This is a genomic window from Nonomuraea sp. NPDC003560, from assembly GCF_042878785.1.
Classification (GTDB): Bacteria; Actinomycetota; Actinomycetes; order Streptosporangiales; family Streptosporangiaceae; genus Nonomuraea.
Map to the genome: position 1 here is coordinate 737633 of NZ_JBIAOF010000001.1, position 447562 is coordinate 1185194.

At 72.4% G+C, this 447562-nt stretch carries 432 protein-coding genes, 12 tRNA genes and 4 pseudogenes (1 of these 448 only partly in view); 213 read left to right on the plus strand and 235 right to left on the minus strand.

Annotated elements, in window-relative coordinates:
• Positions 1–37 precede the first annotated feature (37 nt).
• From ACFYUV_RS03480 to ACFYUV_RS03490, 3 genes are all read right to left on the minus strand, one after another.
• Positions 38–967 (minus strand): carbohydrate kinase family protein, encoded by a 930-nt coding sequence (locus ACFYUV_RS03480; RefSeq protein WP_387664382.1) that lies wholly within the window; start codon positions 965–967, stop codon positions 38–40.
• Positions 964–1890: a pseudouridine-5'-phosphate glycosidase gene (locus tag ACFYUV_RS03485; protein ID WP_358285202.1), complete on the minus strand. Its 927-nt coding sequence runs from the start codon at positions 1888–1890 to the stop codon at positions 964–966. The genes ACFYUV_RS03480 and ACFYUV_RS03485 overlap by 4 nt, the downstream gene beginning before the upstream one ends.
• Positions 1891–2011: 121 nt before the next feature.
• A complete protein-coding gene (locus tag ACFYUV_RS03490; RefSeq protein ID WP_387664384.1) occupies positions 2012–3121 on the minus strand; it encodes a YeiH family protein in 1110 nt (369 codons plus the stop codon).
• Positions 3122–3191: 70 nt separating this feature from the next.
• Here ACFYUV_RS03490 and ACFYUV_RS03495 point away from each other — a divergent pair, with 70 nt between their 5' ends.
• From ACFYUV_RS03495 to ACFYUV_RS03530, 8 genes are all read left to right on the plus strand, one after another.
• Positions 3192–4082, plus strand: a complete 891-nt coding sequence (locus ACFYUV_RS03495; protein WP_387664386.1) for a LysR substrate-binding domain-containing protein — start codon at positions 3192–3194, stop codon at positions 4080–4082.
• Positions 4083–4195: 113 nt separating this feature from the next.
• Positions 4196–4498 carry a hypothetical protein gene (locus tag ACFYUV_RS03500; RefSeq protein ID WP_387664388.1) on the plus strand — a complete coding sequence of 101 codons (303 nt, stop codon included), beginning with the start codon at positions 4196–4198 and terminating at the stop codon, positions 4496–4498.
• A 112-nt stretch (positions 4499–4610) separates the two neighbouring features.
• Positions 4611–6116, plus strand: coding sequence for a phytoene desaturase family protein (locus ACFYUV_RS03505; protein ID WP_387664390.1), 1506 nt, complete (start codon positions 4611–4613; stop codon positions 6114–6116).
• A 99-nt stretch (positions 6117–6215) separates the two neighbouring features.
• Positions 6216–6914 carry a response regulator transcription factor gene (locus ACFYUV_RS03510; RefSeq protein ID WP_358285211.1) on the plus strand — a complete coding sequence of 233 codons (699 nt, stop codon included), beginning with the start codon at positions 6216–6218 and terminating at the stop codon, positions 6912–6914.
• Positions 6911–8305: a sensor histidine kinase gene (locus tag ACFYUV_RS03515; RefSeq protein ID WP_387664392.1), complete on the plus strand. Its 1395-nt coding sequence runs from the start codon at positions 6911–6913 to the stop codon at positions 8303–8305. Before ACFYUV_RS03510 ends, ACFYUV_RS03515 begins: the two co-directional genes overlap by 4 nt.
• Before the next feature lie 9 nt (positions 8306–8314).
• Entirely contained in the window at positions 8315–9490 is a 1176-nt protein-coding gene (locus ACFYUV_RS03520; RefSeq protein ID WP_387664394.1) for a glycosyltransferase, read from the plus strand.
• A complete protein-coding gene (locus tag ACFYUV_RS03525; RefSeq protein WP_387664396.1) occupies positions 9487–11466 on the plus strand; it encodes an ArnT family glycosyltransferase in 1980 nt (659 codons plus the stop codon). Before ACFYUV_RS03520 ends, ACFYUV_RS03525 begins: the two co-directional genes overlap by 4 nt.
• Before the next feature lie 54 nt (positions 11467–11520).
• Complete coding sequence (locus ACFYUV_RS03530) at positions 11521–12138, plus strand: TetR/AcrR family transcriptional regulator (protein WP_387664398.1); 618 nt, start codon at positions 11521–11523, stop codon at positions 12136–12138.
• Positions 12139–12150: 12 nt separating this feature from the next.
• Here the strand turns inward: ACFYUV_RS03530 and ACFYUV_RS03535 are convergent, their stop codons facing one another.
• The 4 genes from ACFYUV_RS03535 to ACFYUV_RS03550 form a co-directional block, all read right to left on the minus strand.
• Complete coding sequence (locus ACFYUV_RS03535; protein ID WP_352320256.1) at positions 12151–12417, minus strand: hypothetical protein; 267 nt, start codon at positions 12415–12417, stop codon at positions 12151–12153.
• Between the two features lie 69 nt (positions 12418–12486).
• The gene (locus ACFYUV_RS03540; RefSeq protein WP_357964569.1) at positions 12487–13338 is read right to left on the minus strand and encodes a helix-turn-helix transcriptional regulator; all 852 of its coding nucleotides are present in this window, start codon (positions 13336–13338) and stop codon (positions 12487–12489) included.
• A gap of 59 nt (positions 13339–13397) precedes the next feature.
• Positions 13398–13658, minus strand: coding sequence for a hypothetical protein (locus tag ACFYUV_RS03545; RefSeq protein WP_387664401.1), 261 nt, complete (start codon positions 13656–13658; stop codon positions 13398–13400).
• Positions 13659–13744: 86 nt separating this feature from the next.
• Positions 13745–14758: a phosphotransferase family protein gene (locus ACFYUV_RS03550; protein ID WP_387664403.1), complete on the minus strand. Its 1014-nt coding sequence runs from the start codon at positions 14756–14758 to the stop codon at positions 13745–13747.
• Between the two features lie 198 nt (positions 14759–14956).
• Between ACFYUV_RS03550 and ACFYUV_RS03555 the strand changes: the two genes are divergently transcribed.
• Positions 14957–15862: an ROK family protein gene (locus ACFYUV_RS03555; RefSeq protein ID WP_387664405.1), complete on the plus strand. Its 906-nt coding sequence runs from the start codon at positions 14957–14959 to the stop codon at positions 15860–15862.
• Here the strand turns inward: ACFYUV_RS03555 and ACFYUV_RS03560 are convergent.
• The 7 genes from ACFYUV_RS03560 to ACFYUV_RS03590 all read right to left on the minus strand — a co-directional run bounded on the left by ACFYUV_RS03560 (position 15788) and on the right by ACFYUV_RS03590 (position 26470).
• Positions 15788–17509: an acyclic terpene utilization AtuA family protein gene (locus ACFYUV_RS03560; RefSeq protein ID WP_387664407.1), complete on the minus strand. Its 1722-nt coding sequence runs from the start codon at positions 17507–17509 to the stop codon at positions 15788–15790. The two genes, ACFYUV_RS03555 and ACFYUV_RS03560, sit on opposite strands and share 75 nt — an antisense overlap.
• Positions 17509–18270, minus strand: a complete 762-nt coding sequence (locus ACFYUV_RS03565; protein WP_387664409.1) for an enoyl-CoA hydratase-related protein — start codon at positions 18268–18270, stop codon at positions 17509–17511. Before ACFYUV_RS03565 ends, ACFYUV_RS03560 begins: the two co-directional genes overlap by 1 nt.
• Entirely contained in the window at positions 18267–20156 is a 1890-nt protein-coding gene (locus ACFYUV_RS03570) for a biotin carboxylase N-terminal domain-containing protein (RefSeq protein WP_387664411.1), read from the minus strand. Before ACFYUV_RS03570 ends, ACFYUV_RS03565 begins: the two co-directional genes overlap by 4 nt.
• The gene (locus ACFYUV_RS03575) at positions 20153–21685 is read right to left on the minus strand and encodes an acyl-CoA carboxylase subunit beta (RefSeq protein WP_358285984.1); all 1533 of its coding nucleotides are present in this window, start codon (positions 21683–21685) and stop codon (positions 20153–20155) included. The genes ACFYUV_RS03570 and ACFYUV_RS03575 overlap by 4 nt, the downstream gene beginning before the upstream one ends.
• 53 nt (positions 21686–21738) lie before the next feature.
• The gene (locus ACFYUV_RS03580; RefSeq protein ID WP_387664413.1) at positions 21739–22368 is read right to left on the minus strand and encodes a TetR/AcrR family transcriptional regulator; all 630 of its coding nucleotides are present in this window, start codon (positions 22366–22368) and stop codon (positions 21739–21741) included.
• A 60-nt stretch (positions 22369–22428) separates the two neighbouring features.
• Positions 22429–24945, minus strand: a complete 2517-nt coding sequence (locus ACFYUV_RS03585) for a serine/threonine protein kinase (RefSeq protein WP_387664415.1) — start codon at positions 24943–24945, stop codon at positions 22429–22431.
• A gap of 163 nt (positions 24946–25108) precedes the next feature.
• The gene (locus ACFYUV_RS03590) at positions 25109–26470 is read right to left on the minus strand and encodes an FAD-binding oxidoreductase (RefSeq protein ID WP_387664417.1); all 1362 of its coding nucleotides are present in this window, start codon (positions 26468–26470) and stop codon (positions 25109–25111) included.
• Positions 26471–26687: 217 nt separating this feature from the next.
• Between ACFYUV_RS03590 and ACFYUV_RS03595 the strand changes: the two genes are divergently transcribed.
• A complete protein-coding gene (locus ACFYUV_RS03595; RefSeq protein ID WP_387664419.1) occupies positions 26688–27095 on the plus strand; it encodes a hypothetical protein in 408 nt (135 codons plus the stop codon).
• Here ACFYUV_RS03595 and ACFYUV_RS03600 read toward each other — a convergent pair.
• Entirely contained in the window at positions 27092–28297 is a 1206-nt protein-coding gene (locus ACFYUV_RS03600) for an aminotransferase class I/II-fold pyridoxal phosphate-dependent enzyme (protein ID WP_387664421.1), read from the minus strand. The genes ACFYUV_RS03595 and ACFYUV_RS03600 overlap by 4 nt on opposite strands.
• 184 nt (positions 28298–28481) lie before the next feature.
• Between ACFYUV_RS03600 and ctaD the strand changes: the two genes are divergently transcribed.
• From ctaD to ACFYUV_RS03615, 3 genes are all read left to right on the plus strand, one after another.
• Complete coding sequence (gene ctaD / locus ACFYUV_RS03605; RefSeq protein WP_387664423.1) at positions 28482–30179, plus strand: cytochrome c oxidase subunit I; 1698 nt, start codon at positions 28482–28484, stop codon at positions 30177–30179.
• Between the two features lie 213 nt (positions 30180–30392).
• Positions 30393–33143 (plus strand): immune inhibitor A domain-containing protein, encoded by a 2751-nt coding sequence (locus tag ACFYUV_RS03610; protein ID WP_387664425.1) that lies wholly within the window; start codon positions 30393–30395, stop codon positions 33141–33143.
• A gap of 79 nt (positions 33144–33222) precedes the next feature.
• Positions 33223–34161, plus strand: a complete 939-nt coding sequence (locus ACFYUV_RS03615; RefSeq protein WP_358285242.1) for a diacylglycerol kinase family protein — start codon at positions 33223–33225, stop codon at positions 34159–34161.
• A gap of 2 nt (positions 34162–34163) precedes the next feature.
• On the opposite strand, the gene ACFYUV_RS03620 is transcribed toward ACFYUV_RS03615, so the two are convergent.
• Complete coding sequence (locus ACFYUV_RS03620) at positions 34164–34937, minus strand: SWIM zinc finger family protein (RefSeq protein ID WP_364337940.1); 774 nt, start codon at positions 34935–34937, stop codon at positions 34164–34166.
• Between the two features lie 2 nt (positions 34938–34939).
• Positions 34940–37867, minus strand: a complete 2928-nt coding sequence (locus ACFYUV_RS03625) for a DEAD/DEAH box helicase (RefSeq protein WP_387664428.1) — start codon at positions 37865–37867, stop codon at positions 34940–34942.
• A gap of 79 nt (positions 37868–37946) precedes the next feature.
• Between ACFYUV_RS03625 and ACFYUV_RS03630 the strand changes: the two genes are divergently transcribed.
• From ACFYUV_RS03630 to ACFYUV_RS03650, 5 genes are read left to right on the plus strand one after another with little or no spacing between them, the layout of a single operon-like run.
• Positions 37947–38111 carry a hypothetical protein gene (locus ACFYUV_RS03630; protein WP_387664430.1) on the plus strand — a complete coding sequence of 55 codons (165 nt, stop codon included), beginning with the start codon at positions 37947–37949 and terminating at the stop codon, positions 38109–38111.
• A gap of 51 nt (positions 38112–38162) precedes the next feature.
• On the plus strand, positions 38163–38543 hold the full coding sequence (locus ACFYUV_RS03635; protein WP_387664432.1) for a phage holin family protein: 381 nt from the start codon (positions 38163–38165) through the stop codon (positions 38541–38543).
• On the plus strand, positions 38540–39172 hold the full coding sequence (locus ACFYUV_RS03640; protein WP_387664434.1) for a DUF3618 domain-containing protein: 633 nt from the start codon (positions 38540–38542) through the stop codon (positions 39170–39172). The genes ACFYUV_RS03635 and ACFYUV_RS03640 overlap by 4 nt, the downstream gene beginning before the upstream one ends.
• Before the next feature lie 2 nt (positions 39173–39174).
• Complete coding sequence (locus ACFYUV_RS03645) at positions 39175–40113, plus strand: YihY/virulence factor BrkB family protein (RefSeq protein ID WP_364337943.1); 939 nt, start codon at positions 39175–39177, stop codon at positions 40111–40113.
• On the plus strand, positions 40110–40547 hold the full coding sequence (locus tag ACFYUV_RS03650) for a protease inhibitor I42 family protein (RefSeq protein ID WP_387664436.1): 438 nt from the start codon (positions 40110–40112) through the stop codon (positions 40545–40547). The genes ACFYUV_RS03645 and ACFYUV_RS03650 overlap by 4 nt, the downstream gene beginning before the upstream one ends.
• On the opposite strand, the gene ACFYUV_RS03655 is transcribed toward ACFYUV_RS03650, so the two are convergent.
• Both ACFYUV_RS03655 and ACFYUV_RS03660 read right to left on the minus strand, forming a co-directional pair.
• Positions 40534–41130 carry a TetR/AcrR family transcriptional regulator gene (locus tag ACFYUV_RS03655; RefSeq protein WP_387664439.1) on the minus strand — a complete coding sequence of 199 codons (597 nt, stop codon included), beginning with the start codon at positions 41128–41130 and terminating at the stop codon, positions 40534–40536. The two genes, ACFYUV_RS03650 and ACFYUV_RS03655, sit on opposite strands and share 14 nt — an antisense overlap.
• A gap of 5 nt (positions 41131–41135) precedes the next feature.
• Positions 41136–42692, minus strand: coding sequence for an MFS transporter (locus tag ACFYUV_RS03660; protein WP_387664441.1), 1557 nt, complete (start codon positions 42690–42692; stop codon positions 41136–41138).
• A gap of 52 nt (positions 42693–42744) precedes the next feature.
• Between ACFYUV_RS03660 and ACFYUV_RS03665 the strand changes: the two genes are divergently transcribed.
• From ACFYUV_RS03665 to ACFYUV_RS03690, 6 genes are all read left to right on the plus strand, one after another.
• Complete coding sequence (locus ACFYUV_RS03665) at positions 42745–43452, plus strand: DUF1838 family protein (protein ID WP_387664444.1); 708 nt, start codon at positions 42745–42747, stop codon at positions 43450–43452.
• A complete protein-coding gene (locus tag ACFYUV_RS03670) occupies positions 43449–43862 on the plus strand; it encodes an HIT family protein (RefSeq protein ID WP_387664446.1) in 414 nt (137 codons plus the stop codon). The genes ACFYUV_RS03665 and ACFYUV_RS03670 overlap by 4 nt, the downstream gene beginning before the upstream one ends.
• Before the next feature lie 46 nt (positions 43863–43908).
• Entirely contained in the window at positions 43909–45087 is a 1179-nt protein-coding gene (locus tag ACFYUV_RS03675; protein WP_387664448.1) for a sensor histidine kinase, read from the plus strand.
• Between the two features lie 120 nt (positions 45088–45207).
• Complete coding sequence (locus ACFYUV_RS03680; protein ID WP_352324464.1) at positions 45208–45957, plus strand: LytTR family DNA-binding domain-containing protein; 750 nt, start codon at positions 45208–45210, stop codon at positions 45955–45957.
• The gene (locus ACFYUV_RS03685; protein WP_387664450.1) at positions 45954–46421 is read left to right on the plus strand and encodes a hypothetical protein; all 468 of its coding nucleotides are present in this window, start codon (positions 45954–45956) and stop codon (positions 46419–46421) included. Before ACFYUV_RS03680 ends, ACFYUV_RS03685 begins: the two co-directional genes overlap by 4 nt.
• Before the next feature lie 46 nt (positions 46422–46467).
• Complete coding sequence (locus ACFYUV_RS03690; RefSeq protein ID WP_387665299.1) at positions 46468–47928, plus strand: cation acetate symporter; 1461 nt, start codon at positions 46468–46470, stop codon at positions 47926–47928.
• A 1676-nt stretch (positions 47929–49604) separates the two neighbouring features.
• Here ACFYUV_RS03690 and ACFYUV_RS03695 read toward each other — a convergent pair.
• A complete protein-coding gene (locus ACFYUV_RS03695) occupies positions 49605–50597 on the minus strand; it encodes a LacI family DNA-binding transcriptional regulator (RefSeq protein WP_387664453.1) in 993 nt (330 codons plus the stop codon).
• Between the two features lie 11 nt (positions 50598–50608).
• Between ACFYUV_RS03695 and ACFYUV_RS03700 the strand changes: the two genes are divergently transcribed.
• The 3 genes from ACFYUV_RS03700 to ACFYUV_RS03710 all read left to right on the plus strand — a co-directional run bounded on the left by ACFYUV_RS03700 (position 50609) and on the right by ACFYUV_RS03710 (position 53919).
• Complete coding sequence (locus ACFYUV_RS03700) at positions 50609–51787, plus strand: aminotransferase class I/II-fold pyridoxal phosphate-dependent enzyme (protein WP_358285277.1); 1179 nt, start codon at positions 50609–50611, stop codon at positions 51785–51787.
• A gap of 165 nt (positions 51788–51952) precedes the next feature.
• Entirely contained in the window at positions 51953–52282 is a 330-nt protein-coding gene (locus tag ACFYUV_RS03705; RefSeq protein WP_387664455.1) for a DUF485 domain-containing protein, read from the plus strand.
• Between the two features lie 17 nt (positions 52283–52299).
• On the plus strand, positions 52300–53919 hold the full coding sequence (locus tag ACFYUV_RS03710; RefSeq protein ID WP_387665301.1) for a cation acetate symporter: 1620 nt from the start codon (positions 52300–52302) through the stop codon (positions 53917–53919).
• Positions 53920–54064: 145 nt separating this feature from the next.
• Here ACFYUV_RS03710 and ACFYUV_RS03715 read toward each other — a convergent pair whose 3' ends face one another.
• From ACFYUV_RS03715 to ACFYUV_RS03745, 7 genes are all read right to left on the minus strand, one after another.
• On the minus strand, positions 54065–54652 hold the full coding sequence (locus ACFYUV_RS03715) for an ATP/GTP-binding protein (protein ID WP_352324453.1): 588 nt from the start codon (positions 54650–54652) through the stop codon (positions 54065–54067).
• The gene (locus tag ACFYUV_RS03720; protein ID WP_352356948.1) at positions 54633–55010 is read right to left on the minus strand and encodes a DUF742 domain-containing protein; all 378 of its coding nucleotides are present in this window, start codon (positions 55008–55010) and stop codon (positions 54633–54635) included. The genes ACFYUV_RS03715 and ACFYUV_RS03720 overlap by 20 nt, the downstream gene beginning before the upstream one ends.
• Entirely contained in the window at positions 55007–55426 is a 420-nt protein-coding gene (locus ACFYUV_RS03725) for a roadblock/LC7 domain-containing protein (protein ID WP_358285281.1), read from the minus strand. The genes ACFYUV_RS03720 and ACFYUV_RS03725 overlap by 4 nt, the downstream gene beginning before the upstream one ends.
• A 34-nt stretch (positions 55427–55460) precedes the next feature.
• A complete protein-coding gene (locus ACFYUV_RS03730) occupies positions 55461–57764 on the minus strand; it encodes a nitrate- and nitrite sensing domain-containing protein (RefSeq protein WP_387664459.1) in 2304 nt (767 codons plus the stop codon).
• A gap of 187 nt (positions 57765–57951) precedes the next feature.
• On the minus strand, positions 57952–59463 hold the full coding sequence (locus ACFYUV_RS03735) for a prenyltransferase/squalene oxidase repeat-containing protein (RefSeq protein WP_387664462.1): 1512 nt from the start codon (positions 59461–59463) through the stop codon (positions 57952–57954).
• Positions 59460–60287, minus strand: a complete 828-nt coding sequence (locus ACFYUV_RS03740) for a hypothetical protein (protein WP_387664465.1) — start codon at positions 60285–60287, stop codon at positions 59460–59462. Before ACFYUV_RS03740 ends, ACFYUV_RS03735 begins: the two co-directional genes overlap by 4 nt.
• On the minus strand, positions 60284–61618 hold the full coding sequence (locus ACFYUV_RS03745; protein WP_387664468.1) for a cytochrome P450: 1335 nt from the start codon (positions 61616–61618) through the stop codon (positions 60284–60286). Before ACFYUV_RS03745 ends, ACFYUV_RS03740 begins: the two co-directional genes overlap by 4 nt.
• Positions 61619–61741: 123 nt before the next feature.
• Between ACFYUV_RS03745 and ACFYUV_RS03750 the strand changes: the two genes are divergently transcribed.
• A complete protein-coding gene (locus tag ACFYUV_RS03750) occupies positions 61742–62764 on the plus strand; it encodes a polyprenyl synthetase family protein (RefSeq protein WP_387664470.1) in 1023 nt (340 codons plus the stop codon).
• A gap of 43 nt (positions 62765–62807) precedes the next feature.
• Here ACFYUV_RS03750 and ACFYUV_RS03755 read toward each other — a convergent pair whose 3' ends face one another.
• From ACFYUV_RS03755 to ACFYUV_RS03765, 3 genes are all read right to left on the minus strand, one after another.
• Positions 62808–63737 (minus strand): aldo/keto reductase, encoded by a 930-nt coding sequence (locus ACFYUV_RS03755; RefSeq protein ID WP_387664472.1) that lies wholly within the window; start codon positions 63735–63737, stop codon positions 62808–62810.
• Between the two features lie 77 nt (positions 63738–63814).
• Positions 63815–65320, minus strand: a complete 1506-nt coding sequence (locus ACFYUV_RS03760) for an MFS transporter (protein WP_387664475.1) — start codon at positions 65318–65320, stop codon at positions 63815–63817.
• Positions 65320–65892 (minus strand): TetR/AcrR family transcriptional regulator, encoded by a 573-nt coding sequence (locus ACFYUV_RS03765; protein WP_387664478.1) that lies wholly within the window; start codon positions 65890–65892, stop codon positions 65320–65322. The genes ACFYUV_RS03760 and ACFYUV_RS03765 overlap by 1 nt, the downstream gene beginning before the upstream one ends.
• A gap of 120 nt (positions 65893–66012) precedes the next feature.
• On the opposite strand from ACFYUV_RS03765, the gene ACFYUV_RS03770 reads away from it, so the two are divergent.
• Positions 66013–66558, plus strand: a complete 546-nt coding sequence (locus tag ACFYUV_RS03770) for a helix-turn-helix domain-containing protein (RefSeq protein WP_357701039.1) — start codon at positions 66013–66015, stop codon at positions 66556–66558.
• Here the strand turns inward: ACFYUV_RS03770 and ACFYUV_RS03775 are convergent.
• From ACFYUV_RS03775 to ACFYUV_RS03785, 3 genes are all read right to left on the minus strand, one after another.
• Positions 66496–67977, minus strand: a complete 1482-nt coding sequence (locus ACFYUV_RS03775) for a wax ester/triacylglycerol synthase family O-acyltransferase (RefSeq protein ID WP_387664481.1) — start codon at positions 67975–67977, stop codon at positions 66496–66498. The two genes, ACFYUV_RS03770 and ACFYUV_RS03775, sit on opposite strands and share 63 nt — an antisense overlap.
• A gap of 178 nt (positions 67978–68155) precedes the next feature.
• A complete protein-coding gene (locus ACFYUV_RS03780) occupies positions 68156–69229 on the minus strand; it encodes a sulfite oxidase (RefSeq protein ID WP_387664484.1) in 1074 nt (357 codons plus the stop codon).
• 172 nt (positions 69230–69401) lie between these two features.
• Positions 69402–70109, minus strand: a complete 708-nt coding sequence (locus ACFYUV_RS03785) for a hypothetical protein (RefSeq protein ID WP_387664486.1) — start codon at positions 70107–70109, stop codon at positions 69402–69404.
• Positions 70110–70656: 547 nt separating this feature from the next.
• Between ACFYUV_RS03785 and ACFYUV_RS03790 the strand changes: the two genes are divergently transcribed.
• A complete protein-coding gene (locus ACFYUV_RS03790) occupies positions 70657–71301 on the plus strand; it encodes a hypothetical protein (protein WP_387664489.1) in 645 nt (214 codons plus the stop codon).
• Between the two features lie 746 nt (positions 71302–72047).
• Here ACFYUV_RS03790 and polX read toward each other — a convergent pair.
• Entirely contained in the window at positions 72048–73727 is a 1680-nt protein-coding gene (gene polX / locus ACFYUV_RS03795) for a DNA polymerase/3'-5' exonuclease PolX (protein WP_387664492.1), read from the minus strand.
• 38 nt (positions 73728–73765) lie between these two features.
• On the minus strand, positions 73766–74746 hold the full coding sequence (locus ACFYUV_RS03800) for an aldo/keto reductase (RefSeq protein WP_387664495.1): 981 nt from the start codon (positions 74744–74746) through the stop codon (positions 73766–73768).
• Positions 74747–74929: 183 nt separating this feature from the next.
• On the opposite strand from ACFYUV_RS03800, the gene ACFYUV_RS03805 reads away from it, so the two are divergent.
• From ACFYUV_RS03805 to ACFYUV_RS03830, 6 genes are all read left to right on the plus strand, one after another.
• A complete protein-coding gene (locus ACFYUV_RS03805) occupies positions 74930–76060 on the plus strand; it encodes a sensor histidine kinase (protein ID WP_387664498.1) in 1131 nt (376 codons plus the stop codon).
• A gap of 127 nt (positions 76061–76187) precedes the next feature.
• Entirely contained in the window at positions 76188–78743 is a 2556-nt protein-coding gene (gene lanKC / locus ACFYUV_RS03810; protein ID WP_387664501.1) for a class III lanthionine synthetase LanKC, read from the plus strand.
• Between the two features lie 3 nt (positions 78744–78746).
• On the plus strand, positions 78747–78878 hold the full coding sequence (locus ACFYUV_RS03815; protein WP_352327332.1) for a SapB/AmfS family lanthipeptide: 132 nt from the start codon (positions 78747–78749) through the stop codon (positions 78876–78878).
• A 69-nt stretch (positions 78879–78947) separates the two neighbouring features.
• Positions 78948–80612 (plus strand): ABC transporter ATP-binding protein, encoded by a 1665-nt coding sequence (locus ACFYUV_RS03820; protein ID WP_387664504.1) that lies wholly within the window; start codon positions 78948–78950, stop codon positions 80610–80612.
• Positions 80609–82348 carry an ATP-binding cassette domain-containing protein gene (locus ACFYUV_RS03825; protein WP_387664506.1) on the plus strand — a complete coding sequence of 580 codons (1740 nt, stop codon included), beginning with the start codon at positions 80609–80611 and terminating at the stop codon, positions 82346–82348. The genes ACFYUV_RS03820 and ACFYUV_RS03825 overlap by 4 nt, the downstream gene beginning before the upstream one ends.
• Complete coding sequence (locus ACFYUV_RS03830) at positions 82345–84336, plus strand: prolyl oligopeptidase family protein (RefSeq protein ID WP_387664508.1); 1992 nt, start codon at positions 82345–82347, stop codon at positions 84334–84336. The genes ACFYUV_RS03825 and ACFYUV_RS03830 overlap by 4 nt, the downstream gene beginning before the upstream one ends.
• A gap of 44 nt (positions 84337–84380) precedes the next feature.
• Here ACFYUV_RS03830 and ACFYUV_RS03835 read toward each other — a convergent pair whose 3' ends face one another.
• On the minus strand, positions 84381–84989 hold the full coding sequence (locus tag ACFYUV_RS03835; protein WP_387664510.1) for a response regulator: 609 nt from the start codon (positions 84987–84989) through the stop codon (positions 84381–84383).
• A 143-nt stretch (positions 84990–85132) separates the two neighbouring features.
• Here ACFYUV_RS03835 and ACFYUV_RS03840 point away from each other — a divergent pair, with 143 nt between their 5' ends.
• Entirely contained in the window at positions 85133–85621 is a 489-nt protein-coding gene (locus tag ACFYUV_RS03840) for a carboxymuconolactone decarboxylase family protein (RefSeq protein ID WP_387664513.1), read from the plus strand.
• A gap of 29 nt (positions 85622–85650) precedes the next feature.
• Here ACFYUV_RS03840 and ACFYUV_RS03845 read toward each other — a convergent pair whose 3' ends face one another.
• Complete coding sequence (locus ACFYUV_RS03845; protein WP_387664515.1) at positions 85651–86550, minus strand: zinc-binding dehydrogenase; 900 nt, start codon at positions 86548–86550, stop codon at positions 85651–85653.
• The gene (locus tag ACFYUV_RS03850; RefSeq protein ID WP_387665332.1) at positions 86474–86701 is read right to left on the minus strand and encodes a helix-turn-helix domain-containing protein; all 228 of its coding nucleotides are present in this window, start codon (positions 86699–86701) and stop codon (positions 86474–86476) included. The genes ACFYUV_RS03845 and ACFYUV_RS03850 overlap by 77 nt, the downstream gene beginning before the upstream one ends.
• 121 nt (positions 86702–86822) lie before the next feature.
• Between ACFYUV_RS03850 and ACFYUV_RS03855 the strand changes: the two genes are divergently transcribed.
• From ACFYUV_RS03855 to ACFYUV_RS03890, 8 genes are all read left to right on the plus strand, one after another.
• The gene (locus ACFYUV_RS03855; protein WP_387664518.1) at positions 86823–87068 is read left to right on the plus strand and encodes a hypothetical protein; all 246 of its coding nucleotides are present in this window, start codon (positions 86823–86825) and stop codon (positions 87066–87068) included.
• 129 nt (positions 87069–87197) lie between these two features.
• The gene (locus ACFYUV_RS03860) at positions 87198–88085 is read left to right on the plus strand and encodes a hypothetical protein (protein ID WP_387664521.1); all 888 of its coding nucleotides are present in this window, start codon (positions 87198–87200) and stop codon (positions 88083–88085) included.
• A complete protein-coding gene (locus tag ACFYUV_RS03865) occupies positions 88085–88279 on the plus strand; it encodes a hypothetical protein (protein ID WP_387664523.1) in 195 nt (64 codons plus the stop codon). The genes ACFYUV_RS03860 and ACFYUV_RS03865 overlap by 1 nt, the downstream gene beginning before the upstream one ends.
• Positions 88280–88357: 78 nt before the next feature.
• The gene (locus ACFYUV_RS03870; protein ID WP_387664525.1) at positions 88358–88726 is read left to right on the plus strand and encodes a hypothetical protein; all 369 of its coding nucleotides are present in this window, start codon (positions 88358–88360) and stop codon (positions 88724–88726) included.
• Positions 88723–89031 carry a hypothetical protein gene (locus tag ACFYUV_RS03875; protein ID WP_387664527.1) on the plus strand — a complete coding sequence of 103 codons (309 nt, stop codon included), beginning with the start codon at positions 88723–88725 and terminating at the stop codon, positions 89029–89031. Before ACFYUV_RS03870 ends, ACFYUV_RS03875 begins: the two co-directional genes overlap by 4 nt.
• 78 nt (positions 89032–89109) lie before the next feature.
• The gene (locus tag ACFYUV_RS03880; RefSeq protein WP_387664530.1) at positions 89110–90072 is read left to right on the plus strand and encodes a hypothetical protein; all 963 of its coding nucleotides are present in this window, start codon (positions 89110–89112) and stop codon (positions 90070–90072) included.
• Positions 90069–92156 carry a hypothetical protein gene (locus ACFYUV_RS03885; protein WP_387664533.1) on the plus strand — a complete coding sequence of 696 codons (2088 nt, stop codon included), beginning with the start codon at positions 90069–90071 and terminating at the stop codon, positions 92154–92156. The genes ACFYUV_RS03880 and ACFYUV_RS03885 overlap by 4 nt, the downstream gene beginning before the upstream one ends.
• Positions 92157–92298: 142 nt before the next feature.
• Positions 92299–92496, plus strand: coding sequence for a hypothetical protein (locus ACFYUV_RS03890; RefSeq protein ID WP_387664536.1), 198 nt, complete (start codon positions 92299–92301; stop codon positions 92494–92496).
• Between the two features lie 155 nt (positions 92497–92651).
• Here ACFYUV_RS03890 and ACFYUV_RS03895 read toward each other — a convergent pair whose 3' ends face one another.
• The 29 genes from ACFYUV_RS03895 to ACFYUV_RS04035 all read right to left on the minus strand — a co-directional run bounded on the left by ACFYUV_RS03895 (position 92652) and on the right by ACFYUV_RS04035 (position 112343).
• Positions 92652–92972 carry a hypothetical protein gene (locus tag ACFYUV_RS03895; RefSeq protein WP_387664538.1) on the minus strand — a complete coding sequence of 107 codons (321 nt, stop codon included), beginning with the start codon at positions 92970–92972 and terminating at the stop codon, positions 92652–92654.
• A gap of 501 nt (positions 92973–93473) precedes the next feature.
• Positions 93474–94322 carry a helix-turn-helix domain-containing protein gene (locus ACFYUV_RS03900; RefSeq protein WP_387664541.1) on the minus strand — a complete coding sequence of 283 codons (849 nt, stop codon included), beginning with the start codon at positions 94320–94322 and terminating at the stop codon, positions 93474–93476.
• Positions 94319–94843 carry a DUF6879 family protein gene (locus ACFYUV_RS03905; protein ID WP_387664543.1) on the minus strand — a complete coding sequence of 175 codons (525 nt, stop codon included), beginning with the start codon at positions 94841–94843 and terminating at the stop codon, positions 94319–94321. Before ACFYUV_RS03905 ends, ACFYUV_RS03900 begins: the two co-directional genes overlap by 4 nt.
• A 3-nt stretch (positions 94844–94846) precedes the next feature.
• A complete protein-coding gene (locus ACFYUV_RS03910) occupies positions 94847–95044 on the minus strand; it encodes a hypothetical protein (RefSeq protein WP_387664545.1) in 198 nt (65 codons plus the stop codon).
• Positions 95045–95212: 168 nt separating this feature from the next.
• On the minus strand, positions 95213–95401 hold the full coding sequence (locus ACFYUV_RS03915) for a hypothetical protein (RefSeq protein WP_387664547.1): 189 nt from the start codon (positions 95399–95401) through the stop codon (positions 95213–95215).
• A gap of 10 nt (positions 95402–95411) precedes the next feature.
• Positions 95412–95789: a hypothetical protein gene (locus tag ACFYUV_RS03920; protein WP_387664549.1), complete on the minus strand. Its 378-nt coding sequence runs from the start codon at positions 95787–95789 to the stop codon at positions 95412–95414.
• Positions 95790–95873: 84 nt separating this feature from the next.
• On the minus strand, positions 95874–95996 hold the full coding sequence (locus tag ACFYUV_RS03925) for a hypothetical protein (protein WP_387664552.1): 123 nt from the start codon (positions 95994–95996) through the stop codon (positions 95874–95876).
• Complete coding sequence (locus ACFYUV_RS03930) at positions 95993–96712, minus strand: CHAP domain-containing protein (RefSeq protein ID WP_387664554.1); 720 nt, start codon at positions 96710–96712, stop codon at positions 95993–95995. Before ACFYUV_RS03930 ends, ACFYUV_RS03925 begins: the two co-directional genes overlap by 4 nt.
• On the minus strand, positions 96696–96836 hold the full coding sequence (locus ACFYUV_RS03935) for a hypothetical protein (protein ID WP_387664556.1): 141 nt from the start codon (positions 96834–96836) through the stop codon (positions 96696–96698). Before ACFYUV_RS03935 ends, ACFYUV_RS03930 begins: the two co-directional genes overlap by 17 nt.
• Positions 96833–97327, minus strand: coding sequence for a hypothetical protein (locus tag ACFYUV_RS03940; RefSeq protein WP_387664558.1), 495 nt, complete (start codon positions 97325–97327; stop codon positions 96833–96835). The genes ACFYUV_RS03935 and ACFYUV_RS03940 overlap by 4 nt, the downstream gene beginning before the upstream one ends.
• A complete protein-coding gene (locus ACFYUV_RS03945; protein WP_387664560.1) occupies positions 97324–97743 on the minus strand; it encodes a hypothetical protein in 420 nt (139 codons plus the stop codon). The genes ACFYUV_RS03940 and ACFYUV_RS03945 overlap by 4 nt, the downstream gene beginning before the upstream one ends.
• A gap of 86 nt (positions 97744–97829) precedes the next feature.
• Positions 97830–98231 (minus strand): hypothetical protein, encoded by a 402-nt coding sequence (locus tag ACFYUV_RS03950; protein WP_387664563.1) that lies wholly within the window; start codon positions 98229–98231, stop codon positions 97830–97832.
• On the minus strand, positions 98228–100081 hold the full coding sequence (locus ACFYUV_RS03955; protein ID WP_387664565.1) for a hypothetical protein: 1854 nt from the start codon (positions 100079–100081) through the stop codon (positions 98228–98230). Before ACFYUV_RS03955 ends, ACFYUV_RS03950 begins: the two co-directional genes overlap by 4 nt.
• Positions 100082–100091: 10 nt before the next feature.
• Positions 100092–101885 carry a hypothetical protein gene (locus ACFYUV_RS03960; RefSeq protein ID WP_387664567.1) on the minus strand — a complete coding sequence of 598 codons (1794 nt, stop codon included), beginning with the start codon at positions 101883–101885 and terminating at the stop codon, positions 100092–100094.
• A gap of 13 nt (positions 101886–101898) precedes the next feature.
• Positions 101899–102423, minus strand: a complete 525-nt coding sequence (locus tag ACFYUV_RS03965) for a hypothetical protein (RefSeq protein ID WP_387664569.1) — start codon at positions 102421–102423, stop codon at positions 101899–101901.
• Between the two features lie 9 nt (positions 102424–102432).
• On the minus strand, positions 102433–102876 hold the full coding sequence (locus tag ACFYUV_RS03970) for a hypothetical protein (RefSeq protein WP_387664572.1): 444 nt from the start codon (positions 102874–102876) through the stop codon (positions 102433–102435).
• The gene (locus ACFYUV_RS03975) at positions 102876–103295 is read right to left on the minus strand and encodes a hypothetical protein (protein ID WP_387664575.1); all 420 of its coding nucleotides are present in this window, start codon (positions 103293–103295) and stop codon (positions 102876–102878) included. The genes ACFYUV_RS03970 and ACFYUV_RS03975 overlap by 1 nt, the downstream gene beginning before the upstream one ends.
• On the minus strand, positions 103292–103540 hold the full coding sequence (locus ACFYUV_RS03980; protein WP_387664577.1) for a hypothetical protein: 249 nt from the start codon (positions 103538–103540) through the stop codon (positions 103292–103294). Before ACFYUV_RS03980 ends, ACFYUV_RS03975 begins: the two co-directional genes overlap by 4 nt.
• 28 nt (positions 103541–103568) lie before the next feature.
• The gene (locus ACFYUV_RS03985; RefSeq protein WP_387664579.1) at positions 103569–106865 is read right to left on the minus strand and encodes a phage tail tape measure protein; all 3297 of its coding nucleotides are present in this window, start codon (positions 106863–106865) and stop codon (positions 103569–103571) included.
• A gap of 143 nt (positions 106866–107008) precedes the next feature.
• Positions 107009–107602 carry a hypothetical protein gene (locus ACFYUV_RS03990; protein WP_387664581.1) on the minus strand — a complete coding sequence of 198 codons (594 nt, stop codon included), beginning with the start codon at positions 107600–107602 and terminating at the stop codon, positions 107009–107011.
• 17 nt (positions 107603–107619) lie between these two features.
• Positions 107620–108090, minus strand: a complete 471-nt coding sequence (locus ACFYUV_RS03995) for a phage tail tube protein (protein WP_387664584.1) — start codon at positions 108088–108090, stop codon at positions 107620–107622.
• Positions 108091–108103: 13 nt separating this feature from the next.
• Positions 108104–108541, minus strand: a complete 438-nt coding sequence (locus ACFYUV_RS04000; protein WP_387664587.1) for a minor capsid protein — start codon at positions 108539–108541, stop codon at positions 108104–108106.
• A complete protein-coding gene (locus tag ACFYUV_RS04005; protein ID WP_387664590.1) occupies positions 108538–108888 on the minus strand; it encodes a hypothetical protein in 351 nt (116 codons plus the stop codon). Before ACFYUV_RS04005 ends, ACFYUV_RS04000 begins: the two co-directional genes overlap by 4 nt.
• A 10-nt stretch (positions 108889–108898) precedes the next feature.
• On the minus strand, positions 108899–109135 hold the full coding sequence (locus tag ACFYUV_RS04010) for a hypothetical protein (protein WP_387664592.1): 237 nt from the start codon (positions 109133–109135) through the stop codon (positions 108899–108901).
• A gap of 70 nt (positions 109136–109205) precedes the next feature.
• Positions 109206–109628 (minus strand): hypothetical protein, encoded by a 423-nt coding sequence (locus ACFYUV_RS04015; protein ID WP_387664595.1) that lies wholly within the window; start codon positions 109626–109628, stop codon positions 109206–109208.
• A gap of 15 nt (positions 109629–109643) precedes the next feature.
• Complete coding sequence (locus ACFYUV_RS04020; protein WP_387664598.1) at positions 109644–109988, minus strand: hypothetical protein; 345 nt, start codon at positions 109986–109988, stop codon at positions 109644–109646.
• 3 nt (positions 109989–109991) lie between these two features.
• Positions 109992–110570 (minus strand): hypothetical protein, encoded by a 579-nt coding sequence (locus ACFYUV_RS04025; RefSeq protein ID WP_387664601.1) that lies wholly within the window; start codon positions 110568–110570, stop codon positions 109992–109994.
• A gap of 10 nt (positions 110571–110580) precedes the next feature.
• Positions 110581–111585, minus strand: a complete 1005-nt coding sequence (locus tag ACFYUV_RS04030) for a major capsid protein (RefSeq protein WP_387664603.1) — start codon at positions 111583–111585, stop codon at positions 110581–110583.
• A 17-nt stretch (positions 111586–111602) separates the two neighbouring features.
• Complete coding sequence (locus ACFYUV_RS04035; protein ID WP_387664605.1) at positions 111603–112343, minus strand: hypothetical protein; 741 nt, start codon at positions 112341–112343, stop codon at positions 111603–111605.
• A gap of 108 nt (positions 112344–112451) precedes the next feature.
• On the opposite strand from ACFYUV_RS04035, the gene ACFYUV_RS04040 reads away from it, so the two are divergent.
• Entirely contained in the window at positions 112452–112841 is a 390-nt protein-coding gene (locus tag ACFYUV_RS04040) for a DUF732 domain-containing protein (RefSeq protein ID WP_387664608.1), read from the plus strand.
• Here the strand turns inward: ACFYUV_RS04040 and ACFYUV_RS04045 are convergent.
• From ACFYUV_RS04045 to ACFYUV_RS04060, 4 genes are read right to left on the minus strand one after another with little or no spacing between them, the layout of a single operon-like run.
• The gene (locus ACFYUV_RS04045; protein ID WP_387664610.1) at positions 112819–113037 is read right to left on the minus strand and encodes a hypothetical protein; all 219 of its coding nucleotides are present in this window, start codon (positions 113035–113037) and stop codon (positions 112819–112821) included. The genes ACFYUV_RS04040 and ACFYUV_RS04045 overlap by 23 nt on opposite strands.
• Positions 113034–115157, minus strand: a complete 2124-nt coding sequence (locus ACFYUV_RS04050) for a phage minor capsid protein (RefSeq protein ID WP_387664612.1) — start codon at positions 115155–115157, stop codon at positions 113034–113036. The genes ACFYUV_RS04045 and ACFYUV_RS04050 overlap by 4 nt, the downstream gene beginning before the upstream one ends.
• 15 nt (positions 115158–115172) lie before the next feature.
• On the minus strand, positions 115173–115331 hold the full coding sequence (locus ACFYUV_RS04055; protein WP_387664615.1) for a hypothetical protein: 159 nt from the start codon (positions 115329–115331) through the stop codon (positions 115173–115175).
• A 12-nt stretch (positions 115332–115343) separates the two neighbouring features.
• Entirely contained in the window at positions 115344–116864 is a 1521-nt protein-coding gene (locus ACFYUV_RS04060) for a hypothetical protein (protein ID WP_387664617.1), read from the minus strand.
• Between the two features lie 110 nt (positions 116865–116974).
• Between ACFYUV_RS04060 and ACFYUV_RS04065 the strand changes: the two genes are divergently transcribed.
• Positions 116975–117163 (plus strand): hypothetical protein, encoded by a 189-nt coding sequence (locus ACFYUV_RS04065; RefSeq protein WP_387664619.1) that lies wholly within the window; start codon positions 116975–116977, stop codon positions 117161–117163.
• A 197-nt stretch (positions 117164–117360) separates the two neighbouring features.
• Here the strand turns inward: ACFYUV_RS04065 and ACFYUV_RS04070 are convergent, their stop codons facing one another.
• The 14 genes from ACFYUV_RS04070 to ACFYUV_RS04135 all read right to left on the minus strand — a co-directional run bounded on the left by ACFYUV_RS04070 (position 117361) and on the right by ACFYUV_RS04135 (position 127260).
• Complete coding sequence (locus ACFYUV_RS04070) at positions 117361–118665, minus strand: PBSX family phage terminase large subunit (RefSeq protein ID WP_387664622.1); 1305 nt, start codon at positions 118663–118665, stop codon at positions 117361–117363.
• A 9-nt stretch (positions 118666–118674) separates the two neighbouring features.
• A complete protein-coding gene (locus ACFYUV_RS04075) occupies positions 118675–119091 on the minus strand; it encodes a hypothetical protein (RefSeq protein WP_387664624.1) in 417 nt (138 codons plus the stop codon).
• Positions 119092–119107: 16 nt separating this feature from the next.
• Positions 119108–119245: a hypothetical protein gene (locus tag ACFYUV_RS04080; protein ID WP_387664627.1), complete on the minus strand. Its 138-nt coding sequence runs from the start codon at positions 119243–119245 to the stop codon at positions 119108–119110.
• A 175-nt stretch (positions 119246–119420) separates the two neighbouring features.
• Complete coding sequence (locus tag ACFYUV_RS04085) at positions 119421–120176, minus strand: hypothetical protein (protein ID WP_387664629.1); 756 nt, start codon at positions 120174–120176, stop codon at positions 119421–119423.
• Between the two features lie 101 nt (positions 120177–120277).
• Positions 120278–120613: a hypothetical protein gene (locus ACFYUV_RS04090; RefSeq protein WP_387664632.1), complete on the minus strand. Its 336-nt coding sequence runs from the start codon at positions 120611–120613 to the stop codon at positions 120278–120280.
• Positions 120610–121020: a hypothetical protein gene (locus ACFYUV_RS04095; RefSeq protein ID WP_387664635.1), complete on the minus strand. Its 411-nt coding sequence runs from the start codon at positions 121018–121020 to the stop codon at positions 120610–120612. Before ACFYUV_RS04095 ends, ACFYUV_RS04090 begins: the two co-directional genes overlap by 4 nt.
• 71 nt (positions 121021–121091) lie before the next feature.
• Complete coding sequence (locus ACFYUV_RS04100; protein ID WP_387664638.1) at positions 121092–121394, minus strand: hypothetical protein; 303 nt, start codon at positions 121392–121394, stop codon at positions 121092–121094.
• 496 nt (positions 121395–121890) lie between these two features.
• Complete coding sequence (locus ACFYUV_RS04105) at positions 121891–123858, minus strand: YfjI family protein (protein WP_387664641.1); 1968 nt, start codon at positions 123856–123858, stop codon at positions 121891–121893.
• 1 nt (position 123859) lies between these two features.
• Positions 123860–124540, minus strand: coding sequence for a bifunctional DNA primase/polymerase (locus tag ACFYUV_RS04110; RefSeq protein WP_387664644.1), 681 nt, complete (start codon positions 124538–124540; stop codon positions 123860–123862).
• 105 nt (positions 124541–124645) lie between these two features.
• Entirely contained in the window at positions 124646–125029 is a 384-nt protein-coding gene (locus ACFYUV_RS04115; protein WP_387664646.1) for a hypothetical protein, read from the minus strand.
• Between the two features lie 312 nt (positions 125030–125341).
• Positions 125342–126295 (minus strand): hypothetical protein, encoded by a 954-nt coding sequence (locus tag ACFYUV_RS04120; RefSeq protein WP_387664648.1) that lies wholly within the window; start codon positions 126293–126295, stop codon positions 125342–125344.
• Complete coding sequence (locus tag ACFYUV_RS04125) at positions 126292–126750, minus strand: RusA family crossover junction endodeoxyribonuclease (RefSeq protein WP_387664651.1); 459 nt, start codon at positions 126748–126750, stop codon at positions 126292–126294. The genes ACFYUV_RS04120 and ACFYUV_RS04125 overlap by 4 nt, the downstream gene beginning before the upstream one ends.
• Before the next feature lie 34 nt (positions 126751–126784).
• Positions 126785–127030 (minus strand): hypothetical protein, encoded by a 246-nt coding sequence (locus ACFYUV_RS04130; protein WP_387664654.1) that lies wholly within the window; start codon positions 127028–127030, stop codon positions 126785–126787.
• Positions 127030–127260 (minus strand): helix-turn-helix domain-containing protein, encoded by a 231-nt coding sequence (locus ACFYUV_RS04135; RefSeq protein ID WP_387664655.1) that lies wholly within the window; start codon positions 127258–127260, stop codon positions 127030–127032. Before ACFYUV_RS04135 ends, ACFYUV_RS04130 begins: the two co-directional genes overlap by 1 nt.
• 198 nt (positions 127261–127458) lie before the next feature.
• Between ACFYUV_RS04135 and ACFYUV_RS04140 the strand changes: the two genes are divergently transcribed.
• Together ACFYUV_RS04140 and ACFYUV_RS04145 are read left to right on the plus strand one after the other, a co-directional pair.
• Positions 127459–128445 carry a multiprotein-bridging factor 1 family protein gene (locus ACFYUV_RS04140; protein ID WP_387664658.1) on the plus strand — a complete coding sequence of 329 codons (987 nt, stop codon included), beginning with the start codon at positions 127459–127461 and terminating at the stop codon, positions 128443–128445.
• 35 nt (positions 128446–128480) lie between these two features.
• Entirely contained in the window at positions 128481–130049 is a 1569-nt protein-coding gene (locus ACFYUV_RS04145) for a recombinase family protein (protein ID WP_387665303.1), read from the plus strand.
• Here the strand turns inward: ACFYUV_RS04145 and ACFYUV_RS04150 are convergent.
• Both ACFYUV_RS04150 and ACFYUV_RS04155 read right to left on the minus strand, forming a co-directional pair.
• Positions 130000–130326 carry an alcohol dehydrogenase catalytic domain-containing protein gene (locus ACFYUV_RS04150; protein WP_387664660.1) on the minus strand — a complete coding sequence of 109 codons (327 nt, stop codon included), beginning with the start codon at positions 130324–130326 and terminating at the stop codon, positions 130000–130002. The two genes, ACFYUV_RS04145 and ACFYUV_RS04150, sit on opposite strands and share 50 nt — an antisense overlap.
• Position 130327: 1 nt before the next feature.
• Entirely contained in the window at positions 130328–131158 is an 831-nt protein-coding gene (locus tag ACFYUV_RS04155; RefSeq protein WP_387664663.1) for a helix-turn-helix transcriptional regulator, read from the minus strand.
• A 113-nt stretch (positions 131159–131271) separates the two neighbouring features.
• Between ACFYUV_RS04155 and ACFYUV_RS04160 the strand changes: the two genes are divergently transcribed.
• The 3 genes from ACFYUV_RS04160 (at position 131272) to ACFYUV_RS04170 (ending at position 134530) form a co-directional block, all read left to right on the plus strand.
• Positions 131272–131982 (plus strand): SDR family oxidoreductase, encoded by a 711-nt coding sequence (locus tag ACFYUV_RS04160; protein WP_387664666.1) that lies wholly within the window; start codon positions 131272–131274, stop codon positions 131980–131982.
• A gap of 35 nt (positions 131983–132017) precedes the next feature.
• A complete protein-coding gene (locus ACFYUV_RS04165) occupies positions 132018–133415 on the plus strand; it encodes a glutamate--cysteine ligase (protein ID WP_387664669.1) in 1398 nt (465 codons plus the stop codon).
• An 86-nt stretch (positions 133416–133501) separates the two neighbouring features.
• Positions 133502–134530, plus strand: a complete 1029-nt coding sequence (locus ACFYUV_RS04170; RefSeq protein WP_387664671.1) for a hypothetical protein — start codon at positions 133502–133504, stop codon at positions 134528–134530.
• Between the two features lie 9 nt (positions 134531–134539).
• Here ACFYUV_RS04170 and ACFYUV_RS04175 read toward each other — a convergent pair whose 3' ends face one another.
• Positions 134540–135259, minus strand: coding sequence for a PaaX family transcriptional regulator C-terminal domain-containing protein (locus ACFYUV_RS04175; protein ID WP_352356883.1), 720 nt, complete (start codon positions 135257–135259; stop codon positions 134540–134542).
• A 31-nt stretch (positions 135260–135290) separates the two neighbouring features.
• Here ACFYUV_RS04175 and ACFYUV_RS04180 point away from each other — a divergent pair, with 31 nt between their 5' ends.
• Both ACFYUV_RS04180 and ACFYUV_RS04185 read left to right on the plus strand, forming a co-directional pair.
• On the plus strand, positions 135291–136943 hold the full coding sequence (locus ACFYUV_RS04180) for an acyl-CoA dehydrogenase family protein (RefSeq protein ID WP_387664674.1): 1653 nt from the start codon (positions 135291–135293) through the stop codon (positions 136941–136943).
• 35 nt (positions 136944–136978) lie between these two features.
• Positions 136979–137722 carry a crotonase/enoyl-CoA hydratase family protein gene (locus ACFYUV_RS04185; protein WP_387664677.1) on the plus strand — a complete coding sequence of 248 codons (744 nt, stop codon included), beginning with the start codon at positions 136979–136981 and terminating at the stop codon, positions 137720–137722.
• 100 nt (positions 137723–137822) lie between these two features.
• Here ACFYUV_RS04185 and ACFYUV_RS04190 read toward each other — a convergent pair whose 3' ends face one another.
• Positions 137823–138803, minus strand: a complete 981-nt coding sequence (locus ACFYUV_RS04190; protein WP_387664679.1) for a helix-turn-helix transcriptional regulator — start codon at positions 138801–138803, stop codon at positions 137823–137825.
• Positions 138804–138865: 62 nt separating this feature from the next.
• Here ACFYUV_RS04190 and ACFYUV_RS04195 point away from each other — a divergent pair, with 62 nt between their 5' ends.
• A complete protein-coding gene (locus ACFYUV_RS04195) occupies positions 138866–140038 on the plus strand; it encodes an epoxide hydrolase family protein (protein ID WP_387664682.1) in 1173 nt (390 codons plus the stop codon).
• 5 nt (positions 140039–140043) lie between these two features.
• Positions 140044–141111 carry a winged helix DNA-binding domain-containing protein gene (locus ACFYUV_RS04200; protein ID WP_387664685.1) on the plus strand — a complete coding sequence of 356 codons (1068 nt, stop codon included), beginning with the start codon at positions 140044–140046 and terminating at the stop codon, positions 141109–141111.
• 5 nt (positions 141112–141116) lie between these two features.
• Here ACFYUV_RS04200 and ACFYUV_RS04205 read toward each other — a convergent pair whose 3' ends face one another.
• Complete coding sequence (locus tag ACFYUV_RS04205; RefSeq protein WP_387664688.1) at positions 141117–142397, minus strand: FAD-binding oxidoreductase; 1281 nt, start codon at positions 142395–142397, stop codon at positions 141117–141119.
• Between the two features lie 55 nt (positions 142398–142452).
• Here ACFYUV_RS04205 and ACFYUV_RS04210 point away from each other — a divergent pair, with 55 nt between their 5' ends.
• Together ACFYUV_RS04210 and ligD are read left to right on the plus strand one after the other, a co-directional pair.
• On the plus strand, positions 142453–145644 hold the full coding sequence (locus ACFYUV_RS04210; protein WP_387664691.1) for a BTAD domain-containing putative transcriptional regulator: 3192 nt from the start codon (positions 142453–142455) through the stop codon (positions 145642–145644).
• A gap of 29 nt (positions 145645–145673) precedes the next feature.
• The gene (ligD, locus tag ACFYUV_RS04215) at positions 145674–146885 is read left to right on the plus strand and encodes a non-homologous end-joining DNA ligase (RefSeq protein ID WP_387664693.1); all 1212 of its coding nucleotides are present in this window, start codon (positions 145674–145676) and stop codon (positions 146883–146885) included.
• Between the two features lie 18 nt (positions 146886–146903).
• Here the strand turns inward: ligD and ACFYUV_RS04220 are convergent, their stop codons facing one another.
• The 3 genes from ACFYUV_RS04220 to ACFYUV_RS04230 form a co-directional block, all read right to left on the minus strand.
• Complete coding sequence (locus tag ACFYUV_RS04220) at positions 146904–148322, minus strand: NAD(P)/FAD-dependent oxidoreductase (RefSeq protein ID WP_387664695.1); 1419 nt, start codon at positions 148320–148322, stop codon at positions 146904–146906.
• Positions 148319–148945 (minus strand): helix-turn-helix domain-containing protein, encoded by a 627-nt coding sequence (locus ACFYUV_RS04225; RefSeq protein WP_387664698.1) that lies wholly within the window; start codon positions 148943–148945, stop codon positions 148319–148321. Before ACFYUV_RS04225 ends, ACFYUV_RS04220 begins: the two co-directional genes overlap by 4 nt.
• Positions 148946–149068: 123 nt before the next feature.
• Positions 149069–149956, minus strand: a complete 888-nt coding sequence (locus tag ACFYUV_RS04230; RefSeq protein WP_387664700.1) for an SDR family oxidoreductase — start codon at positions 149954–149956, stop codon at positions 149069–149071.
• 87 nt (positions 149957–150043) lie between these two features.
• On the opposite strand from ACFYUV_RS04230, the gene ACFYUV_RS04235 reads away from it, so the two are divergent.
• The gene (locus ACFYUV_RS04235; RefSeq protein ID WP_387664702.1) at positions 150044–151810 is read left to right on the plus strand and encodes a thiamine pyrophosphate-dependent enzyme; all 1767 of its coding nucleotides are present in this window, start codon (positions 150044–150046) and stop codon (positions 151808–151810) included.
• Positions 151811–151827: 17 nt separating this feature from the next.
• Here the strand turns inward: ACFYUV_RS04235 and ACFYUV_RS04240 are convergent, their stop codons facing one another.
• A complete protein-coding gene (locus ACFYUV_RS04240) occupies positions 151828–152580 on the minus strand; it encodes an IclR family transcriptional regulator (protein ID WP_352356857.1) in 753 nt (250 codons plus the stop codon).
• 80 nt (positions 152581–152660) lie between these two features.
• Between ACFYUV_RS04240 and ACFYUV_RS04245 the strand changes: the two genes are divergently transcribed.
• Both ACFYUV_RS04245 and ACFYUV_RS04250 read left to right on the plus strand, forming a co-directional pair.
• Positions 152661–153833: a 4-hydroxybenzoate 3-monooxygenase gene (locus tag ACFYUV_RS04245; RefSeq protein ID WP_387664705.1), complete on the plus strand. Its 1173-nt coding sequence runs from the start codon at positions 152661–152663 to the stop codon at positions 153831–153833.
• A 104-nt stretch (positions 153834–153937) separates the two neighbouring features.
• Positions 153938–154243: a DUF6401 family natural product biosynthesis protein gene (locus tag ACFYUV_RS04250; protein WP_387664708.1), complete on the plus strand. Its 306-nt coding sequence runs from the start codon at positions 153938–153940 to the stop codon at positions 154241–154243.
• A gap of 84 nt (positions 154244–154327) precedes the next feature.
• Here the strand turns inward: ACFYUV_RS04250 and ACFYUV_RS04255 are convergent, their stop codons facing one another.
• The 3 genes from ACFYUV_RS04255 to ACFYUV_RS04265 all read right to left on the minus strand — a co-directional run bounded on the left by ACFYUV_RS04255 (position 154328) and on the right by ACFYUV_RS04265 (position 157229).
• Positions 154328–155167, minus strand: a complete 840-nt coding sequence (locus ACFYUV_RS04255; protein WP_387665305.1) for a hypothetical protein — start codon at positions 155165–155167, stop codon at positions 154328–154330.
• A 122-nt stretch (positions 155168–155289) separates the two neighbouring features.
• The gene (locus ACFYUV_RS04260; protein ID WP_387664710.1) at positions 155290–155856 is read right to left on the minus strand and encodes a hypothetical protein; all 567 of its coding nucleotides are present in this window, start codon (positions 155854–155856) and stop codon (positions 155290–155292) included.
• Positions 155856–157229, minus strand: a complete 1374-nt coding sequence (locus ACFYUV_RS04265; RefSeq protein ID WP_387664712.1) for an NAD(P)/FAD-dependent oxidoreductase — start codon at positions 157227–157229, stop codon at positions 155856–155858. The genes ACFYUV_RS04260 and ACFYUV_RS04265 overlap by 1 nt, the downstream gene beginning before the upstream one ends.
• Before the next feature lie 164 nt (positions 157230–157393).
• Between ACFYUV_RS04265 and ACFYUV_RS04270 the strand changes: the two genes are divergently transcribed.
• Positions 157394–157555 (plus strand): hypothetical protein, encoded by a 162-nt coding sequence (locus ACFYUV_RS04270; protein WP_352329725.1) that lies wholly within the window; start codon positions 157394–157396, stop codon positions 157553–157555.
• Here ACFYUV_RS04270 and ACFYUV_RS04275 read toward each other — a convergent pair.
• Genes ACFYUV_RS04275 through ACFYUV_RS04290 form a run of 4 tightly spaced genes read right to left on the minus strand, consistent with a single transcriptional unit; the run spans position 157538 to position 161181 of the window.
• Positions 157538–158173 carry a VOC family protein gene (locus ACFYUV_RS04275; protein ID WP_387664714.1) on the minus strand — a complete coding sequence of 212 codons (636 nt, stop codon included), beginning with the start codon at positions 158171–158173 and terminating at the stop codon, positions 157538–157540. The genes ACFYUV_RS04270 and ACFYUV_RS04275 overlap by 18 nt on opposite strands.
• Entirely contained in the window at positions 158151–159008 is an 858-nt protein-coding gene (locus ACFYUV_RS04280; RefSeq protein ID WP_387664717.1) for an alpha/beta fold hydrolase, read from the minus strand. Before ACFYUV_RS04280 ends, ACFYUV_RS04275 begins: the two co-directional genes overlap by 23 nt.
• A complete protein-coding gene (locus tag ACFYUV_RS04285) occupies positions 159005–159940 on the minus strand; it encodes a Rieske 2Fe-2S domain-containing protein (protein WP_387664719.1) in 936 nt (311 codons plus the stop codon). The genes ACFYUV_RS04280 and ACFYUV_RS04285 overlap by 4 nt, the downstream gene beginning before the upstream one ends.
• A complete protein-coding gene (locus ACFYUV_RS04290) occupies positions 159937–161181 on the minus strand; it encodes a flavin monoamine oxidase family protein (protein WP_387664722.1) in 1245 nt (414 codons plus the stop codon). Before ACFYUV_RS04290 ends, ACFYUV_RS04285 begins: the two co-directional genes overlap by 4 nt.
• A 51-nt stretch (positions 161182–161232) precedes the next feature.
• Here ACFYUV_RS04290 and ACFYUV_RS04295 point away from each other — a divergent pair, with 51 nt between their 5' ends.
• On the plus strand, positions 161233–162423 hold the full coding sequence (locus ACFYUV_RS04295; RefSeq protein WP_387664725.1) for a cytochrome P450: 1191 nt from the start codon (positions 161233–161235) through the stop codon (positions 162421–162423).
• Between the two features lie 13 nt (positions 162424–162436).
• Here the strand turns inward: ACFYUV_RS04295 and ACFYUV_RS04300 are convergent, their stop codons facing one another.
• The 3 genes from ACFYUV_RS04300 to ACFYUV_RS04310 are packed head-to-tail and all read right to left on the minus strand — an operon-like array spanning position 162437 to position 164659.
• Positions 162437–163294 carry an ABC transporter permease gene (locus ACFYUV_RS04300; RefSeq protein ID WP_387664727.1) on the minus strand — a complete coding sequence of 286 codons (858 nt, stop codon included), beginning with the start codon at positions 163292–163294 and terminating at the stop codon, positions 162437–162439.
• Positions 163291–164247 carry an ABC transporter ATP-binding protein gene (locus ACFYUV_RS04305; RefSeq protein WP_358285392.1) on the minus strand — a complete coding sequence of 319 codons (957 nt, stop codon included), beginning with the start codon at positions 164245–164247 and terminating at the stop codon, positions 163291–163293. The genes ACFYUV_RS04300 and ACFYUV_RS04305 overlap by 4 nt, the downstream gene beginning before the upstream one ends.
• A gap of 40 nt (positions 164248–164287) precedes the next feature.
• Positions 164288–164659 (minus strand): hypothetical protein, encoded by a 372-nt coding sequence (locus ACFYUV_RS04310; protein ID WP_358285393.1) that lies wholly within the window; start codon positions 164657–164659, stop codon positions 164288–164290.
• Between the two features lie 306 nt (positions 164660–164965).
• Between ACFYUV_RS04310 and ACFYUV_RS04315 the strand changes: the two genes are divergently transcribed.
• Genes ACFYUV_RS04315 through ACFYUV_RS04325 form a run of 3 tightly spaced genes read left to right on the plus strand, consistent with a single transcriptional unit; the run spans position 164966 to position 167273 of the window.
• Entirely contained in the window at positions 164966–166222 is a 1257-nt protein-coding gene (locus ACFYUV_RS04315; RefSeq protein ID WP_387664730.1) for a cytochrome P450, read from the plus strand.
• A gap of 20 nt (positions 166223–166242) precedes the next feature.
• On the plus strand, positions 166243–167091 hold the full coding sequence (locus ACFYUV_RS04320) for a class I SAM-dependent methyltransferase (RefSeq protein ID WP_387664733.1): 849 nt from the start codon (positions 166243–166245) through the stop codon (positions 167089–167091).
• Complete coding sequence (locus ACFYUV_RS04325; protein WP_189646391.1) at positions 167088–167273, plus strand: hypothetical protein; 186 nt, start codon at positions 167088–167090, stop codon at positions 167271–167273. Before ACFYUV_RS04320 ends, ACFYUV_RS04325 begins: the two co-directional genes overlap by 4 nt.
• Positions 167274–167295: 22 nt before the next feature.
• Here the strand turns inward: ACFYUV_RS04325 and ACFYUV_RS04330 are convergent, their stop codons facing one another.
• From ACFYUV_RS04330 to ACFYUV_RS04360, 7 genes are all read right to left on the minus strand, one after another.
• Positions 167296–167640: a YciI family protein gene (locus ACFYUV_RS04330; protein WP_352356825.1), complete on the minus strand. Its 345-nt coding sequence runs from the start codon at positions 167638–167640 to the stop codon at positions 167296–167298.
• A 69-nt stretch (positions 167641–167709) separates the two neighbouring features.
• Positions 167710–168036: a YciI family protein gene (locus ACFYUV_RS04335; protein WP_387664736.1), complete on the minus strand. Its 327-nt coding sequence runs from the start codon at positions 168034–168036 to the stop codon at positions 167710–167712.
• A 19-nt stretch (positions 168037–168055) separates the two neighbouring features.
• Positions 168056–170983, minus strand: a complete 2928-nt coding sequence (locus ACFYUV_RS04340) for an NHLP bacteriocin export ABC transporter permease/ATPase subunit (protein WP_387664739.1) — start codon at positions 170981–170983, stop codon at positions 168056–168058.
• Between the two features lie 100 nt (positions 170984–171083).
• Positions 171084–173405: an NHLP family bacteriocin export ABC transporter peptidase/permease/ATPase subunit gene (locus ACFYUV_RS04345; RefSeq protein ID WP_387664741.1), complete on the minus strand. Its 2322-nt coding sequence runs from the start codon at positions 173403–173405 to the stop codon at positions 171084–171086.
• A gap of 42 nt (positions 173406–173447) precedes the next feature.
• On the minus strand, positions 173448–174260 hold the full coding sequence (locus ACFYUV_RS04350) for an HlyD family efflux transporter periplasmic adaptor subunit (RefSeq protein WP_387664743.1): 813 nt from the start codon (positions 174258–174260) through the stop codon (positions 173448–173450).
• Between the two features lie 52 nt (positions 174261–174312).
• Positions 174313–175671, minus strand: a complete 1359-nt coding sequence (locus ACFYUV_RS04355; RefSeq protein ID WP_387664746.1) for a SagB family peptide dehydrogenase — start codon at positions 175669–175671, stop codon at positions 174313–174315.
• Positions 175672–175711: 40 nt separating this feature from the next.
• A complete protein-coding gene (locus ACFYUV_RS04360) occupies positions 175712–177994 on the minus strand; it encodes a TOMM precursor leader peptide-binding protein (RefSeq protein WP_387664748.1) in 2283 nt (760 codons plus the stop codon).
• A 285-nt stretch (positions 177995–178279) separates the two neighbouring features.
• On the opposite strand from ACFYUV_RS04360, the gene ACFYUV_RS04365 reads away from it, so the two are divergent.
• Positions 178280–181150, plus strand: a complete 2871-nt coding sequence (locus ACFYUV_RS04365; protein WP_387664751.1) for an ATP-binding protein — start codon at positions 178280–178282, stop codon at positions 181148–181150.
• Positions 181151–181419: 269 nt separating this feature from the next.
• On the opposite strand, the gene ACFYUV_RS04370 is transcribed toward ACFYUV_RS04365, so the two are convergent.
• Complete coding sequence (locus tag ACFYUV_RS04370) at positions 181420–181887, minus strand: NUDIX hydrolase (RefSeq protein WP_387664754.1); 468 nt, start codon at positions 181885–181887, stop codon at positions 181420–181422.
• Positions 181888–182125: 238 nt separating this feature from the next.
• Here ACFYUV_RS04370 and ACFYUV_RS04375 point away from each other — a divergent pair, with 238 nt between their 5' ends.
• On the plus strand, positions 182126–182614 hold the full coding sequence (locus ACFYUV_RS04375; RefSeq protein WP_387664756.1) for a hypothetical protein: 489 nt from the start codon (positions 182126–182128) through the stop codon (positions 182612–182614).
• Between the two features lie 35 nt (positions 182615–182649).
• Here the strand turns inward: ACFYUV_RS04375 and ACFYUV_RS04380 are convergent, their stop codons facing one another.
• The 6 genes from ACFYUV_RS04380 to ACFYUV_RS04405 form a co-directional block, all read right to left on the minus strand.
• Positions 182650–183894, minus strand: a complete 1245-nt coding sequence (locus ACFYUV_RS04380) for a serine hydrolase domain-containing protein (RefSeq protein WP_387664758.1) — start codon at positions 183892–183894, stop codon at positions 182650–182652.
• A gap of 603 nt (positions 183895–184497) precedes the next feature.
• Positions 184498–184569: transfer RNA gene (locus tag ACFYUV_RS04385), tRNA-Val, on the minus strand.
• A 19-nt stretch (positions 184570–184588) separates the two neighbouring features.
• Positions 184589–184660 (minus strand) — tRNA-Gly (locus ACFYUV_RS04390).
• Positions 184661–184708: 48 nt separating this feature from the next.
• Positions 184709–184779 (minus strand) — tRNA-Cys (locus ACFYUV_RS04395).
• A gap of 15 nt (positions 184780–184794) precedes the next feature.
• Positions 184795–184866, minus strand: a tRNA-Gly gene (locus ACFYUV_RS04400).
• A gap of 90 nt (positions 184867–184956) precedes the next feature.
• The gene (locus ACFYUV_RS04405; RefSeq protein ID WP_387665308.1) at positions 184957–186669 is read right to left on the minus strand and encodes an N-acetylmuramoyl-L-alanine amidase; all 1713 of its coding nucleotides are present in this window, start codon (positions 186667–186669) and stop codon (positions 184957–184959) included.
• A gap of 11 nt (positions 186670–186680) precedes the next feature.
• Here ACFYUV_RS04405 and ACFYUV_RS04410 point away from each other — a divergent pair, with 11 nt between their 5' ends.
• From ACFYUV_RS04410 to ACFYUV_RS04440, 7 genes are all read left to right on the plus strand, one after another.
• Positions 186681–187091: a PT domain-containing protein gene (locus ACFYUV_RS04410; protein WP_387665311.1), complete on the plus strand. Its 411-nt coding sequence runs from the start codon at positions 186681–186683 to the stop codon at positions 187089–187091.
• A 305-nt stretch (positions 187092–187396) separates the two neighbouring features.
• The gene (locus ACFYUV_RS04415) at positions 187397–187684 is read left to right on the plus strand and encodes a hypothetical protein (RefSeq protein ID WP_352361119.1); all 288 of its coding nucleotides are present in this window, start codon (positions 187397–187399) and stop codon (positions 187682–187684) included.
• A 12-nt stretch (positions 187685–187696) separates the two neighbouring features.
• Entirely contained in the window at positions 187697–189517 is a 1821-nt protein-coding gene (glmS, locus tag ACFYUV_RS04420; protein WP_387664761.1) for a glutamine--fructose-6-phosphate transaminase (isomerizing), read from the plus strand.
• A 61-nt stretch (positions 189518–189578) separates the two neighbouring features.
• Positions 189579–190352 carry an SAM-dependent methyltransferase gene (locus ACFYUV_RS04425; protein ID WP_387664764.1) on the plus strand — a complete coding sequence of 258 codons (774 nt, stop codon included), beginning with the start codon at positions 189579–189581 and terminating at the stop codon, positions 190350–190352.
• A gap of 109 nt (positions 190353–190461) precedes the next feature.
• Entirely contained in the window at positions 190462–191412 is a 951-nt protein-coding gene (locus ACFYUV_RS04430; protein ID WP_387664767.1) for a Bug family tripartite tricarboxylate transporter substrate binding protein, read from the plus strand.
• Positions 191413–191499: 87 nt separating this feature from the next.
• A complete protein-coding gene (locus tag ACFYUV_RS04435; RefSeq protein WP_352361127.1) occupies positions 191500–192588 on the plus strand; it encodes a mechanosensitive ion channel domain-containing protein in 1089 nt (362 codons plus the stop codon).
• Between the two features lie 224 nt (positions 192589–192812).
• A tRNA-Pro gene (locus ACFYUV_RS04440) sits at positions 192813–192888 on the plus strand.
• 126 nt (positions 192889–193014) lie between these two features.
• Here the strand turns inward: ACFYUV_RS04440 and ACFYUV_RS04445 are convergent.
• Entirely contained in the window at positions 193015–194355 is a 1341-nt protein-coding gene (locus tag ACFYUV_RS04445; protein WP_387664771.1) for an amidase, read from the minus strand.
• Positions 194356–194637: 282 nt separating this feature from the next.
• Between ACFYUV_RS04445 and ACFYUV_RS04450 the strand changes: the two genes are divergently transcribed.
• Complete coding sequence (locus ACFYUV_RS04450) at positions 194638–194919, plus strand: hypothetical protein (RefSeq protein WP_387664774.1); 282 nt, start codon at positions 194638–194640, stop codon at positions 194917–194919.
• Between the two features lie 221 nt (positions 194920–195140).
• Here the strand turns inward: ACFYUV_RS04450 and glgC are convergent, their stop codons facing one another.
• Positions 195141–196376: a glucose-1-phosphate adenylyltransferase gene (gene glgC, locus ACFYUV_RS04455; RefSeq protein WP_352329862.1), complete on the minus strand. Its 1236-nt coding sequence runs from the start codon at positions 196374–196376 to the stop codon at positions 195141–195143.
• 235 nt (positions 196377–196611) lie between these two features.
• Here glgC and glgA point away from each other — a divergent pair, with 235 nt between their 5' ends.
• Positions 196612–197787, plus strand: a complete 1176-nt coding sequence (gene glgA, locus ACFYUV_RS04460; RefSeq protein ID WP_387664778.1) for a glycogen synthase — start codon at positions 196612–196614, stop codon at positions 197785–197787.
• A 4-nt stretch (positions 197788–197791) separates the two neighbouring features.
• On the plus strand, positions 197792–198160 hold the full coding sequence (locus tag ACFYUV_RS04465) for a hypothetical protein (RefSeq protein ID WP_387664780.1): 369 nt from the start codon (positions 197792–197794) through the stop codon (positions 198158–198160).
• A 13-nt stretch (positions 198161–198173) separates the two neighbouring features.
• On the opposite strand, the gene ACFYUV_RS04470 is transcribed toward ACFYUV_RS04465, so the two are convergent.
• The 3 genes from ACFYUV_RS04470 to ACFYUV_RS04480 all read right to left on the minus strand — a co-directional run bounded on the left by ACFYUV_RS04470 (position 198174) and on the right by ACFYUV_RS04480 (position 199981).
• The gene (locus ACFYUV_RS04470) at positions 198174–199325 is read right to left on the minus strand and encodes a hypothetical protein (RefSeq protein ID WP_387664783.1); all 1152 of its coding nucleotides are present in this window, start codon (positions 199323–199325) and stop codon (positions 198174–198176) included.
• Positions 199326–199391: 66 nt separating this feature from the next.
• Positions 199392–199760, minus strand: coding sequence for a PH domain-containing protein (locus ACFYUV_RS04475; RefSeq protein ID WP_352361137.1), 369 nt, complete (start codon positions 199758–199760; stop codon positions 199392–199394).
• Positions 199761–199804: 44 nt separating this feature from the next.
• Positions 199805–199981 (minus strand): hypothetical protein, encoded by a 177-nt coding sequence (locus ACFYUV_RS04480; protein WP_387664786.1) that lies wholly within the window; start codon positions 199979–199981, stop codon positions 199805–199807.
• A gap of 84 nt (positions 199982–200065) precedes the next feature.
• Between ACFYUV_RS04480 and ACFYUV_RS04485 the strand changes: the two genes are divergently transcribed.
• Positions 200066–201019 (plus strand): LysR family transcriptional regulator, encoded by a 954-nt coding sequence (locus ACFYUV_RS04485; protein ID WP_387664789.1) that lies wholly within the window; start codon positions 200066–200068, stop codon positions 201017–201019.
• A gap of 41 nt (positions 201020–201060) precedes the next feature.
• Here ACFYUV_RS04485 and ACFYUV_RS04490 read toward each other — a convergent pair whose 3' ends face one another.
• The 4 genes from ACFYUV_RS04490 to ACFYUV_RS04505 form a co-directional block, all read right to left on the minus strand.
• A complete protein-coding gene (locus tag ACFYUV_RS04490) occupies positions 201061–201465 on the minus strand; it encodes a nitroreductase family deazaflavin-dependent oxidoreductase (RefSeq protein WP_387664792.1) in 405 nt (134 codons plus the stop codon).
• 30 nt (positions 201466–201495) lie between these two features.
• Positions 201496–201936, minus strand: a complete 441-nt coding sequence (locus tag ACFYUV_RS04495; RefSeq protein ID WP_387664795.1) for a hypothetical protein — start codon at positions 201934–201936, stop codon at positions 201496–201498.
• A gap of 97 nt (positions 201937–202033) precedes the next feature.
• Positions 202034–202582 (minus strand): GNAT family N-acetyltransferase, encoded by a 549-nt coding sequence (locus ACFYUV_RS04500; protein WP_387664798.1) that lies wholly within the window; start codon positions 202580–202582, stop codon positions 202034–202036.
• A 41-nt stretch (positions 202583–202623) separates the two neighbouring features.
• A complete protein-coding gene (locus ACFYUV_RS04505) occupies positions 202624–203391 on the minus strand; it encodes a sirohydrochlorin chelatase (RefSeq protein ID WP_387664801.1) in 768 nt (255 codons plus the stop codon).
• Between the two features lie 195 nt (positions 203392–203586).
• Between ACFYUV_RS04505 and ACFYUV_RS04510 the strand changes: the two genes are divergently transcribed.
• Complete coding sequence (locus ACFYUV_RS04510; protein WP_387664804.1) at positions 203587–204885, plus strand: MFS transporter; 1299 nt, start codon at positions 203587–203589, stop codon at positions 204883–204885.
• Positions 204886–204974: 89 nt separating this feature from the next.
• On the opposite strand, the gene ACFYUV_RS04515 is transcribed toward ACFYUV_RS04510, so the two are convergent.
• A complete protein-coding gene (locus ACFYUV_RS04515) occupies positions 204975–206306 on the minus strand; it encodes an MFS transporter (RefSeq protein ID WP_387664806.1) in 1332 nt (443 codons plus the stop codon).
• Positions 206307–206388: 82 nt separating this feature from the next.
• Here ACFYUV_RS04515 and ACFYUV_RS04520 point away from each other — a divergent pair, with 82 nt between their 5' ends.
• The 5 genes from ACFYUV_RS04520 to ACFYUV_RS04540 all read left to right on the plus strand — a co-directional run bounded on the left by ACFYUV_RS04520 (position 206389) and on the right by ACFYUV_RS04540 (position 210073).
• Entirely contained in the window at positions 206389–207078 is a 690-nt protein-coding gene (locus ACFYUV_RS04520) for a GntR family transcriptional regulator (protein ID WP_387665313.1), read from the plus strand.
• A 10-nt stretch (positions 207079–207088) separates the two neighbouring features.
• Entirely contained in the window at positions 207089–207451 is a 363-nt protein-coding gene (locus ACFYUV_RS04525) for a DUF2203 domain-containing protein (protein WP_387664809.1), read from the plus strand.
• 73 nt (positions 207452–207524) lie between these two features.
• Positions 207525–208475, plus strand: coding sequence for a hypothetical protein (locus ACFYUV_RS04530; RefSeq protein ID WP_387664812.1), 951 nt, complete (start codon positions 207525–207527; stop codon positions 208473–208475).
• 5 nt (positions 208476–208480) lie between these two features.
• Positions 208481–209449 (plus strand): hypothetical protein, encoded by a 969-nt coding sequence (locus ACFYUV_RS04535; RefSeq protein ID WP_387664814.1) that lies wholly within the window; start codon positions 208481–208483, stop codon positions 209447–209449.
• 84 nt (positions 209450–209533) lie between these two features.
• Positions 209534–210073 (plus strand): CGNR zinc finger domain-containing protein, encoded by a 540-nt coding sequence (locus ACFYUV_RS04540; RefSeq protein ID WP_387664816.1) that lies wholly within the window; start codon positions 209534–209536, stop codon positions 210071–210073.
• A gap of 156 nt (positions 210074–210229) precedes the next feature.
• On the opposite strand, the gene ACFYUV_RS04545 is transcribed toward ACFYUV_RS04540, so the two are convergent.
• Entirely contained in the window at positions 210230–211546 is a 1317-nt protein-coding gene (locus ACFYUV_RS04545) for an MFS transporter (RefSeq protein WP_387664819.1), read from the minus strand.
• Positions 211547–211749: 203 nt separating this feature from the next.
• Between ACFYUV_RS04545 and ACFYUV_RS04550 the strand changes: the two genes are divergently transcribed.
• Entirely contained in the window at positions 211750–212379 is a 630-nt protein-coding gene (locus tag ACFYUV_RS04550) for an alpha-ketoglutarate-dependent dioxygenase AlkB (protein WP_358285470.1), read from the plus strand.
• 90 nt (positions 212380–212469) lie between these two features.
• Here the strand turns inward: ACFYUV_RS04550 and ACFYUV_RS04555 are convergent, their stop codons facing one another.
• The 4 genes from ACFYUV_RS04555 to ACFYUV_RS04570 all read right to left on the minus strand — a co-directional run bounded on the left by ACFYUV_RS04555 (position 212470) and on the right by ACFYUV_RS04570 (position 216691).
• Complete coding sequence (locus tag ACFYUV_RS04555; RefSeq protein WP_387664822.1) at positions 212470–213537, minus strand: oxidoreductase; 1068 nt, start codon at positions 213535–213537, stop codon at positions 212470–212472.
• A gap of 78 nt (positions 213538–213615) precedes the next feature.
• Positions 213616–214545: a D-alanyl-D-alanine carboxypeptidase family protein gene (locus tag ACFYUV_RS04560; RefSeq protein ID WP_387664825.1), complete on the minus strand. Its 930-nt coding sequence runs from the start codon at positions 214543–214545 to the stop codon at positions 213616–213618.
• Positions 214546–214670: 125 nt separating this feature from the next.
• Positions 214671–215849, minus strand: a complete 1179-nt coding sequence (locus ACFYUV_RS04565; RefSeq protein ID WP_387664827.1) for a glycosyltransferase family 4 protein — start codon at positions 215847–215849, stop codon at positions 214671–214673.
• On the minus strand, positions 215846–216691 hold the full coding sequence (locus ACFYUV_RS04570; protein ID WP_387664829.1) for a sulfotransferase family protein: 846 nt from the start codon (positions 216689–216691) through the stop codon (positions 215846–215848). Before ACFYUV_RS04570 ends, ACFYUV_RS04565 begins: the two co-directional genes overlap by 4 nt.
• A 192-nt stretch (positions 216692–216883) precedes the next feature.
• On the opposite strand from ACFYUV_RS04570, the gene ACFYUV_RS04575 reads away from it, so the two are divergent.
• Together ACFYUV_RS04575 and ACFYUV_RS04580 are read left to right on the plus strand one after the other, a co-directional pair.
• A complete protein-coding gene (locus ACFYUV_RS04575; protein ID WP_357965838.1) occupies positions 216884–217870 on the plus strand; it encodes a LacI family DNA-binding transcriptional regulator in 987 nt (328 codons plus the stop codon).
• Between the two features lie 39 nt (positions 217871–217909).
• Positions 217910–218554: a phosphatase PAP2 family protein gene (locus tag ACFYUV_RS04580; RefSeq protein ID WP_387664831.1), complete on the plus strand. Its 645-nt coding sequence runs from the start codon at positions 217910–217912 to the stop codon at positions 218552–218554.
• Here the strand turns inward: ACFYUV_RS04580 and ACFYUV_RS04585 are convergent.
• Entirely contained in the window at positions 218493–219479 is a 987-nt protein-coding gene (locus ACFYUV_RS04585) for a LacI family DNA-binding transcriptional regulator (protein WP_387665316.1), read from the minus strand. The genes ACFYUV_RS04580 and ACFYUV_RS04585 overlap by 62 nt on opposite strands.
• A gap of 248 nt (positions 219480–219727) precedes the next feature.
• On the opposite strand from ACFYUV_RS04585, the gene ACFYUV_RS04590 reads away from it, so the two are divergent.
• From ACFYUV_RS04590 to ACFYUV_RS04610, 5 genes are all read left to right on the plus strand, one after another.
• Positions 219728–221929 (plus strand): RICIN domain-containing protein, encoded by a 2202-nt coding sequence (locus ACFYUV_RS04590; RefSeq protein ID WP_387664834.1) that lies wholly within the window; start codon positions 219728–219730, stop codon positions 221927–221929.
• Between the two features lie 75 nt (positions 221930–222004).
• Positions 222005–223324, plus strand: coding sequence for an ABC transporter substrate-binding protein (locus tag ACFYUV_RS04595; protein WP_387664837.1), 1320 nt, complete (start codon positions 222005–222007; stop codon positions 223322–223324).
• Positions 223324–224244: a carbohydrate ABC transporter permease gene (locus ACFYUV_RS04600; protein ID WP_387664840.1), complete on the plus strand. Its 921-nt coding sequence runs from the start codon at positions 223324–223326 to the stop codon at positions 224242–224244. Before ACFYUV_RS04595 ends, ACFYUV_RS04600 begins: the two co-directional genes overlap by 1 nt.
• A gap of 14 nt (positions 224245–224258) precedes the next feature.
• Positions 224259–225086, plus strand: coding sequence for a carbohydrate ABC transporter permease (locus ACFYUV_RS04605; protein ID WP_387664842.1), 828 nt, complete (start codon positions 224259–224261; stop codon positions 225084–225086).
• Positions 225083–226990 (plus strand): DUF5107 domain-containing protein, encoded by a 1908-nt coding sequence (locus tag ACFYUV_RS04610; RefSeq protein ID WP_387664844.1) that lies wholly within the window; start codon positions 225083–225085, stop codon positions 226988–226990. Before ACFYUV_RS04605 ends, ACFYUV_RS04610 begins: the two co-directional genes overlap by 4 nt.
• A 27-nt stretch (positions 226991–227017) precedes the next feature.
• Here the strand turns inward: ACFYUV_RS04610 and ACFYUV_RS04615 are convergent, their stop codons facing one another.
• The 6 genes from ACFYUV_RS04615 to ACFYUV_RS04640 all read right to left on the minus strand — a co-directional run bounded on the left by ACFYUV_RS04615 (position 227018) and on the right by ACFYUV_RS04640 (position 232654).
• Positions 227018–227668, minus strand: coding sequence for a maleylpyruvate isomerase N-terminal domain-containing protein (locus tag ACFYUV_RS04615; protein WP_387664846.1), 651 nt, complete (start codon positions 227666–227668; stop codon positions 227018–227020).
• Complete coding sequence (locus ACFYUV_RS04620; RefSeq protein WP_387664849.1) at positions 227605–231486, minus strand: helix-turn-helix domain-containing protein; 3882 nt, start codon at positions 231484–231486, stop codon at positions 227605–227607. The genes ACFYUV_RS04615 and ACFYUV_RS04620 overlap by 64 nt, the downstream gene beginning before the upstream one ends.
• 246 nt (positions 231487–231732) lie before the next feature.
• Positions 231733–231807 (minus strand) — tRNA-Val (locus tag ACFYUV_RS04625).
• Between the two features lies 1 nt (position 231808).
• Positions 231809–231882: transfer RNA gene (locus tag ACFYUV_RS04630), tRNA-Cys, on the minus strand.
• Positions 231883–231898: 16 nt separating this feature from the next.
• Positions 231899–231970: transfer RNA gene (locus ACFYUV_RS04635), tRNA-Gly, on the minus strand.
• 48 nt (positions 231971–232018) lie between these two features.
• Positions 232019–232654, minus strand: coding sequence for an ACT domain-containing protein (locus tag ACFYUV_RS04640; protein WP_358285500.1), 636 nt, complete (start codon positions 232652–232654; stop codon positions 232019–232021).
• Positions 232655–232732: 78 nt separating this feature from the next.
• Between ACFYUV_RS04640 and dusB the strand changes: the two genes are divergently transcribed.
• A complete protein-coding gene (dusB, locus tag ACFYUV_RS04645) occupies positions 232733–233842 on the plus strand; it encodes a tRNA dihydrouridine synthase DusB (protein ID WP_352325166.1) in 1110 nt (369 codons plus the stop codon).
• Between the two features lie 76 nt (positions 233843–233918).
• On the opposite strand, the gene ACFYUV_RS04650 is transcribed toward dusB, so the two are convergent.
• On the minus strand, positions 233919–234698 hold the full coding sequence (locus tag ACFYUV_RS04650) for a phytanoyl-CoA dioxygenase family protein (protein ID WP_387664852.1): 780 nt from the start codon (positions 234696–234698) through the stop codon (positions 233919–233921).
• Between the two features lie 41 nt (positions 234699–234739).
• Between ACFYUV_RS04650 and ACFYUV_RS04655 the strand changes: the two genes are divergently transcribed.
• Positions 234740–235723 carry a helix-turn-helix domain-containing protein gene (locus ACFYUV_RS04655; RefSeq protein WP_387664855.1) on the plus strand — a complete coding sequence of 328 codons (984 nt, stop codon included), beginning with the start codon at positions 234740–234742 and terminating at the stop codon, positions 235721–235723.
• A gap of 86 nt (positions 235724–235809) precedes the next feature.
• Here ACFYUV_RS04655 and ACFYUV_RS04660 read toward each other — a convergent pair whose 3' ends face one another.
• Positions 235810–236313 (minus strand): DUF2087 domain-containing protein, encoded by a 504-nt coding sequence (locus tag ACFYUV_RS04660; RefSeq protein ID WP_352361199.1) that lies wholly within the window; start codon positions 236311–236313, stop codon positions 235810–235812.
• A gap of 8 nt (positions 236314–236321) precedes the next feature.
• On the opposite strand from ACFYUV_RS04660, the gene ACFYUV_RS04665 reads away from it, so the two are divergent.
• The gene (locus ACFYUV_RS04665; protein WP_387664857.1) at positions 236322–236885 is read left to right on the plus strand and encodes a hypothetical protein; all 564 of its coding nucleotides are present in this window, start codon (positions 236322–236324) and stop codon (positions 236883–236885) included.
• Positions 236886–237016: 131 nt separating this feature from the next.
• On the opposite strand, the gene ACFYUV_RS04670 is transcribed toward ACFYUV_RS04665, so the two are convergent.
• From ACFYUV_RS04670 to ACFYUV_RS04680, 3 genes are read right to left on the minus strand one after another with little or no spacing between them, the layout of a single operon-like run.
• Positions 237017–239515 (minus strand): DEAD/DEAH box helicase, encoded by a 2499-nt coding sequence (locus ACFYUV_RS04670; RefSeq protein WP_387664859.1) that lies wholly within the window; start codon positions 239513–239515, stop codon positions 237017–237019.
• Positions 239516–239560: 45 nt separating this feature from the next.
• On the minus strand, positions 239561–240070 hold the full coding sequence (locus tag ACFYUV_RS04675) for a GNAT family N-acetyltransferase (RefSeq protein ID WP_387664862.1): 510 nt from the start codon (positions 240068–240070) through the stop codon (positions 239561–239563).
• A 36-nt stretch (positions 240071–240106) separates the two neighbouring features.
• On the minus strand, positions 240107–241360 hold the full coding sequence (locus tag ACFYUV_RS04680) for an acyltransferase (protein WP_387664864.1): 1254 nt from the start codon (positions 241358–241360) through the stop codon (positions 240107–240109).
• Between the two features lie 186 nt (positions 241361–241546).
• On the opposite strand from ACFYUV_RS04680, the gene ACFYUV_RS04685 reads away from it, so the two are divergent.
• Together ACFYUV_RS04685 and ACFYUV_RS04690 are read left to right on the plus strand one after the other, a co-directional pair.
• Positions 241547–242794: a sensor histidine kinase gene (locus tag ACFYUV_RS04685; protein WP_387664867.1), complete on the plus strand. Its 1248-nt coding sequence runs from the start codon at positions 241547–241549 to the stop codon at positions 242792–242794.
• On the plus strand, positions 242785–243432 hold the full coding sequence (locus ACFYUV_RS04690) for a response regulator transcription factor (RefSeq protein WP_358285518.1): 648 nt from the start codon (positions 242785–242787) through the stop codon (positions 243430–243432). The genes ACFYUV_RS04685 and ACFYUV_RS04690 overlap by 10 nt, the downstream gene beginning before the upstream one ends.
• Before the next feature lie 143 nt (positions 243433–243575).
• Here the strand turns inward: ACFYUV_RS04690 and mihF are convergent, their stop codons facing one another.
• From mihF to ACFYUV_RS04705, 3 genes are all read right to left on the minus strand, one after another.
• Complete coding sequence (mihF, locus tag ACFYUV_RS04695) at positions 243576–243881, minus strand: integration host factor, actinobacterial type (RefSeq protein ID WP_043641121.1); 306 nt, start codon at positions 243879–243881, stop codon at positions 243576–243578.
• Between the two features lie 101 nt (positions 243882–243982).
• A complete protein-coding gene (locus ACFYUV_RS04700) occupies positions 243983–244387 on the minus strand; it encodes a heme-binding protein (protein WP_387664870.1) in 405 nt (134 codons plus the stop codon).
• 108 nt (positions 244388–244495) lie between these two features.
• Positions 244496–245731, minus strand: a complete 1236-nt coding sequence (locus tag ACFYUV_RS04705; RefSeq protein WP_387664872.1) for an ROK family protein — start codon at positions 245729–245731, stop codon at positions 244496–244498.
• A 23-nt stretch (positions 245732–245754) separates the two neighbouring features.
• Between ACFYUV_RS04705 and ACFYUV_RS04710 the strand changes: the two genes are divergently transcribed.
• From ACFYUV_RS04710 to ACFYUV_RS04760, 11 genes are all read left to right on the plus strand, one after another.
• Positions 245755–246981: an MFS transporter gene (locus tag ACFYUV_RS04710; protein WP_387664875.1), complete on the plus strand. Its 1227-nt coding sequence runs from the start codon at positions 245755–245757 to the stop codon at positions 246979–246981.
• Between the two features lie 237 nt (positions 246982–247218).
• Entirely contained in the window at positions 247219–248250 is a 1032-nt protein-coding gene (locus ACFYUV_RS04715; RefSeq protein ID WP_352361218.1) for a LacI family DNA-binding transcriptional regulator, read from the plus strand.
• The gene (locus tag ACFYUV_RS04720) at positions 248247–249161 is read left to right on the plus strand and encodes a sugar ABC transporter permease (RefSeq protein ID WP_357964307.1); all 915 of its coding nucleotides are present in this window, start codon (positions 248247–248249) and stop codon (positions 249159–249161) included. Before ACFYUV_RS04715 ends, ACFYUV_RS04720 begins: the two co-directional genes overlap by 4 nt.
• The gene (locus tag ACFYUV_RS04725; protein WP_357706637.1) at positions 249158–249976 is read left to right on the plus strand and encodes a carbohydrate ABC transporter permease; all 819 of its coding nucleotides are present in this window, start codon (positions 249158–249160) and stop codon (positions 249974–249976) included. Before ACFYUV_RS04720 ends, ACFYUV_RS04725 begins: the two co-directional genes overlap by 4 nt.
• Positions 249977–249988: 12 nt before the next feature.
• Positions 249989–251299, plus strand: coding sequence for a sugar ABC transporter substrate-binding protein (locus tag ACFYUV_RS04730; RefSeq protein WP_352361224.1), 1311 nt, complete (start codon positions 249989–249991; stop codon positions 251297–251299).
• Entirely contained in the window at positions 251296–252261 is a 966-nt protein-coding gene (locus ACFYUV_RS04735) for an ADP-ribosylglycohydrolase family protein (RefSeq protein WP_358285530.1), read from the plus strand. The genes ACFYUV_RS04730 and ACFYUV_RS04735 overlap by 4 nt, the downstream gene beginning before the upstream one ends.
• Positions 252262–252267: 6 nt before the next feature.
• Positions 252268–253227: an ADP-ribosylglycohydrolase family protein gene (locus ACFYUV_RS04740; RefSeq protein ID WP_387664881.1), complete on the plus strand. Its 960-nt coding sequence runs from the start codon at positions 252268–252270 to the stop codon at positions 253225–253227.
• A complete protein-coding gene (locus ACFYUV_RS04745; RefSeq protein ID WP_358285534.1) occupies positions 253224–254363 on the plus strand; it encodes an ADP-ribosylglycohydrolase family protein in 1140 nt (379 codons plus the stop codon). The genes ACFYUV_RS04740 and ACFYUV_RS04745 overlap by 4 nt, the downstream gene beginning before the upstream one ends.
• A complete protein-coding gene (locus ACFYUV_RS04750; RefSeq protein ID WP_387664885.1) occupies positions 254360–255700 on the plus strand; it encodes an ADP-ribosylglycohydrolase family protein in 1341 nt (446 codons plus the stop codon). The genes ACFYUV_RS04745 and ACFYUV_RS04750 overlap by 4 nt, the downstream gene beginning before the upstream one ends.
• Positions 255697–256590, plus strand: a complete 894-nt coding sequence (gene rbsK, locus ACFYUV_RS04755; RefSeq protein WP_387664887.1) for a ribokinase — start codon at positions 255697–255699, stop codon at positions 256588–256590. The genes ACFYUV_RS04750 and rbsK overlap by 4 nt, the downstream gene beginning before the upstream one ends.
• A 57-nt stretch (positions 256591–256647) precedes the next feature.
• Positions 256648–256866 carry a hypothetical protein gene (locus tag ACFYUV_RS04760; RefSeq protein WP_387664890.1) on the plus strand — a complete coding sequence of 73 codons (219 nt, stop codon included), beginning with the start codon at positions 256648–256650 and terminating at the stop codon, positions 256864–256866.
• A gap of 45 nt (positions 256867–256911) precedes the next feature.
• Here ACFYUV_RS04760 and ACFYUV_RS04765 read toward each other — a convergent pair whose 3' ends face one another.
• Complete coding sequence (locus ACFYUV_RS04765; RefSeq protein ID WP_387664893.1) at positions 256912–257610, minus strand: FadR/GntR family transcriptional regulator; 699 nt, start codon at positions 257608–257610, stop codon at positions 256912–256914.
• 202 nt (positions 257611–257812) lie between these two features.
• Between ACFYUV_RS04765 and ACFYUV_RS04770 the strand changes: the two genes are divergently transcribed.
• A complete protein-coding gene (locus ACFYUV_RS04770; protein WP_387665318.1) occupies positions 257813–259489 on the plus strand; it encodes a 2-isopropylmalate synthase in 1677 nt (558 codons plus the stop codon).
• Here ACFYUV_RS04770 and pyrF read toward each other — a convergent pair.
• Complete coding sequence (gene pyrF, locus ACFYUV_RS04775; protein ID WP_387664896.1) at positions 259470–260276, minus strand: orotidine-5'-phosphate decarboxylase; 807 nt, start codon at positions 260274–260276, stop codon at positions 259470–259472. The genes ACFYUV_RS04770 and pyrF overlap by 20 nt on opposite strands.
• Positions 260277–260403: 127 nt before the next feature.
• Between pyrF and ACFYUV_RS04780 the strand changes: the two genes are divergently transcribed.
• Entirely contained in the window at positions 260404–260880 is a 477-nt protein-coding gene (locus ACFYUV_RS04780) for a DUF2283 domain-containing protein (protein ID WP_387664898.1), read from the plus strand.
• A gap of 21 nt (positions 260881–260901) precedes the next feature.
• Here ACFYUV_RS04780 and ACFYUV_RS04785 read toward each other — a convergent pair whose 3' ends face one another.
• Positions 260902–261285: a hypothetical protein gene (locus tag ACFYUV_RS04785; RefSeq protein WP_387664900.1), complete on the minus strand. Its 384-nt coding sequence runs from the start codon at positions 261283–261285 to the stop codon at positions 260902–260904.
• A 50-nt stretch (positions 261286–261335) separates the two neighbouring features.
• Between ACFYUV_RS04785 and ACFYUV_RS04790 the strand changes: the two genes are divergently transcribed.
• Positions 261336–262139, plus strand: a complete 804-nt coding sequence (locus tag ACFYUV_RS04790; RefSeq protein WP_387664902.1) for an HAD hydrolase family protein — start codon at positions 261336–261338, stop codon at positions 262137–262139.
• Between the two features lie 119 nt (positions 262140–262258).
• Here ACFYUV_RS04790 and ACFYUV_RS04795 read toward each other — a convergent pair whose 3' ends face one another.
• The 4 genes from ACFYUV_RS04795 to ACFYUV_RS04810 all read right to left on the minus strand — a co-directional run bounded on the left by ACFYUV_RS04795 (position 262259) and on the right by ACFYUV_RS04810 (position 264110).
• On the minus strand, positions 262259–262393 hold the full coding sequence (locus ACFYUV_RS04795) for a hypothetical protein (protein ID WP_352361246.1): 135 nt from the start codon (positions 262391–262393) through the stop codon (positions 262259–262261).
• A gap of 119 nt (positions 262394–262512) precedes the next feature.
• Positions 262513–263121 carry a TIGR00645 family protein gene (locus tag ACFYUV_RS04800; RefSeq protein WP_387665320.1) on the minus strand — a complete coding sequence of 203 codons (609 nt, stop codon included), beginning with the start codon at positions 263119–263121 and terminating at the stop codon, positions 262513–262515.
• 332 nt (positions 263122–263453) lie between these two features.
• The gene (locus ACFYUV_RS04805; RefSeq protein ID WP_387664904.1) at positions 263454–263672 is read right to left on the minus strand and encodes a hypothetical protein; all 219 of its coding nucleotides are present in this window, start codon (positions 263670–263672) and stop codon (positions 263454–263456) included.
• Between the two features lie 81 nt (positions 263673–263753).
• Positions 263754–264110 carry a winged helix-turn-helix transcriptional regulator gene (locus ACFYUV_RS04810; RefSeq protein WP_387664906.1) on the minus strand — a complete coding sequence of 119 codons (357 nt, stop codon included), beginning with the start codon at positions 264108–264110 and terminating at the stop codon, positions 263754–263756.
• A gap of 89 nt (positions 264111–264199) precedes the next feature.
• Here ACFYUV_RS04810 and ACFYUV_RS04815 point away from each other — a divergent pair, with 89 nt between their 5' ends.
• A complete protein-coding gene (locus ACFYUV_RS04815) occupies positions 264200–264853 on the plus strand; it encodes an NADPH-dependent F420 reductase (RefSeq protein WP_387664909.1) in 654 nt (217 codons plus the stop codon).
• A 123-nt stretch (positions 264854–264976) separates the two neighbouring features.
• Positions 264977–265348, plus strand: coding sequence for a hypothetical protein (locus ACFYUV_RS04820; protein ID WP_387664911.1), 372 nt, complete (start codon positions 264977–264979; stop codon positions 265346–265348).
• 148 nt (positions 265349–265496) lie between these two features.
• Here the strand turns inward: ACFYUV_RS04820 and ACFYUV_RS04825 are convergent, their stop codons facing one another.
• The 9 genes from ACFYUV_RS04825 to ACFYUV_RS04865 form a co-directional block, all read right to left on the minus strand.
• Positions 265497–266162 (minus strand): endonuclease V, encoded by a 666-nt coding sequence (locus ACFYUV_RS04825; protein ID WP_387664913.1) that lies wholly within the window; start codon positions 266160–266162, stop codon positions 265497–265499.
• Positions 266163–266273: 111 nt separating this feature from the next.
• On the minus strand, positions 266274–266960 hold the full coding sequence (locus ACFYUV_RS04830) for a type 1 glutamine amidotransferase (RefSeq protein WP_387664916.1): 687 nt from the start codon (positions 266958–266960) through the stop codon (positions 266274–266276).
• A 29-nt stretch (positions 266961–266989) separates the two neighbouring features.
• On the minus strand, positions 266990–267817 hold the full coding sequence (locus ACFYUV_RS04835) for a bifunctional 5,10-methylenetetrahydrofolate dehydrogenase/5,10-methenyltetrahydrofolate cyclohydrolase (RefSeq protein WP_358285564.1): 828 nt from the start codon (positions 267815–267817) through the stop codon (positions 266990–266992).
• Positions 267814–268419, minus strand: a complete 606-nt coding sequence (locus ACFYUV_RS04840; protein ID WP_387664919.1) for a cyclodeaminase/cyclohydrolase family protein — start codon at positions 268417–268419, stop codon at positions 267814–267816. The genes ACFYUV_RS04835 and ACFYUV_RS04840 overlap by 4 nt, the downstream gene beginning before the upstream one ends.
• A gap of 28 nt (positions 268420–268447) precedes the next feature.
• Positions 268448–268960, minus strand: coding sequence for a hypothetical protein (locus ACFYUV_RS04845; protein ID WP_387664922.1), 513 nt, complete (start codon positions 268958–268960; stop codon positions 268448–268450).
• Positions 268961–269010: 50 nt separating this feature from the next.
• Complete coding sequence (locus ACFYUV_RS04850) at positions 269011–269685, minus strand: chitosanase (protein WP_387664924.1); 675 nt, start codon at positions 269683–269685, stop codon at positions 269011–269013.
• A gap of 99 nt (positions 269686–269784) precedes the next feature.
• Positions 269785–270420, minus strand: a complete 636-nt coding sequence (locus tag ACFYUV_RS04855; RefSeq protein ID WP_387664927.1) for an FMN reductase — start codon at positions 270418–270420, stop codon at positions 269785–269787.
• Between the two features lie 25 nt (positions 270421–270445).
• Positions 270446–271537: an LLM class flavin-dependent oxidoreductase gene (locus tag ACFYUV_RS04860; protein WP_358285574.1), complete on the minus strand. Its 1092-nt coding sequence runs from the start codon at positions 271535–271537 to the stop codon at positions 270446–270448.
• A gap of 79 nt (positions 271538–271616) precedes the next feature.
• Positions 271617–272153, minus strand: coding sequence for a CGNR zinc finger domain-containing protein (locus ACFYUV_RS04865; RefSeq protein ID WP_387664930.1), 537 nt, complete (start codon positions 272151–272153; stop codon positions 271617–271619).
• A gap of 84 nt (positions 272154–272237) precedes the next feature.
• On the opposite strand from ACFYUV_RS04865, the gene ACFYUV_RS04870 reads away from it, so the two are divergent.
• The gene (locus tag ACFYUV_RS04870) at positions 272238–273482 is read left to right on the plus strand and encodes an MFS transporter (RefSeq protein WP_387664932.1); all 1245 of its coding nucleotides are present in this window, start codon (positions 272238–272240) and stop codon (positions 273480–273482) included.
• Here ACFYUV_RS04870 and ACFYUV_RS04875 read toward each other — a convergent pair.
• On the minus strand, positions 273469–274119 hold the full coding sequence (locus ACFYUV_RS04875) for an NAD-dependent epimerase/dehydratase family protein (protein WP_387664934.1): 651 nt from the start codon (positions 274117–274119) through the stop codon (positions 273469–273471). The genes ACFYUV_RS04870 and ACFYUV_RS04875 overlap by 14 nt on opposite strands.
• Complete coding sequence (locus ACFYUV_RS04880; RefSeq protein WP_387664936.1) at positions 274116–275489, minus strand: APC family permease; 1374 nt, start codon at positions 275487–275489, stop codon at positions 274116–274118. The genes ACFYUV_RS04875 and ACFYUV_RS04880 overlap by 4 nt, the downstream gene beginning before the upstream one ends.
• Positions 275490–275592: 103 nt before the next feature.
• Here ACFYUV_RS04880 and ACFYUV_RS04885 point away from each other — a divergent pair, with 103 nt between their 5' ends.
• The 3 genes from ACFYUV_RS04885 to ACFYUV_RS04895 all read left to right on the plus strand — a co-directional run bounded on the left by ACFYUV_RS04885 (position 275593) and on the right by ACFYUV_RS04895 (position 277375).
• Positions 275593–276201: a TetR/AcrR family transcriptional regulator gene (locus tag ACFYUV_RS04885; RefSeq protein ID WP_358285587.1), complete on the plus strand. Its 609-nt coding sequence runs from the start codon at positions 275593–275595 to the stop codon at positions 276199–276201.
• Positions 276202–276292: 91 nt separating this feature from the next.
• Entirely contained in the window at positions 276293–276475 is a 183-nt protein-coding gene (locus tag ACFYUV_RS04890) for a hypothetical protein (RefSeq protein WP_387664939.1), read from the plus strand.
• Positions 276476–276541: 66 nt separating this feature from the next.
• Positions 276542–277375 (plus strand): alpha/beta fold hydrolase, encoded by an 834-nt coding sequence (locus ACFYUV_RS04895; RefSeq protein WP_387664941.1) that lies wholly within the window; start codon positions 276542–276544, stop codon positions 277373–277375.
• Between the two features lie 174 nt (positions 277376–277549).
• Here ACFYUV_RS04895 and ACFYUV_RS04900 read toward each other — a convergent pair whose 3' ends face one another.
• From ACFYUV_RS04900 to ACFYUV_RS04920, 5 genes are all read right to left on the minus strand, one after another.
• Complete coding sequence (locus tag ACFYUV_RS04900; protein WP_387664943.1) at positions 277550–277981, minus strand: nuclear transport factor 2 family protein; 432 nt, start codon at positions 277979–277981, stop codon at positions 277550–277552.
• Between the two features lie 110 nt (positions 277982–278091).
• Positions 278092–278166, minus strand: a tRNA-Val gene (locus ACFYUV_RS04905).
• A gap of 7 nt (positions 278167–278173) precedes the next feature.
• A tRNA-Cys gene (locus ACFYUV_RS04910) sits at positions 278174–278244 on the minus strand.
• A 15-nt stretch (positions 278245–278259) separates the two neighbouring features.
• Positions 278260–278331: transfer RNA gene (locus ACFYUV_RS04915), tRNA-Gly, on the minus strand.
• A gap of 153 nt (positions 278332–278484) precedes the next feature.
• Positions 278485–279684 carry a hypothetical protein gene (locus ACFYUV_RS04920; protein ID WP_387664946.1) on the minus strand — a complete coding sequence of 400 codons (1200 nt, stop codon included), beginning with the start codon at positions 279682–279684 and terminating at the stop codon, positions 278485–278487.
• 112 nt (positions 279685–279796) lie between these two features.
• On the opposite strand from ACFYUV_RS04920, the gene ACFYUV_RS04925 reads away from it, so the two are divergent.
• From ACFYUV_RS04925 to hutH, 3 genes are read left to right on the plus strand one after another with little or no spacing between them, the layout of a single operon-like run.
• Positions 279797–280348 (plus strand): hemerythrin domain-containing protein, encoded by a 552-nt coding sequence (locus tag ACFYUV_RS04925; RefSeq protein ID WP_387664948.1) that lies wholly within the window; start codon positions 279797–279799, stop codon positions 280346–280348.
• A 44-nt stretch (positions 280349–280392) separates the two neighbouring features.
• Entirely contained in the window at positions 280393–281100 is a 708-nt protein-coding gene (locus ACFYUV_RS04930; protein ID WP_387664951.1) for an ArsR/SmtB family transcription factor, read from the plus strand.
• A gap of 15 nt (positions 281101–281115) precedes the next feature.
• Positions 281116–282666: a histidine ammonia-lyase gene (hutH, locus tag ACFYUV_RS04935; protein WP_387664953.1), complete on the plus strand. Its 1551-nt coding sequence runs from the start codon at positions 281116–281118 to the stop codon at positions 282664–282666.
• A gap of 7 nt (positions 282667–282673) precedes the next feature.
• Here hutH and ACFYUV_RS04940 read toward each other — a convergent pair whose 3' ends face one another.
• Positions 282674–283867 (minus strand): Rid family hydrolase, encoded by a 1194-nt coding sequence (locus ACFYUV_RS04940; RefSeq protein ID WP_387664955.1) that lies wholly within the window; start codon positions 283865–283867, stop codon positions 282674–282676.
• A gap of 21 nt (positions 283868–283888) precedes the next feature.
• Between ACFYUV_RS04940 and ACFYUV_RS04945 the strand changes: the two genes are divergently transcribed.
• The 3 genes from ACFYUV_RS04945 to ACFYUV_RS04955 are packed head-to-tail and all read left to right on the plus strand — an operon-like array spanning position 283889 to position 286613.
• On the plus strand, positions 283889–284806 hold the full coding sequence (locus ACFYUV_RS04945; RefSeq protein WP_387664958.1) for a LysR family transcriptional regulator: 918 nt from the start codon (positions 283889–283891) through the stop codon (positions 284804–284806).
• A 29-nt stretch (positions 284807–284835) separates the two neighbouring features.
• Positions 284836–285786, plus strand: coding sequence for a chorismate-binding protein (locus ACFYUV_RS04950; protein ID WP_358285607.1), 951 nt, complete (start codon positions 284836–284838; stop codon positions 285784–285786).
• Positions 285783–286613 carry an aminotransferase class IV gene (locus tag ACFYUV_RS04955; RefSeq protein WP_364338114.1) on the plus strand — a complete coding sequence of 277 codons (831 nt, stop codon included), beginning with the start codon at positions 285783–285785 and terminating at the stop codon, positions 286611–286613. The genes ACFYUV_RS04950 and ACFYUV_RS04955 overlap by 4 nt, the downstream gene beginning before the upstream one ends.
• Positions 286614–286660: 47 nt before the next feature.
• On the opposite strand, the gene ACFYUV_RS04960 is transcribed toward ACFYUV_RS04955, so the two are convergent.
• A complete protein-coding gene (locus tag ACFYUV_RS04960) occupies positions 286661–288043 on the minus strand; it encodes an LVIVD repeat-containing protein (protein WP_387664963.1) in 1383 nt (460 codons plus the stop codon).
• Between the two features lie 82 nt (positions 288044–288125).
• Between ACFYUV_RS04960 and ACFYUV_RS04965 the strand changes: the two genes are divergently transcribed.
• Positions 288126–288746, plus strand: coding sequence for a DUF305 domain-containing protein (locus ACFYUV_RS04965; protein WP_387664965.1), 621 nt, complete (start codon positions 288126–288128; stop codon positions 288744–288746).
• Between the two features lie 60 nt (positions 288747–288806).
• Here the strand turns inward: ACFYUV_RS04965 and ACFYUV_RS04970 are convergent, their stop codons facing one another.
• Positions 288807–289223 carry an SsgA family sporulation/cell division regulator gene (locus tag ACFYUV_RS04970; protein WP_020547189.1) on the minus strand — a complete coding sequence of 139 codons (417 nt, stop codon included), beginning with the start codon at positions 289221–289223 and terminating at the stop codon, positions 288807–288809.
• A gap of 451 nt (positions 289224–289674) precedes the next feature.
• Between ACFYUV_RS04970 and ACFYUV_RS04975 the strand changes: the two genes are divergently transcribed.
• Positions 289675–289749: transfer RNA gene (locus tag ACFYUV_RS04975), tRNA-Val, on the plus strand.
• Positions 289750–289922: 173 nt separating this feature from the next.
• Here ACFYUV_RS04975 and ACFYUV_RS04980 read toward each other — a convergent pair.
• A pseudogene (locus ACFYUV_RS04980) lies at positions 289923–290369 on the minus strand (tyrosine-type recombinase/integrase); the annotation flags it as partial.
• 212 nt (positions 290370–290581) lie between these two features.
• On the opposite strand from ACFYUV_RS04980, the gene ACFYUV_RS04985 reads away from it, so the two are divergent.
• Both ACFYUV_RS04985 and ACFYUV_RS04990 read left to right on the plus strand, forming a co-directional pair.
• Positions 290582–291130: a hypothetical protein gene (locus ACFYUV_RS04985; RefSeq protein WP_387664968.1), complete on the plus strand. Its 549-nt coding sequence runs from the start codon at positions 290582–290584 to the stop codon at positions 291128–291130.
• A 270-nt stretch (positions 291131–291400) separates the two neighbouring features.
• Positions 291401–291475: pseudogene (locus ACFYUV_RS04990) on the plus strand (hypothetical protein); the annotation flags it as partial.
• Positions 291476–291643: 168 nt separating this feature from the next.
• Here the strand turns inward: ACFYUV_RS04990 and ACFYUV_RS04995 are convergent.
• Positions 291644–291845: pseudogene (locus tag ACFYUV_RS04995) on the minus strand (transposase); the annotation flags it as partial.
• Between the two features lie 414 nt (positions 291846–292259).
• Here ACFYUV_RS04995 and lanL point away from each other — a divergent pair.
• The 3 genes from lanL (at position 292260) to ACFYUV_RS05010 (ending at position 298456) form a co-directional block, all read left to right on the plus strand.
• Positions 292260–294926 (plus strand): class IV lanthionine synthetase LanL, encoded by a 2667-nt coding sequence (gene lanL / locus ACFYUV_RS05000; RefSeq protein ID WP_387664971.1) that lies wholly within the window; start codon positions 292260–292262, stop codon positions 294924–294926.
• 261 nt (positions 294927–295187) lie between these two features.
• Positions 295188–296969: an ABC transporter ATP-binding protein gene (locus ACFYUV_RS05005; protein WP_387664974.1), complete on the plus strand. Its 1782-nt coding sequence runs from the start codon at positions 295188–295190 to the stop codon at positions 296967–296969.
• Between the two features lie 362 nt (positions 296970–297331).
• Complete coding sequence (locus ACFYUV_RS05010; protein ID WP_387664976.1) at positions 297332–298456, plus strand: alpha/beta hydrolase family protein; 1125 nt, start codon at positions 297332–297334, stop codon at positions 298454–298456.
• On the opposite strand, the gene ACFYUV_RS05015 is transcribed toward ACFYUV_RS05010, so the two are convergent.
• Together ACFYUV_RS05015 and ACFYUV_RS05020 are read right to left on the minus strand one after the other, a co-directional pair.
• Positions 298421–299137: a response regulator gene (locus ACFYUV_RS05015; RefSeq protein ID WP_387664978.1), complete on the minus strand. Its 717-nt coding sequence runs from the start codon at positions 299135–299137 to the stop codon at positions 298421–298423. The two genes, ACFYUV_RS05010 and ACFYUV_RS05015, sit on opposite strands and share 36 nt — an antisense overlap.
• A complete protein-coding gene (locus ACFYUV_RS05020) occupies positions 299134–300300 on the minus strand; it encodes a sensor histidine kinase (RefSeq protein ID WP_387664981.1) in 1167 nt (388 codons plus the stop codon). The genes ACFYUV_RS05015 and ACFYUV_RS05020 overlap by 4 nt, the downstream gene beginning before the upstream one ends.
• A gap of 97 nt (positions 300301–300397) precedes the next feature.
• On the opposite strand from ACFYUV_RS05020, the gene ACFYUV_RS05025 reads away from it, so the two are divergent.
• Together ACFYUV_RS05025 and ACFYUV_RS05030 are read left to right on the plus strand one after the other, a co-directional pair.
• Positions 300398–301162, plus strand: a complete 765-nt coding sequence (locus ACFYUV_RS05025) for a hypothetical protein (protein WP_387664983.1) — start codon at positions 300398–300400, stop codon at positions 301160–301162.
• Between the two features lie 148 nt (positions 301163–301310).
• The gene (locus ACFYUV_RS05030) at positions 301311–302240 is read left to right on the plus strand and encodes a carbohydrate binding domain-containing protein (RefSeq protein ID WP_387664986.1); all 930 of its coding nucleotides are present in this window, start codon (positions 301311–301313) and stop codon (positions 302238–302240) included.
• A gap of 70 nt (positions 302241–302310) precedes the next feature.
• Here the strand turns inward: ACFYUV_RS05030 and ACFYUV_RS05035 are convergent, their stop codons facing one another.
• Entirely contained in the window at positions 302311–303273 is a 963-nt protein-coding gene (locus ACFYUV_RS05035) for an RNA polymerase sigma-70 factor (protein ID WP_387665323.1), read from the minus strand.
• Between the two features lie 124 nt (positions 303274–303397).
• Between ACFYUV_RS05035 and ACFYUV_RS05040 the strand changes: the two genes are divergently transcribed.
• Together ACFYUV_RS05040 and ACFYUV_RS05045 are read left to right on the plus strand one after the other, a co-directional pair.
• The gene (locus tag ACFYUV_RS05040; protein WP_387664988.1) at positions 303398–304243 is read left to right on the plus strand and encodes an SDR family NAD(P)-dependent oxidoreductase; all 846 of its coding nucleotides are present in this window, start codon (positions 303398–303400) and stop codon (positions 304241–304243) included.
• A gap of 146 nt (positions 304244–304389) precedes the next feature.
• Positions 304390–305592: an alpha/beta hydrolase family protein gene (locus ACFYUV_RS05045; RefSeq protein ID WP_387664990.1), complete on the plus strand. Its 1203-nt coding sequence runs from the start codon at positions 304390–304392 to the stop codon at positions 305590–305592.
• Positions 305593–305676: 84 nt separating this feature from the next.
• Here the strand turns inward: ACFYUV_RS05045 and ACFYUV_RS05050 are convergent.
• Positions 305677–306069, minus strand: a pseudogene (locus tag ACFYUV_RS05050) (SRPBCC domain-containing protein); the annotation flags it as partial.
• A 12-nt stretch (positions 306070–306081) separates the two neighbouring features.
• On the minus strand, positions 306082–306909 hold the full coding sequence (locus ACFYUV_RS05055; protein ID WP_387664993.1) for a MarR family winged helix-turn-helix transcriptional regulator: 828 nt from the start codon (positions 306907–306909) through the stop codon (positions 306082–306084).
• Positions 306910–307123: 214 nt separating this feature from the next.
• Here ACFYUV_RS05055 and ACFYUV_RS05060 point away from each other — a divergent pair, with 214 nt between their 5' ends.
• From ACFYUV_RS05060 to ACFYUV_RS05075, 4 genes are read left to right on the plus strand one after another with little or no spacing between them, the layout of a single operon-like run.
• Positions 307124–308017 (plus strand): siderophore-interacting protein, encoded by an 894-nt coding sequence (locus tag ACFYUV_RS05060; protein WP_387664996.1) that lies wholly within the window; start codon positions 307124–307126, stop codon positions 308015–308017.
• Between the two features lie 7 nt (positions 308018–308024).
• Entirely contained in the window at positions 308025–308858 is an 834-nt protein-coding gene (locus tag ACFYUV_RS05065) for an ABC transporter ATP-binding protein (RefSeq protein ID WP_387664999.1), read from the plus strand.
• A gap of 9 nt (positions 308859–308867) precedes the next feature.
• Positions 308868–309839, plus strand: coding sequence for an ABC transporter substrate-binding protein (locus ACFYUV_RS05070; RefSeq protein ID WP_387665002.1), 972 nt, complete (start codon positions 308868–308870; stop codon positions 309837–309839).
• A complete protein-coding gene (locus tag ACFYUV_RS05075) occupies positions 309836–311896 on the plus strand; it encodes an iron ABC transporter permease (RefSeq protein WP_387665005.1) in 2061 nt (686 codons plus the stop codon). The genes ACFYUV_RS05070 and ACFYUV_RS05075 overlap by 4 nt, the downstream gene beginning before the upstream one ends.
• A 19-nt stretch (positions 311897–311915) precedes the next feature.
• On the opposite strand, the gene ACFYUV_RS05080 is transcribed toward ACFYUV_RS05075, so the two are convergent.
• Positions 311916–312296, minus strand: a complete 381-nt coding sequence (locus ACFYUV_RS05080; RefSeq protein ID WP_387665008.1) for a YbaB/EbfC family nucleoid-associated protein — start codon at positions 312294–312296, stop codon at positions 311916–311918.
• Positions 312297–312306: 10 nt separating this feature from the next.
• Positions 312307–312720, minus strand: coding sequence for a YbaB/EbfC family nucleoid-associated protein (locus tag ACFYUV_RS05085; RefSeq protein ID WP_387665011.1), 414 nt, complete (start codon positions 312718–312720; stop codon positions 312307–312309).
• A gap of 61 nt (positions 312721–312781) precedes the next feature.
• Here ACFYUV_RS05085 and ACFYUV_RS05090 point away from each other — a divergent pair, with 61 nt between their 5' ends.
• Genes ACFYUV_RS05090 through ACFYUV_RS05100 form a run of 3 tightly spaced genes read left to right on the plus strand, consistent with a single transcriptional unit; the run spans position 312782 to position 314652 of the window.
• Positions 312782–313096 carry a hypothetical protein gene (locus ACFYUV_RS05090; protein WP_387665014.1) on the plus strand — a complete coding sequence of 105 codons (315 nt, stop codon included), beginning with the start codon at positions 312782–312784 and terminating at the stop codon, positions 313094–313096.
• The gene (locus tag ACFYUV_RS05095; protein ID WP_387665017.1) at positions 313087–313974 is read left to right on the plus strand and encodes a hypothetical protein; all 888 of its coding nucleotides are present in this window, start codon (positions 313087–313089) and stop codon (positions 313972–313974) included. Before ACFYUV_RS05090 ends, ACFYUV_RS05095 begins: the two co-directional genes overlap by 10 nt.
• A gap of 6 nt (positions 313975–313980) precedes the next feature.
• Positions 313981–314652, plus strand: a complete 672-nt coding sequence (locus ACFYUV_RS05100; protein ID WP_387665019.1) for a hypothetical protein — start codon at positions 313981–313983, stop codon at positions 314650–314652.
• A 10-nt stretch (positions 314653–314662) separates the two neighbouring features.
• Here the strand turns inward: ACFYUV_RS05100 and ACFYUV_RS05105 are convergent, their stop codons facing one another.
• Complete coding sequence (locus ACFYUV_RS05105) at positions 314663–314797, minus strand: hypothetical protein (RefSeq protein ID WP_387665021.1); 135 nt, start codon at positions 314795–314797, stop codon at positions 314663–314665.
• Positions 314794–315543, minus strand: coding sequence for a Clp protease N-terminal domain-containing protein (locus ACFYUV_RS05110; RefSeq protein WP_387665023.1), 750 nt, complete (start codon positions 315541–315543; stop codon positions 314794–314796). Before ACFYUV_RS05110 ends, ACFYUV_RS05105 begins: the two co-directional genes overlap by 4 nt.
• Before the next feature lie 157 nt (positions 315544–315700).
• On the opposite strand from ACFYUV_RS05110, the gene ACFYUV_RS05115 reads away from it, so the two are divergent.
• From ACFYUV_RS05115 to ACFYUV_RS05125, 3 genes are read left to right on the plus strand one after another with little or no spacing between them, the layout of a single operon-like run.
• On the plus strand, positions 315701–316093 hold the full coding sequence (locus tag ACFYUV_RS05115) for a GntR family transcriptional regulator (protein WP_387665025.1): 393 nt from the start codon (positions 315701–315703) through the stop codon (positions 316091–316093).
• A complete protein-coding gene (locus ACFYUV_RS05120) occupies positions 316090–316935 on the plus strand; it encodes an ABC transporter ATP-binding protein (RefSeq protein ID WP_387665027.1) in 846 nt (281 codons plus the stop codon). Before ACFYUV_RS05115 ends, ACFYUV_RS05120 begins: the two co-directional genes overlap by 4 nt.
• Complete coding sequence (locus tag ACFYUV_RS05125) at positions 316932–317894, plus strand: hypothetical protein (RefSeq protein WP_387665029.1); 963 nt, start codon at positions 316932–316934, stop codon at positions 317892–317894. The genes ACFYUV_RS05120 and ACFYUV_RS05125 overlap by 4 nt, the downstream gene beginning before the upstream one ends.
• Before the next feature lie 30 nt (positions 317895–317924).
• On the opposite strand, the gene ACFYUV_RS05130 is transcribed toward ACFYUV_RS05125, so the two are convergent.
• Complete coding sequence (locus ACFYUV_RS05130; RefSeq protein WP_387665031.1) at positions 317925–318314, minus strand: nuclear transport factor 2 family protein; 390 nt, start codon at positions 318312–318314, stop codon at positions 317925–317927.
• Positions 318315–318392: 78 nt separating this feature from the next.
• On the opposite strand from ACFYUV_RS05130, the gene ACFYUV_RS05135 reads away from it, so the two are divergent.
• The 3 genes from ACFYUV_RS05135 (at position 318393) to ACFYUV_RS05145 (ending at position 320892) form a co-directional block, all read left to right on the plus strand.
• Positions 318393–319178, plus strand: coding sequence for a helix-turn-helix domain-containing protein (locus ACFYUV_RS05135; protein ID WP_387665034.1), 786 nt, complete (start codon positions 318393–318395; stop codon positions 319176–319178).
• 203 nt (positions 319179–319381) lie between these two features.
• Positions 319382–319975, plus strand: coding sequence for a dihydrofolate reductase family protein (locus tag ACFYUV_RS05140; protein WP_387665037.1), 594 nt, complete (start codon positions 319382–319384; stop codon positions 319973–319975).
• The gene (locus ACFYUV_RS05145; RefSeq protein WP_387665039.1) at positions 319972–320892 is read left to right on the plus strand and encodes an NAD-dependent epimerase/dehydratase family protein; all 921 of its coding nucleotides are present in this window, start codon (positions 319972–319974) and stop codon (positions 320890–320892) included. The genes ACFYUV_RS05140 and ACFYUV_RS05145 overlap by 4 nt, the downstream gene beginning before the upstream one ends.
• Before the next feature lie 24 nt (positions 320893–320916).
• Here ACFYUV_RS05145 and ACFYUV_RS05150 read toward each other — a convergent pair whose 3' ends face one another.
• The 9 genes from ACFYUV_RS05150 to ACFYUV_RS05190 all read right to left on the minus strand — a co-directional run bounded on the left by ACFYUV_RS05150 (position 320917) and on the right by ACFYUV_RS05190 (position 331792).
• The gene (locus tag ACFYUV_RS05150) at positions 320917–322398 is read right to left on the minus strand and encodes a multicopper oxidase family protein (RefSeq protein WP_387665042.1); all 1482 of its coding nucleotides are present in this window, start codon (positions 322396–322398) and stop codon (positions 320917–320919) included.
• The gene (locus tag ACFYUV_RS05155) at positions 322395–322742 is read right to left on the minus strand and encodes a hypothetical protein (RefSeq protein ID WP_387665044.1); all 348 of its coding nucleotides are present in this window, start codon (positions 322740–322742) and stop codon (positions 322395–322397) included. Before ACFYUV_RS05155 ends, ACFYUV_RS05150 begins: the two co-directional genes overlap by 4 nt.
• A gap of 10 nt (positions 322743–322752) precedes the next feature.
• The gene (locus ACFYUV_RS05160; RefSeq protein WP_387665046.1) at positions 322753–323232 is read right to left on the minus strand and encodes an anthrone oxygenase family protein; all 480 of its coding nucleotides are present in this window, start codon (positions 323230–323232) and stop codon (positions 322753–322755) included.
• A 198-nt stretch (positions 323233–323430) separates the two neighbouring features.
• Positions 323431–323742, minus strand: coding sequence for a hypothetical protein (locus ACFYUV_RS05165; protein ID WP_387665049.1), 312 nt, complete (start codon positions 323740–323742; stop codon positions 323431–323433).
• A gap of 93 nt (positions 323743–323835) precedes the next feature.
• Positions 323836–324579: an SDR family NAD(P)-dependent oxidoreductase gene (locus ACFYUV_RS05170; protein ID WP_387665051.1), complete on the minus strand. Its 744-nt coding sequence runs from the start codon at positions 324577–324579 to the stop codon at positions 323836–323838.
• A 57-nt stretch (positions 324580–324636) separates the two neighbouring features.
• The gene (locus ACFYUV_RS05175) at positions 324637–326457 is read right to left on the minus strand and encodes a glycoside hydrolase family 15 protein (RefSeq protein ID WP_387665054.1); all 1821 of its coding nucleotides are present in this window, start codon (positions 326455–326457) and stop codon (positions 324637–324639) included.
• Positions 326458–326518: 61 nt separating this feature from the next.
• Positions 326519–329737 carry an ATP-binding protein gene (locus ACFYUV_RS05180; protein ID WP_387665056.1) on the minus strand — a complete coding sequence of 1073 codons (3219 nt, stop codon included), beginning with the start codon at positions 329735–329737 and terminating at the stop codon, positions 326519–326521.
• Positions 329734–331053 carry an oxygenase MpaB family protein gene (locus tag ACFYUV_RS05185; protein ID WP_387665059.1) on the minus strand — a complete coding sequence of 440 codons (1320 nt, stop codon included), beginning with the start codon at positions 331051–331053 and terminating at the stop codon, positions 329734–329736. Before ACFYUV_RS05185 ends, ACFYUV_RS05180 begins: the two co-directional genes overlap by 4 nt.
• A gap of 22 nt (positions 331054–331075) precedes the next feature.
• Complete coding sequence (locus ACFYUV_RS05190) at positions 331076–331792, minus strand: Crp/Fnr family transcriptional regulator (protein WP_352361358.1); 717 nt, start codon at positions 331790–331792, stop codon at positions 331076–331078.
• 188 nt (positions 331793–331980) lie between these two features.
• On the opposite strand from ACFYUV_RS05190, the gene ACFYUV_RS05195 reads away from it, so the two are divergent.
• Positions 331981–332547 (plus strand): sigma-70 family RNA polymerase sigma factor, encoded by a 567-nt coding sequence (locus ACFYUV_RS05195; protein ID WP_352327786.1) that lies wholly within the window; start codon positions 331981–331983, stop codon positions 332545–332547.
• A 3-nt stretch (positions 332548–332550) separates the two neighbouring features.
• Here the strand turns inward: ACFYUV_RS05195 and ACFYUV_RS05200 are convergent, their stop codons facing one another.
• Together ACFYUV_RS05200 and ACFYUV_RS05205 are read right to left on the minus strand one after the other, a co-directional pair.
• Complete coding sequence (locus tag ACFYUV_RS05200) at positions 332551–333804, minus strand: hypothetical protein (protein ID WP_387665061.1); 1254 nt, start codon at positions 333802–333804, stop codon at positions 332551–332553.
• Between the two features lie 248 nt (positions 333805–334052).
• Positions 334053–334472, minus strand: coding sequence for a hypothetical protein (locus ACFYUV_RS05205; RefSeq protein ID WP_358285694.1), 420 nt, complete (start codon positions 334470–334472; stop codon positions 334053–334055).
• A gap of 132 nt (positions 334473–334604) precedes the next feature.
• Between ACFYUV_RS05205 and ACFYUV_RS05210 the strand changes: the two genes are divergently transcribed.
• Positions 334605–335252, plus strand: coding sequence for a metal-dependent phosphohydrolase (locus ACFYUV_RS05210; RefSeq protein WP_387665064.1), 648 nt, complete (start codon positions 334605–334607; stop codon positions 335250–335252).
• On the opposite strand, the gene ACFYUV_RS05215 is transcribed toward ACFYUV_RS05210, so the two are convergent.
• The 3 genes from ACFYUV_RS05215 to ACFYUV_RS05225 are packed head-to-tail and all read right to left on the minus strand — an operon-like array spanning position 335249 to position 337470.
• Positions 335249–335527, minus strand: a complete 279-nt coding sequence (locus ACFYUV_RS05215) for a DUF4031 domain-containing protein (protein ID WP_352361368.1) — start codon at positions 335525–335527, stop codon at positions 335249–335251. The genes ACFYUV_RS05210 and ACFYUV_RS05215 overlap by 4 nt on opposite strands.
• On the minus strand, positions 335524–336282 hold the full coding sequence (locus tag ACFYUV_RS05220; RefSeq protein ID WP_387665067.1) for an HAD family hydrolase: 759 nt from the start codon (positions 336280–336282) through the stop codon (positions 335524–335526). The genes ACFYUV_RS05215 and ACFYUV_RS05220 overlap by 4 nt, the downstream gene beginning before the upstream one ends.
• Before the next feature lie 18 nt (positions 336283–336300).
• Positions 336301–337470 (minus strand): cytochrome P450, encoded by a 1170-nt coding sequence (locus ACFYUV_RS05225; protein WP_387665070.1) that lies wholly within the window; start codon positions 337468–337470, stop codon positions 336301–336303.
• A 408-nt stretch (positions 337471–337878) separates the two neighbouring features.
• Here ACFYUV_RS05225 and ACFYUV_RS05230 point away from each other — a divergent pair, with 408 nt between their 5' ends.
• Positions 337879–339114 (plus strand): hypothetical protein, encoded by a 1236-nt coding sequence (locus tag ACFYUV_RS05230; protein WP_358285701.1) that lies wholly within the window; start codon positions 337879–337881, stop codon positions 339112–339114.
• An 11-nt stretch (positions 339115–339125) separates the two neighbouring features.
• The gene (locus ACFYUV_RS05235) at positions 339126–339824 is read left to right on the plus strand and encodes a DUF2786 domain-containing protein (protein ID WP_387665072.1); all 699 of its coding nucleotides are present in this window, start codon (positions 339126–339128) and stop codon (positions 339822–339824) included.
• A 45-nt stretch (positions 339825–339869) separates the two neighbouring features.
• Here ACFYUV_RS05235 and pgm read toward each other — a convergent pair whose 3' ends face one another.
• Positions 339870–341498: a phosphoglucomutase (alpha-D-glucose-1,6-bisphosphate-dependent) gene (gene pgm / locus ACFYUV_RS05240; protein WP_387665074.1), complete on the minus strand. Its 1629-nt coding sequence runs from the start codon at positions 341496–341498 to the stop codon at positions 339870–339872.
• Between the two features lie 99 nt (positions 341499–341597).
• Between pgm and ACFYUV_RS05245 the strand changes: the two genes are divergently transcribed.
• The 3 genes from ACFYUV_RS05245 to thrS all read left to right on the plus strand — a co-directional run bounded on the left by ACFYUV_RS05245 (position 341598) and on the right by thrS (position 345159).
• The gene (locus tag ACFYUV_RS05245; RefSeq protein ID WP_387665077.1) at positions 341598–342500 is read left to right on the plus strand and encodes an LLM class F420-dependent oxidoreductase; all 903 of its coding nucleotides are present in this window, start codon (positions 341598–341600) and stop codon (positions 342498–342500) included.
• A gap of 36 nt (positions 342501–342536) precedes the next feature.
• Positions 342537–343133 (plus strand): glycoside hydrolase family 25 protein, encoded by a 597-nt coding sequence (locus ACFYUV_RS05250; RefSeq protein WP_387665079.1) that lies wholly within the window; start codon positions 342537–342539, stop codon positions 343131–343133.
• Positions 343134–343197: 64 nt separating this feature from the next.
• Complete coding sequence (gene thrS / locus ACFYUV_RS05255; RefSeq protein ID WP_358285709.1) at positions 343198–345159, plus strand: threonine--tRNA ligase; 1962 nt, start codon at positions 343198–343200, stop codon at positions 345157–345159.
• A gap of 115 nt (positions 345160–345274) precedes the next feature.
• On the opposite strand, the gene ACFYUV_RS05260 is transcribed toward thrS, so the two are convergent.
• Complete coding sequence (locus ACFYUV_RS05260) at positions 345275–345997, minus strand: PIG-L deacetylase family protein (protein WP_387665082.1); 723 nt, start codon at positions 345995–345997, stop codon at positions 345275–345277.
• A gap of 83 nt (positions 345998–346080) precedes the next feature.
• On the opposite strand from ACFYUV_RS05260, the gene ACFYUV_RS05265 reads away from it, so the two are divergent.
• Positions 346081–346614: an HIT family protein gene (locus ACFYUV_RS05265; RefSeq protein WP_387665085.1), complete on the plus strand. Its 534-nt coding sequence runs from the start codon at positions 346081–346083 to the stop codon at positions 346612–346614.
• Between the two features lie 88 nt (positions 346615–346702).
• On the opposite strand, the gene ACFYUV_RS05270 is transcribed toward ACFYUV_RS05265, so the two are convergent.
• Positions 346703–348778 (minus strand): hypothetical protein, encoded by a 2076-nt coding sequence (locus tag ACFYUV_RS05270; RefSeq protein WP_387665088.1) that lies wholly within the window; start codon positions 348776–348778, stop codon positions 346703–346705.
• Positions 348779–348885: 107 nt separating this feature from the next.
• On the minus strand, positions 348886–349785 hold the full coding sequence (locus tag ACFYUV_RS05275; protein ID WP_352361390.1) for a branched-chain amino acid transaminase: 900 nt from the start codon (positions 349783–349785) through the stop codon (positions 348886–348888).
• A gap of 90 nt (positions 349786–349875) precedes the next feature.
• Here ACFYUV_RS05275 and ACFYUV_RS05280 point away from each other — a divergent pair, with 90 nt between their 5' ends.
• Complete coding sequence (locus ACFYUV_RS05280) at positions 349876–351201, plus strand: PLP-dependent aminotransferase family protein (RefSeq protein WP_387665091.1); 1326 nt, start codon at positions 349876–349878, stop codon at positions 351199–351201.
• A gap of 83 nt (positions 351202–351284) precedes the next feature.
• Here the strand turns inward: ACFYUV_RS05280 and ACFYUV_RS05285 are convergent, their stop codons facing one another.
• Together ACFYUV_RS05285 and ACFYUV_RS05290 are read right to left on the minus strand one after the other, a co-directional pair.
• Complete coding sequence (locus tag ACFYUV_RS05285) at positions 351285–352802, minus strand: glycoside hydrolase family 10 protein (protein WP_387665093.1); 1518 nt, start codon at positions 352800–352802, stop codon at positions 351285–351287.
• 203 nt (positions 352803–353005) lie between these two features.
• Complete coding sequence (locus ACFYUV_RS05290; protein WP_387665095.1) at positions 353006–355156, minus strand: elongation factor G-like protein EF-G2; 2151 nt, start codon at positions 355154–355156, stop codon at positions 353006–353008.
• A 163-nt stretch (positions 355157–355319) separates the two neighbouring features.
• On the opposite strand from ACFYUV_RS05290, the gene pgsA reads away from it, so the two are divergent.
• From pgsA to ACFYUV_RS05395, 21 genes are all read left to right on the plus strand, one after another.
• Positions 355320–355922, plus strand: coding sequence for a phosphatidylinositol phosphate synthase (pgsA, locus tag ACFYUV_RS05295; protein WP_358285727.1), 603 nt, complete (start codon positions 355320–355322; stop codon positions 355920–355922).
• On the plus strand, positions 355919–356827 hold the full coding sequence (locus ACFYUV_RS05300) for a phosphatidylinositol mannoside acyltransferase (protein ID WP_364340912.1): 909 nt from the start codon (positions 355919–355921) through the stop codon (positions 356825–356827). The genes pgsA and ACFYUV_RS05300 overlap by 4 nt, the downstream gene beginning before the upstream one ends.
• The gene (locus tag ACFYUV_RS05305; RefSeq protein WP_387665098.1) at positions 356824–357954 is read left to right on the plus strand and encodes a glycosyltransferase family 4 protein; all 1131 of its coding nucleotides are present in this window, start codon (positions 356824–356826) and stop codon (positions 357952–357954) included. The genes ACFYUV_RS05300 and ACFYUV_RS05305 overlap by 4 nt, the downstream gene beginning before the upstream one ends.
• A gap of 32 nt (positions 357955–357986) precedes the next feature.
• Positions 357987–358529 (plus strand): hypothetical protein, encoded by a 543-nt coding sequence (locus ACFYUV_RS05310; RefSeq protein WP_357703256.1) that lies wholly within the window; start codon positions 357987–357989, stop codon positions 358527–358529.
• Between the two features lie 79 nt (positions 358530–358608).
• Entirely contained in the window at positions 358609–359613 is a 1005-nt protein-coding gene (locus tag ACFYUV_RS05315; RefSeq protein WP_387665102.1) for a DUF3048 domain-containing protein, read from the plus strand.
• A gap of 112 nt (positions 359614–359725) precedes the next feature.
• On the plus strand, positions 359726–360643 hold the full coding sequence (gene pdxS, locus ACFYUV_RS05320) for a pyridoxal 5'-phosphate synthase lyase subunit PdxS (protein WP_352322555.1): 918 nt from the start codon (positions 359726–359728) through the stop codon (positions 360641–360643).
• Between the two features lie 191 nt (positions 360644–360834).
• On the plus strand, positions 360835–362517 hold the full coding sequence (locus tag ACFYUV_RS05325) for an alkaline phosphatase D family protein (RefSeq protein ID WP_387665104.1): 1683 nt from the start codon (positions 360835–360837) through the stop codon (positions 362515–362517).
• A gap of 87 nt (positions 362518–362604) precedes the next feature.
• Complete coding sequence (locus ACFYUV_RS05330; protein WP_352361412.1) at positions 362605–363039, plus strand: MarR family transcriptional regulator; 435 nt, start codon at positions 362605–362607, stop codon at positions 363037–363039.
• Between the two features lie 9 nt (positions 363040–363048).
• Positions 363049–364245: an MFS transporter gene (locus tag ACFYUV_RS05335; protein ID WP_387665106.1), complete on the plus strand. Its 1197-nt coding sequence runs from the start codon at positions 363049–363051 to the stop codon at positions 364243–364245.
• 45 nt (positions 364246–364290) lie between these two features.
• Positions 364291–364914 (plus strand): pyridoxal 5'-phosphate synthase glutaminase subunit PdxT, encoded by a 624-nt coding sequence (pdxT, locus tag ACFYUV_RS05340; RefSeq protein WP_387665108.1) that lies wholly within the window; start codon positions 364291–364293, stop codon positions 364912–364914.
• Between the two features lie 3 nt (positions 364915–364917).
• A complete protein-coding gene (locus ACFYUV_RS05345; RefSeq protein ID WP_352322550.1) occupies positions 364918–365667 on the plus strand; it encodes a YebC/PmpR family DNA-binding transcriptional regulator in 750 nt (249 codons plus the stop codon).
• A gap of 168 nt (positions 365668–365835) precedes the next feature.
• Complete coding sequence (locus ACFYUV_RS05350) at positions 365836–367491, plus strand: carbohydrate ABC transporter permease (protein WP_387665111.1); 1656 nt, start codon at positions 365836–365838, stop codon at positions 367489–367491.
• An 11-nt stretch (positions 367492–367502) separates the two neighbouring features.
• Complete coding sequence (eis, locus tag ACFYUV_RS05355; protein ID WP_387665114.1) at positions 367503–368654, plus strand: enhanced intracellular survival protein Eis; 1152 nt, start codon at positions 367503–367505, stop codon at positions 368652–368654.
• Between the two features lie 105 nt (positions 368655–368759).
• Positions 368760–369281: a crossover junction endodeoxyribonuclease RuvC gene (gene ruvC / locus ACFYUV_RS05360; protein WP_387665326.1), complete on the plus strand. Its 522-nt coding sequence runs from the start codon at positions 368760–368762 to the stop codon at positions 369279–369281.
• 59 nt (positions 369282–369340) lie between these two features.
• The gene (gene ruvA, locus ACFYUV_RS05365; protein ID WP_387665117.1) at positions 369341–369961 is read left to right on the plus strand and encodes a Holliday junction branch migration protein RuvA; all 621 of its coding nucleotides are present in this window, start codon (positions 369341–369343) and stop codon (positions 369959–369961) included.
• Between the two features lie 48 nt (positions 369962–370009).
• On the plus strand, positions 370010–371041 hold the full coding sequence (gene ruvB / locus ACFYUV_RS05370) for a Holliday junction branch migration DNA helicase RuvB (protein WP_358285751.1): 1032 nt from the start codon (positions 370010–370012) through the stop codon (positions 371039–371041).
• 218 nt (positions 371042–371259) lie between these two features.
• Positions 371260–371640 carry a preprotein translocase subunit YajC gene (gene yajC / locus ACFYUV_RS05375; RefSeq protein ID WP_387665121.1) on the plus strand — a complete coding sequence of 127 codons (381 nt, stop codon included), beginning with the start codon at positions 371260–371262 and terminating at the stop codon, positions 371638–371640.
• 43 nt (positions 371641–371683) lie between these two features.
• Complete coding sequence (secD, locus tag ACFYUV_RS05380) at positions 371684–373480, plus strand: protein translocase subunit SecD (RefSeq protein ID WP_387665123.1); 1797 nt, start codon at positions 371684–371686, stop codon at positions 373478–373480.
• A gap of 1 nt (position 373481) precedes the next feature.
• Positions 373482–374471, plus strand: coding sequence for a protein translocase subunit SecF (gene secF / locus ACFYUV_RS05385; RefSeq protein WP_352361431.1), 990 nt, complete (start codon positions 373482–373484; stop codon positions 374469–374471).
• A 230-nt stretch (positions 374472–374701) separates the two neighbouring features.
• The gene (locus tag ACFYUV_RS05390; protein ID WP_358285759.1) at positions 374702–375220 is read left to right on the plus strand and encodes an adenine phosphoribosyltransferase; all 519 of its coding nucleotides are present in this window, start codon (positions 374702–374704) and stop codon (positions 375218–375220) included.
• 172 nt (positions 375221–375392) lie between these two features.
• On the plus strand, positions 375393–377582 hold the full coding sequence (locus ACFYUV_RS05395) for a bifunctional (p)ppGpp synthetase/guanosine-3',5'-bis(diphosphate) 3'-pyrophosphohydrolase (protein ID WP_352330550.1): 2190 nt from the start codon (positions 375393–375395) through the stop codon (positions 377580–377582).
• 15 nt (positions 377583–377597) lie between these two features.
• Here ACFYUV_RS05395 and ACFYUV_RS05400 read toward each other — a convergent pair whose 3' ends face one another.
• From ACFYUV_RS05400 to ACFYUV_RS05410, 3 genes are all read right to left on the minus strand, one after another.
• The gene (locus tag ACFYUV_RS05400; RefSeq protein ID WP_387665126.1) at positions 377598–378686 is read right to left on the minus strand and encodes a cupin domain-containing protein; all 1089 of its coding nucleotides are present in this window, start codon (positions 378684–378686) and stop codon (positions 377598–377600) included.
• A 40-nt stretch (positions 378687–378726) separates the two neighbouring features.
• Positions 378727–379956: a DUF349 domain-containing protein gene (locus ACFYUV_RS05405; RefSeq protein WP_352361439.1), complete on the minus strand. Its 1230-nt coding sequence runs from the start codon at positions 379954–379956 to the stop codon at positions 378727–378729.
• Between the two features lie 62 nt (positions 379957–380018).
• Positions 380019–380891, minus strand: coding sequence for a peptidylprolyl isomerase (locus ACFYUV_RS05410; RefSeq protein WP_387665129.1), 873 nt, complete (start codon positions 380889–380891; stop codon positions 380019–380021).
• Between the two features lie 138 nt (positions 380892–381029).
• Here ACFYUV_RS05410 and ACFYUV_RS05415 point away from each other — a divergent pair, with 138 nt between their 5' ends.
• Genes ACFYUV_RS05415 through aspS form a run of 3 tightly spaced genes read left to right on the plus strand, consistent with a single transcriptional unit; the run spans position 381030 to position 384699 of the window.
• Complete coding sequence (locus ACFYUV_RS05415) at positions 381030–381707, plus strand: MBL fold metallo-hydrolase (RefSeq protein WP_364340882.1); 678 nt, start codon at positions 381030–381032, stop codon at positions 381705–381707.
• Positions 381707–382966, plus strand: coding sequence for a histidine--tRNA ligase (hisS, locus tag ACFYUV_RS05420; RefSeq protein ID WP_358285769.1), 1260 nt, complete (start codon positions 381707–381709; stop codon positions 382964–382966). Before ACFYUV_RS05415 ends, hisS begins: the two co-directional genes overlap by 1 nt.
• The gene (gene aspS / locus ACFYUV_RS05425; protein ID WP_364340878.1) at positions 382963–384699 is read left to right on the plus strand and encodes an aspartate--tRNA ligase; all 1737 of its coding nucleotides are present in this window, start codon (positions 382963–382965) and stop codon (positions 384697–384699) included. The genes hisS and aspS overlap by 4 nt, the downstream gene beginning before the upstream one ends.
• Before the next feature lie 59 nt (positions 384700–384758).
• Here the strand turns inward: aspS and ACFYUV_RS05430 are convergent, their stop codons facing one another.
• The gene (locus ACFYUV_RS05430) at positions 384759–385646 is read right to left on the minus strand and encodes a peptidylprolyl isomerase (RefSeq protein WP_387665133.1); all 888 of its coding nucleotides are present in this window, start codon (positions 385644–385646) and stop codon (positions 384759–384761) included.
• A gap of 169 nt (positions 385647–385815) precedes the next feature.
• On the opposite strand from ACFYUV_RS05430, the gene ACFYUV_RS05435 reads away from it, so the two are divergent.
• The 17 genes from ACFYUV_RS05435 (at position 385816) to ACFYUV_RS05515 (ending at position 403662) form a co-directional block, all read left to right on the plus strand.
• Positions 385816–386316 (plus strand): hypothetical protein, encoded by a 501-nt coding sequence (locus tag ACFYUV_RS05435; RefSeq protein WP_387665135.1) that lies wholly within the window; start codon positions 385816–385818, stop codon positions 386314–386316.
• Positions 386317–386325: 9 nt separating this feature from the next.
• Positions 386326–387627 carry a replication-associated recombination protein A gene (locus ACFYUV_RS05440; protein WP_387665138.1) on the plus strand — a complete coding sequence of 434 codons (1302 nt, stop codon included), beginning with the start codon at positions 386326–386328 and terminating at the stop codon, positions 387625–387627.
• 32 nt (positions 387628–387659) lie between these two features.
• On the plus strand, positions 387660–388418 hold the full coding sequence (locus ACFYUV_RS05445) for a hypothetical protein (RefSeq protein ID WP_387665141.1): 759 nt from the start codon (positions 387660–387662) through the stop codon (positions 388416–388418).
• Between the two features lie 184 nt (positions 388419–388602).
• Entirely contained in the window at positions 388603–388977 is a 375-nt protein-coding gene (locus tag ACFYUV_RS05450) for a DUF948 domain-containing protein (RefSeq protein WP_352327837.1), read from the plus strand.
• Positions 388974–389204 (plus strand): hypothetical protein, encoded by a 231-nt coding sequence (locus ACFYUV_RS05455; protein ID WP_352327836.1) that lies wholly within the window; start codon positions 388974–388976, stop codon positions 389202–389204. Before ACFYUV_RS05450 ends, ACFYUV_RS05455 begins: the two co-directional genes overlap by 4 nt.
• 22 nt (positions 389205–389226) lie before the next feature.
• Positions 389227–391899, plus strand: coding sequence for an alanine--tRNA ligase (gene alaS / locus ACFYUV_RS05460; protein ID WP_387665143.1), 2673 nt, complete (start codon positions 389227–389229; stop codon positions 391897–391899).
• Between the two features lies 1 nt (position 391900).
• On the plus strand, positions 391901–392383 hold the full coding sequence (ruvX, locus tag ACFYUV_RS05465) for a Holliday junction resolvase RuvX (protein ID WP_387665146.1): 483 nt from the start codon (positions 391901–391903) through the stop codon (positions 392381–392383).
• Positions 392384–392828: 445 nt separating this feature from the next.
• Positions 392829–393902: an endolytic transglycosylase MltG gene (mltG, locus tag ACFYUV_RS05470; RefSeq protein ID WP_387665148.1), complete on the plus strand. Its 1074-nt coding sequence runs from the start codon at positions 392829–392831 to the stop codon at positions 393900–393902.
• Between the two features lie 211 nt (positions 393903–394113).
• On the plus strand, positions 394114–395271 hold the full coding sequence (gene mltG, locus ACFYUV_RS05475; protein ID WP_358285788.1) for an endolytic transglycosylase MltG: 1158 nt from the start codon (positions 394114–394116) through the stop codon (positions 395269–395271).
• Between the two features lie 81 nt (positions 395272–395352).
• Positions 395353–396234, plus strand: a complete 882-nt coding sequence (locus ACFYUV_RS05480) for a shikimate dehydrogenase (RefSeq protein ID WP_387665151.1) — start codon at positions 395353–395355, stop codon at positions 396232–396234.
• Positions 396235–396534: 300 nt separating this feature from the next.
• Entirely contained in the window at positions 396535–397164 is a 630-nt protein-coding gene (gene infC / locus ACFYUV_RS05485) for a translation initiation factor IF-3 (protein WP_364394191.1), read from the plus strand.
• A gap of 124 nt (positions 397165–397288) precedes the next feature.
• Positions 397289–397483, plus strand: a complete 195-nt coding sequence (rpmI, locus tag ACFYUV_RS05490; RefSeq protein WP_125635662.1) for a 50S ribosomal protein L35 — start codon at positions 397289–397291, stop codon at positions 397481–397483.
• Positions 397484–397507: 24 nt separating this feature from the next.
• Positions 397508–397894, plus strand: coding sequence for a 50S ribosomal protein L20 (rplT, locus tag ACFYUV_RS05495; RefSeq protein WP_358285792.1), 387 nt, complete (start codon positions 397508–397510; stop codon positions 397892–397894).
• 76 nt (positions 397895–397970) lie between these two features.
• Positions 397971–398774 carry an RNA methyltransferase gene (locus ACFYUV_RS05500; protein ID WP_357986153.1) on the plus strand — a complete coding sequence of 268 codons (804 nt, stop codon included), beginning with the start codon at positions 397971–397973 and terminating at the stop codon, positions 398772–398774.
• Between the two features lie 50 nt (positions 398775–398824).
• Positions 398825–399916 (plus strand): ATP-binding protein, encoded by a 1092-nt coding sequence (locus ACFYUV_RS05505; RefSeq protein ID WP_352364892.1) that lies wholly within the window; start codon positions 398825–398827, stop codon positions 399914–399916.
• A 150-nt stretch (positions 399917–400066) separates the two neighbouring features.
• Entirely contained in the window at positions 400067–401107 is a 1041-nt protein-coding gene (gene pheS / locus ACFYUV_RS05510; protein ID WP_352364980.1) for a phenylalanine--tRNA ligase subunit alpha, read from the plus strand.
• Positions 401107–403662, plus strand: coding sequence for a phenylalanine--tRNA ligase subunit beta (locus tag ACFYUV_RS05515; protein ID WP_387665154.1), 2556 nt, complete (start codon positions 401107–401109; stop codon positions 403660–403662). Before pheS ends, ACFYUV_RS05515 begins: the two co-directional genes overlap by 1 nt.
• Before the next feature lie 46 nt (positions 403663–403708).
• Here the strand turns inward: ACFYUV_RS05515 and ACFYUV_RS05520 are convergent, their stop codons facing one another.
• Complete coding sequence (locus ACFYUV_RS05520; RefSeq protein WP_387665156.1) at positions 403709–404317, minus strand: Uma2 family endonuclease; 609 nt, start codon at positions 404315–404317, stop codon at positions 403709–403711.
• Positions 404318–404397: 80 nt separating this feature from the next.
• Here ACFYUV_RS05520 and ACFYUV_RS05525 point away from each other — a divergent pair, with 80 nt between their 5' ends.
• Positions 404398–404631 (plus strand): hypothetical protein, encoded by a 234-nt coding sequence (locus tag ACFYUV_RS05525; RefSeq protein ID WP_358285799.1) that lies wholly within the window; start codon positions 404398–404400, stop codon positions 404629–404631.
• A 38-nt stretch (positions 404632–404669) separates the two neighbouring features.
• On the opposite strand, the gene ACFYUV_RS05530 is transcribed toward ACFYUV_RS05525, so the two are convergent.
• The 4 genes from ACFYUV_RS05530 to ACFYUV_RS05545 form a co-directional block, all read right to left on the minus strand.
• Complete coding sequence (locus ACFYUV_RS05530) at positions 404670–405977, minus strand: MFS transporter (RefSeq protein ID WP_387665159.1); 1308 nt, start codon at positions 405975–405977, stop codon at positions 404670–404672.
• Between the two features lie 95 nt (positions 405978–406072).
• A complete protein-coding gene (locus tag ACFYUV_RS05535) occupies positions 406073–406432 on the minus strand; it encodes a nuclear transport factor 2 family protein (protein ID WP_387665162.1) in 360 nt (119 codons plus the stop codon).
• A gap of 79 nt (positions 406433–406511) precedes the next feature.
• Positions 406512–406916, minus strand: a complete 405-nt coding sequence (locus ACFYUV_RS05540) for a hypothetical protein (RefSeq protein WP_387665165.1) — start codon at positions 406914–406916, stop codon at positions 406512–406514.
• Between the two features lie 313 nt (positions 406917–407229).
• Positions 407230–408891: a class I adenylate-forming enzyme family protein gene (locus ACFYUV_RS05545; RefSeq protein WP_387665167.1), complete on the minus strand. Its 1662-nt coding sequence runs from the start codon at positions 408889–408891 to the stop codon at positions 407230–407232.
• 262 nt (positions 408892–409153) lie between these two features.
• Between ACFYUV_RS05545 and ACFYUV_RS05550 the strand changes: the two genes are divergently transcribed.
• From ACFYUV_RS05550 to ACFYUV_RS05565, 4 genes are all read left to right on the plus strand, one after another.
• Positions 409154–410815, plus strand: coding sequence for an endo-1,4-beta-xylanase (locus ACFYUV_RS05550; protein ID WP_387665170.1), 1662 nt, complete (start codon positions 409154–409156; stop codon positions 410813–410815).
• Positions 410816–410940: 125 nt separating this feature from the next.
• Complete coding sequence (locus tag ACFYUV_RS05555; protein WP_387665173.1) at positions 410941–411510, plus strand: dienelactone hydrolase family protein; 570 nt, start codon at positions 410941–410943, stop codon at positions 411508–411510.
• Positions 411511–411738: 228 nt separating this feature from the next.
• Entirely contained in the window at positions 411739–412788 is a 1050-nt protein-coding gene (locus ACFYUV_RS05560; protein ID WP_387665176.1) for a TOMM precursor leader peptide-binding protein, read from the plus strand.
• Positions 412785–413873 (plus strand): hypothetical protein, encoded by a 1089-nt coding sequence (locus ACFYUV_RS05565; protein WP_387665179.1) that lies wholly within the window; start codon positions 412785–412787, stop codon positions 413871–413873. The genes ACFYUV_RS05560 and ACFYUV_RS05565 overlap by 4 nt, the downstream gene beginning before the upstream one ends.
• Before the next feature lie 57 nt (positions 413874–413930).
• Here ACFYUV_RS05565 and ACFYUV_RS05570 read toward each other — a convergent pair whose 3' ends face one another.
• From ACFYUV_RS05570 to ACFYUV_RS05625, 12 genes are all read right to left on the minus strand, one after another.
• Positions 413931–417107, minus strand: a complete 3177-nt coding sequence (locus tag ACFYUV_RS05570) for a helicase HerA domain-containing protein (RefSeq protein WP_387665182.1) — start codon at positions 417105–417107, stop codon at positions 413931–413933.
• Positions 417089–417724: a hypothetical protein gene (locus tag ACFYUV_RS05575; protein ID WP_387665185.1), complete on the minus strand. Its 636-nt coding sequence runs from the start codon at positions 417722–417724 to the stop codon at positions 417089–417091. Before ACFYUV_RS05575 ends, ACFYUV_RS05570 begins: the two co-directional genes overlap by 19 nt.
• 3 nt (positions 417725–417727) lie before the next feature.
• The gene (locus ACFYUV_RS05580) at positions 417728–418744 is read right to left on the minus strand and encodes an endonuclease domain-containing protein (RefSeq protein ID WP_387665187.1); all 1017 of its coding nucleotides are present in this window, start codon (positions 418742–418744) and stop codon (positions 417728–417730) included.
• A 56-nt stretch (positions 418745–418800) separates the two neighbouring features.
• Entirely contained in the window at positions 418801–419460 is a 660-nt protein-coding gene (locus tag ACFYUV_RS05585; protein WP_387665190.1) for a sensor domain-containing protein, read from the minus strand.
• A gap of 113 nt (positions 419461–419573) precedes the next feature.
• Positions 419574–420008 (minus strand): winged helix-turn-helix transcriptional regulator, encoded by a 435-nt coding sequence (locus tag ACFYUV_RS05590; protein WP_387665192.1) that lies wholly within the window; start codon positions 420006–420008, stop codon positions 419574–419576.
• A 40-nt stretch (positions 420009–420048) separates the two neighbouring features.
• A complete protein-coding gene (locus ACFYUV_RS05595) occupies positions 420049–421647 on the minus strand; it encodes an ABC transporter ATP-binding protein (RefSeq protein WP_387665195.1) in 1599 nt (532 codons plus the stop codon).
• Positions 421644–422735, minus strand: coding sequence for a serine hydrolase domain-containing protein (locus ACFYUV_RS05600; RefSeq protein ID WP_387665198.1), 1092 nt, complete (start codon positions 422733–422735; stop codon positions 421644–421646). The genes ACFYUV_RS05595 and ACFYUV_RS05600 overlap by 4 nt, the downstream gene beginning before the upstream one ends.
• Positions 422732–423937: an anhydro-N-acetylmuramic acid kinase gene (locus tag ACFYUV_RS05605; RefSeq protein ID WP_387665201.1), complete on the minus strand. Its 1206-nt coding sequence runs from the start codon at positions 423935–423937 to the stop codon at positions 422732–422734. The genes ACFYUV_RS05600 and ACFYUV_RS05605 overlap by 4 nt, the downstream gene beginning before the upstream one ends.
• Entirely contained in the window at positions 423934–424833 is a 900-nt protein-coding gene (gene murQ / locus ACFYUV_RS05610) for an N-acetylmuramic acid 6-phosphate etherase (RefSeq protein ID WP_358285846.1), read from the minus strand. Before murQ ends, ACFYUV_RS05605 begins: the two co-directional genes overlap by 4 nt.
• Positions 424830–425657 (minus strand): ABC transporter permease, encoded by an 828-nt coding sequence (locus tag ACFYUV_RS05615; RefSeq protein ID WP_352364933.1) that lies wholly within the window; start codon positions 425655–425657, stop codon positions 424830–424832. Before ACFYUV_RS05615 ends, murQ begins: the two co-directional genes overlap by 4 nt.
• On the minus strand, positions 425654–426622 hold the full coding sequence (locus tag ACFYUV_RS05620; RefSeq protein WP_358285852.1) for an ABC transporter permease: 969 nt from the start codon (positions 426620–426622) through the stop codon (positions 425654–425656). Before ACFYUV_RS05620 ends, ACFYUV_RS05615 begins: the two co-directional genes overlap by 4 nt.
• Positions 426622–428169 carry an ABC transporter substrate-binding protein gene (locus ACFYUV_RS05625; protein ID WP_387665206.1) on the minus strand — a complete coding sequence of 516 codons (1548 nt, stop codon included), beginning with the start codon at positions 428167–428169 and terminating at the stop codon, positions 426622–426624. Before ACFYUV_RS05625 ends, ACFYUV_RS05620 begins: the two co-directional genes overlap by 1 nt.
• An 86-nt stretch (positions 428170–428255) precedes the next feature.
• Here ACFYUV_RS05625 and ACFYUV_RS05630 point away from each other — a divergent pair, with 86 nt between their 5' ends.
• On the plus strand, positions 428256–429140 hold the full coding sequence (locus tag ACFYUV_RS05630) for a MurR/RpiR family transcriptional regulator (RefSeq protein ID WP_387665209.1): 885 nt from the start codon (positions 428256–428258) through the stop codon (positions 429138–429140).
• Between the two features lie 125 nt (positions 429141–429265).
• Complete coding sequence (locus ACFYUV_RS05635) at positions 429266–429784, plus strand: peptidoglycan recognition family protein (protein ID WP_358285861.1); 519 nt, start codon at positions 429266–429268, stop codon at positions 429782–429784.
• 96 nt (positions 429785–429880) lie between these two features.
• Here ACFYUV_RS05635 and ACFYUV_RS05640 read toward each other — a convergent pair whose 3' ends face one another.
• The 7 genes from ACFYUV_RS05640 to ACFYUV_RS05670 form a co-directional block, all read right to left on the minus strand.
• On the minus strand, positions 429881–430417 hold the full coding sequence (locus tag ACFYUV_RS05640; RefSeq protein WP_352324412.1) for an NUDIX hydrolase family protein: 537 nt from the start codon (positions 430415–430417) through the stop codon (positions 429881–429883).
• 164 nt (positions 430418–430581) lie between these two features.
• Positions 430582–431586, minus strand: a complete 1005-nt coding sequence (gene nrfD / locus ACFYUV_RS05645; RefSeq protein ID WP_387665212.1) for an NrfD/PsrC family molybdoenzyme membrane anchor subunit — start codon at positions 431584–431586, stop codon at positions 430582–430584.
• Positions 431583–432365, minus strand: a complete 783-nt coding sequence (locus ACFYUV_RS05650) for a 4Fe-4S dicluster domain-containing protein (RefSeq protein ID WP_352364982.1) — start codon at positions 432363–432365, stop codon at positions 431583–431585. Before ACFYUV_RS05650 ends, nrfD begins: the two co-directional genes overlap by 4 nt.
• A gap of 63 nt (positions 432366–432428) precedes the next feature.
• A complete protein-coding gene (gene fdh, locus ACFYUV_RS05655; protein ID WP_387665330.1) occupies positions 432429–435656 on the minus strand; it encodes a formate dehydrogenase in 3228 nt (1075 codons plus the stop codon).
• A gap of 5 nt (positions 435657–435661) precedes the next feature.
• Positions 435662–435952, minus strand: coding sequence for a hypothetical protein (locus tag ACFYUV_RS05660; protein WP_352364948.1), 291 nt, complete (start codon positions 435950–435952; stop codon positions 435662–435664).
• A 103-nt stretch (positions 435953–436055) separates the two neighbouring features.
• A complete protein-coding gene (locus tag ACFYUV_RS05665) occupies positions 436056–437465 on the minus strand; it encodes a rhamnulokinase family protein (RefSeq protein ID WP_387665214.1) in 1410 nt (469 codons plus the stop codon).
• Positions 437462–438463, minus strand: coding sequence for a LacI family DNA-binding transcriptional regulator (locus ACFYUV_RS05670; RefSeq protein ID WP_387665217.1), 1002 nt, complete (start codon positions 438461–438463; stop codon positions 437462–437464). Before ACFYUV_RS05670 ends, ACFYUV_RS05665 begins: the two co-directional genes overlap by 4 nt.
• Before the next feature lie 133 nt (positions 438464–438596).
• On the opposite strand from ACFYUV_RS05670, the gene ACFYUV_RS05675 reads away from it, so the two are divergent.
• From ACFYUV_RS05675 to ACFYUV_RS05685, 3 genes are read left to right on the plus strand one after another with little or no spacing between them, the layout of a single operon-like run.
• Complete coding sequence (locus tag ACFYUV_RS05675; protein WP_352364954.1) at positions 438597–438914, plus strand: L-rhamnose mutarotase; 318 nt, start codon at positions 438597–438599, stop codon at positions 438912–438914.
• Between the two features lie 10 nt (positions 438915–438924).
• Complete coding sequence (gene rhaI, locus ACFYUV_RS05680; protein ID WP_387665220.1) at positions 438925–440079, plus strand: L-rhamnose isomerase; 1155 nt, start codon at positions 438925–438927, stop codon at positions 440077–440079.
• Between the two features lie 5 nt (positions 440080–440084).
• Complete coding sequence (locus tag ACFYUV_RS05685) at positions 440085–442124, plus strand: bifunctional aldolase/short-chain dehydrogenase (protein ID WP_387665223.1); 2040 nt, start codon at positions 440085–440087, stop codon at positions 442122–442124.
• Positions 442125–442139: 15 nt separating this feature from the next.
• On the opposite strand, the gene ACFYUV_RS05690 is transcribed toward ACFYUV_RS05685, so the two are convergent.
• Positions 442140–442679, minus strand: coding sequence for a hypothetical protein (locus ACFYUV_RS05690; protein WP_387665226.1), 540 nt, complete (start codon positions 442677–442679; stop codon positions 442140–442142).
• A gap of 164 nt (positions 442680–442843) precedes the next feature.
• Between ACFYUV_RS05690 and argC the strand changes: the two genes are divergently transcribed.
• The 5 genes in view from argC to argF are tightly spaced (each overlapping or abutting the next) and all read left to right on the plus strand, a layout consistent with a single transcriptional unit that may run on beyond the window.
• Positions 442844–443866, plus strand: a complete 1023-nt coding sequence (gene argC / locus ACFYUV_RS05695; RefSeq protein WP_387665229.1) for an N-acetyl-gamma-glutamyl-phosphate reductase — start codon at positions 442844–442846, stop codon at positions 443864–443866.
• Entirely contained in the window at positions 443863–445014 is a 1152-nt protein-coding gene (gene argJ, locus ACFYUV_RS05700) for a bifunctional glutamate N-acetyltransferase/amino-acid acetyltransferase ArgJ (protein ID WP_352364964.1), read from the plus strand. The genes argC and argJ overlap by 4 nt, the downstream gene beginning before the upstream one ends.
• Entirely contained in the window at positions 445011–445886 is an 876-nt protein-coding gene (argB, locus tag ACFYUV_RS05705; RefSeq protein ID WP_364340797.1) for an acetylglutamate kinase, read from the plus strand. Before argJ ends, argB begins: the two co-directional genes overlap by 4 nt.
• Entirely contained in the window at positions 445883–447049 is a 1167-nt protein-coding gene (locus tag ACFYUV_RS05710) for an acetylornithine transaminase (protein WP_387665232.1), read from the plus strand. The genes argB and ACFYUV_RS05710 overlap by 4 nt, the downstream gene beginning before the upstream one ends.
• Positions 447046–447562 carry the 5' portion of an ornithine carbamoyltransferase gene (gene argF / locus ACFYUV_RS05715; RefSeq protein ID WP_387665235.1) on the plus strand. Its footprint extends 431 nt past the window's final position, so only the first 517 of its 948 coding nucleotides appear in the window; its start codon is at positions 447046–447048; its stop codon lies beyond the right edge, outside the window. The genes ACFYUV_RS05710 and argF overlap by 4 nt, the downstream gene beginning before the upstream one ends.

The window sequence follows — 447562 nt, forward strand, 5'->3', positions numbered from 1 at the left end:
CGCATGTGGCTAATGGTGCAGCCTACGCGGCAAGCTATCAATCAGTGTGAATAGGGTAAAGACGGTTCAGATCCAAACCGTACCGTGGACGGCCGCCCACCTGGGCCACACATTGCGCACCGGCACGGCAACCCGCCTCCAGCGCGAGCGCGGCGTCCGCCCCCTGGAGGGTGGCGGTGAGATACCCGGCCGCGAAGGCGTCACCGGCGCCCGTGGAGTCCACGACCTCGGCGGACACGCCCGCGCACGTCGCCGTGACCTTGCCGTCCACCGCCACCAGCGCGCCCTCGGCGCCCAGTTTCACGACCGCTGTGCCGTACGTCTCACTCAGCAGCACGGCGGCCCGCTCCGGCGCCGGGACGCCGGTCAGGACGAGCGCCTCGTCCAGGTTCGGGATGATCAGGTCGGCCGCGGACGTCTCCCGCATGAAACGTTCGACGCCGAAGTCCCGCAGCGGGCCCGTCGAGGCCGGGTCGATGCTGACCGGCACCCCGGCGGCGACGGCGTCCCGGACGGCGGCCCTGGCCAGGCGGAGACCGGGGGCCGCGAACAGCGTGTAACCCGACAGGTGCAGCCGGCCGACCCCATCCAGCAGGGACGGGTCCCAGTCGGCGTCGGAGATCAGGCCGCCCGCGCCGCGGTTGGTGAGCATGGAACGTTCGCCGGTCTTGTCCACCATGGCGATGACGACCGCCGTGGGGTGCTCCTGGTCCACCGGCACGTGGGGCCGGACGCCCGTCCTGACCAGCTCGGTCGTGTGCCACTCGCTGCTGTCGTAGCCGAGCTTGGCCAGCAGCCGCGAGTCGGCCCCCAGGTGGGCGGCCCAGGCGGCGGTGTTCGCGCCCGAGCCGCCGGGCCGCAGCACGATCTCCGCGGCGGTGTCGGTGCCCGCCATGACCGGGGAGCCGTGCAGCGCCACCACGTCGGTGACGACGTCACCGATCACCAGGAGGCCGGTGTCGCTCACGCCCGCGACCAGGCCACGGCGATCTCGGCGGCCAGGGCGGTGTTCCCGCGCACGGCGGCCAGGTTGGCCTCCAGCGACGCGCCGCCGGTGCCGTTGACGAGGTAGCTGAGCAGGAACGGCGTGATCGCCTGCCCCTTGACGCCTTCGCGCTCGGCGGCGGCCAGCGCCTCGGCCAGCACGCGGTCGTGCAGCGCCGGGTCGAGCTGCTGGTCCCGCGGCACCGGGTTGGCCACGATGAACGCTGTCTCCGGGCCGGCCAGCGCGTCCTGGCCGCGCATGACGGCGGCGGCGTCCTCGGGCGACTCGATCCGCCAGTCGATCGGCTGGCCGGAGGAGTTGAGGTAGAAGCCGGGGAAGGTGTCGGTGCGGTAGCCGGCCACGGTCACGCCGCGCGTCTCCAGCCGCTGCAACGTGGCCGGCACGTCGAGGATCGACTTCACGCCCGCGCAGACGACCGTGATGCGGGTGCGGGCCAGGGTGTCGAGGTCGGCGGACTCGTCCTGGTCCTCGGTCCAGCCGCGGTGCACGCCGCCCAGGCCGCCGGTCGCGAAGATCCGCACACCGGCGCGGGCGGCCAGGAACGACGTGGCCGACACGGTGGTCGCCCCGCTCGCCTTCAGCGCGGCGGCCAGCGGCAGGTCGCGCTGACCCAGCTTGCGCAGCCCGGACTCGGTGGCGATGCGCTCCAGCTCCAGCTCGTTCAGGCCGATCCTGGCCACGCCGTCGAGGACGGCGATCGTCGCCGGGACCGCGCCCGCCGCGCGGACCACTCCCTCCAGCTCGCGGGCCACCTCCAGGTTGCGCGGCTGCGGCAGGCCGTGGGAGATGATCGTGGACTCCAGGGCCACGACGGGCGCGCCGCCCGCCAGGGCCTCGGCGACCTCGTCGGACGGCTGGAGAAGGGGATCGGTGGCGCTGCGCATGACGGGTTTCAAGCTCCTTGAGTGGTCCTGGCCGGTTCAGGGAGAACGGCGTGCCTGACGGAATTTGTTCCGAACAGAGCAGCGTACGGTGGCCTGGCCAGGACGTCCACTCGGGCGGCCCTCACAGCAGCACGGCGACCCCGGTGAGCGAGACGGCGGCGATGAGCCCGGTGGCGATGGCGCCGAGCAGCACGGCCCGCCCGCCCTTGACGAGTTTGCGCACGTCGATCCCGGTTCCCAGGCCGAACAGGGCGGCGGCCATGAGCACGTTGGTGACCTGCGGGACCGCCCGCGTGACGACGTCCGGGACCCAGCCGGTGCTGCGTACCGCCACCATGACGAGGAACGCCGCCACGAACAGCGGCATGACGGGCGTCCGGCGCCCCTCCCGCCGGTCGGCCGCGGGCGCACCGGTCACGGAGCGGCGGGCACGGAAGGACGTCAGGGCGACGATGGGGGCCAGCAGGACGACGCGGGCCAGCTTCACCGTCACCGCGGCGGCCAGGACGCCCGACGCCGCGCCGATCGCGGCCACCTGCGCCACCTCGTGCACGGCCGCGCCGGTCCAGACGCCGAGCTGGGCCGGCGACAGCCCGAGCAGCGCCGCCAGCGCCGGGACGGCCACGATGGCCGCGCTGCCGTAGAGCACGACCACGCTCAGCGCGGCGGCCGCGTCGTCGTCGTCGGTGTCCTCCGCGCTCTCGCGCATGGCCGCGACCGCCGCCGCCCCGCAGATCGACACCCCGGTCGCCACCAGCAGCGACGTGCCGGACGACAGGCCCAGGCGGCGGCCGATCAGCGGCGTCACCGTGAACGTCACGCCGGTCGCGGTCACCACGATCACCAGCGTCTGCCAGCCGAGCGCGAGCACCTGCGGCAGCGCGATCTGGAGCCCGAGCAGCGCGATCGCCACCCGCAGCACCCGCCGGGCCACGAACGCCAGCCCCGGCCTGAACCGCTCCCAGACGGCCCCCGCCCCGCCCCACCGCGCGGACGTCGCCGCCCAGGCCGCGAGGTTGGCCAGGACCGCCCCGGACAGCACCGCGATCACCGCCGGGCTGAACGCCGGGGCGAACCGGTTCGCCACCATGGCCACCACCACGGCGACGGCCGCCAGCCCGATGCCCGGCCACACCGACGCCGTGGGGACGGCCGGCGCCGCGCCGCCTCGGGGGTCGGGGGTCGGCCGGGTCGCGGTGAGCGGGGGGATCCGCTGGTCGGGGAGAGGCATGATCCCAGTCTTCGGGCCCTGCGCACCGGCCGGTAGACACGCGTTGACTGGGAGGCCATAGCCTGTGGCTATGAGTGCGCTGCCGGATCTCGACTCGCTGAAGCTGCTGGTCGACGTGGGCGAGCTGGGCAGCCTGGGCCAGGCGGCCAAGGCGGCGGGCATGGCCCAGCCGTCGGCCAGCAAGCGGGTGGCCATGCTGGAGCGCCGCCTCGGCGTCCCGTTGCTGGAGCGCACGCCGCGCGGGTCCACGCTCACCGTCGAGGGCCGGATGGTGGCCGGATGGGCGGCCCAGGTGCTGGCCGCGGCCGAGGAGCTGATGCGGGCCGTGGAGGCGGTGCGGCACAGCGAGGCGGCCCACCTGCGGGTGGCCGCCAGCATGACGGTGGCCGAGTACCTGGTGCCGCGCTGGCTCGGCGAGCTGCAGAACCGCGAGCCCGAGGTCCAGGTGGGGCTGGACGTGGTCAACTCCGCCGACGTCGCGGCCAGGGTGCTGGGCGAGGAGGTGGAGCTCGGCTTCGTCGAGGGGCCGACCGTGCCGGAGGGGCTGGACAGCCGGGTGGTGGGCACCGACCGGCTGGTCGTCGTGGTGGCCCCCGGCCATCCCTGGGCGCGCCGCCGTACGGCCCTGCGCGGGGCCGAGCTGGCCGCCACGCCGCTGGTGGTACGTGAGCCGGGCTCGGGTACCCGGGAGACGCTGGACGTGGCGTTCAAGAGCCTCCACCGGGCCAGCCCTCGCCTGGAGCTCGGGTCGAACTCGGCGGTCAAGGGGGCGGCGCAGGCCGGGGCCGCGCCCGCGGTGCTCAGCGGTTACGCGGTCGAGGCGGACATCGCGACCGGCCGCCTGGTCGAGGTGCCCCTCGCCGGGCTCAACCTGGTCCGGAACCTGCGCGCGGTGTGGCGGCGCGGGCGCTCGCTCACCGCCCCGGCCGCCACGCTCCTGGCCATCGCCAGCCGTCCGTGAGCACGTCCCCGAAGGTGGCCGTTGACGCCGCCTGGAACGCGATCTAGCTTTCCCTTAGGAAAGTTTCCTAAAAGTAAGAGCGCGTTCACCCCCCGAACCTCAGGAGACTCCGCATGAGCCTTCGTCGTCCCCTCGTCGCCCTGGCCGGATCGGCGGTGATGTGCCTCGCCGCGGCGGGCCTGGCGCCGTCGCCCGCCCTGGCCGCGCCCACCGACTGCACCGCCTGGGTCAGCGGCGGCTACGCCTACAGCAGCTGCGCCTCCGGCACCGGCCAGCACGCCGTCGGGGTGGAGCAGTCGCACCCGTACGCCGGGCCGATCATCCTCACCGGCGGCTGGACGGCCGTCGGCGGGGTCTCCTCGGTACGGCTCACGCCGTGGCCGGTCAAGCGCGTCTGGGTGAACAGGACGGGCTGACGGATCCGGGCCCGGCCGGGAGGGGACCCCGGCCGGGCCCACCCGCGAGTGGCCGCGCCATCTCCGCGTGAACCGTTGACTAAGGGCACAGGTCGGGTCATAAGGTGCGGGGATGGGTGCGTATGACGTCGTCGTGGCAGGTGGCGGGCACAACGGGCTGGTCGCGGCCGCCTACCTCGCCGGAGCCGGCCGCCGGGTCCTGGTGCTGGAGCGCCTGGGGCACGTCGGCGGCCTGGCGATCTCCACGCGGGCCTTCCCGGGCGTGGACGTCCGCCTGTCCCGCTACTCCTACCTGGTGAGCCTGCTGCCCACCCGGATCGTCCGCGACCTCGGCCTCGACCTCGACCTGCGCCGCCGCCGGTACGCCTCCTACACCCCCAAGGGCGACACCGGCCTGCTCGTCGACAACGAGGACGAGGCCCGCACCGCCGCCTCCTTCCGCGCCGTCACCGGCGGCGAGCACGACCACCGCGCCTGGCGCGACTTCTACGCCATGACGGCGGACGTGGCCCGCGTCCTGGCCCCCACGCTGCTCGAACCCCTGCGCACCCCGGCCGAGATCGAGCGCCTGGTCGGCCCGGCGGCCTGGCGCGACCTGTTCGCCCGGCCCGTCGGCCAGACCGTGGACGAGCGGTTCGCCGACGACACCGTGCGCGGCGTCGTGCTCACCGACGCGCTGATCGGCACGTTCGCCGACCCGTCCGCCGACCTGCTGGCCAACAGGTGCTTCCTCTACCACGTGATCGGCGACGGCACCGGCGAGTGGAACGTCCCGGTGGGCGGCATGGGCGCGGTCTCCGGCGCGCTGGAGCGGGCGGCCAGGCGGGCCGGGGCGGAGATCAGGACCGGCGCGGAGATCGTCGGCATCTCGCCGTCGGGCGAGGTCACGTACGTCGCCGAGGACGGCGAGCACACCGTGGACGGCCGCCACGTGCTGGTCAACCTGCCCCCGGCGGTGCTCGACCGGGTGCTCGGCGGGCGCGCGACCGTGCCGGAGGGCGCGCAGCTCAAGGTCAACATGGTGCTCGCCCGGCTGCCCCGGCTGAAGGACCCCTCGGCCGACCCCCGGGCCGCCTTCAGCGGCACGTTCCACATCAACGAGGGGCGCGACCAGCTCGCGAAGGCGTACGAGCAGGCGGCGCGAGGGGAGATCCCGGAAACGCCGCCCGCGGAGGTCTACTGCCATTCCTTGACGGACCCGTCCATCCTGGGGCCGGAACTGCGGGGGAAGGCCGAGACGATGACCCTGTTCGGCCTCCACATGCCCGCCCGACTTTTCCGGGAAAATCCAGAAAAAGCGCGCGAGGATGCGTTGCGGGCCACGTTCGCCTCCATGAACGCGGTGCTCGCCGAGCCCATCGAGGACTGCCTGCTCCGCACCCCCGACGGCACGCCGTGCGTCGAGGTCAGAACCCCCGTCGACCTGGAGAGGGACGCGGGACTGCCGGGCGGCCACATCTTCCACGCCGACCTGAGCTGGCCGTACGCGGAGGAGAGGGGATGGGGCGTCGAGACCGGGCACGAACGCATCCTGCTGTGCGGCGCCGCGGCCCGCAGGGGCGGCGGCGTGAGCGGGATCGGCGGCCACAACGCGGCCATGGCGCTGCTGCGGCCCTGAACCGCGCCGGGAGGACCGCCGTTCCCCGTGGCGCTTTCTCAGGACACATCGATGATCCCGTTCATCGTGCTCTCATAGTGGGCTCATATCTTGTGACACATGAGTGAGCCCGCACGGTTGCTGGTGGTGGACGACGAGCCCGCGTTGCGCGAGGCGCTGCAGTCGAGCCTGGAGTTCGAGGGCTACCGGGTCGGCACCGCCAACGACGGGCAGGCGGCGCTGGAGGCGCTGGCCGGTGAGCCGTACGACGCGGTGCTGCTCGACGTGATGATGCCGCGGCTCGACGGGCTCACCGCCTGCCGGCGGCTGCGGGCCCAGGGCAACCACATCCCCGTGCTCATGCTCACCGCCCGCGACGCCGTCGGCGACCGGGTGTCCGGGCTCGACGCGGGGGCCGACGACTACCTGGTCAAGCCGTTCGAGCTGGACGAGCTGCTGGCCCGGGTGCGCGCGCTGCTGCGCCGCGGCGCGCTCAACGCGGGCTCGGCCGACGGCGGCACGCTGTCCTACGGCGACCTGCGCATGGACCCGGCGACCAGGGAGGTCACCCGCGGCGCCCGCGCGCTCGACCTCACCAGGACCGAGTACCTGCTGATGGAGCTGTTCCTGGCCCACCCCCGCCAGGTCCTGACCCGCGACCAGATCCTCAACGAGGTGTGGGGCTTCGACTTCGAGCCGACCTCCAACTCCCTCGACGTGTACGTCATGTACCTGCGCCGCAAGACCGAGGCCGGGGGAGAGCCCCGGGTGATCCACACGGTCCGCGGGGTGGGGTACGTCCTACGGGCCACACCGTGATCCGCAACAGCCTGCGCGCCCGGCTGACGCTGCTCATCACCTTCGCCGTGGCGCTGGCGGTCGCGATCAGCGCCGGCGCCTGCTTCCTGATCGTCCGCCACCAGACCTACGAGCAGGCCGACCGCCAGCTCGGCTCCCAGCCGGGCAAGGACCCCAGCAACGACCTGGTCTGGATCCGCAAGAACTGCCGCGCCACCCCCGCGCCGAAGGACCACTACGGCCCGCCGCACTCCACCCAGCTCATCTTCGCCAACGGCACCCCGCCCTGCTACGTGGGCCCCGCGCTGGTGGTGACGCCCGAGGACATGGCGGTGGCCAAGGGCGAGTGGCCCGAGTCCAGGCACTTCCACAACGGCGTCACCGCGGACGGCACCGAGATGCGCGTCCTCACCCAGCAGATCGCGCCGGGCGTCGCGGTGATGGACGCAGCCCCCCTGCGCGAGCTGCGCAACACGCTGAAGGCGGTGGCGCTGCTGCTGGGCGGCGTGGCGCTGTTCGGCGTCCTGCTGGCGGCCTGGGTCGGGCTGCTCATCGCGCGCGCCGCGCTGCGTCCCGTCGTCCGGCTGACCAAGGCGGCCGAGCACATCGCCGAGACCGAGGACCTCAACACCCGCATCCCCGTCCAGGGCAACGACGAGATCGCCCGGCTCAGCTCCTCCTTCAACGCCATGACCGCCGCCCTGGCCGGTTCCCGCGAACGCCAGCAGCAGCTCGTCGCCGACGCCGGTCACGAGCTGCGCACCCCGCTCACCACCCTGCGCACCAACATCGACCTGCTGCTGCGCAGCGAGCAGACCGGCAGGCAGCTCGACCCGGGCGCCAAGGAACGCCTGCTGGTCAACGTCAAGGCGCAGTTCGCGGAGCTGTCCACGCTGGTCGGCGACCTGCTCCAGCTCGCCAGGGGCGACACCGACCACGAGCCGCACGTCGAGCTGGCCCTGCACGACGTCGTCACGGCCGCCGCCGAACGCGCCCGGCTGCGCGGCGCCGACGTGCGCACCGACCTGCACCCCTGGTACGTCGTCGGCAGCCCCGCCTCGCTCGAACGCGCCGTGCTCAACCTCATCGACAACGCCCGCAAGTTCAGCCCCGAGGGCCAGGTCGAGGTCTCGCTCAAGGACGGCCGGCTGACGGTCCGCGACCACGGCCCCGGCATCCCCGAGGAGGAGCTGCCGCACGTCTTCGAGCGCTTCTGGCGCTCGCCCTCGGCCCGCGGCCTGCCCGGCTCCGGGCTGGGCCTGGCGATCGTGGCGCAGGCCGTGTCCGAGACCGGCGGCAAGGTCCGGCTGTCCAACGCGCCCGGCGGCGGCGCGATCGCGACGATCGATCTTCCCGGAACTCTCACTCGTCACTCACAATCGGATAAGTCCTCTCAAAGACCCGAATCGTGAGCTGGCTGCATGGAGACAACAGCGGTAAGGACGCGCCTGGTAGAGGTGGTCGTCCCGGTCCACAACGAGCAGCGGGCGCTGCGGGAGAGCGTCGCCCGGCTGCACGCCTACCTCGCCACCACGTTCCCGTACGGCTTCCGCATCACCATCGCCGACAACGCCAGCACCGACGACACCTGGCGGCTGGCCACCGAGCTGGCCCGTGAGCTGCCGCGGGTACGGGCCGTGCACCTCGACGAGAAGGGCCGCGGCCGGGCCCTGCGCCAGGTCTGGTCCACCAGCGAGGCCGACGTCGTCAGCTACATGGACGTCGACCTGTCCACCGACCTGGACGCCTTCCTCCCGCTGGTCGCCCCCCTGCTGTCGGGCCACAGCGACCTGGCCATCGGCACCCGCCTGGCCAGAGCCTCGCGGGTGGAGCGCGGGCCCAAGCGGGAGTTCATCTCCCGCTCGTACAACCTGCTGCTGCGCTCGGTGATGGGCGCCGGGTTCTCCGACGCGCAGTGCGGGTTCAAGGCCGTGCGCACGGAGATCGCGCAGGCGCTGCTGCCCGCCGTCGAGGACGAGCAGTGGTTCTTCGACACCGAGCTGCTGCTGCTGGCCGAGCGGCACGGCCTGCGCATCCACGAGGTCCCCGTCGACTGGGTGGACGACCCCGACAGCCGCGTGGACCTCCTGCGGACCGCCCTGGACGACCTGCGCGGGCTGGCCAGGGTGGCCCGCAGGACCCTGTCGGGCGCGGCGCGCCTGCCGATGCCCGCCCGGGTGCGGCGGGCCGAGCTGCCGAAGGGGATGGCCAGGCAGCTGCCCAGGTTCGCGATCGTGGGCGTGGTCAGCACGCTGGCCTACCTGGCGCTGTTCTCGATGTCCCGGCAGGTCGTCCCCGCGCAGCTCGCCAACGCGGTCGCGCTGCTCGTCACGGCCGTGGCCAACACGGCGGCCAACCGCCGCTTCACGTTCGGGGTCAAGGGCTCGGGCGGGGCGCTGCGCGACCAGTTCGAAGGCCTGATCGCGTTCCTGGTGGGGCTGGCGCTGACGTCGGGGAGCCTCGCGCTGCTGCCGGGCGGGGTCTCGCACGGGGTGGAGCTGGTGGCGGTCATCGCGGCCAACGCGGCGGCCACCCTCGTGCGGTTCCTGCTGCTGCGCGTGTGGGTGTTCAACCCCCGGCGCAGGAGCGGGCGGTGACCGCCGTCGCCGCGCCCGCCCGGGTGCGCGCGCTGACCGGCGCCGCGGGCGACCCGCGCTGGTCGCGGCCCGCGATGTGGACGGTGCTGGCCGCCGCCTTCGTCCTGTACGCCTGGGCGCTCAGCGGGAACGCCAACGAGTACTACGCCGCCGCCGTCCTGTCGGGCACGCGGAGCTGGAAGGCGTTCTTCTTCGGCGCGATCGACGCCGGGTCCTTCATCACGGTGGACAAGCCGCCGCTCGCGCTGTGGGTCATGGGGCTGTCGGCGCGGATCTTCGGCTACAGCACGTACAGCATGCTGATGCCGCAGGTCCTCGCGGGTGTGGCGGCCGTCGGGACGGTGTACTCGGCGGTCCGCCGGTCCTTCGGGCGCACCCGTCAGGGGCACGTCGCGGCGCTGGTCGCGGCCGTGGTCATGACGCTCACCCCGATCACGGTGGCCATCAACCGGGACAACAATCCCGACACCGTGCTCGTACTGCTGCTGGTGCTGGCGGCCTGGTTCTGCCTGGAGTCGCTGCGCACGGCCCGGCTGCGGCCGCTGCTCCTCGCCGCGCTGTTCGTGGGGCTCGGGTTCAACGCCAAGATGTTGCAGGCGTACCTGGTGGTGCCCGCGTTCGGGGTGGCGTACCTGGTGTGCGCCCGTCACGGCCTGGCCCGGCGGGTGGGGCACCTGCTGGCCGCCGGGGTCGTGCTGGTCGCGTCCAGCGCCTGGTGGATGGTGGTCGTCGACCTCTGGCCCGCCGCCTCGCGGCCCTACGTCGGCGGCTCGACCGACAACACGGTCCGGGACCTGGTGATCGGCTACAACGGGCTCGGCCGGATCTTCGGCCAGGACCGGGCCGGCGGCGGGTCCGGCGGCGCGAACTTCGGCGGGCAGGCCGGGGCCGGGCGGCTGTTCAACGAGGTCATGGCCGGGCAGATCTCCTGGCTGCTGCCGTTCTGCGCGGTGGCACTGGCCTTCGCCGTGCTGCTGCGGGTGCGCGGGACCCTCTTCGGCGGGGCCGCCTGGTTGCTGTGGGGCGGCTGGCTGGTCGTGCACCACGCCGTGTTCAGCTTCTCCCATGGAACGTTCCATCCCTACTACACGACCGCGATGGCGCCCGCCGTGGCCGCGCTGACCGGCATGGGGGCGACCGTGATGTGGCAGGCGTACCGCGGGTCGCGGGGCTGGGCGTGGGCGCTGCCCGCGGCGGTCGCGGTGACCGGCGGGTGGGCGTTCGTGGTGCTGCGCCGCACGCCGGAGTGGCTGCCGTGGCTGGCCTGGGTCGTGCTCGGGGCGACCACAGTGGCCGTGGTGGCGCTCGTGACAGTGATCGTGACAGGGCTCGTGCCGGCGTCCGCGACAGGGGCCGCGACGGGGCTCGTGGCGGGCAGGGGGCGGATGGCGGGCCGGGTGACCGTCGTGGCGGTGGCGGCCGCTGTGGTCGCGGGGCTCGCCGGTCCGGCGGCCTACGCCGTCTCATCGCTGGGAACGCCGATGAACGGGACCAACCCCACGGCGGGCCCGTCCACGGGCCGCACGGGCGGCCCCGGCGGCTTCGGCGGCCCGCCACCGGGCGGCGAGCTCCCCGGCGTCCGGACGGACGCCCTCCAGGGCGACGAGCCGCCGCAGGGGGAGCCGGGCGTCCGCGAGCGCGATTCCATGGGCGGCGGCGTGGCCGACTCGACGGTGCAGTACCTGGTCGCCAACCAGGGCCGGGCGACGTGGCTGGTAGCCGTGGGCAGCGCCCAGCAGGCGTCCTCGATCATCCTGTCCACCGGCCGCCCGGTGATCGCCATGGGCGGCTTCACCGGCTCCGACCCCGCCATGACCGTCCCCCGCCTGCGGGAGCTCGTCTCGTCGGGACGGCTCAGGTACGTGCTGCCCGGCGGCCGGGGCGGTCCCGGCGGCGACACCGCGGTGACCACCTGGGTCACCGCCGGCTGCGCGGCCGTGGACGGCCACACCGGCCTGTACGATTGCGCGCCCTGAGGAAGCGACGGCGGCCGCGGGGCCCGTCCCCGCGGCGCGCTATAGGCTGATCGAGTGGCGAGTACGACCCGGGCCGATCAGGCCGACCAGCGCAGAGCAGAGCTTCTTGAGGCCACCCGCAAAGTGGTGCTGGAACGCGGCCTGGCCAACACGCGCATCGCCGACATCGCCAAGTCCATCAACGTCAGCGGCGGCCTGATCCACTACCACTTCGCGACCAAGGACGAGCTGATCACCGCCATGCTGCGGGCCACGCTCGACATCGAGAGCGCCCGGCTCAAGGAGCTGGCCGACGGCCCCGGCACGGCGGTGGAGCGCCTCGACCGGGTGCTGCGCTACTACATCCCCGAGTCGCGCTCCGACCAGAGCTGGCTGCTCTGGATCGACGCCTGGAACACCGCGCTGCGCGAGCCGGCGGTCAACGCGATCATGCTGGAGCTGGAGACGGCCTGGCTCGACGCGCTGGCCCAGGTGTTGTCGGCCGGCACCGAGGCGGGGGAGTTCGCCTGCGCCGATCCGGCGGGCGCGGCCGAGCGCATCGACGCCATGCTCGACGGGCTGATCATCCGCTACACCCTGCATCCCAACGTGCTCGACCGGGCGCGGCTGCTGGCCCACGCGCGCACGGCCGCCGCCGGGGAGGCCGGCATCGCGGTCGAGCGGTTCGGCTGAGTCCGGCCCGGGTCAGGCGGGCAGGGCGGCCAGCAGGAAGGCCAGGCGGGCGGCCGCCGACTCGACGTCCTCGGCGGTGCCGAGGCGGTAGCCCCACGACGTGATGTACGCGCCGTCGTCGGAGCAGGTCACCGTCTCGGCCAGGGTGGCGGAGAACCGGTTGCGCACCGACACGTACGCCGGGTCGCTGGCCAGCGCGACATTCTGCACCGAAAGATCGGCGTGACGGCCCGCGTGCCACGCGAACCGCTCAAGGCAGAGCGCGGTATCAAGCATCATGCGTCACCTCCGCAACGTCTCGCGACAGAATTGCACGATCTTGCTACGGGTGGCAAGCAATTGCTGAGGTTAATGTGGGGTTTGTTGCAGGTATTCGCGAAGAATACGGATGATGACTTCTCGCCCGGGCTCGCCGAACTCCGCCACCTTGGCGTAGTCGTCGAAGGCCCGCACGTAGAAGGCGATGTCGTCGGGGTCGCGCAGCACGAGGTCCTTGGTCATCGTGGCGACGCCCACCATGGCCTCGTTGTAGATCCAGAACCCGTTGATCGGCGCGGACGGCAGCTCGGTGCCGAAGGGGATCACCCCGAACTCCACGTTGGGCAGCGTGCTGACGGCCAGCAGCCGGTCGAGCTGGCCGCGCATGACGTCGGCCGGGGCCAGCGCGCTGCGCAGCGCCGACTCCGGCACCACGAACCGGAACGTGCGCGTGCGGTCGTAGAGGATCTCCTGGCGCTGCATGCGCACGCGGACGGCCGCGTCGATCTGGTCGGCCGCGCTGTAGAGGCGCTTGACCTTGCGGAACACGTGCCGGGCGTACTCGGAGGTCTGCAGCAGGCCGACGACGATGCCGGGCTCGAAGACGCGGAACAACTTCGTGCGCGCCTCCAGGTCGCGGATGTCCTCCTGGATGGCGGCCAGGCCGCTGCGGTGCCGCTGCTTCCAGTCGTCGTGCCGCTCCAGCAGCGCGATGGCCTGCCTGATGAGCTCGTCGGTCGTGTCGGGCGCGGCCCCCACGGCCTGCGCCCACACGACCACGTCGTCCTCGGTCGCCGTCTGCCTGGCGTTCTCCAGGCGGGAGACCTTGGACGGCTGCCAGCGCAGCCGCTCGGCCAGGTCTTTGCCCGACAGGTGGGCGGCCTCGCGCAACTGGCGAAGCTGGCCGCCGAGGTCGATGCGCGCCTGCTGATAGGACGTCACGCGGCAAGAGGCTAGCTCCGCGGGCACCGATCATGCCAGGCCCAGCCGCGCAATCGTGATCAAGCGGTTGCCGTCGGTGTCCCGTCGCTGGTGGGCCGGGCGCCGGCTGACCCGTCGAGCAGGACCCGGCGGGCGATCTCGGTGATGAGCTCGCGGGGCACCTCGACGGCGGCCTCGCCGTCGAGCACGTCGCGGAGGTCCGCGAGCGCCTCGGGGTCGGTGACGTGAAGTCCCTGGACGACGATGGTGCCGCGATCGGTCTCGTACAGGGTGGGGCAGGCGCCCGCCTCCGAGGTGGAGCCGAGGAACCGCATGCGCATGACGATCCTTTCCCCGAATGCCAGATGCAATTGCGCGCAATTGTACGCATCTGGGCGTCCGGCGTGATCCTTTTCCCGCATCGGGTTCAGCGCAACAAGCCTTCCATGATGTCGTGGGCGCGGCCGAACAGACCGAGGGTGGTCGCGTGCAGCACGTCGCCGATGTCCCGGGGCGCCTTGCCGGCGAACGCCCGCGCGTGCGTGCCCTCCAGCACGATGCCGAGCTTGAAGCAGGCCAGCACCGCGTACCAGTCGATCGCCGACAGGTCGCGCTCCGACAGCGCCGCGTAGTACGCGACCAGCTCCCGCTCCGACGGCAGCCCCGGCACGTGCCCGTTGTTCACCGGCCAGGTGGCCAGCAGCCAGCCCAGGTCGAGCAGCGGGTCGCCGATCGTGCACATCTCCCAGTCGACGATCGCCGCCACCCGGGGCCCGTCGAGGGCGAACATGAGGTTGGCGAAGTGGTAGTCGCCGTGCATGATCCCCGGGACGAACGCGGCGGGCCGGTGGCGGGTCAGCCAGTCGGCGGTGGCGTCGAGGCCGGGGATGTCGGGGCCGGGGTAGCCGTCGAGCTCGCCGTAGGAGTCGAGCTCCTTCAGCCAGCGCGGCACCTGCCGGTCGAGGAAGCCCTCGGGACGGCCGAACCCGGGCAGCACCGCCGGATCGACCCGTCCCAGCTCGGCCAGTGCGGCGGCGGCCTCCAGGCCCATCCGGTGCCGGATCGCGGCGTCGGAGGCGTGCGGCTCGGGCAGCCCGGTCGAGGGGTTGAACCCGGCCACCGGCTCCATCAGGTAGAACACCGGCTCCCGGGCGGTCTGCGCGGCCACCAGCCGGGGCGCCGGCACCGCCGTGCCGCTCAGCGCCGCCAGCAGCCGCGCCTCGCGCCGCAGCACCTCGTTGCTCCTGGCCCTGGCGTGCAGGGGCGGCCTGCGCAGCACGTACGGCCGGCCGCCGCGTTCGAGGCGGACCATGACGTTCTGGGTGCCGCCGGGGATCGGCGCGACGTCCGTGATCGCCCTGCCCGGCAGCCCCTCGGCGTCCATCCACGCGCCGAGGTCGTCGAGGTCGATGGCGCTGACGTCGATGTGGGTGGAGGTCATGGCCGCCCTTTGACAGAACGATATTCTGGAGGCTTCAACCTACGAGAGCCCCGACGCCCGGTCAACCCAGGGCCCGGCATGAACGGCGGGAACTGCCGCGACCGGTCGCCCGGCAGGTCGCGGGCGGTCGGCTCGTCCTGGGCCACGACCGGGCCGATGGCGGCGCTGCTGGGAGAACATGGGTGGATGAAGTGCGTTGTGGCAGTTGATGTGGGGGGAACGACCCTCAAGGGCGGATTGATCGCCCAGGACGGCGGCATCCTCCATCGGGAACGCCGCCCCACCCCCCGCACCGAGGGGCCGGAACGCGTGATCGCGGCGATCTCCGCCTTCGTCGCCGACCTCAGCGCGCCGCGGACCGTCGCCGGCGCCCTGCTGCGCCCGGCGGCCGTGGGCCTGGCCGTGCCCGGCCTGGTCGCGTCCGGGCGGGCGGTCTTCTCGGCCGCGTTCGGCTGGCGGGACGTGCCCGCCGCGGCCTTCACCGACGGGAGGCTCCCCCTCGCCCTCGGCCACGACGTGCGCTCGGCCGGCGAGGCGGAGCTGGCCTACGGATCGGCGGTCCCCGACGCGCTCTACCTGCCCATCGGCACCGGCATCGCCGGAGCCGTCGTCCTGACCGGCTCCCTGTACGGCGGCGCCGCCGGCTGGGCCGGGCAGATCGGGCACATCCCGGTGCGTCCCGGCGGGCTCCCGTGCCCGTGCGGGCAGCGCGGCTGCCTGTCCGCCTACGCCTCGGCCGCCTCCGTCGCCGCCCGCGCCGGCGAGACCTCCGCCGAGGACGTCGTCCGCCGGGCCGCCGCCGGGGACGAGCCGGCCGCCCGCGTGTGGACGGAGGCCGTGGAGGCGCTGGCACTGGCCCTGGCCACGTACACGCTGGTGCTGGACCCCGCGGTGATCGTCGTCGGCGGCGGCCTGTCGCTGGCCGGCGACGCCCTGCTGACCCCGCTGCGCGCCCGGCTGGCCGCCCGGCTCGCCTTCCGCCCCGCGCCCGAGGTGCGGGTGTCGGCGCTCGGCGCGGACGCGGGCCTGCTAGGCGCCGGGCTGCTCGGCCTGCGGGCGCTGGGGCAGCAGGGCGGCGGGCACGTCGACCACCTGGGCGCGTAGCTCCTCGCCCAGGGCCTTGGCCTGCGGATCCATCCGCGGGCTGGCCGCCACGCCTCTGCCCAGCAGTCCGTGCACGACGAAGTTGAGCGCCCTGATGTTGGGCAGCTCGTGCCGCTCGACGCGGTGGGCGGCCAGCTCCGGCAGCAGGGACGTGAGCCGGTCGGCGGTGAGGGTGGCCGCCAGCCAGGCGTACTGCTCGTCGGTCGCGACCCAGACGCCGAGGTTGGCGTCGCCGCCCTTGTCGCCGGAGCGCGCCCCCGCCACCCGGCCCAGGGGCACGCGCACGGCGGGCCCGCCGGGCGGCGCCGGAACCGGCGGCACGGGCGGCGCGGGCGGCTCGGGGACCGGCCCGCCCTGGGAAGCGCGAGGCTCCTCCTGGACGGGCAGCTCCACGCCGTCCAGGAAGACCCGCGGGCGCACCTGCGAGGCCGGCACCAGGACCGGCCAGTACACCCCATACGGAGAGGCGTCGCCGGGCGGGGTGAGGCCGTAGAAGCCCGGGTAGCTGGACAGGCCGGTCTCCACGACGGCCGAGGAGAAGACCCGGCCCGCGGTGCGCCGGTCGGCGTCCATGACGGTGATCCGCAGCAGGCCCGCGTCCGTCAGCGTCACGTCCACCTGGTCGAAGGTCTCGCGCGGCACCCGCGCCCAGACGGCCTCCTCGGCGACCCGCGCCTTGGCCTCGACGTCCAGGCCGGTCAGGACGAGCGTCATCGTGTTGCGGTAGCCGGCCGGGTAGTTGACGGCGACCTTGAGCGTGTCCGGCGGCGGCTCGCCGCGCGTGCCGGAGATCAGCACCCGGTCGGGGCCGTCGTCGGAGAGCGTGATCGTGTCGAACCTGGCCACCACGTCGGGGCCCAGGTAGCGCGGGCCGCCCAGCTCGTAGACGAGTTGCGCGGTGACCGTGCCGACCGAGACCAGGCCGCCCGTGCCCGGATGCTTGGTGATCACCGCCGAGCCGTCGGCGCGCAGCTCGGCGATGGGGAAGCCGCAGTGGGCCAGGTCGGGCACGTCCTGGAAGAAGGCGTAGTTGCCGCCCGTGGCCTGGCAGCCGCACTCGATGACGTGGCCCGCGACGACCGAGCCGGCCAGCGGGTCGAGGTCGCCGGGGCCCCACCCGTACCGCCAGATGCCGGGGCCGGTGACCAGGGCGGCGTCCGTCACCCGGCCGGTCACCACGACGTCCGCGCCCGCCGACAGCGCGGCGGCGATCGGACGGCCGCCGAGGTAGGCGTTCGCGGTCAGCGGCGCGGCCGGCGCGCGCTCGCCGGTGCCGGCGTGGACCAGGTCGAGCGGGCGGCCCATGAGGTCGTCGCCGGTCACGTGGGCGACCTTGGGGGACAGGCCCAGCCGGGCGGCCAGCTCGTGCACGGCCTCGGCGCAACCGGCCGGGTCGAGGCCGCCCGCGTTCGTCACGATCCGGATGCCGCGGTCGAGGCACGGGCCGAGCACGTCCTCAAGCTGGCGCAGGAACGTCGGGGCGTAGCCGGGACGGCCCTTGAGCCGGTTGCCGGCCAGGATGAGCATGGTCAGCTCGGCCAGCCAGTCGCCGGTGAGCACGTCGATCGGGCCGCCCTCGACCATCTCCCTGGCCGCCGAGAGCCGGTCGCCGTAGAAGCCGCTGCAGTTCGCGACGCGCAGCGCCATCACGGCACCCACTTGGGCGGGCGCTTGTCCATGAACGCCGCGATGCCCTCCTGCCCCTCCGCCGAGGTGAACCGCTCGGCCGACAGCTCGCTCATCCGCCGCAGGCCCTCCTCGAACGACACCGCCGGGACCTCCCGCACCAGCCGCTTGGTGATGGCCAGCGCCTCGGGGCCGCCCCTGGCCAGCATCTCCGCGTAGCGGCGCACGGTGGTGTCCAGCTCGTCCTCCGGGACGGCCCTGGTCAGCAGGCCGATGCGGGCCGCCGTGGCGGCGTCGAACACCTCGCCGGTCAGGAAGTACTCGGCCGCCGCCCGCGGGTCGAGCCTGCGCAGCACGGGCACCGAGATCATGGCGGGCACCACCCCGAGCCGCACCTCGGTGAACGCGAACGACGCCGTGTCCGGCGCGATCGCGAAGTCGCACGCGGCGACCAGGCCGAGGCCGCCCGCGCGGGCTGTGCCGTTCAGGCGGCAGATCACCGGCTTCGGGCTCTCCCAGAGCAGCGTCATGATCTCCGGGAAGGACGCCGTCACCGGCGCGTCCGAGTCGCCGCGCTGCTCCTTCAGGTCGGCGCCCGAGCAGAACACCCGGCCCGTGCCGGTCAGCACGATCACCCGGGCCCCCGGCTCGGCCAGCGCCCAGCGCAGGTGCTCGGCCAGCTCGGCCAGCAGCCGCCTGGACAACGCGTTGCGGTTGGCCGGCGAGTCGAGCGTGACGGTGGCCACGCCGTCCGCCAGCTCCCTGTGCACCAGGCTCGTCATGTGGTCTCCTCCTGGATGATCGCCAGCACGGCCCCGGCTTCGACCTGCTGTCCCTTCTCGACGCGTACGTCCGACACCACGCCGCCCGCCGGGGCGGCGATGCGATGCTCCATCTTCATCGCCTCCAGCACCAGGACCGGCTGGCCCCGGGCCACCGTGTCGCCCTCGGCCACCTCGACCCGCAGCACGCTGCCCGGCATGGGCGCGAGCAGCGAGCCGGGGGCGACGTGCTCGACCGGCTCGGGCAGGCGCGGCACCGGCGTCAGCACGGCCGCGCCCATGGGGGAGTCGACGTAGACGCGCTCGTCGCCGTCGTACCGGGCGACCTGGAACGTCCGCCGCAGGCCGTCGCGTTCCAGGACCACCTCCTCCGGCCGCGCGGAGACCACCGTGACGCCCGCGGGCAGCGGGTCGTAGACGACGTCGGCCTCCTCGAACCGGGCGCGGGCGGGCTGCGAGCGCACGTTGCGCCAGCCGCTGGGCAGCCCGGCCAGGACGGGGGCCTCGCGCCGGCGCCCGGCGGCCATGGCGAGCGCGGCGGCCAGCGCCGGCAGCCCGCCGTCGCCGGAAGGCGGGGACGACGGCGGCGACAGCGGCGACAGCGGGCCGCCGGGGGAGAGGAAGGCGGTGTTCGTCTCACCCGCGAGGAAGGCCGGATGGGTCACGATCTCCAGCAGCAGGTCGCGGTTGGTGGTGAGGCCGTGCAGCCGGGCCCCGCGCAGGGACGCGGCCAGCTTCCGCGCCGCCTCCGCCCGCGTCGCGCCGTACGCGACGATCTTGGCCAGCATCGCGTCGTAGTGCGGCGACACCCGCGACCCGGACTCGACGCCCGAGTCGACCCGGACGTCACCCGGCACCTCGAACCGGCGCAGCACGCCCGTCTGGGGCACGTAGGCGGCGTCCTCGGCGTACAGCCGCGCCTCGATCGCGTGGCCGCGCGGCGCGGGCGGCCCGGACGGCAGCGCCGCGCCCTCGGCCACCTCCAGCTGCAGCCGGACGAGGTCGACGCCGAACACCAGCTCGGTGACCGGATGCTCGACCTGGAGCCGGGTGTTCATCTCCAGGAACGCCACCCGCTCGCCCTTGACCAGGAACTCGACCGTGCCGGCCCCGACGTAGCCGATGCGCCGGGCCGCGCGCACGGCCGCCGCGCACAGCAGCTCGCGGGTGCGCTCCGAGATCCCCGGCGACGGGCACTCCTCGACGACCTTCTGGTGCCTGCGCTGGACGCTGCACTCCCGCTCGCCCAACGCCCACACCGTGCCGTGCCCGTCGGCCAGCACCTGCACCTCGACGTGCCGGGCGGCCTCCAGCAGCGGCTCGGCGAACACGGCGCCGTCGCCGAAGGCCGCCTGGGCCTCCCGCCGCGCCGACTCCACCTCGGCGGCCAGCTCGCCGGCGTGCCTGACGATCCGCATCCCGCGCCCGCCCCCGCCCGCGGACGCCTTCACCAGCAGCGGGAACTCGTCCGGCGCGGCCAGGTCGAGCGAGGGCAGCACCGGCACCCCGGCCTCGGCCATCAGCCGCTTGGCCGCGATCTTCGAGCCCATCGCCTCGATCGCCTCGGGCGGCGGCCCCACCCACGTGAGCCCGGCGTCCAGCACGGCCCGCGCGAACGCGGCGTTCTCCGACAGGAACCCGTAGCCCGGGTGCACCGCGTCGGCGCCGGAGACCCGGCACGCCTCGATGATCCGGTCCACCGCCAGGTAGGTCTCGGCCGGATGGGCCCCCGGCAGGCGGACGGCGAGGTCGGCCTCGCGGGCGTGCGGCGCGCCGGAGTCGGCGTCGGAGAAGACGGCGACCGTGGAGACGCCGAGCGAGCGGCAGGTGCGGAAGACCCGGCGGGCGATCTCGCCCCGGTTGGCCACGAGCAGACGGGTGATCACGGGCGGAACACCCCGAACCCCGCCGCGGGCGGCACCGGCGCGCTGTTGATCGCCGACAGGCACATCCCCAGCACCGTACGGGTGTCGCGTGGGTCGATCACCCCGTCGTCGTAGAGCCGTCCCGACAGGAAGAACGGCAACGACTCCGCCTCGATCTGGGACTCCACCATGGCACGCATCGCCGCGTCGGCCTCCTCGTCGTAGACCTGCCCCCTGGCCTGCGCCGCGGCCCGGCCGACGATCGACAGCACCCCGGCGAGCTGGGCCGGGCCCATCACCGCCGACTTGGCGCTCGGCCAGCTGAACAGGAAGCGGGGGTCGTAGGCGCGCCCGCACATGCCGTAGTTGCCGGCGCCGTAGGAGGCGCCCATGACGACGGTCAGGTGGGGCACGGTCGAGTTCGACACGGCGTTGATCATCATGGCGCCGTGCTTGATGATGCCGCCCTGCTCGTAGTCCTTGCCCACCATGTAGCCGGTGGTGTTCTGCAGGAACAGCAGCGGCGTGCGCGACTGGTTCGCGAGCTGGATGAACTGGGTGGCCTTCTGCGACTCCTGGCTGAACAGCACCCCGCGCGCGTTGGCCAGCACTCCGATCGGGTAACCGTGGACGCGCGCCCAGCCGGTGACCAGCGAGGGGCCGTACAGGGGCTTGAACTCCTCGAACTCGCTGCCGTCCACCACGCGGGCGATCACCTCGCGCGGGTCGAAGGGGATCTTCAGGTCCTCCGGGACGATCCCCAGCAGCTCGTCGGCCGGGTAGGCGGGCTCGCGGGCGGGCAGCGGCGCCACGCCCTGCTTGCGCCAGTTGAGCGAGCGCACGACGGCGCGGCCGATGCGCAGCGCGTCGTGCTCGTCCTCGGCCAGGTAGTCGGCCAGGCCGCTGGTCCTGGCGTGCATCTCGGCGCCGCCCAGCGACTCGTCGTCGGACTCCTCGCCGGTGGCCATCTTCACCAGCGGCGGCCCGCCCAGGAACACCTTGGCGCGGTCGCGGACCATCACCACGTAGTCGCTCATGCCGGGCACGTACGCGCCGCCGGCCGTGGAGTTGCCGAAGACCAGCGCCACCGTCGGGACGCCCGCCGCTGACAGCCGCGTCAGGTCGCGGAAGATCCGGCCGCCCGGGATGAAGATCTCCTTCTGCGTCGGCAGGTCGGCGCCGCCGCTCTCGACCAGGTTGACGTACGGCAGCCGGTTGGCCAGCGCGATGTCGGCCGCGCGCAGCGACTTGCGCAGCGTCCACGGGTTGGACGCGCCGCCCCTGACCGTGGGGTCGTTCGCGGTGATCAGGCACTCGACGCCCTCGATCACCCCGATGCCGGTCACCATGCCCGCGCCCACCTGGAACTCGCTGCCCCACGCGGCCAGCGGGGACAGCTCCAGGAACGGCGAATCGGGGTCGATCAGCAGCTCGACGCGCTCCCTGGCGAGCAGCTTGCCGCGCCGGCGGTGGCGCTCGACGTACTTCTCGCCGCCGCCGGCCACCGCCTTGGCGTGCTCGGCGTCGAGCTCGGCCAGCTTGGCGAGCATGGCCGCGCGCCGGGCCAGATAATCGGCGTCGCGCGGGTCGAGCCGGCTCCTGATCACGGGGCCTCCTGTCGCGAAGTCGACGCGGGCGTCAGCCCGATGGCCCGCGCCCACAGCCGGGTCAGGTGGTCGACGGCGTCCTGCTCGCCGGCCCGCTCCCCGAGATCCAGCCACACGTGGGCGAAGTGCTCGACCATGCCGCCCAGCATGACGGCCGTCAGCCGCGGGTCGAGCGCGGGGTCGGCCAGGCCCTGCTCCTGCAGCCGGCGCAGCCCGTCGGCGCCGCGCCGGACGAACGCCTCGCGCAGCTCCAGCACCAGCCGCCCGAAGCGGGCGTCGGCGTCGGCGGCGTGCTCCACCATGCGGACCAGGCGTGAGTTGGCCGCCCAGGCCCGCAGGTAGAGGCGGTTGGCGGCCTCGATGCGGGCGTACGGGTCGCCGGAGGCGGCGTCGCCGACCGCGCTCGCCGCGAACATCTCGCCGACCACCGTCTGCGCCACCTCCCCGAACAGCGACTCCTTGGAGTCGAAGTACGTGTAGAAGGTGCCGTGGGAGACCCCGGCCCGCGCGCACACGTCGTCGATCCGCACGGCGTCGTACCCGTGCTCCTCGAACGCCTCACGCCCGGCCGCGAGCAACGTGGCCCGGGTGCGCTTGCCGCGCAGGGACAGGGACCTGACGATCACGTCAGTCACCGTAGCGAGCGGGGCGCGCGGAAGGAAGGGGTCCCGCCGCGCGCCGTCACGTCAGGTGCAGTGGCTCCAGCCGGACTTCCAGCTCAGCGACTTCCACGAACCGCCCCAGATCACGCACTTCTTCACGGCCGCCAGCCGGACCGGGCCCGCGTACGCGGTGAAGTTGCCCGGGTTGCCGGCGCTCGCGCCGCCCTGGACCTGGAGGGTGGCGTTCATGGAGACCTTGCCGGGATAGACCAGCTTCGACATCGTGACCACGCAGTTCTTGCCCGCGCTGGTGTTGTAGAGCAGGAAGATCGTGGCCGAGGTGCCCAGCGCGTGCTTGTCGATCACCCTGTAGCCGGTGCCGCAGACGGCCACCACGTTGAAGGTGTTCGGCTTGGGCGTGGCGGTCGGCTTGACGGTGGGCTTCACGGTCGGCTTGCTCGTCGTCGGCTTCTTGGCCGGGACCGTCGTCGTGGGGCCGGGGGTCGGGGTGGTGGTCGGCTGGTCCTCGCCGTCGATCAAGCCCGTGGGCTTCTTCGTCTTGGTGGGCTTGGGCGTGGGCGTGGGGTGCTTGGTCGCCGGGCGGGCCGTCGCCGTCACGGTCGTCACCGGGTTCGGGACCGCGATGACGGGGTCCTTGGTGTGCTTGACCTTCTTGGGCGGCTCGGCCTCGCCGACGTCCAGCGTGGGGACGGGCTCGCCGGTCTCCGCCGGGAGGATGGGGTCCGGGGTCACCTCGGCGACCGGCGGCTCGGGCTGTCCCGCGCCCTGTCCGTCGCCCGTGGGGTTCTCGGAGGTGCCGCCGGTGGCGGTCACGGCGACCTTGTCGCTGTTGGCCTGCACCACGACGGCGCCCGCCACCACCAGCAGCGCGGCGGCGGCGGCGCCGGAGAGCGCGAGCGTCAGCGTCCGCCGCTGCTTGTCGGGCGCCTTGTCGGACGTCTCGCCGGACGTCCCGCCCTGCGGACCGCCGACCCTGGTCGCCCCCGCGTTCCCCGCCTGGGGTCCACCGGGGTGCCCCGCCTGAGGAGCGCCGGGATGCCCCGCCTGAGGAGCGCCGGGATGTCCGGCCTGAGGAGCGCCCGGCATGCCGCCGTGCGGGTGCCCGTGCGGCACCGCGCCCTGCGCGGCCGGACCGCCCATCGCACCGGCCTGCGCGGCCGCACCGCCCATGCCACCGGCCTGGGGACCGCCGGGAACGCCGCCCTGAGCCCCGGCCCCGCTCTGGGGACCGCCGGGAACGCCGCCCTGAGGGCCGCCGGGCGTGCCTCCGTGAGGCGTGCCGGGGGTGCCGCCGTGGGGAGCGCCCGTCTGGGGCCCGCCCGGCGTGTGCGGGCCGCCGGGAACGCCGGCCTGCGGACCGCCGGGGGCTCCGGCCTGCGGGACGCCCGGGTGCGGGACGCCCTGGGCGGCGCCGGGCATGGCGCCCGCGTGGGGGCCGCCTGGCGTGCCGGGCCCGGCCGGGCCGCCCTGAGGACCGCCCGCCGCACCTTGGGGGCCCGCCGTACCTTGGGGGCCCGTGCCCTGGGGGCCCGCCGGTCCCTGCGGGACGCCGGGGGCGGGGCGGTTGTCGGGGCCGGGCTGCCGGGGCACGGCGTTGGCGCCGGTGGGCTGGGTCCAGGGACCGGGGTAGGCGTCCTGCGCCGCACCGGAGGAGCCGGCCGCAGAGCCATTCGCGGGGCCATTCGCGGGGCTGTTCGCAGGGCCGGCCTGGTGGGGCACGGCCGGGGTGGCGGTCGCGCCGGTGACCGGCTCGATGGCGGCCTTGGGAGCGGGCTGCCCCGTGAGCCGGACGATCAGCTCGTCGGCGCTCGGCCGCTGCGCCGGGTCCTTCGACAGGCACAGGCCCACCAGCGCGCCGAGCTCGCCCTCCATCCCGCCGAGCTGCGGCTCCTCGTTCAGGATGCGGTTCATCACCACGGGGATCGAGTCCGCCCCGAACGCGGGCTTGCCGGTGGCCGCGTACACCATCGTGACGCCCCACGCGAAGACGTCGGCCGCCTCCGACACGGCGGCCCCGCTGAGCTGCTCCGGCGCCAGGTACGACGGCGTCCCCATCGCCATCCCCGTGGCCGTCGCGCCGGGGGAGTCCAGGGCGCGGGCGATGCCGAAGTCGATCACGACCGGCCCCTCGGGGCCCATGAGCACGTTCGCGGGCTTGAAGTCGCGGTGCAGGATCCCGGCCCGGTGGATGGCCGCCAGGGCGGTGGCCGTGCTGATCGCGAGCCGTTCCAGCGCCGCGCCCCGCCGCGGGCCCTCGTTGATGACGAGCTCGCGCAGCGAGGGGCCGGGCACGTACTCGCTCACGATGTACGGGCGGCTCCCGTCGAGGTCGGCGTGGAGGACGGGCGCGGTGCAGAACCGGGCGACCCGCTGCGCCACCGCCACCTCGCGCAGGAACCTGGTCCGCGCGTCGGCGTCGGCCACGAGGGCGTTGTGCAGCAGCTTGACGGCGACCTGGTCACCCGAGTCGCTCTTGCCCAGATAGACGACGCCTTGACCACCCTCGCCGAGCCGGGCGACGATGTCATACGCCCCCAGCCGCCGCGGGTCGTCCGCCGCCAGCGGCTGGAACTGATTCACGTCGGACCCCCATGACAACCAATAGATGGGGCAAAACGCTACCAGCGTGACATGTGGGACGTCTGCCGGACCTGTAAGTAAGTTCCACCTTTTGACGGAACATGTCAGTGTTTCGTCGCAGGTCGTGTCCGCGCCGGAGCCCCAAGGTCACGGCTTGGCAAATTCAGATGGCCTTGCCCGGGTTCATGATGCCCAGCGGGTCGAAGACCGCCTTGATGCCCTGCTGCACCTCGGCCGCCACCGGCCCGGACTCCAGCCCCAGCCAGCGCCGCTTGAGCACGCCCACGCCGTGCTCGCCGGTCAGCGTCCCGCCGAGCGAGAGCGCGTGCCGGAACACCTCGTCGGCCGCGGCCCACACCTGCGCGGGCGGCTCGGCCGTGCCGTGCTCGAAGATGAAGACCGGGTGCAGGTTGCCGTCGCCGGCGTGGGCGACCGTGCAGATCCGCACGCCGTGCCGGGCCGCCGCGGCCTCGATCGCGGTGATCATCTCGGGCAGCGCCGAGCGCGGCACGCACACGTCCTCGACCAGGCACGCCCCCAGCCGCTCCTTGGCCTGGTAGGCCATCCTGCGCAGCCCGACCAGCTCCTCGGTCTCCTGCGGACTGGAGGAGACGGCCACGAACGAGGCGCCGTTGTCCAGGCAGAGCCGTTCCATGCGGGCGGCCACGGCCTGGCCGTCGGTCGCGTCGGACTGGCCGATCAGCATGGCCTGCGTGGCCGGTTCGAGCCCGATGTTGCGCCAGTCGTCGATGGCCTCCAGCGTGGCCCGGTCCAGCAGCTCCATCAGCGAGGGCTGGCAGCCCGCGGCCATGATCGCCGACACGGCCGCGCCCGCCTCGCGCAGCGAGCCGAACTCGGCGGCGAACGTGGCCGGCGGCGCGGCGGGAGCCCGCCGCAGCCGCACGGTGGCCGCGGTGATCACGCCCAGCGTGCCCTCCGAGCCGACGAACAGGCCGGTCAGGTCGTAGCCGGTGACGCCCTTCATCGTGCGCCGGCCGGTGTTCAGGATCCGCCCGTCGGCCAGCACGACCTCAAGGCCGAGCGTGGCGTCCCTGGTGACGCCGTACTTCACGCAGCGCAGGCCGCCGGCGTTGGTGGCCAGGTTCCCGCCGATCGTGGAGATCTCGTACGACGAGGGGTCCGGCGCGTACATGAGCCCGTGCTCGCGGGCGGCGCGGTCGAGGTCGGCGGTGATGACCCCCGGCTCCACCACGGCGATCTCGTCGGCGGGGGAGAGCTCCCTGATGGCCGTCATCCTGGCCAGCGACAACACGATCGTCCCGTCGCCGGCCGTGGCCGCGCCCGCCAGGCCCGTGCCGGCGCCGCGCGGCACGACGGGCACCCGGTGCTCGGTGGCCCACCGCAGGGTCGTCACCACGTCCTCGCGCGAGGCGGCGAGCACCACGCCGAGCGGCTTGCCCGGCTCGACGAACGTGCGGTCGCGGGCGTAGGAGTCGATCACGTCCGGGTCGGTCAGCACGCGAGCTTCGGACAGCGAGTTCACCAGGGCATCAATCGGTCTCACACCTGCACCCTACGGTTTGCGCGGACCGTTCCTTAAGGCCAGACTGCCCTGGGTGGAAGTCAGGTGCCCGGTATGTACGCAGGCTGACCAGCTCGTCTCGGTTCCGGGCGCGGTCGCCGCGGGGACGACATACCGGATAGGAAGGGTCAGACTGCCCGGCCAGCGCGAGGTCGCCGACCTGCCGACCGCGCCGTCGATGGGCGCGTCGAAGCACGTCATGAGCCGTACGCAGCTCGCGGTGTGGATGTCGTTCCCCAGCCGCCACTACACGCCCTGGGCCAGGAACCAGGGGTGGATCATGCTCGGCGTGGCGGCCCTGGTGCACCTCGTCGTGTCGCTGGTGATCGCGATGGGCAAGGACTCGCAGTGGAGCGAGGTGCTGCTCGCGCCCTTCTGCCTCACCGGGCTGTTCTGGGGGCTCGGGCTGCTGTTCGTGCTCGGCGCGCGCGGCGCCCGCAGGCGCGACCACGCCGAGGCCCCGGCCCGGGAGAAGGCGCTGGCCGTGTGGGAACGGCTGTACTACTGCGCCCGCGACAACGTCGCGTTCGAGCCGGGGGTCGGCGTCTCGTTCCATCCGGGCGAGACGCGCGAGTACATCTTCGGCTTCCGGGGCCGGGCGATCTAGCCGCGCTCCTCCGCCACCAGGCGGACGCAGACGGCCAGGCCGTCGATGGCCTGCTCCAGCTCGTCCAGCTCGGGGAAGGTGGGGGCGATGCGGATCGTGCGGTCCTCCGGGTCCTGGCCGTAGGGGTGGGTGGCGCCGGCCGGGGTGAGCGCGATGCCCGCGGCCTTGGCCCTGGCCACCACCTCGGCGGCGTGCGGCACCTCCAGGCTGATGAAGTAGCCGCCGCGCGGGCTGGTCCAGGTGGCCAGGTCGCCGAGGCGCTCGGTCAGCACCTTGTCGACCAGCTCGAACTTCGGGCCGATCAGCTCGGCGTGCCGCCGCATGTGCGCGGCCACGCCCGCGGCGTCGCGCAGGAACTCCACGTGCCGGAGCTGGTTGAGCTTGTCGGGGCCGATGGACTGCTTGGCGGTGTTGGCGAGGAACCACTCCACGTTCGCCGGCGAGGAGCCGAAGAACGACACGCCCGAGCCCGCGTACGTCACCTTCGAGGTGGAGGCGTAGACGAACACGCGGTCGGGGTTGCCGTGCTCGGCCGCGAGCGCGAGCAGGTCGGCGAGCTCGTCCGGCGTGTCGGTGAGGTGGTGGACGGCGTAGGCGTTGTCCCACATGATCCGGAAGTCGGGGGCGGCCGTCGGCATGGCGGCCAGCCTGCGCACGGTCTCGTCGCTGTAGGTGACGCCGGACGGGTTGCTGTACTTCGGCACGCACCAGATGCCCTTGACCGCCGGGTCCGCGGCGACCAGGCGCTCCACGACGTCCATGTCGGGGCCGTCGGCGTTCATCGGGACGGCCGTCATCTTGATGCCGAGCCGCTCGCAGATGGTGAAATGCCGGTCGTAGCCGGGCACCGGGCACAGGAACGTGATCTCCGGCTCCTCGACCCAGCGGCGCTCGGCCCCCGGCACCTTCGACAGCAGCGCGTGCACGATCGTGTCGTGCATCAGCGTCAGGCTGGAGTTGCCGCCCACGACGAGCTGTCCGGCAGGCACCTGCACCAGCGGCGCGAAGATCTCGCGCAGCTCCGGCAGGCCCTGCAGGTTGCCGTAGTTGCGGCCGTCGGTGCCGTCAGCGGCCTTGACGGAGGTGGGCAGCTTGAGCATGCCGTCGGAGAGATCGAGCTGGCGCGGTGACGGCTTGCCCCGGGTGAGGTCGAGCGAGAGCCCCCGCTGGACGAGGGCGGCGTAGTCACTCTGTGCGGTCACGAGATCTCTCCTCCGAGTCGGTTCGGTCCAAAGGATAGAAGAAGTCCCCGAGGGGTCCGGTAATCGCCCGGCATGTGGGACACCGGTTCAAAGACGTTCTAAAGAAGCGCTTCCCGTCCGGCGATCGCCGGAGTGGAATGGAGGACATCGGGGCAGGCACAACTCCGCGAAGGAGGGAGCAGCCGTGACGACTGTTCGGGACACCTCGATCGAGCAGGTCAGGCGCCGCCGTACCGGGACCGTCATCGCCTCCTGGCTCTCGACGACCGACCACAAGGTCATCGGGTACCTCTACCTGATCACCTCCTTCGGCTTCTTCCTCGTCGCGGGCGTCATGGCCATGCTGATCAGGGCCGAGCTGGCGCGGCCCGGCATGCAGGTGGTCAGCCAGCAGCTGTACAACCAGCTGTTCACCATCCACGGCACGGTGATGCTGCTGCTGTTCGCCACGCCGCTGTTCGCCGGGTTCGCCAACGTGGTCATGCCGCTGCAGATCGGCGCGCCCGACGTGGCCTTCCCCCGGCTGAACGCGGTGGCGTACTGGCTGTTCCTGTTCGGCGGGCTCATGGTGGTGGCGGGCTTCCTCACCCCGGGCGGGGCCGCCGACTTCGGCTGGTTCGCCTACACGCCGCTGTCGTCGGCCATCCACTCGCCGCAGGTCGGCGGCGACCTGTGGATCATGGGCCTGGTGATGTCCGGCCTCGGCACGATCCTCGGCGCGGTCAACTTCATCTCCACGATCATCGGCATGCGGGCCCCGGGCATGACGATGTTCCGCCTGCCGATCTTCACCTGGAACGTGCTGCTGACCAGCATGCTCGTGCTGATGGCCTTCCCCGTGCTGGCCGCCGCGCTGCTGGTGCTGGAGTCGGACCGCAAGCTCGGCACGCACGTCTTCGACGGAGCGAACGGCGGGCCGCTGCTGTGGCAGCACCTGTTCTGGTTCTTCGGCCATCCCGAGGTCTACATCATCGCGTTGCCGTTCTTCGGGATCGTCACCGAGGTGATCCCGGTGTTCAGCCGCAAGCCGATCTTCGGCTACCTGAGCCTGGTCGCGGCCACCATCGCCATCGCCGGGCTGTCGATGACCGTGTGGGCGCACCACATGTTCGCGACCGGGCAGGTGCTGCTGCCGTTCTTCTCGTTCATGACGTTCCTCATCGCGGTGCCGACGGGGGTGAAGTTCTTCAACTGGATCGGCACGATGTGGCGCGGCCATCTGTCGTTCGAGACGCCGATGCTGTTCGCGGTGGGGTTCCTGGTCACGTTCCTGCTCGGCGGGCTGACCGGCGTCATCCTGGCCTCGCCGCCGCTGGACTTCCAGATCAGCGACACCTACTTCGTCGTCGCCCACTTCCACTACGTGGTCTTCGGCACGGTGGTGTTCGCCATGTTCGCCGGCTTCTACTTCTGGTGGCCGAAGATGACCGGCAAGATGCTCGACGACCGGCTCGGCAAGGTGCACTTCTGGACGTTGTTCGCCGGCTTCCACACCACGTTCCTCGTCCAGCACTGGCTCGGCCAGCTCGGCATGCCGCGCCGGTACGCCGACTACAGCGCGGCCGACGGGTTCACCGCGCTCAACGAGATCTCCTCGGCCGGGGCGTTCCTGCTCGGCGCCTCGACGCTGCCGTTCCTCTACAACGTGTACCGGACGGCCAGGCACGCGCCCAGGGTCACGCTCGACGACCCCTGGGGCTACGGCAACTCGCTGGAGTGGGCGACCTCCTGCCCGCCGCCGCGGCACAACTTCACCGGCATGCCGCCGATCCGCTCCGAGCGGCCCGCGTTCGACCTGCACTACCCGCACGAGGACGCGACGCCCGCCGTGGAGCCGGACCCCGGCCCCGAGCAGCCGCCGCCGGTGCTCGCCGCCGACTGACCTTCCGGCCGATCCGGCGTTTCAAGATCGCTTTGTTGCGTTTATGCGGGGTCATTGCGGGCGATGCCGCCGCGACAATTCTGTTGGTCAAAATGTCGTAGTTTGATCACGTTTCAACAACGTACTTTACGACCCGTTTATCCACCCTCTAGCGTCCGGCATTGCACACCCTATGGCCATGCGCCCGGCGACCCCGGGCAGAGAGGGTACCTGGTGCCAAGCTCAAAGCGCCTGTTAGTCGCGTTCCCGGCGGTCGCCCTCCTCGGCGCCGCGCTGACCGTCCCGGCGGCCCAGGCCACGTCAGTGGCCAGCTACCAGCCCACGGCGGCGGACTACTACATCAACTACGCTCCCCCGCGGGTCGAGAAGGAGCCGCAGGAACCCGGCCTGAACAAGGGCAAGGCCCGCTCGCTCTCGCCGGCGGAGAAGTTCGACAGGAAGTTCGTCAGCGGGAACCCCGCCGCGGCCCGCGTCCTCGCCGCCCGGGAGAACCAGGCGATCAGGACCGGCCGCAACCCGGCTGAATGGATCTACAAGAACTCCAAGCAGGTCAAGACCGCCAAGCTCCTCACCGTCCTGGTCGAGTTCAACGAGCAGGCGAACGACGACTTCTCCGGCTTCAACCGGCTGCGCACCACCGACAGCGCGCCGGACGACTGCGTGGTGGAGCCGCCGGGCACGCTCAAGAACGGCCCGCTGCACAACAACATCCCGGACCCGGCGACGCTGCCGCAGAAGGACAACAACTCCTTCTGGCTCAAGGACTTCAGCACCGACCACTTCAACAAGATGCTCTACAGCGACGAGGGCATCACCGAGCGCGTGCGCAAGGACCTCAAGGACCCGCGCGACGGCAAGCCCGGCATCGACATCTCCGGCTTCACGATGAAGAAGATGTACGAGGAGCTGTCCAAGGGCGCCTACTCCGTCACCGGCTCGGCCGTCGGCTGGATCAAGGCCCCCCACTCCGAGGCGTACTACGGCGCCGCGGCCTGTGGCGGCCAGCCGCAGGACATGTCGGGTCACCCCAGCAACCCGACCGGCGCGGGCCAGCTCGCCATCGACACGGTCAACGCCCTGGCCGCGGCCCAGCCGAACTTCCCGTGGGCCGACTACGACCAGGAGGACGTGGCCGACTCCGACGGCGACGGCAACTTCAACGAGCCCGACGGCGTCATCGACCACCTGGTGATGGTGCACGCCGGCAAGGACAAGTCCTCCGACGGCGGCGCCGAGGGCACCTACGCCATCTGGGCGCACTCCAGCGCGGTCGCGGGCGGCTACAAGATCCCCGGCAGCGACAAGAAGATCTCCAACTACATCGTGCAGCCCGAGGACTCCGGCGTCGGCGTCTTCGCCCACGAGTACGGCCACGACCTGGGCCTGCCCGACCTGTACGACACCAGCGGCCAGGCCAGCTCCGCGGTGGACTTCTGGGACCTGATGTCCAGCGGCTCCCACTCCGGCCCCATCTTCCAGTCCATGCCCACGCACATGGGCCTGTGGGACAAGTGGGTGCTCGGCTGGGCCAACCCGAAGACGTTCAACCCGGGCGACGCCGCCCAGTCCGTCACGGTCGGGCAGTCCTCCCGCACGCCCAAGTACACCGAGGACGGCGTCCGGGTGAACCTGGCCTCCACGCCGCTGAAGATGATCGACCCGCACAGCGGCACGAAGGCCTGGTGGTCCAACCTGGACCAGGACTGGGCCAACCAGACCCTGACCCGCGACGTCCCGGTGCCCGCCGGCTCCGACGTGCGGTTCTGGATGTGGAACAACTACGAGATCGAGCAGGACTGGGACTTCGGCTTCGTGGAGGTCTCGACCGACGGCGGCCAGACCTGGACCCAGCTCAAGGTCTACGACGAGGCCGGCGCCGAGGTCACCACCCCCGACGGCTACCCCGACCCGAACAAGAACCTCAAGACGTTCGGCAACAAGAAGTACGGGCTCACCGGTGACACCGGCGGCCAGTGGCGGCACGACTACGTCAACCTGACGCCGTACGCCGGGCAGTCGATCAAGCTGCGCCTGACCTACAACACCGACGCCGCCTTCGAGCCGCGCGGCTGGCACGCCGACGACTTCTCGCTCACCAACGGCGGCACCGCCGTCTGGAGCGACGACGTCGAGAACGGCGAGAACGGCTGGAAGGCCACCGGCGGCACGTTCACCAACACCAGCGGCCAGGGCTGGACCGTCAACAACGGCTCGCGCGAGATCTCCCGCTTCTACCTCGCCGAGTGGCGCAACTTCGACGGCTTCGACAAGGGCCTGCAGTACGCCTACGACACCAACTACTCCCGCGACGGGGCGTGGAAGGTCGAGAAGGTCAAGTACAACGCGCCCGGCCTGCTGGTCTGGTACCGCGACTCGACCTTCACCAACAACTCGGTGGTCAACAACCTGACCCTGCCGCCGAGCATCGGCTCCAAGGGCAGCCTGCTGGTCGTGGACTCGCACTACGACCCGCTGCGCCGCACCGGCACCGCCGCCCAGAAGGACCCGACCAGGCACAAGAACATGGAGGGCCGCACGCAGTCCTCGAACGCGGCGTTCTCCTTCGACCAGACGTACCCGCTGAAGGAGTGCCTGGAGGCGCCGGACGAGCCGTTCAGCGAGTACTGCACCAACATCCCCGCGCTCAGGGGCGTGTCGTCCTTCACCGACGCGAAGACCTGGGTTCCGGGCTTCGAGCTGCAGAACGGCTCGCTCTACTACCGTGACTTCGACGCCTCCGCGGTGGTGCCGAGCAAGGGCGACCAGCCGTACAGCACCCGCGTGGTGCACCTGGACGGCACCCCCGCCACCGAGCTGTACGGGACCGACCTCGGCGACGGCCACGTGGCCGGGTCGGGCAACCCCGGCGACGAGGGCAAGGCGCTGGGCGTGCAGTTCAAGCTGATCAGCCAGCTGCCGGGCAACCTGGGCGCCGTCGTCCAGGTCGTCCCGCCGAAGAAGTAGCGTAAGGGGGGCCGCCGGATCCCCGGCGGCCCCCCGATCCAGCACTGAGCGGCGGACACAGCGCCTACGATTGATGACCATGAGCGAACTGCGCACCAAGATCGAGCACACTGAGGCGATCCGGCGGGATCGCCGGGTGGCGGTGGTGGTGAACACTCGCTCACGCCGCGGCCGCCGCCACTACTTCGAGGTCATCGAGCAGCTGCACAACCTGGGGTTCGAGCCGCTGGCCGAGCTGTCGGTCTACAACCCCAAGCGGCTGCGCGACCTGCTCGACACCGCCCTCGCCACCGACCCCGACCTGCTGATCGTGGGCGGCGGCGACGGCACCCTCTCATCGGCCGTGCGCCACGTCGCCCACCGCGACGTGGCGCTCGGCGTGTTGCCGCTCGGCACCACCAACAACTTCGCCAGGAGCCTCGGCCTGCCGCTCGACCTGGCCGGCGCCATCCGGGTGTTCTCCACCGGCAAGGTCGCCGACATCGACCTCGGCATGGCCGGCGACCGGCCCTTCGCCAACCTGGCCAGCTTCGGCGTCTCGGTCGAGGTGGCCGGCCGGGTCAAGCCCTGGCTCAAGCGCATCGTGGGCCGTCCGGCCTACCCGATGACCGCGCTCACCGTCCTGCCGGGCCACCGGCCCTTCCGGGCCTACATCACCGTCGAGGGCCAGCGCCACGAGCTGCTCACCCACCAGCTCAACATCGCCAACGGCCGCTTCCACGGCGGCTGGCAGGTGGCCAAGGACATCAGCATCGACAACGGCATGCTGGTGGCCTACCAGCTCGGCTCGGGCAAGAAGCTGCGCCTGCTCGGCGAGACGCTGCTGCGCGCGACCACCGGCCGCTGGCGCAGCCTGGCGGGCGGCCCGTTCGTGGTCGGCCGGGAGATGCTGCTGGAGACCGACCCGCCGATGGCCGCCGACGTCGACGGCGAGGTGCGCCTGCGCACCCCGATCACGCTGCGCGTGGTGCCCAACGGCGTGCGCGTGATGGTCCCCGACTCCTTCGAGGACAACTGACCTCAGCCCTCGCCCAGCGCCCGGTAGGCGGGGGCGAGCGCGTCCGCCAGGCCGGCGGGCGGCGGGAAGACCCGCGGCAGCAGGTCGGGGGCGGCCGCGGCGGGGCGGCGTTCCGGGCGGTGCGCGGTGGCGCCGGGGGCGTAGAAGTCGGCCAGCCGGTCGGCGAACGGCACGTCGGCCACCTCCAGCGGGTCGGGCGCGGGCGGGTCGTCGGCCAGCGAGCCGAGCAGCTGCTCGCGGGTGCGCCCACGCCAGGCCAGCACCAGGAACGGGTCGTCGTCGAACGACTCGGCCAGCAGGTAGAGCACGGCCGACAGGTGCTTGCACGGGAACCCCCAGTCGGGGCACGAGCACTCCATGTCCAGGTCGCGCGGGAACAGGTCGGCGCCATGGGCGGCGAACAGCTCCTCGATCTCGACCGGCATCTCCCCGGCCAGCAGCCTGGCCCGGTGGACGGCCTGCGCCGCGACGGCCTCCTCCAGCCGCGCCCACACGTCCTCGCCGTAGACGTCGATCCTGACCACGACGTCGTACGGCTTCGGCCGCGACCCCTGCACGGACGCCCGGACCAGCCCCGCCGACAGGTCGATCGAGAGCACTTGGCCCTTGCGGGCGTAGGCGCGGCCGCGGGACAGGCGGCCCTTGTCGCAGACGCGTTCCAGGATGTCGACGAAGCGCCTGGACCACCAGGCCGAGCCGATGCTGCCGCGCCGCGACCGGGCCCGCAGGCCGCCCTCGACCTCGATGGGGCCGCCGCCGTCGTACCAGTCGGGCATGGTCAGGACCCTCCCGTGAGGCGGAACACGTCGCGCAGCTCGTCGGTGGACAGGTCGGTCAGCCACTCCTCGCCGGCGCCCACCACCCGCTCGGCCAGCGCCTTCTTTCGCTCGATCATCTGGTCGACGCGCTCTTCGAGGGTGCCCGCGCAGATCAGCTTGCGCACCTGGACGTTCCTGCGCTGGCCGATGCGGAAGGCCCGGTCGGTGGCCTGGTCCTCCACGGCCGGGTTCCACCAGCGGTCGACGTGGACGACGTGGCTCGCCGCCGTCAGGTTGAGCCCGACGCCGGCCGCCTTGAGCGACAGCAGGAACAACATCGGCTCCGGGTCGTGCTGGAAACGCTCGACCAGACGGTCGCGGGTCTTCTTGGGCAGGCCGCCGTGCAGCCACAGGACCGGGCGGCCGAGCCGCTGGGCGAGGTAGGGCTGGAGCATCGTGCCGAACTCGGCGTACTGCGTGAACAGCAGCGCCTTCTCGCCCTCGGCCAGGACCTCCTCGGCCAGCTGCTCCAGCCGGGCCAGCTTGCCCGACCGGCCGGCCAGGCGGGAGCCGTCCTTGAGCAGGTGGGCCGGGTGGTTGCAGACCTGCTTGAGCCTGGCCATGGCCGACAGCACCAGGCCGCGCCGCTCGACGCCCTCGCTGCCGTCGATCCGGGCCAGCATGTCGTCCACGACGGCCTGGTACAGCGTGGCCTGCTCGGGGGTGAGCGGGCACCACTCCTTGATCTCGATCTTCTCCGGCAGGTCGGAGATGACGGACCGGTCGGTCTTGAGGCGGCGCAGGATGAACGGGCCCGTCGCCCGCTTCAGCGCATCGGCGGCCTGCTCGTCCTGGCGGGCCTCGATGGGCTCCTGGAACCGGGTGCGGAAGCGGGCCCGCGGCCCGAGCAGGCCGGGGTTGGCGAACTCCATGATCGACCAGAGCTCGGCGAGGTGGTTCTCGACGGGCGTGCCGGTCAGCGCCAGCCGGGTGCGGGTGGGGATCGACCGGACGGCGCGGGCCTGGAGGGTGCCGCTGTTCTTGATCGCCTGGGCCTCGTCGCACACCACCCGGCGCCACTCGTGCTCCCGCAGGATCTCCAGGTCGCGGTGGGCGGTGCCGTACGTGGTGATCACCAGGTCGGCCGCCGCGATGCGGGCGGCGTCCCGGCCGGGGCCGTGGTGGACGTACACGCGCAGCCCCGGGGCGAACCTGGCCGCCTCCCGCTGCCAGTTGCCCACCAGCGACATCGGGCAGACCAGCAGCGTGGGCGCGGCGGCCCGCTCGTGGACGAGCAGCGCCAGCGTGGTGACCGTCTTGCCCAGGCCCATGTCGTCGGCGAGCACGCCGCCGAGGCCCAGCTCCGACAGGAAGCTCAGCCACGCCAGCCCGCGCTCCTGGTAGGGCCGCAGGACGGCGTCCAGACCCGGCGGGGTCGCGAGCGGGGTGAGCCGCCGCTCGGCCTGGCCCGACAGCAGGTCGCCGAGCACGCCGTCGGCGTCGACCGCCAGCAACGGCAGCTCGTCGTCGCCCTGGATCACGTGGCGCAGCAGGTCGGCCGCGGCCGCCTCGCCCGCGCGCACCCCCTCCACGGCCCGCAGCGCGGCCTTGAGCTGCCGGTCGTCCAGCTCCACCCACTGGCCGCGGACCCGGACCAGCGGCACCTTGAGCCTGGCCAGCTCGGCCAGCTCCGCCTCGCTGATCGTCTCCTCGCCCACCGCCAGGTCGACGCGGAAGTCGACCAGCTCGCGCAGCCCGAAGCCCTGGCTGACGGCCGCCGTCTGCGGCTTGGTCCTGGTGGTGAGCTTGAGCCCGAGCCGCGTACGGCCCGCCCAGCGCGGCAGCTGCACCCCGAACCCGGCCGCCTGGAGCAGCGGCGCGGCCTGGCGCAGGAAGCCGAACGCGCCCGCCGTGTCGAGGGCCAGCTCGCTCGGCTCCGGCACGCGCAGGGCCCGGTCCAGCTCCGGGTAGAGCCGCACGGCCCGGCCGAGCCCGGCCAGCAGCTCACGCTCCGGCCGGCCGGGCAGGCCCTTCTCGCCGTCCCAGACGCGGGCGGCCGGGACGTACAGGCTGGGGTCGTCGGCGGCCTGCAGCGCCAGCTCGACCCGCCAGTCGTCGCCGGCGGCCGGTTCGAGCAGGCGGAAGCAGACGCGGGTGGCGCCCTCGGCCGCCGTGACGGCCGCCCGCCAGCGGTCCAGCTCCTCGCGCAGGCCAGGGTCGTCGGGGCAGGCCGGGTCGCCGGTCAGCGCGGCCAGCCACCGTTCCCGCGGCGTCGCCGGGGCGGCGGCGGAGGGGGCGGCCAGGGGAGTGGTGACGGCCTGCCGGACGAGCGCGTCGGTGAACGCCTCCAGCGCCTGGAGCTGCACCCCGGCGGCCGGACGCTCGGCGGCCCAGGTGCGGCAGGCGGGCGGCATGGCCAGAGCCAGGTCGCGGAAGTAGGCGGCGTCGGCCCCGGTCAGCACGGGCCGCCACAGAGCCAGCGCGGCGCCGTCGGCATCGGGCACGGCCCCGTCGGCATCGGGCACGGGGACGAGCTGGGGGACGACCCGGCCACGGCCCACCAGGTCGCGGGCGAGCGCGGCGACGGCGGCACAATGGCGGACGGTGGCGGTGGCGTCGCCCGGAAGACCGTCCAGCGCGGCAAGGGCCTCGGCGGGCGGCAGCACGACCGCGGGCACCCGCCACGGCAGCAGCCGCGGCCTGACCACCTCCGTCAGCAGCCCCGTCTCCGGCGAGGGCAGCGGCCCCTTGGCCGACCCCGGCAGCAGCAGCTCCAGCTCCCTGGACGGCCCGCCCACCCCGAGGCCCGGCGCGCCGGCCAGCTCGGCAGGGGACGCGGCGAACGGATGGGGCCGCGCGCCCGCCCCACGGGACACCGCGGCGGCCCGGCCGGGAACCTCTCCCCAGAAGGCGAGCCCGTCACCCGCCCACACCCCGTGTACCAGCACCCCGGCAGGTTACCGCCGGCCTGGAGCGACCGGTCCGCGGGTCTTCTGCGGGCCGGGCCGGAGGTCGTACCATCGAAGGATGAACACTCCCGGATCGTGGTGTGAGCGGCCTGAGCCGCAGGCTCCCTCGTGCGAGCTGCCCGCACCGTGGAGCAGGCCGAAGCAGCCCGACAACTGGTGCGAGGCGCCCGAGTCGCCGGTGGCGTCCGTCCTCCGGTTCCTGCTGAAGGCCGCCAAGAGGTAATAACAGGCGGTCAGCTGGGTAGTCGCCTTCCTCAGCGGAGGAGGCGACGTCGTGAACGATACCCACAAGCTGGTCAGTGATCTGTCCGACCAGGTCTCCAGGCTCGTCAAGGACGAGCTGCGCCTGGCCAGGCTGGAGCTCGCGGAGAAGGGCAGGCGCGCCGGGTTCGGCGCGGGGCTGTTCGGCGCGGCCGGGATGGCCGCGTTCTTCGGCGCTGCCGCGCTGGTGGCCGCCGTCGTGCTGCTCCTCGCTCTGGTCATGCCCGCGTGGGCGGCCGCCGCGATCGTGGGGGCGGTCCTGCTCATCGCCGCCGCCCTGCTCGGCCTGACCGGAAAGAACCAGGTGAAGCAGGCCACGCCGCCGGTCCCCGAGGAGACCATCGCGAGCGTCAAGGCCGATATCGACATGGTCAAGGAGAGGGCACGCCGATGAGCGAGACGGACCCCGGATACAGCGAGCAGCACGCCGGTGACGTGGGCGCCCGCAGGGCGACCGTCGGCACGCCGACCGAACGCGAGTCGATCAACGTGCCTCCGACGAGACCGGGGGCTGCGGAGAACGCGAAACGGGCCGAACTGGCCCGGCAGGAACACGAGACCTTCATCCCCGAGACCCCCGTGCCGGACGACCGGACCGAGGCGGTGGAGAGCCGCGCGGTCGAGGAGGAGTCGCTGGGCGGGGGCGGGGGCCGTGGCGAGGACGACGAGGAAGAGGAAGACGTGCGAAAAAGCATCAAGGAGACCAGGAACGAACTGGGCGACACGGTCAGCGCCCTGGCACACAAGGCCGACCTGAAGGGCCGGGCCGCCGAGGCGGCCGGCACCGCCAAGGGCAAGGTCGCCGAGATGACCGGCGTGGCCAAGGGCAAGGCCGCCGAGGTGACCGGCACGGCCAAGGGCATGGCCGGCGAGGTCGCGGGCAAGGTCCGCGAGGCCACCCCCCACCAGGTCAAGGACGCCGCCACCGGGGCGCGCAAGCGTCCGGTGCTGCTGCTGGCCGCGGCGGCGGCGGTGACGGCCCTCGTCGTGCGGCGGCTCAGGAAGCGCAACAGGGCGAAGTAGGCGTGCGTTCCCCCGAAAGACCTGCGGAACTGCCGCGCAGGGCCTGGTGGAGCGTGCTCAAACGCACCGTCGTCGAGTTCCGCAACGACGGCGTCCAGGACCTCGCGGCAGCGCTCACCTACTACGCCGTCCTGTCCATCTTCCCCGCGCTGATCGTGCTGGTGTCGGTGTTCGGCCTGCTCGGCAGGCGCGACACCGCCACCCTGGTCGGCAACCTCGTGGTGCTGGCGCCCGACGAGGTGCGCTCCCTGATCGTCACGGGCGTGCGGTCGGTCCAGGAGAACGCGGCCTCGGCCGGCCTGGTCGCGATCGTCGGCCTGCTGGTCGCGCTCTGGTCGGCGTCGGGCTACATCGGCGCGTTCATCCGGGCCGGCAACACCATCTACGACATCGACGAGGGGCGTCCGTTCTGGAAGGTGACCCCGCTCCGGATCGGGCTCACCGTGCTGGCCACCGTGCTGCTGGCGCTCGGCGCGATCTCCGTCGCGCTGACCGGCGACCTGGCCAGGAGCGTCGGGAAGGCGCTCGGCCTGGGCAGCGCGCTGGTGACCGCCTGGGACATCCTGAAATGGCCCGTGCTCGCGCTCGTCGCGGCCGGGCTGATCATGGTGCTCTACTGGGCCGCGCCGAACGTGCGCCAGCCCGGCGTGCGCTGGATCACCCCCGGCGGGCTGCTCGCGGTGGTGCTCTGGGTCGTGGTCTCCGGCGGCTTCGCCCTGTACGTGGCCCACTTCGGGTCCTACGGCAAGACCTACGGCACGCTGGCCGGCGTCGTGGTGTTCCTGATCTGGCTGTGGTTGTCGAACATGGCCCTGCTGCTGGGCGCCGAGCTGGACGCCGAGCTCATCAGGGAACGCCAGATCGCCGAGGGCGAGCCCGTCGGGCAGGAGCCGTACGTGGAGCCCCGGGACCCGCCGAAGGAGGATAGCCTTCCCGAGTGAAGCGTGGAAAGGCCGTCGTCGCCGCACTCGCCCTGCTGACCTCGGGGTTGGTGGCCGGCTGCGGCGACGGCTCGGCGGTCAGCGACTTCGGCACCGTCGTCAAGGGCGCCAAGGGCACGACCGTGCGCGCCGAGCTGCGCCCGGGGCAGCGGTTCTCGCTGGCCGTCCCGGACAACCCCTCGGTGGGCGACAATTGGCGGCTGGCGGCGGTGCCCGACGCCAGGGTGGCCTCCTACATCAGCGAGGAGCGCAGGAGCGCGGGCCAGGGCCCCGGCAGCGGCGGCACCGCCTACTTCGTCTTCAACACCAAGAGCCCGGGCACCGCCGAGATCACGCTGCGCGACTGCTGGCGGTGCGGCCAGAGCTCGACGCCGCCCGACGAGGAGAGCAGGCGGCAGTCGGGCGAGGCGGTCTTCGAGATCACCGTGCGCTGAGCACGGCCCGGCACAACACGTCGAGGGTGGTCGCGGTGATCACCTCGGCCTCGGCGCCTTCGCCGGAGTCGGCGCACGCGGCCAGGCGGCGGCGGCCCTCGCCCAGGATGCTCCACCCCAGGTGGGCCACCAGGTCGGGATGCGGCTCCCCGGCCTCGGCGAGCAGCCCGCGCAGCGGCTCGATCATCGTCTCGTGCAGCTGGTCGAGCCGGTGGCGGCACTCGGCGGGCAGGTCGACCGCGGCCACCGCGCGCAGCAGCGCGTGGTCGGGGCTGGTCACGAACGCCAGCGACACGGCGCCGAAGGCGCGCACCCGCTCCTCCAGGCCGCCGTCGCGGGTGGCCGTGACGAGCCGGTCGGCCCAGCGGGGGATCGCGTCCTCCACGAGCTGGGCCAGGATGTCGGCGGTGGAGGAGAAGTAGCGGTAGACGCTGGAGCGGGCCAGCCCGACCCGCGCGCCCACGGCCGCGGGGGTGAGCCCGGCCGGGCCCTCGGCCGCCAGGACCTCCATGGCGGCCGCCAGCAGGGCCGCGTGCTGGCTGGCCCGATGGTCGGCCACCGTCGCCGCGCTGATCCTCGGCACCGGACTCACTCCTCTTCGCGTCGTCTCCTCCCAGTATCGGGCAGCAGGAACGTCGCCCCGACGCCGCCGAACAGCACGAGGCCGGTCACGATCGTGACCCGGCGGGTGGCGTCGGCGCCCGCCGCGACCGCGGCGGCGTGGTCGGCGGGGTCCCTGATCGCCGCGATGGCCGCGCCGGCGCTCTCCCGGACGGCCTGCCCGAGCGCGGGCTCGCCGGGCAGGCGTTCGGCCATCGCCGCGTCCAGGCCGGTGACCAGGACGGCGCCCAGCACCGCGATGCCGACGGCGGCGCCGAGCTGGCGGATCGTGCTCTGGAGCCCGGAGGCCACGCCGGAGCGGCGGGCGGGCACGTCGGCGAGCATCACGTTCGGGAGCTGGGCCGAGGCGAAGCCGACGCCGACGCCGTACAGGACGAGCCACGGCACCAGCGTCCACGCGCCGAGCGAGGGGGAGACGGCCAGGCCGATCGCGATCGCGCCCACGGCCTCCAGGACGAGCCCCAGCCGCACGATGACCCTGGGCGCCAGGTCGAGCCGCGGGACGACGCCGCCGGCCAGGAACGTGCCCCCGGCCAGCGAGGCGATGATCAGGCCGGTGGCGAACGCGGTGAACCCCATGGCCGCCTGCAGGAACAGCGGCAGCACCAGGATCAGGCCGAACTCGCCGAGACTGATGATCATCGCGGCGGCGCCGCCGTACCTGAAGGAGGGGATGGCGAACAGCGACAGGTCCAGCACGACCGGGCGGCCCGATCGTGCCCGCGAGCGCTCGACCAGCAGCAGCGCGGCCAGCGCGAGCCCCGCGAGCCCGAAGGCGAACGGGATCGGCGAGACGCCGCCGAGCGGCCAGGTCCACCCGAACAGCGTGGCCTCGCCGGTCGGCGTGAACCAGCCGTAGCGCTGGCCCTCGATCAGGCCGAACACCAGCGCGGCCGGGCCGACCACCGACAGCAGCACGCCCGGGACGTCCGAGCCGCCCGCCGCCGCGTCCTTCGACTCCGGCACCCGGGCCGTGCCGAGCAGCACGAGCAGGCCGATCGGCAGATTCACCCAGAACGCCCAGCGCCACCCGAAGTCGGTCACCACCCAGCCGCCGAGCAGCGGGCCGAGCGCGGCCATGCCGCCGATGATCGAGCCCCAGACGGCGAAGGCGATCGTCCGGCGCGAGCCCGTGTAGAGGGAGTTGATGATCGCCAGCGTCATCGGGACCACCATGGACGCCCCGACGCCCTGGACGACGCGGGCGGCGATGAGCAGCGCGCCGCTCGGCGCGGAGGCGGCCAGCATGCTCGCGGCCAGGAACACCACCAGGCCGACGGCGAACATCCGGCGCCTGCCGTGCACGTCGCCGGTCCGGCCGAGGGGGATGAGCAGGGAGGCGAAGGCCAGGGAGTAGATGGAGTTGACCCATTCGACGTCCGTGGCCGACAACCCCAGATCGCCCATGATCGCGGGGACGGCGACGTTCACGATCGTCGCGTCGATGATGATCATCGACATCCCGACGCCGAGCACGATCAGCGGGAGCCAGCTCTGCCGGGTCCGCTCATTTAGCGACACCATGTCTCTAAAGATAGCAACATGCTGTCTCGAAACAAGGGGTAAGCTCCGGATCATGGACTTCATCCGGGTGCGTGCCTCGGCCGACGGCGCCGAGACGATCTCCTACTGGACCGGCGACGTCTACGGCTGGCAGGACGACGACGGCCCCCATCACCTGTTCGGCTTCGAGGGGCTGAACGTGGCGCGGGCGCGCCCGGCCGACGGCGGCTGGGAGCTGCTGACCAGGGAGGCGGCGCTCTACCTCGACCCGAGGACCAGGGAACCGATCGACGTGTGGGACAACCCGCTCACCGGGCGGTCCGTCGAGGTGCAGCACGTCTTCAACGACCCGGTCAACCAGCGGCTCGGGGCCTATCCGGTGCCGGTGACGCGGTTGGGGGAGCAGGTCGTCTACAACGCCGACATCCGCCTTTCCTACCCTTCGCCACTACCTGTCGCGAAATATCCGGAAAACTCGGCTCGGGACACGTATCGGGCGTTGGAGCTCTTCCAGTTCTTCGCCTCGGCCGCCGACGTCGAGTCCGGCATGCCCAGCGTGCCGGCGGTCTTCTCCTGGTGCCGGGTCTCGCCCTGGCTGCCCTGGATGGCCATGGGACAGCGGCCGGGCGGGCTGGTCTACCACTGCCGCGGGGCCAAGGTCGCCGACGTCCCCGGGCGGCTGCGCGACCGCGTCGGCGAGCACTTCCTGCACGCCCCCGAGGAGTGGACCGCGCCCAACGTGACGAGCTGGACGGCCTTCGCCGATAAGGTCGGGCGGTGAGCACCGACCTGTTCTGCGAGATCATCGCCGGCGCGCGTCCCGCCCACGTGGTGAGCGCCGACGAGGTGGCCGTCTCCTTCCTCGACACCCGCCCGGTTTTCAAGGGGCACGTGCTCGTCGTGCCCCGGCTGCACGTCGAGACGCTGGCCGACCTCGCCGACGTCGGGCCGTTCTTCTCCCGGGTGCAGGCCATGGCCAGGGCCGTGGAGGAGGGGCTGGAGGCGGCCGGCACGTTCGTGGCGATGAACAACCGGATCAGCCAGAGCGTGCCCCACCTGCACGTGCACGTCGTGCCGCGCAACCGCAAGGACGGGCTGCGCGGCTTCTTCTGGCCGCGCACCACCTACGAGTCCGCGCAGGAGGCCGAGACCTACGCGGCGGCCGTCGCCAAGGCGCTGGCGGCCGAGTGAGGGCGGCGGGCGGCACGGGCGGCGGCGGGCGCTAGGCTCGGGGCGCGTGGAGTACCTGGTCGGCGTCGCCGTCGTGGCCGTGCTGGTGGGCGTGCCCGCGATCGTGCTCTGGCGCGTCATGCGGGGCCGCCGCGAGCTGGGCACCAGCCCGGCCGAGCGGGCCACGTTCGAGACCCTGCACACCGCCTCCATGGCCGGGCCGCCGCTGCGGGCCGGGCTGACCCCCGAGGGCGCCGAGCGCGCCTCCCGCCACCTGCGCGCGCTGCTCGGCTCGGCCGCGCTCGCGATCACCGACCGCGAGCGCCTGCTCGTCTACGACGGCGCCGGCGACCAGCACGCCGCCCAGGCGTTCGAGCACGCCGCCGCCACCTTGCGGGACGGCCGCACCCAGGTGCTCACCATCGACTGCGAGCTGCTCGAATGCCCGATCCGGCACGCCGTCGTCGTCCCGCTGACCACCGACGACCGCCTGGTCGGCGCGCTGGCCGCCTACGGGCAGAACGCCTCGGCCGGCCTGGTCAGGGCGGCGCAGGAGGTGGCCGGCTGGGTGAACTCGCAGCTGGAGCTGGCCGAGCTCGACCGCTCGCGCACGCTGCTCATGGAGGCCGAGGTCCGGGCCCTGCGCGCGCAGATCTCGCCGCACTTCATCTACAACTCGCTCACCACGATCGCCTCCTTCGTCCGTACGGACCCCGAACGCGCCCGCGAGCTGCTGCTGGAGTTCGCCGACTTCACCCGCTACTCCTTCCGGCGGCACGGCGAGTTCACCACGCTGGCCGAGGAGCTGCACTCGATCGAGCGCTACCTCACCCTCGAACACGCCAGGTTCGGCGACCAGTTGCAGGTCACCCTGCGCATCGCCCCCGAGGTGCTGCCGGTCGCGGTGCCGTTCCTGTGCCTGCAGCCGCTGGTCGAGAACGCCGTCCGGCACGGCCTGGAGAGCCGCAACGGCGTCGGCCGCATCACGATCATCGCCGAGGACGCCGGCGCCGAGTGCCGCATCAGCGTCGAGGACGACGGCCTCGGCATGGACCCCGACCGGCTGCGCCGCATCCTGGCCGGCGAGATCGCCCCCACCGGCGGCGTCGGCCTGGCCAACGTCGACGAACGGCTCCGCCAGGTCTACGGCGACGAGTACGGCCTGGTCGTCGAGACCGGCACGGGCGCGGGCACCAAGGTCAACGTGCGCCTGCCGAAGTACCACCCCGGCGTCTCGGCCCGCTGACCCTGCTGACCCCCCGCCGACTTCCCACACCTGCCCCCACCTGTGACCCCGCCGTGACGGCCTTGACGTTTGGTGCGGGTTTCATCACTGTCTAATGCATTCGAGGTGTGAGGAGTGAGTGTGACCGGGCTGCGCGTCCTGGCGGTGGACGACGAGCTACCCGCGCTGGAGGACCTGTCCTACCTGCTCCGCGCCGACGCCCGCATCGGCGAGGTGGTGACGGCGCGCGACGGGGCGGCCGCGCTGCGCCTGCTGGACCGCGGCATCGCCGAGGGCCGCCCGATCGACGCCGTCTTCCTCGACATCCGCATGCGCGGCCTGGACGGCGTCGTGCTCGGACGGCTGCTGTCGCAGTTCGCCAACCCGCCGCGGGTCGTGTTCGTCACCGCGTACGAGGAGCACGCGGTGGACGCCTTCGAGATCAAGGCCGAGGACTACCTGCTCAAACCGGTGCGTCCCGAACGTCTCGCCGAGGCCATCAGGCGCGTGGCGGTCTCGGCCGACGTGCCCGCCGAGACCGGCGAGAGCGACACCATCCCCGTCGAGCTGGGCGGCGTGACCCGGTTCGTCTCCAGCGCCGACGTCCTCTACGTGGAGGCCCAGGGCGACTATGCCCGGCTGCACACCGCGAACGGCAGCCACCTCGTCCGCATCCCGCTCGCCACGCTGGAGGAGCGCTGGGCCCCGGCCGGGTTCGTCCGGGTGCACCGCAGCCATCTGGTCGCCGTCAAGCACATCGAGGAACTGCACATCGACTCGGGCCGGTGCAGCGTCCGGGTCGGCGACACCGAGCTCCCGGTGAGCCGGCGGCACACCCGCGAGCTGCGCGACCTGCTGGTCCGCCGCGCCAGGAAGGGCAGGACGGAATGACCTCCGATCCCCGGCCGGGGCGTCCTGCGGGGTCGCCGCGCACCGACCCCGCCCGCCGCACCGACCCCGCCCGCCGCATGGACGCCTTCCGCCGCTCCGAGACGCCGCGCCGGGTCAGCGTCACCAGCCCGCGCACCGCCGCCGCCCGCCGCCCCCGCTACCCGGCCACCAGGGAGATCGACGAGCAGACCCGCCTCGGCGAGGTCTACATGCGCTCGCTCCTGCGCACCCAGTTCCGGCTCGCCCTGTTCGTCTGCACCGTGCTGGCCTGCGTGGTCGGCGGCCTGCCGCTGCTGTTCCTGCTCATCCCCGAACTGCGCGAGGTGGACGTCCTCGGCGTCTCCCTGCCGTGGGCGGTGCTGGCCGGGCTCATCTACCCCGCCTTCGTCATCGGCGCCTGGCTGTACGTCCGCCAGGCCGAGCGCAACGAACGCCACTTCGCCGAGCTGGTGGAACGCCGGTGACCGGCGCGAAGGGCCCCTCGTGAGCCTCACCGCGGTGGTCGTCGTGATGGCGGCGGCCGTGCTCATCGGCGCGTACGGCATCAGGTTCTCCCGCACCACCTCCGACTTCTACGTCGCCTCCCGGACCGTCAGCCCCCTGTGGAACGCCTCCGCCATCGGCGGCGAGTACCTGTCGGCGGCCTCCTTCCTCGGCGTCGCCGGGCTCATCCTGTCCTACGGCGTGGACATGTTGTGGCTGCCCGTCGGCTGGACCGGCGGTTACCTGGTGCTGCTGGTGCTGGTGTCGGCGCCGCTGCGGCGCTCGGGGGCGTACACGCTGCCCGACTTCGCCGAGGCCAGGCTGGAGTCGATGACCGTGCGCAGGACCGCCAGCGTGCTCGTCGTCCTGATCGGATGGCTGTACCTGATGCCGCAGTTCCAGAGCGCCGGGCTGGTGCTGCGCACGATCACCGGGGCGCCGGTGTGGGCGGGCGGGCTGCTGGTCGCGGGGGTGGTGGCGGTGAACGTGCTGTCCGGCGGCATGCGGTCGATCACGTTCGTGCAGGCGTTCCAGTACTGGCTCAAGCTGACCGCGCTGGCCGTGCCGCTGGTGTTCCTGCTGCTGGCCTGGAAGGGCGACGGCGCGCCCGCCCTCAGCGTCCAGGACGCCACCACCTGGCAGATGCCGCTGGCCGGGGCCAAGGAGTACGGGCTCTACTCGACGTACTCGCTGATCCTGGCCACGTTCCTCGGCACGATGGGCCTGCCGCACGTGCTCGTGCGCTTCTACACCAACCCCGACGGCCGGGCCGCCCGCCGTACGACGCTGGTCGTGCTGACCCTGCTCGGCGCGTTCTACCTGCTGCCCGCCCTGTACGGCTGGCTCGGCCGCCTCTACGCCCCCGACCTCGTGCGCACCGACGCGGTCGTGCTCACCCTGCCCAGCCGCATGATCGGCGGCACGCTCGGCGACCTGCTCACCGCCCTCGTGACGGCCGGGGCGTTCGCGGCCTTCCTGTCCACCTCCTCGGGGCTGACCGTGTCCGTCGCCGGGGTGATCGCGCAGGACCTGCTGAAGGGCGGGGTGCGCTCGTTCCGGATCGCCACGCTCATGGCCGTCGCCGTGCCGCTGGCGCTGGCGTTGTGGGCGCGGGCGCTGCCGGTCGCGGACGTGGTGGGGCTGGCGTTCGCGGTGGCCGCCTCGTCGTTCTGCCCGCTGCTGGTGCTGGGCATCTGGTGGCGGCGGCTCACCACCACCGGGGCGCTGGCGGGGCTGTTCGTGGGGGGCGGGCTCGCCTGCTCGGCCGTGCTCGCCACGATCACCGGGGGGCCGTACGAGGGGCTCACGGGGGCGCTGCTGGCCCAGCCGGCGGCCTGGACGGTGCCGATCGCGTTCACGGTGATGGTGTCGGTGTCGTTCCTGACGCCACACCGCGTACCGCCCGGCGTGGCCCGCACGATGGTCCGCCTCCACACCCCGGAAAACCTCGACCTGGACCGCGGCGACTGGCACCCCCGCTCCCCATGACCCGCCCCCGGCCCGCCGGTTCCGCGCCCGGCCGACGCGCGGGAGCGTGCCGATGGGCGTCTGCCCGCCCTCCCGTCTTTCTCAGGCGACGAGACCTTTCGGCTCACGACCAGCCCGCGGCGACGCCTCCCAAGCGCTCCGACGCCACCCCGTTTCCACTGGCGCCCTTGTTGTGCGCCACATCTCCGGCCCCCGCCCCGGCTCCGGCACCTCTTCCTCTCCCAGGGCCGCCCTCGGTCCCAGCGCCGCCCACGGCCGCCGCGCTGCCTGCTGCCCTTGATGTGGCTGGGCTTCCCAGGGCGCTCGCGGCTCGGGGCTTGCGGTCGCTTTCCGTGGGGCGCGGGATGCCGCCCTGGTCATGGGGCTGTTCGCTCTGGGGTGGTGGGTCCAGGCCGGGGCGGTACGGGCCGGCGGCGCGTGCGGACGTGCTCCGGCCGGGCCAGGGCTGACTCGCCCCTTCCCGCGGGACGTCCGGCCGGGCCGACCCCCCTGGCTCGGTGTCGGGTGGGGCTGGGGTTCGGCCTGGGCGCGGCTGGGCCGTCCCCTGGGATGGGACGTGCGGACGGGTCCACTCCTGCGGCGTGCCACCGGGATGGGGCGCGGGCCGGCCGGGCTGGTGCTGCTGGGCTGACGCTTGCGGCGCGTGGGCGGGCTGGGCCGGCGCCTGTGACCGAGGGCCGGGTTGGGACGGTATCCGGTGGGCGAGGCCCGGATGGGACGGCTCCTGCGGCGGAGGGTCCAGCCCCGGGCGGTGACCGACGCCGGTGGGCGGTGTCCTGGAACGGCCGGGCCCCGGGTCCCGGCCGCCGGACCGGTCCGCGCGGGAACGACTGCCCGCAGTCGAGGGCATGACGTCCTGGGCCTGACGGAAGGGCTCGTCTGGGAGGGTTCCCTCGTCGGGGGCGAAGTACGGTCTGGTCGGGGGCGTGGGGTGGGAGGCGTCGCTGGGCCGGGCGGCCTGTTCGGTCATGGGTCTGGCGGCCGTGCCGGCGTGGGTCTCGACGTCGAGCACCTCGTGTCCCGGGACGGTGTGCGGGGCCTCCTCGCCGGGGGCCGCGTGGTGGATGGTCCGTCCGGTGGCCGCTCCCAGGTCGCCCGCGTGCTTCCGCTCCGGTCGCCAGGAGGGGGCGCCACCCCTCGGCCACCCCCGCCGCACCCCGCCGCCCTCCTCCGGTCGGCCTCCCCGCACCCCGCCTTCCCGCGCCGCCGAGGCAGGCGTCCCCGCAGCGGTCCTCCCCGAGGACAGGGAGTCCCGAAGGGTGGGGGTGGGCGTGGAGGGTGGGGTGGTGGTGGGGAAGGCGTGGCGGGCGGTGCGGGGTGGGGGAGTGGCGGTGGTCGAGGGCAGGTGGTCCAGGAGGTGGGGGGCGGCGTTCAGGAGGTGGTCGATGAGGTGCGCCAGGTCGTCCAGCCGCACCCGCAGCGTCGCCCGCGCGCCGTCGCGCCGGACACCCGGGGCCCGGCCCTCCGGCCCGGCCTCCTCCACCCGCATCTCGGAGATCTCCAGGCAGACCTCAGGGTTCGGACGGGCGGGCGCCGACGCGCCGGAGCCGAGCGCCTGCTCCTCGGGCGTACGGTCATCGCGGTACGGGCTGCTCTCGGCCATGACCTGCGATTACCCCTCCCGTATCCCATCAGGCTCCGACATAAGGGGACTTGGGGGAGGTTTGACCGGAAGGTCAGGCAGGCGGCAACTCCCCGGACCCCCGGACGACCAGCTCCACGGGAACCGTGATCCGCCGCGGCTCGCGGACGGGATCCAGCAGCAGCTCCACCGCGCCGCGCGCCAGCCGGCCGATGTCGTACCGCACCACCGTCACCCCCGGGCTGAACAGGCCGGCCAGCGCGAAGTCGTCGAACCCCACGTACGCCGGCCGCTCGGGACGCTCCCGCAACGCCTCCAGCACGCCGATCGCCGCCCGGTTGTTCGTCGCGAAGAACGCCGTCGGCGGGTCGGGCAGGTCGAGCAGCCGCCCCACCTCGTACGACACCCGCCCGGGATCGAACACCCCGCGCACCACCAGCGCCTCGTCGGCCGCCGCGCCCGCCTCGTGCAGCGCCGCCCGGTAGCCGCGGGCCCGGTCGTGCACCGAGCTCAGCCCGTCGTCGTCGGAGATCAGCGCGATGCGGCGGTGCCCGTGGGCGAGCAGGTGCGCGGTGGCCGTCCGGCCGCCGCGCTCGTCGTCGAGCCTGACCACGTCGGCCCGGTCGAGCCCGCGCGGCACGCGGTCGACGAAGACCGTGCGCGGGCCGACGTGCTCGGCCAGCCAGGAGTGGTCGGCCGGCGAGGGCACGACGATCAGCGCGTCCACGCCCCGCGCGTGCATCGACTCGATCAGCATGCGCTCCTTGTCCGGACGCTCCTCGTACGAACCGAACACCACCAGCGCCTCGTGCTCGGCCGCGGACGCCTCCACCGCGGCGGCGAGGCGGGCGTAGAACTCGTTGGAGATGTTCTCCATCACCAGGCCGAGCGTGAGCATGGTCGCACCGCGGGCCAGCCGGGCGGCGGCCTCGTTTCGGCGGAAGCCGAGCGCGCTGATCGAGTCGTGCACCCGCTGCTGCAGCGAGGCCCGGACGTGCGGCTCCTGGTTGACCACGCGGGACACCGTCTTCAGGCTGACGCCCGCGTGCCGGGCGACGTCCGCCATGGTGGGCTTACGCGTTGTCATAGTCTGCCCCCATGGAGGATGAATGGATCTGCGGCCGGATGGGCGAGGACGAGCCGTGGACACTGGGCGCGGTGAACCCGCCGGTGTTCGAGAACTCGTTGTTCACCTTCGGGACGGCGGCCGAGCTGGGAGCCGCGATCCGGGACGAGGACGAGCGGTACGTCTACGGCCGCGGCACCAACCCGACCGTCGACGTGGCGCAGCGCAAGCTGGCCGCGCTGGAGCGCGGTGAGCGGGCCAAGTGCTTCGGCTCGGGGATGGGCGCCATCTCGGCGACGATCTCCTCGCTCGTCTCCGCCGGCGACCACGTGCTGGTGCTCGGCGCGGTGTACGGGCCGACCACGCAGTTCCTGCGCTACCTGGAGAAGTACGGCGTCACGCATACGCACGTCGACGACCTCGCGGGATGTGACAGCGCTATCAGGGCGAGTACCCGCCTACTCTACTTCGAGTCGCCCTCCTACATGGCGTACGCGATCGTGGACATCGCCGAGGTGGCGGCCTGGGCGCGCGGGCGCGGGCTCGTCACGGTCATGGACAACACCTGGTCCACGCCGCTGTTCCAGAAACCGCTGACGCTGGGCGTGGACCTGGTCGTGCATTCGCTCTCCAAGTACGTCGGCGGGCACAGCGACCTGGTCGGCGGCGTGGTGGTCGGGCCGGCCCGGCTGATCCGGCCGCTGGCGCTGACGGAGTACCAGCTCTACGGCGCGGCCATGTCGCCGCACGACGCGGCCAAGGTGATCAAGGGGCTGCGCACGCTGCCCGTGCGCATGGCCGCCCACCAGGAGCGGGGGCTCGCCGTGGCGGCGTTCCTGGAGGGGCATCCCGCCGTACGGGCGGTGAACCATCCGGGGTTGCCCTCGCATCCGGGCCATGCGACCGCGTTGCGGCAGATGTCCGGCTTCTCCAGCCTGTTCAGCATCGAACTCGCCACGGACGATCGCCAACAAGCCGCACTTTTCCTCGATAAATTGCGACATTTCAGGATCGGGGTGTCCTGGGGAGGCTTCGAGAGCCTGGTCAACGCTCCCGCCCTGACCGTCGAGGAGAGCGTACGGGCCACCATGGGCATCCCCGTCGGCCTGGCCCGCCTGTCGATCGGCCTGGAGCCCGCCGCGACCCTCGTCGAGGACCTGGATCAGGCGCTGAGCGCCCTGCCCGGCCCGCCGCGTCCGATATCGGGGTGAACGGAATACCCGACCGCTCATCGCGCCGAACAGACCTTTCACCGCAGGCCATCCCCAACTAATCGCGGTACGCGAGCGGCTCGCCGAACAGCACCCCCACGGCTCTCCACGACGGGTAGGTTGCGCTCTTACGTTGAGCGTGATCCGCATCACAGTGGAGGTCTCGTGACGACCCAAGAACATGACGCGTCCGTCTATGAACAGGTTCAGGAGAGCAGTGAGTTCCAGGAGTTGAAGCGGCGTTTCCGCCGCTGGACCTTCCCCATGACGGTGGCCTTCCTGGTGTGGTACCTGCTGTACGTGGTGCTGTCCGGCTGGGCCCGCGGCTTCATGGGCATCAAGTTGTTCGGCGATGTCAACGTCGGGCTGATCTTCGGGTTGCTGCAGTTCGTCTCGACGTTCCTCATCGCGTGGGCGTACGCCCGGCACGCCGAGAGGAAGCTCGACCCGATCGCCGACAAGCTCCGTCACGAGGTCGAGGAGAAGACGCAGTGAGTTCCACGACCCTGGGGATGATCCTCTTCCTCACCTTCGTCGCCGGCACCCTGGCCATCACGTTCTGGGCCAGCCGCCAGACCAAGACGGCCGCCGACTACTACGCGGGCGGCCGGTCCTTCAGCGGCGTCCAGAACGGCCTGGCGATCGGCGGCGACTACATGTCGGCCGCCTCCTTCCTCGGCATCGCCGGCATCATCGCCGTCTCCGGCTACGACGGGTTCCTGTACTCCATCGGGTTCCTGGTCGCCTGGCTGGTGGCGTTGCTGCTGGTGGCCGAGCTGATGCGCAACTCCGGCAAGTTCACCATGGCCGACGTGCTGGCGTTCCGGATGAGCCCGCGCCCGGTGCGCACGGCGGCGGGCGTGTCCACGATCGTGGTCAGCATCTTCTACCTGCTGGCCCAGATGGTCGGCGCGGGCGCGCTGGTCGGCCTGCTGCTCGGCATCACCAGCGAGGCCGGCAAGGTCTGGACGATCATCGGCGTCGGCGCGCTGATGATCGTCTACGTGGTGTTCGGCGGCATGAAGGGCACCACCTGGGTCCAGATCGTCAAGGCCGTGCTGCTGATGACCGGCGCCGCGCTGGTGACGCTGCTGGTGCTGGGCAAGTTCGGCTTCAACCTGTCGTCCCTGCTCGGCCAGGCCGCCGCCACCAGCGGCCCGAAGGCCAACCCCGGCAACTTCCTCATCCCGGGCCTGAAGTACGGCACCGACGCCCAGGGGCTCGCGGGCAAGATCGACCTGATCAGCCTCGGCCTCGCGCTGGTGCTCGGCACGGCGGGCCTGCCGCACATCCTCATCCGCTTCTACACCGTCCCCACCGCCAAGGACGCCCGCAAGTCGGTCCTGTGGGGCATCGGCATCATCGGCGTGTTCTACCTGCTGACCCTGGTGCTCGGCTTCGGCGCGGCGGCCATCGTCGGCAAGACCGACATCCTCAAGGCCGACAAGGCGGCCAACACCGCCGCCCCGCTGCTCGCCGAGCGGATCGGCGCGCAGATCTTCGGCGACGTCGGCGGCACGATCCTGCTCGCGCTCATCGGCGCCGTCGCCTTCGCCACGATCCTGGCCGTCGTCGCCGGCCTGACCCTGGCCTCCTCCTCCAGCTTCGCCCACGACCTGTACGCGCACGTCTTCAAGCGCGGCGGCGCCAGCGAGCGGCAGGAGGTCGTGGTGGCCCGCGTCTCGGCGCTGGTCATCGGCGCCATCGCGATCGGCCTCGGCATCCTCGCCCAGGGCCAGAACGTGGCGTTCCTGGTCGCCCTGGCCTTCGCCATCGCGGCCTCGGGCAACCTGCCGGCGATCCTCTACAGCCTGTTCTGGAAGAGGTTCAACACGGCGGGCGCGGTCGCGGCCATCTACGGCGGACTCGGCTCCGCGCTGATCCTGGTGATCTTCTCGCCGGTGGTCTCGGCCCCGCCGCCGCCCGCGGGCGCCGCGGTGACCGCGCTGATCCACGGCGTGGACTTCCACTGGTTCCCGCTGAGCAACCCGGGCATCGTCTCCATCCCGCTCGGCTTCCTGTTCGGCTGGCTGGGCACGATCCTCAGCAAGGAGTACAACGCCGCCAAGTACGCCGAGATCGAGGTGCGCTCGCTGACCGGCGTGGGCGCCGAGAAGGCCACCGAGCACTGACCCCGCCCTGTGCGTGACGGGGCCCGGCCGCTCACCGGCCGGGCCCCGTCCGCGTGCGAGACCAGCCGCACCCCGCCGGTGGACGCCCTGAACGAGCCCGGCGGACCCGCCTGCCCGCGAGGGACGGACGGGCCCGCCGGCCCGGTCAGCTTCCGACCGGCTCCGCGCGCAGCCGCGCCGAGTGCTTGACCAGCGTGATCAACACCTCGCGGCTGGAGTCCCGCTTCCGCGCGTCGCACATCACGATCGGGATCGACGGGTTGAGCTGCAGCGCCAGCCGCACCTCGTCCAGCTCGAACGTCGGCGACCCCTCGAAGCAGTTCACCGCCACCACGAACGGCGTCCCGCGCCGCTCGAAGTAGTCGACCGAGGGGAAGCAGTCGGCCAGGCGGCGGGTGTCGGCCAGGATGACGGCCCCCAGGGAGCCCTCGGCCAGCTCGTCCCACACGAACCAGAAACGTTCCTGGCCGGGGGTGCCGAACAGGTACAGGACGTAGTCGGTGCCCAGGGTGATGCGCCCGAAGTCCATGGCCACCGTGGTGGTGCGCTTGGCCTCCACGGAGGTCAGGTCGTCGACGCCCACGCTGCGGTCGGTCAGCACCTCCTCGGTGCGCAACGGCCGGGTCTCGGACACGGCTCCGACCATCGTCGTCTTGCCCGCCCCGAACCCTCCGGCGATCAGGATCTTGATCGCCGTCGGGAGGCGCGGGCGCTCAGAGCGAGCGAAGACCATCGAGCACCGCCCTGTACATCTTCATGTCATGCATGTCCACCTCGGATTGCGGTTCCTGGGCAGAGACGAGTTCGCGGTCGAACAGGTCGCCGAGCAGCACGCGGATCGTGCCGGCCGGCAGGTTGAGGTGCGCGGCTATCTCGGCGACGGACTTGGGTTCACGGCAGAGCTGGAGAATGCGCAGGTGTTCGGGGTCCAGCCCGGCGTCGGGGCCCGGCGGCGGACCCACCGCCAGCGCCATGGAGATGAGGTCGAACTTGCCGTGCGCGGGCTGGGTCCGCCCGCGCGTGACGACGTAGGGCCGGATGATCTCCGGATCTATCCAGTGTTCGTCCGTGGACTCCTCCGTGGTGCTCACCGGTCGCTCCTGGCGACGGCCTCGGCGTTGCGCGCGCCGGAGGTGAGGTACTGGCCGACCCGCGCCACCAGCATCGCCATCTCGTACGCCACCAGCCCGATGTCGGCGTTCTGAGCGCACAGGACGGCCAGGCAGGCGCGTTCGCCCGCGGTCGTCACGATCAGGAATTGCGACTTCCACTCCACGACCGTCTGCCGCACCGCGCCGCCGGCGATGTGGTCCGCGACGCCCTTGGCCAGGCTCTGCAGGCCGGAGGCGACGGCCGACAGGTGCTCCCCGTCGGTGCGCTGCAGACCGGCGGACGAGGCCATGAGCAGGCCGTCGGAGGACAGCACGATGGCGTGCTCGGCCTCCTTGATCCGGCCGATCAGGTCGTCGAGCAGCCAGTTGAGGTCGGTGCCCGCGGTGGGCGTCATGTCGGGCCTCCCGTCGGGAGCCGGGCCGCGGCGGTCATGCCTCGCCTCCCGGCTGCTCTTCCATCAGCCTGGCCGCCTCGTTGCGGCCAAGACGGGTGCCTGACTGCAGGGATCCCATCATGGCGCGGATCTCCTCGGGCGAGCGCTCGTCATCGTCCTCCTCGAAGTCGGGCTGCGTCGGCGTGTCGTCCCGCAGCGCTGGCGCCAGGTTGGCCTGAGGGACTCGGAACGGCAGGCCGGACGGCGTGAACTCGGTCACAGGCTGCTGCTCCGGTTCCGCGGGCGGTTCTGGTTCAGGTGAAGGCGAGGGTGCTGGTGCCGGGAAGGGGGTGGCCACCGCGTGGAGCGGGGCGGGGGTGGGGGCGGGTGCGGACATGGGGGCGGGACGCGGCGGGGTCAGGGTGCGCACGTTCTCGGCGGGCCGCGCGACCGTCGCCAGCGTGGTACCGGTGCTGGTCCGGCGCGGCAGGCTCGGCCGGGTGTCGCCCTCGGGGTGCCGCGGCGCCGGGTCGAGCTCGACGAGCTCCTGCGGCAGCAGCACCACGACCGTGGTGCCCCCGTACGGGGAGGGCTTGAGCACGACCTGGATGTCGTGCCGCCGGGCGAGCTGGCTGACCACGTAGAGCCCCAGCCGGGCGGTCCCGGAGATGCGGAACTCCGGCGGGTCGGCGATGCGCTCGTTGGCCGCGTCGAGGTCCTCGGGCTTCATGCCGAGCCCGCGGTCCTCGATCTCGATGACGTACCCGTTGGCCACGAGCTGGCCGCTGACCTGCACGTTCGTGTACGGCGGCGAGAACGACACGGCGTTCTCGATCAGCTCGGCCAGCAGGTGGATGACGTCACCGACGGCCCGGCCGACGAGCACGACCTCGCCCATCGGCATGAGCGTGACGCGGGTGTAGTCCTCGACCTCGGCCAGCGCGCCGCGCACCACGTCCACCATGGGGACGGCCCGCCGCCACGTACGGGCGGGTGACGAACCGGACAGGACGATCAGGTTCTCGGCGTTGCGCCGCATCCGGATGGCCAGGTGGTCCAGGCGGAAGAGCTCCTTCAGCTCCTCGGGGTCGGTCTCCCGGCGCTCCATCACGTCGAGGACGGTCAGCTGCCGGTGCACCAGGCCCTGGGTGCGGCGGGCGAGGCTGAGCAGGATGTCGCGGATGCTGCGGCGCAGCTCGGCCTGCTCGGCCGCGACGCTGACGGCGGTGTGCTGCATGGTGTTGAACGCCTGGCCCACCTGGCCGATCTCGTCGTCGCCGAACTCCAGCGCGGGCGCCTCCTTGGCGACGTCCACCTCCTCGCCGTGGCCGATGCGCTCGACGATGCCGGGCAGGCGCTCGTCGGACAGCTCGTGCGCGGCGTCGCGCAGCTTCTGCAGCTGGGCGAGCAACTGCCTGGTCGTGGTGATGGACAACACGATCGAGGCGATGACGGCGATCAGGCCGAGACCACCGGCCAGGAGCAGCCGTACGATGACGCCGATGGCGACGGGGACGATCCGGTCGTACAGGCGGTCGCCGCCCGCCAGGGTGGTGGCCTGCATGCCGGCGAGCGTCCCGTCGGCCGCCACGCGCCAGCTCTCGCCGCTCATCGGCAGCGGGCCCATGCCCGGCTGGTGCTGGACGAGCTGCGCCTCCATGGCCTGCAGCCGCACGACGGACTCGCTCTTGAGCCACGCGTCGAACCCGGCCCTGTCCTCGTCGGGCAGGCTGTCCAGCGCCGCGGTCAGCGTGTAGTGGAAGATTCCCGACGTCTTGACGAACTCGGCGTGCTCGTTCTCGGTGAACGCGCCCTTGGCGAAGACACCGGACAGGAGCGCGTCCTCCCGGGCCAGGAACTCCCGCGAGCGGGACATGTCCGACAGCGTACGGCCGATCTTGGCGATCTCCTTGTCGTCGAAGGCGGCCACGGAGTCGTACATGCGGTACATCGCGTCGATGGCGTTGTTGTACTGCCGCGTCGCCTGGGACAGGTCCGCCTTGCCGCTGTCGATCGCCTTCCGTGCCGCGACGAGCTTGTCCAGCTCGACGTTGACCTCGGCGATGTGTTCGAGCAGCGGCTCGTCGGAGGCGAGATCGACCACGTTGCCCTGGGCCGTGGAGGTGAACTCCGCGCGCAGGGAGTCGGTCTTGGCCCGCTGGTCGCGCATGCCCTTGTCGACGGTCCGCGAGCCCGCGCCGAGGTGGGCGACGGTCAGCCGGCGCTCACGCTGCAGCTCGACCAGCAGCGGCTCGCTCGGCTCGACGATCCTGCTGTCGACGGTCGCCGCCCAGAGCAGGTTGACGCCCTCTCTCAGCGTGACCCACGCCGCGAACGCCCACAGGAGGGTGAGCGACACGATTAGCGCCGTGACTTTGGCCCGCACACTGGCATTACGGAAGCGCATGAAGCCCTCCGGAAGAAAAAACCACTCGGTCAGCAGGCCATGTCAAGACGGAGAAAGAGGTACTCCAGGATTCCGACACTCGGGTCACCCTAGCAACGCCTGAATACTGCCTCAACACGCTAGAGCACCATAAGGCGTACTATGTCCTATTTTCACACCTGGAATTTCCTTCGGTGTGACATATTGTGACATGCTGAGCGGCGATGACCGCGGCCCGCACGATGGCTGTCGGCGAGTAAAGGTCCTTGTCATGCCACAGTGGTGGATAGTCGGATAAATTGGCCGACCGAATCAGGTACTCATAACCGCGTCGCGCGGCCCGTTCGCATCGTTCGTCCGGCTCGGGACCGGACAGCAGGAGAGCCTGCATCCCGTACGCCGTCTCCTCCGGCCGGCCCGCCCACCGGCCCCAGGATCCGTCGGCCCGCTGGGTCGACAGGATCCACTCCCGGGCCCGGCGCACGGCCTCGGCGTGCCGGGGGCCGCCGAACTCGCCCAGCGCCAGCACACAGCTCAGCGTGGCGTAGTACGGCGAGGCGTGCCACCTGTCGCTCCAGCTCCCGTCCGGCCGCTGCCGCTCGGCCAGCCAGCGCGCCACCCGCTCGATCCGCGCCCGGTACGGCCGCGCCGCCGCGGGCCTGGCCCGCGCGTACTGGCCCAGCGCGTCGAGCACGTGAGCGTTGACGCTGACGGAGGAGCCGTCCTCGCCCTGCCAGGTGCAGAAGTGCGCGCCGGCGTCGAAGGCCGCCAGCGACGAGGGCTCGTGCGGCACCCCGAGCAGGGCCAGGGCGTAGAGCGCGACGCTGGTGGTGTCCGCGTCGGCGGGCAGGCCGGCTCCCGCGGGGGTGCCCTCGGGCCCGATGGCGGCCCTCAGGTCGGCGGCCATCTCCGGCGGCACGTCCACCGGCACGCCCGCCCTGAGCAGCCAGCTCAGCACCCAGGCCCGTTCGAAGACGGTGATCGGCAGGCCCACGGGCACCGGGCCGCCGTACCGGAGGGCGACGGCCTCCAGGTGGTGCCTGGCCGGCCCCGCGCCCTCCGCCTCGGGCCGGGCCGACAGCCAGGCGGCCGTCGCGGCCGGCGAGGCGCCGACGGTGCCGATGGGCGTGGGCCGCACCCCGCCCGTCGCGCCCACGACCTCCAGCACGTGCTGGACCTTCTGCGGCGGCTCGCCGCCCGACTCCAGCAGCCGCCTGATCCGGCCGAGCCGCGTGGTGTCCATGCCGGGCGGCAGGGGCAGGGGCGGCCCGTCCACGTGCTCGTTCACGAGCCGGACGAGGGCCGGGACGATCAGCTCGATGGCCGGCGTGTCCGGCAGGTCCGACGCCTCGGCCAGCATCGGACGCAACGCCTCCAGTCCCGCCTTGACCGCCGGGAGCAGCGCGCCGGGGTCGCCGTCGCCGCGCGCGACCGCGCTGAGCAGGGCCTCCGTGGCGCTCAGCGTGGGCACCAGCGCGTAGCCGTCGGGAGGGCCCCACGCGCCGTCGCCGCGCTGCCCGGCCAGCAGGTACGCCACCCGCTCGCGGTGCCCGGCCAGGTCGGGGACGAGCGAGACCAGGCGCCCGGTCTCGTAGACCGACGGCGACACCTGGCCCCACGGCTGCGCCATCAGCTCGCCCACCAGGAGGCCGGCCTGTTCGGAGAGGTTCACGTCGTCGCCCAGAAGTCGGACAGGCCGTAGAAGCCGGCGCTGTAGTCAAGCTGCCATGTCAGGTACGAGGCCGGGCGCGGATGGGCGTCGCGCAGGGGGCCGATCAGCGCGTGCGCCTCGCGGGCCAGCGCGGCCATCCGCCCGGTCACCTCGTCGTGGGTCATGCCGAGGGCGAAGGCGTTGAGGTCGCCGTACGCCTTCTCCCGGTGGTGCGTGGCCAGGTCGTTGAGCAGGCGCAGGTACCGTTGCACCGCCTCTCCGGCCGGGCGCAGGAGCTCCAGGGAGTCGGGCGCGCCCACCTGCCCGGTCGCGATCCAGTGGGAGACGGCCACGAAGTACGCGCCGCAACTGCCGGCGTTCGCCAGGTACTCCTCGACGGCGGGCGGCCGGTCGGCGCGGCTCCACTCCCATTCGCGGGCCATGGCGGTGAGCATGCGGCCGAGCTGGTCGCGCCAGGCGGCTTCGAGCTCCGGCGTGCTGCCCAGCGTCGCCCGCAGGTCGGCGGCGAAGGCCCCGGCGGGGGCGGCGGGGGCCGGCGACAGGCAGTCGGCGATCAGCGCGGCGACCTCCTCGCGCGTACCGGCCTCGTGGTCGATCAGCCGGTCGGCGGCGAACACCAGCAGCGAGGCCCGGTTGATCGCCCGCAGTTCCGCGGCCGTCGCCCAGGGCGAGCCGAACGCGCTCGCCAGCCCGAGCGAGGTGTAGAGCCCGGCGTCGAAAGCGGCGGCCGGGAACAGGTCGCCGAAGCGCGCGGCGTGCCGGGCCAGCTCCCGGCCGCCGGACACGGCCAGCGCGCAGGCGCGGCCGGTGTCGAAGGCGTTCACCGCCGCGCCTCCAGCGTCATGGTCAGGCCGCGCGGCGGGCGCAGCGAGGAGGCCAGGCGCGGGACGGGCGGCCGGTCCAGGTGCACGTGGGGGCGGTACCTGCGCAGGATGCCGGCGATGAGCAGCGGCGCCTCCATCGCGAACAGGTGCTGCCCGAGGCACACGTGCGGCCCGGCGGCGAAGGGCCAGTAGGCGTAGCGGTGGCGCGGCGCGGCGCCGTCCGGCGCGAAGCGCTCGGGGTCGAACGTGGTGGGACGGTCCCAGAACTCGGCCAGCCGGTGCGTCAGGTACGGGCTGAGGATCACCGTGGAACCCGCCTCGACGGTGACCCCGCCGATCACGTCGGTCGCGAACGCCGTGCGGGGCAGGATCCAGCCGGAGGGGTAGAGCCGCATCAGTTCGCTGACGAACATCTTCAGGTACGGCATGCGCGGCAGATGGCCGATGCCGACGGGGTCGTCCCCGACGACGCGGTCCACCTCGTCGTACACCTTGGCGGCGATCTCCGGATGAGCCTGGAGCACCGGCCAGACCCAGGACAGCGCGGTGGTCGAGGTCTCGGTCGAGGCGCCGTGCATGGCGACGAGGTCGTCCCGGATCCGGCGGTCCACGTCGGCGCCGCCGTCCTGCGTCCGGGCCCTGACCAGGCGCGAGACGACGTCGTCGCCTTCCTGCCGCTGGGCGCGGGCCTCGGCGATGCGGGGGTAGACGACCTCGTCGATGGCCTTGATCGCCCGCCTGAACGCCCGGTCGCCGGGCATCGGGACCTGCTCCGGCACGAACGGCAGCACCAGGCGCAGCGCCTTGGCGGTGACGGCGACGTCGTAGGCGGGCACCAGCCGGTTGATGTCCTCCAGCGAGATCTTCGCCCCGAAGAACAGCCGCACGATCACCGGGTGCACGATGGCCGACATGCCCTTGGCCACGTCGAACGGCCGCCCGGGGACGACGGTCGTGTCGATCAGCTCGTCCATGATCCGTGCCATGTTCTCGGCCATGGCGTTGACGTGCCGGGCGGTGAACAGCGGCTGGAGGATGCGGCGGCTCTCGGCCCAGTTCTCGCCGTCGGACAGGATCCCCTTGCCGAGCAGCGGCGCGAGCGGATCCCAGAACATGCCCTCGCGCAGGTAATTGGCCTGGTTGGTGGTGAGCACCTGCTCGACGTGGTCGGGGTGGGTGACGAGGTAGGGGCGGAAGGGGCCCATGTTCAGGCGTACGACCCGGCCGCCGGCTTCGGCGCCGGCCGCTTCGAGCGCGTGGACCGGTACCCGGTGTCTGGTGAGCCTGGTGAGGAAAGGGATAGTCCTGGTGGCAGTGGCAGTATCCGCCACGAGTGTGTCTCCCTTGCGCCCGTCTTACATAACGGACATTTGATGACGAACGTAAAAACCTAGGCTGGAGTATCACATGAGCGTGCATGTAGATTCAAGATCGAACATTGGCAGGAGCATCTCGTGAACCTCAGCCACCCCGGCGCCCGGTTGTCGGACGCCGACGTGATCGCCCGCTGTCGTCGCCTGGTGGAGCCCGCCATGCGAGCCGCGGTCGAGGGTCTGCATCCCTGGGGGGCCGCCATGGTCTCCTACAGCCTGGGCTGGTCGGACGCCGCCGGACGGCCGGACGAGGGGACCGGCGGCAAGAGCGTGCGCCCGGCCCTGGCCATCCTCAGCGCCGAGGCCGTCGGCGGCACCGCCGAACAGGCGCTGCCGGGAGCCGTCGCGATCGAGCTCGTGCACGCCTTCTCGCTCGTGCACGACGACATCATCGACCAGGACGAGCAGCGCAGGCACCGGGACGCCCTGTGGAAGGCGTACGGGGTGGGGCCCGCCCTGCTGGCCGGGGACGCGCTGCTGGCCCTGGCCGTCGCCCGGCTCGCCGACCGCCCCGAGGCGATGCGCCACCTGTCGGCGGCCCTCGTCGAGCTGGTCCAGGGCCAGACCGCCGACATGGCCTTCGAGAGCAGGCCGTGGAGCGGGCCAGAGGAGGTGAGCGTGGCCGAGTACACGCAGATGGCGGCGGGCAAGACCGGGTCCCTGCTGGGGGCGGCCGCGGCCGCGGGGGTCGCGCTCGGCGGCCGGCCGGACCTGTCCGAGCGCATGTGGCGCATGGGGGTGGAGCTCGGCGTGGCCTTCCAGATCGCCGACGACATGCTGGGGATCTGGGGGGATCCGCAGGTCACCGGGAAACCCGTGCACGGCGACCTGCGGCTGCGGAAGAAGACCGTGCCGGTGCTCGCCGCGCTGGGATCGGGCGAGCCCGCGGCCGCTCGCCTGGCCGACGCGCTGGCCTCGGGCGAGACCGACGACGCGGCCCTGACCCTGGCCGCCTGCCTGATCGAGGAGGCGGGCGGCCGGACGATCGCGGACCGCCTGGCCGCCCGGCACCTGAAGGCGGCGCTGGACGTGCTGGACGAGTGCCTCCCCGACGCCGTCGAGCTCAGGGAGCTGTGCCTCTCGCTGGCCGGCCGCGCCCGCTGACCTCGCCGGTCGCCGCTGCCCGTGAGGGGCCGGCGCCGGCCGATCAGGGGCGGGAGGCCTCGTCGAGGAGGGCCAGCTCCTCCTCGCTCAGCTCCAGCTCCGCCGCCGCCAGCAGCGGCTTGAGCTGGCGGGGGTCGCGCGCACTGGCGATCGGCGCGGTGACCGTGGGCTGGGCGGCCAGCCAGGCCAGCGCCACGGAGGCGGGCTCGGCGCCGCGCTCGGCCGCCACCTTCAGCAGCCCTTCGAGCGTCCTGCGCCCGTGCTCGGTCTCCAGGTACTCGGCCGCCTTCCCGGCCCGCGGGCTGTCGACGGTGACGCCCGGCTGGTACTTGCCGGTCAGGAACCCGCGGGCCAGCCCGAAGTACGGCGTGCTCGACAGGCCGGCCGAGGCCACCACGTCCCGCAGCTCGCCCTCGTACCCCCGGTCGACCAGGTTGTACGGCTGCTGGAGCGCGACGTACGCGGCCAGCCCCTCGTCCCGGGAGATCCGCAGGGCCTCGGCCAGCCGGGCCGGCCCGTAGTTGGATGCGCCGATCTGGCGCACCTTGCCCTCCTTGACCAGGGCGTCGAAGGCGGCCAGCGACTCCACCAGGGGCGTGTCGCGGTCGTCCACGTGCGCCCAGTACAGGTCGATGTAGTCGGTGCGCAGACGGCGCAGCGAGTCCTCGACGGCCGTCCGGATGGTGGCCGGGGCCAGCCCTTCGAGCCCCTCCAGCATGCCGACCTTGGTGGCCACGACCACCGAGTCCCGGTTGCCGCGGTCGGCCATCCACTCGCCGATGATCAGCTCGGACGTGGACTCGCCGGTCACCCAGTGGGGGTAGACGTCGGCCGTGTCGATGAAGTTGCCGCCGCCCTCGACGTAGGCGTCGAGGATCGCGAACGAGGTCTCCTTGTCCGCGGTCCAGCCGAAGACGTTGGTGCCGAGCGATATCGGGAAAACGGACAGGTCCGTCGTGCCTATTGATCTCATACGGCCATTATCCGTGCCCCCCGCGAACAGGCACGGACGGCGCCCCGGTCACGTCCGTGCTGGTGGAAGACGTGCGGTCAGTGCTCCACGGAGGCCAGGTCGAGGGCGCGCGGGGTGAGCAGCCAGACCGCCAGCGCGCCGGCCAGCATCAGCGCCGCCCCCGCCCCCGAGGTCAGCGCCAGCGAGTCGGTGAAGGCGGCCCTGGCCGTCTCCACCAGCCGCGCCCCCTGCGCCCCGAGCTCGGCGGCCACGTCGAGCGCGCCGCCCAGCGACTCGCGCGCCGCGCCCGCGCCGGGGCCCGCGTAGTCCAGGGCGTTGCGGTAGACCGCGGCGGCCACGCTGCCCAGCACCGCCACGCCGAGCGCCGCGCCCACCTCGTAGCTGGTCTCCTCGATGGCCGCCGCGCTGCCCGACTTCTCCGGCGGCGAACCGGCCATGATCACCGCCGAGGCGATGGCCAGCGCGCCGTTGCCCGCGCCGATCAGCGCCAGCGCGACGGCGACCGGCCAGTAGCCCAGCGGCTCGGGCGCCAGGCACACCAGCAGGAACCCCAGCCCCGTCACCGCGAGCCCGCCCGCCAGCACCACGCGGGCGCCGACGCGTTCGGCCAGGACCGGCGCGAGCGGCGAGGCGATCAGCGCGGCCAGCGCGGCCGGCAGCAGCCGCACGCCCGTCTCCAGCGGCGCGTACCCCTGGACGAGCTGCATCCACTGCGCGAGCAGCAGCAGCACGGCGGCCATCGCGATCGACGTGGTCAGCGCCGTCACCACGCCCGCCGAGAACGGCGCGCTGCGGAACAGCCTGATCTCCAGCAGCGGATCGGGCCGGCGCGTGCACCGCACCACGAACCAGCCCAGCGCGACCGCCGCGACGACCGTGGCGACCAGGGCGGCGGGCGAGGTCAGGCCGTCCTTGCCGAACGTCTTGACCGCGTACAGCAGCGCGGCCATGCCCGCCATCGACAGGACGGTGGCCAGCGCGTCCCACCGGCCCGGCCTTGGGTTGCGCGTCTCGGGCAGCAGGAGCAGCCCGGCGACGACGGCCGCCGCCATGACGGGCACGTTCACCAGGAACGCCGACTGCCAGGAGAAGTGCTCCAGCAGGAACCCGCCCAGGATCGGGCCGAGCGCCGCGCCCATCGCCGCCATCGCCGACCAGACGCCGAGCGCCCTGGCCCGCTCGCCCGGATCGGTGAACAGGTTACGGATCATCGACAACGTGGACGGCATGATCATCGCGCCGCCCACGCCGAGCAGTGCCCGTACGGCGATCACCTCGGCGGCCGAGTCGGCCAGCAGCACCGCCGTCGAGGCCACCCCGAACACGGTGAACCCGGCCAGCAGCATGCGCTTGCGCCCCCACCGGTCGCCGAGCGCGCTCGCCGTGACCAGCAGCCCGGACAGCACCAGCGAGTACGCGTCCACCATCCACAGCAGCTCGACCGAGGTCGGCCGCAGGTCCTCGGTGATCGCGGGCAGGGCGACGTTCAGCACGGTCATGTCCATGACCACGAGCAGCACGCTGGCCGACAGCACGGCCAGGCCCGCCCACCGCCGGCGCGCCGACAGGCCGGTGACCGTCATCACGACCACCCCCCGGCGCCCGCGCCGGTCAGGAACGTCTCCCGCAGCAGCCTGGCGACGTCCCGGCGGGCGACGTCGCCGCGCCGCAGGCTCTCCCGGACGGCCACGAGCAGGCCGTAGACCGTGTTGCTGATCCAGCGGGGCGGCAGGTCGGCGCGCAGCAGGCCGGCCCGCTGGGCGGCGGCGAAGAGCGCGATCTCGCGCTCCTCCAGCTCCTCGGCGCGGCGCAGCAGCTCCGGGTGCACGGCCATCGCGTAGTCGGTGAGGCCGAATCCGTACTCGTCGGCCACTTCGATCCACCCCTCCAGCAGGGCCTCCAGGGCCTCGCGGAGCACGTCGGGGTCGTCGGAGGCGGCGGCGGCCGGCACGTCCGCGCGCACCTGGAGGTCGTGCCACCGGTCGTGCGCGCGGTGGCCGAGCGCCGTCATCAGCTCCTCCCGGCTGCTGAACTGCCGGTGGAGCGTGGCCCTGCTGATCCCCACCGCCTCGGCGAGCTGGGCCATCGAGGCGGCCGGATGCTCGTTGAGGTGCTGGATCGCCGCGGTCATGATCTGCTCCCGGCTCACCACCATGAGACAACTCCGTCAAATATGAGACATTTACGTCTCAATCCTACACGGAGGACGGAGGGCAGCAGGCTCTCGCCCCGACGGGATGGCGATGAAGCCGCAGGTGGCGCTAGGGTGCGAGCTGTGTCGATCGGTGACGCGCGCACGCGCATCCTGGACGCGGCCGAGGAACTGTTCGCGGGCGGCGGCTACGAAGCCACTCCGACCGCGGTGATCGCCAGGCTCGCGAGAGTCCCCAAAGGGCTGATCTTCCACTACTTCCCGCGGAAGATCGACGTGCTCGTCGCCCTCGTCGACGAGCGCACGCTGGTCGAGGAGGGCCGGGAGGTCGACGCCGTGCCCGGCGACCCGGCCGGCACGCTGGCCCGGCTGGCGCGCGGGCTGCCGCTGCGGGCCTCACCGGCGATGCGGCGCATCCTGTTCCGCGAGGCCGACACGCACGGCTCGGTCAAGGAGCGGCTCGGCCGGCTCAACGGCGAGCTGATCAGCAGGGCCAGGTTCGCCCTGGAGCTGGCGCTGCCCGGCACGCGCGGCGACGCGGCCCGCCTGGAGGTGGCCGCGGCGACGTTCGCCGCCGTGCTGCTCTACCAGGAGAACCTCTGCCAGCTAACCGGTCACCAGATCGACCCCGACGCCGTCGCCGAACTCATCGCCCACGCCCTCGGCTAGCAGCTCGTCGAGGGCGTCGCGCAGGTGGCCGAGCAGGCCCCACACGTCGTCCACGCGCTCGGGGCAGGCCACGATGCCGAAGTCGAGCATGCCGTCGTAGGAGAAGCAGGTGATGTTCACGCCGCCGGACAGGTCGGTCAGCACCGACAGCGGGTAGTAGGCCAGCACCCGGCCGCCGCACATGTAGAGCGGGAACTGCGGGCCCGGCACGTTGCTGATGATCAGGTTGATCGGCGGGAACGCCGTCCCGGCCAGCCGGAAGATCGCCGGGGTGGCCAGGCTGGTGACCGGCGCGGGCAGCAGCGAGCACAGCTCGCCGAGCCAGCTCGCCGGCGCGACGGCGAAGCGCCGCTTGGCCCTGCTCATGGTCTCGCCGACCGCCCGCAGTCGTTCCCCGGCGTCGGGGACGTTCGTCGGCATCGGCGCCACCATGGCCGAGATCTGGTTCCCGACCACGTCCGCGGCCCCGCCCGTACGCACCGACACCGGCACGGCCACCACCAGCGGCTCGGCGGGCAGCGCGTCCCGTTCGTCCAGCCACGACCGCAGCGCCGAGGCGCACAGCGCCATCACCACGTCGTTGACGCTGATGCCGTTGGCCTTGGCGACCTTCTTGACCTCCTTCAGCGGCACCGACCCGAACGACAGCTCCCGCCGCGCGCTGATCGGCCCGTTGAACGGCGTGCGCGGCGCGGTCAGCCCCGGCAGCTCGGGGCGCTGCCTCTGGTCGCCGGTCACCAGCCGGGCGGCCCTGGCGATCGCCTGCGCCCCGGGCAGCGCGCCGGCCAGCGGGATCGCGTCGAGGTCGCCCGCAGCCCTGACCACCGAGCGGGCGGCGCGCACCGGATGGCTGAGCGAGCGCACGGCGGCCCCGGCCAGCATCTCCACCAGGCCCGGCGGGTCCTGCCGCGGGGGCGCCGGGCGCGGCCCGCGCTCCCGCACGCCCTCCGGGGTCAGGTCGAGCAGCGTCGCCAGGGTCTCCGCGCCCGACACGCCGTCGATGGCCGCGTGGTGCACCTTCGTGTAGACCGCGACCCGGCCGCCCGCCAGCCCCTTGATCAGGTGCATCTCCCACAGCGGACGCGACCGGTCGAGCCGGCGCTCGTGGATCGCGGCCACCGCCCCGGCCAGCGCGGCGTCGTCGCCGGGCGCCGGCAGCGTCGTCTCGAACAGGTGGTTGGCCAGGTCGAAGTCCGGGTCGGCGCACCAGTAGGGACGGTCGAGCCCGAACGGCACCTCGACCAGGCGCAGGCTGAGCGCGGGGGAGAGGTGGACGCGGTCCAGCAGCAGCTCGGCCAGCGCGTCCCGGTCCACCGCGCCGCCGGCCGGGTCGAGGACCGCCAGCCCGGCGACGTGCGCCGCGGTGGTCTCGGACTCGACATGGAGGAACTGGGCGTCCAACGGGGTCAGCTGGCGCATCTGCTCTCCCTTCTCCGTTGCGTACTTCACTGGGTTCTTCGACGGGTGCTTCGTCTTGTGCGAAAGCCTCGCACGGTGTCATTTCCGTAACGTTTCCGCGAGAGTCTTTCAGATGAAATGCACACCTCCGAACCACTTTCTGATGAACAGCCAGCTCAGCCGCGTTCGTGACACTTATCTATCCGTTGACCACCTGCACCGGATGCCGCACGACCGCGTCGAAGGAGTAGCCGAAGGGGTGCTTGGGCGTGCGCAGCGGCTGGGTGGCGCCGGTCTCGTCGGTGGCCCTGGCCATCAGCACGGCGGGCCCGGTGTGCTTCGGCGCCCACTGGACGTGCCACGGCAACCACGCCCCGACCAGGTGCGGGCCGTGGTGCTCGGCCGGGTGCCAGGACTGCCCGCCGTCGAAGCTGACCTCGACCGCGACGATCCGCCCGCGCCCCGACCACGACCGGCCGCGCAGCACGTGCGGCCCCGGACGGCCGCGCCAGGCGTGCGGGCCGCGGATCGGCAGCCGGGCGTCCCAGGGCAGCTCGAAGGCGCTCTTGATGGGCTGCGCCGCGACGTCCCGGTAGAAGACGGTGTTCCACGGCGTGAACAGCTTGCTGGTCGAGACCTCGATGTCCCCCAGCCACTTGATGGAGGCGATCCCCACCCATCCCGGCACCACCAGCCGCACCGGGAACCCGTGGTCGGGCGGCAGCGGACGGCCGTTCATCTCGTACGCCACGAGCACGTCGCGCACCGCCTTGGCGACGGGCAGCGGGCGGCGGACGTGGCCGTGGTCCTCGAAGGGCGCGTCGAGGCCGGTGGGCAGCACGTCCACGGCCTCGGGACGCAGGCCGGCCTCGGCGAGCAGGTCGCGCAGCGGCACGCCGCGCCACCTCGCCACGCCGACGGCCCCGAGGCCCCACTGGGTGCCGGGCGCGGGGTCGCCCTGCTGGGTGCCGTAGAACGCGCGGCCGTTGCCGGCGCACTCGATGGCCACGTCGTGGGTGCGCGAGGGCATCGACAGCAGCTCGTCGTAGGTGAAGGCGCGCGGCCCGCGCAGCCCGGCGCCGTGCAGGTGGAGCTGCCAGCCGGCGGCGTCGATCAGCGGGGTGGAGGTGTGGTTCCTGACGAAGAAGCGGTCGTTCGGCGTGTGGTAGCCGACCCCGGACATCGCCTCCCACCGCATCTCCGCGTTCCCGTCGTGGACCCGGAACAGGTGGTCGGGCAGCGGTTTGACGATCGTCGCCGCGACTTGCTTCATGGGAGCCACCTCTCGCAAGACGTATTTCCTACCTGGAAACCATTTAATCTCCTCGCGCTGTCTCCGCGTGCGCGTGCTTGCCGAATGCTGTCCCGATCCTGGGACCGTTCCAGCCGTACGAAGACCTACCCAGCGGCACGGGTGCGGCAACCGCGCCTTACGAGGTGGTTCGTCAGTGCGTCCGGACGAGGGCGGAGAAGGTCTCGCCGGCGTTGAGCCTGGTCACCAGGCCGAGCAGCCCGGCACGGCCGCCGTTCTCGCCCAGCCAGCGGCTCACCTGGCAGGCCGACCTGGCGTACGTGGCGGGGTCGGCGCTCGCCGTGCGCAGCCACTCCTCCAGCGTCACCGGCAGCGGCCCGGACGGCGCCACCAGGCAGCGGTCCGGCGCGGACTCCGGGGCCAGGTAGCGCGGGTCGCCCGAGACCACCACCGCCAGCCCCTCGTCGAACCACTGCGGCACCTCGGCGGAGGAGGCGAGCCTGGCGTGCAGCTCGACATGGGACATCTCGTGGGAGGCGATCACCGGGTCGAGGCCGCGCGGCGAGAGCATGACCGACCGGTTGAGCACCGCGACGCCGCGCTCCTGGCCGCCGCCGATGCGCCGGTAGCACGCCTCGGTCAGGCAGACCAGGAGGCCGGGGGAGCTGCGGCGGCCGCCGTAGAAGGCGGTGACCCGGCGGGCGGCCTGGTCGGCCACCTCGCCGACGCGCTCACGCTGGGCGGGGGTCAGGCCGTCCTCGACGTGCACACCCGGGCTCAGCTCAGTCAGGCCGTAGCAGCCGGGGCAGGTGGTGGCGGCGAGCGACGGGTACGCCAGGGCGACCCCGCCGACGGCGGCGACCACCAGCCCGGCCAGCGCGGCGACGACGACCTTCCACACCCGCCGCCCCCGGCGCCCCGTCCTGAGGCGAGGCGCGGACGCCCCGGCAGAACCGCCCGGCACCCCGGCGGCGGGATCGTCGCTGGAACCGCCGGCGGCGGGACCTGTGCTGAAATCAGCGGCGGCGGCGAGACCCTTGCTGGAATCAGGCGCGGCGGCGGGAGGGGCGGCCGGATCGCGGGGTGGCCCGGCGGCGGAGTCCGCGGGCTTGGGCGCAGAGGCCGGGTCCGGGACTGCGGGGCGCGGGGGCTGGTTGTCCTCCATCGCCGTCCAAGCTAGCGAAGCAGAAGGATCTACGCGCACACCCGCCAACGGCCGGGCGCTGTCCCGCCACCAGCCGGACCCCGTCCCCTTCCGCCGGACGGGTGCCGCGCAGGCTGCCGGCCTGGCTTCCTGGCGCACCGGCCGCAGGAGGACTCCTGCGCGCGTCATCTGCCGAGACGACCGTGCGCGCGCCATCTGTCGGCGGGGCCACGCGCACGCTTCCTGAGGAACCCCGCACACGCCGCACGCCGGATTGTCAGTACACGGACTTACGATCTTCCCCATGCCGATATCCGCCATCGCCGCATCCCTGTCCTATGCCGATGCCGATGCCCGTCTGGGCGGCGCGTTGTCCGCCGTGTTCGAGGGTGCGGGAGCGTCGCCCGGCTACGACGAGGTGCTGTTCTTCGACGGCGACCTCACCCTCGACGGGGATTTCCTGGACGCCATCAACGAACTGCGCGGCGGCGCCGAGTTGATCGTGGTCACCGGCGACCTGAAGGTCAACGGCCCGATCGCGCTCTATGAGGACCGGCCCGGCCTGTACGTCGGCGGTCACACCGAGGCCCAGACCCTGGAGGGCGGCGAAGCGGAGATCTACATCCACGACGGCGCCTTCACCCACCTGGTCTACGGCTGGTACAACCACGGCTCTTTGCGGACCGGGGTCGTCGACACCCCTTGGGTGATCGACTACGACCACGCCATGGACGTGTACGCCCCCGGCGGGCGCTGGGTGAACAATTACGACGACGATGACGACGACGCCGACTTCGCCGTCGGGGACGGCATCGTCGAGGCGTTCGTGCCCGAGGTCGTCGACGCGGAGGACCGCTGCCTGAACGTCGGCGCGTTCCTGGACCGGCTGCGGGCCGGGCTGCCGGTCCTGCGGCCCGGAGCCCCGGACGGCGGCCGAGTCGGCGAGTGACGGCGTCGTCCGGGCGCGCCTGGCCGAATGAAGCCATCCAGGTACGGCGGCCAGCCAGGGGAGGGGCTGCACACGCCGTCCGCGGGCGGAGCCGTGCACGCACCGCCTGCGGGTGCGGCCCATGTGCATGCATGCCGTTCGTGGGTGGGGCCCGTGTGCAGGCCGTCCATGGGAGGGGCCTGTGTACGACTCGGGAGGGGGCCCGCGTACGCCGTCCGAAAGGGGGCCGTGCGCGCGCTGCCCGAGGGGTCCATGTGCATGCGGTCCGCGCGGGCGCCAGAAGGGCCTGGGTGCGCCGCCCGCGCGGCGGAGCCGTACGCGTGCCGTCCGTCGGAGGGTTTGGCGCGTGCCGCTCGGCCGCGTGCCGGGTGTGCGCCGGCCCGCACTCCCTGGAGCGGCGCCGCTCCAAGGTTGCGGCAAATGTGCTGATTTGTGGTGTTAAGTCCGAATTTGAGAGCAGAATTCTGGTGGACGCCCGCTCCTGGAGCAGGGCCGCGACCATCTGCGGCGGATGCCCCCGTCGAGGCTCGGGTGCGGCCCGCGCTGGGTGCGGGCCGCACCCGACCGGCGCCCCGAGACGGGGGCGCACACCGACATCGGCCCCGCCGACCCCACACAACGCGGGCCGCACACAACGCGGGCCGCACACAACGCCTGCTCAGCACGCCGACGCGGACCGTGCCCGACCCTCGAACCCTGATCCGGGCCCGCGCCCGACCCCACCCCGATGTGGGATGGGCGGTGGGTCAGCGGCCCAGGAAGGCCAGGAGGCGGTCGAGGGGCCAGGTGTTGATGACGTCGTCGCCCGTCAGCCAGGCCCGCTGGGCGATTCCGACCCCGAACCGCTGGTGGGCCAGGTGGGGGATCGCGTGCGAGTCGCTGTCGATGGAGAACTTCACCCCGTGGTGCTTGGCCAGCCGCACCAGGTCGGCCGGCAGGTCGGAGCGGTCGGGGTAGGAGTCGATCTCCATCGCGGTGCCCGTACGGGCGGCCGCCCGGAAGACGGCGTCCCAGTCGGCGTCGACCGGCGGCCGCTTGCCGATCTTCCGGGTGGTCGGATGGCCGATGATGTCCACATACGGGTTCTCGCAGGCGGTGATGAACCGGCGGGTCATCTCCTCCCGCGACATGCCGAAGTGCGAGTGGACGGAGGCCACGCACACGTCGAACTCGCGCAGCACCTCGCCCGGCCAGTCGACCGACCCGTCGGGCGCGATGTTGAGCTCCGACCCGTGCAGGATGCGCATGCGCGGATACTTCTTCTGCAGCTCCGCCACCCGCCCGCGCTGCTCCAGCGCCTTGTCCAGGGTCATGCGCTGCATGGCCAGGTCGGGCGCGTGGTCGGTGACCGCGTAGTAGGAGTAGCCGCGCGCGGCTCCGGCGGCCACCATGTCCTCCAGGGAGGCGATGCCGTCGGTGAGGTCGGTGTGGGTGTGCAGGTCGCCCTTGAGGTCGGCCAGCTCCACCGGCACCGGCAGCTCGCCGCGCAGCGCCGCCTTGACCTCGCCGCCGTCCTCCCGCATGGGCGGCGGCACGAACTGCATGCCGAGCGCCTCGTAGATGTCCTCCTCGGACTCAGCGGCGATCACCCGCTCGCCCTCGAACAGCCCGTACTCGGACAGCTTCCAGCCCTTCTTCACCGCCATCTCCCGGATGGCCACGTTGTGCTCCTTGGAGCCGGTGAAGTACTGCATCGCCGCGCCCCACGACCCGGCCGGGATCAGGCGCAGGTCGACCTGGACGCCGGAGGTCGTGCGGATCGAGGTCTTCTTCTCGCCCGCGGCGATCACGTCGGCGACGTAGGGCTGCGCGCGGAAGTCGGCCATGATCGACTCGGGCGCCACCGCCAGGATGTCGATGTCGCCGATCGTGTCCTTCATCCGCCGCAGCGACCCCGCGTACGCGACCCGCTCGGTCTTGAGCGAGCCGATGACCTGCTCGGCCAGCGCCATGGCGACGCCGATGTGCACCCGGCGGCCCGCCTGCTCAAGCTGCTCGATGCCCTTGAGCAGGTTGGCCAGCGTCTTGGGGCCGAGGCCCTTGACGCCGTCGAGCCGGCCGGAGGTGATGGCCTCGCCCAGCGCCACCGTGGAGTCGATGCCGTAGTCCTCGAACAGCATGATGGCCGTCTTGGGGCCGAGCGTGGGCACCCGGGTGAGCCGCCGCACGCCCTCGGGCACGCGGCCCCGCAGGTCGTCGAGCTGCCGGAAGCTGCCGCGCTGGAGGAACTCCTCCATCTTCTTGGCGATGGCCTCCCCGACGCCGGGGACGCCGCGCACGTCGACCTCCGAGATGTCCTCGGGGAACCCGGCGATCGCCTTGGCCGCCTTCTGGTAGCTCCGCACCCGGAAGGCGTCGCCGCCGCTCAGCGCGAACAGCTCCGCGTATTCCTGCAGCGCCGCCGCCGCCTCCTCATTAGCCCGCATGCCCCTACCTTAGGATCTCCGACCGACAATCCCGGTGCTCAGAACTTGACCTCCCGCGGCCGGTACGGCTCGGCCAGGAACGCCAGCTCCTTGTCCGACAGCTCCACCCCGACGGCCGCCACGGCGTCGTCCACGTGCCCGTCCTTGGTGGCCCCGACGATCGGCGCGGTGACGCCCGGCCGGTGCAGCAGCCAGGCCAGGGCGATCTGGGCCGCCGGCAGCTCCCGCTCGGCGGCGAGCTGGGCGACCCGGTCGAGGATGCGCCGGTCGTTGTCGGGGTCGTACAGGAAGTCGATGCGCGCGTCGGAGCCGGTCCTGGCGGTCGCGGAGGCCGCCGGGCCGGCCGCGCCCGCCCTGGCCAGCACGCCGCGCGCGAGCGGGCTCCACGGGATCACGCCCACGCCCTGGTCGGCGCAGAGGGGCAGCATCTCCCGCTCCTCCTCGCGGTAGAGCAGGTTGTAGTGGTTCTGCATCGAGACGAACCGCGTCCAGCCGTTGGCCTCGGCGACGTGCTGGGCCTTGGCGAACTGCCAGGCCCACATCGTGGACGCGCCGATGTAGCGGGCCCGCCCCGACCTGACCACCTCGTGCAGCGCCTCCATGGTCTCCTCGATGGGCGTCTCGTCGTCCCACCGGTGGATCTGGTACAGGTCCACGTAGTCGGTGCCGAGCCGGGCGAGCGAGGCGTCGACGGCCGCGAGGATGTGCTTGCGCGACAGTCCGCCGTCGTTGGCGCCCCTGCCCATCGGGAAGTAGACCTTGGTGGCCAGCACGTAGTCCTCGCGGCGGGGGAAGATCCGGCGCAGCACGGCGCCGGTGACGACCTCGCTCTGGCCGCGGCTGTAGATGTCGGCGGTGTCGAAGAAGGTCACGCCCGCGTCGGCGGCCCGCCGGATGATCGGCTCGGCCTGTTCCTCCGGCAATGCCCATTCCTGGCGCGCCGGATCGCCGTAGCTCATCATCCCCAAACAGATGCGAGAAACTTTCATACCCGTGGTGCCAAGTCGCATGTAATCCATACCGACACCCTATGACTGATATGAACTGCCTAACCCCTTGTGGGGTGGGAAGTCAGCGTGTCCGGAAGCGGCCTCGGTCTTTACACAAGGTGGCCGTGTCAGGTCGATTAGAGGAACGAGGGAGCGGTGAGCGCACTCGCCACGCGTACTGTCCCGTCACGTCAACCGCACACCGGGGGTGAGGTGGACGCCACACACCGTGGCCCGGCGCCTCGATTACGTTCCAAGGCGCACGTCCTGACGTCGCCCGGCTGGGCGGGCGGGCTCGGCCTGGTGGCCGGTGGCGTCGGGCTGGTGATCCCGGTGCAGGCCGGGCTGGCCGGGTCGGGGCTGGTGGTCGAGGGGTCGGTGGCGCTGGCCGTCCTGCTCACGCTGCACGGCAGGTTCGTCCTGGAGGAGCCCGTGCGGCGGGCCGGCTCGTGGTGGCTGGTGGCCGTCCAGGCGTGGCTGACGTACGTGCCGCTCGGGGTGCTCGGGCCGGCCTGGACGCCGGTGTGCGGGCTGCTGGCCGGCGCGCTGCTCGTGGTCGCGTCCCGGATCAGGTCGCTCGTGCTGGTGGCGCTGGCGCTGTCGTGCGGGCCGGTGCTGCTGGCCGCGCCGGGCTCGTGGCAGGTCGAGCCGGTGTGGGCGCTGGTCACCCCCTTGATCGGCGTCGTGGAGTTCGCGCTGCTGAGCCTGCTGGCCCGGGTGCGCCGGCTGTCCGGGGCCCGTACCGACGTCATGCGCCAGGCCGTGACGCTGGAGCGCCACCGCTTCACCCGCGACCTGCACGACCTGGTCGGGCACCGGCTGACCGTCCTGACGCTGAAGGCGCAGCTCATCCAGCGGCTGGTGGCCGAGGGCGACGAGAAGGCCCGGCAGGAGGTGGGCGAGACGCTCGAACTGCTGCGGGACCTGTCGGCCGACGTCCGGGCCGTCGCGCACGGCCGTCTGCGCAGCTCCTCGCTGGCGGCCGAGCTGGGCTCGGCGCGGGCGCTGCTGGAGTCGGCGCGGGTGCGCTGCCAGATCAGGGTGGCCTGCCGTGACCTGCACCCCGACGTGGAGGAGGCCCTCACGCACGCGCTGCGCGAGGGGGTGACGAACGTGCTGCGGCACGCCGAGGCCGGGCAGTGCTGGATCCAGCTCATGGAACGCGACAATGTGGTCCGCCTGTCCATCAGGAACGACGGCGTGCGCCCGCCGCGCCGGCCGGGAGACGCCGGTCAGGGCCTGCTCAACCTGGCCGAACGCGTCTCGGCGGTGGGCGGCTGGCTGGAGGCGTCCACGTCGCGCAGCGGGGAGTTCTCGTTCAGTGTTTATGCCCCGCGCATATAATTACCATTTGTGAAAAACGCATCAAAGCACATTTCGTAGCCATATATGGCTTATGTTGCGTGTTACTAGTCCGACCCGGCGCGGGTGCGGCAGGCTCTAAGCACACCGCCTCGGAGGGCCGCGCCAAATGGACAAGTACGAGCTCTACTGCCTTGTGGACCAGTGTTTCTACGACACTCCCGACCACAGCACGGCGGCGGACGTCGACTTCGCCCAGCTGCGCCGGCCCGTTCCCGACGGCTGGGCCCACGACCTCAGCGACACCTGGGCGTACTACATGCCCACCGGTGAGGCGCCCCTGCCGACCCAGGGCTGGAAGATCCACGTGTCGGCCCGGGTCGAGGACGCCGAGAAGGTCGTCGACACCGTGTGGGACTACTGCGTGCCCCGCGGGGTCGCCTTCAAGTTCCTGCGCGGCCCGGCGGTGCTGGTCATGGTCAACTCCAAGGCCGCCTCCCGGGCCTCCAGCGGCAAGCTGGTCACCATCTACCCCCGGGACGAGGGGCAGCTCGAACTCGTGCTCAAGGAGCTCGACGAGCTGCTGCGCGGCGTCGAGGGGCCGTACATCCTGAGCGACCTGCGCTACGGCGACGGGCCGATGTTCGTCCGGTACGGCGGGTTCGCCGAGCGGCACTGCCTGTCCCCGTCCGGGGAGCGGGTGCTGGCCGTCGAGGACGGCGACGGCAAGCTGATCCCCGACGTGCGCGGCGCGACGTTCTCGGTGCCGCCCTGGACGACGCTGCCGGAGTTCCTCGAACCCCACCTGGCCGCGCGCAACGCGGTGACCATGGAGGGGCTGCCGTACCGGATCGAGAGCGTGCTGCACTTCTCCAACGGCGGCGGCGTCTACCTGGCCCGCGACACCCGCACCGACGAACGGGTGGTGCTCAAGGAGGGCAGGCCGCACGCCGGCCTCGACGTGGCCGGCCGGGACGCGGTCGCCAGGCTCGAACACGAGCGCGACATGCTGCGCCGCCTGGCCGGCCTGCCCGCCGCCCCCGAGCTGCGCGACTACTTCACCATCGGCGGCCACCACTTCCTCGTCCAGGAGTTCGTGGACGGCACCCCGCTCCAGCGGCGGCTGGTGCGCCGCTTCCCGCTGACCAGCGCCACCTGCGACGAGCAGGACCTCGCCGACTACACCGCCTGGGCCACCACGACCCTGGAGAGCGTCGAGGAGGCCGTCGAGTCGCTGCACGGACGCGGCGTCGTCTTCGGCGACCTGCACCCCGACAACATCCTGCTCACCCAGGACGGCCGGGTCGTGCTCATCGACTACGAGGTCGCCACCCTCGCCGCGGACCGGGCCAGGGCCGCGCTGGCCCATCCCGCCTTCGCCGCCCCGCGCGACCGCCACGGCGTCGAGGTCGACCGGTACGCGCTGGCCTGCCTGCGCTTCGCCCTGTTCGCCCCGCAGTGCACGATCATGCTGCCGATCCACCGGCCGAAGATCGTCCAGCTCGCGCGGATCGTCAAGGAGACCTTCCCCGTCCCCGGTGCCTTCATGGACACCGCCGCCGCGACCATCGCGGGTGACCAGGCCGTGGAGACCCCCGTGCCGACGCCGGGGACGGCCACCTGGGCCGAGCTGCGGGAGGCGATGTGCCGGGCCATCCGGGCCGGCGCGACCCCCGAGCGCGACGACCGCCTCTTCCCCGGCGACGTCGCCCAGTTCAAGCCCGGCGGCGGCCTCAACGTGGCGACCGGCGCGGCCGGCGTGCTGCTCGCCCTGTCGGCCACCGGCCTCGGGCCCTTCCCCGAGTACGAGACCTGGCTGCGCGAGCGCGCCCTGCGCCCGGCCGCCGGCTCCGGCATCGGCCTGTACGACGGCCTGCACGGCATCGCCCACGTCCTCGACCGGCTCGGACACCGCCAGGACGCGCTCGACGTCGTCGACATCGCCCTGCGCGAGCAGTGGGACCGCCTGGAGACGGCCCTGTTCTCCGGCCTGCCCGGCATCGGGCTGAACCTCCTGCGCCTCGGCCGGACCGAGCCCGACCTGACCAGGCACGCCATGCGCGCGGTGGACATCTGCGCCGACCGCCTCGGCGGCCCCGAGGACGTGCCCGAGATCAGCGGCGGCGACCACCCCAGAGCCGGCCTCATGTACGGCTCGTCCGGCTCCGCCCTGCTCTTCCTGCACGCCTATGAGCACACCGGCGACCGGGCGCTGCTCGACCTGGCCGAGATCGCGCTCAGGCAGGACCTGCGGCGCTGCCGGGCCTCGGAGGACGGCTCCCTCCAGGTGAACCAGGGCTGGCGGATGCTGCCCTACCTGGACGAGGGCTCCGTGGGCATCGCCATGGTGCTCGCACGCTTTCTGGCGCACCGCGACGACGACGAGCTCGCCGCCGAGCTGGACCGGCTCAAGCTGGTCGCCCGCGCCGGGTTCTTCGTCCAGCCGGGGCTGTTCACCGGCCGCGCGGGCATCATCGCGGCACTCGCCGGAGATCCGGTGGCCCGCGAGCTGATCAAGGGGTTGAGCTGGCACGCCATGCCGTACGGCGGCGGCCTGGCCTTCCCCGGCGACGGGCTGTTGCGCCTGTCCATGGATTTCGCGACCGGTACGGCCGGCGTGCTGTTCGCCCTCGGGGCGGTGCTGGGAGACCAGCCGGCACGCCTGCCGTTCCTGGAGGCCGCACCAGAGCGGCCTGCGCATGATCAACCGCGGAAGGAGGTGTAGAACATGGTTCTTCTCGACCTGCAGGGTCTGGAGGCTCCCGCGGCCAGCGACGTGGCCAGCGGCGGCAGCTCGCTCACTGCTCTCACGTGTCACTCGGGTCACCCGAGCAACCTCAGTGTCGCTCTCTGCCACTGATAGCTGACAGGGTCCCCGCGCCGTTTCGTGGTGGCGCGGGGACCTCCCGAGTCCGAAGGAGGTCGGCAGGTGGGACCGGGAGACCGCCTGGTGACGGACGCCGTACGGCGCTGCGGCCCGTGGCCCGCCGTGCTGGCGGTCACCGCCGTCGCCGGCGCGGCCGGTGAGCTGGCCGTCCCGTTCCTCGTCGGCCGCACGCTCGACCTGCTCCTCGCCCGCTCGCCGGCGGCCGCCACCGCCCTGGCGCTGTGCGCGGGCGTGGTCGCCGTGGTGGTGCTCTGCGAGAGCCTCGGCGGCTGGGCCAGAGGGGCGAGCAGCGCGTACGCGGCCGCCCGGCTCAGGCTCGGCCTGCTGCGGCACGTGCTCGGCGTCGGCCGGGCCGCCACCCGCCGCTTCCCCGAGGGCGACCTCGTCACCCGGGCCGGGCTGAACGCCGAGGAGGCCGGACGGGCCCCCGAGACGGTCACCGGCGCCCTGGCGCTGCTGGTGCCGACCGTCGGCGCCCTGGTCGCGCTCACCCTCATCCATCCGCTGCTGACCGTCACCCTCGCGGCGGGCATCGTCGTCATCGTGTTCGTCCTGCGGGCCTTCCTGCGCGTCACGACCGTCATCTCCGGCGGCTACCAGGAGGTCCAGGGCGAGATCGCGGCCCGCCTCGTGGACGCCCTAGACGGCGCCCGCACCATCGCCGCCGCCGGGACCGCCGACCAGGAGGCCCGCCGGGTGCTCGCGCCCCTGCCCCGGCTGCGCGCGCACGGCATGGCCCTGTGGCGCGCGAACGCCTCCGCCGGGGTCCGGTCGGGGCTGATGATCCCGCTGCTGGAGGTCGCCGTGCTGGCCGCCGGGGGGCTCATGCTGGCCGCCGGGCGGCTCACCGTCGGCGACCTGTACGCCGCCGCCCGCTACGCCGCCCTCGGCGCCGCGCTCAGCACCTCGCTCGGTTACGTCGGCGGCCTGGCCAGGGCGCGGGCCGCCGCCGCCCGCGTCGCCGACGTCCTCACCCTGCCCCCGGTCCGCCACGGCTCGCGCGCGCTGCCGCCCGGCCCCGGCACGGTCGAGTTCCGCGACGTCGCCGCCGACGGGCTCACCGTGGGCGACCTGACGATCCCCGGCGGCACGGTCACCGCCGTGGTGGGACGGTCGGGCTCCGGCAAGTCCCTGCTGGCCGCGCTCGCCGGCCGCCTGGCCGACCCCGAACGCGGGGACGTGCTGCTCGACGGCGTCCCGCTGCGGGAGCTGACCCGCGACGGCCTGCGCTCGGCCATCGGCTACGCCTTCGAGCGGCCGGTGCTGGTCGGCGACACCGTCGGCGAGGTGATCGGGGCCGTCCCCGGCTCCCCGGCGGGACGGGAGGCCGCCCTGGCGGCGCGCGCCGACGGATTCGTCCGCCGGCTGCCCGCCGGTTACGACACGCCGCTGGCCGAGACGCCCATGTCCGGCGGCGAGCGGCAGCGGCTCGGACTGGCCAGGGCGTTCGCGCGAGGGGATCGGCTGCTGGTGCTGGACGACGCCACCTCCAGCCTGGACACCGTCACCGAACGCGAGGTCAGCCGGGCGCTCACCGGCGACCCCAGGGGCCGCACCCGCCTGATCACCGCCCACCGCCTGGCCACCGCCGCCCGCGCCGACCAGGTCGTCTGGCTGGAGGAGGGCCGGGTGCGCGCCGCCGGCCCGCACGACGTGCTGTGGCGCGACCCCGCCTACCGGGCCGTCTTCCAGGAGGCCCGCCCATGACCCCCGACCCTGGCGTCCCCGCGGCCCCCGGCGTCTCGGCCCCCGGCGTCCCCGCGGTCCCCGGCGCGGCGGCCGGGTTCCGGCGGGCGCTCGTGCGCGACCCGCGGCGGCTGGTCGCCATCCTGCTCTGGTCGGTGCTGGAGGCCGCGCCCGCCTTCCTGGTCGGGCACGCCGTCGCCCGCGCCATCGAGGACGGCTTCGCCCGCGCCCGGCCGCTGACCGGGCTGGCCTGGCTGGCGGCGCTCGGGCTGGCGTGGCTGGTCTCGGCCGTCGGCGCCCGCCAGGTGGTGCTGGCCGTGGCCGCCGTGGCCGAGCCGTTCCGCGACGACCTCCTGACGCGGGTGGTGCAGGGAGCGCTGCGCCGCCCGCTCGACGAGCGGCCCGACAGCGCGGCCACCGCGCGGGCCGGGCTCCAGGTCGAGCTGGCCAGGGACGCCTTCGCCGCCGTCGTCACCACGGTCAGGGGGTTCGCGTTCACGCTGGTCAGCGTGGTGCTGGGGTTGCTGACGCTGGCGCCGGGCACGCTCGTGCTGGTGCTGCCGCCGTTCGCGGCCGGGCTGGCGTTCTTCCTGGCCTCGCTGCCCGCGCTGGCCCGGCGGCAGCGCGCGTTCCTGCTGGCCGACGAGGAGCTGGCCCGGTCGATGACCGCGACGGCCGCCGGGCTGCGCGACATCGAGGCGTGCGGCCTGCAGGACCGCGAGGACGAGCGGCTGGCCCGCCAGGTCGGCGCGCAGCGCGACGCCGCCCGCGCCCTGGCCAGGGTGACCGCGGTGCGCACCGCCGCGCTGGCCGTCGGCGGCTGGCTGCCCGTCGTCCTGCTGCTGGCCGGCACGCCCTGGCTGCTCGACGGCGGCGCCCGGCCCGGCGTGATCGTCGGCGCGCTGGCCTACGTCACCCAGTCGCTGGCCCCCGCGCTCGGCGGGCTCGTCCAGGGGCTCGGGGTGAGCGGCGTGCGGCTGGTGGCCACGCTGCGCCGCATCGCCGCCGCCGCGCCGCCCCGGCCGCCGTCGCCGCCCAAGGTCCGTCCGTCCGGGGGCGACGTCACGCTGCGGTCGGTCACCTTCGCCTACGGCCCGCACTCGGCGCCGGTCCTGGACCGCCTGGACCTCACCGTCCCCGAGGGCGACCACCTGGCCGTCGTCGGCCCGAGCGGCGCGGGCAAGTCGACGCTCGCCGCCCTGCTCAGCGGCATCCTGCGGCCCGGCGAGGGGGAGGTGCTGGTCGGCGGCGTGCCCGCCGACCGCGCCGACCCCGCCGCCCGCGTGCTCATCCCCCAGGAGGCATACGTCTTCCGCGGCACGCTGCGCGACAACCTCGCCTACCTCGCGCCCGGGTCCGGCCGCCTGGACGAGGCCGTGGCCGCCCTGGGCGCCACGGACCTGGTCGAGAGCCTGGGCGGGTACGACGCCACGCTGGACCCGGCGGCGCTGTCGGCCGGGCAGCGCCAGCTCCTCGCCCTCGTCCGCGCCCACCTGACCGATGCCCCGCTGGTCATCCTGGACGAGGCCACCTGTCACCTGGACCCCGCCGCCGAAGCCCTGGCCGAGAACGCCTTCGCGGCCAGGGGCGGCACGCTCATCGTGGTCGCGCACCGCCTCACCTCCGCGCTGCGCGCCCGCCGCGTCCTGCTCATGGACGGACCCCGGATCACGATCGGCACGCACGACGAGCTGATCCGGGTCTCGCCCCTGTACGCCGACCTGGCCGGCCACTGGCAACCGGAGCCCGTGTCATGACATTTGCAGACGAGTACCCGCCCGCCGAACGTCAACCGGTCACCGACCGCCTCCACGGGCGCGACGTCCCTGACCCGTACCGCTGGCTGGAGGACCCCCTCGACCCGCGGACCGGGGAATGGCTGGCCGCGCAGGACCGGCTGTGGCGGGAGGCCGCCGCGCGCCTGCCGGACCGCGAGCGCTTCCTGGCCAGGCTCACCGAGCTGAGCGTCACCGGCCTGGTCACCCCGCCCGTGTGGCGCGGCGGCCGGCGCTTCCACCTGCGGCAGACCGGCTGCCAGGAGCACCCGGTCCTGTACTGCGACGACCGGCCCTTCCTGAACCCGGCCGACCGCGACCCCACCGGCCTGACCACCCTGGACGACTGGCAGCCCGACCCGCAGGGCCGCCTGGTCGCCTACCAGATCTCGCGCAGCGGCGACGAGAAGGCCGACCTGTACGTCGAGGAGGTCGACACCGGCAAGCTCGTGGACGGCCCCATCGGCGGCTGCCGCTACTCGCCGGTCGCCTGGCTGCCCGGCGGCGAGGGCTTCTACTACGTGCGCTTCCACGAGGGCGTGCACCTGCACCGGCTCGGCGTCCCCGACGACGTGCCCGTCCTGACCGGCGGGCCGGTCTCGTACGGCGTGCAGCTCAGCGCTGACGGCCGCTGGCTGACGATCTCCGCGGGCGGCACGGCCGGCAACTCGCTCTGGCTGGCGGACCTGTCCGGCGGCGACCCGGCCCGGCCGGAGCTGCGGGTCGTCCAGGAGGGGACGCACGTGCGCACGGCGGGCGCGGTGGCCTCCGACGGCCGCCTGTACCTGCTCACCGACCGCAACGCCCCCCGGCGCCGGCTGTGCGTGGCCGACCCGGCCGAGCCCGAGGTGTGGCGCGAGCTGGTCCCCGAGGACCCACGGGCGGTGCTCGGCGCGTTCACCCTGCTGGACGGCGACCGCCTGCTGGTCTCCAGGACCCGCCACGCGATCGGCGAGATCGCCGTGCACGACGCCAGGACGGGGGAGCGGCTGGGCGAGGTGCCCCTGCCCGGCAGCGGCTCGATCGCCTCGCTCAGCTCCCGGCCCGAGGGCGGCCACGAGGCCTGGTTCACCTACACCGACGCCGTCACGCCCGCCGAGATCTGGCGCTACGACGCCCGCACCGGCGCCGCCACCCTGTGGGCCGCCCCGCCCGGCCGGGTCGCGCTGCCCGACGTGCGGAGCCACCACGTCGAGTACACCTCGGCCGACGGCACCCCCGTGCGCATGGTCGTGGTCGCGCTGTCCTCCGGCTCGGGCCCCCGCCCGGCGATACTCAACGGGTACGGCGGCTTCGGCATCCCCCTCATGCCCGGCTACGCGGCCGACTCGCTGGCCTGGGTGGAGTCGGGCGGCGTGCTGGCCATCGCCAACCTGCGCGGCGGCGGCGAGGAGGGCGAGTCCTGGCACCGCGACGGCATGCTGGAACGCAAGCAGAACGTCTTCGACGACTTCGTCGCCGCGGCCGAGAAACTGGTCGCCGACGGCTGGACGACCCCGGAGCAACTCGGCATCTGGGGCGAGTCGAACGGCGGCCTGCTCGTCGGCGCGGCCCTCACCCAGCGCCCCGACCTGTTCGCCGCCGCCGTCTGCTCGGCCGGGCTGCTGGACATGGCCCGCTACCACCTCAGCGGCCTCGGCCCGTCCTGGACCGGCGAGTACGGCGACCCCGCCGACCCCGACCACCTGGCCTGGCTGATGGCCTACTCGCCCTACCACCACGTCCGGCCGGACGCCGGCTACCCGGCGACGCTGTTCACGGTCTCGGCCGCCGACACCCGGGTGGACCCGATGCACGCCCGCAAGATGTGCGCGGCCATGCAGTGGGCCCAGGGGACCAGGGGGGCCGGTTCCCGTCCTGTCCTGCTGCGCCACGAGCGCGACGTCGGCCACGGCGCCCGCGCCGTCAGCCGGTCCATCGCGCTCGCCGCCGACGTCCTGGCCTTCCTGGCCGCCCACACCCGTCCCTGACCGGGCGGGGGCGGGCGGCGGCGGGCCGGGACGGCGGAGGGAGGTCAGATCCAGCCGGACTCGCGGGCGATGCGGATGGCGTCGATGCGGCTGCGCGCGCCCAGCTTGGACGTCGTCCGGCACAGGTAGTTGCGGACCGTTCCCTCGGCCAGGAACAGCGACGCGGCGATCTCCCCGATGGAGGCGCCGTCGGCCGCCGCGCCGATCACGTCCAGCTCGCGGGGGGTGAGCGGCGGCTCCTCGGGGCGCATGGCCGCGATGGCCAGCTCCGAGTCGATGACCCGCTCGCCGTCGGCGACCCGGCGGATGGCGTCGGCCAGCCGCTCCGGCGGCGCGTCCTTGGCCATGAACCCCCGGACGTGCACCTCCAGCGCCTGCTTCAGCAGCCCGGGGGTGCCGACGCCGGTCAGGATCAGCACGCCGCAGCCGGGCAGCTTCTCGTGCAGCTCGCCGGCCGCGGCGAGCCCGTCCATGCCGGGCAGGGCGATGTCCAGCACCGCCACGTCCGGACGGCACGACTGGGCGGCGGCCAGGATGCGGTCGCCCCGCTCGACTTCGGCGACGACCTCGATGTCCTCCTCGTAGGCCAGCAGCGCCACGAGCGCCCCTCGTACCAGGTTCATGTCCTCAGCGAGCAACGTTCGAATCACCATGGGGTCCTTGCGGTCGACCAGGCTTGCAACGTCCTGCGGGCCACTCAATCCTGACGTAAAGCCCGCACTGTGGAAAGTCCTCCTAAGTGACGGTAAAGCCGTCGCCGGACAAGTGGACGCTCATTTGGGGAATGCTCATGGTCATGAAGCCTCGAGTGAAGCCCCTGCCTCCTGCGGAATGGGACGACTTTCAGCAGGCGAACCCCCAGAACGTGTTCACGACGCTGGGCCGGCACCCCGCGCTCTACCAGGGCTGGCTGCGCTTCGGCGGCGCGCTGCTCAACGGCGCGCTGCCGGCCCGCGACCGCGAGCTGGCCATCCTGCGCACCGCCTTCCACAGCGGCAGCGCCTACGAATGGGCCCATCACGCCCGCATCGCCCGCGAGGTCGGCCTGACCGACGTCGAGATCGAGTCGGTCCGCCAGCTCGACGCCCTCTGGCCGGTCGAGGACCGCCTGGTGTTACAGGTGGCCGACGACCTCCACTACGCGGGCGACCTCACCGACGCCACCTGGGCGGCCCTGTGCGACCGCTACGACGAGGTGTGCAGGATCGAGCTGGTCGTGCTCGTCGCGCACTACGCCATGCTGGCGCTGGTGCTCAGGACGTTCGGCGTGCAGCTGGAGGAGTGAGCTCCCCATCGATCATCTGTACGCGGCCCTCACGCGCCCGCCCGCGGCAGGATCATCGTCACGCCCGGGACCGAGCCGATCGAGGCCAGCGCCTTGCCGGCGTCGGCCAGGCCGATCGTCCGGGTGACGAGCTGGTCGGGGTGCAGGATCCCGGCCCTGATCAGCTCCAGCATGGGCGGGTAGGCGTGCGCGGCCATGCCGTGGCTGCCCAGCAGCCGCAGCTCGTGGCCGATCACGCGGTCCATCGGCACCGGCGTCGCGCCGCCCGGCAGCAGCCCGACCTGGACGTGCCGCCCCCGCCTGCGCAGGCTCTCGACCGAGGCCGCGCACGTGCGGGGGCTGCCCAGCGCGTCGAGCGAGACGTGCGCGCCGCCCCTGGTCAGCTCCCTGACCTGGGCCGCCGCGTCGCCGGCCGAGCCGTTGACGAAGTGCGTGGCCCCGGCCAGCTCGGCCAGCTCCAGCGCGTCGGTGCTGATGTCCACGGCCACCACCCGCGCCCCGGACGCCGCCGCGATCATCACGGCCGACAGCCCGACCCCGCCGCAGCCGTGCACCGCCACCCACTCTCCCGGACGCACCTCGCCCACCTGGACGACTGCCCGGAAGGCGGTGGCGAAGCGGCAGCCGAGCCCGGCGGCGGTGGCGTAGGCCATCTCCTCGGGGATCGGGACGAGGTTGACGTCGGCGTGATCGACGGCGACGTACTCGGCGAAGGAGCCCCAATGGGTGAAGCCCGGCTGGGTCTGCCGCTCGCACACCTGCTGCTGGCCCGTGGCGCAGGCCGCGCAGGTGCCGCAGGCGCACGCGAGCGGTCCTAAGGGGGCACGTGGGGGAGCGGCGCTTGGCCTGCCTCTACTCCTGCTCTTCTTTGATGCGCCCCGTTCGTTTGGCCCATGCCAGGACCTGGTCGGCCCACCAGTAGTCGGCACCGGCCACGGTGCCCGCTGGGTCAGGGAAGGGTTCGACTCGCTTGGCACTCGCCGCGCGCTTCCGCCACTGGTGGACGGTGTGGACGCTGACGTCCAGGAGGGCGGCGATGTCGCTGACCGCTACGGGTCTGGGACGGCTCGACTCGGTCATGGAGACCAGTGTACGGGGCTTGTGGCCGTCCCGAAAGACTGGGTACCCAGAAGCTCTGGACACCTGTGCAGAGATGCTGTACGGTTTTCACATCAGCACCGAACGCCCCAGGGAGACCAGGATGACCGCCACCGCCACCCGCACCGCCACCCGGATCACCATCGACGGCGAGACCTTCGAGATCACCCCCATGGACCACGGCGGCTGGGTCGCCACCTACGGGGACCTGGTCCTCACCGCCACGGACAAGGTGTGGGTCGCCGGCAGCGTCATCGACTGGGACACCGACAAGGGCGAGGACGAGGTCCGGTGGACGAACCGGAAGGCCGCCATCAAGCGGATCCGCGAGACCTGCCAGATGAACTAGCCAGCCCGGCCCGGGGAGACACCCCGGGCCCACCACCTGCCCCCTGCAGCAAGAAGAAAGAAAGCCCGCCCGGTGCGCCAACACCGGGACGGGCCCTGGAAACCCGAACCATGCACGGAAAGAGTTCCAGTGAACAACCCTATGCGCCTCAACGAAGAGGCCACGAGCACCCAGGGCTGCGCCGACGCCGAGACGGCGCAGCCCAACCCGCACGACGAGCTGACGGCCGACCAGCTCGCCGGCCGCGCCTGCGTCGAGTGCGGCGCCACCGGCAAGCCCATGCGCGTCGTGGGAGAGGTCCCCGGACACGGCGACGTGTACGAGTGCGACGCCCACACTGCTCGGCGCGGATGCAAGCCCTGGTGCATCGGCCACCGCGGCGACGTCTGCCACGCCGAGAGCATCTACGCCAGCCGCGGCGGCAGCGTCGGCCTCACCTACAGCCTCGCCGAGGGCGTCAGGGTGCACATCGGGAGCGCCAGCGCCCTCACCCTCGACGAGGCGTTGGACTACAACCAGGCGATCATCGGCCAGGTGTCCAAGGGCGTCCGGGGCGAGGAGGCCGAGACGGTTGAGCCCAAGCCGGACCCGCTGCAGGAGATGCGCGCGGTGCTCGGCGTGGACGCGGTCACCGGTCTCGACCTGGCCGACGCGGTCAAGGCCGGCATGGTGCTCGGGCAGATGCTCGCCAGTGACGCCGACACTCGCCTCACCGCGCGAGACCTGACCGGCGACGAGCACGACGACCTGAGGCAGGCCGTGCAGGACCTCCTCGACCGGCGCCGCGGCGTGAACCCCGACCGCGAGCGGATGCTGCTCGCCTTCGGGTGGGGCAACCTCGCCGCCTGGCAGATCGCCAGCGAGCTCGACATGGACGGGGTGGAGATCGCACGCGCCACGACGAGGGAGGCGGACGGGGCACCGTTCTCCGACAGCGAGAAGCGCCGTCTCCTTTCGACGCTGTTCGACATCCTCGACGAGCGCGAGGGCATCGCCGGGACGGGGGCGAACGCCTGATGGGCGCGCCGGTGCCCGTGGAGACCTTGAAGGGCCTCCTCGACGCGACGAACGCCCTCATGGCCGCGACCAGCCGCCTCTCCGTGCTGCTCGACGAGGCTCTGCTCCAGGCCGGCTACGACGCCTACCCGCCAACGTGCCTGCCCGAGAACGTCACCCGACTGTCCGACCGCCGCCGCGCGGTCTCCACATAGCAGAACGGCCCTCGGCCGGTGCTCCAACACCGGCCGAGGGCCTGGCCCACATCCACCTGCACACACAGGGGAGAGAGCGTGACGAGCAACATACCGCCGTCGAAGTGCGCCCGCTACGACTGGTGCACCAGCCGCCACCTTGAGCCCGGCTGGCCGCACCAGGCCAACCGGGACCTCATCGAGCACATCGACGACTCCAACCTCGTCGTCGAGGTCAACCTGTACGCGCCGGCCGACGACTCCGCCCCGCCCGCGGTGCGGGTCATGTTCACCGGCGACGACGGCGCCACCGCCTACATCGACCTGCCCGGCTTCACCGCGGGTTCCATCGCCCACATCATCCGCTACTTCGAGCGGCCCGGCTTGATCGACCGGCGCGGGCTGCGCGAGTTCGCCGAGCTCCTCACCGAGGGCGCCTCGATGCTGAGCGAGGTGACCGAGCTGTGAACTGCCACATCTCCTGGTGCACCGTTCCCCACAAGTCCAACAACGAGACCGGGCACTCAGCCACAGTCGCCACGTTCACTGACCTGATGGTGATCGCGATCCTGCTGGAGCAGCCTGATCCCGAGCAGAACGAGGGGTGGATCCGCATGGTGTACCCGATCGGGGACCGCCAGCGGCACCACGACATCACGCCCACCGCCGCTGCGGACTGGTCGGAGACCCTCGCGGCGATCGACATGCGTGAGCTGTCGTCCATCGCCCAGGCGCTCTACCGGGCGGGCGTCACGCTCGGCGCCAGCAAGTAGAAGACCGGTCCCCGGCCTGGCGACCCTACCGCCGGCCGGGGACCTCAACCCATCCCCTGGAACCACAGGAGATCGACTGTGATCACAAGGCTCTCACGCCTCTTTCGGCGGGAACACCGGCCCGTCGAACCCGCCCCGCTGCCTCAGGACATCCCGCTTCCTGTCCCCCAGGCCAACCCGCCGGGCCGCTTCTGGGCGATCGGCGTGCTGGTGCTGTCCGCGCTCGTGTCCATGAGCATGAACACCTGGCACGCCTGGACCGCCACCAGCCTGCCCAAGCCACTCGCCGTCCTGTACGGCGTCGCCCCCGTCGCCCTGGCCGCGATGCAGTCCCACGCTGTAGCGCTGCGCGCCCTGCGCAAGGAGAAAGTCGGCCCGTTCCGCCGGGCGCTCACCTTCGCGCTCGTGCTTGGCGGCCTCGGACTGTCCTTCCTCGGGATCTACGACATGCTGCGGCACGCCGTACCCGACCCCATCCCGGCCGTACCTGTCCACGAGCCCGCGGTGTTCTTCTCAATCGTCATCGACCTCATGGCGCTGGCTGCTCTGCACGAGCTGCTGCGCGAGTCGCCGTCATTCGTGAGCGCCGTACGGGCCACCGAGACCGTCGCCGCCGTAGCTGTCGAGGCCGTACCTGGAACCATCGGCCAGAGCCCAACGGTGGATACCGAGACGGTCACCGAGACCCGCACGACCAGTTCCACCAAGGTGGAAAACGACCCCGTTCCCCAATTGGGGAACGACGGTGTACCTGACCCGTTGGCGGATGTACCTCCGCACGTCAACGGCTACGACCCGACCACAGATTCGGACCGCGAAACGGTGGTCACCGAGCCCATGTTCTCTGATCAGGTACAGCCGGACCAGCCCGTCGCGGCAGTCGATCCGCTCGGCCCCATGGCGCTGCGAGAGTTCCTCGCGGACGTGGCCATGGGCACCCCGCCACCCGTCAGGACGATCAAGGAAAGGATGGGAGTAGGTACAGACCGGGCCCGCCGGCTCCAGTCCTACCTCGGTGGCCTTGTGGAGGTGTCGCGGTGAGCGACGCCCCTCAGGAGGCGGCCCGCGAAACCCACTACGAAGTCGAGCTGGACGCCGAACCCGACCCGGACGCGGGCAAGCCGGTCTATGCCGACGTCGTCACCGAGGAACACGAAGCGCGGCCGATCATCCCGGCCGCGCTCCGGCGCGGGAACCGCCGGCCCGCCGCCAGACGCTTCCTCGGCCGTCTGGCCCACCGGCTCGGCTACCACAGCCTGCGAACCCCCTGGTATGCGGCGCTGGCGCTATGGTGGGCACCCGCGGGCCTGTGGAAGGTTCTGGCAGCGGCGGGCAGGTGGGCGTTCGACAGCGACACCATGAGCCGCGCCAAGGTGACCCCCGACGCCGAGGCGGCGCTGAAGTTCATCGAGGTGGCCGACAAGCACCGCCGCCACCGCCTGCCCTGGTTCATCATCGGCCTCGCCTGCCTGCTCCTCCTGGTGCTGGTGCTGGTGCGCATCAGCCCGTGGTGGGTGCAAGTTGGCTTCATGGCGGCGGTGCTGCCGATGCTGGCCAAGGTGGGCCACCCGGCCGACCAGCGGATCGTGCACGCCGCGGTGGTGGCTCCCCGGTTTCGCAAGATGACCCCGGACATCGTGCTGCGCGGCTACTACGCGGCCGGCCTCGGCCACCCCGACAAGAAGGACCAGCAGGTCACCTTCGGGTCAGTGATGCGGCGCGAGGGCGACGGCAGCGCCGTCCTGATCGACCTCCCGTACGGCAAGGGGTTCGGCCACGTGATCAAAGCCAAGGAGGACCTCGCGTCCGGCCTCGACGTGGCCGTCTCACAGGTGTTCCTCACCCGCGACCCGTCCTCCAACCGGCGGCACAAGCTGTGGGTGGCCGATCGGGACCCGCTGTCCATCCCCGCCGGTCGCACGCCGCTGCTGAAGCTCCAGCCGACCGACATCTGGCAGCCCGCGCCGCTCGGGCTCGACGAGCGCGGCCAGGCCGTGACGCTGCTGATGATGTGGGTGTCCATCCTGGTCGGCGCCCAGCCGCGGCAGGGCAAGAGCTTCACCGCCCGCCTGCTGGCCCTGTACGCGGCGCTGGACCCGTACGTGAAGCTGTGCGTGTTCGACGGCAAGGGCTCGCCGGACTGGCGCAAGTTCGCGCTCGTGGCCGACCGGTTCAGCTTCGGGTTCGCCATGTCCCGCGACGGCGACCCGCTGGAGATCTTCGTGGAGACGCTGCGCGACCTGAAGGCAGAGGTGCAGTGGCGCTACCAGCGGTTGTCCGAGCTGCCCGTGGACGTGTGCCCGGAGGGGAAGCTGACGCGCGACCTCGCCCGCGACCCGCGCTACGGCATGCCGGTCCGGCTGGTCGTGATCGACGAGTGCCAGGAGTACTTCGACACCGGCGACAAGGAGCTGGACAAGGAGATCTCCGGGCTACTCGTCTTCCTGGTCAAGGTCGCGCCCGCGGCCGGCGTGATCGTGCTGGACGCCACCCAGAAGCCGGGCGGTGTCGGCTCCGGCGAGATCGCCACCCGGTTCACCGCGTTCCGCGACCAGCACCAGGTGCGCATCGGGCTACGGACCGGCTCCTACCAGGTGTCGGACATGGTGCTCGGGTCCGGGTCGTCCACGGAGGGCTACGACACCTCCACCCTGCTGCCCACCTACAAGGGCGTCGGCATGCTGCGCGGCGCCTCCGACGACACACCCACCGTCCGCTTCCATCTGGCCGACGCCGGCGACGCCGAAAAGATCCTCACCTACGCGCGCACCCTGCGGGAGAAGGCGGGCACCTTGTCGGGGATGGCCGCCGGCGAGGACGTCGCTCGTGAGGCCAGGGACGTGCTGTACGACGTGCAGCAGGTGTTCTACGGCGGCGAGGACAAGCTGACCTGGCGGCTGCTGGCCGAGCGGCTGCGCGAGCAGCTGCCGGAGGGCTACGCCAGCGAGACGCAGGAGTCCATCAGCGCCAAGCTGCGTGAGCTCGGCGTGGCGAGCGAGAACGTGCGGGACTCGGTCACCGGGGACCCGCTCAAGGGCTGCAAGCTGGCCGCGGTGAAGCAGGCCGCGGAACGGCGGGCCATCGAGTCGAACGGTAGCGGTAGCGGCCGGCCGGTCCTCCGGTGAGCCCGTTCAGGCCGTATCCCGGCCCCGGGCAGGGTGGCCGCTACCCGCTACAAGCGCACGTTTCCCCATGTCAGCCGGTAGCGGGCCCTGTAGCGGCGCCGCTACGTGTAGCGGGATCGCCGCTACAGGAGGGAGGGTCACCATGGACCCGTTCACCGCTCTGCTGATCGCCGCGGCGGTCGTGGCCGTGCTCTACATCGCCGTCACCCGCAACCCGCTCACCCGGTGCTCCCGCTGTGGGGGCAGCGGCATGGTCCGCTCGTGGGTGCTGCCGTGGCGGTACCGGCCATGCGCGCGCTGCCGGCGGTCGGGCGAGATCCGTGGCCGTTTCGGGCGCTAGATGCCGTTTGCCTAGCCGCCCTCGGAAGACGCGCTTCCTTCGCTGTAGCAACCCCAAGTCCGCGAGGTCTGGAGTGCGGCGAAGCGTCTTCCGAGGGCGGCGTGTGCACCCCCGTCTAGCCCCCTCCAGTACTAGAGCGGGGGTGGTCTAAGGGATCAGCGTCTGAGGTGCCGCAGATACATGCCGTAGGCCCTGTGCATCAGCCCGACGCGTAAATCGCTCTCGGAGATACGCGCCTTCGCCGCCGCCTTGGCATAATCGCCGGTGATCGGCACGGGCCCCAACTTGTTCAGCATGTAGAGCAAAGTCACCGCGGCGAGCACGTCACAGTCCTCGGCGGGCCGCCACGGCTTCGTCTGGTGGCCTCGCCGGCCAGCCTCGGTGAGCCACCAGCCGCCTTCGACGTCGATCTCGAAGGAGTAGGTGCCTTCTGGGGCGATGGCGGCGAACTCGTCGCGGAAGTCCCGGGGGATCACTGGTCCTCCCGGTCCTGAACGACTTGCTCGACCAGGTGACCTGCTGCACGCTCGGGACAGGCAGACCCCTTCGCGCTCTCCCAGACGCCGTACGCGTTCTTTTGGATGGTGGTCCCGCACGCCAGGCAGAACACGAAGCCCATCACAGGGCCCACGCCGAAGTCCGGGAGGCTGCTCATGCGCCAGACCGCCAGCCGTGAGCAAGGCGGACGATCGGCGCCTCAATACGCTCCAGACGCTCAAACGTAGACGCCTTGATGACTTCGCCGCTGGCGCGATGAATGGCGGTCCAGGAGCCGTCTGGCCACTGCTCGACGTCCCGGAAGCCGGCGATCTCGACGGCCGGCCGACACCCGGTCACGGTGTCGGGGACGGCCGGCCTGCTCGCGGTAGCGCATGCGCCCGACATGGGGGCTTGCGCTCGTGTGGGGAGGTCGGACCCGTGACTGTCCATGGGCAGGACGCTATGGAGAGCGCTGCGCCGGGCTCAACGAAGTTTCTTCAGGTTTCTTCTTGATCACGAATAGCTTGCTCGATCAGCTCTCGCGCGCGTTCACCGTGCACGGCCAACGCCAGAAGCCGATCGAACGCCTTCTCGTAGATCAGCACCTCATGGCGTTGTCGCATCGTCAGCTCGGCGGTGTACGTGGCCACCGTGACCATGCGGTTGTCGTAGATAGTGAAGGCGTTGTTCCTGGGCACCGTGTACGGCGCCGCCAGTGGCACGATTCCCAGGCTGACCCGCGGAGCTCGGGAGGTTTCTAGGAGTCGACGAAGCTGTTCCGTCATCACAGCGGCATCGCCGACAGCAGTGTGCAGGGCAGCCTCGCCCAGCAGGAACAAGAATCGGCGGCGCGCGTGATGGAACGCCCGTTGTGCTTCCATGCGAGCCTGTACGCCATCCTCAACGTCATCGGGGATGCCATGAAAGTCCACGACCGTCGAGAGGATTCCGCGGGCGTAGGCGGGGGTCTGAAGCAGGCCAGGCACCACCATAGGCTCCCAGGCCCGAATGAGGACGGTCTTCTCGTAGGCGTCAATGTTGGCGCGCTGGCGGCGCTTGGTGCCCGTCTTCAGTGAGCGACGCCAATCCATGTACTGCGCGTCGATGGAGCGTACGGCCACGATTAGGTCGGCGATTTCACTGGGGAATCGGCACGCCAGACACCACTCGCGAATGTCCTCCTCGGTGGGGACTTGTTTGCCCAGTTCGAGCTTCGACACCTTCGACGGCACCCAGTCGCACGCGGCAGCGAGCTGACGGCCGGTCAGCCCGGCATCGCGCCTCAGGTCGCGGAGGCGGATGCCGAGCGCCTGGACGGCTTGCTGGCCAAGCAGTGGCTGGTTCACGGAAGGTGTGCGACGAACGCGTCCAGCGGTTGCGCATGCCTCAAGGCCAGGTCTCGCCACTCCCGATGGCGCAAGACGACCTCGGTATCGGTGACGAGCTCGGCACCGGCGAACGTGTCGTCCACATCGCTGAAGTGCAGCCGGATCAGGCGGACATCGTCGAGCAGCCACGCGTCGTACGGCTGGAGCCCTATCTGCTCGGCGATGTCGCGACGCAGGTAGCGGATATCTTCCCCGGCCTGCACGCTGAGCCGGGCAACGTCGATGCCGTACCGGGTGTACTCCGACGGCGGGACCGAGACGATACGGACTCGCTGCCAGGATTTCCCGGCAGCGACGTCACGGCTGATCTTGTCCATCCAGGACCGGTGCCACGCGTAATCGTCCAGCTCGCCGGCCTGCCACTTGCGAAACGGCTCGGCTCCCACGGCGCTGTTGTAGCGCTCGCGCAGCTCGAATCGGAACGCGCTGGTGGTGAAGGTGGAGAGCAGGTCGCCCAGCTCAGCCTCGGACAGACGCACGGGTCACCCCTGGGGGAAGTAGGGCAAGAGCTCCTTGGGAATCTCGACGATGGTCTCGTCGTCGGCCAGGTTAACCGCATCTCCAAGGGCTGTGCGATCGGTCACGATCTTTCCCTGTACAGCGATGGTGCCCCTGTCAGTCTCGTAGACGGCGGGACAGGTGCCTTGCTCGCTGTTGGTGCCGAGGAATCGCAGGCGCATGGCCGCTCCTTGATCGGGATTGCTCGAAATTTCTCGACTCGGGCCGATCGTCCGTCAGTGTGTCGGAGTCGTCAAGGGCGCGAACACAAGAAAGCCCGCCTTCCTCCCCTCGTGGAGGGAAGGAAGGCGGGAGATCGTCTGGGCTAACGCTGGCTCAGCGGACCCCAGCTATCGCGGCAGATCCTCGGACCGCCGGGCGTTCGGCACCGCCCACACGCCGAGCGACGTGAGCACCGCCAGCGTGATGTCGATCCACTCCTGAGGAGAGATCACACCATCGGTGACAGCGGACTTGCCGACGACCACGGCGGCGAACAGCGCGGCCACGACCGTCTTCGCGTACTTGCCTACGTTCATGTCGCCCTCCTCAGGACGCAGGGGTGGGGGTCGGAGTCGGGACGGGCGCGGTCTTGCACTCGTAGGTCAGCACCGTGTCCGTGGTCTTGGTGCACGTCTCGACAGCGGTGCCGCGCTTGTAGACAACGGTCGAGGGCGGCGGCGGGACGATCGGGATGGCGCTGAGGGTCGGCAGCTTCACCTTCCGCTCGCCCGCCTTGCACTTGCCGTACTGGCTGCGGCGCAGGGCCAGCGGCTCCAGCAGCCGCAGCGCGCCGGTCTTGGCGTTGATGCAGACGCCGTAGCTCTTCGGCTTAGCCGGCACGGCGGTGCTCGCCGACGCGGCGCCAGTGACGCCCAGGCCGATGACGAGAGCGGACAGGACGATCGCGCTCTTGGTGATGCGCATTTTGAGGATGCTCCTCGATGAGGTGAATACGAAGAGAGCGCCCACCGCCGTGCGGGGACGCTCTGGGTGAGCCTCAGAGGCTCGTCAGTTGGCCTCGTCGATGAGGCCCGGCACGCGCTCGATCGGCGTGCTCTCCTCCGCGGGCTCGGGATGCCGCGGCAGGATGATCCGGTACGGCCACTGGCGCATGGCCAGGCCGTCGCTCATGCGATCTTCAGCAGCACGGGCCACGTCTGAGGGCCGACGATCCCGTCAACCTCGATGCCCGCGGCGTCCTGAAGGCCCTTGACGCCCTGCTCGTGGTAGGCCGTGAACACGGTGTCGTCGATCGCCTCGGTGTCGATAGCGAAGTCACGGGCCACCAGCAGGTAGGTGAGCGTCTTCACGTGCCAGCCGTGGTCGCCCTTACGCAGTGTGGGGAGCTTCTTCACGAGGGCCTCCGTCCAGTTCGGTTCAGGCTTAGCCTTGGCAGGCTCGGGTTCGGAGTAGGCCGGGTAGCCGTAGCCTGCGATGTTCGAGCGGCGCACCGAGCGGGTAACGCGGTTGGCCACGTTGCCGCCGATGGTGACGATTGAGCCGTCCTTTCGGACCGCTTCGACGATCTCGACATGGTCGACGGCGTCGCCGCCGGGGAAGTTGAAGTAGACGAGGGCGCCAACCTTCGGCGTCTTCCCCCACCGTCCGCGCTGCCTGAACCAGGCCACCGCGTACGGCGTGTAGGCCATGCGCGGGAACGCCGACTCCGGGATGCCGGCCTCGTTGGCGCACCAGGACAGGAACATCTGGCACCAAGCCCCGGCCGCGAAGCCGGGAGCGGGCTTGGCCCGCTCGTACCAGGCGCCGTACTTCGATGTGCCGTCCGCGCGCCCCCTCGTTCCGAGTTCCCGGCGGGCGATGGCGAGGACGTTACTGGCGGTCGTCATCGTCCACCTCGCTCTCGTAGGCGACATCAGGGCTCTGAGAGACGTCCTGGTCGCCGTCGCCCGGGGTGGGCTCGGCGCGGTTGAGAGGCGGGGGCTGCACCGGCTCGGGTAGCTGTTCGGTCATCTCGGATCCTCTCCGGCAGCAGAAGGCATGGCCATGTTCAGGGCGTCCGCGGCCTCTTCGGCGATCAGTTGGCGTCTCAGGTCGGCGATGGTTTGCCCCATCTCGTGAATCCGGTCTTCCAGATCCCGTACGCGGTTGCGGAGGGTGTCGGAGACGGACTGCTCCTGGTTGACCTGGTCACGCAACCGCGCTGTCTCCTTGCGGGCGAATTCGACCTCTTCGGTCAGTCGAGTGATGATGCCTTCGAGGTGCGCACGTAGGGCAGCGATCGTCTCGTCCTGCAGTTCGCGCCGGCGCTGGTCTTCTGCGCGTTCGGCGGCCCGCTCGTCGGCGTCGATCTTGTCCCGATTGGATCGGACCGACGCCCGGTAGGCGAGCAGCCCTGTGACAGCAGCGGACACCACGGCGAAGACCGCGCCCAGCAGGGTCGTCCAGTTCGCGGCCGTCCACCCCTCGTCCTCTGCGAGCGCAATGACAAAGCCGCTGATCAACCCTGCACCTCCGCCTCATGAGTCGGCTCGGGCCAGGTTGCGACGATGTACACCATCCATGCCGCGAACACCCAGATCGCGACGGAGAAGTAGCCGTTGGCCAGGTCGTGGACAAGCCAGCCGTACAGGTAGACCGACGCCCACACCACTTTCAGCACCATGGCGGCGCCGTAGGCGAGGGCGTCGTGGGCAGAGAACGCCTGCACAGCTGCCAGCGCGGCGACGGCAGCCCAGATGACCGCCCAAAGCCATAGCGGCGCCAAAGACGCCAGGTATACGTACGAGGGGGTTCCTACAGCCGCCGGTTCGGGCCAGGCCAGCCGGTAGGCGGACGCGACGTCGAGCGCGGACAGTCCGAGCAGGAACGCTCCTCGGTGCCCCACGCGGCGTCTCAGCGCGGTCAGGCGGGATCGCACGCGGCAACCTCCAACATGTCGTCGCGAGCAGTGGATTGGGGTGCCGTCCCGCCCGCACCCTCAGCAGCGGGACGGCACGAATGGGGTTAGACGATGAGGCCGTTCAGCCGCATCGTCGACAGGAGCGCGTTGAACCTCGACTTGGTCTGGTTCATGAGCGCCTGCTCGAAGCTGCTGTAGGTGGAGCCAGCGTCGCCTGCGGTGACGTCTCCCGGGTCGCCGATCGTGACCGGCGGTCTGAGCTGGACTTCGCTGCCGTTGCCGCCAGGCCGCGCGGTGAGTCGGCCACCTTTGAAGTAGATTTTTCCGTCCGTTGCGGGCATACCCGAGGTGTCAGGCGCGGCCATGCCGCGCAATGTGACGCCCTGCGAGAGTTCGGTGATCGGCGCGCGGATCCCGGCGCGGGCTTCGAGGGCCTCCACCCGCTTCTCCAGTTCGCGGAACAGCCGGTTCTGGTCGGTGGGCATCGGGTCGAATCGGGACGTCATTCGGCGGCCTCCTGGGCAGTGATCAGCTTGGCCCGGTCTTTGCCGGAGCGGCGCTGCGCGGGGGTGATCTGCCAGCCGATCAGCCGCTGGGCCACGTTGAACGAGGCACCGCCGGATGAGGTGATCGGGTAGCGCGGGTTGTTGAGGATGAACCGCACATACTCGCCCAGGCTGGTGGGGCCGAGCGTGGTCCCCTTGCCGAGGATCACGTCGGCTGAGAACACTCGCGGGGCGCCCGGGGCGCGTGCTGCCCAGTACTGGGCGTACTGCTGCAACGTCGTGGCATTCGTCGACTGGGTGGGGTGCTGGAGTCGCCGATCGATGATCGGCCACCCGGCGGCAATGTGCGGCGTCGTGATCAGCGTGGATCGGACCGGGGTCCCGGCCACGGACCCGTCCTCCGACGGGGTGCCGCCCACGATCCCCCACCGGGTCGCCCCTCGCATGGCAGACCGCTCTTCGCGCCAGCCGGTGATGTCGCCGGCGACGCCCTGCCGCGCTTGAGTGAAGACGTGCTGAACGTCGGGGAAGTCGATGCGGGGTGCGCCGAACTCCAGATTCCGGAAGATGGAGCCGCCCGACACCCGGTTGTTGACCACGTACTCGAAGCCGACCTCGCTCCTGGCGAAGTTCTGTAGCAGGTCGCCGTACCTGTCGTCGACCTTGCCCTCCAGGTTCCGCGCGACGCCGGACGTGCCGGCCTGGACGGTGAGGCCAATGTTGCTGGCCGGGTTGGACTGCATGTCCAGGACAAGTTGTCCTGCGGCCGTGAGCTGGTCGCCTCCCGCGAAGAACGGCGAGGTGAGGCACACCTGGGCGAGGTAGCCGTCCAGCGTGCAGCCCTGGAGGTTCATGACGACGCCCTGGCGGGCGGTCTGCTCGGTGACGGCGGTGTGCAGCCAGTAGATCGGATACAGCACGCCGTTGCGCCACGGATGCACCACCAGCCGGCCGGGCCCTGCGGACAAGTCAGCGATGTCGGCGGGGAAGATCTCGTTGTACCTGGCCGCGATGCCGCGGTTCGGGATCGGAAGCTGCGCGGAGAACTGGCCCGGCTCGCCAATCCGGTCGTCCAGACTCGGGTCGCGCGGGTAGATGTCTCCGAAGTAGCTGCCGGTGAGTAGGTCGTGCACGGTGTACCGCCAGCGGGTCGTGCCCTTGGCGGGGGTGAAAGCGGGAAACGACGGCGGGGTCGGTGTCTCGTGCTCCGCGCCGGACGCGACGATGACCGTCAGGCCCGCCCCGTAGGTGAGGGTCGCGCCCGACACGATGTGGGCGACCGAGCCGACGGCCGCGGTCGAGGTGACGGGCCGCCAGCACACCGCGCCGGACACGTTGTCGGCGGACTGGATGTCGGCCAACTCAACGAAGGAGAGCGGGTTCGACCAGCTCACCGTCGCGTGGTTGGGGATACCGGCGGCGAACCGGATCTCCGCGCCCGAAGGGCTGTTCGGCGTGATGCCGGGGGTGACGACGGCCACGCTGTTGGAGAACAGCGCCCCCTCCACGACTTTGGGCGGTGTGGAGGCGGCGTTGGCGACAGGGACGATGACGACGGCACCGTCCGCGCCTGAGCCCTGCGTGACCGTGTACGTGGTCGGCTCGGATGCGGTCGCCATCCGCCACCACACGTCCACCGCGGACAGGTGTGTGGTGGGCCCCTCGACGTGGCCGAGCCGCTGCCACGTTCCGCCGCCGGTGATGTTGGCGATCCCGCCCGAGTCAACCACGATGAACGCCAGCAGCGCGTGCCGCGGCGTCATCCCGGCCGGCGCCGGGACGGTGAACGGGCCGCCGTTCGGGCCGATCGCGGTCTTCGGAGTGAGCGGGGTGGCCGCCATCGCGCTCACCCCCTTCCGGTTACTGCCAGGCGTGCCGCCACAGCGCGGTCGCCGGCGGCGCGCTGCCGCCCGCGGTCTCGTAGGTGAGCGAGGTGAAGCCGGGCCCGAGCACGAAGTCGGGGACGCCGATGCTGGCGCCGGTCAGGTGGCGCATCTGGGAGGCGCCGTCGATCGTCGCGGTGCCGAGGAACACGTCGACCACGAGCTGCTTGCCAGCGGGCACGGTGAGGTTGAACTCGACGACCTTGACGTCCAGGGACCCGTCGGGCAGGGTCTGCGCGATCTCGAACAGCGGCGTCGTCGCAGGGCCCGGAGCGCGGAGCTCGAACCTGGGTGTGTCGGCGTTGCCGAAGTTGGCGACCTCCACCGTGGCCCTGTCGGAGATGGTGGCGTTGCCGAGCTCGCGCGAGTACAGGCGCGGGTCCGCGCACTTGAACTGGGCCAGGAGCTTGCTGGTGAAGCCGAGCCGGTAGTTCTTGTCGATCTCGCCCGGGGTGCGGCGGATCGCTACCCCGTAGGCGATGTAGATACGGTCCAGGATCTGCATCGCGATGGGCAGTTGTTCGTCCGCGCGCGGTTTGGGCAGGCCCTGCCGCCACGCTTCCATCGCTGCCCGCATCTCGTCGCGGGGGACGGACACCTTGCCAGAGAAGATGATGTGCCTCGGCAGACTGTACTTTTCGCCGGGCATCGCTCCGTCTGAGGCGGGGTTGTCGACATCCCCATCGTCCAAATCCGGCATGTCGATGTCGGCTCCGACCAGGCTGTTCAACCGGTAGATGGTGCCGGACCCGATCCGGAACCCGTTGTAACTGATCTGTCCGGGCCCGTCGAGGTCGTCGCCCGGATTGACCGGCACGCTGATCACAGGCGCGGGCAGCGTCCACGGGACGACCAGCGGCGCCGGGGCGAGGTTGACGTTCTTGTGCGTCACCACGGTCGGCGCCAGCACGCTCCACGAGGCCGATACCAGGTTGGGCTGGACGTTCGTCGGCGGCGACGACCCGACGAAGATGTCCGGGGTCGGCAGTCCCCAGCTCGCCAGGACTGCGGCAGGCTTGGCGTTCAAGCCGCGGCTGATGCCCGGGGCCGGGACCGCCCACGCCGTCGCCAGCACGCTGGCGTTGACGTTGGCGGGCACCGACGTGTGCGGGGTGATCCGGACCGGTGCGCCGTACCCGATCGGCGCGCTGCTGGTGGCGACGGCGGTGCCGGTGATGCTGGACTGCTGGCCGCCCCGCCCCGTCCAGTCCGGCACCGTCTGCGTGGTGTCGGCCTGGTCGAGCACCCACATGCCCTGCGGCGCCGTCACCGGCCAGCTCATCAGCGAGTGGGCCAGGCTCTCGATCTCGGAGTCGGACAGCACCCGGTCCCAGGCGGCGACCGCGGCCAGATCGCAGTCGCTTTGGCTGCCCATGAACCAGGTCGTGATGGCGGGCCCGGAGTCGGCGAAGCTCGCCGACCCGTTCTCGTGCGTCCACGTGTTGGTGGAGTACACGTACTTGTGCATCCTCGGCGTCGTCGTGCCGACGGCTTTGGTCGCGGCGACCAGCACCCACCCGTCCGAGGTGGTGACGGTGAACGTGGAGCTTCCGCCACCGGACGCGTTGCGCAATCTCAACACGTTCGTGGTGTTGACGATCGCGAGCTCCACCACGCGGGTGGCGGTCGCGAACGAGTTGATCGCGGTCGTCAAGGTGGCGTTGTTGTTGCGGCGCAGCACCGCCACGAACGAGCCCGCCGTGGTCTGCCCCGACAACCCGCCGACTGCTACCCCGAGGCTGTCGTCGGTCCCGTCGAACGTCCTGGCCACGCGTCACCCCCTTCTACGCGGTGGTGTATTCGAGGGTGACTGCGACGACTTCGATGTCGGTGGCGTCGACCGTGTCGGAGGCGTTCGCGGCGTCCCGCGCCAGGTAGACGATCACCAGGTCGCCGGCGGCCAGCGAGTCGGCGTTGGTGAGGGTGATGCTGATCTCGAACAGGCGGCGGGCCGACGCCGGGACCGCGGTCGCGCTGGAGGTGTTGGCGGCGGCGAACGCCTTGGTGTTGACGTCGATCGCGTCGGCCGGGGTGACGGCCGCGATCCTGCCCTCGAAGATCGTGTTGCCGGACGTGGCGGCCGTCTTGCACTGCACCTTCAGCACCGGCGTGCTGCCGTAGTCGGAGGGCATCCGCAGCGACCACGTCACCTGCTCGCGCGTGGCGGCGTCGTATGCCAGCTGCAGGAAGTACGGGGCCGGGGCAGTCGCTGAGCTTTTGACGCGCTGCATCGCTGGGGCGGCGTTGCTGGCGCTGCCGTCCGGGAGGATGGCCGCGCCGATCGCGAGCGGGATTGAGCCGGTAGCCATGGCAGCCTCCTACGGGGTGCAGTCGAGCACGGCGATACCGCTGGCATGCCACGTGATCAAAAAGGTCCCGTCTTGCGTCTCTTTCGGCGCGCCGAACCAGACGGCGAGGAACAGCCGGTTGGACTTGGTGGGGAAGTAGTGGACGCCGCCCTCGGCGATGATCGTGCTGTTGTTGAGCTGCACGTTGTCGGCGTCGAACGTCATGCTGCCGGAGGCGCCAGTGATGGTGGTGTTGGCCAGGGTGGGGCCGCCCGCGGTGTAGCCAGTACCGGAGGATTCGCCGGCGTTCCACGGCGCGCTGCCGTAGGCCATGTCCGTGGTGTAGTTCGGCGTCACCGCCGACCCCCACAGCGCGAACTTGCTGTCCTCCGCGTCCAGGTTGATCCCCAGGTTGGAGGCGTCCCACTGGTCTACGTGGGTGGCCACGAACAGGCCGCTGGCGGACCACGACATCAGGCACCCCCGGGACGCATCGTGCGGCCTCGGCCGCGCACGGGCTGGACATGGACGGCCGCGTCGCCGGGGTCGGGCGGCGGCCCCTGCTGGCCGGCCAGGGGCTCGCCATGCTCGGCGACGAGCCGCTCGATCTCCTGCTCGGCCGCCGCGCGTACCTCTGTGCTGATCGGCTGGCCCTTGGAGTCGAGGCCGGTGCGCAGCACCTCCCGCAGATCCCGGACGCGGGCTGCGGCGCGCAGCCATGCGCGGAACCGGCGCATCTCGGCCATCGCCTCCCGACGGGCGGCGAGCGTCTCCTCTGTCGGATCCTCCTCGAACGCCGCCTTGGCGGCCTGGAGGGCTTCCTGCTGGTCGCCGCAAGCGTCCAGCAGTTCGGCCTCAGCGCGCAGCGCGCGCGCCATCCTGCGCGAGGTCACTGGGTCACCACTCCCTTGGCGGTCAGGAGTGGGGCTTGGATGTGCACGTCCTGGTGCTCGCCCCGATCTGAGGTGCGGTTGCGGGTGGTGGCGATGCATCCGGACTCGGTCAGCTCGGTGACCACCTTGGTCCGCCGGCCGCTGTCGTCGAGCGGTTCGCGGCGGACCGGCCGGGACCGGCCCGTCGCGAACTGCAACGTCTTGATCTTCTCGGCGAACGACAGTCCGCCATCGTTTCCGGGCATGCCGGAACCGCCCTTCGTTCGAGGTGGGTTAGATGGTGGCGAGGACCTTGTAGCCCATCTCCGTCGCCAGTTCGGGGATGTCGGCCTTCTCCTGGATGGTGCTGCCGGACATGTCGACCTGGACGACTACCCCGCCCCCACCCGGTTGGGCCGGTTGAGGTGTGTACCCCTGCAGGCCGGTGCCGGCGGTCGCGCCGACCTTGCCGTTGACCATGGCCATCGGCGCCGCGCCAGGCTGGCTTCCGCCGACCATGCCGAAGGCGCCCAGGCTGCCAGCCGCCTTGGAGATGACCTGGTTGGCGACGTCCTGCATGGCGGCGACGGCGCTGGACGCGGCATCGCTCATGCCGACCGCGAGCCCGTCGATGGTCTGCTGGCCGATGTCCGCCATCACCTGCGACGGCGACTTGATCTTGAGTTCTTTCTTGATCGCCTTCACCAAGGCGTCAACGATCTTCTTCATTTCCTTGTCGAGCGCCTTCAGAGACTCCTGCAGCCCCTTCAGGTAGCCCGCGCCCGCTTGCTTGCCGGTGTCGTACATCGCGTCAGCCGAGGCTTTTCCGAGCTTCTTGGACGCCTTGTCGACGGCGGCCTGCGCCTTGTTCAACGCCTTGATCTCGGAGCCGTCCGAGCCGACCAGCATCTCGGCCCAGGTCGAGCCCTTCTCGACGCCGGCGTCGATGATCTGCTGGATGGTGGCCTTGTTCAGGCCACGCCGCGCCAGCTCCTTGATGTTGTTCGCGAAGTCGTTGATCGCGTGCGCTTTCGACTTCAGCTCGTTGGCGAGGTCGCCAGCTCCGGCGATGTCTTCGGTCTTCAGGCCGGTGATGCTGGCCCACTCCTTGGCGTCCCCGGCGACCTTCTTCGCGTACTCCTTTGCCTCCGCCAGCCGTTTGACCAGGGCTTCCCTCTGCAACGCGAGGTCTTCGAGGTTCTTGTTGCCCATCTTGATGAAGTCGAGCAGGTGGTCGGCCACGTCCGGCTTGGACTTGAAGGCCGCCTTCACCATTTCCACCATCTTCTCGATGGTCGACTTGACGTTGCCTTCTTCCTTGGTGATGCCGAGGATGAGGCCCTCAACCGTCCACTTGCCGATCTTCTCGAACTCTTTCGACGGCGAGTGGGAGTCGATCGCCCGCTTCGCGGCATCGATCAGGGAGCGGCCGAGCCCGGTCACGGTATTGGCGGCGTCTTGGATCTTGGATTGGACGCCGTTGATGAGCCCCTGTACCAGGTCCTTGCCAGCCTGGAGTAGCCAAGAGCCGGCTGCAGCGAAGAGCGCCTTAATCTTGGCGGGGAGGCCCTTCAGCCAGGCGACGAGCTCGTCCGCCTTCTTCGTGGCGCTGCTCTTGATGCCCTCCCAAGACGTGCTGGTTTGCGCCTTGAGGTCGTTCCAGCCAGAGACAAAGAAGTCCCGCACCTTCCCGGGCACGGACTGCAGCCACGAGACGATCGCGTTCGCCTTCTCAGAGATCCCGGACTTGATGTTCTCCCACGCCTCTGACGTATTGGCCTTGAGGTCGTTCCACCCCGAGACGAAAAACTCCTTGATCTTCCCGGGGGTTTCGCCGACCCAGTCGGCGATCTCGGACGCCTTCGTGCTCAGCCAGGAACCGATGCCGTCCCAGATCTCCGCCGTGGTGTCGGAGACGGACGTCCACAGGTCGCCAAAGAAGGGGCCGACGGTGCCGCTGAACCAGCCGCTGACCTCTGCCCAGCTGTCATCCCAATCGGCCGGGGACGGGAAGTTCGCCTTGATGACTTCGAGAGCGGCCCCGCCCACGGTCGAGAGGGTGTCCTCCCAGCCGCGCGCCCAACGGTCAGCATCCGCGCTCGATGTGTCGCCGAGCGTCTTGGACGCGGTGTCGACTGCGCCCTTGAAGTCCCCGACACTCTTTTTCGCGGTATCGAGGTTGATGCCGTTGATGGCCTTCGCCATATCCTCGGCCTTCGTCCCGAAAAGCCCAGCCGCGATCTGTGCTTTTTCTGCCGGATCCTTGATGTCACGAAACTTCGTGAGGATCAGGTCGAGCGCCTTGTGCCCTTCTGGGCCGCCCTTGGCGATGGCCTTCATGACCTGGTCAGCGTTCAGGCCGAGTTCTTTCAGAGCCTTAGCTGCAGACTTATCCCTGATCTTCGCGTTGAGCTCTTTGAGCGAGTCCGCAACCACATCGGAGTCCCGAGCACCACTTTTGAGTCCTTGACTCATCAGCCCGAGGGCCTCGCTGGCGTCGATGCCGAAATCACGGAAGATGGTGGAGTACTCGTTGAACGAGTCCAGCAAGTCTTCCGACTTGTTGACGCCTTCCTGTTGGCCTCTAATGAGGACGTTGAACGCCTGTTCGGCATTCTTCGCCAGCCCAGTACGAAGCATCTGCGATACAGCACGGATGACAGCGCCGACGTCCTCATCCATCACCTTGCCGGTGACCAACGCCTGGGAGGTCATATCCTTCAGCGCGCTGTCGCCGAGCTTGCCGGCACCGTCCACGTTCTGCAGCACGCGTGCCAGAGCATCGGTAACCTGCTCCAGGCTCTCGCCGTACGCGTCGGCGTAGATCTCGCCAGCCAGTCGGCCGAGCCGTTCGGACTCCTTGCCGAACGCCCCAACCTTCACCGCGAGGGTGGCGAACAGGTCGGCGCGCTCTAGGGCTGTCTGGATGCCCTCGATCAGCTTGTCGCCGATCGCGGCACCGGCGCCGGCTGCTAGCCCGATGGCACCTGCTTTGAGGCCGCCGAGCAGGTTGGAGCCGATGCCGGCCATCCGGCCGCCGCCGCCCTTGCCGCCCCCGCCGTCCTCGACGCCGTCGCCGAACTCCTTGCCGCTCTTGCGGCCGTGCTCGCGCGCCTTACGAGGGGCATCCTTCAGCCCGTCCTCCAGGCCATCGGCCAGCTTCTCGCCCGCGTCCTTGCCAGCCTGCTCGGCGACGTCGTCGGCGCCGTCCAGACCCGCGCGGAGCCCGTCCACGGCGTCCTGGCCGCCGCGCCGGGCGACGTCGTCGAGGTCGGCGAACGCCTCCTCAATGGCGGCATCGAGCTCGGCGGCGAACCGGTCAGCCTCGGCGTCCATGTCGGCCAGGGAGGCGTTCAGGGCGGCTTCGAGACGGTCCAGGTCGGCGATCGCGGAGGCGGGGTCGAGGCCGTCGGCGATGGCCTGTTCGATCTCCTTCAGCGATCGCGCCATGGTCGACTCCATGGACTGCATGGAGCTGGTGGTGGACGACTGCAGGGACCGCATGTCCGAGGCGATGTCCTTGGTGCCGCGCTGGAAGTCCTTGCGGTCGAGCTGGGCATAGGCGACGAGCTCGCCGACGGTGAGCGCCACGAGGATCACCTCCTCGGGTCAGAAGTCGTCGAAGCTGGTCTCATCCGCGCGCGGCCGGGCGGGGGCTCGTGTTTCGTCGCGTGCGCGCAGGGCGCGCACCAGGCGTGTTCCGGGTTCGGTGAGGAGGCCGATCACGCGGACCCTCAGCCAGTGGCCGGTGCGCTCTCGAAGGAGTCCGGGCTGTCCAAGGTCGACGCCGTAGAGCTGGTGGAGGTCGGCTTCGACGAGCCCCCACCGTTCGAAGATGTCTGCCCACGTGATGCCCGGCGTCTCGGGCTCGGGGTCGTACCACTCTCGGAGCCCGGTGTCGGGGTCGACGGGTCCTCCGCCGGGGTCTCCGTCGGCTCGTCCGTCTCCGACGTCGACTTCTTTTTTGGGGGTCCGCCCACCCACACCTTCATCGCCTGTTCCTCGCCCTGGACATGCCAGGAGAGCGCAGTCAGGCCACAGCGGCGGATCTGCTCCCAGCCCGCCTTGTCGGCCCACAGCTGGTCGTACACGGCCTGCGAGAGGCACCGCAGGTAGATCGTCTTCTCGGACTTGTCGTCGACCTGCTCGTCGTCGTCGCCGCCGCCGGCGGCGAAGCGAGCGGCAAGCCACTCCCACGTCTCCCCGTCCACGGGCGGCACGTAGTAGACCTTCACCTGTCCGGCAGGCCGATCGCCGTATGCAGGTAGCGGTACGGGCAGTTCGAGAGGTTCGCCGAGAGAGGCGTCGAGTTCGGGGAACTTGGGCATGGCTCGGTAGCCCTTCCTTACGCTGCGGGGTTGGTGATGGGGGTGCGCTTGCCCTTGCCGCCGAACGTGACGTTGAAGGGCTCCAGCGCGGTGACGCCCCCGCCACCGCCGCCGTACTGGACGTTGACCCGGCCCTGCCAGGCGTCAGGGGCGCCGTCGCGGCGGTAGTAGCGGATCTCGATGTCGGAGCCGACACCGACCGCGTTGCCGGCCTCCAGGACGTACTGCTGGCCGGGATCGGGGACGAAGGTCACGTCGTTGGAGGCGTCGCGCTTCCGCTTGCCCTCGGTCTCCAGCTTCCACTTGCGCTGGGTTGTCTCGTCGCTGCCCCAGCCCTCGGAGTCGAAGTCGCTGTCGTCTTCGAGGGTGGTGTCGATGGTCTCCTTGAAGCTGGTCATGCCCTTGAGCGGGGTCCACACCGGCGACCCGGAGGTCCCGGTGTTGACGTCGAGGGCCCAGGCCGAGGCCAGGAGCGAACGGGTGGTCATGTGGTCTCCCTGGTTATCCGGGGCGGTTGCTGGTGGGCCGGTGTACGAGCAGGTGGTAGGAGTCGGCCCGCTCCCACCGCTGATTGCCGTCCACGCCCATCGGGGCGTTGATCCGGCGGGTGCACAGGAGGATCCCGGCCGCCGGGTTCTGCCAGCCCTGGAGGGCGTCGAAGCAGGCATCGGCGATGTCGTCCACCACGCGCGGGTCGGTGGTGCCTCGGATGCGCAGCTGGACGCCTTGGGTGCCGTCGGTGTTGACCGGGTCGTCGGCGAACTGGTCGACGCCGTACGCGGCCAGGGCGATGGCTCGGTCCGGCGAGATGGGGAGGCGGCCGAGGGTGATGGCGGTCTCCGCCGCGGTGTACGGCGGCCCGGACGGGCGCCACACGCCGGCATTGGCCGCGGCGAGTCGTTCGGCGACCTCGGTGAGGATGTTGGTGGTCCAGCTCACCGGAGGATCCGCCGGATCTGGGCCGCGATCAGCTCGGCCATCACGGTGCGCTCGGCGACGGCCGGATCCTCCAGGTACTTCGCCTTCCGGCCCTCGTCGTGGCGGAGGGACAGGTCCTCGTGTTGTCGGACGGCGTAGGGGGTGTCGTAGGAGACTGCGCCGATCAGCTCGGCCTCGTCCACGGAGACGGTGCCGGAGCGTTCGAGGGTGCCTTCCTCGTGCGGTACTTCCTCCCGCGACTTCTGCAGGAGGTGCTCCAAGGCGACCTTCAGGCCCTTGACCGCGCCGGCCTCCATCGCCTTGTCGATGGGCCCGAGGTCGAGCTTCAGGTCGGAGCGCTGCGCCATGGAAGCCTCCTCACTGGCATGCGACTTCCAGGTGATCCGGGGTCGGTAGACCAGCACCGTCCTGGCGTGCGGACACGATCGCGTAGGTGATACGGCCGTTGACGGTCACCCTGGATTCGGCCGGGCACACCGCGTCGAGGCGCATGATGACCGTCGTCTCCGAGACGACCTCCGCGCCTTCGGAGTCGCGCACCAGGCGGCGCTTCTCGTCGATGAATGCCCGCTCGGCCACCTGCTCGCCGTACACAGGACCGAACGGACCCGCCCCCTCGTACGGCTCGACAAGCACGGTATGGCGGAGTAGCCAGCCGGGGACGCTACCCATACCAGGTCACCCCCAGTTGGACCTGCTGCCCCGTCAGGCCGGCTTGCTGAAGGATGAGCAGCGCCTGGGGAGCGAGGCGGGCGGTAGCCGAGCCTCCACCGCCCGCCCCAGCCTGTGAGCTGCCGCGAGCAAGGTGAACGGACCCGATCTGGACGTTGTCCCACCGGTCCGCTCCGCCCGTCCCCGTGCCTGTCTCCTCGACTTCGATCCAAGCGGCGACCTGCTCGATCGTCGCTTCGCGTAGCGCCGTGGTGATGCGGCCGTCGACGGGCAGCTGCTCGGCGTCCACCTCGTACACCGCGGCGATCGTGGCCGAACGGACCAGGCGGGACGCGCGAGCGAGCCGCAAGTCGATGTCGGACGGAGGGGTTTGGCCGGTGTAGTCCTCGTACTCGGCCGCGGTCGCGTAGGCCACGGGCACCTCCCGCGCCTACTTGGGATTGACCCGAATCACCTGGTAGGTGACCGAGGTCGGCGAGGACACGTCGATGAACACCTGGCGGTCCGTCTGGTTGTACTCGCTGCCCCACGGGCCGAACACCTGGGAGGTGGCGTTGACCACGCTCTTGGTGCGATCAGGCGGGACGATGCCGTCAACCTGGGCCAGATCTCCGAACTGGGTGGTGATGGTGGCAGGGGCGCCAGCGCCGTTGTTGACGATGACCGCGGTCCGGCCGTCGTTCGGCACGCTGATGCCGTCGGCGGTGAAGTTGACCGGGGTGCAGACGGCGCCAGCGGTGGAGCTCGTGACAGGGGTGACTGCGACTCTCGCCATGTCCTACTCCTCCTCGGTGGTCGTGGCCCGGCCGTGCAGATCGATCAGCTCAGCCTTGGTGAGGTCGTCGGCCTGATCGCGGTCCATCCCCTGCGACACGGCCCAGTCGACCCATGCCGCCTTCGAAGCAGACTGCGCGGGACGAGCCGCGGCGGTGGCGGGCTGCCCCTCGACGAGCACCCGCTGGGCCGCGTCCGTCTCCTTGGCCTGCTGCTCGTCCGGGGCGGACGGGACAGGGCCGGGAACGATCGGTGCGGGCGGAGCCGCGTGGACGCCAGGTGAGACGACTGCGGGCCCGTGCGGGTCCGCCTTGCCGGCGTTGGTCGGCGGCAGGAAGTCGCTTGGCGCGGGGTTGACGGCAGCGTCCCTGAGCGGGGAGGCGTTCTGCTGGTCGGAGACGTCTCGGGAGTCGATGTTCTGCCGGTCGTCGTCCTGGTCGAGGGTCTGGCCGTCGACCTCGTAGCCTGCGCCGCGACAGTAGGCGATGACGGCCTGGTTGTCGGTGTCGGCTTCGCCGTTGGTGAAGACGACGTCGCCGATCATGCCGTTGTACGCCTTGTTAGGGGCCTTGATCTTCGTCATGTCGCTTCTCCTACGCGCTCTTGAGGTTGCGCAGCACAGCCGCGGCCTTGGTCGCCTTGAGCACCGGGGCGACCGGACCCAGCTCGACCTCGCCGGTCTTCACGGCACCGGCCTTCGTGAAGTCGGGCAGCCAGGTCTGCACCAGCGGGGCGCCCGCCATGCTGACGCCGTGGAAGCCGTCCAGCGCGAATCTGACCGCGTACAGGTCGCCGAGGCCGGTGATGTTGCCGCCCGCGCCGCCCGCGTCGGCGTCCCTGGTGACCAGGTCGATGACCGCGGTGTTGCTGCCGGCCTTCGCGCCCAGATCGACAAGCGGGATCCCGTTGTACGCCTGGACGGGACGGCCGAAGCTGTCCGTGGTCTTGTCGATCATTTCGGCCCATGCGGCGACGTACTTGAACAGCGCGAGCGTCTTGCGGTTGCCCATGATCGCGTCGGGGGTGCCGTCCATCAGGGCGAGCCACGAGTCGATGTGCGCCATCACGGCCAGCGCCTCTGCCTTGGTGTCGACTGTGGTGAGGTCGATGTAGCCGGTGCTCACGCCGTTCGAGAGGGGCAGGTACTCGGTGCTGGTGCCGGTCAGGATCTTGTTGAGGCCGTCGAAGCCGTCGGCGTCCACGGCGGAGTCGCCGTTGATGACCTGGTCGGCGAAGAACGCGTTCGCGGCCTTGATCTTCTGCGTCATCTGCAGCGCGGTCTCTGCGCCGGCTGCGACGCGGTTGAGGACGCGGTCGATCTGGAAGCTGCCACCGAGGGGCTTCAGGTCCACCGTGTAGCGCTGCTTGGTGACCTCGGCCGGGGTGTACTCACTGTTGATCGCGCGGAAATCGGCCGTGGGCTGCGTGATCAGCCGGGTGTAGCCGTAGGTGAGCGTGGCGCCGTTGCCAGCGCCGCTCACCACGTCGTCGAACGTCATCCGGTCGAGCAGGAAGCTCGACTTCTGGAACTCGTCGATGACCTGAAGGTCCAGGTCGTCGGTCGCGTTGAGCTTCGCCTGAGCGAGCGAAACAGGCATGGATCACTCCGTAGGGTTCAGCCGCCGGTCTGCTTGGCGAGCCGGGCGGTGATGGCGTCGGTGAGGTTGGCGGCCTTGCCGGTCGTGCCGGGCCTGCCGGACGGCTCGGTGCCGCCGCGCTGGGCCGGCGCCTGGCCGTCCACGCGGTACTGCGGGTTGTCCTCGACGGCCTTCTTGATGGCGTCGCGCAGCTTGGCGTCGAAGCCGTCGGCCGAGGGGTCGAGCTTGTCGAGCTGGGCCAGGAACGAGCGCGAGTCGGTCAGGGCCATAGGGTTGGCGCCAACCTTGGCGGCGGCCCGGTGCACGGCCAGCTCGACCTTGAGCGACTTGTTCTCGCTGGTCAGATTCCCGATCTGAGAGGCGAGCTGCTCCGGGTCGGCGGGGGCGTCATCCTTCACCAGGCCGAGCGCCTTGCCGATCTGTTTGGCGAGGTCCTGCCTCGCCTCCTCGGCGGCCTGCGTCTTGGCGTTGGTGCGGTTGGAGGCTGCCTCCGCGCGGGTGTCCCTGATTAGCTTCTGGGCCCAGTCGGGCAGTGAGGCGACGTCGCCCTCGCTGCCTTCCTTGCCGCCCTGCTTGGGTTGGCTCTGCGGCTGCTGCCCCTGGCTGGACTCGTCGCCCTGCTGCGGCTCCTGCCCTGCGTCGGGGTTGCCTGCGTCGCCGTCTCCCTCTCCGGATCCGCCGGCGAGGAGGTGGATGGGGCGGCCGTTGTTGCGGTAGCCGATGATCGCGCCTGGCGTGATCGGCAGGGAGTGGTTCACGTGCCCTCCTGGGGCGTGGGTTATGGCTGGCACCTGGCCAGTGGTTTCGGGTGTCCATCTCGAACGATTCGGGCGGAAGTCTGCTGGTGGGGCGTACGGTGCATCGCTATGCGAAACACTGTGATCGCCGCCGCGTTCGGCGCGTTCGTGCTCTCCGGCTGCAGCTCCACAGCACCTGCGCCCTCCCCGAGCGCCGAGAGCAGCGTCCTGGCCGCGTCCTCAGCGCCGGCATCCTCACGAGTGCCGACGCCCGACGCCAGCCAGAGGGCTGGCTACCTGGCCGCGTTACGCGCGATCGATCCGCTCCTGGTAGTGAACGAGGAGCGGGCGATTCGGCGAGGCCGGGCCGTCTGCGACCGGGTGATCCATGGGTCGGGGGGAAGCACGTGGACGCTGGAGAAGTACACCGTTGAGGAGCTGTCGGGCGGGACTACGACCATCGACGAAGATCAGGCCAAGCAGGTGATCAAGGCCGTCAAGGTGTGGTGCCGGGCCTGATAGCTGCGTAGCCGTTCGACCAGCCGCCTGCGATCAGCGCCTCGTACACGGCCTGGTCGGTCCCGCCCGGCGTGCGCCTACGCAAGGACTCGACCACCTCGCGCGCCTCCCCCGTGTCGTAGACGAGCTGGTCGGCGTTGAGGTGGATGGTGTCGAGGACGGTGTTGTCGGACACGTCGATGAGTTGCAGCATCACGCCAGCCTCCTGCTTGTGCCCTTGGCATGGGGCTCGATCCCGTCGAGGCGGGCCATCATCGCCCGCCACCAGTCGTCGCGTCCGAGCGCCTGGAAGTCGCCGCGCAGTGCGGTCAGGCGCGCGCGGGCGGTCTCGATGTCGTGGCGAGAGAGATCGTTGTCGACCCACTCGCCGATACGGAAGAAGTTCGGCGTCTCCGACTTGCGCATCATCATCGGCCAGAACTTGCCCACATCGTGCACGATCGGCTTGCCGACCGCTTCGGACATCGCTTCTTCGTTCCAGAAGCTGAACGCCAGGCCATGGTCGATGGAGACGAGCCGGCCTCGATGCACGAGCCAGTTGCCGGTGTGCCGGTCAGGGTAGTCGAGCAGCGCGTCGAGCAGGGCCATGCGCCAGCCGTCGTCGCTGGTGAGGTAGCCCTTCGGTTTCTTCGCCTTCGCGGCGAGCGTGCCCGGCATGTACTCCTGGTACATCTCGATGGGCCCGACACGGTGTACGCGAGGGGCCTGGAGGCCGAGCGCGCGGGCCACCTTGCCGCCGAGCTCCTCGGCGTCCACCTGCTCGACGGCGTCATCGCCGATGTGGGTGCGCCTGGCCACCTTGTGGATGACCTTGGAGCCGTCGGCCAGGGTGACGAGCGAGGTGTCGCCGCCCATGCCACCTGACAGTTCCTCGCGCGAGCGTTCGCCCAGGGCGACGCGTTCGGCGAGGCTCGGCTGCTGCGGGGACTCACCCTTCGCCTTGGCTTTCGGCTGCTTGGCCGGTGTGAGCTTCGTCTGCTCGGCCTGGGCTGGCGGCTGGGCGGGCTTCGCCGCCTCGGTCTTGGTCTTCTGCTCGGCCTGGGCCGGGTTGGGCGCGGCGGGCTTCGCAGGTGCGGGCCGGGCTGGGATGCCTGCATCGGGTGCGCCGAGCGGCAGCGCATCCTGGATGGGCGGCTGCAGGTCCTGCACGGGGCCGCCCTTCGGGCCGCCCTGCTTGGGGATGTTGCCGGCGCCGATCTGCTCCCGGTACGGCAACCTCTTCAGCTTGGGATGGGCGGCGAGGTGGGCGCGGAGGGCGGCCTGGGCGGCGCGCACGCGGGCGTTCGCTTCCTTCTTCGCCTCGGGGGTGAGCGCGCCGAGAACCTTCTCCTTCTCGGCCCGGATCTTGCGTTCGAGGGCTCGCTGACGCTGGCGGGCCTTGTCGCCCTCGGGGTCGGCGGTGCCCTTCTTGAGGACGGTGACGCCGGGCAGGTAGGCGCTGGCCGAGTGCCTGCAGTTCGGGTGGAACAGACCGCGTGACATGGCCCCGGCGAGCGTGTCGAGCACGTCGACCGTGACCATGACGCCGTCCTTGGTGGCGTGCTTGATCTGGATCTTGCCGATGGGGCCGGATCCGCGGGCCAGCACCTTGCTCTCGAACGGCCTACACCTCTTGCACTCCTGCGAGTTGTCGGAGATGTAGACCAGGTCGATACCGATGGATTCCAGGCGGTCGGTCTGCCCCTGCACGGCGGCCCTCTGGGCATTGGTGCGGGCCAGCATCTCTACGTAGCTGCTGAGCTTCCAGCGGCGGCCGGCGCGGTCGGTGAAGTCGACGATGCCGCGGTCCATGAGCCGCTGCCAGGCCGCCTGTGATGCCTGCCTGCGGGTGAAGGCCCCGGAGGTGATCCGGGCCGCGGCCCCGGCCTGAACTGCCCTGTAGGCGTCCACAGGCGCCCGGAGGATGTTCTGGTCGACGCGGCCGACGTCGCGGTGCAGAGCCGCGGCGATGTTCTCGATCACCCGGGCATTCGGGATCTCGCGCAGAGCATCCCGAGCCTGCTGGCCGATGCCGGACCTTGGGAACCAGTCGGCCGGCAGGTCGGCCACTGCGGCGTCTCCGCCGGAGCGGTAGGCGCGGGCGATGGCGTCACGGATTACGCGGGCTCGGGTGGCCTGCAAGGTGGCCAGGATCAGCCGCGCCGACTGCTGCAACTTCCTGATCGCGTCGAGCTTGGTCTCCTCGAACGGGGACGGCAGCGGCAGATCCGCGCGCAGGCGTTGAGCTACCGCCGTGATGAGCGCCGTCTCGACCTCGCGGTACAGGTCCGCCACGCTGCCGGCGATCTGGTCGAGGAGGTCCTGATCGACAGCCATCAGAACCTCCTGCTCTCATGCCTTGTCGCAGTTCAGACAGCGCATGACGAGCCGGCCAGCCTGATGGATGCTCTCCCCGGCCATGACGTAGATGTCGGCGACGGCCAGGGAGTTGGAGAGGCAGCGGTCGCACCACTCCAGCCTGATCGCGCCGTTCGTCACGAACACTGGCATGCCTGGCCTCCGCTACTCCTGGGGCGGCCCGTTCTGCTCCTCGGGCGGTGCAGGATCCTGGCCACCCACCATCTCCGCGGGGAGCGCGAACGGGTCGCCGATGGGGTCAGGCTGGTCGTCCTTGATCTTCTGCACTTCCTCCATGACCTGCGGCTCGTCCCAGTCGGGGTGCGCCATCCGAACCTTCGTCTCCGTGCTTACCGCCATGGCGTCGGACAGCATCTGGATCGTGCGGGCCACGGACTCGGCGTCCTGGGAGACGGCGGAGCCGAATTCGATGGACGGCACCTCGGCCGTCACGGTCGAGAACTTCTGGGCGGCGTCGAGCGCCAGCATCGCCTCGATGATCCGGCGCAGCGCCGGCATCCAGTACTGGCCCTTCCGGTCCCGCGTGATCATGCTGCGACGTTCACGTGCTGACACCTCGGTCGCGGTGGCCGCTGCCTCACCGGCCAGACCGAACGTCTGGGCGGAGTAGCCGGCCGAACGTACGGCCTGCTCGATCAACGCCTGCATGGTCTGCTGGTGCTCGGCCACGCGGATGCTGAACTGGCTGAGTGTGATCCCGCCCGACTGCGTGGGGTCGATGTTGAGCTCTTCCCAGATCTCCCTATCCGCGTCGAACGCTGCGCCGCTCCCTGGGTCGAGCGGGGTGAGGTAGCCGTTGGGGACGATCAGGCGGGCGCGGGCGAGGCGGATGTCGCGCATCCACGACGTCCAGGTGGCGTCGAGGGCGTCGAACAGGTCGTAGCAGGGGCTGGCGTAGTCGGAGCGTCCGAAGGCGAGCCCGCGGTGCTTCCGGTTGGGGCGCATGTTCGGGATGTGTGTCGCGGTGAGGAGCGTGATGCCGGTCGCTTGGCGGCCGTTGCCGTCGAGGGGCAGGTCGCGGGTCTCGTCCCAGTCGGTCAGTGGCTCGCGGGTGCCGAGGTCCTTGCTCGTGCCTTTGAACACGGCGTAGGAGATGTAGCCGGGCTCGTGGTGCTCCAGCAGCCTGACCACCTGGTCGCCGGAGCGGTCGAGCTCCTTCCAGAACGTGACCTCAGCCAGGCGCCCCCATCGGAAGGTGGGGATGGCGGCGTCTCCGTGCTCGACAGCCAGGATCGGCCGCTTCACCAGTTCGGCGTCCCAAGCGAGCTTGAGGTAGACGTCGCCGAGCGCGGCGTCGACTTCGGCAGCTTCGAGGAGACGCATGTGGACGCCGGCCTCTTCGATGATCTCGTCGAGGCGGTCCTGTGTGGCCGGGGTGTCGACCGTGAATGTCGGCGGCTCGGAGAACAGCAAGTCGGCCGAGGTGGCTGCTATGTCGCCGGGAAGCGGGACGTGCATGCGGGTCTCGTGGCTGACCAGGTTGCGGGCCTGGGCCCACAGGTACTGGATGTACTCCTGCCGGTCGCGGTTGCGGGCCACCTTGGTGCTGTAGAAGGTGGCGAGGCGCCGCTTGTCGCCGGCGTACCAGGCGTCGGCTTCGTTGTAGTCGGTGTAGATGTCGGTGAGGGCTGGAGGCGGCCAGGCGCCGCCGCTCGGCAGCGGCATCGGATGTCTCCCAAAAAAATTGGTCATCGAGTTGGGACCCAACTGGTGGACGCACGGGAAATCCGCAATTCTCGACGCATCCAATAAATTCTCATGAAAGAGAAGAAGTAATGCCTGAGTATTTCTACAAGGCCGAAGATGATGCAGTCGTCCACGTAGTGGCTGATCGCATCGTGGATGCGGATGACCAGCGGCACTTTGTTCGGCGCGGAGAAGTCATCCGTTCCGTCCCCGCGGGCACCGACATCCGTCACATCGTCGTGACCGAGAATCTCCACCCCCAGGGGCGGCTGGCCTAGCAAAATTGGGGGCTGCCGAACTCGGCGGCCCCCAATGCCGGCCCCAGCTAGCTACTCACTGGTAACGGAACAGAACGCAGGGTCTGTCAGGTCAACGTTCGGCGTTCTCGCAGGTCACGGGATCGCGCCTCGAACCCGTCTCAGAACGGTGGGGAAACGTCCCCTGATGTCCGTTCATGCAGCCGTCATGCGTCCGTTTATGCAGCCAAGCGAACCGCGTTGCGGATCAGCGGACGCCACAGCCAGGCGCTGGAATGCAAGCCGTACCGCAACGCGTCGGCTGAATGGTCGTCGATCTTGAGCGGCTTGTCCTCGCCCTTCTCCGCTGCGGCGTCGTCCCAGGAGTAGCCAGGTAGTTCATCCAACAGGCCCGTGCAGGAGCGGTGAATGCGAAGCTGGTCCGCGCCCAGCAGGGTGGAGACGGTGCGGATCCCGTCCAGCACGCTGTTGTTCGCCTCGACCACGCCCACGAACTGGTCGCGCCACAGCTGCGTCATGAAGCTGGCCGCGCTCGGGTCGACGTAGATGCGTTCGGGCGCGATGCCGGTCGCCCGGCCTTGTTCGCCCGGTCTGGGGACGCTGGCCAGCCAGGAGCGCATGCGCTCTGAGTATTCGCCGTCGGTGAGCTGGCGCCGGGCCTTGCGGCTGTCGTAGCGGTACTCCGACACGACGTGGAGTCGGCGGTCGGTTCCGAGGCCGATCGCGAGCGCCGAGAAGGGGTTGACCGTGCCGTAGTCGACGCCAACCGAGAACCAGCGGTCGATGGCCGGCAGCACGTCGATCACATGTCGGTCCTCGTCGAACATGTCGTAGACGGCGCCTTCGGCGAGGACCCATTCGCCGAGGATGTAGCGGCGGTAGAAGAGGCCGACGTTCTCGCGCTTGAGGTCCTCGACGTACTCGGCGGGCAGATTCGGGTTGTCGGTGAGCTGGAAGCTGAACCTGTGGATGTCCAGCGCCTCAGGGTCTTCCGACACTAGGACGCGACCGTCGCGGGTCAGGTGCAGCCTCGCCCGGGACAGATAGTCCTTCATCAGCCAGTGCGTCTTGGCTTCGGGGTTCGTGGTGCCGAACCATTGGGCGCCCTCGACCGACAGTCGGGTGAGGAGCATGGCGAAGAACGACTTGGGGAACGTCGTGAGCTCGTCGCAGTAGGCGCCGGCCAGCGTCAGGCCCTTGATCTTCTCGGCGGCGCGTTCGTCGTTCGCGCCAGCGAGGTAGATCTTGCGGCCGAGCAGTTCGACTTCGCCGGCTCCGGCCTTGTAGTTGCAGCGCCTGGCACCGACCATCTCGATGATCGGGTCGATGATGTTGCGCTTCAAGGTGCGCTCTGTCTTGCCCACCATGAGGAGCGGACCGGCGGGGCCTTCTCTGACGTAGCGGAGCCAGCGGAAGATCGAGCTGATGGTCTTCGAGCTTCGAACAGCGCCTTCCCACAAGTTGCCGCGCGCTGTGGACAGGCGGACGGACTCGCGCTGTTTGCCGATGAGAGGGGCAAGCATGCGGCCTCCCTACTCGCCCATCATCGCCTTGAGCCAGGCGTCTACGGCGGTGAGGCCCTGAGTGTCGGCGTCGTACCGGTCGAGAGCACGATGCTTGTCGATCATGATGCCGAAGGCGACCGCAGCATCCCGGGCCGAGGCTTCAGGGAGCGCGGCGAGCATCTGCTGGAGGGCGGCACGAGCGCCCTTCAGGGTCTCCAGGGCTATGGCGGCGCGCTCGCTGGCCGAGTCGGCTACCGCCGCTGCCGTGGCCTTTTGCGTCCGTTCCCGAGAAAAGGGCTCCTCGATGCCGTCGGCCTTGGCGAGGTTGGAGACGGTGGTGGTGCTCACGTCGTGGTCGCGGGCGATCTGGCCGCGGCTCTTGGTGCCGGCGCGGATGTCGTCGAGGATCGCCCGGCGCGTGTCGTCTGGGAGGCGAGGGGGCATGGTCACCCCCCGCGGGTCAGCTGGCTCGTGTCTTGTGCTGGCCGCAGCGGCATCGGTCGAGTTCGACGGTTTGGGCGGTGGTCGCGAATACGTCGATGAGGTGCCAGCGGTGCCTATGGAGCTTCTCGTAGAGGCGCGCGATGAGGTCGAGCATCTGGGTTCGGCTCCTAGGTTGTACCGGGCGGCCAGCGGCGTGCAACAACCGGCCGCCCGGAGTATTGATGCGCACGAGCTCCGCTCGGGGGTACGTCGCCCGTGCGCAAGTCTCTGGAAATGCGAAAAGCCCGGTGTGTTCACCGGGCTTAGCTGGACATGAGTGTCCGGGGAGATCATCGCACGCCTGTGGATAACTCGTCAACTTGCAGGTCGCGGGCGCGACGGGCGAGCCGGTCCCAGTCCCAGATAGGCCAGCACGGCTGTCCTCCCCACCAGGTTCCGACCTCCTTCTGCGGGGGTTCGCAGATGCCGGCGCACCGGATGGCGATCTGGGGCGGCTTGCCGGGCATCTCGACGATCTGCCAGGTGTAGGTGCCGCCCGCGGGGGCTGCGGAGGTGGCGCCACGGCACCAGGGACACAACACCTTGATGGTCTGGCCGGTGTAGAGCATGGACAGCTGCTTGGCGGCCTGCTCGTACATGCGGTGGATGTGGGGTGCGGCCCAGTCCTGCCATTCCTCGCCGAGGTCGAGCAGGCGGGCTCGGGCGTAGGCGAGCCAGGGGCGGGCGTCGGTCACGCTGAGGCCGGGCGAGGGCAGTGCGGGGCACATGGCGGCTTCGGCGAGGCTCGCGGCGAGGTCGTCGGCTTGGACGATGAGGTCGAGCGCAGTCTGGAGGACGGCGACGTCGAGCGGGGCGGCGGACTCTCCGAGGGCGAGGGGGTTGCGGAAGTAGCGGTCGAGGCGGGCTTCGGCGTCACGCTGTTCTTGGGCTTCCGGGGAGAGCGTGGGCGTCTGCCAGGGGCGTCGGGTGGCGAGGGGAAGCCTGGCTTCCAAAAGGTCCGGCCAGTACTCGATCAGCCAGTTCAGGCTTTCGATGGCGGCATGCTCTGCCGGCTGGACGGGTGTCTGCCCGAGGTTGGTCCGCAATGTGTCCCCCTGACGTTCGTTGAGCTGCTCGGGTGAGAGGGCCTGAACGACCGGTAGCTTCCAGGCGCCGGGAAGCTACCGGTCGGACTGGGCAGGACGATTCAGCTGCCGATCACGAAGAGATGCGGTCGGCCCTCATCGTTATCGGAGGACTCCAGTTCTCCGTTGGTGGCCGCAGCCTGGAGGTCGAGTCCGGCATCGCAGAACTCCCAGCCGATCTCGTGGTCCAGGCGACGAGCCGCCGGGGCGTAGAACTGGGCGACGATGACTCGCAACACCACCTTGAGGATGGAGGCGTGCAAGCCCGTGCTGTAGGGAGCCAGCTCGCTGTCGATGAGCTGACGGACCTGCTCTTCGTTGTGGCGGGCGCGCAGCAGTTCGATGCAGCTCCGGATGATGTCGTCCTCGGTGGGCGTGTTGATGTGCGACTGGGTCATCGCATCCTCACCGCGACGTAGCAGGCGGCGACGAAGCCCATAAGGACGTCTTCGTCGAAGCTGATGGACATGCACCGGGCGGGCCAGGACGGGAAGTCGGTGCCCTGTCGGGCGTTGATGTCGGCCATCTCCTTGACGCCGTCGCGGATCTTGCGGGCGTGCTTGGTGTCGGCGAGGAAGGCGATGAAGGTCTGGTAGTGGTCGGCGTCGAGCATCAGGGTGTCGTTGCCGGTGGTGCCGCCTCCGTCGAGCAGAAGGTGGATGCGGGCGACTTCGTGGACTTCGTGCATGGGCGGGCGGGTGTCGAGCCAGGCAGCGGCGAGGTGGTAGCCGGCGGCGTAGTCGGTGAGGTAGTCGCGGTCGAATGGGCTGAACTCGAAGGCGGGGTTGGGGGCGGTGGTGGTCATGGTCAGCCTTTCGCTGGGTGTGGGATTCTTGGGGTGGCCGCCCCCGCTTTCTCCGGGGGCGGCCTTGTTGGTCATGAGGCGAGGTAGATCGGCTGCGGGTAGGTGTCCAGGAGCGCTTGCCAGAGGTCGCGGGACGGCCCTTCTGCTGCGCGGGCGTTGTGCTCGGCGTGCTCCAGCTCGGCCAGGGGCTCGTCGGCGAGGTGCTCAGCACACAGGAACGCGATGGACGCGGCCGGAGCTCCGGTGGCCCAGCCGTCAGGTTGAGTGGCCGACAGTGCCGCAGCGACGGCGTCGGCGCCGCAGTAGGCGCGTTCAAGGTGACCATCGCAGCTGCCGTCGTGGCCGAGGTCCTTCAGGTTGGTCGTGATGGCCATCGGGATGCTCCCTTCAGAGCGGTCGGGTTGGTGTCGCAGTAATCGCAGGCTTCCCAGCCGTCATCGTCGGCCTTCTTGAGGCGTGAGCAGGCTCGGCAGGGACCGGCGACGTGGGTGGCCCGTTCGAGGAGGGGCGGCCGCCGGGGGGTGGGCGAGGGCGCGGACATGAGGGCTCCGGAGGTTTTGGGGATATTGGGGATGCTGGGGATGTGGGTGCTATCCGAACCCGTGCATTTCGCTCTCGGAGGGCCACGCACCCTACGGAAAGGGTCTGTCCGATTACGTAGGGTAGATAGATTTACCTCTGAGGGATTATTAAGAGGAGACATCCCCAACATCCCCAAAACCTTGTCCTCGCAGGTCAATGCGGGGAGGTTCTGGGGATGTTGGGGAATCAGGCTCATACCCAGGGTTCCCAGAACGAGGGTGTTGCCGCAGCTCACACCGCATGGGCAGCCCCGACATCCCCAGAACCTCCCCGGCATCCCCAAAACCTTCATGGCTGGCCGCGAAGCAGGTCAGGATGGGGGATGAACAGGCCCTCCTTGCAGCGCCTCTTACCGTCCGCCATCAGCCTCTGAACGGTTGTGACCCACCCGGACTGGACGAGGGTGACGAGGGCGTCCTTGACGGCGTCGGAGTTCACGCACCACGCCTGGCCGCGTAACGCCTGCCAGGCGTCCCGAGCGGCGAACTGCTCAGGTTGCACACGCCGGATCCACCCGAGCACGCGCACTGCCGGAACGTTCTCCTTCGGGGCGCGCCACCCGCCGTACACGGCGACGGCCTGGCCAATCATCCACTCGCCGATCTCGACCGCCGAGCACATGACATCGAAGCTGACCGGCGCCCCGGTGCCGCGTCCTGCCGCCAGATGCAGCAGCAGCGCAATACGTAGGACCCGGCCGGCATGTTTGCCCGCCCAGTCGGCCATGAACGCCAGATCCCCGGTCTCGGGATGCAGGCGAGGCTCCAGCATCTGCCGGAACCCGCGGTGGAGTTCCAGCGCGTCCGGGTGCAGTTGAACAACACGTAATGGCTGGTCATCGCCGCACGACGTCAGGTTCGTGATGATGCGTAGGATCCGCCCCCACTCGTCGGCCAGGGCATGTGGGATCTCGGGGCTGTAGACATCGCGGCTGCCTACCGTGTCGTCGGGGAGGGCGTAGGCGAAGCGCCCCATCAGGCCGCGCTCGCGCAGTGCCGGAGTCTTGGTGGTCTCAGCGAGGATGTGCGGCTGGACAACGAGCCCGAGCGCGAGGGCGGGCCGGTCGACGATGACCGGGTCGCGGGTGACCCGGTGGGCACGGAACGAGTCCCCGTCGTACGACTTGAGCACGAGGTCGAGCTGCGGGGTGCCTTGCTGGTACCGGCCGCTGATGGAGGAGAAGACGCCGCCCTCGGCTGACAGAGCGGCGCCGTGGCCGCCGTTGCGCTGCAGGATCTGGCCAAGCGATTCGGGGGTGAAGTCGTCGAGCAGCAGGATCGGCGCATCCGGGACAGTGGAGTCGGCGATCTCCTTGCCGAGCGCGTCGAGTTCGGCCGCGATCTGCTGCCTCGCCTGCGCACCCTCCTCTTTGGCAGCCCGGTTGATGAGCGCGTCCTTTGTCTTGAGGGCGATAGCCAGACGATCCTGCTTGCCCGCGTGGGCATTCTCGTGGGCTTCGCGAAGCTGACGCTCGATGGCGTACAGCTCGCCCGCCATCGCCTTCACCACGGCGCTCTTGCGGCTCGCGGGCGGCAGGGTGGTGATGGTCCACAAGGTGGCGGGTTCGATCCATCCGCTTCCGCCGTGCACCCACACCCTGCCGACCGCCGCCGCCGACAGGGTGGACAGGGCGAGCATGGCGGCCATCGCGGGCGGCGTCTGCGTGTTGGCGGCAACCGCCTCGACGTACAGCGCGACGGTCTTTGGCAGGGCCTCGATGGGGAAGTCCTCTTTCGGCGGTTCTTCGCCTTCGAGTGGCTCAGGGTCTTCCCAGGAGGCGGCGGCCTCTTCGCGGGTGTCGTAGATGCCGCCGAGGATCTGCTGGCGTGGCGCGGTGCGCGGGTTGAGCATCCCCTTGGACATGCCGGACCGGACGGTGGGTGCGATCTCGCGCTCGTCCAGCCCAGCTTGCCGGGCGGCGGCGGTGAGCGCGGCTACAACGTCATGCTCCGAGAGTTCGCCGCCGGCGACCAGTTGCCCGAGTGAGAACGCCGCTCGGTTGAGCGCGTCGTTCCGGGTGCCTTCGGCCGCAGTTCGGACGGCGTCGGCTTCGCGCTGCAGCGCGGTCTGCGCGTAGGCGTTGGAGTCGCTGGTGTTCCCGGCCCCCTCCGATGCCGGGCCGGGAACGTCGAAGGGGTCCAGGTCGGTGGCGGGGGCGGGCGAGTCGAACGGGTCGTCCGGCTCGGGGTCCGGGACGGCGCGAAGCTTACGTTCGCGCTCCTCCCGGGCCTTTCGAGCGTTGTGCAGGAAGCTCATGTCAGGCGGCGGCCTGCGCGGTGAGTTCGGCGAGGTTGATCGGTTCAATCCAGCCGTAACGGCGGTCGTTCTCCCACACCGACGGCGCCGCGACTACATATCCGCCGTCGCCGCGGTAGTCGATGCCGGGCCAGATGCCGGTGGAGTTGCCGTCACCGGTGGGGTGGATGAACAGGTGCTGCCCGCCGCGGGGAGTGCCGGCGGCCCCGAGCACCTCGGGGATGATGCCGTCGGCGCGCAGGTCCAGCAGGGACGCGTACCCGGGCGGGCCGTCGACGTCGATGACGTCGAACAGCAGCCCGGTGCGCAGCCCGATGTTGGCGTGAGGATGGTCGGCCCACCAGGTGCCAACCTTGGCCAGGTTGGTGGTGGCGTCGTACAGGCCGTGCCCGTCCTTGCCGCACGCGCCCTTGCACGTGTCGCGCAGCGGGTCCTCGGCGGGGTGGATGGACTTGAAGAGGGGCTTCTTGCCGCGGGGGACGATGGGGAAGACGGCGATGCCGTTCCCGGCGTACCACAGCGCGGCATCACGCAGCGCGGCCGGCGCGTTCAGCCGGGCTTCGCGGGCGGCCTCCCAAGCCTCGGCTTCGGCGAAGAACACCGCGATCTCCTTTTCGTCGCCCCGTGCGCACACCTCCTGGCACAGGGCCAGCAGCTGCTCAGGAGTCGTCATCTCGTTCATTGGTCCCCCTCTGGGGCTCAGGACGTGTGTTGAGGTGAATCAAGGGGGTGGAGCAGCGAGGCGGGGCCGGGAGGGGGAGGAGGCCCCTCCCGGCCGGTCGAGGGGCTAGAAGGGCGGGGTGGAGCCCTTGGCGAGGTGGGCGCGGGCGGTCTGCTTGTCGTTCTCGGTGGGGTCGGCGAGCAGCCACGGCGCGGACTGGCCGGGCTTGGCGGTGCCCCTGCCGAGCCGGCCGAGGACCATGCGTCCGGTCCCGACCTTGGCCCGGAGCTGCCCCTGCAGCGCCTTCTGGAAGATCTTCACACCGTCGAACTCCAGCCCGGCGTCCCTGCCGTCGAGCACCGCGAGCTTGACGGTGACGGCCTCGGCGGGCCCGTAGGCGGTGGGGATGTCCTTCTCGACGGTCTGGGGGGTGATGAGCAGGAGCTGGCCGTCGTAGTCGGTGACCTTCACGCCGGAGGCGGAGGCGGGCGCGTCGAACATGTCACTCATGTGCTTGCCTTTCGTTGATCTTTCGCTTGAACTTTCGATTCGAGGTGTACGTGACGGGACTGATTAACGTCGCGTCCTACGAGCAGCGGTGAATCGCGTGAACCGGGTAGCCGTGACGGACAGGCCAGTCCAGAACCCTCCAGCCGAGGCGTGCGTGGTTCTCCCACAGGGGCGGGGGCGCCCGCTCCAGCGGCACCAGAGCCGAGATCGGCGTCGGGTCGATCTTCATGGGGCCGATCGGCAGTTTGCAGCTCGTCTCCCGCACCACCAGCACCGGAGCTTCGCAACGCTTACAGGTAGCCGCCCGGGCGCTCACGCGCTACTGCCGATCAGCTCCGCCTTACGCGCCGCCGCGGCCTGGGTGTGGTCGTCGGTCCAACGGCCGAGCGCGTGCGCCCGCTGCCAGATCGACGCCAGTTCCTCGACCGTCGCCGCGAAAGCGATCTCCTCCACGGGGTCGGGCAAGTCGAACGGCGCGAACAGCCCCTTGCGGGAGCGCCAGGCACGCACCTGCGCGGCCACCTGGACGGCTTCCCAGCCAGCGGCGATGTCCACCCAGTGCAGTTCGCACCGCCCCTGCCCGGCGGGCAGGTGGATGACGATGGCCCGCTCCTGATCCACCTGCAACTGCGCCCGCTCGCAGGTGGACGGATCGTAGAGGGAAGAGTGGGCGTACACCGCGAGCTGCATCGCGATCTTCAGCGCGCCGTACTCGATCGACCCGGTCTTGATGTCGGCGATGTACTCGCGCCCCTGATAGCGGACCGTGCGGTCGTGAGTGCCGGCCACCTTCAGCTCGTCCAGGACGGCGAACCGCTCGATCCCGACGACCTCCAGCCGGGCAGTCGCTCTCTGGTACGCCTCAAGGTCGGCCCGGTAAGCGTCGGGGACGACACCGATGGGCTGTCCGAGGTCGAGCGGCTCGGTGAGCTTGTGTAGGGCGGTCCCGATCTCGGCCGCCGCGTGCGCCTTGGCCGCGTCCATCGCGTCGTCGACGAGCTCGTTGAGCTTGTCTCGGTCGTCGCGGTGGGCGCCGACGGCAAGCACGAGGTCGGGCCGCTCGGCGAGGCCGAGCGCCACCATGCGCTGCTGCCACCTGGACAGGTTGTAGGTGTCCTCCAGGCAGCCGACGAAGGTGGTCGTCCGGGTGTAGGCGACCGGCTTGCCGCCGCTGGCGGGGACGATGAGAGGGCGGCCCCACCGGTCGCGCTCCACCTCGCTTCCGGCGTTCGGGTTCCCGGGCGCGTCGAACGGGTCGAGGTTCACGCGTTCACCTCGCGCACGTTGATGACGGCGCCCGGCACCTGCATCGCACCGGACTGGCCGGTGTACCGCTTGGCCGCGGCCAGGTCGATGACGAGCGAGTCGTCGAGGATCAGTCCGGAGTCGGCGAGCCCGTCAAGGACGCCCCGGCACAGCTTGTCCAGGTCACCTGAGCTGCGGGTGATGGGCCAGGTCTCGCGCGTCTTGGGCGCGGACTTCGGCTTGGTGAACGTGAACTCGATCTCGACGCTCAGCGGGCCCCGAAGGGTGATCAGGGCGCGCTGCCCGGTGCCGCCGTACTGCTTGACGCTGGCCGCCTCCATGGCGTCGAGAGCGGCCTGTTTGACCGCCTCACGCCAGGGGCGCAGGCGGGGAGAGGATTCGACAAGCCGGCCGTGGCCGACGTGCCGCTTGGACCCCTGCGGGGCGGGGGTGCCGAACACAGTGATCGTGTGCATGTGCCCCTCTTGAATGGAGGGCGGATGGGGGATATCAGGCAGCGGCGGTGCGGCACTGGCGCTTGACGGTGCGGGCGCGTTCACGCTGCTGAGTGATGAGGACCATGAGGTCCTCGACGGAGAGACCGCCGGGAACGTGGGCCTCGATCGCGGCCTGCCGCACGGGCAAGCTGTCGCGGCGCGCTCGGGCGGCGGCGAAGATGCTGGCAGCGGCGGTGAGTGCCGCCTCCTTGGGCTGTGAGGCCGCCAAGTTGACGATGTCCTGCACCATGTTGCTCATCAGCTGCTACCCGCGGAGATGAGGGCGCTGATCGGAACGCCCAGCGCGGCAGCGAGCCGCTCAAGCACTTCATGCGTGCACCCAAGGCGCTCGCCGCGCTCCAGGCGGGAGATGTAGGAGTGCGTAACCCCACCCATGCGGGCAAGATCAAGTTGCGTCTTGCCGGACAAGCGGCGCAGCGCACGCATGGCGTGCCCGTTCACCCGGCACCGGGAGGCGACGTTGTTCACGGCAACATCATGACACGTGAGATGAGTAACTTGCCACTCGATCAGCGTCATGTTGCCCAGACATGACGGCGGTGCCCGTCTTGTGTTCAGCGATAGGCGCAAGTACTGTCAAGTGCATTGCTGTAGACGTGCAGGTGGGGGCCGCAAAGGGGCGGTAGCGTTTGACGGTCAAGGGACAACGCGAAGGATGGGGCGACTGTGGCTAGCGTCGGGAAGATCATTAGGGCCCGTCGGGAATCCCTCGGTCTGGCACAACATGCTCTGGCGGAGTTGTCAGGAGTGGCGGTCTCGACGATCCGAAATATTGAAGGGGACCGCGTTGAGGAAGCCCGCACCTGGCGGCAAATTGAGCGTGTGCTGGGCTGGGCGCCTGGCAGCCTAGAAGCGATACGAGAGGGAGAAGAGCCTCGCTCGATACTTCCTGATGATGTGTTGTGCGTGATCAACAAGGCGCGGCGAAGCCTCATGGAGCAGATGACTAGGGCCGAGATGGTGGCAGAAGACGCCAGTCGCACCATTGTGACGCTGGAAGAGATGCTGGAGAAAGCGCACGCAGTCGACGCCACACGGCAGAGCGAAAAAAGCGAGGCAGAAATCGCCTGGCTTGAGTCTCGCCTACTGGCTGCCCGGGACGCTCGTCCAGTGGCACTTGAAGAGGCTCGTGAATCTGCTACCGCGTACCTTGACTTCTCAATCATCTGGGAGGCCACCGCAGATGATTTGGCGAGGGGCGTCGATCTCGCCAGTTCAGGTCTAGCAGACAGGACCTGTGCGTTCATTAGACATCTTGCTGGCGTCGTCAGCGTATTCGATCTTGATCTTGTGCTCCATGCGTTGCGGAACGTGATCAGCTTGGAGGGCTGGGTTCGTATCGCGAAGGCGGATACAACCGGGGTCGTCAGGAGTCGGACCGAGCGCGAATCGTTTCACCCTTCTCCAGAGAAGAGTCCGCAGCCAGCGACCGGCAAGCAGATCCTACTTCCCATCATGGTCGACAAGGACGAACTGGATGAAATAGATCCTGAGGATTTTGCTGCTGTTGTTAACTCTCTAACCCTGGAAGCTCGTCGGATGCTGCAGTTCATTCTCGATGTGCAAAGACGAGAAAGGGAAAGGGGAAAGCGAGTGTATCTTCACGCTCGTTCCACTAGGAATAGTCGCAATAGCGATGGAGAGATGCGGTGACCTCTAGCTTAAGAGCTCCCTTGCAGAAGAACTGTGTGACATGTGCTTGGGGCCATCAATCAGGAGCACCTCATGTCGTCGGATACGTCCGAGTCTCCATGGCGCGCGAGGAGATGATCTCCCCCGAACTGCAGACAGCAGCGATCGAAGACTACTGCCGGCGCAAGGGCTACCACCTCGGCGAGGTCATCGAAGACCTGGATAAGAGCGGCCGCAACTTCGCGAGGGCTGGCATCCAGGCCGCGATCGAGAAGGTCGAGAACGCAGGCGTCGCGGCTGTAGTCGTCTGGAAGTTCTCCAGGTTCGGCCGTAACCGGCTCGGCAACGCCGTGAACCTTGACCGGGTGGAAGCGGCCGGCGGGCGACTGGAGTCTGCCACCGAGGAAGTCGACGCCACCACAGCCATAGGCAAATTCACGCGCGGCATGCTTAACGAACTGGCAGCCTTCGAGTCCGACCGTATCGGAGAGACGTGGCAGGAGACGCATGCGCACCGGCGCGCGATGGGCTTACCGCACCACGGCAAGCCCGCCTTCGGCTACATCTACCACCGGGCCACCAAAGTCACCGTCTGCCCCCAAGGCTGCGAACCTGGCGAGTGCGATACCGGCTACGTTCCGCACCCGGAGAACGGGCCGATCCTGCGCCGGATGTACCTGTCATACAACGCTGGCCGATCGTTCGAAAAGATCGCAGCGTGGCTTAACGACCAAGGCGCCCAGAGCGTTGCGGGAGAACCCTGGGACGCGCGAAAGGTGCGCCGGGTTCTCGACAGCGGCTTTGGCGCCGGGTGGTTGCGCGTCCACAACGCAGGGTGCCGCTGCAAATCCCCCGCCGACTGCAGCAACAAGACCTTGGCCCCCGGTGCTCAGACAAGTGTGATCACCTCTGCCGAGTGGGACGTCTACCAAGCGCAGCGCAAATCCCGTGCCGGCCGCGCCCCCCGCGTAGAGAGCCCCGTCTACCCGCTTGCAGGGCTGGTGGGGTGCGGCCGGTGCAAGGGGCGGCTGAACGCCCACCCACATATCCCGAGCAAGAAGCAAGGGCGGATTCCGGGGTACCTGTACGTGTGCCGAACGTGGGCGAAGTCGCGAGGCTGTGTCGGGACCTGGATCACTCGCGCCAAGGTCGAGTCCGCAGTCTTGAAATGGCTGGCGGATGAGGCGGCCCCGGAGCTGGAGCGGCGCGCAGCTGGTGTCGCCGCTCACCGCGAAGAGCGAGCCGTGCGCGGACAGGATCGCGAGCGGCTAACGCGGGAGAGCGTGGCGCTGGATAAGGCACTGACTCAGCTCACCATCGACAAGGCCAAGGGCCTAATCCCCGAGAGTGCCTACGTGACGGCGAGAGACGAATTACTGGCTGATCAGGCGAAGCTGGGGGAGCGGCTGGAGATGCTGAAGGGAGAGGAGGAGATGGCTGCGGCGGTGCCGGTCGAGGTAGCGGAAGGGTTGATCGAGGAATGGGAGACGCTGCCTCCTGACGCCCGACGGGCGATGCTGGGCAAGCTCGTCAAGGACGTCACGGTCACTTCCGAGGGCAAGGGGAAGGCCCTGATCAGCATCGCTCCGATGTGGGGCGGCTCGCCATGGACTGTGACGGTTTAGGACCCGTCGTGCAGATGAACGGCACGGTGACCCGCGCCCCCGGCAGCCAGCCGCGCACGTCGGGGCCCACGGCCTCGATCACGCCCGCCAGCTCGTGGCCGGGCACGTGGGGAAGGACCTTGATGTCGGGGTCGTGCCCCTGCCAGCCGTGCCAGTCGGAGCGGCACAGCCCGGTCGCCTCGACCCGGATCACCGCCCCGCCGGGCGCGGGGGTGGGATCGGGCAGCTCGCGCACGTCGAGCTCCCCGCCGAAGATGTCAAAGGCAACCGCTCGCATCTCATGAGCTTAGAGTGAGTCGCCGCAGGTCGCGCAAGGCCCGGTGGGAGGGCGAGCCGGGTTCGGTGGTGTAGAGCACCAGCCGCAGGTCGTCGCGGTCGGGCACCGGGAGCACCTGGCAGATGGCGTCGATCGTGCCGACGACCGGATGGGTGACCTGTTTGCGCTGCTCCCTGCGCACCTCCACCTCGTGCCGGGCCCACAGCTCGGCGAACTCGGGGCTGAGCGCCAGCATCTCGGCCACCAGCGCCTGCAGCGCCCGGTCGTCGGGGTAGCGGCCGGCGGCCACGCGCAGGTCGGCGACCGAGGCGCGGGCGAAGCGGCTCTTCTCCTCGTCCGACAGGTGCTCGGCGATGCCGGGTGACCTGAACACCCAGCGGATCACGTTGCGCCCGTCGGGCGGCAGGGAGTCCAGGTCGCCCATGAGCATGCCGGCGAGCGGGTTCCAGGCGCGCAGGTCGTAGCGGGCGTCCAGGACGTAGGCGGGGACGTCCTCCAGGAAGGCGAGCAGGTGCAGGATGCCCGCGGGCACGTCCTCCCTGATCCGGGGCGTCTCCAGCACCTGGCCGGCCAGCCGGAACAGGTGGGCGCGCTCGTCCTGGTCCAGCATGAGCGCCCGGCCGAGCGCGCCGAGCACCTGCCGCGACGGGTGCGGGCCCCGGCCCTGCTCCAGCCGGATGTAGTAGTCGATCGACATCCCGGTGAGCTGGGCCACCTCCTGGCGGCGCAGGCCGGGCGTGCGCCGGCGTCCGCCGCCGGGCAGGCCCACGTCGGACGGGGTGACGCGGGCGCGCCTGCTGCGCAGGAAGCCGGCCAGTTCGTCGCGGTTCATGCCTCCATCCTCCGTCCTGAGGCCAGGTGAGCGGGCGCGCGAAGGTGGTACCGCCGATCCCAGCCTCCGCGGGTCTCTCCCGTCCCCGCCGCGGCCTGGGAGAACGTTGGGCCATGACGACGACTGCCCTGATCACGGGCGCGAACAAGGGAATCGGCCACGAGATCGCGCGGCTGCTTGCGGAGCGGGGGATCACCGCGATCGTGGGGGCCCGCGACGAGGAGCGCGGACGGGCCGCCGCCGGGCGGCTGGGCCTGCCGTACGTGCGGATCGACGTGACCGACGAGGAGAGCGTGGCCGCCGCCGCCAAGTGGATCGAGGCCGAGTACGGCTCGCTGGACATCCTGGTCAACAACGCGGGCGTCGCCGGCGGGCTGGACGGGGGCGTCCCGAGCGCCGTCACCGCGCGGGAGCTGCGGGAGGTCTACGAGACGAACGTGTTCGGCGTGGTGACCGTGACCAACGCCATGCTGCCGCTGCTGCGCAGGTCGCCGGCGGGCCGGATCGTGAACATGTCCAGCGAGCTGGGCTCGATCAGCCTGGCGCTCACCCCGGACAGCCCGTTCTGGGACCTCAACTTCGCCGCCTACAACTCCTCCAAGACCGCGCTCAACATGATCACCGTCTGCTACGCCAAGGAGCTGATGGGCACCTCCGTCAAGGTGAACGCCGCCAACCCGGGCTACTGCGCCACCGACCTCAACGCCCACACCGGCTTCCGCACCGCCGAGCAGGGCGCGGCCATCGCCGTACGGCTGGCGACCCTGGACGCCGACGGACCGACCGGCGCCTACCTGGAGGACGACGGACCGATCGGCTGGTGAGGTGTGGACACTTGCGTACTGGACAGAAGGGGGCGATGGGACGAGATCTGGACAAAGAGCGGTTCTCCGAGGCGGAGTACGCGCGCTTCGGAGAACGCATCCGGGAGCAGCTCGGCACTCTTCGCGAGCTGCTCGAAACCCCTGGCTTCGGCCAGGGGCCGGCCACCATCGGGGCCGAGCTGGAGCTGTTCCTCATTGACGAGCAAGGACGGCCGCTGCCGCGCAACGACGAGGTGCGGGACAGGCTCGACGACCCGCGCGTGGTGCTCGAACTGGGCCGCTTCAACATCGAGGTGAACCTCACCCCGATGCCGCTGGCCGGCGCGCCCTTCGAGCGCATGGGGGCCGAGATCCAGGAGACGGTGACCAAGGTGGACGCCGCGGTCGAGGACGGCGGCGCGCTGCCGATCGGCATTCTGCCCACGCTGGCCGCCGAGGACTTCACCATCGGCGCGATGAGCGACCAGAACCGCTACCGGGCCATGAGCAGGGGCATCAGGCGGCTGCGGCTGGAGCCGTTCCTCGTCAAGATCGAGGATCTGGAGCTGTCGGTGGAGGACGTGATCCTGGAGAGCGCCAACACCTCCTGGCAGGTGCACATCCGCACCCCGCCCGACCGCTTCGCCCGGCTGTTCAACGCCGCCCAGCTCGCCATCGGGCCGGTGCTGGCCGCGTGCGGCAACTCGCCGTTCTTCCTGGGCAGGCAGCTGTGGGCGGAGACGCGGATCGCGCTGATGGAGGAGGCGGCCGACGACCGCGACGTGGAGCGGCGCGGGCGCAGGGACGGGCGGGTCACGTTCGGCTCGGACTGGGTGCGGGAGGGCGCGCACGAGCTGTTCGAGCGGTACGTCCAGGACTACGAGCCGATCGTGCCCGACCTGTCCGACGACGCCGAGCCGCACGAGGTGCCCGAGCTGCGGCTGCACCAGGGCACGATCTGGCAGTGGAACCGGCCCGTCTACGACCCGGCCGACGGCGGCCACCTGCGGGTCGAGATGCGCGCGCTGCCCGCCGGGCCCTCGTGCGCGGACATGACCGCGAACACGGCGTTCCTGCTGGGGCTGACGTTGTCGCAGGCCGAGCGGGACCTGACCGGCTACCGGTTCGCCGAGGCGTACCAGAACTTCTACCGCGCCGCCCAGGACGGCCTGGAGGCCAAGCTGACCTGGCCGGGGCTGGACGGCGAGTTCGAGGCCGCCGACCTGGTGCTCAGGCTGCTGCCCGAGGCGCGGGCCGCGCTGCTGGCGGCCGGGGTGACCCCGCACGACGCCGACACCGCGCTGGACGTCATCGCCCAGCGCACCCGGCTGCGGCGCACCGGCGCCGTCTGGCAGCGCGAGGCGCTGGCGCGCTTCGGCGGCGACCGGGAACGGCTCGTGCGCCGCTACCGCGAGCTGGCCTTGTCGGGCCTGCCGGTGCACCTGTGGGACTGAACGGGGATTGAACTGGCACTGAACGCCAACAAATGCCGCCGCGCGTCCGTCAAACTACTCCGAGAGACGGACGAAGTGAGGCAGATATGGCGGCGACGGGGATGGTACCGGCCGACAAGGCGCCCTACGCGTTAACGCGGGCCACGGGGACGCTGGCCACGGGGGCGGCGAAGCTGGCCGGGGAGATCGGCGCGACCGGGGTAGAGGCCCTGCTGGCCCACGCCAACAGGACCGCCGTCCACAAGGGCGCGACGGCGGCGCTGGGCTCGATGCGGCCCAGGCCGGCGGACTGGTACGCCTTCGACGCCAAGGACCAGGACACGGTCGACTGGTACCCGCAGGGCGTGACCTGCGGCGAGGAGTCCGGCGCCATCGGCGTGCCGGTGCTGCTGGTGAGCTGGTACTTCAAGCCGGCGGCGGGCGAGCGGGGGATCAGGGTGTCGTTCCTGAGCCCCCGGACGCTGAAGTACCAGCACGCGCTGCTGGTGGAGGCCAGGCCCGACGGCTCGTACGGGCCGATCGACGTGCACGCGGGCGGCCTGGCCTGCCACGGCGACCTGCTCTACGTCGCCGACACCTACAACGGCCTGCGCGTCTTCGACCTGGGCAACCTGCTCGACCTGCGCACCGCCCAGTCCGACCTGGGCGACCCCGCGCGCATCGGGCGCTCCGGCGGCCGGTTCCACGCCTTCGGCTACCGCTACCTGCTCCCGCAGACCGACTGCTGGAAGCTCGCGCGCGGGGGGCCGCACTTCTCGTTCCTGTCGGTCGACCGCAGCGGCGGCACGCCCGCGCTGGTCGCGGGCGAGTACCGGGAGAACGACCCCGGCGGGTGGGTCGCCCGCTGGAACCTGCCGCTGACCGACGGCACGCCCAAGGACGCCTTCGTCATGGGCCACCCCAAGATCCAGGGCGCGGTCTCGTGGGGCGGCAAGTGGTACCTGAGCCAGGCGGCCGACGCCGCCACCAACGGCAGGCTGCTCGTCCACAGCGGCGACAAGCTGCTGACCAGGCCGTACCCGATCGGGCCCGAGGACCTGACGGTGCGCGGCGGCAAGGTGTGGAGCGTCACCGAGTTCAGGAACAAGCGCATCGTCTTCGGCGTCGAGCTCTGATTCAGGGGCTCAGCCCTCCATATGGGCGCGCAGGACCTCGCGGTAGCGGCGGTCGAAGGCGTCGTAGCGGGCCCGCAGGGCGGCTCCCGGCCAGCTCGCGGGCAGCAGCTCGGCGGGCAGCAGCGGGTCGGCCAGCAGGTGGCGCAGCACGGCGGCCGAGACCAGGAAGCCCTCGGCCAGCCCGTCGGCCCGGTCGAGCGCCCGCTCCAGCCGGCCCGCCTCGGCCGCCCAGCCGTCGAGGTCCCACAGCAGCGGGGTGGGGTCGCCGTGCGGGCGGCCGTCGATCAGGGTGCACTGCGCGGTGACGGTCTCGGGCCACTCGCGCACCAGGTTGGCCGGACGCAGCCAGGTGCCCTCGCGCAGCTCGCCCATGCGCAGCGCGGACATCGTGTGCCGGAACGCGGCCCGGTCGGCCGGGGCGCGCCGCTCGGCGGTGACCACCGCCACCTCCCACGTGCCGTCCCACGGCCTGGTGTGCGGGTCGCGGCTCTCGTCCTGCCGGGCCTGGCGCTCGACGAGCCGCTCGGACAGCGTGTAGCGGCCGCCCTGCTGCGTCAGGTCGCCGGCCGCCACCATGCGCGACAGCGCCACCCGGACCGTGCCCTCGGCGATGCCGAACAGCGCGCCGATGCGCACCAGGTGACGGGCGGGCAGCCGGGGCGGGTGGCTGCCGAGCAGCGCGCTCAGCACCGCCGACCGGGCGCTGAGTGAGGTGTTACGGTCTTCCATCGCGTGTTGATTATATGTAACACTCGCGAGTATGGGCCGGTATCTCATCGAACCTTTCGACCACAGCGACCGCTACGCCACCGAGCGCTACCAGGGGGCGGCCGGGCGCAACTGGTGGACCTGCGACCCCACGCTGCGCCTGCTCATGCGGCGCCACCTCGGCGACGGCTTCGCCTGGGCCGAGCCCCACCTCGAACGGCTCGGCGCGCTGATGGGCGGCCTGGTCGCCGAGTGCGCCGAGGAGACCGACCGCAACCCGCCCCGCCTGGAGAAGTACGACAAGTGGGGCAGGGACGTCAGCCGGGTCGTCATGCCGCCGTCCTTCCAGGCCGCGCGCGCGGCGCTCATGGAGGACAACTTCACCTCGCCGTCGTTCGCCGAGGAGGCACGGGCGAACGGGGCGGATCCGTCCGCGCTGGCGGCGGCCTGGACGTACCTGCTCGACCAGGCCGACATCGGGATGGGCTGCGCGCTCGGCACCGGCGGCGACATGGTGGTCTCGCTGGCCGAGAAGCACGCGCCGCCGGACGTGCGCGACCGGGTCCGGGAGATCTTCGCCGACGGCTACTACTCCGGCGAGGCCGCTCAGATGTTCACCGAACGCACCGGCGGCTCCGACCTGGCCGCCCTGGAGGCGTGGGCCGAGCCCGACGGGGAGGCGTGGCGGCTGACCGGGTTCAAGTGGTTCGCCTCCAACGCCAACGGCTCGGCGTTCGTGGTGCTCGCCCGCACGCCCGACGGGTCGGTGGCGCCGTTCCTGGCGTTGTGGGAGCGGCGCGACGGCTCGCGCAACGGGGTGCGCATCCGGCGGCTGAAGGACAAGCTGGGCACCCGCTCGGTCGCCTCGGCCGAGGTCGAGTTCACCGACGCCGAGGCGTTCCTGCTGGCCGGCCGGGGCTCCGGCTCCGGGCTCGGCACGATGATGAAGCTCACCAACGCCTCCCGGCTGGGCGTGGCCATGATGGGCGTCGGCGTGGCCAGGCGGGCCCTGGTCGAGTCGATCTGCTACGCGCGTTCGCGCGAGGCGTTCGGCCGTCCGCTCATCGACCAGCCCCTGATGCGCCGCAAGCTGGCCGAGCTGATCGTCGAGGTCGAGGCCGCCCAGGCGATGGTGTTCGACGGCCTGGTCGGCCCCCGGCTGCGGCTCGGGCCCGCGCTGATCAAGCTGCGCGCCGCCCGGCTCGGCCTGACGGCGGCCAGCGACGCGATCGAGGTGCACGGTGGCAACGGCTACATCGAGCAGTGGCCGGTGGCCAGGCTGCTGCGCGACGCCCAGGTCAACCCGATCTGGGAGGGCGGCGACAACATCCTGTGCCTGGACGTGCGCCGCGCCATGCTCCGCGAGGAGGCCCACGTGCCGTTCCTGGCCCGTCTGCGCGCCCTGGCGACCTCCGACCTGGTGCACGCGCGGATCGACGACCTGTCCAAGGCCGTCGCGGCCTGGCACGGCCTCGACCCGGCGCTCGCCGAGGAACGCCTCTACCCGCTGGCCCAGTTCATGGCCGACGCCTACGCCGCCGCCCTGCTGGAGGACCAGGCCGGCTGGGGCCGCGACGACGGGCGCAAGGCCCTGGTCGCCCGCCTGTACGCCGAGGCGCACCTGGCCGAGCGGGGCCCGCTGCGCGGCATCGACGCCCCGGCGGCCGACCACTTCGACGCGTTGCTGGCCGGGGCCCTCACCTGAGGGTACGCTCGGCAGGTTTCCCGGAGGAGGGTCGCATGACCGTACGCGTCGAGCGCGAGGGGCCCGTCACCACCGTCGTCATCAGCAGGCCGGAGGCGCGCAACGCGGTGGACAGGAAGACCGCCGACGCCCTCGCGGACGCGTTCGCCGGCTTCGAGCGCTCCGACGCGGCCGTGGCGGTGTTGTGGGGCGAGGGCGGCACGTTCTGCGCCGGGGCCGACCTCAAGGCGCTGGACAACCACGTCGGCGAGGACGGCGACGGGCCCATGGGGCCCACCAGGATGCGGCTGTCCAAGCCGGTGATCGCGGCCGTCGCCGGGCACGCGGTGGCCGGCGGGCTGGAGCTCGCCCTCTGGTGCGACCTGCGGGTGGCCGAGGAGGACGCGGTGTTCGGCGTCTTCTGCCGCCGCTGGGGCGTGCCGCTGATCGACGGCGGCACGGTGCGGCTGCCCCGGCTCGTCGGCGCGTCCCGTGCCATGGACATGATCCTCACCGGCCGCGCGGTGAGCGCCCCGGAGGCCCGTGACATGGGCCTGGTCAACCGCCTGGTGCCCACCGGCACGGCCCGGCGGCACGCCGAGGAGCTGGCCGCGCGGATCGCCGCGTTCCCGCAGGCGTGCCTGCGCGGCGACCGCATGTCGCTGCTGGAGCAGGACGGCCTGCCCGAGGAGGAGGCCATGCGCAACGAGCTGCGCCACGGCCTGGTCTCGCTGCCGGACGCCGCGGAGGGCGCCGCCAGGTTCGCCGCCGGCGCGGGCCGCCACGGCGACCCCGCCTGACACGGCGCCGACGGGCGTCGCCTGGCCGGGCGCGGCCTTTGACGTGCCGGCTGGCCGGGCACGGCCTTCTAAGGCGTGCCGGCTGGCCGGGCACGGCCTTTCAAGGCGTGCCGGGTGGCTGGTCGGCGGCGGCGATCGCGCGCTGGTAGCGGCTCGTCAGCGTGCGCAGCGCGGCCACCAGCTCCGGCGAGTCCTCGACCGTGAAGTCCGCGTCGAGCAGGCCCAGGTGGAGGGCGAGCATCTCCGGATGGTCCGAGCCGGGCTCGAACACGCACCGGTCCTCGCCCAGCGGCTGCACGTCCACCGGGATCGGCAGCCGGTCGCGCACGTGCGAGGCGGGCGCGTGCACGATGACCCGCGCCCGGTAGCGCCAGGTCGCCTCGCCGGCCCCGCGGGCCACCCGCGCCGTGATCTCGTGGTCGGGCGGCAGCTCGCGGGGCGTGAAGCGCGGCCCCGCCGGCGTCCGCGGTTCGATCCGGTCGACCCGGAAGGTGCGCCAGGCGTCCCGGTCGACGTCCCAGGCCACCAGGTACCAGCGCCGCCGGTCGTGCACCAGGCGGTACGGCTCCACCGAGCGCCGGCTGGCCGCCCCGGAATGCGCCCGGTAGTCGAACCGCAGCCGCTCATGGTCGCGGCACGCGCTCGCGATCACGGTCAGCACGTCGGGATCCACCTGCGAGCCGCGCGACGGCATCGGCAGCGCGTACGACTGGAAGGCGCTCACCCGGTGCCGCAGCCGCGCGGGCAGCACCTGCTGCAGTTTCGCCAGCGCCCGCATCGAGGTCTCCTCGATCCCGGCGATCGAGCCGCTCGCGGCGGTGCGCAGGCCGATCGCGACCGCCACCGCCTCGTCGTCGTCCAGCAGCAGCGGCGGCAGGGCGCCGTCCGAGCCGAGCCGGTAGCCGCCGGCCACGCCCGGCCGCGCGTCGACCGGGTAGCCGAGCGCGCGCAACCGGCCGACGTCGTTGCGGATCGTGCGGGTGGTGACGCCGAGCCGGGCGGCCAGCTCGGTGCTCGTCCAGTCGCGCCTGGCCTGGAACAGGGACAGCAGGCGCAGCAGCCGCGCCGAGGTTTCCAGCATTCTTCGATCCTGACGACGATCTAGGAACGATCCTTTCCGCGAATGTTCCTAGTGTTCTCCGCATGAGCGCAAGAGCACTCATGGCCGAGCCGTTCACAAGGAGAAGCGCCGTGCGCGACGACATGCAGCCCTTCCGAATCGAGATCCCCCAGGCCGACGTCGACCACCTGCACGACCGGCTCGCCCACGCCCGCTGGCCCGGCGAGCTGCCCGGCGTCGGATGGACCCGCGGCGTGCCGCTCGGCCACCTGAAGGAGCTCGCCGGGTACTGGCGCACGCAGTACGACTGGCGCGCCCAGGAGGCCCGGCTCAACCGGTACCCGCAGTTCACCACCGAGATCGACGGCCAGCGCATCCACTTCCTGCACGTCAGGTCCGACCGGCCCGACGCCAGGCCGCTGCTCATCACCCACGGCTACCCGAGCTCCGTCGCCGAGTTCCTGCACCTGATCGAGCCACTGGTCGCCCCGGACGAGGGCCCGGCCTTCCACGTCGTCGCGCCGTCGCTGCCCGGCTACGCCTTCTCCACGCCGCTGGGCGGGACCGGCTGGTCGATGGGGCGCACCGCACGCGCCTGGGCCGAGCTGATGGGCCGCCTCGGCTACGACCGGTACGGCGTGCACGGCGGCGACGTCGGCGCGGGCGTGTCCGGCCTGCTCGCCGGCCTCGACGGCGAGCACGTCGTCGGCGTGCACGTGGTGACCGATCCGTTCACCGCCGCGAACGTCGCCACCTTCATGCCGGGGATCGCCGACCGGCTCGACGCCGACGACCCGGTCGACAAGCTGATCCTGAGCCGGATGGACGCCTTCCAGCAGGAGGGCTCCGGCTACCTGGCGATCCAGAACAGCCGGCCGCAGACCATCGGCTACGGCTTGGCCGACTCGCCGCTGCTGCAGCTCGCCTGGATCGCCGAGAAGGTCCACGAGTGGACCGACCTGCCGGTCGACCGCGACCAGCTGCTCACCACGGTCAGCCTGTACTGGTTCACCGGCTCCGGCGCGTCGGCCGCGCACACCCTGTACGAGCAGGCCCACTCCGCCGACTGGGGCGCGCCGCCCGCCGTGCCGCAGGGGTTCGCGGTCTTCGGCGCCGACGAGACCGTGCGCCGGCTGGTGCCCGCGCCGGCCGGCGCGCACTGGAGCGAGTTCGAGCGCGGCAGGCACTTCCCCGCGATGGAGGCCCCCGCCCTGCTGGCGGCCGACCTGCGGGCCTTCTTCGGGCCGCTGCGGTGAGTGACGTGCTGAGCCGGCGTCGCCTCAACCGGGCCACGCTGGCCCGCCAGTACCTGCTGGAACGCGCGCCGGGCCGGGCGATCGACGCGATCGAGCACCTGGGCGGCATGCAGTCCCAGGCGCCGCTGGCCCCGTACGTGGGGTTGTGGACCCGGCTGCGGGGCTTCGCGCCGGATGAGCTGTCGGCGCTGACCGAGCAGCGCCAGGTGGTGCGGCTGCACCTGATGCGCAACACCGTGCACCTCGTCAGCGCGCGCGACTGCCTGGACTGGCGCGCGCTGTTCCGTCCGCTGCACGCCGCCGGCTTCCGCGCGCACTTCCGCCACGGCCTCGGCGACGCGGACCGGGAGGCGCTGCTCGAACAGGCCGGGCGGCTGCTGGCGGAGCGGCCGCGCACCCGCGGCGAGCTCGGCAGGCTGCTCGCGCGGAGCCGGCCGGGCGCCGATCCGAGCGCGCTGGCCTACGCGGTCACGCATCACCTCGCGCTGTGCCAGGTGCCGCCGCGGGGCGTCTGGGGCGGCACCGGCCCCGCCGCGTGGGCGCCGGTGGAGAGCTGGCTGGGCGCGCCGCTGCGCCCGGCGCCGGTGGACGCGCTGGTGCTGCGCTATCTCGGCGCGTTCGGCCCGGCGAGCGTCGCGGACGTGCAGCTGTGGTCCGGGCTGACCCACCTGCGCGAGGTGGTGGAGCGGCTGCCCCTGAGGGTGTTCCGCGGGGAGGAGCGGCAGGTGCTGTACGACCTGGCCGACGCGCCCCGCCCGGCCGAGGACGTGCCCGCCCCGCCCAGATTCCTCCCTGAATACGACAATCTGCTGCTGTCACACAAGGACCGGACCCGGGTGATCCCCGGCAACCGCCCCGTCCCGCTCCCCCCGGGCAACGGCGCGACCACCGGCACCTTCCTGGTCGACGGCATGTGGCAGGGCACCTGGCGAATCCGGGACCGGACGCTGCGCATCCGGCCTTTCACCCCGTTGCGCCGCACGGATCGCGACGCCCTGCTGACCGAGGCCGCCGGGTTGTGCGCCTTCCTCGATCCCCGGGCGACGTGCGACCTGGTCCTCGAAGAGCCGTAGGCCGCTCAGCCGAGCACCGGGAAGTTGGACCTGATGACGCTCAGCGGGTCGCGGGCGCGCTTGAGGTCGCGCAGCCGGGCCAGCGTCTCGGGCGAGAACGCCGCCGCCGCCTGCTCCCCGCCGTGCAGCATCGTGAACGGACGCCGCCCGGTGCTGAACGGCACCAGCGACTTGCCGAGCCGCTCCATCCGCTCCGCCACCTCCGGCGACGGCAGGCCCAGCGCGTGCACGAGGTACGGCTCCGCCAGCCGCTCCACCGCGCCCCCGCCCTCGACCGGCCTGGCCACGGCCCCGCCCAGGTGCCGGACCTGCACCGCCAGCAGCGGCTCGATCGGCTCGCCGGCCAGCACGCCGGCGACCTCGTCGTCCAGCCTGGTCAGCAGCTCGGTGTGGCCCACGCCCGGGCTCGGGTCGACCGGCTCGTCGCAGATCGAGGCCAGCTCGGCCACCGGCAGCCGCCGCCTGGTGTCGGCGATCGCCCCGCCCACCGCCTCGAACGGCCGCAGCAGCGCCCCGGGGTCGGCCCCCAGGTAGGTGCAGTCGGCCATGACGAAGCCGGGGGCGCCGGGCGGCGTCAGGAGCTGGAACCACACCGACAGCTCCTCCGGCGCGTCGGCGGTGACCTCGCGGAAGGCCGCCATGACCTGCTCGGCGCGGTCGGCCGGCCAGATGATCCGGCCGCCGTACAGCACGGGCGCGGGGTGCAGGTCGAACTCCAGCGCCGTCACGATCGCGAAGTCGCCGCCGCCGCCGCGCAGGGCCCAGAACAGCTCGGGGTCGCGTTCGGCGGTCACCCTGACCCGGCCGCCGTCGGCGTCCACGGCCTCGACGGCGCGCACGCTGTCGGCGGCGAAGCCGTACCTGCGGCTGAACCAGCTCAGGCCGCCGCCCAGGGTGTAACCGGTCACGCTCACCACCGGCGAGCTGCCCGCCAGGCCGGTCAGCCCGAGCGGGCTCGCGGCCGCCAGCACCTCGCCCCACTTCACGCCCGCGCCGACGCGCGCCACGCCGTCGCGGATCTCCACCCCGCCCAGCCGGCCGGTACGCAGCAGGATCGTCCCCTCGGTGTCGCCCGACGCGCCGTGGCCGCTCGGCTGCGCGGTGACCGCCAGGCCGTGCAGGCGGGCGTAGCCGATCACGGCGGCCACGTCGTCGGCGTCGGCCGCCTCGACCACCGCGCGCACCTGCTGGTCCACCGCCAGGTTCCAGGGCCGTCGCGCCTGGTCGAAGCCGTCGTCGCCGGGGAGCAGCACCGGACCGGCCGTCATGTTCCTCAGTTCGTTCATGTGATCAATGATGCGTCGTCCCACTTGCGTGGGAATTGGGGTTGACTTGAGGTCTGTGGAGTTCAGACTTTTCGGGCCGCTTGAGGTGGACGACGCCGACGGCGTCCGGCTCGACCTCGGCACCCGCAAGCAGCGAGCGGTGCTGGCCATGCTGGCGATGGAACCGGGCCGCATCGTGCCGCTCGACCGGCTGATCGACGAGCTGTGGGCGGGGGAGGCCCCGGCCAGGGCCACCGCCACGCTCCAGGCGTACGTGTCGCACCTGCGGCGGGTGCTCGAACCCGGACGCAGGCCGCGCACGCCGCCCCGGGTGCTGCTCACCCGCGAGCCCGGCTACCTGCTGGACATCGCGCCCGGCCAGACGGACGTCGCCCGCTTCGCCTCCTGGACGGCCGACGGCGCCCGGCTGGTGCGGCAGGGACGGCACGGCGAGGCGGCGCGGGTGCTCGACCGCGCGCTCGGCCTGTGGCGCGGCGAGCCGCTGGCCGAGTTCCCCGGGCTCGCGCCCGAGGTGCCGGCCCGGCTGGCGCAGCTGCGGCTGGCGGCCGAGGAGGACCGGCTGGAGGCGCGGCTGGAGCTGGGCGAGGCCACCGTGCCCGACCTGGAGGCGCTGGCCGAGGCGTACCCGTACCGGGAGCGGGCGTGGCGGCTGCTGGTGCTCGGGCTCTACCGGGCGGGCCGGCAGGCCGACGCGCTGGCCGCCCTGCGCCGGGTGCGCGGCCTGCTGGCCGGACGGCTGGGCATCGAGCCGGGACCGGAGCTCAGACGCCTGGAACAGGCCGTCTTCGACCAGTCCCCGGCCCTGGACGCCCCCGGCGCGACGACCGGCCGCCCGGCGGCGGACCGAGGGGCGGAGGCCGCTCCGGAGCCGCCGCCCATGGCGGGCCGGGGCGCGGGGGAGCGGCTGGTGGGACGGGAGGCGGAGCTGCGGACCCTGGAGGAGCTGCTGGGCGCGGCGCGGGCCGGGCGCGGCGGGCTGGCGCTGGTCACCGGCGAGCCCGGCATCGGCAAGACCAGCCTGGCCAGGGCCGCCGCCGACCTGGCCGCCGCCCGCGGATTCCGGGTGGAATGGGGCAGGTGCCTGGACGACGCCAGGGCCCCGGCGTTCTGGCCGTGGACGCGGGCGGGCATGATCCCGCCGTCGCCGCACGCCGAGCTGTTCGACCTCTACGACGCCGTGCTCGACTCGCTGCGCGGCGGCCCGCTGCTGCTGGTGCTGGAGGACCTGCACTGGGCCGACGCCTCCTCGCTGAAGCTGCTCGGCCACGTCGCCGGCGAGCTGGCGGGCACGTCCGCCCTGGTGCTGGCCACGCTCAGGCCCGAGCCGGACGGCCACCCTGCCCAGCTCCGCGAGACCCTGGCCGCCCTGTCCAGGGAGGGCCGCAGGCTGCCGCTCGCGCCGTTCGACGCCGACGGGGTGCGCGACTTCCTGCGCCTGCGCGAGGTGACCGCCGACCCGGAAGAGCTGCTCGACCGCTCCGGCGGCAACCCGTTCTACCTCACCGAGCTGCTGCGGCTGCCCGAACGCGAACGCCATCTCGTCCCGCCCGGCGCACGCGACGTGATCGACCGCAGGCTCGCCAGGCTGCCCGGGACGACGCTGGACCTGCTCAGGGCGGCCGCCGTCGCGGGCCGCGAGGTCGAGGTGGACCTGCTGGCCGCGCTCGTGGAGCAGCCGGTCGAGGACGTCATGACCGGCCTGGAGCCGGCCCTGGCCGCCGGGCTGCTGACCGAGGCCGCCGATTACCGCTTCTCGCACGCCCTCGTCCGCCAGGCCCTCGACGCCGGCCTGACCACGCTCGCCCGCGCCCGGCTGCACCTGCGCGCCGGCCTGCACCTGGAGAGCGTGCCCGGCGCCGACCCGGCGCTGCTGGCCGGCCACTTCGCCGCGGCGGCCAGGCTGGGCGGCGCGCCCAAGGCCGTCACGCACGCCTGCGAGGCCGCCGCCCAGGCCGCCGCCCGGCACGGCTACCAGGAGGCCGTCGAGCTGTGGGAGCTGGCGCTCGCCCACCTCCCGCCCGGCGACTCGCCGCGGCGCTGCCGGCTGCTCACCGAGCTGGGCCGGGCCCGCCGCAGCCTGGGCGATGCCGCCGGCGCCCACCGCGACCTGGACGAGGCCGTCGCCCAGGCCCAGCGGCTCGGCGACCGGGACGCGCTGGTGGCCGCCGTCTCGGTGTTCGGCGGGCTGTCGGTGTGGAACTGGCGGCCGTACGGCGTCGTGGACGAGACGATGGTCGCGGTGCTGGAGGACCTGCTCGCCCGCGGCCAGGACCCGGCGTCCAGGGCGGCGCTGCTCGGCACGCTCGGCATCGAGCTGCACTACGGCCCGCGCCGCGCGGAGGGCGAGCGGCTGGCGCTGGAGGCCGTCGAGCTGGCCCGCGGCCTGGACGACCCGATGCTGCTGGCCAAGGCGCTGAACAACTACCTGATCGCCGGGTTCGTCCCGGGCCGCAACGACGCGCGGCGCAGGGCGGCCGAGGAGATGCTGGCCGTGCCGGGCCTGCCCAGGGAGGCCCGGCTGGTCGGGCGCGTCCTGCGCATGTCGTGCCTGCTGCGCGCGGGGGACCTGGCCGAGTGGGCCAGGGACCTGGACCGCTGCGAGCAGCTCCTGCACGAGGTCGCCCGGCCCGAGCTGGAGGCCATGGTCCGCGTCTCCCAGACCGCCGCGCACACCCTGCACGCCCGCTGGGACGAGGCCGAGGCCCTGCTCGCCCGCTTCCCAGGGCTCGCGTTCGGCGGCAGCCTGTGGGGGATCGAGGCGCGCCGCCTGGGCACCCTCTACACCTGCCGGCGCGGCCAGGGCCGGGGCGCGGAGCTGCTGGCGGAGCTGGTGGCGGCGGGGGAGCGGCCGCTGATGAGCCCGGTGCGCCCGCTGGCCGTGCTCGCCGCGCTGGAGGCCGGGCGGCCGGAGCTGGCCCGGGAGCTGATCGGCCGGTGGGGGGTGGAGCTGCGCGAGGACTGGGCCGCCGACTTCCTGCACCCCGTCTGGGGGCTGGTGGCCGCCCGCCTCGGCACGCCCGACCCCGCCGAGCTGTACGAACGGCTGCTGCCCATCGCCGGCCAGCTCATCGTCATGGGCATGGGCAGCGCCGCCTGGGGCTCGGTGCACGACGTGCTGGCCGAGCTGGCCCGGCGGCTCGGCCGCGGACGGGAGGCGCGTGAGCACAACGAGGCCGCCGTCGAGCTGCACCGGCGGCTCGGGCTGACCTACTGGGAGGCGCGCAGCCGGGGGTGGCGTCCCGGCTGACTGTCGGACCCGCCGCGTATCGTGATCTCATGCCTGACATCGAGGTCGCGGGCCGTTCCGTCCGCGTCACCAGCCCCGACAAGGTGGTCTTCCCGCAGTCCGGCCACACCAAGCTCGACCTGATCCGGTTCTACCAGGCGGTCGGCGAGGCGGCGCTGCGCGGCGTGCACGGGCGGCCGATGGTGCTCAAGCGGTTCGTCCACGGCATCGAGCAGGAGGCGTTCTTCCAGAAGCGCGCGCCGGCCAAGCGGCCCGACTGGATCGAGGTGGCCGAGCTGCGCTACCGGTCCGGGCTGAGCGCCGAAGAGGTGGTCTGCACCGATCTGGCGCAGTTGCTCTGGGTGGTCAACCTCGGCTGCGTCGACCTCAACCCCCATCCGGTCCGCGCCGACGACCTGGCCAGGCCCGACGAGCTGCGCATCGACCTCGACCCCGTCCCGGGCGTCGGGTGGGCCGACGTGCTGGCGACCGCGCAGGTGGCGCGCGAGGTGCTGGCCGACCACGGGCTGGTCGCCTGGCCCAAGACGTCCGGGTCGCGGGGCTTCCATGTCTATGCCCGGATCGACCGGCGGTGGTCGTTCGCCCAGGTGCGCAAGGCGGCCGAGACCGTGGCGCGCGAGGTCGAGCGGCGGGCCCCCGACCTGGCGACCAGCCGGTGGTGGAAGGAGGAGCGCCACGGCGTGTTCGTCGACTTCAACCAGAACGCCTACGATCGCACGGTGGCCTCGGCGTACTCGGTGCGGGCGGTGCCCGACGCCCGCGTGTCCACCCCGCTGAGCTGGGAGGAGGTGCCCGGCTGCCGGCCCGAGGAGTTCACCGTCGACACCGTGCCGAAGCGGCTGGCCGAGCTCGGCGACCCGTGGGAGGACATGGACCTGCACGCCGGCTCGCTCGACGGCCTCCTGGAGCTGGCCGAGGAGCTCGGGCCCGCGCCCAAGCCGCCCAAGGGCAGCGGGCGCAGGCAGCAGACCATGCCGGTCATCGAGATCGCCAGGGCCCAGCACAAGGAGGAGGCCCTGGCCGGGCTCGACCGCTGGAAGGCCCGCCACCCCGAGGTCGCGGCCCTGCTGGAGCCCGCCGACGTGCTGGTCGACGGCATGCGCGGGCGCAGCAGCGTGTGGTACCGGATCCGGGTCAACCTCCAGCACGTGCCGGAGGGCGAGCGGCCGGCGCAGGAGCCGCTGGAGGTCGACTACGACCCCTGGCAGGGCGCCGGCGGTCCCTCGGCGAGCGGCTCCTGACCGGTCCGGTGGGGCGGGTCAGCGGCCCGAGACGAGGTTGCCGAGGCGGGCGTACAGCGAGGTGCCGGTGCCGCGGTCGTTCTCGTGGCGGTCGGCGGCCCGGAACAGCGTGTAGATGAGCTGCACGCCCGCCCACCGCAGCGGCTCCGGCTCCCATTGCCGCACCTGCCGGCCCACCCACGGCAGCGCCGTCAGCTCGGTGTCCCGCCGCAGCACCAGGTCGCGCAGCGTGCGCCCGGCCAGGTTCGTGGTGGTGACGCCGCTGCCGACGTACCCGCCGGCCCAGCCCAGCCCGCTCGCGTGGTCGAGGTGCACGGTCGAGCACCAGTCGCGCGGCACGCCGAGCACGCCGCACCACGAGTGCTGCACCCGCGCGTCGGCCGCCGCCGGGAAGAGCTTCACCAGCATCCGCCACAGCAGCGCCACCGTCCGCGCCTGGGTGGCCCCCCGGCGGTCGGTCCGCGACCCGAACCGGTACGGCACCCCCCGCCCGCCGATCGCGATCCGGTCGTCGGCCGTGCGCTGGGCGTAGACGTAGGCGTGGGCCTGGTCGCCGAGCAGCTCGTGCCCGGCCCAGCCGATGTGCTTCCACACCTCGGCGGGCAGCGGCTCGGTGACGATCATGGAGCTGTTCATCGGCAGCCACTGCCGGTGCTGCCCGGCCAGTGACGCGGTGAAGCCCTCGGTGGCCCGGATGACGTAGTCGGCCGAGACGACGCCGAGCGGCGTGTGCGCGGTCGCCTTGCCGCCGCCCATGCGCGGCCGGATCTCGGTCACCGTCGTGCCCTCGAAGACGTCCACGCCCAGCGCGGCCACGGCCGAGGCCAGGCCGACGGCGAGCTTGGCCGGCTGCACGCGGGCGCAGTGCGGCGAGTACGCGGCCTCCAGCGTGCCCGCCACCTGGAGGCGTTCGCGCTGCTCGTCGCGGTCCATCAGCCGCATGTCGTCCTCGCCGTAGCCCCAGGAGCGCAGGTCGGCGACCTCCTCGCGGAGCCGCCGCCGCTGGGCCGGGTTGGTCGCCACGTGCACGAGACCGCCCTTGTGCACGTCGGCGTCGATGCCCTCGGCGCGGGTGACGTCGATGACCTCGTCCACCGCGCGGAACATGGCGTGCTGGAGGTCGATCATGGCCTGCCGGCCGCGGGCCTGGGCGTGCCGCTCGCGGGAGCCGGCGAACTCGGCCGACAGCCAGCCGCCGTTGCGCCCGGAGGCGCCGAACCCGGCGAACTCCTTCTCCAGGATCGCGATCCGCAGGTCGGGCTGGGCCTTCTTCAGGTAGTACGCCGTCCACAGGCCGGTGTAGCCGCCGCCGACGATCGCCACGTCGTACTCGCGGGAGCCGGGCAGCGCGGGCCGCCTGGCGGGCAGGCCGATCTGCCGGTACCAGAACGAGACGCCCCCGTTGGCGTAGTCGTCGGTGAGCGGGATGCCTGTCATGACTGTTCTGCCTCCACGGCTGCTACGTGCCCCTCCGCTGATTCCCCATCCGCTCTGTCCCCGGCGGACGGGGTGGGCGGGCTGATCACCCAGAGCACCTCGGCGGCCTCGTCGCCGTCGTTGACCACCCGGTGCGGGACCGATGTGCGGTACTCCACGCTGTCGCCGGGCCCCAGCGGGTGCGCGGCGGCGGACCCGGCCGGGCCCAGCCAGAGCGTGAGGCTGCCGCGCAGCACGAGGAAGATCTCCTGCGAGTCGCCGTGCGTGTACGGCTCGTCGCCGGTGGAGGCGCCGGGGTCGAACTCGCCGGCGTACATCTCCACAGTGCGCAGCGGGCGCTGGGAGATCAGGAACTTGCGGGTGCCCGGCGCGGTGGCCAGCTCGGGACGCTCGGCGCGGCGCACCACGCGGTGGGCGGGCTCGTCGTCCTCGTTGAACAGGTCGGCCACGGTGATGCCGAGAGCGGAGGAGATCCTGCGCAGCATGCCGATGCTCGCGCTGGTCTGCCCGCGTTCGAGCTGGCTGATGAAGCTGGGGCTCGCCTTGGCCTCGCCGGCCAGGGCGCGCACGGTCATGCCGCGCATGCCTCGGTAGACCCGGATGCGGGTGCCCAGGTCCGTCATCGAACCTCTCGATCGGTCAGGCTGAACAAGTTGTTCAGTGACGGTACCGACGGCGGAGAAAGCCCAGCAAGAGGGGGGTGCCTAACGAATCGGTAACCGGTCCCAGCCGCGGATGGGCGCCGGTCAGCCGCGCGTGGGCCGCTGGTAGCCCTCGTCGCCGCCGTAGACGCGCACCGACGGGTCCCGCTCGGGCTGCGTGGCCGGGCTGGTCGGCGAGGCGGTGTGCTCCTCGGCGAAGTCGTCCGAGGGCACCGGCGGCGGCGGGAACAGGTAGTCGTGCCAGGTGATCCGGCCCTTGGGGTCGGCCTCCGTGGTGAACGCGCCCGCGCGCTGCGCGGCGGCCAGCCTGCCCGGGATGCGCACCGGCAGGCACAGGCGGCGCAGGCGGCGGGCGTCCAGCCAGGTCCTGGTCAGCTCCTCGGTGCCGAGGACCTGCGGGCCGCCGTACTCGACGACGGCGCAGGCCGGGCCGCCGGCCAGCAGCGCGGCCAGACGGCCGGCGACGTCGTCCACGTGCACCGGCTGCCACAGCAGCGACCGGTCCACGGGCAGCACGGGCAGCGCCGCCAGGTCGCGCAGCAGCCGGTCCACCGACTGGTGGAACGGGGTGGCGCGGACGACCGTCCAGGCCATGCCGCTCTCCCTGACCAGCCGTTCGGCCTCCAGCTTGTGCCGGTGGCCGGGCGCGCGGTCCGCGCCGGCGATCGAGGGCAGCAGCACGTGCGCGGCCCCGGCCGCGCGAGCCGCCGCGGTCAGCGTGCGGGTGCCGGCCAGGTCCACCTGGGCGCGGCCCTGCCGGCCGCCGGTGGCCAGGTGCGCGACGGCCTCGACCTGCCGGACGGCCTCGGCGACGCCCTTGCCCGAGGCCAGATCGCCCCACACCCACTCCACGCCCCCGCGGTCCTCGTGCCGGGTACGGCTGAGCGCCCGTACCCGATGTCCCGCCTTGAGCAGGACGGGCACCAGGGCCCTGCCGAGGGTGCCGGTGGCTCCTGTGACCAGAATGCGCATGCCGGGTCCATACCCGCGAATCCCCAGAGATGACAATGATTTTCGTGACGAGGTCTGTGGACGGCGGTGCGGGGTAGAGCCGCCAATATGGCTCGTATCGCATCCGAATCCCTGATCGAACGGCTCGCCGAGTGGGGCGTGGACACCGTCTTCGGCCTGCCGGGCGACGGCATCAACGGCATCATGGAGGGGCTGCGCCGTCATCGTGATCGGGTGCGGTTCGTGCTGGTGCACCACGAGGAGGCCGCCGCCTTCATGGCCACCGGCTACGCCAAGGCCACGGGACGGATCGGCGTCTGCCTGGCCACCTCCGGCCCCGGCGGCATCCACCTGCTCAACGGCCTCTACGACGCCAAGCTCGACCACGTCCCCGTGCTGGCCATCACCGGCATGCAGGAGACCGCCGTGCTCGGCACCGGCTACCAGCAGGAGGTCCACCTCGACAAGCTGTTCGCCGACGTGGCCGAGTACAACATGATGATCACCAACCCGGCCCAGCTGCCCTCGCTGGTGGACCTGGCCGTCCGGACGGCCTACGCGCGGCGCGGCGTCGCCCATCTCACGCTGCCCAACGACATCCAGGTGGCCGACGCGGGGGAGGACCCGTACCGGACGGTCGCGCCGGTGCGCGCGCCGGAGACCGCGCCGATCTACCTGCGGCCCCCGGGGCTGCCGCGCCGGGAGGACCTGGCGCGCGCCGCCGAGGTGCTCAACGCCGCCGAACGGCCCGCCATCCTGGCCGGGCAGGGCGCGTTGCACGCCCGGCAGGAGGTGCTGGCCGTGGCCGAGGCGCTGGGCGCGCCGGTGGTCAAGACGCTGCCCGGCAAGGCGGTCGTCCCGGACGACTCGCCGTACACGACGGGCGGGATCGGGCTGCTCGGCACCAAGCCGAGCGAGGAGCTGATGGACGAGGCCGACGTCCTGTTCATGATCGGCACGAACTTCCCGTACTCGAAGTTCCTCCCCGAGCCGGGCAAGGCGCGGGTGGTGCAGTTCGAGGCCGAGCCGACCAGGGCCGGGGCGCGGGTGCCGACCGACGTGCCCGTGGTGTGCGACGCCAAGGAGGGCCTGCGCGAGCTGCTGCCGCTGCTCACCCGGCGCGGCGGCGACGGACACCTGGCCAAGTACCAGAAGCTCATGGCCAAGTGGCGCTCCGACATGGACAGCCTGGAGAACCCCGACAGGGACCCGATCGCCCCCCAGTACGCCATGTCCGTCCTGGACGATCTGGCCGCCGACGACGCCATCCTGACCTGCGACAGCGGCACGATCGCCACCTGGGCCGCCCGCCACTGGACGATCCGCGGCGGGCGCGAGTTCTACCTGTCGGGCACGCTGGCCACGATGGCGCCGGGCCTGCCGTACGCCATCGCCATGCAGCACGCCTTCCCCGGCCGGCAGGTCATCGCCTACGTCGGCGACGGCGGCTTCGCGATGCTGATGGCCGAGTTCCTGACCGCCGCCCAGCACCGGCTGCCGGTCAAGGTCGTCATCAACAACAACAACTCGCTCGGCCAGATCCTGTGGGAGCAGATGGTCCTCGGCTACCCCGAGCACGGCGTGCGCTTCGCCCAGCCGGAGGCCGACTACTCGGTCTGGGCCAGGGCGTGCGGCGGGTTCGGCGCCAAGGTCACCAAGTCCGGGGACGTGGCCGCGGCGATCAGGCAGGCGCTCGCCCACGACGGCCCCGCCCTGGTGGACGTGGACGTCAACCCGAACGAGCCGCCGATGCCCGGCAAGGTCTCCTACGACCAGGCCAAGAGCTTCGCCCAGGCGTTCCTGAAGGGGCAGCCGCACAAGGCGGCCATCGCGACCACCCTGTTCAAGGACCGCATCCAGAAGTTCACCGACTGACCGCCGCCGGCGGCCGGTCAGGGGGCCCGGCAGGCGGCGGCGATCCGGGCGGCGGTCTCCAGCAGCGGGTCCACCAGCCGGGGCAGCTCGCGGGCGCGCCGCGAGGCCAGCACGATCCCCACGGCGGCCACCGCCCGCCCGTCCACGACGACCGGCGCGGCCGCCGAGCACGAGCCGAGCGTCATCTCCTCGTGCGTCAGCGCGTAGCCCTGCGCCCGCACCGCCGCCAGCTCCCTGGCCAGCCGGCCCGGCTCGGTGACGGTGTGCGGCGTGGGCCGTTCGAGCGCGCGGGCCAGGTACGCCTGCACGAACCACTCCGGCTCGAAGGCCAGCAGCGCCTTGCCCACCCCGGTCGGGTGCATCGGCAGCCGCCCGCCCGTGCGCGAGACGATGGGCACGGCCCGCCTGCCGTACACCTTGTCCACGTACAGGACCTCCAGGCCGTCGCGGACGGCGAGGTGCACGTTCTCGCCGGTGGTGGCGAACAGCTCCTGGAGCCAGGGGTGCGCGCGGCCCTGGAGGCTGCCGGGCGCGAGCTGGCCGAGCTCCCACAGCCGCAGCCCCACCCGCAGCCGCCCGTCGGGGGAGCGGCTGAGCGCCTGCCACTCCTCCAGCTCGGCCACCAGCCGGTGGGCCGTGCTCAGCGGCACCCCGCTCCGCCTGGCCAGGTCGGTCAGCGTGAGCTGCGGATGGGCCGCGTCGAACGCCCCCAGGATGGCCAGCACCTTGGACGTCACCGTCTGCCCCGGACGCCGGGCTCCTCCGGACATGACCACACTCCTGCGCACATCTTCCACTCAGTGGAAGAGGCTACTCGGCTCCGAGGGCAGGCAGGCAGCAGACTTCCCTCATGCGAACTCAGGTCGGGATCATCGGCGCGGGCCCCGCGGGCCTGCTGCTGTCTCATCTGCTCCACCTGCGCGGCATCTCCTCGGTGGTGCTGGAGAGGCGCAGCCGCGCCTACGTCGAGCGGCGGGTCCGCGCGGGCGTCCTGGAGCAGGGCACGGTGGACACGCTCGTCGAGGCGGGCGTCGGCGCGCGCCTGCTGCGCGAGGGCCTGCCGCACCACGGCATCGAGCTGCGGTACGGCGGCGCGGGCCACCGCATCGCCTTCGACGAGCTCGTCCCCGGCCGGGCCATCACCGTCTACGGCCAGCAGGAGGTCGTCAAGGACCTGATCGCGGCCCGGCTGGCGGCGGGCGGCGACCTGCGGTTCGAGGTCGAGGACGTCGAGGTGCACTCGCCGGAGTCCGAGCCGTACCTCACCTTCGGCGGCGAGCGGCTCGACTGCGACGTGATCGCCGGGTGCGACGGCTTCCACGGCGTCTCGCGGCCGAGCGTCCCGGACGGGGTCCTGGAGGTGTTCGAGCGGGAGTACCCCTTCGCCTGGCTCGGCGTCCTGGCCGAGGTGGCGCCGTCGTCGGAGGAGCTGATCTACGCCAGGACCGAGCGCGGCTTCGCGCTGCACAGCATGCGCTCGCCCACGGTCAGCCGCTTCTACCTCCAGGTCCCGGCCGACGCCGACGTGGCGCAGTGGCCCGACGAGCGCGTCTGGGCCGAGCTGAAGGCCCGCCTGGAGACCGTCCCGGGCTTCGAGCTGACCACGGGCGAGATCATCGAGAAGGGCGTCACGCCGATGCGCTCCTTCGTCGCCGAGCCCATGCAGTACGGGCGGCTCTACCTGGCCGGGGACGCCGCCCACATCGTGCCGCCGACCGGCGCCAAGGGGCTGAACCTGGCCGTGGCCGACGTCCGGGTGCTGACCGAGGCGCTGGCGGCGTTCTTCGAGCACGGCTCGCCGGAGCTGCTCGACGGCTACTCGGCGGCGTGCCTGAAGCGGGTGTGGCGGGCGCAGCACTTCTCGTGGTGGATGACGACGCTGCTGCACACCTTCGATGAGGACGACCCGTACGGGCGGCGGCTCCAGACCTCCTACCTGGACTACGTCACCTCCTCGGAGGCGGCGGCGACCACGCTGGCGGAGAACTACGTCGGACTGCCCTTCGACCGACCGCACGACTGACCACATGACTGACCGCACGACTGACCGCACGACCGACCGCACGGCCGACCGCGCTACCCGCCCCCCGGGCGGGCTGACCTCGGGCGATGCCTTAAAGTTGGCGCGTGGTTTTCGAGGAGGGCTGGGCGCATGCGCCCCTGCGGTGGTTGATGGACACGCTGGGCCATGCCCAGCTCGCCAGGATGGAGCGCGAGCCGGCGCTGGTCGCGGCCGTGGATCAGCACGCGGCGCTGCTGCGTGACGCGATCCCGCTCGACCGCGAGACCCTCGGCGACTATCTGCTGGGCTTCCTCGACGAGCTGCGCCACCGCGGCTGGATCTTCAGCGGCGACCACGACGCGCCCGCGCTGCGGCTGACGGCGGTCTGCTGGCTCGCCCGCGAACAGGGCTTCCTCGCCGAACCCGCCTGAGCCCGCGCCGTACGTATCGCGCCGGCCGGCCTGCCGGCCGTGAGGGGTCCGCGTGGCCGGGCGCTTGTCCCGGCCACGCGGAGCTCAGCTCTCCGGCGGGAGGTCCGCGCGGGTCGCCCCGCCGGTCGTCCCGCCGGTCGGGCCGGTCGGGCCGGTGGTGCCGGGCGCGCCGGGCGCGCCGGGTGGGGTGCGGGCCGGTTCGGCGGGCCGGGCCATCGAGCGGGCGTCCTCACGCCCCCGCTGGTACGCCTCGGCGTGCGCCCTGGCCTGCGGCGCCTCCGCCTCGATCCGGCCGATCCAGCGCTCCCAGCGCTGCTGCATCGGACGGACGAGCCCGCCGCCGAGGCCGATGGCGATGATCGCGCCGATGGTGGCGAGCACGGTGATGAGCACCGGGGTCGTGACGGTCGTGGCGACGCCGATCTGGTTGAGCGCGGCGATGATGCCGAGCGCCCAGATGAAGACGGCCGCCGCGATGCCGAGCCAGCGCCCGTAGGACAGCCCGCCGAGCGCGCCGTCGACGAGATCCCGGACGGCCCGGGCGATCGCCCCGGCGATCACGATGATCACGATGGCGACCACGGCCTTGGGCAGCCAGCCCACCACCCCGTTGAGCAGCGCCGAGATCGGGTTGGGCCCGAAGACGCTGAAGGCGATCTGCAGGGTGATCAGCAGGATCGCGTAGTAGACGAGCTTGGCGAGCAGCCCGCTGGCGTCGTACCGGCTGCTTTCGAGCCAGCGCTGCACGCCGCTGCGCTGTACCGCCCGTTCGAACCCGACGCGGTCGAGGATCTTGTCCACGAGCTTCTGCAGCGCCTTCGCCACGATCCATCCGATGATCAGGATCACCAGGAACGCGACCAGCCTGGGCACGAACGTCGCGACCTGTCGCCAGGCGTCCGTCAGGCCTTGGCCAATATTGATGTCCACGGTTTCCTCCAAAACGAGGAGCTCATGGAGTCGCGGTACCCGGCTGAACTGGGACTATGCACGCATTGCTACCAAATTTTCGCTCAGTGTTACATTTGTACAAGTGTGCGCAGGGGTCAGTAGAGCCGGCGCAGGTCCATCTGGAAGTTCTGGTGCCAGGTCTGGCCGCCGTCCACGGTGGTCTCGCCGATCTCGTGCCAGGTGGTGCCGGTGAACGTCAGCGTGTAGCGGCTGGTGTAGGCGGGCGTCTGGAGGCTCCACTCGAAGGTGTCGTCGCCGACCACCGGCACCACCGTGGTGACGTAGCCGCGCGAGAACGCCTCCCAGCGGTACTGGCCGGTCGCCTCGGAGTAGTTGATCACCGCCAGGGCGCTGTCCACGATCGTGCGCGGGTCGGCCTTGTCGCGGCCCTGACCCTCGACCGAGATCACCAGGTCGCCCGCCTGCCAGCGCACCCGCTCGGTCTGCAGGAACTCCTGCCGGGTGCCGGAGGGCGTGACGGTCCAGCCCGCCCCCGCCCACGTGCCGATCATGAACGACAGCCGCCGCATGGCCTCCGCCTGCCCGGTGGACGCCTGCCCGCCCGCGGCCGAGGCGGGCGTCCGGGCGGCCGTCGCCGGGGCGGGGGAGAGCAGGGCCGCCAGTAAGGCGAGCGGCAGGAGCAGGCGGACCAGTGACTTCATCAAGGCGTCCTCGTCAGTGAGCGGCTGATGCCGAGCCGGGGGTGAGCGGTCAGGTAGAGGCCGGTGGCGGCGTCGTACAGGTCGTTGGCGTCCATGCGCATGGGCGCCAGGGTGCTGCCGGCGGGCGTGACGTTGCGCAGGGCGCGCAGCCCCGCGTCGTGGGCGGCGGTCACCAGCTCGCTCATCGGCGCGGTGCCGCCGGCGGTGGTGGCGTCGGTCAGGTCGGACAGCCCGGCCGTGATCGCGGCGAACGCGTGGTCGGACGTCCCGCCCCTGATCAGGTGCTGGGCCAGCCAGAAGTAGCTGGCCCGGCCGCGGTACTGCCGGTAGACCGAGGAGACCATGGTCAGCAGCCGCTGGTAGGCGTTGCGATACAGGGACTCGTAGAAGCCCAGGGCCTCCTGCTCGCTCACCTCGCCGCGTTCGGTGGCCGTGATCGAGGCCGCGGCCAGCAGGGCGCTGTACATGGCCAGGTGCACGCCGGTCGACAGCAGCGGGTCCAGGAAGCAGGCGGCGTCGCCGGCGATGCGGTAGCCGGGGCCGCAGAAGGAGTCGGCCACGTACGAGAAGTCCTGCTCGACGCGCACCGGGCCGGTGAACCTGCCGATCAGCCCCGCCACGGTCGGCGACTCGGCCACCACCGCGTGGAACATCTCCTCCGGCGACCGGTAGTGGGCACGCCGCTCCAGGAAGCGGGTCTGGTGGGTGACGAAGCCGACGCTGAACACCTCGCCGCGCAGCGGGATCACCCAGTACCACCCTTCCGGTGAGGAGATCACGTTGATGCCGCCGCCCGGCGTGTCGGGAAGGAGCTCGCCGCCCTGGTAGTAGCCCCAGATGGCGACGTTCCTGAAGACGTCGTGCGGGCGTCGGTCACGGAAGTGCTGCGCCGACAGTACCCCGGCGCGTCCGGAGGCGTCGACCACGTGATCGAAGCGCTCCAGGCCGCGGTCCCACTCGGCGGCGCGGGCGCGGCCGTCCTCGAACAGCACCCGCCTGACCCTGGCCTGCTGGATCACCTCGACGCCCTGGGAGGCGGCGTGGTCCAGCAGCACCTGGTCGAAGTCGTCCCGGTCCACCTGCCAGGAGCGCACCTCGGGGCCGAACGTGGCCGCCCAGTTCACCGTCCAGTCGCGCTCGGCGCCCCAGCGCAGCAGCAGGCCCTCCTTGACGGGATAACCGCGCTCCTCGATCTTCTCGTGCGCCCCGGCGTAGTCGATGATCGTCCGGCAGGACGGCGAGACGGACTCGCCGATGTGGTAACGCGGGAAACGTTCGCGTTCCAGGAGCCGGACGTCCATTCCGTTGCGGGCCAGCAGCGTCGCGGCGATCGAGCCCGCCGGGCCGCCGCCGATCACTAATACCTTGGTCATCGCGAGCCCTTCCGATAATCGATACGTATTACGCAGTGACGGGCCCGGCGTGCGGGGCCCAATACGTAGGCCGATACGTATATTCCGGCGTTATTCTGGACCGCCCGCCCGGCCTGTTCGATGATGCGTCTGAGTTCCGTTCCGTCTTTCTTCAAGGAGCGCGCATGGGATTGAACCTCCGGCTGGTCGTTCCCCTGGTCTACGCCGCCGCGGTGGTCGTGGCCTTCCTGATCGGCAAGACGGTCGGCTCGGTGGTCGTCATCGCCGGCGCCGTCCTCGTGGCCCTGTTCTTCGTGCTGTCCGGCCGGTCACGTCAGCGCGAATAGAGCCCCCCACGGGTCGCGCACGATCGTCGCCCGGGGATGCCCGGGGGCGGTCGTGGCGCCCAGCCGGGCCGCCGCCGCGCCGGTCGCGGCACGGTCGGCGGTCGCGAAGAACGTCATCCACTGCGGCCGCGCCCCCGTCCCCTCGCGGACCTCGGGCGCGACGCCGAGCAGGTCCCGGTAGAACGCGGCCCCGGCCGACCACAGCTCGTGGGCGCACCACGTGCCCGGCTCGCCGGCCAGCACGATCCCGGCCGGCCGGTGCCCCTCCCAGAAGCCGACGGCCGCCCCCGCCGGGTCGGTCGCGAACAGCACGCGCCCGTCCTGGCCGGCCGCCATCGGGCCGAAGACGACGCCGCCGCCCAGCTCCTTCACCCGTACGGCCACGGCGTCCGCGTCCGGGGCCGCCAGGTAGGTGTTCCAGGAGGCGGGCAGGCCCGGCGGCACCCGGCCGAAACCGGCCACGACCTGGCCGCCCAGCTCGACGAAGGAGTAGCCGCCCTCCTCGCGGAAGGTCCAGCCGAACAGCTCCCCGTAGAAGGCCCGCGCGCCGGCCGGGTCGAGCGCCCCGTAGTCCACCCAGCACGGCTCGCCCGGCTCATAGTGCTCGTGAATCGGCACGCCCGGCCTCCTCGTCCACATCGTCCACATCGTCCGCTTGGTCCGCTTCGTCCGCGTCCAGGGCCGACAGCCGCAGGTGCGCGGCGACGAGCGGCGCCACGACCTCGGGCCGCTCGATCAGGCACAGGTGGCCGGCCCCGGGGACGGTGACCGTGCGGCACCGGGGGACCGACTCGCGCAGCAGCGCCGCGCCGGCCCGGAACGTCGGCATGTCCCGGTCGCCAACGACGACCAGCGTGCGCGCCCGGATGCCGCGCAGGTCCTGCACCGTGTGGACGTGCCTGCTCAGCCCGTGCATCGCGCCGTCGCGCAGCTCCCGCCACGAGTGCCCGGCCACGATCGCCCGCAGCCTGGCCCGCAGCTCGGGATGGTCCTCGGTGCCGCGGAAGATGTCCGGCGGCGAGGACATCCACAGGTCGGCGAGCTGCTCGCCGTCCGCGCCCATCCGGGCCAGCCCGGCCAGCGCCCGGTAACGCTCGGCGGTGCCCGGCTCGGGAGGCGCGCCGGCGATGGTCGGGGAGCCGACGATCAGCCCGCGCACGTCATCGGGATGGTCGACGGCCAGCTGCAGCGCGATCATCGAGCCGATCGACTCGGCCACCACCAGCGTGGCCGACTCCGCCCTGGCCAGCCCGGCCAGCTCGGCCGCCAGGGCGGGCAGCGACGTGCCCGGCCGCAGCGGCCCGGACCGCCCGTGTCCCGGCAGGTCCACGCCGACGTGCCGCCAGCCGGGCAGCAGGTTCCACAGCGGCTCCCAGACCGAGGCGTCCATCGTGTAGCCGTGGATCCACAACACGGCCCGGCCCTCGCCGGTCGAGCGCACGTACAGGCTCATGAGGACGCTCCGGCGGAGGCGGAGGCGGAGGCGGGGACGGGGGCGAAGCCCTGGCAGAAGCGGCGGAAGGCGATGACCGGGGTGTCGCCGGCGTCCAGCCGCTGCGGGGCGCCGGTGTCCAGGTGGTCCCAGACGACGCGGTCCTGGTCGAAGGCGTAGCGGGCGCCGTGCACGAGCGCCGGCAGCGAGTCCCGCTGGTCCGGCCGCACGCCGATGGCCACCCGTCCCACGCAGCCCGTCCCGTCCGGCACCGCGCCGGTGACGATCGTGTACGGCGCCGACTCCGTGCCCAGCTCGGTCACCACGAGGTGCGGGCTGTAGGCGCGGGCCACGAACCGGGAGGCGAAGTCGAGCCGCCGCTCCCGCTCCCACGGCGGCGCCTTGGTCCGGAACTCGCCCTCGATGACCAGCTCGTCGTGCCCGCCCATGCTGACCCGCATGCCGCGCACCGAGGGCACCAGGTGGACGGTGCTGAAGTGCTGGGCGTCGAAGGCGTTCTCGACGACGTACTCCGCCGGGACCGTCACCGGCTGGTTCACCGCCGCCACGATCACCAGGTCCTCGGCCGCCTGCTTGATCGCCTGCTCGAAGCCGCGGTCGTCGCCGGGGTCGCCGGACAGCCGGGCGAACAGCGCCGCCCCGGCCCGCAGCGTCCGCAGCTCGCCCACCGACCAGCGGCGGCCGGACCCGCCGAGCGAGACGCGCTTGCCGTGGAAGGGGCAGATCACGCAGTCGCCGTCCAGCTTGCCGCCGTAGGCCAGATGGGCGCCCCGGTGGGGGCAGGTGGCCTCGAACACCCGGATCCGCTCGCCGTCGCGCACGGCCATCAGGCGCGCGCCGCCCAGCCGCAGCGGGGTGATCCCCGGGCCGATCTCGTCGTCGAGGGCGAGCAGGAACCACCCGCCGTGCAGCTCCCCGTTTCCGGCCGTCATCTCTCCAGCGCCCCAATCACCTCTGTGGCCGCGCGCTCCCCGCTGGCCATCGCCATGTGCGCCATGGGCGGGCCGGACAGGCCGACGGTGGCCTCCCCGGCGAAGAAGACCGTCCCGCCCAGCGGCTCGGCCCAGGCCGGGGACGCCCACAACGTCCCCACGCCCGGGTAGGTGTACGCGCCGCCCGCCCACGGGTCGGCGCCCCAGTCGGACACCACCACCTCCGGGTTCAGCCCCCGCGTCCACGGCAGGGCGCGGGCCAGCAGCGCGGCCAGGCCGCCCGGCTCGGCCCACGCGCTCCGGGCCGCCGCCGCGGCCCGGCCCTTGGCCATCACCAGCACCTCGGGCCGCCCGGCGGTCGTGCTGACGAACCCCAGACGGCCGCCGGCGTCGAAGACCACGACGGACTCGGGGGCGGCCACGGGATAGGCGGCCAGCCCGCACCAGGCGTCGCCGGGCCGCAGCTCGTAGGCCGCCGCCTGCTTGCGAACCGGCAGGTCGTCCAGCACGAGCCGTCCCTCGGCGACCACCGGCGGCGGCACGGTCACCACGGCGGCGGCGGCGCTCTCCACGCGCCCTGCGGCGGTCAGCGCCCGCACCCGGCCCGGCGTCCAGGCCAGGCGGACGACCGCGTCGCCGAGCCGCACCCGCAGCCCCTCGGCCAGCCGCGCGGGCAGCCGGTCGAAGCCGCCCGGCAGCGCGAACTCGCCCCGCCCGGACCGGTCGGCCCGGCGCAGCGCGGCCAGCGCGGGCGCGCTCAGCGCCTCCGGCTCGGCCGCCCAGTTCTGCCTGAACCACTCCGCCGCCGGCTCCAGGGCCTGCGGGCACCGCGCCGTCTCCTCCTTGAGCCACGTCGCGACCGGCACGTCCCAGGGGCTCGCCCCCGCCAGGCGGCGCAGCGGCTCCCGGGCCGCGCCCGACGTCAGCCGCTCCTCCAGCAGCGGCGGCGTGGGCCGCAGCGCGGTCAGCGGGCGCGGCCCGCCGGGCAGCAGCACCCGGGCCGCGCGCCGCGGCACCGGCACGGGCGCCTCCAGGCCGGGCAGCGCCGCGATCGGGTTGCGGTCGCCGTGGATGACCTGCGCGCCCAGCTCCAGCAGGGTCGGCCGGTGGGTGCGGATCCGGCCGCCCACCCGCTCCCTGGCCTCCAGCACCGTGACCGCCAGCCCGGCGGCGGCCAGCCGCGCGGCCGCCGCCAGCCCGCTCACCCCGGCGCCGATCACGACGACGTCAAGCTCTGCCACCGGCACATCCTCTGTAGTAGTTTGTCCTCGGCCTGATCACGAGGAGACGCCATGACGGCACCCCGCACGCTGCCCGGCCACCTGCCGCACCCGTTCTCTCCTCGCGGGCGGCTCGACCCGTATCCGGCGTACCGCTGGCTGCGCGAGCACGATCCCGTGCACTTCGACGTCACCTCGCGCATGTGGCTGCTGACCGCGCACGCCGACTGCGCGCTCGCGCTGCGCGACCCGCGCTTCTCGGCCGCGCTCGGGCAGCGGGAGCGGGTCAGGGACGACGAGCTGCCGCCGTCGATGCTGACCACCGATCCCCCCGAGCACCAGCGCCTGCGCTCGCCCGGCGCGCTGCTGATGGGCCCGGCCGCGATTCGCGGCATCGCCGGCGACATCGAGGCCGGCATCGGCGCGGTGCTCGACGGGCTGGCCGGCCGGGAGGAGATCGAGGCCACCGCCGACCTCGGCGAGCCGCTGGCCACCGGCGTGCTGGCCAGGCTGTTCGGCCTGCCGGCCGCCGACGTGCCGGCCTTCGCCGGGCTGGCCGCCCGTGTGTCGGTCAACCTCGACCCGCTGGCCGGGCCGCAGGCCGCCGCGGCCGGGCGGGCCGCGATGGGCGAGCTCACCCGCTTCCTCGGCGAGCGCGCCGACGCCGCCGCCGAGGCCGCCGGGAACGGGCCGGGCGGCTCGCCGTTCGGGCGGCTGGCCGCCGACGACCGGCTGACCAGGGCCGAGATGCTCGGCATCGCCGCGCTCACGGTCGTCGGCGGGTGGAAGCCGCTGGCCGAGATGGTGGGCAACGCCCTCCACTGGCTGCTGCCGCGCGAAGAGGCCGCCGGCCTGATCAGGGACGGCGGCCCGCAGGTGGCCGAGCAGGCCGTCGACGAGCTGCTGCGGCTGGAGTCGCCGATCCCGTTCACCGCCCGGGTGACCACCGAGGCGGTCCCGCTGGAGGGCGGCCTGATCCCGGCGGGGGCGAGGGTGCTGGCCCTGGTCGGGGCGGCCAACCGCGATCCGGCGGTGTTCGACCGGCCCGACGAGCTGCTGGTCACCCGGTCGCCCAACCCCCATCTGGCCTTCGGCGCGGGCACCCATCTCTGCCTGGGCGCACCGCTGGTCAGGCAGGCCGGCGGGCTGCTGCTGAGCGGGCTGCTGGAGCGGTATCCCGGGCTGCGCCGCACGGGGAAGCCGCCCGCCTGGGCGCCGGGCCTGGTGCCCAGGAGGCTGACCGGCTTCACCCTCGCCATCTGAGACCCTTCCCCGGTCAGCGGACGTTGGCGCCGCGCCAGCGGAAGGTCAGCAGGCTCAGCAGCAGCGCCGCCAGGCACCAGCCGCCCAGCACCGCGGCGGTCCTGCCCAGCTCCCACGCGCCGGCGGGCTCCACCACCGCGAAGTCGGCCGGCAGGAACACCGAGCGCAGGCCCTGCGTCATCCACTTCAGCGGGAAGAACGCCGCCAGGCTCTGCATCCACGCCGGCAGCTCGCTGTAGGGGAAGAACACCCCGGAGATGAACTGCAGCACCAGGAACGGCAGCGTGACGATCGCCGCGGCCGAGCGGGCGTTGGGGATGATCGCGCTGAAGGCCACCGCCAGCAGCGAGCAGGACGTCGCCCCGAGCAGCAGCACCCAGGCGAAGGTCAGCCAGTGTCCGGCGTTCGGCGGCAGCGGCAGGCGGAACAGCGCGACGCCGACGCCCAGCAGGATCGCCGCCTCCAGCACCCCGGTCACCACCACCCGGACGATCTTGCCGACGAAGTACGCCGTCTTCGGCATCGGCGAGGAGGCCAGGCGGCGGATCATGCCGTTGTCCCGCTCGATCGCGATGTTGATGGCCAGGCCGTTGAAGCTGACGCTCATGATGCCGCAGGCGATGATCCCGGCCACGAACATCTGCTTGAAGTCGGTGTGCGTGCCGGGGACCGTGCCTGAGAAGATCGAGCCGAGCACCAGCAGCAGCACGATCGGCAGCAGCAGCGTGAAGAACAACGACTGCCGGTTGCGGAAGAACGACTTCAGCTCCACCGACGAACGGGCCGCCGACGCCCGCCACAGCCCCGACCCGCCGCCCGACGCGCGCACGGGACGGCCCTGCTCGGCCACGATCGCGTTCGAGCTGGTCATGCCTGGGCCCCCTGGTTCTCGCGGATCAGCTTGAGGTAGACGTCCTCCAGCGTGGGCCGGTGGACGCGCAGGTCGGGCAGCTCGTCGGCGCCCGCGCGGGCGGCCCAGGGCAACAGCGCGGCCAGGGCCCGCGTGGGCGTGTGGGTGAGCAGCGTGAGCGTGCCGCCGGGCACGCCGGGCGTGCAGGACGGGTCGAGCGCGGTGCCCGCGGGCAGGTCCGGCAGGTCGGCCGCGCTCAGCTCGGGGGTGAGGGTGAAACTGACAGCGGCGGGCGTGTCGCGCCGTCCGCCCAGCTCGCTCACCGGCCCGGTCTCGACGATCCGGCCGGCCACGATCACGGCCGCGCGCTGCGCCAGCGCCTCCACCTCGTCCAGGTAGTGGGTGGTCAGCACGGTCGTCTTGCCCTGGTCGGCGAAGAAGCGGACCAGGTCCCACGCCTCCATCCGGGCCTCCGGGTCCAGCCCGGTGGTCGGCTCGTCGAGGAAGATCAGGTCGGGGTCGCCGACGACGCCGACGGCCACGTCCAGGCGGCGCAGCTGGCCGCCCGAGAGCGTCTGGGCCTGCTTGCGCTCCTTGGCGCCGAGGCCCACCATGTCGATCACCTGCGCCGCGGGCAGCGGCGCGGGGTAGAAGGCGGCGAAGTGCTCGACGACCTCGCGGACGGTCAGGTCCGCGTAGGCGCCCGTCGTCTGCGGCACGATGCCGAGCCGCGCCCGCCACTGCGGGGCGTCCTCGGCCGGGTCACGGCCGAGGACTCGCACGTCGCCGCCCGAACGCCTGCGCACGCCTTCGAGGATCTCGACCGTGGTCGTCTTGCCCGCGCCGTTGGGGCCGAGTAAGGCGAACACCTCTCCGGGACGAACGTCCAGGTCCACACCCTGCAGGATGAGAGCGGGACCGTACTGCTTGCGCAGCCCCCGTACGTGGATGGGGTTCGCCTGGTCGTCGGACATGATCTCCTCTACCTCCTCTTGGCGTGCGTGGCTCCCGGCGTCAGGTGCAGCAGCAGCAGGGGCAGCAGCAGCAGTTGACGTCGCCGGCCGCGATCGAGTCGAGGTCGCCCTCGCTCAGCTCGGCCATGTCGATCTGCGGCGTCTCGGGGATGTGGAACTCGAACGTCCCCGTCTCCAGCCCGCGCTCCCACAGCGAGACCTGCACGTCGAGGTTCGTGTCGTGGTGGCCGTCGGGAACATTGCGCACGAGGTTGATCTGGGCGCCCGCGGGAACCTCGAGGCCGGCCTCGGCCAGCGCCTCACGGGGGTTGCTGTCCAGCTTCGCCGAGAATTCCTCGCTCGACCACGCGGTGATCAGGACTCGCGTGTAGGCGTTGACGAATTCGGTCCGCTCTCTGGGGTTCAGGGCCATTGCGTCCTCCTGGAGCTTTTCCCCTTCGGCGCGGTGCGCCGTCTCGGAACGGAGTCTTACACAGCCGAATTCGCAGTGCCTAGACTTAATTTCCGGGGCCCTGGATTAAGTATTGAGAGCCCTCTGCTTAAAAGGTACTCTGCAAATACGCCGACCGGAACAATACGAAGCGATATACGTATTCGATGGCCGGAAATGCGTATCGAGAATATTCGTCTGCGTAAGCCATCGGGAGAACCCATGTCCGGGACGTACGTATCCCCCCGGGTGCCGCCGGGACCCGCCGGAACCCAGAGCCTGAGGGCCATGCGCGACGCTCCGCTGGAGTTCGTCACCGCCATGGCGGCCCTCGGCGACGTCACCCGCCACGACGCCGACGGCGAGCCGGTCTACATGCTCAACCGCCCCGACCTGGCCAGGCACGTGCTGAAGGAGAACGGCGCCGCCTACACCAAGGAACGCACGCCGGACGACGACATGCTCCGCCCCCTGCTCGGCAACGGCCTGCTGACCAGCGACGGCGCCGAGTGGGCGGCCCAGCGCAGGATGTGCGCGCCCGCGTTCAGGCCCGCCGAGGTGGGCCGGTTCGACCGGGTCATCGTGGAGGCGGCCGAGAACCTGGTGGCGCACTGGGCCGGCGGCCGGCCCGTACGCGTCGACCACGACCTGACCTCGCTCACCCTCACCGTGATCGTGAAGGCCATGCTGGGCACCGACATCGGCGTCGCGGGCGAGGGCTTCGGCCGCGCCGTGGACGCGGTCAACCGCTTCATCGGCCACTACGTGCCCAGCGACGACCCCGACCCGGCCGACACGGCCGCCCGGCACGCCGGCTTCCTGCGCGCGCGGGCCTTCCTCGACCGGGTCACCAGGCTCATCATCGCCGCCCGCCGGGCCGGCGGCGCGGGCGACGACCTGCTCGGCGCGATGCTGGCCGAGGGGCACGCGATGTCCGACGCCGACCTGCGCGACCAGGTGCTGACCATCGTGATGGCCGGGCACGAGACCACCGCCAAGTCGCTGACCTGGACGCTCTACCTGCTGGACCGCAACCCGGCGGCGGCCGAGGCGGTGCACGCCGAGATCGACGAGGTGCTGGCCGGCCGCTCGCCCACGGCCGCCGACCTGCCCAGGCTGCGGCGCTGCCGGCAGGCCGTCCAGGAGGCCATGCGGCTCTACCCGCCGGTCTGGCTGATCTCGCGCCGCGGGACGGCCGACGACGTGCTCGACGGCTACGACGTACCGGCCGGGTCGCTGGTGTGCGTCAGCCCGTGGGTGCTGCACCGGGATCCGAGGTACTGGGAGCAGCCGGATGCGTACCGGCCGGAGAGGTTCGACCCCGACCGGGCCGCCCGGCTGCTCAGCCACCAGTACCTGCCCTTCGGCGGCGGCCCGCGCATCTGCGTCGGACGGCACTTCGCGCTGGTCGAGGCCACGCTCGTGCTCGCGGTGATCCTGCGCGGGCTGCGCATGGAGCTGGTGCCGGGCTTCCCCGTCGAGCCCGAGGCGCTGGTCACGCTGCGGCCCCGGCACGGCCTGATGATGACCCCGAGGCCCCGGTGAGCGCCCCGGTGAGCGCCCGGGTGAGTGCTCAGGCCGCGACCGGCTCCTACGACGCCGCCAACACCACCTGGGGAGGCGTGGCGGGCGAGCTGGCCCGGCTGGAGGCCCAGGCGGCGCTCTCCTTCGAGGAGGAGCTGCGCATCATGCGCGACCTCGGCCTGCTCGGCCAGGGCCCGCTGCTGGAGCTCGGCGCCGGGTCCGGCGCGGTCACCCGCAGGCTGCGCGCCGCCGAGCCGGGGCTGCCGGTCATCGCGCTCGACGTGGACGCCGCCCTGCTGCGCAACGCGGGCGGCTGCGGCGCGCCGCTGGTCACCGCCGACGGCGCCCGGCTGCCGTTGCGTACCGGCAGCGTGGGCGGCGTACTGCTGCGGTACGTACTGCAGCACGTGGGCGATCCGGCGCCGATGCTGGCCGAGGCGCTGCGCGTGCTGCGTCCCGGCGGCCGGATCGTGGTCGTCGAGGTGGACAGCATGTTGTGGGGGCTGGCCGATCCGATGTACCCGGAGCTGGCCTCCGTGCACGCCACCATGGCGCAGGCCCAGCGCGGCGCCGGAGGCGACCGGCAGATCGGCAGGAAGCTCACCCGGCTGCTGCGCCGCGGCGGGTTCGCCGACGTGGTGCTGCGCCCGTTCGCCACCACCAACGACACCCACCCCACCGCGGCCTTCGCCCCGCACCTGGGGCCCGAACGCCTGGCGCCGCTCGTCGCCTCGGGCGCGCTGCCGATGGCGGGGCTGGCCCTGGCCGCCGACCGCTGGCGGCGTTTCCTGGCCGACCCGGACGCCTGGGTCATGCTGCTCGGCTTCGTCGTCGCCGGGACCGCACCGTACGGACCGGCTCAGCACCCATCGGAAGGAAGCACGTCATGAGTCCGTTCTGGAAGATCTTCATCGCGATCTTCAGCTACATCAGCGCGATCGTGGGCCTCGGGCTGGCCGTCGTGAACGCCAGCGAGAAGCCGCCCGCGACCTCGCTGGCCATCGTGTACGGCGCCGCCGGCCTGCTGTTCCTGGCCGTGGGCGTGCTGCTCAGCCGCAGAGCCCGCTACTGAGGGCGGCCCGGGGCCCGAGCCTTCAGGAGGCCGGGTCGCAGGGGCGCACCTCGACGATGTCGCCGGGCGCGTAGGGCATCTTGCGCGCCCACGACTCGGCCTCCTCGGCCGACTGGACCTCGATGACCCAGATGCCGCCGATCTGCTCCCGCCCGACCGCGTACGGCCCGTCGACGGCGGGCCCGTCGGGCCTGACCAGCTTGCCCTCCCTGGACCTGGTCAGCCCCGCGCCGTACTTGACCTTGACCCCCGCCATCGCCATCGCCCGGCCGAACTGGCGGTGCGCCTCGGCCATCCGCTCCCGCTCGCTCTCGCTGAAGGCGTCCCAGAGCATCTCGTCGCCGTGGATCAGCAGCACGAAGTCCATGAGTCGTCTACCTCCCTGTGGGTTCTGCCCCAAAGGCGTGGTGGGGCGCGGGCAGAGCCCCGGTTGGCACTATCGTGACATCCTTCCACGGTCGCAGCGCCGTAACTCGACCCGGTCGCCCGGCCCGGCCGGCAGGCGCCCGGCCCACTCCAGCGCCGCCTCCTCCGACGGCAGGTCGAGGATCCACATGCCGCCCAGCTCGGGACGGCCGTCCTCGCGCGGCTCCCCCTTCGCCGCGTCCGGGCGGGCCAGCCGCGCGCCGAACAGCACCGTGACGCCGGCCTCCCGCAGCTCCCGCCCGAAGTCGAGGTAGGCGCCGAACAGCGCGGCGCGGTCCTGTCCGGACAGCTCGGCCCAGGCCCGTTCCGGCCCGTGGATCAGCAGCGCGAACTCCATGACGGCTCCTCCCGTGCGCTCACATCTGCCGCCGCGCCAGCCGCGCGAACAGCCCCTGCTCCTCGGCGAGCAGCTCGTCGTAGGTGCCCTGCTGGACGATGCGCCCGCCGTCGAGCACCAGGATCTTGTCGGCGTCCCGGACGGTGGACAGCCGGTGGGCGATGACCACGCGCGTGGCGTTGAGCCGCCGGGTGCTCTCGGCGATGACGTTCTGGGCGGGGTTGTCCAGGGCGCTGGTCGCCTCGTCGAAGAAGACGATACGGGGCCGGGAGACCAGCGCCCTGGCGATCATGATGCGCTGCCGCTGGCCGCCGGAGAGCGTGTTCGTGCCCTCCGACAGGACGGTGTGCATGCCCATCGGCATGGCCGTGATGTCGTCGGCGATGCCGGCCATCGCCGCCGCCTCCCAGGCGTCGTCGATGGTGTGGTTCGTGCTGCCGACGATGTTCTGCCTGATGTCGCCGGCCAGCAGCGCGCCGTTCTGCAGCACCACGCCGCACTGCCGGCGCACCGCGCCGAGGTCCAGTTCGCCCAGGTCCTGGCCGTCGTACAGGACCGAGCCGACGTCGGGCTGCTCGAAGCCGAGCAGCAGGCGCAGGATGGTGGACTTCCCGCTGCCGGTCGGGCCCACGATCGCGACGAACTCGCCGGGCTCGATCGACAGGTCGATGTCGGTGAGCACCGCGGGGCCGTCCGCGCCGTAGCGGAAGGACACCCGCGACAGGCTGACGCGGCCCGACAGGTCGCCGGGGTCGGCCTTGCCCGCGTGGTCCTCCGGCTCGGCCTCCAGCACCGGCGCCAGCTTCTCCAGCATCGGCACGACGCCCATGGCCGTGATGGCCGCCCCGGTGAACTGCAACACCGAGGCGATGAGCAGGCTGAACGCGGCGAAGAAGGCCAGGAACGCGCTGATCGGGAGCTGCCCGCGCAGCGGCCCGGCGGCCACGGCGAAGATCACGACCGAGCAGACCAGCGGGAACCCGGCGTTGAAGGTGGTCACCACGTTCTGCAGCCGCCGGGCCGCGGCCGAGGTGGTCCTGGTGGCCATGAAGTCGCGCGTCCACACGCCGAACGCCTGGTCCTCCGCGGCCGCCACGCGCAGCTTGGGCACCGCCGACAGCAGCTGGAACACCCGCGAGGACAGCCGCTGCTCCTGCTCGTACAGGCGGCGTTGCAGGCGCACCTCGAAGAAGCCGGCGACCGCGCACACCAGCACGCCGGCCAGCACCAGCAGGGTCGCCAGCAGCGCCAGGCCGACGTCGTAGAAGTACACCAGCGCCAGGTTGGCCAGCCCGCCGAACAGCCCGAGCGTCGCCGTCGTCATCACGCCCGACAGCGTCTCCTGCGCCGCGCTCACGCCCAGCACGGTCGTGCCCAGCTCGCCGGTGGAGTACCGGCCGAAGAACGTGACGGGCAGCGACAGCAGCCGGGTCCACGCGCCCGCCTGCACCCGGGCCGACGAACGGCCCTCGATGCGCAGGGCCGCGACGTTCTGCACGATCGACAGCGCCCCCGCCACCAGCGCGCCGCCGATCACCAGCGCCGCGCCCTGCACGATGAGGTCGCGCTCGGCCCGCTGCACGAACGTCCCCAGCACCAGCCCGGTCATCGCGGGCACCAGCAGGCCGATGACCGCCACCAGCGTGCCCAGGGAGGCCAGCACCCACAGGTCGCGGCCGTTGCGGGCCAGGCCGAAGCGCAGCAGCCCGGCCACGGTCCGCACCTCGCGCGGCAGCGGCTGGTACAGCACCTCGGCCTTGCCGCTCAGCGTGGCGGCCACCGCCTTGGTGATCGGCGTGACCCGGCTGTGGCCCGGCTGGGCCACCACGTACCGCGAGCCGATCGGCAGCAGGGCCACCGGCGTCCCGTCGTCGGACCGGTAGCCCACCATGGGCCCGATGTCGTGTTTCCACCAGCCGTCGTCCAGCCGGACCGAGCGCGTGCGCACCCCGGAGGCCAGCGCGACGGCCTGCAGCGGATCGGACCCCCGGGCCTGGCCGGGCGGCGGCGCGGTCACGGTGAACCCGCCGTGCGAGGCCACCAGCCTGGCCGCGGCCAGCGCCGGCGGGTCGGCGGTGACGTCGGCCAGGCGCACCTTGGCCTCGGTGTCGCGGACCAGCGTGTCGAAGCCGCGGCGGGCCGCGCGGGTCGTGCCGGCCTCGCGCTCCTTGCGCCGCCGCAACGCCTCCAGCTCCTGCGCCCGCCGCCGCTCGACCCGGCGGTCCACGGTGTAGAGGAAGCGGATGGCGTGCTCGACCCAGCGGGCCCAGATCGTCTCGTCGGCCAGCAACTGCCAGGTCGAACGGGCGCGCAGCCGGGCGGGCGCGTCGGCGACCAGCCAGTCCCGCTCGGTCACCGCCAGCTCGGCGCCCGCGGTCAGCACGCCGGCCACCCCGTCGGGCATCTCGACCGCGCCCGCCTCGACCGTCATCCACCGCACGCCGTCCACCGACCGGGCGGCGCGCCCGGCGGGCAGCTCGGTCACCGCGTCGGGCAGCAGCGGGACGAACTCGCGCGGCGGCAGCGCGTCGCGCAGCGCGGTGGCCAGCGCGATCATCCCCGCCTCCAGCCCGCGGACGAACTGCCGGACGGCCAGCCCGTACTCGGCGGTGGACATCGTCGCCGACCGGTTGGTGCCCGACAGCTCGCCCAGCCTGGCCAGCGGCAGACGCGACACGCGAGTGCCGAGCACCGGACGGCCCACGATGCCGTGCCTGGGCCCCTTGGGCGAGCCCGGCAGCAGCGTGCCCTGCCGGACCCGGCACAGGTAGTGCCACCGGCCGACCGGACGGCCGCCCTCCAGCCGCACCGCGAACAGGTCGACCGCGCCCTCCTCCACCAGCAGTACCTCGCGCACGCCCGACACCACGAACAGGTTCTCCGCCGAGTAGTCCACCGGCGTGGCGGCGTCGGTGAAGAACGGGGAGAAACCGGCCACCTTCAGCACTGCGTCATCCTCCGTGTCGTCCGCCGTGTCGTCCGCCCTGTCGTCCGCCGTGTCGTCCGCCCTGTCGTCCGCCGTGTCGTCCGCCGTGTCGTCTGCCGGGTCATCCGCCGTCGCCGTTCTTGCGCGAGCTCCTGAGCAGCTCGGCGTAGTGGCCGTCGAGCGCCAGCAGCTCGGCGTGCCGGCCGCGTTCGACCACCTCGCCGCGGTCGAGCACGATGATCTCGTCGGCGTCGCGCACGGTGGACAGCCGGTGCGCGATGATCAGACAGCCGCAGCCGCGCCGGCGCAGGTTGTCGGCGATGGTCCGCTCGGTCTCCGGGTCCAGGGCGCTGGTCGCCTCGTCCAGGATCAGCAGCGTGGGCTGGATCGACAGGGCACGCGCCAGCTCCAGCCGCTGCCGCTGGCCGCCGCTGAGGTTCCTGCCGCCCTCCAGCACCCGGCTGTTGAGGCCGCCGGGCCGGGCCGCGATCAGGTCGAACAGCGCCGCGTCGCGCAGTGCCGAGACCGCCACCTCGTCCGGCACGTCGTCGCTCCACAGCGTCAGGTTGTCCCGCACGGTGCCCTCGAACAGGGTGATGTCCTGGTCCACGTAGGCGACGGAGGAGGCCACGACGGCCCGCGGCAGGTCGTCGCGCGGCCGGTCGTCCAGCAGCACCTGGCCGGAGGTCGGCGCGTACAGGCCGGCGGCCAGCTTGCCGGCGGTGGACTTGCCGCTGCCGGAGTTGCCGACGATCGCCACCCGGCGGCCCGGCACCACGGTGAACGACAGGTTCCTGATGACGGGGGCGGCGAGCGCGTTGTAGCCGAAGGTCACGTCGGCGAACTCCAGCCGCCCGTCCAGGCGCCCGCCGGGGTCGGCCTGCTCCCCGCCGGCGGCGGCCCGCTCGAACGTCCTGGCCATCGGGTACTTCTCGACGTCGTACAGGCGGCAGATGTCGGCCGAGATGTCCTGCAGCTGGCCGCCCAGGTTGGTGAGCTGGGTGACCGGCCTGGACAGGGCGTTGAGCAGCGTCTGGAACGCCACCAGCATGCCGACGCTGATCACCCCGTCCACCACCCGCAGCCCGCCGATCAGCAGGATCAGCCCGCTGTTGATCCCGGCCAGCAGCGGCGGCACGACGGTCAGCGTCGCCGTGGCCACGCCCAGCCGCTGCTTGGCGGTGACCGCCTTGGCCAGGAACCCGGCCCAGCGCTGGAACGCCGTCGGCTCGGCCCCCGTCGCCTTGACCGTCTCCACGAGCTGCAACGTGTTGAACGTGGTGGAGGTCAGGTTCCCCAGGTCGGCCCGCAGCGCCGCCACCGCGTCCGTCCGCGCCCGCGACACCTGGCGCAGCACCGCGATGTTCAGCAGCGCCATCGACACCCCGACCAGCCCGAGCAGCACGTCGTAGCGGATGAGCACGGCCGCGTAGAACAGCACCAGGACGAGGTTCACCAGCGTGACGGCCAGGTCCCGGGAGAGGATCTCGGCCACGCCGTCGTTGGCCTGCACCCGCTTGGCCACCTCGGCCGGACGGCGCTGGAGGAAGAACTCCACCGGCAGCCGCAGCAGATGGCGGAAGAACCGGGCCGAGCTGACCAGGCCGAGCCGGATCTCCAGCCGCAGCAGGTAGTGCCGCTGCACCGAGGTCAGCACGAACACCACGACCGCGGTGACCCCCATCGCGAACAGCAGCGGCACCAGGTAGCCCGGGTCGCGCCCGGTCAGGATCCGGTCGATGAACACCCGGCTGAACGCCGGCCCGATGATGCCCGGCACGACCAGCAGCAGGCTGGCCAGCAGCACCAGCGGGAGCGCGCGGCCCGACGGCATCCGCCGCGCCAGCAGCGCCTGCCCGACCCGGGTGGGCCGGCCGCCGGGCCGGAAGTCCGGCCCCGGCTCGAACGTCAGGACCACGCCGGTGAAGCCGGAGTCGAAGTCGTCCCAGTCGATCATCCGGGGGCCGCCCGCCGGGTCGTTGACCGCGACGGCCTTCCTGCCGAACCGGCTGCGCACCCCCTCCAGGACCATGAAGTGCTGGAACGCCCAGAACACGATGGCCGGCTCGGTCAGCGAGCGCAGGTCCTCGGCCTCCATCTGGAAGCCCCTGGCGATCAGCCCGTAGCGGCGGGCGGCGGCCACCACGCTGGAGGCCTTGGCGCCGTCGCGGGAGACGCCGCAGGCCGAGCGGAGCTCCTCCAGCGGCACGAACTTGCCGTGGTAGCCGAGGATCATCGCCAGCGAGGCGGCCCCGCACTCCACGGCCTCCATCTGGATCACCGTCGGCGTGCGCCGCCGCCACCTCCACCGCCGCCGCCGTACGGGAGCGGCCGGGGGAGCGGGCGCGGCGGGCTTCCCGGGGGCCTGGTCCGCATGCCCCTGCTCGGGGACGCCGGTGGTGGTCACACGTCCCTCCCGGGGGCGCTGGTCGTGGTCACGCATCCCTCCTTCGGCCGGGCGGCGGGGGCGTTCACGCGGCCCACCTCAGCGCCCGAGCAGCAGGTCGAACAGCGTCTGGCTGCCCAGCCCGATCGCGCCGCTGACGGAGACCTGCGACTGCAGGCCCACCGGCGGCCCCTTCCTGGTCGACCAGGCGTAGCCGGACGGCGTGCCGGCATCGCGCACCAGGTCCACGATCACCAGCCTGGACGGCGTGTTCCGCAGGTAGCCGCGCGCCGGGTCCTCGCCGCCCACCAGGTCGGCGGCCTGCTCGGTCATCACGGGGTAGGCGCTGACCGACGCGACCCGGCCGCGCAGCAGCCCGTACGCGCCGGGCGGCGCCGAGGAGACCGACAGATCGACCGGCTTGCCCGGCACCACGCCCATCGCCCGGTCGACCGGCACGAACAACATCGCCACCAGCCGGTCGCCCGGCGCGTCCGTACGCTCGACGAGCAGCAGCTCCTCGCCCTCCCTGACCACGTGCCCCGGCACGGCGGAGCCGGCGACCACCCGCCCGCTGAACGGGCTGCGCACCACCTGCTCCGACCCGCCGTCGGCGGCGATGACCGCCACCGCCTGGCCCTCCCGCACCGCCTCGGCCGGCTGGACGAGCATCGAGCGCACCGTCCCGCCGTACGGGCTCTGCAGCCGCGCCGTGCCGCCGGGATGGGTCAGCAGCCCCACCGCGGGCACCGTGACCGGCAGCCGCCCGGCGAAGAACCACACCCCCGCGGCCACCACGATGATCAGCACCACGAACGTGGCGATCCACCCGCGCGGGGAGGCCAGCAGCGTCGGCGAGTCCAGCTCGTCGGGCTCCCGCATGCGCTGCAACGCCTTGAACCGGAACTTCATCACGCCGTCCCCTGGAAGCGGCCGCCGGGCCGCCGTCGTGCCGTCATGTGCGTCACCGCCGGCTGCCGACGATCAGCTCGCCGACGCTGCCCTCGGTCAGGTAGTCCAGGCCGCTGGCCAGCGCGAAGTCGGCGGCGTCCCCGCCGCCCAGCGCGCACACGGCCAGGTCCATGGCCGTGCCGGCCAGGTAGAGCGTCTGGTAGAGCACGCCCACGTGCTTGAGGACCAGCGAGTAGCCGATCGTCTCGTACTTCCACATCACCCGGCCGAAGCGGGCGGTGACGGTCAGCACCACCTGCGGGTCGCCGCTGAGCTGGGCCGCCGATCTGGCCCGCTCGACCAGCGCCCGCACGGCGGGCGTGGGCGGCGAGACCAGCTCCAGGGCGTGCCCGGCGGTGTCGTAGTGCCACAGCCCCGGCCCGGCCCCCTGGCAGGACACGATCAGCGGATAGACCTCCAGCTCGTGCACCGAGCCGCCGGAGGGGTAGGGCCGGTCGGCCAGCTCCTGGCCGTCCGGCGAGGTGAACACGGCCCGCCGCCGCATCGTCCGGTAGAGCAGCTCGCCGAGCTGGGCCAGCGTGATGGGCGCGGCCGGGTCGTGCTCGCGCAGGGAGCGGCGGCGTTCCAGCGTGTCGGTCAGGCTGGGGTCGGTCTTGGCCAGCAGCTCCAGGTCGGGGCGCGGCAGCTCGATCCGCTCGCCGGTGAACGGCGGGGGATCGGCGGGCACCGGGTCGAAGCGGGGGGTGAAGGCGTACGTGCCGCCGTAGCGGCCGGTCCAGCGCGGGCCGCGGCTGTGGGCGTGCAGCCACAGGTCGCGCGGGTGCCACTGGGCCTGGCGCAGGTCGTCGTCCTCGGGGCCGGTGGCCAGCACGCCCGCCGCCGCCAGGAACCGCAGCGCATGCCCCCACCCCTGGCTCCCCTCCTGGCCGCCGTCCGCCAGGTCCGCCGGGGTCGTCCAGGACGCCAGCGCGCCGAGCAGCCCGCAGGCGGCCGGCGACAGCTCGACCACCGCCGGGCTGCGCGGGGAGCGCACGGTCAGCACGCCCTCCCCGGCGGTGACGACGGCGAAGCGCGACAGCCTGATCGGCGTGTCCGCCGCCGGCGCGGGCGCGGGCTCCACGCTCCCGGCGCCGACCGGGCGCAGCCGGGCCCCCGCCGCGGCGTACTCCAGCAGGCCGGCTCTGGACAGGCGGCGTACCAGCAGGTTCCAGCGCAGCAGCCCGGCCTCGCCCACCGTCGCCGCCAGGGCGGTCTCGCCCGCGTCGCCGCCGGCCAGGATCCGCAGGGCGGCCGTGGTCCCGGCGTCGAGCCCGCGCAGGCCGAGCGAGCCGGCCGGCGCGGAGATGCGCACCTGCCCGTCCGCCTCGGTCAGCTCCGCGTCCCGCCGCAGCCGCAGCTTGGTCTCGTCCATGGCCCGCTCCTCTCCGTCACGCGGGGGCCTCGCGAACCGGTCAGAAGAAGACGCTGGTCGGGTTGAGCTCGTCCTCGGCGCGGGGCTCGGGGATCCAGCCGAGCGAGACCGGCACGTCGTACAGCCGGCCGGGGCCGAGCCGCCGCCAGAAGTGCCGCATGCCGGGCGCGATCACCCGGACCACGCTGAGCTCCAGGTCCGGGCGGCTCTGGTCGAGCGCGATGACCTCGATCCCGGCCGCGGCGGCCCTGGCCACGCAGGTCTGCACGTCACCGGCCAGGTCGCCGCCGTCCGAGCGGGCGTAGTCGGCCAGGGTGCGGGGACGCGCGGCGGGGTCGGGCACCAGCCACGGCTCCTCGGCCAGCTTGGTCTCCTTCCACCAGGCCAGCGTGGCGACGTCGTCGTCCAGGTAGAGCGTCTCGCCGTGCTCGTCGCGCCGCTCCACCGAGGGCAGGAACTGGTTGACCTCGGTCAGCGTCCTGATGGCGGCGATCCGCGGGTCGAGGTGCGCGCCGAACCCGACGATGACGTCCTCCACCGGGTGCCCCAGCCGGTGCGAGACCCCGACGAACGCCGGGATGCCGAGGTCGGTCGTGATGTCCAGCAGCCACAGGTCGCGGTCCATGCCGCGGTAGAACTCGCGCACGGTGTCGACGTACGGGTCGCGCAGCGAGTCCAGGTCGAAGGCCGGCCGCCGGGCCCGGTTGTACCACCACAGGGCCACCGCGTCGCGCTCGACCAGCTCGCAGAAGCCCTGCAGGACGGCCTCCTCGATCGAGTTGCCCGAGGCGTTGCCGTTGGAGTCGCCCACGCAGTAGAAGTGGCGCTCCAGGTCGGGGTGGCCGTACCAGGCGTAGCCGGAGGGCACCAGCCGCTCCCGCTCCTCGGTCAGCGACCAGGCGGGCGACCAGTCGATCGGCAGGTCCGTACGGAACCGCTCGGGCACCAGGTGCAGCCGGTGCGCGGGGTCCTTGTTCCACTCCTCGCGGCCGGCGTACTGGGCGTCGGAGAAGTGCAGCAGCGACTCCGGGTGGACGGCCACCGCCGGGTCGAGGTCGGCGTAGGCGGCCTCGGTGACCGGCTCCTCGCCGCGCCAGACCCCCGAGTAGCGCTCGATGGCCTCGCACAGCGCGCTCACCCTGGCCTGCACCTCGGTCCGGCCCTTGCCGCCGCTCTGCCCCCGCAGGTTGCGCCGCAGCAGGTCCATGTTGTCGCCGATCATGGCGAAGTTGTGGCCCGCGGTGAAGCTGTAGGTGACGCCGTTGTCCTGCTCGGCGAAGGTGTGCAGCCGGGTGACCGCGCCGATCAGCGGGCTGATGTGCTTCTCCAGCCGGGCGTACGTACGCGCGGGCGGCTCGATGCGGTAGCCGCCGTCGGTGACGTGCCGGGCGCTGCGCGCCGACAGCGCGACCTTGGGGCTGCGCTGGCTGATCAGCGTGGGATCGCCGCAGGCCGGGCACTGCGGCAGCCGGACCAGGGTGTGCTCCATGACGCCGAGCGTGCGCAGGTCGACGGTGGTCATCCGGCCCTCCAGCCGCGAGGAGGCCGCCCCCGCGGCGATCCGCGCCAGCTCCACGGCCAGCAGCCCGCCCGCCACGGCCGGACCGGCGGGCGCCGACTCCCGCGCCGGGTGGAAGGGCACCCCGCCGCCGCGCTTGCCCGCCAGGTACCGCTCGACCTGCCGGTTCCCGGCCAGCCGCTGTGCCAGGCAGGCCCAGCAGCCGGTACGTCCCGGCTGGAGCACCGGGCCGACCCAGAGCGTGATCCCGCCCGGCTTCACCAGTGCCCACGGGTGCCCGGCGGCCAGGTAGGCGGCGTTGAGCCGGTCGAGCGCCGGGTCGAGGTAGTCGCCGGCCACCACGACCGACATCGTCCCGCCGGGCTCGGCGGCCGCCTCCTCCACACTGGCCGTACGCATACGTAATCCGTGCTCGCGCAGCACCGGGAGCAGCGGCGCGGCGTCGGCCCCCGCGCAGGCCACGACGGTGAATTCGGCGCGGGAGAGCGCGTCGTGGGCGTGGACCGGGTCAATTCCCTGCGCGTCCCAGAATGCCAGCGTGCTGTCCGGCCAATCCGGGCGGCCATTGGCGAGATGGCCGAATGCGGCGAATTTGCGAATGGCGATGAGCGTCTGCGGCAGCGGCACTTCGTCGCTCAGCGCGCTCGCGATCTCCGCGACGGTACGCCGTCCGTCCAGGTAGGGAAGGAGTTTCCCGGCCCCCGCCGACTGGACGAGGTAGTGCTGCCCCTCGGCCAGGAGAAACACCTTCGACCCGTCGATCACCTGGGGTGTGAAGTGCGCCTTGAGACGTGGGCGGTCCATGGCCCTCCCCGTATCGGGTCCATATCGGTTGATCGCAGAGTCGCATCGGGCCGGATCCGGTGTAAAGACGTAATTCCGGCGTACGCATTTCATCGGTACGACGGGGGAAAATACGTATTGGTCCGTCGGGAATGCGCATGCGCCCCGGCGTGGGCCGGCTGTTGAACCTGGTGCCAATAGTCCGGATTAGTCGGATTCGTGCGCCTAGGTATTGACAGCCCGCCCGCCTGAGGCGGCATGATCCTGGTGGACAGTTTCAGGGGGGCCGAACTGTGGGGAGTGGCGATGTCTTCGGGACAGCCGCTGCTACACCGTGATGTCGAGACCGCCGCGATGCGGGAGGCGCTGTCGAGGGTCCGTGCCGGCGGTCCCTCCGTCCTGCTGATCCAGGGGTCCCGGGGCATGGGCAAGACGACCTTGCTCAACGCCGCGCTGGCGGCCAGGGGCGAGGTGGGGGCGCTGCTGCTGATGGCCCGGGGGCATCCCACCGAGCGCGACCACCCGTTCGGCGTCGTCCGCCAGCTCTTCGAACCGCTCATGACTGCCGGGCGCGCGCCGCCGTCCGGCGGGGGCTCCGTCGTCGGGCCCGACCTGGGCGGCGGCCTCGACCGGGGCCATCCCGTCACCCCCGACCTGCTGCACGGCCTCTACCGGGCCACCCGGTCCTTCACCGGCGACCGGCCGCTGATCATCGCCGTCGACGACGTGCACCACACCGATCCGCAGTCCTCCCAGTGGTGCTCCTACATCGCCCGGCGGCTCGACGGCCTGCCCATCGCGATGGTCCTCACCACCGCCGACACCACCGCCGACTCCGGCGGCCCCGACGACCTGGTCAGAGACCTGGCGGCGCTGCCGTACACGCGGCTGCTGCGGCCCGCGCCCCTGTGCGCCCAATGCGCCGCCCGGCTCATGGAGTCGGTGCTCGGCGGCGGGAAGGAGACCGGGGACGAGATCGGCGAGGAGGTCGCCGCCGCCTGCCACCGGCTCACCCAGGGCAACCCGCTGCTGCTGCGGGAGCTGGCCGGGCGGCTCGGCCGGTCCGGCGTGCGCCCGGTGCGCGCCGAGCTGCCCCGGGTGCTGGAGATCGGCGCGCTGGCGCTGACCGAGACCGCGCTCGGCTGGTTGTCCGGCAGCGGCTCCGGCGTGGACGCCGCGGGCGTCGACCTGCTGCGCAGCCTGGCCATCGTCGCGCCCGAGGACGGCATGGAGGTCGCCTCCATGATCGCCGGGCACGGCCAGGACACCGCCAGGGCGGCGGGGGAGGCGCTGCGCCGCGCCGGGCTGGTCACCGGCACGCCGCCCGACCGCTTCGCCCATCCGCGCATCCAGCAGGCCGTGCTGGCCGGGATGGACCCGGGCGAGCGCGACCGGCTGCACCGCCGTACCGCGTCGCTGCTGTACCGGCTGGGCGCGCCGCTGCGCCGTTCGGCCCGCCACCTGATGTCGGCCGGCCCGACCGGCGACCCGCTCACCGTCACCGTGCTGCGCGAGGCCGCCGGCGAGGCCGCCGCCAGGCACTCGTGGGAGGACGCGACCGGCTACCTGCACCGCGCGCTGGCCGAGACCGACGACCAGGACACCGTGCTGGAGGTCACCGCCGAGCTGGGCGCCGTGGAGAAGCACCGCGACCTGCCCGCCTGCCTGCGCCACCTGCGCACCGCCTACGGCCGGGTCAGGATGGCCCCGCACGCCCTGATGTCGCTGGCGCCGTTCGCCGACATCCTGGTCACCGCGAACTCCGCCGAGGCCGCCGAGGTCTTCGCCGGCGCGGCCGAGAGCGCCGCCGCCGCCCCGCAGTTCGGCGGCGCGGACCTGCTGCTCGTGTTCGCCGCCCAGGCGCTGCTGTGGGGCCGCTCGGCCGGACGGCTCGGCCTGCGCCGGCTCGGACGCTCCCTCGGCACGCTGGTCAGCCCGGCGGCCCGGGAGTTCCTCAGCGTGCTGGCCCTGGCCACCGGCGCGCGGGGCCGCAGCCTGCCGCGCACGCTCGCCCAGACCCGGCGCTGCCTCGACGGCCAGGGCCCGGTGCCGGCGGCCGCCGTGCTGCCGCTGGTGTGGGGCGACCGCCTCGACGAGGCCTCCTACTGGGCCGAACGCCTGGTCAGCGAGACCCAGGAGGCCGGCTCCGGCACCGGCCTGGCGCTGGCGCTGCTGACCCGGGCCGAGGTGCGCTACCAGCTCGGCAGCCTGGAGGCCGGGCTGGCCGACGCCGAGGCCGCCGTCGTCAGCGCGCGCGAGTGCCAGGCCGAGGGGTTCCACGTGGCCGCCGCCGCCTGCGCCGCCCGGGTGCTGGTGGAGTTCGGCGACCTGGAGGCCGCGGAGTCGGCGCTGAAGTCCGTCGCCCCGTACGGCGACTGGCACCCGATGATCTCCGGACAGGCCCTCGACGCCCTGGGCCGCCTCCGGCTCGCCCAGGGCCGCCCGCGCGACGGCCTGCTGACCCTGCTGGAGTGCGGCCGCCGCCTGACCGCCGCCGGCATCACCAACCCCGCCTGCGTGCCCTGGGGCACGAACTCGATCCTGGCCTACGTCCTGTCCGGGGAGCGCTCGGCGGCCCGCATGGTGGCCGAACGGGAGCTGGAGCTGGCCCGCGCCTGGGGCGCGCCCACCGTCGTCGCCCGCGCGCTCAGCGCGGGCAGCCTCGCCCACGAGGGACGGGTCCGGCTCGACATGCTGCACGAGGCCGTCGCCCTGCTGGGCAACCGGGGCGCCCGGCTCGAACACGCCAGGGCCCTGCTGCGCCTCGGCATCGCCCAGCGCCAGGCCGGCGACGACGGCAAGGCCCACGAGACGCTGGCCCTGGCGCTGCGGCTGGCCGCCGACTGCGGCGCGGGCCGCCTGGCCGCCCTGGCCGACAAGCACCGCGCCGCCACCGCCCCGGCCCGCGCCGCCGCCCTCGTCCCCGGCCAGGACGACCACGTGCTGACCGTCGGCGAACGCCGGGTCACCGACCTGGTGCTGCGCGGGATGAGCAACCTGGAAGTGGCCACGACGCTGTCGATCAGCAAGCGCACCGTGGACACCCATCTCGCCCGCATCTACCGCAAGCTCGGCATCCACACCCGCGCCGAACTCGCCGTCATCCTCACCGGCCTGTCCGACGACGACCCGCCCGCCGGCGAACCCGTGCCCACCGGCCCCCACGAATACCTGTGACCCGGGCCGTGCTCTTCCAAGAGATCAACCAGCTCGTCACCTACGACGAACGCCAACGGATGGTCCCCCGCGACCGTGGCCTGCTCACCGCACTCGTGGACGCGGCCCGCGCCCAGGTCCCCGCCGACCACAGCACGCTGCGCGCTCTCACCCCCCCGGTTGATCACGATTTGGCGCGACTCACCCCTGCAGCCAGGCCGCCGTCATCGCCTTGCCGATCACGGAGTCGGACGGCGGTCGGGCGGGCCGGGTAGATGTCGGCGGTGGCCTCAATGCTGGATCAGGCCACCGACCGGGACGGGAGCGACGTGGCCGGTCGCCGGAAGGGTCTGTGCCAGGGCGAGGCCGATGTCGACGAGCGATGATCGGCGTAGGCCGGCGACGTCCGCGATCGGGGTCCACATCGACTCCGCGATCTCGCCGTTCGGCTCCGGCCGGAGTTCGCCGCCGGTGATGCGGGCCTGGTAGAAGATGCCGACATTCTGGTGCTCGGCACCGACACGGGCGACGGCGGCGGGGATCACCCGGGAGTCCACGCCCAGCAGGCGTTCGACCACCGCGTCGCAACCGGTCTCCTCGGCGATCTCCCGGATCACCGCGTCGAACGGATCCTCCGCGTGTTCGACCTTGCCGCCGGGAAGAGTCCAGGCAGACTCGCCTGTGGGTGGTACGTGGCGAGCGAGCAGCACCCGCTCGTCCTCGATGCACACCGCGTACGCCGCCAGCCGGAAACTCATCGGCACCTCCCTTGACGCACCGGCACTTCGCCGGCACGAACTTACTGATCATCGACGTTGGATGGCAATGATCAGGGTTGCGCCCGCCGCGACGTCGGCGATCAACCAGGTCCTGCCGTTCTGAGAGGATCTGGGAGATCCGTTCCGGCCCGCGAAGGAGCGATGGCGCCCTCGGCAGCGCTCGCCCTCGATCGCCGGGCGTACCGACCGGGAGCATGAACGCGAAGGTGCAGGTGGCATGACACGATCGTACGGACGCAACCGCCCGAAGAGCGCCGTGACAGCGCCTGTGGTTATGGCTGTTTTCCTCGTGGTGATGGGCTTGGTGTGGGCCGCGCTGCACTTCTTCTTCGGCCCCCGCATATCACGCATGGACCCGGCCATGCTCTCGGAGCTACGGGCCATCGGCCGGCTCGTCGGCGAAGACAGCATCGTGGCGCACGAGTGGGAGAACAACTACATCGAAATGAACGACCTCGTGATCTACCTCGACGGAAACGCGAAGGAGGATGTGGTCACCGAAACCGAACATCGGCTGAGGCAGCATGGCTGGCACGTATCGCGAAGAGAGCTCTCTGAGATCCGGCTGAAATCGGCCAGATGGCCGTCCGCGCTCGTAACGGTTGAGCGGCTCGAAGAGACACACCTGAGCAGCGAACTGCGCGAGCGGGTCATGAACACAGGCCTGTCCATGAGCAACATGGCGTACATGAGCGTGCTGCCGTGAGCCGGCGAGCGGAGCGCGCGAGCCACGCCTCACCATCAGCCGCCCCCGCCGCCCCCGCCGCCGCCAGGCGTGCCGCCGGTGACGGCCTGTACCTCCCGCCCGGTCAGCTCCTGCAGCGTCCCGCCGTCGGTGTTGCTGAGGATGACACCGACCCAGCCGGTGTACGGGTAGATGTTCCAGCTGGCGCCGACACCGGGGTTGGCGCCGGCGCGCCCGTGCACCCACTGACCGCTGACGATGCGGACCGCCATGTGGTAAGCCCCGAACGACTGCGGCCCGTGGGGGAACTTGGCCGCAGTGAGCACCTCGGCGTAGGGCCGTTCCAGCACCGTGCCTTCGCTCAGGGCGTGCGCGAACCGGACCAGATCCGGTGCGGTGGCGAAGCCCCCGTCCCCAGGGACGTCGATGAAGCCGCGGCCCGGGTTCTTGCCCGGCGTGGACTGGTTCGAGCTGCTCTTGCCCAGGTTGCGGACGGCGTCCACCACGCTGCCGTCCGCCAGCCTCATGTGAGGGTGCGCGATGTGCGCATCGGTGAGCCACTGCCGCCTGGTGTAGAACGCCGAGCCGGTCATGCCGCAGCGCTTGAAGATGTTCTCCTCGACGTACTCCCAGTACGTCCTGCCGGTCACCGCCTCCACGATCAGCGCCGGGATGACGACGTCGGCGCCGGCGTGTTCGGTGGGGGTGCCGGGGGCGGCCACCAGCTTCGCCTTCCGGGCCCACCGCTCGTAGAACTCGTGCACCTCCTCCCGGCTCCGGAAGATGCGCTGCGGGTCCTCCTGCGGGGTGTTCAGCCCGGAGGTGCCGGAGAGCAGGTGGTGGACGGTCACCCGCTCGGCGACGTCCTTGGCGTAGCCCCTCAGGTGGGTGCCCACCGTGTCCGACAGCTTCACCTTGCCCTGCTGCACCAGCTGCAGGATGGCCACCGCGCCGAACGGCTTGCCCGCCGAACTGAGGCTGAACGCGATGCCTTCGTGGTTGCGGATCCCCTTCTCCTTGTCCGCCATGCCGTAACTGCGGGACAGCACCGTCCGGCCCCGGTGCGACAGCAGCACCACGCCGGAGAACCTGCCCTCCGCGGCCAGCTTCGCCACGTACCGGTCGTAGGCTCCGCCGGGACGGGTGTCCGGCGGGATGCCGGGGCCGGTCGCGGCCGGACGGTGCTGCCGGTTGCCCGGCCGGCCGCCCACCAGCGGCGCGCCGGCCGCCACCACGCCGGCCGCCGCGAGCCCGCTCCACCCGAGCAGCCGCCGCCGGCCGACGCCACCCACAGAGTCCATGATCACGGTCCTTCCTGACGACGAACCGACCGCTGCAGGTCTGACCGCGACCGCCGTCGGCAGCCGATCACCACCATGTGATCGGTGCATCTACTGAAGACGGAGGACGGTTGCGGTGGCGTATGCGCTTTTCGATACGCCCGCGATACACCGAATCCCCGACATCAAGGCACTGACCCAGGCCGCGCGACAGCCTGGGGGAGCATGGCCGGTGGCCCTGGTAGGCCATCGAACATGGCGGGGAGACCTCACCGGCGAAGAATGGTCCCTGATCGACCGCTGGATGAGCGCGGCCCGAGATCGGATCCGCGGCGGCTGTTCAACGCGGTGAGGTGGCGGTTCCGTACCGGCAGCCTGTGGGACGTGACCCGACCGGACGAGTACGAGCCGCTGGCCAGAACTCCGTACGGGCCCTGGGGCCGGCGGTCCGATGGGTGACCGCCTGGGATGAGCGTCTGGAGCCGCGGGGCGGGCCTTGCCCGGTAAGGCGGGGCCCGGCCCGCGAAACGAAGAAGCCCCAGTCGTCCGGCGCTTGCCGTTCGCTGGGGCTTGACCGCTGTCCGGACCGGACCGAAACCCGGTCTGACTTCCGAAGAGCGTGGGTGGACGATACTGGGATTGAACCAGTGACCTCTTCCGTGTCAGGGAAGCGCTCTCCCGCTGAGCTAATCGTCCTTGTTGAGTTGTCACTCAGAGCGGAAGACGGGATTCGAACCCGCGACCCTCACCTTGGCAAGGTGATGCTCTACCACTGAGCCACTTCCGCATGGCGCACTTAACTTTACCGGACCCAGGAGAGTCCGTTGTACCACCGAGGTGGAGACGGGATTTGAACCCGTGTAGACGGCTTTGCAGGCCGCTGCCTCGCCTCTCGGCCACTCCACCAGGAGTTTGACTCCGAGCGGAAGACGGGATTCGAACCCGCGACCCTCACCTTGGCAAGGTGATGCTCTACCACTGAGCCACTTCCGCGTGAATCCCCCGCGAACTCGCGGGGCCACGGGAAAACCATATCGTCTTCGCGGAGTGCCCGTGCGCAGCCCGAGCCCCGTGGGGCGAAATTCAGCGGATGACGCGCACATCCTTGGCCTGGACGAACATGACACGATGCCCGAGCTGGATCTGGTGGTACCGGACGGACCCCGCGACCCGCACGTGCCTGGCCGGGTTGAAGGCGCCGGCCGAGTAGAAGGAGCCGGTGACCGTGCCGCCCAGCGAGTACGACTGCCCCGGCCCGATCCGGTACTGCAGCGGCGTCAGCGGCTGCACCCCGCCGCCGTGGTACGCCGACCGCTCCGGGTAGGCGCGGCCGTACACCTTGGTGCCCGCGGCCAGCGGCGTGACCAGCGGGCCCTTCGCCGGCACGGCCGTGGGGGCGGAGGACGGGTTGAGGAACCAGGCCCGCTGCCCCAGGTACCAGATCGCCGTCCAGTCGCCCTGCCGTCCGGCCACCGCGAACCGCTGCCCGGTCGAGGCGCGGGCGCTGTGGTCGTAGACGCTGTACGTGCTCGGCTTCCCGGGGTGCTTGCCGGCGTCGGTGACCAGCGGGGCGCTCTCGCTCGGCCGGGTGTGCAGCCACACGCTGGCCGCGCCGTGCTCCGGGCACCGGCGGCCGGGCCTGGTGCTGGCGCAGCCGGTGTAGTACGGCCGGTTGTCGTCGTAGGACGGCCTGATGATCACCGACGAGCCCGTCCCGTCGCCCTTGAACGGGTGGTTCATCAGCTCGAAGTAGTGGGCCCAGTCCCAGTAGGGGCCGGGATCCTCGTGCATGCCGGCGACCGCCTGCGCCGTGGCGCCCGGCACGTTGTCGTGGCCGAGGATGTGGGCGCGGTCGAGCGGGATGCCGTACCGGCCGGCGAGGTAGCGCACCAGCCGGGCCGACGACCGGTACATCGCCTCGGTGTACCAGGAACCCCTGGCCAGGTAGCCCTCGTGCTCGATGCCGATCGAGCGGGCGTTGAAGTCCCAGTTGCCGGCGTGCCAGGCGATGTCCTTCGTCGGGACGTGCTGGGCGACGTGCCCGTCCCGGGAGCGGATCGTGTAGTGCCAGCTCACGTACTTCGGGTTGCCGATCATCGACGGGATGCCCTGGTAGCCGCCCTCGGTGTCGTGGATGACGATGTAGTCGATCTGGCGGCGGCCCTCGACCCGGTCGTGGTTGCCGTAGCCGCGGTCCTTCTTCTTGCCGTACCTCTCGTACGCGGCCGGCATCCACTCGCACCTGAGGCTGCTCGGGCACTCGGCGGACGAACCGGCGGAGGAGTCGGCGGCGGTCAGCGGCAGCTCGTCCTGCGCGGGCACGTCCCAGTCGGACTCGTCGGCCGACTCCGAGTCGTCGTCGCCCTCGGGCTCCATGTCGGAGAAGAAGAACGGGTCGTCGTCCTCGTCGTAGTCGTCGCCGGTCGGGCTGTCGTCGCCGGTCGCGCTCTTCGCCGGGGCCGCGGGCGGGCGCAGGCCGGGCACGGCGTCCAGTCGCACGTCGAAGCCGTCGTCCGTGCGCCGCGCGACGCCCTCGCGCAGCACCGCGAACACCTCGTCGGCGAACGACCGCGCGGCGAGCGGGTCGCGGGCGCCCGAGTAGCGGGCGACGGCCGCGTACCAGTCGGCCGGGTCGGGGCTGGGGTGGCGCTGGTAGGAGGCGAGCAGGGCGGCGCCGCCCCTGATGTTGGCGCGCGGGTCGGCGCGCAGCGCCCGCGGCACGACCCCGGCCAGCCGCCCGGCCAGCGCGAGCGTCGCGTCCGGCACCGCGTCCGCCGACGTGCCGGCCCCCGCCATCAAGCGCGCCGCTGACTGCGAGGCCGACCGGGAAGCCGACCGCGAGGCCGACCGGGAGCCCGACTGCGAGGCCGACCGGGAGCCCGACTGCGAGGCCGATCGGGAGGCCGGCTGGGGTGACCGGGAGACCGGTCGGCGGACCGGTCGCGTCGCCGACCGGGGCAGTGGGCGGCTGTCGTCGCCCCTGGCGTCGCCCGGCGCGAACCCCTCCGCGGCCGGGCCCGCCTGCCCGGCGGGCACGACGTCCACCAGGTGCATCGGGCCGTACCCGCCCGCCGTGCTGGGACGGCCGCCGTTGGCGTCCCACCGCGACTCCAGGTACGACACCCCGAGCAGCACGCTCACCGGCACCCCGAACTCCGCCGCGGCGGCCGCGAAGTCGGCCTGCCGCCCCTGCTCCCGGACCCCCGTGTCGCCCGTGACGGCGGGCGCGGCCGGGACGGCCGGGCCGCCGACGACGGCGCACACACCGGCGGACAGGCTGGTGGCCAGGACGGCGGCAAGCCGAAGCTGCATGACATCTCCCCACGGAACGGCACTACTCGATCACCGTCCGTAACCATTCCCAGAAAGGGATGTGTCAGACGGGTCGAATGTTACGGATGAGCAGCGCGGGATCCGCCGCGCCAGCCTCTCGACGACCCGCAGGAGAGAAGTGGTAGCGCTCTGGAGTTAAATCCTGCCCGATTCCGGGCAGGATGTTGGCGTGTCTCGCTCCAGATGCGTAATGTCCTCGTCTGTGTCCACGGCGCGGCATCCCTACGAAGACCTCATCGCCCATCTCACCCGGACGAGCGCGCTCGATCCGGGAGAGGCGGCCCGCGTGGTCGCCGACGTGCTGTCGTACTTCTCCGAGCCGGTCGAGGAGTTCGTACGCCGCCGTCACGGCGAGCTCAAAACCCGCGGCCTGACCAACGACGAGATCTTCCCCCGGATCGCCGCCGAGTTACCCGCACGCCGGGTAGCGGCACCAGAGCTGTCGCTGCGGCAGCTCCGCAGGATCGTCTACGGATAAGAGGAGACCTCGATGTGCGGAATCGTGGCCTACGTGGGCCCCAAGGACGCGGCGCCCATCCTGTTGGAAGGGCTGCAGCGGCTTGAGTACCGGGGCTACGACTCCGCCGGGGTCGTGGTGTCGAACAAGGGACTCAAGGTACGCAAGGTCAAGGGCCGGGTCGCCGACCTGGCCAAGGTCGTGCCGGTGCGGTTCAAGGGCAACCACGGCATCGGCCACACCCGCTGGGCCACCCACGGCGTGCCCAGCGACGAGAACGCCCACCCGCACCTGTCGGCCGACCAGCGCATCGCCGTCGTGCACAACGGCATCATCGAGAACGCCGGCGAGCTGCGCGCCAAGCTGGAGGCCGACGGCGTCACGTTCCTGTCCGAGACCGACACCGAGGTCCTGGCCCACCTGATCGCCCGCGCCGCCGACGAGAACGACTCCCTGGAGGAGGCGGTCAGGAAGACGCTCAAGAACATCGTCGGCACGTACGGCATCGCGGTGATCGACGCCGAGCGGCCGGGCGAGGTGGTCGTGGCGCGCAACGGCAGCCCGATCGTGCTCGGCATCGGCGAGAAGGAGATGTTCGCCGCCTCCGACGTCGCCGCCCTGGTCCGCTACACCCGCCAGGTCGTGCACCTGGAGGACGGCGAGCTGGCCGTGCTCAAGGCCGACGGCTTCCACACCTTCGCCAGCGACGCCCGCGAGACCGCCAAGGAGCCGCTGACCGTCGACTGGGACGCCGGCCACTACGACACCGGCGGCTACGAGCACTACCTGCTCAAGGAGATCTCCGAGCAGCCCGAGACGATGACCCGCACGATGAGCGGCCGCCTCGACGAGCGCTTCCACGTCGCCCACCTCGGCGGCCTGAACATGGACGCCCGCGAGACGCGCTCGTTCCGCCGGGTGAAGATCATCGGCTGCGGGTCGGCGTACTACTCCGGGCAGATCGGCGCGCAGCTCATCGAGGAGCTGGCGCGCATCCCGGCCGACGCCGAGCCGGCCAGCGAGTTCCGCTACCGCAACCCCGTCGTCGACCCCGACACCCTCTACGTCGCGATCAGCCAGTCGGGCGAGACCTACGACACGCTGGCCGCCGTCCAGGAGCTCAAACGCAAGGGCGGCCGGGTGATCGGCATCGTCAACGCCGTGGGCAGCGCCATCGCCCGCGAGGTCGACGGCGGCATCTACCTGCACGCCGGGCCCGAGGTGTCGGTCGCCTCGACCAAGGCGTTCACCTCGACGTCGGTCGCCTTCGCGCTGCTCGCGCTGCACCTGGGCCGGGTGCGCGACCTGTCGCCGGCCGACGGGCGGCGCATCGTGGAGGGCCTGCGCCGGCTGCCCGGCCAGATCGAGGAGATCCTCGCCCAGGGCGACAAGATCGCCGAGCTGGCGCAGAAGTACGCCAAGCACCCGAGCATGATGTTCGTCGGCCGGGTCAGGGGCTACCCGGTGGCCCGCGAGGGCGCGCAGAAGCTCAAGGAGATCTCGTACGTGCACGCCGAGGCGTACCCGGCCAGCGAGCTCAAGCACGGCCCGCTCGCGCTGATCGGCCCGGACATGCCGACGGTCGCGATCGTCCCCGACGACGAGCTGCTCGACAAGAACCTCACCACGCTCGGCGAGATCCGCGCCCGCGGCGGCCAGGTGCTCATGGTCGGCCACCGCGAGCCCGACGCCAAGCTGGCCGACGACGTGATCGTGATCCCGAAGAACGAGATCGAGCTCGACCCGATGCTGCTGACGATCCCGCTCCAGCTGCTGGCCTACCACGCGGCGGTCGCTCTCGGCAGGGACGTGGACAAGCCTCGCAATCTCGCCAAGAGCGTGACTGTGGAATAAATTCAGCCACAATCCTCGCAGGGTAGTGTTATCCGGCTGCGTACCACATAAATTCATTACTGTGCGGCAGTTCGACCCCCACACTCCGAATCTCGCACGCATGTACGACTACATGCTCGGCGGGACGGACAACTTCGCGGTCGACCGCCTGGCGATCGACCAGCTCGCCGAGCTGGTCCCGGAGGCGGTCCCGCTGGCCCGCGCGAACCGGGCCTTCCTCCAGCGTGCCGTGCGCTACGTCGCCGCCGCGGGGATCACCCAGTTCATCGACCTGGGCAGCGGGCTGCCGACGCAGGGCAGCGTGCACGAGGTCGCGCCGGCGGCCAGGGTTGTCTACGTCGACGACGACCCGGTCGTCGCCGCGCACGCCAGGGCCCTGCTCGCCGGGGCGGACAGGGCCGCCTTCCTGGAGGCCGACCTGCTCGACCACGAGGAGGTGCTGGCCCGCGCGGGCCGGTTCCTGGACCTGTCGCAACCGGTCGCGATCGTGCTGGTGTCGATCCTGCACTTCCTGCCCGACGCGGCCGATCCGCAGGGCGCGGTGGCGGCGCTGCGCGAGGCGGTCGCGCCCGGCAGCCGTCTGGTGATCTCGCACGCCACCTCGATGGGACGCCTGTCGGACGAGGAGAACCCGCGCGGGGGCCGCCGCGGCTCGTCCGGCTCGGGCGGGGCGGACCGCAGCCCGGCCGAGATCCGCGCGTTCTTCGGCGGCTTCGCGCTCGACCCGCCCGGCCTGGTGCAGGCCGTGGACTGGCGGCCGGACCGGCCCAAGCTGGTGGGCGACTGGTCGCTGCCGTCGTCCCTGATGGCCGGGGTGGCCACGAAGCAGGACTGACTCCGGCATACGCCGAAATTTCGGTTAACCGTATCCCGATGTGTAACAGCGAGTGAACTGTCAATAACTTTGGGTAATAGCGGTACTCGCGAAGGTCGGGGGAGGGCGGATGCGTCGTCGGCGGTTCTTGGCATGGACACTGGGCGCGGCGGCGTGCGCGGCCGGATGCGGGACGGAACACGTCGTCGGCGGCCCCGCCGGCGCGAGGGGCCGGTTCTCGATCGTCGCGGGCGGCGACCGCTGGGCCCGGGTCGGCGAGGCGTTCGCCGCCGCCGCGCGCGCCTCGGGCGTCGGCGCGTCGCCCACCGGCACACGGATCACCGTGACCGGCCTGCCCGCGCTGGCGGCCTCCGAGCTGAACAACGGGCAGACGCTGCTCGACACCTCGACCCCGCTGTCCAGGCTCACCGGCGACGTCGAGGTCGTCGTCGTGCCTGGCAACTCCCGGTTCACCGACTTCGACGACTTCGGCGCCCACTTGCGGGCCGACCCGAGCGGGACGATGCTGGCCGGCGGCCCGCAGGGCGAGCCCGACCACCTGCTGTTCGGCCTGATCGCCAAGGGGCTCGGCGCCGACACCAGGCAGATGGACTACACCGGCTACCCCAGCAGCCACGAGGCCGTCTCGGCGCTGCTCGGCGGCAAGGCGGCGGCCGCGGCGGGCCTGCTCGGCGACTGGCGCGCGGCCATCGACGGCGGCCGGGTCAGGGCCCTGGCCGTCTCCTGCGCCCGCCGGGTGCCGGGGCTCGACGTGCCGACCCTGCTGGAGTCCGGCGTACGGGTGGACTTCGCGGACTGGGCCGCGGCCGTCGGGCCCGAGAACATGCCGGAGGACGGCAGGGAGTCGGCCGTGCGCATGTGCGACGAGGTGACCTCCTCGGCCTCGTGGCGGCGGGCGTGCCGGAAGGCGGGGTGGATCTCGATCCCGCTCAGCGGTGACGACTTCCGGCTCTGGCTGACCTCCGAGGTCGAGCGCACCCAGGCCGTGCTGCGCGATCTCGGGCTGCTGGCCAGCACCAGAGCCACGACGTGCTGGGGCAGTTGCGGCAACGGCCACTAGCAGAAACGGCGTGTCCGTGCGTATGGAGTGGCGCTTGAGGGCAATGTGACCTTGAAGCGACGTTCTACGACATAGGGGGCGCGAAGCGTGCAGTCGCCGGCAGCCTGGCCGATCCTCGTCATCTCGGTGGTCGGAGCGGTGCTCCTGGTGGAGGTGGTCCGCCGGGTGCTGATCCGGGTCGGACGAAAATGGGCCCTGGCCCGCCACCTGGTCGAGCACTGCACGTGGCCGGCGTTCTGCGTGGCCGCCACGGTGGCCTGCAACCTGGTCTTCGCCCCCGGCATCTTCGGCGACACGGCCGACGAGCGCGGCCTGGCCCAGTCGGTGGACCGGGTCATCGGCCTGGCCACCATCGGCACGGTGACCTGGCTGATCATCCAGGCGACGTACGCGCTGACGGACGTCGTGCTCGACCGGCTGGTGCTCGTCGAGGGCGAGCGCAACCGCCGGGCGCGGCGGATCAGGACGCAGATCGCGCTGGTGCGCCGCATCGCCGCCGCGGTCATCATCGTCATCGCGCTCGGCGCCATGCTGTTCTCCTTCCCGCAGGTGCGAGCGCTCGGCGCCGGGCTGCTGGCCTCGGCCGGCATCGCCGGCGCCATCGTCGGCATCGCGGCCCAGCCGACCATCGGCAACATGCTGGCCGGGCTGCAACTGGCCTTCAGCGACGCGCTGCGGCTGGACGACGTCGTCGTGGTGGAGGAGGAGTGGGGCAGGATCGAGGAGCTCACGCTCACGTACGTGGTGCTGCGCCTGTGGGACGAGCGGCGGCTGGTGCTGCCCGTCTCCTACTTCACCCAGAACCCGTTCGAGAACTGGACCAGGCACGGCAGCCGGGTGCTCGCCGTGGTGTTCCTGCGGGTCGACTGGGCGGTGCCGGTGCCCAAACTGCGCGACGCCCTGTACGAGTTCCTCCAGGGCAACCCGCTGTGGGACCAGAAGGACTGGACGCTCCAGGTCACCGACGTGCTGCCCAACGGCCTGGTCGAGCTGCGCGCCCTGATGAGCGCCGCCGACTCGCCGTCCTCCTGGGACCTGAAGTGCGACGTCCGCGAATTCCTCGTCAATTTCGTCCGCGACAACTACCCGGACGCCCTGCCCCGGTTCCGCGTCGAGGCCCCTGAAACGCGCGCCGGGGTGGCCTGGACCAACGACCGGGACCGCGACCGGCGATAAATGCGTGGCATTTCCGGCGGCCCCCGGTCTACCGTTGATCTCGTTCCGGAACGACATTCACGGAGAACGACGAGAAAGGCGGCGGCCATGTGCGGACCTCGACCCTCCAGGCCGTCCGGCAACCGGCCTGAGCTGCGGTCAAGGCTTTCCCGGTGATTCCACGGAGAATCGACCAGGAAAGCCGTCCCGCGCCTCCGCCGGGGCGGCTTCGTTGATTTTCAGGACCGAGTGTGGGGCAGTTCGGTCAGCCCGCCTGCCTTGGGAGCAGGAGCATCGCAGGTTCGAATCCTGCCACTCGGACGTACGGCCCTGAAAGAAAAGGGCCGTGGGCTTCGGCCTGGCCGACGGGAATGGCGCCCCCCGGCCGGACACGAGCCCCCGCCCCCGGGTCCGGCCTGCGCCGGGCCGGCCCGGGGCCCACCTTCCTCAGCCGCCCGGTGAGCAGGCCACCCGGAACAGCAGCTCCTCCCGGCCGGGCCGGCAGACGAGCTGCAGCCCGACCGGCAGGCCGTCCACCGAGCCGGCCGGCACGGTCAGCGCGGGCAGGCCGAGCACGTTCCACGGGCTGGTCAGGGCCAGCAGCGCGGCCCGGACGGCGACGGCCCGCCCGTCCAGCTCGGTCTGGCGCTGCTCCAGCGGCGGCGCGACGAGCGGCACGGCCGGCAGCGCCAGCACGTCGTGCTCGTCGAACAGCGACTCCGCCGCGGCGGCCAGCGCGGGCCGCTCGTCCAGGGCCTTGACGTAGGCCCAGGCGGGCAGGTCCATGGCCGCGCGCAGCCGGTCGAGCACCTCGGGGTCGAACAGCTCGGGCGCCCTGGCCATCCGGTCGGCGTGCACGGCGGACGCCTCCGCGCCCTGCACCGTCGCGTACGTCTCCCGCAGCGCCTCGGCCAGCTCCCCGGGCAGCCGGACCTCCTTCAGCCCCGCGCCCGCCGCCGCCCGCGCCACCTCCACGACACGCGGATCGCAGGGCGACAGGACGGCGGGGTCCAGCCACCCCACCCGCACCGCCGCCGCCTCACCGGCGCTGTCCCGGGCGGGCGGCGGCCCGCCGGTCGCGAGCTGCCGGTAGGCGATCAGGCAGTCCAGCGGGCCGGCGGCCAGCACGCCGACGTGGTCGAACGTCCGGGACAGGGGGAACACCCCGGCGGCCGGGATCGCGTCGTAGGCGGGCTTGAACCCGGCGATCCCGCACAGAGCGGCCGGGATGCGCACCGACCCGCCCGTGTCGGTGCCGATCGCCAGGGGCGCCATGCCCGCCGCCACGGCCGCCGCGCTGCCGCCGCTCGACCCGCCGGACATGCGCGCGGGGTCGCGCGGGTTGCGCGAGGGGCCGTTGGCCGAGCGGTCGCCGGTGGGGCCGTGCGCGAACTCGTGCGTCGTGGTCTTGCCGACGATCACCGCCCCGGCCTGGCGCAGCAGCGTCACGCAGGCGGCGTCGGACTCGGCGACGTGGCCGGCGAAGTGCCGCGACCCCATCGTGCAGGGCAGCCCCGCGACGTCGATGAGGTCCTTCACGGCGACCGGCACGCCGTGCAGCGGGCCGCGGTCGGCGCCCGCGGCCAGCTCCTGGTCCGCCCGCCGGGCGGCGGCCGCGGCGCCCACCGGGTCCACGGTGACGAAGGCGCCGAGCGCGGGATCCAGGGTGACGGCCGCGTCGAGCGCCAGCCGGGCCAGCTCGGCGGCGGTGGTCCGGCCGGCGCGCAGGTCACGGGCCAGGTCGGTGACGGAACGGCCGGTGAAGGGGCCAGGCGGTGTGGGCGGCATGAGGTCCTCTCCGGGCGGTTCACGGCGACCCCGCCGTGAACGGACGGGCGTCCGGAGCAGACTACGCGTCCCGGCCCGCCGACCGGCGTTCCAAGGGCGCGGCGGCGCTTCCGGAGTGGCCGGACTTCTGGGGGCGCGACGGGGCTTCCGCCGGAGAAGGCCGGACTTCGCCGAGGTGGCACCGGAAAGCGCCGAGTCCTTTCCTGGCGTGGCGTTACACGGCGGTACGGAGGCGATTACGTACAGTGATCAGCGATGTCACTTCGTGATCCAGGGGGATTCATGAAAGCCAACCTCATCGTCGCCGGCGGCTTCGCCGTCGCCGCGCTGTTCGGCATGGCGGGGGCGGCCAACGCCAACGTCCACCACGAGAGGTGCGACCTGAGCACGTCCGACGACTCGACCGCGCTCCGCATCACGCCGTGGGGCGTGTCCGCCGGACACCGTGACGCCGACGCCTGCGAGCACCGCAGGGATTACTACGGGCGTCCCCACGACGGCTACAACTGGGGCTACTGGCCGGGCGGCTGGGCGTACGGCCTGGGCGTGGGCGCCGGCATCTGAGATCGCACCACCTGAGCCCGGGCCGCGCCGTGCGTGGCCCGGGATCCTGCGTTGCCGGGCGCCCGCGGCGCCCGGTGTTCCCACACCCCCGCCGCCGACCGGCCGGGCCCCGGACCACTGCGCCCACGCGATGAGCACACTCGCGGGCCGCCGGAGCCGATCCGGACCGCCGCCGCCCGGTACGCGGCCGGCCCCGGGCAGGGGACCGGCCCGCCCTGGCCCTAACGATCGACGATCTCGTTCTTGCCGATGACCACGACCCCGCCGCGGGTCAGCGCGAAGCGGGTGCGGTCGTAGTCGAGGTCGAAGCCGATGCGCGCGCCGTCGGGGATCACCACGTTCTTGTCGATGATCGCCTTGCGCACGATCGCGCCCCGGCCCACCTTGACGTTCTCCATCAGCACGGAGTCCTCCACCAGCGAGTGCGAGTGGAGCACGACCTTCGGCGACAGGATCGAGCGCATCGCCATGCCGCCCGAGACGATCACGCCGGGGGAGACCAGCGAGTCGATCGCCCGGCCCACCCGGTCGCCGTCGTTGTGCACGAACTTGGCCGGGGGCAGCGGGTCGTGCCCGGTGAAGATCGGCCACTTGTCGTTGTACAGGTTGAAGATCGGGTGGGCGGAGATGAGGTCCATGTGGGCCTCGTAGTAGGCGTCGAGGGTCCCCACGTCGCGCCAGTAGCCGCGGTCGCGCTCGCTGGAGCCGGGCACGATGTTGTTCTTGAAGTCGTAGACGTCCGCGCCGCCGGACTTGACCAGCATCGGGATGATGTTGCCGCCCAGGTCGTGCTTGCTGGTCGGGTCGAGCGCGTCCTCGCGCAGCGCGTCGATCATGGCCTGGGTCTTGAAGACGTAGTTGCCCATCGAGGCGTAGACCTCGTCGGGGGAGTCGGCCAGGCCCACGGCGTCCTTCGGCTTCTCCCTGAAGGCCACGATGCGGCGGCCCTCGGGATCGGTCTCGATCACGCCGAACTGGTCGGCCAGCGACAGCGGCTGGCGGATCGCCGCCACCGTCACGTCCGCGCCCGAGTCCTCGTGCTGCTCGACCATCTGCCGCGGATCCATGCGGTAGATGTGGTCGGCGCCGAACACGATCACGTGCTCGGGCATCTCGTCGTAGATCAGGTTCAGGTTCTGGAACAGCGCGTCCGCAGAACCGGAGAACCAGCGCGGCCCGAGCCGCTGCTGGGCGGGCACGGGCGTCACGTAGTTGCCCAGCATCGCCGACAGCCGCCAGGTACGGGACACGTGCCTGTCGAGGCTGTGGTTCTTGTACTGGGTCAACACCACGATCTTCAGGAAGCCGCCGTTCGCGAGGTTCGACAGCACGAAGTCGATCAGCCGATACATCCCCCCGAACGGCACCGCCGGTTTGGCCCGATCCGCCGTGAGCGGCATGAGCCTCTTGCCCTCTCCACCTGCCAGCACAACCGCAAGCACCCTCCGGGACCTCATGTCCAGGACGCTACCCGTAAATGGCCGATCTATCGACGAAACGGCGCACTGGGCTGTGCCGCCGTGTCCTGACTTATCCGCGTTGAGCAGGGGCCGGACTTACCGACATTGGGCTGTATCGATGTGTTCCCTATGCTTGCGACGGTTCACAAGTGCGGTGCCGGAGTTGATGGTCGGCGCAAAACATGCCGCTCGCTGGAGGGCGCCGGGCCCGGCGCGTCGTAAGGTCGTGGGCATGCGTGTTGATCTGCTCAGCAGGGAGTACCCGCCGGACGTCTACGGCGGCGCCGGGGTGCACATGGAGTACCTGGCCAGGGAGCTGCGCAAGCTGGCCGACGTCCGGGTGCGCTGCTTCGGGGCCGATCGCGAGGAGCCCGGCGTGTCGGCCTACCGGGTGCCCGGCGGCCTGGAGCGGGCCAACGCCGCCCTCCAGGTGCTCGGCGTCGACCTGGAGATGGCCGCCGCCTGCGAGGGCGCGGACGTCGTCCATTCCCATACCTGGTACGCCAACTTCGCCGGGCATGTCGCCAAGATGCTCCACGGCGTGCCGCACGTCGTCACCACCCACAGCCTGGAGCCGCTGCGCCCGTGGAAGGCCGAGCAGCTGGGCGGCGGCTACACGGTCTCGTCGTGGGCCGAGCGCACCGCCCTGGCCGCCGCCGACGCGGTGATCGCGGTCAGCGAGGGCATGCGCCGCGACGTGCTGGCCGCCTACCCCGAGATCCCGCCCGGCCGGGTCACCGTCATCCACAACGGCATCGACACCGCCCAGTACGCCCCCGACCCCGGCCTCGACGTGCTGAAGAAGCACGGCGTCGACCCCGACCGGCCCTACGTGATCTTCGTCGGCCGCATCACCCGGCAGAAGGGCCTGGTGCACCTCCTGCACGCCGCCCGCTCCTTCGACCCGGCGGCCCAGCTCGTCCTGTGCGCGGGCGCGCCGGACACGCCGGAGATCGCCGCCGAGGTGACCGGGCTGGTGCGCGGCCTCGACCGCGACGGCGTGCTGTGGATCTCGGAGATGCTGCCCAAGCCGGAGGTCATCCAGCTCCTCACGCACGCCTCGGTCTTCGTCTGCCCGTCGGTCTACGAGCCGATGGGCATCGTCAACCTGGAGGCCATGGCTTGCGAGACGCCGGTGGTGGCCACCGCGACCGGCGGCATCCCCGAGGTCGTCGCCGACGGCGAGACGGGCCTGCTGGTGCCGATCGACCAGGGCCCCGACGGCACCCCGCACGACCCCGGGGCGTTCGCCGCCGACCTGGCCGAGCGGGTCAACGCGCTGCTGGCCGACCCGGCGCGGGCGGCCGAGATGGGCCGCGCGGGGCGGGCCAGGGCCGTCGAGCACTTCTCCTGGGAGCGCATCGCCCGGCGCACCCTCGACCTCTACGCCTCGCTGCGCCGGGACTGAACGCGTGGGCTGGGACCTGGAGACCCCCGAGGGCGGGCGCCTGAGCGTCAACGCCTGGAACTGGCGTCCGACCCTGTCCCTGCTGGAGGAGGCGCGGGTGCTCGACCCCGAGACCGCGTGCCTGCTCGGCTTCAACGGCCGCATGACGCTCACCGGCGCCGACGCGGGCCGCATCGCGGCCTTCCTCGACGACTACCTGGGCGGCCTGCCCGAGCACGGACGGGTCCGGCTCGACGGCGAGGTGACCGAGGAGCCCGACGACCACCGCCTCCACCGCGACGACCTGGCGCTCAACTACTCGGCCACCGCCTCCTGGCTGCGCGACCTGCGCGACTTCTGCCGGGCGGCCCCCAACGGCTTCACCTGCATGTAGGGGTGGCGGCGGGTCAGCGGGTGAGCCAGAGGGCGGGCCTGGTGAGGTCGCCCTCGGGGCCGGTCCAGCCCGCCGCGTACACCTCGGTCGTGCCGGGGCGGCGGGCCAGGGCGGTGACCGTGCCGCGCACGGTCGTCGTCGTCCAGCGGCCGGCCGTGTAGTGGTGCAGCCGGGAGCGGGTCGAGTCGAGCACCCACAGGCCCGCCCGGCCGTCGGGCTCGGCCTCGGTGAAGGCCGCGCCCTCCGGGCCCCAGCGGCACCGCCAGGCCGAGCCGTCCCAGTGCAGCGCCAGCGGGCGGCGGCGTTCCAGGGGCTCGCCCTGCTCGTCGTACTCGTCGGGCGGGAACCAGGACACCCCGCCGACCACCCACACGTCGTCCGGCCCGAGCACGGCAACGTCGCCGAGCTCCGTGCGGGCCGGCCGCGCGCCCTCGGGCGCGCCCGGCTCGGGCAGGTGCACCGCCTGCCACGCGACGCCGTTCCAGCGGGCGGCGGGGTCGTGCGCGGTCCGGCCGACCGTCCACACGTCCGCGCCCTCGCCGCCGAGGGCCCGCGCCGGGGCGGGCAGCCGGTACGCGCGCCAGGCCGAGCCGTCCCAGCGCAGCGCGTCGCGCCCGGACACGGCCCACGGGCCGCTCGCCGCGGTGCCGTGCAGGCCGATGGCCGAGGCGCGCTCCTTGAGCGGCGTGGAGGCGCTCACGGCGCCGTCCGTGACGCCGGCGACCAGGCCGGGACGTTCGTCGTCGCCGGTCCCGAAGGCCCACGCCCGCTCGCCCGAGACCGCCCCGACCGCGGCGACCGTCATCCGGGACGGCAGCGCGTACGTGCGCCAGCGCGCGCCGTCCCACCGGCTCAGCCCGCCGGACGTCGTCTCCATCCCGGCGGACGTCTCGCGCTGGACGGAACGCACCGCCCACACCGTCCCGTCGGGGGCGACCGCGAGCCGGTCGAGCGTGCCGTGCCCGTCGCCGGCCGGGACCGTCCGCCACGGCGACCGCACGGGCTCGGCGCGCAGGTCGTCGCCGCCGGGCCGGGGGCAGCGGGCCTGGACCGTGAGGCTCACCGCCGGAGCGGACGGGACGTCCCGCCCGGGAGGCCCGGCGCAGGCCGGGAGCGCCAGCAGCACGCCGAGACCGGCCACGCGGGCACGTACGGAACGCCGCACCTCGCCCCCTTCGTGATCATCGGCAGAATACGCTCACCCTGCCCAGGAGACCACGCGTGACGCCGATCAGCCCTGCGAAATGTAGTGGAGAATGACGTTGTGCACGTGGTGGGCCTTGTTGTCGCCGCGGAAGTCCACCTCGTAGGTGTGCGTGCCGACGTGGATGGCGATGGCGCCCGAGGAGAAGAACCCGCCGGCCAGCGACTTGTTGCTCACGACGCTCACCGCCGAGATCTTGGCGTAGGGGATGCTGGTGATCGCGATCCGCTTGCCCACGAACGACTTGTCCTGCACGATCACCCGCCGGTCCGTGAGCCCCAGGAATCCGGTGCCCGCCCCGATCGCGTCGTAGACGGCGATGATCTGCTCACCGGGGAGCAGGCCGCTCTCGATCTGCTTGAACTGCTCTTTGCGGTCGTAGGGGATGTCAGCCATGCCCGGCCAACGAACGGGACGTGCTCCCGCGTTCCGCGCCGGGCTCAGGGGCCCGCCGGATGGGCGGACGGGTCGTGCGGGAGGTCGAGCAGGCAACCGCACGTGCCGGGCGGCCGTGGCAGCCCGAACAGCGCGCGGACCTGGGCCGGAGCCGGTGGCGTGGGGCGGAGGAGGCGGGTCAGGAGGCGGGTCAGGAGACGGGTCAGGAGGCGGCGGATCATGCTTCCCAGCGTCGCGGTGACGCCTGCGCCCGGTCCAACACCGAAATATCGCGATTGACGCGCTTTTGTGGTTAATGTGGCGTCGTGGATCTGCACCCCCGGCTGCTGCGCGTCTTCGTCGCCGTCGCCGAGGAGCTGCACTTCGGACGCGCCGCCGCCCGGCTCTTCGTGGCCCAGCAGGCGCTCAGCCGGGACGTGCGCACGCTGGAGACCCGGCTCGGGACGCCGCTGTTCGTCCGGTCCACCCGCCGGGTGGAGCTGACCCCCGCCGGCGCCCGGCTGCTGCCCGGGGCGCGGCGGCTGCTGGCGCTGCACGACGAGGTCGTCGCCGACGTGCTCGGCGCCGATCGCCCGCTGCTCGTGGACGTCACCATGCAGGGCCCCGACCTGCCCGAGCCGCTGGTCAGAGCCCGGGAACTGGCCCCCGGGACCGAGATGCTGGCCCGTTTCCACGGCGGCCTGGCCGCGGGCGCGGCCGCGATCCTGGACGGACGGCTCGACGTGTCGTTCGGGCGCTTCGCCGGGCTGCCCCCGGACGTGCGCGCCCGGCTGGCCCAGGTCCCGGTGCGCCTGCAGCCCCTGGCCGTGCTCCTGCCGGCGGACCACCCGCTGGCGGAACTGGACGCCGTGCCGCTCGCCGCGCTGGCCGCCTTCCCGCTGGACGTCATGGCCGGGAACGCCGGCACGCGGGAGTGGAGCGACCTGGGGGAGCGGCTGGCCGAGGCGTTCGGGCTGCGGCTGGCCCGGCCGCACGCCGCGCCCGAGGGGGCCGCGGAGATGGGGCACTACCTGCGCCGGCATCGCGAGCCCGTGCTGTCCGGCGTGGGGATCGGCGGGATCCCGGGCGCGGTGAACCGGCCGCTGGCCGAGCCCGTGCCGCTCGGCCTGCAGAACCTGGTGCATCCCAAGGGCCTGCGCCACCCGGGCCTCGCCGCGCTCCTGGCCGCCGTCGCCGAGCTGGGACGGGCCCGCCACTGGCTGCGCCGCCCGCCGGGCTCCTGGCTCCCCGAGGCCGACGAGGCCCTGGTGGTGGCCTGACGCTAGGTGGTGCGTTCGAGCACGACCACCGGGCCTGACGCCTAGGTGGTGCGTTCGAGCACGACCACCGGGATCTGGCGGTCGGTCTTCTCCTGGTACTCGTCGTACTGGGGCCAGGTGCGGGTCATCGTCCGCCACATCTCGGGCTTCTCCTCCGCCGAGGCGGTGCGGGCGCGCGCCTTGAACCTGTCGCCCTTGACCTGCACCTCGACGTCGGGATGGGCCAGCAGGTTCTTGTACCACTGAGGATCTTCGGGGTCGCCGCCCTTGGACGCGACCACGAGGAAGTCGTCGCCGAACCGCTGGTAGATCAGCGGCGTGGTGTACGGCCTGCCGGAGTTACGCCCCTTGGTGGTCAGGAGGAGGACGGTGGTGTTGTTCCAGTCGTGCCCCTCCGCGCCGTCGGTGGCCTGATAGCGCTGCACGTGTTCCTTGCCATAGAGCATGCCTCTGGACTACCCCGCGCGCGGGTGTCCTCACCGTGCCGCGCCGACCAGCTCGGCGGCCCGCCGGCTGTCGAGCGGGAGGGCCGAGTCGGGGGTGCGCTCGCGCACGTCGCGGTCGCGGATCGCGAACACGGCGGGCGCCGCGCCCACGTCGCCGTAGCGCTCGGTCACCGCCGCGCCGATCGCCCGCCGCACGCCGGCCACCACCTCGCGGACGCCGGGCCCGGACGTGACGAGGTGACCGAGCATCCCGGCGAAGCGCAGCTCGTCGTCGGCGGCGGGCCGCTGCGCCGGCAGCACCGGCCGGTCGAGCCAGAACACCTTGCCGGACAGGACCGCCGCGGGGCCGTCGGGGCCGTCGGGGCCGAGCACCCGCGCCGTGCGGGCCAGCAGCTCACCGAACTCGGCCAGGTCCGCGTGCGGCGGGAGGTCGGTGGTGACGAACAGGGGCACGATCAGCGAGTCAGGCATGCGGCTATCCCTCCGTGAGGAGGCTCATCGTAGGACCTGCCACCGACAGTTCCGCGGCGCGCCACTCACCGTCCACCGCCCGGGCCGCTCGTCGCCGCTAGCGCTCGGTCCATTCGTCCTGGATCGCCGCGTGCACGATGGAGTCGCGCCAGCCGTGCGGGGTGTGCACGTGGTGCCGGATCCGTCCCTCCTCGACCATGCCGGCCGTCAGCATGGCGAGCTGGGCGGGCAGGTTGGCCGGCGACCTCGCGCCCCAGACGCGGTGCAGCCCGAGCTGCTTGAAGCCGAACGACAGCAGCAGGCGCACCAGGTCGGTGCCGATGCCGCGGCCCCACTGGTCGGGATGGAGGCCGAAGCCGATCTCGGCGCTGTGGGGCAGGTCGGGGTCGATCTTCAGGCGGGCCACGCCGATCACGTGCCGCCGGTCGGCGTCCACGACGGCCAGCACGTAGAGGCGGCGCGGCTCGGCGGCGGCCGCCTCCATGGCCTGGCCGACCAGGGCGGCGACCTCCTGCACGCTGCGCGGCGCGAACGGCATGTGCTGCGTGGCCGCCGGATCGCCGTAGACGGAGTGCAGCGGGACGACGTCGGCGTCGGTGAGGTCACGAAGTCCGATTCGCTCGCCGATGACCATCACGCGCCGCATGCGCAGAAGGTAACGCGACTATCGCGATCTTTACAAGGGTGTCAAGTCGCCAGCTGACTGCCGTAAGCCCGCGCGACAAGTTCGGCGACGGCACTGTGCGCCCCGAGCGGCTCGGCGTGACCGGCCTCGACGGCGGCGGCGGCGCGCTCGACGAGCTCCGCCGGGGCCTCGTGACCGATCAGGCAGGGCGCGATGGCCAGCCGCTCGGCCCCGGCGGCGCGCAGGCGCTGGGCGGCGACGTCCACGCCGGGCTCGCTGTCCAGCGAGGCGGCGACGACGGGCAGCGTGAGCCTGGAGGCCAGCAGCACGGCCGTGGCCTGGACGGCGTGCACCGCGCGCTCGCCGCCCACCGTGCCGAGGATGACGGCGTCGACGGGGCTGGAGACGTTGAGCAGGCGGACCCGGTCGGCCCTGGCCAGGCCGCGCTCGGCCAGCCTGATGTGCAGGGCCTCGGCGAGCAGCGGGTGGGGGCCGAGCGCCTCGGTGGCGACCGCGCCGGAGCCGGCGGCCGCGATGGCCTTGCCGATCTCGGCCATGACGACCGGGTCGTCCCAGGTGAGCAGGGGCACCACGACGGCGTCGCGGCCCGCGGGCAGCGCGTCTGCCAGGTCGGCGACGGCGGTCAGCCGCACCTCGATCTGCGGGTTGTCGACCCGCACCACGGCCGCGATCTCTTCGGCCACGCCGCCGGTGCCGCCGGGGGTGGCCAGCACGAGCATGGGCGCGTCCGGCGGCAGGGACGTGGGCACGGGGCGGCGGTGCCGGCCGCCGCCGGGCCGGGGGGAACGTTCACGTACAGGCAGGCTCACAGGCGCGCAGTTTATGCCTATTCGCGGCTGGTTGTTCTGTGAATCGGGAGCGATTCCGTCACAACGGGAACGCTGTGATCGAGATCACATCGTGACCGCCGCCGCCGTTGACGAACCCCCCTGAGAAGGGCAACTCTGAGGCAACTAGAAACGCGTTCTAGAGCGACCGTCACACACCGTCCCCGGAGGATGGGAATGAAGCCGTTCTATGTCCGCGAGCTGAGCGTGTACCCGGTCGGTCGCCGGCGGATCTTCCTGCTGGCGATAGCCGTGCTGGCGAGCCTGGTGGCCAACTTCGAGACCACGCTCGCCACGATCCTGCCGCTGCTGATGAAGGACCTGGGCATGTCGCTCACGGTCTACGGCCTGCTCGCCGCGGGATCGGTGCTGATCGGCGGCCTGTCGGCGGGGGTCGGCGGCATCCTGTCCGACCGCTGGGGACGGGTCACGCTCCTGGTGCCCACCCTCACCGTCACGGCGGCCTGCAACTTCCTGCTCGCCACCGTGGACACCGTGGCCGGCCTGTTCTGGGTGCGCTGCCTGATGTTGTTCATCGAGGGCGCCGGGATCACCATCACCGCCTCCCTCGTCCGCGACTTCTCCCCGCGCCTCGGCCGCGCCCAGGCGTTCGCGTTCTGGACGTGGGGGCCGGTCGGGGCGTCCTTCCTGGCCTCGTTCATCGCCGGGTTCACGCTGCCGCTGTTCGACAACGCCTGGCAGTCGCAGGCGATCATCATGGGCGTCGTCTCGCTGGCCATGTGCGCGGTCATCGTCTGGAAGATCGCCGAGCCGTCGGCGGCGCTGCGGGCCCAGGTGCTCGACGCCGAGGAGGCCGTCGCGGCGGAGGAGAAGATCGACGCCGGACGGGTGCGCGAGCTGTTCCGCCATCCCCACCTGTGGGCCCACGTCCTGGGCAACACCGGCTGGCAGGTGCTCTACTGGACGTTCGCGATCTTCGGGCAGACGATCCTGGTGGAGGCGTTCGGCCTGGAGCCCGCGGGGGCCAACCGGGTGGTGGCGCTCGGCATCGTGCTCAACGCGGTGGCCGTGGTCGTCGTCGGCCGGGTCTCCGACCGGCTGCGGCTGCGCAAGCCGTTCACGGCCGCCGGCACCGCGCTGACCGTCCTCACCCTGGCCTACTTCATCGGCATGGTCGGTCCCGGCGTCTCCCCTGGGCATGTCACCGCCGTCTACGCGCTGCTCTTCCTGTTCATGGGCGTCGCGTACGTGCCGTGGATGGCCAACTTCTCCGAGAACGCCGAGGACGTCGAGTCGCGCCTGCAGGGCTCGGCGCTGGGCATCTGGGGCATGGTCGTCCGCGTCATGATCGTGGTGCTGCTGGTCGTCTCGCCCATGGTGGTCTCCGCGGGCGGCTGGGGCGCCTGGCTCGCCGTGGCGCTGGCCGGGCAGGTCGTGTTCCTGGCCTCGATGGCGGCGTTCAAGGGCGACTGGCGCAGGCGCCCGCGGGTCGCCGAGCCCGAGACCGCCGTCTGAGCCGTCCCAGAGGTCCTTCGAGCGGCGCGCGTGGGCGGCGGTGGCAGCCGCCGCCCACGCCTTCGCGGCGTTCCCGTCTTCCCCCGCACTCAGGCGAAGGGACCCACCTGGCCGGGCAGCCTCCTGGCGGTGCCGCGCTCGCCGGCGGCGATGTCCAGGTCGCGGGTTTCCGGGGCGATGGCCAAACCTACGGCGGTGACGGCCAGCGCGACAACCACGTACAGGGACACGGCGAGCGTGGTGCCGTACAGGTCGAAGAGCTTGAGGGCGATGATCGGGGCCGCCGCGCCGCCGACGATCCCGGCCACCTGGTAGCCCATGGACGCGCCGCTGTAGCGCAGGCGGGTGCTGAACAGCTCGGCGATGAAGGCGGCCTGCGGGCCGTACATGGCGGCGTGGGCGGCCAGCGCGACCACCGCCGCCAGCACGATCAGCGGGAACGACTTCGTGTCCAGCAGCGGGAAGAACGCGAACACCCACCCGGCCGCCGCCAGCACGCCCGCGAAGTAGACCGGCCGCCGGCCCAGCCGGTCCGACAGCGCGCCGAACAGCGGGATCAGGCCGAGCTGCAGCACCGAGCCGATCAGCACCGCGTACAGCGCCACCGACCGGTCCAGCTTCAGCTGCCCGGTGAGGTAGACGATGATGTACGCGGTGAAGGTGTAGAAGGCCACGTCCACCCCGATGCGCGCGGTGAACGCCGACAGCAGCGCCCGCGGATGCGTGCGCAGCACCTCGACCAGCGGCATCCTGGCCGTGGCGCCGTGCTTCTCGACGCGGGAGAACAGCGGCGACTCGGCGACCCGCGTCCGCACCCACAGCCCGACGAGCACCAGCACGCCCGACAGCAGGAACGGCACCCGCCATCCCCACGCCTGGAAGGCCGCGTCCGGCAGGGCGAAGGACAGGATCGCGAGCAGGCCGGTGGCCAGCACGTACCCGGCGGGCACGCCGACCTGCGGCCAGCTCGCGTTGAAGCCGCGCCGCCTGCTGTCGCCGTGCTCCAGCGACATGATCACCGCGCCGCCCCACTCGCCGCCGAGCCCGAAGCCCTGGACGAAGCGGAGCACGGCCAGCAGGACGGGCGCGGCCACCCCCACGCTCGCGTAGCCGGGAAGCACGCCGATGAGGAACGTCGACAGGCCCATCAGCAGCAGCGTCACGACCAGCACGGTCTTGCGGCCGGCCCGGTCGCCGAAGTGCCCGAACACCACGCCGCCGAGCGGCCTGGCGACGAACGCGACGGCGTTGGTGGTCAGGGCCGCCAGCGTCGCGTTGAGCGGGTCGAGCGACGGGAAGAACAGCTTGCCGAAGACCAGCGTCGCGGCCGTGGTGTAGAGGAAGAAGTCGTACCACTCCAGGGACGTGCCGACGAGGGCGGCGATGATCACCCGGCGGGTCTGGTGCGCGGAGCTTGACATCGAAGGCTCCCAGATGGTCGAGGGGATAGTTTCAACGTAAGGATTGTTGAACAATTCGACAAGAGGTTTGCTCCATGATTCCCTGGCGCACGTGGAAGACGTGGTCGCGGACCTCGCCCGGCACCGGTCGAGACTGAACCGCAGCAGCACGGCCGAGCGCGTGGCCGACATCCTCCGCGACAGCATCATCGAAGGCGCCTTCCCGCCGGGCGCGCGGCTGTCGGAGGAGGCCATCTCCGAAGGGCTCGGCGTCTCGCGCAACACGCTGCGTGAGGCGTTCCGCCTGCTCGGCCACGAACGCCTGCTCGACCACCGGCTCAACCGGGGCGTCTTCGTCCGGCTCCCGTCCGTGGAGGACGTCTCCGACCTCTACACGATGCGGCGGGTGCTGGAAGGGGCGGCCGTCCGGCGCAAGGCGTCGCGGCAGGCGCTGGCGCTCATCGAGGAGGCCGTGCGCGACGCCGAGCGGGCCGCCGCCCAGGGCGACTGGCAGGGCGTCGGCACCGCCAACATCCGCTACCACCAGGCCCTGGTCGGCCTGCACGGCAGCCCCCGCCTCGACGAGGCCATGCGGCAGCTCCTGGCCGAGCTGCGCCTGGTCTTCCACGTGATGGACAACCCGCGCGCCTTCCACGAGCCGTTCATCGAACGCAACCGCGCGCTGCTCGCCCTGCTGGCGGCCGGTCGCGCCGAGGAGGCGGCGGCCTACCTCGACGACTACTTCGACGAGGCCGAGCGGCTTCTCATCCACGCCTACCAGCCGAACGGGTAGCGTTTTCCGCATGGACCGGATCTTCACCCTGGACGAGGCGCGCGCCCTGCTGCCCGGCATCATCGCCGAGGCGCGGGAGATCGTCGCGGGCCGCGCCGACCTGGCCGAGATCGCCTTCGACCGGCAGGCCGCCGGCGGGTCGCGGCTCGGCGGGCTGCCCGAGATCAAGGCGATCGAGGCGCGCATCGAGGAGACGCTGACCCGGTGGAGCGAGCAGGGGATCGAGGTCAAGGGCGTCGCGCCGCTGCTGATCGACTTCCCCTCGGTGCTCGGCGGGGCGTCGGTGCGGCTGTGCTGGATCGAGGGGGAGCCCGAGCTCGCCTGGTACCACCGTACGGATCTGGGCTTCGCGGGGCGGCGCCCGCTGCCCTGAAGCGTGGCCTACCTGTGACCAACTCGCCACCGTGCCCATGGGTCTAACCAGGTGAGCGAAAGGATCACCACTCATGAGGCTATCCTCAGCGGCCGCCGCGCTCCTCGCGCCGGCGGTCGCCGGCGGGCTGGGGCTCCCGGCCGCCGCCGCACCCGCGCACACCGGGCCGCCGCAGGCCCGCGCGGCCTGGGTCACCGCCTGCGAGCTGCCCGTCGAGGGCACGTCCCCGTGCGGCCCCTGGCACCTGCTTCTCCGTGACGGCCGCAAGGTCACCGTCGGCGACTCCGCCGCCCGCGCCAAAGGCCGCGCGACCTCCCTGTTCGCCCTCAGCGGCGACGGCCGGACCATCGTCTACCAGCGGGCCCGCGACCACCGCCTGGTCGCACGCGCGGCGGCCGGCGGCCCGGTCAGGGAACTGCCCAGGTCCCTGCGGCCCGGCGCGGACGACGCCCTCTACCTGTCAACGGCCGGCGACCGGCTCCTCGTCGGCCGCCAAGGCCACGTCGACGTGCTCACCCTGGCCACCGGCAGGATCACCGGCCTGACCGTCAAGGGCGAACCGGCCGGCTTCAGCGGCGACGGGGACGAGGTGCTGACCACCCGCGACCTGAGCGACGGCACCAGATGGCTGTACTCCTACGGGCTCGACGGCCGCGCGCTCAGGAGCCAGGCCCCCCAGTTCGTCGCCAACGCCGTCACCCTCGCGCTGTCCCCCGACGGGCACACCGTCGCCGCGTTCAGCTCCGGCGGCAGCCGTGGCGGCCCGCCCCGGATGCGCACGTACGACCTGGAGACCGCCCGGCTCGCCGACGGCGTGAACCTGCCCCTCGCCGGCGACGCCTCGCCCGACCACGCCCGCTGGACCCCTGACGGACGGCTCGCCGCCTACTCCTACGACAGCAGCTCCACCAAGTCGACGGTGGTACGGGTGCTCACCGTCGACCCCGCTTCCGGCCAGGCCCGCCGTACCGACACCTACAAGGTGGGCCCCGACCCTCACACCATCGTGTTCCCGGGGGAGTGACCATCGTGAGAATCGTCCCTTTGCTGACCGCAGCCCTGCTCACCCTCACCGCCGTGCCGGCCGCCGCCCAGGCCGCGCCGCACCACGACCACAGCCACGGCCACGACAGCATCCGGTACGCCTCCGTCAAGGGCTGCCCGGCCAAGGACGGCACGTCCCGGCCCTGCGGGCAGTGGCGGCTGGTCATGCACGACGGCGGGCGCAGGACGCTGCCCGACGCCCAGGTCGTCGCGCTCGACGCCAGGCGCAGGTCCACCGTCACCTCGCCGGCGCCGATCGCGGTCAGCGGCGACGGGCAGCGCGTGGCGTACCTCACCAAGACCGGACGGCCGGCCGTACGCGTGCTCGGCGGCGGCGTCACGCTGCTGCCCGAGGACGCGCTGCCGCGGGTCGCCCAGAACGAGGTGACGCTGCTGCTCTCCGGCGACGGCGCGCGGCTGGCCGTCGTGGTCCAGAGCGACCGGCCCGCCGCCACGAAAATCTTCGACACCGCGACCGGGGCCCTGCTCGGCACCGTGCCCGCCGACGAGACCCTCCTCGGGTTCAGCGGCGACGGCGACGAGGTGCTGTCCTCGATCGAGTCCGACGACTCCGTCACCGACCTGGTCGTGCGCGACCAGACGGGCGAGCATCTCGTACGCGTCACGCCGCCGCAGGTCGTGGCCGCCAACGGCCCGCAGGCGCTGGCCGGCGACGGGCACACGGCGGCGGTCGTGATCCGCGGCAGGAAGACCGAGCTGCTCACCTACGACCTCGCCACCGACGAGGTCACCGGACGCAGGAAGATCAAGCTGCCGGACGGCGAGCTCAGCATGATCGACTGGACCGGGGACACGCAGGTCACGCTGCACCTGGTGTCCGGCTCGTCCAGGATGACCATCGTCCAGGTCGACACCGGGACGGGCGCCGTACGGGTCAGGGACCGGTACACCGTCCTGAAGGACAGCTTCGTCTTCGCCGCCTGCGGCGGCTGAGCCCACACCACGGCGGGGCAGCGTCCGCGGCGGGGCAGCGTCCACGGCGGGCAGGGGGAGTCCCGCCGTGGATACGCTTGCCGCGTGGAGGTTCACTCGACCAGGGCGATGGCCGTCAGAGCCGTCGAGCTGTGCGTGGCGCTGCTGCACGAAGAGCCGACGCCCGCCTCGGTGACGGACGTCCTGCGCCGCCACGGCGAGCACGGCGACCTCGGCCTCGACGACTCCGACGTGGCCGCGATGCGGGCGGCGGCGGCCCGGCTGCGCGACGTGCTGGGCGCGCGCGACGCCGGGGAGGCGGCGGGCCTGCTCAACCGCCTGCTCGCCGACACCGCCCGGCCGCCCAGGCTGACCAGCCACCGGGGCACGACGTCCTGGCATCTGCACGTCGACAGCGGCGACGACGCGCCGTGGGCCGAGTGGTTCCTGGCCTCGTCGGCGATGGCCCTGGCCGTGCTGGTCGCCGACCATCAGCGCGTTCCGGGCGGGTTGTGCGCGGCCGCGGGGTGCGGACGGCCGTACCTGGACCTGGGCGGCGGCAGCCCCCGCCGCTACTGCGGCACCCGCTGCGCCACCCGCGCCCGCGTCGCCGCCCACCGCGCCCGCCCCCAGCCAACCCCCTGACGCCAGGCGCCCACCAGCCGGCCCGCGCCTGCGTCGCCGCCCGCGGCGCCCGCCAACCCCCTGACACCACGCGGCCGCCCCTACCCGCGCCCGCGTCGCCGCCCACCGTGCCCGCCCCCTGACGCCACGCGCCCGTCCCAGCCGGCCCGCGCCTGCTCACCGCCTGCCGGTGCCCGCGTCGCCCGCTGACGCTCGCCAACCGCGGCGGCGGAGGAGAACGTGGACGGCCACGGCCTGTAAGGCCGCGCCGGTCAGCAGGGCGGCAGTGGCCGACTGGGTGCTCAGCGGGCCTGCCAGCGCCGATCCGACGGCGAACGAGGTGATCTTGAGGCTGGCGCCGGTCGTGAACACCTGACTGCGCAGCCCGGCGGGGGTCTCGCGGTGCCGCACCGCGAACAGCGCCGTCAACTGCGGCCCCTCGCCCGCGCCCACCAGCCCCGCCGCGACCACCGCGAGCCAATACGCCCCCACCAGGGCCGTTCCCGCCATGGCGGCCAACGTCATGCCCGCGCCGACCAGCGCGGTGGACCAGGCCAGGGTCGCGTCCCACGCCGGTGCCGGGTTCCGTCGACGGGTGCCGCCGCGCCAGGCCAGGAGTCCGTTCGCGGCCAGGCCGGCTGCCGCCGTGACGGCCAGCAGCAGCGTGCCGCGGCTGCTGTCGCCCGTGAGCTCCAGCCCCAGCACCGGCGCCGACACCACGAACATGCCCGCCCCGGCGCACGAGACCATCGACCCGGCGGTGGCCCGTCCCAGCACCCGGTTCCCGAGCACCGCCCGAATCCCGGCGGCCATCTCCCGCGCGACCGCTCCCGCAGCCCGTACGGGCGAGCTGAGGCCGCCGAAGCGCCGCCGCTCGCCGCTCGGCCGGTTGCCTGCGGGGAGGTCGCTTGTGGGGTGGGCGTGGGTGGGCCGGTTTTGGGGGGTGCGCCTAGGGAGGGTCCAGGCGGCGGGGAGGGCGGTCAGGAGGAGGGCTGCGGAGACGAGGACCGCGGCCGGACCGCCCGCCACGGCCGCGATCACGCCGACCGCCGCCGGACCGGCCAGCCCCGCCACGTTGTACGTCATGGCATCCAGCGCGGTGGCCCGTGCCAGCCGTCCCCGGTCGGGCCCGGAGACCAGGGGGAGCTGTCCCGTCCAGCCGCCGGTGAGCGCGGGGCCCGCCAGCCCGGTCACCACGGCCAGCGCCACCAGCGCCGTCCCGGGCACCCGTCCGACGCCGCCCGCCACCAGCAGCAGGCCGGTCGCGTACCCGAGCAGGCAGCACGCCAGCAACCGGCCCGGACGGCGGGCGCGGTCCAGCAGCACGCCGAGCAGCGGCCCGCCGACGGCCGCCGAGACGGTCAGCCCGGCCAGCAGCGACGCCCCGAGCAGCGGAGAGCCGGTGGCGGCGAGCCCGGCCACCAGGAGGGCGGGCCCGGACATCTCGTCGCCGGTCCGGGCCGCGACCACCCCGGCCATGTAACGCGTCAGCACCGGCAAGACGTTACAGGATCCGTGTTAAGGGACGGTCCGGGCGGGGAAGGGCTCGGGTGATCGTCCCGCGCGGGCCTCGCGTCCGCCGGCGGCGACCCGCCCGGCCTGTACGGACTGCGTACCGCACAGGCCGGGCGCCTTCCGGTCCCCGAGCCGGCCCCCGAGTCGAATACGTGTGCGAACAATGGCATAGACTCGGCCCCATGAAAGCCGCGTTCCAAGCATCTCTGCTGGGTCTGGACGAGGAGCTCGGCGTCGGGCGGCTGGGCGCCACGGTCCGCCGGACGTACCTCGACCACGGAGCCTGGATCGACCTGCGGCCCGGCTGGCTGACGGGGGCCGACACGCTGTTCGCGCGGCTGGCCGAGACGGTGCCGTGGCGTGCCGAGCGCCGCCGCATGTACGACCGGGTCCTCGACGTCCCGCGCCTGCTCAAGTTCTACGACGAGGGCGAGACGCTGCCCGACCCCGTCCTCGACCAGGCCAGAGCGGCGCTCGACGCCCACTACGGCGAGGAGCTGGGCGAGCCCTTCCGCACCGCGGGCCTGTGCTTCTACCGCGACGGCCGCGACAGCGTGGCCTGGCACGGCGACACCATCGGCCGGGGCAGCAGCGAGGACACCATGGTCGCGATCGTCTCGGTGGGCAGCCCGCGCCCGCTCCTGCTGCGCCCGCGCGGCGGCGGCCCCTCGATCCGCCGCGACCTCGGGCACGGCGACCTGATCGTCATGGGCGGCAGCTGCCAGCGGACGTGGGAGCACGCCATCCCCAAGACCGCCCGGCCCGCGGGGCCGCGCATCAGCATCCAGTTCAGGCCGCGCGGCGTCCGCTGACCCGGCCCGCCGCGCCCGCCGCGCCCGCCGTGGACCCCGCGCCCGCCGTGCGCCCCCCCGGGCTCCGCGAGCCCCCGTGCGCCCCTCGTGCTAGCGGAGGCGGAGACGGGCTATGCGGCCCTGCTCGCCGGAGGCCCAGCAGGACAGGTCCGGGGTGCACGAGACCGTGTCGAACGAGCCGCCGTCGAAGGTCTCCCAGCGGGCCCCGCCGGTGTACGTCACGTCGCTGCCCGTGGGGCCGACCGCGATCGCCGCGAACGGCAGGTGCGGCAGCCACGTCACCCCCGACCGGTACGCGGGCGGCGGGGTCGTGGCGGGCCGCCAGGTGGCGCCGCCGTCCCCGGTGACCGCGGCGGCGTTCGGGGAGGGGAGGCCGGGCTGGTAGTCGCCGCCGACCGCGATCCCGCGGTGCCGGTCGCGGAAGGCCAGCGCGAAGACGCCCTTCGCCGGGTCGGCGGCCGGGACCGGGGTGTCGGAGACGGTCCACGTACGCCCGCGGTCGGCCGAACGGAACACGCGTGACCGCTCGCCGCCGCCGGTGGCGATCCAGGCGTCGCGTCCGCCCGCGGTCACCAGGCACTGGCCGCTCGCCGCGAAACCGGCCTCCCCGGGCAGCGCGTCCGGCATGCCGGTGGACGGGAGCACCTGCCAGCTCCGGCCGCCGTCCTCGGTGGCCAGGAGGCGGAACCTGCCGTTCACCGGGTCGCTCATGGCCAGGCCGTGGCGGCGGTCGAAGAACGCCATGCAGTCGTAGAAGGCGTTCGGCTCGTCGTTCCTGAAGGACTCGGTCCAGGTGCGGCCGCCGTCCTCGGTGCGGTAGACGCGGCCGTCCGTGCCCGTGCCGATCGACAGGACCAGGGCGTGGCGGGCGTCGAACGCCTCCACGTCGCGGAACTGGAGTGACTCGGTGCCGGGCGGGGAGACGTTCTGCCAGGTGCGTCCGCCGTCCACGGTGCGCAGGACGGTTCCGCCGGTGCCGGCGGCCCACACCACGTCCCTGCTCACGGGCGCGAGACCACGGAAGCGGGCGGTCACGCCGGTCTCCTTCAGCTCCCAACCGAGGTCCGGGCCGGGGCCGGTGGTGGTGGCGTGGGCGGGGAGCGGGGCGGCGAGCACGAGCGCCGCGGACAACACGCTCATCGCGATGCGAACGTTCATGCCGGGCAAACTAACCCAAGAGATCACGAGCGTCCATCATGCGGACAGCCCGGTCCCCCAGAGGTGGGGTGGGGGAGGTCAGGCGGCGGTGCGGGTGGGAGCCCAGGTGAGGAGGGACTGGGCGGTGTCGAAGCGGCGGCTGGAGACCGACTCGCCCAGGATCACGCCCACCAGCCGTTGCCCGTCCCGCTCACCGGCGAAGGCCAGGCTGTACCCCGCCGCCCGGGTGAACCCCGTCTTCAGCCCGATCACCCCCGGCTCGGCGAGCAGGCGGTTGGTGTTGCGCCAGCCGTACGCGCCGTGCTCCTCGGTCGCGGCGACCTCGTGGTACCGGGTCCCGGCCACGCCTTCGATCAGCGGCACCTGGAGGGCCTTGGCGGCCAGCACGGCCTGGTCGCGGGCGGTGGACCAGCCGTCGCCCGCCGGCGTGGGCAGGCCGTCGGCGTTGACGTACCGGGTGTCGTTCATGCCGAGCGAACGCGCGGTGGCGTTCATCTTGTCGACGAACCCCGGCACGCCCGGCCCGTACGTACGGGCCAGCGCGTGGGCGGCGTCGGCGCCCGAGGGCAGCATGAGCGCGTAGAGCAGCTCGCCCACCGGCAGCCGGTCGCCGGGCCGCAGGTCGGCGGTGGTGCCGCCGCCGTCCTCGGCGTACCGCGCGTCCTGGGGGGCGATCTCCACCATGTCCGTGGGCCTGGCCGACTGCAGGACGACGTACGCCGTCATCGTCTTGGTGAGGCTGGCGATCGGCATGCGGGTGTCGGCGGCCTTGCCGAACAGGGCGGCGCCGGACCGGGCGTCCATCAGGTAGGCGGCCCGGCCGTACACGGCGGGCGCCCCGGCGTCGGCGGCGGAGGCGACGAGGGAAGGGGTCGCGACGGACGGGGTCGCGGCGGAGGGGGCCGCGGCGGACGGGGTCGCGCTCTGCGCGTACGCGGGCACGCCCAGCCCCGTGACCAGGGCGAAGGCGCCTGCGAACGCGGTGAGTCGAGCTTTCCGGTTACGCATGCATCCCAGGCTGCCGCCCGATTTGGCGTGCGTTTAACGATTTGGGGCAAAATCTGTGACCGAATCGTTAGAAACCCCGCCGACGCCGGAGGATCCGTCAGGTAGATCTTTCCGTGCCGGGCCCCTCAGCGGCCCGTCCAGAGGTTGTCCGCCACCCGTTGCCCCCGCGTCAGCCCGGCGAACAGCTCCTCCCACATCGGCATCACCACCTCCGGTCCGTACGCCCGCGACGTCGCCGCCGCCGCCTCGCCCATCCGCACCCGCAGCTCCCGGTCGCCGATCACCCGGATCAGCGCCGCGGCCAGCGCGTCCACGTCCCTGGGCGGCACCAGGACGCCGTCCACGCCGTCGGTCAGCACGTCCCGCGGCCCGGTGGGGCAGTCGAAGGCGACCACGGGCAGCGCGTGCGTCATGGCCTCGATCATCACCATGGGCAGGCCCTCGAAGCGGGAGCTGAGCGCGTACACCGACGCCTCGGCCAGCTCCTTCTCCAGCCGCTCGGTACGGCCGGGCAGCGTCACGTGCTCCGCCAGCCCGTGCCGCGCGACCAGCCCGGCGAGCTGGCTGCGGCGCGGCCCGGTGCCGAAGACGCGCAGCCGCCACTCCGGATGCACCCGCACGACCTGCGCGAACGCCTCGATGAGCAGGTCGAACCCCTTCTGCGGCACCAGCCGCCCGGCCGCCACCACGACCGGGTTGACCTGCCGGGACGGTTCCTGCTCCACGCGGTGGACGGCGTTCGGGATCACCACCACCGGCGTGTCCGGCAGCAGGCGCTGGTATTCGAGCTTGTTGGTCCTGGTCAGCACGGTGACCGCGGCGAACCTGCCGTAGTGGCGGGCGATCTCCCTGCGGATCGTGTCGGGGTAGGCGGACAGGTTCATGTGCTCCTGCGCGATCCTGACGACGTCGGCGGGGGTGCGGCGGGCGGAGATCAGGTTCAGCGCGGGCCTGGTCGTCACCAGGACGCCGCCGGACAGGCCGGAGACGTAGTCCATCGCGGCCCGTTCCACCCGCTCGGTGAAGTAGTCGGCGGCGAACTCGCCGCGCGGCACGATCTTGCCGCGGATCCGCCGCCACGCCCTGCGGCCGACGGAGTCGGGCTGTCTGCCCCCGCGCTGGTCCACCAGCGTGGTGACGGTGACGCGGGGGTCGATGGCGAACTGCGGGGCCTCGCGCCGCCGTACCAGGCTGACCAGCTCGACGTCGTGCCCGGCCGCGGTCATCGCGTTCGCCTGGTTGACCACCGTGCGGATCGTGCCGCCCATGCCGTAGGCGTGCAGCATCAGGTAGCGGATCTTCACGCGAGGTACCCCCAGGTCCGGGCGATGGGCTTGAGGGGTTCGGGGATCTGGTCGGGGGAGGGCAGCTCGCGGGCGGGCTGGACGGTCCCGGTCCTGATCTTGTCCCGCCAGTCGCCGAGCCCCTTCTCCAGCACCTGCTGCTCGCCGTAGGAGAGCATCCGCGGCTCCCACTCCAGGCCGAGGAACGCGCAGATCTCGCGGGTGACGCGCTCGGGCTCGGCGCTCAGCTCCTCGTACCTGACGGTCAGCCCCGGCAGCGCGGCCCTGGCCCGCTGCACGGCCTTCATGTACCGCAGGGCGTCGAGGGCGGCCTCCTCGGGGGTACGCCGGTCGGGGGCGGCCTCGTGCCAGGACGTGGCGATGGAGGCGGGGTGGCGCAGCAGGAAGACGAAGCGGGCGTCCGGCCAGCAGGCGGCGATGCGCTGGTGGGCGAAGGCGTTGGCGGGGGTCTTGTCCACGACGTACCGCTTGCCGCTGCGGACCAGCTCGCGGTGCAGCACCCGGTCCCACAGCAGGTGTTCCAGGTCGGCCTGGTTGTGCCCGAGCGCGGCCATCGCCTTGGCGGCCAGCGGAGTGCCGAACTGCACCCGCAACCGGCGTACGTGCAGCTCGTGGGGGGCGTGCAGGTCGGGGTGGGCGTTGAGGATCGCGCGCAGGAGCGTGGAGCCGGACCGTACGGGGGACAGGAGGAAGACGGGGGATTCGAGCAGCCGGTCGGTTAGCGGATCCGCGGGCGGTCTGATCTCGGGAGCGGGCGGGGGAGGGGGCGTGTTCCCGACTCGCTCGATCTGGAATCCGGTGAACCTGACCAGCGCTTTGTTGACGTGCCGCTGCCAGTTCATGGCGAGGCAGACTACCTACCGTTCCTGGCAGTTACCTGGCAGCGTCAGGCCGCCGACCAGGCGTACCGCGGGTTCGCGGGGGCCGTGCGCGGCTGCCGCGCGGTCGCGCGGGAGCGCCCCGGGCCTGTTAGCGTTACCGCTGACAGGAGGTGAGCGGCGGTGAAAGCGAAGGGCGACAGGCCGGCGGTGCTCATGGACGTGGCCGTGCTCGCCGGGGTCTCGGCCATGACCGTCTCGCGCGTGCTCAACGCGCCCGACCGGGTCCGCGCGGAGACCAGGGCCCGCGTCATGGCCGCGGTGCGCGAGCTCGACTACCGGCCCAACCAGGCCGCCCGCCAGCTCGTCACCGGCAGGTCCGGGGTGCTCGGCGTGGTCAGCATCGACACCACCCTCTACGGCCCGGCCTCCACGCTCTACTGCATCGAGCAGGCGGCCAGGCGGGCCGGCTACAACGTCAGCATCGCCAGCCTGCCCTCACTCAGCCGCAGGTCGATGGAGGAGGGCGTGCAGCGGCTGCGCGCCCAGGCGGTCGACGGCGTGATCATTGTGGCGCCGCACGAGTCGGCCGCCGACGGCCTGCGCCACCTGCCGCCGGAGATGCCGGTGGTGGCCGTCGACGCCGGCGACGACATCCCCGTGCCGGTGGCCAAGGTCGACCAGCAGGCGGGCGCCAGGCGGGTCACCCGTCACCTGCTCAGCCTCGGCCACGAGACGGTCTGGCACGTCGCCGGCCCGGCCGACTGGCTCGACGCCAACGGCCGCATCGAGGGCTGGCGCGGCGTGCTGGAGGCCGCCGGCCGGGAGGTGCCCGAGGTGCTGCGCGGCGACTGGAGCGCCCGCTCGGGCTACCAGCTCGGCCGCCGCCTCTGCGAGAACCCCGACGTCACCGCCGTGTTCGTGGCCAACGACCAGATGGCCCTCGGCGTGCTGCGCGCGCTGCGCGAGGCCGGCCGCCGGGTGCCCGAGGACGTCAGTGTGGCCGGGTTCGACGACATCCCCGAGTCGGCCTACTTCTGGCCGCCGCTGACCACCGTGCGCCAGGACTTCGGCGAGGTCGGCAGGCACGCCTTCCACCTGCTGCTCGACTTCATGGCCGGGCACGAGCCGGAGGCGCGGCGGCTGGTCGAGCCCGAGCTCGTGGTCAGGGAGAGCACGGGAGCCAGGCCGTCCCGGGCATGACCGGCATGATCGGCGGGCAGGTGTAGGGCCGTCGCGGAGGTGATCGGCTGGATGATGCTGCTCGAACGTTTCGACGCCTGGGACAAGCGGGCCTTCGACCGGGTCGCGCGCTCCGACCTGCCCGTGCTCGACGCCCTGCTGCCGCATCTGTCGTCGGCGGCCGACAACTCGGTCCTGTGGGGGCTGGTGGCGGGCGTCCTGATGATGACGGGCCGGCCGCGCCTGCAGCGGGCGGGCGTCCGCGGGCTGCTGGCGATCTCGCTGGCCAGCCCGCTGACCAGCATGATCGTCAAGCAGGCGATCCGCAGGCCGCGCCCGCTGACGGACCTCATCCCGGTGATCCGGCGCCGCCGGGTGCCGGCGTCCTCGTCGCTGCCGTCGGGGCACAGCGCGTCCGCGGTTGCCTTCGCGGTGGCGGTCGCCAGGGACGCGCCGCTGCCGGTCGCCACCTCCGTCACGCTGCTCGCCGCCGCGGTGGCCGCCTCCCGCGTGTACGTGGGCGCCCACTACCCGGGCGACGTGCTGGCCGGGGTCGCCGTCGGGGCGGCGGCGGGCTGGAGCGCCCACGGCTGCGGACGCTGGCTGCGCCGCACGCTGGCCGCCTCCGCCGCGCCGCAGGAGGTCAGGCGGGGCCGCTGCTGGCCCGGACGATCAGGGTCGAGCGCAGCAACTGCAGGGAGTTGACCGGCGGGCGGCCCTCGTCCAGGGCGCGCAGCAGGAGCTCGATGGCCTGCCTGGTCATCTCCCTGCTCGGGACGGCGACCGTGGTGAGGGCGGGATGCGTCACCCGTACCTCGTCGATGTCGTCGTGGCCGACCACCGACAGGTCGCCGGGCACCGAGCGGCCGCCGAGCCGGGCCGCCTCCAGCGCGCCCAGCGCGAGGATGTCGTGCGTGCAGAAGAGGGCGGTCACGCCGGGGTCGGCGGTCAGGGCCGCGGTGGCGGCGGTGAAGCCGCCCATGGCCGTCGGCTCCGGCGCGGTGAAGACGGCCGCGCCCGGGACGTCGAGGCCGTCGCGGGCGAACGCGCGCCGGAACCCCTGCACGCGCAGCGCGTGCGGCGCGCTGCTCAGCACCGCGACCCGCTCGTGGCCCAGCTCGCGCAGGTGCCGCCCGGCCAGGTAGCCGGCCTGCTCGTAGTCGATCGTGACGACGGGCAGGGTGTCGGGCACCTCGCTCTCCCACGCGCACAGCGCCACGGGGAAACGCGCGTCGGCCAGCAGCGGCAGGTGCTCGGTGAGGCCGTTGTCGCCGGCGATCAGCAGGGCGTCGACCGAGCGGCTGGTCAGGCCGGTGATGTGCCGGCGGGCCCGGTCGCCGTCGAGGCGGGTGGTGCACAGCAGCAGGTGGTAGCCGTGCTCCTCCAGGACGTTCTCGGCCTCCTCGACCACGGCCGAGTAGAACGAGCTGGCCACCGTCGGCACGAACAGGCCGACGGTCATGGTGGTGCCGGTGGCCAGCGAGCGGGCGACCAGGTTGGGGGTGTAGCCGAGCTCGGCGATGGCGGCGCGCACCCTGGCCTCGGTCTCGGGGCGGACGCGGACGCGGCCGGTGACCACGTTGGAGACCGTCTGCTTGGTGACCCCGGCCCGCTCGGCCACGTCCTGCATCGTGACCACGCGGCCTCCTAAAGGTTTGACCGGTCCAATGACGTCGCCCCGAAACGTAGCCGCCAGGCTCCGATCTCGTCAACCATCCTGCGCATTACGTGCCTTTTGACCGGACAAGAGAGCAGGAACGCGAAATCGGGCCTTGTTTGAGCGGTCAAATCTGGCGTATGGTCCGGCCACGCGGTTCCGGCTCGTGGTTCCCCCCAAGGGCCCGCCCGGTGTGGCGTGCCCGACAGAAAGGAGCACCCGTGTCCCCCCATCGCAACGTGCTCACCGCCGCCGCCGCGGCCCTGACGCTGGTCCTGGGCGGTTCCCTCGCCGTCCCGGCCGCGTCGGCCGCACCGCCCGACGCCACCTACACGATCACCGTCGGCTCCACCGGCCGCTACGCCCATCCCACCGACACCCCGGCGGCCACCTACATCGACAAGGACGGCACCTTCTACTTCCAGCAGTCGGCCGCCCTCTACGGCGCCTCCGACCCCCGCTACTGGGACTTCTTCACCGGCGCGAACTTCGAGACCGCCACCCGCTCGGCCGCGATCAGCGACGCGGTCAACCCGGCCAACTCCGCCGACCGCAACAACGACACGACCTGGCGCTGCAACAACAGCCCGACCGGCGTCGAGGCGACCCCCGCCGGCGCGGGCTCGGGATACGCCCACAAGAACTACTGCGACCTGGTCGGCGTCTGGGTGGACCCCGACACCGGCGACTGGTACGGCCTGGTGCACAACGAGTTCACCCCCCAGCCCTTCGGCGACGGCCTGCACTACGACTCGCTCGACTACGCCGTCTCCCGCAACCAGGGCCGGGTGTGGACCATCCTCGGCCACGCGATCACCTCGCCGTACAGCACGAAGCGCAACGACGCCGCGGCCTTCCCCCACCAGACCTACGACTACGGCGACGGCGACCCGCGCCTGTTCGCCGACCCGGTCTCGGGCTACTTCTACGTCTACTACGGCTCGCGGATCATCCCGAAGGGCGGCGTGGGCGGCGGCAACGGCGGCCTGGCCCACGTGGCGCGGGCGCCGATGTCGGCCAAGATGGCGACCGGCTCGTGGACCAAGTGGTACGACGGCTCCTGGTCGCAGCCCGGCGTGGGCGGCAAGGAGAGCAACATGGTCCCGGTCACCGCCGCGAACCCCCGGGGCTACACGCCCGTGGGCGGCGACTACGACCCGGCCAACACCGGCACGGTCGACCAGCAGATCGCCGCCGGGGAGCTGCCGCCGAAGTCCGACCTGTTCATCATGAACATCGCCTACGACGCCCACCTCGGCCTGTACCTCGGCGAGCCCGAGGTCGTCTCCGGCCGTCAGCCGCAGCGCCTCTACGTCACCGACGACCTGTCGACCCAGCGGTGGCGCCTGATCGGCGACACCGGGAGCTACGTCTCCGGCTCCTGGTACCGCTGGTTCCTCGACGACGTCAGCAGAACCGGCTCGGCCATCGTCGGCCGGACGTTCCGCTCGTACTGCTCGATCGAGTGCGCGACCTCCAGCGGCGAGTACGCGAACCTCACCGTCACCTCCACCGCGCCCGCCCCCGCCCCGGCGGACCCGGCCAGGACCTACCGGATCGGCACCGGGGCGGGCCGCGTCCTGGCCCAGGTCTCCGGCGGCCCGGCGACCACCTCCGCCGCCGCCCCGACCGGCTCGCCCCTGGAGAACTGGACGTTCACCCCCAACGGCGACGGCTCCTACCGCATCGCCAACGCCTCCACCGGCGGGCTGCTCGGCGTGGACGCGGCCACGACGGCCGGCCGCGCCTGGGGGGCGAAACCGGTCGTCACCGCGCCCGGCGCCGGCGGGCCCACCGCGGGCCAGCAGTGGTTCGTGGTGCCGGGCGGAAGCGGCCACCGGCTGGTCAACCGCTACAGCGGCCTCGCGCTCGCCCTGACGGCGGACGCGTCCCGACCGGCCGAGACCACCCCCGTACGCCACTGGAGCGACACCTCCGGCGGGACGGTCGGCGGTCGCCGCACGGCCGCCGAGCAGACCCTGACGCTGACCGACACCGGCGCCCCGGGCGGCGACCTGAGCGGCACCCACACCCTGACCGCCGCCGGCAAGGCCCTGGACGACCCCGACCACTCCACCACCCCGGGCACCCAGCTCATCACCTGGACCCCCAACTCCGGCGCCAACCAGCGCTGGGTCTTCACCCGTCAGCCCGACGGTTCCTACCAGATCGCCAACGGCCTGTCGAAGCTCTGCGTGGACGTCGGCGGCGGCTCCACCGCCGCCGGCGCCAAGATCATCCAGTGGACGTGCACCGGCGCCGCGAACCAGCGCTGGCAGGTCACCCCCGCCCCCGCGGGCGGCTACCGGATCGCCTCGCAGAAGAGCGGGCTGCTGCTCACCACGGCCTCCACCGCCGACGGCGCGCTCGTCACCCAGCAGGCCGACACCGGCTCGGCGCTGCAGCGCTGGACCGTCGGCTGATCCTCCTCCGGCGGGGCCCCGTCCGGGCCCCGCCGGGCCACCCCCCGAATCTCACAGGACAGGCGGTGCCGCTCGATGAGCTCATCCCGATCCCTCCCCATCCGCAGGACGTTCGCCGGGCTCGCCGCCGGCGCGCTGGCCCTCGGCCTGGTCACCGCCTGCGGCGGCGACGCCCAGGACGCGTCCGGCAAGGAGCTCGTCTACTGGTCGATGTGGAAGCAGGGCGAACCCCAGCAGGTGGCCCTGCAGGCCGCGATCACCCGCTTCACCCGGGCCACCGGCATCAAGGTCAAGGCCGAGTGGGCCGGCCGCGACGTGGTCAAGCAGAAACTGCCCGCCGCGCTCACCACGTCCAAGGTGCCGGACGTGGTCGACCAGTCCGACGACACGATCCGGCCGTTCATGGTGACCCCGGGCGTGGCCCGGGGGCTGGCCAGGGTGTACGAGGCCGACGTGCCCGGCGAGGCGGGCAAGAAGGTCAAGGACGTCATCCCGGCCAAGTACTCGCAGAGCCCGGCGTTGCGGCTGCCGGACGGCCAGCCGTACATGGTGCCCTACAGCGTGGCCGGCATCGGCCTGTTCTACGACGCCGCCACCCTCACCGAGACGCCGCCGAAGGACTGGACGGCGTTCCTGGCGCTGCTCGGCACCCTCAAGGCCGGCGGCCGGACGGCCCCGCTCACCGCCGACGGCGAACAGTACTGGTCCGACTCGTACTGGATGAACTACTACCTCTACCGGACGATCGGCGCGGACGGCCTCAAGGCCATCGCCGAGGACCGGACCGGGCAGTCGTGGAGGAAGCCCGAGGTGCTGGCCGCCGCCCGGCAGATCGAGCGGTTCGCCAAGGAGGGCTACCTGCTCAAGGGGTACGACGCCAGCAAGTACCCCGAGCAGCAGAAGAACTGGGCCCAGGGCCGGGCCGCGTTCATGATCATGGGTTCCTGGCTGCCCAGCGAGGTCGGCTCGTACGCCAGGGCCGGGTTCAAGCCCGCCTCCATGCCCTTCCCCGAGGTCGGCGGGCCGGCCAGGGGCGAGGAGGTCGTGCAGTTCGGCTTCGCGATGCCCGCCAAGGCCAGGAACGTCGAGGCCGGTGAGCGGTTCATCGCGTACCTGACGACCAAGGAGTTCGCCGACGACCTGGCCAGGACGGCCTCCGTGCTCTCGCCGCGGGCGGACGCGTTCGTGCCCGAGGCGCTGGCCGGGGTGAAGCGGCAGCTCGACAGCGTGCCCGAGACCTACCCGTTCGCGGCCGGGCTGAGCGTGCCGGGCTGGACCGACAAGGTCTACTACCCGACGGTGGGCGAGCTGTTCAACGGCAGGCTCACCGCGCAGGGGTTCGTGGACAAGATCACCGCGGTCCAGGCCGGCTTCTGGAAGAACCAGGGCAGCTGATGGCGGCCGAACCCGGGAAACGGCCCGGCCCGGCCGTACGGGCCCGGCAGCGGGCCTTCGTCCCCATGGTGGGCCCGGCCCTGGCGCTGCTGGGCGTCTTCGTCCTCGGCCCGGCCTGCTACGCGGTGTGGATCAGCCTCCAGCAGACCGCCGGGTACGGCGACTCGCGCTTCGTCGGCCTGCGCAACTACGCCCGCCTGCTGGGCGACCCGGTCTTCCACACCGCGCTGCTCAACACCCTGAAGCTGCTGGTCGTCGGCGGGGGCGTGACGTTCGCCGCCGGGTTCGCGCTCACGATGGTGCTCAGGGAGATGCGCGGGCGGCTGATCGCCCGCAACATCCTGTTCTTCCCCAACATCGTCAGCGCGCTGGTGCCGGCCATCGTGGCGGGATTCCTGTTCAACCCCGACGGGCTGGTCAACACCGTGCTGAAGGGCGTCTTCGGGGTGAGCGACCCGCCCAAGTGGCTGGCCGTGGACAACACGTTCACGCTCATCATGATCGTGGCGATCTGGGCGGCCGTCGGGTACTACACCACGATCATCATGGCCGCCGTCGACCGCATCCCCGCCTCCTTCCACGAGGACTGCGCGCTGCTCGGGGCCACGTCCTGGCAGCGGCTGCGGCACGTCACGATCCCGCTGACCTGGGACGTGCTCAGCGTCTGCGCGCTGCTGTGGACCATCAGCTCGATCAAGGTGTTCGAGCTGGTGCTGGTGTTCGGCGGCGGCACCGCGGGCACGCCGCCGAGCAGCACCTGGACCGTCGCCCTCTACAGCTACGCGGCCACGTACGGCGGCTCCGGCTCGCCGCCCGAGCTGGGGATGACCGCCGCCAGCGCGCTGTTCAGCCTGCTGATCGCGGCGGCCGTGGTGCTCCTGCTGCGGCGGGCGCTCGACCGTGAAGCCGTCCGGTTCTGAAAGGGGGGCCGACCATGAGAGCGACGAGGCTCGCGCCCATGAAGGCGGCCGTGTGGGCGGTCGTCGCCGCCGACGTGGCGCTGCTGGCGTGGGTGCTGATCACATCGCTGAAGAGCACCCGCGACGTGTTCGACCATCCGTGGCGGCTGCCGATCCCGCCGACGCTGGACAACTACCTGACCGCGCTGGAGGTCGGGAACTTCGGCCGGGCCGCGGTCAACAGCGCGGTCGTGGGCGTGCTGTCCGCGGTGCTGGCCGTGGTGGTCGCCGCGCCGGCCGCGTACGCGCTGACCCGGACCGCGAACCGCGCGGGACGGCCGCTGACGCTGCTGTTCGCGCTCGGGACCGGCGTGCCCACGCAGGTCATCCTGCTGCCGATCTTCCTCATGCTGAGCACCCTGGAGCTCACCTCCACCCTGACCGGCCTCACCCTGGCCTACGTCGGCACGGCCATGCCGTTCACCGTCTTCCTGCTGACCGGCTTCTTCCGGTCGCTGCCCGGCGAGCTGGAGGAGGCCGCCGCGCTGGACGGCGCCGGGGTGTGGCGGACGTTCCTGCGCATCGTGGTGCCGGTCGCCCGGCCGGGGCTGGTCACCGTGTTCGTGCTCCAGCTCATCGTCTCCTGGAACGAGACCATGCTCGCCCTGGTGCTGATGCAGGACGACGAGAAGGAGACGCTGCCGGTGGCGCTGATCGGCTTCGCCCAGCAGCAGCAGTACACCGGCACCAACTGGGGCGGTATGTTCGCCGGCGTCTGCGTGGTCGTGCTGCCCATGGTGGTCCTGTTCGCCTGGGTGGGACGCCGCGTCACCGAAGGCATCACCGTGGGGATGGGGAAATGACGACGACCGTCCGCCGCATCATGATCACTCTGCCGGTCGCCCCGCCCGGCCCGGACAACCCGCTGCCGCCCCTCGGCGAGGCCGCCGGGCCCGCGCCCACGGTCGCCGGCGCGCCGCCCGACATGGCCTTCCAGCTCTCCTACGGCAGGCTCGCCTCCGTGCTGCCCTGCCGCGTCCAGGACGGTTACGACCGGGCGCGCCGGCCCCGCCGGGTCGAGGCGATCCAGCTCGCCAACGACCGGCTGACCGCGACCGTGCTGCCCGGCTGGGGCGGACGCCTGTACTCGCTGGTCCACCGCGACCACGGCGAGCTGCTCTACCGGAACCCGGTGCTGCAACCGGCGAACTTCGGGCTGACCGGCGCCTGGTTCTCCGGCGGCGTGGAGTGGAACTCCGGCTCGACGGGGCACACCACGCTGACCTGCCGCCCGGTGTTCGCCGGGGAGGCCGAGGGGCCCGACGGGACGCCGATGGTCCGGGTGTGGGAGTGGGAACGCACCCGGGACCTGCCGTACCAGGTCGACTTCTGGCTGCCGCGCGGGTCGGACTTCCTGTACGTGGGCGTGCGCATGCGCAACCCGCACCCGCACGAGGTGCCGGCGTACTGGTGGTCGAACATCGCCGTCCCCGAGACCGGGCGGACGCGCGTGCTCGCCCCGGCCGGCACGGCCTGGCACTTCGGCTACGCCGGGCGGCTCGAACGGGTCCCCATCCCGGTCTGGGACGGCCTGGACCGCAGCTACCCGGCCCGCGCGGACCACGCCGCCGACTACTTCTTCGAGCTCGGCGACCGCCGTCCGTGGATCGCCGCGCTCGACGGCTCCGGCGCGGGCCTCGTGCACACCTCCACCCGGTCGCTGCGCGGGCGCAAGCTCTTCCTGTGGGGACGCGGGCCCGGCGGGCGCCGCTGGCAGGACTGGCTCACCGAGCCCGGCACCGGCGGCTACCTGGAGATCCAGGCGGGGCTGGCCCGTACCCAGCTCGAACACGTGCCACTGCCCGGCGGGGGCGAGTTCTCCTGGCTGGAGGCGTACGGGCCGCTGCGCGCCGACCCCGCCGCCGTGCACGGCACGGACTGGTCGGAGGCGGTGCGGGCGGCCGAGGAGGAGCTGGCGGCCCGGCTGCCGGCCGCCGAGGTGTCCGCCGCCTGGCGCAAGTGGCGGCCGCACGCCGACCAGGAGCCCGTCCGGATCCTGGCGGAGGGGTCCGGCTGGGGCGCCCTGGAGGTGGCGCGCGCCGGCGTCGCCACGCCCGGCACCCCGTTCCCCCGGTCCACCCTCGGCGCCGACCAGTCGCCCTGGCTGACTCTCCTCACCACCGGCGCCTTCCCCCGTCCTGAGCCCTCTCCCGGCGCGGATCCCGGGCACAGCCTCGTGTCCGGGCCGTGGCGGCGGCTGCTGGAGCGGGCGCCGGAGACCTGGGTGACGGCCTACCACCTGGGCGTGGCCGCCTGGCACGCGCAGGACCGCGCGGAGGCCGCACGCGCGTGGCGGCGCTCCGCCGAGCTGCGCCCGAACCCCTGGGCGACCCGCTGCCTGGCCCGCACCATCGCGAACCCGGACGAACGGGCCACCCTGTACCTCGCGGCCCTCGACCAGACGGCCGGACTCGTCAGGGAGCGCCTGGCGGCGGAGGCGGCCGTCGCGCTGCTGGAGGCCGGCCGGGCCGCCGAGTGCCTGGCCGTCCTGGACACGCTGCCCGCGACCGGCCGGGCGGTCCTGCTCCGCGCCCGCGCCCTGCTCGCCGCCGGGGACCGGGACGGCGCCCGCGCGCTGTTCGACGCCGGCTTCGACGTCGATGACCTGCGGGAGGGCGAGCCCGTCCTGCACGACACGTGGTCACGCCTGACCGCCGACCCGCTGCCCGGACGCTACGACTTCCGCATGCACCCCGACGACGCCTGACCTGCCCTTAGTCGCCGGTGCCGGTGGTCAGCCCAGCAGCGGGAAGCGGTCGTCGGCGGACGGGAGCCGTCCGGTGGCTTCGAGCACGTACGCCGTCAGGTCCAGACGGGCCGGGCGGTCCGTGCCGAGCAGCCCGTCGAGGGTCTCGCCGGCCAGCTCCAGCGCCTCCCGGGCGGGCGGCCGCGCGGCCTGCAGGTCGAGGTGGTGGACGGCGGCCTCGGTCGCCAGCGTGGCCAGGAAGTCGGGCACGGCGATCACGTGCCCCTGCGTGGCGACGCATCCCGCCGGGTCGGCCGCCAGCGCCGCCCGCACGGCGGCGGGGGCGGTGTCCTGCCACACCCGCAGCACCCCGGAGGGCCGGGTGAAGGCGGACGCGGACCTGCGCACCCACCAGGCGTGGGCGTCCGCGCCGCCCCCGGCGCCCTCGGCGCCCCCGGCGGCGTCCGGGACGGGCTGGAAGGAGTTCCAATAGGTGACGTGGTCCACGTCGGGCGGCCCGTCGGCCGGGGTGGCGAACGCGACGAGGGCCCGCTGGGCGTCGCACAGCACGTGGAAGAGCAGATCCACCCCGGCCCAACCGGCGCACCGGGTGGGCCTGAGCGGGTCGGTCTCGGTCACCGCGGCCGTGAACTCGCGGTAGGCGGCGGCGAGGGCGGTGCGGGCACGTTCGAAGTCCATGGGGACGATTCTTTCCCGCGGCCCGCCGCTTCCGGCCGGACGGGCGGGCAACCCCGCTGGTACGGGCGCTGCGGGAAGTGCGACCGCCACTCCGCGGACGTCAGCTCCCCGGCCCGCCGGCACAGGACGGCGGCCGAGGCGGCCGGATCGAGCTCGTACCGCTGGACCGGGACGTGCTCCCCGGCCGCGTACAGGACCCGGCCGCCGTCGCCGAAGGCCAGCGCGAGGACGGCGTCGCCCGGCGTGGGCAGCGGCGAGCCGATCGGCTGCCGGGAGGCCACGTCCCACAGCTGCAGCGAGCCGTTCGCGCCGCCGGTCGCGAGGACCGTGCCGTCCGGCGAGAACGCCAGTGCGTTGACCATGACGCTGCGGTCGGCGGCGGCCGTCGTGGGGATCGCCAGCGTGCCGAGACGGCGCTCCGCGCGGCCGTCCCACAGGACGGTGCGGCCCGTGGCGTCCCCGGCGGCCAGGTACCGGCCGTCCGGGCTGAAGGCCAGCGAGGTGGTCTGGCCGGGCCCGTACCGGCCCTGGATCCGCCGCGTCGAGGGCAGGTCGACGAGGTCGCCCATGGAGGTGACCAGCAGCCGCCGGTCGGGGTCCGTCCGCAGCTCGTGGCCGGTGACGTCGGGGAGCGTCTTGGTGACGGTCCGGCTGCGCGGGTCCCAGACGCTCAGCCGGCCCACCAGGGGCGGGGAGGCAGCCAGCAGCGTGCCGCCGGGGCCGAAGGCGAGGGCTCCGACCGAGCGGGCGCCGCCGTCCAGCGTCAGGCTGTCCGACAGGCGGGCGCGGGCGACGTCCCACACCGACACCCGGGTGGGCAGCGAGCGGTAGCCCAGGGGGGAGCCGCCGTAGGCCAGCCGCCGACCGTCGTCGTCGAAGGCCAGCAGCAACGTGCACTGCGGGATCTGCGACTTCGGCTCGGGGCAGGCCACCTCCGGGAGGTCGGCGGTGGGCCGGCCGGTCCGCCGGTCGTACAGCCGGAAGCGTACGAGGCCCGTCTCGTGCCCCGGGTAGCCGAGGGCGAGCGCGGCGCCGTCCGGGCCGAAGGCCGCCGCTGAGGCGGCCTCCTCCCGCCATCCGGGGCTCGCCGCGCCGCCCAGGTCGAGGGTGCGCACGGTCGCGGGCCACGTGGAGCCGGACCCGGCGAGGTAGCGGATCCGGTTCGCCCCCGGGTCCACCCGCAGGTCCACGGCCTGCTCGCCGGACAGGGGATGCCGGAAGACCGGCAGTTCGGGGGAGGCCAGGCGCCACAGGACGATCGCGGCGCCGTCGGAGGCGGCCAGGAAGGCGCCGTCGGCGCTGAAGGACACCTCCTTGACGTCGCGGCGGACGACGCCCGGCAGCTCCTTTCCCGACGCGAGCTCCCACATGCGGACCTTCTCCGTCGTGACGACCGCCAGGCGCCCGCCGTCGGGGGTGAAGCGCACCCGCTCGTACTGGCACTGCTCGCGGGTGAGGACGGGCGCCCACGGCGTGCCGATCCGGCGGGCCGCCGCGACGTCCCACAGCTGCAACGGCTCGCCGGGCACGCACAGCGCCAGCAGGCGGCCGTCCGGGCCGAGCGTCGCGTCCGGGAACGACGGGTCCGCCCAGTCGCGCCGGTCGGCCGAGCTGCGCAGGTACGCCGTCCCGAACTCCCAGGCGATCTCCGCCGGGTCGGCGGGCGCCCGGCGGGGGAACTCGACCGTCAGCAACTCGCGCCGGGTCCGCGTGTCCCACACCCGGACCCGGTAGGTGTCCCGCCCGGCGTCGTAGCCGATGACGGTGCGCCCGTCAGGGCCGGCCTCGAACCCGTCCGGCGCGCGGCCGAGGGCGGCCGGGGCCCGGCTGCCGGTCCGCAGGTCCCACAGGCCCACCTCGCCGTCCGCCAGGCGCATGGGCAGCGTCCACGCGTCGCCTCTGCGGGCGCCCAGCTGGTCGAGTGCCGCGCCGGGGGCGGGCATGGAGCCCGTCGCGCGGCGGGCGTCCAGGTCCCAGGACGTGACCTGGTCGGCGCCGACGCTGAGCAGGGTCCGCCCGTCGGCGCTGAGATGCCGCCTGGTCAGGCTGCCGCCGGCGGGGTCGGTGAAGACGTCCTGGGCCGGCTGGACGGCCGCGGCCAGCAGGGCGGAACGGGTCTCCGGCAGGTCGGCCAGCCGCCAGGCGGCCAGGGCCAGCCGCATCGAGGCGCGCGGGTCGGAGTCGCGCAGGCTCGCCGCCACGCCTGCGGTGCGGCGGGCCTCGGCCTCGCGCTGCCGCTGCTCGCCGGTCCTGCTCTGCTGCCAGGCCAGCAGCGCCGCGGTCAGGGTGAGCACGAGCAGCACGGCGGTGGCCGTCGCGCGCCGCCTGCGCCGCCGTCGTTCGCCGTCGCGGGCGGCGCGGCTCGCCGTGAGGAAGTCGCGCTCCAGCGGCGTGAGGACGCCGGCCCGTCCGAGGTGCTCGTCGGCGACGGCCAGCGCCACCCCCCGGTACAGGCCGCCCGGGTCGCGGTCGTGGTCCTGCCAGGCGCCGGCCGCCTCGGTCAGGCGGCGGTGCACGCGCAGGCGTTCGCGGTCCTCCTCGATCCAGCCGCGCAGCCGGGGCCAGGCGGTGAGGAGCGCCTCGTGCGCCAGGTCGACGCGCCCCTCGTCGAGGGTGACCAGCCGCGCCCTGGCCAGCCGCTCCAGCAGCTCGCCGGTCTCGTCGTCCGGCTCGCCGGTGAGCAGTTCGGCGCGCTCGACCGGGCGGCGGGTGTCCTGGCCGTCCTGGCCGGGGGTGACCAGGCGGAGCATCAGGTGGCGCAGGCGCTCCCGCCGCGCGGGGGACAGGCCGGCGTACAGTTCCTCGGACGTGCGCGCGATGGCGCTGCGCAGGCCGCCGGCGGCCGTGTAGCTCGCCACCGTCAGCACCCGGCCGCGCCGCCGCCGCCAAGTCTCCAGCAGCGCGTGCGACATCAGCGGCAGCGCGCCGGGCTCGCCCTCCACCTCGCCGACGATCATGGTGGTCAGCTCGCGCTCCACCACCAGCCCGGCCCCGGCCGCCGGCCTGACGATCGCCGCCCGCAGCTCGGCCGCGCTCATCGGGCTCATCAGCAACGTCGCGTCCCTGGCCGACTCGGCCAGCCCCCGGTGCCCGGCGCACTGCCCGAAGAAGTCGGCCCGTACGGCCAGCACGACCCGCGGCCCCTTCTCGGCCCGCGCGGCGGCCAGCAGCGCGTCGATGAAGGCGGCCCGCCGCGCCGGATCGGCGCACAGGGCGAAGACCTCCTCGAACTGGTCCACGACGAGCACGTCCGCCCGCACGCCGGCCTCCTCCGGCCGCGGCTCGGGACCGGGCGTGACCACGCGGACCATCGGCGGCCGGCCGCCGGTGTCGCCGGTCCGCAGCAGCCGGGGCACCAGCCCCGCGCGCAGGAGGGAGGACTTGCCGCTGCCGGACGGCCCGACGAGCAGCACCAGCCGGTGCTCGCCGACCAGCGCCGCCAGCCGCTCCACCAGCGCGCCGCGCCCGAAGAAGCGGTCCTGGTCGCTGGTCTCGAACCGGGCCAGGCCCAGGTACGGGGCGGGGGAGTCGTCCTCGGCGGCCGCCTGGGCGAGGGCTTCCCGATCGGCCTCCTCCCAGCGCCGCCGCCAGGTCTCGACGTCCCCGCCGCAGGCCCGGACGTAGGCCAGGGCGACGGGCAGCGAGGGCAGCCGGTAACCGGCGGCGGCCTGGGCGAGGGTGGCGGCGGAGTAGTGGGCGCGGGCCGCCATCGCCCGGTAGGTGAGCCCGCCGGCCTCCTGGCGTAACTTGCGCAGCTCGTACGCGAATCGGGCGATGGGCCCGGAGGCCGGGTCCAGCGGCTGCTCACGACGGCCCAACGTCCCCTCCAGCGAATCCTCTCAAGATCACGTTACTGGTCACGAGAGATACGGAGTCGCCGGCCACCCCGATCAGGACGTGCCGGGCGCCGCGAACCTGCGTCCGTTTCGAGACAGCAGGCCGGAGCCCGACACAGTGAGGGCGGAGCTGGTCACGGTGAGGGCGGCGGGTCGGATCCCGTCGGGAGGCCGGGCCCGGACAGCCGAAAGGCCAGACCCCGTCGTTCCGGGTCTGGCCTTGGAGTGTGGTGGACGATACTGGGATTGAACCAGTGACCTCTTCCGTGTCAGGGAAGCGCTCTCCCGCTGAGCTAATCGTCCTTGGAGGTGGAGACGGGATTTGAACCCGTGTGGACGGCTTTGCAGGCCGCTGCCTCGCCTCTCGGCCACTCCACCGAGTCGAACCACTCCGAGCGGAAGACGGGATTCGAACCCGCGACCCTCACCTTGGCAAGGTGATGCTCTACCACTGAGCCACTTCCGCGCTGTTGCGTGCCTAACTCTAGCGCCTTTTCCGACCAGATGCTTCCCGCTACTTGCGGAGCCGGCGGGCGACGCCGCGTTCGGTGGCCGGCAGGCTCAGGAAGATCTCCAGGATCCGGGTGAGCCGGTGGACCTCGATGCGGTGGAAGGCCGGACCCTCGGAGCGGGCCAGCAGCAACGTCAGGGCGAGCGGCGGGAGCGGGGCGTGGATGGCGTGCACGCCGCCGTCGAGCGTGAGGGCCGCCGGGCGTGGCGGGGCCGGGCTGGGGACGGTCAGGCCCTGCGGGGCGCGCCAGCTCGCGTAGACCACGCCGTGGTCGGCGGCGGTGGCGGCCCAGTCGGCGCTGAACAGCACCGGCAGCGAGTCGACGAGCGTGGTCAGCGCGCGGTCGCCCGCGGTGGTGATGTACTTGAGTATCTCCAGCTCAGGGTAGGTGCCGGCGGTCTCGCGGGTGGTCCAGATGCCTTCCACGCGGACGTCGTCGACGCTCTCCAGGCTCTTGACCAGCACCTCCCGGGGGGTGCTCTCGGGGCAGAAGACGGTGATGTCGTCGACCGCCGAGCCGGCCCCCCGGTCGAGGACGGTGACCTGGGTGATGTCGGCCCCCGCCGTGCCCAGGGCCTTGGTGACCTGGGCCAGAGACCCCGGACGGTCGGGCAGCGCCACGCGCACGCGAAGAAGCATCGATCCCTCCCTGGTGATGCCGTCCACAGCCTATAGGCGAATACCGCTTCCGGCCTGAGCTGCGCTACAACTGACGGAGTGAAGATTGGGCCGATTGGGGCATGGCCGCCCGTGGTGCTGGCGCCCATGGCGGGCATCACGAACGCGCCGTTCCGGGTGTTGTGCCGGGAACAGGGCGCCGGGCTGTTCGTGTGCGAGATGATCACGACGCGGGCGCTGGTCGAGCGCAATCCCAAGACGCTCAGGATGATCAGGTTCGCCGAGTCGGAGCGGCCGAGGAGCCTGCAGCTCTACGGCGTCGACCCCGACATCGTCGGGCGGGCGGTCCGGATGATCGCCGAGGAGGACCTCGCCGACCACGTCGATCTCAACTTCGGCTGCCCGGTGCCCAAGGTGACCAGGCGCGGGGGCGGGTCGGCGCTGCCGTACAAGAGGAACCTGCTGCGGCGGATCCTGCGGGCGGCGGTGGCGAACGCGGGGGCGCTGCCGGTGACGATGAAGATGCGCAAGGGCATCGACGACGACCACCTGACCTACCTCGACGCCGGCCGCATCGCGGCCGAGGAGGGCGTCGCGGCGATCGCCCTGCACGCCCGCACGGCGAAGCAGCACTACGGCGGCGTGGCCGACTGGGCGGCGATCGCGCGCCTGAAGGAGGCCGTGCCCGAGATCCCGGTGCTGGGCAACGGCGACATCTGGTCGGCCGACGACGCGTTGCGCATGGTGGCGCGCACCGGCTGCGACGGCGTCGTGGTGGGGCGCGGCTGCCTCGGGCGTCCGTGGCTGTTCAAGGACCTGGAGAACGCGTTCAACGGCAGCCCCGAGCGGGTCAGGCCGACGCTCGGCGAGGTGGCCGGGACGATGGAACGCCACGCGGCCGGCCTCACCGAGTGCTTCGACACCGAGCGGTACGCGATCGCGGACTTCCGCAAGCACGTCGGGTGGTACCTCAAGGGGTTCGAGGTCGGGAGCGCGCTGCGGCGGGAGCTGGCCACGGCCGAGTCGCTCGACGGGCTCCGTGAGGGGCTGGCCAAGCTCGACCACGACCAGCCGTGGCCGCCGAACACCGACACCCCTCGGGGCAAGTCGGGCGAGCGTCAGAAGGTGCAACTGCCTGACGGGTGGCTCGACGACCCGTGGGACTGCGTGGTCCCGGACGAGGCGGAGTCGGACATATCCGGCGGCTGACGGCGGGGGCGGAGTGGGCGTCCGGCCGGCCGTCGGACATATCCGGCGGCTGACGGACCGGTTCCTGGTGGGGCGGTCAGTGGGGGCCGGTGGCCTCGGTGCCGCACGGGCCGCCGCCGGTCGACGGCTCCAGCAGCACGCGCTCGCCGTCCATCGTCAGCGTCTCGTACCAGGACGAGATGCGTTCGGCCGAGCGGCCGGTGTAGTGGCAGATGAAGCTGCGCCTGAACCGGTCGGCCGTGCTGTTCGGCTCCGACCCGTGCACCAGGCTGCCGTTGAAGAAGAGCACGTCGCCGGGCTGCATGTCCACGGGCACCCGCTCCAGGCCCGGCGGCGGCGGGACGTACTCGCGGGTGAAGGAGAGGTCCTGGTCGGCCTCCTCCGGGCAGAACAGGTCCATCAGGTGGGTGCCGGGGACCACTTCCAGGCCGCCGTTGGCGCGGTCGACGCGGTCCAGCGCCACCCAGGCGGCCACGCACGTGCCCGGCTCGACGCGCAGGTAGAAGTTGTCCTGGTGCAGCGCCTGCCCGCGGGCGCCCGGCGGCTTGAAGTAGAACATGCTCTGGGCTGCTATCGGCTCCTCGCCCAGCAGCTCGCGCAGGATCGCGGCGAAGCGGGCGTCGAGCAGGTAGCGCAGGGCGACGTCGTTCACCTGGTGGGGGTGCATGATCCGGGGGTAGTCGCGCAGGGCGTCGTAGGGCGCGCCCGGCTCCTGGGGGACGGGCGAGAAATGCCCGGGTATCGGGCCGGCGGCGTGCAGAGCCATGAACTCATCGCGCAGCTCGGCCACCTCCTCGGGAGCCAGCAGCGCGGGGACGAGCACGTACCCCCGGTCGTGGAAGTCGTTCAGCCTCATGCCCTTCACCGTAGGGACCCGGCACGTGGGACGGTATGACCGTGACCGCTGAGAACCTGTCTGTTCCTGCTGCCGAACTGATGATCGTCGGCCACTACGACAAGCCGGCCGGGTACGGCACCCGCCGCCCCCACGGTTCGCCGAGCTGGCTGCTGCTGTGGACCCAGGCGGGGGAGGGGCGGGTCGAGCAGGCGGGGGCGGCGTTCACCGTGCGCGAGGGGGATCTGGCGGTGCTCGGGCCGGGCTCGGCGCAGCGTTACCGGGTCGCGCCGGGAGCGGGGAGATGGCGGTTCTGGTGGGTGCACTTCCAGCCGCGCCCGTCGTGGACGGCCTGGCTGGCGCCGTACGCGCTGGCCACCGGCTGTCACCTGGTCGAGGGTGTGCCCGTCGGGGTGCGCGACCGCGTCGAGCGGGCCTTCGACCGCGCGTTCCAGGACGCCCGCTGGATCCCCGGCCACACCGCCCCCGCCGGGCTGCCGCCCGCCGCGCCCGCCGGGCTGCCGCCCGCCGCGCCCGCCGGGCCGCCGTCCGCCGCGCCTGCCGGGCTGCCGTCCGCCGCGCCCGCCGGGTCGCCGTCGCCCGCGCCTGCGGTCGTCATGGGCAGTCCCGCCCGGGAGCTGGTGCTGGGGGCGGTGGAGGAGGTGCTGGTGCTGGCCACGGCCTCGGCGGGGGCCGTTCCCGCGCCGGGGGCCGAGGGCGGGGACGAGCGGGTGCGCCGGGTGCTCGACCTCATCGCCGCCGAGCCCGGGACCCAGCACTCGGTCGCCTCGCTGGCCCGCGCGGTGGCGCTGTCGCCGTCGAGGTTCGCGCACCTGTTCGCGGCCGAGACCGGCCAGACCCCGATGGGCGCCGTGCGCCGGGCGCGGGTGCGGCACGCCGCGAGCCTGCTGGAGGTGACCGACCTGGACGTCGGCCAGGTGGCCGCCGCCTCGGGGTTCGTCAGCCCGTTCCACTTCAGCCGCGCCTTCAGGCGCGAGTACGGCCTGCCGCCCCGCGACTACCGCGCCCGCCTGCGCCGCCCCTGACCCCCGTCAGCCCCGGCCCGGCACAGACCTCGCCCGGCTCAGACCTCGCCCGGCTCAGACCTCGCCCGGTTCAGACCTCGTCCGGCTCAGACCTCGACCGGGCCGCCGCTGCGCCAGTAGACGTTGCCCTCCCTGGACAGCAGCCCCTCGTCCACCAGGTAGCGGCGCAGCGCCGCGAAGTCGTCGTGGAAGGCCCGCAGGGCCACGTTGACGTCGGCCTCGGGGTAGCGCACGCCCGGCTCGAACACCCGCGAGACGTAACGCAGCACGATCAGCCGCTTGTCGCGGCGCATGCCCATGGTGGTCAGCCGGCCGTCGACCAGGAACGTGCGCAGCACCCGCTCCTCGGCGCTCAGCTCGGCGGGCGGCTCGGCCCGCTCCCGCAGCAGCTCCCGGAAGCGCTCCGGCCGGGCCCGCCACTTGCCGTCGTCGTCGCGTTCGGCCAGGCCGCCGCTGGCCAGGCGGTCGAGCGCCTTGGGGGGCAGGTCGCCGGTGTCACCGAGCACCAGGGACGCGAGTGCGCGCAGGGTGTCGTCCTGGCAGAGCAACCCGAGCACGCGTCTGAGGTCTTCGTCGCTCACCCCTACCATTTTGTCCCATGATCGCAGCACTCTTCGTCGCCGTCGGCCTGGCCATCCCGGGCAACTTCCTGCTGTACGAGAAGGACGCCGCCAAGAAGGACCCCAACCCCGAGCACAGCTGGACGGTGTCGGGCAGGAAGAACGCCCAGCTCGTCGTGAACCCGTGCCAGAAGGCGGGGCTGGGCCAGGCCGGCCGCACGGCGGCCAGGACGATCGTCTACACGTCGGTGCCCGACTACTCCAAGTCCGAGCAGGTGATCCTCTACTCCTCGCCGGAGGCGGCCGGCAAGGCGGTCGGCGACCTCAGGGCGGCCGTACGGGCCTGCGGCACCGCGGCGTACCGGTACGGCGCATCCAAGATCGCGCTCGGCGACGAGGGCCTGCTGGTCACCGGCCAGGCCTACGACCACGGCAAGCCGGCCGTCGGCGGCGAGCGGGCCGTCGTGACCCGCCGCGCCAACGCCCTGATCGTCTACACGGCCGGCGGCGAGTGGGGCAAGCCCGCCAAGGCCGACTTCAGCCGGCAGCGGAAGGACGCGGGCACGATGCTCGCCAAGATCTGCAAGCTGGCGGAGTGCTGAATGTCTCGATCTTGAGACATCGCCATGACCGGACGCCTAACTTCGCCGTCCGACAATGAAGCGACAAGCCGGTGCCGGAACGCCCTTGCCAGTCCGTTCCGGCACACGGCTTGTTCTCTTTCCGCGGCCGCTCAGAGCCGGTTGAGGCCGAGCACGTGCAGCACGGCCCGGCCCTCCTCGTCGGAGGAGGTCAGGTCGACCTGGGCGTCGATGCCCCAGTCGCCGTCGCCGGCCGGGTCCTTGATCGTCTGGCGCACCCGCCACAGGCCGCTCTCCTCCTCGATCCGCAGCAGCGCGGGCCCGCGCGCGTCGGCGTCGGTGAAGATCTCCTCGTGGTCGGCGTAGTACGCGTCGAGCGCCGCGCCCCAGTCGACGTCGGGGGCCAGCTCCTCCAGCTCGTCCTCCTTCTCGATGGCGCACAGCTCGACCAGCCGGAACATGGCGTTGCGCACCAGCACCCGGAAGGCCCGCGGGTTGGCCGTGACCGGCCGCACCTTGGTCTCCAGCTGCGCCTGGCGCTCCAGCGCCTCCTCGGGGTTGGTCAGCTTCTCCCACTCGTCGATCAGCGAGGAGTCGACCTGCCGGACCAGCTCGCCCAGCCACTCGATGAGATCGACCAGGTCCTCGGTCTTCAGGTGCTCGGGGACCGTGCGCGACAGCGTGCGGTAGGCGTCGGCCAGGTAGCGCAGCACCGTGCCCTCGGAGCGGGCCAGCTCGTAGAACTGGATGTACTCGCCGAACGTCATCGCGCGCTCGAACATGTCGCGCACCACCGACTTCGGGCTGACGGTGTAGTCGCCCACCCACGGGTGGCCGCGCCGGTAGGTCTCGTACGCCCCGAGCAGCAGGTCGTCGAGCGGCATCGGGTACATGACCTCGGCGAGCGCCTCCATGCGCTCCTCGTACTCCATGCCGTCGGCCTTCATCTGGGCGACCGCCTCGCCGCGCGCCTTCTTCAGCTGCGCCGACAGGATCTGGCGGGGGTCGTCGAGGATGGACTCGACGATCGAGACCATGTCCAGCGCGTACGAGGGCGACTCGCGGTCGAGCAGGTCGAAGGCGGCCAGCGCGAACGTGGACAGCGCCTGGTTGAGCGCGAAGTCCTCCTGCAGCTCGATCGTCAGCCGGGCCCGCCGGCCCTGCTCGTCGGGCTCGGCGAACTGCTCGACGATGCCGCCGGCCAGCAGCGACCGGTAGATGGCGATGGCCTGGCTGATGTGCCGCCGCTGCCACTTGCGGTCTTCGTGGTTGTCGGTGAGCAGGTGTCTCATCGCCTGGAAGCAGTCGCCCGGCCGGTTGATCACGGCCAGCAGCATCGCGTTGCTCACCTTGAAGCGGGAGTTGAGCGGCTCGGGCTCGGCCTGCTGCAACTTCTCGAACGTCTCCTCGCTCCAGCCGACGAACCCCTCCGGCGGCTTCTTGCGGGCGTAGCCGCGCCGCCGCTTGGGGTCGTCGCCGATCTTGGCCAGCGCCTTGGCGTTCTCGATGTCGTGCTCGGGGGCCTGGCAGGCGACGTAGCCGATGGTGTCGAAGCCCGCGCGCCCGGCCCGCCCGGCGATCTGGTGGAACTCGCGGGCGCGCAGCCGGCGGACCTTGTTGCCGTCGTACTTGGACAGGGCGGTGAACAGCACCGTGCGGATGGGCACGTTGACGCCGACGCCGAGCGTGTCGGTGCCGCAGATGACCTTCAGCAGCCCCGCCTGCGCCAGCCGCTCCACCAGCCGCCGGTATTTGGGCAGCATGCCGGCGTGGTGGACGCCGATGCCGTGCTTGACCAGCCGCGACAGCGCCCGGCCGAACCGGGTGGTGAACCGGAAGCCGCCGATCATCGCGGCGATGGCCTCCTTCTCGGCCTTGGTCGCCATGTTGATCGACATGAGCGCCTGGGCCCGCTCCATGGCCGCGGCCTGCGTGAAGTGCACGACGTAGACGGGGGCCTGCCCGGTGGTGAGCATCTCCTCCAGCGTCTCGTGCAGCGGCGTCATCCGGTAGGAGTACACCAGCGGCACCGGCCGCTCGGCGTGCTTGACCACCGCCGTGGGCCGCCCCGTGCGCCTGGTCAGGTCGCGCTCGAACATCGACACGTCGCCGAGCGTGGCCGACATCAGCACGAACTGCACATTGGGCAGCTCCAGCAGCGGCACCTGCCAGGCCCACCCGCGGTCGGGCTCGGCGTAGAAGTGGAACTCGTCCATCACGACCTGGCCGATGTCGGCCGCCGCGCCGTCGCGCAGGGCCACGTTGGCCAGGATCTCGGCCGTGCAGCAGATGATGGGCGCGCCCGGGTTGACGCTGGCGTCGCCGGTCATCATGCCGACGTTGGCGGTGCCGAAGACGGCGCACAGGTCGAAGAACTTCTCCGACACCAGCGCCTTGATCGGCGCGGTGTAGAACGTGCGCACGTCACGGGTCAGCGCGGCGAAGTGGGCCCCGGCGGCGACCAGCGACTTGCCCGAGCCGGTCGGCGTGGCGAGGATCAGGTTGCTGCCGGAGACGACCTCGATGAGGGCCTCCTCCTGAGCGGGATAGAGCGTGAGCCCCCGTTCGGCGTTCCAGGCGACGAACGCGTCGAATATGACGTCGGGGTCGGCGTCGATGTCTTCCGGCAGGCGGTCAACGAGAAGGCTCACGTATCTATCCTGCCGAAGTTTGCCGGGTGGTCGAACCCGCGGCCCCTACCGGAGGTCGAGTTGCATCAGCACGGTGTCGATCCAGCGGCCGTGCTTGAACCCCACGTTGCTCAGCCGTCCCGCCTCCTGGAACCCGAAGGCGGCGTGCAGCCGCAGCGAGGCGGGGTCGCCGCCGTCGGCGATCACCGCGATCAGCGAGCGGGCGTCGGTCGCCGACGCCCGCCGGATCAGCTCGCCCAGCAGCAGGCGGCCGAGCCCGCGGCCGGTGGCGCCGGGCGCCAGGTAGATCGAGACCTCCAGGCTGTGCCGGTAGGCGGGCTTGGGCCGGTACTGGCTGAGGTAGGCGTAGCCGATGACCGCGCCGTCTTCCCCGCCGTCGTCCTCGGCGACCAGGAACGGCAGCCCCGCCGCCGCGAGCGCCACCGCCTTGGCCCGCCACTCGCCGGCCCCCGGCGGCGTCTCGTCGAACGTGGCCACGCCGCCGGTCACGTGGTGGGCGTAGATGGCGGTCACGGCGGGCACGTCGGCCTCGGTCAGGTCGCGGATCGTCGTCATGCCGCCCGATTGTGGCCGGTACGCGTTTCGCCGGTGTTACACGCGGGCCTTCGGCGCGGTCAGCAGCAGGCCGCCGAGCACCGCGAGCACCGCCAGGAACGGGCCGCCGCCCGGCACGAAGCCGCCCACGGTCAGCGTCAGGATCCCGGCCCCGACCAGCCCCGCCGCCCCCAGCATGACCCCGCGGCCGGCCGTCCCGTACGGCAGCGACGGCGGCGTCTCGAACCTCGCGAACGCCCGCACCAGCCCCCACATGACCAGGCACAACATCCCGAACCACACCGGCCAGCCGGCGAACCAGAACAGGCTGCCCGGCTCCGGCGTCTCCACGCCCAGCAGGACCACGACCACGCCGGTCACGGCGAACAGCGCGGGCATGTGCCACAGGTAGACCGTCATGATCCGCGGGCCGGCCCAGTCCAGGACGCGGCGCAGGGGCAGCCGGACCAGCCAGGGGCGCAGCAGCAGGGCCAGGCCGATCTGGCCGATGCCGACGGCCATGATGGCCAGCGTGGGCGGGGCCATGTTGGACACCTCGGCGCCGGGCAGGCCGATCATGCTGCCGGGGTAGGGGCCGAACCCGACCAGCAGCGCCGCCACGCCGAACCCGCCGGCCGCCAGCAACGCGGGCAGCCGCACCCGGCCCTCGGCGTAGAAGAAGCCGATCTGGTGGACGGCCAGCCACACGAAGACGATGTTCACGTAACCGGCCGCCTCCAGGCCGGTCGAGAAACGCACGACGTCCGTCAGCACCGCCCCGGCCGCCAGCGCGACGGGGACCAGCACGCCGAACCTGCGGTGCAGGCGCAGCGCGTACGGCGTGACCGTGACCGCGATCAGGTACACGGCCAGGAACCACAGCAGCTGCCCGGTCAGCTTGGCGCCCACCGTCAGCGGCTGCTCCGGCACCCCCAGCGTGAGCAGCACGTGGGGCAGCGGGATCCACACCGCCGCCAGCGGCAGCAGCGGCCAGGCCAGCCTGCGCAACCGCCCGGCCAGCCACTCCTGGTCGCTCTTGACCGACCGGCCGCGGCTGATCGCGTTGGCCGCGCCGCCGGCGAAGAACACCAGCGGCATGACCTGGCTGAGCCACGTCACCACCCACACCCCCGGCGTGGACAGCGCGTTGCCCGTGGTCAGCCGGCCGCCCTCGTAGGACAGGACGGGGATCGTCCAGTGCTGGAGCACGATGAGCGCCATGCCGACCACGCGCAGCAGGTCGATGAACGGGTCCCTGGCCGTCGCGCGCGGCGCCCGTACCGGGGCGGGACGATCGAGCAGGACGGTCATGGGGGAGCCTCGTTTCGAGCGGGGAGCGGATGACTCAAGGCTTCCGTCCCGGACGCCTGAGCACACTGCCGCGGGCCGCCGTCTTCAGGTCAAGATCACACCACCATGGGGGGTAGGGCCAGCCCTACCCCCGGACGCCTGCGTACCTGCTCGTACCGCTGCGCCGGGGGACTTAGCCTTCATGGCATGCGCTCCCTGATGAGGCGTGTCCTTCTCGACACCCGCTACACGCTGGTCGGTTTCCCGACGGCCGTCATCGGCTTCGTGACCATGGTCGCCGGTTTCGCCGCGGGCGTCGGCACCGCGGTCGTGTGGATCGGCGTGCCGCTGCTGGCCGGCACGCTCCTGGTCGCGAGGGGCTTCGCCGACGCCGAGCGCGGCTGGCTCTCCGACGTGCTCAAGCGCCCGCCGGTGCGGCCGCGTTACCGTCCGGCGCCCGAGGGGGCGGGCCGCTTCCGCCGCATCGTCAACCCGCTGACCAACGGCCAGTCGTGGCTCGACCTGCTGCACGGCATCCTGAACTTCCCGTTCGCCATCCTGGCGTTCGTGCTGACCGTGGTGTTCTGGGCGATCCCCGTCCTCGGGCTGACCTATCCGCTCTACGGCCTGGTCACCTCACGCATCCCCGGCAACTCGGAGCTGCCCGAGCTGCTCGGGCTGGGCTCCGGCTACGTGGTGAACACGATCTTCTACGTCTCGCTCGGCCTGGTCTTCACGTTCGTCATGCCGTTCATGGTGCGCGGGGCCGCGCTGGTCAGGGCCGGGCTCGGCCGGGCGCTGCTGACCGGCGTCGCCGAGTTGCAGGAGCGCATCGACGACCTGGCCGAGGGCCGGGCGGCGGCCGTGTCGGCCGAGGCCAACGCGCTGCGCAAGCTGGAGCGCGACATCCACGACGGCCCGCAGCAGCGCCTGGTCTCCCTGGCCATGGAGCTGTCCAGGGCGCAGCGGCAGCTCGCCAAGGACCCCGAGGCCGCCTCGGCCACGATCAGCTCGGCGATCAGCGCCACCCGCGAGACGCTCGACGAGCTGCGGGCCCTCTCGCGCGGCATCGCGCCGCCCATCCTGTCCGACCGCGGCCTCGCGCCCGCGCTGGCCGCCCTCGCCGGGCGCTGCACGGTGCCGGTCGATCTCGACGTGCAGATCGTGGGCCGCTTCCAGGCGGCGACCGAGAACGCGATCTACTTCGTCTGCGCGGAAACCCTGACCAACGTGGCCAAGCACAGCCGCGCGACCATCTGCACGGTTCAGCTGCTCCGCATCGGTGACGTCCTCATGCTCACGATCGGGGATGATGGTGTGGGCGGCGCACACGTCGCCAAGGGACACGGCCTGGCCGGTCTGGCCGACCGGCTCCGGGCCGTCGACGGGGAGCTCACCGTCAGGTCGCCGGACGGCGGGCCGACGGTGATCGTGGCGGAGGTGCCGTGCGCGTAGTCGTGGCCGATGACGCGGTTCTGATCAGGGAGGGCCTGGTCAGGCTGCTGGAGGAGTTCGGCTGCGAGGTGGTCGCCACCGTGGGGGACGGCGACGCCCTCGTGGAGGCGATCGTCGAGCACAGACCCGACGTGTCGGTGGTCGACGTGCGCATGCCGCCGTCGTTCACCGACGAGGGGCTGCGGGCTGCGGTCGAGGCCCGGCGCCGGGTGTCCGGCGCCCCGGTGCTCATCCTGTCGCAGTACGTCGAGGTCTCCTACGCCGACGACCTGCTCGCCGACGCCCGTGGCGCGGTGGGCTACCTGCTGAAGGACCGGGTCGTCGACGTCGACGAGTTCCTGGAGGGCCTGCGGCGGGTGGCGGCGGGAGGCACCGTGTTCGATCCGCAGGTGGTGTCCCAGTTGATGGTCCGCAGACGCAAGGACGACCCGCTGGCGCAGCTCACGCCGCGCGAGCGCGAGGTGCTCGGGCTGATGGCCGAGGGCAAGTCCAACCCGGCCATCGGGCGGCAGCTCGTCATCAGCGACGGCGCCGTGGAGAAGCACATCAGGAGCATCTTCAACAAGCTGGGCCTCTACGCCGACGACAGCGACCAGCATCGCCGCGTGCTCGCCGTGCTGGCCTACCTGAGGTCCTGACCTCAGCCTGACATCGACCGCCTGAGGTTGACCCCTCGGCCGGGCCCGCCGTGGAGCGTGCGCCGCTCTCCGGCCCCTCCTGGCCCTACGAGGGGTCGCCGGCCGGTCCGCGCGACGTGGCGCGCGGACCCGGCCGCCCGGTCCTAGCCGAGCGCGTCGACCAGCTTCTTGCGCTGCTGGGCGCCGAGGCCGCCGAGACGGCGCTTCTCGTCGACGCCGGCCTCCTCCATCAGCGCGGTGGCCTTGGCCGGGCCGACGCCCTTGACGGCGCGCAGGGCCTGGGACACCTTGATCTTCTTGGCGATGTCGTCGTCGCGCTCCAGGAGCTGGGCGAAGGTCAGCTCGCCCGCCTTGACCTTGGCGAGCAGGGCCGTGCGGGCCGCGCGGGCCTCGGCCGCCTTCGCCAGAGCCGCCTGACGCTGCTCGGGGGTGAGAGTGGGAAGTGCCATCTCGTTCTCTCCTCGGGGAGTTGGGTTCGGGAAACTGTTTCCCGTGGTGCAGTGGCTAATCATGGCGGATACCAGCGGTTCGTGTTGCGGAAAGCGCCCGCTCAACGCGTCCGCCACACCAGGGCGGCCGCTTCGGCGCATGCCACGTCCTGGCTGATCGTGCCGCCGCTGACCCCCACGCCGCCGGCCACCCGTTCCCCTTCGCCGTTGTCCGCCCAGAGGGGGATGCCACCCCCGAAACAGACGAATCTGTCACCAGTCAGACCGAAGAGCTCGCCGCCCGGCGCCACCAGCGCAGCGAGGTCCGCGGTGGCCGCGCGAAGGGCCACCGACGTGTACGCCTTGCCCGGCGCGAGCACCGGCCCGGCGATCTCCGCACCCGCCATACGCTGGAAAGACACCAGATGTCCGCCCGCGTCCACGACCGCCACCGAGACCAGCGCGCCCTCCCGGACGGCCTGCTTCAGAGCGGCCTCGGTCATGCGGAGCGCGAGTTCGAGATCCACGCGTTCACACCCCCGTCGATGATCATGAGCGCGCCGGGCTCTTCCATCCGTACAGCGCCGGGGGAGGGGGGCGCAAGATCGCCTGGTCGGGGCTCGTGCCGCCGGAAGTTATTGCAAGATTTTCCTCTTGAGGGTGGAATGCGTCACATTTCGTGATCCGGGCGTGTCGGCGCCCTGGTCGGGGCCCCTTTCGCGCCATCTCTCCAGCCCTTCGGGGGTCAGGAAGGCGTCGAACACCGACTCCATGGCCCCCAGCAGGGCCGCGCGCCAGCCCAGCGCGGCGGCCTCGATCCGGGGCGGACGCTCCCGCCGGATGGCCATCAGCGCGGGCCGGCAGGAGTCCGTCAGGGCCTCGCCCGCGCGCTCCAGCAGCGCGACGCCGTGCCCGGAGAGCGTGACGACCTCGGGGTCGTGCGCGTTGACCAGGGCGGCGATGCCCCGGCCGAGCGCGCGGGCCCCGGCCTCGACCGCCTCCGGGCTGCTCGCCAGCACCTCCTCCGCCTGCGCGCGGCCCCGGCCGCCGCCGTGGGCCAGGCCCACGTGGCGCAGCAGCGCGTTCGCGCCCACCTCCTGGCCCCAGCAGCCGGTCGCGCCGCACGCGCAAGGCCGGTCGCCGCCGCCCAGCGGCATGTGGCCGAACTCGGCGCCGGGGCCGCTCGCGCCGTCCAGTGGTCGGCCGTCCACGACGAGGACGCCGCCGAGGTCGAAGTCCACGTGCAGGTGCAGGCCCACCCGTACGCCGCGCAGTCGTCCGCGCCGGGCCTCGGCCAGGGCGGCCAGGCCCGTGTCGTTGCCCACCAGGACCGGGTTGGGGCCGGCCGGCCGCCACGCGAGGCCCAGCAGGCGGGGCACGTCCACCGACCGCCAGCCCAGGTGGGCGATGTCCACCAGCCCGTCGTGCCGGACCGGGCCGGCGAGGGCCACCCCGAGCCCGACCACCCGCCGCGACAGGTGGTCGGCCACCGCCTGGCCGAGCGAGGCCAGGGCGCCCTCCGGCGTGCCGTCGTGCGGCTGGACCTCCAGCACGCTCACCCGTCCGCCCAGCTCGCACGCCGCCAGCTCCCACGCGTCCTCGCGCACGTCGGCGGCCAGGGCCAGCGGGCCCAGCGGGTGGGGGCCGGGCACCTGGGTGGGCCGTCCCCTGGCGTGCCCGGCCGCGGGCTCCTCGTGCAGCAGGGCGTCCTCGGCCAGGCCGGCGACCAGCACCGACGCCGTGCCCCTGGCCAGGTTGAGGTCGCGGGTGAGCTGCGACCTGGTACGGGTCGCCGCGCAGTCGTGCACCGCGCGCAGCAGCCGGACCCGGTTGTGCGCGCGAAGTTCGCCGCTCGTCGTAGCACTTTTCACGACTCCCAGCTTATGCTCTAGGCGTGAACAAAAGCCTCATTAATGCCAGACGGGCACGTGTCGGAGTCTTCGGTCTCTTCTCCCTGAGCGGATTCGTGATGGGTCTGTGGGCGGCCGGCCTGCCCTCCTTGAACGACCGCCTCGGCCTCGGCGCCGCCAGGCTGGGCACCGTCCTGTTGCTGATCTCCGGCGGCGCGCTGGTGTCGATGCTGGTGGCCGGGCGGCTGGTGGACAGGTGGTCCAGCCGGCGGGTGTCCTGGATCGGCGGGCCGCTGTCGGCCGTGCTGCTCCTCGGGCCCGCGCTGGCCCCCTCGTACGGGCCGCTGATGGCGCTCGCGCTGGCGTTCGGGATGGGGCTGGGGGTGGTCGAGGTCGCCATCAACGCCCACTCCGTCGAGGTCGAGCGGGTCTACGGCCGGCCCATCATCTCGGCCTTCCACGGCACGTGGAGCCTGGGCGGGGCGGCCGGGGGCGTGCTGACGTCCCTGGCGCTGCGGGCGTCGGTCGACCCGCAGGCGCTGCTGGTGGCGGGGGCGGTCGTCGTCCCGTTCCTGTACCTGCTGGCCTGCCGCCTGCTGCTGCCCGACGCCGCCCGGCAGGCCGGCGAGCAGACCGACGGCGGCGAGGGCGGCGGCACGCTGAAGTGGGCGCTGATCGCGCTGCTCGGGGTGGCGGCCTTCGCCGGGCACCTGAGCGAGGGCGCGGCCATCGACTGGGCCGCCCTGCACGCCCGCTGGGTGCTGCACACCGACCCGGCCGACGCGCCGCTGGCCTACACGATCTTCTCGGTCGCGATGACGACCGTCCGCCTGCTCGGCGACCCGATCAGGGCCAGGCTGGGCTCCGTGCGCACGATCCAGCTCGCCGGCGGCTTCGCCACCCTGGGGTACGTCCTGGTGCTCCTCGCCCCGGCGCTCGGCGGGCCGCTGCGCGTGGTGTGCGCGTGGACCGGCTGGGCGCTGGCGGGCGTGGGGCTGGCCACGGTCGTGCCGGTGCTGTTCAGCGCGGTCGGCGCGGCGGGCGGACCGGTGGGGCGCGCGCTGGCCATGGTGACGGCCTTCGGCTACAGCGGGCTGCTGCTCGGCCCGGCGGTCCTCGGGTACGTGGCCGAGGCCACGGAGTCGCTGCCCGTCGCCCTGATCATCCCGGCCGTCCTGGCCGCCGTCGTCGCGCTCAGCGGCGCCCCGGGGATCCGCCTGCTCACGCGGCAGTCGCCGCCCGCCCCCGTCCCCGCCGAACGCCCCGCGTAGCGGCCGAACGCCCCGCGCGGCCGCCGGGCGTCCCCGGGATGCCCTGAGCCCGCTCCTGACGCGCCCGCTTCCCCGAACCCGGGGGAGCGGGCGCTCTTCTTTCGCCCATATGCCCGCTGACCTGGCGTTATGGGATCGTGACTTGACCCGGAAGTGAGGGCCCGGTTTCATGTGCGAAACACGGTAAACGTTTACAGACACTTTCCCGTAAACGTTTACCTTCTCGGAAGGACAGCCTTGGCCGACGGACCCACGATCACCACGATCGCCGAGCGCGCCGGTGTCTCGATCGCCTCCGTCTCGCGGGTCCTCAACGGCCTGCCGACCAGGCAGGAGACCGTGCGCAAGGTGATGGCCGCCGCCGACGAGCTGGGCTACGTGCGCAACGCCGTGGCCAGGTCGCTCAAGTCCCGGCGCACCCACCAGGTCGCCTTCGCCATGGCCGACGTCGGCAACCCCGCCTACCTGGCGATGCTGCGCCAGATCCAGCCGGTGCTCAAGGCGGCCGGCTACCGGCTCGTCCTGCACTCGACCGACGCCGTCGTGGCCGACGAGATCGACGTGCTGCACAGCCTGGGCGAGCGGTACGTGGACGGGCTGATCATGAGCCCGCTCCGGGTCACCGACGCCCACCTGCAGATGCTGGCCGCGGCCAGGGCGCCCGTCGTGATCATCGGCACGGTGCCGGAGGGCACGCCGGTGGACAACGTACGGGCCGACTCGCGCACCGGCGTCAAGCTCGCCGTCGACCACCTGCACGCGCTCGGACGCCGGCGCATCGCGCTGGTCAACGGCCCGCCCGACACCTGGCCCGGCGCCTCGCGCGGCGCGGCCTACCGCGAGGCGCTGGAGCAGCTCGGCCTGCCCTACGACGACGACCTGGTCCAGATCGGCGACTTCTACCGCGCGCAAGGGGGCCGCGCGGTGGCCGAGCTGCTGGACCGGGCGCCCGACGTCGACGCGCTGATGTGCGCCAACGACCTGATCGCGCTCGGCGCGCTCGACGTGCTGCGCGCCGCCGGCCGCCGGGTGCCCGAGGACGTGGCGGTGGTCGGCATGGACGACACCGACCTGGCCGCCGCGTCCTGGCCGTCGCTGTCGAGCGTCTCGCTCGGCTCGGCCGAACGCGGAAAGGCCGCGGCGGAGCTGCTGCTCGACCGCCTGAACGGCGACGACGCCGCGCCGCGCGTGATCACCGTTCCGCCGCGCCTGGTGGTGCGGGCCTCGACGGCGGGCGAGACCTACGGACATGAGGGAGGCAGGACGTGACCGCGACCGTGACGACGGCGGCACCGCCCCGGCGCCCGCCTTCCCGGCGGCGTCCCAAGTCGCGCGGGAACCGCGAGATGTGGCTGCTCATGCTGCCCGCGCTGGTGCCCGTCGCGCTGTTCAGCGTCGGCCCGCTGCTGTACGGCATCGGCCTGGCCTTCACCGACGCCCGCAACACGCGCGTCCACGAGACCAGCTTCGTCGGCCTGGAGAACTTCGGCCGGCTGCTCACCGACGACGACTTCTGGGCCTCCTTCCGGATCGGCGCGATCTGGTCGGTCTCGGTGACCGTGCTGCAGTTCCTGGCCGCGCTCGGCCTGGCGGTGCTGCTCAACCAGAACCTGCGCTTCAGGACCCTGGCCCGGGTGCTCGCGGTGGTGCCGTGGGCGATGCCGCCGGTGGTCATCGGCCTGATGTGGAAGCTCGTCTACCACCCCGACGCGGGCATCCTGAACAGCCTGCTCGGCACGCACGTCAACTGGCTGGCCGACTTCTCGCTCGCGCTGCCCGCGATCATCGTGGTGGGCGTCTGGACCGGCATGCCGCAGACCACCGTGGTCCTGCTCGCCGGACTCCAGGGCATCCCGAAGGAGCTCTACGAGGCCGGCGAGGTCGACGGCGCGGGCCGCTGGCGGCGGTTCTGGAGCATCACGCTCCCGCAGCTGCGGCCGGTGATCGTGTCGATCACCTCGCTCGACTTCGTGTGGAACATCAACCAGTTCGGCCTGGTCTACGTGCTCACCCAGGGCGGGCCCGGCGGCCAGACCCGGCTGCCGATGTTGTTCGCCTACGAGGAGGCGTTCCGCTACCGGATGGCCGGATACGCCTCGATGCTCGGCCTGGCCATGGCGATCGTCGTGCTCACGGTGCTCGGCCTGTACCTGTGGCGCCAGATGAGGGAGACCCGATGAGACGCGCCCCGCAGTACGTCGCGCTGGTCGCGTACATCGTCTTCCTGGCGTTCCCGCTGTTCTGGCTGTTGTCCACGGCGCTGAAGACGCCGCAGGAGATGGCGCTGGCCGACCCGACGTGGATCCCGCGCGAGCCGACGCTGTCCAACTTCTCCGACGCCTTCGGCGAGCAGGACCTGATCGGCGCGGCCGGCCGCAGCCTGGTCGTGGCGCTGTTCAGCAGCGTGATCACCGTGCTGATCTCGCTGCCGGCCTCGTACGCCATGGCCCGCTACCGCAGCCTGCTCAACAAGGTCGCGATCGGGTGGGTGCTGGTCAGCCAGGTCTTCCCGTTCATCCTGATCATCATCCCGCTCTTCATGATCCTGCGGGATCTGGAGCTGGTGAACACCCTGCCGGGGCTCGTCGTCGTGCACGTGACGTTCACGCTGCCGTTCGCGCTGTGGATGCTCCAGGGCTACGTGCGGGCCGTGCCGCGCGAGCTGGAGGAGGCCGCGGCCGTCGACGGCGCGACCCGGCTGCGCTCGATCGCCAGCGTGGTGGCGCCGCTGCTCGCGCCCGGCGTGGTGGCCACGCTGCTGTTCTCTTTCATCTCGTCGTGGAACGAGTTCCTGTTCGCGCTCGTGATCCTCCAGGACCCCGACGTGATGACACTCCCGCTCACGCTGGTGCGGTTCACCGGCCCCGAGGGGGTGGCCAGGCTCGGCCCGCTGGCCGCGGCGTCGCTCATGGCGACGATCCCGAGCCTGATCTTCTTCGCAATCATTCAGCGGCGACTGAAGTCCGGCCTGATGGCCGGCGCCGTGAAGGGCTAGTAGGAGGCTCATATGCGAATCAAGTCCGCATTGGCGGCGGCGGCCGTCGTCGCGTTCGCCGCCGCGTGTGGCGGCAGCGGAGGAGGGGGCGGTGGAGAGGCCGCCTCGTCCGGCGAGCCGGTGAAGCTCAACTTCCTCAGCCTGGCCTGGCAGAAGGAGTCCGTCGCGGCCAACAAGCAGATCGTCGACGAGTGGAACAAGGCCAACCCCAAGACCCAGGTCACCTACGTGCAGGGCAGCTGGGACAACGTCAACGACCAGCTCGTCACCCAGTTCGCCGGCGGCACCGCGCCGGACGTGATCCACAACGACTCGCCGGCGCTGGCCGGGTTCGCCTCCGACGGCTACCTGCTCGACCTGACGAGCAAGCTGCCCGCCGACCTCAAGGGCGACATCCCGCAGTCCGCCTGGGACACTGTCACCTTCAACGGCGGCAAGGGCGAGCAGGGCATCTACGGCGTGCCGTTCCTCCAGGAGTCGCAGGTCATCATCGCCAACAAGAAGCTCCTGGACGCCTCCAAGGTGCGCGTCCCCACCGCGGACAACCCGTGGACCTGGGACGAGTTCTCCGAGGCCGCCAAGAAGATGACCAAGGGCGGCACGTTCGGCGTGGCCTGGCCGATGAAGTCGCCGGTCAACAAGACGCTCAACCTGGCGCTCAACTTCGGCGGCACGTTCTTCCAGACCGCCGACGGCAAGACCACGGTCAAGGTCGGACCGGAGGAGCGCGAGGTGCTCCAGCGCATCCACGACCAGCTCTACAAGGACAAGTCCGCCGACCCGGCCGCGCTCGGCCAGGGCACCGCCGACCCGCTGCCCGCCTTCTACAAGGGCAAGTTCGCGCTGCTGCCGGCCGGCGTCTACCTGCGCCAGCAGGTCGCCGAGCAGGCCCCGGACGACTTCGACTGGGTGACCCTGCCCGCGCCGAAGGGCACCAGCGCCCAGCAGGGCGCGGTCTCGCAGACGCTGTCGATCGCCCAGGACAGCAAGCACCCGGACGAGGCCATGAAGTTCATCTCGTTCTTCCTCAACGGCGCCAACCAGGCCAAGCTCGCCAAGGGCGACTGGCTGCTGCCGACCTCACAGACGGCCGCCGCCGACCCGGCGATGACCACCCAGGACAACGGCTGGGACGTCGCCACCGCCTCCGCCAAGAACCTGGTCGTGGCCCCGTTCCTGAAGGTGAACGGCTTCGACGAGTGGAAGAGCAAGGTCGCCACGCCGGTCCTCCAGGAGTACTTCGCCAATAAGATCACCATCGACGACGCGGCCAAGCGGCTCGTCGAGGACGGCAACCAGGTCTTGGAGCGGTACCAGCAGTGACTCATCGCCTGAGGGCCCGGGGGTGCCTGCTCGGCCTGGCGGCCGGCGACGCCCTCGGCGCCCCCGCCGAGAACCTGTCGCCGTCGGAGATCCGGCGGCGGTGGGGCCGGCTCACCGAGATCGAGGGCGGCGGCACCGACGACACCGAGTACGCCATCTTCGCCGCCTCGCTGCTCGTCCGGCACGGGCACGCCCTGACCGCGGCCGACGTCGCGCGGGCGTACCGGCAGGAGATCATCCCGTCGGTGACCGGGCCGATGCGCGGCGCCGGGTTCTCCGAGCTGGGCACGATCGAAGCGCTCCGCCGGGGGCTGGAGCCGCCGCTGACCGGGCGCGTCCACCAGCACGGCTGGTCCGACGGGCTGGCCATGCGGGCGGCGCCGTACGGGATCTTCTGCCCCGGCGACCCGGCCGAGGCGGCCCGCCTGATCGAGCAGGACGGGCTGGTCAGCGGGTCGGGCGAGGGCATACTCGGCGGCCGCGCGGTCGCCGGTGCCGTGGCCGCCGCCATGGCGGGCGGCACGCCCGCCGAGGCCGTGGCCGCCGCGCTGTCGGTGATCCCCGCCGACTCCTGGACGGCCCGCGCGATCGTCAGGGCGCGCGACGTGCTCGCGACGGGCGCGGACGACGACCTGGCCCTGATCGAGGCGCTGCACGAGGCCGTCGTGGTCCGGCACTACCCCTGGACCGACCTGGCGCCCGAGGCCGTCGCGCTGGCGCTGGGCGCCGTCCTGGCGGGCGGCGGCGAGGTGGAGGCCACGGTGACGTTCGGGGTCAGCCTGGGCCGGGACGCCGACACGATCGGCGCCATCGCCGGCGCGGTCGCCGGCGCGATCCAGGGAGAACAGGGCGTGCCCGGACGATGGGCCGCCCGGATCGGCCCGGTGAGCGGCAAATGCCTGCCCGTCGTGGCCGGAAGACACGTGCTGGACGTCGCCGACGAACTGGCGGAAGGACTGTAGATCATCATGTCGGGGGACAGAATCAGGGGGGCCTTCATCGGGCTCGCCGTGGGCGACGCCGCCGGCTGGCCCGCGGCCAGGCACCGCGCCGCCCTGCACGCGCCCTGGAGCCGGCGCCTGCACCGCGAGCTGGACGCCTTCGCCGAGGAGCACCGGGTCACCACGCTGCCGGTGCCGTTCGCGCTCAACCAGCCGATCGCGCCGCTGGCCGTCGGCCCGTCCGACGACGCCGAATGGCTGGCCTGGACGCTGCTGACGATCGACCGGCCGCGGGCCGCGGCGTTCCGGGAGCTGACCGGCGTCCGGGCGCGCATCTCGGTGGCCACCGCGCTGGACAACCTGGCCAGGGGCGTCGAGCCGCCGGCCTCCGGGCACGACAATCCCCACCACTTCGACGACGCCGCCGCCGTACGGGCGGTCGCGTTCGGGGCCCTGGGCAAGGACCCGACCGAGGACGCCCAGGTGACCAACGCCGGCGACGGCCTGCTCGGGGCCCAGGCCATGGCCGCCGCCGTGGCCGCCGCGGTCGCGTCGGGCTCGGTGGGCCAGGCCGTGGAGGCGGCGCTCGCCGTCCTGCCCGGCGACACCGCCATCGGGCACAACGCCCGGGTGGCGCTGGCCGCGGCGCGGAAGGCGGGCGACCCGTTCGGCGCGGTGCCCGCGCTGGACGCCGCGCTGCTCGACCACGTCTACAGCTACGGCGTGGGCGCCGCCCAGACGGTGCCCGCCGCCTTGGCGCTGGCCGAGGCGGCGGGGGGCGACCTGGCCCGCGCCGTCCCGGCCGCCGCCTGCCTGTCGGCGCTCGCCGACTCGGCGCCCGCGCTGACCGGCGCGCTGGCGGGGGCCGCCAGGGGGCACGGCGCGATCCCGGAGGGGTGGCTCGCGCCGGCCCGCACGCTGGCGGGCTGCTGCCTGCCGGAGCTGGCGGGCAAGGATCTGATCGAACTGACGAAGGGAATCGCATGACGCCGCTTGAGGACAGGGCCACTGGCTGCGTGGCGGGGGCGGCGGTCGGTGACGCGCTGGGCGGCGCCACCGAGGGCTGGACTCCCGAACAGATCGTGGAGCGGTACGGGGGCCGCGTCGAGGGCATCGTGCCGCCGTACAACGAGGACTGGCGCAACGCCCGGCCGATCGCGCCGTACCACAAGGGCGACGGGCACATCACCGACGACACCCTGATGACGCACGCCCTGATCCGCGTGTACGAGAAGGTCGGCGGGCACCTGGGCGCGTACGCGATGGCCGACCACTTCGTGCCGGAGCTGATGGGCGAACGGCGGTGGATCCCCGAGCTGGAGGCCGAGGCGCTGCCGCTGCAGCGGATCTTCCTGGCCGAGAAGTGGATCGTGGCCCGCCTGCACTACGGGCACGTCGACCCGCGCGAGGCCGGCGTCGGCAACATCGTCAACTGCGGCGCGGCCATGTACGTCGCGCCCGTCGGCATCGTCAACGCCGCCGACCCCGACGCCGCCTACGCCGAGGCCGTCGACCTGACCGGGGCCCACCAGTCCAGCTACGGACGCGAGGCCGCCGGCGTGATGGCCGCCGCCGTCGCCGAGGCCATGCGGCCGGGCGCCACGGTCGACTCCGTGGTCGCCGCCTGCCTGCGCCTGGCCAAGGACGGCACCCGCGCCGCCATCGAGGCGGTCTGCGAGGCCGCGGCCGGCGTCGGCCACTGGGACGGCTCCTTCGAGGTGCTGCGCGCCGCCGTACGGCCCTTCGACACGGTCGCCGACACCTACCGCGACCAGGGGCTCGGCGCGCGCCGGCCGAGCCGGGTGCACAGCATCGAGGAGCTGCCGCTGGCGCTGGGCTTCCTGGTCGCGGCCAAGGGCGACTTCCGCGACACCGTGCTCGGCGGCGTGAACTACGGCCGCGACGCCGACTCGATCGCCTCCATGGGCGGAGCGATCGCGGGCGCCCTCGGGGGGCTGTCCGCGGTGCCCGCGCAGTGGGTGGAGCAGGTGGGGGCGGCCAGCCGTACCGACCTGGTCGCGCCCGGCCTGGCGATCGCCGAGGTGGCGCGCCGGGTGCACGCCGACGACCTGGCGCGGCGGCGCGCCCACGAGGCCGCCTTCGCCGAGCTGGACGCTCGATGATCAGGCTCACCTGGGTCCAGCCGGAGGACCTGGTCGGCCACGAGCTGCGCCAGGCCGGCGAGGACGGCAGGGGCGACCTGCCGCAGGTGCGCGAGCTGGCCGGACGGTGGCACGCGGCGGGCGGCCACGACGCCCCGCCGCGCGCCGGCGCCTCCGAGGCCGCCGCGGCCCGGCTGCGCCCCCTGGCCGAGAGCCTGCTGGACGAGCTGGCCGCGATCCCCTCGCCGCTGGCCGAGCCCTCCGAGCTGGACGCCATCGTCGCCGCCTGCCCCGACTGGCCCGCGGCCGGGACCGCGGCGAAGCCGGACCCGGCGCGGCTGCTGGGCGCCTGGCAGGGACGGGCGGCCGGCTGCGTGCTGGGCAAGCCGGTGGAGAAGATCCCGCGCGCGGGCATCAGGCAGATCGCCGAGGCCACCGGCAACTGGCCGATCACCGGCTGGTTCACCGCCGAGGGCCTGCCGGAGGAGATCGCGCGCAGGTGGCCGTGGAACCGGCGCAGCGCGGTCAACTCGCTGGCCGAGAACATCGACGGCATCCCCGAGGACGACGACCTCAACTACCCGCTGCTGGCGCTGTCCGTCCTGGAGCGCCACGGCCGCGGCTTCACCACCGAGGACGTCGCCAAGCTGTGGCTGGACGAGCTGCCGGCCGGCCGCACGTTCACCGCCGAGCGGGTCGCCTACCGCAACCTGCTCGACGGCTTCGAGCCGCCGGAGACGGCCACCCGCCGCAACCCGTTCCGCGAGTGGATCGGCGCCTTCATCAGGACGGACGTCTACGGCTGGGCCAACCCCGGCGACCCCGCCACGGCCGCCGAACTGGCCTGGCGCGACGCCCGGCTGACCCACACCGCCAACGGGATCTACGGCGCGATGTTCGTCGCGGCCATGTGCGCCGCCTCGCTGGTCGCCGGCTCGGCGCGGGAGGCCGTGGAGGCGGGCCTGTCGGTCGTGCCGCGCGACTCCCGCCTGCACGAGGCGGTCAGCCTGGCCGTCGCCGACGCCGCCCGCGAGCCGGACTTCGAGCGTGTCATCGACCTGCTGCACCAGCGGCATGGCACGCTGCACTGGGTGCACACGATCAACAACGCCGCGCTGGTCGCCGCCACGCTGATCCACGGCGCGGGCGACTTCACCGCCACGGTCGCGGGCGCGGTCGCCGGCGGCTGGGACACCGACTCGGCCGGGGCCACGGCGGGGTCCGTGGCGGGCGCGCTGAACGGCGGCGTACCGGACCGCTGGCTCATGCGCGACAGCCTGGCCAGCAGCCTGACCGGCTTCGACGGGGTGGGGCTCGGCGAACTGGCGCGACGTACACAGGAGATGATGGCCCCATGATCTCGGTTTTCGGCAGCGCCAACATGGACCTCGTCGCGTACGTATCCCAGGCCCCCAAGCGGGGCGAGACGGTCACCGGTCACCGGTTCAGGACCGTGCCCGGCGGCAAGGGCGCCAACCAGGCCATCGCCGCGGCCCGTGCCGGCGCGCAGGTGGCCTTCCTCGGCGCGGTCGGCGACGACGCCTTCGGGGCCGAGATGCGCTCCACCCTGGCCGAGGCCGGCGTGGACGTCCGCGGCCTGCGCCAGGTGCCCGGCCCCAGCGGCATCGCGCACATCGTGGTCGACGACGCCGGCGGCAACTCGATCATCGTCGTGCCCGGCGCGAACGGCACCGTGACCGGGCCGTCCGGCGGCGACCTGGCCACGATCGCCGGGTCGCGGGCCCTGCTGCTCCAGCTCGAACTGCCCATGGAGGCCGTCGTGGCCGCCGCGGAGGCGGCCCGGGTCTCCGGGGTGCCCGCCGTCCTGACCCCGGCGCCCGCGCAGCCGCTGCCCGACGAGCTGCTCGACGCGGTCACCATGATCGTCCCGAACGAGCACGAGGCCGCCGACATCACCGGCCAGGCCGACCCCGACGTCGCCCTCGACGCGCTCCTCGAACGCGTCGAGGAGGCCGTCATCACGCTGGGCTCGCGCGGCGCGCTCTACGGCGCGCGCTCGGGCGAGCGGCTGCGGGTGCCCGCGATCGAGGTCAGGGCCGTGGACACCACGGCCGCCGGTGACACGTTCGTCGGCGCGCTGGCGGTCGCGCGGGCCGACGGCCTGGCCCCGGCCGAGGCGCTGCGCTTCGCCTCGGTGGCGGCGGCGCTGTCGGTGCAGCGGGCGGGCGCCAGCACGTCGATGCCGGTCAGGGCCGAGATCGAGGACGCGTTGCGGGAGCTGTCCTAGCCCGTCCCTTGACGTCCGGCCGGGCGTCAAGGGACGCCGTCACGGGCAGGTGGGGCCATGAACCGAAAGCCCGACGACCTGCCCGCGGCGGTGGGAGGCGTGGAGGGGGAGAGCGACGTGGTCGCCGAGCGGTCCGCCTCCGGATCGCCCAGGACCCGCCGCCCCCTGTCCGCGGACCCGCCCGACGAGCTGGAGGAGCCCGTCCCGGAGGAGCCGCCCGAGGAGGACGAGGAAGGCGAGGACGTCATCCGCCCCGACGCCGGCCCCACCGCCTGACCTGCCGCCTGCCGCACCCGCCGGGACCGCCCACCCTGGCGATGGTCAGGCGCCGGGTGCGGCGTGCAGCCGGGCGAGGGTCTGCTCCAGCTCGGCCTGCAGCAGGTCGCCGGCCGCCGTCGCGTCGCCGTCGCGGACCGCCGCCACCAGCGCGGCGTGCGCGTCGTGCCCCGGGTTGCGGTCGTGCCCGCGCAGCTCCAGCAGCCCCACCATGTCGATCAGCCCTTCCCGCAACGCCGGCGCGAACTCGGCGAACAGGTCCGTGAGCACCGGGTTGCCCGCCGCCGCCACGACCGCCGCGTGCAGCGCGATGTCGGCGTCGACGAACGCCGCGTCGTCCTCGCCCGCCGCCCGTTCGCGGGCCTGGAGCGCGGCCTCCATCGCCGCGACGTCCTCGTCGGTACGCCGGGCCGCCGCCAGCCTGGCCGCCTGGGTCTCGACCATCATGCGGACCTCGTACACGTCGGTGATCGCGGCCCGCCGCAGCCGCGCCGGCCAGTCCTCGGCCGGCTCCGAGGCGATGACGAACACCCCCGAGCCCTGACGGGCCCGCACGAGCCCCGCCCCGGCCAGCGCCCGCAGCGCCTCGCGGACCGTGGACCGGCCCACCCCGAGCGTCTTGGCCAGCGCGTTCTCGCCGGGCAGCCGGGTGCCGACCGGCCAGTGGCCCGCGGTGATCTGCTCGCGCAGGTGCTGGACGGCCTGGTCGACCAGGGGGCTGCGGCGGAGGGCGCCGAGCGGCATGCGTACCTCTCAGGTTGTCTGAGGACCTGTGTTGTGGTTAGTGTAGCCGCCATGTCGTCGTACGGTCTCCTTCTTCTCGGCCGCCGCGGCGGGGCCTGACCGGACCGGCACCCCGCCGCGGCGTGCGAGGTGCTGCCGGTCGTCCGACCGCCGAAGAAGGAACGAAGACGTGTACGCATGGAACCGGCAGCGCCCCAGCGCGATGCCCTCTCACCGCTACCGGCCCGCCCACGAGCGGGTCGAGGTGCCCCTGACCGGCGAGCGCGCCTGGCCCTCGCGCCGCATCACCGCCGCCCCCCTCTGGGTCCCGGTCGACCTGCGCGACGGCAACCAGGCGCTGGCCGAGCCGATGGACCCGGCGCGCAAGCGCCGCCTGTTCGACCTCCAGGTGCGCATGGGCTTCAAGGAGATCGAGGTCGGCTACCCGTCGGCCAGCAGGCTCGACTTCGACTTCCTCAGGGAGCTGGCCGAACCCGGCGCGGTGCCCGAGGACGTGACCGTGGTGGCCTTCACCGCCGCCCGGCAGGACCTGATCGAGCGCACCTTCGAGTCGATCCGCGGCCTGCCCGACGTGGTCGTGCACCTCTACACCGCGACCGCGCCCACCTGGCGGAACGTGGTGCTCGGCCACGACCGCGACGCCCTGCGCAAGCTCGTCCTGGACGCGGCCGGCCAGGTCGCCCGCCTGGCCGACGGGCTCCCGGTGCGCTTCGAGTTCTCGCCCGAGGTGTTCAACCTCACCGAGCCCGACTACGTGCTGGAGATCTGCAACGAGCTGACCGCCCTCTGGGACGCCTCCCCGGACCGCCCGGTGATCCACAACCTGCCCGCGACCGTCGAGATCGCCACCCCCAACGTGTACGCCGACCAGATCGAGTACATGCACCGCCACCTCGACCGCCGCGACTCGGTGATCTTGTCGGTGCACCCGCACAACGACCGCGGCACCGGCGTGGCCTGCGCCGAGCTGGCCGTGCTCGCCGGCGCGCAGCGGGTGGAGGGCTGCCTGTTCGGCAACGGCGAGCGCACCGGCAACGTCGACCTGGTGACCCTCGCGCTCAACCTGCACTCCCAGGGAGTCGACCCGATGATCGACTTCTCCGCCATCGACGAGATCCGGCGCGTCGTCGAGCACTGCAACCGCCTGCCCGTGCACGACCGCCACCCCTACGCCGGCGACCTGGTCTACACCGCCTTCTCCGGCACCCACCAGGACGCCATCGGCAAGGGCCTGGCCCACCACGCCGCGCGGGCCGCCGAGCTGGGCGTGCCGCCGGAGCAGGCGCCGTGGGAGGTGCCGTACCTGCCCATCGACCCGGCCGACGTGGGACGCGGCTACCAGGCGGTCATCCGGGTCAACAGCCAGTCGGGCAAGGGCGGCATCGCGTACCTGCTGGGCGCCCGCCACGGCCTCGACCTGCCGCGCCGCCTGCAGATCGACTTCGCCGCGACGGTGCAGCGGGCCACGGACGACAGCGGCGAGGAGATCACCGCCGACGAGTTGTGGACGCTCTTCCACGCCACCTACATCGCGCCCGGCGAGCGCTCCGGGTTCGCCTCCTGGCGCACGGCCGAGACCGCGCCGGGGACGCACGAGTTCGAGGGCGTCCTGGAGTCGGGGCGGGTGCTGCGCGGCACCGGCAACGGGCCGCTGTCCGCGCTGACCGCCGCGCTGGCCGGGGACGGCGTCGAGGTCGACGTCCTGCACTACGCCGAGCACGCCGTGGACCCGGGGACGGGCAGCAGCGCCGTCGCGTACGTGGAGGCCCGGGTCGGGGGCGTGACCGGCTGGGGCGCCGGTCAGGACACCTCCGTGCTCACCGCGTCGGTACGGGCGGTGCTGGCCGCCGTCGAACGGCTCAGTACGTCAGGTACGTGACACACTCGTCCCGGTACTGCAGGGTCCTCGACCGCAGCCGTCGCGGGTCGGCCAGCACGGCCCGGGAGACCGACGGCACGACGGAGCCGCGTACCGGGGCGAACAGCCGGGCCACGTCGGCGGGTGAGGCGCCCTGCGCGCCGAGCCCGGGAGCCAGGATCGGGCCGTTGAGGTCGGCCAGGGAGTGGTCGAGCGCGGGCAGCGTGGCGCCCATGACCACTCCCACCGGCCCGAACGGCTCGTGACCCGCGTTGGCCGCGGCGGCCCCGGCGATCACCAGGTCGGCCACCCGCTGCTGCAGCCCGGCCGCCGCCGGGTTGGAGGTGCGGGCCAGCACGAAGACGCCGGCGTCGTTGGCCACCGCCGAGGTGATCGCCACCTCCAGCGAGCCGAACCCCAGGTAGGGGCTGAGCGTCACCGCGTCGGCGGCCAGCGGGCTGCCCTGGTCGAGGTAAGCCTCGGCGTAGGCGGCCATGGTGGTGTCGACGTCGCCGCGCTTGGCGTCGAGCAGCACCAGCGTGCCGGCCTCGCGCAGATCGGCGATGGTGCGTTCCAGGACGGCGACGCCGCGGCTGCCCCAGCGCTCGTAGAAGGCCGACTGCGGCTTGACCACGGCGGCCACGTCGCTGATCGTGTCGGCCACCGTGCGGCTGAAGTGCTCAAGGCCGCCCGGTGAGTCGTCGAGGCCCCAGGCGTCGAGCAACGCCGGGCTCGGATCGATGCCCACACAGAGCGGGCCGAATTTGTCCAGCCTGGCACGCAGGCGTGTGCCGAACGACTCGTTCATCTAGGCCCCCTTGCGACCCTAACGCACACTAACCCGCCGCCGCCGGAAGCCGGAACGCATCGGCCCCGGATGATATGGCTCGTGCCGTGGGTCTTCCGGAAGCGGGCGCCTGGGTAGATGATGCGGCATGTACGAGATCGCCCAGCGGGTGCTGGTGCTGGAGACCGTCCCGCCGCGCGAGGTGACCGTCGCCGTCGGCATGCCGTACGAGGAGGCGGGGGAGTGGTCGTGCCCGTACCGGATCGACGGGCTGGCCGGGTGGGAGCACGAGCGCCGGGCGACCGGGCGCGACTCGCTGGAGGCGGTCGAGGTGGCGCTGGCCATGGTACGCGCGGCGCTGGCCGGGTCGCACGAGGCCAAGGAGGGCCTGCTCCGGCCGGACGACGCCCCGCCGGACCGCCAGCTCACCCGGACCGTGTACGTCAGCTGGAACAAGGAACAAGACATCGCCTATATCGCGATGAAACACGAAATCGTGCCAGGTGAGGCGGTACGGCAGACCGTCTCGGAGGACGTCGTCCTCGACTACGGCGCCTCGGGCGACCTGCTCGGCCTGGAGCTGCTCAACGCCGCCACCCGCCTCCCCGCCGAGATGCGCCTCTGAGAGCTCCGGACGCGCGGCCGCTCAGCCCGTCAGCAGCCAGCGCCAGCGCGGCAGTTCCAGCACCACGGTGACCACCGCCAGCACGGTGACCACCGCCGCCACGACCGCGTGCCAGGCCACCCACGCCGCCGCCACCGCCACCACGAGCTGCAGGGCGACCAGCCCGACCGTCACGAACCCGGGCACGGCGACCAGCACGCTCCGCTTGTCGCCGGGCGTGGCGAACACCGTCGGCAGGCCGATCAGCACCACGACCGACAACACGGCCAGCCACACCGAACCGGGAAGCAGCGCCCACGGCGTCGCGACCCAGGCGACCAGCTCCGACGCGAACCGGAAGGCGGAGGCGACCCGGTCGTCCGGACGCGGGCCGGATCGGGCGAAACGCCCCGAATTGGAAGACACGAGGGCACCCTACTCCTGCCCCCCTCCCGGCCGGGATCTACGGTGGGGACGTGACCTCCGCCACCCCGCCCCGCATCGTGGCCACCGATCTCGACGGCACCCTCCTGACCTCCGCCGGAGTCGTCTCCCCGCGCACCCGGCAGGCCCTGGGCCTGGCCCGCGCCGCCGGAGCGGAGATCGTCTTCGTGACCGCCCGCCCGCCGCGCTCCATCCGCGCCATCGCCGGCCAGGCGGGCCTGACGGGCCTCGCGATCTGCAGCAACGGCGCCCTCCTGTACGACCTGGCCGCCGCGCGGATCGTGGCCAGCCGCACGATCGAGCCGCAGGCCGCCAGGAAGGTGGCCGACAGCCTGGCCGCGGCCCTGCCCGGGGCGGCCTTCGCCGTCGAGACCGGCACGGGCGTGCTCACCGAGGCCGGCTACACCAGACGGGTCGAGCACGACGTGGCGCACTACCGGGAGGTGGCCTCGGCGTGCGAGGCGGGCGAGCCGATCGTCAAGCTCCTGGTGCTCTCGCCCGCGCACACCCTCGACGAGATGTCGGCCCTGGCTGCGGCGGCCGTGGGGGAGCTGGCCGAGGTCACCCACTCCGGGGTGCCGGGGCTCCTGGAGGTCAGCGCGCTGGGCGTGACCAAGGCGGGCATGCTGGCCGAGCTGTGCCTGGCACGCGGCGTCGCGCCCGCCGAGGTGGTGGCGTTCGGCGACATGCCCAACGACCTGGCCGTGCTGACCTTCGCCGGGGCCGGTTACGCGATGGCCAACGCCCACCCGCTGGTGCTGGCCACGGCCGGGCACCGCACGTCCTCCAACGACGAGGACGGCGTGGCCGAGGTCCTCGAACGCCTCTACGGCTGACCCGGCCGAGGTTCTCGAACGCCTCTACGGCTGACCCGGCCGAGGTTCTCGAACGCCTCTACGGCTGACCCGGCCGGGGTCCGGCGCCCGCCCGCCCCCGCGGGCGGGCGCCGGGGATGTCAGGCGTCGTCGTCCGACACCCTGGACGTGCCCTCGCATCCGGTGGGGGCGCCGCTCAGCACCGGCAGCAGGCCGCCGCAGGTGCTCACCGGGAGCGACACCGGCTCGACGATCTCGTCGTTGAAGACGACCACGTCGCCGATGAGCGGCCGCGGCCCCTGGGCAGGCGCCGCGGCCGAGGCGTACGCCGGTGCCGCCGACGCCGCCCAGCCCGCGCCGGCCAGCAGCCCCGCGCCGGCCGCCAGTGCGATCGCTAGGCGGCGGCGACCCGCTCCTGTGCGACGCCGCCGGGCTGCTGGTCCCGGTGCGCCTGCTGGACGTGCCGCCCGCCCGCCATGATGCGATCCATCACGGCCAGCGCCAGCGCCGAGACCACGAAGGTGAGATGGATCAATGTCTTCCATACGAGTTCCCTGTCGGTGATGGCCGGCCGGGCGGCGTTGATGAAGATCTGCAGGAGGTGCACCCCCGAGATCCCGATGATCGCCATGGCCAGCTTGACTTTGAGGACGTTTGCATTGACATGGGACAACCACTCCGGCTGATCGGGATGGCCGTCGATGCGCAGCCGTGAGACGAAGGTCTCGTAGCCGCCGATGATCACCATGATCAGCAGGTTCGAGACCATCACGACGTCGACGAGCCCGAGGACGATCAGCATGATCGTGGTCTCCGGGGGGTTGCCGCCGAACCCGAGTTCGACCAGGTGGGCGAGTTCGACCATGAACCGCCACACGTAGACGACCTGGGCGACGATCAGCCCGAGGTAGAGCGGCGCCTGTATCCACCGGCTGAGGAACATGACGTAGCCGATGTGGTCCAGCGTGTTCCGCGGCCGGGGAGCGGACCCGGACTCGGCCACGGTCAACTGTGGTGGCCTCACTACGACGTGAAGATGTTGACCCGGTCGACGATGGCCTGGACATTGATGTTCCCCGGATCGTTTCGGCCCCCTGACCCGAGGGCGATTGGGGGAACGGCGGCCGCCGCCGCCAGAGCGAGGACCGCTGCGCTGGTCAGGATTCGGAACTTCAATGGGGACTCCTCGACTGCTGCTGGTCGGGCACGGGGATTGCGCTGTCGGAGCTGTCGGAGCTGTCGGAGCTGTCGGAGCTGTCGGAGCTGTCGGAGGGGCAGGGCCGGTGGCGGGGGTGCGGCGTGGCTCGCCGCACCGCCCGCGCGGTGGCCGGCCGGTCAGGGATGCAGGCAGCCCGCCGCGGGGATCTCGGTCGGCGCCTGGGGGGCCGCCGGGTCCACCAGGGCGGCCAGGCCCGCGGCGGCCTCGGCCGCGCACGGGACCGCGGTGGCGGGATCGACGACGGCGGACGCGGGCGCCGCGAAGAGGGCGGCGGCGAGGGCCGCGGTCAGCGCGCCTCCGATGACGGCGGCGCGTCGGCGTTGGACGTCAGGCATGAGTACCTCCTGGGGATGGTGGGATCAACCACCGACTTGCTACCCAGAGTAATTACTCAGTAACGCTGCGTTAAAGAATCCTCATGAAGCGGGGGAGTTCGAGTCCGTCCAGCGGTCCTGGGCGTCCATGACGTCCTCGGCGTGGTCGTGGGCCCACACGCCGAACGCCTCGATCGGGCCGAGCAGGGAGCGGCCCAGGTCGGTCAGCGCGTACTCGACGCGGGGCGGGGCCTCGGCGTAGGCGCGGCGGGCGACCAGCCCGTTGAACTCCAGGCGGCGCAGCGTCTCGGTGAGCACCTTGGGGCTGATGCCGCCGATCTGCGCGCGCAGCTCGCCGGGACGGCGCGGGCCGTGGCGCAGCGACCAGACGACGACCGCGTTCCAGGTGTTGGCGATCAGGTCGAAGGCCAGTCTGGCCTGGCAGTCGGCGAGGAACACGTAACGCCTCCGATAGGCACCGATCGGTGCGTGACGGGATTTCTAGAGTCCTTGTCCTAGTAAAGCCCTTTCGCAGCACGGAGGACGACATGAAGATCGGGATCCTGGGCGCCGGCGGCATGGCCGACGCGCTCGGCACGCAGTGGATCAGGGCCGGGCACGAGGTGACGGTCAGCGGACGCGACCCCGAGCGCGCCCGTGCCCGCGCGGAGAGCATGAACGCCCAGGCAGGCCGCCCGGGGGCGCGGTCGGGGAGCTGGGCGGAGGCGGCCGCGTCCGGCGAGGTGGTGATGGTGGGCGTCCGGGAGGCGGGGCTGGGCGACGTGCTGGCCGCCGCCGGCCCGGCCCTGCGCGGCAAGCCGATCATCGACGTGACGAACGCCGCCGCCCCCGACAGGTACGACGTCACGCGTCCGCTCGCCCGCCGGATCGCCGACCTCACGGGCGGGCACGTGGTGAAGGCGTTCAACCTGTGCCACGTGGACGTGTGGCGGATGACGCCGCCCGTGTTCGGCGGCCGCCCGCTGGCGGTGCCCCTGTGCGGTGACGACGTCCGGGCGCTCGACCTGGTCCGGGGCCTGGTCCGCGACCTGGGCTGCACCCCGCTGGACGGCGGCGGCCTGGACCGGGCCGTGCAGCTGGAGGCGACGGCCGCGTTCGTGATCGGGCTCTGGTTCGGCGGCGCGGACGCCCAGGCGATCCTGCCCCCGCTGGCCTCCTCGGGGGCGCACGACCCGGCGTGAACGTACGACCCGGCGTGAGCGTACGACGCTGGGCGTAGCGAGGATGACGACGGGCGGCGGATGCCCGGCTCCGGCGGCGGCGCGATCCTGGGGGGCGTCCACCCGAGGTCGAAGGAGAGTCCAGTGGTCACCCAGGTCGTCAAGGGGAGCGGGTATCCGACCGCGTTCAAGGCCCTCGCCACGCTCAGCATGTTGTCGGTGCTCCTGCAGGCCGTCACGGCGGGGCAGCTCATGAGCGGGGCCGGCGCGGGACTGCACGGGGCCGGGGCGGGCGCCGTCCACCTGCTCGGGCTGCTCCAGCTCGTCGCGGCCGTGCTGCTGTGGCGGCCGGGGCGCGGCGCGGGCTGGCCGGCGCTGGCCAGCCTGGGGGTGCTGCTGCTCGGGTTCCTGCAGTCGATGCTCGGCGGGTCGGGGGCGGTGGCCGCGCACGTGCCACTGGGCATGACGATCTTCGGGCTCAGCGTGTGGCTCGTCGTCTGGGCCTGGCGCCGCTGACCTGCGCCGCCCCCCACACTGACCCCCGCGCCGGCCTTACCGCGCCGGCCTTACCGCGCCGGCCTTACCGCGCCGGCCTTACCGCGCCGGCCTTACCGCGCCGGCCCTCGGGCCCCGGCCTTCCTGGCGGGGCCGGTCGAGGGGGCGGTCAGGTCCCGGCGGGGTGGCGGGCCAGGTGGTCGGCCTGGCGCACCGGCTCGGGGAGCCGGTAGCGCGGCGTGAGCAGCAGCGTCTGGGACGTCGCGGTGTCCAGGCCGATCCGGTGGCCCTGGGAGACGTAGACCGGTTTGGTGTCCCGCCGCGTGCGTAGTGCCCTGCCCACCGTGACGCCCTCGTGGACGATCGGCGTCCAGTCCCCGCGCTCCCGGCCGGGCGGCTCGTGCTCGCCCACGAACGGCGTCTTGGCCACACCGAGCGCGGGCAGGCCGGTCAGCACGCCGAGATGGCAGGCCAGGCCGAAACCGCGCGGGTGGGCCAGCCCGTGGCCGTCGCAGACCAGCAGGTCGGGAGTCACGGCGAGACGTTCGAGCGCCTCCACCAGGGTGGGCAGCTCGCGGAAGGCGAACAGGCCGGGCACGTAAGGGAAGGCGGCCCGGCCGTGGGCCACCGCCCGCTCGACCGGTTCCAGCGTCGCCGCGTCCAGGACGACCACCGCCGCCGTCACCTCGTCGTCGCCGTGGTAGTGCACGTCGAGACCGGCCACCAGAGGGAAGGCCGTGGGCCCGGCCAGTTCCACGCGGCCGCGCAACCGGTCCTGGACGGCCTCGGCCTCGGCCGCGTCGGCCGGCCAGGCGTGAAGTCTGTCTACCCGCATTCCCCCACGTTAGGGCCATTCGTCCCACGCCCCGGCCGCCGCCCGCCCCACCCGCCCCCGGCCATCGGGCACGCAGGGCCGCAGAGCGCCTCCGACTGCGAAGGCGGGCGGTCAGGCGTGGACGATCTTGGCGAAGCGGGTCGCCACCTCGCGCCAGATCGGCGTGGAGACCGGCTCGTCGGCCACCGCGCCCGCGTAGACCTCCGCGGGGTCGAAGTCGTCGGGCGTCCACTCGCGCACGCGCGCGGGCAGCACCTCGGGATGGAACTGCACCCCCCACGCCCGCTCGCCCACCCGGAACGCCTGGTAGGGGCAGGCGCGCGTCTCGGCCAGCCACACCGCGCCGGCGGGCAGCCGGGTGACGGCGTCCTTGTGGTGCTCGATCGCGGGCACCACCGGCGGCAGGCCCTGGAACAGCGGGTCGTCGGCCGCCTCGGGCCGGATCGTGACCGGCAGGCTGCCGTTCTCCGGCGCGCCGGTGTCGCCGGTCACCTCGCCGCCGGCCACCTCGGCCAGCATCTGGCCGCCCAGGCAGATGCCGAACAGCGGCACGCCGTCCGCCAGCGCCTGGCCCACCAGCCGGCGGGCATCGGCCAGCCACGGGGCCCGGTCGTCCTCGGAGGGCAGGTAGCCGCCGCCGAGCATGATCATGGCGTCGTGCCGGTCCAGCCGGTCGGGCAGCGGGGCGCCCTCGTGCGCGAGCACCACGTCGAGCCGCAACCCGGCCTCCTCCAGCCAGTCGCCGAGCCGGCTCGGGCCGCCGCTCCTGCTGTTCTGCACGATCAGGACGTCACCCATCGATGGTCTCCACTCTCGGATGTCGGGGCTCAGGGCAGGTTCGCCGCGCGGGCGGTGTGGCGCAGCAGCAGCGCGGTCGTCACCGGGCCGACGCCGCCGGGCACCGGGGTCAGCGCGCCGGCCACCTCCGCGACCGCCGCGAAGTCGACGTCGCCGGTGAGCCCGCCGTCGTCGGTCGGGTTGGTGCCCACGTCGATGACCACCGCGCCCGGCGCGACGTGCGCGGCGCCGATCAGCCCGGCGCGGCCGACGGCGGCCACCAGCACCTCGGCCCCGGCGGTGACGGCGGCCAGGTCGCGGGTGCGCGAATGGCAGACGGTGACCGTGGCGTGCCGGTCGAGCAGCAGATGGGCCAGCGGCTTGCCGACCACGGTCGAGCGGCCGACGACCACCGCCCGCCGCCCTTCGAGCGGCACCTCGTAGTGGTCGAGCAGGGCCATGACGGCCGCCGCCGTGGCGGGCGGGAACGCGGGCAGCCCGGCGGCCAGGCGGCCGAGCGAGAGCGGGTTCGCGCCGTCGACGTCCTTGCGCGGGTCGATGGCGGCGGCCAGCTCCTGCGCCGAGGCCCCGGCGGGCAGCGGCGTCTGGAGCATGACCCCGTGGACGGCGTCGTCGGCGCTGAGCCCGGCCAGCGTCTCGTGGATCCTGCCGGGGTCGGCGTCGGCGCCGAGGTCGACGATGTCGCAGGCGACGCCGACGCCCGCGGCGGCCTTGGCGATCGAGCGGACGTACCACAGGCTGGCCTCGTCGGCCGTGGCGACCACGACGGCCAGCCTGGGCTGCGGCCCGGCGGCGGCCTCGGCCTGCGTCTGGGCCTTGATCGCGGTGGCCAGGTCGCGGCCGGTCAGCGTCCTCATCGGGCGATCTCCTCGCGTACCCCGGCGGTGATCCGGTCGGCCGTGGCGACGGCCGCCTCGACGCCCGCCAGGCGGGCCGTCAGCTGCTCGCGGACCTGCTCGTCCTTGATGCCCCGCAGATTGACCTCGACGTTCACCCGGGCGGTGGTGAGCGCGGCGCGGGCGGCCTCGGCCGCTGCGGCGACGTCGGTGACGACGTTGCGGTTGCCGATCGGCAGCAGCAGCTCGCAGAGCTCGACCAGGCGCGTGGCGGCCGCCACCACCAGGGCCGGGGGCTCGGCCGCGCCGGCCAGGGCGCGGGCGATGGAGACGCTGCGCTCCTCGCCCTTGGGCAGCCGGTAGGCGTCGGAGACCGCGGTGAAGGCGGCCGCGTCCTCCTCGGCCAGCCGCAGCGTCCGCGCGCGGAGGGCGTCGGTCTCCTCGATCACCGCGGCGACCGTCTGGGCGTGTTCGGCGTACCGCTCGCCGGTGGTGTAGCGGGCCACCATGCCGAGCAGCGCCGCGGACTGGGCCGCGTGCAGGGCGGCGGTGGCCCCGCCGCCGGGGGCGGGCACCTTGTCGGCCAGCTCGGCCAGGAAGTCGACGATCTTCGAGTCGCGCATGGCCGCATTCTGCCAGGCCCGGCCGGGCTCACTCGCGGTGCATCGGCCTGGTGACGTCGTGCGGCGTGCCCTGCGGCAGGTACGGCGAGCCCGCCGAGCCGTACTCGGAGGCGTAGGCCGACGGCCGCTCCGGGGACCGCCACCGCGAGGGGAAGGCCGACACGACCAGCAGCGCCACGCCGAGGAACAGCATGACCCCGGTGTAGATCGTGGTCTGCAGGCCCGCACCCAGGCTGCCGGTGACCAGCCCGTCGGGGAGGACGCGGAACCCGGCGCCCAGCTCCACCGCGGGCACCAGGCCGAGCGCGGTGTAGGCCAGTCCGCCGAGCAGCGAGGCGATCGGTGACAGGCGCGAGCCGGCCAGGAACGCCAGACCGGCCCCGGCCGCCGCGATCACGGCCAGCCCGATCCAGGAGACCCTGAACCGCGTGGCCATGGTCAGGCCGAGCTCGCCGATGCCGTACATGAGGCAGGCGGCGATCAGCGGGGGAAGGAGCAGCCCCGCGACCACTCCCAGACCATGACGGGCACCGTTGGACATGATTAACCCCGTTTGTTCGGCTTGTGCACCAACCTACCCTGATCGCCGGATCAGTGCTTGATCGTGTATTTGTCGCCGTACACCTTCCAGGTCAGCGGCGGCCTGAGGTCGAGGTTGCCCTTCCTGAGGAAGACGCGCTGCATGGTGTCGACCCGGGTGGTGTCGTCGTGGGCGTCCTCGGCCTTCATCGCGGCCTTCCTGGCGTCGAGGAACGCGTTGAGGTAGGCCACCTCGTCGCCGCCGCGGGCGGGGGAGGCGGCCTTGGCCAGCGCGGCCTTCCTGATGCCGCCGAAGCTGAGCTTGTCGGAGCCGGGGCCGTGCATGACCATGGCGTCGTAGTAGGCGAACTGGCCGAGCGCCCGCAGGCCGTCCTTCTTGGCCCGGCGGACGGCCGGGTCGAAGTAGACGCGGTCGCGCTCGTGGTCCTGGGCCCGCCGGAAGACGGGGTCGGCCGCGGCCTTCTTCCAGTCCTTGACGAACGGCTTGCCGAGGCCCTCGTGGGAGTCGGTGCCGTTGACCCTGCGCAGCGCGGGCAGGTACTTGGCCAGCACGTTCGAGGGCTTGCGCCTGGTGTAGAGCTCGACCAGCTCCAGCATGTCGCCGGTGCCGGAGCAGAAGCCGATGATGCCCGCGGTGTAGCCGCGTTCGTCCTTGATGTCCTCGATGTAGCCGTACTGGGCCTTCCAGTCCAGCGAGGAGTTCTCCGCGCTGGACACCAGCTGCATGGCGATGTCCTTCTTGTGTGGGTTGTTGAGGTCTGCGGGGGAGACGCAGGTCAAGGCAAGGGACAGCGAGAGGCATGTAGCGGTCAGCACCGCTGCAAACTAGCGCAGTGGGCGCAAAGCCGCGAGTTGCTCCGCGAACGGGACGACCTCGTCGTCAGCCCCGCCCCCGCCTTCTTCCTCAGCCGTGACCGGGCGGGGAGCGCGGCCCGCCAGCAGGCCGGCCAGCTCGCCGGCGGCCCGGTCGATGCGCTCGCCGAGCCCGTCGGTGAAGGAGTCGCCGCCGCCGCCCCAGTCCTCCGAGGCGGCGTAGACGGCGGTGGGCACGACCACGGCCCGCAGGTAGGCGAACAGCGGGCGCAGCGCGTGCTCCAGCACGAGCGAGTGGCGGGCGGTGCCGCCCGTGGCGGCGATCAGCACGGGCGTGCCCGCCAGGGCCGTGTTGTCCAGGACGTCGAAGAACGACTTGAACAGCCCGCTGTAGGAGCCGCTGAAGGTCGGCGTGACCGCGATGAGCCCGTCGGCCTGCGTCACGGCCTCGACCACCTCGCGCAGCCGGGCGCCGGGGAAGCCGGTCACCAGGTTGTTGGCGATGTCCACGGCCAGGTCGCGCAGCTCGACCACGCGCACCTCGGCCGCGCCGTCCAGCCGCCGCCGGGTGGCCTCGGCCAGCCGGTCGGCGAGCAGGCGGGTGGAGGACGGCTGGGTCAGGCCGGCCGTGACGACGACGAGCTTCATGGGGGGATCTCCTTCCCTGGAGGGGTCAGACCTCGACGGCCTGGGACGTACGGGCCTGGAGCAGCGAGGCGTGCGCCGGCGCGTCCGGGACGCCGGCCGGGCGGTCCTTGGCCATCTCCTTGCGCAGCACCGGCACGACCTCCTCGCCCAGGATGTCGAGCTGCTCCAGCACGGTCTTCAGTGGCAGGCCGGCGTGGTCCATGAGGAACAGCTGGCGCTGGTAGTCGCCGAAGAACTCGCGGAACTCCAGCGTCCGGTCGATGACCTGCTGCGGGCTGCCCACGGTGAGCGGGGTCTCGGCGGTGAACTCCTCCAGCGACGGCCCGTGGCCGTACACGGGGGCGTTGTCGAAGTAGGGGCGGAACTCGCGGACCGCGTCCTGGGAGTTCTTGCGCATGAACACCTGGCCGCCCAGGCCGACGATCGCCTGCTCGGGCGTGCCGTGCCCGTAGTGGGCGTAGCGCCGGCGGTAGAGGTTGATCAGGCGGATGAAGTGCTCCTTGGGCCAGAAGATGTTGTTGGCGAAGAAGCCGTCACCGTAGTAGGCGGCCTGCTCGGCGATCTCGGGGCTGCGGATCGAGCCGTGCCACACGAACGGCGGCACCCCGTCGAGCGGGCGCGGCGTGCTGGTGAACCCCTGCAGCGGGGTGCGGAAGCGGCCCTCCCAGTCGACGACGTCCTCGCGCCAGAGCTGGTGCAGCAGCGCGTAGTTCTCCACGGCCAGCGGGATGCCCTGGCGGATGTCCTGCCCGAACCACGGGTAGACCGGCCCGGTGTTGCCACGGCCCAGCATGAGGTCCACCCGGCCGTCGGCCAGGTGCTGGAGCATGGCGAAGTCCTCGGCGATCTTGACCGGGTCGTTGGTCGTGATCAACGTCGTGGCGGTGGACAGGATCAGCCGCTCGGTCCTGGCCGCGATGTAGCCGAGCATGGTGGTCGGCGAGGACGGCACGAACGGCGGGTTGTGGTGCTCGCCCGTCGCGAACACGTCGAGGCCGACCTCCTCGGCCTTGAGCGCGATCGCCACCATCGCCTTGATCCGCTCGTGCTCGGTCGGGGTCCTGCCGGTGGTGGGGTCGGTGGTCACGTCGCCCACGCTGAAGATTCCGAACTGCACTTTAGTCACCATCCATGACTGTTGAATCTTTGACAGGTACCGTAGCGTCCCGGCCTCCGCCGTTATTCCATCATCCCGGTCAGGCGCCCGCGCGGGCGCGGAAGGCCGCGGCCTTGGCGCGGTTGCCGCAGCCGCGCATGTCGCACCAGCGGCGGGTGCGGCGGTGGGAGGCGTCGACGTACAGGCGGGTGCAGGGGTCGGCCTCGCACTCGCGGATCAGCTCCGCCTGCGGGCCGCCGAGCAGCTCGATCGCCGCGCGCGCCGTCGTGGACAGCGCGCCGGGCAGGCCGCCGCCGCGCCGCAGGCCGCGCTCTTCGAGCGCGACGTCCGCGGGCGGGCGCCGGGCGGTCTCGTTGAGCAGGTCGCGGTCGGCCCGGTCGTACGGGCTGCCCTCGCGGGCGGCCGCGGCCAGCCGGTAGATCGCCTCGCGCAGGGCCGTCGCCCGCGCCAGGGCGTCGTCGCCGGTCTCGGGCGGCTCGTCGAGGAGCCCGGCGGCGACCGTCCAGCGGGCCAGGTCGGCGGGGGAGGCCAGCAGGTCGATGCGCGCGCCCCGGCGGTGGCCGATGGTGCCGGCGAGGTCGAGGCCGAGGTTGCCGCTGACGAAGGTGAAGTCCACGACGCCCATCGTAACCGCGTTGACAAGTTACTTCCGGCGCTGCCAAGGTTTCTAACCATTGAATCCGGTTACTTTGGGGGCATCGTGGCGACACTCATCACCGTCGGCGGCGGGACGCGCCGGTTCGGCGCGCGGCACCGATGGGTCGTGCTGTCCGTGGGCGTCGGCGCCCAGGCCAGCTTCTCGGCCATGTTCTCCGGCATCCCGCTGACCGCGGTCTCCATGCGCTCGGGCTACCACCTGTCGCTGGGCTCGCTCGGCCTCGTCCTGTCCTGCCTGGGGCTGGGCGTGGCGGCCTCCGACATCGCGTGGGGCATGCTCACCGACCGCTGGGGCGACCGCCGCGTGCTGCTGGCCGGGCTGACCGCCACGGGCGCGCTGCTGGCGGTGATGGCCGCCGCCGTCACGCCGGCCGAGCACGCCGGGGTGGCCCTGCTGGCGGCGTGCCTGCTGGCCGCCGGGGCGCTGGGCGGCAGCGTGAACGGCGCCTCCGGGCGGGCCGTCATGACCTGGTTCGCCGACGGCGAGCGGGGGCTGGCCATGAGCGTCCGCCAGACGGCCATCCCCGTCGGCGGCGCGGTCGGGGTCGCCCTGCTGCCCTGGCTCGCCGAGCGGTACGGGTTCCGCGCCGTCTACGCCGTACCGGCGGTGTTCTGCCTGCTGGCGGCGGCGGCCACCTGGCGCTGGCTGCACGAGCCGGCGCCCGCCGCCGCGGCCGCCGCCCCGGAGCCCGGCCCCTCGCCGCTGCGCCGCTGGGACGTGTGGCGGGTGGCGCTGGCCAGCGGGCTGCTCACCGTGCCGCAGTTCGCCGTGCTGTCCTTCACCGCGATCTTCCTGCACGACGTCAAGGGGGCCGGCGCCGGCCTGGCCGCCCTCACCGTGCTCGTCGCCCAGCTCGGCGGCGGCGCGGCGCGCATCTGGACCGGCCGGCGCACCGACCGCCGCGGCGGGCGGCGCACCTGGATCCGCGCCATCGGGACGCTGTCCGGCGTCGCGATGGCCGCCGCCGCGGTGCTCACCTCGGCGCCCACCCCGCTCACCGTCGCCGCCCTGGCGATCGGCGGCCTGCTGGCCAACTCCTGGCACGGCATCGCCTACACCGAGATCGCCGCCATGGCGGGCGCGGCCAGGGCGGGCACCGCGCTCGGCCTGGAGGGCACCGCCTGCTTCGCCTCGGGCTTCGTGACCCCGCTGCTCGTCCCGGTGGTGCTCGGCCTCGCCTCGTGGGAGGCGGTGTGGGGGCTGGCCGCGCTCGCCTCGCTGCTGGCCGTGCCGCTGATCCCGGGGGCCGTGCGGCCGGTGCCGCGGGCCGCCGTCACAGGGCGTTGATCGCCGCCGGGCCGAGGATCCGCTCGGGCGCGCCGCGCTCGGCCACGGTGATCATCGCCTGGCCGATGCGCTCGGTCGTCGTCACCGACGCCGGGAACAGCCGCCGCAGCAGCGGGTAGAGCGGCGCGGCCACGACGTAGGCCAGCCGGTACCAGCGGGTGCGCGAGGTCACGCCGTGCATCGGCTGGATGTAGCCGGGACGGAACATGTAGGCGTGGAACGGCAGCGCGAGCAGCGCGTTCTCCGTCGCGCCCTTCACCCTGGCCCACATCGCGCGGCCGTGCGCGTCGGTGCCGGCGCCCGAGACGTAGACGAAGGTCGAGGACGGGCTGAGCCGGGCCAGCGTGGTGCCGGCCGCCAGCGTGTAGTCGTAGGTGACCCGCCGGTACTCCTGCTCGCTCATGCCCGCCGCGGACACGCCGAGGCAGAAGAAGCAGGCGTCGTAGCCGGACAGCTCGTCCTCGACGGCCGACAGGTCCGACAGGTCGGAATGGAGCAGCTCGCGCAGCTTGGGGTGGACCGTCCCCGTGGGCGACCGGCCGACCGTGAGCACGGCCGTCACGCGCTCGTCGAGCAGGCACTCCCTGAGCACGCCGCGCCCGACCATGCCGGTCGCCCCGAAGATGATCACTCTCATGGTTCAGCCAGATCCCACCCGCCGCGCCGCCGCAGCACCCCCAGATAGTACGCCGCCGACACCACCGCGATCCCGGCGGTGACGTACAGGCTGGGCCGGCCGATCGCCGGGTCCAGCGCGTTGAGGTAGATCACGTACGCCAGCGCGGCCAGCGCCAGCACCGGCGCGAGCGGGAACCATGGCATCCGGTACGCCGCGTGGCCGGTCGTGCCGTTGCGCCGCCCGGCGATCGCGCCCAGGCACAGCGCCGCGTACACGGCCACGATCGAGGTGCCGGTCACCACCAGCAGGAAGCGCTCGTCGATGAAGCAGCAGGCCGCGCTGACCACGCCGGTCAGCACCGTGGCCACCCACGGCGAGCCGTACCGGGCGTGGATCGACGACAGCAGGCGGCTGACCGGCGCGGGCCAGGCGCGGTCCCGTCCGGTGCTGAACAACATGCGCGAGGTGATGAGGATGATGGCCAGCACGGCGTTGAGGATGGCCAGCGCCACGGCCAGGGAGATCACCGTGTTGGCCACGGACCCGGCGCGGGCGGTGACGAAGTACTGCATCATGTTCTCCGCGCCGAACAGGCCCTCCAGCGACGGCGCGCCCACCAGCACCGCCGTCACCGGCACCAGCTCGGCCGCCACGGTGACGCCCAGCGCCCACAGCACGGTCCTGGCGATGCTCTTCGGCGCGTCGTGCACCTCCTCGCCGAAGTAGACCGCCGAGCCGTACCCGTTGTAGGAGAAGATCGCCACCGCGGTCGCCGCGCCGATCAGGCCCAGCGAGGCGGGCACCAGCGCGCCGCCGTCCCCGGCCACCACCGGATGGGTGATCAGCTCGACCGGCGAGCGCTGCGGACTGAACAGGCCGAGCGCCGCCACGACCACCAGCGCGATCATCTCGATGGCCAGGAACACCCCGGTCACCCAGGCGTTCAGCTTGATGTCGAAGACCGCCACGACGGTGGTGAGCAGGCACGTCACGGCCGCCACCAGCGGCCCGTCCAGTCCCGGGAGGACGACCGACAGGTAAGCGCCCACGCCCAGCGCGATGACGGCGATGATGAGCAGCTGCGTGATGAGGATCAGCCCGAGCACCACGAAGCCGGGCAGCCGGCCGAGCGTCCGGGCGGTGATGGCGTACTCGCCGCCGGTGAGCGGGAACGCCGAGCCCAGCTCGGCGTAGACGAAGGCCATGAACACGCCCACGACGGCGCCGGCCAGGTAGCTGAGGATCGCGCCGCTGCCGGCCTGGGAGATCACGCCGGGGGCGATGATGAAGACCGAGGACGCGGGGGTGATGGCGGACAGGGTGAGGAGGAGGGTGCCGAGGAGCTTGAGTCCCCGGTGCAGGTGTGGATGGGCGGCCGTTGATGCCACGACGCCTCCTTGGGGGGTTCCTTGAGCGAGTATCAAAGAACTATCGGGGGCGTTCGTCAAGGATGGCTTGCGTTTTTTGAAGTGTCTATGAAGAATCGCGGCCATGGCGCGACCCAGCCGGGCCCGGGAGAAGCGGGCCGAACTCGTCTCCGCCGCCCGCCGGGCGGTGCTCGAACGCGGCATCCTCGACCTGCGGCTGCGCGACGTCGCCGAGGTCGCCGGCATGTCGGCGGGGTCGGTGCTGTACTACTTCCCGAGCATGGCCGGCCTGCTGCAGGAGGTGCAGCGCGAGGCGGTCGACCGGTTCTGCGCCGCCCGCGAGGCCGCCGCCGCCCGCGAGCCCGACCTGCGGCGGCGCCTGGTCATCACCATCGGCAGCGGCCTGCCCGCGGGTCCGGGCGACGAGTTGTGCGTGCTGTTGTACGAGCTGGGGGCGCACGCCCGGCGCGACCCGGCGTACGCGGCCCAGCACATCAGGCTGTACGAGCGGCAGGTGGCCCTGTACGCCGCGATCCTGGAGGCGGGGTCGGCGACCGGCGTCTTCACGCTGACCCGGGACGCCATGACGATCGCCCGGAACCTGGTGGCGCTGGAGGACGGGCTGGGGTTGCACCTGCTGGACGCGGTGCAGCCGTTCGACACGGAGACGGCCCGCGACCTCCTCCTGTCCTACGCCACAGACGCCACCCACTGCCCCCTGACCCGCACGTGACCCCACCCCTCCGTCCGGGCGCCACACCCCATCCGCCCTCCCGCCTCCGGCGCGTCTACCGGCGGCCGCGACGCCGTGCGATCATCGGCCCGTGACGTCCCTCCCTGATCCCGGCACGCGCAGGTACGCCGCCCTCGGGCTGACCGTGCTCTGCGCAGCGGCCCTCACCGGCTACGGACTGGTGGCCTGGAGCATCTGGCGGTTGGGCTGGATGCCCACGGAGCTCCTGGCCACTGTCGGCTACATCTGGTTCTCGATGTCGGCGAACGTGTAGCCCGGCAGCAACAAGAGGGAACATTCGTCCAATCCTCCGGCGCGGGACGGCCGCCACAGTGGCCTCATGACCAGTTCCCACGGCGACACCACCGAGAGCACGATCCTCTCCCTTGACGACGGCGACCTCCACGTCTGCCAGGACGGCCCCCGCGACGCCCCCGCCCTCCTCCTCATCCACGGCTCGGCGTCCTCGGCCCGCTCCTGGGACCAGATGGTCCCCCTGCTCACGGGCTCCCATCGCGTCATCCGGATCGACCTGCTAGGCCACGGCCGCTCCGCCAAACCGGACGACCGCGGCTACACCACCCCCGACCAGGCACGCCGGGTCGGCGAGGCGCTGGACCGGCTCGGCGTGCGGGAGGCCGTGGTCGCGGGCCACTCCAGCGGCGGCGCGGTCGCCACCGCCCTGGCCGAACAGCGTCCCGGCCTGGTGACGGCGCTCGTCCTCATCAACACCGGGCCTGCCCTGGACGCCTTCATCGCCCCGGCGTCGGCCGCGTTCGCCCCCTCGCAGTGGCCGCCGACCGACGAGCAGATCCGCCTGTTCGCGAGCCCGGGCTTCAGCCGTCCCGGCTACCAGCCCCCGGACGAGCTGCTGGACGAGGTGCGATGCATGACCCTCCACACGCTCGCCGCGACCATGCAGGGCACCCGCGACTACCTGCACGAACGGCCGCTCCCGGAGCGGCTGGCGCCCCTGGGCAAGCCGCTGCTGGTGATCTTCGGCGCGGACGACCGCCGGTGGCGCGCCTCGTCCGCGTCCGGCTACCGCGTCGTGCCGGGGGCCGAGATCGAGCTCCTGCCCGGCCTCGGCCACACCCCCATTCTGGAGGACCCCCAGCAGACCGCCATCCCCCTCCTCGCCTTCACCACAACCCACCCCGAACAGCCACACTGAGCCCGCCGTGCCCGCAAGCGGCCAAACCAGGAAGCCGCCCGCTCGGGAGGCGGCCGCGTTGGGACGCAGTCGGGCCGGGGGACGGCGCCGTCGGGAAGCGGCGGGCCAGGGGACCGGGCGGTCGGGAGGCGGGCGGGGCAGGAGGCCGTCGCGGCCCGGGGTCCGGGAGTGGGGTCACCGGGCTGTGCGCCAGCTCTGTTCCTCCACCAGTTCCTGGCTGCGCCAGCCGCCGGAGGTACGCCGCAGGCGGTGGTGGTACCAGCCGCCGCCGTGCAGGAACCCCTTGGCGTCGGCCGCGGACATGTCGCGCGTCGGGGCGAGGGTGTCGGTGAACGGCGCGCTGACCCGTGCCTCGTCTCCGGTGAGGACGATCCGCGGGGCCCCGATCAGGTGCAGGCGTCCGGGCCAGTGCGGCAGCACCTCGGCGAGCCAGCTCTTGACCTCCGCCAGCCCGCCCCTGATCCCGCCCGCGGACCGGTAGTCGATGACCGCCTCCGGGCTGAACACCTCGTCGAGCAGGTCCCACTCGCCGGAGTCGACGGCCCGCGAGTACCGGGCCAGCAGGTCGGTGATCTCCAGACGGTCGGCGATCTCCTGAACGTCCATGCCCCTGATCGAACCAAACGCTTGCTACAAGCGCCAGGCCCCCGCGCCGGGGAAGGGGCGCGAAAAAGCATCAGCCAGGCCGGCGACCCGCCGACCTGGCTGATGAGAGATGGTGGACGATACTGGGATTGAACCAGTGACCTCTTCCGTGTCAGGGAAGCGCTCTCCCGCTGAGCTAATCGTCCTTCGTAGAGGTGGCGACGGGATTTGAACCCGTGTGGACGGCTTTGCAGGCCGCTGCCTCGCCTCTCGGCCACGCCACCGAGCCGGAAGCTCCGAGCGGAAGACGGGATTCGAACCCGCGACCCTCACCTTGGCAAGGTGATGCTCTACCACTGAGCCACTTCCGCGTGCGCCCCGCTCGTGCCGGGCGACGAGAGAACTCTAGCGAATCCTCGCCGAGTCCCCAAACCGGAGCGCTTCCGCGCAGGTCGTCCCAGGTGCGGCCCGGCCGCGCCCCGGGGCGGGACCCGGGGCGGAGGCGCAAGGAGGGCACGGCGGGGTCAGCGGCCCAGTTGCATGCCCGCCGGATGCGGCCCCTCCGTCTCAAGCCGGTACTCCCGCCCCGACACCGCCCGGTTGTCGTCGATGACCCGCTCCGACGGCGGCTTCTCCCCGCCCAGGACCGCTTCCTGCATGCGCGTGAAGCGCTCGTGGGCCTCCTGGACGTACCCGGTGCCCAGCGTGGTGCAGTCGATCTGGGTGGCCAGCAGCTCCCGCAGGTACGCCTTGTTCGGCTCGAACGTCACCGGCGGCGGCAGCTCGGGAGCCAGCACCTGGTCGGGATCCCGCCCGTCGAACCGCTTGAACAGCTCGCAGGCCAGCCGCAGGTGCTCGATCTCCATGTTCAGGTGCAGCTCCCAGACGGCCTTCACCCTGGGGTCGGACTCGGTCTCCATGAACGAGTGGTAGAGGTAGCACTCGTTGTACTCGTGGTTGAGCAGCATCTCCCACCAGCTCTCGCCCGGGTCGACCAGCGACTCGTAGTGGGTGACGTGCTCCTCCTCCACCATGGCGATCTCCTGGTAGAGCTGCCGGGCGATCGGCTCCATGGCCAGCGGCCCGACGTTCATGTAGAAGTTCATGGTCTGCTGCTCGGCCGCCATGACGGTCAGGGCGTGCAGTTTCGACAGCGGCTCGGTGCGGTGCCGGTCGTACGGCTCGCGCACGTTGTCGACCGGGTCCCGGTGGTGCAGGTACGTCGGCCGCCCCGGCATGACCTCGGTGACCCCGTCCACGATCTTCTCGGCCTTGCGGTGCTCGATCATCTCGTAGAGGTTGGCGTACCGGTAGAGGTGGTCGAAGTCCTCCAGCACCCCGAACTGGTACGCCTGCGTCAGGTACGGGTCCGGCTCCATGCGCGCCACCCACGCCGTCAGGTCCACCGCGACCTGCTCGTAGGCGATGGTGGTCTCCAGCACCGACGCGACGCCGGGCAGCAGCCAGTTGACCGCCTTCTGCTGCTGCGCCTCGATGTGGCGCACCTGGGCGAGCTGCCGCTTCAGCTCCAGGTCGGTGCAGTGGCGGGCGAGCTGGTGGCTGAACAGGACCGCCTCGGTCTCGATGCCGTTCATCGTGATGATCCGGCAGCGGGTGTACGGGTCGGCGTGGTCGGGATCGATGGGCGAGACGTCGAGCTCCCGCCAGTCGCGCAGCTGCTCGTCCAGCGGGATGCCCCGCTCCTGAAGTGGGTCGAAGGCCATGTCGCTGCGCCTACCCGCGGCCTGGTGGGGCAACCTCCGCGTTGCGTCGCCGAACGATCCGCGTTCGGTAAGGAGGCGCGTGCCCGACCGGCGCCCGGGTAGGCCGCTGGACGTGGCTGAACACGATGTCATCGACGTGCTGATGGCCCAGCACGGCCAGATCAGGGACCTGTTCGACGAGGTGGAGCAGGCGCCGCCGGAACGGGTGGAGGAGGCGTTCGAGCGGCTGATCCGCCTGCTGGCCGTGCACGAGACCGCCGAGGAGGAGATCGTCCACCCCTACGCGCGCAGGAAGGTGGACGGCGGCCCCGGCGTGGTGGCCGACCGGCTGGCCGAGGAGAACCGGGCCAAGCGGCTGCTCGTCGAGATCGACCGGGCGGGCGTGGACGACCCGGCGTTCTGGGAGAAGCTGGCCGAGCTGCGCACGGCGGTCACCATGCACGCCCGCAGCGAGGAGCGCTACGAGTTCGCCCAGCTGCGCCACAGCACCTCCGTCGTGGAACGCCGGGCCATGGCGGCGGCGGTGCGGGCGGCCGAGGCGGTCGGGCCGCTGCGGCCGCGTCCGGGCGTGGAGTCGGCGACGAAGAACGTGCTGATCGGCACGCCTCTCGCGCTGATGGACCGGGCCCGCGAGATCATCAGGAAGGCCCTGGGGAGCGGCTGACACTTCGTCCCCGGACGAAATGTCGGTGCGTTAGCGTCGGGGGCATGGAGCACATCGCCCGTGACGCCGACATCGCGCCCGTCGCCGCGCTCATCGCCGACCCCACCAGGGCCGCCATGCTCACCGCGCTGCTCGGCGGCCGGACCCTTGCCGCCGGCGAGCTGGCCAGGGTCGCCGGGGTGAGCGCCGCGACCGCCAGCGCCCATCTGGCCCGGCTGCTCGACGGCAGCCTGGTCGACGTCGTCCGGCAGGGCCGCCACCGCTACTACCGGCTGGCCGGGCACGAGATCGCCGAGGTGCTGGAGACCCTGGCCAGGGTGAGCGCCCGCCCGCCGGTGCGCTCCCTGCGGCAGTCCCGGCAGGCGCGCCTGCTGGAGGAGGCCCGCACCTGCTACGACCATCTGGCCGGACGCGCCGGCGTCGCCCTGCTCGACCGGCTCAGGGACGGCGGCTTCTACGACCGCCAGGACCTCACCTCCGACGGCGAACGGCTGCTGACGGGCCTGGGTGTGGACGTCGAGGGCGCCCGCAGGACCAGGCGGCGCTTCGCCTCGGAATGCCTCGACTGGACCGAACGCCGGTCGCATCTCGGCGGCGCCCTGGGCGCCGCGATCACCGACGTCCTGCTGGAACGCGGCTGGTACCGGCGCGGATCGGTGCCGCGCGCGGTGGTCCTCACCGACGAGGGCAGGGAGGGGCTGGCGGCGATCTTCCCGAGTAAGGAGCTAACATCGGGTACGCCGGTTACCTAAGCGAGAGAGACGATCATGCGCGACAACGGAGTCGTGAACGTCGGCCCCGAGCCTTTGAGCTTCGACGACGTCATCAAGGTGGCCCGCCACGGCGCCGCCGTCCAGCTCACCGACGACGCGGTGGCCGCCATGGCGGCCGCCCGCCAGCGGGTGGACGAACTTGCCGAGAGCCCCGTGCCCGCCTACGGCGTCTCCACCGGGTTCGGCGCCCTGGCCACCCGGCACATCGACCCCGCGCTGCGCGCCCAGCTCCAGCGCTCGCTGGTGCGCTCGCACGCGGCGGGCAGCGGCCCGGAGGTGGAGACCGAGGTGGTGCGCGCGCTCATGCTGCTGCGCCTGCACACCCTGGCCACCGGCCACACCGGCATCAGGCCGGGCACCGCCAAGACCCTGGCCGCGCTGCTCACCGCCGGCATCACGCCGGTCGTGCACGAGTACGGCAGCCTCGGCTGCTCCGGCGACCTCGCGCCGCTGGCCCACGTGGCGCTGACGCTGATGGGCGAGGGCGTCGTCCGCGACGCCGCGGGGGAGCTCCGGCCCGCCGGGGAGGCGCTCAAGCAGGCCGGCATCGAGCCGGTCGAGCTGGCCGCCAAGGAGGGCCTGGCCCTGATCAATGGCACCGACGGCATGCTGGGCATGCTCATCCTGGCCATCTCCGACCTCACCAAATTGGTCAGGACCGCCGACATCAGCGCGGCGATGAGCGTCGAGGCGCTGCTCGGCACCGACCGCGTCTTCATGCCGGAGCTCCAGGCCCTGCGCCCGCACCCCGGCCTGGCCAGGTCCGCCGCCAACATGACCAGGATCCTGGCCGGCTCGGGGGTCATGGCCAGCCACCGCGACCCGCAGGCGTGCACCCGCGTCCAGGACGCGTACTCGCTGCGCTGCGCCCCGCAGGTCGCCGGCGCCGCCCGTGACACGATCGCGCACGCCGCCACCGTGGCCGGCTGGGAGCTGGCCAGCGCCGTGGACAACCCGGCCGTGCTCGACGACGGCCGGGTGGAGTCCAACGGCAACTTCCACGGCGCGCCCGTGGGCTACGTGCTCGACTTCCTCGCCGTCGTGGCCGCCGACCTGGCCTCGATGTCCGAACGCCGCACCGACCGCTTCCTCGACGTGGCCCGCAACCACGGCCTGCCCGCGTTCCTGGCCGACGACCCCGGCGTCGACTCCGGCCACATGATCGCCCAGTACACCCAGGCCGCGATCGTCTCGGAGCTGAAGCGGCTGGCCGTGCCCGCCAGCGTCGACTCCATCCCCAGCTCGGCCATGCAGGAGGACCACGTCTCCATGGGCTGGTCGGCGGCGCGCAAGCTGCGCAGGTCGATCGACGGGCTGACGCGGGTGCTGGCCGTCGAGGTGCTCACCGCGGCCCGCGCGCTCGACCTGCGCGCCCCCCTGGAGCCCGCGCCGGCGACCGCGGCCGTGGTCAGGGCGCTGCGCGAGAACGTGCCCGCGCCGGGCCCCGACCGCTTCCTCGCGCCGGAGATCGAGTCCGCCGTGCGGCTGGTGGCCGAGGGCGGCGTCGTGGCCGCGGTGGAGTCGGTCACCGGGCCGCTCGACTAACCCCGGCTCAGCGGGGGAGGGCGACGATCAGGTCCATCTCCATCACCAGCCCCGGCCGGAACAGCTTCGACACCTCGACGGTCGTGCTGGCCGGGGGAGTGCCGGTGACGTACCGGTTGCGCACGTCCCTGAGCTGGAGGATGTCGTCCATGTCCGTCAGGTACGTGCGGATGAAGGCGACGTCCTGCCAGGTCGCGCCCTGGTCGGCCAGGATGCGCGTGGTGACCGCGAAGATGTGCTCGGCCTGGTCCTTCAGCGAGCCGGGGGCGACCACGCGCCCCTGCTCGTCGAAGGCGGCCTGGCCGGAGACGTAGAGCATGTCGCCGACCCGGACGGCGTGCGAGTACGCGCCGTTCGTGGCCGGGATCGTGGACAGGTTCAGCGGCACCGCGCGCGCGGCCGGGGCGCCCCCGACGTGCTCGGCCACCGCCGTCAGGTCGCGCTCGCCCAGCCCGGCCGCCCGCGCCTCCTGCAGGCGTCGCCGGGCGGCCGTGGCCATCGACGCGCCCTCCCACGCCGCCAGCTCCAGGTCCTTGGCGGCCAGGCCGAGCGAGTACCGGGTCTCGGCGGCGGGCGTGCGCAGCCGTTCGGCGACCTGGCCGAGCGGCGTGCCGGCCAGCACGTCGAGCAGCGTGTCCCGGTCCACGCCGTGCGCCGCCCCGTACGCCAGCGTCTCGGCGACCAGCACCTGCGCGGGCACGATCGCGCTCATGACGGCGATCTTCATCGCCGCGCCGGACCCCAGCGGCCCGGTCTCGCGCACGCCGCCGAAGACCGACAACACCTCGCGGCAGCCCGACACGTCGCCCCCGGCCAGCACCACCAGCGAGCCGTCCGCCGCCGGGCCCACGCTGCCCAGCACCGGCGCGTCCACCAGCGCGACCGACGCGGGCAGCAGCTCCCGCAGCTCGCGCACCGCCTCCGGGCCGATCGTGGACATCTCCACCACCGTCGCGCCGGGCCGCAGACCGGGCAGCGCGGCCGTCAGCACCTCGCGCACCGCCGCCGGGTCGCTGAGCATGCTGATCACCAGCTGCGCGCCCTCCACCGCCTCGGCGGCCGTCACACCGGTCCCGCGCCGCCACGTCGTCACCTTGTGCCCGGCCTCCACGAGTCGCCGAGCCATGGGGACGCCCATGCGTCCCTGTCCGAGAAATGCAATCACGGGAACAGTGAACAGGGATGCGAGGTATTCCACCACCGACTAGATTGCATGGCAGCCATGCATGAGACGAATGCCTTCGACCTCCAAGCCATCCGCCTCTTCGACGAGGTGGCCAGGAGCGGTTCCTTCACCGCCGCCGCCGAGCTGCTCGGCTACACCCAGTCCGCGGTCTCCCGGCGCATCGCCGCGCTGGAACGGGCCGGCGGCGGCCCCCTGTTCGAACGCCTGGCGCGCGGCGTGCGCCTGACCCCCGCCGGCACGGCCCTGCACCGGCACGCCGTCGCCGTGCTCGACCGGCTGGCCCGCGCCGGCGAGGAACTGGCCGCCATCCACTCCGGGCGCGGCGGCACGCTGCGCGTGGGCGCGTTCGCCACCGCCAACGTCGACCTCATGCCCTCCACGCTGAAGCGCTTCCTGGCCGCCCACCCCGGCGTCGAGCTGCGGATGACGGAGGCGCTGACCTCGCGGCTCATGGAACGCCTGCACGCCGGGGCGCTCGACGTGGCCGTGATCAGCGACTACCCGGCCGGACTGCCCGCCGAGGACGCCCGGCTCGTCCGGCTCTGCCAGGACCGGCTGCTCGTCGCGCTGCCCGCCGGCCACCCGCTGGCCGCCGAGCCCGACGTGGACCTGCGCGACCTGGCCGAGGAGAGCTGGATCGAGGCCGCGCCACGCGGGCAGCCGACGCCGCTGGTGGCCGCGTGCGCCGCCGCCGGGTTCACGCCGCGCGGCGGGCTGCGGGTGGCCGAATGGTCGGGCAAGTTCGGGTTCGTCGCCGCCGGGTTCGGCGTGACGCTGGTGCCCGAGCTGGCCGCGCGGGCGGTGCCGCCGAACCTGGTGCTCAAGCCGCTGCGCGAGGCCACCCCCGTCCGCACGGTGTACGCGGCCCTTCCCGAGGTTCCCCTGCCCTCCGCGCTGCAACTGGTCGAGATGCTGGGACAATGGGAGATGTGTACGACGGTTTCGCCCACTTAAACGGTCATCTCGCCACCGGACTCCGCGACGTGACGACCGACCTCGCCGCCCTCGACGGCGAAGGCTGGTGGGCCGTCGTCGTCGACTACGAGGGCACGGCGACCTGCGCCCGCTTCGACCGCGTGCGCCCGTCCGCGCTGCCCTCGCCCAGGAGCCCTTGGCACGGTCCACATCCGGGCCAGTGGCATACCTCGCTCGACCGGGCCGCCTACGAACGCGGCGTGCGCGCGATCCGCGACCACATCGAGCGGGGCGAGGTCTACCAGGCCAACCTCTGCCGCGTCCTGTCCGCCCCCGTCCCGCCCGGCGCCGACCCGCTGGCGCTGGCCGCGCGGCTGGCCGAGGGCAACCCGGCCCCGTACGCCGCCGTCGTCGACGTGCCCGGGCTGAGCGTGGTGTCGGCCTCGCCGGAGCTCTACCTGTCGCGCGAGGGCGACGTCGTGGAGTCCGGCCCCATCAAGGGCACCGGCGTCACCGCCGCCGACCTGCTGGAGAAGGACTACGCCGAGAACGTCATGATCGTCGACCTGGTCCGCAACGACCTGGGCCGGGTCGCGGCGGTCGGCTCGGTCGAGGTGCCCTCCCTGTGCGCGGTCGAGGAGCATCCGGGTCTCGTCCACCTCGTCTCCACCGTGCGGGCCAGGCTCGCGCCAGGAGCGGGCTGGCCGGAGCTGTTCGCCGCCACTTTCCCGCCCGGGTCTGTCACGGGCGCGCCCAAGTCGTCCGCTCTGCGCATCATCAATGAGCTCGAACCCGTCCCCCGGGGGCCCTACTGTGGTGCCGTGGGCTGGGTCGACGCCGACCGGGGCAGGGCGGCGCTGGCCGTGGGCATCAGAACATTCTGGATCTCAGCAGGCGAGATCCGCTTCGGCACCGGCGCGGGCATCACGTGGGGCAGCGACCCCGCGCGTGAATGGTCCGAGACCGAGCTGAAGGCGTCCAGGCTCATCTCACTGGCATCCTCAGGAGGAAACGCATGAACATCCCTGTCTGGGTCAACGGGGAACTGATCGACCCCGCGCAGGCGACCGTCTCCGTGTTCGACCACGGGCTCATGGTCGGCGACGGCGTCTTCGAGACGATCAAGATCGTCGACGGCGAGTCGTTCGCGCTCACCCGGCACCTCGACCGGCTCACCCTCTCGGCCCAGCGCATGGACCTGCCCGAGCCCGACGTCGAGGCCATCGCCGAAGGCGTCGGCAAGCTGCTGGCGGCCGCCCCCGCCTGGCCGCTCGGCCGCATCCGCATCACCTACACCAGCGGTCCTGGCCCGCTCGGCTCCGACCGGGGCAACCAGGGAACCACCTCGATCGTCATCGTCGACGAGCAGAAGCCGTTCCCCGAGACCGCCAACGTGGCCGTGGTCCCCTGGCCGCGCAACGAGCGCGGCGCGCTGTCCGGCGTCAAGAGCACCTCCTACGGCGACAACGCCAAGGCCCTGCTGCACGCCAAGAACCAGGGCGCCGGGGAGGCGATCTTCGGCAACCTCGCGGGCGACCTGTGCGAGGGCACCGGCTCCAACATCTTCATCGTGCGCGACGGCCGCCTGATCACCCCCACGCTCGCCTCCGGCTGCCTGGCCGGCGTCACCCGCGCGCTGGTGCTCGAATGGTGCGGCGGCGAGGAGACCGACGTCCCGCTGCAGGCCCTGTACGAGGCCGAGGAGGCGTTCCTCACCTCCACCACCCGCGACATCCAGCCGATCAGGCTGGTCGACCGGACGGAGCTGCCCACCGCGCCCGGCCCGATCACCGCCAAGGCCATGCGGATCTTCGCCGAGCGCGCCGCCGCCGACCTCAACCCCTGACCCGCCCTCGACAGGGCCCCGCCTCCGGGGCCCTGTCCCTTCGTCCCTCAGTACGACTTCTGCGTCTGGACGTTGAACTCGTCCATCTTCACCTGCTTGGCCGGATCGGTGATCGGGTCGTCGATGCGCAGCACGTCCAGGCCCTCGCGCATGTCGCTGGAGTAGATGTAGCCGTTGTAGTAGTAGGCCGACCACGAGCCGGCGATGCCGCCCTCCGGGTACGGACGCCGCTCGAAGAAGCCGATCTCCTTGGGGTTGGCCGAGTCGGTGAAGTCCCAGATCGACACCCCGCCCTGGTACCAGGACTGCACCATGACGTCCCTGCCCTTCACCGGGATCAGCGAGCCGTTGTGGGCCACGCAGTTCTCGTCCGGCTCCTGGTTCCGCGGGATCTTGAAGTAGCCGCGCCGCTCCAGCTTGCCGTTCACCAGGTCGTACACGGCGTCGGCGCCCTTGGTGCGCGGCGTGCCGGCGTCGCAGGTGGCCTGGCTGCCGCCGCCCAGCTCGTCCCCGAAGACGACCTTCGTCGCGTCGTTGTTGAACGTCGCCGAGTGCCAGATCTGGAAATTCTCGGTGTCGCGGATCTGCTGGATCACCCGTGGGTTGACCGGGTCGGAGATGTCGAGCAGCACGCCGTCGCCGAAGCAGGCCGCCGCGGCGAGCTTCTTCTCCGGGTAGGCGGTGATGTCGTGGCAGCCGGCGAACATCTCGGTGTTCTGCTCCTGGGGGAAGATGTTCGGCTGCGCCACGACCTTGGCGGACTTGGGGTCGTCCAGCGGGATCTCCACGATCTGGATGTTCTGGTGCGGCGGCGAGCAGGTCCGCGAGTCCGGCTCGGGGCCGGGAGAGGAGACGTAGACGTAGAGCTTGTCGTCGGTGGGAACCATGGTGTGGGTGTGGGAGCCGCAGTCCGTCAGCACCGCGCCGACGTAGCGCGGGCGCTTCTTGTCGCTGATGTCGAACAGGCGCAGACCTTCCCAGTCGCGGGTCTCCTCGTTGGAATCGCAGCCCGCGCTGCCGCGCGGCTCGTCGACCGAGAGGATCAGCAGGTCGCCGTGCACGCTGACGTCGTTCTGCTGCGCCGGGCAGGACACCTGGCTCACCGTCTTGGGCTTGGCCGGGTCGCTGATGTCATAGATCGTGAACCCGGCGAAGTTCCCGACGAACGCGTAATCGCCCTGAAAGGCCAGGTCGGTGTTGAAGTTGTCGTCCCCGGCGAACGGGCCGGAGCGCGGGACGTTCGCCACGTGCTTGACGTTGGCGCTGGTCAGCACCTCGCCCGTGCCTGACGCCGTGCCTGACGCCGTGCCGTTCTCCTGCGAGGAGGCCGGCCCCGGATCACCGGCCGACGGCGGTTCCGCCGCGCACGCCGAGGCCAGCAACAACGCCGCGCACAACACCGCTCCGCGCAACTTGGCGAAGATCAACACGCGTCCCCTTTATCTCTCGTGGCTCACTATGGAAGTTATGCCAGCACGTTGGTGGCCGCGTACGATCTCCATCACAGTTGTGATGACATTTGCGCTTTCGGCCTGTTCTCAGCCGCCTGCCCCGGACATCCCGGTCGTCGGGACGGACGCCCCCGTCCTGGTGCCCGCCGGCCCCGGAGCCCCGGCCCGGACGGCGACCCCCGGGGAACGCGTCGGCCCGAGCCCGGCCCCCACCCTCGCCGCCGACGTGCGCTTCGCCGAGGCGATGATCCCGCACCACCGGCAGGCGCTGGAGATGACCTCCCTGGTCGAGGCCCGTACGACCACCCCGGTCATCCGCGCGCTCGCCCGCTCGATCACCGCCGCCCAGACCCCCGAGATCAGGTCCATGACCGTCTGGCTAGCCGAACTGGGCCGCCCGGCCCCCGCCGGCCACGACCACGGCGCGGCGGCCGGCTACGGCATGGCCACCGAACAGCAGCTGAACGCCCTGCGAGGGGCCAGGGGGGCCGCGTTCGACCAGCTGTTCCTGCGCCTGATGACCCGGCACCACCAGGGCGCGGTGAAGATGGCGGGGGAGGAGCTGGCCGGCGGCCGCGACTACCGCATGCGCCTGCTGGCCAGGGACGTCTACTCCGGCCAGAGCATCGAGATCGAACGCATGCGCCAGGCCGCGACCACGCTCCCGTCCCTCCCGTCCTGACGCCGCGCATGCCGAGGCCCCGGCGTCGGGGTGGACGCCGGGGCCTCGGATGGCGACGGTTCAGGACGGCCAGAGCATGTTGGTGAGCTCGGCGTCCAGGTCCATGAAATCGGTCTCGCGCCCCGCGGGCACCTTCTCGTACGTCCGGTGGAGGAACTCCGTGAGGGGGGCCAGCGGCACTTCGAAGAGCGCCTGCCCGAACGGCGAGGTGAGGCTGATGTGCAGGGTGCGCTCGCCATCGGCGCGTGCGGGCCATACCTGCACGTCGCCGTCGCCGACCCGCCGCACGATGCCTACGGTCAGCAGTTCACGAGCAAAGATCCACTCGACCGGCTCGTCGTTCCCTACGTGGAAGGCCATGCGGATGGCATACGGATCGTCGGCTGTGTAGCTCAGTCCGGCGAGCAGGGGGACGGTAGTACGGTCGGGGACCACTAGCCGAAGGCCAAGCTCGGCGGAGACGGTGGTGCTGTTCATCGTCAGCCAAACCTTTTCGTCGTAGGTCCCCTCTTCGGGGCTTTCACTGCTCTGACGGACTTCGTCCTGAGCTATGACGCGGAACGAAGAAACCTGTAGGAAAGATTCCGCCTCAAGGGCCTTCTGTAACGCACATCACAGCTGGACATTTAGGCATCTACCTGGCTAAACGGCATCAATCGGGTCGTATTTGCGAGGGTTTTGCTGTTGTAGAGCCTGCCCCGACGGGCTCGACCAAGAACGTTTCTACCGAAAAGATCGCGATCGGTGTCTTCCGGGACACGTCGATGGTATGACACCGACCCACCACGCCGATGGGCAACCGCCGCCTTTCGCTCGAATCCCTCGTGCCAGGAGCTCCCGAAGATCGCCCCGCGACCGCTCCGTTTCGCCACCACCCCGAGAGTGCGGTATGGTTTTCCCCGTCAGCACCGCAAGGCGCCGACAGGGCGGGCGATTAGCTCAGCGGGAGAGCGCTTCGTTCACACCGAAGAGGTCACTGGTTCGATCCCAGTATCGCCCACCAAGGTCAAGGGCCACATCCCAACATGGGAAGTGGCCCTTTTGATCTTTCGGGTGACTGGCTGGGTGACTGTCCCGCTCAGGGGCGTCACCAGGGAAGAATCGATCCATGACAGTCGCGCCCTCCTGGATGACGGGCTGGATCTGGTGCCGATGGACCTTCTTGGTGACTGCTGATCCGCTGGCATGTCCGATCAGCCGCGCGATGCTCTCGATGGGGACACCGTCTGCGGACAACAGTGACACGAAGCTGTGCCGCATCTCCCGAGGCGTCCGGTCGGCACCGACCAGGCCGGCCCGCGTGATCACCCGGCGGAACTCGCGACGCACGTTGCCTGCGCTCATCATGGTGCCGTTCCGGGTGGCGAAGACCAGTCCCGCATCCTGACCTTGGCCTGGGGCTGCCCCACGGACGTTCAGATGATCCCAGAGCGCGACCAGGGCCCGAACGCATCGACGGGGAAGCCGGAGCGTACGGCGCGACTTGGGAGCCTTGGTGTTCCCGCCGGCACGCACCGACCGCCAGACATGGACGGCGAAGTCTTCGTGCTCCCAACCGTTCGAGCTGAGGCACACACCACTCAGGTTCCCTTCCTGGATCAAGGCAATGGGGCCGATCGTCACGCCGACCTCCGGTGAGGCCCGCGCATGATTGCGAGTGCCCGGCTCACTAGGGTGAGGCGCCCCGTCACCTTCCGTCCTCCGGGAGGTGTCACGCGATCTGTCGTCACCGTGCCGGCATTCCCGCCCTCATAGCCACAAGCGTCTACCTCTCCGCGCTGGCCGTCCCGGTGGTGGTCGCGTTGGCCGCCGGTGATCTCGGGGCGTTGTGGTGCATGACGTTGTTCGCCGAACCGGACGCGAGCGTCCAGGTGGCGTGGCCGAACGTGCTCCTGTTGATCCTGGCGGAACTGGTGGTGGCCTGGGCGTTGGGGGAGTTCCTGCACGGGCCGCTGACTGGGCCGCTGGCGGAGCAGGACCGGGACGCAATGCGGTTGCGCGTGGTGCTGTCCGTCGCGGCGGCGTCCGTCCTGGTCACCCCGTTCCTGACGACCTGGTCCCCGTGGGTGGCGGTGGTGACGTTCGCGCCGATGCTCGGGGTCGTGCTCCTGCTCTCTCCGGCCCTGGGAGGCACCCGAAGACATGTCCTCATCCTGCGTGTCAGCGGCGCCCTGGGATACGGGTGCGCCGCCGTCGGCTTGGGGTTGGCGTTGGCCGGGCACGCAGTCGGAGCGCTCGCGTTGGTCGCCGGCTTGGCGTCCTTGATCTGGAACGTGCTGGCCCCGCGGGCGCAGTGGGACAACAACCGCTTCCAGCGGGCCACTGTCAAGATACGCAGTGTGCAACACGGCCTGCACGCTGACCTGAAACGGGCCGAGCCGTGATTGGCCAAGGGGAGCCGACTCCATGACCCCTATTACCGGGCGAAAGGCTGCCTAGCTGACCCACTACCTCTTTCGGTGAGACTACGGCAGCCGGGGATCGAGAGATTGAGTGACAAATTGACTGACGTCAGGGAGGCCCGCCGCAGCGTGACCATGCACATGAGTGCCCGCCAAATGTGGACCTGAGGAGCAAATACGCCTGATCACCTTGTCAATATGCGGAGAGGTGGGTTACTGGAATCAAGCGTCACTTGATGAGAGGAAAGTGGCATGGGACGACGGGGCTACCAGCCAGAGCTCCCGCGCAAGGTGCTAAACCTTCTCGAGGCGGGGCGTAAGGTCACCGACCTGGCGCACGATCTGGAGATCAACACTCAGACGATCTATACCTGGCGGTGGCAAGACCCGCATCGATCGCGGCTTGGAGCCCGGCTTGACCAGCAGCGAGCAGGCCGAGCTGGTGGCCGCCAAGCGCCGCATCGCCGCATCGCCGCATCGCCGCATTGGAGACAGAACCGCAGGCCACTTGGGCACGGTGGTGAGCAGATTGCGCAGGTAGTGGGTGCAGCGGCGCTGCCAGGCCGCGCCGGGCGAGGCGGCGCCGACGGCCTCCAACCCGCCCGTGGTGGGCGTCGGAGACGACCAATTGGATGCCGGACAGGCCGCGCGCCGTCAGGGTGCGCAGGATGACCAGCCGGTCGGCGCCGTCTTCGGCCGGGTCGTCCTGACGGTGTCCGAGCCTGGTTCCGAGCCGGCTGTGGGCGGCATCCAGGGGCACGCCGTGAGTGCGGCTCGCCGTGGACGACGTGTCCTTGGACGCCGCGCTCAACGCTCCAACGAACACGATCGGCGGGGCGGCCGAGGTCGATGCCGTGTCGGATGCGATGCCGAAGAGCACGGGACCTGAATCCAGGATCCAGGCTGCCCCGGAACGCCGTGAACCCGCTTCGAGAGTCATTCAACGGACGGAACAAAAAAGGCAAATAAATGCGACCGATAAAGCGGGTCACGCTCCCCTTCGGCCGGGAAACCAGCTTTCACCTCGCATTCAATTCATTTCCCATTCATCTGCAAGAGCATTTAGCGACTCTCGGTTCGCAGGAGAGCGGCGACAGCGGAAGCGGGTTACGTGGGCACGCATTCGGAAGACCCGGCCATTCTGCGCGACATCGTGACCGCCGAACTCGGGCGCGCGGCCGCGCGGGAGTGGTCGATCGCCGAGGACGACCTGTGGTGCAAGGTCACTCCCGACGTCTACCCGATGCCCGACCAGGGATGGAAGCTGCACGTCTCCGCGACGATGCTCTCCGCCCCGGTGGCGCTCGCCCGCGTCTCGCGAGTGCTCACCGAGGCCCGTTGCGCCTTCAAGTTCCCCGCCCGGCTGAGCGACTATTGGAAATTCCTCGAACCGCACTGCAGCCGGGCGCAGGCCGGGAAGTTCATCACCGCTTATCCCCTCGACGACGCCGAGTCGGTACGCCTGGCCGCCTTGCTCGATGACGTCACCCGGGGACTTCCCGGCCCGGTGATCCTTTCCGATCGTCCGTACCGGGCAGGCGGGATCGTCCACTACCGCTACGGCGCCTTCAGCGGGCATCGTGTGCTCGGCAACGATGGGTTCTACGAGATTCGGCTGCGTTCTCCGGAGGGCCGGCTCGTTCCCGACGAACGGCGGCCGAGTTTCTCCCCGCCACCGTTCGCGATCTGCCCGTTCGAGGTTCCGGCGGTGAGCGGGCGCCCGCGGGCGTCTGCGGTGATGCTCAATGGCCGGTTCATCGTCCGTAAGGCCGTACGGCATGCCAACCGGGGCGGCGTCTACCTCGCCGAGGACACCGCCACCGGCCACGAGGTCGTCGTCAAGGAGGGGCGTCCGCACGCGTGCGCCGATCTGAGCGGCCGCGACGCGCGGGATCGGATCGCGGCCGAACGTTCCTGCCTGGAGGACCTCGCCACGGCCGGGATCACGCCGGCCGTGGTGGACTTCTTCGAGCAGGGCGGCCACACCTTCCTCGTCGAGGAGTTCGTGCCGGGGATCACGCTGCAGCGCTGGTCGGACGAGAATGCCTGCCCCCTGGGCGAGGACGGGTTCGGCAGCGCGCCGGCGCAGGTCCTGCCCGTCATGAGCCGCCTGATCGCGTCGCTGAAGACGCTGCACGGGCGAGGCTACGTGTTCGGCGACCTGTCGCCGAACAACGTGATGATCTCGCCCGGCGGCGAGCTACGGCTCATCGACCTGGAACACGCGGCCGTGCCGGGCACCACCGTCATGGTGGGCGGGACCCCCGGCTACCTCGCCCCGGAGCTGGCGGGCCACACGGGGGAGTTCCGGCCCGCCCCGCACGCAGCCGCCGACCTCTACAGCCTCGGCGCCATGGCGTACTTCCTGGCGGTCGGGGCCCACCTGGACCCGCCGGGCCCCGACCAGGCGGCCAGGGTGGCGGCGGTCGCAGCGGCCAACCCCACGCTCGCTCTGCTGCGACCGCTGGTGGAGGGCCTGCTGGCGACGGTGCCGGAGCGCCGCTGGTCGCTGGACAGGTGCCTCCGCTTCCTCACCGCGCTCGCCCCGGAGCGGGCCGCTCCCCACCACCGGTCCCGGACGCCGCGGCGGATCGGCCGCCTGATCGACGACGGGATCGCGCACCTGGTGGAGACGATGGACGCGAGCGAGGACGCCCCCTCGCCGTGGCCCGACACCGCCGACGGCGTCGAAGCCGATCCGTGCTCGGTCAACGGCGGCGCGGCCGGAGTTCTCGGCGTCCTGACGCGGGCCGAACCGCACGTCCCGGCGACCGCCGAACTCGCCCGCTGGTTGAGGCGGCGGCTGGCGGCCGAGGACGTCTGGCCGCCCGGCCTGCACTTCGGGCGCTCCGGCGCGGTGTGGGCGCTGTACGACGCGGCGACGGCCATGGGCGACGCCGAGCTGGCCCGGTTCGCGGTGCGGACAGCGCGGCGGCTGCCGACCGACCACCCCAGCTCCGACATGACGCACGGACTGGCCGGATGCGGCACGGCGCTCCTGCACATCGCCCTGGCCTCGGGAGATCTCGCGCTACGGGACCGGGCCGCCGAGGCCTTCCAGAACCTGCACCAGGCGCGGTCGTACAGCAACGGCCACCCGCAGTGGCCGACGCCGCAGACGTTCGACTCGGGGCTGGCCGGGGCCAACCACTTCGGTTTCGCGCACGGCATCGCCGGCATCGGGACCGCGCTGCTCCACGCGGGCCGGGCCCTCCACCGGCCTGACTGGACGGCGACCGTCCACGAGATCGCCCGCACCCTCCGCGAACACGCCGACGTGGACGGCGACACCGCCTGGTGGCCGACGCAGCGCGGCGACCTGTCCACGGTGCGCCCGCGCCGGCCGTACTGGTGCAGCGGCTCCTCCGGGATCGGCTCCTTCCTCGTGAGGTACTGGCGTGCCACCGGCGACCCGTCCGCGCTGGACCTGGCGCGCAAGGCCGCGGCGGCCGTGCACCGTACTCGATGGCAGTCAGGGCCGGTGCCGTGCCACGGGCTGCCCGGCGACGGTGAATTCCTGCTCGACATGGCCGACTTCACCGGGGACGACCGCTACCGGCGGTGGGCGCGAGATCTGGCCGGATGTCTGGAGCTGCGCGCGACCGATCGTCGCGGCCGCCTGCTCGTCCCCGGCCCCCAGGGAGACTTCCCGCCGACCTTTCTCGCCGGTACGGCGGGGATCGTCGCTTTCCTCCTCCGGCTGCGCGACCGGTGCGCCCGGTTGTGGATGCCGCAGGAGGCCCCCAGACTCGCCGCTCCCGCAGCGGGACGGCGATGACAGACGGCCGCACCACAGGCGGCCCCGGCATTCACAAGGAGGTGACGACCATGTCCTTCGACGTCGAGGACCTGCAGGCGCTCCAGGAGCTAGAGCCCGGCGCCAACGAGGCGCTCCGGCTGACCAACTGCATCAAGCACTTCGGCTGCACCGACAACTGACAGCCGAACCCGCCCGCCCGGACCCGGGCGGGCGGGGCCCTGTTCGATCCAGACGTCTGGTCGACAGCGTTCGGTCAAGAGACAAGGACAGGCCCGGCCCGTGCACGATCGTTCCCGCTTCGATTCGGAGCAGCCTCCCGCCCCCGGGACCTGGCGCAGGGTCGTACGGCTGTTCATGCCGCACCGGCTCGCCATCTGCTTCGTCGTCCTGCTCGTCGTGGCCTACTCCGCACTGAACGCCGCCGTCCCGTTGCTGACCCAGCTGGTCTTCGACCGGGCGCTGTTCGGCGCGGGCGGTCCCGACCTGCCGCTGCTCGCGCTGATCGCCGGACTGGCGGCGGCCACCGCCTGCGCGGTGGGCGTGGTGGACCTCGGCCAGACGTGGGTGTCGGCCCGCGTCGCGCAACAAGTGGTGCACGCGCTGCGCGTGGAGCTGTTCGGCCGTCTCCAGCGCATGCCGCTGGCCTTCTTCGCCGCGACACCAGGCGGCGAGATCCAGTCGCGGCTGGCCAACGACACCGTCCAGATCGAGAACGCCGTCAAGGACACCTTGCCCAGCACATTGTCCGGCGTGCTCGGATTCGTGACCGCCGCCGGCGCGATGGTGGCACTGTCCCCGCAGCTCGCGGGTGCCGCCCTGATCCTCACACCCGTCGTCGTCTGGGTGGCCTCCCGCTCCGGGCGAGCGCTCAAGAGCCTGTCGGAGGTCAGCCAGCGCTCCCGCGCACAACTGTCGGCCATCGTGGCGGAGCGGCTGTGCCTGGGCGCCGTCATCCTGGCCAGGGTCCACGGCAGAAGCGCGGACGAGGCCGGCGGATTCGCCGCGGAGAGCCGGCGGCTGATCCGGCTCGGGGTGCGGTCCGGGCTGGTGGCCCAAGGGGTGCTGAGCGCGGGACACGTCTTCTTCGTGCTGACCCCGTACCTGGTGTTCGTGGCGGCGGGCCTGTCCGACGGGATCACCCCGGGCACTCTGGTCGCCTTCACCGTGCTGCAGGCCAGGCTCTACCAGCCCCTCTGGCAACTCCTGCACATCTCCACCGATTTCCGCTCCGCCCAAGGAGCCTTCGAGCGGGTCTTCGACTACCTCGACATGCGGCCCGAGCCCGAGCCGGAGCCCGGGCCCGAGCCACCCCCGGACCTCGCCTCCGGGCCCGGCGCGCTCGCCGTCCATGAGGTCGTGTTCCGGTACGCCGCGGGGGAGCGGGACCGTCCGGCGCTGGACGGTGTGAATCTCACCCTGCCGGCCGGATCCACCACGCTGGTCGTCGGCCCGAGCGGCTCGGGCAAGACGACACTCGGCCACCTGCTGGCCGGCCTGCACCCGCCCACCGAGGGGTCGGTCCTGGTCGACGGGGCAGAGATCGCCCGTCCGTCACCCGGACGCGTCTGCATCGCCACCCAGGAGCCCTTCCTCTTCCAGGGGTCGATCGCCGACAACCTCCGGTACGCCGCCCCCGACGCCACCGCGGACGATCTCGTGCGGGCCTGCCGGCTCACCCGCGTCCACGAGCGGATCACGGCACTTCCGGACGGCTACGACTCGCTGGTGGGAGAGCGGGGAGCGCTGCTGTCCGGCGGCGAACGACAGCGCATCGCCCTGGCTCGCGCGCTCCTGGCCGACGCGTCGGTGCTGGTACTCGACGAGGCCACCTCCGCCCTCGACCCGATGACCGAGCTGGAGGTCGTCGAGGCGATCCTGGCCGAGCGGGCGGGACGGACGACGGTGATGATCACCCACAGGTTCGGCGTCCTGGAGTCCTTCGACACCGTCGTGGCCCTGGACGGCGGCCGGGTGGCGGAACACGGAGATCGCCTCGACCTGCTCGGCGACCGCCACGGGTGGTACGCGCGGATGGTACGCGCCCAGACCGGCGTCGCATGAGAACTCCGCCCTGCGCCCCGCACCGCGTCGAACCCGTCGCACAGGGCTTGAGCTGCACACGTCCTTGAGATGGCTACGACCGCGGTCCTCATCGCCCCTACGAGGGGTTCCAACAAGTGCATGCTCCGCGTCTCGGGGGAGGGGCTGGTCCGCCGCCGCCGGTGGCTCCGCGTCGAGCCTGGCGTCCCGTTGCGGCGTTCTGCGTGACCTGCTCGGGACGAGTGGCTCGGAGAGCGGGCGTGGTTCGTTCGTGGGTGTCATTCCTGAGGACGATCTCGGGCGAGCTCTACCCTCCTGGGTTGAGCCGGAGGTCCTCCGCACGTCAGAGGCGGCGGGCGTGCGCGGTTGGCAGCGTGAAGGGGGTGAAACGTGCATTCATCATCACCGCCCTGGCTCTCACGCTGGCCGGCTGCGGATCGACCCCGCCGCAGCGCCTGACCGTCCCGAAGCCGACGGGTCCGCATCCCGTCGGGACCGTCTCGGTCCACCTGGTGGATCAGTCCCGTCCGGATCCCTGGAACGGCTCCGGCAGGAGGCGGGAGCTGATGGTCAGCCTGTGGTACCCGGCCCGGGACGTGCAGGCCCACCCGGTCGCCCCCTGGATGCCGAGGGCGGCGGCGGACCGGTACCTGAAGATGAACGACCTGGAGCCGGGCTCGGTGCTGCTGGACAGGACCGACGGCCACGAGGGCGCGCCCGCCGACACGAGCCTGGGCGAGCTGCCGGTCGTCCTGTACTCGCCGGGCGCCAACGCCTCGCGCGCGTACGGGACCGGCGTCGTCGAGGAGCTGGCCAGCCGGGGATACGCGGTGGTCACCGTCGATCACCCCTATGACGCGGCGGTGGTGGAGTTCCCCGGCGGCCGGGTGGAGACGGGGGCCGAGGTGACCGATTTCGCCAAGGCGGTCGATGTCCGGGTGGCCGACGTGCGTTTCGTCCTGGACAGCCTGCCTGCCCTGGAGGAGAAGGTGCCCGGCCGTGCCGGGAAGCCGATCTTCGACCTCGCGCGGATCGGGATGTTCGGGCATTCGCTCGGCGGCGCGGCCACCTCCTCCGCCATGTACGCCGACCCGCGGATCAAGGCCGGGCTCGGCCTGGACGGCGCCGTCTTCGGCAAGGTGGCGAAGTCCGGCCTCGACCGGCCGTACATGGTCGTCGACACCGACGGGAAGGGCGGCATGGCCACCAATCCGACACTGCGTGCCTTCTGGGACGGGTTGCGGGGATGGCGGCTCAACGTGACGCTCAAGGGGGCGGCGCACAACTCCTTCGGCGACGACGTTCTGCTCATCCCCATGTCGGCCGGGCCGCTGGGGCTGGGGAAGGAGCAGCTGCAGGAGGTCGTCGGGACGATCCCGGCCGAGCGGGCCCTGGCCTTCCAGCGCGCCTACCCGCTGGCCTTCTTCGAGCAGACGCTGCGCGGCCGTCCGCAGGCGTTGCTGCGGGGCCCGTCAGCCGCCTTCCCCGAGGTCTCCTACCGCCGCTGACGGCGCCCGCCCGCCGGCCGTGACCACGCCGCCCTCGTAGGCGGCGATGACGAGCTGCGCCCGGTCGTGCGCGGCGAGCTTGGCCAGCAGGCTGCGGACATGGGTCTTGACCGTCGACTCCCCGATGCCGAGCCGCTCGGCGATCCGCGGGTTGGTCAGCCCCCGGGCCACCAGCACCAGCACCTCGCGCTCCCGTCCGGACACCTGGGCCAGCCCCGCCGCCAGCCCGGCCGGGATCGCGGCGGGCTCGCGCCGGGCGAACTCCGCGATCAGCCGCGTGGTGACCGACGGGGCCAGCAGCGCCTGCCCCTCCCCGACGATGCGCAGCGCCGCCAGCAGGTCGCCGGGGCCGGTGTCCTTGAGCAGGAATCCGCTGGCTCCGGCGCGCAACGCCCCATAGACGTACTCGTCGAGATCGAACGTGGTCAGCATCAGCACCCGCGTCCCGGCGGTCGCCGGGTCGGCCCGGATCAGCTCGGTGGCCCTGATCCCGTCGAGGCCGGGCATGCGGACGTCCATGAGCACCAGGTCGGGCCGCAGGTCGCGGGCCAGTTCCACGGCCTGCTGCCCGGTGCCGGCCTCGCCGGCGGTGGTCAGGCCGGGGGCGGTGTCGATCAGCCTGCGCAGGCCCGCGCGCAGCAACGCCTGGTCGTCGGCGATCAGTACCGTGAACGTGCTCACCTGTCGTCCTCCCCGGACCCGGACTCGCTCGGCAGGGGCAGTCTCGCGCGGACGGCGAAGCCGCCGCCGGGCTCCGGCCCGGCCGAGAACGTCCCGCCGTGCAGGGTCACCCGCTCTTCCAGTCCGGCCAGCCCGTGTCCTCCCGTACGCGGCGCACCCCCGCGACCGTCGTCGACGACCTCGACCACCACTTCCACCACTTCGCGCCGCGCCCGGGTGGCGACGGTCACCCGGCACCGGGCCGGGCCGGCGTGTCTGAGCACGTTGGTCAGCGACTCCTGCACGAGGCGATGGACGACCAGGGCCGCCTCGCCGCCGAGCGCGAGGCCGGGCTGGACGTCGAGCTCCACCCGCACGTGACCGTCCGGGATCGCCGCGACCAGCTCGCGCAGCGTGTCCAGCATGCGCGGCGCGCCGTCGTCCCGATCTTCCGGGGTGTCGCGAAGCAGGCCCAGAAGGCCGCGCAAGTCCGTGAGCGCCTTCCGGCTGGTCTCCTCGATGATCGACAACGCCTCCCCGGCCTCCTCGGGGTGCGTGGCGGCGACGTGGTTGGCGATGCCGGCCCGCATGGAGATCAGGCCCATGCTGTGGGCGACGACGTCGTGCACCTCACGAGCCACCCGCAGCCGTTCCGCCGTCGCCGCGGCCTGCGCCGACCGGGCGACGGCCTGCGCGGCGTACGCGCGCTGCTCCCGTACGGCGAGCCCGATGGTCCAGGCCAGGCCGAGCAGCAGCCAGGCGAATCCGCACGCCGAGGCCGCCTCCGTCCAGGAGGGGGCGCCGATCGCGGCGCCGGCGGCGGTCACCGCCAGCGCGGACACCAGCGCCGTCACCGCCGTCCGGCGTGCCTGCAGCAGCGCCACCGCGTGCAGTGCGACGGCCAAGGGCACGAACGCCTCCTGCCACCCGGCGAACGGCGCCATCACCGCCGCCACCAGGACCACCGCGCACACCGGCACGGGCCAACGGCGCCGCACCGCCGTCGGCAGGCAGGCCAGCGCGATCACCGGCACGGCCACGAAGGGCGGCGCCCCGGCGGACTCGGGCGCCAGCACCGCCGGCACCGAGAACCCGGCGGCCAGGGCGACGGCCGCGAACACGTCGACGGCGACCCAGTGTCCCGGCCGCAGCCTGCGCGCGATCAAGGGCCGCCGTTCCGCCATGCGCCCACCCTAGACGGGCCGGCCACGGCGGTGTGCGCGATGTGGATCATGAAGCAGGCGCGGGCCCTTGTGCCGCTGCGCGATCTAAAGTGCGGGCATGTCGTACGTGCTCCACGGTGTCGTCGGTGAGTTCGACCGTCTCCGCTCCCTTTCGGGCGAAGTGTTGCAGGCTGTGGTGGCGCCTCTCGGGCAACGCCTGGGGCTGCTGCCGGTGACCGACGAGATCTTCGGCGAGCCGACCGGCGCGCGGCAGGAGAGCGGGCCGTTCACGCTCATGTCCCCGGGGCTCGCCGGAAGGCTGAAGGACTGGTCCCGCGGCGGCCAGGTCGCCTACGTGGAAGCGGACTTCTGGGGTGGCCGCGGCAGCCAGGCCGCCGTCCTGTGGGAGAACGGCTGTCGCAGCTGGGGGCCCGAGCACGCCTCGATCCAGGCCGGACCGCCGCGCGACGACTGGCCGATCAACGCCGTGCTCGCGCGCCTCGGAGCGGTCAGAGCCGGTGCGGCGGACCTGTTCGACGCGGTCGGCCTCGGGCGGGAACGCGACCTGGAAGGGTGGCGCCGGGCGGCCCTGGATGCCCTGGACGCCCCCGGTTACGACGGGTGGGAGGCCGCGTGCCGCGCCAGGCAGGAGGCCGACGCCCGCGCCGCCGCCGAACGTGACAGGTACGCCAGGCGTGACGACGTCCCCGTCGTGCTTGACGGCAGGACGGTGATGCGAATGCTCGGACTCCCGCCCTCCCCGACGGTGGGGGCCGCGATCCGGCATCTGCAGGAGGTTCACCTGGAACGCGGTCCCCTCACCCGCGACGAGGCCGCCACCGAACTCCGCCGCTGGGCCCGGAGCTTCCGGAGCACCCGATGATTCACGCTGCGCCCGGCGGCACTGACGTGCCGGTGGCGTCCGTCCGAGCGCCAGGCCGAGACGGCCGCCCGCGGCGATTTGGCCCATCCAAATGACCGGGAATTGGCTCTAGGTTGACGCTGATGTCGCCCGCCTAAGATCCACGATCATGAATTCTCTTCCGATGCGTCTCATCGCCGCGGGCGCCTTCGTGGCGATGGCCGCGGCGGCCACACCCGCGTACGCCGCCGCGCCCGCCGGCGACGCCGTGGTGAACGGCTCGCTGGACAACGGGGTCAAGGGCTGGTGGGCGTCCAAGAACACGCCGATCAAGGTGACGGGCGGGCGCCTGTGCGCCGAGGTGCCCGCGGGGGGTGACAACGTGTGGGCCGCGATGGTGGGGCAGAGCGGCATCGAGGTCCGGGGCGGCCAGACCTACCAGTTGAGCTTCGAGGTGACCGCCACGAAGACGACGAGGATCAGGTCGCTGGTCCAGGGCGGCGGCACGAAGCCCGCCGCGATCGTGGACGGCTACCCCGAGGTCGGCGCCAGCTCCAAGAAGTTCACCTACGCGGCCACGGCCAAGGTGTCGGACTCGGAGGCTCAGGTGTTGTTCCAGGTGGGCGGCGCGGACGCGCCGTACACGTTGTGCCTGGACAATGTCTCTCTCGTGCCCGTGCACCAGAGCGTGGTGAACGGCTCGCTGGACAACGGGGTCAAGGGCTGGTGGGCGTCCAAGAACACGCCGATCGAGGTGACGGGCGGACGGCTGTGCGCCCAGGTCCCGGCGGGCGGTGACAACGTGTGGGCCTCGATGATCGGGCAGAGCGGCATCGCAGTGGAGGCCGGGAAGGCGTACCGGCTGAGCTTCAAGGCGTCGGCGACGCGGCCGGTGAGGATCAGGTCGGTGGTCCAGGGCGGCGGCTCGAAGCCCGCCGCGATCGTGGACGGCTACCCCGAGGTGGGCACCGGGTCCAGGACCTACGCCTACCAGAACACCGCCAAGACCTCGGACCAGGAGGCCCAGGTGTTGTTCCAGGTGGGCGGTGCGGACGCGCCGTACACGCTGTGCCTGGACGACATCCTGCTCACCGACTAGAACGCCGGGCGCAGCGGTCCGGCCGTCCTGGCGCGAGCCCGGCGGACCGCTGCGCCGGTGGGGCCGCCGGTCACCGAGGTTCGTCCGGCGCGCCGGTGACCGGCACGCCGCCCTGCGCCGCCGCGCGTGCCCGCTGCTTCTTCTCGCGGATGACCGCGTGGGCGTCGGCGACGGGGCCGAGGTGCCGGAGCTTGTCGGGATTGACGATCGAGCGGATGGTCTGGATGCGTCCGTCCAGGATGTCGAGCGTCCAGATGCTGACGATCCGGCCGTCGCGGTCGCGGATGATCGCGCCCGGCTGGCCGTTCACCTCGTGCGCCTCCAGCGCCGCGCCGATCCGGGCGAACGGCGCGACGGCGGCGGACAGCACCCGCGCCACCTTCGCGAGGCCGAGGACGGGCAGCGTGCTGCCGATCTTGCCGCCGCCGTCGTTGACCAGCCGGACGTCGGCGGCCAGCAGTTCCCGCAGCCCTTCGACGTCCCCCTCCCTGAGCGCGCCGAAGAACCGCCCGGCAAGCCGGTCCTGGGACCGGCGATCGGCCTGGAAGCGAGGGCGGCCCGCGTCCATGTGGCGGCGCGCCTGCACCGCGAGCTGGCGGCAGGCCGCCTCCGACCGCTCCACGGCGGAGGCGATCTCCCGGTGGCTGAAGGCGAACACCTCGCGCAGCACGAAGACCGCGCGCTCCAGCGGGCTCAGCCGCTCCAGCAGGATCAGCGCCGCCATCGACACCGAGTCGGCCAGCTCCGCCGACCGCTCCGGGTCCTGGTAGGGGTCGGTCAGCAGCGGTTCGGGGAACCACGGCCCGACGTAGGCCTCGCGCCGGACGCGGGCCGAGCGCAGCACGTCGATCGAGATCCGGGTCACCGTCGCCGACAGGAAGGCCTTGGGGGAGTCGGGCTGGGATGCGGCGCCCTCGTAACGCAGCCAGGTCTCCTGGACGGCGTCCTCGGCTTCGCTCACGCTGCCCAGGATCCGGTAGGCGATCGCGAACAGCAACGGCCGTAGCTCCTGGAACTCCTCGGTGCGGGTCACGCCGACCATTGGTACCACCATGGCCGGACAAAGGCGACAAAGTGTCGCAGGTCACACTCGCCCGAGCTCACATCCGTGCGGGGCTGTCTCGTCCATGGGGTGTAACAGGTGAGAGGAGTACAACATGCAGAAGGTCTGGTTCGTCACCGGCTCGTCCCGCGGCCTGGGCCGCAACTTCGTGGCGGCCGCCCTGTCCCGCGGTGACCGGGTCGCCGCCACCGCCCGGAGCACCGCGAGCCTGAAGGAGCTGGTCGACGTCCACGGCGACGCGGTGCTCCCGCTGGAGATGGACGTGACCGACAGGGCCGCGGTCTTCGAGAGCGTGCGGCGGGCGAAGGAGCACTTCGGCCGGCTCGACGTCATCGTGAACAACGCCGGTTACGCCCAGGTCGGCGCGGTCGAGGAGCTGACCGAGCAGGAACTGCGCGGCCAGCTGGAGACCAACCTGTTCGGCGCGGTGTGGGTGGTCCAGGCAGCTCTGCCGTACCTGCGCGAGCAGCGCTCGGGGCACATCATCCAGCTGTCCTCGGCCGCCGGGGTCATCGCCATGCCGCTCGGCGGCGCCTACCACGCCTCCAAGTGGGCCCTGGAGGGCCTGAACGAGGCGCTCGCCGGCGAGGTCGCCGAGTTCGGCGTCAAGGTGACCATCGTCGAGCCCGGCGGCTTCGCCACCCGGAACGGCAACAACCCCGACCCGCTCGCCAACGGCCACATGGCCACGACCGACCCGGCCTACGACGGTCTCCGCGAGCGCCTCGGTGCGATGGCGGGGAAGATGCCCGCGGGAGACCCGGCCGCCGCGGCGCAGGCGCTCCTGAAGCTCGTCGACTCCGCCAACCCGCCAATGCGGGTGCTGTTCGGCAAGGGCTTCCACCCGCTGATCCAGCAGGCCTACGCCGACCGGCTCCAGACCTGGGCCGACTGGCAGGACCTGTCGATCGAGGCGCACGGCCCGCTCCGAGCCGGCTGACCGGCCTGCTCGGCCCTGGCCCCTGACAAAAGCATCGGCCCTGACTCCTGACACAAGCATCGGTCCTGACCCCTGACAAAAGTAAGGGTCCGAGCCTGTCTTTCGGGCATGTGGGGGGTGGTGGCGTCATTTCTACAGTTCTGTGCATGATCAGAACTCGCCGTAACCCCGCCCCCCTCCTCCTCGCCCTGACCCTGGCCCTCCCGGCGGCGGCCGCAGCGGCGGCGCCCGCCGCTGCCTCCACCGCCGCCTCCACCGGGGGCACCTCCGACGTACGCGTCGCGATCCCGCACCCCACCGGCCAGTACGAAGTCGGCCGCGACACCCTGCATCTCGTCGACGCCGACCGCCGCGACCCGTGGATGCCGGAAGCCGCACGCGAGCTGATGGTCTCGGTGTACTTCCCGGCGCGCACCGGCGGGAGCGCCGCGCCGTACATGACCGTCGACGAGGCCCGGCTGCTCCTCAAGGGGCAGCGGCTCGACGCCGTCTTCAAGCCCGGGCAACTCGCCGGCGTCAGCACCAACGCGCACCTGAACGCCCGTCCCGTCGGCGGCCGGCACCCCTTGGTGGTGCTCTCCCCGGGGTTCACCCTCAACCGGGCCACCCTGACCACGCTCGCCGAGGACCTCGCCTCCAGGGGCTACGTCGTCGCCCTCGTCGATCACGCCTACGAGTCGTTCGGCACGACCTTCCCCGGCGGCCGTACCCTGACCTGCGTCGCGTGCGAGACGGTGGAGAGCGCCCCCTCCGACGAGGCGGAGAAGGAGCTGATGGCCAAGGCCGCGGTCAACCGGGCGGCCGACCTGTCCTTCGTGATCGACCGGCTGACCCGTCCCGCACGGTCCGCGCCCGCCTGGCGGCACTGGCAGATGATCGACCCGCGCCGGATCGGCGCCGCGGGCCACTCGCTCGGCGGCAACGCCGCGGCCAGTGTCATGGCCGCCGACCGGCGGGTCCGCGCCGGGGTGAACCTGGACGGCTCCTTCTTCGCCCCGGTCGCGGTCTCCGGCCTCGGCGGGCGGCCGTTCCTCATGCTCGGCACCAAGGTCCAGCACTCACCCGGCGCCGCCGACACCACCTGGACCCGGGACTGGCCCCGCCTGGACGGCTGGAAGCGCTGGCTCACCGTGGCCGACTCCGGCCACTTCACCTTCATCGACCTGCCCATCCTGGGCGCCCAGGTGGGGATCGTCGACCCTGCCGCGCCCCTGTCGGGCAAGCGGTCAGGCGAGATCACCACGTCGTACGTCGGCGCCTTCTTCGGCAGGCACCTCCGCGGCGAGCAGCAGCCCCTGCTGGACGGCCCGTCCGCCGCCAACCCGGAAGTGGCCTTCCAGAACCCCTGAGGCCGGGCCGGCCGCCTGCGCTCGCCGGCGCGCCCTGTCCGCGGGGCTGCCGAACGGGCTTCCGCCCCCGGCCTCCAGGTGGTCGCGCAGGCTCGTCATGTAGTGCCGCCAGCTACGGCTGCACATGCCGAAGCACTCCAGGTCCCGGCTCAGGCCCCGGTGGTGGAAGACGAGCTCGGACGTGTCGCCGTCGACCGGGGTGACGGTGAAGGTGGGCCTCGTGCCGATCCAGTCGGGCAGGAAGGGGCAGTCGACGACGGTCCAGCGCACCGACGTCGGCCGGGTCGCCTCCTCGACGTGGATCACGAGCGGCTCGGGGGCGTTCATGAGGAACCGGAGCTCGCCGCCGGTCGTGCCGGACCCGGTCGCCGGGTTCCACCATGCCGCGAGCCCCGTGACGGTGGTGAGCGCGTCGAAGAGGGCGTCGGGAGAGGCTTTCACCCGCATGGTCGTCCGGTAGTCCGCAGTGCTGGTCATGGCCGGGTCCTTTCAGTGGTCGGAGGCCGATGCCGCGGCGGCGATCGGTTCGAGCTCCGCGGCCAGCTCGTCGAGCTCGTCCGGGCTGAGCACGTCGTACGCCGGCGCGGCCAGTTCGTCGGTGAGCGCCTCGATCCGCTGCTTGGTCTCGCGGCCGGCGTCGGTGAACCCGCCGGCGGCGTCCACGAGGCCGCGGTCGCGCAGCCCGTCGACCACGGCGGTCAGCCGGGCCTTGGGCAGGTGGTGGATCCGGCCGAACTCCTCCGCCCGCATCCCGAGGGAGACGGCCATGAGGACGTGGGCCTCGGTGCCGCCGATGCCGTGGGCGACGAGGGCGGCGTTGTGGCCGTCCCCGCGGTGCTCCCGCAGCAGCGTCGCCGCGTGCCAGAGCCTGGCGACCGGCTCCTCGGGCACGTCGAGCGCCCGCAGCCCGGCGTACAGGGGCCGGCCCTCGGCCGGCGCGCTGAGCGCCGCCCGGGTGGCGAGGTCGGCGGCCCGCGCCAGACCGGGCGAGCCGGCGAGCTCCCCGATCATCTGCCGCAGGGCGGCGGTGCTGCCCTGTTCGCGCACGGCGATCGCCTCCTGCGGGGTGATCTTCCCCCACACCCAGGGGATGTGGCGGGCCACCTCGCCGTCGGCGAAGTTGTAGAAGACCGCGTGGACCACCTCGGCCGGTGCCAGGCCCAGCGGCGCGGCGCGGCCGGCGAAGTAGCCGTCCCAGTAGTTGCGCATGCCGACGGCCAGGAACGCCTCGTTGGCCACCTCGGAGAAGGTGGCGGTGGCGATCGGCTCGGTGAGCTCGAACATGCGGTGGATCCTGGCCTGCGGGTGGTGCTGCATCGGTCGGCGTCTCCCTCGGTCGTGCTGGTCGTGACAGCCCCTCGTGGCGACTGTTCACCCTGGCTACGAACGACGCGGCCCGGATCCGACAACTCCGGCCGATAATTTTCCGCCCTGATTGTGATCTACGTTGTAAAGGCGACGGCTCTGGGGGCGGGTTTCCCGATGGGAGGATTCAATGTAGGTTAGCCTAACCTAACTAAGGAGCTCTGTGGTGGTTGATCCTTTTCGTGCCTTCGACGTCCGGGTTCGGGGCCTGCGGCGGCTGAGCCCGTCGTTCCTCCGTGTCACCTTCACCGGGGATGACCTGCACGAGTTCGCGGACAACGGGTACGACCAGCGCGTCAAGCTGGTCCTGCCGACCCCCGGCGCGGGCGTCACGCGCTTCCCGCGCGGAGCCGACTGGTTCAAGCAGTGGTACGCCCAGGGCGACGAGCGCAACCCGCTGCGCACCTACACCGTCCGCGCGGTCCGCCCGGAGGCGGCCGAGGTCGACATCGACGTCGTCCTGCACGACGACTGCGCCGGGCCCGCCGGGCCGGCCGCCCGCTGGATCGCCGCCTGCGAGCCGGGCTCGCAGGCGGCGATCTTCGGCCCGAACGGCCTCTACGACGGCTTCCACGGCGGCCTGGAGTTCCGGCCGCCCGCAGGCTTCGGCACCGTGCTGCTCGCCGGTGACGAGACCGCCGTCCCGGCGATCGTCGGCATCCTGGAGCGGCTGCCCGCCCATGTCACCGGCGAGGCCCTGCTGGAGGTGCCGCGCGAGGAGGACTTCCTCCCGGTCGCCGGCGCGCCGGGCGTGCGGGTCACCTGGCTCGCCCGCGGTGACGCTCCCTGGGGCGCCCGCCTGGAGCCCGCCGTCGCGAAGGCCGCCGCCAGGCTCCTTCCGGCCGGCGCGGCAGGCGCCGAGCCCGAGGAGATCGACGTCGACGCCGAGATCCTCTGGGAGATCCCCGAGACCGGCGACGGCCCCTGCTACGCGTGGCTGGCCGGCGAGGCGGCCGTGATCAAGCGGCTGCGCCGCCACCTGGTCTCCGAGCGCGGCATGGACCGCAGGGCCGTGGCCTTCATGGGCTACTGGCGTCAGGGCCGCTCCGAGGACGCGTGAGCCCGCCATGACGACCGCCCCCCTGCCCCCGGACCGCTCCGGCCCGGAGCTCACCGGCACTGACCTGTGTCTCGGTTACGCGGGTCGTCCCGTCGTGGACGGCGCCTGCATCAGCCTGGTCACCGGCGCCGTCACCGCCCTGGTCGGCCCGAACGGCAGCGGCAAGTCCACCCTGCTGCGCGCCCTGGCCCGGCTGCACCGCCCCGACTCCGGCGAGGTCCGGCTGGCCGGCGGCGCCGACGCCCTGGCCCTGTCCGCCCGCGACTTCGCCCGCCGGGTGACGCTGCTGGCGCAGAGCCGTCCCACCCCGACCGGCGTGCGCGTCAAGGACGTGGTCGGCTACGGCCGCCACCCCCACCGCGGCCGCTGGCGCGCGGGCGACCCCGGCGGCGAGGCGGCGATCGAGCACGCCATGGAGCTGACCGGCGTGCGCGCCATGGCCGCACGCGCCGTCGACGAGCTGTCCGGCGGCGAGATGCAGCGCGTGTGGCTGGCCACCTGCCTGGCCCAGGACGCCGGGGTGCTCCTGCTCGACGAGCCCACCACCTTCCTCGACCTGCGCTACCAGGTCGAGCTGCTCGAACTCGTGCGCGACCTGGCCGACCGGCACGGTGTGGCCGTCGGCGTCGTCCTGCACGACCTCAACCAGGCCGCCGAGATCGCCGACCGGGTCGTGCTGCTCCAGGGCGGCCGGGTCCGCGCGGACGGCGCGCCGCCTGAGGTGCTCACCGAGGACCTGCTCACCGAGGCCTACGGCATCCGCGTCGAGGCCACGATCGACCCGCTCACCGGACTGGTCCGCACCAGGCCGCTGGGCCGCCACCTGGCGATGAAAGGCTGAAAGATCCCCATGCGTTCCCTCCCGGCGGTCATGGCCGCCATGTTGCTGCTGACCGCCTGCGGCACGACGGAGCCCCCCGCCGCCCCCGCGGCCCGGGAGCCGTCGGCGGGCGCCGCGGCCCCGATCAGCGTGACCGACGCCCGCGGCAAGCGGGTCACCCTCGACAGGCCCGCGACCCGCGTCGTCGGCCTGGAATGGGGGGAGGTCGAGATGCTGGTCGCACTCGGGGTCCAGCCGGTCGGCGCGGCCGACGTCAAGGGCTACGGCACCTGGGTCACCGCGGCCCCGCTCGACGACTCCGTCAAGGACGTCGGCACCCGACAGGAGCCCAGCGTCGACTCCATCGCCGCCCTCCAGCCCGACCTCGTCGTCATGGAGTCCGACGACGCCGGCCTCGTCGGCCAGCTGGAGAAGATCGCCCCGGTCATCGTCGCCAAGGGCAGCGACGCCGCCGCCAACCTCACCCGCATGCGCGACGACCTCACCCTGCTCGCCACCGCCGTCGGCAGGACGGAGCAGGCGACCAAGGTGATGGCCGACTTCGACGCCGCCATGGCCGACGGCAGGACCAGGATCGCCGCCTCCGGCTCGGCCGGGCAGAAGTTCATGATGGCCGACGGCTGGAAGGACGGCAGCAAGATCTCCATCCGCCCGTTCGGCAAGGGCTCGCTGGTCTCCGACGTGGCCGAGCGGCTCGGCCTCGCCAACGCCTGGACCGGCCAGGTGGACGCGCAGTGGGGCCTCGGCAGCACCGACGTCGAGGGCATGACCGCGGTCAAGGACGAGAACCTGCGCTTCTTCTACAACGCCTCCGACGGCGTGGACGTCTTCGCCGGGCTGGCGGGCAACTCCCTGTGGAGGTCGCTGAGCTTCGTCAAGCGGAACCAGATCACCAAACTGCCCGACGGCATCTGGACCTTCGGCGGCCCCCTGTCGTGCCGGCAGTACGCCGACGCCCTGGTGAAGGCCTACGCCGGGTGATCACCGCAGTCGAGGCCCCCGCGACGCCGCTGCGCAGGCTCGGCGTCGCGGGGGCCTTCCTCGTGACCTTGGCCGTCATCGCGGCCCTCGCCGCGCTGCACCTGACGCAGGGCACCTCCGACACCGACCTGTTCGCCCTCGACGAGCAGGCGATGAACGTGCTGGTCGCCTCCCGGCTGCCGCGGCTGCTGGCGGCGGTCAGCGTCGGCGTCGCGCTCGGTGCGGCGGGCGCGCTGCTGCAGTCGGTCGCGCGCAACCCGCTGGCCTCGCCCGACACCCTCGCCGTCAGCAACGGCGCGTACCTGGCGGTCGTGCTGGCCGCCACCTTCGGGCTGAGCCTGCCGGCCTTCCTGTCCGGCGGCCTGTCCTTCCTCGGCGGCCTGGCCGCGGCCGCTCTGGTGCTCGCCCTGTCGGCGGGCGGCAGGACCGGCACCACCCGGCTGATCCTGGCCGGCTCCGCGACCGCGCTGGCCCTGCAGTCGGCGACCACCCTGCTCATGATCCTCTTCCAGGAGGAGAACACCGGCCTGTTCGCCTGGGGCAGCGGCTCGCTCGTGCAGAGCGACCTCGGTGGCGTCACCCAGATGGCCCCGGTGATCCTGGTGGCGGTCGGGGCGGCCGTCGCCCTCGGCTCCCGCCTCGACATACTCGGCCTGGGCGACGACACCGCCTCGGTGCTGGGCGTCGACGTCCGGCGGTTGCGGCTGACCGTCGTCGTGCTGGCCGTCCTGCTCTCGGCCGCCGCGGTCACCGTGGCCGGGCCCGTCGGCTTCGTGGGGCTGTGCGCGCCGGTCGTCGTCCGCCTGCTGGCCCGGCGGTTGCCCGGGCTGAGCCGGCATCGCGTCCTGGTGCCGCTCTCGGCGCTGGCCGGCGTGGTCGTCCTGCTCGCCGCCGACGTCGCGCTGCGGTTCGTGCTCGGCGCGCGGGCCGGGGTGGACGTGCCGCCTGGCGTGGTGACCGCGATGCTGGGCGCGGGCGTGCTCATGTGGCTGGCCCGCCGGCACCGCGACGCCGGTCCGGCTCGGCGGCCGCCGACCGTCCGCGCCGCCGACCCCGGCCGCGCCGCCTTCGCGGTGATCCTGTTGTCCGGTACGGCGCTGCTGGTCGTCGCCGTCGTGTTGGGCCTGCTCGGCGGCGACACCTGGTTGCTGCTCGGCGACGTCGCCAACTGGCTGCGGGGCAGGACCGGCAGGGCGCTGACGTACGTGCTCGACCAGCGCTGGCCGCGCGTCGCGGCGGCGGTCCTGGCCGGTGCGGCGCTCGCCGTCTCCGGCGTGGCCTTCCAGGCCGTCTCCCGCAACCCGCTGGCCGAGCCGGGCGTGCTCGGCGTCACCGCGGGCGCCGGCGCGGCGGCCGTCGCGACGCTCACGCTCGTGCCCATGGCCGGGATCGCGGTGGTGTCCGGCGCGGCCGGGGCCGGCGCGCTCGCCGCCTTCGCCCTGGTCCATCTGCTGGCCTGGCGCGGCGGGCTCAGCTCCGACCGGCTCGTGCTCATGGGCGTCGGCGCGCACGCGCTGTTCAACGCAGTCACCGTGCTGATCATCGTCAAGTCCGACCCGTGGAACACCGCCAAGGCGCTCACCTGGCTCTCCGGCTCCACCTACGGGCGGGTTCCGGCCCAGCTCCTGCCGGTCGCCGTGGCGCTCGCGCTCTTCCTCCCGCTCGCTCTGTGGCTGCGGCGCGACCTCGACCTGCTCGCGCTCGACGAGGACACGCCCCGGGTGCTCGGGGTGCCGCTGGAACCCGTGCGGCTGCTCGCGCTGGGCGGCGCCGTGCTCGTCACCTCCACCGCGGTCTCGGCCGTCGGCGTGGTGGGGTTCGTCGGGCTCGTCGCCCCGCACGCCGCCCGCGCGCTGGTCGGCGGCAGGCATGTGCGGCTCCTGCCCGCGGCGGCGGTGCTGGGGGCGGTGCTGGTGAGCCTGGCCGACACGCTGGGCCGTACCGTGATCGCGCCCGCCCAGGTGCCGGCCGGGCTGGTCACCTCGCTGCTCGGCACGCCGTACTTCGTGTGGCTGCTCTGGCGCTCGCGCGCCGGGGGCCGGGCCGCCGCACAGTGAGGTTCCCGGGCGTGCGGGTTCACGCCCACTCGGCGCCGAGCAGCCGTTCCAGCTCGGCCTGCGTGCGGTCGGGGTCGTAGCCGGGGACGGCCTCGCGCATGAGGTCGTGGGTGCGCCGCTGGACGTCGGCGGCGGCCGCCCGTACCGCCGCCAGCGTCTCCTCGGCCAGGTCCTGGCCGCCCAGCCGCAGGGCGCGCTGGTCGTAGCGGACGTCGAGGACGCGTCCGTCGGCGTCGACGGTCACCCGCACGTGGCCCGACGGCCCCTCGCCGGTGCCGATGACGGCCCGCAAGTCCTCCTGCGCCGACTCCAGCCAGGCCAGCATGCGCTCGCCCCGGCGGGCGGCCTCGTCCAGCTCGCGTTCGCTGATGTTGGCGGGGTCGATCTCGGGCCCGAACACGCTTCGCCTCCTAGTAAAGGTCGTTGATCGCCTGTTCGACCCGCGCGCGCACGAAGGTCTCGTCCAACGGCGCGGGCACGGCGGCGGTGGCGTCCCGCACCCCGTCGGCGATCTCCCGCGCCTGCCGCGCGGCGTCGTCCTGCGCGGCCCGCAGCACCTCGGCGGTCTTCCTGCCGAGCGCGGCCTCGTCCAGGCGCAGCGCCCGCGGGTCGATGCGCAGGCGGGTGGGGACGCCGTTGCCGTCGGCGGACGCCTCGACCAGCCCGTCGTCGCTCTCCGCGCGGCCCTCCACCCGGCCGATGGACGCCCGCGCGTCGTGCAGCGCCCGGATGGCGCGGCGGCTGTGGGCGACGTACTCGTGCAGGTACTCGGCGTCGTCCTCAGGAGCAGGTGAACGCATGTCGAACCCCCGACAGTCAGTCACGTGAACGTTCAGTGTAGAGGTAAACCTCTGTGCCGGAATTGACTGGATATGCTTTCTGGGCATGACGGGATTTGAGATCGCCGCGGGGGCGGTGGGTCGTGACGGCGCGTACGTCACCGGCCATGGGGCGAGCTACGACGCCGCGGTCACGCGGCTGCGGCAGCGGGGGAGCGGCGCCCGGACGTTCGGCGGCGAGGGGCTGTTCGCCACCATCATCGCCACCTACAACGAGTGCCTGCAGACCTCGCTCGACGCGCTGACGGGGATCGGCGGGCAGATCGCCGAGACCGGCGAGGGGCTGCGCACGGTGGCGAGGAACACCCGCGCGGCGGAGAGCGCCACCGTCGAGAGCTTCGAGAGCCCCGCATGGCGGTGACGCTCGACCCGCACGTGGCGGGCTTCCTCAACCTCATCGGTTTCCCCTGGCCGAACGACAACGAGGACGAGTGGCGTCTTGAGGCCGACGACTGGCGGGTCGTCCTCGCGGCGTCGTCGGCCCAGGGCGCCGCGGCCGACGAGTCGGTCCGCAACGCGGGGCAGTCCTACCAGGGCGACTCGGCCACGCACCTGGCCGGCCACTGGAACCAGGTCGGCGACGGCGGCGGCCACATCTCCCAGGCCGCCTCGGCGGCGAAGGTCGCGCCGGCCGTCCTCGACGGCACCGCGAACGTGGTCAGCGCGGTCAAGCTGGCCGTGGGCACGCAGGCCGCGTACGGACTGACCGCCGCCACCCAGGCGCTGCTGTTCGGCGGCGCCGCGGGCGGCATGATCGCGCTCGCCCGCATGCAGATGACCCGCCACGCGGTGGGCAGGGTGGCGCTCGAAGGCGCCGAGGGCACCGCCAGGGGCCTGGCCCCGGTGCTGAGCGGCCGGGTGACCGAGACCATGCGCCGCATCATGAAGGAGATGGAGAAGCGGCCGCACGCCCGCGACGGCATGCTCCAGATGGGGCGCAGGCGCGGCGGGGGCGGCGGCGGCAAGGGCGGGAAGGGCGGCGGCGGCTACGACCCGAACGCCTCGGCGAGCTTCGACAACGCCGCGCAGCGGATGCACGGCAGGTTGCCCAACAGCAACGACGTCAGCAAGATGACACCGGAGCAGGCGAAGCAGATGGCGGCCAAGGTCGAGGACAGCATCCTCACGCGGAGGATGAACGAGGCCCGGCTCGGCACGGACCCCGGGCACGCCGCCCGGCTGAGGCAGGAGCAGCAGCTCCTGAATGACCTTCGCCGCAAGGCCAACGAGGGGAAATAGCACCACATGCAGACACAGACGGGCGACGACCTGATGGCGCGCATCCTCGCCCGCCCCGCCGACGACGAGGCCCGCGGCCAGGCCGCCAACGACCTGCTCGACGAGCTGTTCGACGGCTATCCCGTCGAGAACCTGCGCGTCCTGCTGCGCAGCGGCGACGACGACGCCGTGCAGACCGGCGCCTGGCTGCTGTCGGAGCTGGGCGAGCCGGCCGAGCCGCTGCTGGACGAGGTCCCCGCCCTGCTGGCCCACCCGCGGACCCAGGTGCGGTTCTTCGCCGTCGAGTTCGTGCTGCTCGCCGCGGACGAGCGGCACGCCGGCGTCATCGCCCAGACCCTCGCCCTGAGCCGGACCTCCGACACCGCCATCCGGTGGAAGGTCCTGCACTTCCTGGCGATGGCCTCGACCGAACAGCTCATGGCGGGGCTGTCCCGGCTGGCCGACCCCGAGGTCGGACGGCTCGCGGCCGGGCTGGTCGCCGCCGACACCGAGGACCCCGACCCGGGCGAGGTCGTCGCCGCGCTGGAGGGCGACGACCCGGTGGCCCGCCTGTTCGCCGCGGCGATCGCGACGCGCATGGCCGAGGACGACGCGGCGTTGCTGCGTCTCGCCGCCAGGGTGAAGGACGAGGAGGTCAGCTCGTTCGCCCAGTGGCAGCTCATGCGGCTCCAGGGCTAGCGCGCACGCCTCACCGGCCGTCGAGGAGGAGCGGCGGCAGGATCAGCAGCCAGAAGACGGCGACGGCCGCGCAGCTGATCAGGGTGCGGGCGAGGCGTGACGGGGCTCGCCGCCGGCGGATCGGCGTGTCCACGGCCCTGGTCACCGCGGCTCGGACGCGGAGCCCAGGTGCTGCTCCAGCCGTTCGATGCGCTCGATGAGCGGCTGCAACTGCTGCCGCACCGCCACGGCCAGCGCCTGCGCCGGATCGCCGGCGGCCGACGTCTGGGCGCGCAGGTGCACGTAGCCGGCCAGGGCCGCCGTGACGGCCCGGCGGACCAGGCGGGACTCGGCGCCCAGCGCCCGCAGGACCCGGCCGGCGGTGCCGTCGGGCTCGGTGATCAGCCCCAGCAGCAGGTGTTCGCAGCCGACGTAGTTGTGGCCCATCGCGGTCGCCTCGGTGACCGTCAGTTCGAGGGCGCCGGCGGCGGCGTCGCTGAAGTGCACCACCGGGTTCCCGCCGGCTCCGCCTTCCTCGCCGGCCGGCTGCCGGTCCAGGTCGCGCTGGACCTGGGCGGGGTCGATGTCGACCGCTCTGAGCACGTGCAGCGCCAGGTTCTGCCCCTCGGCCAGCATCCCGGCCAGCAGGTGCCCGGTGCCGACGGCCGGCGCCGCGTCGGCGCGGGCCCGGTCGATGGCCAGCTTGACGACCGTGCGGGCGCGGTCGGTGAAGCGTGGCAGCCGTTCGGCCAGGTCGCCGGCGTCCAGTTCGCCGAGGGCGGTCTGGCGGATGGCGGTGATCCTGCGCACCGCCTGCTCCAGCGCGCGCTGGCAGATCGCCGACACCGGGACGCCGGCGGCCTTGACCGCCTCGGCCAGCTCGTCGGGGAGGTACACGTTGATCTTCGGCATGGCGACGCCTTTCCAGCCTTGGGGGTATCGGCGGGTTATCTCCTACCTATACACCCATAGGGGTTAGCTGTTCCAGACTTTATGCCCCCAAGGAAATTGACAACAGGCGGTTTCAGCCACCACCCTTTCACTATTCAATTAGTGAAAGGGTGGTCCGTTGATCGAGTTCAGCCTGGACCGCGGCTCGGGGGTCTCGCGCTACCTTCAGCTCGTCCACCAGGTCAAACAGGCGCTCCGGCTGGGCACGCTGCGGCCCGGCGACCAGTTGCCGACCGCCCGCGAGGTGGTCGAGAGCCTGGCCATCAACCCCAACACCGTGCTCAAGGCGTACCGGGAGCTGGAACGCGAAGGGCTGGTCGAGGGGCGGCCGGGGATGGGCACGTTCGTCCGGAAGGGCGTCGCGGGGGCGACGCTCGCCGAGCACACGCGGTTGCGACGCGGTCTGGAGGCGTGGGTGCGGCAGGCCCGGTCGGCGGGGCTCGATCAGGAGGACCTGCGGGCGTTGTTCGCCGTGGTCCTGGCCGACGCCGCGAAGGAGGAAGTGGCATGAGCCCCGCGCTGGAGGCGACCGGGCTGGGGGTGCGTCATCGCCGTACCTGGGTGTTACGCGACCTTTCGCTGGCCGTGCCCGCGGGGCGCGTGGCGGCGCTCGTCGGGCCCAACGGCGCGGGCAAGACCACGCTCATGCACGCGGTCGTCGGCCTGCTGCGGCCCGCGGCGGGGAGCGTCCGCGTGACCGGCGAGGCGGCGTTCGTGGCGCAGGACAAGCCGCTGTACGAGAGCTTCACCGTCGCCGAGATGCTCGCCTTCGGCCGCCGCATGAACACCCGCTGGGACGACGCGGCCGCCGCCGACCGGCTCACCCGGCTGGGCGTCCCGCTGGGGCGCAAGGTGAGCGCGCTGTCGGGCGGGCAGCAGGCGCAGGTGGCGGTCACCCTGGCGCTGGCGAGCCGGCCCGACCTGCTCGTGCTGGACGAGCCGCTGGCCAACCTCGACCCCCTGGCCCGCCACGACGTGATGCGCTCGATCATGGCCGAGGCCGCGGACCGGGCGCTGACCGTGCTGCTGTCCTCGCACGTCGTCTCCGACCTGGAGGACACCTGCGACTGGCTGATCCTGCTGAACGGGGGCCGGGTGCAGGTCAGCGGTGACATCGAGGAACTGCTGGAGGGGCATCTCGTGCTCACCGGACCGCAGGAGGCGTCGACGGCGGGGACGCGGGTGGTGGCCGAGAGCCGTACCGGCAGACAGGCCGCGCTGCTGGTGAGAGGCGGGCCGCCGCTCGATCCGCGCTGGCAGGCGCGCCGCCCCGGCCTGGACGAGCTCGTCATGGGCTACCTGCGCAGCCCCGGGTCGGCGGCGCTGCCGCACCTGACGGAGGTGGACGCGTGATCTGGGTGACGTGGCGCCAGCACCGGGCGCAGATCGTCGTGACGGCGGGGTTCCTGGCGTTGCTGGGGCTGCTGCTGCTGGGCTCGGCGGCGGAGGCCGGCTGGTACGTGGCCGAGCACGCCCCGCCCGGCTGCCCGGGGCCCGCCGTGGCCTGCGGAGAGCTGGCGGTGGCGCTCGGCGAGCGCTACGACGCGGTGTACTCGGTGTTCGGCTGGATGCCGCTGGTGGCGCCGGCGCTGATCGGGGCGTTCTGGGGCGCGCCGCTGCTCGGCCGGGAGTACGAGCGCGGCACCCACCGCCTGGCCTGGACCCAGGCCGTGCCCGTGTGGCGGTGGCTGGCGGTCAAACTGTCGATCCTGGGCGGCGCGGTCGTGGCGGGCGGCCTGCTGCTGTCGATCATGGTGAGCCTGTGGCGGCCGGTGTTCAGGGAGGGGGTCGACTCCACGTTCGGCAACCTCGGGACGTTCAACATGGTCGGGGTGGAGCCGGCGGCGTGGTGGTTGTACGCGTTCGCGCTCGGCACCGCCGCCGGCACCCTGTTCCGCCGTACGCTGCCCGCGATGGCGCTGGTCGTGGCGGGGGTGACGGTGACGATGTTCACGCTGTTCCAGCTGAGCGACCACTACGCCGAGCCGGCGCGCGCCGTGCTGTCCGGCACCGTGGTGCTGGACGACCCCGACGCCCGGCTGGTGAGCGCCGCCTGGGTGGAGCCGTCCGGGAGGGAGGTCGCCGAGCCGGCCGGCACCGGCTGCCCGCGCCGGGTCGACGTCGGCCAGAGCGGCAAGAACGCAGAAGCCTGGCAGGCGTGCCTGTTCGGCAAGGGGTACCGGTACGCGGTGTACCACCATCCGCCGTCCAGGTTCTGGCGCTTCCAGTGGACCGAGGCGGGGATCCTGGTGCTCCTGTCGGCGGCCCTCGGCGGCCTGGCCGTGCGCCGCGCCCTCCGCCGTACCGGCTGACCGGCTGACCGGCCGATACGGCGGCGCACGTCAGCGGACGGGCGGATCCCACCAGGTCAGGTTGGCGGCGGCCTGGGACACCGGTTCGATGATCTCCCACGCCTCGGCGATGCGGCCGCCGTCCAGGCGCCAGATGTCCACGACCACGATCTCCGGGCCGCCGTCCGGCGCCTGGCGGCGCGAGTGCATCACGACGTGGTCGCCGTCGGCCAGCACGTGGTCGATCTCCACGCGCATGCCGGCCAGCGGGACGAGCGCGGCACGCACGGCGCCGAGCCATTCCGTCTTGGTCGAGGCCGCCGAACCGGGCCGGTGGTGGCGGAAGTCGTCGCTCAGCAGGGGCGCGAGCGCGTCGACGTCGCCCGTCCCGATCAGTTCCGTCAGCGCGCGCTGCACGACGGCCTTGTTGTCGTTCGTCATGGGGACACTCTGGCCAGCCCTGCCGGGGATGTCGATGAAAAGGGATTTCATGGCGGACGTCCAGTAGTCTCGGCGGCCATGCGGACTGTCGGGGACATGTTGCGGCAATGGCGGCACCGAAGGCGGCTCAGCCAGCTCGATCTCGCGCTCGCCGCCGGCGTCTCGGCCCGGCACGTGAGCCTGGTGGAGACCGGTAAGTCCAACCCGAGCGCCGAGATGATCCTGCGGCTGGCCGGCCGGCTGGACGTACCGCTGCGGGAGCGCAACCGGCTGCTGCTCGCCGCCGGCTTCGCCCCCCGGTACGCCGAGCGGCCGCTCACCGGGGACGCGCTGTCGACGGCAGGGGAGGCGATCGCGCGGGTGCTGCGCGCCCACGAGCCGTACCCGGCGGTCGTCCTCGACCGCCGGTGGAACATCGTGATGAGCAACCGGGCCATCGACCCGTTCCTCGTGGACGTCGCGCCCGACCTGCGGCGCGCGCCGGTCAACATCGTCCGGCTGGGGCTGGAGCGCGGCGGGCTCGCACCCCGGATCGTCAACCTGCCCGAGGTGCGCGCGGTGCTCCGGGCCCGGATCTCACGCCAGCTCGCCGTCGCCCCCGACGCCGAGCTGCAGGCGATCTACGAGGAGCTGCTCGCGCCGGGCTTGGAGGAGGCGGGCCGGTCGGCCGAGTCGGAGGTCACCGTCCCGATGATCTTCCGGTTCGGCGACGCCGAACTGCGGCTGTTCTCGACCACCACCACGTTCGGCACCCCGATGGACATCACGCTGGACGAGATCTCGATCGAGTCGTACTACCCGGCCGACGCCGAGACCGCCGCCTATTTCGTGAAGTTCGGCGCGGAGGTGCTGGCGGGGGAGTGACCGCGTGGGCGGGTTCTCCCGGTACGGACCGGGTGCCCCCGATCGGCGATGACGTTCGTCATCGCCGATCGTCCACTTCCGCATCTGCCGGTCGGACGGCGGCGCGGCGGAGACTTTCCGGCGACGGCGACTTCGTGCCCCCTTCGGATCCTCCCGGAGAGAAGGGGCCTCGAAGCCTGAGCACTCCGGAAGGGAACACTCCGATGAGCAAGGTCATCTGCGCCCACGCGGTGTCGGTCGACGGCTTCATCACCGGCCGCGACCCCGGCGCCGGGCGCGGCCTCGGCGACGCGTCCATGCTGTTCGACTGGTACTTCGACGGCGACACCCCCAGCCAGGTCTTCGACGGGTTCAAGCTGAGCGCGCCCAGCGCCCGGCTCTTCGACGCCCTGGCCGCCCGCGTCGGCGCGATCGTCGCCGGACGCCGCACCTACGACGACTCCGACCACTTCGGCGGCGGCAGCCCCCACCCGGGCGTCCCCCTGATCGTCCTCAGCCACCGCCCGGCGCCGGAGATCACCGGCCGCCAGACGCTGGTCACCACCGGCGTCCACGACGCGATCGCCGCCGCCCGCCAGGCCGCCGGCGGCAAGGACGTCGGCCTCATGGGCGGCGGCGTGGTCACCGAGGCGCTGCGGGCGGGCCTGGTCGACGAGGTGGTCCTGCACCAGGTGCCCGTCCTGCTCGGCGGCGGCCGGCCGTTCTTCGGTGAGCTGCCGGAGCACGTACGCCTGCGCCTGGTCGAGGCCGTGCCCGCGCCGGGCGTGACCCACCTGCGCTACGAGGTGGCCCGATGATCCTCGTCACCGGAGGGCTCGGCATGATCGGCGCGCACACCGCCCGCGCGCTCGCCGACCTCGGACGCCGGGTCGTCGTCACCGCGCACCGCCGGGCCGAGGTCCCCTCGTTCCTGGCCGGCCGGGTCGCCGTGGAGCCGCTGGACGTCACCGACCGGGACGCCTTCCTGGCCCTGGCCGCCCGCCACGACGTCGGCGACATCGTCCACCTGGCCGGCGGCATCCCCGGCGCGGACCCGGTGGACTTCTTCCGCGCGGACACCACCGGCCTGCTCAACGCGCTGGAGGTGGCGCGGGCCAGGGGCGTGCGCAGGTTCGCCATCGCGAGCAGCCTCGGCGTCTACGCCGGGCGGCCGGAGACCCGGTGGCACGAGGAGCTGCCGCTGCCCGCCGCGGACCTGCCGCACCCGATCGTCGCCCTCAAGAAGGCCGCCGAGCCCCTGACCACGCACGGCCTCCAGGGCAGCGGGGTCCAGCCGGTCGTGCTCAGGATCGGCAGCGTGTGGGGGCCGCTGATGGACCCGGAGTCGCCGTTCAACCACATCCCGCCGTACGTCGGCGCCGCCCTGCGGGGCGAGCGGCCGCCGCCGCTGCACGCCGGCGACGGCGGCGACACCTGCTACGCGCCCGACGCCGGGCGCGCGATCGCCCTGCTGATGACCGCGCGAGCCCTGCCGCACACCGTCTACAACGTCTCCAGCGGCCGGCCGTTCACCAACCGCGACCTGGCCGACGCCGTACGGGCGGCCGTCCCCGGCTCCCGGCCCGGCCTCCTGTCCGGACGATCCGGCCCTGACGGGGACGACCCCTGCCTCGACATCGCCCGGCTCACCCGCGACACCGGCTTCGAGCCGGCCTTCGACCTGGCCGCGGCGGTCGCCGACTACGTCGCCTGGCGCGCCCGCAACCCCCGCTGACGCGACCGGGCGAGCGGCCCGGGGTCAGACCACCTCGAAGGTGCTCATCATGGCCATGTCCTCATGTTCGAGGTTGTGGCAGTGCAGGACGTACCGGCCTCGGTAGCCGGTGAAACGGGTGATGATCTCCACGGTCTGCGCCTCCCGCAGCTCGACGGTGTCCTTCCACTCCGGCGGGCCGTCCGGCCGTTCGCCGCCGACCGAGAGCACCTGGAAGGGCGCCAGATGCAGGTGCACGGGGTGGGCGACGTCGCTGGTCACCCGCCAGATCTCGACCTGGCCGAGCTTGGGCCGGGCATCGACGCGGCGCACGTCGAAGGGCTTGCCGTTGATCAGCCAGCCGGTGTGGCCGCGCAGGTCGCCGCTGCTGAACTCGAAGTCGCGGGTCACCGCGGCCGCGGCCGGGTCGAGGCGTTCGACGGTGGACAGGACCTTGGGGATCGCCGAGTCGTCGCGGGCGTCGCGCTCGACGGTGAACCGCATCACCCGGGCCTGCGGCCCTTCCCCGAGCAGGTTGCGCAGCTCGACGTGGTCGCCGACCCGGTAGGCGGCGAAGTCCACGATCACGTCCGCGCGTTCCCCGGGCGCCAGCCGGATCCGCTGGAGCGGACGCGGCGCCGCCAGCAGGCCGCCGTCGCTGCCGATCTGGGTCAGGGTGCCGCCGGGCGACAGGGCCAGCTCGTACGTGCGGGCGTTGGAGGCGTTGAGCAGTCGCAGCCGGTATCGGGCGCGGTCCACGCCCAGCCGCGGCCAGGGCGCGCCGTTGACCAGGATGACGTCCCCCAGCACGCCGCCCATGAACGCCTCGCGGGCGCCGGGGCCGTCCTGCCTGCCGGGGTAGGGCATCGTCCCGTCGGCCTGGAAGGCGCGGTCGCAGATCAGCAGCGGCACGTCCCGCTCGCCCGACGGGAGCGGCAGCCGGTCCTGCTCGTCGTCGTCCACGATGAAGAAGCCGGCCAGGCCGCGCCAGACCTGCGGCCCGGTGTAGTCCATGCGGTGGTCGTGGTACCACAGCGTGGCCGCGCGCTGCTCCAGCGGGAAGACGTGGTCGCGGTGCGCGCCCGGCTGCACCAGGTCGGTGGGGAAGCCGTCGGACTCGGGCGGGGTGTGCCCGCCGTGCAGGTGGGTGACCGTCGGGGCGGGCAGCCGGTTGCCGACGCGCACGACGGTCCGGCGGCCGGAACGCGCCCGGATGGTGGGGCCGGGGAACTGCCCGTCGTACCCCCAGACCGGGGTGCGCAGGCCCGGCAGGATCTCCACCTCGGCCGGGCGCTGGAGGAGTTCGTAGTAGTCGGCGCCCGCGTCCGTCCTGGCCGGTCTGGCCACGGCGGGCCGCGGGAGCGGCACGGCGTACGGCGCGGGCAGCGGCGCCTGGCTGGTCATCAGCTGGGGCAGCGGGGTGCGGGTCAGCAGCGAGCAGCCCGAGACGCCCGAGACGCCCAGCGCCGCGCCCACGCCGAGCAGCCGCAGCGCCTGCCGCCTGGTCATGCCGGTCATGCCGGTCATGCCGACGTCGTCCGGAGGCGGCCGGCGGACCAGACCCGCGCGGTCTGCACCATGCTGCCGCCGAACATCAGCACGCCGAGCGGCACGTGCACGCCCTTCACGTGCGCCATGCCCAGCGCCATCTGGACCAGCGTCGCCACCAGCATGCCGACGGCGGCCAGGATGGCCGCCCGCTGCTTGGTCATCACCGCGGCGACCAGGTACAGCAGCACGGTGGCCGCGACGGCCATCGCCGTGGCGCTGTGGGCGGCCCGGCCGCCCGGCGAGCTGAGCAGCAGCCCGGCGGTGACGGCCTGCAGCAGCAGGGCGACGGTCTGCGCGGCGAGCGCGATACGCAGGAACATGACGGTTCTCCTAACGGGACGAGGTCGAGGGACGGGCGGCGACCGCGGCGACGACGACCAGCACGAAGGCGGCCAGCGCGGTCAGGGTGCGCAGGGTGTGGAACAGCTCCCACCGGTGGAAGACCTCCGCGTGACCGGCCGGCACGGAGCCGGCGGCCCACTCGCGGAACCGCGCGTGCAGCGGGACGTTGCCGAACACGGTGATCAGCAGCGAGGCCACCGCCAGCGCGGCGGCGCCGGAAGCCAGCCGGCGCGGCAGGTCGCGACCGGCGAGCGCCAGCCCGAGGGTGGTCAGGATGGCCAGGGCCATCGCGCTCTGCATGACCGGCTCGTTGACCTTCATCATCGTGGTGTGGAAGGTCAGGCGGACGTCCAGCGGCACGGCGCCGAACGTGGGCACCACGTTGGCGGCGCCGTATCCGAACGCGCCCGCGAGCAGCCCGGTCGCCAGCAGCGCGGCGCCCTGGAGGTACCTGACTCGGGTTCTCATGTCTGGTAATCGTCGTCCGGCCGGGGCTCCGTGGCGTCCCACCGGCGGACTCATCTGCCGCTACCCCAGCGGGATCAAATGCCGGCCGCGTCTACGACGACGGATGTAGTGCCGCGCTACCGCGCCGTACCACCGGCGCCGTAAAAAGGCCCGTGACCAGGGCGTTCCTGGTCACGGGCCGAGGTGTACGCGGGGCCGTCAGGCGTCGCAGAACCAGCCGTTCTCGACCCAGCCGTTGGCGTTGACGTTGCCGTAGGCGAAGCCGTACACCCATTCCTTGTAGGCGCCGTCGAAGCCCTTGACGGTGAAGCTCTGGCCCCGGTGGAGGGTGCCGACGAAGTCGCGGACCATCAGGTCGTCCGCGCACACCGTCAGCCGGCGGCCGACGTCGTCCGCCCCCGCGTACGGGTACGGTCCGGCGGCCTGGGCCACCCCGCCGCTCACGGCGAGCACCGCCGCCAGCGTGCCCGTGCCGACGATGAGCCGTGCGATGTGCTTGCGCGTTTTCATCGAAACCGGTCGTCCTCTCGGTCTTCGGGAATCTCCGTGCGGCAAGCTACCCGGCCAGGCCGAAAAATGGGGGGTTTCCGATATTTCCGGGCGTTAACGAAGGTAGGAGGCGCCGTTGAGGTCGAGGACGGTGCCGCTGGCCCACTCGGCCGCCGGCGAGGCCAGGTAGAGCACGGCGGCGGCGATCTCGTCCGCCTCCCCGACCCGGCCGAACGGGCTCTGCGCGCGGATCGCGTCCCCCGCGGGCGGCTTGAGGTGCTCGGTGGTCATGTCCGTCGCCACGAAGCCGGGGGCCACGGCGGCGACCGCGATGCCGTGCGGGGCGAGGGCCACGGCCAGCGACTGGCTCATCGCGTTCAGGCCCGCCTTGCTGGCCCCGTAGCCGGGGGCGTCGGGCTCGCCGCGGAAGGCGCCGCGGGAGCTGACGTTCACGATGCGGCCGCCGGCGCGCATGTGGCGCAGGGCGCACCAGGCCAGGTTGGCCGGGCCCATCAGGTTCACCTCGAACGCCTGGCGCCAGGCGGCCTGCCACTCCTCGTACGACGTCGTGGCGATGGGGTGAAGATGGTAGACGCCCGCGTTGTTGACCAGGACGTCGAGCCCGCCCAGCGCCCCCGCCGCCTCGTCGGCCATGCGCCGCACGCCCTCGGGGTCGGCCAGATCGGCCTGGACGACGACGTGCCCCGAACCGGCCAGCTCGCCGAGCACGCCCTCGGCCGCCCGCGCCGAGTCGCGATGGTGGACCGCGACCCGGTCACCCTGGGCGGCGAACGCGATCGCCACCGCCCTGCCGATGCCCCTGGACGCTCCCGTGACGAGTACCGCGCGACCGCTCACCCGCCGCACCCTAGCAGCCGCCCGCCGAAGGCTTCCGCGGGCCCCGCAGGCGCCGGGTCAGCCGCCGTGTTCGGCCCAGTCGTGCAGGGCGTCGACGGTGCCGGAGGCGTCGAGGTTGAGCGCCGCCTCGATCAGCGCCAGATGCGTGAACGCCTGCGGATAGTTCCCCGCCATGTGCCCGTCGCCGGTCATCTCCTCGGCGAACAGCCCGAGCGGCTCGGCCCGCGCGCACAGCGTCTCGAACCGGTCGCGGGCCTCGGCCGTCCGACCGGCCAGCACCAGCGCCGAGACCATCTCGAACGAGCACATCAGGAACGCCCCCTCCGGCCCGTCCACGCCGTCGCGGGTGGTCTCGGGGTCGTAGCGGTGCACGAGCGCGCCGCCCTCGCCCAGGCGGGCCTGGATGTGGTCGAGGGTGCCGAGCACGCGGGGGTCGTCGCCGTCCAGGAAGCCGAGCAGCGGCAGCCGCAGCAGCGAGCCGTCGGCCTGCTCGGACCCGTAGGACTGGGTGAAGGCGCCGACGTCGGCGTTGTAGCCGCGCTCCAGCAGCTCGGCGCGGACGGCCGCGCGCTCGGCCCGCCACTGCGCCAGGGGCAGGCCGGGCTCGCCGGTCGCCTCCGCCAGCCGGACCGCGCGGTCGAAGCAGACCCAGGCGTACAGCTTGGAGTAGGTCCAGTGACGTTCGCCGCCGCGCACCTCCCAGATGCCGGCGTCCGGCTCCCGCCACCGCTCGCGGGCCCGCTCCACCAGCCGCCACAACACCGGGCCGCCGCTCAGCTCGCCGGTGACGCCGTGGTAGGCCATGGCCGCGTCCAGGATGTGGCCGTAACCGTCGAGCTGGTGCTGACCCGCGGCGCCGTTGCCGATGCGCACCGGACGCGAGCCCGCGTACCCCTCCAGATGGCCGAGGACGGTCTCGCCGGCGACCGGCCCGCCGCCGACGCCGAACACCGGCGGCAGGTCGCCCTCGTGGATCGCGCACTGGCCGAGCAGGAACGTCAGGTAGCGGCCCGCCTCCTCGCGATGGCCCAGGCGCAGCAGCGCCAGCACCATGAGCGCGGCGTCGCGGTGCCACACGTAGCGGTAGTCCCAGTTGCGCTGGCCGCCGAGCCACTCCGGCAGCGACGTCGTGGGCGCCGCGAGCAGCCCGCCGCTCTCGTCGAACAGCAGCCCGCGCAGCACGACCGCGCTGTGCCGCACCTGCCGCGCCCCCACCCCGTCGTAGGCCGACCGCGACGACCACGACCGCCACGACCGCACGGTATCGGCCAGCAGCCGCTCGGGGTCGCCGACGGGCGCGTGCCCCTGACCCGCGTAGTCGAGCGCGACCGCCCACGACTCGCCCGCGCCGAGCGTGGTCTCGGCCATGAGCCCTGTCGTCGGCCCTTCCGCCGGTTCCGCCATGCCGGTCAGCAGCAGGCCGGACTCCTCGGCCAGCACGCCGTCGCGCGGCGTCCAGCGGGCCTCGCGGGTGGCGTAGTCGGGCCTGGCCAGCACCCGCGAGCGCACGACCGCCCGCCCCCGCTCGCACCGGGCCCACCGCACCAGCAGCCGGACGGGCACCACGCCGCTGCCGCCCGTCCCCGGCGGCGACGTGGCGAAGAAGTCGTGCACCACGACCTCGCAGTCGCGGCCGACCCAGCGGGTGCGCAGCACCAGCGTCTCCTCGACGTAACCGCGCGCCTCGACCCGCGCGCCGGCCACGTCGAACTCCCACGCCCCGCCGAGCCGCCGGTCGAGGATGCGCGCGAACACGCTCGGGCCGTCGAAGCGCGGCGCGCACATCCACTCCACCGCCCCGCCGGGCGCGACCAGTGCCGCCGTGTGACAGTCCGACAGGAACGCGTACGCCCCGATCGGTGGAAATCCCCCGGCCATCCGTGCACCCCGTACCTCTTCATCGCGCCCCCCGTGCCGGGTTGCCCGATGTCGCCGCAGGTTAAACGGGGTGCGCGGGCAGCCGGCGGTCGAGCAGGAGCGCGCCGCGGCCCGGCAGCAGTGAGGCGCACCACTCGCGCAGCGCGGCCGGCCGGGGGCCGCCGACGTCGGCGGTGCCGAGCAGGTCGGCCCAGTCGAGCAGCGACTCGGCCAGCATGAGCGGCACCCCGCTGCGTTCGTGCACCTCGGCGGCGGCCTCGAAGTGCTCGCTCGCCCGCGCCGGGTCGCCCATCGTCACGCACAGGTGGGCCAGGTAGTGGTGGCCGCAATGGTGGGCGACCGTGCCGTGGCCGAAGGTCTCGCCGTCGGCGGCCAGCGACGCGTACAGCCGTTCGGCCAGCTCGGGACGGCGCAGGTGCGCCGCGGCCACGGCCAGGTTGTCCAGGGCGGGCCGGTGGGCCATGTTGCGCGGCGGCACGCCGCCGCGGTCGGCCAGGATGCGGTCGAGCAGCGGCCCGGCCTCCTCATCGCCCATCTCGCACAGGTAGCGCAGCACGGCGTGCACCGGGTCGACGCGGGGCGCCTGGGCGGCACGGCGCAGCCGGTCGCGCAGCTCCCACAACCGGCCCTGGAGCCGGCGGATCTCGGAGATCTGCTCGGAGTAGATGGCCACGGCCTCCAGGCGGCGGCCGATCTCACTGCCGAGCCGCATGGCCGACAGCGCCTCGGTCTCGGCCTGGGCCAGGTCGCCCTGCATGAGCGTCAGGCCCGCCCTGGAGTAGCCGATCAGCCAGTTGAGCTGCGGCTGGGCCAGCCGGCGGGCCAGCTCGTCGGCCTGGTCGAGCAGCGTCGCGGCGCGCGCGGTGTCGCCGCTGTCCAGCACCGGCGGGGTGCGCTGGACGTAGGCGTGGAACAGCGCCAGGTCGTCGCCCGTGCGGCGGGCCGCCTCCAGCATCTCGTCGCCGTCGCGGTGGCGCTGGTGCAGCGGGTCGGCCGGGATGATCGTCAGGCTGCGCATGCCGAGCACGCTGGCCAGCGTGCGCGGGTCGCCCGACTTGCGGGCCAGCGCCACCGCCTCGTCGCTCAGCGCGAAGCGCCGCTCGCCGTCGGGCGCCCAGATCAGCTCGGAGGCGAGCAGGGCGGCCAGCAGCGCCCGGGTGCTGAGGTCGGTCGAGTCGACCAGCTTGCGCGCCTCGGTCAGCAGCGCGATGCGGCGCTGGTCGGGGGCGGCGGAGATGCTGGAGAAGCCGCGGTCGCCGCCGAGCGCGGCCACCACGATCAGGTCGTCGCGCCCGCACTCCCTGGCCAGCTCGGCGGCCTGGTGCAGGGTCTCGCGCGCCTCCGGGTGCCCGGCCAGCCACATCGCCCGGCCGCAGTCCATCAGCAGCTCGGCGCGCCGTTCCGGGGAGGCGCCGGGGAAGTCCGCCAGCAGGCCGAGCACCCGCTGGTACCAGGTGACCGCCTCACGGTGGGCCAGCCCGGCCAGCGCGTGGCGGGCCGCCTGCACGCCCGCCTCGGCGGCCTCGGCCGTCCGGCGCGGATCGCGGCCGTGCTCGGCGGCGGCCAGCAGATGGGTGGCCACGACGTACGGGCGCGACTCCATGGCCTGCGGGTCGGCCTGGCACAGGGCGTCGGCGACCCGGCCGTGCAGCAGCCCGGCGCGGGGGGCCGACAGCGTGGCGTACAGGGCGGTACGGGTCAGCTCGTGGGAGAACTGGCACTGGCCGCCGTCGGCCATGGTCACCAGGCCCGCGCCCATGGCCTCCTCGACGGCGGCCACGAAGCGCGCCTCGTCCAGGCCGAGGCCCAGGCGCAGCGCGGCCGACTCCATGCGCTCGCCCACGGCCAGCAGGCTGACCAGGTCGCGGGCGTCGGGGTGGAGCTGCGCCAGCCGCGCCCGGACCATGCGGGTGACCGAGTCGGGGACGGTCAGCGCGTCGAGGTCGGCGCCCGCCGCCAGCTCCCTGGCCACCTCGGTGACCAGGAACGCGTTCCCGCCGGTGATCCGGTACAGCAGCTCGGGGTCGCCGTCGCTGCGCACCTCCGACAGGGCCCGGCTGACCTCGTCCATGCCGAAGGAGGAGACCTGCACCAGGCGGCCGCCGGCGGTCAGCTTGTGCAGCTCGGGCATCGCCGACTCGACGGGCACCGGGCGCGAGGTGGCCAGGATCAGCAGCGGCAGCGAGTCGGCGTCCCACATCAGGGAGTGCAGCATCTGCAGCGACTCCAGCGTCGCCCACTGCAGGTCGTCGATCACCAGCAGCACCGGCCGCACGGTGGCCAGGCGCTCGATGAGCGTGCGCGCCGCGGCCATCAGGTGGTAACGCTCGGAGACCGGCTCGGTGGCGGGCGGCACGGCCAGCGACAGCGGGGGAGCGGCCAGCGAGGGCGCCAGCCGGACGAGCTGCCCGCACTGCTGGTCGACCCCGGCCCGCAACAACAGCGCCGGCGAGGTGCGGGACAGCCGCTCGACCGCCCCGGCGATCGGCTCGTACGCCTGCCGCGCCGGATCGGTGCACCGCCCCGCCAGCACGGTGAACTGCCGCTTGAGCGCCCGCCGCGCCACGACCGAGGCCAGCCGGGTCTTGCCGACGCCCGGATCGCCCTGCAGGATCACCAGCCCGCTGCCGAACTCGGCCGCCCCCAGCTCCTCCTCCAGCGCCCGCAGCTCCTCGTCCCGGCCGACGAACGGCAGCACGTGCCCGCTGTCCAGCCAGGGCGCCAGCCCGCCGGCGTGCTGGTTGTCGGCGCTCTGCCAGTGGAGCTCGTAGGTGTGCATCGGCTCCCGCAGGCCCTTGCCCGGCAGCCGGCCCAGGTCCTTGAACTCGTGCCGGCTGCGGCCCTGGGCCAGCCGGCGCACCAGGTCGGTGCAGAGCACCTGGCCGCCCTCGGCCACCGCGACCAGCCGGGCCGCCTCGACCGTGGGCAGCCCGCTGACGTCGTCGTCGCCCCAGCACACGTCGCCCGCCGCCAGCGCGGCCCTGATCGAGATCTTCTCCAGCGCCCGCTCGTTCTCGGCCGCGACGGCCTGCTCGACGGCGATGACCGCGTCGAGCCCCGCCGTGGCCGAGCCGAACACCGCCATCAGCCCGTCGCCCAGGCTCTTGGTGAACGTCGAGCCGCTGGCCGTCACCACCGAGTGCAGGAGCTGGTAGAGCCGGCGGAAGACGACGTTCGCGCGTTCCTCGCCCAGCCTGATCCGCAGGGCTGTGGAGCTGACCACGTCGGTGAACAGGATGGTGGCCGTGGTCAGCGTGCCCGGCTCGTGCGGGGTGCTCACGCGGGTGGTCCCTCCTTCCGCACGGGGGCCCTGGCCGCCTTGCCCACGCCCTTCCGCACGCCCTTGCGGACGCTGTGGCGGAGCCTGCGCGTGCGGCGCGCCGTCTTCGACTGCCGGACGCGCCACTGGGCGGCCAGCTCCTCGGGGATCTGGAAGGCGGCGTGGCCGCCCGAGTAGCGGTCGATCATGGCGATGACGATGTGCTTGCCCGCCCGGCGCACCAGCCAGCGCACCACCGCGTCGACCGGGCCCATCAGGCGGCCGTACCGGTTGCCGGCCCTGGCCGCGGCGAACAGCGCGTTGAACCACCACGCCGGCGGCGGCACGTCGAGCAGCGCCGGGACCTGGGCGGCGTTGTGGCGGGCGTCGCGGAAGACCCAGTGCACCAGGCTGCGCGGCAGCTTGCGCCAGCCCAGGTGCATGAACTCCTCCATCTCCGCCAGCAGCACGGCCATCAGCCTGCGGCCCTCGTCGCTCGACTCGTACAGGCGGCCGAGCCGTTCGCTGACCGGCGGCACGTCGTCGAGGGTGAGCGGCCGGTCGCGGCACGCCTCGACGCCCATGAGGTGGCCGAAGACGCTCCACGTGTACAGGTGGGCGGCCTTGTCGTCGTCGCTGAGGCGCACCCCCATGCTCTCCAGAGCCTCCCACGTGACGACCGAGAAGTCGAAGATGGTGGCCAGCAGCAGTTCCTGGTTGACCGGCGGGCCGAACCTGGCGGTGTCCCAGTCGTCGCCGAAGTGCTCGGTGGCCAGCGCGCGCACGAACGAGTGCAGGATGCGCAGCCCGATCGCCGTCGTGTGCCCGGGACGGCCCGGCGTCAGGCTGTCGGTGGCCTTCAGGCCCATGACGTCCACCAGCATCTGGCCGGTCTCGGCGACCCGGCGGGTGAGGCTGTGGGTGGCCAGGTCGGACACGCCGGCCAGCACCTTGGCGCTGGAGATCTCGACGTAGGCCATGGGCAGGCACTTGCAGAACAGCGCGACCGACTGGTACAGCCCGTAGTCGGAGAAGACGGCCTGGCCGCGGGCCAGCAGCTCGGCGTCCTCGCTCCACTCGGGCAGGTCCTTGCCGAAGTCGATGGCGTCGAAGATGGCCGAGGGGCCGGTCTCGCCCGAGGGGGCCCGCGCCTCCCGCTTGGCCCGGCCGAGCTCCACCACGACCGCGCGCAGCAGGGACAGCGCGTTCTCCCCTTCGGGCCTGGTCTCCAGGTAGCCGGCCACGATCTTGTCGATGTCCGGGTCGGCCTGCTGCCGTAACTGCCGGAACCGTTCCGCCGGCCAGCGCTCGGCGGGGCCGTTGTCGTGCTCGTTCATGTTCCCCGTACTCCAGATCCGGTCAGAGACCTCCGCGTTTGCGCAGCGCCTCGACGTCCAGCAACGTGATGGTCCGCCCCTTCATGGCGATGAGGCCGCGGGCGGCGAGCGACTGCAGGGCCCGGTTGACCGCCGGGCGGGACGCGCCGATCAGCGCGGCGAGGTCCGACTGGGTCAGCCCCGGCATGTCCACGACCGGGCCCTGGGTCTGGCCGCGCTTGACCGACAGTTGCAGCAGCAGCTTGGCCAGGCGTCCGCCCAGGTCGAGGAAGGCCAAATCGGCGGCCTGCCCGGTGAGCCTGCGCACCATCTGCCCGAGCATGCGCAGGAACTCGTCGGCCAGCCCGGGATGCTCCCGCATCAGCTCCAGCAGCCGCGCCCTGGGCAGCGCGAAGATCCAGCAGGGGCGCACGGCGATGATCGAAGCCGACCGCGGCGAGTCGTCCAGCAGCGCCATCTCGCCGAAGGTCTCCGCCCGGCCCAGCATGTTGAGCACGATCTCGTCGCCGTGCTCGGTGGTGAAGACGACCTTCACCAGGCCGTCGAGCAGCACGTACAGGGATTCGCCCGGATCGCCCTGGTGCAGGATGATCTGCCCGTTGCGGTATCTGCGCGCCACCCCGGCGCGCACGGTGCTGGTGATCCCGGCCGGTCCGAGCACGCGGAACAGCGGGACCTCCGCCAGCACGGCGGCGACCGCCTGGACGTCGTGTGGAACCGCCCCGCTGCTGGCGCTCATGGAAGAACTTTAGGACGCGAACGCCGATCGGGCAGTAAGTGGTAAGCGATCTCCCGAATGTGACGAGCGCCACACCCGCACTGTGTCGTCCGCGACAGTGCGCGAAGGCCGCCCGGAGCACCGTTGGGGGGCCGGTCGAACGAGGTTGACCCCCGAGGACCCCGGCCGGCGGGGAGACGATGATGCAGTTGGATACGTTGGAGCGCCGCGACACCGCCACCCTCGTGTCGGACGCCCAGGAGGGCGACGCCCAGGCGTGGGAGCGGCTGGTCGAGGAGTTCACGCCGATGCTGCGGTCGAGGATCCGCCGCTTCCGGCTCGGCCACGAGGACGCCCAGGACGTGCTCCAGACCACCTGGTTGCTGGCCTGGCAGAACCTCAAGAGCGTCGAGGACCCCCAGCGCATGCCCGGCTGGCTGGCCACGATCGCCTTCCGCGAGTGCCTGAAGCTGACCAGGCGCACCCGGGAGATCTGCACGCCCGACCTCGACACGCTCGGCAGCACGGACGACGTGGACAGGGAACTGGCCAGGATCTGGCTGGCCGGCACGCTGGAGGAGCTGGTCGAGGAGCTGCCCGCGGCCCAGCGCGTGCTGTTTCGAGCACTCACGGAAACCTCCGAGCCGCACTACGTGGACGTCGCCCGCCGGCTGGGCCGGCCGGTCGGCAGCATCGGCCCCACCCGCGCCCGCTGCTTCGCCAGGCTGCGCGGGCTCCTGCAGGACCGCGAGATCACCAGGGACTTCCTGGACTGAGTCCTAGTTTCCTGACCGGTCAAGAGGGATCGCCTCCAGGAAGGGCTCGAAGTCGAAGCGCGCCATCTCGTAGGCGTCGGGATCGGTCTCCTCGGGGAAGGCGTACATCTTGCGCCGCGTCCCGGGGAGCAGCCGGTCGGCCCGCGGAGCCTCGGGGACCGGCTCCGGCAGCGTGCCGCGGGCCGTCTCCGCCTCCAGAGCCGCGGTGAGCTCCGGCCCGAACGGCGGGTCGTAGAGCGCGCCCACCCGCTGGTAGGTGCGGAAGTAGCCGACGATGAAGCGCATACGGTCGGGGTAGGACACCCAGTCGGTCACCCCGGCGGTGGCCTGCTCGACGTCGTCCGGGATGAACTCCTCGGCGAGCTTGCGCACCTTCTCGTTCCTGATCGGCCGCCAGGCGAGCGCCATGTCCACGCCCGGCGGCGGGGCCAGCGGCCGGCCGACCCTGACGTCGCTGAGCGGCGTGCGCACGGCGAACAGGTGACGGGTGTACAGCGAGGACCACTTGGCCTCCAGCACGCGCGTCAGCCACGGCTGGTCCTCGTGCCGGGCGCTGAACAGCGGGAAGCGCGGGTAGGGCCGCCGGGTCACCAGCGAGCGCAGCGACCGCCACGACATCCGGGTCAGCCACCGCACCGGCCGGTACAGCACCAGCTCCAGAGCCTTCTGCGCGCGCTTCTGCTCGTAGGCCGACAGCGCCACGCCGGCCCCGAACATCAGCTCGGCCCGCTCGTCGGGGTCGGTGGCCGCGCGCGCCTGCCGCAGCAGCAGGGCGGCGTCCCGCAGGTAGCGCTCGTCGGCCTCCTCCAGCAGCCCGGACAGGAACTCCGGCGGCATCGGCGTGTTCTCCGACTCCGGGCTCACCTTGACGTAGCAGTCGGGCGTGCCGTTCCACAGGTTGGCCGCCAGGCTCGCGGTCTCCAGGAAGATCGCCCGGTTGGCCAGCGCCAGCCCGAGCCGGTAGCTGGGGCCGAGCAGGGTCAGCAACATGGCGCGGAACAGGCGGCGCAGGCGGGCGGGCACGTGCAGCCGGTCGCCGAAACCGGTCAGGAAGGGCGAGCCCGGAGTCAGGTCGAGGCTCTCGGCGACCGCCTTGGAGGTCCATTTGGCGTAGCAGTACCAGTTGGTCGCGTCCTGGCCCAGGTGCTGGGCGAGGTCCCCGGCGACACGGTGGTAGCCATGGGCGATGACCATGGCCTCAAGCGCAGGGTTCCTGTCCTTGCAGGCGGCGATGCGCAGCACGTCGTCCGCCGTCATCGGAGCGCCTGGCGCAAGCGCTTGTTCCACTTCGGACATGAGGTCTCCCGTCAGTGGTCCCCCCTGGGACCGTCGATCCTCACCGGGTCAGAGCGCGTCCGGTGACGTGAGATACAGGGCGGCGGTCCCGCTTTCCCCGTGACCGCCGCCCGGAGCGTAGGGCGGGTGACTTGCGGTGCGGTTGCAGGGCGATCCGAGCCCCTGCCGGAGCGCCCGCCGCCCCGGGAGGGGCCCGGGGCGGCGGCCGGCTACTCCTGCACCGATATCTTGCTGATCACGACGAAGCCGCCGAGCGCCCCCGCGGAGCCGGCGGCCGTCGTCGTGGTGAGGTTGACCACCAGGTCATAGGTGCCCGGGCCGAGCTGGCCGCGCATCGGGACCGACGCGGTGTACCGTCCCGAGCCAGGGGTGAACGTCATCTCCACGGGAGGCGAGGGATGACGGGTCTCACCACCTCCCAGCAGGTCGGCGATGATCTCCACATGCCACCGTCCGGCCAGCCAGTCGACCAGCTCGCCGGCGACCTCCCAGCTCACGTCAACGGTCCAGCCCTCGCCGCATCTCACGACGTTCGTGGGCTGGGCGCCCGGGTCCACAACCTGACCGTGCAGCACGCCGCTCAACTGCTCGGCCGGAACCTTCATCACCTGGAACTCACCGGTCGCCATGTCGCTGTCTCCTTTCCGGGGGGAACCAGGTCCCCGTACGGAGAGGCAGAGCGGTGGGACAGCCGGGTAAATACCGGGTGTATTCAAGGACACAATGCCGGGACGCACCGCCCCGGCCACTACGGTGGAGGCGTGATCGACGACCGCCCGGACCCCGCGTCGAAGGCCCGGCTCGCCGCCGGGTGGCTCGCGCTCGCGGGCGGCTCCCCGGCCGCGCGGGCCGCCGGCGCCGAGCTGATCGCCCGCTGGGCCGAGCCCCACCGCCGCTACCACACCCTCGCCCATCTCGCCGCCGTGCTGGCCGCCGTCGACGACCTGGCCGGGGAGGCCGCCGACCCCGCCGCCGTGCGCCTGGCCGCCTGGTTCCACGACGCCGTCTACGACGGCAGGCCCGGCTGGGACGAGGAGCGCAGCGCCCAGCTCGCCCAGGCGCGCCTGCCGCGCTGCGGGGTGCCGCCCGGCCGGGTCGCCGCGACCGCCCGCCTGGTCCGCCTGACCGCCGCCCACGACACGGTGGCCGCCGGCGACCGCGACGGGGCCGTGCTGTGCGACGCCGACCTGGCCGTGCTGGGCCGCCCCGGCTACGACGCCTACGCCGCCGACATCCGCCGCGAGTACGCCCACGTGCCCGACGACCTGTTCCGGCAGGGCCGCGCGCAGGTGCTGCGCAGGCTGCTGGCCGCACCGCGGCTCTACCGCACGGACCGGGCCCGCGAGCTGTGGGAGGAACCCGCCCGCGCCAACATGACCGCCGAGCTGGCCCGCCTGGCGGGAGGCTAGGGCGCGCCGGCGTCGTGGCGCTTGCGGCGGCGCAGACCGGCGGCGATCAGGCGGCGCAGCAGCTCGCGCGAGCTGACCGGCTCGGCGCCCAGCGACACCGCCCGCGCGTGCACGGTCTCCGGGACGTCGTAGTGGTCCCGGTCGAAGGCCCGGCCCGGCACCCCGAGCCGGGCCGCGAACGCGTGGAGCTCCTCCAGCGAGCTGTCGCTCACCAGGTGCGACCACATCAGGCCGCGCGGCCCCGGCCAGTCGGGGGGATCGATCAGAACCGTCACGCCCTCAAGGGTAGGACCCTGCCGCGCACGCCGAGCTCGCCCAGATCGGGCACCACGACGTGCGCGCCGTGCCCGGCCAGCGCGGCGGCGTCGCCCGGACCGTCCCGGGTGACCGCCACGACCAGCCCGAATCCGCCCTTGCCGCCCGCCTGGACGCCCGGCAGCGCCGCGTCCACCACGGCGGCCCGTCCGGCGGGCAGCGCCAGGCGCCGCACGGCCTCCAGGAACAGGGCGGGGTCCGGCTTGCCCGGCAGGTTCATCAGGGCCGCGTCGCCGCCGTCCACGACCAGGTCGAACAGGTGCGCCACGCCCGCGGCGGCGACCAGCCGGCGGCCGTGCAGGCTGGCCGAGACGGCGGCCGTGCGGGCGCCCCGGTGTCGCAGCTCGTGCAGCAGGGCCACGGTGGCGGGGAAGGCGGCCACGCCGTACTTGTCCACCTGCGCGAGGAAGATCTGGTCCTTGGCCAGGCCGAGCCCGTGCACGGTGGGCGCGCCCGGCTCGTCCTCGGGACCGCCTTCGGGCGCGGTGAGGCCGCGCGCGGCGAGGAAGGTGCGCACGCCGTCGAGCCGCGGCCGGCCGTCGACGTGCCGGAGGTAGTCGTCACGGATGTCGAACGGGTCGCAGCGGCCGCGCAGGAAGGCGTCGAAGACGTGTTTCCAGGCGGCCGCGTGCACCCGGGCGGTGTCGGTGACCACGCCGTCGATGTCGAACACCACGGCGCGGATCGAGGCCAGATCGATGACGGGCTCGTTCACACTGTGAACGTAACCGCTCTACCAGGCGACGGGTAGCTCCTTGACCCCGTACACGATGGCCAGCTCCCGGAACGGCACCTCGCCCGAGACGTGCAGGTCCGGGAAGCGGCGCAGCAGGGCGGGGAAGGCGATGCGCATCTCCATCTGGGCGAGCGGCGCGCCGATGCAGCGGTGGATGCCGTGGCCGAAGGCCAGGTGCGAGCGGGCGGTCTCGCGGCCCGGACGCACCTCGTCCATGTCCGGGCCCAGCGAGGGGTCGCGGTTGGCGCCGGTCAGCGAGCACAGCACCATCTCACCCTTCTTGATCGGCACGCCGTGCAGCTCCAGGTCCTCGCGGGCGAAGCGCGGGAAGGCCACCTGCACGACCGTCATGTAGCGCAGCAGCTCCTCGACGACGTCGGTGACGTAGCCGTCCACCTCGCGCACCTTGGCGGCCTGCTCGGGGTGGCGCATGAGCCACAGCGCGCCGAGCGCGAGCATGCTGGTGCTGGTGTCGTGGCCGCCGGTGAGCAGGCCGTCGGACATGCTGGCCAGCGTGCGGTCGTCGAGGTCGTCGCCGTGCTCGCGCAGGAGCTGGCCGAGCAGGCCCTCGCCGGGATCGCGCCGCTCGCGGGCGACCAGGTCCACCAGGTACGCCATCGCGTCGTTGATCGCCTGCAGGGACGCCTCGGGGCCGGCCGACAGGTCGAACCGGTCCTTGCTGATCCTGACGAAGTCGGCGCGCTCCTCGTACGGGACGCCGAGCAGCTCGCACACCACCAGCGACGGGATCGGCAGCGCGAAGTCCTCGACCAGGTCCGCGGGCGGGCCCTTGGCCTCGATGCGGTCCAGGTGCTCCTCGACCATCGCCTCGATGCGCGGCTCCAGCCGGCGCAGGCGGCGCATGGTGAACTCGGGGGTCAGGTACTTGCGCAGCCGCGTGTGCTCGGGCGGGTCCCGGAAGCCGAGGCCGCCGGGGTCCTCCTGGTTGGAGCCCAGGCCGGAGATGCCGGCGAAGTCGTTGCTGAACCGCTCGTGGTCGCCGAGCACACCGCGTACGTCCTCCCAGCGCGTGACCAGGTGCACGGTCTGGTCGCCGGGGATCTTCATGGGGAAGACGGCGTGCTCGGCCCGGATGCGGCCGAGCTCGGCGACCGGGTCGAAGTCCTCGCGCATGAACTGGACGAAGGGGAACTCTGAGTCAGACATGGATATCCGTCCTGCTGGGATACATCGCACTATGTTGGGATAAATCCCTCGGTAGATGGTCCCATCCGGACAGGCGGCTGTTGCCCTCCGAAAGGACGAAATTGCCGCTCACTCTCACGTCCCACCTGGCCACCCGCCCGATCGTCCATCTGGCCGCGCGTCCGGCCGCCCGCCGCGTGGTCCCGTGCGGGAGGCCGTGCGGGAGGCCGTGCGGGAGGCCGGGGTGCGCCTCATTGTGCGCCGGGTCGCGGGCCGCCGACTAGCCACAACCCCCTTCTGGTACGGCGTGTGTCACAGGAACCGGTGGGAGACAGGGGAAATCGGTGGCGTTTGGCGTACAAGGGGGCGACAGTCTGCGATGATCTCGTCCCAAGACAAGCTGGAGTTGAGCCTCGCGGATAGTGACTGATGCCGACATTTGAGGAAATAGCAGCCTTCGTCGCCGAGAAGCCGTTCGCCACCGCCGTCATCGCCCTGCTGGGCCTGGCCGGGCTCGTGCTGGCGTTCCTGGTGCTCCGGATGGCCTGGCGCGCGGGCACCTGGTTGTTCGCCCGCTACGTCGCCCCCCGTCCCGTCGAGGACGTGCTCACCGTCGTCGCCGCCTCCATCGCCACCGGCGTGTCCGCCCAGGGCATGTGGCGCTTCTCCGGAGACGTGCTGGGCCTGGACGGACCGCTCCGGCTGCTGCTGTTCGCCTTCATCGAGGTCGCCATCATCACCTCGGCCGTCCGCGCCCGCCGCAACATGCGGGAGAACTTCTCCGCCGGCATCGACGGCATCGCGGTCTGGGCACTGACCTGCCTGACCGCCGTCCTGTCCAGCATGGACGCCCGCAGCCTCCCCGAGGCCGTCTTCCGCCTGGCCGCCCCGCTGGTCGCCGCCTGGCTCTGGGAACGCGGCATGGCCATCGAACGCCACCGCATCCGCGGCACCGGCCGCATCAACTGGCGTCTGACCCCCGAACGCCTGCTCGTCCGCATGGGCCTGGCCGAGGTCAGCGACCGCACCGCCTCCGAGGTAGACGCCCACCGCCGGCTCACCCGCGTCGCCCTGGCCGCCAAGCGCGCCAAGGCGCTGCGCGACAGCGGCGCCTCCGAGCGCAAGATGCGCGGCGCGCTGGCCAGGCTCGACAAGGCCATGGACCAGGCCGTCGAGCACACCGGGCTGGCCGTCGACCAGCAGCGTCAGGAGGCGCTGCTGGCCCAGATCGCCGCCCTGTACAACACCACCGCGCTCATCGACGCCGACCCGCGCGTGCCGTGGGAGCCCGAGGCCGATCACCGTCCCGTGCCCGCCCGCCCGGCGCTGCCGCCCGCGCTGGCCCAGCTCGTCGAGGACGAGGACGAGGACGTCGAGGTGTTCGACGCCACCCCCCAGGTCGTCGACACCGCCCAGCGCGCCGCCCAGATCAGGGCCGCCCGCGAGTTCTGGGACCGGCAGATCGCCAAGCGCATCGTGCCGCGCTCGGTGGACATCGCCCAGGAGATCGGCGTCCCGCTGGCCACCGCGCGCGAGTATCGTGCCCTGTGGAAGCTGGAGCCGCAGGCGCACGCCCTGATCGAGGCTCTGTACCAGCAGCACGGCATCGTCGACACCGGCGCCTTCCCGGCCATCGCCGACGACGGGCGGGTGCTGGCCAAGTAGGGGGAGCTCGGTTGCGGGAGCGCACGCTCGAACGCGTCAGGAAACTCCTGGCCAAGGCCGAACGCACGGACAACGAGCACGAGCGGGCCACCTTCCTGGCGGCCGCCTCCGCCCTGATGGCCAAGTACGGCATCGACACCCTCCCGCCGCCCGGCACCCGCCAGACCCCCGGCGACCGGATCGTCACCCTGCCCGCCCCGTGGGCCAGGGAGAAGGCCCGCCTGGTCAGCCTGGTGGCCCAGGCCGTCCGCTGCCGCCCGCTGCTGATCGGCCGCGGCGACGGCGGCCAGCGGGTGCACGTGTTCGGCTTCGCCGCCGACCTCGAACGCGCCGACGTGCTGGCCACGTCGCTGCTGCTGCAGATGGCCTCCGGCCTGGCCCGCGTACGGCCGCCGGGCGAGCTCGCCGCCGCGCGGGCCTACCGGCGCTCGTGGCTGCTGGGGTTCACCGACGAGGTGTACCGGCTGCTGCGCGAGGCCGAGTCGCGCGCCGCGACCGAGGCCGAGGCCGCCGGGGCCGGCACCGCGCTGGTGCTGGCCGACCGCCGGGCCGAGGTCGACCTGGCGGTGGCCGCCCACTATCCGCGCATCCGCATGTCCGTCCCGACGACCAGCGGCACGGGCTACCGCGCGGGCGTGCTGGCGGGCCGGCACGCCGACCTCGGACGCACCGGCATGCCCACCGCCACCGCCCGCGAACTGCCCCGCTGAGCCGCTCAGTCGCCCAGCCGCTCAGTCGCCCAGCCGCCCAGCCGCTCAGCCCAGCGCGGCCGAGACCAGTGAACGGGCCTCCTCCTGCACCTTGGCCAGGTGGTCGGGGCCCTTGAAGGACTCGGCGTAGATCTTGTAGACGTCCTCGGTGCCCGACGGGCGGGCGGCGAACCAGGCGTTCTCGGTCGAGACCTTCACGCCGCCGAGCGCCGCGCCGTTGCCGGGGGCCGCCGTCTGCACCGCCGTGATCGGCTCGCCGGCCAGCGACGACGCCGTCACCTGATCGGCCGACAGCTTGGCCAGCACCGCCTTCTCCTCGCGGGTGGCGGGCGCGTCGACCCGGGCGTAGGCGGGCTCGCCGAACCGCTCGGTCAGGCGGCGGTAGTGCGCGCTCGGCGACTCGCCGGTCACCGCCAGGATCTCCGAGGCCAGCAGGGCGAGGATGAGACCGTCCTTGTCGGTGGACCAGGGGGAGCCGTCACGCCGCAGGAACGAGGCCCCGGCGCTCTCCTCGCCGCCGAACCCGAGCGAGCCGTCGAGCAGCCCGGGGACGAACCACTTGAAACCGACCGGCACCTCGTAAAGGCGCCGGTCGAGCGAGGCGGCGACCCGGTCGATGACGCCGCTGCTCACCATCGTCTTGCCGACCCCCGCCGCGGCGGGCCAGCCTTCGCGGTGGGCGTACAGGTAGGAGATGGCGACGGCCAGGTAGTGGTTGGGGTTCATCAGGCCGTCGGGGGTGACGACGCCGTGGCGGTCGGCGTCGGCGTCGTTGCCGGTGGCGATGTCGTACCTGTCGCGCTGGGCGATCAGCGACGCCATCGCGTACGGCGACGAGCAGTCCATGCGGATCTTGCCGTCCCAGTCGAGCGTCATGAACCGCCAGGTGGGGTCGACCAGCGGGTTGACCACGGTCAGGTCGAGGCGGTGGCGCTCGGCGATCTCGCCCCAGTAGGCCACGCTCGCCCCGCCCAGCGGGTCGGCCCCGATGCGCACCCCGGCCGACCTGATCGCGTCGAGGTCCACCACGGACGGCAGGTCGTCGACGTACGCGCCGAGGAAGTCGTAGCGGCCGGCCGCGTCGAGGGCCTTGGCGTAGGAGATCCTGGACACGCCCTTCATGCCGTCGGCCAGCAGCTGGTTGGCGCGGTCCTGGATCCAGGAGGTGGCGTCGGTGCCGGCGGGGCCGCCGTGCGGCGGGTTGTACTTGAAGCCTCCGTCGGAGGGCGGGTTGTGCGACGGCGTCACCACCACGCCGTCGGCGAGCCCGGACGTGCGGCCCCGGTTGTGCCGCAGGACGGCGTGCGAGACGGCGGGGGTCGGCGTGTAGCCGTCGCGGGAGTCGATCAGCACCTCGACGCCGTTGGCCGCGAACACCTCCAGCGCCGACACGCGGGCGGGCTCGGACAGCGCGTGCGTGTCGATGCCCAGGAACAGTGGCCCGTCGGTGCCCTGGGAGGCGCGGTATTCGCAGATGGCCTGGCTGGTGGCCAGGATGTGGTCCTCGTTGAAGGCCGTCCGCAGCGAGGACCCGCGGTGGCCCGACGTGCCGAACGCCACCCGCTGCGCCACCTCGGCGGGGTCGGGGTGCAGGGCGTAGTAGGAGGTCACCAGCCGGGCGACGTCGACCAGGTCGGCGGGCTGGGCGGGCTGTCCTGCGCGATCGTGCGTCATGAGGCCACTTTACAAATCCGCCCCCTTCGTACGGGTGAGCGCGCCCGGCGGCGTGGGAAGATACAGGCGCGTCTGCCTCCAGAACGGAGTTCTGTTTCCATGCGTTTCGGATATTTCCTGAATGAACGGCAAGGGCCCGACCCGCTCGGCGCGCTCCGCGACGAGATCGCCCAGGCGGCCGAGGACGGCTTCGCCTCCGCCTGGCTGTCCCACATCTTCGGCCTCGACGCCCTCACCGCGCTGGCCGTGGCCGGCTCCCAGGTGCCCGGCATCGAGCTCGGCACCTCCGTCGTGCCCACCTACCCGCGCCACCCGGCGGCCCTGGCCCAGCAGGCGATGACGGCCAACGCCGCGCTCGGCGGCCGGCTGGCCCTCGGCATCGGCCTGTCGCACCAGGTCGTCATCGAGCACATGTTCGGCCTCAGCTTCGAGCGCCCCTACCGCCACATGAAGGAGTACCTCGACGTGCTGCTCCCGGCCAGCCGGGGCGAGCAGGTCAAGGCGGCGGGCGAGACGATCAGGGCCGACGTGCGGCTCACCACGCCGGGCGCGGGCTTCCCGGTGCTCATCGCCGCCCTCGGCCCGCGCATGCTGAAGCTGGCCGGCACCGTCGCCGACGGCACGGTGCTGTGGATGACCGGCCCGAGGACGGTGGCCGAGCACGTCGCCCCGACCATCACCGCCGCCGCCGCGGAGGCGGGCCGCCCGGCGCCGCGGATCGTCTGCGCGCTGCCCGTCTGCGTCACCGACGACCCCGCCGCGGCCGTCGAGCGCGCCAACGAGATCTTCGCCGTCTATGGCACGCTGCCCTCCTACCGGGCCATGCTCGACCGCGAGGGCGCCGCCGGGCCCGGGAACGTCGCGGTGGTCGGCGACGAGGAGTCCGTGCTGGCCCAGCTCGAACGGCTGCGCCAGGCCGGGGTGACCGACTTCGTCGGCGCGACGTTCGCCGAGCGGGAACGCACCCGTGAGCTGCTCATCGGCGCGTCGAAGGGTTCATAGGGGGACATCTCAATAAACTCCGGCAAGGTGAAGCGCTTGCTGCATGGCATAGACGTGTCGAACTGGCAGGGCTCCGTCGACTGGGCCGGTCACGCCGAGGCCGGGGTCTCCTTCGCCTTCGCCAAGGCCACCGAGGGCGGCGACTGGACCGACCGGTGGTTCGCCCGCAACTGGTCAGGAATGCGCGAGAGCTGGCTGGTGTGCGGGGCGTATCACTTCGCCCGGCCCAAGGGCGACCCGATCGAGCACGCCCGGCACTTCCTGGCGGTGCTCAGGTCGGCGGGCGGCCTGCGCAGGGGCGACCTGGTGGCGCTCGACCTGGAGACCGGCGACGGGCAGCGCCCCGAGCAGGTCGCCAGGTACGCGCGCCGCTGGTGCCACCACGTCGAGCGGCACGCCGGTCTGCGGCCCTTCATCTACACCTTCCACTGGTTCGCCCGCTCGGGGAACTGCGCCGGCCTGGCCGACTACCCGCTGTGGATCGCCTCCCCGGAGAGGCCGCGCGGCGACCCCCTCGTGCCGCCGCCGTGGCGCGACTGGACAATCCACCAATATGCCAGCAGTCCGCTCGACCGGAACATCTTCCATGGCACCCGCCAGGACCTGACAAGGCTGGGGTTTCACCCGCGATAGCATCGGTGTTCACCATCGAACCAGCCTCGGTGCCGCACATCGAGCGCGATCCAAGGGAGACACCGTGTCAGCCGAGCTACGCATCACCCTCGCCGGAGCCGAGCGTGTGGTCGCGGCCGGCACGACGGCCGGTGAGGCGCTGGAGGCCGACGGCCGCACCGTCATCGCGGCCCGGGTCAACGGCGAGCCGCGCGACCTCGCCCACCCGCTGGCCCAGGACGACGTGGTCGAGCCGATCGAGGTCTCCAGCGAAGACGGCCGGGCCATCGTCCGCCACTCCACCGCGCACGTCATGGCGCAGGCGGTGCAGGAGCTGTTCCCCGAGGCCAAGCTGGGCATCGGCCCGCCCGTGGAGAACGGCTTCTACTACGACTTCGACGTCAAGCAGGCGTTCAACCCCGACGACCTCAAGCGCGTCGAGAAGCGCATGCGGGAGATCGTCAAGCAGGGGCAGCTGTTCTCCCGCCGGGCCGTCAGCGACGACGAGGCGCGCGAGGAGCTGGCCGGCGAGCCGTACAAGCTGGAGCTGATCGGGCTCAAGGGCGGCGCGGCCGACGAGGAGAGCGTCGAGGTCGGGGCCGGGCAGCTCACGATCTACGACAACCTCGACGCCAAGACCGGCGAGCTGTGCTGGAAGGACCTGTGCCGGGGGCCGCACGTGCCCTCCACCCGGTCGATCCCGGCGTTCAAGCTCATGCGCTCCGGCGGCGCCTACTGGCGCGGCAGCGAGAAGAACCCGCAGCTCCAGCGCATCTACGGCACCGCCTGGGAGTCCCGCGACAAGCAGGACGAATACCTGAAGATGCTGGAGGAGGCCGAGCGGCGCGACCACCGCAGGCTCGGCGCCGAGCTCGACCTGTTCTCCTTCCCCGACGAGCTGGGCTCGGGCCTGGCGGTCTTCCACCCCAAGGGCGGCGTGATCCGCAAGGTGATGGAGGACTACTCGCGGCGCAGGCACGAGGAGGCCGGCTACGAGTTCGTCAACACCCCGCACATCACCAAGGAGAACCTCTACCAGGTCTCGGGCCACCTCGACTGGTACAAGGACGGGATGTTCCCGCCCATGGAGCTGGAGGGCGCCCGCTACTACCTCAAGCCGATGAACTGCCCGATGCACAACCTGATCTTCAGGGCGCGCGGGCGGTCCTACCGCGAGCTGCCGCTGCGGCTGTTCGAGTTCGGCACGGTCTACCGCTACGAGAAGTCCGGCGTGGTCCACGGCCTGACCCGGGTGCGCGGCCTGACCCAGGACGACGCCCACATCTACTGCAGCCGCGAGCAGATGCGCGACGAGCTCACCTCGCTGCTGCGCTTCGTCCTCGACCTGCTGCGCGACTACGGCCTGGAGGACTTCTACCTCGAACTGTCCACCAAGGACCCGGAGAAGTTCGTCGGCTCCGACGAGGTGTGGGAGGAGGCCACCACCACGCTGCGCGAGGTGGCCGAGGCCGAGAACCTCCACCTGGTGATGGACCCGGGCGGCGCGGCCTTCTACGGGCCGAAGATCTCCGTCCAGGTGCGCGACGCCATCGGCCGCACCTGGCAGATGTCCACCATCCAGCTCGACTTCAACCTGCCCGAGCTGTTCGACCTGCAGTACCAGGCGGCCGACGGCTCCCGGCAGCAGCCGGTCATGATCCACCGGGCGCTGTTCGGCTCGGTCGAGCGTTTCTTCGGCGTCCTGGTCGAGCACTACGCCGGGGCGTTCCCCGCGTGGCTGGCGCCGGTGCAGGTGGTCGGCATCCCGATCGCCGACGCCCACGTGCCCTACCTCCAGGACGTCGCCAAGCGGCTGCGCGAGCGGGGCATCAGGGTCGAGGTCGACGCGGCCGACGACCGCATGCAGAAGAAGATCCGCAACGCCCAGAAGGCGAAGGTCCCGTACATGCTGCTGGCCGGTGACGACGACATCGCCAACGGCGCGGTGTCCTTCCGTTACCGCAACGGCGAGCAGAAGAACGGCGTGCCCGTCGAGGAGGCCATCGCCGAGATCGTCAACGCCGTGGAACGCCGCGTCCAGGTCTGAGCCGCCGCTCCAGGCCCGGCGAGCCTTCCCGGCCTGCCGGGCCTGAGCCGTGCTCCGGGCGGCCCAGGCCCTGGCCGGGTGTCAGTGCCGGCAGGGTGTCAGCGTTGGCCGGGCGTCAGCGGGGGAACAGGCGGAAGGCGACCGCCGGGCGGCCGTCGAAGCGTTCGGCGGCCTCCCGCGCGGAGCCCTCGATCAGCTCGCGGGCGTAGACCTCCGGGGCCTGGTCGGTCAGGGCCTCGATGTAGGCGCGGTGCTCCAGCAGCGACCGAACGCCCCGCTCCAGCCCGTCGGTGACGTCCACGGCGTGGGTGGGGGAGTTGGAGCCGGCGACGGCGACCCAGCGCACGCCGTTCCAGGGCGCGGCGTCGGTGTCAGGAAATATCCAGCGATTTCCGGCGTCTCCGGCGGCGTCCAGCACGGCCCGGCCCACCGCCCGGTGGTCGGGCGTGTTCCAGTACGTGCCGCCCCACGTGTCGTCGGGGTTGAGGGTGATCACCAGCTCCGGGCGGTGCCTGCGGATGGCGGCGGCGATGTCCCTCCTGAGCGCCGTCCCGTACTCGACGACCCCGTCGGCGTGGTCGAGGAACTCCACGGTGGTCACCCCCACCACGGCGGCGCTGGCCCGCTCCTCGCGCTCGCGCACCGGCCCGCACGCGGCGGGGTCGAGCGTGTCGATGCCCGCCTCGCCGCGGGTGGCGATCAGGTAGGAGACCTCGCGCCCGGCGTCGGTCCAGGTGGCGACGGCGGAGGCGCAGCCGTACTCCAGGTCGTCGGGGTGGGCCACGACGGCCAGGGCGCGCTGCCAGTCGGCGGGCATGGGTTCGAGTCGCTGTGCCATGCCCTCACCTTAGGCCCGTCGCGGAGGGCGGAGGATCACGCCGGAAGAGCGGCCCCTCGGCGCGGGGTCCTATGCTGCTTGGTATGCACGATCAGGCAGGAGCCGGGGCGCCCGACAACTTCCAGCGGCTGTGGACCCCGCATCGCATGGCCTACATCAAGGGCGAGAACAAGCCGACCGGCACCGGGCCGGGCGACGGCTGCCCGTTCGACGAGATCCCCCGGATGAGCGACGAGGACGGCCTGATCGTGGCCAGGGGAGAGGTCGTCTACGCCGTCCTCAACCTCTACCCGTACAACTCCGGCCACCTGATGGTCGTGCCTTTCCGGCACGTGTCCGGCTACGACGAGCTGACCCAGGCCGAGGTCGCCGAGCTGGGCGAGTTCACCCAGCGGTCGTTGCGCGCGCTGCGCAAGGCCAGCGGCGCGCAGGGCTTCAACGTGGGCATGAACCTGGGCCAGGTCGCGGGCGCCGGCATCGCCGCCCACCTGCACCAGCACGTCGTGCCGAGGTGGGGCGGCGACACGAACTTCATGCCGGTCGTGGCTCAGACGAAGGTGCTGCCCCAGCTCCTGCACGACACCCGGCAACTCCTGGCCGACGCCTGGGCGGACTGACGACACCGGTCGCGGGCCCGCCACCCGAGGCGGCGTCGGCCTGAGGCGGCGGTCGGCGGCGTCGATCCCGGGCCCGCCGCCCGAGGCGTCAGTCGCCGGCGTGGGCCAGGTGGGCGGGGGCGGCGGCCTCGGCCGGGTGTTCGCGGCCGAGCGCGCCGATGCCCGCCGCGAGCAGCAGCGGCACGGCCAGCGCCAGAGCCATCGACAACACCGCGGCGCCCGAGTCGTTGACCAGCATCCCGATCACTCCGCTGACCAGCGTGCCGATCAGGCCGGCCCGCAGGGCGGGGGAGTGGCGGAACGCCGCGGGCACCACGCCCGCGCTGGCCTGCTCGGGCCGCAGGATCGCGTAGACGAGGAAGGCCACGGCCGCGATCACGATGGGCATGAGGTTGGGGCTGAGCAGCGTGGCCAGCATGGCCTGGAGCTTACGGAAGATCACCTCGAACGCCTCGCCGCTGAGCACCTGGCCCACGAACCTGCCCAGGTGCGTCTGCTCGTCGGGCGGACGCAGGTAGTTGAGCACGGCGAACGTCATCACGATCACCGCCCCGGCCACGCAGAACGCCCCCAGCTTCACGATCGACACCCGCTTGCCGGCCACCAGCAGCGCGGTCACCGCGATGCCCGGCACGAACGCGATCACGCCGCCGAAGTCGCTGCCCATGCCCGAGCCGCCCAGCACCATCGCGAACGCCCCGAGCACCACGATCGCACCCACCCCCGGCCGCCCCGGCCAGCGGTGGGCGATCACGGTGGTGGCCAGCAGCGTGCCGGTGGCCAGCAGCGCGAACGGGATGTTGCCCAGGCCGTAGTAGCGGGCCCCCACCTCGGCGCTGTAGCCCATGACGCTGTTGAGCTGCAACGTCGTGCCCGTCAGCAGGTCGCCGGCGAGCGTGAGCGCGGTGATGCCGGCCACCACGGCGAGCGGGCCGAGCGGACGACGCCGCCAGGGCCCGCCGAAGGCCAGCGCGGTGACCACGACGACCCAGCCCATCACCCCGGCGACCAGTTGCGGCAGGGTGGACCAGGGCAGCAGGTTGACCAGGTAGCTGGAGACCGGCAGGGCGGCCAGCGCGACCGCGGCCAGGCGCACCGGCGACAGGCCCTTGCGCCGCCGCAGCAGCAGGAACGCGACCACGTAGAACAGCACCTGCAACACCGCCACGACGGTGAAGTAGACGCCCTTGACCGACCGGATGGCCTGCGCGGTGGCGTCGGCCCGGCGCAGCCGGTCGATCGTCGCACCGGCGTCGCCCAGTTGCAGCGGCACCCCGACGACCGTGGCCGGCGCCGGCACGCCGAGCCGGGCCAGCACGGTCGCGGTCAGGTCGGGCAGGATCGAGATGTCGGCGCGGCGGGTCGAGGCCGCGCCCAGCAACCGCCCCTGCGCCCCCGGCTCACGCAGCGCGGCCACCCGCAGGTGCGGCACGGAACCGTGGTCGGACAGGCCGGCGAGCAGCACGGTGGTGCCGGGCGGCAGGATCGACAGCAGCGCGCCGGCCTTGGCGTCGGCCAGGCGCAGCGCGTCGCGGCGCTCCTTCGGACCGAGCTGCTCGGGCACCTTGGGCAGCTTGCCACTGGCCAGGTAGGGGTGGACGAGGTCGTCGACGTCCATGGCGATCAGCGGGCACTGCTCCAGGTCGGCCGTGCGGACCTGGAGCGGGGAGGCGTGGTAGCGCTGCACCGCGCCCTGCCGGTCGGCCAGCGCGAGCGCGGCGCCGGGGCCGATCGCGATCGAGCACCGGCCCGCGGCCTTCAGCGCCTCGCCCAGCGTGCCGGCGTTGCGCTGCCCGGCCACGTCGATGAGGTAGCGGTAGTCGGGGATGGCCGCGCCCGCGCCCCGGGTCTCGGGGGCGGGAGGCGCGCCGCAGGCGTAACCGGCGGCGGACCTGGTGCCGGCCGACACCGTGAGCCAGCCGTCGTAGGGGCAGGTGATGTTGCTGACCGTGCGCACCGACAGCGAGCCGATCGCGCTGCCACGCGTCAGCTCCCACAGGTTGGGGGCGTCGGCCTGGTTGACGTCGTCCCAGCTGAGGCCGGAGACGCCGATGAGCGCCACCCTGCCCGCGCCGGGAGCCGAGCCGCCGGCCGTGGCCGTGCCCTGCAGGCCGAGCAGTACGGAACCGGCCAGAACGGCCAGCACCACGAGCGCGCGCCTCACCCCGACGACCTCCCGCGATCGATGACGTCCGTGGCACGCTAGAGCACGTCGCGATCCGGCGCCACCGATTCCCCTACCTTCTCACGGGCGGCGGCGGGCACGGTCCGTCAGCCGCGCACGGGGGTGAGCCAGTGGCGGTAGCGGTCGTCGCGCCCGTGCACGGCGGCCTCGTAGGCGTCGGCCAGCTTGCCGGTGACCGGTCCGGGGCCGCCGAACTCGCAGTGGTCGACCGCGCTGACGTGCACGATCCCGGCCGCCGTGCCGCAGACGAAGATCTCGTCGGCCGTGTACAGGTCGGTGCGCAGCAGATCCTCCCTGGTGACCGTCAGCCCCAGGTCGGCGGCCAGCCGCGCGACGGTGTCCTGCGTGATGCCCTCCAGCGCGCCGGCGTGCGGCGGAGGCGTGGTCAGCACGCCGTCGCGCACGACGAAGACGTTGGCGCCGGTGCACTCGCTGACGTTGCCGGCCGCGTTCAGCAGCACCGCCTCGTCGAAGCCCGCCTGCATGGCCTCGGACTTGGCCATCACCGAGTTCAGGTAGGGGCCGGTGGCCTTGGCCGCGGTCGGCGTCACCCGGTGGTCGTTGCGCTGCCACGAGCTGGTCATCAGCCGCACGCCCGCCTCCAGCAGCGCGCCCCACTCCCAGGACGCGATCGAGACCACCGTCGGGCAGCCGCGCGCCGCCACGCCCATCTCGCCGTAGCCGCGGTGGGCCAGGTGGCGGATGTAGCACGAGGACTGGCCGTTGGCCGCGACCGTGGCCAGCGTGGCCGCGCGCAGCTCCTCCAGGGTGTACGGCAGCGGCATCCCGATGATCCGCGCGCTGCGCGCCAGCCGCCGCAGATGTTCGTCCAGCCGGAACACCGCCGGGCCGTCCGGCGTGTCGAAGGCCCTGGTGCCCTCCAGCACGGCGGTGCCGTAGTGCAGGGCGTGCGTCAGGACGTGCACCCGGGCCTCGCCCCAGGGCACCAGCTCGCCGTCCATCCAGATGTGCTCGGCTTCGCGCATCGTGCCGCTCCTCTCCGTAAATGGCCGCCAACAATCACAAGATGTAGGCCAATTCATTGATAAGTGGCACAGTAACCGGATAATAGTGGCGTGGGAAGAGAAGAAAACCTTGTCACCCTGGTCCGCGACCGGCTCCGGCTCCACGAGGGCACGGCCAGCCGGCGGCTCGCGGGCGCGCTGACCGACCTGGCCCAGACCGGCGCCATCGCCCCGGGCACCCGCCTGCCCTCCGAGCGCGACCTGGCCCAGGCGGTCGGGCTCAGCCGCGGGACGGTCGCCGCCGCCTTCAACGCCCTGTGCGAGGAGGGCCTGTGCGAACGCCGGCACGGCAGCGGCACGTACGTGCTGGGCGTCCCGACGTTCGGCGGCCTGCTCCAGGGCGGCGCGGTGCTGGCCGACCTGTCGACCGCGGTCGTCCCCGACCCCTCGCACCTGGCGGTGCCCCCGCTGGACGCCGCGGCCCTGATGCGCGCGCCGAGCGGCCACGGCTACGACGCCATGGGCGACTCGCGGCTGCGCGCCGTGCTGGCCGCCCTGGACGCCGGGCCGCACCGCGAGATCCTGGTGACCTCGGGCGCCCAGCAGGGCATCGACCTGGCGGCCCGGGTGCTGCTGCGGCCCGGCGACCGCGTGCTGGTCGGCGACCCGGCCTACGGAGGCGCGCTCAGCGTGTTCCGGCGCGCCGGGGCCCACGCCGTCCCCGTGGACCTCGCCGACGCGGACGCCGTGCGCGACGCCCTGGCCCGCCACCGCCCGGCCGCCGTGTACGCGCTGCCGGTGGACAACCCGACCGGCCGCCTGGCCGACCTGCGGCACGTGGCCGAGCTGGCCGCGGCGGCGGACGTCCCGCTGGTGGAGGACCGGACCCTCGCGCCCGTGGTGTTCGACGGCCGGACGCCTCCGGAGCCGCTGGCTCTGGCCCATCCGCACGGCACGGTGACGGTGGGCTCGTTGTCGAAGGTGTTGTGGGGCGGCCTGCGGGTGGGCTGGCTCACCGCCCCCGAGCCGCTGCTGGCCCGGCTGCTGGAGGCCAAGCTCGACGCCGACCTGGCCACCAGCGCCGTCTCCCAGCGGCTGGCCGCCGACCTGCTCGACGGCGACCCCGTGCCGGCCTGGCTCGCCGAGCTGGCCCGCCGCCGCGACCACTTCACCGCCGCGCTGTCCGCGCGCCTGCCGTCGTGGACCTGGTCACGCCCGCAGGGCGGCCTGTCGGTGTGGGTCCGGCTGCCGGGCGCCGACACCGACAGGTTCGCCGCCGCCGCCCGCGAGCAGGGCGTCGCCGTCGCCCCCGGCTCACTGTTCTCCCCGGACGGCCGCCACCGCGACCGCCTGCGCCTCAGCTTCGCCCTGCCGCCCGCCCTCCTCGACCAGGCGGTCGCCGCCCTGGTCCGCGCCTGGCAGCAGACCGGCCGCTGAGCCCCCGGCCCCGGAACACGGCGACGCCACGCCGGTGATCCGGCGTGGCGTCGGCGGACGAACGTGGCGGGACGGGCCTCGGCTCAGCCCACCTTGACCTTCACCGGCTTGCTCTCGTGGTGCTGCCGGTCGAGCGAGGTGATCAGGTACGTGCCCGGCTTGGCCGGGTACGACGCCGTCGTCACCACGGCCGCCAGGTTGCGGGCGTCGGTGGTGTGGCAGTCCTTGCCCGACTCCGGCACCCGGTACACCGCGTAGGCCCGCGCCCCCTCGGACGGCGTCCAGGACACGGTGGAGCCGCTCGCCTTGACGCCGGCCGGCTTGCCGGGGGCCTCGCCGCCGCGGTCCTCCATGATCGGCAGCAGCGCCGGACGGCTGTAGTGCTCCTTGGCCACCCGGTCGATCGCGCCGAGCGGGTTGGTCAGGAGCTGCTTGGCGCTGAAGTAGATGTCGCCGTCGACCTGCTCGTAGCGCCGGTTCACCGTCAGGTGCGCCGACAGCTCGCCCGGGTTGGCCCAGGCGGCGTTGGTCCTGGTGCCGACCTGGTAGAGCGCCTGGCCGATGTAGAGCTGGACGTCGGTGCCTTTGACCGCGCCCGCCCACCAGGCCGTCAGCGTCTTGTAGTCGGCCGCCTTGAAGCCGCGCGGCCAGTAGAGCTGCGGGGCGACGTAGTCGACCGTGCCGTCCTCGATCCAGGAGCGGGCGTCGGCGTAGATCGAGTCGTAGGCGGACATGCCGGCCGTGGCCGACCCGTCGGGGTCGTTGGACTTGTTGCGCCAGATGCCGAACGGGCTGATGCCGAACTTCACGTGGTTCTTCGTGTCGTGGACGGCCGCGTCGACCTTGGCCACCAGCTTGTTCACGTTGTGGCGGCGCCAGTCGGCCAGCTTCCGGCCCTCGCCGTACTTGGCGAAGGCGGCCTTGTCGTCGAACGTGCCGCCGCCGCCCGGATAGGGGTAGAAGTAGTCGTCGAAGTGCACGCCGTCGACGTCGTAGCGGCTGACCACGTCGGTGATGACCTTGGTGACGTGCTCGCGCACCTGCGGCAGGCCGGGGTTGTAGTAGAGGCCGCCGCCGTACTTGACCGTCCAGTCGCGGTGCTGCTTGGCCGGGTGGTTCGCCGGGAGCTTGGACAGGTCGGCGCCTTCGGCCGCGCGGTAGGGGTTGAACCAGGCGTGGAACTCCAGGTTGCGCTTGTGGGCCTCGTCGATGAGGAACGGGAGCGGGTCCCAGCCCGGGTCCTTGCCCGCGGTGCCCGTCAGGTACTGCGACCAGGGCTCCAGCGAGGAGCGGTAGAGCGCGTCGGAGGCGGGCCGGACCTGGACGAAGACGGCGTTGAGATTGCGCTTGACCGCGCTGTCGAGGATCTTGACGTACTCGGCCTTCTGGCGGGCCTGGCCGAGGCCGGCGCGCGAGGGCCAGTCGATGTTCTTGACCGTCGCGATCCACACCCCGCGCAGCTGGCGCTTGGGGTAGCGGGGGTCGGGCTTGCAGGCCGCCGTCGCCTCGGCGGTGGCGGGGGCGGTGGTCGTCGTCTTCTTGGTCGCTGCGGGGCTCTCGGTCGCGCCGGGGCCGAACACGTAGGCGGCGCTGGTGGTCACGACCGCGAGGGCTGCAGCGGCTAGGAGTGGGCGTCCAGTTCGCATAGTGCAAACCAGTCTGGCAGCTGCTCCCGCGTGATCGGACCTGAAAAAAGAAATGCAGTCGTGATGCTTCTGTTACGAAACGGTAGATGCGTGATCAAACGTGCGGGCCGGGAGGGACATGCCGCCCTCCCGGCTCAGCGCCGCTCAGTCCGTACCCCTTACTCGGTGGCCGCCACCTTGCTCGCCAGGTTCGGCGGCAGCGGCTCGTAGCGCAGGAACGTGCGCGTGAACGTCCCGGTGCCGTGCGACATCGAGCGCAGGTCGATGGCGTAGCGGGTGATCTCCAGCTCGGGCACCTCGGCCTTGACCAGCGTGCGCCCGGTGCCCACCGGCTCGGTGCCGAGCACGCGCCCGCGCCGCGAGGACAGGTCGGACATCACCGAGCCCACGTGGTCGTCGGCCACCAGCACCGACAGCTCGTCCACCGGCTCCAGCAGCAGGGTCGGGACCTTCGAGGCCGCCTCCTTCAGCGCGAGCTGGCCCGCGATCTGGAAGGCCATGTCGGAGGAGTCGACCGAGTGGGCCTTGCCGTCGTAGAGCGTGACGCGCACGTCCACCATGGGGTAGCCGGCCACCACGCCGCGCTCCATCTGGGCCCGCACGCCCTTCTCCACCGACGGGATGAACTGCCGGGGCACCACGCCGCCGACGATCTTGTCCACGAACTCGAACCCGCCGCCCGAGGGCAGGGGCTCGACCTCCAGGTGGCAGATCGCGTACTGGCCGTGGCCGCCGGTCTGCTTGACGTTGCGGCCCATCGCCTGGCACCGGCCGCCGAACGTCTCGCGCAGCGGCACCCGCAGCTCGATCCGCTCGACCTCGACGCCGTGCCGGTTGGCCAGGCGGTCGAGCAGCACGTCGGTGTGCGCCTCGCCCATGCACCACAGCACGAGCTGCCGGGTCTCGGCGTTGTTCTCCAGGCGCAGCGTCGGGTCCTCGGCCACCAGCCGGCCGAGCGCCTGGGCCAGTTTGTCCTCGTCGGCCTTCGACTTCGCCCTGATCGCCACCGGCAGCAGCGGCTCGGGCATCTGCCAGGACGTCATCAGCAGCGGACGGTCCACCTCCGACAACGTGTCGCCGGTCTCGGCCCGCGACAGCTTGGCCACGGCCACGATGTCCCCGGCCGAGCCCTTGGCCGCCGGGCGCTGGGTCTTGCCCAGGGGGCTGGTCAGCGTGCCGATGCGCTCGTCGACGTCGTGGTCCTCGTGCCCGCGGTCGGCCAGGCCGTGGCCGGAGACGTGCACGGTCATGTCGGGGCGCAGCGTGCCGGAGAAGACGCGGACGAGGCTGATGCGGCCCACGTACGGGTCGCTGGTGGTCTTGACGACCTCGGCCACGAGCGGGCCGTCGGGGTCGCACGCGATGCCGCCGACCGGCTTGCCGGACAGGTCGGTGATCTCGGGCATCGGGTGTTCCAGCGGCGAGGGGAAGCCCTGGGTCACCAGCTCGAGCAGCTCCGTCATGCCCACCGCGTGGCCGTCGCCGAGCCCGCTGCACAGCACCGGGAAGAAGCTGCCGCGGGCGACCGCCTTCTCCAGGTCGTCCACCAGGACCTTGGTGTCGATGGGCTCGCCCGCCAGGTAGCGGTCCATGAGCGACTCGTCCTCGCTCTCCTGGATGATGCCCTCGATCAGCTCGCCGCGCCGCTCGTCGATCTGCGCCTCGTACTCGGCGCCCGGCTCCTTCTCGGTGCGGGCGCCGGTCGCGTAGTTGTAGAACTTCTGCGACAGCAGCCCGATCAGGCCGTTGACGTGCCCGTTGGTGATCACCGGCAGGTAGAGCGGCGCGACGCCGTCGCCGAAGACGTCCTGGCAGGTGGCCAGCACCTCGTCGAAGTCGGCGCGCTGGTGGTCGATCTTGGTGATCACGACCGCCCTGGGCATGGCGACCTGGGCGCACTCCTCCCAGAGCATCTGCGTGAGCCCGTCGATCCCCTCGGAGGCCGACACGACGAACAGGGCGGCGTCGGCGGCGCGCAGCCCGGCGCGCAGGTCGCCGACGAAGTCGGCGTAACCCGGGGTGTCGAGCAGGTTGATCTTGATGCCGTTGTGCACGAGCGGCGCCAGCGCCAGGTTGACCGACCGCTGCTGGCGCACCTCGACCTCGTCGAAGTCGGTGACCGTGTTGCCGTCCTCCACCCGGCCCGGCCGCTGGACGGTGCCCGTCGCCGCGAGCAGCTGCTCGACCAGGGTGGTCTTGCCCGCTCCCGAGTGGCCGACCAGCACGACGTTGCGTATCGCGTCCGCCCTGTCGGCCGTGGGTGCCCTGCCCGCGGCTCCCATGGCCCCGCCGGAGTTCCTTTCCGCCACTTCGCCTCCCACGTCGTCGGTGCATCCAACGCCGCGCCCGCGCGGAGGGTGTCAGGAACCGCATGGACGCGGTGTGTTCACCAAATACCCCTGTGGCGAATATCACAAGGGGTGCGGGGCAAAGAAAGTGGCCGCTCACGTGATGGCCTACGATCGGACCGCGATGCTCAAACTCCTGCGACCGGCCATGACCCGGATACTCACCCCGCTGGGCAGGGCTCTCGTCGGCCGCGGGATCGGCCCGAACGCCGTCACGGCGATCGGCACCCTCGGCACGGTGATCTCGGCCCTGCTCCTGTTCCCGCTGGGCCAGCTGGCCTGGGGGGCGCTGCTCATCACCGTCTTCGTGCTGTTCGACCTGCTCGACGGCGTCGTGGCCCGGCTGGGCGGCAAGGGGGGCACCGTCTGGGGCGCCTTCCTCGACTCCACGCTCGACCGGGTGGCCGACGCCGCCATCTTCGCCGGCCTGATCCTGTACTTCGTCGCCGGGGGCGACACGCTGATGGCCGGCGTGACGCTGGCCTGCCTCGTCGCCGGGTCCCTGGTCTCCTACGCCAAGGCCAGGGCCGAGGGCCTCGGGCTCACCGCGGACGTGGGGCTGGCCGAGCGTCCCGAACGGCTGGTCGTGGCCCTGGTCGCGACCTTCTTCTCGGGGGTCGGGGTGCCGTACGTGCTGCCGCTCGGGATGTGGCTGCTGGCGGCGGCCTCCACCATCACCGTCGTGCAGCGGGTCGTGCACGTCCACCGGCAGACGAGGGAGCGATGAGCGAGAAGACCTCCATCGGCGACCGCATCGTGGCGGCGGGCTTCGCGGCGGGCTGGAAACTGGTCCCGCTGCTGCCCCAGCGCCCCACGGCGGCGGTCTTCCGCCTCCTGGCCGACCGGGTGTGGCGCAAGCGCGGCAAGTCCGTGCGCCGCCTGGAGTCCAACCTGGCCAGGGTCACCGGCATCGACGCCGGCAGCGCGGAGCTGCGCGAGCTGAGCAGGGCCGGCATGCGCTCCTACTTCCGCTACTTCCACGAGGTCTTCCGCCTGCCCTCGATCCCGCGGCCGGAGATCGTCCGGCGCACCCACGTCATCGGGGCCGAGCACATCCACGACACCCTGGCCACGGGCCGGGGCGTGGTGCTGGCCCTGCCGCACATGGGCAACTGGGACGCGGCGGGCGCCTGGCTGGTCGGCGTCGGCCACCCGTTCACCACGGTCGCCGAGCGGCTGAAGCCCGAGTCGCTGTTCCGGCGCTACGTCGCCTTCCGCGAGGGGCTCGGCATGGAGGTGCTGCCGCTCACCGGCGGCGACGGCCACAACTTCGGCACCCTCGCCGGCCGCGTGCGCAAGGGCGGCGTGGTCTGCCTGCCCGCCGAGCGCGACCTGACCAAGAGCGGCATCGAGGTGCGCTTCTTCGGCGCCACCACCAAGGTGCCCGCAGGCCCGCCGCTGCTGGCCGTCCAGACCGGCGCCGCGCTGCTGCCGGCCACCGTCTACTTCGTGGGCGACGACTGGGGCATCCACATCCACGAGGAGATCCCGGTGCCCGCCGAGGGCACCCGGCAGGAGAAGGTGGCGGCCGTCGCCCAGGCCATGACGGACGTCTTCGAGAAGGGCATCGCCGAGCACCCGGAGGACTGGCACATGTTGCAGCGGCTCTGGCTGGAGGACCTGCCGAAATGAAGGTCGGCATCGTCTGCCCCTACTCCTGGGACATGCCGGGCGGGGTCAAGCAGCACATCGACGACCTGGCCCAGGCGCTGATGGCGCAGGGGCACGAGGTCTCGGTCATCGCGCCCGCCGCCGACGACGACGAGCTGCCCCCGTACGTGACGGGCGCCGGCCGGGCGGTGCCGGTGCCCTACAACGGGTCGGTGGCCCGGATGTCGTTCGGGTTCCTGTCGGCCGCGCGGGTGCGGCGCTGGGTGCGTACGGGCGACTTCGACGTGCTGCACATCCACGAGCCGCTGATCCCGAGCCTCGGCGTGCTGGCCTGCTGGGCGGCCAAGGGGCCGATCGTGGCCACCTTCCACGCCTCCTTCACCCGCTCGCGCGCCATCGCGGTGGCCGAGCCGCTGCTGCGCAGCGCGCTGGAGAAGCTGAGCGGCCGCATCGCGGTCTCCGACGCGGCGCGCAAGAGCCTGGTCGAGCAGTTCGGCGGCGACACCGTGCTGATCCCCAACGGGGTGACCGTGGCCCGCTACACCGAGGCCGAGCCGCTGCCCGGCTGGGGCCCCGACGGCGCCACGATCGGCTTCCTCGGCCGCATGGACGAGGAGCGCAAGGGCCTGCCGATCCTGCTCGACGCCTTCAACGCCCTGGCCGCCGAGCGTCCCGGCCTGAAGCTGCTCATCGCCGGGCCCGGCGACGCCAAGGACGTCTACGACAAGGTGCCCAAGCCCTTCCACGAGCGGGTCACCGTGCTCGGCATGGTGAGCGAGGCCGACAAGATCCGCGCCTACCACTCGGTCGACGTGTTCTGCGCCCCCAACACCCGGGGCGAGAGCTTCGGCATCGTGCTGGCCGAGGCCATGGCCTCGGGGGCGACGGTGCTGGCCAGCGACATCCCGGCCTTCCGCAAGGTGCTGGGCGAGGGGCAGGCCGGCGCGCTGTTCGCCAACGGCGACGCCGCCTCGCTCGCCCGCGAGGCCGCCGCGCTGCTCGACGCGCCCGAGCGGCGCGCCAAACTGGCCGCCGAGGCCCTGGTGGCGGTCAGGAAGTACGACTGGTCCACGGTCGCCCGCGACGTGGTGCGCGTCTACGAGACGGTGACCACCGGCGGCGCGGGCCGGGTGGAGGAAGACCTGTGACCGCCTGCCGAGAGCTCCTGTAGGGAACCGCTGTGACATCCACCATGATCGTGCTGATCGTGGGCATCGTCGTCGTGCTCACGGCCGTCTACATCTCCTGGCGCGCGGGCCGGCTCGACCGCCTGCACATCCGGCTCGAACTGGCCCGCGAGGCGCTGGACGCCGCGCTCATGCGGCGCCGGGCCGTGGTGCTCGAACTGGCCGGCTCGCGCCTGCTCGACCCCGCGACCTCGCTGGTGCTGGCGGCCGCCGCCCACGAGGCCAGGATCGCCGGGCCCGAGGAGCGCGAGCACGCCGAGAGCGACCTGTCGCGGGCCCTGCGGGCCGCGGTGGACCAGGAGCGTTTCCGGGAGAAGCTGGCCGAGGCGCCCGGGGGCGGCGACCTGCTGGAGGAGCTCGACGCGGCGGTTGCCAAGGTCGTCTATTCGCGCCGGTTCTACAACAACGCGGTCGGAGTCACCCGTACGGCGCAGCGGCGCTGGCTGGCCAGGACGCTGCGATTGGCCGGTCACACCGAGTTCCCGGAATTCTTCGAGATTGATGACAATCCGCCCGCAACTATGTCGCCTGAATGACCAAATGTGGGGAGGCCGGTAAGCTTCTCCCGATTTCTGGGCAAAGGCGAGGAGTTGTTGCAAGGTGCGGCTATCCCGGATGATCTCGGTGACTCTGGCAGGGGCGGCCGTGCTGGGGCCCGTCGCGGCCTGCTCGTCCGACGAGCCTCCCGCGTCCGGCAAGGCGCCGCAGGCGGCCACCGCCGCCCCCTCGGAGGAGCCCACCGAGCAGGCCGAGGGGCACCCGTTCACCGGGCAGCCCTTCGAGGAGCTCAAGCCGGTGCTCGCGGTGAAGATCGAGAACACCGCCGCGGGCAAGCCCCAGCTCGGGCTCAAGAGCGCGGACGTCGTCTACGTCGAGCAGGTCGAGGCCGGCCTGACCCGGCTCATGGCGATCTTCTCCTCGAAGATCCCGGCCAAGGTGGGCCCGGTGCGCAGCGCCCGCATCTCCGACCTGCACATCGTCCCGCAGTTCGGCAAGCCGGCGTTCGCCTACTCCGGCGCGCAGACCAAGATGTTGCCGTTCATCGCCAAGGCCCCGCTGTACGACGTGGGCGACACCCGCAACCCCGGCGCCTACTTCCGCCAGCCGGGCCGCTACGCCCCCTACAACCTGTTCGCCAACACCAAGAAGCTGCTGTCGGGCGCCCCCAAGGCCACCGAGGCCAAGGACATCGGCTTCACCTTCGGCGACGCGCCCGCCGAGGGCGGCGTGGACAAGAAGTCGTACACCGTCAGGTGGCCCGCGGCGCGCTTCACCTTCGCCTGGTCGGAGGCCAAGAAGCAGTGGCTGATCTGGCAGGACGGCAAGAAGGACATGGCGGCCGAGGGCGGCCAGCTCGGCGCGCCCACGATCGTCGTGCAGTACACCAAGACCGAGCGCTCGCAGTTCCACGACTTCCACCAGAGCTACACCCCGCTCGTGCACACCACCGGCAAGGGCAAGGCCGTCGTGCTGCGCGACGGCAAAGCCTACGCGGCCAACTGGGAACGGGAATCGGAGGAGACCGGTACGACGTTCACCACTGAGAGCGGCGAGCCGATGAACTTCGCCCCCGGCCAGGTCTGGATCGCGCTCGCCAGCCGCAAGCCCGTCACCCCTTGATAGACCGTTCTGTATAAGTTGAGCGGCAAATCCTGACATCGTGGCATGTCGGGGGAGGGGTCCATCAGGACCTACGATGGGTTTGATAACTTACCGTCCGCCCTGAGAGCCCGTGAGGAAGACCGTGTCCAGCACGCCTGAAAGCACCCCCGTCACCGGAACGGCCCGCGTCAAGCGCGGCATGGCCGAGATGCTCAAGGGTGGCGTCATCATGGACGTCGTCACCCCCGAGCAGGCCAAGATCGCTGAGGATGCCGGCGCCGTCGCCGTCATGGCCCTTGAGCGTGTGCCCGCCGACATCCGCGCCCAGGGCGGCGTGTCCAGGATGAGCGACCCCGACATGATCGACGGCATCATCGCCGCCGTGTCGATCCCCGTCATGGCCAAGGCCCGCATCGGCCACTTCGTCGAGGCCAAGGTCCTGCAGTCGCTCGGCGTCGACTACGTCGACGAGTCCGAGGTGCTCACCCCGGCCGACTACGCCAACCACATCGACAAGTGGCAGTTCACCGTGCCCTTCGTCTGTGGCGCCACCAACCTGGGCGAGGCCCTGCGCCGCATCACCGAGGGCGCGGCCATGATCCGCTCCAAGGGCGAGGCCGGCACCGGCGACGTCTCCAACGCCGTCACCCACATGCGCACCATCCGCGCCGAGATCAGGCGCCTCACCACGCTGGCCGAGGACGAGCTCTACGTGGCCGCCAAGGAGCTGCAGGCCCCCTACGAGCTGGTCGCCGAGGTCGCCAGGAACGGCAAGCTGCCGGTCGTGCTGTTCACCGCGGGCGGCATCGCCACCCCGGCCGACGCCGCCATGATGATGCAGCTCGGCGCCGAGGGCGTGTTCGTCGGCTCGGGCATCTTCAAGTCGGGCGACCCGGCCAAGCGCGCCGCGGCCATCGTCAAGGCCACCACGTTCTACGACGACGCCGACGTCGTCGCCAAGGTCTCGCGCGGTCTCGGCGAGGCCATGGTCGGCATCAACGTCGACGAGATCCCGCAGCCGCACCGGCTGGCCGAGCGCGGCTGGTGAACCGGCGCGTCGTCGCAGGTCGGCGGCCCGCCGTAGGTCCATGATCGTCATGTGACGATGAAAAGCTTCGTAAGAGGCGGCATTCGCGAAGGATGTCGCCTCTTTCGTGTTGTCCGCGGTTCACCGGCCTGTCATGCGACTCGGTCAGGCTACGGGCGTCCCTCACCCTTGATCGTCCCGAGGAGCGCACCGTGTCCCAGCTGAACCGACGGCACTTCCTGGTCACCGGCCTGGCGGCGGGCGCCGCCGCCGCGATCCCCGCCACCGCGGCGAGCGCCGAGCCGGACCCCGCCGCAGAGACCGCGCAGGCACTGGCCTCGCGCGGGCTGTCCACCGACCCCTTCACGCTCGGCGTGGCCTGCGGCGACCCCGACCACGAGGGGTTCGTGCTGTGGACCAGGCTGGCGCAGAACCCGCTGGCCGAGGACGGCTTCGGCGGCATGCCGCAGCGCCCGTTCCCGGTGCAGTGGCAGGTCTACGCCGACGAGCGCGGGCGCCGCGTCGTCCGGTCGGGGGTGGCCGTCGCCGTGCCGGAGTGGGGGCACAGCGTGCACGTCGAGGTCGACCGGCTGAGCTCGGACCGGGACTACTGGTACCGCTTCCGCGTCGGCCCGTACGTCTCGCCCATGGGACGGGCGCGCACGGCCCCCCACCCGCTGTCCTACGGCGGCGCGCTGTCGATGGCCTTCGTCTCCTGCGCCCAGTACGAGCACGGCTGGTTCACCTCCTACCGCAGGCTGGCCGAGGAGCACCCGGACCTGATCCTGCACCTGGGCGACTACCAGTACGAGTACACCAAGGACACCTACACCATCCCGGGCGGCAACGTCCGCGACCACGAGGGCCCCGAGACCGAGACCCTGGCCGGCTACCGCCAGCGGCACGCCCAGTACAAGGCCGACCCCGACCTGCAGGCCGCGCACGCCGCCGCGCCCTGGCTGGTCGTCTGGGACGACCACGAGCTGGACAACAACTGGGCCGACGAGGTGCCGGAGAAGCCGGAGGTGCCCCAGCCGGACTTCCTGGCCCGCCGCGCCGCCGCCTTCCGCGCCTACTACGAGAACATGCCGCTGCGCCGCACGTCGATCCCGCGCGGCATCGACATGCAGCTCTACCGGCGGATCCGGTGGGGCAGGATGGCCACCTTCCACATGATGGACACCCGCCAGTACCGCGACGACCAGGGCTGCGGCGACGGCTACCGCGACTGCCCGGCCGCCGTGGACCCGGCGCGCTCGATCACCGGCGCGGCGCAGGAGCAGTGGCTGATCGACGGCTTCCACCGCTCACGCGCCCAGTGGGACATCCTGGGCCAGCAGGTGTTCTTCGCCCAGCGCGACAACAACGCCGGCCCCGCCAAGATCACCTCAATGGACGCCTGGGACGGCTACGTCGCCTCCCGCCGGCGCATCACCCAGGGCTGGGTGGACGCCGAGGTGCGCAACCCGGTGGTGCTGACCGGCGACGTGCACGCCCACTGGGCCAGCGACCTCAAGCTCGACTACGACGACCCGACCGGGCCCACCGTGGGCTCGGAACTCGTGGCCACCTCCATCACCACGGGCGGCGACGGCGCGGACTCCGACCCGGCGACGCATCCGTACCTGACGATCAACCCGCATCTGAAGTTCTACAACAACCAGCGCGGATACGTGCTGACGAAGATCGAGCGCGACCTGCTCACGGCCGATTTCAAGGTCGTGCCGCAGGTGCGCGAGCCTGGGGCGCAGGCGTACACGCGGGCGACGTTCGTGGTGGAGGACCGGGTGCCGGGGGTGCGGCAGACGTACCTGCGGCCGCTGGACCCGGCGATCGGCGCCAGGAAGCAGGTGACGGTGGAGGACACCGTCCGGCTGGAGACCGAACGCCCGTAGCCCTGAGGCAGGCGGCGTCCCCGGGGGCTGGGACGCCGCCTTTTCTTCGCCCGGAATATTAGCCAGACTAAGTTAGTTGGGCTAAGTATGAGGGACGATCCCACCCAGATGGCCGAGCAGGTCTCCAAGGTGCTGCGCCACCTGGTCCTGCTGCTGCGGCGCTCCAGCGCCGGCCAGCCCGTCACCACCCAGCAGTACGCCGTGCTCGGCTCGCTCGAACACGGCCCGCGCCGGATGACCGAGCTGGCCGAGGAGCACGCCGTCCAGCTGCCGACCATGACCGTGCAGATCAACCGGCTGGAGTACGCGGGCCTGGTGGCGCGCGGCTCCGACCCGGCCGACGCCCGCGTCAGGACGGTCGAGCTCACCGGCGAGGGCCGCGACCGGCTGCACGCCGTGCGCCGGGCCAGGATCGCCCGCCTCGCCCAGGACCTGGCCGCGCTCACCGACGACGAGCGCGACGTGCTCGCGGCGGCCCTGCCCGTCCTGGCCAAGCTCGGCATCGACAGAACCACCCAGTAAGGGGACAACATGCAAACCGGCGGCGGAATCCTGCGCCAGCCGATGTCCGTCTGGGCCACCGCGTTCGCCGCGGTCGTGGCCTTCATGGGCATCGGCCTCGTCGACCCCATCCTGCCCTCCATCGCCCAAGGGCTGCACGCCACGCCCAGCCAGGTGTCCCTGCTGTTCACCAGCTACTTCCTGGTCACCGCCGTGGCCATGCTGATCACCGGCTGGGTCTCCAGCCGCATCGGCGGCAAGCGCACGCTGCTGGCCGGGCTGGCGCTGGTCGTGCTGTTCGCCGCGCTGGCCGGCACCTCCGGCAGCGTCGCCGAGCTCGTCGGCTTCCGCGCCGGCTGGGGTCTCGGCAACGCCCTGTTCGTGGCCACCGCGCTGGCCGTCATCGTCGGCGCGGCCAGCGGCGGCGCGGAGTCGGCCATCATCCTGTACGAGGCCGCGCTCGGTCTCGGCATCTCGGCCGGCCCGCTGGTCGGCGCGCTGCTCGGCGACTGGAACTGGCGGGCGCCGTTCTTCGGCACCGCCACGCTGATGGCCGCCGGTTTCGTGCTGATCGCCACCCTGCTCAGGACGGGGCCGAGGCCCGCGGTCAAGACCAGGCTCAGCGCCCCCATCCGGGCCCTGGCCCACGGCGGGCTGTCCACGACCGCCTTCACCGCCCTGTTCTACAACTTCGCCTTCTTCACGATCCTCGCCTTCACCCCGTTCATCCTGCACATGTCGCCGTACGGCATCGGCGCGGTGTTCTTCGGCTGGGGCGTCTGCGTGGCGCTGGCCTCGGTGTTCGGCGCGCCGCCGCTGCAGCGCGGGATCGGCTCGGTGAACGTGCTGCACCTGGCCCTGGGCCTGCTCGCGCTCTTCCAGGTCGGCATCGCCGTGTCGGGGACGGCCGGGGCGCACGCCGGGATCATCGTGTTCACCGTCCTGTCCGGCATCCCGATCGGGCTGAACAACACCGTCTTCACCGAGTCGGCCATGGAGGTCTCCGACGCCCCGAGGCCCGTCGCCTCGGCCGGGTACAACTTCGTGCGCTGGATGGGCGGCGCGCTGGCGCCGTTCGTCGCGACCAAGCTCGGCGAGGAGATCGGCATCGCCGTCCCCTACGTCGTCGGGGCCGCCTGCTGCGCGATCGGCATGGCCTTCCTGTACGCCCGCCGCCACCACCTGAGCGCCCTGGCCCGCGTGGACGCCGTCCAGGCCGCCGCCTGACCGCTTTTACGCCAGAGTGCTCTGGTAGGAAGATGCCGGGCCATCATGGTGTTGAATTGTCGGAAACCGGACCTTAACGGAAGGATCGCTGTGCCCACGATCGGTGTACTCGCTCTCCAGGGGGACGTGCGCGAGCATGCGCGCATGCTCCAGGAGGCCGGCGCGTCGGCCGTCGCCGTGCGCCGCCCGGCCGAGCTCGACGCGGTCGACGGCCTGGTGATCCCCGGCGGCGAGTCGACCACCATGTGGAAGCTCGCCGACACCTTCGACATGCTGGAACCGCTGCGGATGCGGATCAAGGAGGGCCTGCCCGCCTACGGCTCGTGCGCCGGCATGATCATGCTGGCCGACCGCATCGAGGACGGCATCGAGGGCCAGCAGACCATCGGCGGCATCGACATGGTGGTCAGGCGCAACGCCTTCGGCCGCCAGGTGGACTCGTTCGAGTCGGACCTGGACTTCGCGGGCGAACGCGTACACGCTGTGTTCATCCGTGCTCCGTGGGTGGAATCGATCGGCACTGACGTTCAGGTGCTGGGCACGGCCGAGCCTGGGGATAGGATCGTCGCGGTCCGTCAAGGGCCGTTGCTCGCGACCTCGTTCCACCCCGAACTGACCGGGGACACGCGCGTGCACCGTTACTTCGTAGACATGGTGAGGGAGCTCTAGGTAATGTCCGGCCACTCCAAATGGGCGACGACGAAGCACAAGAAGGCCGCGCTCGACGCCAAGCGCGGCAAGCTGTTCGCGAAGCTCATCAAGAACATCGAGGTGGCGGCACGGACCGGTGGCCCTGACCCGGACGCCAACCCCACCCTCTTCGACGCCATCTTCAAGGCCAAGAAGAACTCCGTGCCCAACGACAACATCGAGCGGGCGCGCAAGCGCGGCGGCGGCCTGGAGGCCGGCGGCGCCGACTGGCAGACCATCATGTACGAGGGCTACGCGCCCGGCGGCGTCGCGGTGCTCATCGAGTGCCTCACCGACAACCGCAACCGCGCCGCCTCCGAGGTCCGCGTCGCGCTGACCCGCAACGGCGGCTCGCTGGCCGACCCGGGCTCGGTGTCGTACATGTTCAACCGCAAGGGCGTCGTGATCGTGCCCAAGAACGGCCTCGACGAGGACACCGTCCTGATGGCCGTGCTCGACGCGGGCGCCGAAGAGGTCAACGACATGGGCGACTCCTTCGAGGTCGTCTCCGAGGCCGGCGACCTCGTGCCGGTCCGCAAGGCGCTCCAGGAGGCCGGCATCGACTACGACTCGGCCGAGTCGAGCTTCCTGCCGACGATGAGCGTGCCGCTCGACGAGGAGGGCGCCAAGAAGGTGTTCCGCCTGATCGACGCGCTGGAGGACAGCGACGACGTCCAGAACGTCTACGCCAACTTCGACGTCTCCGACGACGTCCTGGCCGCCCTCGACTGATCCCGCGCCACCGAGGGCCCGGGGGGCGACCCCCGGGCCCTCACTCTTTCCCGGGGCCGGTTTCCGCCCTTGACCTGGCACTTGCCGGACCCGCGGGTGTTCGACACCAAATGCCCACCCGGCCGTTACGCGTGCGCCCGCGCCCTGACGCGGCTAGGGTCGGGCGACGTGAATTCCCCCATCCCACCGACTCCTGTCCCCGTGCCCCCGGCCGCCCGGCCACCGGCGTCCTACCGCGCGCTGGGCTGGCTGCTGGCCGTGCCCGCGCTGCTCGGCACCCTGATCACGCTGGTCCTGCCGACGGTCCAGACGATCGTGCTCAGCCTGCACAGCGGCGGCGTGCTGCAGCCGAGCAGGTTCGTGGGCCTGGACAACTACGGCAAGGTGCTGGGCGGCGAGGAGTTCTGGCGGGCGCTCGGCTTCACGCTCTCGCTGACCGTGGGGCCGCTGCTGGTGGCCGTGGTCGTGGGGCCGCTGCTCGCCCTGGCGCTCGACCGGGGCGGCGCCCTGCCGCGGCGCGCGGGCCTGGTCGTGTCCTCGCTGGCGATCGTCACGTTCTCGCCGATCGGCGTGGCGGCGGCCTGGCTGCGGGGGACGTCGCCCGACGGTCCGGGCATCGCCACGCTGGCCGAGGGACTGCGCGACCCCGCCACGGCCCCGGGGACGCTGCGGCTCGTCGTCGTGGCCGCCACCTTCGGGGTGGTGTGCGCGCTGGCGCTGACGGCGTTCCTGCCCGCGCTGCGCGGCGGCGCCGCCGGGCGCGCCACGGTCGTGGTGGCGGTGCTGGTGGCGCTGGCGACCGTCGCCGTGGGGGCGCAGGCGTTCTCGATCGGCATGGCGCTCACCCGGGGAGGCCCTGAGCGCGCCACACAGACCCTCGCGGGCCTCCAGTACGACTTCGCCTTCAGAATGGCCCAGTTCGGCCCTGGCGCGGCCGTCGCGGCCCTGACGGGCGTGCTCCTCGGCGTGCTCGGCGTCGTCGCGGTGGTCGTCGCGGTGGCCGCCCGCCTCCGTGTCACCGTGCTCCCCAAGCGGGATCGGCGTGGAGCGTTCCCCGGCTCGGATCCCGGGCGGGCGCGGGCCGGAGGCGGCGTCGTCGCCGGGGCCGTCGCGCTGGTGCTGGTGGTGGCCGTCGGGCTGGTCTGCGCCTGGCCGTGGATCTCCGGCGTGCTCGCGGGCGGCGACGGCGCCGCGTCCGGCGGGCTGCGCGCGCAGGTCAACACCTGGGTCCCCGCCGTGGCCGGCGCGCTGGTGTCGGTCGGCGTGGCCTACCTGGCCGCCCTCGGCATCGGCGGCCTGCGTCCCCTGGGCGCGCGCAGCGAGTGGCTGCTGCTGCCGTTCGCCCCCTGGCTGTTCGTCGGCACCGGCCCCCTCGGCGTGGCCGACTGGCAGAACATGCGCAACCTGCGTCTCGTGGACACCTTCTTCGCCCTGTTCCCGCCGCTGCTGGTCAGCGTCCCGGCGCTGCTGGTGCTGACGCTGCTGTGCAAGGGGCTGGCCGAGCGGAACGACCGGGACTTCTTCGGCGGCGTCCTGCTGCCGTCCCTGCCGATGGCGGGCGTGCTGGCCGGCGCCGTCACGCTGGTCAACGCCCAGGACGTGCTCTGGCCGCTGCTGGTGGCCCAGAGCCCGGAGCTGTTCACCGTCCCCGTCGCGCAGATGGGCCGGCTCGGCGGCTTCCACGGCGTCCCCGACGTCGGCGCGAGCACCCCGCTGGTCGTCGTCGTGGTCGCGCTGGCCGCCGTCGTGGCCGCCCAGCTGCGGTATCTCGACAGGCTCGCCGTCAGCGTAAACGGATCGCGACCCGCCCGTACCAGCCCGTAGGTTGAGTGGTTGTGGAAATTCGCGATCTCACCCCTGACGACCTCGACGACGTTCTCGACCTGCGTAAACGTTCCTTCGGCCCGATCTCCGGCGCGGAGGCCGAGCGGTGGCGCCGCACCGTGACGCCCACGCTCGGCGAGGGCCGCTACCTGGGCGCGTTCGAGGGCGGCAGGCTCGCCGCGTCGGCCCGGCTGCGCGGCTTCACCCAATGGTGGTACGGCCGTCCGCAGCCCATGGCCGGCGTCGCGGGGGTCACCGTCAACCCGGAGGACCGCGGCCACGGCGTCGGCACCGCCATCATGCGCGCCGTCATCGACCGCGCCGCCGCCCACGGCGACGCCGTCTCGGCGCTCTACCCGGCCACCACGCCCCTGTACCGCTCGCTCGGCTACGAGCACGCCGGAGCCCGGCACATGATCACGCTGCCCGCCGAGTCGCTGCGCCGCATCAGGCCGTCCGGCGAGGTCAAGCTGCGCAGGATGGGCCCCGGCGACGCCGCCGAGGTCGTCTCCCTGCTCCACCGCACGCACGAGGCGGCCCGCTCCAGCGGCCCCGTCGCCTGGGACGAGAACGCCTGGCGCGTCTGGCTGTCCAACGAGGACGACTTCCTCTACCTGGCCCCCGACGGCTACCTCGTCTACCGCTGGAACGGCGACGACATGCACGTCGAGAACCTGGTCGCCGGGTCCGGGGAGACGGCCAGGGCGCTGTGGTCGATGGTGGGCAGCTCGTCGTCCATCGCCAGGAAGGTCACCGCGCCGGTCGCCCCCGACGACCCGGTGCTGTGGCTGCTCGGTGAGCGCTCCACCGACCGCGTCACGCAGGTGCGCTGGATGTTCAGGGTGCTCGACGTGGCCGCGGCCGTGGCGCGCAGGGGTTTCCCCGCCGCCGTCACGGGCGGGGCCGCGGTCTCCGTGGACGACCCGCTGCGCGGCGGCGGCTCCTTCCGGCTGGAGTTCTCCGGCGGCTCCGGCACGGCCGTCCCGGCCACCCCGGCCGACGGCGGGGGCGCGGCGCTGAGCGTGGGCGGCTTCTCCGCCCTGTACGCGGGCGTGCCCACCGCGACGCTGCGCAGGACCGGCCTGATGTCCGGCGACGACCGTCACGACGAGCTGCTCGACACGGCCTTCGCCGCCAAGCCGTACATGCTCGACTACTTCTGACGGGCCCGCCCGCCGTTCGCGGCGGGCGATTCACGGTGCGCGGCCAGCTCAGCCGGGGTAGAGTCTCGTGCCGAACAGATGTTCGGCGGCGCGGGAGGCAAGCCGGTGCGGGTGATGGGCGTCGATCCGGGGCTGACCCGGTGCGGCCTGGGCGCGGTCGAGGGCCGGCCGGGCGCGCCGCTGTCGCTGGTGGCCGTCGGGGTGGTGCGCACGGGCTCCGACGAAGATCTCGGCACCCGGCTGGTCGGCATCGAGGCGGGCATCGAGCGGTGGCTCGACGAGATCCGTCCCGACGCCGTGGCCGTGGAGCGGGTCTTCGCCCAGCACAACGTCCGCACGGTCATGGGCACCGCGCAGGCGGCCGGGATCGCCGTGCTGTGCGCGGCCCGGCGCGGGCTGCCGGTCGCGCTGCACACGCCCTCGGAGGTCAAGGCCGCCGTCACCGGCAGCGGCACGGCCGACAAGAAGCAGGTCGGCACGATGATCACCCGGCTGCTGCGGCTGGCCGAGATGCCCAAGCCGGCCGACGCCGCCGACGCGCTGGCCCTGGCCATCTGCCACATCTGGCGCGGCGGCGCCCAGCACCGGCTGGCCGAGGCCATGGCCCGCGCCGGCAAGGGGCGCTGACCCGTGCGGCAAGCGCGGGCCGGCCGTTTCGTGGAGTTCGTGGAGAAGGAGATCGAGTCGTGATCGCGTCGGTGGCGGGCAGGGTGGCGTCGGTCGCGCCCGACGGAGCCGTGATCGAGGTCGGGGGCGTCGGCATCCTCGCCCACTGCACCCCCGGCACGCTGGCCACGCTGCGCGTGGGCGAGCAGGCCAGGCTGGCCACCTCGCTGGTGGTGCGCGAGGAGTCGCTGACCCTCTACGGCTTCGCCGGCGACGACGAGCGGGCCGTCTTCGAGATGCTCCAGACCGCCAGCGGCGTCGGCCCCAAGCTGGCGCTGGCGATGCTCGCCGTCCACACGCCCAACGCGCTGCGGGTGGCCGTGGCCGCCGCCGACCTCAAGGCGCTCACGCGGGTGCCGGGCATCGGGCAGAAGGGCGCCCAGCGCATCGTCCTGGAGCTGAAGGGCCGGCTCGGCACCCCCGAGGAGGCCGTCAACGCGGCGATCGGCGGGGAGCGGCGGGCCGCCCTGTGGCGCGAGCAGGTGCACTCCGGCCTGGTGGGCCTGGGCTATTCGGGCAAGGACGCCGACGAGGCGGTGGCCGGGGTCGCGCCCGAGGCCGAGGCCGACCTCGCCGCCGGGCGCCAGCCGCAGGTGGCCGCGCTGCTGAAGGCCGCGCTCCGGTCGCTCAGCGTACGATGATCATGAAGTCCGAGACGACGTCCCGGCGCGCGGGAAGGAGCGGTGGCCATGGACTATGAGCGCGAGCTGGTCTCCGCCGACGCCGGCGGCGACGAGCTGCAGATCGAGGCGGCGCTGCGGCCCAAGCGGCTGGGCGAGTTCATCGGCCAGGGCCGGGTGCGCGAGCAGCTGTCCCTGGTGCTGGAGAGCGCCATGCGCCGGCAGCGTCCGCCCGACCACGTGCTGATGAGCGGGTCGCCCGGCCTGGGCAAGACCACCCTGGCCATGATCATCGCGGCCGAGCTCAACATGCCGCTCCGCATCACCTCCGGCCCCGCCCTGGAGCGGGCCGGCGACCTCGCCGCCATCCTGTCCACGCTGACGGAGGGTGAGGTGCTGTTCATCGACGAGATCCACCGCATGGCCAGGCCCGCCGAGGAGATGCTCTACCTGGCCATGGAGGACTTCCGGGTGGACATCGTCGTGGGCAAGGGGCCGGGCGCGACCGCGATCCCGCTCGACATCGCGCCGTTCACGCTGGTCGGCGCCACCACGCGGGCCGGCCTGCTGCCGGCGCCGCTGCGCGACCGGTTCGGGTTCACCGCCCACATGGACTTCTACGAGGTCGGCGAGCTGGAGCAGGTGCTCCACCGGTCGGCGCGGCTGCTCGGCGTCGTCCTGCCCGAGGAGGGCGCCCACGAGATCGCCCGGCGGTCGCGCGGCACGCCCCGTATCGCCAACCGGCTGCTGCGCCGCGTCCGCGACTTCGCCGACGTGCGCGCCGACGGAGTGATCGATCGAGACATTGCCTCGGCCGCGCTCAATCTTTACGAAGTCGACGCCGAAGGGCTCGACCGGCTCGACCGGGCGGTGCTCGGGGTGCTGCTGCGCAAGTTCGGCGGCGGTCCCGTCGGTCTCTCCACGCTCGCCGTGGCCGTGGGGGAGGAGCCCGAGACCGTCGAAGTGGTGGCCGAGCCGTTCCTCGTGCGGCAGGGGCTGCTGGCCAGGACCCCGCGCGGCCGGGTCGCGACCGCTTCCGCCTGGACACACCTGGGTATGACACCACCGCCGGACGCTTTCGGGGCCGCCGTTTCACCGTGATCACGAAACGGTTGCAACCATTTCAAATCGGGAACTTCCCCGCGCGCCGAATCGCTGCCTCGTTGCCGCGTTTCATAACAACCGCCTACACTCCGTGCCTTGGCTGGCTGTGTAGGCTGACGGGCTGAGCGGCGCGGCCCGAGAGCTACGCAACGGAATTTCCGGCGCGAGGCCGGTGTCAAATTCTTGAACGACTATGGAAGGTCGCCCCTATGGACATGGGACAACTCGGAAGCATCCTGCCGCTGATCCTTCTGGTGGTGGTGTTCTACTTCCTGCTGATCCGTCCGCAGCGCAAGCGCCAGCAGGAAGCGCAGCAGATGCAGAACTCCTTGACCCCGGGCGCCCGCGTCATGACCACGACCGGCCTGTTCGCCACGGTCGTCGCGGTGGACAACGAGGACGTCGTGCTGGAGGTCGCGCCCGGCATCGAGACGCGCTGGGTCAAGGCGGCCATCGGCCGGGTGGTCCAGCCCGGTGACGCTCCGGTGGTGGCCGACGAGCCGGTCGTGACCGACGTGGCCGACGGTGACGCCAAGGAGTCCGACACGACCGTCGAGCCCAACGGCGATCAGGGCTCCAGCAGCAAGCAGTCCTGACTAAGCTCTGCGACAAACCCCTATCTGAGAGAATCGACGACCAGTGGCCCGACCGACCAGCCGCCACAGCCGACCAGGGCGCACGCTCTTGGTGCTGCTGGCGCTCATCCTCGCCCTGGGCGGGACGATGTTCCTGCAGAAGGCGTTCACGCCGAAGCTGGGACTCGACCTCGCCGGCGGAACGACGGTGACGTTGTCACCCGTGACCCAGTCCGGTCAGTCTCCGCCTGAAGAGATCCTCGACCGCGCGGTCAACATCATCCGCGACCGGGTCAACGGCACCGGCATCTCCGACGCGGAGGTCGCCAAGTCCGGCGACAACATCATCATCTCCATCCCGGGCGTCGGACAGAGCGAGGCCATCAAGCTGGTCGCCACCACGGCGGAGCTGCGCTTCCGCCAGGTGCTCGCCATGGAGGCCACGCAGGTCCCGCAGAACCTGACCACCGAGGCGCCCACGCCGGGCGCCTCGCCGTCTGCCAAGCCGTCCTCGACCGCCAGGCCGTCGGGCAAGCCGTCCGGCACGCAGTCGGCGACCACGCCGAGCGCGTCCCCGACGGGCAAGGCGCTGTCGTCCGCGCTGACCGCGCCGACGCCGGGCGCCACGCCCGAGGCCACGCAGACCGGCCGCGGCCATACGACCCAGAACCAGACGGGTCAGAAGCAGAACACCAAGGGCAGGAACGCCACGCCGACGCCGTCGCCGAGCACGCCGCCCACGCAGCCGAACCAGGACCCCAACGCCGGCATCAACACGCAGGGCATCGACCCCGCGGTGCTGCAGCAGTTCCACAAGCTCGACTGCTCCGACCCCAAGAACCGCGGCCAGGGCGTCCAGGACGACCCGAACAAGCAGTACGCGGCCTGCGAGACCGACGGCAGCTACAAGTACGTCCTCGACGTCGCCAAGGTCGTCGGCACCGACATCGACACCGCCTCGGCCGGCGTGCGCCAGGGCACCGTGGAGTGGATCGTCCAGCTCGACTTCAAGAGCAAGGGCGCGGGCGAGTGGAGCAAGCTCACCACCACCGCCTACAACGCCCAGGAGCCGCGCAACAAGGTGGCGGTCGTCCTCGACGGCGTGGTCATCACGGCCCCCAACATCATCAGCCCGATCCCCGGCGGCCGTGCCGAGATCACCGGCGGCTTCGACCAGGTCAGCGCCACCAACCTGGCCGACCAGCTCAAGTACGGCGCCCTCCCGCTGAAGTTCCAGCGCAGCTCGATCGACACCGTGTCCTCGACGCTCGGCGCCGACCAGCTCGAAGGCGGCCTGATCGCCGGCATCATCGGCCTCGGCCTGGTGGTCGTCTACTCGCTGCTGTACTACCGCGGCCTCGGCATCGTCGCGGTGCTGAGCCTCGTCGTGGCCTCGATCCTGACGTACACGGCGGTGGTCGTGCTCGGCCACAACGCGGGCTTCCGGCTCTCGCTGCCGCACATCATCGGCCTGGTGGTCTCGATCGGCATCACCGCCGACTCCTTCATCGTGTACTTCGAACGCATACGTGATGAGATGAAGGAAGGCCGGCGGACGCTTCGCGCGGCCGTCGAGGTGGCCTGGGTCCGTGCCCGGCGCACGATCCTGATCGCCGACGCCGTCATGTTCATCGCCGCCATCGTGCTGTACTTCCTGGCGGTGGGCGGTGTGGCCGGGTTCGCCTTCGCGATGGGCCTGACCACGCTGATCGACATCGTGGTGGTGTTCATGTTCACCAAGCCGTTCATCGCCCTGCTGGCGAGGCTGAAGTTCTTCGCCAAGGGCCACCCGCTGTCCGGCCTCGACGCAGAGCGCATGAGCACCGAGCCGGCCGCCACGACCACTCCGCAGGAGGCCTGAGATGGGACTGGGGCGTCGCCTCTACCGCGGCGAGATCGATGTCGACTTCGTCGGCAAGTGGAGGCTCTGGTACAGCCTGTCCGGCCTGCTGCTGGCCGTCTCCCTGGCCGGCATCCTGTTCAACGGGCTCAACCTGGGCGTCGAGTTCAAGGGCGGAACGGTCTTCACGTTCCCGGCCAGCAGCGGCACCGTCGAGGAGGTCCGCGAGGACTTCCGCACGCAGGGCGCCCACCAGGTGATCGTGCAGCGGGCCCGCGACAACTGGCGGGTCACCACCGAGACCCTGACGGAGTCGACGCTCAACCAGATGCAGACGACGATCGCCAAGGAGTACAAGGTCCCGGTCAAGGACGTCAGCGTCCAGTCGATCGGCGCCTCCTGGGGCGGTGAGGTCTCCCAGAAGGCCTGGATCGGCCTGGGCGTCTTCATGCTGGCGATCATCCTGTACCTGTCGATGGCGTTCGAGCCGAAGATGGCGTTGTCGGCGATCGTCGCGCTCATCCACGACCTCGTCATCACCGCCGGCGTGTACGCCTGGTCGGGCTTCGAGGTCACGCCGGCGACGCTGCTGGGCTTCCTGACCATCCTCGGTTACTCGCTCTACGACGCGGTCGTGGTGTTCGACATGATCAAGGAGGTCACGGCCAAGCTGGGCACGACCTCCAAGATGACGTACTCCATGGCGGCCAACAACGCGCTCAACCACACGCTGATCCGGTCGCTGAACACCTCGCTGGTCGCGATCCTGCCGGTGGCGGCCATCCTGTTCATCGGCACCACGCTGCTCGGCGCGGGCACGCTGAAGGACCTGTCGCTGGCCCTGTTCGTCGGCATGATCGTCGGCACCTACTCGTCCCTGTGCGTGGCCACCCCGATGCTGGTGACGCTCAAGGAGCGGGAGCCGAAGTACCAGGCCATCGCGCGCCGGCTCGCCTCCACCACCGGCAAGGGGGCGAAGGGTTCCAAAAGCGCAGCCGTAGCGAAGGGCTGAGCCCCGTCCGTGGCTCGTCCCGGCGCCCCCGTCCGTCAGGGCGGGGGCGCCGTCGCGTTCAAGGGGGCCGTGCGGCGCCGGATGGGGGCGTGGGGCACCACGGGGCGGGCTCGTTCCCGGCGGGCGTCTGAGGCCCGTCACAGGCCGTCCGGGACGTCGCGCGGTCCGAGGAGGGTCCGGAGTAGGCCATCATGGAGCGCGGCACCCACGAGGAAGGCGATGGAAGCACGATGAGCGAGCTCAGCCAGTTGATCCTGGACCGGATCAGGGACGTCCCCGACTATCCCAAGCCCGGCGTGCTGTTCAAGGACATCACCCCGCTGCTCGGCGACCCCGTCGCGATGGCGGCCGTGGTGGAGGAGCTGGCCGGCCTCACCGAGGTGGACAAGATCGTCGGCATCGAGGCCAGGGGCTTCATCCTGGCGGCGCCGGTGGCCTACCGGGCGGCGGCCGGGTTCGTCCCGGTGCGCAAGAAGGGCAAGCTGCCGGCCGCGACGCTGGAGGAGTCCTACGACCTGGAGTACGGCTCGGCCACCATCGAGGTGCACCGCGACGCCTTCGCGCCCGGCGACCGGGTGCTCATCGTCGACGACGTGCTGGCGACCGGCGGCACGGCCAAGGCCACCATCGAGCTCGTCGAGCGGGCGGGCGCGCACGTGGTCGGCATCGCGGTGCTGATGGAGCTGGCTTTTCTCAAGGGGCGCGAGCGTCTGCCGGCCGTCGACCTGCACTCCCTGGTGATCGTCTGAGACGGCCCGAGCGAGTCCGGGTTCCCAGCCTGGATACACTGGGGGGATCTGGACTCGATCGTGAGGAGTCTGAGTGCCCCGTGATGTGGTCGCGCCCGACGTAACCGACGCTGGTAATGCCGACGCGCCCGGCGTTCCTGCGGTGCGTCGACGGCGGTTTGGGGGTGGGGCCATGAATCCGGTGCTGGAGCCGCTGTTCCGCACGGTCCGGGCCACCCATCCCAAGGCCGATCTGCGCCTGATCGAACGCGCCTACGACATGGCCGCCTACCACCACCGCGACCAGAAGCGGAAGTCGGGCGACCCGTACATCACCCACCCGCTCGCCGTCGCGACGATCCTGGCCGAGCTGGGCACCGACGACGAGACGTTGTGCGCCGCGCTGCTGCACGACACCGTCGAGGACACCGCCTACAGCCTCGACGAGCTGCGCGCCGACTTCGGCGACACGATCGGCTCGCTGGTCGACGGCGTCACCAAGCTCGACAAGGTCAAGTTCGGCGACGCGGCGCAGGCCGAGACCGTGCGCAAGATGGTCGTGGCGATGTCGCGCGACATCCGCGTGCTGATCATCAAGCTCGCCGACCGGCTGCACAACATGCGCACCATGCGCTACCTGCCCGAGCACAAGCGCCACCAGAAGTCCCGCGAGACGCTGGAGATCTTCGCGCCGCTGGCCCACCGGCTCGGCATGAACACGATCAAGTGGGAGCTGGAGGACCTCGCGTTCGCCATGCTCTACCCCAAGCGCTACGACGAGATCGCGCGCATGGTGTCCGAGCGCGCGCCGCGGCGCGACCTGTTCCTGCAGGAGGTCATCGAGAAGGTCTCCGGCGACCTGCGCGAGGCCAAGATCCGCGCGGTGGTCAAGGGCCGGCCCAAGCACTACTACTCCGTCTACCAGAAGATGATCGCCCGCGACGTCGCCTTCGACGACATCTACGACCTGGTGGGCATCCGGGTCCTGGTCGACAGCGTGCGCGACTGCTACGCGGCGCTGGGCACGATCCACGCGCGCTGGAACCCGGTCCCCGGCCGGTTCAAGGACTACATCGCGATGCCCAAGTTCAACATGTACCAGTCGCTGCACACCACGGTGATCGGTCCCGAGGGCAAGCCGGTCGAGCTGCAGATCCGCACCCACGCGATGCACCACAGGGCCGAGTACGGCGTGGCCGCCCACTGGAAGTACAAGGAGGAGGTCGGCGCGCCGGGGCCCACCGGCAAGGTCAAGCCGGGCAGCGACATGGCCTGGCTGCGCCAGCTCCTCGACTGGCAGAAGGAGACCTCCGACCCCGGCGAGTTCCTGGAGTCGCTGCGCTTCGACCTGTCGGTCTCCGAGGTCTACGTGTTCACCCCGAAGGGCCAGGTCATCGCCCTGCCCGAGGGCGGCACGCCGGTCGACTTCGCCTACGCCGTCCACACCGAGGTCGGTCATCGCTGCATCGGCGCGCGCGTCAACGGGCGGCTGGTGCCGCTGGAGTCGCGGCTCGGCAACGGCGACACGGTCGAGATCTTCACCTCCAAGTCGCCCGACGCCGGGCCGTCGCGCGACTGGCTGAAGTTCGTCAAGTCCGGCCGGGCCCGCAACAAGATCCGGCAGTGGTTCTCCAAGGAGCGCCGCGAGACCGCGATCGAGGCGGGCAAGGAGGCCATCGGCCGCGCCATGCGCAAGCAGGGCCTGCCGCTGCAACGCCTGATGTCCGGCGAGGCGCTGCTGGCGCTCGCCCGCGACCTGCGCTACCCCGACGTCTCGGCGCTCTACGCGGCCGTGGGGGAGGGGCACATCGCCGCGCAGGCGGTCGTGCAGAAGCTCGTGGCCTCGATCGGCGGCGTCGAGAGCGCCGAGGAGGACATCGCCGAGACGTCCCTGCCGACCCGGCTGCGCGGCCGTCCGCGCGGCGGCGGCGCGGGCGTGGTCGTGGCGGGCGACGCCGACGTGTGGGTGCGCCTGTCCAAGTGCTGCACGCCGGTGCCCGGCGACGAGATCGTCGGCTTCGTCACCCGCGGCCACGGCGTGTCCGTGCACCGCGCCGACTGCACCAACGTCCAGCAGCTCAGGGAGCAGCCCGACCGGCTGGTCGAGGTGAGCTGGTCGCCCGGCGACGACAGCGTGTTCCTGGTGGCCATCCAGGTCGAGGCCCTCGACCGGCCGCGCCTGCTGTCCGACGTCACGCGCACCCTGTCCGACCAGCACGTCAACATCCTCAGCGCGTCCGTGACGACCTCGCGCGACCGGGTGGCGATCAGCAAGTTCACCTTCGAGATGGGCGACCCGAAACACCTGGGCCACGTGCTCAAGGCCGTGCGCAGCATCCAGGGCGTCTTCGACGTCTACCGGGTGAGCGGCGCCGGCAGCTGAGCGGCCGGCGGCGGGTCAGCCCTTCAGGTCCGGCAGGTTGACCACGATGGCCTCCTGCGTGCTGCGCGCGATCACCACGACGGCCTCCCGCTCCGGGTCGGGGTTCTCCTCGCGGTGCGGGGTGTAGGGCGGCACGTACACGTAGTCGCCGGGGGCCGCCTCGATGCGCCGCTCGCGGCCGTCCTGGAGGAAGACGAAGCGCGGCGTGCCGCTGACGACGTAGATGGCGGTCTCGGAGGCGCCGTGGTGGTGGTCGGAGGAGCGGGTGGCGGGCGCGACGTGCGTCTGGCCCATCCACAGGGCCGAGGAGCCGGCCGTGGCCCCGCTGACGGCGGCCAGCCTGCGCATCCCGGCGCTCTGCGCCGTGTCGCCCGACAGCGCGTCTGAGGCGATGTGACGCAGCGGGAGGTGGAAGGGGTCGCCCTCGGCCCGGTAGCCCTCCCACAGGCGCCCTCCGGCCCGTTCCAGGACGCCTGAGGCCACCGAGGTCAGCAGCTCCGGGTCGGAATGGGCCGCCAGCAGCTCGTCGGCCAGCGCCGGGTCGTGCCCGCGCAGCTCGCGCAGCAGCCACTTGCCGTTGCCCCGCCACCTGCCGCCCACGTCGAGGGCCAGCCTGGCGGTCTCCTGGACCACCTGCCAGCGGATGAACAGCTGCTCGCCGGGGTCGGTCGCGCCGGCCAGGTCGTCGAGCAGGTCGGACAGGGCGTACCGGGCCTGGTCGGCGCGGGCGGCGGCCAGGCCGCCGGGACCGGCGGCCAGCCGGTCGCCGAGCGCCGCCTGAAGGTCGCTGGCCCGGCCGCCGGTGCGGTCGACCAGCACCGCGCCGTCGGCGCACATGCGGGCCACGCCCGGCTTGCGCTCGGCCAGGTCGCGGTCGACGTAGGCGTCGAGGCTGGTCTCGCTGTGGACGTACAGCTCGACGGGCCAGCCGTGCCAGCGCAGGGACTCGCGGTAGGGCACGGCCAGCCCGTCGAGCACCACCACGACGTCGAGGTCGGAGGTGCTGGTGCGGCGCTCGGTGAGCACGCTGCCGCCGACGAAGGCGTACAGGGCGCCGGGGAACAGCTCGTCGACGAGGGCGCGCGCGACGCTGACGGGGTCCATGCCGTCAGCGTAGGACCCCGGCCGCCTTCCGAAGATCGGTTCAGCTGAACTCGGTCAGCGTGCGCTCGGCCTCCTCCAGCCACGAACGGCGGGCGACCAGCGCCTCCTCGGCCTCCTTGACGTCCTTGGCCCGGCCGGCGGCCTGCGCCTTGGACAGCCGCTTCTCCAGCTGCTCGATGGAGGCGCGCAGCTGGTCGACCGTGCTCTGGGCGCGGGCCCTGGCCTCGGGGTTGGACCGCTTCCACTCGGCGTCCTCGGCCTTGCGCACGGCCTCGTCGACCTTGCGCAGCCCGCCTTCGAGCCGGTCGCGCTGCTCGCGCGGCACCGGTCCGGCGGCCTCCCAGCGCTCCAGGACGTGCCGCAGCGCCGCCCTGGCCGTGCGCGCGTCGGTGACCGGGAGGATCTTCTCGGCCTCGGCCAGCAGCTCCTCCTTGACCTCGGCGTTGGCCGCCAGCGAGGCGTCGCGCTCGGCGAAGACCGCCGAACGGGCCTGGAAGAACTGGTCCTGGGCGGCCTTGAAGCGGCCCCACAGCTCGTCCTCGGCCTCGCGCGAGGCGCGCCCGGCGGTCTTCCACTGCTGCATCAGCTCGCGGTAGATCGCCGCGGTCGTGCCCCAGTCGGTGGAGCCGGCCAGGGCCTCGGCCTCGGCGACGATGCGCTCCTTGGCCGAGCGGACGCCCTCGCGCTGCTCGTCCAGGCCCGCGAAGTACTGCTTGCGGCGCTTGGCGAAGGCGGTGCGGGCGGCCGACAGCCGCTTCCACAGCGCGGCCTCGGTGACCCGGTCGATCCGGTCGGCGGCCTTCCACTCCTCCACGAGCTGGCGCAGCCGTTCGCCGCCCGACTTCCAGTGGGTGGTCTCGTCGGCGATGCGCTCGGCCTCGGCGACGATGCGCTCCTTGACCGCCCTGGCCTCGGCGCGCGCCTGGTCGCGGGCGGCCTTGACCTCCTCGCGGCGATGGCCGACCAGCTCGGTCAGCCCGTCGAGGCGGGCCGTCAGCGCCGCCAGGTCGCCCACGGCGTGGGCGTCGGCGACGGCCTCGCGCAGCTTGGCGATGCTCGCCTCGGCCTGCGCGGGCGCCAGGTCGGTGCCCTTGACCCGCTGTTCGAGGAGCTGTACCTGGCCGGACAGCTCGTCGTACTTGCGATGGAAGTAGGCCAGTGCCTCTTCGGGTTCACCGGCCTGCCAGGAGCCGACGGCCCGCTCTCCCTCAGCCGTACGCACGTAGACGGTGCCGTCGTCGTCTACCCGGCCCCACGGGTCGGTGCTCACCGTGTCCTCCCGCACTATCCATCAGACCCTTCGGGACTACTTCGTCCCTAGTTTGTATTACGTCAGCTCTTGCCGGCGATTGTCACGTCTTTGATTTCGAGGGTTTGCTTCGGTGCTCCGGTCCCATCTCCCATGTCAGCGATGACGCCCGCTTTGTTCACCTTGTCCAGGATGTCGAGCCCCTTGGTGATCGTACCCACCGGCGTGTAATCCGGGGTGAGTCCGAGATCGCCGTAAACGAGGAAGAACTGGCTCCCCGTGCTGCCCGGCGCCGAGGTCTTCGCCATCGCCACCGTGCCGCGCTTGTACGTGGCCCCCTGGAGGTTCTCCTCGGCCATCACGTAGCCCGGGCCGCCCGCGCCGTCCTGGCTCTTGCCGTCGGCCTTGGCCGTCGGGTCGCCGCACTGCAGCATGGGGAACTTGTCGCTGCCGAGCCGGTGGCACTTGCTGCCGTCGTAGAACTTCTTGCTCGCCAGGAAGGCCAGCGAGTTGGTCGTGCACGGCGCCTTGGCGTTGTCGAGCTCGACCACGATGTCGCCCAGGTTCGTGGCGAGCGTCATGGTCTTCTTGGCCGGCTCGGTCTTGACCTTGGTCGGCGGCATGCCGACGTCCTTGACCTGGCCGCCGGCGGCCTCCTTGACGTAGTCGCAGGTGCCGGTCGCCGCGTTGTACGGCTTCGGCCCCGTGCTGGCCGCGGCCGACGCGGTGTCCTGCGGGGCCGAGGCCGAGGGCGAGGCGGACGCCTCGGTCGTCGAGTCGCCGCCGCCGAGCAGCGCGACCGCGGCCACGATGCCGCCCACCACGACCACCACGCCGACCGTGGAGCCGATGATCGCGGTGCGCTTGGCCTTCTGCTCGCGCTCGATGCGGCGCTGCATCTGCCGCTCGTAGTGCTCACGTGCCAGCTGCTTCTGCCGGTCCTTGCCCGTGGCCACCGCTTTGCCTCCCATAGTCAATCAACTGAGGTGGGCGAATCGTATCGGCCAATGGGTAATGATTCGCAGCCCGGCGACCCGCACCGGTACCCTTCGGTTACATTCCCATTGGCTTTTCGACGAGATCACCTGAGGCAGATGCTCATCGCAGGCTTCCCCGCAGGGGCCCTCCAGACCAATTGTTACGTCGTCGCGCCCGCGGCCGGCGAGGAGTGCGTGATCGTCGATCCGGGCCAGGACGCGGCCGAAGGCGTCGACGAGCTGCTGCGCGAGCACCGGCTCAAGCCGGTCGCGGTGCTGCTCACGCACGGCCACCTCGACCACGTGTGGTCGGTCGCCCCCGTCTGCGGCGCGCGCGACGTCCCCGCGTGGATCCACCCCGACGACCGCCACCTGCTGAGCGACCCCTCGGCCGGCTGGGGCGGCGGCGTCTCGCTGTTCGGCGACATCAGGCTGAGCGAGCCCGACGACGTGCGCGAGCTGTCCGACGGCGCCGCGCTCAGCCTGGCGGGCCTCGATCTCGTGGTCGACCACACCCCGGGCCATACCAGGGGGTCGGTGAGCTTCCGGCTGCCCGGCGACGAGATCATGTTCTCGGGCGACCTGCTGTTCGCCGGCTCCATCGGCCGCACCGATCTTCCCGGCGGCGACTACGCGACCATCCTGAGCAGCCTGGCCACCAAGTGCCTGCCGCTGCCTGACGATACGGTCGTCCTGCCGGGCCACGGACCACAGACCACGATCGGCCGCGAGCGCGCCACCAACCCTTACCTGAAGGAAGCGGCGCCGCAGGCCGGTCCCACACGAGGGATCTAATGAGCTTCCAAGCACCCAAAGGCACCTTCGACTGGCTGCCGCCCAGCTCCGAGGCCATCCTGGCCGTGCGCGAGGCACTGGCCGCGCCGCTGCGGCAGGCGGGCTACGGCTACGTCGAGACCCCGGTCTTCGAGGACACCGAGCTGTTCAAGCGCGGCGTGGGCGAGTCCACCGACGTGGTGTCGAAGGAGATGTACACCTTCCCCGACAAGGCGGGCAGGTCGCTGACCCTGCGCCCCGAGGGCACCGCCTCGGTCGTGCGCGCCGTGCTCCAGCACAACCTGCACAACGGCCAGCTCCCGGTCAAGCTGTGGTACTCCGGCAGCCAGTTCCGCTACGAGCGTGCCCAGAAGGGCCGCTACCGCCACTTCTGGCAGGTCGGGGCCGAGGCCCTCGGCTCGGAGGACCCGGCGCTCGACGCCGAGCTGATCCTGCTCGGCGCGCGCGGCTTCGCCTCGCTCGGCCTGCGCCAGGTCAGGCTGCTGCTCAACTCGCTCGGCGACCGCAACTGCCGCCCCGCCTACCGGGCCGCGCTCCAGGACTTCCTGCGCGGGCTCGACCTCGACGAGGAGACCAGGGCCCGCATCGACATCAACCCGCTGCGGGTACTCGACGACAAGCGGCCCGAGGTGCAGGCCCAGCTCACCGGCGCGCCGCTGGTCGTCGACCACCTGTGCGCGGCCTGCAAGGCCTACCACGAGGAGGTCCGCTCGCTGCTGACCGCCTCGGGCGTGGCCTTCGAGGACGACCCCCGGCTGGTGCGCGGGCTCGACTACTACACGCGCACCACGTTCGAGTTCGTGCACGGCGGGCTCGGCTCCCAGTCGGCCGTCGGCGGCGGCGGCCGATACGACGGGCTCAGCGAGATGCTGGGCGGCCCGCCGCTGCCCAGTGTCGGCTGGGCGCTCGGCGCCGACCGCACGTACCTGGCCATGGAGTCCGAGGGTCTGCTCGGCGAGGCCGCGCCGGGCCGCGTCCAGGTGTACGGTGTCCCGCTGGGCGACGACGCGCGCCGCCGCATGTTCCTGCTCGTCTCCGAGCTGCGCGAGGCGGGCGTCAGCGCCGACATGGCCTTCGGCGGCAAGGGGCTCAAGGGAGCGATGAAGGGCGCCGACAGATCCGGCGCCCGCTTCGCGCTGATCCTGGGCGAGCGAGACCTCGCGGCCGAGGCCGTGCAACTGAAGGACCTGACCACCGCAGAACAGACCCAGGTGCCGCTGGCCCAGGTCGCCGACGTTTTGAAAGGGAAAGTGCAGTGATCCGCACGCATACGGCCGGGTCGCTCCGTGAGGAGCACGCCGGGCAGCAGGTGACGCTCGCAGGATGGGTGGCCCGCCGCCGTGACCACGGCGGCGTTGTCTTCATCGACCTGCGCGACGCCTCCGGCTCGGCGCAGGTGGTCTTCCGCGAGGAGGACCACGCCCACGACCTGCGCGCCGAGTACTGCGTGCAGGTGGTCGGCCAGGTCAGGGTGCGCCCGGAGGGCAACGAGAACCCCGAGCTGCCCACCGGCGCGATCGAGGTCGTGGCCGAGCGGGTCGAGGTGCTGAGCGAGTCCGCGCCGCTGCCGTTCCCCATCGAGGGCAACGTCGGCGTGTCGGAGGAGGCCCGGCTCAAGTACCGCTACCTCGACATCCGCCGCCAGCAGGTCGCCGCCGCCATGCGCACCCGCTCCAAGGCCACCTACCTGGCCAACGAGGTGATGCACGAGCTCGGCTTCGTCTACGTCGAGACCCCGACGCTGACCCGCTCGACCCCCGAGGGCGCGCGCGACTTCCTGGTGCCGGTCCGCCTGCAGCCCGGCAACTGGTACGCCCTGCCGCAGTCGCCCCAGCTGTTCAAGCAGCTCCTCCAGGTCGCCGGCCTGGAGCGCTACTACCAGCTCGCCAAGTGCTACCGCGACGAAGACCTGCGGGCCGACCGCCAGCCCGAGTTCACCCAGATCGACGTCGAGATGTCCTTCGTCGACCAGGAGGACGTCATCGAGGTCGGCGAGAAGCTGGTCGGCCGCCTGTGGCGGGAGATCCTCGGCTACGAGATCCCCATGCCGCTGCCGCGCATGACCTACGCCGACGCCATGGCCCGCTACGGCTCCGACAAGCCCGACCTGCGCTTCGGCCAGGAGCTCGTCGAGATGACCGACTACTTCTCGGCCACCTCCTTCCGCGTCTTCCAGGCCGACTACGTCGGCGCGGTGGTCATGCCGGGCGGCGCCTCGCAGACCCGCAAGGAGCTCGACGGCTGGCAGGAGTGGGCCCGCAGCCGCGGCGCCAAGGGCCTGGCCTACGTGCTGGTCCAGGAGGACGGCACGCTCGGCGGCCCGGTCGCCAAGAACCTGTCGGAGCAGGAGCTGTCCGGCCTGGCCGCCAAGGTCGGCGCCGCCCCCGGTGACGCGATCTTCTTCGCCGCCGGCGCCCGCTCGGCCTCCCGCGACCTGCTGGGCGCGGCCCGCCTGGAGATCGGCCGCCGCTGCGGCCTGATCGACGAGTCGCAGTGGTCGTTCCTGTGGGTGGTCGACGCCCCCATGTTCGAGGAGGACGGCGAGGGCGGCTGGACGGCCGTGCACCACCCGTTCACCGGCCCCAAGCCGGAATGGGCCGACAACTTCCAGGACCACCCGGCCGAGGCCCTGGCCTACGCCTACGACATGGTCTGCAACGGCATGGAGATCGGCGGCGGCTCGATCCGTATCCACCGGGCCGAGATGCAGCAGCGGGTCTTCGACGTGCTCGGCATCTCCAAGGAGGAGGCCGAGAGCAAGTTCGGCTTCCTGCTCGAGGCGTTCAAGTACGGCCCGCCCCCGCACGGCGGCATCGCCTACGGCTGGGACCGGATCTGCATGCTGCTGTCCGGCGGCGACTCGATCCGTGACGTGATCGCGTTCCCGAAGACCGCCTCCGGCTTCGACCCGCTGACCGGCGCGCCGACGCCGATCACGGCCGACCAGCGCAAGGAGGCGGGCGTCGACGCCCAGCCCAAGTCCGAGTCCTGACACGACGACGGCGGGCGCCCCCCTTTCGCAGGGGAGCGCCCGCCGTCGGGTTCCGCGTGCTACCGAACGGTGACGCGCTTGATGATGATCGGGTTCTTCGGCGCGGTCGAGCCGCCGTCGCCCACGATGTCGTCGCCGTTGACGATGACGCCGTCCTTGGCGACCTTCTCGATGATCTCCAGGCCCGAGCGGACCATGCCGAGCACCGAGTACTGCGGCTCCAGCTGGCCGTTCTCGTCCGACAGCGAGATGGCGAACTGGCTGCTGTTCTGCCCCGCCGCGCCGTCGGGCTGGGTCAGGAACACCACGCCCTTGGTGTAGGGCATGCCGACGGCCTCGTCGCCGTACACGTAGCCGGCCGTGCCCTGCCCGTCGGTCGGGTTCCTGCCGTCGGCCTTGGCCTGCGGGTCGCCGCACTGCAGCAGGAACAGGCCGGCCGTCTCCGGGGTCACCAGCCGGTGGCACTTGGTGTTGTTGTAGAAGCCCTTCCTGGCCAGGAAGGCCATCGAGTTGACCGAGCACGGGGTCGCGTTCGCGTCGACGTCGATCACGATGTCGCCGTGGTTGGTGCTCACGGTCATCGTCTTGAGCTTGAGGTTGGGCCGCTTGCCCGGCAGGCCGACGAACTTGTTGGGCGCGGACTCGTCCCGCTTGTAGGTGCACGACACCTTGCCCGCCTGCTTCGGCGGCGTGGTGCTCGGCAGCGACGTCGGCGCGGGGATGCTGGTGCTGGCGGAGGGCGAGGGCGTGCTCGCCGCCGCGGCCGTCTTCTTGTCGTCGCCCATCAGGGTGGTCGCGGCGAAGATGCCGCCCGCCACCACGACGACGGCCACGCCCGCGCCGATGAAGGTGTTCCGCCTGGCTTTGGCGGTCTGCTCGGCCGCGCGCCTCGCCTGCCGCTCCTTGTGCTCCCGGGCCAGCTCGCTCTGGCGGTCGTCGCCGCTCACCGGTTGTCTCCTTCATCTTTGCCGACACATGACCAAACAACTCCGCGAATGCTACCGGCCTCCGATATGTGCCGGGCGTAAGTGGCGGAAGCCGCAGAGTGGGGCAAGTGAGGAGAGAACCATTTCGCAGGCAGATACGTAGTCCAGGTGAGCCCTCCAAGGAGTGACCGTGTTCGACCAGATCCTCGGCCTGCCGGCCCATCCGCTGATCGTGCACCTCGCCGTGGTGCTGACGCCGCTGCTCGTCCTCGTGGGCGGGGCGTACGCGCTGGCGCCTCGCGTGCGGGCCGTGACGGCGTGGGCGGTGGTGCTGCTGGCCGTGGCCGCCCCCGTGGCGGTCCTGGCGGCCAAGGAGAGCGGGGAGAGCCTCGAACGGGCCCGTTTCACCGGCGTGGAGGGCCCGCTCGGCGCGCGGGTCGCCGTCCACGAGGGCTTCGCGACCCCGCTGCTGCTGTCGGCGGCCGGGCTCGCCGCCGCCTGCCTGGCCCTGGTGTACGCCACCACCCCCGCGCGCGGCTCGCTCACCCGCGACCGGTTCGGCAGACCCGTCACGCTGGCGCTGTCGGCGCTGACGGTCGTCCTGGCCGCCGTGGCGGGCTACTTCTGCTTCCGGGCGGGCGACTCCGGGGCCAGGGCCGTGTGGGCCGCGGCGGGTCTGACCGGCGTGTAATCTCGCGTTGTGGATAGCCTGTTCGATTCGGCGGCTGAGGAGGCCACCCCGCAACCCCTCGCGGTGCGGATGCGCCCGCGCACCCTCGACGAGGTGATCGGGCAGCGGCATCTGCTGGGCTCCGGCACCCCGCTGCGGCGGCTGGTCGAGAGCGAGGCCCCCATGTCGCTGTTCCTGTGGGGCCCGCCCGGCACCGGCAAGACGACCCTGGCCTACGTCGTCTCCAACGTCACCAAGCGCCGCTTCGTCGAGATCTCCGCCGTCTCGGCCGGCGTCAAGGACGTCCGCGCCGCCATCGACAACGCCCGCCGCGAGCTGGGCATGAGCGGCCGGCAGACCGTGCTGTTCGTCGACGAGGTCCACCGCTTCAACAAGGCCCAGCAGGACGCGCTGCTGCCGGCGGTGGAGAACCGCTGGGTCACCTTCATCGGCGCCACCACCGAGAACCCGTACTTCTCCGTCATCTCGCCGCTGTTGTCGCGCTCGCTGCTGCTCACGCTGGAGTCGTTGTCCGACGACGACGTGCGCGCGGTCCTGGAGCGGGCGGTGGCCGAGCCGCGCGGCCTGGGCGGGCGGGCCCGGCTCGCGCCCGAGGCCCTCGACCACCTGGTGCGCCTGGCCGGCGGCGACGCGCGCAGGTCGCTGACCTACCTGGAGGCCGCCGCCCTGCTGACCGACGACATCACCGTCGAGGTGGTGGAGAAGGCCGCCGACAAGGCGGCGGTGCGCTACGACCGCCAGGGCGACCAGCACTACGACGTGATCAGCGCGTTCATCAAGTCGATGCGCGGCTCCGACGCCGACGCGGCCCTCCACTACCTGGCCCGCATGATCGAGGCCGGCGAGGACCCGCGCTTCATCGCCCGCCGCATCGTCATCTTCGCCTCCGAGGACGTCGGCATGGCCGACCCCACCTGCCTGCAGACGGCTGTCGCGGTGGCCCAGGCCGTGCAGCTCATCGGGCTGCCCGAGGGGCAGATCAACCTGGCGCACGCCGTCATCCACTGCGCGATGGCGCCCAAGTCCAACGCGGTCGTCAAGGCCATCGGCGCGGCGGTCGGCGACGTCCGCAAGGGCCTGATCGGCCAGGTCCCCGGCCACCTGCGCGACGCCCACTACCCGGGCGCGGCCAAGCTCGGCCACGGCGGCGGCTACAAGTACCCCCACGACTTCGACCACGGCCTGGTGCGCCAGGACTACGCGCCCGAGCAGGTCCGCGACCGCCGCTACTACGAGCCCACCAGGCATGGCGCCGAGGCCCCGGTGGCCGACCGCTGGGCCCGGATCCGCGACTTCCTGCGCGGATCCTGAGCCCTGGCCGCCGCGCTAGATTGAGCGCCATCATGACCGACCACCGCGCGAGCTTCGACGCCCGCATCACCTTCGGCAACGGCGGCGACCTCGCCGTCCACGGCTTCCGCGTCGACCTGCCCGGCCCCGACGCCGCCGAGGACGAGATCGCCGCGCTGTTCGTGGCCTCGCTCGGCCTGCTGATGACCGACGGCGTCGAGCTGGACAACGTCGAGATCTTCGCCGAGCCGCACAAGGGCACCAGGGGAGGGCCCTCCGACCGCGCCGCGCAGGCCGCGCCGGCGGCCGGGGGAGCGCTGGTCGAGCTGGCCCGCCCGCCCGCCGACGGCGGCACGTACCTGGTGGCGCCCGGCGGCGACCTGACCGGCCTGCCCCTGACCCGCACCGCCGAACTGCCCGCCGTGGTGGTGCGCGTGGCGGGCGCCGAGGCGCGGGAGATCGGCGTGGGCGCGCTGGCCGCCTTCGACGTGGGCGGCAGGGCGGTGCTGCTGCACACCGGCGCGCTCGGCGGGGGGCGGCTCACCCCGGAGGCCGCCTCGTGGCTGGCCGGGCGCGGCGCGTCCCTGGTCGGCACCGACGCCGACGGCCTCGACGGATTCGACGGCCTCGACGGCGTCGGAGGGTCGGCGGCTCTCGACGTGCTGCTGGCGGCGGGCGTGCCGGTCGTGGAGCGGCTGGCCGGGCTTGACCGGCTGCCGCCCACCGGCGCCCTGTTCACGGCCGCGCCGCCGCTCCTGGAGGGCGTCGGGCGGGTTCCCGTACGCGCCTTCGCCCGCGTCCCCGAGGCGTGACAGGAGGCGTTACAGGAGGCGGGCCGGGCGGCGGAACGCCTGGTCGGAGCGGCATGTGATCGGTCACGGAAGTGTCCACAGGTGGCCTCGCCGCCGGATCCGGCCCGTTTTCCTCACTAACCTTGTCGCCGGGACGCGATAGGGTTCATGCCGTTCCGGCCCAGCGTACGAGGGAGATGAGCGGATGCTTACCGCTGGAGAGGTCGCCGGGCTGATCGCGGCCACGGGCTGGATTGTCCTGGTCTGCGTTCTCGCCATGGTGCTCGTCAAGCTCGCCAGGCTGCTCACCGAGACCACCAAGGCGGTCTCCGACCTGAACAACCGCCTGGTGCCGCTGCTCGACGACGTGAGCGTCACGGTCAACGAGACCAACAGGCAACTCGTCGCCGTCGAGGCCATCGCCCAGGACGTCAAGCAGGTCAGCGCACACGCCGCCAAGCTCAGCGCGGTGACGCAGACCATCTTCACCGGCCCGTTGATCAAGGTGTCGTCGCTCGGCTACGGCGTGCGGCGCGCCATCGAGGCCCGCAGGCCCGCCCGGGTGAGGCGGTCCCGGTGATCAGACGGCTGTTCTACCTCTCGCTCGGCGCGTTCCTCGCCTTCTGGGTGATGCGCAGGCTGCAGGCGCTGCACCCGACCCACGTCGTGCGGCGCACCGCCGACGGCGCGGCGGGGATGCTCGCGCGGGTGAGAGACTTTACCTCTGACGCGCTCGGCGAGGCCGCCGAGCGCGAAACCCAGTTGCGGGCGCGCTTCGGGCTCGACAACGCTGAAATCGACAACTGACTACCAGCAAAGGATGGCCACAATGGAGTCGGCAGAGATAGCCCGCCGCTTCCTGCGCTTCTTCGAGGAGCGTGGGCACAAGGTCGTGCCCTCGGCCAGCCTGATCGCTGAGGACCCCACGCTACTCCTGGTTCCTGCCGGTATGGTGCCGTTCAAGCCGTACTTCCTGGGGCAGCGCAAGCCTCCGGCGTCACGGCTGGCCACCGCGCAGAAGTGTGTGCGCACGCCCGACATCGAAGAGGTCGGCAAGACCACCCGGCACGCCACCTTCTTCCAGATGCTCGGCAACTTCTCCTTCGGCGACTACTTCAAGTCCGAAGTGATCCCGTTCGCGTGGGAGCTGCTCACCAGGTCCGAGTCCGACGGCGGCTTCGGCTTCCCCGAGGAGCGGCTGTGGGCCACCGTCTACCTTGAGGACGACGAGGCCTACGACATCTGGCGCAACAAGGTCGGCGTGCCCGAGAGCCGCATCCAGCGCCGCGGCCTGGAGGACAACTACTGGCACATGGGCGTGCCCGGCCCCGGTGGCCCCTGCTCGGAGATCTACTACGACCGCGGCCCCGAGTACGGCAAGGAGGGCGGCCCCGTCGCCGACGAGGACCGCTACCTCGAGGTCTGGAACCTCGTCTTCATGCAGTACCAGCTCAGCCAGGTCCGCACCAAGGTCGACTTCGACATCTCCGGCGAGCTGCCGGCCAAGAACATCGACACCGGCATGGGCCTGGAGCGCATGGCGACGATCCTCCAGGGCGTCGACAACCTCTACGAGATCGACACCACCTACAAGATCCTCGACAAGGCGGCCGAGCTCACCAAGACCCGCTACGGCCGCGACCACCGCGCCGACGTGAGCCTGCGCGTGATCGCCGACCACGTGCGCACCGGCACCATGCTGGTCGCCGACGGCGTCATGCCCGGCAACGAGGGCCGCGGCTACGTGCTGCGCCGCATCCTGCGCCGCTCGGTGCGCAACCTGCGCCTGCTCGGCTCCGGCGACGAGCGCTACATGCACGAGCTGACCGACGTCGCGATCAACGTGATGGGCGAGCAGTACCCCGAGCTCAAGGTCGACGCGCCGCAGATCCACGCGGTCATCGACGCCGAGGAGACGTCCTTCCTCGGCACCCTCCGCACCGGCACCGCGATCTTCGACGTGGCCGTCGAGGAGACCAAGCGCAAGTCCGGCTCGACGCTCTCGGGCGACCAGGCCTTCCAGCTCCACGACACCTACGGCTTCCCCATCGACCTCACCCTGGAGATGGCGGCCGAGCAGGGCCTGAAGGTCGACGAAGAGGGCTTCCGCCGCCTGATGAAGGAGCAGCGGCAGCGGGCCAAGGCCGACGCGGCGGCCAAGAAGACCGGCAACGCCGACATCTCCGTCTTCGGTCACCTGCTGGAGAAGGCCGGCAAGATCGACTTCCTGGGCTACGACGAGACCGAGGCCGAGACCACCGTCGTCGGCATCCTGGTCGACGGCGTCAGCGTGCCGGCGGCCGGTGCGGGCACGACCGTCGAGATCGTGCTCGGCCGCACCCCGTTCTACGCCGAGGGCGGCGGCCAGCTCGCCGACCAGGGCGTCATCCGCACGGCGGGCGCCGAGGTCGAGATCCTCGACGTGCAGTCGCCGCTCAAGGGCCTGATCGTCCACCGCGGCAAGGTCCGCAGCGGTGAGCTGAAGGCGGGCGACGAGGCGCAGGCCGAGATCGACGTCGAGCGCCGCCGGGCCATCTCGCGCAGCCACAGCGCCACCCACCTGGTCCACCGCGGCTTCAAGAACGCGCTGGGCGAGACGGCCGCGCAGGCGGGCTCGGAGAACTCCCCGGGCCGCTTCCGCTTCGACTTCACCGCGGCGGGCGCCGTCCCGGCCAGCGTGCTGCGCGACGTCGAGGACGAGGTCAACGCGGTGCTGATCAACGACCTCAAGGTCAACGCGTTCTACACCTCCCAGGCCGAGGCCAGGGCGATGGGCGCGCTGGCGATGTTCGGCGAGAAGTACGGCGACGAGGTCCGCGTGGTCGAGATCGGCGACTACTCGCGCGAGCTGTGCGGCGGCACCCACGTCCACAGCTCCGGGCAGCTCGGCCTGGTCAAGGTGCTGGGCGAGCAGTCGGTCGGCGCGGGCGTGCGCCGGGTCGAGGCGCTGGTCGGCATCGACGCCTTCCGCTTCCTGGCCCGCGAGAGCGTGCTGGTGGCCCAGCTGTCCGAGCAGCTCAAGGCGCGCCGCGAGGAGCTGCCCGAGCGCATCGAGGGCATCGTCACCCGCCTGCGCACCGCCGAGAAGGAGCTGGAGAAGGTCCGCTCGGCGCAGGTGCTCCAGGTGGCCGGCGAGCTGGCGTCCCAGGCCCGTGACCTGCACGGAGTCTCCGTGGTGACACACCGCGCGCCTGATGGCACCGGCGCCGACGACCTGCGTAAGCTCGCGCTTGATGTGCGTGGCAGATTCCCGGCCGACCGGCCGGCGGTCGTGGTGATCGCCGGCGCCCCCTCCGACCGGCCCGTGGTGGTCGCCGCGGTCAACGAGGCGGGGCGCGAGCGGGGGCTCAAGGCCGGAAGGCTGGTCGGCGTCGCCGCCAAGGCTCTTGGGGGTGGCGGTGGCGGCAAGGACGATGTCGCGCAGGGCGGCGGTACGCGGCCCGAGGCGATCGGCGACGCGCTCGGCCTGGTCGAACAGGCCATCGGCGAGCAGATCGGATGACATGAGGTTCGGTTCGCGGATCGGCGTCGACGTCGGTTCCGTCCGCATCGGCGTGGCGCGCAGCGATCCCAGCGGGACGCTGGCCACGCCGGTCGAGACCGTACGCCGGGGCAGGGGCGACCTCGACCGCCTCGCCGAGATCGTCGCCGAGCACGAGGCGATCGAGGTGATCGTGGGGTTGCCCACGTCGCTGTCCGGGCGTGAGGGGCAGGCGGCCGGGCTGGCCCGCGCGTTCGCCGCCGAGCTGGCCGGCCGGCTGGCGCCCACGCCCGTGCGGCTGTTCGACGAGCGGCTCACCACGGTCGCGGCCCAGCACGGGCTGCGGGCCAGCGGCGTACGCGCCAAGAAGCAGCGCGGGGTCGTCGACCAGGCGGCCGCCGTGGTGCTGCTCCAGGACGCCCTCGACTCCGAACGCGCCACCGACAGACCACCAGGCAGGCCCGTCGAACCGCCCCCCGCGGCGGCCGACGGACCTGCCTCATGACCGGGCGGCACCACGAGGCCCGTCACGAGGCCCGTCACGAGGCCCGTTGTGAGGGCATGGTTCGTGCGCAGGCCCCGATCTCGCCCGCCGGGCGTCCGACCGGCGAGGTGGCCGCGTGAACACCACCCCCGACGACGACGGCGGCGAGGTGATCCCGTTCCTACGGGCGGACTCCGAGCAGCAGACGCCCCCGGCGGCCGAGGAGCACCCCGGACACCGCCCGCGACCGGCGGGCGAGAACCCTGCCGGGAGCGGCCCGCGGCCGGCGGATAGGGATCCTGCCAGCAGCATGCCCCACCCGGTGGGTGAGGGGGCTGCCAACAGCGGCCCGCACCCGGTGGGTGAGGGGGCCGCCGGGAGCATGCCCCGCCCGCTGGGTGAGGGGTCTGCCGGGAGCATGCCACACCCGGCAGGCGAGGAGTCTGCCGGTAGTGGCCCGCGCCCGGTGGCTGAGGAGGCTGCCGGGGGCAGTCGGTCGTCGCGCCGTGGCCGGGCCCTGGGCAAGGCGGGGCTGGTCTCCGCCGCGCTGGTCGCCGCCCTGGTGGCGGCGGGCGCGGGCGTGCTCACGGTGGTCAGGCCGTACCTCAGCCCCGAGGACTTCGAGGGCATGGGCAGCGGGACGGTCACCGTCCGCATCCCGCCCGGGGCGAACGCCGAGGAGATCGGCACGGCACTGGCCGACGCCGGCGTCGTGGCCAGCTCGCGTTCGTTCGTGAACGCGGCCCAGGAGCGGGCCGTGGCCAACCGGCTGCGTCCCGGCCACTACCGGCTGCGCAAGGGCATGGCCGCGGGCGCGGCGCTCGACCTGCTGCTCGCGCCCGCCTCCCGGCTCGTCAGGCGGGTGGCGGTGCCGGAGGGGCTGCGCGCGGGCGAGGTGCTGCGGCGCGTCGCCCAGTTGGCCGCGCTGCCGCTGAAGGAGCTGCAGAGCGTGGACAAGAGCCTGCTCGGGCTGCCCTCGTACGCGCCCGGGATCGAGGGCTTCCTGTTCCCCGCCACGTACGACGTCGAGCCCGGCGACAAGGCGGTGGACGTGCTGGCCGCGATGGTCGAGCGGTGGGGGGTGGCCGCCCGGCAGATCCACCTGGCGGAGGGGGCCCGCCGGCTCGGCCTGACCCCGCTGGAGGCGCTCACGGTCGCCAGCCTCGTGCAGGCGGAGGGCGGCACCGACGCCGATTACCCCAAGATCGCCAGAGTGATCTACAACAGACTCAAGAGCAACACGCCGCTGGAGCTGGACACCACGGTCCTGTACGCGCAGAACCGCCGGTCACTGAAGGTCACCGAGAGCGACACCAAGGTGAACTCGCCCTACAACACCTACCACCGCCGCGGGCTGCCGCCGGGGCCCATCGCGAATCCGGGGGAGAAGGCGCTGCTGGCGGCCCTGAATCCGGCCGCGGGTGATTGGCACTGGTTTGTGACGACGGATCCGGCGCATAGAATCACCAAATTCACCAACAAAGAGAGCGAGTTCGTGAGATACCGGGAAGAGTTGAACAAGAACCTCGGGACGGACTGATGTTCGGCGGGACCCCCCCTGTGCCCGCGCAAAAGCCCCATACCGGGTCATGCGCCCTCTTCCCATCCCCTAGCATGGCTACCCAGAGTGATCTCCGCTGGTCGTGGGAGCATGCCCGGCGGATCCCCCCGTTTCGCCCGGTGAGCTCCGCCGGTTCGGCACAACCGCTTGACGCCGAACGGGCCGTACCGGGAGATTGGCCAGCGCAGCTATGAGCGATCTCGACCTGAACTCCCTGCTCGGCACCGAGGACGACGAGGGCCGGTCCCGGCGCCGTGCCCGCGGCTCCGGCAAGCGCGGCGGCAACCGCCGGCGGCGCAGACGTCGTAACCGCGGCGGCTTCATCGCGCCGTTGCTCGCCTTCGTCGTGCTGGCGGGCATCATCGGCGGCGGCGGCTACTACGGCTACCTGTGGGTCAGCGACGCCCTCGTGCCCGACGACTACACCGGCCAGGGCACCGGCGAGGTGATCGTCGAGATCAAGGACGGTCAGAGCGCGTCGGAGGTCGCCGAGGAGCTGGTGCGCCTCGGCGTCGTGGCCAGCGCCAGGGCGTTCAGCACCGCCATCGGCAACGCCGGCAAGAGCGGTTCGCTGCAGCCCGGCCAGTACAAGATGCGCAAGAAGATGGCGGCGGCCGACGCGGTGGCGATGCTGAGCCCCGAGAACAAGCTGCTGGCCAAGGTGGGCGTCAAGGAGGGCCTGCGGCTGTCCGACACGCTGACCACGCTGGCCAAGGCGACGGGCAAGCCGGCCAAGGGCTTCGCGGCCGCGGCCAAGGACACCGCCGACCTCGACCTGCCGTCGTACGCCAAGGGCAAGCTGGAGGGCTACGCCTTCCCGGCCACCTACGAGTTCCCGCCCAACGCCACCCCGGCCCAGATCCTGGGCGCGATGGTCAAGCGGTTCAACCAGACGGCCGACGAGGTCGACCTCGAAGGCGGCGCCAAGGCCCTGGGCCGCAAGCCCCAGGACATCGTGGTCATCGCCAGCATCATCCAGGCCGAGGCTGGCCGGTTCGAGGACATGCCCAAGATCGCCCGCGTCATCTACAACCGGCTCGACCGCGACCCGGAGATGAAGCTGGAGATGGACAGCACGGTCATGTACGCGCTCAACAAGTACCGCACCGCCGCCACCATCGCCGAGACGAAGACCAAGAGCCGGTACAACACGTACATGTACCTCGGCCTGCCGCCGGGCCCGATCTCGAACCCGGGCCAGCACGCCATCGAGGCGGCCCTCAACCCGGCCAAGGGCGACTGGCTGTACTTCGTCGCCACCGACCCCAACAGCCGCGTCACCAAGTTCGCCACCACCGAGGCCGAACGCCAGGCGCTGCTGGCCGAGTACAAGCGGAACGGCGGCTGACCTCCGCCGCGGGAGCCGTCCGACGACCGGCGGCCCCGCGGCGTGGTAGGAGTAGGGACCGTGTTTCCGGAAGGAGTGTCGATGCGGGCTGCGGTCATGGGCTCGCCGATCGGGCATTCGCTCTCGCCCCACCTGCACAGGGCCGCCTACGCGGCGATGGGGCTCGACGGGTGGAGCTACGAGGCGATCGAGTGCGACGAGGCGCGGCTGCCCGGCCTGCTCGCCGGGCTGACCCCCGTGCGCGGGCAGCGCGACGGTGAGGAGCACGGCGCCGAGCAGGGCGGCGAGCGCGTCTGGGCCGGGTTGTCGCTGACGATGCCGCTCAAGCGCGCCGTGCTGCCGCTCCTCGACACCGTCTCCGACCTGGCCGTCGAGGTGGGCGGGGCCAACACCGTGGTCTTCGCCGAGGGCCTGCGCCACGGGCACAACACCGACGTCCACGGCATCGAGCAGGCGCTGGCCGAGGCGGGGGTGCCCGCGCCGCGGTCGGCGACCGTGCTGGGCGGCGGCGCCACGGCCGCCTCGGGGCTGGCGGCCCTGCGCAACCTGGGGCTGTTCGCGGCCACGCTGCTGGTCCGCGACCCGGCCAGGGCGGGGGAGACCGCCGAGGTGGCCGAACGGCTGGGCGTGGCGCTGGCGGTGGAGACGTTCGACAAGCTCGACGCGTACACCGGGGTGGACCTGGTGGTCTCCACGCTGCCCGCGGGAGCCGCCGACGCCTTCGCCGGACGGCTGGCCCGCGTGCCGGCGCTGTTCGACGTGGTCTACGCCCCTTGGCCCACCAAGGCGGCCACGGCCGTCCGCGACGCGGGCGGCACGGTGGTCGGCGGCTTCGCGATGCTGCTGCACCAGGCGGCGCGCCAGGTGGAGCTGATGACCGGCCGCGCGGACGTGCCGGTCGAGGCCATGCGCGCGGCGGGCGAGGCCGAGATCGCCCGCCGGGCCGCGGCCCGTCCGCAGTGATCTTCCCGGCGATTACCCGCGCCGGCGGGATGATTCGAGGCGCCTGCGTGGTTGTGGTAATGTAGCTCTCTGATCGGTCCGGCATGCCTTGCTGGACGCGCAAGCGGAGGTCTCCCTCCCACCCGAGTCGCCGAAAGGTGGCCGGGTCCAGGATCACGCCGGACTCTCCGGGGAGCTCGAGGCCACGAAGCCACAGAGCTCAGTGGCCCCGCATGCGCGACGTGCGGGGCTTTTCGCGTCTTCGGCGCGGAAGGCCCCCGCCACGACGAGCACGTAGGGATCGCAAACCTAGGAGGCCCCATCAGCACTGAGCCCCGCATCAACGAGCGTATCCGAGTTCCCGAGGTTCGCCTCGTGGGCCCGAACGGCGAGCAGGTCGGCATCGTCAGCATTCACGACGCGCTGAAGCTCGCCCAGGAGGCCGACCTCGACCTCGTCGAGGTCGCGGCCACGGCTCGACCGCCCGTGTGCAAGCTCATGGACTACGGCAAGTTCAAGTACGAGTCCGCGATGAAGGCGCGCGAGGCGCGCAAGAATCAGGCGCACACGATCATCAAGGAGATCAAGCTCCGGCCGAAGATCGACCCGCACGACTACGAGACCAAGAAGGGTCACGTGGTGCGGTTCCTCAAGGCGGGGGACAAGGTCAAAGTCACGATCATGTTCCGCGGACGTGAGCAGTCCCGGCCGGAGCTCGGCTTCCGGCTGCTGCAGCGGCTGGCGGAGGACGTCCAGGAGCTCGGGTTCGTGGAGTCCCAGCCCAAGCAGGACGGCCGTAACATGATCATGGTGATCGGTCCGCACAAGAAGAAGGCCGAGGCCAAGGCCGAAAAGGCTGCCGCCAAGGCGCAGCGTGGCGGCGAGGAGCTTCCCGCATCGGAAGAGGAGTCTTCCGTGCAGGCGGCGGAACCTTCCGTACAGGAAGCGTGACCCGCGGCTGGGGTTGGCCTTACACCACGCGCCCCGGCAGCCACCGGCAGACGAACAAGCCGCGACCGGGCCGGCCAGCACCGGCCCGGCCACCGGCACGACCGAATTGAGGAGAGACGGCGACATGCCGAAGATGAAGACGCACAGCGGTGCGAAGAAGCGGTTCCGGCTCACCGGCACCGGCAAGCTCAAGCGCCGCCGCGCCAGCCGCGCGCACTACAACGAGTGGAAGTCGTCCACGCTGACGCGTCGTCTCAAGGGTGAAGTCGTCGTTTCGCCGGCAGACACCAAGAAGATCAAGAAGCTGCTCGCCAAGTAGCGCGAACCCCCGGGGAGAAGAAACATGGCACGCGTGAAGCGGGCGCTCAACGCCAAGAAGAAGCGCAAGGTCGTCCTCGACAGGGCGAGCGGTTACCGTGGCCAGCGGTCGCGGCTGTACCGCAAGGCCAAGGAGCAGATGCTCCACTCGATGACGTACGCCTACCGGGACCGCAAGGACCGTAAGGGTGCGTTCCGCCGTCTGTGGATCCAGCGGATCAACGCCGCTGCCCGCGCCAACGGCATCACCTACAACCGCCTGATCCAGGGCCTGCGCCTGGCCAACATCGAGGTCGACCGCAAGATCCTCGCTGACCTCGCGGTCAACGACGGCGCGACCTTCGCCACGCTCGTCGAGGCCGCCAAGAAGGCGCTCCCGGCGAACGTGAACGCTCCGGCCACCGCGAGCTGAGGTCGCCTTCAGACACAGAGGGCCCACCGTCACGGTGGGCCCTTTTGCTGTATCCACGCACGATCAGGGGGAGAGCATGGCCGGGTCCGAGCTGACCAACGTGAAGTCGCCGAGGGTGAAGGCCGCACGCAGGCTCACCAAGCGCGCCTTCAGGGAGCAGGACCGCAGGTTCCTGGCCGAAGGGCCGCAGGCGGTGCGCGAGGCGCTCAAGCTCGACGGTGTGACGCTGGAGCTGTTCACCACCGCCGAGGCCGAGCTGCGGCACGCCGAGCTCATCACCCAGGCCACGCTGCAGGGGGTGCCCGTCCACCGGGCCAGCGGCGAGGTCATGTCGGAGCTGTCCCAGACGGTGACCCCGCAGGGGCTGCTGGCGGTGTGCCGGCTCGTGCACGTGCCGCTGGAGGAGGCGCTGGCCGGGGAGCCGAAGCTGGTCGCGATGCTGGCGCACGTACGCGACCCGGGCAACGCCGGCACCGTCATGCGGGCGGCCGACGCCGCCGGGGCGGACGCGGTGATCTTCACCGACGCCTCCGTCGACCCCTACAACGGCAAGTGCGTACGCGCCAGCGCGGGCAGCCTGTTTCATCTGCCGGTCGTCATCGGTGCACCGGTCGCCGCCGCCGTGCGTCAACTGAGGGAGCGGGGCATGCGCGTGCTGGCGGCCGACGGCGCGGGCAAGCACACGCTCGACGACGTGGATCTTTCCGGACCGACTGTGTGGATCTTCGGGAACGAGGCCTGGGGACTGCCGGAGGAGATACGCGCCGAGGCGGACGATGTGGTCAGAGTGCCCATCTACGGACAGGCTGAAAGTCTCAACCTGGCCACCGCCGCGGCGGTGTGCCTTTACTCCTCCGCCAGGGCTCAGCGAGTGCCCTAGGCGGCCGGAAACCCGCTATTGTCGGCGTTGTAGGCGGAGGAGGCGAGGTCGTGCACGGCGCAGAAACCGACGGGCGAGTCGTGGCCGCCGCGTGCACGATCTCCATCGACGACCTCCCCGACGGTCTTATCGTGACCGACCGATATGGGTGCGTGCTGGCCGTCAACCGGGCCGCCGCCCGGCTCACCCGGGTCGCCATGGAGCGCGCCGTGGGCCGGGAGATGAACGAGGTCTTCCCCTTCCGAGACCACGACGGGCGCGAGTGGTGGAAGGCGCTCGACCCCGAGGGCGGGCTGCGTACCAGGACCAGGGTGCCCGAGCGGCCGCTGCACCTGCCGGGCGGCCAGGAGCTCTACGTCGCGGCCCGGCTGGTGCGCGAGCCCGAGCGCGGCGGCGAGGTCGAGCGCGTCACGATCACCCTGCGCGACGGCGGCGCCCGCGCCCGGCTGGAGCGCAGCCGCGCCGACCTGGTCTCCACCGTGGCCCACGAGCTGCGCTCGCCGCTGACCAGCGTCAAGGGCTTCACCGCCACCCTGCTGGCCAAGTGGACGCGCTTCACCGACGAGCAGAAGCGCGTCATGCTGGAGACCGTCAACAACGACGCCGACCGCGTCACCCGGCTCATCACCGAGCTGCTCGACGTCTCGCGCATCGAGTCCGGGCGGCTGGAGGTGCGCCGCCAGGTCGTCGACGTGCCGGCCAGGGCGCGCCGGCTGGTCGCCGGCCGGGTCGCGGCGGGCGACTCGGAAGACCGCTACCGCCTGATCGTCGGCGACCGTTTGCCGGAGATGTGGCTCGACCAGGACAAGATCGACCAGATTCTGGGTAATCTGGTGGAGAACGCGGTGCGCCACGGGCGTGGCACCGTGACGATCGAGATCGAGTCCGTCGGATGGGGAGTGGCCGTGTCGGTGCGCGACGAGGGCGAGGGCATCGAGCCCGAGCTGGCTCCGCGCGTCTTCCGGCAGTTCTGGCGGGGCGGCAACAGCCGCCGGCGCGGCGGCACCGGGCTCGGCCTGTTCATCGTGAAGGGCCTGGTCGAGGCGCACGGCGGCACGATCACCGTGCAGCGTGCGCCCGAGGGCGGCGCGGAGTTCCGATTTACCGTGCCCACCGGCACACCCGACTTCGCCACGGTCTGAAGCCCCGAGCGGCTCGACACCCGTCGAAGTCGGTCCGGTGGGCGGGCCCCACTAGACTCATTTCCGCTCAAGCCCTGGATACGGAGCTCACTCTTGTCTGACTACGACCCCGTCGAGGTGACGCCGTTGCATGCCGACGAGCTGTCCCGCATGGAGGCCGACGCCCTCACGGCGATCAAGGCGGCCGACAGCCTCGACGCACTCAAGCAGGCCAGGCTGGCGCACGCGGGCGACCGCTCGCCCATCGCCCTGGCCAACCGCGAGATCGGCGCCCTGCCGCCGGCCGCCCGCGCCGAGGCCGGCAAGCGCGTCGGCGGCGCCCGCAGAGCGATCAACGAGGCGCTGGCCGCCCGCCAGGCCGAGCTGGAGGCCGAGCGCGACGCCCGGGTGCTCGTCGAGGAGACCGTCGACGTCACCCTGCCGTGGGACCGGCGGCCGCGCGGCGCCCGTCACCCGCTGACCACGCTGCAGGAGCGCGTCGCCGACGCGTTCGTCGCCATGGGCTACGAGGTCGCCGAGGGCCCCGAGCTCGAAGGCGAGTGGTTCAACTTCGACGCGCTCAACATCGCCACCGACCACCCCGCCCGCTCCGAGCACGACACGTTCTTCGTGGACTCCACCGAGTCGGGCATGGTGCTGCGCACCCAGACCTCGCCGGTGCAGATCCGCGCGCTGCTCCAGCGCGAGCTGCCGGTCTACGTCATCTCGCCGGGCAAGACGTTCCGCACCGACGAGCTCGACGCCACCCACACCCCGGTCTTCCACCAGACCGAGGGGCTGGCCGTCGACGAGGGCCTGACCATGGCCCACCTCAAGGGCACGCTCGACAGGTTCGCCGAGGTCATGTTCGGCGAGGGCATCACCACCCGGTTCCGGCCGAACTACTTCCCCTTCACCGAGCCGTCCGCCGAGATGGACCTGAAGTGCTTCGTCTGCCGCGGCGCCTCGGCGATCCCCGGCAACCCGCCGTGCCGCACCTGCAAGTCCGAGGGCTGGATCGAGTGGGGCGGCTGCGGCATGGTCAACCCGCGGGTGCTCATCGCCTGCGGCGTCGACCCCTCGCGCTACTCCGGGTTCGCGTTCGGCATGGGGATCGAGCGCACGCTGATGTTCCGCCACAACGCCGAAGACATGCGAGACATGATCGAGGGGGACGTGCGCTTCACGCTCCCGTTCGGAATGGAGATCTGATGAAGGTCCCGCTCTCCTGGCTGCGGGAGTACGTCGATCTCCCGGCGGCCACCGCGCACGAGGTGGCCGACAGGCTCACCATGGCCGGGCTCAAGCTTGAGGCCATCACCTCCTACGGCCACGACGTCAAGAACGTCGTCGTCGGCGAGGTGCTGGAGATCGAGGAGCTCACCGGCTTCAAGAAGCCGATCAGGCACTGCAAGGTCGAGGTGGGCGAGGCGACGCCGCGCGAGATCGTCTGCGGCGCCACGAACTTCGTCGCCGGCGACCGCGTCCCCGTCGTGCTGCCCGGCGGCGTGCTGCCGGGCGGCTTCGAGGTGGGCGCGCGCAAGACGTACGGGCGCATGTCCGAGGGCATGATCTGCTCCGAGCGCGAGCTGGGCCTCGGCGACGACCACAACGGCATCATGGTGCTGCCCGCCGGCACGCCCATCGGCACCGACGTGGTCGAGCTGCTCGGTCTGCGCGACGACGTGATCGAGCTGGAGATCACGCCCGACATCGGCTACGCGCTGTCCGTCCGCGGCGTGGCCCGCGAGGTGGCCACCGCGTTCGGCGTGGCCTTCCGCGACCCGGCCGACGTCGAGGTGCCCGCCGAGAGCGAGCCGTCCTGGCCGGCCTCCATCGGCGACCCGACGGCCTGCGACCGGTTCGTGCTGCGCGAGGTGCGCGGCTTCGACCCGACCGCCCAGAGCCCGCTGTGGATGCGGGTGCGGCTGAGCCGGTCCGGCATGCGCCCGGTGTCGCTGGCCGTCGACATCACCAACTACCTGATGCTGGAGCTGGGCCAGCCGCTGCACGCCTTCGACCGGTCGAAGCTGACCGGCGAGATCGTCGTCCGGCGGGCCCGGGAGGGCGAGCGGCTGGAGACGCTCGACCACGTCGTGCGCGAGCTCGACCCCGACGACATCCTCATCACCGACCAGTCGGGCCCGATCTCCATGGCGGGCACGATGGGCGGCCTGGAGACCGAGATCTCCGACGGCTCGACCGACATCGTCATCGAGGCCGCCCACTTCTCGGCCACCGGCATCTCGCGCGAGTCGCGCCGGCACGGGCTGGTCTCGGAGGCGTCCAAGCGGTTCGAGCGCGGCGTCGACCGCGAGCTGCCGCTGGTCGCCTCGTGGCGGGCGGTGCGCATGCTGGCCGAGCTGGGCGGCGCGACCGTGCAGCCCGGCGTGACGCACGCCGAGGTCGACGTCACGCCGGCGCGCATCGCGATCCCGGCCGGTCATCCGTCGGCCGTGGCGGGCGTCCCGTACTCCAAGGAGGTCGTCGTCGGCCGCCTGGAGCAGGTGGGCTGCCTCGTGACCGACGGCGACGACCCGGCCGTGCGCCAGGGCGGCGTCGACCCGACCGGCGTCGTGACCGGCGGCGAGCTGGCCGCCAGGCTGGCCGTCACCGGCCCCGACATGATCACGGTCACCCCGCCGTCGTGGCGGCCCGACCTCACCGACCCCAACGACCTGGCCGAAGAGGTCATCCGGCTCGAAGGCTACGACCGGCTGCCGTCGGTGCTGCCCAGCGCCCCGGCGGGCGCCGGGCTGACCGAGGGGCAGCGGCTGCGCCGGCGGGTCGGCCGGGCGCTGGCCGAGGGCGGCTACGTCGAGGTGCTGAGCTACCCGTTCATCGGGGCCGACGACTTCGACCGGCTGCAGCTGCCCGCCGACGACGCGCGACGCCGGGCCATGCGCCTGGCCAACCCGCTGTCGGAGGACGAGCCGCTGATGCGCACGACGCTGCTGCCCGGCCTGCTCAAGACGCTGGTCCGCAACGTCGGGCGCGGCTTCGGCGACGTGGCGCTGTTCGAGACGGGCGCGGTCTACCGGCCCCGGGAGAACGCCCCCGCCGCCGCTCCGGTGCTCGGCGTCTCGCGCCATCCCACCGAGGAGGAGCTGGCCTCGATCGAGGCGGCGCTGCCCGACCAGCCGCTGCGGGTCGCGGTCGTGCTGGCCGGGGAGTTCGAGCGGTCCGGCTGGTGGGGCTCCGGCAGGCAGGCCTCGTGGGCCGACGCCGTGCAGGCCGCCCGGCTGATCGCCGCCGAGTCGCGGGTCGAGCTGTCCATCAGCGCCGACCAGCACGAGCCGTGGCACCCGGGCCGGTGCGCCGCCCTCTACGTGGGCGACACGCTGGTGGGGCACGCCGGTGAGCTGCACCCACGGGTGATCGAGGCGTACGGGTTGCCGCCGCGCACCGCGGCCATGGAGCTGGAGCTGTCGCGGCTGGAGTCGGCCATGCCGGGGCCGGTGCAGGCGCCGCCGGTGTCCCCGTACCCGGTGGCGACGCAGGACGTGGCGCTGATCGTGCCCGACTTCACGCCGGTGGCCGACGTGGAGGCGGCGTTGCGCGACGGGGCCGGCGAGCTGCTGGAGTCGGTGCGGCTGTTCGACGTCTACGCGGGTGAGCAGGTGGGCGAGGGGAACAAGTCGCTCGCCTACACGATGCGGTTCCGGGCGTCGGGCCGTACGTTGACGGTCGAGGAGACGACGGCGGCCAGGGACGCGGCGGTGGCGATGGCGGCCGACCGCGTGGGAGCCCAGCTCCGCAGCGCCTGAGCCGATCAGAGGGGGCCGGTACGGATCGCCGTACCGGCCCCCTTTGTCATGTGGTGTAGAGCGTCGTGAGGTCGATGTCGATGTCGAACGGGACGGTCAGCTTGAGCCGGTCGTGGTGGACGCCGGTGTTGGCATAGCTGTTGGTGGCAGGGTCGATCTCGTAGACGTAGACCACCGGCAGGCCCGAGGCTTCTTCGATGCGCCAGAAGTGGGGGATGCCTGCCTCGGCGTAGAGAGTGGGCTTGCGCTTCCTGTCGCGGACCACCGAATCAGGAGCGACGACTTCGACAGCGAGAAGGACGTCTTTGGCCTCGAAGTAGGTGACGTCTTGCTGAATGACGGCGTTGGGGCCCAGGACGATGAGATCCGGTTCAGGCCGTTGTTCGGGCCCCAGTTTCACGCTCATCTCCTGGCGAAGTCGGTAGCCTTCGGGGGCCGCCTCTCGCAGGTGGAGATGCAGCTGGAAGATCACTGTGTGATGGAAGTCGCGCTGGGGGCTCACGAAGACCAAGCTTCCATCAATCAACTCTGTGTGCGCAGGCAGATCCGGAATGTGATCGAGGTCTTCGGCGACGTAGCCCTGCGGCGGGGGGAAGGCCCAGTCGGGGAGTGAAGAAGAGGACTCCATCTTGAGGATCACCGCTTCGGCAGTCATGGTCCAACGCTAACCAATGTATTCCGTGCACGCTCGGTGAACGAACGTACACGCGTGCAACTCGCGGGAGAATGTGGGGCATGAGGGAGCTGTTGGTGTTCGGCGAGCGTGGGGATGCCGAGGAGGTCGCCGAGACGCTGGGGGAGTGGTTCCCGGGGCTCGGGGTGCCGCGGGTGGTACGGGAGACGCTCGCCGGTGAGGACGATGCCGAGGACGCCCAGTGGCTCGTCGTCGTGGAGGGGCTCGACGAGCAGGCCCTCGGCCAGGTGGATGAGCTGGTGGAGCGGTACGACGGCTGGCGGGAGCGGGAGTAGGGTCCCGCTCCCGCCGGTGGGGCGGAGCGGTCGGCCGGTCAGGCCGGGGTGGGGTGGTCGGATGACTGCTCGACGCGGCGGGCGCGTTCGGCGAGCGCGTGTTCGTCGGTTCTGGCGTCGTAGCGGCGGAATCCGGGCAGGGCTGCGGCCAGGCCCAGGACAGCGCCCACGCACAGCAGGCCGCCCGCGCCGAGAGAGAACCGGGTGCCGCCGAAGTTGGCCATCAGGCTCGCGCGGGCGTTGCCCAGCATCGGGCCGCTGGCGTACGACAGCAGCTCGATGCCCGCCAGCCGCCCGCGCAGCTCCTGGGGGATGGTCTGGTTCCACATCGTCGTACGGAAGATGCCGCTGATCATGTCGGCCGCGCCGGCCAGCGCGATGCACAGGAAGACCAGCCACACGCTCGGGGCCAGCGCGGTCAGCGTCATCGCCACGCCCCACAGCGCCGCCGCGACGATCACGCCGAGGCCCTGCCGCTGGACGCGGGCCGTCCAGCGGCCGGTCACCGAGGCGGCCAGGGCCCCCACGGCGGCGGCGGAGTACAGCAGGCCGAGCGACTCGGGCGAGCCCAGCTCGTCGGCCAGGAACGGGAACAGCGCGTTGGACATGGCGAACACCATGGCCGCGATGTCCACCAGGTACGTGCCCATGAGGTCGCCGCGGCCGGTGGCGTACCGCACGCCCTCGACCAGAGATCTGAGCGAGGCGGGCGCGGCGTCCTCGACGGGCGGCAGGGACCTGATGCGCCACAGCAGCGCCAGGGAGAGCACGAAGGTCGCCGTGTCGATGGCGTAGGCGACGTGCGTGCCGAGGTGCACCAGCAGCAGGCCGCCCAGCGCCGGGGCGACGATCGCGCCGACGTTCCAGCGCAGGCTGTTCAGCACCGCCGCCGCGGCCTGCTGGTCGTGCCGGACCACCTGCTGCATCACCGCCTCCAGGCTCGGACGCTGGAGGCAGGCGATGCCGGTGGACAGGGCGCCCATCACGTACAAGACCCAGACCTGCGGGTGGGGGAGCATCGCGTTGACCACGAGGGCGGCGGTGGTGACCAGCAGGCCCAGCTCGCTCAGCACGATGATCCGGCGGCGGTCGAGCGCGTCGGCGATCGCGCCGCCCCACAGCCCGCACACCACCATCGGCACGAACTCCGCCAGGCTCATCATCCCGACCGCGACGTAGGAACCGGTCAGCTCCTTCATCTGGTACGGCAGCGCCACCATGGTGATCATCGTGCCGAACATGGTGACGACGCCCGCGCCGAACAGCAGGCGGTAGTCGCGGGAGTCGCGCAGCGGGCCCAGGTCGGGGGAGAGATGACGGAGCAGGCGCATGAGTGGTGCGGGCACGAAGTCTGATTGTCCGACCACGTCCGCGACGAGGGCAAATCATTTAGGCACGGCGAAGGCCCCCGGGGGAACCGGGGGCCTTGGCGGGAGGGGTGTCAGGCGGCGGGCACCTTGTCGAGGAAGCCGAGGACCCTGCGGATCCGGCCGTCCTCGGCCAGCTCGACCACGTCGAAGCCGACGGCCAGGGGCTCCTCGCCGGCCGGGCCCAGGTGCCAGGTGAAGCGGACGATGTGGTGGTGGGCGTCGAACACCTCGCCCGGCGTGAACACCAGGCCGGGGAACATGCCCTGCGCGCCCTCGATCACGGCGGCGATCCCGGCGTGCCCGGCCACGTCGGCCATCGGGTCGGTGTAGGTCGCGTCCTCGGTCCACAGCTCGGCGACGGCCTTGGCGCGGGCGTCGGCGTCGGTCTCGTTCCAGGCGGCGATGTAGCGCTCGACGAGTTCGGCGGTCATGATGATCTCGCTTTCTTCCAGAAGTTCTTCCAACGGTTCTCCGGAGACGGTTCTCCGGAAACGGTTCTCAGGAGAGGTGTCAGCGGCGGGCCTTGCGCAGGCCGGTGATCTGCAGCTCCGCGAACAGCGCCACGACCAGGGCCTGGGCGATGGCCCAGACGGCGCCGAGCGTGCTGAAGTCGAGCGCGCCGGTTACGACGGCGGCCACGCTGCCCAGGGTCCAGGCGATGTTCAGGCCGATGACGGCCTTGACGGCGGCCGGGTTGATCGTGGGGCGGGAGGCCAGCAGGCCGACGGCGGCGCCGTACACGAGCAGGAAGATCCCGATCTCGCGCAGCAGGCCCGCGCCCGGGCCGAGCAGGTCGCTCGCGGGGCCGGCCAGGGCCAGGTAGACCAGCCCGTTGACGCCGGTGACGACGGCGTCCGCAACAAGAGCGAGGCGCAGGAACCTGGTCCGGTCGGCGGTGACGGTGAGGGCGGTCATCTTGGCTCCTTCAAGTGCTGGTTGCGACACTTGAACGATGTCAGCCGGGGCGTAGGGGCCGCGATTACGCGCCAGGTAATGAAGTCCGCGAACCGGCCGCCGACCTGCGGGTTCTCCGGAGAAAAAGAACGGGGCGCCCCCTTGCGGAGGCGCCCCGGAGGGGTTTCAGGAGGGTGCGGGTCCCGGAAGCCGGGGTCGGGAGTGTGGCGTCCGGGAGTGGGCGGGGGCCGTGAGTGCGGAGCCCGGGAGCGGGTCGCGTCCCGGAAGCGGGGTCCGGGAGTGGCGTTCCGGTTGTGCGGGGTCTGCCGAGGGGTCAGGAGCCGAGGACCTCGCGGCGCAGGTGGGTCTTGAGGATCTTGCCGCCGGGGTTGCGGGGCAGCTCGCCCTCGCGGAACCACACGTGCGCCGGGATCTTGAACTTGGCGATCCGGTCCGCCAGGAACGAGCGCAGCTCCTCGGCCGTGACCGATCGGCCCGCCGCCGGCCGGACCACGGCGCCGACCTCCTCGCCCAGCTCGTCGTGCGGGACGCCGATCACCGCCACGTCGTCCACCGCCGGGTGCTCGAACAGGGCGGCCTCGACCTCGGCGCAGTAGACGTTCTCGCCGCCCCTGATCACCATGTCCTTGGCGCGGTCCACGATGTAGACGAAGCCCTCCTCGTCGATCCTGGCCAGGTCGCCGGTGTGCAGCCAGCCGTCCACGAACGTCTGCGCCGTGGCCTCGGGCTGGTTCCAGTAGCCCATGATCACGTTCGGGCCGCGGACGCACAGCTCGCCCACCTCGCCCGCGGGCAGCTCGGCGCCCATGGGGTCCACCACGCGCACGTCCACGACGGCCGAGGGCATGCCGATGCTGTCGGGCCTGGCGTGGTACTCGGCGCCGCCGTTGCCGATGGCCAGGGCGGTCGTCTCGGTCATGCCGTAGCCGTTGGAGGGGGCGCGGTCGGGCAGGTTCGTGGTGATGCGCTCCAGCAGCTTGGGCGGGGCGGGGGCGCCGCCGTAGCCGAGGGTGGTCAGCGACGACAGGTCGTACTTGCCGAAGTCGGGGTGCGACATGAGCTGCCAGGCGTTGGTCGGCACGCCGATCATCGTGGTGACGCGTTCCCGCTCGATCAGCCGCAGCGCCTGCTCGGGGTCCCACTTGTACATGAGCACCACGCCGCCGCCGGTGAACATCGAGGTGATCATGGCGGAGAAGCAGCCGGTGACGTGGAACAGCGGCACGGTCAGCAGCGTCACCCGGCGCACGCTCGCCGCCGCGCCCGCGTCCTTGCCGGCCATGGTGACCGAGCGGACGAGGCCGTAGGCCACGGTCATGGGGGACTGGCCGAGGTTGCGGTGGCTGCCCAGCGCGCCCTTGGGCCGGCCGGTGGTGCCGGAGGTGTAGAAGATCGTCGCCGGGTCCTCGGGGGACAGCTCGACGTCGGGCAGCCGCACGTCGGCGGTGACCTCGCCCAGCACGTCGCCGAACGACCGCGCACCCTCGGGCGCCTCGCCCCTGGTCACGATCATCGGCACGCCCGTGGAGGCCAGCCTGACCGCCCGCTCGCCGTCGGCGATCAGCACCTTGGCCCCCGAGTCGCGCACGCCGTAGGCCAGCTCGGCCTCCGTCCACCAGGCGTTCAGCGGTACGGCGATGGCTCCGGCGGCCAGCGCCGCAGAGAACGAGACGACCCATTCCGGGTAGTTGCGCATGGCGATGGCGACGCGGTCGCCCTTGGTGACGCCGTACTCCTCGACCAGGCGGCGGGCGAGGGTGGCGGCGCGGCGGAAGTGCTCCTCGAAGGTGATGTGCTCGTCCTCGTAGGCCAGGAAGACCTGCTCGCCGTGGAACCTGCTGGTCTCCAGCAAGGCACGGAAGTGTGCCGGCGCGTGCTTCCACGTGCGTACCCCGGTGTCGCCGATCTCCTCGGTCTCGAAAAGCTGGCCGGGGCCGGTGAGCTGGGCTTGGACCTGGGCGTGCGAAAGGGACATGCGCAGAACTCCCGCATCAGACGATTCTTCTGGACTTTCACAGTACCGACCGGTAGGTACGTCGCGCTAGAGCAGCCAAAACCCTGGCGACAGGTGTCCGTGAAAGTTTCATATAGAAGCCGATATTTTTCGCTTGCCAACTGCTCTTTTGGCGGCGGCGCGCGATCGGCATTGACCGTCCCCTTGCATGTCAATACCGTCTGCGATGCGATCCGCTGGGGATCGAAAGATTTCGGAATCGAGTGCCTGCCTCCGGAGGTAGATGCCCGTGCTCTCGTCCCTGTCCGTCAGAGTCCTCGCGCTGCTGGGGATTCTCGCAGCATTCCTCCTCCCCGCCACCGCGGCCGACGCCTCGGCGCCCCTGCGCACGCACGCGTCCGCCAAGGGCAAGTTCATCGGCACGGCGCTCGCCACCACCCCGCTGTCCGGCGAGACCTCCTACCGCACCATCGCGGCGACCGAGTTCAGCCAGGTCACCCCGGAGAACGCGATGAAGTGGGACGCCACCGAGCCCAGCCAGGGCCAGTTCAACTACTCAGGCGCCGACGCGATCGTCGCCTTCGCCGCCCAGAACGACCAGCAGGTGCACGGCCACACCCTCGTGTGGCACAACCAGACGCCGGGCTGGGTGCAGGGGCTGAGCGCGACCGCGATGCGCGCGGCCATGCAGAACCACATCGCCAACGTCGTCGGCCACTTCGCCGACAACCCGGCCGTCGTCTCCTGGGACGTGGTCAACGAGGTCTTCGAGGACAACGGCAACCTGCGCACGTCGTTCTGGTACAACACGCTGGGCTCGGGCTACATCGCCGACGCCTTCCGCGCCGCGCGCGCCGCCGACCCCGACGCCAAGCTGTGCATCAACGACTACAACACCGAGGGCATCAACGCCAAGAGCACGGCGATCTACAACCTGGTCTCCTCGCTGCGCCAGCAGGGCGTGCCGATCGACTGCGTCGGCTTCCAGTCCCACCTGGCCATCCAGTACGGCTTCCCCGGCGACTTCCAGCAGAACCTGCAGCGCTTCGCCGCCCTCGGCGTCCAGGTCCGGATCACCGAGCTGGACGTGCGCATGCAGACCCCCAGGGACGCCGGCAAGGACGCCACCCAGGCCACCTACTACCGCAACGTCGTCAACGCCTGCCTCGCGGTGACCGCCTGCCAGGGCGTCACGATCTGGGGCTTCACCGACAAGTACTCCTGGGTGCCCGACACCTTCCCCGGCCAGGGCGCCGCGCTGATCTACAACGAGAGCTACCAGCAGAAGCCGTCGTACACCGCCGTGCACGACGCCCTGGCCGGCGGCGCCGGCACCGACACCACCCCGCCCAGCACGCCGGGCGCCCCCACGGCGGCCAACGTCACCGCGAGCTCGGCCACCCTCAGCTGGGCCGCCTCCACCGACACCGGCGGCAGCGGCCTGGCCGGCTACGACGTCTACCGCGAGCAGGGCAGCACCGACACCCGGCTCGGCCAGTCCACCGGCAACAGCATCAACCTGACCGGCCTGACCGCGGACACCCAGTACCAGGTCTACGTGCGGGCGCGCGACGGCGCGGGCAACCTGTCCGGCGAGTCCCCGTCGGTCACCTTCACCACCCTCACCGGGGGCGGCGGAGGCGGCTGCACCGCCGCGGGCACCGTGCAGACCCAGTGGAGCGGCGGGTACGTCATCCAGCCCGTGACCGTCACCAACACCCGCACGTCCCAGATCAACGGCTGGACGGTCACCTTCACCCTGCCCGCCGGGCACACCCTGACCGGCTCCTGGAACGCCGCCGTCACCGTCAGCGGGCAGAGCGTCACCGCCAGGAACGCCGGGTACAACGGCACGCTCGCGCCCGGCGCGAGCACCAGTTTCGGGTTCCAGGTCAGCAGGCCGGGCGGCGACACCGCGACGCCGTCCGCCTACACCTGCGCCTGACCGCGCGACCTCCCCGGGCGGACATGGCCACCGCCCGGGGACCCGCGGGCCGGCGCGGCGGGGGCGCGGGAGGGTGCCCGAACGGGGCCCTTGGTGGGGCCTGCGCGCGGTGGTACACAGTGCACATGGCAGAGATCATCCTGTTGCACTCCGCACAGGGCCTGCGACCGGGGGTAATAGGGGCCGCGGAGGCGCTTCGCGCGGGCGGGCACGTCGTGCGCACGCCCGACTACTACGACGGCGAGGTCTTCGACGACCTCGAATCCGGACTGCGCAAACGGGACGCGATCGGCTTCGACGAGCTCGCGCGCCGCTGGCGGGAGATCGCCGCGCAGGTGCGCGGGCCGGTCGTGTTCGCCGGGTTCTCGCTGGGCGGGTTCGGGGCCCAGCTCCTGGCCGCCACGCACCCGCTGGCCCGGGGGCTGCTGCTCTACCACGGCTGCGCGGCCGTGGCCGAGGTGAGCGCGCAGGGGTGGCCGGTCTCGGTGCCGGTGCAGCTCCACTACGCGGAGGGCGACCCGTGGGTGGACGCCGGTGACGTCCGCAGCCTGCGGACGGAGCTCGGGCCGTTATTCGAGTGCTTCATTTATCCGGGAAATGTGCACTTGTTCGCCGATCCCGATCTTCCCGGATACTCCGAAGAGTCGGCGGCGCTTATGTGGAAACGATCCCGCGACTTTATTGCGCGGATATAAGACGATTTCGCGGATATTTCGTACTTGGGTCTATCAAAAGGGGCGATCTTTACTTTATGATCTCATCGGCCCATCAAGATCGACGGAAGGATCGCTCATGACGATCGAGATCAAGAAGGTCGAAGAAGTCGAGACCACCGGAAACAGCAACAGCTGCTGACCTCTTCGGGCCTCCCGCGACGCGGCCCGACCCCGCGGGAGGCCCTCACTCGCCCGGGAGCCGCCTTCATGCCCAGGATTCAGGTGAATCCGGTCTTCCCCCTGTTCATCGACGACGCCCGCGGGCGCGTACGGCTCGGCGACTTCCCCCCGACCGGCCAGATCCTCGACCCGGCGCCGCCACCCCTGCGCCGCCTGCTGCGCCTGTGCGCCGAGACCCCCGTCGAGCAGTCCGACCTGTACGACCTCCTCGACGACCTCACCCCCGCCGAGATCGACTCGGCCGTCGAACAGCTGCGCGCGGCCCGCTTCCTGGTCACCGACGCCGAGCTGGTCACGCTCGCCGCCGACGCCAGACTGTCCAGGTTCGCGCTGTTCATGGCCATGTTCCAGCCGGCCGACCGGGCCGTGGCCGTGCTCGGTGACCTCGCCGGCCGGCACGTGGCGGTGCTCGGCGCCGGCGCGATCGGCGGCCAGGTCGCCCTGCACCTCGCCACCTCCGGCGTCGGCCGCCTGACCCTGCTCGACGACGACCGCGTCGAGATCGGCAACCTGCACCGCCAGCACCTCTACACCGTCCGCGACCTCGGCGAGCCCAAGACGGCCGCGGCCGCCCGCCGGCTGCGCGAGCACTGCCCGGACGTCCGCGTCACGCGCGTCGAGCGGCGCATCACCGGACCCGCCGACGTCGTCACCGACGCCGACCTCGTGGTCAACACCGTCGACACCCCGCAGCCGCACATCCGCCGCTGGGTCAACCAGGCCTGCGTGCGGGCCGGCACGCCGTTCGTCACCGGCGGCTTCAATCAGCACGTCGGCCTGCTCGGCCCGCTGGTCGTGCCCGGCAAGACCGGCTGCCTGGCCTGCCAGGAGGCCGCCCTGGCCGCGCGGTACGGCTCCACCGTCCTGCCGGCCAACGACAACCCAGGACGGGCCATCCCGTCGTTCGGGCCGTTGTGCGGGATCGTGTCGGGCATGCTCGCGTCCGAGGTGATCCGCTTCCTGACCGGCACCGGGGACCCCGCCGTCGAGGGCCGCAGCCTCTGGCTCGACCTGCTCACGCTGACCACCACGGCCTACGACTTCGACCGCCGCGACGGCTGCGAGGTGTGCGGGTGAAGGCCGAGCCGCTGACGGACCTGTCGTTCCTCAGCGTGGTGGCCGACGGCCCGGACGACTACGTCATCGGCAACGGCGAGACGTTCGTCAACGTGCCCGGCGTGGCGGCGGCCGTGGTCGAGGCGCTCGACGGCACCAGGACGGCCGCCGAGGCCCGCGCCCTGGTGCTGGCCGAAAGCGGTCTGGACGTGGACGTCGCCGAGTTCGTGACCGGGCTCGGCGCGGCCGGGCTGCTCGACCGGCCCCGGCGTCCGCCCAACCTGTGGGACCGGATCAGGCCCGGCCACGTGGCCTGGCTGTTCTCCCGCCCGGCGCACGCCGTGCTGGCCGCGCTGACCGTGTGCGCCCTGGCCGCGGCGGTCGCCAGGCCCGGCGTGCTGCCGTCGTTCTCCTCGCTGGTCTGGTCGGACAGCCTCACCTTCACCGTCGCCTTCGCCGCGGGCTCCTGGCTGCTGGTGCTGGTCCACGAGCTCGGCCACATCGCCGCGGCCCGGTCGCTCGGCGTGCGGGCCGAGCTGTCGCTCGGCACCCGCCTGCAGTTCCTCGTCGTGCAGACCAGGATCACCGGCATCTGGGGCGTGCCCAGGCGCGCCCGCTACCGCGCCCACCTGGCGGGCATGCGGGTGGACTGGTTCCTCGCCTGCGCCGGGACCTGCGTCCTGTACGCCGCCGACCTGCCCGTGGTGCGGCTGGTGGTGGTCATCTGCCTGTCGCAGATCGCCTGGCAGTTCCTGTTCTTCATGCGCACCGACGTCTACTACGCCATCGCCAACGCCGGCGGCAACAAGAACCTCATGGCCGACGCGCAGGCGTACCTGCGGGCGCGGCGCACCCGTACGGCGCCGCGCGGCGTCCGGGTGTACGCCTGGTTCCTCGTGGCAGGGCGGGTGCTCGGGCTGGCCTTCTTCGCGCTCTACACGGTCCCGGTGACGGTCGCCGTGTGCCGCCGGGCCGTCGAGGAGCTGCCGGGCTGGCAGCCGGTGGCCGCCCTGGCCGTGGTCGGCGCCGGCTGGGCGCTCTACCTGGCCGTCCTGGGCCGCCGCCTGCTCGCCTCCACCCGCAGTATGGCTCGCCCGTCCTCCTGAGACGGCTGACGTAGGGCGCGGTCCCGGCCGCCCCCTCCGCGGCCGGGACCGTGGCGATCAGGCGCCCCCGCGGCTCCTGGCGACGACCTCCTCCGTGGTGAGCGGCGCCTTCGGGTGGTGCGTCAGGCACATGGGCACGCGCGCCTTGGCGAACCCGCCGCCCTCACCGGCCACGTAGAACTCGCCAGCGCCCAGCCGGGAGATGTCCGGCACGTCGCCGCCGCCCTTGAACTGGGCCATCTCCCTGGCCGCGCTGATCTGGACCGGCGCGTTCAGCAGGCCGAAGAACTGCGTGGCGCAGTTGCCGGGGATCTGGTTGTGCAGCCCCTTGGGCGCCTGCGTGGCGAAGACCAGGCCCAGGCCGTACTTGCGGGCCTGGGAGGCGAGCAGCACCGTGCTGCGGGTGGAGACCGACGCGCCGCCCGCCGCGGGGGCGAACGTCTGCGCCTCGTCCATGACGAACAGCGCGCCCAGCGGACGGTCCTGGGCGGGGTGCCGCTTGAACCAGACGAACAGCTCCATCTGCAGCCGACTGACGAAGCTCTGCCGCTGCTCCAGGCCCGGCAGCCCGGCCAGGCTGATCACCGAGACGCGGGCCCGCCGGCCCGGCGGCGGCGTCACCAGCAACCCGGGATCGACCGGCTCGCCGGCCCCGCCGAACAGCGGGTCGTTGTCCATCGCCGCGGTCAGCGACTGGGACAGGTCGGCCGCGATGCGCCGGGCGCTGGCCAGCTCGCTCACCCCGTCGGGCAGGTCGGCCAGGTACGCCGCGAACCCTCTCAGACTGGTCGCGCCGCCACCTCCGTAGGCGGCCAGGGCCCGCCTGAGCACGGCCTGCCCGCGCAGCGCCTTCTCGGTGTTGGCGTCCAGCCTGACCCGCGGCACGATGAAGGCGACCGCGGCCTCGACCGCCTCGGCGAACTCGTCGGGGTCGCCGGCCAGGCTCGCCAGGTCGGGCAGCGGCTGGAAGGTCAGCGGGCGTCCGCCCGTCCGTCCCGGCGTCCAGACGGTGACCTCGGTGGCCGCCAGGTACTCCTCGGCGCGGCGGGCGTCGCCCTCCGCCCACGTGCGCGGCGGCTCGGGCCACGGCTCGTCCAGCCGGGCCAGGTCGTTGTTCGGGTCCAGCACGATCGAGGAGACGCCGCGCAGCGCGCACTCCTCGACCAGCCGCCTGATCAGCACGGTCTTGCCCGAGCCGGAACCGGCGAAGATCGCGGTGTGCTTGCGCAGCGCCTCCAGCGCGATCCGCACCGGCTCGCCGTCCGCGATCCGCCGCCCGATCGTCAGGGAGTGGTCCTGGGCGTCGCCGTCCTGGCTCCGCGCCGCGACGGGGATCCCGGGGGCCGGTACGGCGGGAACGCTCCACGCGTCGGCCAATGCCTCGGTGAGGAAGCCGATCCCGGACGTCGGCCGCCGCGCGGCGAGCCAGGCGGCCAGCTCCGGCGGGCTCTCCGCGACCAGGGACCGCAGCGCGGCCAGGACCAGCAGGTCCTGGCGGCTCATCCGCAGCGTCCTGCCGCCCGCCCGCTCGAACGCCGCGATCGCCTCCCGCGTCGCCGGCCCTGGCGACCACGGGGTGTCGCGCAGCAGGAACAACCGCCGTTTGGGCACCTCCGCGTCGAGTCCGGCCGCCACGCACGCCTTGCGGAGGCGGTTCAGCGCCGCGTTGCCGTGCGTCGCGCTGACCGCGCGGAAGGCCCAGTGGACCTCGTCCTCCCTGCTCTCGTCGAGCGTGCGGCGCAGCCGGGCGTGCAGCGGGGGCTTGGCGCTCGGCGGCGGGTCCAGGCTGAAGGCCCGGGCGGCCTCACCCTGCTCGGCGATCCACGCGGACAGGCCGGCGGCCAGCAGCGCGGGCATCGCGGTGTCCTCACTGGCCTGGTCGATCACCGGAGCCCGCGCGGCCGCCAGCAGCTCGGCGAAGCGGGCGTCGAGCGCGGCGAGATCGGCGGCGCCGGCCGGCGCGACAGGGCCGGCGTGGTCGGCGGGACGGGCGTGGTCGGCGGGGCGGGCGGGCGGCTGCGGACGCGGCGTCGTCTCCGCCGCGAACCCGGTCAGCTCCCTGACCTCGCCGTCCAGCAGGCAGGCGCGGACGTGCCGGTCGATCCGGATGAGCAGATCGCGCGGGGTGATCCCGGGCGCCTGTTCGAACGCCTCCGGCCGGACCGGCCACGTCGGGTAAGGCGGCTTGACGCCCGCCTCGCCGTACTGCACCTCGAAGCGCGTGGCGACCAGGGAGCGGGCGGTGGCCGCGTCGGGGATGGTCATGAGCGGGACCGCCTGGCGGAAGCGGTCGCGCACGGTGTCGACCGCGACCTGCTCGATGAGCGCCCACGTGGCGGGGATGCAGGTCACCACCGTCAACGTCCGGCGGGTGACCTCGCGCAGCGCCATCAGGCCGCCCGCGATGCGCTCGATCATGAGCTGTTCGGCCGGGTCGTGCCCGGCGCGGCCGGAGGTGGTGACCCGGGACTGGGCGACGAGCGGGTCGATCTGGTCCACCGCGACGACGGTGGGGCCGGTGAGCGCCATCAGCCGCGAGAGGTCCCTGACGATCTCCTGCGGCGTGCGCCCGAGCTGCCGGATGCCCCAGCGGGCCCGCTCGCCCGGCTCGCCCTCGGGCGCCGACGACAGGTACGACTCCCCGAGGTCCTGCAGCCCCGGATCGTCGCCGGCCAGCAGGACCAGGGCGCGCGCGGCGTCCTGGCTGTCGCGGCCGACCTGGCCCCCGACGCGGCGGAACGCGGTGACGAAGGCGTCCAGCTCGTCCCGGGTGAGGCCGCGCTTGCCGGTGATCGAGCGGCGGGCCATGCGGGACAGCCCCGCCATGATGGCCAGGCGGTCCAGGAGCACGGTGAGCTGCGTCTGCCCGTCGTGGCGGGGCCGGGAGAGGCTGTCCAGCAGGGAGACCACGATGCTCTCCCAGAACCCCTTGGCGTCCAGCAGGCCGACCAGGACGAAGTAGCCGTCCTCGCGCTGGGCGCGTTCGCGCAGCCAGCCGAGCAGGTGGGTCTTGCCGGTGCCGCGCTGGCCCTGCACGACCACGCCGATGGGGCTGCTCTCCGGCCGGTGGGCGGCCTCGGCCAGCCCGTCGAGGAGGATCTTCGTCGACGCGCCGTGCAGGCCCTCGACGTGGAAGGGGGAGCGGCGCCACACGTCGTCGGCGCCCTCGGTGTAGTTGAACGTCAGCGCGGCCAGGTCCGCGATGCCGCCGCCGCTCACAGCTCGCCGATCCACAGCAGATGCTTGTCCTGCCCGCCTATGATCACCGCCGCTTCGCGGTCCTCGGGCGTGAGCGTCTTCTGGTTCGACTCCGGGACCAGGTTCACGTCCGGGAGGCGTTCCATCAGGACGAGCGCCTCGTCCACCTCGTGCTTCGGCACGGCGGGGAGCAGCCGCCGGAGCGGGGTCAGGCTCACCCACGAGCCGGGCGCGGCGGCCAGCTCGGCGTACGCGGCCCGGATGCGGGACTCCAGACCGGCGGGAACGACGTCCGGCTCCGGCTGGAAGATCTCCGACAGCCGCTGGTCGGTGCGCCGCATGAACCGGGGCAGCCATTCGAGCAGGGCCCGCGCGATGGCCCCCGACGAGCCGGTCTGCGGCGGGATCGCCCCCGCCCGCAGGTCCTCGGCCAGCCTGGCCCACCCGGAGTCGGTGAGCACGTGCACGAAGGCGCGGCCGCCCCTGGGCCGGTGGCTCTCGACCAGCTTCAGGTCGTTCAGCTTCAGCCGCCGCTGACCGTCGATGGTCAGCCTGTAGTGCTCCTTGAGCTCGCTGTTGGAGACCTCGCGGGCTTCGACGGCCAGCACCAGCAGGGCAGTGAACTCGGGCAGGGTCAGCCCTTTGTCCGGCATATCTCATCCTTCCGCTCTGCGGCGGTTCCGCAGAAACTGGCCGATCTGACGGACGACGGTGTCCATGTCAGTCATCACCTGAGCATCGGGAAAGCGCAGCACGGCGTAACCGTCGAGTTGGAGGAGCACGTCCCGCTGCCGGTCCGCGGCGAACTTGGCCGGCGCCCGGTGGTCGGGACCGTCGATCTCCACGACGCACCGCTCCCGCTCCCAGAGCAGGTCCACCCGGATCGGCACGGCCAGCGGACCCGGCCGGTACGTCTGGTTCCAGGCCCGGCCCCCGGCCCACGCCCGCGCGGACAGGGCGGCCTCCAGCGCCCGCTCGCTCGCGCTGCCCGGATGCGGCCTGCCCGCCACCGGCGGATACGCGACGGCGGGCGCCCGATCGGCGGTCGCGGGAACCGGGACGGCTTCGCGGGCGTCGCCAACGGCTGCGGGGAGCGGGGTGGCGATCGTCCGCACGCGGTCGTCGTGCAGCGGCGCGCCCGCCAGCCAGACGCCGGCCCGGCCCCGGTGCGCCAGCCACTCGCACCCGGCGACCAGCACTTCCCGTGCCGCCGCGCCGAGCCCGTCCGGCACCCGTACCAGGACCGCCAGCCGGGCCCGGCCGAAGCTGTCGGCCAGCACCCTGACCAGCCCCGCCGCCCGGACCTCCGGCGCCAGAGCGCTGGGTGCGCCCGTCAGCGCCCGCCGGGCCAGCTCGGCGAGGAACGGCCCGAAGTGGCCGGTCACCGAGGCCCTGCGCAGGGCCAGCGCCTGGACCGCGGCCACGTTCACCCCGGACGGGCCCTCGATGCCCTCGGCCCCCGGTAACCAGGCCGGGAACAGCGCGATGGCCGCCTTGTCCAGCTCACGCAGGACGGAGGCGGCCAGGTCGGCGACGGAACGTTCCTCGGCGGCGAAGTAGGTGACGACGGCCGGGGCGTCGTCCGGCAGGGGATCGAGGGCCGGCGCCACGGCGTCGGGGTCGGCGTCGAGCCGTACCACCTGGCCGATCGGCAGCTCTGCCCACGACGGCACGGCTTCCTGCCCTCACAAGATCGGAAACGTCGGCACTTGGGAGGGTAACCCCGTCCTCAGCGCGCTGTCACCCAGACCGGGGACGCAGCCTCCACGGACGGGACGTGCGCGCGGGTCAGCAGGGCCTGGGACACGCTCGCCTTCACCAGGGCCGCCGTCCGCACCACCGGGACGAGAGTGAGCGCGAACAGCAGGCCCACCGCCGTGTTGAACACCACGAACGGCACGGTTCCGGTGCCGAGGCCGAGCAGGGCGGGCAGGCCGCCGTCCACGCCGGGGATCGCGGCGATCGCCCAGCCGTAGACCGGGAAGGTCAGGCCGAGCAGCGCGCCCGCCCACCACACCGCGCTCACGACGGCGGCGGCCAGCGAGACCGGGAAGGTGATGATCGCGTGCAGCAGGTCCATCGCCGCCTGGCCGGAGGCCAGCGGGTTCATCATGCGGCGGAAGGAACCCGCCCCCGCGGGGGTCTGCGCGTAGCGGGGGCGGGCGATCGGGTGGCCGAGCACTCCGGGGAGCGCGGCGCGCTCCAGGTCGGCGAAGTGGCGGGCCATGGCGGCGGTGGCGGCCAGGACGGGCAGCCCGACGAACACGACCGCCGAGCCGAGACCGGCCGAGACTCCGGCGACGGCGAGGGTGAAGGAGGCGGCGGCCGCGGGGAGGCCGAGCAGGGTGTACCGGGTGTCGGTGGCGACGCGGTGCCGGAGGGTTGTCATGGCTACGACGCTACGGGCCCGGCAAGGGAGCGCTCGATCCTGGCGGCGGGCCACTACGTGGTAGGGCAGGCCCTACCACGCCTCCCGGCGGACCCCTGGGGAAACGGTCCCCGCTACAGCGGCTGGTCCACCCGGATCACGGTCAGCTCCTGCGGACGCACCGGCTCCCGGCAGTGCGCGCACACCGTGAGCGGCTCCAGGGGCTCGCCGCACGAGTGGCGCCACACGGTGGGCGGCTCGCCCTCGGTGACGTACCGGTCGCCCCAGTCCATCAGGGCGAGCAGGACTGTGTGCAAGGCCTGGCCCGACTCGGTGAGGACGTACTCGTGGCGCGGCGGGTGCCGCTCGTACGGCACCCGCTCCAGCAGGCCCACCTCGACCAGCTTGCGCAGCCGGGCGGTGAGGATGTCGCGGCTGGCGCCGGTGTTGCGGGCGATCTGGTCGAAGCGGCGCACCCCGAGCATGATCTCGCGCATCGCCAGCAGGCTCCACCGCTCGCCCACGACGGCCAGCGCGTTGGCGATCGAGCACTCTCTCGGGCGGGACAAGGGCCCTCCGCTCAGGTAGGTCCGGATTTCCAACTTACCATCAGGCGGCCCGTCCAGGGATGGCGGCGAGCAGCTCGCGGGTGTAGTCGGCGCGCGGCGAGCCGAAGATCTCGGCCGCCGTGCCGCTCTCCACGATCCGGCCCGCCTGCATCACGTGCACCCGGTGCGAGATCATCCGGACGACGGCCAGGTCGTGGCTGATGAACAGGTAACTGAGCCCGAGGTCGCGCTGCAGGTCGGCGAGCAGCTCCAGGATCTGGGCCTGGACCAGCACGTCCAGCGCGGAGACGGCCTCGTCGAGCACGACCAGCTCGGGGGAGAGCGCCAGCGCCCGCGCGATCGCCACCCGCTGCCGCTGGCCGCCGGACAGCTCGTGCGGCAGCCGTTCGGCCACCGACGCCGGCAGCGACACCTTCTCCAGCAGCTCGGCGACGGTCCGCGCGCGCTCGGCCGGGGTGCCCACCCGGTGCACGCGCAGCGGCTCGGCGATCGACTTCTCGACCGTGTAGCGGGGGTCGAGCGAGGCGTACGGGTTCTGGAAGACCGGCTGCACCCGGCGGCGGAAGGCGAACAGCTCCCGGCGGCCGAGCGAGGTCAGGTCGGTGCCGTCGAACAGGATCCGGCCGGAGGTGATGCCGTCCAGGCCGAGCAGCAGGTTGGCGGTGGTCGACTTGCCCGAGCCCGACTCGCCCACGACCGAGACGGTACGGCCGCGCGGGATCGTGAAGGAGACCCCGTCCACCGCCGTGAACTCCCCGGCGCCGCCCCGCAGCGGGAACACCTTGCGCAGGTCCTCCACCACGACCAGGTCCTCGGCGCTCTCCTCCGGGCCGGGCTCGGCCACCCGCACCGACGACAGGCTCGGCACGGCCTTCAGCAGCCGCCGGGTGTACTCGTGCCGCGGGTCGGCCAGCAGCTCGGCCGCCGGGCCGGTCTCCACGATCTCGCCCCGGTACATGACGGCCACCACGTCGGCCCGCTCGGCGGCCAGCGCCAGGTCGTGCGTGATGAGGAAGACGGCGGTGCCCATCTCGGCGGTGAGCTGCCCGAGCTGGTCGAGGATGCGCCGCTGCACGGTCACGTCGAGGGCCGAGGTCGGCTCGTCGGCGATGAGCAGCTTGGGCCGGCAGGCCAGGCCCATGGCGATGAGCGCCCGCTGCCGCATGCCGCCGGAGAACTCGTGCGGGTACTGCCCGGCCCGCCGCTCCGGCTCGGGGATGCCGACCATCTCCAGCAGCTCGGTCACGCGCCCGCGCGCCGTCCTGCCCGCGGCCAGGCCGTGCACCTCCAGGGCCTCGGCGATCTGGTCGCCGATGCGCATGAGCGGGTTGAGGTTGGACATCGGGTCCTGGGGCACCAGGCCGATGCCCGCGCCCCGGACGGCGGTCATCTCGCGCTCGCTCACCCCGGCCAGGTCGCGGCCGTCGAACAGCACCTGGCCGGTGGTGATGCGGCCGCCCGCGGGCAGCAGCCGGTTGACCGCGGCGGCCGTGGTGGACTTGCCCGAACCCGACTCGCCGACCACGGCCACGGTCTGTCCCGGCAGGATCTCCATCGAGACGTTCTTGACGACGGTGACGTCCTGCTTGCGGGTGCGGAAGGCGACGGAGAGGTCGCGGATCTCCAGGAGCGGGGTCATGCGGTCCTCGATCGGTGGGTGATGGCCTGCAGCAGGCCGGTCCAGAGGGCGTCGGTGGGCGTCGGCGCGGCCGTCGTCAGCAGGCGGTTGCTCGCCAGCGCGATCGCGACGTCCCGGCCGGGGACGAACCCGACGGCGCACCCGACGTAGCCGGGGTGGCCGAGCACGGTGACGGTCTCCTCCCGCAGATCGAGCCGGTAGGTGCGGAAGCCGAGCGCCTGGCCGGGGTCGGGGCCGGGGGTGAAGAACTCGCGGGCGACCTCGGGCCGCCACAGCCGGTCGTGCTCCTCGTAGCGGGACAGGGCGGTGGCGTACCGCAGCAGGTCCGGGACGGTGGAGAACAGCCCGGCATGGCCCGCCACGCCACCGAAGGCGTGGTAGGCGTTGCCGTCGGCGACCCGGCCGAGCACGGGCTCGTGCCGCCAGCCGGCGAAGTCCGCGCTGCGGAAGGGCACCGGGTACGGCTCGGAGGTGTCGAGCATGCGCATCTCGACCCGGTCGTCCAGGGCGCTCATGGCCACCTCGGGCCCCGCCGGCCGCGCGTACGTGGTGCCGGCCAGCCCGAGCGGCCCGGTGACCAGCTCGGCCACCGCCCGGTCCAGCGACGTGCCGGTGACGCTCTCGACCACCCGGCCGAGCAGGATGAAGCCCAGGTCGGAGTAGTGCCGTTCGCGGCCGGGCGCGTAGCGCGGGGCGGGCATCCGCGGGTCGAGGTACATCGGCCACCACTCCCACAGCCCGGCCCGGTGCAGCAGCAGGTCCCGCACGGTGACCTGGTCGGGGCAGCCCTCCGGCAGGTACGCGGCCGCCCGCTCGTCCAGGTCCACCAGGCGGTCGGAGACCAGGCGGAGCAGGGCCGTCGTGGTGGCGACGACCTTGGTGACCGAGGCCAGGTCGTGGTGCGTGCCGAGGGTCATGGGGGCCTCGCCGGCCAGTGCGCCGCCGTCCGCCCGGCGCACGGTGCGGTGGCCGGTGCACTCGGTCAGGTCGAACCACGGCGTGCGGGCCGCCCGGACCAGGCCCGCGGGCGGACCGGGCTCAGGGCTCACCGGTCCGGGACCGGGCGGCGCGGCGGGAGCCGGGGTCATCGGCGCAGCACCAGCGAGCGCGGCGGCGTGGGCAGCGGGGCCGGCAGGACGAGCGGGCCCGCGCCCGGCGTCAGCGTGCCGAGCACCCGGGCGGCCTTCGCGCCCGTGCCGCCGGGGACGGTGCCCGGCAGGCCGTGGGCGGTCAGCCAGCCGATGAGCGCGAAGGCGATGGCCTCCTTGTCGTCGGCCGGGGCGCCGAGCTCGTCGGACAGCGACACCCGCACGCCGGGCAGGGCGGCGCGCAGGCCGTCCATGATGACCGGGTTGCGGCAGCCGCCGCCGGAGACGACCAGCACGTCCACGCCCGCCGCGGCGACGTCGGCCGCCACCGTGCGGACGGTCAGCTCGGTCAGCGTCGCCACCAGGTCAGGGCCGGACGGCTCGCGGCCCGCCCTGGCGATCGCCGCCTCGACGTAGGCCAGGTGGAACAGCTCCTTGCCGGTGCTCTTCGGCGCGGCCAGCCGGTAGTACGGCTCGTCGAGCAGCACGTCGAGCAGGCGTTCGTCCACCTGGCCGGAGGCGGCGATCCGGCCGTCCTCGTCGTAGCCGCGCGGGTTCAGGCCGCGGCCGGCCACCACGGCGTCGACGAGGGCGTTGGCCGGGCCGATGTCGTAGGCGCTCAGGCCGCCGTCGCGCACGACGGTCATGTTGGAGATGCCCCCCAGGTTGAGCGCCGCCGCGCCGCCCGTGCCACCTGTGCCGCCCGTGCCGCCCGGGTGTCCGTCCGACAGCAGGCCGCCGAGCAGCAGGTCGTCGAGCACGGAGACCAGCGGGGCGCCGTGCCCGCCCGCGGTGATGTCGCGGATGCGCACGTCCGACAGCACGGGCGCGCCGGTGCGCTCGGCGATCCAGGCGGGCTGGCCGATCTGCAGGGTGCCGCGCGCGTGCGCGCCCTCCACCCAGTGGAAGACCGTCTGACCGTGCGAGACGATCAGGTCGGCCGGACCGGCCTGCCCGGCCGCGGCCGCGGCGGCCTCGGCGAAGCACTGGCCGATCAGCGTGTCGAGCACGCACACCTCGGCCAGCGTGACGGGCGCGGGCGGCAGCGCGGCCACCAGCCGGGCGCGCAGTTCGTCCGGATAGGGGGTGCTCGCGGCGTGCAGCACGCGGCCGGTCAGCACGTCGCCGTCGAGGCCGAAGTCGACCAGGGCCACGTCGATGCCGTCGTGCGAGGTGCCGGAGATCATGCCGAGGATCTTCACGCCGGCTCTCCCAGCGCCACGCGCAGCCGTCCCTCGCTGCGGTCCAGCAGCGCCGCCGCCTCCTGCGGCCCGAGCCCGAGCCGGGCGCCGAGCACCGCCTGCTTGACGTTGAAACCGTGCTGGTCGAGCACCCGTTCCGCCTCCTCGCGGTCCACACCGGCGATCGTGCGCACGATCCTGATCGCCCGTTCCCGTAGCTTGCCGTTGCTGGCCTTGACGTCGACCATCAGGCTTCCGTACGTCTTGCCGAGCCGGACCATGACGATGGTCGAGAACATGTTGAGCACGAGCTTCTGCGCCGTGCCCGCCTTGAGCCGGGTCGAGCCGCTGACCACCTCGGGCCCGACCAGCACCTCGATCGCGTGCTCGGCCTCGCCGCTGAGCGGGGTGCCCGGGTTGCAGGACAGCCCGACGGTCAGCGCGCCGCGCTCGCGGGCCCGCCGCACCGCGCCCAGCACGTACGGCGTGCGCCCGCTGGAGGCGATGCCCACCACCGTGTCCAGCGGCCCGACGCCGGCCGCGTCGATCGCCGCCGCGCCGGCCCCCGCGTCGTCCTCGGCGCCCTCGCACGGGTGCACGATCGCCCGCTCGCCGCCGGCGATGACGGCGAAGACCTGCTCGGGCGGGGTGCTGAAGGTGGGCGGGCATTCGGAGGCGTCCAGGACGCCGAGCCGGCCCGGCGTGCCCGCGCCCACGTAGACCAGCCGGCCGCCGGCCCGTACCAGCTCGGCGGCGGCCTCGATGGCCGGGGTGATCTGCGGCAGCGCCGCGGCGACCGCGGCGGGGACGGTGGCGTCGGCCGCGTTCATGGTCGCGGCGAGCTCGGCCACGCTCATGGTGTCGATGCCCGCGAAGCGCGGGTCGGCCGATTCCGTGGTCAGTTCTGAGAGGTTCACCGCTTGCCTCGGGTTCTGGGGTCGAGAGTGTCACGCAGGCCGTCGCCGAGCAGGTTCAGGCCCACCACCAGCAGCACGACGACCGCGCCCGGCGCGATCAGCGTCCAGGGGGCGACGAACACCAGGCTGCGCGCCTCGAAGATCATCGAGCCCAGCGAGGGGGCGGGCGGCGGCGTGCCCAGGCCGAGGAAGCTCAGCGACGCCTCGGTCAGCACCGCCCACGACAACGACAGCGCCACCTGGATGACGATGATCGAGGTGATGTTGGGCAGCACGTGCCTGAGCATGATCTGCCAGCGGCTCTGGCCGGTGGAGACCGCGGCCTTGACGTACTCGATCTCCCGCAGGGAGAGCACGGGGCCGCGCGTGACACGGATGAAGATGGGGACGTACACGATCGCGATGGCGACGGCGACCGTGAACCAGTTGCGGTCCAGCACCGAGGCCAGCGAGAGCGCGAGCAGCAGCGGCGGGAACGCGAACAGCACGTTCGTCACGCCGCCGATGGCGCCGTCGGCGAAGCCGCGGTAGAACCCGGACACCAGGCCGCCCAGCGTGCCGACCACGGTGGCGAAGGCCACCGCGACCACCGCGATGAGCGCCGAGTTGCCGACCCCGGCCGCCACCCGGGAGAAGACGTCCCGGCCGAACTGGTCGGTGCCGAACAGGTGCGTCCCGGACGGCGACAGGAACCGCTCGGGCGGGTTCTGGGCGATCGGGTCGTAGGGGAGCAGCCCGGCGTACGACAGCGCCGCCACCACGGCCAGCACCAGCAGCACGATCGTGCCCGCCAGCATGGCGGGGCTCCTGCGCAGCGCGGTCACGACGCCCTCACCCGCGGGTCGATGATCCGGTACAGCCCGTCGGTCAGCAGGTTGACCAGCACGAACGCCAGCGCGATGACCAGGACCGTGCTCTGCACGACCGCGTACTCCTTCTGCTGGATGCCGAGCAGCACCTGCCGGCCCACGCCGGGCACGGAGAAGATCTGCTCGACCACGACCGCGCCGCCGAGCAGGTAGCCGAACTGCAGCCCGGTCATCGTCACGATCGGCACCAGCGCGTTGCCCAGCACGTGCCGGACCTGCAGGCGGCGCGGCGGCACGCCCTTGGCGCGGGCGGTGCGCACGAAGTCCTCCGAGCGCACCTCCAGCACCGCCGTACGGGTGGTGCGCAGGATCGGCGCGGCGATGCCGAAGCCGAGCACGAGCGCGGGCAGGAACATCTGCTGGAGGTTGAGCAGCGGGTCCTCGGCGAGCGTGGCGAAGCCCTGGCCGTTGGGGTTGAAGCCGAACGACGCCGCGAAGATCGACAGCAGCGTCGTGGCCAGCAGGAACGCCGGGACCGACAGCCCGGCCAGGCTCACGACCTGGCCGAAGGCGTCCCGCGGCGAGTTCGTCCTGGACGCCGACAACATGCCGAGCGGCACGCCCAGCAGCAGCGCCAGCACGATCGAGAACACCGCCAGCTCGAACGTCACCGGCAGCGAGTGCAGCGTCATCTCCAGCACGCCCTGCTGCGAGCGGGCCGAGTAGCCGAAGTTGCCGGTGAGCATGTTGCCCAGCCAGGAGAAGAACTGCGTGACCGGCGACTGGTCCAGCCCGTAGTACTGCTCCAGGGCCACGCGCTGCGCCGGGGTGAGGGCAGCCGCCTCCGTGCCGAGCCCCGCGGTGATCTGGTCGCCCGGGATCGCCCGGAGCATGACGAAGACGAACACGGCCACCCCGAACAGGGTGCCGATCGTCGAGGCCACGCGCCGGACGGCCCGGCTTGCGAGGATCCGGCGCATCAGGCGACGGACGTCGTGCGCAGGTACTGCAGCGACCCGCTGACCATCGGCACGAACCCGGACACGTTGGAGGTGGTGCCGGTGTAGGTGTAGCTGGTGAACAGCCAGATCCAGGGCGCGTTGGCCTCCAGCTCGGCCGAGACCTTCTCGTAGATCGCCTTGCGGGCGGCCGGGTCGGTCGTGGCCTTGCCCTCGGCGAACAGCTTGTCCAGCTCCGGCGAGCTGTACCCGGCGACCTTGTTCAGGTTGCCCTTGCTGGTGAAGTAGCGGCCGTAGGAGCCGTCGGGGTCCGGGCGCCCGCCGTTGAGCGCGACGGCGGCGTCGAAGTCGGCCGCCACCCAGCGGTCCACGAACGCGCCGGACTCCAGCACCTCCAGGTCCAGGGTGATCTTCGCCTCGGCGAGCTGCGCCTTGAGGTTCTGGGCCTCGTTCACGGAGGTGGCGTACTCGCCCTGGGAGACGATGGCCTTGACCGTCACGCCGCCGGACTTGCCCGCCTTGCCGAGGTACTCGGCGGCCTTGGCCAGGTCGCGGGTCGGGCAGGGACGCTTGGTCGGGTCGGACTTGAAGGCCGGGGCGGTGATCGGCCCGGTCACCTCGCCCTCGCCGAGCGCGGCGGTGTCGAGCACCTGCTTGCGGTCGATCGCGCACTGGATCGCCAGGCGCACGTTGACGTCCTTGAGGTCGCCGCGCTGGGCGTTGAGCTGGAGGGCGTGGTAGCTGAGCTGCGGCGTCTTGGTGACGGTGATCGTGCCGCCGCCCTGCGCGGTCTGGGCGACCAGCGGGTCGTTGAAGACCGCGAGCTGCACGTTGCCCGACTGCATGGCCGAGACGATGGACGACTCGTCCGGGATCACCCGGAACTCGACGCTGCCCACCTTCGGCTTCTCGGCGCCCCAGTACTTGTCGTTCCTGGCCAGCGTCAGCGACTGGCTCGGGACGCGCTTGCCCAGCGTGAACGGGCCGGTGCCGTTGGGGGTGGCGTTGAGCTTCTCCTCGGTGTCGTCGGAGGAGAGCATCGCCATGTTGACGGTGGCCAGGTTCGCCGGGAGCGCGGCGTCGGGGCCGGTCAGCTCCAGCACCACCGTGCTCTCGTCCGGAGCCTCGACGGACTTCACCGACGCCAGCGACGCCCGCGCCACGGCCGCCGTCTTCTCGTCCATGATCTTCTCCAGGGACGCCTTGACGTCCTTGGAGTCGAAGGCGCTGCCGTCGCCGAAGGTCACGCCCTTGCGCAGGGTGAGGGTCAGCTTCTTGCCGTCCTCGGACGCCTGCCACGACTCGGCCAGGCCCGGCACGACGTTCAGGTCCTTGTCGAACTCGGTGAGGGTGCCGTAGATGTTCTGCAACACGTTCACGGCCGTGAACTGGGTGGCCTTCCAGGGGAAGAGCGTGTCGGGGTCGGAGGTCACGCCGACGACCAGGGCGCCGCCGGACTTGCCCGTGGCGCCGGTGCTGGTCGCGGGCCCGGAAGATGATGAACAGGAGGTCAGGGCGATGGACAGCACTGCGGCGGCGCCGATCGCGGAGAGCGCGCCACGGGGCATGTGGTCTCCTCAGGGGCAGTAGGTCATAAAATTACGCAGACCCTACCACTGGTGTACTAAATTTCCTCAACAGGGATGGATGACGAATGGTCGAGGACGACGGAAGCCTGCTGATCCGCATCCGTGCGGCCATGCCCGCATTACGGCCGTCGGAGCGGCGTATCGCCGAGACGTTCACCGGCGACCCGGCCGCCGCCGCGAACCTGTCCATCGCCGAGCTGGCCGCCCGCTGCGCCACCTCGACGACCTCGGTCGTGCGCTTCTACCAGCGCATGGGATACGCCCACTTCAAGGACTTCCGGATCGACCTGACCAGGGCCGCCGCCCGGGAGGAGCTGACCACGTCGAGCCTGCCGGAGGTGTCGGGCGACATCGACCGCCACGACAGCCTGGAGGGCATCGTCTCCAAGGTCGCCACCAACGAGACGCTGTCCATCGCCGACACGGCCCGTTCCCTGGACATGCGGGCCCTGGGCCGGGCGGTCGCCCTGCTGCTGGCCGCGCGCCGGATCGACACCTTCGGCGTGGGCGCGAGCGCGCTGGTCGGCCTCGACCTGCAGCAGAAGCTCTCTCGCATCGGGCGTACCGCCATCAACTGGCACGACGCCCACTCGGCCTGGACGTCGGCGGCCACGCTCGACGCCGGCTGCGTGGCCGTCGCGGTCTCGCACACCGGCGCGACCGTGGACACGGTCGAGTTCCTGGCCATCGCCCGCCGGTCCGGCGCGGCCACGGTGGCGATCACGAACTTCCGCGACTCGCCGCTGGCCGCCACCGCCGACGTGACGCTGACGACGGCCGCCCGCGAGACCCAGTTCCGCTCCGGCGCGCTCGGCAGCCGCATCGCCCAGCTCATGGTCGTCGACTGCCTGTTCACCGGCGTGGCCGCGGCCAGTTACGACGAGTCGATGGCGGCCCTGCGCAACACCTACGCGGTCGTCCACGACCGGACGGTGCACAAGCGGGGGTGAACCGGCCTGACCAGCATGGAAGTCTTTCTTTGGCGGCACGTGAATCTAGTGACAAAAAGTGATGACACGGCTACTTTAAGTTGACATTCTGGTGGCGAGGCATCGTCTACCAGGAGAGACACCACATGCAGCTGATCACCCGTGCCGACTGGCACGCCAAGAAGCCCACGACCAGTTACACCCGGCTGGCCTCCACCAGGGGCGTCAAGATCCACTACACCGGCGGGAAGGTGCCATCCGACCTGCCGGACGCCGACAACCACGACAAGTGCGTCGACCTGGTCAGGGACATCCAGCGCATGCACATGTCCGGCGGGCGCGGCGAGACCTACATCGACCTCGGCTACAACATGGTGTGCTGCCCGCACCGGCGCACCTTCATGGGCCGGGGGCCGCACGTCCTGCCCGCCGCCAACGGCCCGGGGCTCAACTCCGGCCACTACGCCGTGCTCGCCCTGCTCGGCAACACCGGGTTCACCGAACCGAACGACGACCTGCTCAACGCCCTCGTCGACGCCATCGAGTACCTGCGCGAGCACGGCGACGCCGGCGACGAGGTCAAGGGCCACCGGGACGGCTACGACACCGACTGCCCCGGCGACCCGCTCTACCACTGGGTGCGAGGGGGCGCCGAACGCCCCTGAGCCGCATGCGTCCCGAGGACACCCCGCGAGCGGCGGCCGCCATGGACGTCCATGGCGGCCTCGACGGTCACCGCGTGCGCGACGAGAGGCGGGGCGCTAGACCAGCCGGCCCACGTGGGCCAGCGCCTGCTTGAGCAGCACGCCCTGGCCGCCGGTCATCTCCTGCTGCACGGCCGGCGAGGACGCCTCCTCCGGGGTGAACCAGACCAGGTCCAGGGCGTCCTGCCGGGGCCGGCAGTCACCGGCCACGGGCACGATGTAGGCCAGCGACACCGCGTGCTGGCGCGGGTCGTGGTACGGCGTGACGCCCGGCGTCGGGAAGTACTCCGCGACGGTGAAGGGCTGCGGCGAGACGGGGATGCGCGGCAGGGCCACCGGCCCGAGGTCCTTCTCCAGGTGGCGCAGCAGCGCGTCGCGGATGCGCTCGTGGTGCAGCACCCGCCCCGAGACCAGCGCCCGGCTGACCGTGCCGTCCGCCGCGATCCGCAGCAGCAGGCCCACGCGGGTCACCACGCCGGTCTCGTCGACGCGCACCGGCACGGCGTCGATGTAGAGGATCGGCAACTGGCCGCGCACCGACTCGAGCTCTTCGGGTGCCAGCCATCCAGGCGCGGTTTCGGTCTTTTCGGTCATCTGCCGATCGTATGCCCCGCGCCGCCACTGACAGCGTAAGCCCCACCGACCGATCCCCGGACGGGGTCAGGCCCGCCGGGCCGGCCTGCTCCTGCCCGCGATCCAGGACGCCGTGCAGACGACCAGCACGATGCCCATGAACGGCAGGTACTCGGCGACTCTTCTCATGACAGATCACGCTCCGCTCTCGACTTGGCGAGCCGCCGGCGTTGCGGCTCGACGGTGTACCGGGGGTCGCACGCCGAGGCCGTCCCGGCGTGGAAGATCCCGAACCGGGTGCACACCGACCCGGCCAGCAGGGCCGCCCCCGCGGCCACCGCCGCGACCCTGCTGCGCGCGCCCAGGCCCTGACCGAGCAGGGCGCCCGCGACCGACAGCGCCTGGCCCGTCCTGAGCAGGCGGCTGCGCCGCAGCGGCTCGGCGGTCAGGCCCATCCGGCGTTCCATGCGGACGGCCGCCGCGCACTCCAGGGCCGCCCCCAGCACCGCCGCCCGCCGGGCCGGGGCCGCCTGCGCGACCGGCGCGGCCAGCATGCCGAGCCCGCCCGCCGACGCGGCGGCCGAGCCCGCGAACAGGAACGGCATCTCCCTGAACCCGTCGTGCCAGGCCGGGACGGCGGTGTCGCAGATCAGCGCGGCGGTGTAGGTGGCCAGCGCCGGCCCGGTCAGCCCGGCCCCCACCGTGGCCGCCCGGCCCAGCCGGGGGAACCGCCCGGTCACCCCGGTGAGCGCGGCCAGCCCGGCCTGCGGCCCGTACGCGGTCAGGATCCAGGTGCCGACGCTCATCGGCGAGGTCACCTTGAACACCCGCAACATGTTCAGGAAGCGCGACGGCTTGCCCAGGTCGTGGATCAGGGAGTACAGCGAGCCGCCGACCGCCCCCAGGGCGGCCACCTTGGCGGCGCGGGCCAGCGCCGGGCGTCCGGTCAGCTCGGCGGCGGCGGCCAGCGTGGAGGAGGCGCCGGCCAGGCCGCCGAGGAACAGGTAACCGGCGATGTCGTGGTCGCTCCAGGGCGTGCTGTTCAGCACCGGCAGGCCGTAGTAGGAATCCGCCTCCGGCTCCGGCGGCCGCAGGGAGCGGCTGCCGCGGCCCGCCGAGCCGGGCGTGGCCTCGCGCTCGGTGCGCAGGCCGGGCGCGTCGTCCAGGCGCACGTCGGTCTGGTTGCTCATCCGCCCCTCCTCCAGGCCGCCGCGGCGGCCATCCCGGCCAGCAGGACCAGCGCCGCCGCGCCGGCGTGCCGCCACATCGACGGCAGGTCCGCGGTGGTCACCACGGGGTCCGGCGGCAGGCCGTACACCTGGGGCTCGTCCAGCAGCAGGAAGAAGGCGCCGGTGCCGCCCACGCCGTCGGCCGGGTCGTGGCCGTACAGGCGGGCCGAGGACACGCCCGCCGCGCGCACCTGCTCCAGACGGCGGTCGGCGCGCTCGCGCAGCTCGTCCAGCTCGCCGAACTGGATGGAGTCCGTCGGGCACGTCTTGGCGCAGGCCGGCTCCTGGCCGACCTCCAGCCGGTCGTAGCACATCGTGCACTTGGCGGCCGTGCCGGTCTCCGCGCGCCGGCCGATCACCCCGAACGGGCAGGCGGGCACGCAGTAGCCGCAGCCGTTGCAGACGTCCTCCTGGACGACGACCGTGCCGTACTCGGTGCGGAACAGCGAGCCGGTCGGGCAGACGTCCAGGCAGGCCGCGTGCGTGCAGTGCTTGCACACGTCGGAGGCCATCAGCCAGCGGAAGTCCAGGTCGCGGGCGCCGGTCTCCTGGTGGCCCAGCGGCTTGCGCTGCTCGACGAACGCCACGTGCCGCCAGGTGTCGGCGCCGAGCCCGACGGAGTTGTCGTAGGACATGCCGGTGAACAGCAGCCCGTCCTCCGGCACCGCGTTCCACTCCTTGCAGGCCACCTCGCACGCCTTGCACCCGATGCAGACGCTGGTGTCGGTGAAGAAGCCCATGCGCCTGGGCGGGTCGTCGTAGCCGGCGTCGAGCGGCGCCCGGTCGAGGTCGAAGGCCACGGCTCACACCTCCGTTCCGGTGTGCTCGGTCACGCCCGCCCGCCGCCGGTAGGCCAGCACCAGCTCCGGCAGGGCCGGGCCGCGCGGCCTGCGCCCGGGACGGATGTCCGCCGACAGGGCCTTGACCTCCTGGATGTGGGAGTTGGGGTCGAGCGAGATGGCCGACAGCTCGTTGGCCGCGTCGCCGGTGGCCAGGCCGTTGGGGCCGAAGTGGAAGGGCAGCCCGATCTGGTGCAGGACCTTGCCGTCCAGGTGCAGCGGCGCCATCCGGTCGGTGACCAGCACGCGGGCCTCGATGGCGCTGCGCGCGGTGATGATCGTGGCCCACTCGCCGTGCACGAGCCCGCGCTCGGCGGCCAGCTCGGGCGAGACCTCGCAGAACATCTCCGGCTGCAGCTCGGCCAGGTACGGCGTGTGCCGGCTCATGCCGCCCGCCGTGAAGTGCTCGGTCAGCCGGTACGTGGTCACCACGTACGGGTAGACCGACGCGCCCGGCTCGGCCCCGCTCGGCTGGTACCGGTTGTCCTCGTGCCGGTAGAGCTTGCGGGCCGGGTTGCGCTGCCGCCCGTAGAGCGGGTTGGCGACCGGCGAGTCCTGGGGCTCGTAGTGGCTGGGCAGCGGGCCGTCCACCACGCCCGAGGGGGCGAACAGCCAGCCCTTGCCGTCGGCCTGCATGATGAACGGGTCGATGCCCGACAACGCCGCCGGTCCCTGCGCCCCCGGCTCGGGCCGGTAGGACGGCGGTTTGCGCTCCTCGAAGTCCGGCACGTCGAGGCCGGTCCAGCGGCCGGCGTCCGCGTCCCACCAGACGAGCTTCTTGCGCTCGCTCCACGGACGGCCGTCCGGCGCGGCCGAGGCCCGGTTGTAGAGCACCCGCCGGTTGGCCGGCCACGCCCACGCCCACTCGGCGGCCACCCAGTCCTGCTCGGCGGCCGGTTTGCGGCGGGCGGCCCGGTTGACGCCGCCGGCGTACACGCCGCAGTAGATCCAGCAACCGCACACCGTCGAGCCGTCGTCCTTGAGCTGGCTGTAGCCGTCGAGCGGCCGGCCCTCGGCGTCCCAGCCGTTGATCTCGGCGAGCACCGCCTCGGCGACCGGCTCGGCCGTCTCGCCCTCGACGGGGTAGTCCCAGGTGAGGTCGAGCAGGGGCCGGTCCATCGGGTCGGCGGAACCGGCCAGCTTCTGCCGGATGATCCGCCCGAGGTGGTACATGAACCACAGGTCGCTGCGCGCGTCGCCGGCCGGCTCGACGGCCCGGTGGTGCCACTGCAGCCAGCGGTTGGTGTTGGTGAAGCTGCCGCTCTTCTCGGTGTGGGCCGCGGCGGGGAAGAAGAACACCTCCGTGCCGATCCTGGACGTGGTCAGCTCGCCCGTCTCGATCTCGGGGCCGTCCTTCCACCAGGTGGCGCTCTCGATCAGGTTGAGGTCGCGCACCACCAGCCAGTCGAGCTCGGCCATGCCCAGGCGTTGCATCCGGGAGTTGGCCGAGCCCACCGCCGGGTTCTCGCCGAGCAGCAGGTAGCCCTTGCAGGTGCCGTCGAGCTGCGCGAGCACCGTGTCGTACGTGCTGTGCGAGCCGGTCAGGCGCGGCAGGTAGTCGAACCGGAAGTCGTTGTCGCGCGTGGCCGCCGGCCCCCACCACGCCTTGAGCAGGCTCACCAGGTAGGCGGGCATGTTCGCCCAGAAGCCGCGGCAGGAGGCGTCGGCGCGCAGGAAGTCGCGCATCTTCTCGTGCTCGTGGGCGTGCGGCATCGGGATGTAGCCGGGCAGCAGGTTGAACAGCGTCGGGATGTCGCTGGAACCCTGGATGCTGGCGTGCCCGCGCAGCGCCTGGATGCCGCCGCCGGGGCGGCCGATGTTGCCGAGCAGGAGCTGCAGGATGCTGGCGGTGCGGATGAACTGGGCGCCGTCGCTGTGCTGCGTCCAGCCCACCGCGTAGACGAACTCGGCGGTCCGCTCCGGCCCCGAGTTCTCCGTCAGGTGGCGGCAGACCTGGGCGAACAGCTCCGGCGGCACCCCGCACACCTGCTGGACCATCTCCGGCGTGTAGCGGGCGAAGTGGCGGCGCAGCACCTGCAGCACGCAGCGCGGGTGCCGCAGCGTCTCGTCCCGCCGCGGCTCGCCGCCCAGCGGCACGCCGGTGCCGCCCTGCACCTCGGCGCGGCCGGCCGGGATGCTGCCCGCCGGGCGGTCGTAGTCCTCGTCCCGCTCGCCGGAGGCCGCGACGGTGTGCATGCCCTCGTACTGCCAGGTGTCGTCCTCGTAGCAGCGGTTGTCGGCGTCGAAGCCGGAGAACAGGCCGTCGAGGTCCTCGGCGTCGCGGTAGTCCTCGCGCAGGATGGTCGCCGCGTTGGTGTAGTGCAGGACGTAGTCGCGGAAGAACAGCTCGTTCTCCAGCACGTGGTTGACGATCGCGCCGAGGAAGGCCACGTCCGAGCCCGCCCTGATCGGCACGTGCAGGTCGGCCAGCGCGCTGGTGCGGGTGAACCGCGGATCCACGTGGATGACCACCGCGCCGCGGGCCTTGGCCTCCATCACCCACTGGAACCCGACCGGATGCGCCTCGGCGAAGTTCGACCCCTGGATCAGCACGCAGTCGGAGTGCTGCAGGTCCTGCAGGAACGTCGTGGCCCCGCCGCGCCCGAACGACGTGCCGAGCCCCACCACGGTCGAGCTGTGGCACACCCGCGCCTGGTTCTCGATCTGCACCACGCCGAGCGCGGTGAGCAGCTTCTTGATGAGGTAGTTCTCCTCGTTGTCCAGCGTCGCGCCGCCCAGGCTGGCGATGCCCATCGTGCGGGCCACCCGGCGGCCCTTGTTCTCCCACTCCCAGGTCGCCCGGCGGGTGGCGATGATCCGGTCGGCCACCATGTCCATGGCGGTCTCCAGGTCGAGCTCCTGCCAGTCGGCGGCGTACGGCGGGCGGTACAGGACCTTGCTCAGCCGTCCGGAGCCGGTGGTGAGCTGGAGGCTGGAGGCGCCCTTCGGGCACAGCCGGCCCCGGCTGATCGGGGAGTCGGGGTCGCCCTCGATGTGCACGACCTTCTCATCACGGACGTAGACGTTCTGGGCGCAGCCCACCGCGCAGTACGGGCACACCGACTTGACCACGCGGTCGGCGGCGGCCGTCCGGGCCGGGTGCGCGCCCGTGCGCGGCGACTTCACCGCGGCGGCCCGGCCGAGCTTGTCCTTGCCGGTGAGCTGCCGCAGCAGCGGCCAGGAGAACCCCATGCCGCTCACGCGCCCGTCTGGCGCATGCGCCGGTCGCTCCAGGCCCGCTCGCGCATCCAGGCGCGCACGTCGCCGCGCTCGACCGGCCCGACCTCGCGCGGGTTGACCAGGTGCTGGGTACGCCCGGCCAGCAGGCCGGGCCGTCCGCGCCGGCGCGCCACCGCGTCGCTCCCGTCGGCCGGCACGCCCGTCGCGATCAGGTACGCGCGCCCCGCGGGCACGCCCAGCAACCTGGCGATCTCGGCGTAGTCCAGCCCCTGCGACAGCAGCCGCAGCACCCGCTCCTTGCTCGGCATCGTTCCCCCCGGCGCCCGTGCCCCCCGGTTCCGGTCCTCCCCTTCGCAGGCAGGAGGAAACCCGAAGTCCCAGGTCAAAGGCGCACTTGGGGGACAGTTGGCGTCAGGCCAGGCGGGTGGCGGCCTCCGTCCAGGCGGCGGCGTCGCCGGAGGGCTCGTACCGGCGCAACTCCTGCGTGTCGGCCACCAGCGCGCGCATCCCGGCCAGGTCGGCGACCAGCCCGGCCGTGCGCGCCTGCACCAGGACGTTGCCGAGCGCGGTCGCCTCGGCCGGCCCGGCCACGACCGGCAGCCCGCAGGCGTCGGCGGTGAACCGGCACAGCAGCTCGTTGCGCGACCCGCCGCCCACCAGGTGCACGACCTCCACCTCGCGGCCGGACAGCTCCATCGCCTGCCGGATCGCGTTGCGGTGCCCCAGCGCCAGGCTCTCCAGCACGCAGCGGACGATGCCCGCCGGCGTCGAGGGAGGCCGCTGCCCGGTGCGGCGGCACTCGGCGGCGATCCGCGCGGGCATGTCGCCCGGCGGCAGGAACACCGGCAGGTCGGGGTCCACCACGGCGGCGAACGGACGTTCGCGCGCCGCCGCCGCCAGCAGGTCGTCCAGCGAGGAGCCGGGCCAGGCCCGCAGGCACTCCTGCAACAGCCACAGCCCCATGACGTTGCGCAGGTAGCGGACGGTGCCGTCGATCCCGGCCTCGTTGGTGAAGTTGGCCGCCCGGCCCGCCTCGGTGAGCACGGGGGCGGGCAGCTCCACCCCGGCCAGCGACCAGGTGCCGCACGAGACGTAGGCGAACGCGGGCCCGGCGGCCGGCACGGCGGCCACGGCCGAGGCGGTGTCGTGCGAGGCCACCGCCCGCACCGGCGCCGAGAAGCCGATCTCCGCCGCGACCTCGCGGCGCACCCCGCCGATCGGCTCGCCCGGCTGCCGCAACCGGGGGAAGATCCCCTCCGGCAGGCCCAGCCGGTCGATCAGCGGCACCGCCCAGGACCGGGTGCGCACGTCGAGCAGGCCGGTGGTCGAGGCGTTGGTCACCTCGGCGCCGATCTCGCCGGTCAGCCAGTAGCCGATCAGGTCGGGGACGAGCAACATCGTCGCGGCCCCGTCCAGCCGGTCGGCCAGGAGCTGGTAGATCGTGTTGAACGGGAGCACCTGCAGCCCGGACACCGCGTACAGCGCCTCTGCCCCGATCAGCTCGGCCACCTGCCCGGCCACCCCCCGCGTACGGTCGTCGCGGTAGTGGACCGGGTTGCCGAGCAGCGCGCCGGTCTCGTCCAGCAGGCCGTAGTCGACGGCCCAGGAGTCGACGCCGATCGAGGTGACCGGCCCGGCCGCGCGCAGACCGGCCAGGATCTCGCGGTAGAGGCCCAGGACGTCCCAGTGGAGGCGGCCGGCCAGGCGGACCGGGCCGTTGGGGAAGCGGTGGACCACGGACGTGGCGAGCCCGTCCGACAGGTCGGCGACCAGCACCCGGCCGCTGGAGGCGCCCAGGTCCACGGCGGCGAATCGGCTCATTGGGTGGACTCCCTCGCGACCAGTTCGGGCTGGAACATGATGTGCTGGTGGGCGTGCTCGGCCGGGTTGTCGCACTCGTCCAGCAGCAGCTCGGTGGCGATGCGGCCGAGCTGGTACGTCGGCTGCCGCATCGAGCTGAGCGACACGGCCGAGGCGGCGGCGAACTCGATGTCGTCGTAGCCCATCAGCGCCACGTCGTCGGGCACCCGCACCCCGGCGCGCAGCAGGGCCCGCAGCACGCCCAGCGCGAGCAGGTCGTTGGCGCAGAACACGGCCTCGGGCAGGCCGTCCGCCATCAGGTCGGCGGCGGCCTGCTCGCCCGCGCGGGCGGTCATCGCGGCCGCCCCGGCCACCCGCAGCGAGGCGGGGTCGAGCCCGGCCGCGGCCAGCGCCTGCGCCGCGCCCCGCCGCCGCTCGGCGCACTGCCGGATGGTCAGCGGCCCGGTCACGTACGCGACGCCGTGCCCGCCCCTGGCCAGCAGATGCCGCACCGCGGCCCGGCCGCCCGCGACGTCGTCCACCGCGACCGCGCACTGGTCGGGCCGGTGGGCCGGGTGGTCGACGAGCACGACGCTGATGCCGCGCTCGCGCAGCCGGTCCAGCCGGGCCGGGTCCTCGCCGGACGGGGTGATCAGCACGCCGCGCACCCGCTGCTCGGCCAGCACGCCGAGGTTGCGCTCCTCCTTGTCCGGGGAGCCGGCCGAGTTGCCGAGGATCACCGCGTAGCCCAGCTCGCTGGCGACGTCCTCGACCCCGGCGGCGACCTCGGTGAAGAACGGGTTGCCGATGTCGATGACGCTCAGGCCGATCGTCCTGCTGTGGCCGGCGCGCAGGGTCGAGGCCGAGCCGTGCCGGACGAAGCCGAGCTCCCGGATCGCGGCCTCCACCCGTTCGCGGGTCGCCGGGGCGACCTTCGCCGGTCTGTTCAGGACGTTGGAGACCGTCCCGGGGGAGACGCCGGCGCGGGCGGCGACGTCCTTGATGCTGACCATGGCCATGGCGCCACATTAAAACGTACCAACGGTGATGTTGGCCAGTGCCGCCGATCTGACCGGGCGACGCATTGACAGCGTCCCCGTGTGATCGTAGTTTCCTCCGCGACAGATTAAAACGTTTTGAAGAGGGGTGACCGTGCGACGCGTCTGCTTCCTGCTCAAGGTCCGTCCCGAGCGGCTGGCGGAGTACCGCGAACGCCACCGGGACGTCTGGCCGGACATGCTCGACGCGCTGCGCCGCGCCGGCTGGCACAACTACTCGCTCTTCCTGCGCGACGACGGCCTGCTGGTCGGCTACCTGGAGACCGCCGACTTCGAGGCCGCCAGGAAGGCGATGGAGGCCACCGAGGTCAACGCCCGCTGGCAGGCCGAGATGGCGCCCTTCTTCGAAGACCTCGACGGCCGGCCCGACGAGGGCATGCGGCCGCTGGACGAAGTGTTCCACCTGGACTGATCGGGAAGTCATGACCACTGACATCAAGGCCGCCCTGCGCGCGCTGCACATCGAGACGCCCTCGTGGGCGTACGGCAACAGCGGCACCCGGTTCAAGGTGTTCGCGCAGCGGGGCGTGCCGCGCGACCCGTACGAGAAACTGGCCGACGCCGCCCAGGTGCACGCCCACACCGGCGTCGCGCCCACGGTCGCCCTGCACATCCCCTGGGACAAGGTGGCCGACTACGGCCACCTGGCCGCCCACGCCCGCGAGCTCGGCGTCGGCATCGGCGCGATCAACTCCAACGTCTTCCAGGACGACGCCTACATGCTCGGCAGCGTCACCAACCCCGACCCGGCGGTCCGCCGCAAGGCGCTGGCGCACCTGCTGGAGTGCGTGGACATCATGGACGCCACCGGCTCGGACACCCTCAAGCTCTGGTTCTCCGACGGCACCAACTACCCCGGCCAGGACGACATCCGCGCCCGCCAGGACCGCCTGGCCGAGGCCCTGTCCGCGGTGTACGCCCGGCTCGGCGAGGGACAGCGCTTCCTGCTGGAGTACAAGCTGTTCGAGCCCGCCTTCTACACCACCGACGTGCCCGACTGGGGCACCGCCTACGCCCACTGCCTCAGGCTCGGCCCCAAGGCGCAGGTCGTCGTGGACACCGGCCACCACGCGCCGGGCGTCAACATCGAGTTCATCGTGGCGTTCCTGCTGCGCGAGGGGAAGCTCGGCGGCTTCGACTTCAACTCCCGCTTCTACGCCGACGACGACCTCATGGTGGGCGCGGCCGACCCGTTCCAGCTCTTCCGCATCATGTACGAGGTCGTGCGCGGCGGCGGCCTGGCCGCGGGCGTGGCGTTCATGCTCGACCAGTGCCACAACATCGAGCCCAAGATCCCCGGCCAGATCCGCTCGGTCATGAACGTCCAGGAGGCCACGGCCAAGGCGCTGCTCGTCGACCGGGACGCGCTGGCCGCCGCCCAGGCCGGGGGAGACGTGCTGGGCGCGAACGCCGTGCTCATGGACGCCTACAACACCGACGTGCGGCCGCTGCTCGCCGAACTGCGCGAGGAGACGGGCCTCGCGCCCGACCCGATGGCCGCGTACGCCAAGTCCGGATATTTCGAGAAAATCGCTGCCGAGCGCGTCGGCGGCACGCAGGCCGGCTGGGGGGCCTGACCATCATGGACGTCATCAACGAGCTCCTGGACCGCTCCCACCGCCTGGGCGCCGACCCGCGCAACACCAACTTCGCCGGCGGCAACACCTCCGCCAAGGGCCGCGCCGCCGACCCGGTCACCGGCCAGGACGTCGACCTGCTCTGGGTCAAGGGCTCCGGCGGCGACCTCGGCACGCTCAAGGAGGCGGGCCTGGCCGTCCTGCGCCTGGACCGCCTGCGCGCGCTGGCCGCCGTCTACCCCGGCGTCGAGCGCGAGGACGAGATGGTCGCCGCCTTCGACTACTGCCTGCACGGCAGGGGCGGCGCCGCCCCCTCGATCGACACCGCCATGCACGGCCTGGTCGAGGCCGCCCACGTGGACCACCTGCACCCCGACGCCGGGATCGCCCTGGCCACCGCCCGCGACGGCGAGGAGCTGACCCGGCGCGTCTTCGGCGACCGCGTGGTGTGGGTGCCGTGGCGGCGGCCCGGCTTCCAGCTCGGCCTGGACATCGCCGCCGTCAAGGAGGCCAACCCGCAGGCCATCGGCTGCGTGCTCGGCGGCCACGGCATCACCGCCTGGGGCGCCACCTCGCAGGAGTGCGAGGCCCGCTCCCTGGAGATCATCCGCACCGCCGAGGAGTACCTGGCCGCGAACGGCCGTCCCGACCCGTTCGGGCCGGTGCTCCACGAGCCGCTGCCCGAGGACGAACGGCACGCGCGGGCCGCCGCGCTGTTCCCGGTCGTGCGCGGGCTGGCCTCCTCGGACACTCGGCAGGTCGGCCACTACACCGGCACCCCGGAGGTGCTGGACTTCCTCTCCCGCGCCGAGCACCCGCGCCTGGCCGCGCTCGGCACGTCCTGCCCCGACCACTTCCTGCGCACCAAGGTCGCCCCGCTGGTCCTGGACCTGCCGCCGGACGCGCCCCTGGACCAGGCGGTCGCCCGGCTGCGCGAGCTGCACGCCGCCTACCGCGCCGACTACACCGCCTACTACGAGCGCCACGCCACCCCGGACTCGCCGCCGATGCGCGGCGCGGACCCGGCGATCGTGCTGGTGCCCGGCGTCGGCATGTTCTCCTTCGGCAAGGACAAGCAGACCGCCCGCGTGGCCGGCGAGTTCTACGTCAACGCGATCAACGTCATGCGCGGCGCCGAGTCCGTCTCCGCCTACGCGCCCATCCCGGAGTCGGAGAAGTTCCGGATCGAGTACTGGGAGCTGGAGGAGGCCAAGCTGCGCCGGATGCCGAAGCCGAAGCCGCTGGCCGGGCGGGTGGCGCTGGTCACCGGCGCGGGCTCGGGCATCGGCGCGGCGACCGCGCGGCGGCTGGCCGCCGAGGGCGCGTGCGTGGTGCTCGCCGACCGCGACCAGGCCGCCGCAGGGAAGGTCGCCGCCGAGATCGGGGCCGGGGCGTACCGGGCGTCCGACGTCGCGGTGGCCGTGGAGGTGGACGTCACCTCCGAGGAGCAGGTCGTGGCCGCCGTACGGGCCGCCGTGCTCGCCTTCGGCGGCGTGGACCTGGTGGTGAACAACGCCGGACTGTCGTTGTCGCGCTCCCTGCTGGAGACCAGCCTGGACGACTGGGACCTGCAGCACGACGTGATGGCGCGCGGCTCGTTCCTGGTCTCCCGCGAATGCGCCCGGGTGCTGATCGATCAGGCGATGGGCGGGGACATCGTCTACATCTCCTCCAAGAACGCCGTCTTCGCCGGGCCGAACAACGTCGCCTACGGCGCGGCCAAGGCCGACCAGGCCCACCAGGTCCGCCTGCTGGCCGCCGAGCTGGGCGAGCACGGCGTCCGCGTCAACGGCGTCAACCCCGACGGCGTGGTGCGCGGCTCGGGCATCTTCGCCTCCGGCTGGGGCGCCAACCGCGCGGCGGTGTACGGCGTGGAGGAGGAGCGCCTGGGCGAGTTCTACGCCCGGCGCACCCTGCTCAAGCGCGAGGTCCTGCCCGAGCACGTGGCCGCCGCGGTCTACGCGCTCACCGGCTCCGACCTGACCCACACCACGGGCCTGCACGTCCCGGTGGACGCGGGCGTCGCCGCCGCCTTCCTCAGGTGAGCCCGGGTGGCGGCCTCACGAGTAGGCCGCCACCACCCCCACCACCATCAGCAGCGCCCCGGCGGCGGTGACCACGCAGCCCGCCGCCACGGCCGCCCGCCTGGCCCGCCGCCCCGCCCCGGCCCAGTGGAGCAGCACGTAGGGCAGGAACCCGATCCCGCCCAGCCCCACCGCGGGCAGGGCGATCGCGGCCAGCACGCCCCTGGTCCCGGCCGGCGCCGCGCGGTCGCCCTCGGGCGTGAGCTGCGCCCGCGTCACGTCGCCCGCCGCGGAGTCGGGGGAGGCGTCCACCGGCACGGACGGGCCGCCGGAGTCGGGCGTGAACCGCCCCTTGCAGTCGTAACGCCCCTGGCCCAGATCGGCGCAGGAGAGCACGGTCAGTGTCCCCGGCGTGCCGGTCCGCCCGGTGGCCAGCCGGAAGTCCTGGACCGACAGCACCGCCGGCAGCACGCAGATCCCCACCCACAGCAGCACGATGACGGCGCGCCCGAACGGCCCGGGACCGGGCCCGCGCGACGGGGTGACGAAGGTGAGATCGGGCAGGAAGTCGCTCATGCCCGGCAGCATCCCGCCCGCCACTTGGGATTGGCCTGGAAAGGACTGGGACATGGACCCGTCACCGGCGCGGGCCGTCCCGGCTTGCATAATCATCCTCTTGAGTGCATCATCTTCACAAGCAAGGTCATGAGATAGGGTGCATAGTTATGCAGGAGGGCCGGATGAGAGCAGCGATCGCGGGAGCCAGCGGCTACGCCGGAGGTGAGCTGCTCCGCCTCCTGCTCGGCCATCCCGAGTTCGAGATCGGCGCGCTCACCGCGGCCTCCAACGCCGGCAGCCTGCTCGGCGCCCACCAGCCGCACCTGCCGCAGCTCGCCGACCGCGTCCTGGAGGAGACCACGCCCGGCGTGCTCGCCGGGCACGACGTGGTCTTCCTCGCGCTGCCGCACGGCCACTCGGCCGCCGTCGCCGCCGAGCTCGGCGAGGACACGATCGTGGTCGACTGCGGCGCCGACCACCGGCTCGCCGACCCCGCGGCCTGGCAGGAGTTCTACGGCGGCGACCACGCCGGCACCTGGCCCTACGGCCTGCCCGAGCTGCCCGGCCAGCGCGAGGTGCTGCGCACGGCCCGGCGCGTCGCCGTCCCCGGCTGCTACCCGACCTCGGTGCTGCTGGCCCTGTGGCCCGCCTTCGCGGCGGGCCTGGCCGCCCCCGACGTCGTCGTGGTGGCCGCCAGCGGCACCAGCGGCGCGGGCAAGGCGGCCAAGGCCCACCTGCTGGGCAGCGAGGTCATGGGCTCGGTCAGCGCGTACGGCGTGGGCGGCGTCCACCGTCACACCCCCGAGATGGAGCAGGGGCTGTCCGCCGTCGCCGGCGCCCCCGTACGCGTCTCCTTCACCCCCACCCTGGCCCCCATGAGCCGCGGCATCCTGGCCACCTGCACCGCCCCCGCCGCCCCCGGCCTCACCCGCGAGTCGCTGCGCACCGCCTACGAGGTCGCGCTCAAGGCCGAGCCGTTCGTCCGGCTCCTGCCCGAGGGCGTCTGGCCGGCCACCTCCATGACGTACGGCGCCAACACCGCCGCCCTCCAGGTGACGCTCGACGAGCGCGCCGGCCGCGTGGTCGCCGTCATCGCCATCGACAACCTCACCAAGGGCACGGCCGGAGGCGCCGTCCAGAGCGTCAACCTCGCCCTCGGCCTGCCGGAAGAGCTCGGCCTTCCCCTGACAGGAGTTGCTCCATGAGTGTCACCGCCCCACTGGGCTTCCGGGCCGCGGGCATCGCCGCCGGCATCAAGTCCGGCGACGCCCGCGACCTGGCCCTCGTCGTCAACGACGGGCCCAGCCGCGCCGCCGCGGGCGTCTTCACCGCCAACCGCGTCAAGGCCGCTCCCGTGCTCTGGTCGCAGCAGGTCCTGGCGGGCGGGCGGCTGCGCGCGGTGGTGCTCAACTCCGGCGGCGCCAACGCCTGCACCGGCCCCGAGGGCTTCCAGGACACCCACGCCACCGCCGAGAAGGTCGCCGAGGTCATCGGCGACAGCGCCGGCGAGATCGCGGTCTGCTCCACCGGCCTGATCGGCGAGCGGCTGCCGATGGAGGCCCTGCTGACCGGCGTCCAGACCGCCGCGGGCCAGCTCTCCCGCGACGGCGGCCTGGCCGCCGCCGACGCCATCCGCACCACCGACACCGTCTCCAAGATCTCCTTCAAGCGGGCCGACGGCTACATGGTCGGCGGCATGGCCAAGGGCGCCGGCATGCTCGCCCCCGCCCTGGCCACCATGCTCTGCGTGATCACCACCGACGCCGACCTGACCAGCGAGGAGCTCGACACGGCGTTGCGCGCCGCCACGGCGACCACCTTCGACCGGCTCGACTCCGACGGCTGCATGTCCACCAACGACACCGTGCTGCTGCTGGCCAGCGGCGCCGCCGGGGTCAGGCCCGACCTGGCCGAGTTCGGGCAGAAGGTGCAGGAGGTCTGCGCCGACCTGGCCAGGCAGCTGCTCGTGGACGCCGAGGGCGCCTCCAAGGCGATCGCCGTCGAGGTCGTCGGCGCCGCCTCCGAGGACGACGCCGTCGAGGTGGGCCGCACCGTCGCCCGATCCAACCTGCTCAAGTGCGCCATCCACGGCGAGGACCCCAACTGGGGCCGCGTCCTGGCCGCCGTCGGCACGACGAAGGCCGCCTTCGAGCCCGACCGCGTCAACGTCGCCATCAACGGCATCTGGATCTGCCGCGACGGCTCCGTCGGCGACGACCGCTCCAAGGTCGACATGCGCCCCAGGGACGTGACGATCACCATCGACCTGTCGGCCGGCCGCCACAGCGCCACGATCCACACCACGGACCTGACCGCCGAGTACGTCCACGAGAACTCGGCGTACTCCTCGTGAGGGCCGTCACCGCGGCCACCAAGGCCGAGGCGCTGATCGAGGCGCTGCCCTGGCTGACCCGCTTCCACGGCGCGACCGTCGTCATCAAGTACGGCGGCAACGCCATGACCGACGAGTCCCTCAAGGAGGGCTTCGCCGAGGACGTCGTGTTCCTGCACCACGCCGGCCTGCGCCCGGTCGTCGTCCACGGCGGCGGCCCGCAGATCAGCAGCGCCCTCGACAGACACGGCATCGAGTCCACCTTCACCGCCGGCCTGCGCGTCACCACGCCCGAGGCCATGCAGGTCGTCAGGATGGTCCTGGTCGGCCAGGTGGGCCGCGACATCGTCGGCCTGGTCAACCGGCACGGCCCGTTCGCCGTCGGCATGTCCGGCGAGGACGCCTGCCTGTTCACCGCCGAGCGCAAGCCCGCGCTCGTCGACGGCGAGCCGGTGGACATCGGCCAGGTCGGCGAGATCGTCAAGGTCGATCCCGGCGCGGTGCGCGCGCTGATCGACGACGGCCGCATCCCGGTCGTCTCCAGCGTCGCCGCCGGCGTCGACGGAGAGATCTACAACGTGAACGCGGACACCGCGGCCGCCGCGCTGGCCGTGGCGCTCGGCGCGCAGAAGCTGATCGTCCTCACCGACGTCGAGGGCCTGTACGCCAACTGGCCCGACGACACCGACGTGATCGACCAGCTCGACGCCGACGAGCTGGAGAAGCTGCTGCCCACGCTGTCCAGCGGCATGGTCCCCAAGATGGAGGCGTGCCTGACCGCCGTGCGCGGGGGAGTGCCCCAGGCGCACGTCCTCGACGGCCGCGTGCCCCACTCGATGCTGCTGGAAATCTTCACCAACGAAGGAATCGGAACCATGGTGATGCCCTCATGAGCCTCCACGAGCGGTTCGAGCAGGCGTTCATGCCCAACTACGGCGTCCCCCCGATCGCCCTGGCCCGCGGCGAGGGCACCCGCGTCTGGGACGTCGACGGCAAGGAGTACCTCGACTTCATCGGCGGCATCGCGGTCAGCTCGCTCGGCCACGCCCACCCCGCCCTGGTCGAGGCCGTCTCCAAGCAGGTCGCCACGCTCGCCCACACCAGCAACCTGTTCCTGCACGAGCCCGAGGTGCTGCTCGCCGAGCGGCTGCTCGGCCTGCTCAACGCGCCCGCCCGGATCTTCTTCGCCAACTCCGGCACCGAGGCCAACGAGGCCGCCTACAAGCTCGCCCTCAAGTACGGCCGGCGCGAGGGCCGCTCCTACTTCGTGGCCGCCGAGAACGGCTTCCACGGCCGGACGATCGGCGCCCTGTCGCTGACCGGCAAGAAGGCCATCCGCGACCAGTTCGGCCCGTTCCCCGTCGACGTGCGCTTCGTCCCGTACGGCGACGCCGACGCGCTCAAGGAGGCGGTGACCGGCGACTGCATCGCGGTGTTCCTGGAGCCGACGCAGGGCGAGGCCGGCGTCGTCCCGCCGCCCGAGGGCTACTTCGAGGCCGCCCGCGAGATCTGCGACGCCACCGGCGCGCTGCTGGTCGCCGACGAGATCCAGTCGGCGATCGGCCGTACCGGCCACTGGTTCGCCCACCAGGCCGACGGTGTCACCCCCGACATCCTGACCCTGGCCAAGGGCCTCGGCGGCGGCCTGCCGATCGGCGCGTGCGTCGGGTTCGGCGAGGCCGGCCGGCTGTTCGACAAGGGCGACCACGGCTCGACGTTCGGCGGCAACCCCGTCTCGTGCGCCGCGGCCCTGGCCGTGCTGGACAACCTCGACCTCGACCACGTCAAGTCGGTCGCCGCCGGGCTGCGCGGCGGCCTGGAGGCCGTCCGCCACCCGCTGCTGAAGGGCGTGCGCGGGCGCGGGCTGTGGCTGGCCGCCGTCCTGACGGAGGAGCGGTCCGCGCGCGTGCAGCAGGCCGCCGCCGAGGCGGGCTTCCTGGTCAACGCCGTTCAGGCGGATGCCGTACGCCTCGCGCCGCCGCTCGTGGTCACCCACGAGGAGGTGACCGCCTTCGTCGAGGCGTTCCCCGCGATCCTTGAGGAGGCGTCGGCGTGACCCGGCACCGCGCGGACTCGGCGCAGGTCAGACACTTCCTGAGGGATGACGACCTGACGCCGGAGGAGCAGGCGGAGGTCCTCGACCTGGCCGCCGCGATGAAGAAGGACCGGTTCGGCTACCGGCCGTTCGAGGGTCCGAAGACCGTCGCCGTCCTGTTCGACAAGCCCTCGGCCCGCACCCGCGTCTCCTTCCACACCGGCATCGGCGAGCTCGGCGGCCTGCCGCTCGTCGTGGACAACGTCGCGGTGCTGATGGGCAGGGGCGAGCCGACCGCCGACATCGCCCGCGTGCTCGACCGCCAGGTGGCCGCCATCGTGTGGCGCACCACCGGGCAGCGACTCGTCGAGGAGATGGCCGCCGCCTCGGCGGTGCCCGTCGTCAACGCGCTCACCGACGACTTCCACCCCTGCCAGATCCTCGCCGACCTGCAGACCGTCCGCGAGCGGCTGGGCGGCACGGCCGGGCTGACGCTGACCTACGTCGGCGACGGCGCCAACAACATGGCCCACT

What these genes read in the sequence shown, in the direction of transcription:
- yajC (WP_387665121.1), top strand. Translation starts at nt 371,260, where the DNA reads ATGGGACAACTCGGAAGCATCCTGCCGCTGATCCTTCTGGTGGTGGTG.
- ACFYUV_RS04765 (WP_387664893.1), bottom strand. Translation starts at nt 257,610, where the DNA reads ATGCCGCTCGGCGCCCTCCGCCGCAGCCCCCTGGTCGACCAGGCCGTC.
- argC (WP_387665229.1), top strand. Translation starts at nt 442,844, where the DNA reads ATGAGAGCAGCGATCGCGGGAGCCAGCGGCTACGCCGGAGGTGAGCTG.
- ACFYUV_RS05120 (WP_387665027.1), top strand. Translation starts at nt 316,090, where the DNA reads ATGAGCCCCGCGCTGGAGGCGACCGGGCTGGGGGTGCGTCATCGCCGT.
- ACFYUV_RS04115 (WP_387664646.1), bottom strand. Translation starts at nt 125,029, where the DNA reads ATGAGTGACATGTTCGACGCGCCCGCCTCCGCCTCCGGCGTGAAGGTC.
- ACFYUV_RS04495 (WP_387664795.1), bottom strand. Translation starts at nt 201,936, where the DNA reads ATGCCTGACTCGCTGATCGTGCCCCTGTTCGTCACCACCGACCTCCCG.
- ACFYUV_RS04845 (WP_387664922.1), bottom strand. Translation starts at nt 268,960, where the DNA reads ATGTCCAACGGTGCCCGTCATGGTCTGGGAGTGGTCGCGGGGCTGCTC.
- ACFYUV_RS05690 (WP_387665226.1), bottom strand. Translation starts at nt 442,679, where the DNA reads ATGAGCGACTTCCTGCCCGATCTCACCTTCGTCACCCCGTCGCGCGGG.
- ACFYUV_RS04130 (WP_387664654.1), bottom strand. Translation starts at nt 127,030, where the DNA reads ATGAGCAACATGGTGCAGGACATCGTCAACTTGGCGGCCTCACAGCCC.
- ACFYUV_RS04445 (WP_387664771.1), bottom strand. Translation starts at nt 194,355, where the DNA reads ATGCCGCCCACACCGCCTGGCCCCTTCACCGGCCGTTCCGTCACCGAC.
- ACFYUV_RS05230 (WP_358285701.1), top strand. Translation starts at nt 337,879, where the DNA reads ATGCCGACATTTGAGGAAATAGCAGCCTTCGTCGCCGAGAAGCCGTTC.
- ACFYUV_RS03935 (WP_387664556.1), bottom strand. Translation starts at nt 96,836, where the DNA reads ATGACCGAACAGCTACCCGAGCCGGTGCAGCCCCCGCCTCTCAACCGC.
- ACFYUV_RS03685 (WP_387664450.1), top strand. Translation starts at nt 45,954, where the DNA reads ATGACCTCCGATCCCCGGCCGGGGCGTCCTGCGGGGTCGCCGCGCACC.
- fdh (WP_387665330.1), bottom strand. Translation starts at nt 435,656, where the DNA reads ATGGGGTTCTCCTGGCCGCTGCTGCGGCAGCTCACCGGCAAGGACAAG.
- ACFYUV_RS05150 (WP_387665042.1), bottom strand. Translation starts at nt 322,398, where the DNA reads ATGACCGGCATGACCGGCATGACCAGGCGGCAGGCGCTGCGGCTGCTC.
- ACFYUV_RS05560 (WP_387665176.1), top strand. Translation starts at nt 411,739, where the DNA reads ATGCCCAGGATTCAGGTGAATCCGGTCTTCCCCCTGTTCATCGACGAC.
- alaS (WP_387665143.1), top strand. Translation starts at nt 389,227, where the DNA reads ATGGAGTCGGCAGAGATAGCCCGCCGCTTCCTGCGCTTCTTCGAGGAG.
- ACFYUV_RS05450 (WP_352327837.1), top strand. Translation starts at nt 388,603, where the DNA reads ATGCTTACCGCTGGAGAGGTCGCCGGGCTGATCGCGGCCACGGGCTGG.
- ACFYUV_RS04355 (WP_387664746.1), bottom strand. Translation starts at nt 175,671, where the DNA reads ATGGACGAGACCAAGCTGCGGCTGCGGCGGGACGCGGAGCTGACCGAG.
- rhaI (WP_387665220.1), top strand. Translation starts at nt 438,925, where the DNA reads ATGACCACTGACATCAAGGCCGCCCTGCGCGCGCTGCACATCGAGACG.
- ACFYUV_RS03995 (WP_387664584.1), bottom strand. Translation starts at nt 108,090, where the DNA reads ATGACCACCCGTTCGCTCCTGGCCTCGGCCTGGGCCCTCGACGTCAAC.
- ACFYUV_RS03920 (WP_387664549.1), bottom strand. Translation starts at nt 95,789, where the DNA reads ATGCGCATCACCAAGAGCGCGATCGTCCTGTCCGCTCTCGTCATCGGC.
- ACFYUV_RS04365 (WP_387664751.1), top strand. Translation starts at nt 178,280, where the DNA reads ATGTCTTCGGGACAGCCGCTGCTACACCGTGATGTCGAGACCGCCGCG.
- ACFYUV_RS03970 (WP_387664572.1), bottom strand. Translation starts at nt 102,876, where the DNA reads ATGTCGTGGTCCGCCAGCGGCCTGTTCGTGGCCACCCACGTAGACCAG.
- ACFYUV_RS05710 (WP_387665232.1), top strand. Translation starts at nt 445,883, where the DNA reads ATGAGCCTCCACGAGCGGTTCGAGCAGGCGTTCATGCCCAACTACGGC.
- ruvB (WP_358285751.1), top strand. Translation starts at nt 370,010, where the DNA reads ATGGACTATGAGCGCGAGCTGGTCTCCGCCGACGCCGGCGGCGACGAG.
- ACFYUV_RS05130 (WP_387665031.1), bottom strand. Translation starts at nt 318,314, where the DNA reads ATGACGAACGACAACAAGGCCGTCGTGCAGCGCGCGCTGACGGAACTG.
- ACFYUV_RS05205 (WP_358285694.1), bottom strand. Translation starts at nt 334,472, where the DNA reads ATGGCGACCGGTGAGTTCCAGGTGATGAAGGTTCCGGCCGAGCAGTTG.
- ACFYUV_RS05445 (WP_387665141.1), top strand. Translation starts at nt 387,660, where the DNA reads ATGACCGACCACCGCGCGAGCTTCGACGCCCGCATCACCTTCGGCAAC.
- ACFYUV_RS04745 (WP_358285534.1), top strand. Translation starts at nt 253,224, where the DNA reads ATGACGCCGCTTGAGGACAGGGCCACTGGCTGCGTGGCGGGGGCGGCG.
- ACFYUV_RS04805 (WP_387664904.1), bottom strand. Translation starts at nt 263,672, where the DNA reads ATGCCTGACGTCCAACGCCGACGCGCCGCCGTCATCGGAGGCGCGCTG.
- ACFYUV_RS04430 (WP_387664767.1), top strand. Translation starts at nt 190,462, where the DNA reads ATGCGTCGTCGGCGGTTCTTGGCATGGACACTGGGCGCGGCGGCGTGC.
- ACFYUV_RS05600 (WP_387665198.1), bottom strand. Translation starts at nt 422,735, where the DNA reads ATGACCCCGGCTCCCGCCGCGCCGCCCGGTCCCGGACCGGTGAGCCCT.
- glgA (WP_387664778.1), top strand. Translation starts at nt 196,612, where the DNA reads ATGCGTGTTGATCTGCTCAGCAGGGAGTACCCGCCGGACGTCTACGGC.
- ACFYUV_RS04285 (WP_387664719.1), bottom strand. Translation starts at nt 159,940, where the DNA reads ATGACGGCCGGAAACGGGGAGCTGCACGGCGGGTGGTTCCTGCTCGCC.
- ACFYUV_RS05305 (WP_387665098.1), top strand. Translation starts at nt 356,824, where the DNA reads ATGAAGGTCGGCATCGTCTGCCCCTACTCCTGGGACATGCCGGGCGGG.
- hisS (WP_358285769.1), top strand. Translation starts at nt 381,707, where the DNA reads ATGAGCTTCCAAGCACCCAAAGGCACCTTCGACTGGCTGCCGCCCAGC.
- ACFYUV_RS04770 (WP_387665318.1), top strand. Translation starts at nt 257,813, where the DNA reads ATGCCCTCTCACCGCTACCGGCCCGCCCACGAGCGGGTCGAGGTGCCC.
- ACFYUV_RS04825 (WP_387664913.1), bottom strand. Translation starts at nt 266,162, where the DNA reads ATGCGGGTAGACAGACTTCACGCCTGGCCGGCCGACGCGGCCGAGGCC.
- secF (WP_352361431.1), top strand. Translation starts at nt 373,482, where the DNA reads ATGGGACTGGGGCGTCGCCTCTACCGCGGCGAGATCGATGTCGACTTC.
- ACFYUV_RS03575 (WP_358285984.1), bottom strand. Translation starts at nt 21,685, where the DNA reads ATGCTCGCCAAGCTGGCCGAGCTCGACGCCGAGCACGCCAAGGCGGTG.
- ACFYUV_RS05480 (WP_387665151.1), top strand. Translation starts at nt 395,353, where the DNA reads ATGCGGGCTGCGGTCATGGGCTCGCCGATCGGGCATTCGCTCTCGCCC.
- ACFYUV_RS05630 (WP_387665209.1), top strand. Translation starts at nt 428,256, where the DNA reads ATGGTCGAGGACGACGGAAGCCTGCTGATCCGCATCCGTGCGGCCATG.
- ACFYUV_RS05030 (WP_387664986.1), top strand. Translation starts at nt 301,311, where the DNA reads ATGAATTCTCTTCCGATGCGTCTCATCGCCGCGGGCGCCTTCGTGGCG.
- ACFYUV_RS05185 (WP_387665059.1), bottom strand. Translation starts at nt 331,053, where the DNA reads ATGAACGAGCACGACAACGGCCCCGCCGAGCGCTGGCCGGCGGAACGG.
- ACFYUV_RS05665 (WP_387665214.1), bottom strand. Translation starts at nt 437,465, where the DNA reads ATGAGCCGATTCGCCGCCGTGGACCTGGGCGCCTCCAGCGGCCGGGTG.
- ACFYUV_RS04415 (WP_352361119.1), top strand. Translation starts at nt 187,397, where the DNA reads ATGTCCTCGTCTGTGTCCACGGCGCGGCATCCCTACGAAGACCTCATC.
- mihF (WP_043641121.1), bottom strand. Translation starts at nt 243,881, where the DNA reads ATGGCACTTCCCACTCTCACCCCCGAGCAGCGTCAGGCGGCTCTGGCG.
- argJ (WP_352364964.1), top strand. Translation starts at nt 443,863, where the DNA reads ATGAGTGTCACCGCCCCACTGGGCTTCCGGGCCGCGGGCATCGCCGCC.
- ACFYUV_RS05065 (WP_387664999.1), top strand. Translation starts at nt 308,025, where the DNA reads ATGACGACCGCCCCCCTGCCCCCGGACCGCTCCGGCCCGGAGCTCACC.
- ACFYUV_RS04170 (WP_387664671.1), top strand. Translation starts at nt 133,502, where the DNA reads ATGGCGGCGACGGGGATGGTACCGGCCGACAAGGCGCCCTACGCGTTA.
- ACFYUV_RS04840 (WP_387664919.1), bottom strand. Translation starts at nt 268,419, where the DNA reads ATGCGCGACTCGAAGATCGTCGACTTCCTGGCCGAGCTGGCCGACAAG.
- ACFYUV_RS05135 (WP_387665034.1), top strand. Translation starts at nt 318,393, where the DNA reads ATGCGGACTGTCGGGGACATGTTGCGGCAATGGCGGCACCGAAGGCGG.
- ACFYUV_RS04515 (WP_387664806.1), bottom strand. Translation starts at nt 206,306, where the DNA reads ATGTCAAGCTCCGCGCACCAGACCCGCCGGGTGATCATCGCCGCCCTC.
- glgC (WP_352329862.1), bottom strand. Translation starts at nt 196,376, where the DNA reads ATGAGGTCCCGGAGGGTGCTTGCGGTTGTGCTGGCAGGTGGAGAGGGC.
- ACFYUV_RS03990 (WP_387664581.1), bottom strand. Translation starts at nt 107,602, where the DNA reads ATGCCCAAGTTCCCCGAACTCGACGCCTCTCTCGGCGAACCTCTCGAA.
- ACFYUV_RS04230 (WP_387664700.1), bottom strand. Translation starts at nt 149,956, where the DNA reads ATGCGCATTCTGGTCACAGGAGCCACCGGCACCCTCGGCAGGGCCCTG.
- ACFYUV_RS04900 (WP_387664943.1), bottom strand. Translation starts at nt 277,981, where the DNA reads ATGGACGTTCAGGAGATCGCCGACCGTCTGGAGATCACCGACCTGCTG.
- ACFYUV_RS04070 (WP_387664622.1), bottom strand. Translation starts at nt 118,665, where the DNA reads ATGCTTGCCCCTCTCATCGGCAAACAGCGCGAGTCCGTCCGCCTGTCC.
- ACFYUV_RS04150 (WP_387664660.1), bottom strand. Translation starts at nt 130,326, where the DNA reads ATGCGAGCGGTTGCCTTTGACATCTTCGGCGGGGAGCTCGACGTGCGC.
- pgm (WP_387665074.1), bottom strand. Translation starts at nt 341,498, where the DNA reads ATGACGCACGATCGCGCAGGACAGCCCGCCCAGCCCGCCGACCTGGTC.
- ACFYUV_RS04205 (WP_387664688.1), bottom strand. Translation starts at nt 142,397, where the DNA reads ATGAACGAACTGAGGAACATGACGGCCGGTCCGGTGCTGCTCCCCGGC.
- ACFYUV_RS04675 (WP_387664862.1), bottom strand. Translation starts at nt 240,070, where the DNA reads ATGACGACGATCCGCGACCTGACCGAGGCCGACGTGCCCGCCGTGACC.
- ACFYUV_RS04185 (WP_387664677.1), top strand. Translation starts at nt 136,979, where the DNA reads ATGACCGTACGCGTCGAGCGCGAGGGGCCCGTCACCACCGTCGTCATC.
- ACFYUV_RS05685 (WP_387665223.1), top strand. Translation starts at nt 440,085, where the DNA reads ATGGACGTCATCAACGAGCTCCTGGACCGCTCCCACCGCCTGGGCGCC.
- ACFYUV_RS04240 (WP_352356857.1), bottom strand. Translation starts at nt 152,580, where the DNA reads ATGTCCGGAGGAGCCCGGCGTCCGGGGCAGACGGTGACGTCCAAGGTG.
- ACFYUV_RS03715 (WP_352324453.1), bottom strand. Translation starts at nt 54,652, where the DNA reads ATGGTCTTCGCTCGCTCTGAGCGCCCGCGCCTCCCGACGGCGATCAAG.
- ACFYUV_RS05155 (WP_387665044.1), bottom strand. Translation starts at nt 322,742, where the DNA reads ATGTTCCTGCGTATCGCGCTCGCCGCGCAGACCGTCGCCCTGCTGCTG.
- ACFYUV_RS04920 (WP_387664946.1), bottom strand. Translation starts at nt 279,684, where the DNA reads ATGGCCTTCGACCCACTTCAGGAGCGGGGCATCCCGCTGGACGAGCAG.
- ACFYUV_RS03830 (WP_387664508.1), top strand. Translation starts at nt 82,345, where the DNA reads ATGACATTTGCAGACGAGTACCCGCCCGCCGAACGTCAACCGGTCACC.
- ACFYUV_RS04680 (WP_387664864.1), bottom strand. Translation starts at nt 241,360, where the DNA reads ATGACCGTCCTGCTCGATCGTCCCGCCCCGGTACGGGCGCCGCGCGCG.
- ACFYUV_RS04245 (WP_387664705.1), top strand. Translation starts at nt 152,661, where the DNA reads ATGCGAACTCAGGTCGGGATCATCGGCGCGGGCCCCGCGGGCCTGCTG.
- ACFYUV_RS04370 (WP_387664754.1), bottom strand. Translation starts at nt 181,887, where the DNA reads ATGAGTTTCCGGCTGGCGGCGTACGCGGTGTGCATCGAGGACGAGCGG.
- ACFYUV_RS04665 (WP_387664857.1), top strand. Translation starts at nt 236,322, where the DNA reads ATGATCGCAGCACTCTTCGTCGCCGTCGGCCTGGCCATCCCGGGCAAC.
- ACFYUV_RS05575 (WP_387665185.1), bottom strand. Translation starts at nt 417,724, where the DNA reads ATGCCGGACAAAGGGCTGACCCTGCCCGAGTTCACTGCCCTGCTGGTG.
- ACFYUV_RS05265 (WP_387665085.1), top strand. Translation starts at nt 346,081, where the DNA reads ATGCACGATCAGGCAGGAGCCGGGGCGCCCGACAACTTCCAGCGGCTG.
- ACFYUV_RS04585 (WP_387665316.1), bottom strand. Translation starts at nt 219,479, where the DNA reads ATGCAGGACGTGGCCGAGCGGGCCGGGGTCACCAAGCAGACGGTCTCC.
- ACFYUV_RS05175 (WP_387665054.1), bottom strand. Translation starts at nt 326,457, where the DNA reads ATGGCCGGGGGATTTCCACCGATCGGGGCGTACGCGTTCCTGTCGGAC.
- ACFYUV_RS03815 (WP_352327332.1), top strand. Translation starts at nt 78,747, where the DNA reads ATGGTTCTTCTCGACCTGCAGGGTCTGGAGGCTCCCGCGGCCAGCGAC.
- ACFYUV_RS03865 (WP_387664523.1), top strand. Translation starts at nt 88,085, where the DNA reads ATGGGCGCGCCGGTGCCCGTGGAGACCTTGAAGGGCCTCCTCGACGCG.
- ACFYUV_RS04570 (WP_387664829.1), bottom strand. Translation starts at nt 216,691, where the DNA reads ATGAACTGGCAGCGGCACGTCAACAAAGCGCTGGTCAGGTTCACCGGA.
- ACFYUV_RS03800 (WP_387664495.1), bottom strand. Translation starts at nt 74,746, where the DNA reads ATGGATTACATGCGACTTGGCACCACGGGTATGAAAGTTTCTCGCATC.
- ACFYUV_RS05395 (WP_352330550.1), top strand. Translation starts at nt 375,393, where the DNA reads ATGAATCCGGTGCTGGAGCCGCTGTTCCGCACGGTCCGGGCCACCCAT.
- ACFYUV_RS04375 (WP_387664756.1), top strand. Translation starts at nt 182,126, where the DNA reads ATGACACGATCGTACGGACGCAACCGCCCGAAGAGCGCCGTGACAGCG.
- lanKC (WP_387664501.1), top strand. Translation starts at nt 76,188, where the DNA reads ATGGACAAGTACGAGCTCTACTGCCTTGTGGACCAGTGTTTCTACGAC.
- ACFYUV_RS04405 (WP_387665308.1), bottom strand. Translation starts at nt 186,669, where the DNA reads ATGGCGGGGGCCGGCACGTCGGCGGACGCGGTGCCGGACGCGACGCTC.
- ACFYUV_RS03760 (WP_387664475.1), bottom strand. Translation starts at nt 65,320, where the DNA reads ATGACGGTCACCGGCCTGTCGGCGCGCCGGCGGTGGGCGGGCCTGGCC.
- ACFYUV_RS03640 (WP_387664434.1), top strand. Translation starts at nt 38,540, where the DNA reads ATGAGCGAGACGGACCCCGGATACAGCGAGCAGCACGCCGGTGACGTG.
- ACFYUV_RS04490 (WP_387664792.1), bottom strand. Translation starts at nt 201,465, where the DNA reads ATGCTCTATGGCAAGGAACACGTGCAGCGCTATCAGGCCACCGACGGC.
- ACFYUV_RS04555 (WP_387664822.1), bottom strand. Translation starts at nt 213,537, where the DNA reads ATGAACGTTCGCATCGCGATGAGCGTGTTGTCCGCGGCGCTCGTGCTC.
- ACFYUV_RS04830 (WP_387664916.1), bottom strand. Translation starts at nt 266,960, where the DNA reads ATGGGTGACGTCCTGATCGTGCAGAACAGCAGGAGCGGCGGCCCGAGC.
- ACFYUV_RS03620 (WP_364337940.1), bottom strand. Translation starts at nt 34,937, where the DNA reads ATGCCCGACTGGTACGACGGCGGCGGCCCCATCGAGGTCGAGGGCGGC.
- ACFYUV_RS05535 (WP_387665162.1), bottom strand. Translation starts at nt 406,432, where the DNA reads ATGACCGCCGAACTCGTCGAGCGCTACATCGCCGCCTGGAACGAGACC.
- ACFYUV_RS04610 (WP_387664844.1), top strand. Translation starts at nt 225,083, where the DNA reads ATGACGACGACCGTCCGCCGCATCATGATCACTCTGCCGGTCGCCCCG.
- ACFYUV_RS04310 (WP_358285393.1), bottom strand. Translation starts at nt 164,659, where the DNA reads ATGGCCCTGAACCCCAGAGAGCGGACCGAATTCGTCAACGCCTACACG.
- ACFYUV_RS05330 (WP_352361412.1), top strand. Translation starts at nt 362,605, where the DNA reads ATGAGGGACGATCCCACCCAGATGGCCGAGCAGGTCTCCAAGGTGCTG.
- ACFYUV_RS05595 (WP_387665195.1), bottom strand. Translation starts at nt 421,647, where the DNA reads ATGACCCCGCTCCTGGAGATCCGCGACCTCTCCGTCGCCTTCCGCACC.
- ACFYUV_RS04640 (WP_358285500.1), bottom strand. Translation starts at nt 232,654, where the DNA reads ATGCTTCTTCGCGTGCGCGTGGCGCTGCCCGACCGTCCGGGGTCTCTG.
- ACFYUV_RS04335 (WP_387664736.1), bottom strand. Translation starts at nt 168,036, where the DNA reads ATGGAGTTCGCGCTGCTGATCCACGGGCCGGAACGGGCCTGGGCCGAG.
- ACFYUV_RS05055 (WP_387664993.1), bottom strand. Translation starts at nt 306,909, where the DNA reads ATGCAGCACCACCCGCAGGCCAGGATCCACCGCATGTTCGAGCTCACC.
- ACFYUV_RS03825 (WP_387664506.1), top strand. Translation starts at nt 80,609, where the DNA reads ATGACCCCCGACCCTGGCGTCCCCGCGGCCCCCGGCGTCTCGGCCCCC.
- ACFYUV_RS03505 (WP_387664390.1), top strand. Translation starts at nt 4,611, where the DNA reads ATGGGTGCGTATGACGTCGTCGTGGCAGGTGGCGGGCACAACGGGCTG.
- ACFYUV_RS05100 (WP_387665019.1), top strand. Translation starts at nt 313,981, where the DNA reads ATGCAGACACAGACGGGCGACGACCTGATGGCGCGCATCCTCGCCCGC.
- ACFYUV_RS04300 (WP_387664727.1), bottom strand. Translation starts at nt 163,294, where the DNA reads ATGACCAGCTCGAACGCGATCGTGGCCGAGCAGGGCCGTCCCGTGCGC.
- pheS (WP_352364980.1), top strand. Translation starts at nt 400,067, where the DNA reads ATGGAGGCCGACGCCCTCACGGCGATCAAGGCGGCCGACAGCCTCGAC.
- ACFYUV_RS04875 (WP_387664934.1), bottom strand. Translation starts at nt 274,119, where the DNA reads ATGAGAGTGATCATCTTCGGGGCGACCGGCATGGTCGGGCGCGGCGTG.
- ACFYUV_RS04855 (WP_387664927.1), bottom strand. Translation starts at nt 270,420, where the DNA reads ATGAAGCTCGTCGTCGTCACGGCCGGCCTGACCCAGCCGTCCTCCACC.
- ACFYUV_RS03695 (WP_387664453.1), bottom strand. Translation starts at nt 50,597, where the DNA reads ATGACAACGCGTAAGCCCACCATGGCGGACGTCGCCCGGCACGCGGGC.
- ACFYUV_RS05525 (WP_358285799.1), top strand. Translation starts at nt 404,398, where the DNA reads ATGAGGGAGCTGTTGGTGTTCGGCGAGCGTGGGGATGCCGAGGAGGTC.
- ACFYUV_RS04075 (WP_387664624.1), bottom strand. Translation starts at nt 119,091, where the DNA reads ATGCCCCCTCGCCTCCCAGACGACACGCGCCGGGCGATCCTCGACGAC.
- ACFYUV_RS04295 (WP_387664725.1), top strand. Translation starts at nt 161,233, where the DNA reads ATGACGGCACCCCGCACGCTGCCCGGCCACCTGCCGCACCCGTTCTCT.
- ACFYUV_RS04885 (WP_358285587.1), top strand. Translation starts at nt 275,593, where the DNA reads ATGGCGCGACCCAGCCGGGCCCGGGAGAAGCGGGCCGAACTCGTCTCC.
- ACFYUV_RS04685 (WP_387664867.1), top strand. Translation starts at nt 241,547, where the DNA reads ATGCGCTCCCTGATGAGGCGTGTCCTTCTCGACACCCGCTACACGCTG.
- ACFYUV_RS04750 (WP_387664885.1), top strand. Translation starts at nt 254,360, where the DNA reads ATGATCAGGCTCACCTGGGTCCAGCCGGAGGACCTGGTCGGCCACGAG.
- ACFYUV_RS04265 (WP_387664712.1), bottom strand. Translation starts at nt 157,229, where the DNA reads ATGACCAAGGTATTAGTGATCGGCGGCGGCCCGGCGGGCTCGATCGCC.
- ACFYUV_RS05660 (WP_352364948.1), bottom strand. Translation starts at nt 435,952, where the DNA reads ATGCCGAGCAAGGAGCGGGTGCTGCGGCTGCTGTCGCAGGGGCTGGAC.
- ACFYUV_RS04030 (WP_387664603.1), bottom strand. Translation starts at nt 111,585, where the DNA reads ATGCCTGTTTCGCTCGCTCAGGCGAAGCTCAACGCGACCGACGACCTG.
- ACFYUV_RS03710 (WP_387665301.1), top strand. Translation starts at nt 52,300, where the DNA reads ATGATCCTCTTCCTCACCTTCGTCGCCGGCACCCTGGCCATCACGTTC.
- ACFYUV_RS04090 (WP_387664632.1), bottom strand. Translation starts at nt 120,613, where the DNA reads ATGACCCAGTCGCACATCAACACGCCCACCGAGGACGACATCATCCGG.
- ACFYUV_RS05190 (WP_352361358.1), bottom strand. Translation starts at nt 331,792, where the DNA reads ATGAGCGCCAGCAGCGGGGCGGTTCCACACGACGTCCAGGCGGTCGCC.
- ACFYUV_RS03910 (WP_387664545.1), bottom strand. Translation starts at nt 95,044, where the DNA reads ATGCGCCTGCGATTCCTCGGCACCAACAGCGAGCAAGGCACCTGTCCC.
- ACFYUV_RS04850 (WP_387664924.1), bottom strand. Translation starts at nt 269,685, where the DNA reads ATGCAGCTGGTGTCCAGCGCGGAGAACTCCTCGCTGGACTGGAAGGCC.
- ACFYUV_RS05020 (WP_387664981.1), bottom strand. Translation starts at nt 300,300, where the DNA reads ATGGCGGAACGGCGGCCCTTGATCGCGCGCAGGCTGCGGCCGGGACAC.
- ACFYUV_RS05145 (WP_387665039.1), top strand. Translation starts at nt 319,972, where the DNA reads ATGATCCTCGTCACCGGAGGGCTCGGCATGATCGGCGCGCACACCGCC.
- ACFYUV_RS05635 (WP_358285861.1), top strand. Translation starts at nt 429,266, where the DNA reads ATGCAGCTGATCACCCGTGCCGACTGGCACGCCAAGAAGCCCACGACC.
- ACFYUV_RS05245 (WP_387665077.1), top strand. Translation starts at nt 341,598, where the DNA reads ATGCGTTTCGGATATTTCCTGAATGAACGGCAAGGGCCCGACCCGCTC.
- ACFYUV_RS04725 (WP_357706637.1), top strand. Translation starts at nt 249,158, where the DNA reads ATGAGACGCGCCCCGCAGTACGTCGCGCTGGTCGCGTACATCGTCTTC.
- ACFYUV_RS04650 (WP_387664852.1), bottom strand. Translation starts at nt 234,698, where the DNA reads ATGAGGCTGAACGACTTCCACGACCGGGGGTACGTGCTCGTCCCCGCG.
- ACFYUV_RS03930 (WP_387664554.1), bottom strand. Translation starts at nt 96,712, where the DNA reads ATGACGACCGCCAGTAACGTCCTCGCCATCGCCCGCCGGGAACTCGGA.
- ACFYUV_RS04065 (WP_387664619.1), top strand. Translation starts at nt 116,975, where the DNA reads ATGCCTGAGTATTTCTACAAGGCCGAAGATGATGCAGTCGTCCACGTA.
- polX (WP_387664492.1), bottom strand. Translation starts at nt 73,727, where the DNA reads ATGCGGGCTAATGAGGAGGCGGCGGCGGCGCTGCAGGAATACGCGGAG.
- ACFYUV_RS05040 (WP_387664988.1), top strand. Translation starts at nt 303,398, where the DNA reads ATGCAGAAGGTCTGGTTCGTCACCGGCTCGTCCCGCGGCCTGGGCCGC.
- ACFYUV_RS04160 (WP_387664666.1), top strand. Translation starts at nt 131,272, where the DNA reads ATGACGACGACTGCCCTGATCACGGGCGCGAACAAGGGAATCGGCCAC.
- ACFYUV_RS03755 (WP_387664472.1), bottom strand. Translation starts at nt 63,737, where the DNA reads ATGAGATCAATAGGCACGACGGACCTGTCCGTTTTCCCGATATCGCTC.
- ACFYUV_RS05415 (WP_364340882.1), top strand. Translation starts at nt 381,030, where the DNA reads ATGCTCATCGCAGGCTTCCCCGCAGGGGCCCTCCAGACCAATTGTTAC.
- ACFYUV_RS05550 (WP_387665170.1), top strand. Translation starts at nt 409,154, where the DNA reads ATGCCCGTGCTCTCGTCCCTGTCCGTCAGAGTCCTCGCGCTGCTGGGG.
- ACFYUV_RS04060 (WP_387664617.1), bottom strand. Translation starts at nt 116,864, where the DNA reads ATGCCGCTGCCGAGCGGCGGCGCCTGGCCGCCTCCAGCCCTCACCGAC.
- ACFYUV_RS03790 (WP_387664489.1), top strand. Translation starts at nt 70,657, where the DNA reads ATGCCGATATCCGCCATCGCCGCATCCCTGTCCTATGCCGATGCCGAT.
- ACFYUV_RS05225 (WP_387665070.1), bottom strand. Translation starts at nt 337,470, where the DNA reads ATGTCTGACTCAGAGTTCCCCTTCGTCCAGTTCATGCGCGAGGACTTC.
- ACFYUV_RS05345 (WP_352322550.1), top strand. Translation starts at nt 364,918, where the DNA reads ATGTCCGGCCACTCCAAATGGGCGACGACGAAGCACAAGAAGGCCGCG.
- ACFYUV_RS05025 (WP_387664983.1), top strand. Translation starts at nt 300,398, where the DNA reads ATGTCGTACGTGCTCCACGGTGTCGTCGGTGAGTTCGACCGTCTCCGC.
- ACFYUV_RS04380 (WP_387664758.1), bottom strand. Translation starts at nt 183,894, where the DNA reads ATGGACTCTGTGGGTGGCGTCGGCCGGCGGCGGCTGCTCGGGTGGAGC.
- ACFYUV_RS03850 (WP_387665332.1), bottom strand. Translation starts at nt 86,701, where the DNA reads ATGACCGAGTCGAGCCGTCCCAGACCCGTAGCGGTCAGCGACATCGCC.
- ACFYUV_RS03780 (WP_387664484.1), bottom strand. Translation starts at nt 69,229, where the DNA reads ATGAAGCAAGTCGCGGCGACGATCGTCAAACCGCTGCCCGACCACCTG.
- ACFYUV_RS03950 (WP_387664563.1), bottom strand. Translation starts at nt 98,231, where the DNA reads ATGACGTCCCGATTCGACCCGATGCCCACCGACCAGAACCGGCTGTTC.
- ACFYUV_RS04020 (WP_387664598.1), bottom strand. Translation starts at nt 109,988, where the DNA reads ATGGCGAGAGTCGCAGTCACCCCTGTCACGAGCTCCACCGCTGGCGCC.
- pyrF (WP_387664896.1), bottom strand. Translation starts at nt 260,276, where the DNA reads ATGAACGAGTCGTTCGGCACACGCCTGCGTGCCAGGCTGGACAAATTC.
- ACFYUV_RS03915 (WP_387664547.1), bottom strand. Translation starts at nt 95,401, where the DNA reads ATGAACGTAGGCAAGTACGCGAAGACGGTCGTGGCCGCGCTGTTCGCC.
- ACFYUV_RS04575 (WP_357965838.1), top strand. Translation starts at nt 216,884, where the DNA reads ATGGACGTGGCCGTGCTCGCCGGGGTCTCGGCCATGACCGTCTCGCGC.
- ACFYUV_RS03855 (WP_387664518.1), top strand. Translation starts at nt 86,823, where the DNA reads ATGACCGCCACCGCCACCCGCACCGCCACCCGGATCACCATCGACGGC.
- ACFYUV_RS04595 (WP_387664837.1), top strand. Translation starts at nt 222,005, where the DNA reads ATGAGCTCATCCCGATCCCTCCCCATCCGCAGGACGTTCGCCGGGCTC.
- ACFYUV_RS04965 (WP_387664965.1), top strand. Translation starts at nt 288,126, where the DNA reads ATGACATTTGCGCTTTCGGCCTGTTCTCAGCCGCCTGCCCCGGACATC.
- mltG (WP_358285788.1), top strand. Translation starts at nt 394,114, where the DNA reads ATGAGCGATCTCGACCTGAACTCCCTGCTCGGCACCGAGGACGACGAG.
- ACFYUV_RS05500 (WP_357986153.1), top strand. Translation starts at nt 397,971, where the DNA reads ATGGCCGGGTCCGAGCTGACCAACGTGAAGTCGCCGAGGGTGAAGGCC.
- ACFYUV_RS04760 (WP_387664890.1), top strand. Translation starts at nt 256,648, where the DNA reads ATGAACCGAAAGCCCGACGACCTGCCCGCGGCGGTGGGAGGCGTGGAG.
- ACFYUV_RS04955 (WP_364338114.1), top strand. Translation starts at nt 285,783, where the DNA reads ATGAACATCCCTGTCTGGGTCAACGGGGAACTGATCGACCCCGCGCAG.
- ACFYUV_RS03510 (WP_358285211.1), top strand. Translation starts at nt 6,216, where the DNA reads ATGAGTGAGCCCGCACGGTTGCTGGTGGTGGACGACGAGCCCGCGTTG.
- ACFYUV_RS04055 (WP_387664615.1), bottom strand. Translation starts at nt 115,331, where the DNA reads ATGCCAGTGTTCGTGACGAACGGCGCGATCAGGCTGGAGTGGTGCGAC.
- ACFYUV_RS03980 (WP_387664577.1), bottom strand. Translation starts at nt 103,540, where the DNA reads ATGCCCGGAAACGATGGCGGACTGTCGTTCGCCGAGAAGATCAAGACG.
- ACFYUV_RS04080 (WP_387664627.1), bottom strand. Translation starts at nt 119,245, where the DNA reads ATGCTCGACCTCATCGCGCGCCTCTACGAGAAGCTCCATAGGCACCGC.
- ACFYUV_RS04475 (WP_352361137.1), bottom strand. Translation starts at nt 199,760, where the DNA reads ATGGCTGACATCCCCTACGACCGCAAAGAGCAGTTCAAGCAGATCGAG.
- ACFYUV_RS05045 (WP_387664990.1), top strand. Translation starts at nt 304,390, where the DNA reads ATGATCAGAACTCGCCGTAACCCCGCCCCCCTCCTCCTCGCCCTGACC.
- ACFYUV_RS04180 (WP_387664674.1), top strand. Translation starts at nt 135,291, where the DNA reads ATGGGCCGGTATCTCATCGAACCTTTCGACCACAGCGACCGCTACGCC.
- ruvX (WP_387665146.1), top strand. Translation starts at nt 391,901, where the DNA reads ATGAGGTTCGGTTCGCGGATCGGCGTCGACGTCGGTTCCGTCCGCATC.
- ACFYUV_RS04985 (WP_387664968.1), top strand. Translation starts at nt 290,582, where the DNA reads ATGACGTTGTTCGCCGAACCGGACGCGAGCGTCCAGGTGGCGTGGCCG.
- ACFYUV_RS05515 (WP_387665154.1), top strand. Translation starts at nt 401,107, where the DNA reads ATGAAGGTCCCGCTCTCCTGGCTGCGGGAGTACGTCGATCTCCCGGCG.
- ACFYUV_RS03535 (WP_352320256.1), bottom strand. Translation starts at nt 12,417, where the DNA reads ATGATGCTTGATACCGCGCTCTGCCTTGAGCGGTTCGCGTGGCACGCG.
- ACFYUV_RS03630 (WP_387664430.1), top strand. Translation starts at nt 37,947, where the DNA reads ATGAACACTCCCGGATCGTGGTGTGAGCGGCCTGAGCCGCAGGCTCCC.
- ACFYUV_RS03520 (WP_387664394.1), top strand. Translation starts at nt 8,315, where the DNA reads ATGGAGACAACAGCGGTAAGGACGCGCCTGGTAGAGGTGGTCGTCCCG.
- ACFYUV_RS05640 (WP_352324412.1), bottom strand. Translation starts at nt 430,417, where the DNA reads ATGACCGAAAAGACCGAAACCGCGCCTGGATGGCTGGCACCCGAAGAG.
- ACFYUV_RS03615 (WP_358285242.1), top strand. Translation starts at nt 33,223, where the DNA reads ATGAGCGAACTGCGCACCAAGATCGAGCACACTGAGGCGATCCGGCGG.
- ACFYUV_RS04175 (WP_352356883.1), bottom strand. Translation starts at nt 135,259, where the DNA reads ATGGAAGACCGTAACACCTCACTCAGCGCCCGGTCGGCGGTGCTGAGC.
- ACFYUV_RS03545 (WP_387664401.1), bottom strand. Translation starts at nt 13,658, where the DNA reads ATGCGCATGCGGTTCCTCGGCTCCACCTCGGAGGCGGGCGCCTGCCCC.
- ACFYUV_RS05200 (WP_387665061.1), bottom strand. Translation starts at nt 333,804, where the DNA reads ATGACGGCGGACGACGTGCTGCGCATCGCCGCCTGCAAGGACAGGAAC.
- ACFYUV_RS04530 (WP_387664812.1), top strand. Translation starts at nt 207,525, where the DNA reads ATGAGGCTATCCTCAGCGGCCGCCGCGCTCCTCGCGCCGGCGGTCGCC.
- ACFYUV_RS04190 (WP_387664679.1), bottom strand. Translation starts at nt 138,803, where the DNA reads ATGCTGGAAACCTCGGCGCGGCTGCTGCGCCTGCTGTCCCTGTTCCAG.
- ACFYUV_RS04315 (WP_387664730.1), top strand. Translation starts at nt 164,966, where the DNA reads ATGCGCGACGCTCCGCTGGAGTTCGTCACCGCCATGGCGGCCCTCGGC.
- ACFYUV_RS03775 (WP_387664481.1), bottom strand. Translation starts at nt 67,977, where the DNA reads ATGCGCCAGCTGACCCCGTTGGACGCCCAGTTCCTCCATGTCGAGTCC.
- ACFYUV_RS03500 (WP_387664388.1), top strand. Translation starts at nt 4,196, where the DNA reads ATGAGCCTTCGTCGTCCCCTCGTCGCCCTGGCCGGATCGGCGGTGATG.
- ACFYUV_RS04325 (WP_189646391.1), top strand. Translation starts at nt 167,088, where the DNA reads ATGAGTCCGTTCTGGAAGATCTTCATCGCGATCTTCAGCTACATCAGC.
- ACFYUV_RS05650 (WP_352364982.1), bottom strand. Translation starts at nt 432,365, where the DNA reads ATGGGCTTCTTCACCGACACCAGCGTCTGCATCGGGTGCAAGGCGTGC.
- ACFYUV_RS04930 (WP_387664951.1), top strand. Translation starts at nt 280,393, where the DNA reads ATGGAGCACATCGCCCGTGACGCCGACATCGCGCCCGTCGCCGCGCTC.
- ACFYUV_RS03835 (WP_387664510.1), bottom strand. Translation starts at nt 84,989, where the DNA reads ATGGTGATTCGAACGTTGCTCGCTGAGGACATGAACCTGGTACGAGGG.
- ACFYUV_RS04480 (WP_387664786.1), bottom strand. Translation starts at nt 199,981, where the DNA reads ATGATCCGCCGCCTCCTGACCCGTCTCCTGACCCGCCTCCTGACCCGC.
- ACFYUV_RS04450 (WP_387664774.1), top strand. Translation starts at nt 194,638, where the DNA reads ATGAAAGCCAACCTCATCGTCGCCGGCGGCTTCGCCGTCGCCGCGCTG.
- ACFYUV_RS05620 (WP_358285852.1), bottom strand. Translation starts at nt 426,622, where the DNA reads ATGCGCCGGATCCTCGCAAGCCGGGCCGTCCGGCGCGTGGCCTCGACG.
- ACFYUV_RS05520 (WP_387665156.1), bottom strand. Translation starts at nt 404,317, where the DNA reads ATGACTGCCGAAGCGGTGATCCTCAAGATGGAGTCCTCTTCTTCACTC.
- ACFYUV_RS04660 (WP_352361199.1), bottom strand. Translation starts at nt 236,313, where the DNA reads ATGGTAGGGGTGAGCGACGAAGACCTCAGACGCGTGCTCGGGTTGCTC.
- ACFYUV_RS05095 (WP_387665017.1), top strand. Translation starts at nt 313,087, where the DNA reads ATGGCGGTGACGCTCGACCCGCACGTGGCGGGCTTCCTCAACCTCATC.
- ACFYUV_RS05625 (WP_387665206.1), bottom strand. Translation starts at nt 428,169, where the DNA reads ATGCCCCGTGGCGCGCTCTCCGCGATCGGCGCCGCCGCAGTGCTGTCC.
- ACFYUV_RS04895 (WP_387664941.1), top strand. Translation starts at nt 276,542, where the DNA reads ATGACCAGTTCCCACGGCGACACCACCGAGAGCACGATCCTCTCCCTT.
- ACFYUV_RS04220 (WP_387664695.1), bottom strand. Translation starts at nt 148,322, where the DNA reads ATGACAGGCATCCCGCTCACCGACGACTACGCCAACGGGGGCGTCTCG.
- ACFYUV_RS05165 (WP_387665049.1), bottom strand. Translation starts at nt 323,742, where the DNA reads ATGAAAACGCGCAAGCACATCGCACGGCTCATCGTCGGCACGGGCACG.
- ACFYUV_RS05555 (WP_387665173.1), top strand. Translation starts at nt 410,941, where the DNA reads ATGGCAGAGATCATCCTGTTGCACTCCGCACAGGGCCTGCGACCGGGG.
- ACFYUV_RS04500 (WP_387664798.1), bottom strand. Translation starts at nt 202,582, where the DNA reads ATGCGGCGCGTGATGGTCATCGGCGAGCGAATCGGACTTCGTGACCTC.
- ACFYUV_RS04260 (WP_387664710.1), bottom strand. Translation starts at nt 155,856, where the DNA reads ATGAAGTCACTGGTCCGCCTGCTCCTGCCGCTCGCCTTACTGGCGGCC.
- ligD (WP_387664693.1), top strand. Translation starts at nt 145,674, where the DNA reads ATGCCTGACATCGAGGTCGCGGGCCGTTCCGTCCGCGTCACCAGCCCC.
- ACFYUV_RS04100 (WP_387664638.1), bottom strand. Translation starts at nt 121,394, where the DNA reads ATGGCCATCACGACCAACCTGAAGGACCTCGGCCACGACGGCAGCTGC.
- ACFYUV_RS04110 (WP_387664644.1), bottom strand. Translation starts at nt 124,540, where the DNA reads ATGAACGAGATGACGACTCCTGAGCAGCTGCTGGCCCTGTGCCAGGAG.
- ACFYUV_RS03550 (WP_387664403.1), bottom strand. Translation starts at nt 14,758, where the DNA reads ATGACCTCCACCCACATCGACGTCAGCGCCATCGACCTCGACGACCTC.
- ACFYUV_RS04970 (WP_020547189.1), bottom strand. Translation starts at nt 289,223, where the DNA reads ATGAACAGCACCACCGTCTCCGCCGAGCTTGGCCTTCGGCTAGTGGTC.
- ACFYUV_RS04025 (WP_387664601.1), bottom strand. Translation starts at nt 110,570, where the DNA reads ATGACGAAGATCAAGGCCCCTAACAAGGCGTACAACGGCATGATCGGC.
- ACFYUV_RS03595 (WP_387664419.1), top strand. Translation starts at nt 26,688, where the DNA reads ATGAGCCGTACGCAGCTCGCGGTGTGGATGTCGTTCCCCAGCCGCCAC.
- ACFYUV_RS04165 (WP_387664669.1), top strand. Translation starts at nt 132,018, where the DNA reads ATGGGACGAGATCTGGACAAAGAGCGGTTCTCCGAGGCGGAGTACGCG.
- rbsK (WP_387664887.1), top strand. Translation starts at nt 255,697, where the DNA reads ATGATCTCGGTTTTCGGCAGCGCCAACATGGACCTCGTCGCGTACGTA.
- ACFYUV_RS04195 (WP_387664682.1), top strand. Translation starts at nt 138,866, where the DNA reads ATGAGCGCAAGAGCACTCATGGCCGAGCCGTTCACAAGGAGAAGCGCC.
- ACFYUV_RS05110 (WP_387665023.1), bottom strand. Translation starts at nt 315,543, where the DNA reads ATGCCGAAGATCAACGTGTACCTCCCCGACGAGCTGGCCGAGGCGGTC.
- ACFYUV_RS04125 (WP_387664651.1), bottom strand. Translation starts at nt 126,750, where the DNA reads ATGCACACGATCACTGTGTTCGGCACCCCCGCCCCGCAGGGGTCCAAG.
- ACFYUV_RS05400 (WP_387665126.1), bottom strand. Translation starts at nt 378,686, where the DNA reads ATGGACCCCGTCAGCGTCGCGCGCGCCCTCGTCGACGAGCTGTTCCCC.
- ACFYUV_RS04360 (WP_387664748.1), bottom strand. Translation starts at nt 177,994, where the DNA reads ATGGACCGCCCACGTCTCAAGGCGCACTTCACACCCCAGGTGATCGAC.
- ACFYUV_RS05390 (WP_358285759.1), top strand. Translation starts at nt 374,702, where the DNA reads ATGAGCGAGCTCAGCCAGTTGATCCTGGACCGGATCAGGGACGTCCCC.
- ACFYUV_RS04105 (WP_387664641.1), bottom strand. Translation starts at nt 123,858, where the DNA reads ATGAGCTTCCTGCACAACGCTCGAAAGGCCCGGGAGGAGCGCGAACGT.
- ACFYUV_RS04740 (WP_387664881.1), top strand. Translation starts at nt 252,268, where the DNA reads ATGTCGGGGGACAGAATCAGGGGGGCCTTCATCGGGCTCGCCGTGGGC.
- ACFYUV_RS03840 (WP_387664513.1), top strand. Translation starts at nt 85,133, where the DNA reads ATGAAGCCTCGAGTGAAGCCCCTGCCTCCTGCGGAATGGGACGACTTT.
- pgsA (WP_358285727.1), top strand. Translation starts at nt 355,320, where the DNA reads ATGCTCAAACTCCTGCGACCGGCCATGACCCGGATACTCACCCCGCTG.
- ACFYUV_RS03925 (WP_387664552.1), bottom strand. Translation starts at nt 95,996, where the DNA reads ATGAGCGACGGCCTGGCCATGCGCCAGTGGCCGTACCGGATCATCCTG.
- ACFYUV_RS04155 (WP_387664663.1), bottom strand. Translation starts at nt 131,158, where the DNA reads ATGAACCGCGACGAACTGGCCGGCTTCCTGCGCAGCAGGCGCGCCCGC.
- ACFYUV_RS04510 (WP_387664804.1), top strand. Translation starts at nt 203,587, where the DNA reads ATGAAGCCGTTCTATGTCCGCGAGCTGAGCGTGTACCCGGTCGGTCGC.
- hutH (WP_387664953.1), top strand. Translation starts at nt 281,116, where the DNA reads ATGCGCGACAACGGAGTCGTGAACGTCGGCCCCGAGCCTTTGAGCTTC.
- ACFYUV_RS03690 (WP_387665299.1), top strand. Translation starts at nt 46,468, where the DNA reads ATGGCGGCGGCCGTGCTCATCGGCGCGTACGGCATCAGGTTCTCCCGC.
- nrfD (WP_387665212.1), bottom strand. Translation starts at nt 431,586, where the DNA reads ATGAGCAACCAGACCGACGTGCGCCTGGACGACGCGCCCGGCCTGCGC.
- ACFYUV_RS05160 (WP_387665046.1), bottom strand. Translation starts at nt 323,232, where the DNA reads ATGAGAACCCGAGTCAGGTACCTCCAGGGCGCCGCGCTGCTGGCGACC.
- ACFYUV_RS04730 (WP_352361224.1), top strand. Translation starts at nt 249,989, where the DNA reads ATGCGAATCAAGTCCGCATTGGCGGCGGCGGCCGTCGTCGCGTTCGCC.
- ACFYUV_RS05275 (WP_352361390.1), bottom strand. Translation starts at nt 349,785, where the DNA reads ATGCGCGAAGCCGAGCACATCTGGATGGACGGCGAGCTGGTGCCCTGG.
- ACFYUV_RS05090 (WP_387665014.1), top strand. Translation starts at nt 312,782, where the DNA reads ATGACGGGATTTGAGATCGCCGCGGGGGCGGTGGGTCGTGACGGCGCG.
- ACFYUV_RS03700 (WP_358285277.1), top strand. Translation starts at nt 50,609, where the DNA reads ATGGAGGATGAATGGATCTGCGGCCGGATGGGCGAGGACGAGCCGTGG.
- ACFYUV_RS03965 (WP_387664569.1), bottom strand. Translation starts at nt 102,423, where the DNA reads ATGGCTACCGGCTCAATCCCGCTCGCGATCGGCGCGGCCATCCTCCCG.
- ACFYUV_RS05540 (WP_387665165.1), bottom strand. Translation starts at nt 406,916, where the DNA reads ATGACCGCCCTCACCGTCACCGCCGACCGGACCAGGTTCCTGCGCCTC.
- ACFYUV_RS04780 (WP_387664898.1), top strand. Translation starts at nt 260,404, where the DNA reads ATGTACGAGATCGCCCAGCGGGTGCTGGTGCTGGAGACCGTCCCGCCG.
- ACFYUV_RS03765 (WP_387664478.1), bottom strand. Translation starts at nt 65,892, where the DNA reads ATGGTGGTGAGCCGGGAGCAGATCATGACCGCGGCGATCCAGCACCTC.
- ACFYUV_RS03890 (WP_387664536.1), top strand. Translation starts at nt 92,299, where the DNA reads ATGGACCCGTTCACCGCTCTGCTGATCGCCGCGGCGGTCGTGGCCGTG.
- ACFYUV_RS04235 (WP_387664702.1), top strand. Translation starts at nt 150,044, where the DNA reads ATGGCTCGTATCGCATCCGAATCCCTGATCGAACGGCTCGCCGAGTGG.
- ACFYUV_RS03490 (WP_387664384.1), bottom strand. Translation starts at nt 3,121, where the DNA reads ATGCCTCTCCCCGACCAGCGGATCCCCCCGCTCACCGCGACCCGGCCG.
- ACFYUV_RS03485 (WP_358285202.1), bottom strand. Translation starts at nt 1,890, where the DNA reads ATGCGCAGCGCCACCGATCCCCTTCTCCAGCCGTCCGACGAGGTCGCC.
- ACFYUV_RS03660 (WP_387664441.1), bottom strand. Translation starts at nt 42,692, where the DNA reads ATGGTGTCGCTAAATGAGCGGACCCGGCAGAGCTGGCTCCCGCTGATC.
- rplT (WP_358285792.1), top strand. Translation starts at nt 397,508, where the DNA reads ATGGCACGCGTGAAGCGGGCGCTCAACGCCAAGAAGAAGCGCAAGGTC.
- ACFYUV_RS04560 (WP_387664825.1), bottom strand. Translation starts at nt 214,545, where the DNA reads ATGCGTAACCGGAAAGCTCGACTCACCGCGTTCGCAGGCGCCTTCGCC.
- ACFYUV_RS04600 (WP_387664840.1), top strand. Translation starts at nt 223,324, where the DNA reads ATGGCGGCCGAACCCGGGAAACGGCCCGGCCCGGCCGTACGGGCCCGG.
- ACFYUV_RS04945 (WP_387664958.1), top strand. Translation starts at nt 283,889, where the DNA reads ATGCATGAGACGAATGCCTTCGACCTCCAAGCCATCCGCCTCTTCGAC.
- ACFYUV_RS05670 (WP_387665217.1), bottom strand. Translation starts at nt 438,463, where the DNA reads ATGGCCATGGTCAGCATCAAGGACGTCGCCGCCCGCGCCGGCGTCTCC.
- ACFYUV_RS04525 (WP_387664809.1), top strand. Translation starts at nt 207,089, where the DNA reads ATGGACCGGATCTTCACCCTGGACGAGGCGCGCGCCCTGCTGCCCGGC.
- ACFYUV_RS04040 (WP_387664608.1), top strand. Translation starts at nt 112,452, where the DNA reads ATGCGAAACACTGTGATCGCCGCCGCGTTCGGCGCGTTCGTGCTCTCC.
- ACFYUV_RS04835 (WP_358285564.1), bottom strand. Translation starts at nt 267,817, where the DNA reads ATGAGGACGCTGACCGGCCGCGACCTGGCCACCGCGATCAAGGCCCAG.
- ACFYUV_RS04815 (WP_387664909.1), top strand. Translation starts at nt 264,200, where the DNA reads ATGAAGATCGGGATCCTGGGCGCCGGCGGCATGGCCGACGCGCTCGGC.
- ACFYUV_RS05585 (WP_387665190.1), bottom strand. Translation starts at nt 419,460, where the DNA reads ATGACAACCCTCCGGCACCGCGTCGCCACCGACACCCGGTACACCCTG.
- ACFYUV_RS05140 (WP_387665037.1), top strand. Translation starts at nt 319,382, where the DNA reads ATGAGCAAGGTCATCTGCGCCCACGCGGTGTCGGTCGACGGCTTCATC.
- ACFYUV_RS03565 (WP_387664409.1), bottom strand. Translation starts at nt 18,270, where the DNA reads ATGACGAGCCTGGTGCACAGGGAGCTGGCGGACGGCGTGGCCACCGTC.
- glmS (WP_387664761.1), top strand. Translation starts at nt 187,697, where the DNA reads ATGTGCGGAATCGTGGCCTACGTGGGCCCCAAGGACGCGGCGCCCATC.
- pdxT (WP_387665108.1), top strand. Translation starts at nt 364,291, where the DNA reads ATGGTGTTGAATTGTCGGAAACCGGACCTTAACGGAAGGATCGCTGTG.
- ACFYUV_RS05260 (WP_387665082.1), bottom strand. Translation starts at nt 345,997, where the DNA reads ATGGCACAGCGACTCGAACCCATGCCCGCCGACTGGCAGCGCGCCCTG.
- ACFYUV_RS04550 (WP_358285470.1), top strand. Translation starts at nt 211,750, where the DNA reads ATGAAAGCCGCGTTCCAAGCATCTCTGCTGGGTCTGGACGAGGAGCTC.
- ACFYUV_RS03725 (WP_358285281.1), bottom strand. Translation starts at nt 55,426, where the DNA reads ATGACGCCCACCGCGGGCACCGACCTCAACTGGCTGCTCGACGACCTG.
- ACFYUV_RS04280 (WP_387664717.1), bottom strand. Translation starts at nt 159,008, where the DNA reads ATGAGCCTGTACGTGCGCTCGACCGGCGAGGGCCGGGCCGTGTTGTGG.
- ACFYUV_RS04270 (WP_352329725.1), top strand. Translation starts at nt 157,394, where the DNA reads ATGGGATTGAACCTCCGGCTGGTCGTTCCCCTGGTCTACGCCGCCGCG.
- ACFYUV_RS05300 (WP_364340912.1), top strand. Translation starts at nt 355,919, where the DNA reads ATGAGCGAGAAGACCTCCATCGGCGACCGCATCGTGGCGGCGGGCTTC.
- ACFYUV_RS04005 (WP_387664590.1), bottom strand. Translation starts at nt 108,888, where the DNA reads ATGGCGCAGCGCTCCGACCTGAAGCTCGACCTCGGGCCCATCGACAAG.
- ACFYUV_RS05545 (WP_387665167.1), bottom strand. Translation starts at nt 408,891, where the DNA reads ATGTCCCTTTCGCACGCCCAGGTCCAAGCCCAGCTCACCGGCCCCGGC.
- rpmI (WP_125635662.1), top strand. Translation starts at nt 397,289, where the DNA reads ATGCCGAAGATGAAGACGCACAGCGGTGCGAAGAAGCGGTTCCGGCTC.
- ACFYUV_RS03560 (WP_387664407.1), bottom strand. Translation starts at nt 17,509, where the DNA reads ATGGCGCTGCGCGTCGCGAACTGCAGCGGCTTCTACGGCGACCGGCTC.
- ACFYUV_RS04615 (WP_387664846.1), bottom strand. Translation starts at nt 227,668, where the DNA reads ATGGACTTCGAACGTGCCCGCACCGCCCTCGCCGCCGCCTACCGCGAG.
- ACFYUV_RS04225 (WP_387664698.1), bottom strand. Translation starts at nt 148,945, where the DNA reads ATGACGGACCTGGGCACCCGCATCCGGGTCTACCGAGGCATGCGCGGC.
- ACFYUV_RS03665 (WP_387664444.1), top strand. Translation starts at nt 42,745, where the DNA reads ATGGACTTCATCCGGGTGCGTGCCTCGGCCGACGGCGCCGAGACGATC.
- ACFYUV_RS05315 (WP_387665102.1), top strand. Translation starts at nt 358,609, where the DNA reads ATGATCTCGGTGACTCTGGCAGGGGCGGCCGTGCTGGGGCCCGTCGCG.
- ACFYUV_RS03495 (WP_387664386.1), top strand. Translation starts at nt 3,192, where the DNA reads ATGAGTGCGCTGCCGGATCTCGACTCGCTGAAGCTGCTGGTCGACGTG.
- ACFYUV_RS05335 (WP_387665106.1), top strand. Translation starts at nt 363,049, where the DNA reads ATGCAAACCGGCGGCGGAATCCTGCGCCAGCCGATGTCCGTCTGGGCC.
- ACFYUV_RS04605 (WP_387664842.1), top strand. Translation starts at nt 224,259, where the DNA reads ATGAGAGCGACGAGGCTCGCGCCCATGAAGGCGGCCGTGTGGGCGGTC.
- ACFYUV_RS04305 (WP_358285392.1), bottom strand. Translation starts at nt 164,247, where the DNA reads ATGTCCGACGACCAGGCGAACCCCATCCACGTACGGGGGCTGCGCAAG.
- ACFYUV_RS04095 (WP_387664635.1), bottom strand. Translation starts at nt 121,020, where the DNA reads ATGACCACCACCGCCCCCAACCCCGCCTTCGAGTTCAGCCCATTCGAC.
- ACFYUV_RS05070 (WP_387665002.1), top strand. Translation starts at nt 308,868, where the DNA reads ATGCGTTCCCTCCCGGCGGTCATGGCCGCCATGTTGCTGCTGACCGCC.
- ACFYUV_RS04350 (WP_387664743.1), bottom strand. Translation starts at nt 174,260, where the DNA reads ATGAAGTTCCGGTTCAAGGCGTTGCAGCGCATGCGGGAGCCCGACGAG.
- ACFYUV_RS04330 (WP_352356825.1), bottom strand. Translation starts at nt 167,640, where the DNA reads ATGGACTTCGTGCTGCTGATCCACGGCGACGAGATGCTCTGGGACGCC.
- ACFYUV_RS04050 (WP_387664612.1), bottom strand. Translation starts at nt 115,157, where the DNA reads ATGGCTGTCGATCAGGACCTCCTCGACCAGATCGCCGGCAGCGTGGCG.
- ACFYUV_RS04345 (WP_387664741.1), bottom strand. Translation starts at nt 173,405, where the DNA reads ATGCGTGACCACGACCAGCGCCCCCGGGAGGGACGTGTGACCACCACC.